Origin of the sequence: Microbacterium ginsengiterrae (assembly GCF_014205075.1) — a bacterium.
Lineage (GTDB): Bacteria > Actinomycetota > Actinomycetes > Actinomycetales > Microbacteriaceae > Microbacterium > Microbacterium ginsengiterrae.
The window spans coordinates 502,791-954,065 of record NZ_JACHMU010000001.1 but is presented as its reverse complement, the minus strand read 5'-3'; the positions used below and the strand labels follow the sequence as shown (position 1 = coordinate 954,065).

Annotated in this window: 424 protein-coding genes, 7 tRNA genes, 3 rRNA genes, 1 other RNA gene, 1 pseudogene and 1 riboswitch (2 of these 437 running past the window's edge); of the genes and pseudogenes, 293 read left to right on the top strand and 143 right to left on the bottom strand. The window is 68.3% G+C overall.

Features of this window, described 5'->3' with window-relative positions; translation table 11 throughout:
- The 5 genes from hemC to HD600_RS04710 all read left to right on the top strand — a co-directional run.
- A protein-coding gene (hemC, locus tag HD600_RS04730; RefSeq protein WP_144793305.1) for a hydroxymethylbilane synthase crosses the window boundary here: on the top strand, positions 1 to 196 show its 3' end. 797 nt of this gene lie to the left of the window's left edge; 196 of the gene's 993 nt are visible here — the last part of the coding sequence; its start codon lies off the left edge, out of view; it ends in the stop codon at positions 194 to 196.
- Positions 196 to 996 carry a uroporphyrinogen-III synthase gene (locus HD600_RS04725; RefSeq protein ID WP_184281870.1) on the top strand — a complete coding sequence of 267 codons (801 nt, stop codon included), beginning with the start codon at positions 196 to 198 and terminating at the stop codon, positions 994 to 996. The genes hemC and HD600_RS04725 overlap by 1 nt, the downstream gene beginning before the upstream one ends.
- The gene (gene hemB, locus HD600_RS04720) at positions 993 to 1,970 is read left to right on the top strand and encodes a porphobilinogen synthase (RefSeq protein WP_184281868.1); all 978 of its coding nucleotides are present in this window, start codon (positions 993 to 995) and stop codon (positions 1,968 to 1,970) included. Before HD600_RS04725 ends, hemB begins: the two co-directional genes overlap by 4 nt.
- Positions 1,970 to 3,295, top strand: coding sequence for a glutamate-1-semialdehyde 2,1-aminomutase (gene hemL, locus HD600_RS04715; protein ID WP_184284697.1), 1,326 nt, complete (start codon positions 1,970 to 1,972; stop codon positions 3,293 to 3,295). Before hemB ends, hemL begins: the two co-directional genes overlap by 1 nt.
- 170 nt (positions 3,296 to 3,465) lie before the next feature.
- Positions 3,466 to 3,915, top strand: coding sequence for a hypothetical protein (locus tag HD600_RS04710; RefSeq protein WP_184281866.1), 450 nt, complete (start codon positions 3,466 to 3,468; stop codon positions 3,913 to 3,915).
- A 30-nt stretch (positions 3,916 to 3,945) separates the two neighbouring features.
- On the opposite strand, the gene HD600_RS04705 is transcribed toward HD600_RS04710, so the two are convergent.
- Positions 3,946 to 5,334, bottom strand: coding sequence for an ABC transporter ATP-binding protein (locus tag HD600_RS04705; RefSeq protein WP_184281864.1), 1,389 nt, complete (start codon positions 5,332 to 5,334; stop codon positions 3,946 to 3,948).
- 109 nt (positions 5,335 to 5,443) lie between these two features.
- On the opposite strand from HD600_RS04705, the gene HD600_RS04700 reads away from it, so the two are divergent.
- From HD600_RS04700 to HD600_RS04690, 3 genes are all read left to right on the top strand, one after another.
- Positions 5,444 to 6,505 (top strand): enoyl-CoA hydratase/isomerase family protein, encoded by a 1,062-nt coding sequence (locus tag HD600_RS04700; RefSeq protein WP_184281862.1) that lies wholly within the window; start codon positions 5,444 to 5,446, stop codon positions 6,503 to 6,505.
- Between the two features lie 177 nt (positions 6,506 to 6,682).
- On the top strand, positions 6,683 to 8,410 hold the full coding sequence (locus tag HD600_RS04695; RefSeq protein ID WP_184284695.1) for an ABC transporter ATP-binding protein: 1,728 nt from the start codon (positions 6,683 to 6,685) through the stop codon (positions 8,408 to 8,410).
- Complete coding sequence (locus tag HD600_RS04690) at positions 8,407 to 10,533, top strand: ABC transporter ATP-binding protein (protein WP_144793287.1); 2,127 nt, start codon at positions 8,407 to 8,409, stop codon at positions 10,531 to 10,533. Before HD600_RS04695 ends, HD600_RS04690 begins: the two co-directional genes overlap by 4 nt.
- Positions 10,534 to 10,590: 57 nt before the next feature.
- On the opposite strand, the gene HD600_RS15150 is transcribed toward HD600_RS04690, so the two are convergent.
- Positions 10,591 to 12,348 (bottom strand): D-alanyl-D-alanine carboxypeptidase, encoded by a 1,758-nt coding sequence (locus HD600_RS15150; protein WP_184281860.1) that lies wholly within the window; start codon positions 12,346 to 12,348, stop codon positions 10,591 to 10,593.
- Positions 12,349 to 12,415: 67 nt separating this feature from the next.
- Positions 12,416 to 12,526, top strand: a riboswitch (TPP riboswitch).
- On the opposite strand from HD600_RS15150, the gene HD600_RS04680 reads away from it, so the two are divergent.
- The 3 genes from HD600_RS04680 to HD600_RS04670 all read left to right on the top strand — a co-directional run bounded on the left by HD600_RS04680 (position 12,518) and on the right by HD600_RS04670 (position 15,409).
- Positions 12,518 to 13,153 carry an ECF transporter S component gene (locus HD600_RS04680; protein ID WP_144793281.1) on the top strand — a complete coding sequence of 212 codons (636 nt, stop codon included), beginning with the start codon at positions 12,518 to 12,520 and terminating at the stop codon, positions 13,151 to 13,153. It overlaps the preceding riboswitch by 9 nt.
- A gap of 1 nt (position 13,154) precedes the next feature.
- Complete coding sequence (locus tag HD600_RS04675) at positions 13,155 to 14,618, top strand: ABC transporter ATP-binding protein (protein WP_184281858.1); 1,464 nt, start codon at positions 13,155 to 13,157, stop codon at positions 14,616 to 14,618.
- Positions 14,615 to 15,409 carry an energy-coupling factor transporter transmembrane component T family protein gene (locus HD600_RS04670; protein WP_184281856.1) on the top strand — a complete coding sequence of 265 codons (795 nt, stop codon included), beginning with the start codon at positions 14,615 to 14,617 and terminating at the stop codon, positions 15,407 to 15,409. Before HD600_RS04675 ends, HD600_RS04670 begins: the two co-directional genes overlap by 4 nt.
- An 88-nt stretch (positions 15,410 to 15,497) precedes the next feature.
- Here the strand turns inward: HD600_RS04670 and HD600_RS04665 are convergent, their stop codons facing one another.
- The 3 genes from HD600_RS04665 to HD600_RS04655 all read right to left on the bottom strand — a co-directional run bounded on the left by HD600_RS04665 (position 15,498) and on the right by HD600_RS04655 (position 17,095).
- Positions 15,498 to 15,881, bottom strand: a complete 384-nt coding sequence (locus HD600_RS04665; RefSeq protein ID WP_184281854.1) for an MmcQ/YjbR family DNA-binding protein — start codon at positions 15,879 to 15,881, stop codon at positions 15,498 to 15,500.
- A gap of 1 nt (position 15,882) precedes the next feature.
- Positions 15,883 to 16,608 (bottom strand): phosphotransferase, encoded by a 726-nt coding sequence (locus HD600_RS04660; protein ID WP_184281852.1) that lies wholly within the window; start codon positions 16,606 to 16,608, stop codon positions 15,883 to 15,885.
- Positions 16,609 to 16,735: 127 nt separating this feature from the next.
- Entirely contained in the window at positions 16,736 to 17,095 is a 360-nt protein-coding gene (locus tag HD600_RS04655) for a DUF488 domain-containing protein (RefSeq protein ID WP_184281850.1), read from the bottom strand.
- Between the two features lie 98 nt (positions 17,096 to 17,193).
- On the opposite strand from HD600_RS04655, the gene HD600_RS04650 reads away from it, so the two are divergent.
- Both HD600_RS04650 and HD600_RS04645 read left to right on the top strand, forming a co-directional pair.
- A complete protein-coding gene (locus HD600_RS04650; protein ID WP_184281848.1) occupies positions 17,194 to 17,955 on the top strand; it encodes an SDR family NAD(P)-dependent oxidoreductase in 762 nt (253 codons plus the stop codon).
- A gap of 43 nt (positions 17,956 to 17,998) precedes the next feature.
- Positions 17,999 to 18,832: an SDR family oxidoreductase gene (locus HD600_RS04645; protein ID WP_184281846.1), complete on the top strand. Its 834-nt coding sequence runs from the start codon at positions 17,999 to 18,001 to the stop codon at positions 18,830 to 18,832.
- 39 nt (positions 18,833 to 18,871) lie between these two features.
- On the opposite strand, the gene HD600_RS04640 is transcribed toward HD600_RS04645, so the two are convergent.
- Positions 18,872 to 19,618, bottom strand: coding sequence for a TSUP family transporter (locus tag HD600_RS04640; protein WP_184281844.1), 747 nt, complete (start codon positions 19,616 to 19,618; stop codon positions 18,872 to 18,874).
- 1 nt (position 19,619) lies between these two features.
- Entirely contained in the window at positions 19,620 to 20,258 is a 639-nt protein-coding gene (locus tag HD600_RS04635) for a bifunctional 4-hydroxy-2-oxoglutarate aldolase/2-dehydro-3-deoxy-phosphogluconate aldolase (RefSeq protein WP_184281842.1), read from the bottom strand.
- 202 nt (positions 20,259 to 20,460) lie between these two features.
- On the opposite strand from HD600_RS04635, the gene HD600_RS15145 reads away from it, so the two are divergent.
- The 4 genes from HD600_RS15145 to HD600_RS04615 are packed head-to-tail and all read left to right on the top strand — an operon-like array spanning position 20,461 to position 26,277.
- On the top strand, positions 20,461 to 22,572 hold the full coding sequence (locus HD600_RS15145; protein WP_184281840.1) for an alpha-galactosidase: 2,112 nt from the start codon (positions 20,461 to 20,463) through the stop codon (positions 22,570 to 22,572).
- Positions 22,569 to 23,333 (top strand): ThuA domain-containing protein, encoded by a 765-nt coding sequence (locus HD600_RS04625; protein ID WP_184281838.1) that lies wholly within the window; start codon positions 22,569 to 22,571, stop codon positions 23,331 to 23,333. The genes HD600_RS15145 and HD600_RS04625 overlap by 4 nt, the downstream gene beginning before the upstream one ends.
- On the top strand, positions 23,330 to 24,454 hold the full coding sequence (locus tag HD600_RS04620; RefSeq protein ID WP_184281836.1) for a Gfo/Idh/MocA family oxidoreductase: 1,125 nt from the start codon (positions 23,330 to 23,332) through the stop codon (positions 24,452 to 24,454). Before HD600_RS04625 ends, HD600_RS04620 begins: the two co-directional genes overlap by 4 nt.
- Positions 24,451 to 26,277, top strand: coding sequence for a beta-L-arabinofuranosidase domain-containing protein (locus HD600_RS04615; RefSeq protein ID WP_184281834.1), 1,827 nt, complete (start codon positions 24,451 to 24,453; stop codon positions 26,275 to 26,277). The genes HD600_RS04620 and HD600_RS04615 overlap by 4 nt, the downstream gene beginning before the upstream one ends.
- A gap of 40 nt (positions 26,278 to 26,317) precedes the next feature.
- Here HD600_RS04615 and HD600_RS04610 read toward each other — a convergent pair whose 3' ends face one another.
- Genes HD600_RS04610 through HD600_RS04595 form a run of 4 tightly spaced genes read right to left on the bottom strand, consistent with a single transcriptional unit; the run spans position 26,318 to position 30,778 of the window.
- Positions 26,318 to 27,832, bottom strand: coding sequence for an alpha-N-arabinofuranosidase (locus tag HD600_RS04610; protein ID WP_184281832.1), 1,515 nt, complete (start codon positions 27,830 to 27,832; stop codon positions 26,318 to 26,320).
- Positions 27,829 to 28,917 (bottom strand): Gfo/Idh/MocA family protein, encoded by a 1,089-nt coding sequence (locus HD600_RS04605; RefSeq protein ID WP_184281830.1) that lies wholly within the window; start codon positions 28,915 to 28,917, stop codon positions 27,829 to 27,831. Before HD600_RS04605 ends, HD600_RS04610 begins: the two co-directional genes overlap by 4 nt.
- Positions 28,890 to 29,597 carry a ThuA domain-containing protein gene (locus HD600_RS04600; RefSeq protein WP_184281828.1) on the bottom strand — a complete coding sequence of 236 codons (708 nt, stop codon included), beginning with the start codon at positions 29,595 to 29,597 and terminating at the stop codon, positions 28,890 to 28,892. The genes HD600_RS04605 and HD600_RS04600 overlap by 28 nt, the downstream gene beginning before the upstream one ends.
- Positions 29,594 to 30,778: a Gfo/Idh/MocA family protein gene (locus tag HD600_RS04595; protein ID WP_184281825.1), complete on the bottom strand. Its 1,185-nt coding sequence runs from the start codon at positions 30,776 to 30,778 to the stop codon at positions 29,594 to 29,596. Before HD600_RS04595 ends, HD600_RS04600 begins: the two co-directional genes overlap by 4 nt.
- 97 nt (positions 30,779 to 30,875) lie before the next feature.
- Between HD600_RS04595 and HD600_RS04590 the strand changes: the two genes are divergently transcribed.
- Both HD600_RS04590 and HD600_RS04585 read left to right on the top strand, forming a co-directional pair.
- A complete protein-coding gene (locus tag HD600_RS04590; protein ID WP_184281824.1) occupies positions 30,876 to 31,907 on the top strand; it encodes a LacI family DNA-binding transcriptional regulator in 1,032 nt (343 codons plus the stop codon).
- Positions 31,908 to 31,979: 72 nt separating this feature from the next.
- Positions 31,980 to 34,169, top strand: coding sequence for an alpha-galactosidase (locus HD600_RS04585; RefSeq protein ID WP_184281822.1), 2,190 nt, complete (start codon positions 31,980 to 31,982; stop codon positions 34,167 to 34,169).
- 34 nt (positions 34,170 to 34,203) lie between these two features.
- Here HD600_RS04585 and HD600_RS04580 read toward each other — a convergent pair whose 3' ends face one another.
- The 3 genes from HD600_RS04580 to HD600_RS04570 form a co-directional block, all read right to left on the bottom strand.
- On the bottom strand, positions 34,204 to 35,115 hold the full coding sequence (locus HD600_RS04580; RefSeq protein WP_144793221.1) for a carbohydrate ABC transporter permease: 912 nt from the start codon (positions 35,113 to 35,115) through the stop codon (positions 34,204 to 34,206).
- Entirely contained in the window at positions 35,115 to 36,077 is a 963-nt protein-coding gene (locus HD600_RS04575) for a carbohydrate ABC transporter permease (RefSeq protein WP_144793218.1), read from the bottom strand. Before HD600_RS04575 ends, HD600_RS04580 begins: the two co-directional genes overlap by 1 nt.
- 64 nt (positions 36,078 to 36,141) lie before the next feature.
- Positions 36,142 to 37,419 (bottom strand): ABC transporter substrate-binding protein, encoded by a 1,278-nt coding sequence (locus HD600_RS04570; protein WP_184281820.1) that lies wholly within the window; start codon positions 37,417 to 37,419, stop codon positions 36,142 to 36,144.
- A 258-nt stretch (positions 37,420 to 37,677) separates the two neighbouring features.
- Here HD600_RS04570 and HD600_RS04565 point away from each other — a divergent pair, with 258 nt between their 5' ends.
- From HD600_RS04565 to HD600_RS04550, 4 genes are all read left to right on the top strand, one after another.
- Positions 37,678 to 38,679, top strand: coding sequence for a LacI family DNA-binding transcriptional regulator (locus HD600_RS04565; protein WP_144793212.1), 1,002 nt, complete (start codon positions 37,678 to 37,680; stop codon positions 38,677 to 38,679).
- Between the two features lie 58 nt (positions 38,680 to 38,737).
- Positions 38,738 to 41,077 (top strand): glycosyl hydrolase family 95 catalytic domain-containing protein, encoded by a 2,340-nt coding sequence (locus HD600_RS04560; protein ID WP_184281818.1) that lies wholly within the window; start codon positions 38,738 to 38,740, stop codon positions 41,075 to 41,077.
- 46 nt (positions 41,078 to 41,123) lie between these two features.
- Entirely contained in the window at positions 41,124 to 42,368 is a 1,245-nt protein-coding gene (gene rlmN, locus HD600_RS04555; protein ID WP_184281815.1) for a dual-specificity RNA methyltransferase RlmN, read from the top strand.
- An 88-nt stretch (positions 42,369 to 42,456) separates the two neighbouring features.
- Entirely contained in the window at positions 42,457 to 43,998 is a 1,542-nt protein-coding gene (locus HD600_RS04550; protein ID WP_184281813.1) for a DUF4407 domain-containing protein, read from the top strand.
- 70 nt (positions 43,999 to 44,068) lie between these two features.
- On the opposite strand, the gene HD600_RS04545 is transcribed toward HD600_RS04550, so the two are convergent.
- The 4 genes from HD600_RS04545 to HD600_RS04530 all read right to left on the bottom strand — a co-directional run bounded on the left by HD600_RS04545 (position 44,069) and on the right by HD600_RS04530 (position 48,511).
- Positions 44,069 to 44,968 carry a carbohydrate ABC transporter permease gene (locus tag HD600_RS04545; RefSeq protein ID WP_241731622.1) on the bottom strand — a complete coding sequence of 300 codons (900 nt, stop codon included), beginning with the start codon at positions 44,966 to 44,968 and terminating at the stop codon, positions 44,069 to 44,071.
- The gene (locus HD600_RS04540) at positions 44,965 to 45,918 is read right to left on the bottom strand and encodes a carbohydrate ABC transporter permease (protein WP_144793197.1); all 954 of its coding nucleotides are present in this window, start codon (positions 45,916 to 45,918) and stop codon (positions 44,965 to 44,967) included. Before HD600_RS04540 ends, HD600_RS04545 begins: the two co-directional genes overlap by 4 nt.
- Entirely contained in the window at positions 45,918 to 47,228 is a 1,311-nt protein-coding gene (locus tag HD600_RS04535; protein WP_184281811.1) for an ABC transporter substrate-binding protein, read from the bottom strand. The genes HD600_RS04540 and HD600_RS04535 overlap by 1 nt, the downstream gene beginning before the upstream one ends.
- A gap of 65 nt (positions 47,229 to 47,293) precedes the next feature.
- A complete protein-coding gene (locus HD600_RS04530) occupies positions 47,294 to 48,511 on the bottom strand; it encodes an aminotransferase class V-fold PLP-dependent enzyme (RefSeq protein WP_184281809.1) in 1,218 nt (405 codons plus the stop codon).
- 134 nt (positions 48,512 to 48,645) lie between these two features.
- On the opposite strand from HD600_RS04530, the gene HD600_RS04525 reads away from it, so the two are divergent.
- Both HD600_RS04525 and HD600_RS04520 read left to right on the top strand, forming a co-directional pair.
- Entirely contained in the window at positions 48,646 to 49,332 is a 687-nt protein-coding gene (locus tag HD600_RS04525; RefSeq protein WP_144793188.1) for a FadR/GntR family transcriptional regulator, read from the top strand.
- Positions 49,333 to 49,384: 52 nt separating this feature from the next.
- Complete coding sequence (locus HD600_RS04520) at positions 49,385 to 50,398, top strand: aldo/keto reductase family protein (RefSeq protein ID WP_184281807.1); 1,014 nt, start codon at positions 49,385 to 49,387, stop codon at positions 50,396 to 50,398.
- Positions 50,399 to 50,402: 4 nt separating this feature from the next.
- Here the strand turns inward: HD600_RS04520 and HD600_RS04515 are convergent, their stop codons facing one another.
- The 5 genes from HD600_RS04515 to HD600_RS04495 form a co-directional block, all read right to left on the bottom strand.
- Positions 50,403 to 50,909, bottom strand: a complete 507-nt coding sequence (locus tag HD600_RS04515) for a glycine cleavage system transcriptional repressor (RefSeq protein ID WP_184281805.1) — start codon at positions 50,907 to 50,909, stop codon at positions 50,403 to 50,405.
- 201 nt (positions 50,910 to 51,110) lie between these two features.
- The gene (locus HD600_RS04510; protein ID WP_184281803.1) at positions 51,111 to 51,365 is read right to left on the bottom strand and encodes a hypothetical protein; all 255 of its coding nucleotides are present in this window, start codon (positions 51,363 to 51,365) and stop codon (positions 51,111 to 51,113) included.
- A gap of 29 nt (positions 51,366 to 51,394) precedes the next feature.
- Positions 51,395 to 52,219 carry a GntR family transcriptional regulator gene (locus tag HD600_RS04505; RefSeq protein ID WP_184281801.1) on the bottom strand — a complete coding sequence of 275 codons (825 nt, stop codon included), beginning with the start codon at positions 52,217 to 52,219 and terminating at the stop codon, positions 51,395 to 51,397.
- The gene (rbsD, locus tag HD600_RS04500; protein WP_144793172.1) at positions 52,220 to 52,618 is read right to left on the bottom strand and encodes a D-ribose pyranase; all 399 of its coding nucleotides are present in this window, start codon (positions 52,616 to 52,618) and stop codon (positions 52,220 to 52,222) included.
- A gap of 12 nt (positions 52,619 to 52,630) precedes the next feature.
- Complete coding sequence (locus HD600_RS04495) at positions 52,631 to 53,578, bottom strand: ribokinase (protein ID WP_184281799.1); 948 nt, start codon at positions 53,576 to 53,578, stop codon at positions 52,631 to 52,633.
- A gap of 108 nt (positions 53,579 to 53,686) precedes the next feature.
- Here HD600_RS04495 and HD600_RS04490 point away from each other — a divergent pair, with 108 nt between their 5' ends.
- Positions 53,687 to 54,355 carry a transaldolase family protein gene (locus HD600_RS04490; protein WP_184281797.1) on the top strand — a complete coding sequence of 223 codons (669 nt, stop codon included), beginning with the start codon at positions 53,687 to 53,689 and terminating at the stop codon, positions 54,353 to 54,355.
- 43 nt (positions 54,356 to 54,398) lie between these two features.
- Here HD600_RS04490 and HD600_RS04485 read toward each other — a convergent pair whose 3' ends face one another.
- A complete protein-coding gene (locus HD600_RS04485; protein ID WP_144793162.1) occupies positions 54,399 to 55,076 on the bottom strand; it encodes a FadR/GntR family transcriptional regulator in 678 nt (225 codons plus the stop codon).
- Between the two features lie 47 nt (positions 55,077 to 55,123).
- Between HD600_RS04485 and HD600_RS04480 the strand changes: the two genes are divergently transcribed.
- A complete protein-coding gene (locus HD600_RS04480; RefSeq protein ID WP_184281795.1) occupies positions 55,124 to 56,011 on the top strand; it encodes an amidohydrolase family protein in 888 nt (295 codons plus the stop codon).
- A gap of 66 nt (positions 56,012 to 56,077) precedes the next feature.
- Here the strand turns inward: HD600_RS04480 and HD600_RS04475 are convergent, their stop codons facing one another.
- Together HD600_RS04475 and HD600_RS04470 are read right to left on the bottom strand one after the other, a co-directional pair.
- The gene (locus HD600_RS04475; protein WP_184281793.1) at positions 56,078 to 56,830 is read right to left on the bottom strand and encodes an SDR family NAD(P)-dependent oxidoreductase; all 753 of its coding nucleotides are present in this window, start codon (positions 56,828 to 56,830) and stop codon (positions 56,078 to 56,080) included.
- Positions 56,827 to 57,687, bottom strand: a complete 861-nt coding sequence (locus HD600_RS04470) for a fumarylacetoacetate hydrolase family protein (RefSeq protein WP_184281791.1) — start codon at positions 57,685 to 57,687, stop codon at positions 56,827 to 56,829. Before HD600_RS04470 ends, HD600_RS04475 begins: the two co-directional genes overlap by 4 nt.
- A 121-nt stretch (positions 57,688 to 57,808) precedes the next feature.
- On the opposite strand from HD600_RS04470, the gene HD600_RS04465 reads away from it, so the two are divergent.
- Genes HD600_RS04465 through HD600_RS04455 form a run of 3 tightly spaced genes read left to right on the top strand, consistent with a single transcriptional unit; the run spans position 57,809 to position 60,502 of the window.
- Entirely contained in the window at positions 57,809 to 59,104 is a 1,296-nt protein-coding gene (locus HD600_RS04465) for an L-fuconate dehydratase (RefSeq protein ID WP_184281790.1), read from the top strand.
- Positions 59,091 to 60,053, top strand: a complete 963-nt coding sequence (locus HD600_RS04460) for an aldo/keto reductase (protein WP_184281788.1) — start codon at positions 59,091 to 59,093, stop codon at positions 60,051 to 60,053. Before HD600_RS04465 ends, HD600_RS04460 begins: the two co-directional genes overlap by 14 nt.
- Before the next feature lie 29 nt (positions 60,054 to 60,082).
- Positions 60,083 to 60,502, top strand: coding sequence for an RbsD/FucU family protein (locus HD600_RS04455; protein WP_144793144.1), 420 nt, complete (start codon positions 60,083 to 60,085; stop codon positions 60,500 to 60,502).
- Positions 60,503 to 60,858: 356 nt separating this feature from the next.
- On the opposite strand, the gene HD600_RS04450 is transcribed toward HD600_RS04455, so the two are convergent.
- Positions 60,859 to 61,731, bottom strand: a complete 873-nt coding sequence (locus HD600_RS04450; RefSeq protein ID WP_184281786.1) for a sugar phosphate isomerase/epimerase family protein — start codon at positions 61,729 to 61,731, stop codon at positions 60,859 to 60,861.
- Positions 61,732 to 61,925: 194 nt separating this feature from the next.
- On the opposite strand from HD600_RS04450, the gene HD600_RS04445 reads away from it, so the two are divergent.
- The 3 genes from HD600_RS04445 (at position 61,926) to HD600_RS04435 (ending at position 65,525) form a co-directional block, all read left to right on the top strand.
- On the top strand, positions 61,926 to 63,428 hold the full coding sequence (locus HD600_RS04445; RefSeq protein WP_184281784.1) for an ATP-binding cassette domain-containing protein: 1,503 nt from the start codon (positions 61,926 to 61,928) through the stop codon (positions 63,426 to 63,428).
- Positions 63,428 to 64,459 carry an ABC transporter permease gene (locus tag HD600_RS04440; protein ID WP_184281782.1) on the top strand — a complete coding sequence of 344 codons (1,032 nt, stop codon included), beginning with the start codon at positions 63,428 to 63,430 and terminating at the stop codon, positions 64,457 to 64,459. The genes HD600_RS04445 and HD600_RS04440 overlap by 1 nt, the downstream gene beginning before the upstream one ends.
- A 64-nt stretch (positions 64,460 to 64,523) precedes the next feature.
- Complete coding sequence (locus tag HD600_RS04435; RefSeq protein ID WP_184281780.1) at positions 64,524 to 65,525, top strand: ABC transporter substrate-binding protein; 1,002 nt, start codon at positions 64,524 to 64,526, stop codon at positions 65,523 to 65,525.
- Positions 65,526 to 65,964: 439 nt separating this feature from the next.
- On the opposite strand, the gene HD600_RS04430 is transcribed toward HD600_RS04435, so the two are convergent.
- From HD600_RS04430 to xylB, 4 genes are read right to left on the bottom strand one after another with little or no spacing between them, the layout of a single operon-like run.
- Entirely contained in the window at positions 65,965 to 66,930 is a 966-nt protein-coding gene (locus HD600_RS04430) for a phosphotriesterase family protein (RefSeq protein WP_184281778.1), read from the bottom strand.
- Complete coding sequence (locus tag HD600_RS04425) at positions 66,927 to 67,874, bottom strand: shikimate dehydrogenase family protein (RefSeq protein ID WP_184281776.1); 948 nt, start codon at positions 67,872 to 67,874, stop codon at positions 66,927 to 66,929. Before HD600_RS04425 ends, HD600_RS04430 begins: the two co-directional genes overlap by 4 nt.
- A gap of 9 nt (positions 67,875 to 67,883) precedes the next feature.
- Positions 67,884 to 68,834 carry an NAD(P)-dependent oxidoreductase gene (locus HD600_RS04420; protein ID WP_184281773.1) on the bottom strand — a complete coding sequence of 317 codons (951 nt, stop codon included), beginning with the start codon at positions 68,832 to 68,834 and terminating at the stop codon, positions 67,884 to 67,886.
- Entirely contained in the window at positions 68,834 to 70,324 is a 1,491-nt protein-coding gene (xylB, locus tag HD600_RS04415) for a xylulokinase (RefSeq protein WP_184281771.1), read from the bottom strand. Before xylB ends, HD600_RS04420 begins: the two co-directional genes overlap by 1 nt.
- A 98-nt stretch (positions 70,325 to 70,422) precedes the next feature.
- Here xylB and HD600_RS04410 point away from each other — a divergent pair, with 98 nt between their 5' ends.
- Positions 70,423 to 71,028, top strand: a complete 606-nt coding sequence (locus tag HD600_RS04410) for a glucose-6-phosphate isomerase family protein (protein ID WP_144793120.1) — start codon at positions 70,423 to 70,425, stop codon at positions 71,026 to 71,028.
- A gap of 333 nt (positions 71,029 to 71,361) precedes the next feature.
- Here the strand turns inward: HD600_RS04410 and HD600_RS04405 are convergent, their stop codons facing one another.
- Positions 71,362 to 71,892 (bottom strand): CGNR zinc finger domain-containing protein, encoded by a 531-nt coding sequence (locus tag HD600_RS04405; protein WP_144793117.1) that lies wholly within the window; start codon positions 71,890 to 71,892, stop codon positions 71,362 to 71,364.
- Between the two features lie 39 nt (positions 71,893 to 71,931).
- Here HD600_RS04405 and HD600_RS04400 point away from each other — a divergent pair, with 39 nt between their 5' ends.
- The 6 genes from HD600_RS04400 (at position 71,932) to HD600_RS04375 (ending at position 77,734) form a co-directional block, all read left to right on the top strand.
- Positions 71,932 to 72,924 carry an EamA family transporter gene (locus HD600_RS04400; RefSeq protein WP_144793114.1) on the top strand — a complete coding sequence of 331 codons (993 nt, stop codon included), beginning with the start codon at positions 71,932 to 71,934 and terminating at the stop codon, positions 72,922 to 72,924.
- 76 nt (positions 72,925 to 73,000) lie between these two features.
- Entirely contained in the window at positions 73,001 to 73,366 is a 366-nt protein-coding gene (locus HD600_RS04395; protein ID WP_144793111.1) for a VOC family protein, read from the top strand.
- A gap of 90 nt (positions 73,367 to 73,456) precedes the next feature.
- Complete coding sequence (locus HD600_RS04390; RefSeq protein ID WP_144793108.1) at positions 73,457 to 74,131, top strand: GntR family transcriptional regulator; 675 nt, start codon at positions 73,457 to 73,459, stop codon at positions 74,129 to 74,131.
- Positions 74,128 to 75,645 (top strand): MmgE/PrpD family protein, encoded by a 1,518-nt coding sequence (locus HD600_RS04385; protein WP_184281769.1) that lies wholly within the window; start codon positions 74,128 to 74,130, stop codon positions 75,643 to 75,645. The genes HD600_RS04390 and HD600_RS04385 overlap by 4 nt, the downstream gene beginning before the upstream one ends.
- Complete coding sequence (prpB, locus tag HD600_RS04380; RefSeq protein WP_144793102.1) at positions 75,645 to 76,547, top strand: methylisocitrate lyase; 903 nt, start codon at positions 75,645 to 75,647, stop codon at positions 76,545 to 76,547. Before HD600_RS04385 ends, prpB begins: the two co-directional genes overlap by 1 nt.
- A gap of 2 nt (positions 76,548 to 76,549) precedes the next feature.
- Entirely contained in the window at positions 76,550 to 77,734 is a 1,185-nt protein-coding gene (locus tag HD600_RS04375; RefSeq protein WP_206705682.1) for a bifunctional 2-methylcitrate synthase/citrate synthase, read from the top strand.
- A gap of 118 nt (positions 77,735 to 77,852) precedes the next feature.
- Here the strand turns inward: HD600_RS04375 and HD600_RS04370 are convergent, their stop codons facing one another.
- Together HD600_RS04370 and HD600_RS04365 are read right to left on the bottom strand one after the other, a co-directional pair.
- The gene (locus HD600_RS04370) at positions 77,853 to 78,773 is read right to left on the bottom strand and encodes an SDR family NAD(P)-dependent oxidoreductase (RefSeq protein ID WP_206705681.1); all 921 of its coding nucleotides are present in this window, start codon (positions 78,771 to 78,773) and stop codon (positions 77,853 to 77,855) included.
- 32 nt (positions 78,774 to 78,805) lie between these two features.
- Positions 78,806 to 80,593: a flavin-containing monooxygenase gene (locus HD600_RS04365; protein WP_144793096.1), complete on the bottom strand. Its 1,788-nt coding sequence runs from the start codon at positions 80,591 to 80,593 to the stop codon at positions 78,806 to 78,808.
- A gap of 146 nt (positions 80,594 to 80,739) precedes the next feature.
- Between HD600_RS04365 and HD600_RS04360 the strand changes: the two genes are divergently transcribed.
- Positions 80,740 to 81,366: a TetR/AcrR family transcriptional regulator gene (locus HD600_RS04360; protein WP_184281767.1), complete on the top strand. Its 627-nt coding sequence runs from the start codon at positions 80,740 to 80,742 to the stop codon at positions 81,364 to 81,366.
- Positions 81,367 to 81,378: 12 nt separating this feature from the next.
- Here HD600_RS04360 and HD600_RS04355 read toward each other — a convergent pair whose 3' ends face one another.
- Genes HD600_RS04355 through HD600_RS04345 form a run of 3 tightly spaced genes read right to left on the bottom strand, consistent with a single transcriptional unit; the run spans position 81,379 to position 83,553 of the window.
- Positions 81,379 to 82,149 (bottom strand): SDR family NAD(P)-dependent oxidoreductase, encoded by a 771-nt coding sequence (locus HD600_RS04355; protein ID WP_144793090.1) that lies wholly within the window; start codon positions 82,147 to 82,149, stop codon positions 81,379 to 81,381.
- 40 nt (positions 82,150 to 82,189) lie between these two features.
- Entirely contained in the window at positions 82,190 to 82,630 is a 441-nt protein-coding gene (locus HD600_RS04350) for a nuclear transport factor 2 family protein (protein ID WP_144793087.1), read from the bottom strand.
- A 32-nt stretch (positions 82,631 to 82,662) separates the two neighbouring features.
- Positions 82,663 to 83,553, bottom strand: a complete 891-nt coding sequence (locus HD600_RS04345) for a cyclase family protein (RefSeq protein ID WP_184281765.1) — start codon at positions 83,551 to 83,553, stop codon at positions 82,663 to 82,665.
- A 115-nt stretch (positions 83,554 to 83,668) separates the two neighbouring features.
- On the opposite strand from HD600_RS04345, the gene HD600_RS15245 reads away from it, so the two are divergent.
- Genes HD600_RS15245 through HD600_RS04330 form a run of 3 tightly spaced genes read left to right on the top strand, consistent with a single transcriptional unit; the run spans position 83,669 to position 86,897 of the window.
- A complete protein-coding gene (locus HD600_RS15245; protein WP_184281763.1) occupies positions 83,669 to 84,085 on the top strand; it encodes a DUF3237 domain-containing protein in 417 nt (138 codons plus the stop codon).
- Positions 84,085 to 85,059, top strand: coding sequence for an alpha/beta fold hydrolase (locus tag HD600_RS04335; RefSeq protein WP_144793081.1), 975 nt, complete (start codon positions 84,085 to 84,087; stop codon positions 85,057 to 85,059). The genes HD600_RS15245 and HD600_RS04335 overlap by 1 nt, the downstream gene beginning before the upstream one ends.
- Positions 85,056 to 86,897 (top strand): acyl-CoA dehydrogenase, encoded by a 1,842-nt coding sequence (locus tag HD600_RS04330; RefSeq protein ID WP_144793079.1) that lies wholly within the window; start codon positions 85,056 to 85,058, stop codon positions 86,895 to 86,897. Before HD600_RS04335 ends, HD600_RS04330 begins: the two co-directional genes overlap by 4 nt.
- Before the next feature lie 59 nt (positions 86,898 to 86,956).
- Here the strand turns inward: HD600_RS04330 and HD600_RS04325 are convergent, their stop codons facing one another.
- Positions 86,957 to 88,135 (bottom strand): acyl-CoA dehydrogenase family protein, encoded by a 1,179-nt coding sequence (locus tag HD600_RS04325; RefSeq protein WP_184281761.1) that lies wholly within the window; start codon positions 88,133 to 88,135, stop codon positions 86,957 to 86,959.
- A gap of 124 nt (positions 88,136 to 88,259) precedes the next feature.
- Here HD600_RS04325 and HD600_RS04320 point away from each other — a divergent pair, with 124 nt between their 5' ends.
- Genes HD600_RS04320 through HD600_RS04290 form a run of 7 tightly spaced genes read left to right on the top strand, consistent with a single transcriptional unit; the run spans position 88,260 to position 95,126 of the window.
- On the top strand, positions 88,260 to 89,093 hold the full coding sequence (locus HD600_RS04320) for an SDR family NAD(P)-dependent oxidoreductase (RefSeq protein WP_184281759.1): 834 nt from the start codon (positions 88,260 to 88,262) through the stop codon (positions 89,091 to 89,093).
- Positions 89,090 to 90,259 (top strand): thiolase family protein, encoded by a 1,170-nt coding sequence (locus HD600_RS04315; protein ID WP_144793070.1) that lies wholly within the window; start codon positions 89,090 to 89,092, stop codon positions 90,257 to 90,259. The genes HD600_RS04320 and HD600_RS04315 overlap by 4 nt, the downstream gene beginning before the upstream one ends.
- 11 nt (positions 90,260 to 90,270) lie before the next feature.
- A complete protein-coding gene (locus HD600_RS04310) occupies positions 90,271 to 90,696 on the top strand; it encodes a DUF3237 domain-containing protein (protein ID WP_144793067.1) in 426 nt (141 codons plus the stop codon).
- 33 nt (positions 90,697 to 90,729) lie between these two features.
- Positions 90,730 to 92,274: a class I adenylate-forming enzyme family protein gene (locus tag HD600_RS04305; RefSeq protein ID WP_144793064.1), complete on the top strand. Its 1,545-nt coding sequence runs from the start codon at positions 90,730 to 90,732 to the stop codon at positions 92,272 to 92,274.
- Between the two features lie 45 nt (positions 92,275 to 92,319).
- Positions 92,320 to 93,477: an acetyl-CoA C-acetyltransferase gene (locus HD600_RS04300; RefSeq protein WP_144793062.1), complete on the top strand. Its 1,158-nt coding sequence runs from the start codon at positions 92,320 to 92,322 to the stop codon at positions 93,475 to 93,477.
- Between the two features lie 4 nt (positions 93,478 to 93,481).
- A complete protein-coding gene (locus HD600_RS04295; protein ID WP_144793059.1) occupies positions 93,482 to 94,261 on the top strand; it encodes an enoyl-CoA hydratase/isomerase family protein in 780 nt (259 codons plus the stop codon).
- The gene (locus tag HD600_RS04290) at positions 94,251 to 95,126 is read left to right on the top strand and encodes a MaoC/PaaZ C-terminal domain-containing protein (protein WP_144793056.1); all 876 of its coding nucleotides are present in this window, start codon (positions 94,251 to 94,253) and stop codon (positions 95,124 to 95,126) included. The genes HD600_RS04295 and HD600_RS04290 overlap by 11 nt, the downstream gene beginning before the upstream one ends.
- A 10-nt stretch (positions 95,127 to 95,136) precedes the next feature.
- On the opposite strand, the gene HD600_RS04285 is transcribed toward HD600_RS04290, so the two are convergent.
- Complete coding sequence (locus tag HD600_RS04285; RefSeq protein ID WP_184281757.1) at positions 95,137 to 96,153, bottom strand: TIGR03617 family F420-dependent LLM class oxidoreductase; 1,017 nt, start codon at positions 96,151 to 96,153, stop codon at positions 95,137 to 95,139.
- 68 nt (positions 96,154 to 96,221) lie between these two features.
- On the opposite strand from HD600_RS04285, the gene HD600_RS04280 reads away from it, so the two are divergent.
- Positions 96,222 to 96,632, top strand: a complete 411-nt coding sequence (locus HD600_RS04280) for an EthD domain-containing protein (RefSeq protein ID WP_184281755.1) — start codon at positions 96,222 to 96,224, stop codon at positions 96,630 to 96,632.
- A 14-nt stretch (positions 96,633 to 96,646) separates the two neighbouring features.
- Here the strand turns inward: HD600_RS04280 and HD600_RS04275 are convergent, their stop codons facing one another.
- Entirely contained in the window at positions 96,647 to 98,197 is a 1,551-nt protein-coding gene (locus tag HD600_RS04275) for a class I adenylate-forming enzyme family protein (protein WP_144793047.1), read from the bottom strand.
- A 391-nt stretch (positions 98,198 to 98,588) separates the two neighbouring features.
- Between HD600_RS04275 and HD600_RS04270 the strand changes: the two genes are divergently transcribed.
- The 9 genes from HD600_RS04270 to HD600_RS04230 all read left to right on the top strand — a co-directional run bounded on the left by HD600_RS04270 (position 98,589) and on the right by HD600_RS04230 (position 107,329).
- Positions 98,589 to 99,827, top strand: coding sequence for an ABC transporter substrate-binding protein (locus HD600_RS04270; protein WP_184281753.1), 1,239 nt, complete (start codon positions 98,589 to 98,591; stop codon positions 99,825 to 99,827).
- A 102-nt stretch (positions 99,828 to 99,929) separates the two neighbouring features.
- On the top strand, positions 99,930 to 100,823 hold the full coding sequence (locus HD600_RS04265; RefSeq protein ID WP_184281751.1) for a branched-chain amino acid ABC transporter permease: 894 nt from the start codon (positions 99,930 to 99,932) through the stop codon (positions 100,821 to 100,823).
- A gap of 7 nt (positions 100,824 to 100,830) precedes the next feature.
- Positions 100,831 to 101,868, top strand: a complete 1,038-nt coding sequence (locus HD600_RS04260; protein ID WP_144793038.1) for a branched-chain amino acid ABC transporter permease — start codon at positions 100,831 to 100,833, stop codon at positions 101,866 to 101,868.
- A complete protein-coding gene (locus HD600_RS04255; protein ID WP_144793035.1) occupies positions 101,865 to 102,623 on the top strand; it encodes an ABC transporter ATP-binding protein in 759 nt (252 codons plus the stop codon). Before HD600_RS04260 ends, HD600_RS04255 begins: the two co-directional genes overlap by 4 nt.
- Entirely contained in the window at positions 102,620 to 103,357 is a 738-nt protein-coding gene (locus HD600_RS04250) for an ABC transporter ATP-binding protein (RefSeq protein ID WP_144793031.1), read from the top strand. The genes HD600_RS04255 and HD600_RS04250 overlap by 4 nt, the downstream gene beginning before the upstream one ends.
- A 141-nt stretch (positions 103,358 to 103,498) precedes the next feature.
- Positions 103,499 to 104,497, top strand: a complete 999-nt coding sequence (locus HD600_RS04245; protein WP_184281749.1) for a TIGR03557 family F420-dependent LLM class oxidoreductase — start codon at positions 103,499 to 103,501, stop codon at positions 104,495 to 104,497.
- A 1-nt stretch (position 104,498) separates the two neighbouring features.
- Positions 104,499 to 105,311 carry a coenzyme F420-0:L-glutamate ligase gene (cofE, locus tag HD600_RS04240; protein WP_206705680.1) on the top strand — a complete coding sequence of 271 codons (813 nt, stop codon included), beginning with the start codon at positions 104,499 to 104,501 and terminating at the stop codon, positions 105,309 to 105,311.
- Complete coding sequence (gene fgd, locus HD600_RS04235) at positions 105,292 to 106,305, top strand: glucose-6-phosphate dehydrogenase (coenzyme-F420) (RefSeq protein WP_184281747.1); 1,014 nt, start codon at positions 105,292 to 105,294, stop codon at positions 106,303 to 106,305. The genes cofE and fgd overlap by 20 nt, the downstream gene beginning before the upstream one ends.
- A gap of 34 nt (positions 106,306 to 106,339) precedes the next feature.
- Complete coding sequence (locus HD600_RS04230) at positions 106,340 to 107,329, top strand: LLM class F420-dependent oxidoreductase (protein ID WP_184281745.1); 990 nt, start codon at positions 106,340 to 106,342, stop codon at positions 107,327 to 107,329.
- Positions 107,330 to 107,349: 20 nt separating this feature from the next.
- On the opposite strand, the gene HD600_RS04225 is transcribed toward HD600_RS04230, so the two are convergent.
- From HD600_RS04225 to HD600_RS04210, 4 genes are all read right to left on the bottom strand, one after another.
- On the bottom strand, positions 107,350 to 107,745 hold the full coding sequence (locus HD600_RS04225) for a PPOX class F420-dependent oxidoreductase (RefSeq protein ID WP_184281743.1): 396 nt from the start codon (positions 107,743 to 107,745) through the stop codon (positions 107,350 to 107,352).
- Positions 107,742 to 108,581, bottom strand: a complete 840-nt coding sequence (locus HD600_RS04220) for an ABC transporter ATP-binding protein (protein ID WP_260980369.1) — start codon at positions 108,579 to 108,581, stop codon at positions 107,742 to 107,744. The genes HD600_RS04225 and HD600_RS04220 overlap by 4 nt, the downstream gene beginning before the upstream one ends.
- Positions 108,578 to 109,579 carry a putative F420-0 ABC transporter permease subunit gene (locus HD600_RS04215; protein ID WP_144793018.1) on the bottom strand — a complete coding sequence of 334 codons (1,002 nt, stop codon included), beginning with the start codon at positions 109,577 to 109,579 and terminating at the stop codon, positions 108,578 to 108,580. Before HD600_RS04215 ends, HD600_RS04220 begins: the two co-directional genes overlap by 4 nt.
- Before the next feature lie 83 nt (positions 109,580 to 109,662).
- Positions 109,663 to 110,661 carry a putative F420-0 ABC transporter substrate-binding protein gene (locus tag HD600_RS04210; protein WP_184281741.1) on the bottom strand — a complete coding sequence of 333 codons (999 nt, stop codon included), beginning with the start codon at positions 110,659 to 110,661 and terminating at the stop codon, positions 109,663 to 109,665.
- Positions 110,662 to 110,789: 128 nt separating this feature from the next.
- Between HD600_RS04210 and HD600_RS04205 the strand changes: the two genes are divergently transcribed.
- Entirely contained in the window at positions 110,790 to 111,968 is a 1,179-nt protein-coding gene (locus HD600_RS04205) for a thiolase family protein (RefSeq protein WP_184281739.1), read from the top strand.
- Between the two features lie 73 nt (positions 111,969 to 112,041).
- Positions 112,042 to 113,295, top strand: a complete 1,254-nt coding sequence (locus tag HD600_RS04200; protein WP_338402139.1) for a D-arabinono-1,4-lactone oxidase — start codon at positions 112,042 to 112,044, stop codon at positions 113,293 to 113,295.
- Positions 113,296 to 113,301: 6 nt separating this feature from the next.
- On the opposite strand, the gene HD600_RS04195 is transcribed toward HD600_RS04200, so the two are convergent.
- The 4 genes from HD600_RS04195 to HD600_RS04180 all read right to left on the bottom strand — a co-directional run bounded on the left by HD600_RS04195 (position 113,302) and on the right by HD600_RS04180 (position 117,719).
- On the bottom strand, positions 113,302 to 114,351 hold the full coding sequence (locus HD600_RS04195; protein ID WP_184281735.1) for a LacI family DNA-binding transcriptional regulator: 1,050 nt from the start codon (positions 114,349 to 114,351) through the stop codon (positions 113,302 to 113,304).
- Positions 114,352 to 114,491: 140 nt separating this feature from the next.
- Positions 114,492 to 115,832 (bottom strand): extracellular solute-binding protein, encoded by a 1,341-nt coding sequence (locus HD600_RS04190; protein ID WP_184281733.1) that lies wholly within the window; start codon positions 115,830 to 115,832, stop codon positions 114,492 to 114,494.
- 64 nt (positions 115,833 to 115,896) lie between these two features.
- Entirely contained in the window at positions 115,897 to 116,790 is an 894-nt protein-coding gene (locus tag HD600_RS04185) for a carbohydrate ABC transporter permease (protein ID WP_206705679.1), read from the bottom strand.
- Positions 116,787 to 117,719 carry a carbohydrate ABC transporter permease gene (locus HD600_RS04180; protein WP_144793000.1) on the bottom strand — a complete coding sequence of 311 codons (933 nt, stop codon included), beginning with the start codon at positions 117,717 to 117,719 and terminating at the stop codon, positions 116,787 to 116,789. Before HD600_RS04180 ends, HD600_RS04185 begins: the two co-directional genes overlap by 4 nt.
- A gap of 180 nt (positions 117,720 to 117,899) precedes the next feature.
- Between HD600_RS04180 and HD600_RS04175 the strand changes: the two genes are divergently transcribed.
- From HD600_RS04175 to HD600_RS04165, 3 genes are read left to right on the top strand one after another with little or no spacing between them, the layout of a single operon-like run.
- Positions 117,900 to 120,224: a glycoside hydrolase family 3 N-terminal domain-containing protein gene (locus HD600_RS04175; RefSeq protein ID WP_184281730.1), complete on the top strand. Its 2,325-nt coding sequence runs from the start codon at positions 117,900 to 117,902 to the stop codon at positions 120,222 to 120,224.
- Between the two features lie 41 nt (positions 120,225 to 120,265).
- Positions 120,266 to 121,777, top strand: a complete 1,512-nt coding sequence (gene arfA, locus HD600_RS04170; protein ID WP_184281728.1) for an arabinosylfuranosidase ArfA — start codon at positions 120,266 to 120,268, stop codon at positions 121,775 to 121,777.
- A 57-nt stretch (positions 121,778 to 121,834) separates the two neighbouring features.
- On the top strand, positions 121,835 to 122,869 hold the full coding sequence (locus HD600_RS04165; protein ID WP_184281726.1) for a helix-turn-helix domain-containing protein: 1,035 nt from the start codon (positions 121,835 to 121,837) through the stop codon (positions 122,867 to 122,869).
- 24 nt (positions 122,870 to 122,893) lie between these two features.
- Here HD600_RS04165 and HD600_RS04160 read toward each other — a convergent pair whose 3' ends face one another.
- On the bottom strand, positions 122,894 to 123,739 hold the full coding sequence (locus tag HD600_RS04160; protein ID WP_184281724.1) for an NAD-dependent epimerase/dehydratase family protein: 846 nt from the start codon (positions 123,737 to 123,739) through the stop codon (positions 122,894 to 122,896).
- A gap of 54 nt (positions 123,740 to 123,793) precedes the next feature.
- Here HD600_RS04160 and HD600_RS04155 point away from each other — a divergent pair, with 54 nt between their 5' ends.
- From HD600_RS04155 to HD600_RS04115, 9 genes are all read left to right on the top strand, one after another.
- Positions 123,794 to 124,825 carry a LacI family DNA-binding transcriptional regulator gene (locus HD600_RS04155; protein ID WP_184281722.1) on the top strand — a complete coding sequence of 344 codons (1,032 nt, stop codon included), beginning with the start codon at positions 123,794 to 123,796 and terminating at the stop codon, positions 124,823 to 124,825.
- A gap of 194 nt (positions 124,826 to 125,019) precedes the next feature.
- On the top strand, positions 125,020 to 125,739 hold the full coding sequence (locus HD600_RS04150) for an L-ribulose-5-phosphate 4-epimerase (RefSeq protein ID WP_184281720.1): 720 nt from the start codon (positions 125,020 to 125,022) through the stop codon (positions 125,737 to 125,739).
- The gene (locus HD600_RS04145) at positions 125,736 to 127,319 is read left to right on the top strand and encodes a xylulokinase (RefSeq protein ID WP_184281718.1); all 1,584 of its coding nucleotides are present in this window, start codon (positions 125,736 to 125,738) and stop codon (positions 127,317 to 127,319) included. Before HD600_RS04150 ends, HD600_RS04145 begins: the two co-directional genes overlap by 4 nt.
- A 17-nt stretch (positions 127,320 to 127,336) precedes the next feature.
- On the top strand, positions 127,337 to 128,860 hold the full coding sequence (araA, locus tag HD600_RS04140) for an L-arabinose isomerase (protein WP_184281716.1): 1,524 nt from the start codon (positions 127,337 to 127,339) through the stop codon (positions 128,858 to 128,860).
- Between the two features lie 20 nt (positions 128,861 to 128,880).
- Positions 128,881 to 129,801 carry an aldose 1-epimerase family protein gene (locus HD600_RS04135; RefSeq protein ID WP_184281714.1) on the top strand — a complete coding sequence of 307 codons (921 nt, stop codon included), beginning with the start codon at positions 128,881 to 128,883 and terminating at the stop codon, positions 129,799 to 129,801.
- Positions 129,802 to 130,094: 293 nt separating this feature from the next.
- Complete coding sequence (locus HD600_RS04130) at positions 130,095 to 131,597, top strand: CoA-acylating methylmalonate-semialdehyde dehydrogenase (protein WP_184281712.1); 1,503 nt, start codon at positions 130,095 to 130,097, stop codon at positions 131,595 to 131,597.
- A 23-nt stretch (positions 131,598 to 131,620) separates the two neighbouring features.
- Complete coding sequence (locus tag HD600_RS04125; RefSeq protein WP_184281710.1) at positions 131,621 to 132,799, top strand: acyl-CoA dehydrogenase family protein; 1,179 nt, start codon at positions 131,621 to 131,623, stop codon at positions 132,797 to 132,799.
- A complete protein-coding gene (mmsB, locus tag HD600_RS04120) occupies positions 132,796 to 133,683 on the top strand; it encodes a 3-hydroxyisobutyrate dehydrogenase (RefSeq protein ID WP_184281708.1) in 888 nt (295 codons plus the stop codon). The genes HD600_RS04125 and mmsB overlap by 4 nt, the downstream gene beginning before the upstream one ends.
- 291 nt (positions 133,684 to 133,974) lie before the next feature.
- Positions 133,975 to 134,751, top strand: coding sequence for an enoyl-CoA hydratase (locus tag HD600_RS04115; protein WP_184281706.1), 777 nt, complete (start codon positions 133,975 to 133,977; stop codon positions 134,749 to 134,751).
- Between the two features lie 127 nt (positions 134,752 to 134,878).
- Here HD600_RS04115 and HD600_RS04110 read toward each other — a convergent pair whose 3' ends face one another.
- From HD600_RS04110 to HD600_RS04100, 3 genes are all read right to left on the bottom strand, one after another.
- Entirely contained in the window at positions 134,879 to 135,322 is a 444-nt protein-coding gene (locus tag HD600_RS04110; protein WP_184281704.1) for a YdeI/OmpD-associated family protein, read from the bottom strand.
- A 61-nt stretch (positions 135,323 to 135,383) separates the two neighbouring features.
- Complete coding sequence (locus tag HD600_RS04105; protein ID WP_184281702.1) at positions 135,384 to 135,839, bottom strand: SRPBCC family protein; 456 nt, start codon at positions 135,837 to 135,839, stop codon at positions 135,384 to 135,386.
- Positions 135,839 to 136,375: a MarR family winged helix-turn-helix transcriptional regulator gene (locus tag HD600_RS04100; RefSeq protein ID WP_184281700.1), complete on the bottom strand. Its 537-nt coding sequence runs from the start codon at positions 136,373 to 136,375 to the stop codon at positions 135,839 to 135,841. The genes HD600_RS04105 and HD600_RS04100 overlap by 1 nt, the downstream gene beginning before the upstream one ends.
- A gap of 167 nt (positions 136,376 to 136,542) precedes the next feature.
- Here HD600_RS04100 and HD600_RS04095 point away from each other — a divergent pair, with 167 nt between their 5' ends.
- Genes HD600_RS04095 through HD600_RS04085 form a run of 3 tightly spaced genes read left to right on the top strand, consistent with a single transcriptional unit; the run spans position 136,543 to position 139,981 of the window.
- On the top strand, positions 136,543 to 137,319 hold the full coding sequence (locus tag HD600_RS04095; protein ID WP_144792962.1) for an electron transfer flavoprotein subunit beta/FixA family protein: 777 nt from the start codon (positions 136,543 to 136,545) through the stop codon (positions 137,317 to 137,319).
- Positions 137,319 to 138,293, top strand: coding sequence for an electron transfer flavoprotein subunit alpha/FixB family protein (locus HD600_RS04090; protein ID WP_184281698.1), 975 nt, complete (start codon positions 137,319 to 137,321; stop codon positions 138,291 to 138,293). Before HD600_RS04095 ends, HD600_RS04090 begins: the two co-directional genes overlap by 1 nt.
- A gap of 2 nt (positions 138,294 to 138,295) precedes the next feature.
- Positions 138,296 to 139,981: a cytochrome b/b6 domain-containing protein gene (locus HD600_RS04085; RefSeq protein WP_184281696.1), complete on the top strand. Its 1,686-nt coding sequence runs from the start codon at positions 138,296 to 138,298 to the stop codon at positions 139,979 to 139,981.
- A 211-nt stretch (positions 139,982 to 140,192) separates the two neighbouring features.
- Here the strand turns inward: HD600_RS04085 and HD600_RS04080 are convergent, their stop codons facing one another.
- Positions 140,193 to 140,702: a GNAT family N-acetyltransferase gene (locus HD600_RS04080; RefSeq protein WP_184281694.1), complete on the bottom strand. Its 510-nt coding sequence runs from the start codon at positions 140,700 to 140,702 to the stop codon at positions 140,193 to 140,195.
- Positions 140,703 to 140,811: 109 nt separating this feature from the next.
- Between HD600_RS04080 and HD600_RS04075 the strand changes: the two genes are divergently transcribed.
- From HD600_RS04075 to rocD, 4 genes are all read left to right on the top strand, one after another.
- The gene (locus HD600_RS04075; RefSeq protein ID WP_184281692.1) at positions 140,812 to 141,372 is read left to right on the top strand and encodes a thioesterase family protein; all 561 of its coding nucleotides are present in this window, start codon (positions 140,812 to 140,814) and stop codon (positions 141,370 to 141,372) included.
- Between the two features lie 97 nt (positions 141,373 to 141,469).
- Positions 141,470 to 145,108 carry a proline dehydrogenase family protein gene (locus HD600_RS04070; protein WP_184281690.1) on the top strand — a complete coding sequence of 1,213 codons (3,639 nt, stop codon included), beginning with the start codon at positions 141,470 to 141,472 and terminating at the stop codon, positions 145,106 to 145,108.
- 163 nt (positions 145,109 to 145,271) lie between these two features.
- Positions 145,272 to 146,171 (top strand): dimethylargininase, encoded by a 900-nt coding sequence (gene ddaH / locus HD600_RS04065; protein ID WP_144792944.1) that lies wholly within the window; start codon positions 145,272 to 145,274, stop codon positions 146,169 to 146,171.
- On the top strand, positions 146,168 to 147,364 hold the full coding sequence (rocD, locus tag HD600_RS04060; protein WP_184281688.1) for an ornithine--oxo-acid transaminase: 1,197 nt from the start codon (positions 146,168 to 146,170) through the stop codon (positions 147,362 to 147,364). Before ddaH ends, rocD begins: the two co-directional genes overlap by 4 nt.
- A 273-nt stretch (positions 147,365 to 147,637) precedes the next feature.
- Here the strand turns inward: rocD and HD600_RS04055 are convergent, their stop codons facing one another.
- Genes HD600_RS04055 through HD600_RS04045 form a run of 3 tightly spaced genes read right to left on the bottom strand, consistent with a single transcriptional unit; the run spans position 147,638 to position 151,318 of the window.
- Entirely contained in the window at positions 147,638 to 149,509 is a 1,872-nt protein-coding gene (locus HD600_RS04055; RefSeq protein ID WP_184281686.1) for a BCCT family transporter, read from the bottom strand.
- Between the two features lie 37 nt (positions 149,510 to 149,546).
- The gene (locus HD600_RS04050) at positions 149,547 to 150,872 is read right to left on the bottom strand and encodes an MFS transporter (RefSeq protein ID WP_184284691.1); all 1,326 of its coding nucleotides are present in this window, start codon (positions 150,870 to 150,872) and stop codon (positions 149,547 to 149,549) included.
- Between the two features lie 5 nt (positions 150,873 to 150,877).
- Positions 150,878 to 151,318 (bottom strand): MarR family winged helix-turn-helix transcriptional regulator, encoded by a 441-nt coding sequence (locus HD600_RS04045; protein ID WP_144792932.1) that lies wholly within the window; start codon positions 151,316 to 151,318, stop codon positions 150,878 to 150,880.
- An 85-nt stretch (positions 151,319 to 151,403) separates the two neighbouring features.
- Here HD600_RS04045 and HD600_RS04040 point away from each other — a divergent pair, with 85 nt between their 5' ends.
- From HD600_RS04040 to HD600_RS04025, 4 genes are all read left to right on the top strand, one after another.
- Positions 151,404 to 152,258, top strand: a complete 855-nt coding sequence (locus HD600_RS04040) for an alpha/beta fold hydrolase (RefSeq protein ID WP_184281684.1) — start codon at positions 151,404 to 151,406, stop codon at positions 152,256 to 152,258.
- Between the two features lie 25 nt (positions 152,259 to 152,283).
- Positions 152,284 to 153,333: a lipoate-protein ligase LplAB gene (gene lplAB / locus HD600_RS04035; protein ID WP_184281682.1), complete on the top strand. Its 1,050-nt coding sequence runs from the start codon at positions 152,284 to 152,286 to the stop codon at positions 153,331 to 153,333.
- Entirely contained in the window at positions 153,330 to 154,304 is a 975-nt protein-coding gene (locus tag HD600_RS04030) for a DNA-methyltransferase (protein ID WP_342355816.1), read from the top strand. The genes lplAB and HD600_RS04030 overlap by 4 nt, the downstream gene beginning before the upstream one ends.
- A gap of 81 nt (positions 154,305 to 154,385) precedes the next feature.
- On the top strand, positions 154,386 to 154,895 hold the full coding sequence (locus HD600_RS04025; protein WP_338402137.1) for a gluconokinase: 510 nt from the start codon (positions 154,386 to 154,388) through the stop codon (positions 154,893 to 154,895).
- 9 nt (positions 154,896 to 154,904) lie between these two features.
- On the opposite strand, the gene HD600_RS04020 is transcribed toward HD600_RS04025, so the two are convergent.
- From HD600_RS04020 to galT, 4 genes are read right to left on the bottom strand one after another with little or no spacing between them, the layout of a single operon-like run.
- Entirely contained in the window at positions 154,905 to 156,371 is a 1,467-nt protein-coding gene (locus HD600_RS04020; RefSeq protein ID WP_184281678.1) for a carboxylesterase/lipase family protein, read from the bottom strand.
- A 10-nt stretch (positions 156,372 to 156,381) separates the two neighbouring features.
- A complete protein-coding gene (galE, locus tag HD600_RS04015; protein ID WP_184281676.1) occupies positions 156,382 to 157,359 on the bottom strand; it encodes a UDP-glucose 4-epimerase GalE in 978 nt (325 codons plus the stop codon).
- A gap of 43 nt (positions 157,360 to 157,402) precedes the next feature.
- Positions 157,403 to 158,593 carry a galactokinase gene (gene galK / locus HD600_RS04010; protein ID WP_184281674.1) on the bottom strand — a complete coding sequence of 397 codons (1,191 nt, stop codon included), beginning with the start codon at positions 158,591 to 158,593 and terminating at the stop codon, positions 157,403 to 157,405.
- Positions 158,590 to 159,774 (bottom strand): galactose-1-phosphate uridylyltransferase, encoded by a 1,185-nt coding sequence (gene galT, locus HD600_RS04005; RefSeq protein WP_338402136.1) that lies wholly within the window; start codon positions 159,772 to 159,774, stop codon positions 158,590 to 158,592. Before galT ends, galK begins: the two co-directional genes overlap by 4 nt.
- 153 nt (positions 159,775 to 159,927) lie before the next feature.
- Between galT and HD600_RS04000 the strand changes: the two genes are divergently transcribed.
- From HD600_RS04000 to HD600_RS03985, 4 genes are all read left to right on the top strand, one after another.
- Entirely contained in the window at positions 159,928 to 160,875 is a 948-nt protein-coding gene (locus HD600_RS04000) for a LacI family DNA-binding transcriptional regulator (RefSeq protein WP_184284685.1), read from the top strand.
- A gap of 217 nt (positions 160,876 to 161,092) precedes the next feature.
- A complete protein-coding gene (locus HD600_RS03995; RefSeq protein WP_184281672.1) occupies positions 161,093 to 162,199 on the top strand; it encodes a glycerate kinase in 1,107 nt (368 codons plus the stop codon).
- A gap of 75 nt (positions 162,200 to 162,274) precedes the next feature.
- Positions 162,275 to 163,258, top strand: coding sequence for a hydroxyacid dehydrogenase (locus HD600_RS03990; protein WP_184281670.1), 984 nt, complete (start codon positions 162,275 to 162,277; stop codon positions 163,256 to 163,258).
- Entirely contained in the window at positions 163,255 to 163,938 is a 684-nt protein-coding gene (locus HD600_RS03985; RefSeq protein ID WP_184281668.1) for a ThuA domain-containing protein, read from the top strand. Before HD600_RS03990 ends, HD600_RS03985 begins: the two co-directional genes overlap by 4 nt.
- A 10-nt stretch (positions 163,939 to 163,948) precedes the next feature.
- Here the strand turns inward: HD600_RS03985 and pgm are convergent, their stop codons facing one another.
- Positions 163,949 to 165,592: a phosphoglucomutase (alpha-D-glucose-1,6-bisphosphate-dependent) gene (pgm, locus tag HD600_RS03980; protein ID WP_184281666.1), complete on the bottom strand. Its 1,644-nt coding sequence runs from the start codon at positions 165,590 to 165,592 to the stop codon at positions 163,949 to 163,951.
- Between the two features lie 57 nt (positions 165,593 to 165,649).
- Between pgm and pheA the strand changes: the two genes are divergently transcribed.
- Complete coding sequence (gene pheA / locus HD600_RS03975; protein ID WP_184281664.1) at positions 165,650 to 166,600, top strand: prephenate dehydratase; 951 nt, start codon at positions 165,650 to 165,652, stop codon at positions 166,598 to 166,600.
- Between the two features lie 42 nt (positions 166,601 to 166,642).
- On the opposite strand, the gene HD600_RS03970 is transcribed toward pheA, so the two are convergent.
- The 3 genes from HD600_RS03970 to HD600_RS03960 all read right to left on the bottom strand — a co-directional run bounded on the left by HD600_RS03970 (position 166,643) and on the right by HD600_RS03960 (position 168,568).
- Positions 166,643 to 166,852 carry a methyltransferase gene (locus tag HD600_RS03970; RefSeq protein WP_144792897.1) on the bottom strand — a complete coding sequence of 70 codons (210 nt, stop codon included), beginning with the start codon at positions 166,850 to 166,852 and terminating at the stop codon, positions 166,643 to 166,645.
- A gap of 92 nt (positions 166,853 to 166,944) precedes the next feature.
- Positions 166,945 to 167,985 (bottom strand): LLM class flavin-dependent oxidoreductase, encoded by a 1,041-nt coding sequence (locus HD600_RS03965; RefSeq protein ID WP_144792893.1) that lies wholly within the window; start codon positions 167,983 to 167,985, stop codon positions 166,945 to 166,947.
- Positions 167,986 to 168,145: 160 nt separating this feature from the next.
- Positions 168,146 to 168,568, bottom strand: a complete 423-nt coding sequence (locus tag HD600_RS03960) for an Hsp20/alpha crystallin family protein (RefSeq protein ID WP_144792890.1) — start codon at positions 168,566 to 168,568, stop codon at positions 168,146 to 168,148.
- Between the two features lie 120 nt (positions 168,569 to 168,688).
- Here HD600_RS03960 and HD600_RS03955 point away from each other — a divergent pair, with 120 nt between their 5' ends.
- Positions 168,689 to 168,967 (top strand): MerR family transcriptional regulator, encoded by a 279-nt coding sequence (locus tag HD600_RS03955; RefSeq protein WP_184281662.1) that lies wholly within the window; start codon positions 168,689 to 168,691, stop codon positions 168,965 to 168,967.
- Positions 168,968 to 168,994: 27 nt separating this feature from the next.
- A complete protein-coding gene (locus HD600_RS03950) occupies positions 168,995 to 170,707 on the top strand; it encodes a cation:proton antiporter (RefSeq protein WP_184281660.1) in 1,713 nt (570 codons plus the stop codon).
- Between the two features lie 17 nt (positions 170,708 to 170,724).
- Here the strand turns inward: HD600_RS03950 and HD600_RS03945 are convergent, their stop codons facing one another.
- Positions 170,725 to 171,912 carry an ROK family transcriptional regulator gene (locus HD600_RS03945; protein WP_184281658.1) on the bottom strand — a complete coding sequence of 396 codons (1,188 nt, stop codon included), beginning with the start codon at positions 171,910 to 171,912 and terminating at the stop codon, positions 170,725 to 170,727.
- Between the two features lie 170 nt (positions 171,913 to 172,082).
- Here HD600_RS03945 and HD600_RS03940 point away from each other — a divergent pair, with 170 nt between their 5' ends.
- The 6 genes from HD600_RS03940 to HD600_RS03915 all read left to right on the top strand — a co-directional run bounded on the left by HD600_RS03940 (position 172,083) and on the right by HD600_RS03915 (position 178,328).
- Positions 172,083 to 172,829, top strand: coding sequence for a TIM barrel protein (locus HD600_RS03940; RefSeq protein WP_184281656.1), 747 nt, complete (start codon positions 172,083 to 172,085; stop codon positions 172,827 to 172,829).
- Complete coding sequence (locus HD600_RS03935) at positions 172,826 to 173,923, top strand: Gfo/Idh/MocA family protein (RefSeq protein WP_184281654.1); 1,098 nt, start codon at positions 172,826 to 172,828, stop codon at positions 173,921 to 173,923. Before HD600_RS03940 ends, HD600_RS03935 begins: the two co-directional genes overlap by 4 nt.
- 52 nt (positions 173,924 to 173,975) lie before the next feature.
- Positions 173,976 to 175,307, top strand: a complete 1,332-nt coding sequence (locus HD600_RS03930) for an ABC transporter substrate-binding protein (RefSeq protein WP_184281652.1) — start codon at positions 173,976 to 173,978, stop codon at positions 175,305 to 175,307.
- 69 nt (positions 175,308 to 175,376) lie between these two features.
- Complete coding sequence (locus tag HD600_RS03925; RefSeq protein ID WP_184281650.1) at positions 175,377 to 176,366, top strand: carbohydrate ABC transporter permease; 990 nt, start codon at positions 175,377 to 175,379, stop codon at positions 176,364 to 176,366.
- The gene (locus HD600_RS03920) at positions 176,359 to 177,198 is read left to right on the top strand and encodes a carbohydrate ABC transporter permease (RefSeq protein ID WP_184281648.1); all 840 of its coding nucleotides are present in this window, start codon (positions 176,359 to 176,361) and stop codon (positions 177,196 to 177,198) included. Before HD600_RS03925 ends, HD600_RS03920 begins: the two co-directional genes overlap by 8 nt.
- On the top strand, positions 177,195 to 178,328 hold the full coding sequence (locus HD600_RS03915; RefSeq protein ID WP_338402135.1) for a Gfo/Idh/MocA family protein: 1,134 nt from the start codon (positions 177,195 to 177,197) through the stop codon (positions 178,326 to 178,328). The genes HD600_RS03920 and HD600_RS03915 overlap by 4 nt, the downstream gene beginning before the upstream one ends.
- Before the next feature lie 73 nt (positions 178,329 to 178,401).
- On the opposite strand, the gene HD600_RS03910 is transcribed toward HD600_RS03915, so the two are convergent.
- The 4 genes from HD600_RS03910 to HD600_RS03895 form a co-directional block, all read right to left on the bottom strand.
- A complete protein-coding gene (locus HD600_RS03910; RefSeq protein ID WP_184281646.1) occupies positions 178,402 to 179,814 on the bottom strand; it encodes a dicarboxylate/amino acid:cation symporter in 1,413 nt (470 codons plus the stop codon).
- A gap of 125 nt (positions 179,815 to 179,939) precedes the next feature.
- On the bottom strand, positions 179,940 to 180,188 hold the full coding sequence (locus HD600_RS03905) for a helix-turn-helix domain-containing protein (protein WP_144792872.1): 249 nt from the start codon (positions 180,186 to 180,188) through the stop codon (positions 179,940 to 179,942).
- Positions 180,185 to 180,784: a hypothetical protein gene (locus tag HD600_RS03900; protein WP_184281644.1), complete on the bottom strand. Its 600-nt coding sequence runs from the start codon at positions 180,782 to 180,784 to the stop codon at positions 180,185 to 180,187. The genes HD600_RS03905 and HD600_RS03900 overlap by 4 nt, the downstream gene beginning before the upstream one ends.
- Positions 180,784 to 181,404, bottom strand: coding sequence for a hypothetical protein (locus tag HD600_RS03895; protein WP_184281641.1), 621 nt, complete (start codon positions 181,402 to 181,404; stop codon positions 180,784 to 180,786). The genes HD600_RS03900 and HD600_RS03895 overlap by 1 nt, the downstream gene beginning before the upstream one ends.
- Positions 181,405 to 181,584: 180 nt before the next feature.
- On the opposite strand from HD600_RS03895, the gene HD600_RS03890 reads away from it, so the two are divergent.
- The 4 genes from HD600_RS03890 (at position 181,585) to HD600_RS03875 (ending at position 185,978) form a co-directional block, all read left to right on the top strand.
- Positions 181,585 to 184,116: an ATP-dependent Clp protease ATP-binding subunit gene (locus tag HD600_RS03890; RefSeq protein WP_144792862.1), complete on the top strand. Its 2,532-nt coding sequence runs from the start codon at positions 181,585 to 181,587 to the stop codon at positions 184,114 to 184,116.
- A 68-nt stretch (positions 184,117 to 184,184) separates the two neighbouring features.
- A complete protein-coding gene (locus HD600_RS03885) occupies positions 184,185 to 184,733 on the top strand; it encodes an amino-acid N-acetyltransferase (RefSeq protein WP_144794961.1) in 549 nt (182 codons plus the stop codon).
- Positions 184,733 to 185,377 (top strand): hypothetical protein, encoded by a 645-nt coding sequence (locus HD600_RS03880; RefSeq protein ID WP_144792860.1) that lies wholly within the window; start codon positions 184,733 to 184,735, stop codon positions 185,375 to 185,377. The genes HD600_RS03885 and HD600_RS03880 overlap by 1 nt, the downstream gene beginning before the upstream one ends.
- A gap of 187 nt (positions 185,378 to 185,564) precedes the next feature.
- The gene (locus HD600_RS03875; protein ID WP_144792857.1) at positions 185,565 to 185,978 is read left to right on the top strand and encodes a dehydrogenase; all 414 of its coding nucleotides are present in this window, start codon (positions 185,565 to 185,567) and stop codon (positions 185,976 to 185,978) included.
- Between the two features lie 27 nt (positions 185,979 to 186,005).
- Here the strand turns inward: HD600_RS03875 and radA are convergent, their stop codons facing one another.
- On the bottom strand, positions 186,006 to 187,373 hold the full coding sequence (gene radA / locus HD600_RS03870; RefSeq protein WP_144792854.1) for a DNA repair protein RadA: 1,368 nt from the start codon (positions 187,371 to 187,373) through the stop codon (positions 186,006 to 186,008).
- 156 nt (positions 187,374 to 187,529) lie between these two features.
- Between radA and HD600_RS03865 the strand changes: the two genes are divergently transcribed.
- The 8 genes from HD600_RS03865 to HD600_RS03830 all read left to right on the top strand — a co-directional run bounded on the left by HD600_RS03865 (position 187,530) and on the right by HD600_RS03830 (position 196,775).
- Positions 187,530 to 188,150, top strand: coding sequence for an ArsR family transcriptional regulator (locus tag HD600_RS03865; RefSeq protein WP_184281639.1), 621 nt, complete (start codon positions 187,530 to 187,532; stop codon positions 188,148 to 188,150).
- Positions 188,151 to 188,200: 50 nt separating this feature from the next.
- Complete coding sequence (locus HD600_RS03860; RefSeq protein ID WP_184281637.1) at positions 188,201 to 189,616, top strand: cytochrome ubiquinol oxidase subunit I; 1,416 nt, start codon at positions 188,201 to 188,203, stop codon at positions 189,614 to 189,616.
- Positions 189,617 to 189,627: 11 nt separating this feature from the next.
- A complete protein-coding gene (gene cydB, locus HD600_RS03855; protein WP_184281635.1) occupies positions 189,628 to 190,638 on the top strand; it encodes a cytochrome d ubiquinol oxidase subunit II in 1,011 nt (336 codons plus the stop codon).
- A complete protein-coding gene (gene cydD, locus HD600_RS03850; RefSeq protein WP_184281633.1) occupies positions 190,635 to 192,275 on the top strand; it encodes a thiol reductant ABC exporter subunit CydD in 1,641 nt (546 codons plus the stop codon). Before cydB ends, cydD begins: the two co-directional genes overlap by 4 nt.
- Positions 192,272 to 193,942, top strand: coding sequence for a thiol reductant ABC exporter subunit CydC (gene cydC / locus HD600_RS03845; protein WP_184281631.1), 1,671 nt, complete (start codon positions 192,272 to 192,274; stop codon positions 193,940 to 193,942). The genes cydD and cydC overlap by 4 nt, the downstream gene beginning before the upstream one ends.
- A 110-nt stretch (positions 193,943 to 194,052) precedes the next feature.
- Complete coding sequence (locus HD600_RS03840; protein ID WP_422120168.1) at positions 194,053 to 195,762, top strand: DHA2 family efflux MFS transporter permease subunit; 1,710 nt, start codon at positions 194,053 to 194,055, stop codon at positions 195,760 to 195,762.
- A 1-nt stretch (position 195,763) separates the two neighbouring features.
- The gene (locus tag HD600_RS03835) at positions 195,764 to 196,219 is read left to right on the top strand and encodes a MarR family winged helix-turn-helix transcriptional regulator (RefSeq protein WP_144792837.1); all 456 of its coding nucleotides are present in this window, start codon (positions 195,764 to 195,766) and stop codon (positions 196,217 to 196,219) included.
- 58 nt (positions 196,220 to 196,277) lie between these two features.
- Positions 196,278 to 196,775, top strand: coding sequence for a MarR family winged helix-turn-helix transcriptional regulator (locus HD600_RS03830; protein WP_184281629.1), 498 nt, complete (start codon positions 196,278 to 196,280; stop codon positions 196,773 to 196,775).
- Between the two features lie 25 nt (positions 196,776 to 196,800).
- On the opposite strand, the gene HD600_RS03825 is transcribed toward HD600_RS03830, so the two are convergent.
- Positions 196,801 to 197,574 carry a hypothetical protein gene (locus tag HD600_RS03825; RefSeq protein ID WP_184281627.1) on the bottom strand — a complete coding sequence of 258 codons (774 nt, stop codon included), beginning with the start codon at positions 197,572 to 197,574 and terminating at the stop codon, positions 196,801 to 196,803.
- A gap of 102 nt (positions 197,575 to 197,676) precedes the next feature.
- Between HD600_RS03825 and HD600_RS03820 the strand changes: the two genes are divergently transcribed.
- Complete coding sequence (locus tag HD600_RS03820; RefSeq protein ID WP_184281625.1) at positions 197,677 to 198,723, top strand: hypothetical protein; 1,047 nt, start codon at positions 197,677 to 197,679, stop codon at positions 198,721 to 198,723.
- 66 nt (positions 198,724 to 198,789) lie between these two features.
- Positions 198,790 to 198,880: transfer RNA gene (locus tag HD600_RS03815), tRNA-Ser, on the top strand.
- A gap of 522 nt (positions 198,881 to 199,402) precedes the next feature.
- On the opposite strand, the gene HD600_RS03810 is transcribed toward HD600_RS03815, so the two are convergent.
- Both HD600_RS03810 and HD600_RS03805 read right to left on the bottom strand, forming a co-directional pair.
- Complete coding sequence (locus HD600_RS03810; RefSeq protein ID WP_184281623.1) at positions 199,403 to 199,873, bottom strand: hypothetical protein; 471 nt, start codon at positions 199,871 to 199,873, stop codon at positions 199,403 to 199,405.
- Between the two features lie 68 nt (positions 199,874 to 199,941).
- A complete protein-coding gene (locus HD600_RS03805) occupies positions 199,942 to 201,264 on the bottom strand; it encodes a VCBS repeat domain-containing M23 family metallopeptidase (protein ID WP_184281621.1) in 1,323 nt (440 codons plus the stop codon).
- A 300-nt stretch (positions 201,265 to 201,564) separates the two neighbouring features.
- Here HD600_RS03805 and HD600_RS03800 point away from each other — a divergent pair, with 300 nt between their 5' ends.
- On the top strand, positions 201,565 to 201,843 hold the full coding sequence (locus HD600_RS03800; protein WP_244963942.1) for a hypothetical protein: 279 nt from the start codon (positions 201,565 to 201,567) through the stop codon (positions 201,841 to 201,843).
- A gap of 76 nt (positions 201,844 to 201,919) precedes the next feature.
- Positions 201,920 to 202,612 (top strand): hemerythrin domain-containing protein, encoded by a 693-nt coding sequence (locus HD600_RS03795; RefSeq protein ID WP_184281619.1) that lies wholly within the window; start codon positions 201,920 to 201,922, stop codon positions 202,610 to 202,612.
- A gap of 5 nt (positions 202,613 to 202,617) precedes the next feature.
- Here the strand turns inward: HD600_RS03795 and HD600_RS03790 are convergent, their stop codons facing one another.
- Positions 202,618 to 203,973, bottom strand: a complete 1,356-nt coding sequence (locus HD600_RS03790) for an MFS transporter (RefSeq protein ID WP_241731706.1) — start codon at positions 203,971 to 203,973, stop codon at positions 202,618 to 202,620.
- Positions 203,974 to 204,156: 183 nt separating this feature from the next.
- On the opposite strand from HD600_RS03790, the gene HD600_RS03785 reads away from it, so the two are divergent.
- On the top strand, positions 204,157 to 204,534 hold the full coding sequence (locus HD600_RS03785; RefSeq protein ID WP_244963941.1) for a four-helix bundle copper-binding protein: 378 nt from the start codon (positions 204,157 to 204,159) through the stop codon (positions 204,532 to 204,534).
- Between the two features lie 10 nt (positions 204,535 to 204,544).
- Here the strand turns inward: HD600_RS03785 and HD600_RS03780 are convergent, their stop codons facing one another.
- The 3 genes from HD600_RS03780 to HD600_RS03770 form a co-directional block, all read right to left on the bottom strand.
- Complete coding sequence (locus tag HD600_RS03780; RefSeq protein ID WP_184281616.1) at positions 204,545 to 204,892, bottom strand: hypothetical protein; 348 nt, start codon at positions 204,890 to 204,892, stop codon at positions 204,545 to 204,547.
- Positions 204,893 to 204,982: 90 nt separating this feature from the next.
- On the bottom strand, positions 204,983 to 205,813 hold the full coding sequence (locus tag HD600_RS03775) for an endo alpha-1,4 polygalactosaminidase (RefSeq protein WP_184281614.1): 831 nt from the start codon (positions 205,811 to 205,813) through the stop codon (positions 204,983 to 204,985).
- A 31-nt stretch (positions 205,814 to 205,844) separates the two neighbouring features.
- Positions 205,845 to 206,735, bottom strand: coding sequence for a LysR family transcriptional regulator (locus HD600_RS03770; RefSeq protein ID WP_184284678.1), 891 nt, complete (start codon positions 206,733 to 206,735; stop codon positions 205,845 to 205,847).
- Positions 206,736 to 206,864: 129 nt separating this feature from the next.
- On the opposite strand from HD600_RS03770, the gene HD600_RS03765 reads away from it, so the two are divergent.
- The gene (locus HD600_RS03765) at positions 206,865 to 210,308 is read left to right on the top strand and encodes a bifunctional proline dehydrogenase/L-glutamate gamma-semialdehyde dehydrogenase (RefSeq protein WP_184281612.1); all 3,444 of its coding nucleotides are present in this window, start codon (positions 206,865 to 206,867) and stop codon (positions 210,306 to 210,308) included.
- 252 nt (positions 210,309 to 210,560) lie between these two features.
- Positions 210,561 to 211,046 (top strand): FBP domain-containing protein, encoded by a 486-nt coding sequence (locus HD600_RS03760; protein WP_144792775.1) that lies wholly within the window; start codon positions 210,561 to 210,563, stop codon positions 211,044 to 211,046.
- Positions 211,047 to 211,065: 19 nt separating this feature from the next.
- On the opposite strand, the gene HD600_RS03755 is transcribed toward HD600_RS03760, so the two are convergent.
- Together HD600_RS03755 and HD600_RS03750 are read right to left on the bottom strand one after the other, a co-directional pair.
- Positions 211,066 to 212,625, bottom strand: coding sequence for a LuxR family transcriptional regulator (locus HD600_RS03755; RefSeq protein ID WP_184281610.1), 1,560 nt, complete (start codon positions 212,623 to 212,625; stop codon positions 211,066 to 211,068).
- A 6-nt stretch (positions 212,626 to 212,631) separates the two neighbouring features.
- Positions 212,632 to 212,829: a lipopolysaccharide assembly protein LapA domain-containing protein gene (locus HD600_RS03750; protein WP_184281608.1), complete on the bottom strand. Its 198-nt coding sequence runs from the start codon at positions 212,827 to 212,829 to the stop codon at positions 212,632 to 212,634.
- Positions 212,830 to 213,085: 256 nt separating this feature from the next.
- Here HD600_RS03750 and HD600_RS03745 point away from each other — a divergent pair, with 256 nt between their 5' ends.
- The 9 genes from HD600_RS03745 to HD600_RS03705 all read left to right on the top strand — a co-directional run bounded on the left by HD600_RS03745 (position 213,086) and on the right by HD600_RS03705 (position 223,864).
- Entirely contained in the window at positions 213,086 to 214,369 is a 1,284-nt protein-coding gene (locus HD600_RS03745; RefSeq protein ID WP_184281606.1) for a metal-dependent hydrolase family protein, read from the top strand.
- A 116-nt stretch (positions 214,370 to 214,485) separates the two neighbouring features.
- Positions 214,486 to 215,892 (top strand): glutamate decarboxylase, encoded by a 1,407-nt coding sequence (gad, locus tag HD600_RS03740; protein ID WP_184281604.1) that lies wholly within the window; start codon positions 214,486 to 214,488, stop codon positions 215,890 to 215,892.
- A gap of 89 nt (positions 215,893 to 215,981) precedes the next feature.
- A complete protein-coding gene (locus tag HD600_RS03735; protein WP_144792769.1) occupies positions 215,982 to 216,677 on the top strand; it encodes a hypothetical protein in 696 nt (231 codons plus the stop codon).
- Positions 216,674 to 217,804, top strand: coding sequence for a DUF998 domain-containing protein (locus HD600_RS03730; protein ID WP_184281602.1), 1,131 nt, complete (start codon positions 216,674 to 216,676; stop codon positions 217,802 to 217,804). Before HD600_RS03735 ends, HD600_RS03730 begins: the two co-directional genes overlap by 4 nt.
- Before the next feature lie 22 nt (positions 217,805 to 217,826).
- The gene (locus HD600_RS03725; RefSeq protein WP_184281600.1) at positions 217,827 to 218,732 is read left to right on the top strand and encodes a DMT family transporter; all 906 of its coding nucleotides are present in this window, start codon (positions 217,827 to 217,829) and stop codon (positions 218,730 to 218,732) included.
- A gap of 45 nt (positions 218,733 to 218,777) precedes the next feature.
- A complete protein-coding gene (locus HD600_RS03720; protein WP_184281598.1) occupies positions 218,778 to 219,461 on the top strand; it encodes a GAP family protein in 684 nt (227 codons plus the stop codon).
- 1 nt (position 219,462) lies between these two features.
- Positions 219,463 to 221,166 (top strand): cation:proton antiporter, encoded by a 1,704-nt coding sequence (locus HD600_RS03715; protein ID WP_206705676.1) that lies wholly within the window; start codon positions 219,463 to 219,465, stop codon positions 221,164 to 221,166.
- On the top strand, positions 221,163 to 223,169 hold the full coding sequence (locus HD600_RS03710) for an FUSC family protein (RefSeq protein WP_184281596.1): 2,007 nt from the start codon (positions 221,163 to 221,165) through the stop codon (positions 223,167 to 223,169). Before HD600_RS03715 ends, HD600_RS03710 begins: the two co-directional genes overlap by 4 nt.
- On the top strand, positions 223,169 to 223,864 hold the full coding sequence (locus tag HD600_RS03705) for a DedA family protein (protein ID WP_184281594.1): 696 nt from the start codon (positions 223,169 to 223,171) through the stop codon (positions 223,862 to 223,864). The genes HD600_RS03710 and HD600_RS03705 overlap by 1 nt, the downstream gene beginning before the upstream one ends.
- 58 nt (positions 223,865 to 223,922) lie before the next feature.
- On the opposite strand, the gene HD600_RS03700 is transcribed toward HD600_RS03705, so the two are convergent.
- From HD600_RS03700 to HD600_RS03670, 7 genes are all read right to left on the bottom strand, one after another.
- Positions 223,923 to 224,708 carry a tyrosine-protein phosphatase gene (locus HD600_RS03700; RefSeq protein WP_184281592.1) on the bottom strand — a complete coding sequence of 262 codons (786 nt, stop codon included), beginning with the start codon at positions 224,706 to 224,708 and terminating at the stop codon, positions 223,923 to 223,925.
- A gap of 6 nt (positions 224,709 to 224,714) precedes the next feature.
- Positions 224,715 to 225,266: a DUF308 domain-containing protein gene (locus HD600_RS03695; RefSeq protein WP_184281590.1), complete on the bottom strand. Its 552-nt coding sequence runs from the start codon at positions 225,264 to 225,266 to the stop codon at positions 224,715 to 224,717.
- Positions 225,267 to 225,457: 191 nt separating this feature from the next.
- Positions 225,458 to 226,669, bottom strand: coding sequence for a kynureninase (locus tag HD600_RS03690; protein ID WP_184281588.1), 1,212 nt, complete (start codon positions 226,667 to 226,669; stop codon positions 225,458 to 225,460).
- On the bottom strand, positions 226,670 to 227,722 hold the full coding sequence (locus tag HD600_RS03685) for an amidohydrolase family protein (protein ID WP_184281586.1): 1,053 nt from the start codon (positions 227,720 to 227,722) through the stop codon (positions 226,670 to 226,672).
- Positions 227,722 to 228,591, bottom strand: a complete 870-nt coding sequence (locus tag HD600_RS03680; RefSeq protein WP_184281584.1) for a tryptophan 2,3-dioxygenase — start codon at positions 228,589 to 228,591, stop codon at positions 227,722 to 227,724. Before HD600_RS03680 ends, HD600_RS03685 begins: the two co-directional genes overlap by 1 nt.
- Before the next feature lie 51 nt (positions 228,592 to 228,642).
- Positions 228,643 to 229,704, bottom strand: coding sequence for an alpha/beta hydrolase (locus HD600_RS03675; RefSeq protein ID WP_184281582.1), 1,062 nt, complete (start codon positions 229,702 to 229,704; stop codon positions 228,643 to 228,645).
- A gap of 58 nt (positions 229,705 to 229,762) precedes the next feature.
- The gene (locus tag HD600_RS03670) at positions 229,763 to 230,293 is read right to left on the bottom strand and encodes a TetR/AcrR family transcriptional regulator (protein WP_184281580.1); all 531 of its coding nucleotides are present in this window, start codon (positions 230,291 to 230,293) and stop codon (positions 229,763 to 229,765) included.
- A gap of 78 nt (positions 230,294 to 230,371) precedes the next feature.
- On the opposite strand from HD600_RS03670, the gene HD600_RS03665 reads away from it, so the two are divergent.
- On the top strand, positions 230,372 to 231,079 hold the full coding sequence (locus HD600_RS03665; protein ID WP_184281578.1) for an MBL fold metallo-hydrolase: 708 nt from the start codon (positions 230,372 to 230,374) through the stop codon (positions 231,077 to 231,079).
- Between the two features lie 2 nt (positions 231,080 to 231,081).
- On the opposite strand, the gene HD600_RS03660 is transcribed toward HD600_RS03665, so the two are convergent.
- From HD600_RS03660 to HD600_RS03630, 7 genes are all read right to left on the bottom strand, one after another.
- Positions 231,082 to 232,644 carry a GMC family oxidoreductase gene (locus tag HD600_RS03660; RefSeq protein ID WP_184281576.1) on the bottom strand — a complete coding sequence of 521 codons (1,563 nt, stop codon included), beginning with the start codon at positions 232,642 to 232,644 and terminating at the stop codon, positions 231,082 to 231,084.
- A 15-nt stretch (positions 232,645 to 232,659) separates the two neighbouring features.
- Entirely contained in the window at positions 232,660 to 234,132 is a 1,473-nt protein-coding gene (locus tag HD600_RS03655) for an aldehyde dehydrogenase family protein (RefSeq protein WP_184281574.1), read from the bottom strand.
- Complete coding sequence (gene betT, locus HD600_RS03650; RefSeq protein ID WP_184281571.1) at positions 234,129 to 236,270, bottom strand: choline BCCT transporter BetT; 2,142 nt, start codon at positions 236,268 to 236,270, stop codon at positions 234,129 to 234,131. The genes HD600_RS03655 and betT overlap by 4 nt, the downstream gene beginning before the upstream one ends.
- A gap of 82 nt (positions 236,271 to 236,352) precedes the next feature.
- Entirely contained in the window at positions 236,353 to 236,913 is a 561-nt protein-coding gene (locus HD600_RS03645) for an isochorismatase family protein (RefSeq protein ID WP_184281570.1), read from the bottom strand.
- Positions 236,910 to 238,358 carry a purine-cytosine permease family protein gene (locus tag HD600_RS03640; RefSeq protein WP_184281568.1) on the bottom strand — a complete coding sequence of 483 codons (1,449 nt, stop codon included), beginning with the start codon at positions 238,356 to 238,358 and terminating at the stop codon, positions 236,910 to 236,912. Before HD600_RS03640 ends, HD600_RS03645 begins: the two co-directional genes overlap by 4 nt.
- Positions 238,359 to 238,436: 78 nt before the next feature.
- A complete protein-coding gene (locus tag HD600_RS03635) occupies positions 238,437 to 239,720 on the bottom strand; it encodes a M18 family aminopeptidase (protein ID WP_144792740.1) in 1,284 nt (427 codons plus the stop codon).
- 61 nt (positions 239,721 to 239,781) lie between these two features.
- Complete coding sequence (locus HD600_RS03630; RefSeq protein WP_184281566.1) at positions 239,782 to 240,435, bottom strand: response regulator; 654 nt, start codon at positions 240,433 to 240,435, stop codon at positions 239,782 to 239,784.
- A 228-nt stretch (positions 240,436 to 240,663) separates the two neighbouring features.
- Here HD600_RS03630 and HD600_RS03625 point away from each other — a divergent pair, with 228 nt between their 5' ends.
- Positions 240,664 to 241,809: a sensor histidine kinase gene (locus tag HD600_RS03625; protein ID WP_184281565.1), complete on the top strand. Its 1,146-nt coding sequence runs from the start codon at positions 240,664 to 240,666 to the stop codon at positions 241,807 to 241,809.
- A gap of 205 nt (positions 241,810 to 242,014) precedes the next feature.
- Here the strand turns inward: HD600_RS03625 and HD600_RS03620 are convergent, their stop codons facing one another.
- Positions 242,015 to 242,761: a YidC/Oxa1 family membrane protein insertase gene (locus HD600_RS03620; RefSeq protein ID WP_184281563.1), complete on the bottom strand. Its 747-nt coding sequence runs from the start codon at positions 242,759 to 242,761 to the stop codon at positions 242,015 to 242,017.
- Positions 242,762 to 242,827: 66 nt separating this feature from the next.
- On the bottom strand, positions 242,828 to 243,115 hold the full coding sequence (locus tag HD600_RS03615; protein ID WP_184281561.1) for a DUF6412 domain-containing protein: 288 nt from the start codon (positions 243,113 to 243,115) through the stop codon (positions 242,828 to 242,830).
- Between the two features lie 45 nt (positions 243,116 to 243,160).
- Here HD600_RS03615 and HD600_RS03610 point away from each other — a divergent pair, with 45 nt between their 5' ends.
- The 3 genes from HD600_RS03610 to HD600_RS03600 all read left to right on the top strand — a co-directional run bounded on the left by HD600_RS03610 (position 243,161) and on the right by HD600_RS03600 (position 246,515).
- Positions 243,161 to 244,210 (top strand): NAD(P)H-dependent flavin oxidoreductase, encoded by a 1,050-nt coding sequence (locus HD600_RS03610; RefSeq protein ID WP_184281560.1) that lies wholly within the window; start codon positions 243,161 to 243,163, stop codon positions 244,208 to 244,210.
- A 104-nt stretch (positions 244,211 to 244,314) separates the two neighbouring features.
- Positions 244,315 to 245,790 carry an ABC transporter permease subunit gene (locus tag HD600_RS03605; RefSeq protein WP_184281559.1) on the top strand — a complete coding sequence of 492 codons (1,476 nt, stop codon included), beginning with the start codon at positions 244,315 to 244,317 and terminating at the stop codon, positions 245,788 to 245,790.
- The gene (locus HD600_RS03600; RefSeq protein WP_184281558.1) at positions 245,787 to 246,515 is read left to right on the top strand and encodes an amino acid ABC transporter ATP-binding protein; all 729 of its coding nucleotides are present in this window, start codon (positions 245,787 to 245,789) and stop codon (positions 246,513 to 246,515) included. The genes HD600_RS03605 and HD600_RS03600 overlap by 4 nt, the downstream gene beginning before the upstream one ends.
- 59 nt (positions 246,516 to 246,574) lie before the next feature.
- Here HD600_RS03600 and purU read toward each other — a convergent pair whose 3' ends face one another.
- On the bottom strand, positions 246,575 to 247,426 hold the full coding sequence (purU, locus tag HD600_RS03595; RefSeq protein ID WP_144792716.1) for a formyltetrahydrofolate deformylase: 852 nt from the start codon (positions 247,424 to 247,426) through the stop codon (positions 246,575 to 246,577).
- A gap of 102 nt (positions 247,427 to 247,528) precedes the next feature.
- Between purU and HD600_RS03590 the strand changes: the two genes are divergently transcribed.
- Positions 247,529 to 248,737 (top strand): cation:proton antiporter, encoded by a 1,209-nt coding sequence (locus HD600_RS03590; protein WP_184281557.1) that lies wholly within the window; start codon positions 247,529 to 247,531, stop codon positions 248,735 to 248,737.
- Positions 248,734 to 249,201 (top strand): glutaminase, encoded by a 468-nt coding sequence (locus HD600_RS03585; RefSeq protein WP_184281556.1) that lies wholly within the window; start codon positions 248,734 to 248,736, stop codon positions 249,199 to 249,201. Before HD600_RS03590 ends, HD600_RS03585 begins: the two co-directional genes overlap by 4 nt.
- A 1-nt stretch (position 249,202) precedes the next feature.
- Here the strand turns inward: HD600_RS03585 and HD600_RS03580 are convergent, their stop codons facing one another.
- Positions 249,203 to 249,916: a glutamine amidotransferase-related protein gene (locus HD600_RS03580; RefSeq protein WP_184281555.1), complete on the bottom strand. Its 714-nt coding sequence runs from the start codon at positions 249,914 to 249,916 to the stop codon at positions 249,203 to 249,205.
- 117 nt (positions 249,917 to 250,033) lie between these two features.
- Between HD600_RS03580 and HD600_RS03575 the strand changes: the two genes are divergently transcribed.
- Positions 250,034 to 252,571 carry an AAA family ATPase gene (locus tag HD600_RS03575; protein WP_184281554.1) on the top strand — a complete coding sequence of 846 codons (2,538 nt, stop codon included), beginning with the start codon at positions 250,034 to 250,036 and terminating at the stop codon, positions 252,569 to 252,571.
- 28 nt (positions 252,572 to 252,599) lie between these two features.
- Here the strand turns inward: HD600_RS03575 and HD600_RS03570 are convergent, their stop codons facing one another.
- The 6 genes from HD600_RS03570 to HD600_RS03545 form a co-directional block, all read right to left on the bottom strand.
- Positions 252,600 to 253,193: a LysR substrate-binding domain-containing protein gene (locus tag HD600_RS03570; protein WP_184281553.1), complete on the bottom strand. Its 594-nt coding sequence runs from the start codon at positions 253,191 to 253,193 to the stop codon at positions 252,600 to 252,602.
- Between the two features lie 79 nt (positions 253,194 to 253,272).
- Positions 253,273 to 253,680 carry a transferase gene (locus HD600_RS03565; protein WP_144792696.1) on the bottom strand — a complete coding sequence of 136 codons (408 nt, stop codon included), beginning with the start codon at positions 253,678 to 253,680 and terminating at the stop codon, positions 253,273 to 253,275.
- A 53-nt stretch (positions 253,681 to 253,733) separates the two neighbouring features.
- The gene (locus tag HD600_RS03560) at positions 253,734 to 254,534 is read right to left on the bottom strand and encodes a DNA-formamidopyrimidine glycosylase family protein (protein ID WP_184281552.1); all 801 of its coding nucleotides are present in this window, start codon (positions 254,532 to 254,534) and stop codon (positions 253,734 to 253,736) included.
- Positions 254,527 to 255,345 carry an EI24 domain-containing protein gene (locus HD600_RS03555; RefSeq protein ID WP_184281551.1) on the bottom strand — a complete coding sequence of 273 codons (819 nt, stop codon included), beginning with the start codon at positions 255,343 to 255,345 and terminating at the stop codon, positions 254,527 to 254,529. The genes HD600_RS03560 and HD600_RS03555 overlap by 8 nt, the downstream gene beginning before the upstream one ends.
- 24 nt (positions 255,346 to 255,369) lie before the next feature.
- Positions 255,370 to 260,034, bottom strand: coding sequence for an ATP-dependent helicase (locus HD600_RS03550; protein WP_184281550.1), 4,665 nt, complete (start codon positions 260,032 to 260,034; stop codon positions 255,370 to 255,372).
- A 68-nt stretch (positions 260,035 to 260,102) separates the two neighbouring features.
- Complete coding sequence (locus HD600_RS03545; protein WP_184281549.1) at positions 260,103 to 261,872, bottom strand: ABC-F family ATP-binding cassette domain-containing protein; 1,770 nt, start codon at positions 261,870 to 261,872, stop codon at positions 260,103 to 260,105.
- A 264-nt stretch (positions 261,873 to 262,136) separates the two neighbouring features.
- Between HD600_RS03545 and HD600_RS03540 the strand changes: the two genes are divergently transcribed.
- Complete coding sequence (locus HD600_RS03540) at positions 262,137 to 262,451, top strand: hypothetical protein (protein WP_184281548.1); 315 nt, start codon at positions 262,137 to 262,139, stop codon at positions 262,449 to 262,451.
- 4 nt (positions 262,452 to 262,455) lie between these two features.
- Here the strand turns inward: HD600_RS03540 and HD600_RS03535 are convergent, their stop codons facing one another.
- Positions 262,456 to 263,109 (bottom strand): alpha/beta fold hydrolase, encoded by a 654-nt coding sequence (locus tag HD600_RS03535; RefSeq protein ID WP_184281547.1) that lies wholly within the window; start codon positions 263,107 to 263,109, stop codon positions 262,456 to 262,458.
- Positions 263,110 to 263,153: 44 nt separating this feature from the next.
- Between HD600_RS03535 and HD600_RS03530 the strand changes: the two genes are divergently transcribed.
- The 11 genes from HD600_RS03530 (at position 263,154) to HD600_RS03480 (ending at position 274,421) form a co-directional block, all read left to right on the top strand.
- Positions 263,154 to 263,753: an NUDIX hydrolase family protein gene (locus HD600_RS03530; RefSeq protein WP_144792675.1), complete on the top strand. Its 600-nt coding sequence runs from the start codon at positions 263,154 to 263,156 to the stop codon at positions 263,751 to 263,753.
- A 134-nt stretch (positions 263,754 to 263,887) separates the two neighbouring features.
- On the top strand, positions 263,888 to 265,609 hold the full coding sequence (locus tag HD600_RS03525) for a dihydroxyacetone kinase family protein (RefSeq protein ID WP_184281546.1): 1,722 nt from the start codon (positions 263,888 to 263,890) through the stop codon (positions 265,607 to 265,609).
- A 1-nt stretch (position 265,610) separates the two neighbouring features.
- On the top strand, positions 265,611 to 266,066 hold the full coding sequence (locus tag HD600_RS03520; protein ID WP_144792669.1) for a ribose-5-phosphate isomerase: 456 nt from the start codon (positions 265,611 to 265,613) through the stop codon (positions 266,064 to 266,066).
- 7 nt (positions 266,067 to 266,073) lie between these two features.
- Complete coding sequence (locus HD600_RS03515; protein WP_184281545.1) at positions 266,074 to 266,823, top strand: triose-phosphate isomerase family protein; 750 nt, start codon at positions 266,074 to 266,076, stop codon at positions 266,821 to 266,823.
- Positions 266,824 to 266,851: 28 nt separating this feature from the next.
- Entirely contained in the window at positions 266,852 to 267,568 is a 717-nt protein-coding gene (locus HD600_RS03510; protein ID WP_184281544.1) for a GntR family transcriptional regulator, read from the top strand.
- Between the two features lie 109 nt (positions 267,569 to 267,677).
- Positions 267,678 to 268,625, top strand: a complete 948-nt coding sequence (locus HD600_RS03505) for a sugar phosphate isomerase/epimerase family protein (protein WP_184281542.1) — start codon at positions 267,678 to 267,680, stop codon at positions 268,623 to 268,625.
- A gap of 26 nt (positions 268,626 to 268,651) precedes the next feature.
- Positions 268,652 to 269,620, top strand: coding sequence for a 3-hydroxyacyl-CoA dehydrogenase family protein (locus HD600_RS03500; protein ID WP_184281540.1), 969 nt, complete (start codon positions 268,652 to 268,654; stop codon positions 269,618 to 269,620).
- 14 nt (positions 269,621 to 269,634) lie between these two features.
- Positions 269,635 to 270,405 (top strand): SDR family NAD(P)-dependent oxidoreductase, encoded by a 771-nt coding sequence (locus HD600_RS03495; RefSeq protein ID WP_144792654.1) that lies wholly within the window; start codon positions 269,635 to 269,637, stop codon positions 270,403 to 270,405.
- Positions 270,406 to 270,558: 153 nt separating this feature from the next.
- Positions 270,559 to 271,935: an MFS transporter gene (locus tag HD600_RS03490; protein ID WP_338402132.1), complete on the top strand. Its 1,377-nt coding sequence runs from the start codon at positions 270,559 to 270,561 to the stop codon at positions 271,933 to 271,935.
- A 138-nt stretch (positions 271,936 to 272,073) separates the two neighbouring features.
- On the top strand, positions 272,074 to 273,405 hold the full coding sequence (locus tag HD600_RS03485) for an MFS transporter (protein WP_184281538.1): 1,332 nt from the start codon (positions 272,074 to 272,076) through the stop codon (positions 273,403 to 273,405).
- On the top strand, positions 273,402 to 274,421 hold the full coding sequence (locus HD600_RS03480) for a 2-hydroxyacid dehydrogenase (RefSeq protein WP_184281536.1): 1,020 nt from the start codon (positions 273,402 to 273,404) through the stop codon (positions 274,419 to 274,421). Before HD600_RS03485 ends, HD600_RS03480 begins: the two co-directional genes overlap by 4 nt.
- 76 nt (positions 274,422 to 274,497) lie before the next feature.
- On the opposite strand, the gene HD600_RS03475 is transcribed toward HD600_RS03480, so the two are convergent.
- Positions 274,498 to 275,565: a beta-eliminating lyase-related protein gene (locus tag HD600_RS03475; RefSeq protein ID WP_184281534.1), complete on the bottom strand. Its 1,068-nt coding sequence runs from the start codon at positions 275,563 to 275,565 to the stop codon at positions 274,498 to 274,500.
- Positions 275,566 to 275,613: 48 nt separating this feature from the next.
- On the opposite strand from HD600_RS03475, the gene HD600_RS03470 reads away from it, so the two are divergent.
- The gene (locus HD600_RS03470) at positions 275,614 to 277,074 is read left to right on the top strand and encodes an MFS transporter (RefSeq protein ID WP_184281532.1); all 1,461 of its coding nucleotides are present in this window, start codon (positions 275,614 to 275,616) and stop codon (positions 277,072 to 277,074) included.
- Positions 277,075 to 277,134: 60 nt separating this feature from the next.
- Here HD600_RS03470 and HD600_RS03465 read toward each other — a convergent pair whose 3' ends face one another.
- Positions 277,135 to 277,779: an SDR family NAD(P)-dependent oxidoreductase gene (locus HD600_RS03465; RefSeq protein ID WP_184281530.1), complete on the bottom strand. Its 645-nt coding sequence runs from the start codon at positions 277,777 to 277,779 to the stop codon at positions 277,135 to 277,137.
- Between the two features lie 101 nt (positions 277,780 to 277,880).
- Complete coding sequence (locus HD600_RS03460; protein ID WP_184281528.1) at positions 277,881 to 279,305, bottom strand: DUF6421 family protein; 1,425 nt, start codon at positions 279,303 to 279,305, stop codon at positions 277,881 to 277,883.
- 72 nt (positions 279,306 to 279,377) lie between these two features.
- Between HD600_RS03460 and HD600_RS03455 the strand changes: the two genes are divergently transcribed.
- From HD600_RS03455 to HD600_RS03445, 3 genes are all read left to right on the top strand, one after another.
- A complete protein-coding gene (locus HD600_RS03455) occupies positions 279,378 to 279,836 on the top strand; it encodes an Lrp/AsnC family transcriptional regulator (RefSeq protein WP_144792634.1) in 459 nt (152 codons plus the stop codon).
- A gap of 112 nt (positions 279,837 to 279,948) precedes the next feature.
- On the top strand, positions 279,949 to 280,239 hold the full coding sequence (locus HD600_RS03450; protein WP_184281526.1) for a DUF4287 domain-containing protein: 291 nt from the start codon (positions 279,949 to 279,951) through the stop codon (positions 280,237 to 280,239).
- Positions 280,240 to 280,270: 31 nt separating this feature from the next.
- Positions 280,271 to 281,239 (top strand): 1,4-dihydroxy-2-naphthoate polyprenyltransferase, encoded by a 969-nt coding sequence (locus tag HD600_RS03445; protein WP_144792628.1) that lies wholly within the window; start codon positions 280,271 to 280,273, stop codon positions 281,237 to 281,239.
- Position 281,240: 1 nt separating this feature from the next.
- Here the strand turns inward: HD600_RS03445 and HD600_RS03440 are convergent, their stop codons facing one another.
- Positions 281,241 to 281,549, bottom strand: a complete 309-nt coding sequence (locus HD600_RS03440; RefSeq protein ID WP_184281524.1) for a DUF4229 domain-containing protein — start codon at positions 281,547 to 281,549, stop codon at positions 281,241 to 281,243.
- A 146-nt stretch (positions 281,550 to 281,695) separates the two neighbouring features.
- Here HD600_RS03440 and HD600_RS03435 point away from each other — a divergent pair.
- The 4 genes from HD600_RS03435 (at position 281,696) to HD600_RS03420 (ending at position 284,912) form a co-directional block, all read left to right on the top strand.
- Positions 281,696 to 281,768 (top strand) — tRNA-Met (locus HD600_RS03435).
- Positions 281,769 to 281,970: 202 nt separating this feature from the next.
- The gene (locus HD600_RS14830; protein WP_184281522.1) at positions 281,971 to 282,318 is read left to right on the top strand and encodes a PLDc N-terminal domain-containing protein; all 348 of its coding nucleotides are present in this window, start codon (positions 281,971 to 281,973) and stop codon (positions 282,316 to 282,318) included.
- A complete protein-coding gene (menD, locus tag HD600_RS03425; RefSeq protein WP_184281520.1) occupies positions 282,315 to 283,985 on the top strand; it encodes a 2-succinyl-5-enolpyruvyl-6-hydroxy-3-cyclohexene-1-carboxylic-acid synthase in 1,671 nt (556 codons plus the stop codon). The genes HD600_RS14830 and menD overlap by 4 nt, the downstream gene beginning before the upstream one ends.
- A gap of 72 nt (positions 283,986 to 284,057) precedes the next feature.
- Positions 284,058 to 284,912 carry a polyphosphate kinase 2 family protein gene (locus HD600_RS03420; protein WP_184281518.1) on the top strand — a complete coding sequence of 285 codons (855 nt, stop codon included), beginning with the start codon at positions 284,058 to 284,060 and terminating at the stop codon, positions 284,910 to 284,912.
- A gap of 182 nt (positions 284,913 to 285,094) precedes the next feature.
- On the opposite strand, the gene HD600_RS03415 is transcribed toward HD600_RS03420, so the two are convergent.
- Entirely contained in the window at positions 285,095 to 286,366 is a 1,272-nt protein-coding gene (locus HD600_RS03415) for an isochorismate synthase (protein ID WP_338402131.1), read from the bottom strand.
- 56 nt (positions 286,367 to 286,422) lie between these two features.
- Between HD600_RS03415 and HD600_RS03410 the strand changes: the two genes are divergently transcribed.
- Genes HD600_RS03410 through HD600_RS03395 form a run of 4 tightly spaced genes read left to right on the top strand, consistent with a single transcriptional unit; the run spans position 286,423 to position 290,231 of the window.
- Positions 286,423 to 287,010 carry a DUF402 domain-containing protein gene (locus tag HD600_RS03410; protein ID WP_338402130.1) on the top strand — a complete coding sequence of 196 codons (588 nt, stop codon included), beginning with the start codon at positions 286,423 to 286,425 and terminating at the stop codon, positions 287,008 to 287,010.
- Positions 287,007 to 287,738: a class I SAM-dependent methyltransferase gene (locus tag HD600_RS03405; RefSeq protein WP_184281516.1), complete on the top strand. Its 732-nt coding sequence runs from the start codon at positions 287,007 to 287,009 to the stop codon at positions 287,736 to 287,738. The genes HD600_RS03410 and HD600_RS03405 overlap by 4 nt, the downstream gene beginning before the upstream one ends.
- A gap of 20 nt (positions 287,739 to 287,758) precedes the next feature.
- Positions 287,759 to 288,820, top strand: a complete 1,062-nt coding sequence (locus HD600_RS03400; protein WP_184281514.1) for a polyprenyl synthetase family protein — start codon at positions 287,759 to 287,761, stop codon at positions 288,818 to 288,820.
- Positions 288,821 to 288,857: 37 nt separating this feature from the next.
- Positions 288,858 to 290,231 carry an FAD-dependent oxidoreductase gene (locus HD600_RS03395; protein ID WP_144792608.1) on the top strand — a complete coding sequence of 458 codons (1,374 nt, stop codon included), beginning with the start codon at positions 288,858 to 288,860 and terminating at the stop codon, positions 290,229 to 290,231.
- A 3-nt stretch (positions 290,232 to 290,234) separates the two neighbouring features.
- On the opposite strand, the gene HD600_RS03390 is transcribed toward HD600_RS03395, so the two are convergent.
- Positions 290,235 to 290,642 carry a hypothetical protein gene (locus HD600_RS03390; protein WP_184281512.1) on the bottom strand — a complete coding sequence of 136 codons (408 nt, stop codon included), beginning with the start codon at positions 290,640 to 290,642 and terminating at the stop codon, positions 290,235 to 290,237.
- 70 nt (positions 290,643 to 290,712) lie between these two features.
- Between HD600_RS03390 and HD600_RS03385 the strand changes: the two genes are divergently transcribed.
- Positions 290,713 to 291,894: an alpha/beta hydrolase gene (locus HD600_RS03385; protein ID WP_184281510.1), complete on the top strand. Its 1,182-nt coding sequence runs from the start codon at positions 290,713 to 290,715 to the stop codon at positions 291,892 to 291,894.
- Positions 291,895 to 291,913: 19 nt separating this feature from the next.
- On the opposite strand, the pseudogene HD600_RS14825 reads toward HD600_RS03385, so the two are convergent.
- Both HD600_RS14825 and HD600_RS03380 read right to left on the bottom strand, forming a co-directional pair.
- Positions 291,914 to 292,237 (bottom strand): annotated as a pseudogene (locus HD600_RS14825) (VOC family protein); the annotation flags it as partial.
- A gap of 152 nt (positions 292,238 to 292,389) precedes the next feature.
- Positions 292,390 to 292,881, bottom strand: a complete 492-nt coding sequence (locus HD600_RS03380; RefSeq protein ID WP_144792595.1) for a YajQ family cyclic di-GMP-binding protein — start codon at positions 292,879 to 292,881, stop codon at positions 292,390 to 292,392.
- 235 nt (positions 292,882 to 293,116) lie between these two features.
- Between HD600_RS03380 and HD600_RS03375 the strand changes: the two genes are divergently transcribed.
- From HD600_RS03375 to map, 37 genes are all read left to right on the top strand, one after another.
- Positions 293,117 to 294,352 (top strand): sugar ABC transporter substrate-binding protein, encoded by a 1,236-nt coding sequence (locus tag HD600_RS03375; RefSeq protein WP_184281508.1) that lies wholly within the window; start codon positions 293,117 to 293,119, stop codon positions 294,350 to 294,352.
- 74 nt (positions 294,353 to 294,426) lie between these two features.
- Complete coding sequence (locus tag HD600_RS03370) at positions 294,427 to 296,049, top strand: ABC transporter permease subunit (RefSeq protein WP_184281506.1); 1,623 nt, start codon at positions 294,427 to 294,429, stop codon at positions 296,047 to 296,049.
- Position 296,050: 1 nt separating this feature from the next.
- Positions 296,051 to 296,986 carry a sugar ABC transporter permease gene (locus HD600_RS03365; protein ID WP_184281505.1) on the top strand — a complete coding sequence of 312 codons (936 nt, stop codon included), beginning with the start codon at positions 296,051 to 296,053 and terminating at the stop codon, positions 296,984 to 296,986.
- 30 nt (positions 296,987 to 297,016) lie between these two features.
- Positions 297,017 to 298,909, top strand: coding sequence for a glycoside hydrolase family 13 protein (locus tag HD600_RS03360; protein ID WP_184281503.1), 1,893 nt, complete (start codon positions 297,017 to 297,019; stop codon positions 298,907 to 298,909).
- 43 nt (positions 298,910 to 298,952) lie between these two features.
- Complete coding sequence (locus HD600_RS03355) at positions 298,953 to 299,375, top strand: hypothetical protein (protein ID WP_184281501.1); 423 nt, start codon at positions 298,953 to 298,955, stop codon at positions 299,373 to 299,375.
- Positions 299,376 to 299,443: 68 nt separating this feature from the next.
- On the top strand, positions 299,444 to 299,614 hold the full coding sequence (locus HD600_RS03350) for a hypothetical protein (RefSeq protein ID WP_184281499.1): 171 nt from the start codon (positions 299,444 to 299,446) through the stop codon (positions 299,612 to 299,614).
- Positions 299,615 to 299,703: 89 nt separating this feature from the next.
- Positions 299,704 to 300,714 carry an ABC transporter gene (locus tag HD600_RS03345; RefSeq protein WP_184281497.1) on the top strand — a complete coding sequence of 337 codons (1,011 nt, stop codon included), beginning with the start codon at positions 299,704 to 299,706 and terminating at the stop codon, positions 300,712 to 300,714.
- Between the two features lie 9 nt (positions 300,715 to 300,723).
- Positions 300,724 to 301,221, top strand: a complete 498-nt coding sequence (locus HD600_RS03340) for a hypothetical protein (RefSeq protein WP_206705674.1) — start codon at positions 300,724 to 300,726, stop codon at positions 301,219 to 301,221.
- Positions 301,222 to 301,274: 53 nt separating this feature from the next.
- Entirely contained in the window at positions 301,275 to 301,922 is a 648-nt protein-coding gene (locus HD600_RS03335; RefSeq protein WP_184281496.1) for a spermidine/putrescine ABC transporter substrate-binding protein, read from the top strand.
- 222 nt (positions 301,923 to 302,144) lie between these two features.
- On the top strand, positions 302,145 to 302,513 hold the full coding sequence (gene rpsL / locus HD600_RS03330) for a 30S ribosomal protein S12 (protein WP_017201609.1): 369 nt from the start codon (positions 302,145 to 302,147) through the stop codon (positions 302,511 to 302,513).
- Between the two features lie 5 nt (positions 302,514 to 302,518).
- Positions 302,519 to 302,989, top strand: a complete 471-nt coding sequence (gene rpsG, locus HD600_RS03325) for a 30S ribosomal protein S7 (RefSeq protein WP_017201608.1) — start codon at positions 302,519 to 302,521, stop codon at positions 302,987 to 302,989.
- A gap of 85 nt (positions 302,990 to 303,074) precedes the next feature.
- Complete coding sequence (gene fusA, locus HD600_RS03320; RefSeq protein WP_144792572.1) at positions 303,075 to 305,189, top strand: elongation factor G; 2,115 nt, start codon at positions 303,075 to 303,077, stop codon at positions 305,187 to 305,189.
- A gap of 177 nt (positions 305,190 to 305,366) precedes the next feature.
- Complete coding sequence (gene tuf, locus HD600_RS03315; RefSeq protein WP_144792569.1) at positions 305,367 to 306,557, top strand: elongation factor Tu; 1,191 nt, start codon at positions 305,367 to 305,369, stop codon at positions 306,555 to 306,557.
- 144 nt (positions 306,558 to 306,701) lie between these two features.
- The gene (locus HD600_RS03310) at positions 306,702 to 306,914 is read left to right on the top strand and encodes a hypothetical protein (RefSeq protein ID WP_144792566.1); all 213 of its coding nucleotides are present in this window, start codon (positions 306,702 to 306,704) and stop codon (positions 306,912 to 306,914) included.
- Positions 306,915 to 307,351: 437 nt separating this feature from the next.
- Positions 307,352 to 307,660, top strand: coding sequence for a 30S ribosomal protein S10 (gene rpsJ, locus HD600_RS03305; protein WP_085018734.1), 309 nt, complete (start codon positions 307,352 to 307,354; stop codon positions 307,658 to 307,660).
- Positions 307,661 to 307,668: 8 nt separating this feature from the next.
- Entirely contained in the window at positions 307,669 to 308,328 is a 660-nt protein-coding gene (gene rplC / locus HD600_RS03300; RefSeq protein ID WP_144792563.1) for a 50S ribosomal protein L3, read from the top strand.
- A 3-nt stretch (positions 308,329 to 308,331) separates the two neighbouring features.
- Positions 308,332 to 308,994: a 50S ribosomal protein L4 gene (rplD, locus tag HD600_RS03295; protein WP_144792560.1), complete on the top strand. Its 663-nt coding sequence runs from the start codon at positions 308,332 to 308,334 to the stop codon at positions 308,992 to 308,994.
- Entirely contained in the window at positions 308,991 to 309,314 is a 324-nt protein-coding gene (rplW, locus tag HD600_RS03290; RefSeq protein WP_144792558.1) for a 50S ribosomal protein L23, read from the top strand. The genes rplD and rplW overlap by 4 nt, the downstream gene beginning before the upstream one ends.
- Positions 309,315 to 309,335: 21 nt before the next feature.
- A complete protein-coding gene (gene rplB / locus HD600_RS03285; RefSeq protein WP_144792555.1) occupies positions 309,336 to 310,175 on the top strand; it encodes a 50S ribosomal protein L2 in 840 nt (279 codons plus the stop codon).
- A 12-nt stretch (positions 310,176 to 310,187) separates the two neighbouring features.
- The gene (gene rpsS / locus HD600_RS03280) at positions 310,188 to 310,469 is read left to right on the top strand and encodes a 30S ribosomal protein S19 (protein WP_120229702.1); all 282 of its coding nucleotides are present in this window, start codon (positions 310,188 to 310,190) and stop codon (positions 310,467 to 310,469) included.
- Positions 310,470 to 310,494: 25 nt separating this feature from the next.
- A complete protein-coding gene (gene rplV / locus HD600_RS03275; protein ID WP_144792552.1) occupies positions 310,495 to 310,893 on the top strand; it encodes a 50S ribosomal protein L22 in 399 nt (132 codons plus the stop codon).
- A complete protein-coding gene (rpsC, locus tag HD600_RS03270; RefSeq protein ID WP_144792549.1) occupies positions 310,893 to 311,642 on the top strand; it encodes a 30S ribosomal protein S3 in 750 nt (249 codons plus the stop codon). The genes rplV and rpsC overlap by 1 nt, the downstream gene beginning before the upstream one ends.
- A complete protein-coding gene (rplP, locus tag HD600_RS03265) occupies positions 311,642 to 312,061 on the top strand; it encodes a 50S ribosomal protein L16 (RefSeq protein WP_144792547.1) in 420 nt (139 codons plus the stop codon). Before rpsC ends, rplP begins: the two co-directional genes overlap by 1 nt.
- On the top strand, positions 312,061 to 312,378 hold the full coding sequence (rpmC, locus tag HD600_RS03260; RefSeq protein ID WP_144792545.1) for a 50S ribosomal protein L29: 318 nt from the start codon (positions 312,061 to 312,063) through the stop codon (positions 312,376 to 312,378). Before rplP ends, rpmC begins: the two co-directional genes overlap by 1 nt.
- A complete protein-coding gene (gene rpsQ / locus HD600_RS03255) occupies positions 312,378 to 312,686 on the top strand; it encodes a 30S ribosomal protein S17 (RefSeq protein WP_036324786.1) in 309 nt (102 codons plus the stop codon). The genes rpmC and rpsQ overlap by 1 nt, the downstream gene beginning before the upstream one ends.
- 26 nt (positions 312,687 to 312,712) lie before the next feature.
- The gene (gene rplN / locus HD600_RS03250; protein ID WP_033106061.1) at positions 312,713 to 313,081 is read left to right on the top strand and encodes a 50S ribosomal protein L14; all 369 of its coding nucleotides are present in this window, start codon (positions 312,713 to 312,715) and stop codon (positions 313,079 to 313,081) included.
- A gap of 2 nt (positions 313,082 to 313,083) precedes the next feature.
- Positions 313,084 to 313,443, top strand: coding sequence for a 50S ribosomal protein L24 (gene rplX, locus HD600_RS03245; protein WP_144792542.1), 360 nt, complete (start codon positions 313,084 to 313,086; stop codon positions 313,441 to 313,443).
- Positions 313,443 to 314,033, top strand: a complete 591-nt coding sequence (gene rplE, locus HD600_RS03240) for a 50S ribosomal protein L5 (RefSeq protein ID WP_144792539.1) — start codon at positions 313,443 to 313,445, stop codon at positions 314,031 to 314,033. The genes rplX and rplE overlap by 1 nt, the downstream gene beginning before the upstream one ends.
- A gap of 123 nt (positions 314,034 to 314,156) precedes the next feature.
- Complete coding sequence (gene rpsH / locus HD600_RS03235) at positions 314,157 to 314,555, top strand: 30S ribosomal protein S8 (RefSeq protein ID WP_144792536.1); 399 nt, start codon at positions 314,157 to 314,159, stop codon at positions 314,553 to 314,555.
- Between the two features lie 6 nt (positions 314,556 to 314,561).
- The gene (rplF, locus tag HD600_RS03230) at positions 314,562 to 315,098 is read left to right on the top strand and encodes a 50S ribosomal protein L6 (protein WP_144792533.1); all 537 of its coding nucleotides are present in this window, start codon (positions 314,562 to 314,564) and stop codon (positions 315,096 to 315,098) included.
- A gap of 2 nt (positions 315,099 to 315,100) precedes the next feature.
- On the top strand, positions 315,101 to 315,460 hold the full coding sequence (rplR, locus tag HD600_RS03225; RefSeq protein WP_144792530.1) for a 50S ribosomal protein L18: 360 nt from the start codon (positions 315,101 to 315,103) through the stop codon (positions 315,458 to 315,460).
- Complete coding sequence (gene rpsE / locus HD600_RS15015) at positions 315,457 to 316,167, top strand: 30S ribosomal protein S5 (protein ID WP_260980357.1); 711 nt, start codon at positions 315,457 to 315,459, stop codon at positions 316,165 to 316,167. The genes rplR and rpsE overlap by 4 nt, the downstream gene beginning before the upstream one ends.
- Positions 316,167 to 316,352, top strand: a complete 186-nt coding sequence (gene rpmD / locus HD600_RS03215; protein WP_067121122.1) for a 50S ribosomal protein L30 — start codon at positions 316,167 to 316,169, stop codon at positions 316,350 to 316,352. Before rpsE ends, rpmD begins: the two co-directional genes overlap by 1 nt.
- On the top strand, positions 316,352 to 317,023 hold the full coding sequence (gene rplO / locus HD600_RS14765) for a 50S ribosomal protein L15 (RefSeq protein WP_144792524.1): 672 nt from the start codon (positions 316,352 to 316,354) through the stop codon (positions 317,021 to 317,023). The genes rpmD and rplO overlap by 1 nt, the downstream gene beginning before the upstream one ends.
- A 102-nt stretch (positions 317,024 to 317,125) precedes the next feature.
- Complete coding sequence (secY, locus tag HD600_RS03205; protein ID WP_144792521.1) at positions 317,126 to 318,448, top strand: preprotein translocase subunit SecY; 1,323 nt, start codon at positions 317,126 to 317,128, stop codon at positions 318,446 to 318,448.
- The gene (locus HD600_RS03200) at positions 318,445 to 319,044 is read left to right on the top strand and encodes an adenylate kinase (RefSeq protein WP_144792519.1); all 600 of its coding nucleotides are present in this window, start codon (positions 318,445 to 318,447) and stop codon (positions 319,042 to 319,044) included. The genes secY and HD600_RS03200 overlap by 4 nt, the downstream gene beginning before the upstream one ends.
- A 1-nt stretch (position 319,045) precedes the next feature.
- A complete protein-coding gene (map, locus tag HD600_RS03195; RefSeq protein WP_184281494.1) occupies positions 319,046 to 319,894 on the top strand; it encodes a type I methionyl aminopeptidase in 849 nt (282 codons plus the stop codon).
- Positions 319,895 to 319,965: 71 nt separating this feature from the next.
- Here the strand turns inward: map and HD600_RS03190 are convergent, their stop codons facing one another.
- On the bottom strand, positions 319,966 to 320,928 hold the full coding sequence (locus tag HD600_RS03190) for a hypothetical protein (protein ID WP_184281492.1): 963 nt from the start codon (positions 320,926 to 320,928) through the stop codon (positions 319,966 to 319,968).
- Between the two features lie 308 nt (positions 320,929 to 321,236).
- Here HD600_RS03190 and HD600_RS03185 point away from each other — a divergent pair, with 308 nt between their 5' ends.
- The 12 genes from HD600_RS03185 to HD600_RS03130 all read left to right on the top strand — a co-directional run bounded on the left by HD600_RS03185 (position 321,237) and on the right by HD600_RS03130 (position 328,541).
- Positions 321,237 to 321,899, top strand: a complete 663-nt coding sequence (locus tag HD600_RS03185) for a DsbA family protein (protein ID WP_184281490.1) — start codon at positions 321,237 to 321,239, stop codon at positions 321,897 to 321,899.
- A gap of 182 nt (positions 321,900 to 322,081) precedes the next feature.
- Positions 322,082 to 322,303 (top strand): translation initiation factor IF-1, encoded by a 222-nt coding sequence (gene infA / locus HD600_RS03180; RefSeq protein ID WP_028496510.1) that lies wholly within the window; start codon positions 322,082 to 322,084, stop codon positions 322,301 to 322,303.
- Positions 322,304 to 322,368: 65 nt separating this feature from the next.
- The gene (rpmJ, locus tag HD600_RS03175) at positions 322,369 to 322,485 is read left to right on the top strand and encodes a 50S ribosomal protein L36 (protein WP_017885303.1); all 117 of its coding nucleotides are present in this window, start codon (positions 322,369 to 322,371) and stop codon (positions 322,483 to 322,485) included.
- Positions 322,486 to 322,703: 218 nt separating this feature from the next.
- Positions 322,704 to 323,078, top strand: coding sequence for a 30S ribosomal protein S13 (gene rpsM, locus HD600_RS03170; RefSeq protein ID WP_047524098.1), 375 nt, complete (start codon positions 322,704 to 322,706; stop codon positions 323,076 to 323,078).
- Between the two features lie 30 nt (positions 323,079 to 323,108).
- The gene (gene rpsK, locus HD600_RS03165; RefSeq protein ID WP_033106075.1) at positions 323,109 to 323,507 is read left to right on the top strand and encodes a 30S ribosomal protein S11; all 399 of its coding nucleotides are present in this window, start codon (positions 323,109 to 323,111) and stop codon (positions 323,505 to 323,507) included.
- A gap of 140 nt (positions 323,508 to 323,647) precedes the next feature.
- On the top strand, positions 323,648 to 324,637 hold the full coding sequence (locus tag HD600_RS03160) for a DNA-directed RNA polymerase subunit alpha (RefSeq protein WP_144792507.1): 990 nt from the start codon (positions 323,648 to 323,650) through the stop codon (positions 324,635 to 324,637).
- Positions 324,638 to 324,671: 34 nt separating this feature from the next.
- Positions 324,672 to 325,217, top strand: a complete 546-nt coding sequence (gene rplQ, locus HD600_RS03155) for a 50S ribosomal protein L17 (protein ID WP_184281488.1) — start codon at positions 324,672 to 324,674, stop codon at positions 325,215 to 325,217.
- Between the two features lie 96 nt (positions 325,218 to 325,313).
- Positions 325,314 to 326,111 carry a sulfite exporter TauE/SafE family protein gene (locus tag HD600_RS03150; protein WP_422120147.1) on the top strand — a complete coding sequence of 266 codons (798 nt, stop codon included), beginning with the start codon at positions 325,314 to 325,316 and terminating at the stop codon, positions 326,109 to 326,111.
- Positions 326,112 to 326,132: 21 nt separating this feature from the next.
- Entirely contained in the window at positions 326,133 to 326,594 is a 462-nt protein-coding gene (locus tag HD600_RS03145) for an FAS1-like dehydratase domain-containing protein (RefSeq protein ID WP_184281487.1), read from the top strand.
- Entirely contained in the window at positions 326,591 to 326,992 is a 402-nt protein-coding gene (locus HD600_RS03140) for a MaoC/PaaZ C-terminal domain-containing protein (protein WP_184281485.1), read from the top strand. The genes HD600_RS03145 and HD600_RS03140 overlap by 4 nt, the downstream gene beginning before the upstream one ends.
- Positions 326,989 to 328,125, top strand: coding sequence for a UDP-N-acetylmuramate dehydrogenase (locus HD600_RS03135; RefSeq protein WP_184281483.1), 1,137 nt, complete (start codon positions 326,989 to 326,991; stop codon positions 328,123 to 328,125). The genes HD600_RS03140 and HD600_RS03135 overlap by 4 nt, the downstream gene beginning before the upstream one ends.
- A 17-nt stretch (positions 328,126 to 328,142) precedes the next feature.
- Entirely contained in the window at positions 328,143 to 328,541 is a 399-nt protein-coding gene (locus tag HD600_RS03130; protein WP_184281481.1) for a VOC family protein, read from the top strand.
- Positions 328,542 to 328,569: 28 nt separating this feature from the next.
- Here the strand turns inward: HD600_RS03130 and HD600_RS03125 are convergent, their stop codons facing one another.
- Both HD600_RS03125 and HD600_RS03120 read right to left on the bottom strand, forming a co-directional pair.
- The gene (locus tag HD600_RS03125; protein WP_184281479.1) at positions 328,570 to 329,775 is read right to left on the bottom strand and encodes an aminotransferase class I/II-fold pyridoxal phosphate-dependent enzyme; all 1,206 of its coding nucleotides are present in this window, start codon (positions 329,773 to 329,775) and stop codon (positions 328,570 to 328,572) included.
- A gap of 50 nt (positions 329,776 to 329,825) precedes the next feature.
- Positions 329,826 to 330,194 carry a hypothetical protein gene (locus tag HD600_RS03120; protein WP_184281477.1) on the bottom strand — a complete coding sequence of 123 codons (369 nt, stop codon included), beginning with the start codon at positions 330,192 to 330,194 and terminating at the stop codon, positions 329,826 to 329,828.
- A gap of 116 nt (positions 330,195 to 330,310) precedes the next feature.
- On the opposite strand from HD600_RS03120, the gene HD600_RS03115 reads away from it, so the two are divergent.
- Complete coding sequence (locus tag HD600_RS03115; protein ID WP_184281475.1) at positions 330,311 to 332,038, top strand: acyl-CoA dehydrogenase family protein; 1,728 nt, start codon at positions 330,311 to 330,313, stop codon at positions 332,036 to 332,038.
- A gap of 66 nt (positions 332,039 to 332,104) precedes the next feature.
- Here HD600_RS03115 and aceB read toward each other — a convergent pair whose 3' ends face one another.
- Positions 332,105 to 333,760 carry a malate synthase A gene (gene aceB, locus HD600_RS03110; RefSeq protein WP_184281473.1) on the bottom strand — a complete coding sequence of 552 codons (1,656 nt, stop codon included), beginning with the start codon at positions 333,758 to 333,760 and terminating at the stop codon, positions 332,105 to 332,107.
- A 25-nt stretch (positions 333,761 to 333,785) separates the two neighbouring features.
- Positions 333,786 to 335,102 (bottom strand): isocitrate lyase, encoded by a 1,317-nt coding sequence (gene aceA, locus HD600_RS03105; RefSeq protein WP_144792479.1) that lies wholly within the window; start codon positions 335,100 to 335,102, stop codon positions 333,786 to 333,788.
- A gap of 124 nt (positions 335,103 to 335,226) precedes the next feature.
- Here aceA and HD600_RS03100 point away from each other — a divergent pair, with 124 nt between their 5' ends.
- Both HD600_RS03100 and HD600_RS03095 read left to right on the top strand, forming a co-directional pair.
- Positions 335,227 to 336,678, top strand: coding sequence for a helix-turn-helix transcriptional regulator (locus tag HD600_RS03100; protein ID WP_144792476.1), 1,452 nt, complete (start codon positions 335,227 to 335,229; stop codon positions 336,676 to 336,678).
- Positions 336,679 to 336,737: 59 nt separating this feature from the next.
- Positions 336,738 to 337,601, top strand: coding sequence for a hypothetical protein (locus HD600_RS03095; RefSeq protein ID WP_184281472.1), 864 nt, complete (start codon positions 336,738 to 336,740; stop codon positions 337,599 to 337,601).
- 18 nt (positions 337,602 to 337,619) lie between these two features.
- Here HD600_RS03095 and HD600_RS03090 read toward each other — a convergent pair whose 3' ends face one another.
- Positions 337,620 to 339,119, bottom strand: a complete 1,500-nt coding sequence (locus HD600_RS03090; RefSeq protein ID WP_184281470.1) for a PucR family transcriptional regulator — start codon at positions 339,117 to 339,119, stop codon at positions 337,620 to 337,622.
- 102 nt (positions 339,120 to 339,221) lie between these two features.
- Between HD600_RS03090 and gabT the strand changes: the two genes are divergently transcribed.
- The 22 genes from gabT (at position 339,222) to HD600_RS02980 (ending at position 365,204) form a co-directional block, all read left to right on the top strand.
- The gene (gene gabT / locus HD600_RS03085; RefSeq protein WP_184281468.1) at positions 339,222 to 340,583 is read left to right on the top strand and encodes a 4-aminobutyrate--2-oxoglutarate transaminase; all 1,362 of its coding nucleotides are present in this window, start codon (positions 339,222 to 339,224) and stop codon (positions 340,581 to 340,583) included.
- A 92-nt stretch (positions 340,584 to 340,675) separates the two neighbouring features.
- The gene (locus HD600_RS03080) at positions 340,676 to 342,034 is read left to right on the top strand and encodes a flavin monoamine oxidase family protein (protein WP_184281466.1); all 1,359 of its coding nucleotides are present in this window, start codon (positions 340,676 to 340,678) and stop codon (positions 342,032 to 342,034) included.
- Complete coding sequence (locus HD600_RS03075; protein WP_184281464.1) at positions 342,031 to 342,936, top strand: universal stress protein; 906 nt, start codon at positions 342,031 to 342,033, stop codon at positions 342,934 to 342,936. Before HD600_RS03080 ends, HD600_RS03075 begins: the two co-directional genes overlap by 4 nt.
- Positions 342,933 to 344,495 (top strand): APC family permease, encoded by a 1,563-nt coding sequence (locus tag HD600_RS03070; protein ID WP_144792458.1) that lies wholly within the window; start codon positions 342,933 to 342,935, stop codon positions 344,493 to 344,495. The genes HD600_RS03075 and HD600_RS03070 overlap by 4 nt, the downstream gene beginning before the upstream one ends.
- A 34-nt stretch (positions 344,496 to 344,529) precedes the next feature.
- A complete protein-coding gene (locus HD600_RS03065) occupies positions 344,530 to 345,999 on the top strand; it encodes an NAD-dependent succinate-semialdehyde dehydrogenase (RefSeq protein WP_144792455.1) in 1,470 nt (489 codons plus the stop codon).
- A 26-nt stretch (positions 346,000 to 346,025) separates the two neighbouring features.
- Entirely contained in the window at positions 346,026 to 347,387 is a 1,362-nt protein-coding gene (locus HD600_RS03060) for an NAD-dependent succinate-semialdehyde dehydrogenase (RefSeq protein ID WP_184281462.1), read from the top strand.
- A gap of 31 nt (positions 347,388 to 347,418) precedes the next feature.
- Positions 347,419 to 348,126: a FadR/GntR family transcriptional regulator gene (locus tag HD600_RS03055; RefSeq protein ID WP_144792449.1), complete on the top strand. Its 708-nt coding sequence runs from the start codon at positions 347,419 to 347,421 to the stop codon at positions 348,124 to 348,126.
- A gap of 123 nt (positions 348,127 to 348,249) precedes the next feature.
- On the top strand, positions 348,250 to 349,653 hold the full coding sequence (locus tag HD600_RS03050; RefSeq protein WP_184281460.1) for a four-carbon acid sugar kinase family protein: 1,404 nt from the start codon (positions 348,250 to 348,252) through the stop codon (positions 349,651 to 349,653).
- Between the two features lie 17 nt (positions 349,654 to 349,670).
- Positions 349,671 to 350,561 carry an NAD(P)-dependent oxidoreductase gene (locus HD600_RS03045; protein ID WP_144792443.1) on the top strand — a complete coding sequence of 297 codons (891 nt, stop codon included), beginning with the start codon at positions 349,671 to 349,673 and terminating at the stop codon, positions 350,559 to 350,561.
- 57 nt (positions 350,562 to 350,618) lie between these two features.
- On the top strand, positions 350,619 to 352,040 hold the full coding sequence (locus HD600_RS03040) for a GntP family transporter (protein ID WP_184281458.1): 1,422 nt from the start codon (positions 350,619 to 350,621) through the stop codon (positions 352,038 to 352,040).
- 133 nt (positions 352,041 to 352,173) lie between these two features.
- Entirely contained in the window at positions 352,174 to 353,898 is a 1,725-nt protein-coding gene (gene poxB / locus HD600_RS03035) for a ubiquinone-dependent pyruvate dehydrogenase (RefSeq protein ID WP_184281456.1), read from the top strand.
- Between the two features lie 202 nt (positions 353,899 to 354,100).
- Positions 354,101 to 354,173, top strand: a tRNA-Trp gene (locus tag HD600_RS03030).
- A 40-nt stretch (positions 354,174 to 354,213) separates the two neighbouring features.
- Positions 354,214 to 354,477, top strand: a complete 264-nt coding sequence (gene secE / locus HD600_RS03025; protein WP_144792433.1) for a preprotein translocase subunit SecE — start codon at positions 354,214 to 354,216, stop codon at positions 354,475 to 354,477.
- Positions 354,478 to 354,522: 45 nt separating this feature from the next.
- A complete protein-coding gene (nusG, locus tag HD600_RS03020) occupies positions 354,523 to 355,548 on the top strand; it encodes a transcription termination/antitermination protein NusG (RefSeq protein ID WP_184281454.1) in 1,026 nt (341 codons plus the stop codon).
- A 186-nt stretch (positions 355,549 to 355,734) separates the two neighbouring features.
- Positions 355,735 to 356,166 (top strand): 50S ribosomal protein L11, encoded by a 432-nt coding sequence (gene rplK / locus HD600_RS03015; RefSeq protein WP_144792427.1) that lies wholly within the window; start codon positions 355,735 to 355,737, stop codon positions 356,164 to 356,166.
- Positions 356,167 to 356,177: 11 nt separating this feature from the next.
- On the top strand, positions 356,178 to 356,864 hold the full coding sequence (gene rplA / locus HD600_RS03010) for a 50S ribosomal protein L1 (RefSeq protein WP_144792423.1): 687 nt from the start codon (positions 356,178 to 356,180) through the stop codon (positions 356,862 to 356,864).
- A 696-nt stretch (positions 356,865 to 357,560) separates the two neighbouring features.
- A 16S ribosomal RNA gene (locus HD600_RS03005) occupies positions 357,561 to 359,087 on the top strand.
- A 406-nt stretch (positions 359,088 to 359,493) separates the two neighbouring features.
- Positions 359,494 to 362,601, top strand: a 23S ribosomal RNA gene (locus HD600_RS03000).
- Positions 362,602 to 362,720: 119 nt separating this feature from the next.
- A 5S ribosomal RNA gene (gene rrf, locus HD600_RS02995) occupies positions 362,721 to 362,837 on the top strand.
- The 16S, 23S and 5S rRNA genes sit together here, the layout of an rRNA operon.
- A gap of 86 nt (positions 362,838 to 362,923) precedes the next feature.
- Complete coding sequence (locus HD600_RS02990; protein ID WP_184281452.1) at positions 362,924 to 363,727, top strand: amino acid ABC transporter substrate-binding protein; 804 nt, start codon at positions 362,924 to 362,926, stop codon at positions 363,725 to 363,727.
- 3 nt (positions 363,728 to 363,730) lie between these two features.
- A complete protein-coding gene (locus tag HD600_RS02985; RefSeq protein ID WP_184281450.1) occupies positions 363,731 to 364,393 on the top strand; it encodes an amino acid ABC transporter permease in 663 nt (220 codons plus the stop codon).
- Positions 364,380 to 365,204, top strand: coding sequence for an amino acid ABC transporter ATP-binding protein (locus tag HD600_RS02980; protein ID WP_221421527.1), 825 nt, complete (start codon positions 364,380 to 364,382; stop codon positions 365,202 to 365,204). The genes HD600_RS02985 and HD600_RS02980 overlap by 14 nt, the downstream gene beginning before the upstream one ends.
- A gap of 6 nt (positions 365,205 to 365,210) precedes the next feature.
- Here the strand turns inward: HD600_RS02980 and HD600_RS02975 are convergent, their stop codons facing one another.
- Entirely contained in the window at positions 365,211 to 365,840 is a 630-nt protein-coding gene (locus tag HD600_RS02975) for a LysE family transporter (RefSeq protein ID WP_184281448.1), read from the bottom strand.
- A gap of 69 nt (positions 365,841 to 365,909) precedes the next feature.
- Here HD600_RS02975 and HD600_RS02970 point away from each other — a divergent pair, with 69 nt between their 5' ends.
- The gene (locus HD600_RS02970; RefSeq protein WP_144797545.1) at positions 365,910 to 366,800 is read left to right on the top strand and encodes a LysR family transcriptional regulator ArgP; all 891 of its coding nucleotides are present in this window, start codon (positions 365,910 to 365,912) and stop codon (positions 366,798 to 366,800) included.
- Positions 366,801 to 366,826: 26 nt separating this feature from the next.
- Here HD600_RS02970 and HD600_RS02965 read toward each other — a convergent pair whose 3' ends face one another.
- Positions 366,827 to 367,507 (bottom strand): YqaJ viral recombinase family protein, encoded by a 681-nt coding sequence (locus HD600_RS02965; protein ID WP_144797547.1) that lies wholly within the window; start codon positions 367,505 to 367,507, stop codon positions 366,827 to 366,829.
- 64 nt (positions 367,508 to 367,571) lie between these two features.
- Entirely contained in the window at positions 367,572 to 368,936 is a 1,365-nt protein-coding gene (locus HD600_RS02960; RefSeq protein ID WP_184281446.1) for a glucose-6-phosphate dehydrogenase, read from the bottom strand.
- A gap of 57 nt (positions 368,937 to 368,993) precedes the next feature.
- Here HD600_RS02960 and HD600_RS02955 point away from each other — a divergent pair, with 57 nt between their 5' ends.
- The 3 genes from HD600_RS02955 (at position 368,994) to rplL (ending at position 371,969) form a co-directional block, all read left to right on the top strand.
- Positions 368,994 to 370,784 carry a glycoside hydrolase family 15 protein gene (locus tag HD600_RS02955; RefSeq protein WP_184281444.1) on the top strand — a complete coding sequence of 597 codons (1,791 nt, stop codon included), beginning with the start codon at positions 368,994 to 368,996 and terminating at the stop codon, positions 370,782 to 370,784.
- 267 nt (positions 370,785 to 371,051) lie between these two features.
- Complete coding sequence (gene rplJ / locus HD600_RS02950; RefSeq protein ID WP_144797551.1) at positions 371,052 to 371,540, top strand: 50S ribosomal protein L10; 489 nt, start codon at positions 371,052 to 371,054, stop codon at positions 371,538 to 371,540.
- A gap of 48 nt (positions 371,541 to 371,588) precedes the next feature.
- A complete protein-coding gene (gene rplL, locus HD600_RS02945; RefSeq protein ID WP_144797553.1) occupies positions 371,589 to 371,969 on the top strand; it encodes a 50S ribosomal protein L7/L12 in 381 nt (126 codons plus the stop codon).
- 73 nt (positions 371,970 to 372,042) lie between these two features.
- Here rplL and HD600_RS02940 read toward each other — a convergent pair whose 3' ends face one another.
- Positions 372,043 to 373,047 carry a LacI family DNA-binding transcriptional regulator gene (locus HD600_RS02940; protein ID WP_144797555.1) on the bottom strand — a complete coding sequence of 335 codons (1,005 nt, stop codon included), beginning with the start codon at positions 373,045 to 373,047 and terminating at the stop codon, positions 372,043 to 372,045.
- A gap of 262 nt (positions 373,048 to 373,309) precedes the next feature.
- On the opposite strand from HD600_RS02940, the gene HD600_RS02935 reads away from it, so the two are divergent.
- From HD600_RS02935 to HD600_RS02905, 7 genes are all read left to right on the top strand, one after another.
- The gene (locus HD600_RS02935) at positions 373,310 to 374,632 is read left to right on the top strand and encodes an ABC transporter substrate-binding protein (protein WP_144797557.1); all 1,323 of its coding nucleotides are present in this window, start codon (positions 373,310 to 373,312) and stop codon (positions 374,630 to 374,632) included.
- Between the two features lie 91 nt (positions 374,633 to 374,723).
- On the top strand, positions 374,724 to 375,863 hold the full coding sequence (locus HD600_RS02930; protein WP_338402276.1) for a carbohydrate ABC transporter permease: 1,140 nt from the start codon (positions 374,724 to 374,726) through the stop codon (positions 375,861 to 375,863).
- Positions 375,860 to 376,819: a carbohydrate ABC transporter permease gene (locus HD600_RS02925; protein ID WP_144797561.1), complete on the top strand. Its 960-nt coding sequence runs from the start codon at positions 375,860 to 375,862 to the stop codon at positions 376,817 to 376,819. The genes HD600_RS02930 and HD600_RS02925 overlap by 4 nt, the downstream gene beginning before the upstream one ends.
- Before the next feature lie 56 nt (positions 376,820 to 376,875).
- Positions 376,876 to 378,258, top strand: a complete 1,383-nt coding sequence (locus HD600_RS02920) for a cystathionine beta-synthase (protein ID WP_184281442.1) — start codon at positions 376,876 to 376,878, stop codon at positions 378,256 to 378,258.
- 54 nt (positions 378,259 to 378,312) lie between these two features.
- Positions 378,313 to 379,467, top strand: a complete 1,155-nt coding sequence (locus HD600_RS02915) for a cystathionine gamma-synthase (RefSeq protein WP_144797565.1) — start codon at positions 378,313 to 378,315, stop codon at positions 379,465 to 379,467.
- A gap of 42 nt (positions 379,468 to 379,509) precedes the next feature.
- Positions 379,510 to 380,169 carry a phosphatase PAP2 family protein gene (locus tag HD600_RS02910; RefSeq protein ID WP_241731947.1) on the top strand — a complete coding sequence of 220 codons (660 nt, stop codon included), beginning with the start codon at positions 379,510 to 379,512 and terminating at the stop codon, positions 380,167 to 380,169.
- A complete protein-coding gene (locus HD600_RS02905) occupies positions 380,166 to 380,768 on the top strand; it encodes a GNAT family N-acetyltransferase (RefSeq protein WP_184281440.1) in 603 nt (200 codons plus the stop codon). The genes HD600_RS02910 and HD600_RS02905 overlap by 4 nt, the downstream gene beginning before the upstream one ends.
- Positions 380,769 to 380,876: 108 nt before the next feature.
- Here the strand turns inward: HD600_RS02905 and HD600_RS02900 are convergent.
- A tRNA-Ser gene (locus tag HD600_RS02900) sits at positions 380,877 to 380,964 on the bottom strand.
- 109 nt (positions 380,965 to 381,073) lie between these two features.
- Between HD600_RS02900 and HD600_RS02895 the strand changes: the two genes are divergently transcribed.
- The gene (locus HD600_RS02895; RefSeq protein ID WP_338402275.1) at positions 381,074 to 382,390 is read left to right on the top strand and encodes an LssY C-terminal domain-containing protein; all 1,317 of its coding nucleotides are present in this window, start codon (positions 381,074 to 381,076) and stop codon (positions 382,388 to 382,390) included.
- Positions 382,387 to 383,286: an oxygen-dependent tRNA uridine(34) hydroxylase TrhO gene (gene trhO, locus HD600_RS02890; protein ID WP_184281438.1), complete on the top strand. Its 900-nt coding sequence runs from the start codon at positions 382,387 to 382,389 to the stop codon at positions 383,284 to 383,286. The genes HD600_RS02895 and trhO overlap by 4 nt, the downstream gene beginning before the upstream one ends.
- Before the next feature lie 19 nt (positions 383,287 to 383,305).
- Here trhO and HD600_RS02885 read toward each other — a convergent pair whose 3' ends face one another.
- From HD600_RS02885 to HD600_RS02875, 3 genes are read right to left on the bottom strand one after another with little or no spacing between them, the layout of a single operon-like run.
- Positions 383,306 to 385,525, bottom strand: coding sequence for a transglutaminase TgpA family protein (locus tag HD600_RS02885; RefSeq protein ID WP_184281436.1), 2,220 nt, complete (start codon positions 385,523 to 385,525; stop codon positions 383,306 to 383,308).
- On the bottom strand, positions 385,512 to 386,708 hold the full coding sequence (locus HD600_RS02880; RefSeq protein WP_144797573.1) for a DUF58 domain-containing protein: 1,197 nt from the start codon (positions 386,706 to 386,708) through the stop codon (positions 385,512 to 385,514). The genes HD600_RS02885 and HD600_RS02880 overlap by 14 nt, the downstream gene beginning before the upstream one ends.
- A gap of 4 nt (positions 386,709 to 386,712) precedes the next feature.
- Positions 386,713 to 387,684 (bottom strand): AAA family ATPase, encoded by a 972-nt coding sequence (locus HD600_RS02875; protein ID WP_144797575.1) that lies wholly within the window; start codon positions 387,682 to 387,684, stop codon positions 386,713 to 386,715.
- Between the two features lie 103 nt (positions 387,685 to 387,787).
- Between HD600_RS02875 and ffs the strand changes: the two genes are divergently transcribed.
- From ffs to HD600_RS02795, 16 genes are all read left to right on the top strand, one after another.
- Positions 387,788 to 387,884: signal recognition particle sRNA small type (ffs, locus tag HD600_RS02870), an RNA gene on the top strand.
- Positions 387,885 to 387,929: 45 nt separating this feature from the next.
- A complete protein-coding gene (locus HD600_RS02865) occupies positions 387,930 to 388,532 on the top strand; it encodes a rhomboid family intramembrane serine protease (protein WP_260980563.1) in 603 nt (200 codons plus the stop codon).
- A gap of 8 nt (positions 388,533 to 388,540) precedes the next feature.
- Positions 388,541 to 389,131, top strand: coding sequence for a hypothetical protein (locus HD600_RS02860; RefSeq protein WP_184281434.1), 591 nt, complete (start codon positions 388,541 to 388,543; stop codon positions 389,129 to 389,131).
- A gap of 23 nt (positions 389,132 to 389,154) precedes the next feature.
- Entirely contained in the window at positions 389,155 to 391,269 is a 2,115-nt protein-coding gene (gene pta, locus HD600_RS02855) for a phosphate acetyltransferase (RefSeq protein ID WP_184281432.1), read from the top strand.
- Positions 391,266 to 392,489 carry an acetate/propionate family kinase gene (locus HD600_RS02850; protein WP_184281430.1) on the top strand — a complete coding sequence of 408 codons (1,224 nt, stop codon included), beginning with the start codon at positions 391,266 to 391,268 and terminating at the stop codon, positions 392,487 to 392,489. Before pta ends, HD600_RS02850 begins: the two co-directional genes overlap by 4 nt.
- Before the next feature lie 126 nt (positions 392,490 to 392,615).
- Complete coding sequence (locus HD600_RS02845; RefSeq protein WP_184281428.1) at positions 392,616 to 393,377, top strand: beta-phosphoglucomutase family hydrolase; 762 nt, start codon at positions 392,616 to 392,618, stop codon at positions 393,375 to 393,377.
- Positions 393,374 to 395,857 carry a glycoside hydrolase family 65 protein gene (locus HD600_RS02840; protein ID WP_184281426.1) on the top strand — a complete coding sequence of 828 codons (2,484 nt, stop codon included), beginning with the start codon at positions 393,374 to 393,376 and terminating at the stop codon, positions 395,855 to 395,857. The genes HD600_RS02845 and HD600_RS02840 overlap by 4 nt, the downstream gene beginning before the upstream one ends.
- Before the next feature lie 52 nt (positions 395,858 to 395,909).
- Entirely contained in the window at positions 395,910 to 398,231 is a 2,322-nt protein-coding gene (locus tag HD600_RS02835) for a DNA polymerase III subunit gamma and tau (RefSeq protein ID WP_184281424.1), read from the top strand.
- Positions 398,231 to 398,824 carry a recombination mediator RecR gene (gene recR / locus HD600_RS02830; protein ID WP_144797588.1) on the top strand — a complete coding sequence of 198 codons (594 nt, stop codon included), beginning with the start codon at positions 398,231 to 398,233 and terminating at the stop codon, positions 398,822 to 398,824. Before HD600_RS02835 ends, recR begins: the two co-directional genes overlap by 1 nt.
- Before the next feature lie 34 nt (positions 398,825 to 398,858).
- Complete coding sequence (locus HD600_RS02825) at positions 398,859 to 399,782, top strand: EamA family transporter (protein ID WP_184281422.1); 924 nt, start codon at positions 398,859 to 398,861, stop codon at positions 399,780 to 399,782.
- Between the two features lie 125 nt (positions 399,783 to 399,907).
- Complete coding sequence (locus HD600_RS02820; protein ID WP_144797837.1) at positions 399,908 to 401,194, top strand: aspartate kinase; 1,287 nt, start codon at positions 399,908 to 399,910, stop codon at positions 401,192 to 401,194.
- A 102-nt stretch (positions 401,195 to 401,296) separates the two neighbouring features.
- The gene (locus tag HD600_RS02815) at positions 401,297 to 402,361 is read left to right on the top strand and encodes an aspartate-semialdehyde dehydrogenase (RefSeq protein WP_184281420.1); all 1,065 of its coding nucleotides are present in this window, start codon (positions 401,297 to 401,299) and stop codon (positions 402,359 to 402,361) included.
- 256 nt (positions 402,362 to 402,617) lie between these two features.
- Positions 402,618 to 404,087: a malate:quinone oxidoreductase gene (locus tag HD600_RS02810; RefSeq protein WP_184281418.1), complete on the top strand. Its 1,470-nt coding sequence runs from the start codon at positions 402,618 to 402,620 to the stop codon at positions 404,085 to 404,087.
- Between the two features lie 9 nt (positions 404,088 to 404,096).
- Positions 404,097 to 404,750 carry a thymidine kinase gene (locus tag HD600_RS02805; protein ID WP_184281417.1) on the top strand — a complete coding sequence of 218 codons (654 nt, stop codon included), beginning with the start codon at positions 404,097 to 404,099 and terminating at the stop codon, positions 404,748 to 404,750.
- A 64-nt stretch (positions 404,751 to 404,814) separates the two neighbouring features.
- Positions 404,815 to 405,522 carry a FadR/GntR family transcriptional regulator gene (locus tag HD600_RS02800; RefSeq protein ID WP_144797598.1) on the top strand — a complete coding sequence of 236 codons (708 nt, stop codon included), beginning with the start codon at positions 404,815 to 404,817 and terminating at the stop codon, positions 405,520 to 405,522.
- A gap of 10 nt (positions 405,523 to 405,532) precedes the next feature.
- Positions 405,533 to 406,768, top strand: a complete 1,236-nt coding sequence (locus HD600_RS02795; protein WP_144797600.1) for an alpha-hydroxy acid oxidase — start codon at positions 405,533 to 405,535, stop codon at positions 406,766 to 406,768.
- Positions 406,769 to 406,816: 48 nt separating this feature from the next.
- Here the strand turns inward: HD600_RS02795 and HD600_RS02790 are convergent, their stop codons facing one another.
- The 4 genes from HD600_RS02790 to HD600_RS02775 all read right to left on the bottom strand — a co-directional run bounded on the left by HD600_RS02790 (position 406,817) and on the right by HD600_RS02775 (position 411,303).
- Positions 406,817 to 407,599, bottom strand: a complete 783-nt coding sequence (locus tag HD600_RS02790) for an HAD-IIB family hydrolase (RefSeq protein WP_184281415.1) — start codon at positions 407,597 to 407,599, stop codon at positions 406,817 to 406,819.
- 54 nt (positions 407,600 to 407,653) lie between these two features.
- Positions 407,654 to 407,727 (bottom strand) — tRNA-Pro (locus HD600_RS02785).
- 61 nt (positions 407,728 to 407,788) lie between these two features.
- The gene (locus HD600_RS02780) at positions 407,789 to 408,733 is read right to left on the bottom strand and encodes a metallophosphoesterase (protein WP_144797603.1); all 945 of its coding nucleotides are present in this window, start codon (positions 408,731 to 408,733) and stop codon (positions 407,789 to 407,791) included.
- Positions 408,730 to 411,303, bottom strand: coding sequence for a transglycosylase domain-containing protein (locus HD600_RS02775; protein ID WP_206706070.1), 2,574 nt, complete (start codon positions 411,301 to 411,303; stop codon positions 408,730 to 408,732). The genes HD600_RS02780 and HD600_RS02775 overlap by 4 nt, the downstream gene beginning before the upstream one ends.
- A gap of 91 nt (positions 411,304 to 411,394) precedes the next feature.
- On the opposite strand from HD600_RS02775, the gene sp36 reads away from it, so the two are divergent.
- Positions 411,395 to 411,622 carry a Sp36 family protein gene (gene sp36, locus HD600_RS02770; RefSeq protein WP_144797607.1) on the top strand — a complete coding sequence of 76 codons (228 nt, stop codon included), beginning with the start codon at positions 411,395 to 411,397 and terminating at the stop codon, positions 411,620 to 411,622.
- Positions 411,619 to 412,077 (top strand): RidA family protein, encoded by a 459-nt coding sequence (locus HD600_RS02765; RefSeq protein WP_144797609.1) that lies wholly within the window; start codon positions 411,619 to 411,621, stop codon positions 412,075 to 412,077. Before sp36 ends, HD600_RS02765 begins: the two co-directional genes overlap by 4 nt.
- Positions 412,078 to 412,147: 70 nt before the next feature.
- On the opposite strand, the gene acs is transcribed toward HD600_RS02765, so the two are convergent.
- Positions 412,148 to 414,112, bottom strand: coding sequence for an acetate--CoA ligase (acs, locus tag HD600_RS02760; protein ID WP_184281413.1), 1,965 nt, complete (start codon positions 414,110 to 414,112; stop codon positions 412,148 to 412,150).
- Between the two features lie 359 nt (positions 414,113 to 414,471).
- Between acs and HD600_RS02755 the strand changes: the two genes are divergently transcribed.
- The 12 genes from HD600_RS02755 (at position 414,472) to HD600_RS02700 (ending at position 424,975) form a co-directional block, all read left to right on the top strand.
- Positions 414,472 to 415,473 (top strand): TadA family conjugal transfer-associated ATPase, encoded by a 1,002-nt coding sequence (locus HD600_RS02755; protein WP_144797613.1) that lies wholly within the window; start codon positions 414,472 to 414,474, stop codon positions 415,471 to 415,473.
- Positions 415,467 to 416,366, top strand: a complete 900-nt coding sequence (locus HD600_RS02750; protein ID WP_184281411.1) for a type II secretion system F family protein — start codon at positions 415,467 to 415,469, stop codon at positions 416,364 to 416,366. The genes HD600_RS02755 and HD600_RS02750 overlap by 7 nt, the downstream gene beginning before the upstream one ends.
- Before the next feature lie 26 nt (positions 416,367 to 416,392).
- On the top strand, positions 416,393 to 416,590 hold the full coding sequence (locus HD600_RS02745) for a DUF4244 domain-containing protein (RefSeq protein WP_144797615.1): 198 nt from the start codon (positions 416,393 to 416,395) through the stop codon (positions 416,588 to 416,590).
- Between the two features lie 4 nt (positions 416,591 to 416,594).
- On the top strand, positions 416,595 to 416,942 hold the full coding sequence (locus HD600_RS02740; protein ID WP_338402274.1) for a TadE family type IV pilus minor pilin: 348 nt from the start codon (positions 416,595 to 416,597) through the stop codon (positions 416,940 to 416,942).
- Entirely contained in the window at positions 416,942 to 417,271 is a 330-nt protein-coding gene (locus tag HD600_RS02735; protein ID WP_144797619.1) for an Rv3654c family TadE-like protein, read from the top strand. The genes HD600_RS02740 and HD600_RS02735 overlap by 1 nt, the downstream gene beginning before the upstream one ends.
- An 88-nt stretch (positions 417,272 to 417,359) precedes the next feature.
- On the top strand, positions 417,360 to 420,167 hold the full coding sequence (gene topA / locus HD600_RS02730; protein WP_184281409.1) for a type I DNA topoisomerase: 2,808 nt from the start codon (positions 417,360 to 417,362) through the stop codon (positions 420,165 to 420,167).
- On the top strand, positions 420,164 to 420,790 hold the full coding sequence (gene tmk, locus HD600_RS02725; RefSeq protein ID WP_184281407.1) for a dTMP kinase: 627 nt from the start codon (positions 420,164 to 420,166) through the stop codon (positions 420,788 to 420,790). The genes topA and tmk overlap by 4 nt, the downstream gene beginning before the upstream one ends.
- Before the next feature lie 50 nt (positions 420,791 to 420,840).
- The gene (locus tag HD600_RS02720) at positions 420,841 to 421,995 is read left to right on the top strand and encodes a DNA polymerase III subunit delta' (protein ID WP_144797626.1); all 1,155 of its coding nucleotides are present in this window, start codon (positions 420,841 to 420,843) and stop codon (positions 421,993 to 421,995) included.
- A complete protein-coding gene (locus HD600_RS02715) occupies positions 421,992 to 423,557 on the top strand; it encodes an alpha/beta hydrolase (protein WP_338402273.1) in 1,566 nt (521 codons plus the stop codon). Before HD600_RS02720 ends, HD600_RS02715 begins: the two co-directional genes overlap by 4 nt.
- A 60-nt stretch (positions 423,558 to 423,617) precedes the next feature.
- Positions 423,618 to 423,689, top strand: a tRNA-Thr gene (locus HD600_RS02710).
- A gap of 70 nt (positions 423,690 to 423,759) precedes the next feature.
- Positions 423,760 to 424,311: a DUF1697 domain-containing protein gene (locus HD600_RS02705; RefSeq protein WP_184281406.1), complete on the top strand. Its 552-nt coding sequence runs from the start codon at positions 423,760 to 423,762 to the stop codon at positions 424,309 to 424,311.
- A gap of 10 nt (positions 424,312 to 424,321) precedes the next feature.
- Entirely contained in the window at positions 424,322 to 424,975 is a 654-nt protein-coding gene (locus tag HD600_RS02700; RefSeq protein WP_184281404.1) for an IMPACT family protein, read from the top strand.
- A gap of 33 nt (positions 424,976 to 425,008) precedes the next feature.
- On the opposite strand, the gene HD600_RS02695 is transcribed toward HD600_RS02700, so the two are convergent.
- Positions 425,009 to 425,081: transfer RNA gene (locus HD600_RS02695), tRNA-Lys, on the bottom strand.
- Between the two features lie 111 nt (positions 425,082 to 425,192).
- Positions 425,193 to 425,852, bottom strand: a complete 660-nt coding sequence (locus HD600_RS02690) for a fasciclin domain-containing protein (RefSeq protein WP_184281402.1) — start codon at positions 425,850 to 425,852, stop codon at positions 425,193 to 425,195.
- A gap of 141 nt (positions 425,853 to 425,993) precedes the next feature.
- Here HD600_RS02690 and HD600_RS02685 point away from each other — a divergent pair, with 141 nt between their 5' ends.
- The 6 genes from HD600_RS02685 to HD600_RS02660 all read left to right on the top strand — a co-directional run bounded on the left by HD600_RS02685 (position 425,994) and on the right by HD600_RS02660 (position 432,550).
- On the top strand, positions 425,994 to 427,697 hold the full coding sequence (locus HD600_RS02685) for a cytochrome c biogenesis protein DipZ (protein ID WP_184281400.1): 1,704 nt from the start codon (positions 425,994 to 425,996) through the stop codon (positions 427,695 to 427,697).
- Positions 427,698 to 427,739: 42 nt separating this feature from the next.
- Positions 427,740 to 428,339, top strand: a complete 600-nt coding sequence (sigK, locus tag HD600_RS02680; RefSeq protein WP_184281398.1) for an ECF RNA polymerase sigma factor SigK — start codon at positions 427,740 to 427,742, stop codon at positions 428,337 to 428,339.
- On the top strand, positions 428,336 to 429,124 hold the full coding sequence (locus HD600_RS02675; protein WP_184281396.1) for an anti-sigma factor: 789 nt from the start codon (positions 428,336 to 428,338) through the stop codon (positions 429,122 to 429,124). Before sigK ends, HD600_RS02675 begins: the two co-directional genes overlap by 4 nt.
- A gap of 19 nt (positions 429,125 to 429,143) precedes the next feature.
- Positions 429,144 to 429,773, top strand: a complete 630-nt coding sequence (locus HD600_RS02670; RefSeq protein WP_184281394.1) for a DNA-directed RNA polymerase subunit beta — start codon at positions 429,144 to 429,146, stop codon at positions 429,771 to 429,773.
- A 163-nt stretch (positions 429,774 to 429,936) separates the two neighbouring features.
- Complete coding sequence (locus HD600_RS02665; RefSeq protein WP_184281392.1) at positions 429,937 to 430,821, top strand: aminotransferase class IV; 885 nt, start codon at positions 429,937 to 429,939, stop codon at positions 430,819 to 430,821.
- A gap of 31 nt (positions 430,822 to 430,852) precedes the next feature.
- On the top strand, positions 430,853 to 432,550 hold the full coding sequence (locus tag HD600_RS02660) for a long-chain-fatty-acid--CoA ligase (RefSeq protein WP_184281390.1): 1,698 nt from the start codon (positions 430,853 to 430,855) through the stop codon (positions 432,548 to 432,550).
- A gap of 15 nt (positions 432,551 to 432,565) precedes the next feature.
- On the opposite strand, the gene pstB is transcribed toward HD600_RS02660, so the two are convergent.
- The 7 genes from pstB to HD600_RS02625 form a co-directional block, all read right to left on the bottom strand.
- Positions 432,566 to 433,345, bottom strand: coding sequence for a phosphate ABC transporter ATP-binding protein PstB (pstB, locus tag HD600_RS02655; RefSeq protein WP_144797642.1), 780 nt, complete (start codon positions 433,343 to 433,345; stop codon positions 432,566 to 432,568).
- 32 nt (positions 433,346 to 433,377) lie between these two features.
- Complete coding sequence (gene pstA / locus HD600_RS02650; protein WP_184281389.1) at positions 433,378 to 434,460, bottom strand: phosphate ABC transporter permease PstA; 1,083 nt, start codon at positions 434,458 to 434,460, stop codon at positions 433,378 to 433,380.
- Position 434,461: 1 nt separating this feature from the next.
- Positions 434,462 to 435,430 carry a phosphate ABC transporter permease subunit PstC gene (gene pstC / locus HD600_RS02645; protein WP_144797646.1) on the bottom strand — a complete coding sequence of 323 codons (969 nt, stop codon included), beginning with the start codon at positions 435,428 to 435,430 and terminating at the stop codon, positions 434,462 to 434,464.
- A 130-nt stretch (positions 435,431 to 435,560) separates the two neighbouring features.
- The gene (gene pstS / locus HD600_RS02640; protein WP_184281387.1) at positions 435,561 to 436,661 is read right to left on the bottom strand and encodes a phosphate ABC transporter substrate-binding protein PstS; all 1,101 of its coding nucleotides are present in this window, start codon (positions 436,659 to 436,661) and stop codon (positions 435,561 to 435,563) included.
- A 161-nt stretch (positions 436,662 to 436,822) separates the two neighbouring features.
- Complete coding sequence (locus HD600_RS02635) at positions 436,823 to 437,788, bottom strand: NUDIX hydrolase (protein ID WP_184281385.1); 966 nt, start codon at positions 437,786 to 437,788, stop codon at positions 436,823 to 436,825.
- Positions 437,785 to 439,953: an RNA degradosome polyphosphate kinase gene (locus HD600_RS02630; RefSeq protein ID WP_184281383.1), complete on the bottom strand. Its 2,169-nt coding sequence runs from the start codon at positions 439,951 to 439,953 to the stop codon at positions 437,785 to 437,787. The genes HD600_RS02635 and HD600_RS02630 overlap by 4 nt, the downstream gene beginning before the upstream one ends.
- Before the next feature lie 54 nt (positions 439,954 to 440,007).
- Complete coding sequence (locus HD600_RS02625) at positions 440,008 to 440,688, bottom strand: winged helix-turn-helix domain-containing protein (protein ID WP_184281381.1); 681 nt, start codon at positions 440,686 to 440,688, stop codon at positions 440,008 to 440,010.
- 91 nt (positions 440,689 to 440,779) lie between these two features.
- Here HD600_RS02625 and HD600_RS02620 point away from each other — a divergent pair, with 91 nt between their 5' ends.
- The 3 genes from HD600_RS02620 (at position 440,780) to ygfZ (ending at position 442,974) form a co-directional block, all read left to right on the top strand.
- Positions 440,780 to 441,070 (top strand): hypothetical protein, encoded by a 291-nt coding sequence (locus HD600_RS02620; protein ID WP_144797656.1) that lies wholly within the window; start codon positions 440,780 to 440,782, stop codon positions 441,068 to 441,070.
- Between the two features lie 171 nt (positions 441,071 to 441,241).
- The gene (locus HD600_RS02615) at positions 441,242 to 441,844 is read left to right on the top strand and encodes a heme-binding beta-barrel domain-containing protein (RefSeq protein ID WP_144797657.1); all 603 of its coding nucleotides are present in this window, start codon (positions 441,242 to 441,244) and stop codon (positions 441,842 to 441,844) included.
- A 2-nt stretch (positions 441,845 to 441,846) separates the two neighbouring features.
- Complete coding sequence (ygfZ, locus tag HD600_RS02610; protein WP_338402271.1) at positions 441,847 to 442,974, top strand: CAF17-like 4Fe-4S cluster assembly/insertion protein YgfZ; 1,128 nt, start codon at positions 441,847 to 441,849, stop codon at positions 442,972 to 442,974.
- Here ygfZ and HD600_RS02605 read toward each other — a convergent pair.
- Positions 442,965 to 443,789 carry a class I SAM-dependent methyltransferase gene (locus HD600_RS02605; protein ID WP_184281379.1) on the bottom strand — a complete coding sequence of 275 codons (825 nt, stop codon included), beginning with the start codon at positions 443,787 to 443,789 and terminating at the stop codon, positions 442,965 to 442,967. The genes ygfZ and HD600_RS02605 overlap by 10 nt on opposite strands.
- 33 nt (positions 443,790 to 443,822) lie before the next feature.
- Here HD600_RS02605 and HD600_RS02600 point away from each other — a divergent pair, with 33 nt between their 5' ends.
- The gene (locus HD600_RS02600) at positions 443,823 to 444,566 is read left to right on the top strand and encodes a phosphoglyceromutase (protein WP_144797661.1); all 744 of its coding nucleotides are present in this window, start codon (positions 443,823 to 443,825) and stop codon (positions 444,564 to 444,566) included.
- 72 nt (positions 444,567 to 444,638) lie between these two features.
- On the opposite strand, the gene phoU is transcribed toward HD600_RS02600, so the two are convergent.
- Positions 444,639 to 445,349, bottom strand: a complete 711-nt coding sequence (gene phoU / locus HD600_RS02595) for a phosphate signaling complex protein PhoU (RefSeq protein WP_184281377.1) — start codon at positions 445,347 to 445,349, stop codon at positions 444,639 to 444,641.
- Positions 445,350 to 445,543: 194 nt separating this feature from the next.
- Between phoU and HD600_RS02590 the strand changes: the two genes are divergently transcribed.
- Both HD600_RS02590 and HD600_RS02585 read left to right on the top strand, forming a co-directional pair.
- On the top strand, positions 445,544 to 446,779 hold the full coding sequence (locus HD600_RS02590; RefSeq protein ID WP_184281375.1) for a sensor histidine kinase: 1,236 nt from the start codon (positions 445,544 to 445,546) through the stop codon (positions 446,777 to 446,779).
- Entirely contained in the window at positions 446,776 to 447,459 is a 684-nt protein-coding gene (locus HD600_RS02585) for a response regulator transcription factor (RefSeq protein WP_184281373.1), read from the top strand. Before HD600_RS02590 ends, HD600_RS02585 begins: the two co-directional genes overlap by 4 nt.
- A 60-nt stretch (positions 447,460 to 447,519) precedes the next feature.
- On the opposite strand, the gene HD600_RS02580 is transcribed toward HD600_RS02585, so the two are convergent.
- Positions 447,520 to 447,993, bottom strand: coding sequence for a DNA modification methylase (locus HD600_RS02580; RefSeq protein ID WP_144797669.1), 474 nt, complete (start codon positions 447,991 to 447,993; stop codon positions 447,520 to 447,522).
- 131 nt (positions 447,994 to 448,124) lie between these two features.
- Here HD600_RS02580 and HD600_RS02575 point away from each other — a divergent pair, with 131 nt between their 5' ends.
- The 4 genes in view from HD600_RS02575 to cysS are tightly spaced (at most 54 nt apart) and all read left to right on the top strand, a layout consistent with a single transcriptional unit that may run on beyond the window.
- Positions 448,125 to 448,607 (top strand): CarD family transcriptional regulator, encoded by a 483-nt coding sequence (locus HD600_RS02575; RefSeq protein ID WP_144797671.1) that lies wholly within the window; start codon positions 448,125 to 448,127, stop codon positions 448,605 to 448,607.
- A gap of 36 nt (positions 448,608 to 448,643) precedes the next feature.
- Positions 448,644 to 449,831: a 2-C-methyl-D-erythritol 4-phosphate cytidylyltransferase gene (ispD, locus tag HD600_RS02570; protein ID WP_184281372.1), complete on the top strand. Its 1,188-nt coding sequence runs from the start codon at positions 448,644 to 448,646 to the stop codon at positions 449,829 to 449,831.
- A 54-nt stretch (positions 449,832 to 449,885) separates the two neighbouring features.
- The gene (locus HD600_RS02565) at positions 449,886 to 450,386 is read left to right on the top strand and encodes a GNAT family N-acetyltransferase (RefSeq protein ID WP_184281369.1); all 501 of its coding nucleotides are present in this window, start codon (positions 449,886 to 449,888) and stop codon (positions 450,384 to 450,386) included.
- Positions 450,383 to 451,275, top strand: the 5' portion of a protein-coding gene (gene cysS, locus HD600_RS02560) for a cysteine--tRNA ligase (protein ID WP_184281367.1). It continues 517 nt past the right edge of the window; only the first 893 of its 1,410 coding nucleotides appear in the window; it begins with the start codon at positions 450,383 to 450,385; the stop codon falls past the right edge of the window. The genes HD600_RS02565 and cysS overlap by 4 nt, the downstream gene beginning before the upstream one ends.

Genomic DNA, 451,275 nt, shown 5'->3' with positions numbered 1-451,275 from the left:
CGGGACGGGGCGGATCGGACTCGACGTCACGGAAGTCCTGAACCGGGGGTATATTCGGAGTCACGGCAGTGGCAATGGCGCAGATGCTGCCGATGGTGCGGACCCGAATCGCGCAGCACGCGAGATCGGTCTTTCTGTCGCCCGTCGGCTGCTCGACCAAGGGGCGGCCGACCTCGTACCCCGAGAGCAGCCTTGATGACCAGCACACCCGAAACGAAGCATGAGAAGCCGTTGACCGGCTGGCGCGTCCTCGTCCCGCGAGGAGGCCCATGGGGAGACGGCGTCGCCGCATCCCTGCGCTCGCAGGGCGCTGTCCCCGTCGTCGCGCCGCTGATCAACTTCGGACCGACCAATGACCAGGCGGCGCTCGACGACGCGCTCGAGAAGCTCGCCGCCGGCGAGTTCGACTGGCTCACGGTGACCAGTGCGACGACCGTCGACGTGCTGTACGCGCACCGTGCCGTCGTGCCGAAGTCGACGAAGATCGCCGCGGTCGGCGAGACCACCGCTGCGGCTCTCCAGGCCGTCGGGTACGAGGTCGCGCTCGTCCCCGAGACGGACAACTCCGCTGCGGGAATGGCGGAGCAGCTCATCGCTCTCGAGCCGCAACCGCGCCGCATCCTCACGCTGCGCAGTGAGATCGCCAAGCCCGTCCTCACGCGCTCCCTCATCGCCGCAGGGCACGAGGTCTCGAGCGTGGTCGCGTACCGCACGGTGGGGGTGCCGGTCACCGATCGCATCCGTCGCGACGTCGACAGCGGACGCATCAACGCCATCCTCATCACCAGCGGTTCGGTGGCCCGTCAGGTCCGCGAGCAGTTCCCCGACATCCCCGATGACACGCTGCTGGCCGCGATCGGTCCTCGTACCGCCAAGGACGCCCGCAAGGCCGGGCTGCCCATCACGGTGGTCGCCGACAAGCAGACGGTGGACGCGCTCATCGACGCCGTCTCCCATTTCACCCTCCCGCACGCGGCCGACGAGTTCGCACCATGAGCTTCCCCGAGATCCGACCGCGCCGTCTGCGGAGGACACCGGTGATCCGGGCGCTCGCCCGGGAGACGTCGATCGAACCCCGTCATCTCGTGCTGCCGATGTTCGTGCGCGAAGGCCTCGCCGAGCCGTCCCCGATCTCGTCCATGCCCGGCGTCGTCCAGCACACCATGGATTCGCTGCGGCGTGCGGTGGCAGACGCGGCAGATGCCGGTGTCGGCGGGGTCATGCTCTTCGGCGTCCCTGCGGTCCGTGACGCCCGCGGGTCCGGCGCGGACGACCCCGAGGGCATCCTGAACGTCGCCACGCGCGGGCTCGTCGACGAGGTCGGCGATGCGATCGTCGTGCAGACCGATCTGTGCCTCGACGAGTTCACCGATCACGGCCACTGCGGAGTGCTGGCATCCGACGGATCCGTCGACAACGACGCGACCCTCGAGCGCTACGTCGCGATGGCCCTCGCGCAAGCACGCGCCGGCTCCCACCTGCTGGGACTGTCGGGCATGATGGACGGCCAGGTCGCCGCGATCCGCAGGGCGCTGGACGCCGAAGGGTTCACCGACACCCTGCTGCTCGGCTACGCGGCCAAGTACGCCAGTGCGTTCTACGGCCCGTTCCGCGAGGCGGTCGACTCGCAGCTGCAGGGCGATCGCCGTACGTACCAGCTCGATCCGGGCAACCGTCGCGAGGGGCTGCGCGAGGCGCTGATCGATGAGGCGGAGGGTGCGGACATCGTGATGGTGAAGCCCGCGATGGGCTTCCTCGATGTGCTCCGCGAGGTGCGCGACGCCGTCCAGGTGCCGGTCTGGGCGTACCAGATCTCCGGCGAGTACGCGATGATCGAGGCCGCAGCGGCCAACGGGTGGATCGACCGTCGGGCCGCCGTGCTCGAGTCGCTGCTGTCGATCCGTCGGGCCGGTGCCGACGCCGTCCTGACGTACTGGGCCACAGAGGCCGCCCGCTGGCTGGGGGAATGATGACCGACCGCAACGACGACCTGTTCTCGGCCGCGAGGGCGGTGACCCCCGGTGGGGTCAACTCGCCCGTGCGTGCATACGGTTCGGTCGGAGGGACTCCGCGTTTCCTCGCCTCCGCACGCGGTGCCTATGTGACCGATGCCGGAGGGCAGGAGTACGTCGACCTCGTCGCCTCATGGGGCCCCGCCCTCCTCGGACACGCCCACCCCGCGGTCGTCTCCGCCGTGCAGGAGGCTGCGACCCGCGGCCTGTCGTTCGGCGCCCCCACCGAGGGAGAGGTGGACCTCGCCCGGCTCATCACCGAGCGCGTCCGCCTCGGTGACCTCGCGCCCGTCGAGCGTGTGCGACTGGTCTCCACCGGTACAGAGGCCACCATGACCGCCATCCGCCTCGCGCGCGGAGCGACGGGGCGCGATCTGCTGATCAAGTTCGCCGGTCACTACCACGGTCACTCCGACGGCCTGCTCGCCGAGGCCGGATCCGGCGTCGCCACGCTGGCGCTGCCCGGTTCGGCAGGAGTGCCGGCCCCCATCGCCGCGCAGACGCTGGTGCTGCCCTACAACGACCGCGAGGCGCTCGAGGCCGTCTTCGCCGAACGCGGGGACCAGATCGCCGCCGTCATCGTCGAGGCGGCCTCGGCGAACATGGGTGTCGTCGCTCCCGACCCCGGGTTCAACCGCTTCATCGCCGACACTGCGCACGCGCACGGCGCACTGATGATCCTCGACGAGGTGCTCACGGGTTTCCGTGTCCACCACGCCGGTTTCTGGGCGCTGCAGGCCGCGACCGGCGAGGAGTACCTCCCCGACATCATCACGTTCGGGAAGGTCGTCGGCGGAGGCATGCCGCTGGCCGCGCTCGGCGGCCGTGCCGAGGTCATGGATCTGCTCGCTCCGACCGGGCCGGTCTACCAGGCGGGAACGCTGTCGGGCAATCCGCTGTCGGTGGCGGCGGGGCTCGCCACGCTTCGTCTGGCGACGCCGGCCGTCTACGCCAGGGTCGACGCTGCCGCCGCCCGCATCGCGAACGCTCTCGACGCGGCGCTCACCGATGCCGGAGTCGTGCACGCCATCCCGCGGGCAGGCAACCTGTTCGGGCTCGTGTTCGCGCCGCAGGCGCCCCGCACCTACGCCGAGGCGCAGGCGCAGGAGTCGTTCCGCTACGCGCCCTTCTTCCACGCCATGCGGGAGCAGCACGTCGCGCTGCCGCCGAGCGTGTTCGAGGCGTGGTTCCTCACCGCCGCCCACGACGACGAGGCCCTCGGGCGCATCGAGGCCGCTCTTCCCGCCGCCGCACGTGCCGCGGCATCCGCTCGCCGGGCTTAACTCCGGAGGTTTTCGCAGAACCGGCGCCGACTCGTCCGGAAACACGCGCATGTCGTCCGGTTCTCCGGAGTTGTGACCGGGCCGACCAGTCGGAAACCCACAAGGCGATCGTTGTCGTCCTGTGAGCAAGTCGCAGTCAGTTTGCCGCTGGACGCTGGCAGACTGGGGGCATGGTGACGCTGCTCCTGGACCAGACGCGACTCGAGGTCGTCCTGTCCCCGGTCGAGCGTGCTGCCACCTTCCAGCGCGAGAACCTGCGGATCGCCCGCGAGACGATCACGAAGGTGCAGCTCACGGATGACGCCTGGACGTGGCTCCGCGGGGTACCCGGCCCCGGCACGCACATCCCCGGAATCCTCGCCGCCGGCACGTGGAAGGGCGCGGCGACCACCGACTTCGTCCTCATCCGTCGACGCCGCCCGAGTGTGGTCATCGACCTCGAGGGTGACGAGCAGTACCAGCGGTTGATCTTCACCACCCGGCACGGTCTCGCGCTCACCCAGGCGCTGCGACTGGACGTGTCCGAAGAGGCCGTCGACGTCGTGGAGATCGCGGGAACCGCACCGATCCCCGTCGTGAAGGGGCGTCAGCGACCGGTCATCCGGCCGCGTCCGGTCTGATCGACAGCCGCTCGCGCGACGCGCGGGGGCTCAGCGCTGCTCGTGCTCCGTCGTGCCGTCCTCGGCGGTGTCCGCGTCGGATGAGGGCACGACATCGATGACACGCGTCGCGTCTTCGTCGGATGCCGCTTCCTCCGCCTCGGCGGCCTCGACGGCCGCAGCGGCGGTGTTCGGCTCGGAGGCGGGCGTCGCGAAGATGCTCGCGACGGCGGCGAGGTCCGCAAGTCCCGGCAGAGGCCGCTCGACCTCGGGCTCGGAGCGCGAAGCCTGTGCGTCGGCGGGGGCAGTGGTCGGCGCGGGGTCTGCATCGGCGGCATCCGTCTGCGCCGTCACATCCGCCTCAGCGGCGGGCTCCGCCGCCACGGGCGGAACCTGGTCGAGCGAAGAGGCCGACGCGACCGCCGGAGCGGGCTCGGCGAGGGAGTCGAGACTCAGCAGCTCGTCCTCATCGTGCTCGACCTCGAGGCCCGGTGCGTCGAACAGTGTCGGCTGCTGAGGCTCCGGCGCCGCGGGGGCGGGCTTCACGTACCGGTCGTGGACGAGGTCGAGGAACACGTCCTCGAGCGTCGGGCCGCGCTGCTGGAGCGTCGTGAGGGCGACACCGGCGCGCGCCGTGACCTCGCCGATGGTCGCGGCATCGCTGCCGCGGACGGTGAGGCCGGAACGCAGGATCTCGAACTCGTATCCGGCATCCTTCAGCGCCTGCGTCAGACCGGAGCGGTCAGCGGCATCCACCACGACAGGGCCGGTGCGGGGGTCGGCGAGGTCCTCCATGGTGCCGGCGAACTTCAACTCGCCCCGTGCGATCACCAGGATCTCGTCGGCGATCTGCTCGACCTCCGACAGCACGTGCGAGGAGACCAGCACGGTGCGTCCCTCGTCGGCGAGGCCGCGGATGAGGGTGCGCATCCAGCGGATGCCCTCGGGGTCGAGGCCGTTGGCCGGCTCGTCGAGGACGAGGACGCCGGGGTCGCCGAGCAGCGCGGTCGCGGCGCTGAGGCGCTGGCGCATACCCAGCGAGAGAGCGGCGATGCGGGTCTCGGCATCGTTCTCGAGGCCGACGAAGGAGAGCAGCTCTCCCACGCGGGACAGGGGGATGCCGTTGGCCTTGGCGGCCGTGACGAGGTGGCGCTCGACGGAGCGGCGGGGACGGAAACCGGGGTCCTCCATCATCGCGCCGATCACCCGGGCGGGGCTGCGCAGGTCCGCGTAGCGGCTGCCGCCGATGGTCGCGGTGCCGCTACTGGGGCGCTCGAGTCCGAGAAGCATGCGCAGCGTCGTCGTCTTACCAGCGCCGTTGGGGCCGAGGAAGCCGGTGACGACGCCCGGGTTGACGCGTGCGGAGAAGTCCGACACGGCCGCGACGGCGCCGAAGCGCTTTGTCGCGTGGTCGAACTCGATCAGCTGTCCGTCTGCCATCGGGTGCCTTTCCTGCATGGGCGTCCTCCCCATCTTGCCGGAAAAGCCGCAGAATCCCGCATCGACCGGTCGGAGAAACCCCAGAACAGGCCGATGTAACGTGGCTTGCGTGACTGATATCGACGCGGCATCCACGGTTCTCGTTCGCATCGAGGGTGCGCTGGGCCGCCTCACGCTCAACCGGCCGCGGGCGATCAATGCGCTCGACCTCGACATGATCGGACGTCTCACCGCAGCGCTGGAGGCCTGGCGGGATGACTCCGACGTCGACATCGTGCTCATCGACGGCGCAGGCGACCGAGGACTTTGCGCCGGCGGCGATGTGCGCGCCCTCTACGACCAGATCACGGCCGGTCACCCGGAACGCACGGCCGAGTTCTTCCGTGCGGAGTACGCGCTGAACCTCATGATCGCGCAGTATCCGAAGCCCGTCGTCGCTGTCGCCGACGGCATCACCATGGGCGGGGGGATCGGCCTGGCCGGGCACGCGCACATCCGCATCGTGACCGAGCGCAGTCGTCTGGCGATGCCGGAGACCCGCATCGGCTTCACCCCGGACGTCGGCGGGACGTTCCTGCTCGGACGCGCGCCCGGCCGGGTCGGGGAGTATCTCGCGCTCACCGGCGGGACGATGTCGGCGGCGGATGCCGTGTACGCCGGCTTCGCCGACCACCACGTGCCGTCGCAGCATCTGGACGAGCTCCGCGAGGCGCTCGGGCAGCGCGCGGATCCGACGAGCCCGTCCGAGCTCGTGCTCCTGTTCGACGAGACCCCAGAGCCGTCCGGTCTCGCATCCGAGCGCGCATGGATCGACGAGGTGTTCGCCGCGGACACCGTGCAGGAGATCTTCCGTCGTCTCTCCGCACGTGCGGAGGTCTCGGCATCCGCCACGGCAGCGGCGCTCGCCGAGCTCTCACCGACGGCGCTCGCCGTGACCCTCGACGCGGTCCGCGAGGCGCGCGAGGGTGACCTGCGCGACGCGCTCGTGGGGGAGTACCGCCGGGTGATGTGGTTCGCCATGCGGCATCCCGACCTCGTCGAGGGGATCCGCGCGCAACTGGTCGACAAGGACCGCTCGCCGAAGTGGCGCCCCGCTACGATCGCGGAACTCGACGCGGATGCCGGTGCAGGGGCCCGCGGCTTCGTGCCGGAGCCGCCGCTGTTCGACTGAGTCCCGGCCGCGCCAGGGTCGTCGCGTCCTGATTCTGGACGGAGGCGAGAAAGAAGCCGCGTCACCTGCGGAACGTTCGCCGTGAGCGGATATCCGGGATCAGGGATGGGCAATGTCGCCGACGCGTGGCACGCTATCTGGTGGCCCGTTCGGCCCGTTCTCCAGAAGGACTCCCTCATGCTCGGAAAACTGCTCTTCCGTTATCTGTCCAGATATTGGCCGTTGCTCGTCGGCGTGCTCGTCTTCCAGTTCGTCAGCGCCATGGCCGCGCTCTACCTGCCTCGGCTGAACGCCGACATCATCAACCAGGGTGTGGCCACGGCCGACACCGCATACATCTGGCGCACCGGTGCCTGGATGCTCGTCGTCTCGCTCGGGCAGATCGTCTGCTCCGTCGTGGCGACGTTCTTCGCCGCGAAGGCCGCGATGCGCGTCGGGCGCGACATCCGCTCCGATGTGTTCGCCCGGGTCAGCGGGTTCTCCGAGCGCGAGGTCTCGCAGTTCGGAGCGGGATCCCTGATCACCCGCAACACCAACGACGTGCAGCAGGTGCAGATGCTGGCGATGATGGGGTCGACGATGTTCGTCACCGCCCCTCTGCTGGCCATCGGCGGCATCATCATGGCCGTGCAGCAGGACGTCGGTCTCAGCTGGCTGATCGCGGTGTCGGTCCCCGTGCTGCTCGTCGTCGCGGTGCTCATCATCGCCAGGATGGTCCCGCTGTTCCGCCGCAACCAGGGCAAGCTCGACCAGATCAACCGCGTGATGCGCGAACAGCTCACCGGCGTGCGCGTCGTGCGGGCATTCGTCCGTGAGCGCGTCGAGGAGGCGAGGTTCCGCGAGGCGAACACCGACCTCATGAAGCTCGGGCGCAACATCGGCTCCCTGTTCGTGCTGCTGTTCCCGCTGTTCATGCTCATCCTCAACGTCACCGTCGTCGGTGTGATCTGGTTCGGTGGGCTCGAGGTGCAGAACGGCAACGTCGAGGTCGGCACCCTGTTCGCGTTCATGCAGTACATCGGTCAGATCATGATGGGCGTCATCATGTCGAGCTTCATGGCGATGATGATCCCGCGTGCGGCGGTGTCCGCGGAACGCGTCGGTGAGGTGCTCGACGCCGAGTCGAGCCTGGAGCGTCCGGTGAACGGTTCGACCGTGTTCCCCGTCCCCGGCACCGTGATGTTCGAAGGCGTGGAGTTCACCTACCCCGGCGCCGAGGCGCCGGTCCTGCAGAACATCTCGTTCGGTGCGGAGCGCGGCGAGACCGTCGCGGTGGTCGGCTCGACAGGTGCGGGCAAGACGACGCTGGTCTCACTCATCCCGCGGCTGTTCGACGTCACCGGCGGCTCCGTGCGCGTGGGCGGCGTGGATGTGCGCGAGGCCGACATGGACGCGCTCTGGAAGACCATCGGGCTCGTTCCGCAGCGTCCGTTCCTGTTCACGGGCACGATCGCCTCGAACCTCCGGTACGGCAGGTCGGATGCCACGGACGAGGAACTGTGGGAGGCGCTCGAGATCGCCCAGGCGAAGGACTTCGTGTCCGAGATGCCCGACGGCCTCGAGACCCGCATCGCGCAGGGCGGCACGAACGTCTCCGGCGGCCAGCGTCAGCGGCTCGCGATCGCCCGTGCGCTCGTGCACCGGCCGCAGGTGCTCGTCTTCGACGACTCCTTCTCCGCCCTCGATCTCACCACGGACGCCCGTCTCCGACAGGCGCTGTGGCGAGAGCTGCCGGACGTGACGAAGATCGTCGTGGCGCAGCGCGTGTCCACGATCACCGATGCGGATCGCATCGTCGTCCTTGAAGGAGGAGAGATGGTCGGGGTCGGCACCCACGACGAGCTCGTCGCCACGAACGACACCTACCGGGAGATCGTCGAGTCGCAGCTGGGGGTGGACGCATGAGCACTCCGACGACCCCTGGGCCCGATGCAGAGGTGGGCCCCACCGAGACGCTGACGCCCGACGAGCAGTACGAGGCCGAGCTCGCCGAGCAGGCGCGTCAGAACTCCGGCGACTGGGACGCGGTCGCCCCCGGCAAGGCCGACAACTTCGGTAAGAGCTTCGGCCGCATGATCGGGCTGCTCAAGCCGTCGGCGATGTGGTTCATCCTGGTGTCGTTCTTCGGCGCCATCGGGGTCGTGCTCACGGTCGCCGCGCCCAAGGTCCTGGGCGAGGCGACGAACCTCATCTACGAAGGCTACATATCCAAGGTGCTCGCCGACAACGGCGTCCCTGCGGGGACCTCGCAGGACGAGGCGGTCGCGATCCTGCGCTCTCAGGGGCAGGACGACTTCGCGAACATGGTCGCGGCGTTCGACAGCTTCCAGGTGGGTGCGGGCATCGACTTCGACCGCCTGCGCTGGGTGATCATCGCCGTCCTCGCCATCTACGTCACCGCGGCGTTCCTCAGCTGGCTCCAGGGCTACGTCATCAACGTCATCATGGTCCGCACGATGTGGCGGCTCCGTGAATCCGTCGAGGCGAAGATCAACCGACTGCCGCTGGCGTACTTCGACAAGGTGCAGCGCGGCGAGCTGATCTCACGAGTCACGAACGACATCGACAACATCACCCAGACGATGCAGCAGTCGCTCTCCGGCGCCCTGACCTCGGTGCTCACCGTGATCGGCGTGCTGGTGATGATGTTCTCCATCTCGTGGCAGCTGGCACTGGTCGCGCTGGTGGCCCTGCCCCTGATGGGCGTGATCTTCGGCGTCATCGGTCCGCGTTCGCAGAAGGCCTTCGGCACGCAGTGGCGCAAGGTCGGCCGCCTGAACGCGCGCGTCGAGGAGTCCTTCTCCGGCCACGCGCTCGTCAAGGTCTTCGGCCGCGAGCAGGAGGCGCTCGAGGCCTTCCAGGCCGAGAACGAGGAGCTGTACCAGGCGAGCTTCAAGGCGCAGTTCCTGTCCGGCATCATCATGCCGGCCATGACCTTCGTCGGCAGCCTGACCTTCGTCGGCATCGCCGTGCTCGGCGGCCTCATGGTCGCGAGCGGCCAATTGCGTCTCGGCGACGTGCAGGCCTTCATCCAGTACTCGCAGCAGTTCACGCAGCCGCTGTCCGAGCTGGGCGGCATGGCAGCCGTCGTGCAGTCCGGCACCGCCTCGGCGGAGCGCGTGTTCGAGTTCCTGGACGCCGACGAGCAGGAGCCCGACGCGGAGGACGCACCCGCGCTGCCGGAGGCGGACGTCGACGGCCGCGGGGTCATCGAGTTCCAGGACGTCGCCTTCTCCTACACCCCGGAGCGGCCGCTGATCACGGATCTGTCGTTCCGCGTCGAGCCGGGGCAGACGGTCGCGATCGTCGGGCCGACGGGAGCGGGGAAGACCACGCTGGTCAACCTCATCATGCGCTTCTACGAGCTCAGCGGCGGGCGCATCCTCATCGACGGGCAGGACATCGCCGAGGTCACCAGGGACGAGCTGCGCTCGCGCACGGGCATGGTGCTCCAGGACCCCTGGCTGTTCGCCGGTTCGATCCTCGAGAACATCCGATACGGACGGGCCACCGCCACGGACGAGGAGGTCATCGACGCGGCGACCGCCACGTACGTCGACCGGTTCGTCCGTTCGCTCCCCGACGGCTACGAGACCATCCTCGACGAGGACGCCTCGAACGTGTCAGCCGGTGAACGGCAGCTGATCACGATCGCTCGCGCGTTCGTCTCGCAGCCGTCCATCCTCATCCTCGACGAGGCGACCAGCGCAGTCGACACCCGCACGGAGCTTCTGCTCCAGCAGGCGATGGCGGCGCTCCGGAAGGGACGCACGTCGTTCGTCATCGCGCACCGGCTCTCGACGATCCGCGATGCGGACCTCATCCTCGTGATGGAACACGGCGACATCGTCGAGAAGGGCTCGCACGACGAACTCATCGCGGCGCACGGTGCCTATTGGCGCCTGTACCAGTCGCAGTTCGAGCAGGCGGCCACGGACATCGACGCGGAAGAGGCGATGACCGATGCCGTTCCGGTGGTCGTCACCGGCGACGCCGAGGAGAGCATCGAGCAGCCCAGCGAGAGCTAGGACTGACGCGAGGAGGGGGTGGCCGGACCGGCCACCCCCTCCTCGCGTCTCCTGCGGTCAGTCCGTGCTGATGCCGAACAGCTCCAGCGGGTGGGTGAGTCGCCACCAGGGGCTCGGTCCCGACACCTCCTCAGCGAGGGAGACGTCGACCGTCGTCGCGCCGACGGGGCCGTTCACGGTGAGCGTTCCCACGCTCGCGCCCTCGTCGCGCTGCTCCCCGAGGTCGAAGTCGACGGCAGCGGTCGAGGTGGCGCCGTTCCACACCAGGACGGTGGCGTCCGCATCCGAAACGATGTCGACCGTCGTTCCCCACTCGGTGCTCACCTCGCCGACGACCGTCCCGGCGGGGACGGCGGGCGCGAGGTCGGCCAGGGCTGCCTCGACCTGCGAGAACAGCGAGCGCGTCGCCGCGAGCCGCTCCTGGTCGTCGCCCTGGTTCAGCACCGCCGCGTACAGGTGGACGGTGGTGTCGCCGATGGTGACGTCCTTGGCGGTGAGCAGACTCCACCCGACGAGAGTCCCGGTCTTGATGCCGACGACGCCGGGATCGCCGAGCATCCCGTTGCTGTTCTCCACCCAGCCGGCGCCGGGGATCTCCGCCCCCGCGGTGCCGACGATCTCAGCGAAGACCGGATTCTGCATGGCGCGCTGTCCGAGCTGCAACAGAGCCTCCGGCGTGGCGATGTTCCGCTCGTCGAAGCCGGACGGCGTCACGACGGAGATCCCGGAGAGGCCTCGTTCGGCGAGCCAGGCATCAGCGGCGCGGGCGAACTGCTCGTCCGGTCCCCACAGGTCCCGCGCGAGGCGGTCGGTGTAGTTGTTCGCCGAGCCGAGCAGGATCCCCTGGAGCATCTGGTACTCGGTCAGGACGCCGTCGACGGGGACGTCCAGCGCGGACTGGTCCGCGCGGCGGTAATCCCAGTAATTCACGCTGTCGCCGTAGGTGAAGGCGTACTCCGGTCCCTGCTCGCCGAGCTGGAGCGGCAGCCGATCGAGCACCATGAGGCTCGTGACCACCTTGGTGATGCTGGCGATGGATGCCGGTTCCGCAGAGGACGCCGCCATCGACACCCCCTCGATGCCCACTCCGGCGCTGCCTGCGGCAGGCCAGGTGATCTCCGCCGCCGGTGCGGGGACGGTCTCGAACGCGACGGCATCGACCACCGGTTCGACGGCATGCAGCGGCCACAGCAGAGTGGTCGCTCCGTACGCGATCGCGAAAGCGGCGAGCGTGCCGATCGGGGCGAGCCAGCGTCCGACCTGCGCCAGGGGGCGCCCCGCGTGATCGGAGAGGAGGTCGGGGCCGGCCGGTCGATTCGTCACCGAATCGATATCCGCCGGTCGCGTCCTCTCGAGGACATCGGCCTCGTCCAGCCAGACGAGCGCCGTGGCGGGGCGGTCGGCATCCGCCCATTCCGCCTGCGGCTCGACGGGTTCGATCGGCTGTTCGGGGGTCTCGGCCTGCTGTTCCGCGGACAGGTCGACGGGCTCGTCGGTGTCCGTGTCGTCTCCGTCGAGATCGATGTCGCGGCCGGGGTCGATGTCGTTGTCGCTGTCGACAGCGTCGTCCGCGGTGGCCGGGTCGGCCTCGTCCGTCTCGGGCTCGATCTCGGGCGCCACGGATGCGGCATCCGACTCTGGCTCGGATGCGGCATCCTGTGCTGCCTCGGTGGCGTCATCCGGCTCTGACGGCAGGGTGTCCGCGGCATCGTCGGCGAGCAGCGGAGGAGGGGTGGCTGCTCCCGCCGAGCGCTTGCGAGCGCGCATCGCGCGACGGGACGCCGTCGTCGCCGGCGTCGTATCGTCAGTGGTCACCTGCCCACGCTACCCAATCCGGCGCGATCGCAAGTGCCCCGAGGGCCTCGAGAGTGGGTAGGATCGTCTGCACAACCACGGGAGTCCGGGCATGCCGGGCTGAGAGGGAGCGACAAGCGCTTCGACCGTCGAACCTGATCCGGATCATGCCGGCGCAGGGAGGAGAGATATGAGCACGTCTGTCAGCACGCCCGCGACAAGGACGACCGCACCGAATCGGTGGCGTTGGCGCGTCGTCGACATCGTCGTCGCCGCCGTCCTCGGAGTCGCACTCGGCCTCGTCTTCTGGGGGTGGAACACCGTCGGCTACGCCTGGTTCAGCGCGGCGGACGCGCTCACCCCCGGCTTCGGAGGCATCGCCGTCGGAATCTGGCTCCTCGGCGGCGTCGTCGGCGGGCTCGTGATCCGCAAGCCCGGTGCCGCCCTGGTCGTCGAGCTCGTCGCCGCGATCGTCTCGATGCTCATCGGCAATGTCTGGGGAGTGTCCACGATCCTCTCCGGCATCGTGCAGGGGCTCGGCGCCGAGCTGATCTTCGCGCTGTTCCTCTACCGCCGCTTCGGCATCGTCATCGCGGCCCTCGCCGGCGCGGGTGCGGGAATCGCGGCGTGGGTCTTCGAGCTGTTCTACGGCAGCTCGCCGAACATCCTGAAGTCGATCGAGTTCAACTCCATCTACCTCGTCTGCGTCGCCGTGTCGGGTGTCGTGCTGGCGGGTATCGTCGGTTGGCTGCTGGTCCGAGCCCTCGCGGCGACCGGAGCGCTGAACCGCTTCGCCGCAGGGCGAGAACTCGTCCGCGAGGTCTGAGATGTCCGCTGCCGCCCCGGCCCGAGTGCAGGTGGCGGGCTGGGGCTGGCGGTACGCGGGCCGCAAGCGCCCCGCGGTCCGCGACGTCACCTTCACCGTCGAACCCGGTGAGCGGGTCCTTCTCCTCGGCGCCTCCGGTGCCGGCAAGTCGACGCTGCTCGCCGGGCTCGCCGGCGTCCTCGGCGACGCCGACGAAGGGGAGCGCACCGGGTCGCTGTCCGTGGACGGTGCAGCGCCGGAGTCGCGTCGAGGTCGCACAGGGCTCGTGATGCAGGATCCGGAAGCCGGGGTCGTGCTGTCCAAGGTGGGCGACGACGTCGCCTTCGGATGCGAGAATCTCGGGATCCCGGCATCCGAGATCCCGACGCGCGTCGCATCGGCGATGGATGCCGTCGGCCTCGACGTCCCGCTGCACCGGCCCACCAAGGAGCTCTCCGGCGGGCAGAAGCAGCGCCTCGTCCTCGCCGGCGTCCTCGCCATGCGGCCAGGGCTCCTGCTCCTGGACGAACCGACCGCGAACCTCGACCCCGAGGGCGTCGCCGAGGTGCGGGCGAGCGTCGAGCGAGCGGTGACCGCTGACGGGGCCACGCTCATCGTCGTGGAGCATCGGACGTCGGTATGGGTGGATCTCATGACCCGCGTGATCGTGCTCGGCGCCGACGGCGGTCTGCTCGCCGACGGCGCACCCGATCGGGTGTTCGCCGAGCACGGGCAGACGCTCGCCGACGCCGGCGTCTGGGTGCCGGGGCTGGATGTCGATCTGCCCGCGCTGCCCGCGGCGGCGACGGATGAGCCGGTGCTCGCGGCATCCCCCCTGGCGATCGCGCGCAGTGCGCGGACGGTCGTGCAGGCGGGCCTTGATGTGCAGGTGCCGCGCGGGGTGGCAACCGTGATCACCGGACCCAACGGCGCGGGCAAGTCCACCCTCGCCCTCACTCTCGCCGGGCTCATCCCCGAGCATGCGGGTGTCGTCGAGGCGGCGCCGGACATGGCCGGTCGCGGCGGACGGCGCCCGATCCGGTGGACGTCGCGCGAGCTGCTCACGCGAATCGGCACGGTCTTCCAGGAACCGGAGCATCAGTTCCTCACGCAGACCCTGCGAGACGAACTCGCCGTCGGACCCAAGGCGCTCGGATGGTCGCCGACCAGGACGGCCGAGGTCGTCGACGGCCTGTTGGAGCGACTGCACCTCGCGCCGCTGGCGATGGCGAACCCGTTCACGCTGTCGGGCGGGCAGAAGCGGCGCCTGTCCGTCGCGACCGTCCTTGCCGCATCCCCCGAGGTGATCGTGCTCGACGAGCCGACATTCGGTCAGGATCGGCGAGGGTGGGCCGAGCTCGTCGGGCTGCTGCAGGAGCAGATCGCGGCGGGCACCTCCGTGGTCGCCGTGACGCACGATGAGGGCGTCGTCCACCACCTCGGCGGGCATCGCATCGCCCTCGCGCCGCAGGAGGTGCGGGCATGACCGCGGTGCAGACGGGGAGCGTGCAGGTCGGGAACCGCGCATGGCTCGACGGGGTCAACCCCGTCACGAAGCTCGTGCTCGCCCTACTGCTGTCCGTCCCGCTGTTCGCGTCCATCGACGTCGTGAGCGGACTCGTCGCGATCGGGCTGCAGCTGCTGTGTCTGCCGTTGACCGGACTGCGCCTGTCGACCGTGCTGCGCCGGTTGCTGCCGATCGTCATCTTCGCCCCCGTCGCGGGGCTCAGCATGCTCCTCTACGCCGAGCCCGCCGGGCGCATCTACTGGAGTTTCGGCTTCGCCACGATCAGCGACGACTCGATCTCCCTCGCGATCGCGGTGGGGCTGCGGGTGGTCGCGCTCGGTCTGCCGACCATCCTCCTGTTCGGTGGCACCGACCCCACCGAGCTCGCCGATGCTCTCGCCCAGGTCGCCAAGCTGCCCAGCCGCTTCGTCCTCGGCATCCTCGCCGGCACGCGCATGCTCGGACTGTTCCTCGACGATTGGCGCACCATGGGCCTGGCCCGTCGTGCGCGCGGGGTGGGCGACAAGGGGGTGATCAGGCGATTCTTCTCCATGGCGTTCGTGCTGCTCGTGTTCGCGGTGCGCCGGGGGACGCGGCTCGCGCTGGCGATGGAGGCGCGCGGCTTCGGCTCCGGCATCCCTCGCACCTGGTCGCGGCCCTCGCGCCTGCACGGCCGGGATGCCGTCGCGCTCCTCGGCGCCGTCGCGATCATGGCGCTCGCCCTGACGGCGGCGGTCCTCGTCGGCACGTTCCGCTTCGTCTGGACCTGACCGCGCTGCGCTCGGTTCGCGCGTCGAGACACCATCCGCACCGTGAGACATCACATGGCGCGTGGTGTCTCGAGGCCGGGGTGGTGTCTCACAGGTCGGCGATGAGTCTGCGCGGAGCGGTCACGCGGTAGGAGGCGTCGATGAGCTCGGCGATCTCCTGCCAGTCGGTGCTGTCGTCGAGGTCGATGCCCAGCCAGCCGGAGGGGCCGAGGTACGCCGGAATCCAGAAGCGGGCATCCTGGCGCAGCGCCGGCTCGTCGTCCGGGTCGGGCCGTACCATGACCGCCGCGTCGTGCGGGATCCATTCGCCGTCGGCGCGCACCGACCCGCCGAAGTAGCAGAACACCTTCTGCGTGAAGAAGGCCGGCCGCCCATGGCTGATCTTCTCGCCGGCGCCGGGAAGAGCGAGCGCGATCGAGCGGACCCGCGCGAGAAGCGGGTCGTCGGAGTCGAACATCAGGGGGTGGGCCATGTCAGGTCGCATTCCAGAGGTCGCGGTAGTACGTCATGCGCTCGCGGTCGGGCGGGACTCCGTACGCCTCGACCAGCGCATCCTCCCACCCCGCCCCGTAGTTCCAGGTCGTGCTCATCGCCGCCACGGCGATGTCCGCCCAGCGGTCGCCGGTGCCGAGCGCGGCAAGATCGACGTGTCCGGCGACGGCGCCGTGCGCGTCGATCAGGGTGTTGGGAGCGCATGCGTCGCCATGGCAGACGACGAGCAGATCGATGGGCGGCGGGGTGCGCAGCGCCTCCGGAAGGCGGATGCCGCGGGCGGCCGCCCGTTCGAGCCGCCCCGCCACGGACCACTCCCACGGGCACTCGGTGACGGGGAGGGTGTCGTGAAGCATCCGGAGCCCTGTGCCGATCGCCCGCACGGCGACCTCCGGCTCAGCGGCCCAGCGAGGGGCGACGGCGCTCTCCGCGTCGATGGCGGCGGTGACGAGCCACTCGTGCGCGGCATCCTGACCCTGGTCGATGACCTCCGGCACGCGCAGCCATCGAGCGGCCCATCGCATGCGTTCCGCCTCGTCACGCATGTTCGCCTCGAGGTCGTGCGGACCCCACTTGATGTAGCGGCCGTCGTCGGTGCGGAAGGTCAGCCCGCCGATCCCGTTCTCCCACACCGGCGTGAGCCGCGCGCCGCCGGCCAGGCGCCGGACTCGATCCGGGACGACGACATCGAGGGCGGGAATGGTCACGGTCGTCCTTCCGCCCTGGTCACAACTCCGGAGAAACTGCCCCGAGCGGCGTAAGCCAGGCCGAAGTCACGGGGATTCGCGAAGAATCTCCGGAGTTGTGCCCGGCGGGTCACCGGGCCGGGGATGATCACCGCAGCTCCCGCAGGGCGTCTTCGAGCACGACGGCGTGGTTGCGGCGTTCGTCGTGCGCGGCATACACGAGCGTGACGACCCCGTGCTGCGCGATCTCTCGCGCGAGTTCGGACACGGCGGTCGCCGTCTCGCCGGCGAGTTCGGCGCGGTATCGGTCGGCGTACGTCTCCCATTCGGCGTCGGATGCCGCGTGCCAGGCCTTCCGCAGGTCAGGGCTCGGCGCGACGTCCTTGGCCCACAGATCGATCGCTGCGCGGTCCTTCGACACGCCACGCGGCCAGAGTCGATCGACGAGCACGCGGAACCCGTCGGACGGATCGGCCGTGTCGTAGGCTCGCTTGCGACGCAGTTCCATGGCTTCAGCCAACACCCCTCGGCCGGTCCGCCGCCAGTGGTGACACTGAGAACCGCATATGCTGAAACCCAGTTGCAAGACTGTTCGAAGGAGAACTCATGCAGATCCAGGGAGCCGGTGCGCTCATCACCGGAGGCGCTTCAGGGCTCGGCCTCGCGACCGCCCGTGCGCTCGCCGCCGCCGGAGCGCACGTCACGTTGCTCGATCTGCCGTCCTCCGACGGCGCCGAGATGGCCGCCGAACTCGGCGGGGAGTTCTTCCCCGGCGATGTCACGAGCCCCGAGGATGCCGCCGGCGCCGCCGTTCTCGCGAACGAGAAGTCGCCGCTGCGCGTGGTCGTCAACTGTGCCGGCATCGCTCCGCCGGCGAAGGTCCTCGATCGCGACGGCAAGCCCGCGGTCCTGGCCGATTTCGAGCGCGTCGTGCGCATCAACCTCGTCGGCACCTTCAATGTCATCTCGCAGGCATCCGCGATCATGGCCCAGAGCGAGCCGACGGAGTCCGGCGACCGCGGCGTCATCGTGAACACCGCATCCGTCGCCGCGTTCGACGGTCAGATCGGGCAGCCGGCGTACTCGGCGTCCAAGGGCGGCGTTCATGCGATGACACTGCCGGTGGCGCGGGAACTCGCCCGTCACGGCATCCGCGTCTGCACGATCGCACCGGGAATCATGGAGACGCCGATGCTCGCGGGACTTCCCGAGGCGGCGCAGGCGTCGCTCGGCCAGCAGGTGCCCTACCCGGCACGACTCGGGACGCCGGCGGAGTACGCGTCCCTCGTCGAGCACATCGTCTCGAACGGTTACCTCAACGGAGAGACCATCCGCCTCGACGGCGCCATCCGCATGGCGCCGAAGTGACCGGCCGCCCGGCGCAGATACCGACGACAAGCAAGGAGCACGTATGACTTCACTCGCGGGTAAGACCATCCTGATGTCCGGCGGGAGCCGGGGCATCGGCCTGGCGATCGCACTCCGGGCCGCGCGCGACGGGGCGAACATCGCCATGCTCGCCAAGACCGACACGCCGCACCCGAAGCTGGAGGGCACCGTCCACACCGCGGCCGAGCAGATCAGGGCTGCCGGGGGGAACGCGCTTCCGCTCGTCGGAGACGTGCGCGACGACGACGACATCACCGAGGCGGTCATCACCACGCAGGGCGAATTCGGCGGCATCGACATCGTCATCAACAACGCCAGCGTCATCGATCTCTCGCGCTCGCTGAATCTCAGCGCGAAGAAGTACGACCTCATGCAGGACGTCAACGTCCGCGGCACGTTCATGCTGTCGCGCGCGGCGATCCCGCAGCTGCGCAACTCCACGAACCCGCACATCCTGTCGCTGTCGCCGCCGCTCAACCCGACGCCCAAGTGGCTCGGCGCGCACACGGGCTACTCGCTGGCGAAGTTCGGCATGACCATGGTCACGCTGGGCCTCGCGGCCGAGTTCGCCGGCGACGGCATCGCCGCCAACACCCTCTGGCCGCGCACGACGATCGCGACCGCCGCCGTGCAGAACCTCCTCGGCGGTGACAAGGTGATGGCCGCGAGCCGCACCGCGGACATCTATGCGGATGCCGCGTACTCCGTCCTCACGAAGCCGGCGGCCGAGTACACCGGGCAGAGCCTGATCGTCGAGGACGTGCTGGAGGCGGACGGCGTCACGGACTTCTCCGGCTACGCGGCCGTGCCCGGCACTCCGGACGATCGACTGTTTCCGGACATCTTCCTGGACTGAGGTTCGCGCGCGAGCTGACACCGGACGACGCCGCCGACGTCAGAACAACAGGTACACCGCGCCGACGATGGTCAGCCCGATCACGATGCGGTCGAAGACCTGCTGCTTCATGCGCCGAGCGAGGCGCAGTCCGGCGAACGCGCCGACTACGACGAGGGGCACGAGCGCGGCGTCCATCAGGAGCACGGGGCCGTCGAAGAGGCCGATGCCGGCGAGGAACGGCACCTTGAACACGTTCACGATCGCGAAGAACCACGCCGAGGTGCCGAGGAAGACCTGCACCGGGGTGCGCATGGCGAGGAAGTACATCGACATGACGGGGCCGGCGGCGTTCGCGACCATGGTCGTGAAGCCGGCGAGCGCGCCATAGCCGGATGCCGCGATCATCCCGTTCGCCACGGCGGGCGCTCCCGTGCGTGCCTGTCGGTGTCTGCGCCACAGCGTCACGGCGATCATCGCCAGAAGGATCACGCCGATCGCGCGCCTGACGACCGCGTCATCGCCGATCGCCAGGAACGCGAACCCGGCGAGCAGGCCGATCAGCACCGCGGGAGCGAGCCGGAGCAGGCTCGGCCAGTGGGCGTGTCGGCGGTATGCGATGAGCGCGAACATGTCGCCCACGATGAGGAGGAGCAGCAGCGCCGCCGTCGAGGTGCGCGCAGGAAGCACCGACGCGAACAGGGCGACGGGCAGGATGCCGCCGCCGGGGATCGCGGTCTTGGCCAGACCGATCGTCACCGCCGCGAGGGCGAGGACGCCCCACGCCCACAGCGGCAGATCGATCACACTATGAGCGTACGGCCGACAGTGCGGAGGCGAAGCGTGCGGCGCGAGCGGTGATGTCGTCCCAGTCCTCGGCGGCGATCGAGGCGGAGTTGGCGAGGTCGCCACCCGCGCCGACCGCGACGGAACCCGCAGCGAACCAGTCGGCCAGATTGTCCGGCTTCACGCCGCCGGTGGGCATGAGGGGCGCATCGGGGAACGGTCCGCGCAGCGCGCCGAGGTACGACGGCCCGCCGAGGGACGCCGGGAAGATCTTCACGACGTCGACGCCGAGCGCGAGCGCGCTCATGACCTCGGTCGGGGTCATCGCGCCGGTCATGACCACCGCGCCGGTGTCGAGCATCGCGCGCGTGAGGTCGGGAAGGGTCCCGGGGCTGACGAGGAACTCGGCCCCCGCGTCGCGGGCGGCGCTCGCCTGCTCCACCGTGGTGACGGTGCCGGCGCCGACGTAGGCGGCATCACCGTGACGGGCGATGAGCTCTTTGATGACGGCCGGGGCGTCAGGGGTGGAGTAGGTGACCTCGATGCCTGTCACACCTCCGCGGATGATCGCCTCTGCGGTCTCGAGGGCGAGTTCGGGGGAGGGGGCGCGCAGGACGGCGAGGACGCCGGTGGTGCGTGCGCGGGCGAGACGGTCGGTCATGGGGCTCCTCGATCGGGGTTCATCCCATTCTCTCGGATCGCAACCTGTAATTACAACCGAGGGGCGTGCATCCGATTCATCCGATGAAAGTGCGACACCCGAACGGATAACGCGCTCACCGTGACCACCACCGCTACGTTGAGAGCCCTTGAGCCTGCGCGGCGGCTGCTCAGCCTGCGTGAGCGAGCGACAGGAGACACCCGTGACCGAACCGATCAGATGGCAGCCCGGCGCCGTCGAGGTCGTCGTGCGCCTCGACGACGGCCCACCGGCGATCACCCATGTGGGGGCTGCCGGCGCCCCGGTGTCGGATGCCGGTGGCGCGGCGCTCCCGCTCGCCGAGGTGCGTGTCGCGGGGGAGGGCAACGACCTCCAATCCTCTGAACGGTTCATGGGCAGCGGGCTGAGCCGTCGCATGCGCTACGTGTCACACGAGGAGACCGATAGTGGTGGGCGCAGCATCCTCGCGATCACGATGCGGGATCCGGAGACGGCGCTCACGGTCACCAGCCGCCTGACGAGCTGGAGCGATCTGCCCGTCGTGCGCTGGCAGAGCGAGGTCGTCAACGACGGTGATCGCCCCGCCGACGTGCAGCTGCTGTCGACCTTCGCGCTGGGGGGCCTGACCGCGCCGGGGTCGGCATGGTGGGACGAGCAGACGATCGCGACGGCGCACAACAGCTGGTTCCGCGAGGCGATGTGGCAGCACCATGCCCCGGGTGACCTCGGCCTCGACGACGTCGGGCTCGCCCAATGGGGGTATCAGGGGACCCGTGCATCCTTCTCGCTGACCGCCCGCGGCAGCTGGTCGACCGGAGGGCATCTCCCCATGGGCATGCTCAGCGCCGTCGACGGTTCGCGGTCTCTGCTGTGGCAGGTCGAGAACAACGGCGGTTGGCGGTGGGAGGTCGGCGATTGGGGCGGAGCTCTGTACGTCATCGCCACCGGACCCACCGATCAGGCGCACGCGTGGACGCGGCGGCTCGGCGTCGGCGCCCGTTTCGAGAGTGTGCCTGCGGCGATCGCCGTCGGCGTCGGCGACGATGCCGCGTTCGCCGCGATGACCGAGTACCGCAGGCGGATCCGGCGACCGCACAAGGACAACGAGCGTCTGCCCGTCATCTTCAACGACTTCATGAACGGTCTGATGGGGGACCCGACGACCGAGAGGCTCCTTCCCCTCATCGACGCCGCGGCGGACGCCGGAGCCGAGTACTTCTGCATCGACGCCGGATGGCACGCCGAAGAGGGGCGATGGTGGGAGGCACTGGGCGACTGGGAGGAGTCGCCTCGCAGGTTCCCCGGCGGGCTGGCCGAGGTCACCGCCCACATCCGCCGCAGAGGGATGGTCCCCGGCCTCTGGGTGGAGCCGGAGGCGATGGGCGTCGCCAGCATCGGCGCGACGGAACTCCCCGATGATGCCTTCTTCCAACGCGACGGCGCCCGTGTGATCGAGTCCGGCCGCTACCGCCTCGACCTCCGTCACCCGGCGGTACGGGCACGTCTCGACGGCATGGTGGACCGGCTCGTCGCCGACTACGGCGTGGGGTATCTGAAATTCGACGACAACGTCGACATCACTCAGGGCACTGATGTCGCCGCGGACAGCCCCGGCGACGGCCAGCTCGGTCACAACCGTGCACACCTGGACTGGCTGGCCGGTGTGCTGGACCGGCATCCCGACCTCGTCATCGAGAACTGCGCGGCCGGCGCGCAGCGGATGGACTACGCCCTGCTGTCGCTGCTTCCCCTCCAGTCGACGAGCGACAATCAGGACCCGCTGCTCTACGCCGCGATCGCCGCGGCCGCCCCCACCGCGGTGACCCCGGAGCAGGGCGCGGTGTGGGCGTACCCCGACCGCACCTGGAGCGACGAGCGCATCGCGTTCACGATGGTCAACAGCCTGCTCGGGCGCATCCACCTCGGCGGTCGACTCGACCTGCTCGAGCCGGCGCAGACCAGCCTCGTGCGCGAGGCGATCGACCTGTACGGGCGCATCCGCGGCGATCTCCCCCGAGCGACACCGTTCTGGCCCATCGGCCTTCCAGGGTGGCGTGACGACACGGTCGCTCTCGGATTGGACGCGGGGGAGCGTGCGTACGTGTCCGTGTGGCGACGCGGCGGACCGACGACCGTCCGCATCCCACTGCCGGCGCATGCGGGGGCGCGGATCTCGGTGCGTTGCCTCTACCCCACGAGCCTGCCCGCCGATATCGTCTGGGAGGCGGACGACGGGCTGATCACGCTCACGCTTCCGGACGAGCCGGCCGCGCGGTTGCTGGAGATCACGACGATGACGGAGGAGACGAGATGACGGACCCGGTGCGCGTGCTCGTGTGGGGCGAGAACCATCACGAAAAGGTCGACGCGGTCCCGCAGCGGATCTATCCCGACACCATGCACGGCACGATCGCCGCTGCGCTCCGGCAGCACCTGGGCGACGCGGACGTCGTCGAGACGGCGACGTTCGACGACGCCGAGCACGGGCTGACCGAGGAGCGACTGCAGCGGACGGATGTGCTGCTGTGGTGGGGGCACATGCGTCACGACGACGTCGATGACGAGGTCGTCGCCCGCGTGCACCGCCACGTTCTCGGGGGCATGGGACTCATCGCCCTGCACTCCGCGCACTTCTCGAAGATCTTCATCGCCCTGATGGGCACGACGTGCTCGTTGCGCTGGCGGCAGGGGGACGACCGTGAACTCGTGTGGACGGTGGCGCCGACGCACCCCATCGCCCAGGGCGTCCCTCAGCCGATCGTGCTGCCGGCGCAGGAGATGTACGGCGAGTTCTTCGACGTCCCCACACCGGACGACCTCGTCTTCGTATCGGGCTTCACCGGCGGCGAGGTCTTCCGATCCGGGATGACCTTCTCGCGCGGCCACGGGCGGATCTTCTACTTCTCGCCGGGGGACCAGGACTACCCGGTCTATCACGACCCGAGCATCCAGCTGGTGCTCGCCAACGCCGTCCGCTGGGCGCATCAGGATCGCCCCCGCACCTCTCCGCGGATCGCGATGCACGAGACGGGCGACTTCCACACCCCGCGCGAATGGGACGGGACGCCGCTGTGAGCGGCACCCGAGTCCGCGATGTCCTGCTCGTCGGCGCCGGCGGGATGGGGCGGGCCTGGCTGGATGCCGTCGACCGGCGCGCCGATCTGCGGATCGCCGCCGTCGTCGATGTGGCCGACGGGGCCGCGCGCACCGCCGTGGATGAGCGGTCGTGGGACGCGCCGACCTTCACCTCGGTCGATGACGCCCTGAACGCCGCGTCGGCGGACATGCTCCTCAACGTCACGATCCCCGAGGCGCACTTCGCCGTGAGCGCTGCCGCCGTGCGGGCGGGGGTTCCCGTGCTCAGCGAGAAGCCGATCACGCCCACGGTGTCGGAGGCGATCCGTCTGGCGGCACTCAGCCGCGCCGCAGGTGTCCTCGTCGCCACGAGCCAGTCGCGTCGCCATTCCCGCGGCATCCGCGCGTTCCGTCGCGCCCTGGCGGATGCCGGCGGTGCGGAGCAGCTCGGCACCGTCTTCTTCCAGAACCCTCGGTTCGGCGGGTTCCGTGATCGGATGCCGCATCCGCTCCTCGTCGACATGGCCATCCACAGCTTCGACCAGGCGCGCTTCCTGTTGGACCGCGAGCCGGTGTCGGTCTACTGCGAGGAGTTCCACCCGTCCTGGAGCTGGTACGACGGAGGTGCCGCCGCCGAGGCCGTGTTCCAGTTCGAGGGCGGCGCACGCTTCTCGTACTCGGGCAGTTGGTGCGCCGACGGGCTCACCACGTCCTGGAACGGATCATGGCGCGGTTCGGCCGCGCACGGCTCGGCCGACTGGGACGGTGAGGCGGGTGTGCGCACCCAGGACAGGGAGGGAGAGCCCGTGGCCCTCGCTCTGGACGCGGGGCTCGAAGGACTGGATGCCGCTCTGGACGAGTTCGTCGTGGCGCTCGAGGGCGGTCAGCGACCCTCCGGCGAGATCGACAGCAACATCCGCAGCCTCGCGATGGTCGAGGCCGCCGTCGCATCGGCGGAGAGCGGACGTCGGGTTCTGCTCGATGACGTGTTCGCTGCCGCGCTCGCCGCCGCACTGAGCGCGGCCGAAGGCGACGAGGAACGCCGCACCATCGCCGACTGGACGCCGACGGTGAACCGCACCGCCTCCGACCCCCGATCGCTCACCGAGGAGCAGGCATGACACTCACCCCCTTCCCGCTGGACGCCGCACAGCTCGAGCGAGGGCTGTTCGACGACCGCCGGCGACGCAACCGCGAGTATCTGATGTCACTGCGCGAGGACGCCCTCCTTCAGAACCACTACCTCGAGGCCGGCATCGGCAGCCAGGACTGGCACCTTCAGCCGTCGAAGGACAGCTCCGCTGCACGAGGGCTCGAGAGGCACTGGGGGTGGGAGACGCCCGGCGCGCAGCTGCGCGGGCACTTCCTCGGTCATTGGATGTCCGCCGCCGCCCGCGAGATCGCGGTGACAGGCGATGCCGCCCTTCGGGCCAAGCTCGACATCGTGCTCGACGGGCTCGAACGCTGCCAGCGCGAGAACGGCGGCGAGTGGGTGTGGGCGATCCCACCGTCCTTCCTCCGCCGTCTCGAGGACGGCCTGGCCGTCTGGGCGCCGCAGTACAACATGCACAAGACGCTGATGGGGCTGGTGGACGTCCACCGCGACCTCGGCGATGAGCGCGCCCTCGTGATGGCCACGCAGGCGTCGCAGGCACTCCTGCGGTGGGTGCGCCGCTTCGACGATGAGGCGTTCCAGCGGATCCTCGAGGTCGAGACGGGCGGGATGCTGGAGGTCTGGGCGGACCTCCTCGAGGCGACCGGTGACCCGGTGTACGAGGAGCTGCTGGACCGCTATTACCGGCGATCGCTGTTCGAGGGGCTCCTCGACGGACGCGACGTGCTCACGAACATGCACGCGAACACCACCATCCCCGAGGCACTCGGGGCGGCACGCGCGTACGAGGTCACCGGCGAGACCCGATGGCGCCGGATCGTCGAGGCGTATTGGGACTGGGCCGTCACCAGGCGCGGCACCTTCTGCACGGGAGGGCAGACCTCGGGGGAGATCTGGACGCCGCCGTTCGCCTTCGCCGCACGTCGGGGCGACAAGACGCAGGAGCACTGCGCGGTGTACAACATGATCCGTCTCGCCGACGTCCTCCTCCGGTGGACCGGAGATCTCACCTACGCCGACTACATCGAGCGGAACCTGTACAACGGCATCCTCGCCCAGCAGGATCCGCGCACCGGCATGGTCGCGTACTTCCTGCCGCTGGCGGCGGGGGAGCGGAAGCAGTGGGGTACCCCCACCGAGGACTTCTGGTGCTGCCACGGCACACTCGTCCAGGCGCACACCCGTCACGCCGGGCTCTCCTTCTACTCCGGCGATGACGGCACCGTGACGATCGCCCAGTTCATCGCCGCCCGCGGTCGACTGATGATCGGCGACGAGCAGGTCGACGTGCGCGTCACCCCGATCGACGACGCCGCCTACGTCGGACCGGATTCGAACGCGGGACCGGCTGGCGACCTGCATCGGCCGTCCGCTCTGCGGATCCGGCTGACCGTCTCCTCGGCGACGCCGCGGCGCATCCGCGTCCGCATCCCGGAGTGGTGCTCCGCCGCGCCGATGACCTCCGGCGCGCTTCCGAGCGAGATCGAAGGCGGCGCGCTCGTCATGGCGCACGACGGCGGAGGAGAGCGACGCATCGACATCGCCCTCCCGTGGGAACTGCGGACGGTGCCGATCCCGGACGAGCCGGACACCGTCGCCTTCCTGGAAGGACCGGTGGTCCTGGCGGGGCTGGTCGACCACGAGATCGCCCTGCGCGGCGAGACCGCATCGGCGCAGGACCTGCTGCGAGCGGACGACGAGCGGCACTGGTCGCAGTGGCGCTCGCGATACCGCACCGTCGGTCAGCCGCGCAGCATCCGATTCCGCCCGCTCCACGAGGTCACCGACGAGCAGTACGCGGTGTACTTCCCGATCACCCGGAACAGGTGATCGGGAAGCACCCGCATCAGGTGATCGGGAAGCACCCGCATCAGACCAGGTCGAGCTCGATCGTCGAGAACGAGTGCGGCGGGACGACGACGGTGAGGATGCCGTCCTCCACGCGCGCCTCGAGAGGCTGAGGCGACACGCGATCCGGTGCGTCGACATCGTTGAAGTCGGCTGCGCTCCCGCCGGTGAGCACGCGCGCCCGTCGGACGTCCGCCCTGCGGCCCCGCAGGTCGACCGTCACCGTGCAGTCGGCGTCGGCCGACAGGTGCGACACCGAGATGAGCGCGGAGTCGTCCTTCGTCGATGCCGACAATGAGACGAGGTCGAGCGGCGTGCCCTCGACAGTGGTCGACGGGGCCTCGACGAGGTGGGACACGAGTCGCCGCGCATCCTGATGCCCCTTGTTCATCTCGAACACGTGATACGTCGGCGTCAGCACCATGCGGTCACCGTCGGTGAGGACCATCGCCTGCAGGACGTTGACGGTCTGAGCGATGTTCGCCATCGTCAGACGCTCGTACCGGTGGAAGATGTCGAAATGGATGCCGGCGACCAGCGCATCCCTGACGGTGTTCTGCTGGAACAGGAAGCCGGGGTTGGTGCCCTCCTCGACGTTCCACCACGTGCCCCACTCATCGCACACCAGTCCGACGCGTCCGGTGGGATCGTAGGAGTCCATCACGGCGATGTGACCGCGGATGACCCGATCCATGTCGGCCGCGTAGGCCATGGTCCGGTAGTACTGATCGTCGCTGAAGGGCAGCGCGTCCTCGGTGTTGATGCCCGATCCGGAGTGCGTGTAGTAGTGGAACGACACCGCCTGATAGGGCAGGTTCCCGTAGAGCGTGCAGCCGTGGCACTCCGTGAGCGTCTTCATGAGCACGCGCGTCCAGTCGAGATCGTCCTCGTGGGCGCCGGCCGCGATGCGCGTGAGCCTGTTGTCGCCGTGGTTGTGACAGAACGTCGCATAGCGGCGGGCCTCCTCGGCGTAGTACTCGGCGGACATGTTGCCGCCGCATCCCCACGCCTCGTTGCCGATGCCCCAGAACGGCACGCGCCACGGTTCATCCCGCCCGTTCTGACGGCGCAGTCGTGCCATCGGGCTGTCGTCCCCGCGGGTGAGGTACTCCACCCACTCGGACATCTCCTGCACGGTGCCGCTGCCGACATTGCCGTTGACGTACGCATCCGCCCCGAGCATGTCGCACAGGTCCATGAACTCGTGGGTGCCGAAGTGGTTGTTCTCCACGACATCGCCCCAGTTCGTGTTCGCGATCTGCGGGCGGTCCTCGCGCGGCCCGATGCCGTCGCGCCAGTGGTAGGTGTCGGCGAAGCATCCGCCCGGCCAGCGGAGGTTGGGAATGTCGAGAGCGCGCAGCGCCTCGACGATGTCGAGCCGGATGCCGCGCTCGTTCGGGATCGGCGAGTCCTCGCCGACCCAGAAGCCGTCGTAGATGCATCGTCCGAGGTGCTCGGCGAAGTGTCCGTAGATGTGGCGGTTGATGGTGTGGCCGGTCACATCGAGGTCGATGATCGCGCGGGCTGAGGAGGTCATCGGCTGCTCCATTGCTGCTGAGGGGTCAGGGGGACGAGCGCAGGACGCTCGGCCGTGGTCGTGAGTTCGATGCGCCGCCCCTCACGGGCCGAGGTCAGCAGCGACGTCATGATCTCGAGCACGTGCAGGGCGATCGCGCCGTCGGTGCGGCGACCGCCGGGCACGAGCGAGTCGAGCAGACCGATGCCTCGGCCGGCCTGCGCGTAGCCGGCGCGGTCCTCCAGCGATGTCCACTCGCCGCCGCCCGGACGACGCAGGCGGACCGTCCCGTCGAACATGTTCGGGTCGGGGAGGGACAGCGTGCCCGTCTCACCGTGGACCTCGATCGGCGCGGCATCCGTCGCGGCACCGTCGAAGCTGAAGGTGACGGTGGACACCGCGCCCCCGACGTGCTCGAGTGTCCCCGTGACGTGCGTGTCGACCTCCACCGGGATTTCCTCGCCGGCGCGCGGGCCCGATCCGATGCGGCGCATGCTCCGCGGGCGGGAGGACGCGCCGGAGACGCGGGCGACCGGGCCGAGCAGGTGGAACAGCGTCGTGAGGTAGTACGGCCCCATGTCCAGCAGAGGGCCGCCGCCCTCCCGGTAGTAGAAGTCCGGGTGCGGGTGCCAGGCCTCGTGGCCAGGGGAGATCCAGGTCGCCACGGCCGCGACGGGGCGGCCGATCTCGCCGTCGTCGACCGCCGCGCGTGCGGTCTGGACGCCGGTGCCGAGGACCGTGTCAGGGGCGCAGCCCACCCAGGACGAGCCTGCCGCGTCGAGGATGCCGCGTGCCTCGGACACGTTCGGTGCGAGCGGCTTCTCGCCGAACACGTTCTTGCCGGCATCGAGCGCGATGTGCGCGACCTCGGCGTGCGCAGCGGGGATGGTCAGATTCAGCACCGTCTCGACGGCGGGATCCGCGGCGAGGTCGGCGACGCTGAGGGCACGGCATCCTTCGAATCTCTCCGCCACGGCTGCCGCGCGCGATGCGTCGAGATCCGCGGCAGCGGCGATCCTGATCCCCGGGTGCGATCCCAGCGTCTCCAGGTACTGCGCGGAGATGACTCCGAGTCCTACTATTCCGATACCGTGCGGCTCGCCCACAGCATTCCTCTCTCGATGATGGTGCGGACATTCGCATCGCGCAGGACGACGAGGCTGTGCCCCGGCGTGGCGACGAAGATGCGGCCCTGGCCCCAGTTGCGCGTCCAGATCGCCGGCGTGGTGATCGGTCGGTGCCACGGGTGGTACGGCTGGACAGGGTGGGTGGTCGTCGCCAGGACATCGTTGAGATCGTCCGTGAGTACCCAGTACTGCTCGGTGCGGAGGGTGAAGTCCTCCAGCCCTGCGGTGATCTCGTGCTCGCGACCGAGATCGGTGAGGTCGACGGTGTAGCAGAGGTAGTTGTCGGATTCGTCTCCCGTGCACTGATCGGGATGCTTCGACGGATGCGTGGCGAATTGTCCTCCGATGAGCTGGAGGTAGTCGGAGTTGTTCCGGTAGGAGTCGGCGATCCCGCCGTGCCACCCGGCCAGGCCCGTGCCGCGCTCGACCGCGCGGCGCAGCCCGGCGAACGCCTCGGCGGAGATCTGCGACATGGTCACCGATTGCACGATGAGGTCGATGTCCGCCATGACGGACTCGTCCGCGTAGATCTCGTTGGACTCCTCGACGCGAACCCGGAATCCCTCCTGCTCGAGGAACGGGATGAACATCTCCGTCGCCTCGACGGGGCGGTGACCTTCCCACCCCCCTCGCACGACCAGTGCGTTGCGTGCGGTCATGAGCCTGCTCCTTCCACTGCGGTGAATCTGCTCTCATCGGCGGCGCTGCGCTCGATCGCTTCCAACACGTGCTGCACCTGTGCCGCCTCGGCGAAGCTCGGGTGCGCGTCGCCGCCGCCGGCGATCGCGCGGACGAAGTCGACGACCTGGTGCGTGAAGAGGTGTTCGTACCCGAGGCCGTGACCCGGCGGCCACCACGCTCCCGCGTACGGATGCTCCGGCTCGGTGGCGTCGATGCGACGGAATCCCTGTTCGCCGGAGGGGGCGAGGGCGTCGTGGAACTGCAGCTCGTTCATGAACGAGAAGTCGAAGGCGATGGACCCGCGGTCCCCGTTGATCTCGATGCGGTTGGCATTGCGGTGACCGGAGGCCATCCTCGTCGCCTCGAAGACACCCAGGGCCCCGTCCGCGAAGGCGGCGGTGAACGCGGCGGCGTCATCGACGGTGACGCGCTCGCGTGGCGCTGCGGTGTCGCCCCGGCCTCCGAGGCCCACGCGCTCGTCCATGCGCGGGCGCGTCTCCACGAAGGTCCGCGTCGTCGCCGAGACGCCGGTGATGAGGCTGCCGGCGAGCCACTGGGCCGTGTCGATGCTGTGCGCGCCGATGTCGCCCAGCGCGCCGGAGCCGGCCAGCTCCCGGTCCAGGCGCCAGGTGTACGGAGCATCCTCGTCGCTCAGCCAATCCTGCAGGTACTGCGCGCGCACGTGCCGGATGCGGCCGATGCGACCGTCCTCGATGAGGCGCCTGGCCAGCGACAGTGCCGGCGTCCGGCGGTAGCTGAACCCGCACATCGCCACGGTGCCGTCCGCGGCGGCGCCTTCGGCCGCGGCGGCCATCCGGTCCGCGTCCTCTGCGCTGTTGGCGAGCGGCTTCTCGCACAGGACGTGCTTGCCCGCCGCGAGGGCCGCGAGGGCGATCTCCGTGTGGGTGTGCCCTGGCGTGCAGATGTCGATGACATCGATGTCGTCCCTGGCGATGACCGCGCGCCAGTCATCCGATGACGAGGGGATGCCGAACTCGGTGGCCGCTGATGCGGCACGTGAGGCATCGCTTCCGGCGAGGACGACGACCTCGGGTGACGGGTCGAGCTCGAAGAATCTGGGGGCCGTGCGCCAGGCGTGGGCGTGCATGCGCCCCATGAAGCCCGTGCCGATGATGGCCACACGCAGCGTCGTCGTCATTGATCCGCTCTCTCATCGTTGACAGGTGGGGGGTGATCGCGAGAAACACTGCCACCGCCCAGTGCAGAAGTCTCGCAGTTTGCGCAAAAATAGAGGCATGCCGACAGCCGCGAGGATCACGCTCGCGCGCGTCGCCGATGAGGCCGGAGTCAGCGTCTCGACGGCCTCGCGCGCCCTGCGCGGTCGCGGCGACATGTCCGCCGTCACGCGGGAGCGGGTGCGGGAGGCGGCGCGTGCGCTCGGGTACTCGTGGGCGGGGGAGTCGCGGGGGCGGCCGCGCGGGGGGACGTCGCGGATGTTCGACCTCGTGCTCGGCCATTTCCACGATCCGTACACGGACGAGGTGACTGCGGGTGCGCGCACGGCCGCCGCCGACCTGCGGTATGACCTCGTCCTCACCACGGAGCGCGGTTCGCCCGACGACGACTGGCCGGACCGCATCCGTTCCCGCGGGACCGCGGGTGTGGTCGCCGGGCTTCTCGTGCCATCGGCGGAGCAGCTCACGCTCCTCACCGACGCCGGGATCCCCGTGGTGCTGCTCGAGCCGCCGGTGGCATCGCCGATCCCTCTCCCCAGTGTGCGCACCACCGATCGCGCAGGCGGAGCGGCAGCGGCCGAGCACCTCATCGACCGCGGAGTCCGACGGTTCATCGTGATCGGCGGGTCTCCCCCTTATCGGTACGGCAGGGCCCGTGTCGCAGGATTCCTCTCCGCGCTCGAGGACCGGGTGCCGGGGGCGCCCCGGGTGGCCACGGATGCGGACTGGGGCGCGATGAGCGCGTGGCGAGCATGCGCGAAGGCGCTGGCGGAGCTGCCGGGGCGAGGCCCCATCGGTCTGTTCGCGTGCTCCGACGAGATGGCGGCCGGCGCGTACCGTGCCATCGCGGAGGCGGGTCTGACGATCCCGCGCGACGTGCTCGTGATCGGCTTCGACGACGTGCGAGGGGCGCGGTGGCTGCACCCGTCGCTGACGACGATCCGGCAGCCGATCCGAGCGATGGCCGCCGCCGCAGTCCGGACGCTCGCATCGGCTGCCGCCGGGGTGGACATGTCGGACGAGGTGATCCGTCTGCCGACCGAGTTGGTGGCCCGCGGTTCGACACGAGCACGCTTCGAGCCCGCCGGGTAACGATATCTCGGGGACTGGGCGAGATCGATCTCTGGACTATCTTTCGCGCGGCGCCTTCTCCAGAATGGGCGTATGAACGAAGCCAGGATCGTCCATCTCGTCTCGGAAGACGTCTCCGTCATCATCGTGCAGGACGATGATTCACTTCCCGTCATCCTGCACTGGGGTGTGCGGCTCCCTGTGGAGGACGAGACGCTTCGTGCGTTCGCTGCCGCCGAGGAAAGACCAGGTCTGGAGGACGTTTCCGATCTCCCTTACCGTGCTTCCGTGCTGCCCGAGCACTCGGCGGGCTGGTTCGGCCGACCAGGCGTCGAGGTCCAGCGCGACGGCGCGGCGTGGTCGCCACGCTTCTCCATCCGTGCGGTCGCGCTCGACGGGGCGGAGATGGCGGCCGGTGAGCTTCGCACACATACGGGGGCCGTCACGTTCTTCGCACACGATGCGTTCACCGAGATCGAGCTGGAACTGGAGATCGATCTCCAGTCGTCGGGTCTTCTGAGGACGCGCACCAGGATCCGTAACGCGTCGTCGTCTCCTGCGCCGCTGGAGGTCGGCTCGGTTCTCGTGTCGCTGCCGATTCCCGTCCGTGCGAACGAGGCGCTGGACTTCACGGGGCGCTGGGCGCATGAGCGGATCCCCCAGCGGCATCCGATCGTCCACGGTCTCCACGTGCGCGAATCGCGACGGGGGCGCACAGGTCTCGACGCCACCATGCTGGTCGCCGCCGGTACCCCGGGATTCGGGTCCGACGACGGGGAGGTGTGGGTTGGCCACGTCGGGTTCAGTGGCAACCACGAACACGCGCTCGAGCGCACCGATTCGGCGCTGGCCTTTCGCGGCGGGGAACTGCTCCTCCCCGGAGAGGTGCGGCTGCGCAGCGGTGAGGAGTACGTCACCCCATGGGTGTTCGGCAGCTATGGGGTCGGGCTCGACGCGGCATCCCATCGCTTCCACGACTTCCTCCGTGCGCGGTCGCGATCGTCGCGCCGCCCGCGACCTGTCACCCTGAACGTGTGGGAGGCGGTCTACTTCGACCACGACGAGGCGACGATCTCCGCGCTGGCCACGGAAGCATCGCAGTTGGGGGTGGAGCGCTTCGTCCTCGATGACGGATGGTTCCGCGGCCGACGCGACGACCGTGCCGGTCTCGGCGACTGGACTCCCGACCCCGCCGCCTGGCCGGGCGGCCTGCGGCCGCTGGCCGAACACGTCAGGGGTCTCGGTATGGAGTTCGGCCTCTGGGTCGAGCCGGAGATGATCAACGAGGACTCCGATCTCGCCCGTGCGCATCCGGACTGGATCCTGCGTGCACGGCCGGAGCTGCCCGCCCTCTTCCGATTCCAGCAGGTGCTGGATCTGACGAACCCCGAGGCCTACGCGCACATCCTCGCGACCCTCGACGATCTCATCCGGGATGTCGGGATCTCCTACCTGAAGTGGGATCACAACCGCGATCTCATCGACGCGGGCCATCCCGGCACGGGGCGCCCCGCCGTCCACGAGCAGACCACGGCCGTGTACCGCATGCTCGACGAGCTGCGTCGGCGTCACCCCGACCTCGAGATCGAGAGCTGCGCCTCCGGCGGCGGGCGCGTCGACCTCGGCATCCTCGAGCGCACCGATCGGATCCACCCGTCGGACAGTCACGACCCGATCGACCGGTTCCACATCCTCCGATGGACAGGGCTCCTCGTCCCGCCGGAGATGCTCGGCTCCCACGTGGCGTCCGCGGTCTCCAGCGTCACCGGACGCACGCATTCGCTGCCGTACCGCTGCGCTGTCGCATTCCTCGGGCACTTCGGCATCGAGTGGGACATCCGCAGCCTCGCCGCCGACGAACGGGAGCAGCTCGCGTGGTGGGTCTCCGTCCATCGCCGCTTCCGCCGGCTCATCCAGGACGGGCGCCCGGTGGGTGGAGGAGAGCTCGACCCCTCGGGCCCCGCCATGCGGGGAATCGTGGCGGCAGACGGCGCAGCCGCCCTGTACACGATCGTGACCCCGCCGGTGGCAGCCGACACCCGCGCCCGCGTTCGATTCTCCGGCCTCGACGACAAGCGCGACTATCGCGTCACCGTGAGTGCTCCGGAGTCCCTCGGCCCGCCGTGGCAGGTCCCGGACTGGATCCGCGACGCCCCGGGAATCGACGCGGATGACGACGCGGGGGTGGCCTTCTCGGGCGCCGTGCTGCGGCTCGTCGGGCTGGAGTTCCCGACGTTCCATCCGGAGCGCGCAGCGATCGTCCGCCTCACCGCTGCGGGGTGAGGCGGACGATCGGGGTGTGAGTCGTCGGGGCTGCTCAGCCCTTGAACGCGCCGTCCATGATCCCGGCGACCATCCTCCGGCCGACGAAGAAGAACACGATCAGCAGCGGAAGTGTCGCCAGGAACGAGCCGCCCATGGTCAGCGCGAGGTCGATGCTCCGGTTCGCCTGCAGCTGCTTCAGTGCGATCTGCACGGTGAACAGTTCGGGCGACTTCAGGACGATGAACGGCCACATGAAGTCGTTCCACACGCTGGTGAACGTGATGAGACCGAGCACGAACGCCGCGGGACGCACGACGGGGAACCCGATCCGCCAGAACACCTGCCAACTGTTGCATCCGTCGATGCGCGCCGCATGCATGAGCTCATCGCTCAGCGTCGTCGACATGTGCTGACGCATCCAGAAGATCCCGAACGCGCTCGCGAGCCCTGGCACGATGATCGCCTGCAGCGTGTCGACCCAGTCGAGCCACGAGATGATCAGGTACTGCGGGATGACGCTCAGCTGTGCGGGGACCGTCATGGTGAGCAGCACGATGAGGAACAGCGTGTTGCGACCGGGGAACTCGAGCTTCGCGAACGCGTATCCCGCCAGAGCGCACAGGATCGCCGCGATGACGGCGATCGTCAACGAGACGATCACGCTGTTGAGCAGCGATTGGAAGAACGGAACGGTGTCGAACACCTTCGCCGCGAGCTCGAAGAAGTTGAAGCCGGGGTAGAGACGCGGCGGGCGGGAGGTCGCCGCCGACGCCCCGACGGAGGCGATGACGAACATGTAGTAGAGCGGGAAGACGCTCGCCACCACCGCGACGATGAGCATCGCGTACACCGGCCAGCGGACGCGGCCCACTCTGCCGGCACTTCGGCGCCGGGGGCGCGGCGGCCGCTCCGATGGCGAGGTCAGGGGTGCTTGCGGGACTGCCTGATCGACGACGTCTGACATCAGCGCGCCTTCCGTGTGCGGGTGGTGAGGAAGAAGTTGATCAGCGAGACGACCACGACGATGACGAACAGCGCCACGCCGATCGCCGAGCCGTATCCGAACTCGAATTGGCCGAAGCCCTGTTCGTAGAGGAAGAGCGCCAGGGTCTGGCATTGCCGTCCGCCACCGCAGGTGAGACCGGACTCCGGTGCCACCAGGAGCGGCTCGGTGAAGATCTGCAGACCGCCGATGGTCGACATGATCACGGTGAAGATGATGATCGGACGCAGCGACGGGATGGTGAGGTGGATGAACTGCTGCCAGCTGGAGGCGCCGTCGACCGATGCCGCTTCGTACATCTCCCGAGGCATCGCCTGGAGCCCGGCGAGGTACAGCAGGGTGTTGTAGCCGAACCAGCGCCACATCACCATCGACGAGATGACGATCCACGACCCGACCTGCGACGACAGGAAGTTGACGGTGGGGGCGCCGAACAGGTCGAGCACCCAGTTGATGAGTCCGAAGTTCTTGTCGAAGATCTGCGCGAACACCAGCGCCGTGGCGGCGACCGAGGTGATGTACGGGATCAGCAGCGCCATGCGGAAGAAGTTCGCCATCTTCAGCGCGGCGTGGTTCAGCAGGTGCGCGAGGCCCAGCGCGAGCAGGAGCTGGGGGATCGTGGAGATGAGGAAGATGCCGAACGTGTTCACGAAGGCGTTCCAGAACCTCTGGTCCTGGAAGAGGCGCTCGAAGTTGGCCAGCCCGACGAAGGTCTGCTCGCCGATCGGGTTCCAGTCGAACAGGGCGACGTAGAACGTGAACAGGAGGGGGAACAGTCCGAAGATCGCGAAGATCACGAAGAACGGCGCGATGTAGAGGTACGGTGCGGCGCGCTCGGGGAGGGACTGGCGTATCCGGCGGATCGGGGGTCGATCGCGGCGGGACACTTTCTGGACGGGGATGGCGGTCGCGGTGGCGGTCATCTTCCTCTACCTCGGTCAGGGGCGGTGGCCCGGCTCTCGCCGGGCCACCGCGAATGGGATCGGCTCAGCCGTTGATGGCGACCTTGGCGCTGTCCAGCGCCTTCGACCACGCGTCGGAGGAGGAGACGTTCCCCGCCTCCATGTCGACGAGCACGTTGAGCATTGCCGCGCCGATCGCTCCGGTGTCCGGGCCGTTGAGGAAGGAGTTGAACTCCAGCACCGAGTCACTGATGATCGCGCCGACGGGCGAGTCCCCGTAGAACGGGTTGGTGTACTCGCGGACCTCGTCGCTCTCGAGCGCAGCCTTGGCTGCGGGGAACGTTCCGGTCGTGGCGAAGTGCTCGACCTGGCCCTCGGGGGAGAGCATGGTGTCGATGTACTGCCAGGCCGCCTCGGGGTTCTTCGCGCGAGCAGGGATGGCGATGACGCTGCCGCCCCAGTTGCCGCCGACACCAGGGATCGACGCGATGCGCCAGTCGCCTGCGGTGTCCGGTGCGTCGTTCTCGATGCCGGACAGCATCCAGGACGGGGCCGTGGTGACCGCGAAGGCGCCGTTCGCGCGCCCAGGTGCGGAACCGGACGACCAGGCGGCGATTCCTGCGCTGATGCCGGCGTCGTACGCGCGCACCGCGATGTCGAACGCTTCCTCGACCTCGGGGTTCGTGTCGTAGATCAGTTCGCCGTCGGGCGAGTAGTACTTCTGGCTGACCTGGTTCACGGTCGAGAAGAACACGGTCGTCTCGACGTTGTCGACGAAGGGCTCACCGGTGGCCTCGGTGTACTTCTTGCCCATCTCGATGAAGTCGTCCCACGTCGACCACATCTCGGCCACCTCGGCCGGGTCGGTGGGGAGCCCGGCCGCCTCGAACAGATCGGCGCGGTAGGCGAAGCTCAGCCCGCCGACATCGGTGGGGATGCCGATGATGGAGCCGTCCTCGGCCGTGGCCTCGCCGATCGCCCAGTCGAGATATCCGTCGGCGATGTCGTCTCCGCCGAGCGTGCGGAGGTCGACGAAGTTGCCCGGGTTCTCGACGAACTTCGGGAGGTCGTCGGTCTGGATCATGACGAGATCAGGGACGCGGCCACCGGCGAGGGCGGCGGTCAGGGCGGTGGCGGTCTCCGTCGTGCTGCCGACTTCCGAGAGCTTCACCTTCGCGTCAGGGTTCTTCTCGAGGTAACGATCCACGGAGTCCTTCTGCCCGATCCCCGTGAAGGACCAGAACTCGAACTCGGCGTTCGGATCGCCGGAGCCTCCGCCGGAATCGCCGGACGAGCACCCGGATATCGCCAGGACAAGCGTGCCGACCAGCGCCACGGGTAGGGCCATCTTGCGACGGTTCACATCAGCTCCTCTTCTTCGGGGAATGCGATTGCAGAGAGCGGGATGCTCTCGGTGAGAGATCGTTCTCTCGGAATCCACACGATAACCCGACCGCCTGCAACAGGCAACCCCCGGCCTGCAGCGCGTCGTCATACCCGGCGAGAGGTGGGCCGTGCGCGGAGTCTCATGGGCTTTTCGTTCTTGTCGATTGCGAACGATGTGCAATGATCGTGATCGTGAGAGATCGATCCCTCACGACTGACCTCAGGAGAGGGAGTAATGGCTCGACCAACGATCATCGACGTCGCCAAAGCAGCCGGCGTCTCTCGTGCCACAGCCGCCCGCGTGCTGGCGGGAGCCACGAACGTGGATCCCGTGATGACCTCCGCCGTCGAGCGCGAGGCGCGCAACCTCGGCTACGAGACGAACTTCGCCGCGCGGATGCTCCGCGGTGGACGCGCGGGAGCGATCGGTCTCGTCCTCGCCTTCAACGAGATCGGCAGTCTCAACGGCACATTCTTCGCCTCGGCGCTCAAGGGTGCGGCGAAGGGGCTCGCGGCAGGGGACGTCCAGCCCGTCCTGCTCCCGGCCGACGACGAGGATCTCGGGCGGATCCCGAAGTTCCTCCGTTCCGGCGCCGTCGACGGCGTGATCGTCATCCTGCAGCACGAGATCACGCACCTGGTGGACTCGCTCGCCGACTCTCCTGTTCCCGTCGCGTGGATCGGCCGCCCGCACGGGGATGTGGGGCCGGACCCGATCGTCATCGACGCGGACAACCACACCGGCGGGATCCTCGCCGCGCGGGCACTCGTCGAGGCCGGGCGGCGCCGGATCGGGATCATCACCGGTCCGCCGGACATGGAGCAGGCCAACGAGCGCACTCGCGGGTGGACGGAGGAGCTCACGCGCTCCGGGATCGCACCGGGCCCCATGGTCCACGGGGACTTCACCGTTGACAGCGGGATGGCGGCCATGGCGCGCCTGCTGCAGCGCGATCCCGATCTCGACGGCGTCTTCGCATCCAGTGACCTCATGGCGTCGGGAGCATTGCGCGTTCTGCAGGCCGCGGGCAGGCGGGTGCCGCTCGACGTCTCGCTCGTGGGCTTCGACGACGTGCTGCCGGCGACGACATCCGACCCGCCGCTGACGACCGTGCGCCAACCGCTCGAGGACATGGGCAGGACGGCGGCGGAGATCCTCATCGCGACGATTGCCGGGCGTGAGGTGGAGCGGGTGCAGATCCTCCCGACGACACTGGTGCGACGCGAGTCGCTCTGACGGAGAGGATGCGGCGCATGCGCAGAGAGGCCATCGGCACCGACGCCGGGCACGCCGCATGTCGATGAGTGATCTCCGCTTCCTCACGCGGACGTCTGCTCCGACATGGGAGGACGGACTGATCGTCGGCAGCGGTCGCGTCGGGGCCATCGCCCACGGCGCGCCTGACCGCCTCGTCGTGTCGTTCGCGCATGAGCGGTTCTTCCTCCCCGCCAATGCTCGCCCGGCCGCCCCGGACCTCACAGCCGTGCTCCCCGACATGCGCGAACGCCTGTTCGCCGGTGATGGTGACGGCGCGACGGACATCCTGAGCGCCGCTGCTGCGGAGGAGGGCTACCAAGGCCTGATCTGGACCGACCCGCTCGGCATGAGCGGCCGACTGACCGTGGAGTCACCGGGAGGCGTCGCAGAGGCATCGCGGACGATCGATCTGCGCCGCGGCCTCGTCGAGGTGTCATGGACCGACCTGTCCGGTGGGTGCCACGGCATCCGCCTCGTCGCACCGCGCGGAGGCGACACGATCTGGCTCGCGCTCGAGTCGGCGCGCGGCGCGGACGTCGCCCTGCGACTGGATCTCGAGGATGCCGACGACGGACCTGCGGCGTCCTTCGCTCCCGACTACGCGGGCTCCGTCGCTGCCGCGGTCACGCCGGGAGACCCCGGAGTGCTCGACGTGCACGATGCGGGCGGGGAGGCGCTGGCTCAGGTGCGCGCATCGGGAACCGAGTGGCGTGCGGCCGGTGCCGGCGCGCTCGACGCCGCCGTCGACGTCCCGTCGGGCGGGCGAGTGGTGCTGCGCTTCGACCTGTCGGTGGCAGGACGGTCACCGGTCGTCGCCCCTGCCGCGGACTGGCAGGACATCCTGGATGTCCGCACGCGCTCGCACCAGGATCTCGTCGACGCGTCGCTCCTCGACCTCGACGGCGCCGGAGCGGAGACCATCGAGGAGGTGTGGGCGGCGGCGCGCGAGGGCCACGCGGCATCCCGCCGGCGGGCCGTGGAGATCGCCTACGCGTCGGGACGGGCGAACATCATCGCTTCGACGGGGGAGCTCCCGCCGACTCTCCAGGGCGTCTGGCAGGGGACGTGGAAGCCCGCGTGGTCGGCGGACTACACCCTCAACGGGAACGTGCAGAACGGTGCGATGGCAGGGATGATCCCGACCGGCACCCCCGGACTGGCCTCGTCGTTGCTCGAGCTGATGCTGCCGTTCCTCGACGACTACCGCGAGAACGCCGCGCGCGTCTTCGGCGCAGGCGGCATGCTCCTCCCGTCGCGCATGTCGACGCACGGCAAGGCCGACCACTTCAACGCGCAGTTCCCTCATCTGTTCTGGACGGGATGCGGCGCGTGGGTGCTGCGGATCGCGGCGGATCTCGTCTCGACGACGGGTGATCGTTCGGTCGTGGACGATCGGTTGTGGGAACTCGCCGGCGGTGTCCTCCGCTTCGCGGAGACCGCGACCGTGGTCCGGGGTGCGCGCCGCCACATCGTCCCCTCGTACTCCCCGGAGAACACCCCGGGAGGTGCCGCGCATCCGCTGGCCGTGGACAGCACGATCGACATCGCCCTCTTCCGGGATGCCGCGCGCGCAACCCGCGTGCTCAGTCGTGCGCGCGGCGACCTCTCCCTCGATGCGCGGTGGGCCTCGCTCGCCGAGGCCATGCCGGACTATCGGATCGCGGCGGACGGCACCCTGGCCGAATGGATCGGCGACGCGGAGGAGAACCACGCCCACCGCCACGCCTCGCAGCTGTACCCGCTCTGGTACGAGACCGACCCCGCATTCGAGGGGACGGATGAGCGTGCGCAGGCACTCCGCGCCGCCGCTCTCCGGTCCGTCCGCACCAAGGTCGAGTGGCGTGCCGTCGACCCGACGCCGCCGCCCGGTCGGATGGAGATGGCCTTCGGTCTCGTGCAGCTCGGAATGGCCGCCGCCGCTCTCGGCGACGCCGAGTCGGCACTGACCTGCGTCGAATGGTTGGCGATCGACCACTGGACCCCGGCGCTGACGAGCAGGCACGACGCGGGGCGCATCTTCAATCTCGATGCGAGTGGCGGCCTGCCCGGCCTCGTCGCATCGATGCTCCTCGCCTCGACGGAGGAGTCGCTGACGCTGTTCCCCGCCCTCCCCGAGTCATGGCGACGCGGAGGCATCACCGGCCTGAGGGCCAGGGGTGGCATCGTGATCGACCGGCTCGAGTGGGATGAGGAGGGGTGGACCGTGCGCCTTCGGCGCCTTGCCGAGGCGGACTGGCTGCGACCGGACGGGCGTGTGGCGATCCGGGCCGGGCGTGCGGAGAGCTCCGGGCATGCTCCGGTGCCCGCGACCGAGATCGTCGTCCCGGCGGGGGAGGCCGTCACCCTTCGCAGGCGATGGCAGGACGATCGCGGCTGACCCCGCTCCAGCCGCTTCCCACCCGCCACCGCGTACCCTGGGAGACATGACCGAGAACTCCCGCATCCGCTCGACGGGTCCCGCCGCACCCCAGGTGCGCCCGAGGACGGAGGGGTGGACCCAGAAGAAGGACGCCGAGGGGCGTCCGCTCCTGCAGTTCGCGAGCCCGAAGCGCGGCAAGCCGCCCGTGCACCTCGCCGACCTCACCCCCGCAGAGCGCATCGAGAAGGTCAAGGAACTCGGACTCCCCGGATTCCGCGCCAAGCAGCTGGCGACCCACTACTTCACCCACTACACCTCCGACCCCTCGCAGATGACCGACCTGCCGGCCGCACAGCGTGAGGAGCTCGTCACCGGGATGCTCCCCCCGCTGCTCACCGAGGTGCGGCGCCTGGAGACCGACCGCGGGGACACGATCAAGTTCCTCTGGCGTCTGCACGACGGCGCCCTCGTCGAGTCCGTGCTCATGCGCTACCCCGGCCGCATAACGCTGTGCGTGTCGAGCCAGGCCGGCTGCGGCATGAACTGCCCGTTCTGCGCCACCGGTCAGGCCGGCCTCACGCGCAACATGTCGACGGCGGAGATCATCGAGCAGATCGTCCGCGCGAACCGCCTCATCGCCGAGGGCGGGCTCGGCGGGAAGAAGGCGGACGACCACAGCATGGAGCGGGTGTCGAACATCGTCTTCATGGGCATGGGTGAACCGCTCGCGAACTACAAGCGGGTCATGGATGCCGTGCGGACGATGGTCGCCCCGCAGCCCGATGGCCTGGGTATGAGTGCCCGCGGCATCACCGTCTCGACCGTCGGGCTCGTTCCGGCGATCCGCAAGCTCGCCGACGAGAACATCCCCGTCACCTTCGCTCTGTCGCTGCACGCGCCGGACGACCACCTGCGCGACGAGCTCATCCCCGTCAACTCCCGCTGGAAGGTCGACGAGGCGCTCGACGCCGCCTACGAGTACTACGAGAAGACCGGCCGCCGCGTCTCGATCGAGTACGCGCTCATCAAGGACATGAACGACCACGCCTGGCGCGCCGACCTCCTCGCGGAGAAGCTCAACGCCCGCGGGCGCGGCTGGGTGCACGTGAACCCGATTCCGCTGAACCCGACTCCCGAGTCGGTGTGGACGGCGTCGACGAAGGAGGTCACGAACGAGTTCGTCCGTCGCCTCAACGACGCCGGCGTGCCGACGACCCTCCGCGACACCCGCGGCAAGGAGATCGACGGCGCGTGCGGTCAGCTGGTCGCGACCTCCGAGGACGAGGCCGCGGCAGCCGCCGTCGTCTGACCTGTCGCGCCGGAGAGCACCACAACCTGAGAGCCTCTCGCAGGCCCCTTCCACCGAGCGCACAGGCGGCATTTCCTAGATTTGTCTGATGCCCTACTCCGCTCACCGACCCGGTCGTCTCGACTCCCAGGGTCAGATCATCCTCGACGCGGATGCCGACACCGACGAGCTCGACTTCCTTCGCGAGTACGAACCCACCGGCTCGACGCCGTCCTCTGAGACCTCGACCGACGACGAGAGAGACGCCGAGACGCGCGTCCTCGACGTCGATCCCGTCACCTCCGCCCCCGGTGACGACGAGCCGTTCATCGGCCAGGCGCCGCGTCGCCCGGATCCGGTGGCAGCGCCCGAACCCGAGCCCGAGCCGCAGCCGCGACCGGCGCGCACTCGGCGCGAGCGCACACCCCGCCCCCGCGGGTCCCGGCTGCGCACCCTCGCGATCCTCGGCGGCGCGGAGGGCGACATCCTCGACCGCGTTCCCGGGGAGACCTCCCGGTTCGTGCAGATGTTCTTCGTGCTCGCGGGCACCGCACTCGTCTCGGCGATCTCGATGCTCTTCGCGCTCACGACCGGCGTGCGGGCCGTCATCTGGCTCGCGGTCCCGCTGGCGATCGTGTGGGCACTGATCATCTTCAACCTCGATCGATTCCTCACGTCGACCATGACATCGACACGCAGCATCGGGAAGCTGATCGGCCTGGCCATCCCCCGCGTCATCATGGCCATGATCATCGGGTTCGTCGTCGCCGAGCCGCTCGTGCTGCAGATCTTCCACAACGACATCTCCCGAGAGGTCGCCGCGACGAACATCGTCCAGGCGCAGTCCGACCAGGAGGCGCTGGAGTCCGGCCCGGAGAAGCAGGCGCTGGATGCCGCCACCGAGCGAGTCGCGACCCTCGAGAACCAGGCCGCGACCGGTGTCGTCGCCGGAACCGACAGCGCATCGGCGAGCGAGGCCGCCGCCCAGGCGACCGTCGACGACCTCACCGCGAAGATGGCCGAGCAGCAGGGCGTCATCGATCAGGCGCGTGCGCTCTACCAGTGCGAGCTCACCGGCGAGGGGGCGGGCACGGTCCCCGGATGCACCGGGGTGAACGGCGAGGGCGCGAGCTCCGACGCCGCCGAGGCGCAGCTGGCCGAGGCGCAGCAGACCTATGACGCCCTCGCCGCCCAGCTGCGCGACGCGAACGACGACCTCGACGCCGCCGGTTCCTCCGCGCGCGAGACCACGGCCGCCTCCGAGGCGCAGAACCGCGAACAGGCCAAGGCGGAGCTCCCGGCAGCCAGGAGCACCTACGACCAGGCGCTCGCCGCGTACAACGCGCGCGCGGACGAGGTGGCCGGCGGCAACGCCGGTGCGGTCGGACTGCTCAGCCAGATGAGCGGGCTCAACCGCCTGGCGGAGAAGGAGCCGATCATCCTGTGGGCGCACTGGCTCATCGCCGCCCTGTTCTTCATGATCGAGCTGCTGCCCGTGCTGGTCAAGGTGCTCACGAGCTTCGGCGAACCGACGCTCTACGAGCGGACGGCGGCCATCCGCAAGCAGGTCGCCCTCGATCGTGTCACCGCAGAGGGGTTCAACGACCGTGCACGGATCGTGACGAGTCCCGCGGCGCCCTCCTCGACCTGACGACCGTGCCCCAGACGACGTCGGCCCGCACCACCGAGGTGGAACGGGCCGACGTGTCGTCCTGAGGTCTCTACTCCTTGACGGCTCCGGCCGTCAGGCCCTGGACGATCCACTTGCTGGCGAGGGCGAACATCACCATCGTGGGCAGGATCGTGATGACCGCTGCGGCCGACATCGAGCCCCAGTCGACGTTGAACGTCGAGATGAACCCGTTCAGCGCCGCAGGCACCGTGCGGTTCTCCGCGGAGTGCATGAGCACGACCGACAGGAACAGCTCGTTCCAGCAGTTCACGAAGTTGAAGATGAACGCGGCGATGATGCCAGGGGTCATGACGGGGACCAGGACCCGGAACAGCGCGCCGAGCCGAGAGCATCCGTCGATCATCGCCGCCTCCTCGAGAGCGACGGGGACGTTCTCGAAGAATCCGCGGAGCATGACCGTCGAGAACGGGATGCACACCGCGATGTACACGAGGATCAGGCCGAACTTGTTGTCCACCAGTCCGAGGTCCGACATCATCGAGTACAGCGGCCCGAGGGCGATGAACGCGGGGATCATCTGCGTGAGCAGGAATGCGATGAGCACGGCGCCCTTGCTCCGGAACTCGAACCGGGAGATCACGAACGCGCTGAGCAGCGCGATGAACGTCCCGGTCACGCCCGCCGCGAGCGAGACGATCGCGGAGTTCGCGAGGAACACCCCGAAATCGTTCATCTCGAACAGGTTCACGTAGTTCTGGGTCGACGGCTGGCTCGGCCAGTACTCGATCGGGTAGACGTTCACCGTCGACGGCGCCTTGAACGACGTCAGCGCGATCCAGTACAGCGGGAACAGCGTGATCAGCAGCCAGAGGGCGAGACCGACCACGCGCACGACCGAGAGGGCCGAGACGCGCTTCTTCCCCGCACGGCGGGGCCGAGGCGGCTGACGGACCTCGGCGGGCACGATCATCTGAGCGGTGGCGGTCATCGCGTGGCCTTCCTCATCGCCAGCAGGTAGAACGCGCAGAACACGAACAGGAACGCCACGACGATCAGACCGATGGCGCTGGCGATGCCGTAGTTCCCCTGCTGGGTGAAGTTGATCATCCAGGTGGTGATGATATGGGTCTGGCTGGCAGGGCCGCCGGCCGTCATCGCCCAGATGATGTCGGGGAAGTTGAAGATCCAGATCACGCGCAGCAGCACGGTCAGCAGGAGGGTCATCCGGATGTAGGGGATGATCACGGAGAAGAGCTGCCGCACCCTGCCGGCGCCGTCGAGGCTCGCGGCCTCGAGCATCTCCTCCGGTACCGACTGGAGAGCGGCGAGGATCATGATCGCGAAGAACGTGACGCCGTACCAGACGTTTGCGACGATCACCGCGAACATCGCGAGCTTCGGATCGGCGAGCCACGGCAGCGGCGCATCGATCAGTCCCGCCTTCATGAGCAGGTCGTTGATGACGCCGAACTCGGCATTGAACATCCAGCGGAACAGCATCCCGATGAGGAAGCCGGAAACGGCCCACGGGAAGAACACGAGCGCCTGGTACACGCCGCGGAAGCGGAAACGCGTCCGCAGGGCCAGGGCGATGAGGAAGCCGATCACGAACTGCGGGACGAGGGAACCGACGACCCACAGCACGGAGTTCCACGCGACGACCGGGAAGACAGGGTCGGAGAAGACGCGGACGAAGTTGTCGAAGCCGACGAAGGGCGTCGAGGTGAGGTCCCACAGATTCCAGTCGTGGAACGCCATGCGCACGCCCTGCAGCATGGGGTAGTACGTGAACCAGCAGACGAACAGGATGGCCGGAGCGAGGAACGCGAGGATCGTCCAGGCCTGTCGGCGGCCGAACACCCGCTTGCCCGGCCGCGCCGGGGCGGCCCCACCGGATTCACCGGTGGAGCGCCCCGAACGCGTCAGAAGTGACATCATCAGTCCTCTTCGGTGGCGTACTTGTCGACCCAGTACGCGTCCCACGACTCGAGGAGCTCGGTGGTCGTCATGTTGCCCAGCAGGACGTTCTGCACGTCCTGGTCGGCCTTCTGCGCCCACTCGGTCCACCAGCTCACGCCACGCGGCTGCTGCACGTTGACGTAGGTGTCGGGGTTCTCGGTCATCGTGACGTAGCTCGTCCACGGGCCGGTCGAGTAGAACTCGTCATCCGCAGCCGCGGCGATGATCGGCACGAGGCTGTTGGACTGCGCGAACTCCGTCGCCGGCTCCGCCGACGAGAGGAACTCGATGAGCTTCACGGCCTCTTCCTTGTGCTCGCTGGCCTCAGCGACACCCCAACCGGCGACGGCGAGGGGCTGGGCGGCTTTGCCGGTCGGTCCGGTCAGCAGCGGCGCGGTGTCCCACTGGTCCTCGGCGAGGTTGGAGTCCTGAACGGTGGCGATGACCTCGGGGTCCTGCAGGAGGAACGCCGTCGAGCCGTTGGTGAAACCGGCGACCATCTCGGGGTAGCCCCACGACACGGCCGAGGGCGGGGAGCCCTTCGCGAACAGCTCGAAGTAGTCGTCCGCCGCCTCCTGCGCCTCAGGGGCGGAGAAGATCGTCGAGCCGTCCTCGAGGAGGAAGGCGTTGTCGATGTCGAGGTCATCGACCGTGTAGGCCTCGATGGCGGCGACGACGTTGGTGTTGCCGTTCGTGCCACCGCGGAAGGCGTAGCCGTAGATGTTGTTGGACGGGTCCTGGATGGCCTCGGCCTGCTCCAGCAGTTCCTTCCAGCTGGTCGGCGGGCCGTCGAAGCCGGCCTCGGCGACGAGGTCGGTCCGGTAGAACAGCGACAGACCGTAGAAGCCGTACGGCAGGTAGAACGTCTGCCCGTCCGTGTCCGCGGCAGAGCGCGCGTTCTCGGTCAGAGCGTCCCAGCCGTCCCAGTCGCTCAGGTCGTCGGTCATGTCGTAGAGCCAGCCGTTGTTGGAGAACGGGCCGACGGTGAGGTCGCGGACCTCGAGGACGTCGACGCCCTTGCCGGACTGGAGCATCTGCTGGATGGTCTGGTCGGCCTGCTCGGTCGGCGGGGAGACGAGCTTGACGGTGACGCCGGGGTTCTCGGCCTCGAAGTCGTCGAGCAGACCGCGGAGCAGCTCGGTGCGCGCCGGGTTGGTCAGGCTCTCCACCATCTGCAGTTCGACGTCGCCGCCCTCGGCGGAGTCTCCGGAGCCGCCGGAGCATGCAGTCAGTGCCAGCAGGGCGACTGTGCCCATGCCGACGGCTGTCGTCAGACGTGTGCGCTTCATGACGTACCTCTTTCTTACTGTTGTGATTCGCGGGATTTCGCGGGTTTCTCGGTATCGGGTTCGAGTCAGGATGCCGCGGCTGCGGCGCGGAGGATCGGCGGGATGCAGCGTTCGATGAAGGCCTCGAAGTCGCTGATCTCGGTGTACAGGTGCACCGAGAGGCGGTAATAGCCGCGCCCCTCGAAGCTCGTGAAGGCCGTCTCGACGCCGACCGTGTCGAAGAGCGTCATGCGGAGGGCATCCGCCTCCTCGCGGGTCTTGCCGAGGCCGTCCGGCAGGCGGATGAGACGCATCGCATCGACCGGCATGGGGAGCGTGGCCAGCGCGTCGTCGGCCACGTACGGCTGGACGGCGTCGGCGATCATGCGTGCGCCGAGGTCGGCGAGTTCGCGCATCGTGTCCCGCGTGCGCGCCCAGGTGTACTCGCGCTCGATGAAGTCGATGGCCGCAGGGGTCGACAGATAGGTCGTCGCGTCGATCGTGCCCTGGGTGTCGAAGCGCTCGGGGAACGGCTCTGGGGCGCCCCAGGAGTCGATGAGCGGCCACAGGTCCTGACGGTCCTCCGCTGCGGTGACCAGGAGTGCGGAACCGCGCGGTGCACAAGGCCACTTGTGCATGTTCCCGAACCACCAGTCGCCACCGGCGACGGCCGCGGCGTCGGCGACGAGACCCGGGGCGTGCGCGCCGTCGACGAGGACGCGGATGCCGTGCTCGTGGGCGAGCGCGGTGATGTCGGCCGTCGGGAGCACACGGGCGGTCGGGGAGGTGATCTGGTCGATGACGATCAGGCGGGTGCGGTCGCCGATCGCTCGCCGGAAGATGTCGACGACCTCGTCACGGTCGGCGAACAGGGGGATGCCGACGGCGCGGACGTGGGCACCGAACCGGCGAGCGAGGCGCGCGGCCCCCATCGTGATCGCGCCGTAGCCGTGATCGGTGACGAGGATCTCGTCCTCGGCCTCCAGACGAAGGCTGTTGTACACGACGGTCGCGGCGGCGGAGGCGTTCGGGACGAAGGCGCTGTCCTCCGGGCGCGCGCCGACGAACGGTGCGACGGCGGTCCTGGCCTCCGCGACGTGCTCGGCGATGCGGGGGAACCATCCGACCGGGCTGCGATCGGCCATCGCGCGCAGCGCGTTCTGGTGTTCGACCACCTCGGTGGGGACGGCGCCGAACGACCCGTGGTTGAGGTGGATGATGTCAGGATCCAGCGGCCAGGCGTCCCGAGCGCGCATGCCCGATGCGAGTCGGACCGGCGCGGAGGTGGGGGGTGACTGCTGCATGACGCCTCGGGGAGATCGCTGGATGAATCGGGGAGTTGTTGCACAACTTTGCCACAGCCCTTCCGCGAATGCGATCTGTGGGCGATTATTTAGCAAAGTCGTAATACAACTCGCGATGAGGAGACAATAGGTCGATGGGCGCGATGGAGACGGCACTGCACGGACTGCGGGCACTGATCGCCGACGGCGATCTCAAACCGGGTGATCGACTGCCCAGCGAGGGCGAGCTGTGCGAACGGCTCTCCGTCTCGCGCGGACCGCTGCGCGAGGCGATCCGCACGCTCTCCGCCCTCGGGGTGATCGACACGAGGCACGGGTCGGGCAGTTACGTCTCCGAGCTTCATGCGGCCGACCTCATCCGGGGCCTCGGTCTCACGGTCGGTCTGTTGCCGCTGGACTCGATCCTCGAGCTCTACGAACTGCGCCGGGCACTGGAGGCCCATGCGGCCACCCTCGCCGCTGCCCGCATCGACGACGACGCCATCGCCCGACTCGACGAGCTCCTCGACCGGCTCGAAGCCGTCACCGATGACGAAGAGCTGTCCGAGCTCGACCACGAGTTCCATGCGGCGATCGCCGAGGTCGCCGGAAACGATGCGCTGGCGACGCTCCTGGAAGTGCTGCGAGCGCGCTCGCGCGCATACAAGATCTTCACCACGGAGGACGCGGCGCAGATCAAGGTCCTCTCTGACGCCGGGCACCGGGCGATCCTCCGCGGCCTGGAATCACGCGACCCCGTCGCGGCGTCCGCGGCGGCGGCCAGTCACGTCGCACAGACCGAGCATTGGCTGAGAATCCACCGCCCGGCGCCGGGGCGCTGACCAGTTTCCGCGCTTCGGCCCTGCCACCGCATGAAGGCCCTAGCGTAGGTGCATGGTCAACTATCGCTATCTCGGAAACAGCGGCCTCAAGGTGTCGGAGATCACCTACGGCAACTGGGTCACCCACGCTTCCCAAGTCGCCGACGACGCTGCCGTCAAGACGGTGCACGCTGCCCTCGACGCCGGCATCACCACGTTCGACACGGCGGACACCTACGCCAACACCGCCGCCGAGGTGATCCTCGGCAAGGCGCTCGCTGGACAGCGCCGCGAGAGCCTCGAGATCTTCACCAAGGTCTACTTCCCCACCGGCCCCAAGGGACCGAACGACACCGGACTGTCGCGCAAGCACATCCTCGAGTCCATCAATGGTTCGCTCGCACGTCTCGGCACCGACTACGTCGACCTGTACCAGGCGCACCGCTTCGACTACGAGACGCCGCTGGAGGAGACCTTCCAGGCATTCGCGGACGTCGTCCGTGCCGGCAAGGCCCTCTACATCGGTGTGAGCGAGTGGACGGCGGAGCAGCTGCGCGAGGGCCACGCCCTGGCCAAGGAGGTCGGCGTGCAGCTCATCTCGAACCAGCCGCAGTACTCGATGCTGCACCGCGTCATCGAGGGCAAGGTCGTTCCGGCATCCGAAGAGCTCGGCATCTCGCAGATCGTCTGGTCGCCGATGGCGCAGGGCGTCCTCAGCGGCAAGTACCTGCCGGGTCAGCCCGTGCCGGAGGGGTCGCGCGCGACCGATCCGCACAGCGGCGCCGACTTCATCAAGCGGCTGCTGCAGGACGACATCCTCACCGCGGTCCAGCGCCTCAAGCCCATCGCCGAGCAGGCCGGGCTCTCCATGCCGCAGCTCGCGATCGCCTGGGTGCTGCAGAACAAGAACGTCGCAGCGGCGCTGGTGGGAGCCTCCCGCCCTGAGCAGCTCGCAGACACGGTCAAGGCCTCCGGTGTGACCCTCGACGCGGACACGCTCGCCGCGATCGACGAGGCACTCGGCGACACGGTCAACCGCGACGCCGAGGACACCTACTCGGTGTCGCCGAAGTCCCGTCTCGTCTGAGTCCTCACTCGAGAGTGATGTCGACCTGGAGCTCGGCCGTGAGCCGCTCCAGGTCGGCACGCAGGGCGCCGAGGTCGACGGCGGCGGGGACAGTAGCCGCGACTGTGGCCTCGAACAGGCGGCCGCCGGCCATCGCAGCATCCCGCGTCTGCGTGATCATGTCCTGAATGCTGAGCTCGTGAGCGCGCAGCACGGCTGACACCTCGCGGACGATGCCCGGGCGGTCGTTGCCGAGGACCTGCAGCGTGATCGGGCGCTCAGGCGCGGATGCGGCATCAGCGCCGGTGTGCACCGACACCGTCAGCAGCCCGTCGAGATCTCGAAGGGCGGCCTGCAGGTCCGCCTCCCGCTCGGACGCGACCGAGACCTGGATGACACCCGCGAACACACCGGCGAGTTCGGCGAGCTGACTGCTCTCCCAGTTGCCCCCGTGCGCATCGACGATGTCAGCGACGGCGGCGACGAGGCCGGGGCGATCGGATCCGGCGACGGTGAGGATCAGAGTGGTCATGCCTGAAGCGTAGTCCGCGCGGGCACAACTCCGGAGGAACGTGTCTGATCGGGCCTGGTGCCGCCGGGATTCCGCGGATCTGCGAAAAATCTCCGGAGTTATGCCCCGGGGTGGACGGCAAGGATGCCGGACGCCGGGCGGGCGGGGCGGGTGAGACGAGCGGATGCCGGGTGGTGCGCTGATCGATGGGGCGGCGGCGGGTCAGCCGAGGCCCGACTGCGCCGCCTGCCAGATGATGACGGCGCCCACGGCGGCCGCGAGCAGTGCCACGACGATGACCGGCACGATCCAGCGAGGTCGGCGCTTGGCGGGGCGGATCACCGGGGCCGGCTTGGTGAGTGGCCCAGGGGCCGGGGCCGGCCGATCGGTGAAATCGGCGATCGGCGGGGTCGAGCCCGTCTCCGGCGTGACCGGATCGTCGTCGGATGCCCGGTCAGAAGCGGCGTTGTCGATCATCGTCGTCCTCTCCGAAGCGCAGTGTCGCCTCAGAGAGAGACTGTACCCGCCCGAGAGGTCGCACCACCGACGTCGACGTGCAGCAACGAGGCCTGCGACTGCTCTTCGCGGAGCTGGAACTCGAACCGGGAACGGTCGCCGCGGTGCAGTGCGATGAAGTACTCGATGGGGGTGCCGGCGGCGTCGCGGCTGATGCTCCGCAGCCGCAGCAGGGCGGAGCCGGCGCTGACGCCGAGGTGCTGGGCCTGATCGTGCGTCGCGACGGTCGCCTCCGCCGAGCGCACGCCGTCCGTCGCCCTGATCCCGTTCTCCGCGAGCAGTCGGTAGAGGGATGCCTCGGACAGGTCGACCCCCAGGGTGACGGCCCCGACGGGCTCGGGCATCCACGTCGTCGACAGCGACCACGGCTCGCCGTCCACGTGCCGCAGACGTTCCAGCGCGACCACAGGAGACCCGACCGGCACCTCGAGCGCGGTCGCGACGTCCGCGTCCGCCTCGACGCGCTCGTGGCGGAGGATGTCGCTGTGCACATGGCCGCCGCGGCGCTCCACGTCGTCGTAGAGACCGATCAAGGTGTGCACGAGCGACTCGCTCGTGCGGGGGCGGGAGACGAATGTGCCCTTGCCCTTGACCCGCTCGACGAGACCCTCGTGCTCGAGTTGTGCGAGAGCCTGTCGCACCACGGTGCGGGAGATGCCGTACTGCTCGCACAGACGATGCTCGCTGGGCAGCGGGTCTCCCGGCTCGAGCCCGTCGCGCTCGATGCCGTCGATGATGAGGTGGCGCAGCTGGTCGTACATGGGCGCTGCGGAGTGCCGGTCGATCGCGTCCTGCGCCGCCGAACGTGCGGACATCTAGTACGCCACCCCCGCGTGCAGGATGACGTTCGCGTAGGGGGTGAATTCCCCGGAGCGCACGAAGGCGCGTGCCGCGTGCGTGCGCTTCTTGAACTCCACGTGCGGGATCAGCTCGATCTCGATCCCGGGCAGCCGGTCGCGGAGCTGCTGCAGGACCTCCGGGCTGTGGTCGGCGACCTCCGCCGACACCGTCGCGCCCTCGACGACCATCTCGGCGAGGACCGTGTCGAGCACGTCGAAGAACGCCGGGGCACCTGGACGGTAGGCGAGGTCGATCCGCTCGGATCCCGGGGGGATCGGCAGCCCGGCGTCGGTCACGACGATGAGGTCCGTGTGTCCGGTCTCGCTGATGACACGGGAGAGTGCGGGGTTGATCGTCGTGGTGGTCTTTCGCATGGGGGCTCCTGATCAGGATGCGCGTGACGCCAGGAAGGCGTCGACGTCGCTGCGGACGGGGAGGCTCGGCGATGCGCCGTGCTTGGTGACGGTGAGGGCGCCGGCGGCGGTCGCCAGGCGCACCGCGTCGGTGAGGGAGGCGCCGTTCGCGAGCGCGACACCGAGGTAGCCGGCGTACGCGTCACCCGCGGCGGTGGTGTCGACGGCATCCACCGGCAGCGGCGGCACGACGATCGCGCCGTCCGCCGTCACGACGCAGGAGCCCTGCGCGGCGAGGGTGATGACCGCCGCGCGTGCGCCACGGTCGAGGAACCACCGGCCGGCCTGTTCGGCGGTCACGGCATCCGTCACCTCGATCCCGCTGAGGATCGACGCCTCGGTCTCGTTGGGCGTGACGATGTCGATGTTCTGCCAGACCTCGTCGGGGAGCGGCGCGGCGGGTGCGGGGTCGAGGATGACGGTCATCCCGTGCTCCTGGCCGCGTGCGGTGATGTGCGCCGTCAGGGCAGACGGGGTCTCGAGCTGGGTGAGCAGCACGGAGGTGGTGGGGGCGAGAACATCCAACGCCGCGTCGATCTGCTCCGTGCTGAGGGCGGCGTTCGCCAGCGGCACCATGACGATGTCGTTCTGCGCCGAGGCGTCGACGCGGATGTGCGCGATGCCCGTCGGGCCGGGGACCGTGCGCAGGTGGGTGAGGTCGACCCCGGCGTCGGTGAGGCCGTCGACGACGAGGTCGCGGAAGAGGTCATCGCCCACGCAGCCGACGAAGCTCGTCTTCGCTCCTGCGCGTCCTGCGGCGACGGCCTGATTGGCGCCCTTGCCGCCGAGGAAGAGGGTGAACTGGTCGCCGAGGATCGTCTCGCCCCTGGCCGGAAGACGCTGCGAGAACGTGGTCACATCCGCCGTGACACTGCCGACGATGACGACGCCAGTGCGTCCTGCGGTGGGGGAGGGGGGCATGACGCTCCTGATCTTCTTTGACTTCGTCGATGGCTGTCATTACATTAGCCGAATCCGCACCTGTAACGACAGGTTGCGATCACCCGCCCCAGCTCGAGGAGCTCTTCCATGCCTGCTGCCGCCATCGCACCGCGCCTGTACGTCGACAGCGCCGACCTCGAACGGGTGTCCCGGCTGCTCGCCGCCGGCGTCGTCCGCGGCGTCACGACCAACCCGACGATCCTCGAGCGCGGCGGTCGCGCCGCCGCCGAGATCCCCGACCTCTACGCTCGGTGGTCGGACGAGGGCGCCGAGGAGATCTTCTTCCAGACCTGGGGTGCCGATCGCGACGAGCTGCTGCGCAACGCCGACGGGATCCGCAACCTCGGAAACCGGGTGGCGGTCAAGGTGCCGGCCACCGCTCATGGCTTCGCCGCGGCATCCGTCCTCGCCGCCGACGGCGTCCCCGTCCTCGTGACCGCCGTGTACTCGGTGGGTCAGGCTCTCGCCGCGGCGGGCATCGGCGCGCGGTACATCGCACCGTATCTCGGGCGGCTCCGGGATGCCGGGGTCGACGGCGACGCCCTCATCCCGAAGATGCAGGCGGTGTGCGCCGGCAGCGAGACGAACGTGCTCGCCGCGAGCCTGCGCTCTGCCGACGACATCGTCTCGCTGCGACTGGCGGGTGTCCCGTACTTCACCGCGGCGCCCGACGTGCTCGACGAGCTGCTCTTCCACGAGGTGAGCGACTCCTCGGCCGCGGAGTTCGACGCCGCGATGGGGCGCATCGGCGCCTAGCCGTCCGGCGGCTCCGGCGCTTCGGCGTCCGGAGTCAGGCGCCTCAGGATGCCGCGGCCTGGCGCAACCACCGCTCCACCCCGGCGATGTGCGCCGTGGCGAGCGAGGTGGCAAGGCCGGGATCCCGCTGCGCGATCGCGTCCGCGATGGCGCGGTGCTCCGAGAGGGTGCGTTCGACAGCGCCTGCTTCGGTGAGGCCGCGCCAGACGCGCGCGCGGACGGTCTGACCGCTGAGACTCTCGATCAGGCTCGCGAGATAGCTGTTGCCCGCCATGCGGACGATCTCGCGGTGGAAGCGGATGTCGTGGTCGACGAGCTCATCGATGGAGACGTCGGCGCGGACGGCCTCGATCTCGTCCCGCAGCCCCGAGACGGCCTCGTCGGTGCCGAGCGTGGCCGCGAGCCCGGTGGCCTGGGACTCCAGCATCCGCCGCACCGCGAAGATCTCGAGGAGGGAATCGTCGTCGTGCATGTCCGCGACGAAGGAGACCGCTTCGAGCAACAGGTGCGGTTCGAGGCTGGTGACGTAGGTGCCGTCACCGCGGCGCACGTCGAGCACACGGATCACCTCGAGGGCCTTGACCGCTTCACGCATCGAGTTGCGCGAGAGGCCGAGCCGCTCGGCGAGCTCCTTCTCCGGCGGAAGGCGGTCTCCCGGCGAGAGCTCGCCGGACACGATCATCGCCTTGATCTTCTCGATCGCTTCATCGGTGACAGCCATGTCCGCCATCCTAGCGATTGATCGGATGTCTGCGGCAGGATGGGCGAATGCGCATTCTCGACTCTCATCTGCACCTCTGGGATCCCGCTCGTCTGACGTACGACTGGCTGGAGGGGCCGCTGCAGGCGCGGTTCGCGGAGGCCGAGGTGGCGCAGGCTCGCCGAGCGGACGATGAGCACTCCGCGATCTTCGTGCAGGCGGGCGCCGCACCGGAGCAGTTCCTCCTGGAGGCCCAGTGGGTCGCATCGATCGCGGAAGCCACCGGCGTGCGGGGCATCGTCGCCGGCGTGCCGCTCGACGCCGGCGAGGCGACGGAGCGGGATCTGGATGCCGTGCGGCAGATCCCCCTCGTGGTCGGCGTCCGGCACCTGCTGCAGGACGAACCCGCAGGGCTCGCCCGCACCGACGCGTTCCTCGACGGCGCACGAGCGCTCGCCGCGCGCGATCTCACCTTCGACGCCTGCGTGCGAACGGTCGACCAGTTGCACGACGTCGCGGCGCTCGCCGCCGCCGTGCCCGATCTGCGGATCGTGCTCGACCACCTCGGCAAGCCCGCGGTCGGGACTGCGGGCGCGCCCGAAGCCCCCACGGCGGAGTGGGTGGCCGCGCTGCGCGCCCTCGCCGCGCACGGCAGGGTGTTCTGCAAACTCTCCGGCCTTCCCGCCGAGGCTGGCGGGGACTGGAGCCCCGCGCAGGTCGCCCCGTTCCTCGACGAGGCGCTCACGGCGTTCGGGTCGGAGCGCCTGATGTTGGGAAGCGACTGGCCGGTCTCAGCGGTGGCGGCATCCGGTTCTTCGGAAGGAGGCGGCGCAGGCGTCGACGCCGACGCCATCGGCGGGTGGACGGACGCCGTCGCGACGTGGGCGGCCGCGCGCGGGATCGACGTGGATGCCGTGATGCGGGCCAACGCCGAACGGTTCTACGGCCTGGCGTGAGCCGAGACGACGCGAGGTGCCGCGCCCGCCGTGCGGCGGGACGCGACACCTCGCGGACGGAATCGACTACTCGGAGCGCAGGCGCAGCTGCGCCATTCCTCCGTCGACCTCGATGGACGTGCCCGTCGTCGAACCCGCAGCGGGCGAGACGAGGTACGCCACGGCGGCGGCGACCTCCTCGGGCGACACGAGCCTGCCGTGCGGCTGGCGCGCCTCCAGTGCTGCGCGCTCGGCGGCAGGGTCATCGGCCTGGTTGAGCAGGCGGCCCACCCACGGGGTGTCGGCGGTGCCGGGGTTCACGGCGTTGACGCGGATGCCCTCCCGGAGGTGGTCCGCGGCCATCGCGCGGGTGAGGGCGGAGACGGCGCCCTTGGACGCGCTGTACAGCGCACGCTGCGGGAGACCGGCCGTCGACGCGATGGATGCCGTGTTGCACACTGCCGCGGACGGCGACTGGCGCAGCCACGGCAGTGCAGCGGACGTGACGCGGGCGATGCCGGTGACGTTCACCGACAGCACGCGTGCCCACTCGTCGTCGTCGTTGGCGCTGATGTCGCCGACGGCACCGATCCCCGCGTTGTTCACGACGATGTCGATGCGACCGAGCTGTGCGGCGACCTGCGCGACTGCGGCGTCGACGCTCGCGCGGTCGGACACGTCAGCGGTGAAGGCGGCGAAGCGCTCATCGGCCGCCGAGGGGTCGCGGTCGAGGACGGCGATCGTCGCACCGTCCGCGTGCAGTCGGTCGGCGATCGCCGCGCCGATCCCGGACGCGCCGCCGGTGACGATGGCGACGAGGCCGTCCAGCGGCCGGCTCATCGGGACGCCTCCCACGCGGTGAACCGCTGGCTCTGGCGGCCGAGACCGTCGATCTCCACCTCGACGACGTCGCCGTCCTTCAGGTAGGGGAAGTTGCCGGAGAGGGCGACGCCCTGCGGGGTGCCGGTGAGGATGAGGTCGCCCGGCTCCAGGGTCACGTACTGCGAGAGGTGGTGGACGATGGTCCGCACGTCGAAGATCATGTCCGAGGTGTTCGAATCCTGGCGCGGTTCGCCGTTGACCCAGCTGCGCAGTCCCAGGTTGTCGACGTCGACCTCGTCCGGCGTGACCAGCCACGGGCCGGTCGGGTTGAAGCCCGCGGCGATCTTGCCCTTCGACCACTGCCCGCCGGAGACCTCGATCTGGAAGGTGCGCTCGGAGACGTCGTTGGCGAGGACGTAACCGGCGATGTGCGCGTCGGCCTCCTCCGGGGAGTCCAGGTACGCGGTGCGCGCGCCGATGACGATGCCGAGCTCCACCTCCCAGTCGGTCTTCTCGCTGCCTCGGGGGATCGTGACGTCGTCGTGCGGGCCGACGACCGTGTTGGGCGTCTTGAGGAAGATGATCGGGATCTTCGGCGGCTCAGCGCCGGACTCCGCGGCGTGGGCGGCGTAGTTCATCCCCACGCAGATCACCGCGCTCGGCCGCGCGATCGGCGATCCGATGCGGAGGTCGGCCGCGTCGGCGATCTCGCGGAGTTCATCGGCCGCCAGTGCCGCAGTCACGCGTGCGCGGAAATCTCCGGACAGGAAGTCGCCGTTGACATCGGATGTCAGCGGTCGCAGATCGAGGTGGCGGTCGCCGTCGATCACAACGGGGATCTCGGATCCTGGGGCGCCAAGCCGCGCGAACTTCATGGTTCTCCTACCTCATCGGGGAGCCGCCAGCCGGCGGCGGGACTGATTGACAGTATAGACATCCGATGTTTACACTCCAAGAGATCCGTGCGAGAAATCCCGCACCCAGGAGAGGAACGCCTTGAGCCGTATCGTCGCAGTCGACACCACCGACATCCGCTTCCCCACATCGCTGAGCCTGGACGGCTCGGACGCGATGAACCCCGACCCGGACTACTCCGCAGCGTACGCGGTCATCCGCACGGATGCGGGCGACGGCATCGACGGCCACTCCTTCGTGTTCACGATCGGTCGCGGCAACGACGTGCAGGTGGCGGCGATCGACGCGCTGGCCGGACACCTCGTCGGTCGGGAGATCGAGCCGCTGCTCGACGACATGGGCGGGACGTTCCGCGACATCATCGGCGACTCGCAGCTGCGGTGGCTGGGCCCCGAGAAGGGCGTCATGCACATGGCCATCGGCGCCGTCATCAACGCGCTGTGGGACATCAAGGCCAAGCGTGCGGGCCTTCCGCTGTGGCAGCTGCTCGCGCGGATGACCCCCGAGGAGATCGTCGACCTCGTCGACTTCCGCTACCTGACCAACGCCCTCACCCGCGACGAGGCGCTGGAGATCCTCCGCGCCGGCGTCGAAGGGCGCGAGGAGCGTGAGGCCGAGCTCCTCGCCTCCGGCTACCCCGGGTACACGACCAGCCCCGGATGGCTCGGATACTCCGACGAGAAGCTCGAGCGCCTGGCGCGCGAGGCGCTCGCCGACGGTTTCACCCAGATCAAGCTGAAGGTCGGCGCCGACCTCGACGACGACATCCGCCGCTTCCGCAAGGCGCGTGAGGTCGTCGGCCCCGACTTCCCCATCGCGATCGACGCGAACCAGCGGTGGGAGGTGTCCGAGGCGATCGAGTGGGTGAACGCGCTGGCGGAGTTCAACCCGGCGTGGGTGGAGGAGCCCACCAGCCCCGACGACATCCTCGGCCACGCCGAGATCGCGCGGGGCATCGCCCCGATCCGTGTTGCCACCGGTGAGCACGCGCAGAACCGGATGATCTTCAAGCAGCTGCTGCAGGCCGAGGCCATCGAGGTCATGCAGATCGATGCGGTCCGTGTCGCCGGCGTGAACGAGAACATCGCCAACCTGCTCCTGGCCGCCAAGTTCGGCGTTCCGGTCTGCCCGCACGCCGGCGGGGTCGGTCTGTGCGAGGCCGTCCAGCACCTGTCGATGTTCGACTACGTCGCCGTCACCGGCACACGCGAGGGGCGCCTGATCGAGTTCGTCGACCACCTCCACGAGCACTTCGTCACCCCGACCGACATCCGCGGCGGGTCCTACATGGCGCCCACCGCGCCGGGGGCGGGCATGGAGATGAAGGCGGAGAGCATTCGGAAGTACACCTGGACGGGCGCGCATGTCGCCGAGTGATCAGGTGATCCCCGCGCTCGGCTACGGGGCAGCGAACGTCGGCAACCTCTTCCGCGCGCTCACCGACGACGAGGCGTGGGCGGTGCTGGATGCCGCGTGGGAGAGCGGCATCCGCTACTACGACACCGCGCCGCACTACGGTCTCGGCCTCTCCGAGCGCCGCCTCGGGGCGTTCCTGCGCACGAAGCCGCGTGACGAGTTCTTCCTCTCGACGAAGGCCGGCCGTCTGCTGCGTCCGAACCCGGACTTCGCCGGCGGGCTCGACACGGACAACGACTTCTTCGTGCCGGACGACGTGCAGCGCGTGTGGGACTTCTCGGAGGCCGGCATCCGCGCGTCGCTCGAGGAATCGCAGGAGCGTCTCGGAATCGAACGGATCGATCTCCTCTACCTCCACGACCCGGAGCGTCACGACCTCGACCTCGCTGTCGCGTCGGCGTTCCCCGCACTCGAACGGCTGCGCGCCGAGGGGGCCGTGGGTGCGATCGGTGTCGGGGCCATGACCAGCGACGCGCTGGTGCGCTCGGTACGCGAGGCCGACCTCGACACGATCATGATCGCCGGTCGCTACACGCTGCTCGAGCAGCCGGCGGCGGCCGAGGTGCTTCCTGCCTGTCATGACCGCGGAACGGGTGTCGTCGCGGCATCCGTCTTCAACTCAGGGCTGCTCGCGAAGGCGGAGCCCACGAGGGACGGTCGCTACGAGTACGGCGGCATCCCGGACGACATCTGGGATCGTCTCCAGCGGATCGTCGCCGTCTGCCGGGCCCATGACGTGCTGCTGCCGGCGGCCGCGATCCAGTTCCCCCTGCGCGAGACGGTCACTCGCTCGGTCGTCGTCGGCAGTTCCCGCCCCGAGCAGGTGCGTCAGAATGCCGCGCTGGCCGCCACCGAGATCCCCGCGGACTTCTGGGCGGAACTCGCCCATGAGGGGCTCATTCCCGCATGAACGCCGAACAGCGACCCTGAGGAGGGACGATGCTCGAAGGAATCCACCCGCTGCTGACCGGTGAGCTGCTGCTGCACCTGGACCGCATGGGCCACTCGGACTCCGTGGTGATCGCCGACGCGCACTTCCCCGCATGGGGGCTCGGGGAGCGCACGATCGATCTGCCGGGGACGACGACGCCGGAGGTGCTGGCCGCCATCCGCACCGTCATCCCCCTCGACGATGCGCCGGGTCTCGATCTCATGGAGAGCGCCGACGGCGAGATCCTCGACGTCCAGCACGAGCTGATGGATGCCGCGGGTACGACCGTCGAGACGACACGGTTCGTGGAGCGTTTCGCGTACTACGAGGCCGCGCGCCCCGCCTACCTGATGGTGCGCACCGGTGAGACGCGCAAGTACGGCAACGCGCTGCTGCGCAAGGGCGTCGTCGGGCATCCGTCCGCGTGACGCGCTGAGCCGGCTTCGGCTCCCTGCGGTCGCTCAGCCCGTTTCGTCTCCCGCCTTCGGCGTCCGCTCAACGTCCCGCGGGTCGTTGAGCGAAGGCGGCGCAGCCGCCGCAGACGAAACGGGCTGAGCGGAGTCGCGCAGCGACGGAGTCGAAGTCTGGACCCCGGCGCTGAGCCGGCCTCGGCTCCTTGCGGTCGCTCAGCCCGTTTCGTCTCGCTTCGCTCGCTCAACGTCCCGTGGGTGGCGGCGTGCCGCGGGTCGTTGAGCGAAGGCGGTGCAGCCGCCGCAGACGAAACGGGCTGAGCGGAGTCGCGCAGCGACGGAGTCGAAGCCTGGCTCCCGCCGCACCCCCGCCGTCAGTGCAGGTCGATGGTGTCCACCGCGTGCAGCGCGTCGCGGATGTACCGGTTGGCGTGCGCGGCGAGATCATCCGAGTCCTGCCAGAGGTTGCGCCAGATGCCGAGGGTGTTGCTCAGCTCTGCGCTGACCACGGCGGAAGAGAAGGACTCGAAGACGACCGGTCCGTCGTAGGCGACATCGTGCAGTGCGCGGAAGAAGGTCGCGAAGTCCACGGTTCCGGTGCCGAGGTAGCCGCGGTGGCTGTCGCCGATGTGCACGTAGCCGAGCTTGCCCGCCGCGGCGACGTCGTGCACCGGCTGGAAGAAGTCGGACTCCTCGATGTTCATGTGATAGGTGTCCAGGTGCACGCTGACGTCGCCCTCGACGCCGTCGAGGAATCGCAGCGCCCCGCGTCCGGTGTTGAACGCGTTGGATTCGTAGCGGTTGACGACCTCGAGCGAGAGGCGGATGCCGCGCTCGGCGGCCTTCGCAGCCAGACCGGAGATCGCGGCCTGACTGTGGGCGATGCCCTTGTCGCTCGCCGGCGCCATGTACTTGCCCATCGCGGAGTAGATGACCCCGCACAGCACGTCACCGCCCATCGTCGCGACGTGATCGATGCAGCGCTCGAGCGTCGCGACGCCGGCGGCGACGACGGCGGGGTCCTCGCTCGTGAGGTCCGTCTCGGAGGTCAGCCCGAGCGAGGCCGTCACGGCGAGATCGTTGTCGCGGAGCAGCCGGCCGGCGGCCGCGGAGTCGAAGCCCTCGGCATCCATGAGGGGAATCTCGATGAGGTCGAACCCCGCCGATCTCGTGCCCTCGATGGCGCGGCGAAGGCCCGCCTCGTCGAAGGTTCCGGTGAAGACCAATCCGTGCGCGCCGATGAGCATGTCGATCCTTTCCCATGCGCGTCTGCGCGCATCTGTGACAAAGTTGTTATTACAGGTCTACCATGTGGGGACATCTATTAGGTACATTTAGGTACAACTTGCGACGGAAGCACGCGAGCGGCAGAATTGACCCGATGTTTGAAATGGATTCCATGAGGAATCGAGTATTGACCTTCAAGGAAGCAGGTGAGCACGTGAGCGATCCAGTCCTCAGAGTGGAAGGCATCTCCAAGGGGTTCCCCGGAGTGCAGGCCCTCAAGGATGTGCACCTCGAGGTGCGCGCGGGCGAGGTGCTCGTCCTCGTCGGCGAGAACGGTGCCGGCAAGTCGACGCTCATGAAGATCCTCTCCGGGATCTACACGCGCGACGAGGGCACGATCGTCTTCGAGGGGCAGGAGGTCGAACTGACCAGCCCGCTGCAGGCGCAGCAGCTGGGGATCACGATCATCCACCAGGAGCTCAACCTCATGCCCGACCTCACGGTCGCGCAGAACATCTTCATCGGCCGCGAGCCCACCTCCGGCGGTCTGCTCTCGGAGCGCAACCTCAACGGGCAGACCTCCGAACTGCTCGCACGTCTGAAGATCCGCCTCGACCCTCGCCAGAAGGTCGGCGAGCTGACGGTCGCCGAGCAGCAGATGGTCGAGATCGCCAAGGCGCTGTCGTTCAACGCCAAGGTGCTCATCATGGACGAGCCGACCTCGGCGCTCACGGACAGCGAGGTCGAGACCCTCTTCACGCTCATCGAGCAGCTGAAGGCCGACGGCACCGGGATCGTCTACATCTCCCACCGCATGGACGAACTGCGCCGTCTCGCCGATCGCGTGAGCGTGCTCCGTGACGGGCAATACATCGGATCACTCGAGAAGAGCGAGATCAGCATCCCGAAGATCATCGAGATGATGGTCGGCCGCGTGATCGACGAGGGAACGCGCCCCGCGCCCCGCGATCACCAGGATCAGCCCGTCGTGCTCGACGTGTCGGGTCTGTCCACCAAGACGCTGCTCAAGGACGTCACGTTCCAGCTGCACCGCGGTGAGATCCTCGGGTTCGCCGGCCTCATGGGTGCCGGGCGCACCGAGACGGCTCGCGCGCTCATCGGGGCCGACCCGCGCAGCGCCGGCACGATCCTCATCAACGGCCGCGACGCGAAGATCAACCAGCCCAAGGATGCGGTCCGCCGCGGGGTCGGATACCTCTCCGAGGACCGCAAGCAGCTCGGACTCATGCTCGAGCAGGACGTCACCTTCAACACCGTCCTCGCCTCCCTGAGCAACTACGCCGGCGCGCTCGGCTGGATGGTCGATGGCAAGGCCAAGAACCAGACCAAGCAGTACGTGCAGCAGCTGCGCGTGAAGACGCCGTCGGTGAACCAGATCGTGAAGCTGCTCTCCGGAGGGAATCAGCAGAAGGTCGTCATCGCCCGGTGGCTGATGCGCGACTGCGACATCCTCATCTTCGACGAGCCGACCCGAGGGATCGACGTCGGCGCGAAGGAAGAGATCTACCGGCTCATGCAGCAGCTCGCTGACGCCGGGAAGTCCATCATCGTCATCTCGTCGGAGCTCCCCGAGATCCTCCGCGTCGCCGGCCGCATCGCGGTCTTCGCGAACGGTCGGATCATGGGGACCCTCCGCAACGAGGAAGCCAGCCAGGAGAAGATCATGCAACTCGCAGCCCACGGGGAGGAAGACTGATGAGCACCCCACAGCAGTCCGGAGAGACGACCACCGTCATCCAGCAGGCCGTCAACGAGGACACCGACAAGCGTGACTTCGCCGGTTTCCTGAAGCGTCAGCTCCAGCAGTCGCTGGCCTTCGGCACACTCGTGATCCTCGTGATCTTCTTCGCGATCGCGAGCCCGAACTTCTTCACGTTCAGCAACATCGCCACGGTGCTGCTGTCGACGGCGGTCATCGGCATCCTCGCGCTCGGTACCACCTTCGTGATCATCACCGGCGGCATCGACCTGTCGCTGGGAACCGGTATGGCGCTGTGCGCCGTCATGACGGGTGTCTTCATCACCAACATGGGGCTTCCCGTGTGGGTCGGTATCCTGGGCGGCATCGCGACCGGTGTCCTCATGGGTCTCGTCAACGGCCTCAACGTGACGTTCCTGCGGCTGCCTCCCTTCATCGCCACCCTGGCGATGATGATGATCGCGGGCGGTCTGGCCCTGGTCATCTCCGGTGTCGCGCCGATCTACTTCTCCACGTCGGCCCCCGACTTCAAGAAGATCGCCCTCGGCGTCATCATCCCCGGCATCCCGAACGCCGTCCTCATCACGGCCGTGCTCGCGATCATCGCGGCGATCGTGCTGTCCAAGACCCTGCTGGGCCGCTACACCTTCGCGATCGGATCGAACGAGGAGGCCGCACGCCTCTCCGGTGTCGACACCCGCCGCTGGACGATCTTCATCTACATGTTCGCCGGCGCCTTCACCGGTATCGCCGGTGTCATCATCGCCTCCCGACTCGACTCGGCGCAGCCGCAGATCGGAACGGGCTACGAGCTGCAGGCCATCGCGGCCGTCATCATCGGCGGCACCTCCCTGCTGGGCGGTCGCGGCTCGATCCTCGGCACCGTGATCGGTGCGCTCATCATGAGCGTGCTCGTCAACGGCCTGCGCATCCTGTCGATCCAGACGGAGTGGCAGAACGTCGTCGTCGGCGTCGTCGTCCTGCTCGCCGTGTTCCTCGACTCGCTGCGCAACCGCCAGCGCACCTGACGTTTCCTTCCCTACCCGCACCCGCCGGCTCCGGCCGGCACCCACACAGAACAATGGAGTTTCAATGAAATTCGGCAAGAAGACCGCATTCGCGGCACTGGTGGCCGCATCCGCTCTCGTCATGGCCGGCTGTGCCGGTGGCAACGGCGACGTCATCGAAGAGGGTGGCAGCGCTGAGGGCAGCGGCGACGGTGAGATGTACATCGCGCTCGTCTCGAAGGGCTTCCAGCACCAGTTCTGGCAGGCCGTCAAGAAGGGTGCTGAGGAGCGCGCCGAGGAGCTCGGCGTCAAGATCACGTTCGAAGGCCCCGCGGCCGAGACCGAGATCGCTCAGCAGCTCGAGATGCTGACCGCCGCGATCGACAAGAACCCCGACGCCATCGCGTACGCCGCCCTCGACCCCGAGGCGTGCGTCGCACCGCTCGACCAGGCCGCTTCCAAGGACATCCCCGTGGTGTACTTCGACGCTCCCTGCAACGGCGATGTCGGGCTGAGCCTCGCGGCCACCGACAGCAAGGTCGCCGGTGCGCTGGCGGCTGAGCACATGGCAGAGCTCATCGGCGGCGAGGGCGAAGTCGCCATCGTCGGCCACTCGCAGATCAACTCGACCGGTGTCGAGCGTCGCGACGGCTTCGTCGAGAAGATCGAGTCCGACTACCCGGACATCGAGATCGTCGACATCCAGTACGGCGACGGCGACCACCTGAAGTCGGCTGACATCGCGAAGGCCATGATCGCCGCCCACCCGGACCTCAAGGGCATCTACGGCACCAACGAGGGCTCGGCCATCGGCGTCGTGAACGCGGTCGGCGAGCTCGGCCTCGAGAAGGGCAAGCTGACCATCATCGGCTTCGACTCCGGCGCGGCGCAGATCAACGCCATCAAGGACGGCACCATGGCCGGCGCCATCACGCAGGACCCGATCGGCATCGGCGCGCAGGTCGTCCAGGCCGCGTACGACGCCGCCATGGGCGAGTCGGTCGACGAGTTCTACGACACCGGTTCGTACTGGTACGACGCGAACAACCTGGATGACGAGAAGATCGCCGCAGTCCTCTACGAGTGATCTGACGCTTCCGTCACGACGGCCCCTCACCTTCGGGTGGGGGGCCGTTTCGTGTGGCCGCGGGTGGATGGAGGCTTCGACTCCGTCGCTCCGCGACTGCGCTCAGCCCGTTTCGTCTGCGGCGCTTCGCGCCTCCGCTCAACGACCCGCACCACTGTAGTGCGGGACGTTGAGCGAGCGGAGCGAGACGAAACGGGCTGAGCGAGGAGCCGCCGGCGACGAGTCGAAGCCGCGAGGAGTTGGCGCCGCCGCCACTGTAGTGCGGGGCGTTGAGCGAGCGGAGCGAGACGAAACGGGCTGAGCGAGGAGCCGTCGACGAGGAGTCGAAGCCGCGAGGAGTTGGCGCCGCCGCCACTGTAGTGCGGGGCGTTGAGCGAGCGGAGCGAGACGAAACGGGCTGAGCGAGGAGCCGTCGGCGACGAGTCGAAGCCGCCCCGGTTCAGCCGAGTGCGAGCAGTCGCGCGGGGTTGGCGACCAGCATCCGATCGACGGCGTCCGCGCCGATGGCGGACCGCAGCCGAGGGACGTAGCGCTCTCCGAGGTAGGCGAGCCCCGGCATCCCGCCGTAGGAGATGTAGCGGGTGGCGCGGGCGACGTCGCCGCCGAGCAGGATGCGGTCACCACCGCCCTGCTCGACCACGGCGGCGGTCAGGGCCAGCAGCTCGGCGTCGCTGCGCGTGCGGGGGCGGGCGAAGCCGTCGTACCCGAGGTACGCGCCGCGCTCGGCGAGGGAGGAGTGGAGGCCGGGGTCGGGATCGCGGTCCGCGTGGGCGAGCACGACCCGGTCGGATGCCACGCCCTCCGCGCCGAGCAGGTCGAGCACCTCGTGGGCGGCGGTGCAGAACTCCAGGTGCACCATGATCGGGGCTCCCGTCGCGCGGTGGGCGGCGCCGAGGGCGTCGAGGGTCGTCCGCTCGAACGGGCTGATGCGCCAGTAGTCGATGCCGCCCTTGAGCAGACCCGCCCGCACCGGGGCGCCGGACGGCGTGCGGGCGACGCGGGCATCCGCATCCGCGAGGACCGCCTCGTCCGCCGCGGTTCCCGTCGTCAGGTCCGCGACGAACCTGTCGGCGAGCTGTTCGGCCGTCCAGGCCCGCAGCGGGTGGTCGGATCCGTAGTGCGCTTCGCGATGTCGCCCTGTGGTGGCGACGATGCGCAGTCCGGTCTGTGCGCTGATGCGTGCGAGGCCCTCCGGGTCGCGTCCCAGCCCGAGGGGCGTCGCATCGACCATCGCGGCGAACCCGCTGGCGCCGAGCAGCGCCGCTTCCGCACGGGAGGCGTCCTCATCGTGGAGCTCGTCCCCTGGCAGCAGCGGGCTGACCTGGAACAGGTGCTCGTGGTAGTTCGTCGACCCCAGCAGTGCGGGGTCGATGTCGCCGAGGACGGTGCGGACGACGCCGGTCATCGCCGCGCGGCCTCCGCGGCGTCGGCGAGCTGCTCGACGATCTCCGGCGTGAGCGTGAGGTCGAACACGTCGGCGACGACCTGCGACCAGCCGTGGATGAAGTAGCGCCATCCGTCGACCACGTGCAGGGCACGATCGGCCTCTGCCGCGCGCGCCTGGTGCAGGAACTCCAGCGAGCCGCGGTAGTTGAACTCCCACACGTACGCGCCCTCGGGGAACACGACGTCGTCCGGGAGTGGGGAACCAGGGCGATCCTTGCCGAGGCCGGTGGCGTTGACGATGAGGGAACCCGGCGCGGCGGCGGCGACGATCGCGGCGGCCTCGGCGGGCGAGTCTGTGCGGACGTACTCGATGAGCCCGTCGCGGGTGCCGTGCTGGCGGTGCACCTCGCGCAGGTGGTCGAGCTTCTCGTCGTCGCGAGCGGTGACGGTGATCTTGGCCGGTGCGTCCTCGCGTTCGGCGAGGGCCCAGCTCAGTGCGGTGCCGGAGCCGCCGGCGCCGAGGATGACGACCTCTGCGCCCGTCGAGGCGAAGTGGTCGGAGGGCAGGAAGTCGCGCAGGGCGAGGTCCACGGTGATCGGATCCTTCGCGCGCCCCGACAGGCGGGCGCCGCTCGCGGCGATGCTGGAGATCTCCGAGCACGACACCGCGAACGGGTCCAGCTCGTCGAACAGGTCGGATGCCGCGGCGTAGACGTTCATCTTGTGCGTCGTGACGAGGGCGCCGCGGTGGTGCGGGTCGTCACGGATCTGCTCGACGAGTGCGCGGTACTGCTCAGGGGTGGCGTCCATCGGCAGATCGTGGCCGATGAGGGTGCGCGTCGGCAGGCCGAGGATGTCCGCCCACAGCGGGAACACGGTCATGATCGAGGACGAGCCGGTGGTGACTCCGACGAAGCCCATGTAGTCGGCGTCGGGGGTGGAGTCGATCGATTCGGTGGTCATGTCGGCCTTTCAGCGGGTGACGGGATAGGCGGGGGCGCGGCCGGCGAGGACGGCGATCACATCGTCGAGCGACATGGATCCCATGTTGTCGACGGCCTGCGTGGTCTGCGCACCGAGGTGCGGGGTGACGATCACACGGTCGGCGAGGTCCTCGGCGAGCAGCGGGCTCGCGGAGGCTGCAGTGTCGCCGTCGAGCGTGTCCGCGGCATAGCCGGCGAGACGCCCGTCGCGGAGCGCGACGGCGAGTGCGGTCTCGTCGACGAGGTCGGGGCGTGCCGTGTTCACGACGATCGCGCCGGGGCGGATGCCGTCCAGCCGTGATCCGTCGAGCAGGCGCTGACCTCCCGGGGCGTGCAGCGTGATGAGGTCAGCGGAGCGGAAGAGTTCGTCGAGGTCGGCGGGCTCTGCTCCGGCATGCCGGATGCGGTCGGCGGGGAGGAAGGGGTCGGCGGCGAGGATACGAGAGCCGAAGCCGCCGAGGCGCCGAGCGACGCCCTGGCCGATCCGGCCGAATCCGACGATGCCGACCGTGGCGGCGCCCAACTCACGGCCGCGACGGACGCTCCAGTCGCCCTGGCGTACGCGGCGGTCGCCATCGGAAATCGACCGCAGGGCGGCGAGCATGAGGCCGACGGCGTGGTCGGCGACGGCATCCGCGTTGGCGCCCGGCGTGTTCGTCACGGGGATGCCGCGCTCCGCGGCCGCGGCGAGGTCCACCGCCTCGGTGCCGACGCCGTAGCGGGCGATCACGCGCAGTCCGGGTGCGGCATCCATGTGCGCTACGGTCACCGGGCCGGTGCCGGCGATCCAGGCGTCTGCCGTGGCGAGCAGTGGGGCCAGGTCGGCGAGTTCATGGTGGGCGGGGCCGCGGACGATCCGGTGGCCTGCCGCCTCGGCGCGCGAGACGAGGTCGATGTCGCCGTCCGAGAAGGAGCGGCTGGTGGCGAGGATGACGCCCATCAGCGCACCCCTCCCGCGAACCACGGCGCGAGCGCGTCGTACGCCGCGGTGAACCGCGAGTGGCGGGCCGCGTACACGTCGTGGCGGCCGGCATCCGGAGCGAATTCGGCGGTGACCTCGCTCAGTGCCCGTGCGGCGGAGAAGTCGGCGAGTCCCAGTCCGACGGCTCCGGTCACGGCGGCGCCGAGACTGTTCGCCTCCTCCACGATGGTGCGGCGGCGCACCGGCACGCCCCAGACGTCGGCGAGGATCTGCAGCAGGACGTCGCTCTGCGCCCCGCCGCCGACGGCGTCGATGCGGTCGATCGTCGCGCCCGACTCGCGGAAGGCGTGGATGCTGGTGAGCAGGTTGTATCCGATGCTCTCAAGTACCGCGCGCACGAGGTGCTGCCTGGTGTGGTGCCGTCCGATCCCGACGAAGGCGCCGCGGGCGTCCGGATCCCAGATGGGGGAGCGCTCGCCGAGGAGGTAGGGCAGGAAGTAGAGGTCTTCGGTGTCGATGTCGCCGCCGGCCTCGCCCGTCAGGCGAGCGGTCTCCGGACGGGCGGGGTCGGCGGAGAGCGCTTCACTGATCCACTGGATCGACGCGCCGCCGGCCTGCATCGTCGCGGTCGGCACGAACGAGCCGGGGACGACGTTGTCGAACGTGAAGGTGCGCAGGCCGGCGTCGAGCAGGGGGGTGTCCGACGCGAACGAGATCCACGACGATGTGCCGAGGCAGACGTAGGCGCCGTCCTCCGGCGCGACGATGCCGGATCCGACCGCGGCCATCGGGCCGTCGCCGCCGCCCATCACCACGCGGACGCCGGCATCGAGGCCGAGGGCGGATGCTGAGGCATCCGTCAGCGTGCCGGCGATCGCCGTCGAGTCGAGGATCTCGGGGAACAGGTCGCGGTCGAGGCGGGCGGCCTGCAGCACCTCTTCCGACCAGTCGCCGGTGCGCTGATCGTAGGCGTTGGTGCCGGAGGCGTCCGAGCGGTCGGTTGCGAGACGGCCGGTGAGACCGAGGACGATGTAGTCCTTGGCGACGCAGAAACGCCGCACGCGCGCCCACACCTCCGGCTCGTTGTCGCGCACCCACATGACCTTCTCGACCGAGTACGTGGGGTTGAGCCGATGGCCGAGCACCTCATAGGCGTGGGCGGCGCCGAGTGCCTGCTCCAGCTCGCGCTGCTGCGCCGCGGCGCGGGTGTCCGCCCAGATGATGGCCGGACGCACCGGGGCGCCCTCACCGTCGAGCAGGACCGCGCCCATCATCTGGCCGCTGACGACGAGCCCGCCGACGGCGGATGGCTCCGTCCCGGTGCGGGTGAGGAGTTCGCGGGTGGCCGAGACGACGGCATCCCACCAGTCCTGGGGGTCCTGTTCGGCGACCCCGCCGGCGGCGAAGTGCGCCGGGTATCCGACGGTCGTCGATGCGACGAGGCGACCGTCGTCGTGGTGCAGAGAGGCCTTGTTCCCGGTCGTGCCGAGGTCGTGGGCGATGATCACAGTTCGTGCCTGCTTCGGTGGTTGCGGTTCCGGATCGTGCTGTTTTGGAGTATACCTGTAATTACAAGTCCTGTAGTTACAAGTCGTAGGAGTATGTCGTGACCACCGCATCCATCGTTGACGTCCCCACCCTGCTGGAGATCTCCCCGCAGGGACCGATCGAGGGACGCTCGCGGCGCTACGAGAAGTTCCTCGGCGACATGAGTGGTGTGTACCGCGATGAGCAGGCCTGGCAGGATGCCGTGGCCGAGCGCGGTGCGGACGAACTCATCTACAGCGTCGACGACCACCGCTACCAGGAGGGCCCCGGCGCTCTCATCGTCGGCACGAGCACGCTTCTGCCGGGTCGGTACGGCGAGGAGTTCGCCGTCACCCGAGGGCACCTGCACGCCGTCGCCGACCGTGCTGAGCTGTACTACTGCCTCAGCGGCCGCGGCGTCATGCTGCTGGAGACCGTCGACGGTCAGAGCTCGGCGATCGAGCTCACCCCCGGAAAGGCGGTCGACGTGCCGGGCCACTGGATCCACCGCAGCGTGAACGTCGGCGACGAGCCGTTCGTCACCCTGTTCTGCTACGCCGCCGACGCCGGCCAGGACTACGGGATCATCGCCGAGGCCGGCGGCATGAAGAACCTCGTCGTTGCCGACGGCGACGGGTGGAAGCTCGCGCCGAACCCGGACCACACCGGCTACCGGGCGGGCTGACGACCGCGTCGGGACTTCGACTCGCTCCGCTCGCTCAGTCCGTTTCGTCTCCGGCGGCGATGCCGCCTCCGCTCAACGACCCGCCACCGGAGCGCGGGTCCTCGAGGGAGCCAACCTCATGCGGGGCGTTGAGCGAGCGGAGCGAGACGAAACGGGCTGAGCGGAGTCGCGCAGCGACGCAGTCGAAGCCGGCCTCTCCTCACGCGGGGCGTTGAGCGAGCGGGCCCCACACGGGTCGTTGAGCGAGCGAACCTCACGCGGGGCGTTGAGCGAGCGGAGCGAGACGAAACGGGCTGAGCGGAGTCGCGCAGCGACGCAGTCGAAGCCGGATCCTCAGCGCCGCCGAGCGCGGTACGCGGCCACGGCGTTCCGATTCGTGCACGCCGTCGAACAGTACCGCCGCGACCGGTTGCGCGACAGATCAAGCACGACCCCGTCGCAGTCGTCGTCGGCGCAGACGGCCAGACGGCTGCCCTCGTCTGCGCGGATGACGTCGATGGCGGCCATCGCCGTCTCGGCGAGGATGCGTTCGGCGAGCGGCCGGTCGTCGGAGACGGCGTGCAGATGCCAGTCCGCGTCGTCGTGCCGCACGAGACGCGCGTCGAGGGTCACCTCGCGCAGGGCGCGGTTGACCTCCTCGACCATGTCGTCTCTGGGGGCGAGCAGCATCGCTCGCAGTTGCGGCCGCAGGGCACGCAGTGTCCGCAGCTCCTCCGCGTCGCGGTCGATGCGACCGGTGTAGGGGAAGGTGTCGAGGAACGCCTCGAGGTCGTCGGGGGTCTCCAGGGCGTCCGGGCCCTCCGCGGTGTTGATCAGGTGGACGGCGGCGCGGAGAGCCTCGACCGTGTCATCTGTGAACAGCATGTTGACACCTTACCTCCCGCGTCGCTAATGTCATCGATCATGGCGACTTTGACGAATGACAGCGCGGTGCGATCGGGGCTGCGTCTCGGGCTCCCTCTCGCGATCGGTGCGGCGCTCGCCTTCGGGATGTCCGGCGCGTGGGCGCGAGGGCTCATCGATGCGGGCTGGACGCCGGGTGCGGCGGTCACCGTCCGCATCTGGGTGGCGGCGCTCGTCCTTCTCGTCCCCACGATCGTCGCGCTGCGCGGTCGCTGGCATCTGCTGCGCCGCAACGTCGGCACGATCATCGCCTACGGCCTGCTCGCCGTGACGGCGACGCAGCTGTTCTATTTCCAGGCGGTCGCCGTCATGGATGTCGGGCTCGCCCTCCTCATCGAGTACACGGCCCCGATCGCGGTCGTCCTGTGGCTGTGGGTGCGTCGTGGCGAGAGGCCCACCGGGCGCAGCGTGGTCGGTGCTGCGATCGCATTCGTCGGACTGGTGCTCATGCTCGACGTCCTCTCCGGACGCAGCGTGGACCTCGGTGGGATCCTGTGGGCGTTCGGTGCGATGATCGGCGCTGCGGCGTACTTCCTCCTGTCCGGCAAGGATGACACCGGCATGCCGCCGATCGCGCTGGCCGGTGCCGGACTCCTCATCGGCGCGGTCGGCCTCACCGCCGCCGGGCTCGTCGGCGTCGTCCCGATCGCATGGAACACCGATGACGTCGTTTATCGCTTCGGTGTCGTGCCGTGGTTCGTGCCGGTGCTCGCCATCGGCCTCATCGCCACGGCGCTGGCCTACGTGCTCGGCATCGCGTCGACCAGGCTGCTCGGCTCGCGTCTGGCCTCGTTCATCGCGCTCGCCGAGGTCGTGGCGGCGCTCCTGTTCGGGTGGCTCCTGCTCGGCCAGCTGCCGAACGCGGTGCAGGGTCTCGGTGCAGCGCTCGTGCTCTCCGGCGTCGTCGTGGTGAAGCTCGGCGAGCCGGTGGCCTCGCGGGCGGGCGATCCCTCCCTCGCCGTCGAGGCGGAGGGCGCTGCGGAGACCCCTTGATATGCCGCGCCGACGGGATCAGACTGCTCCTGTCGGCGTTCCGGCGGCGCCGGCGGGGGCTCGAGAGGAGTTCGGCATGGCACACGGTGACATCACGCACATCGACATCCCGGTCAGTGACATGGGCAGGGCGACGGCGTTCTACTCGACCCTGTTCGGCTGGCAGATCGCCGAGGTGCCGGGCTTCGAGGGCTACCCCATGTGGCAGGCCCCGAATCGGATCAGCGGAGGGGGGCTCGCTCCTCGCGGCGACGGGTTCACTCAGCCGCGGTCCTACGTCGAGGTCGATTCGATCGACGACACCGTCGCCGCCGCCGTCCAGCATGGCGCGACCGTGGCCATGGACAAGCAGCCCATCAGCGAGACGAGCTGGTGGGCCGTCATCGCCGACCCGGACGGCAACATGATCGGTCTTTATGAGGGCGTGACCGACGCGGGGTGAGCGCGGCGTCCGGCCCGGGTTTTGTATACGCTCAGGCAAACTCGGTCGGCATCGGTCGCGTTCTCGCTGGCTTGTGTATACACTGGCGGTGTGAGCACGACTGTTGAGCGCACCAGGGCGAGTGACCGCGCGTACGCGACGCTCCTCGAGGAGATCCAGTCCGGAGCCCTCGCACCGGGCACCGTCCTCGCAGAGGTCGAGCAGGCCGCCCGGCTCGGTGTCAGCCGCACTCCGTTGCGCGAGGCCCTGCAGCAGCTGAGCGCCGAGGGGCTCGTCGCTCAGCAGTCGCCGCGCGTCACCGTCGTCACCGGCATCGACGCCGACGACATCCGCTCGCTGTTCGAGATCCGCCGTGCGCTGGAGGAGTCCGCCGCGCGCCTCGCCGCCGTGCGGGGCGACGCAGACCTGTTCGCCGGGCTTGCGGCGGAGTTCGCCACCGCCGGTGCATCCCTCGATGCCGCGACGGGGCGGGACGATTACTACGCACTGATCGCCCGGTTCGATCAGGCCGTCGACGCCGCCGTCGACAACGACTACATCTCCTCCGCACTGCGCACGGTCCGCACGCATCTCGTGCGGGTTCGCCGGATGTCCCGCGACAACCGGGCGCGGTTGGCCGCCTCCGTCGCCGAGCACCGGCTGATCGCCGAGGCCCTCGCCGAGCGCGACGGAGATCTGGCCGCGCACGCCACCCACGTGCACCTGCGCAACGCGCTCTCCAGCATCCTCGACTCCCTCCCGTCCGACAACGAAGGATCCTCATGACCGTCACCCATCACGTCCGCGTCTACAAGAGCGAAGAGGAGCTGCTCCGCGAGGAGCAGCTCGCCTGGAAGATCGCCGAGGTCGCCACCGACGAGGTCGAGGTCGATCAGGACGTCGTCGACATGATCATCAACCGCATCATCGACAACGCGTCGGTGGCGGCGGCATCCCTCACGCGTGCGCCGATCGTCGCCGCACGCGATCAGGCCTTCAGCCACCCCGTCTCCCGTGGCGGTGCCGGCGCGACGGTGTTCGGCGCACCCCTCGAGACCCGCACGAGCCCGGAGTGGGCGGCGTGGGCCAACGGTGTGGCGGTACGCGAGCTGGACTACCACGACACCTTCCTCGCGGCGGAGTACTCGCACCCCGGCGACAACATCCCGCCGATCCTCGCCGTCGCCCAGCACGTCGGCAGCGACGGCCGCGCTCTCGTGCGCGGACTTGCCACCGGGTACGAGATCCAGGTCGACCTCGTCAAGGCGATCTGCCTCCACAAGCACAAGATCGATCACGTCGCCCACCTCGGACCCTCGGCCGCCGCCGGTATCGGCACCCTGCTCGGCCTCGACGCCGAGACCATCTACCAGGCGGTCGGTCAGGCGCTGCACACCACCACCGCGACGCGTCAGAGTCGCAAGGGCGAGATCTCGACCTGGAAGGCGCACGCACCAGCCTTCGCCGGGAAGATGGCCGTCGAAGCGGTCGATCGTGCGATGCGCGGCCAGACCAGCCCTTCTCCGATCTACGAAGGCGAGGACGGCGTTATCGCCTGGATGCTGGACGGCAAGGATGCCGCGTACGAGGTGCCGCTCCCCGCCGCCGGCGAGTCCAAGCGCGCCATCCTCGACTCCTACACGAAGGAGCACTCGGCCGAGTACCAGGCGCAGGCGTGGATCGACCTTGCGCGCAAGCTGCACAACTCCGGGATCGACACCTCGAAGATCGAGTCCGTCGTGCTGCACACCTCGCACCACACGCACTACGTCATCGGCTCGGGTGCGAACGACCCGCAGAAGTACGACCCGACCGCGTCGCGCGAGACCCTCGATCACTCGATCCCGTACATCTTCACCGTCGCCCTGCAGGACGGCACCTGGCACCACGTCGACTCGTATGCGCCGTCGCGTGCCGCCCGCCCCGACACGGTCGCACTGTGGAACCGCGTGACGACGCTCGAGGACCCCGAGTGGACGCGCCGCTACCACTCCGAGGACATCAGCGAGAAGGCGTTCGGCGGGCGGGCCGAGATCACCTTCACCGACGGCACGACGCTCGTCGACGAGATCGCGGTCGCCGATGCTCACCCGCTCGGAGCCCGGCCGTTCGCGCGCGAGAACTACATCGCGAAGTTCCGTCTGCTCGCGGAGCCCGTGCTCGAGCAGGCCGAGATCGAGCGCTTCCTCTCCCTCGTGCAGCGGCTGCCCGAGCTGACGGCGGCGGAGGTCGCCGAGCTGTCGATCATCGCGCGGCCCGGCGTCGTGGCATCCGCCCCCACCACGACGGGACTGTTCTGATGCTGTACTCGCACACCGCGCCCGCCGAGAAGCGTCGCCTGTTCCGTGAGCGACTGGCCAGTGGGGAGCTGCTGCGCTTCCCCGGTGCGTTCAACCCGCTGAGCGCCCGCCTCATCGAGCAGAAGGGGTTCGATGGCGTCTACATCTCGGGTGCCGTGCTCTCCGCCGACCTCGGGCTGCCCGACATCGGGCTGACGACGCTCACCGAGGTCGCCGGTCGTGGTCAGCAGATCGCACGCATGACCGAGCTGCCGGCCATCATCGACGCCGACACCGGGTTCGGTGAGCCGATGAACGTCGCGCGCACCATCCAGACCCTCGAGGATGCCGGACTCGCCGGCGCCCACATCGAGGACCAGGTCAATCCGAAGCGCTGCGGTCATCTCGACGGCAAGGCGGTCGTCGACGAGCACACCGCGATCAAGCGCATCCGGGCGGCCGTCGATGCACGACGTGACGAGAACTTCCTCATCATGGCGCGCACCGACATCGCCGCCGTGGACGGGCTCGAGGCCGCGAAGCACCGCGCGAAGGCTCTGGTGGATGCCGGCGCCGACGCGATCTTCCCCGAGGCGATGCGGTCGCTGGAGGAGTTCGCGGCGATCCGCGAGGCCGTCGACGTGCCGATCCTGTCGAACATGACGGAGTTCGGCAAGAGCGACCTGTTCTCGGTCGAGCAGTTGCGAAGCGTCGGCGTCAACATCGTCATCTGGCCGGTGTCGATGCTCCGGATCGCGATGGGTGCCACCGGTCGTGCGCTCGATACCCTGGTCGAGGAAGGGCACCTGACGGGGAAGCTCGGCGAGATGCAGCACCGCGCCGATCTCTACGACCTGATCGACTACGAGTCGTACAACCACTTCGACTCCGGGGTCTTCAACTTCACCATCACGAAGGAGTGAGCATGACCGACATCAAGAAGGGCCTGGCCGGCGTCGTCGCCGACGAGACGGCGATCAGCAAGGTCAACCCGGAGACGAACAGCCTGCTCTACCGCGGGTACCCCGTGCAGGAGCTCGCCGCGACGCAGCCGTTCGAGGCCGTCGCGTACCTCCTGTGGCACGGCGAGCTGCCCACCGACGCCCAGCTCGACGAGTTCCGGGCGACGGAGCGCGCTCACCGAGCGATGCCACCCGAGGTGAAGGAGGCGATCGACCGCCTGCCGCTGGACTCCCACCCCATGGACGAGGTGCGCACGGCCGTCAGCGTGATCGGGGCTGTCGAGACGGCCGGCATCGGCAACGTGCTCGACGCCGTCGGCACGCCGGAGGAGAACCTCGAACGCAGTCTGAAGCTGTTCGCCGTGCTGCCGGCGATCGTGTCGTACGGTCAGCGTCGCCGCCGTGGTGAGGAGATCGTCGAGTCCCGTGACGATCTCGACTACGCCGCGAACTTCCTCTGGCTGACCTTCGGTGAGGAGGCCGCACCCGTGGTCGTCGATGCCTTCAACCGATCGATGATCCTCTACGCCGAGCACTCCTTCAACGCCTCGACCTTCACGGCGCGCGTCATCACCTCGACGCTGAGCGACCTCTACTCGGCCGTCGTCGGAGCGATCGGCGCGCTGAAGGGCCCGCTGCACGGCGGGGCGAACGAGGCCGTCATGCACATCTTCGACGAGATCGGGTCGGCCTCCGCCGTCTCCGACTGGCTGGATGCCGCGCTCGCCGAGAAGCGCAAGATCATGGGATTCGGCCACCGCGTCTACAAGCGCGGCGACTCGCGCGTGCCGACAATGAAGGCCGCGCTCGACACACTCGTCGCGCACTACGACCGGCCGGATGTCGCCGAGCTGTACGAGACGCTCGAGAACGAGTTCGTCTCGCGCAAGGGGATCTATCCGAACCTCGACTATCCGTCCGGCCCGGCGTACAACCTCATCGGGTACGACACACTCACCTTCACGCCGTTGTTCATCGCCGCACGGATCACGGGATGGACTGCGCACATCCTCGAGCAGCAGGCATCGAACGCACTGATCCGCCCGCTCTCGGCGTACAACGGACCCGACGAGCGGCACATCGAGGAGTACGTCCCCGACACCGCCGCGGTCGAGGTGCAGGAGCGTCCGGAGGAGGCGGCGGGCTGATGTCTCCCCGCGAGAAGGTGGCGCTCGTCGGCATGCGCTGAACGCATCCGTAAAGCAGGAGATCTCCACGATTGCGCCCACGCAGAGCGGACGCGACCGTGGAGATCTTCGTCCGGTGTCAGCGGCCGCCGGTGGCGGTGTGGTTCTCGAGCCGCTTGGCCAGCGCGGTGATCTCGTCTGCAGCGTTCGCGGGAACCGAGAACTGCTCGGTGCTGAGGATGTCGCCCATGTGCTCGGCGATGTCGTTCGCGGTGGTGCGTGCAGAGTCGGTGAACCAGCCGTCCGTCAGGCCAACGAACACGCGGGAGAACCGTCCGCCTCCAGCAGAGAAGACCTGGTGCGTCTCCGCATTCCCACGACTGGCGAGATAGACGATCAGCGGTGAGACATGGTCGGGGTCCAGATCGAGCGCATCGTCGAGCATGCTGTCCGTCATGCGTGTGCGGGCTATCGGGCATACGACATTGCTGAGGATGCCGTGGCGCTCGCCCTCGATCGCGACGATGCCGGAGAGGCTCATTATGCCGCCCTTCGCGGAGCCGTACGCGGCCTGACCGAAGTTGCCGAAGGTGCCCGCGCTGGAGCCGATGAAGATGAAGCGCCCGTGACGCTGCTCACGCATGTGCCGGAACGCCGGCTGGCTGACGTGCGCCGAGCCTCGCAGGTGTACATCGTGCACGCTCTGGAAGTCGTCCCAGTCGATCTTCCCCATGCTCCGATCACGCAGGATGCCGGCATTGTTGACGACGATGTCGACGCCGCCGAGCTCAGCGATCGCCTGCGAGACGATGGACTCACCGCCGTCCGGGCTTGCCACCGAATCGGTGTTGGCAACCGCGCGCCCGCCGCGGGAGACGATCTCGTCGACCACGGACTGTGCTGCTCCCCGCTCCCCGCCCTGACCGTCGAGTGCGCCGCCTGTGTCGTTCACGAGCACGGCCGCCCCGGCGTCAGCGAGCGCGAGCGCATAGCTGCGGCCGAGGCCCCCACCGGCTCCGGTGACGATCGCGACCTGCCCCTGCAATGAGATGTCCTGCACGTGCTACCTCCAAGTTGAAGCGGTTTACAAGGTCAGGCGAGGCCCTCGCTCGGAAGGATCCCGAGCAGATCCGCCCGGATCTGGACTGCGAGGTATGTCGAGTACAGACGCGCCTCCATCAGAGAGCCGCCCATCACCCAGAAGCCGTCCTGTGCCGTGCGCACCCACATGTTACGCATGATGTAGTTCTCGTCGAATCCCCAGATCGAACCGACGCGTTCGGCGACTTCGTCGCCGAACAGTTGGCGCACACCCTCCTGCTGGTTCTCATATCCGGACGCGAGCACGAGCGTGTCTGCGGGAAGGAGGGAGCCGTCGCGCATGCGGAGGCCGCCTGCTTCGATGCGGTCAAGATCGGCAGCTTGGCGGATACCGATCTTGCCGTCGATGATGAGTTCCGAGCATCCGGCGTTGATGTAGTAACCGCCGCCCTTGCGTAGGTACTTCATGTGGAAGCCGGTGTGATCGGGCTCGAAGTCAGTGCGGAAGCCCGCCGCTTCGAGGCCTTCGATGAGATCGCGGTCCAGATCGCACGTCTTCTTCGTCAACCACTGGTAGGTGGACTTGAGGATCGGATATGGGGTGGCAGCCTGAACGAAGTCGACATCGGCCGGATCGAGGTCGTCCGAATAGGCTGAGTACACCATGGTGCCGCACGGGTCGAGGCTGATCACCGCGCTCGGATTGCGCTGGATCATCGTGACCGAACCCGCGCCGTTCTCGTAGAGATCCTTCGCGATGTCGTGTGCGCTGCTTCCGGCGCCGATGACGACGACGTTCTCCCCGACGTGCTCGGTCGCCGAGTGGTAGGCGCTGGAGTGGAAGGCCCTCCCGGCGAAGTCCTCAAGGCCCGGGATCTGTGGCAGCTTCGGAACACCGCTATGGCCGCCGGTTGACAGGACCACTTGCGGTGCCGTCCGCTCTGTGATGCTGCCGTCGCCACGCCGGATCCGCACGGTCCATCGACTCGTCTGCTCATCGCGGTGCGCGCCGATGACTTCCGAGTCGGTCCACACATTCAGCTCCATCGCCTCGGCGTATGACTCGAGCCACTGTGCGAGCTTGTCCTTCGGCAGGAACGACGGCCACGTCGTCGGGTACGGCATGTAGGGGAGGGTGTTCGTAGCCACCTCGTTGTGGAGTGTCAGCGCGTGATAGCGATTGCGCCAGTTGTCGCCGATACGGTGGTTCTTCTCGAGGATGAGCGCGTCCACTCCCATCTGGCGCAGCCGTGCTCCCAGCGTCAGTGCGCTGTGCCCGCCGCCGACGATGATGACCTCGGGGTCGCGGTTCTCGAAAGCCTGCTCCGCGTTGCGGCGATCCAGCCAATTCATTGTGCCGTCGTCTTCTTCGCGACCACGGGGGCGGTTGATCCCCGTGCGCTCGGTGTAGCCGCGTACAGACTGCAGAGTGGTGAGTAGCACCCAGACCGTCGGGTCGGTCCCGTCGTCGTGCAACCGAAGGCGCACATAGGCGGTGCCGGCGCCGTCGACGGTCTCAAAGTCGAAGAAGCCCTCGAGGACGTTCGTCCCTGACCGTCGCGCGAGTCGTGGGCGAGCCCGCTCGGCGGAGACGGTGATCGATCGGACCGCATGGGAAGCCAGGGTCCGCTCGGCGGCGCCGCGGATCTCTTCGTGTCCCTGGAAAGTCCGATAGCGCCAGGTGAACGCGAGGTAGTCCATCCAGTACCCGTCGTCCGCAAAGAGCGCGGTGAAACGCTCGACGTCCGGGGTCTCCAGCGCGACACGCGCCTTCTCGAGCCAGTCATCGAACAGATGCGCGGCTTCGATGTCGCGTTCAAGCTTCACGGTCGACGTCATTGCGTTCCTTTGCTCCCAACCAAACAGTTGCTTGGTCCACAATAAGGCGAAGTCTCACTCCAAGCAAGCGTTTGATCGTCGCGCATCGGTTAGATTGATGGGCACGGAATCAGCACTGAGACTCAATGAGTGCGAGAAGGGGAGCAATGCCGAAGACGCAGACGCGAAGGGGCGCCGGTTCCTCGGGGAACGGCGCAACCGGATCCGGCCGCCGCGATGAGCTGGTCCAGATCGCGGGAAGGCTTTTCGCCGAGAACGGATTTCATGTGACGACGATCCGCGATGTGGCGGATGCAGCGGGCATCCAATCGGGAAGCCTCTACCATCACTTCACATCGAAGGAATCGATGGTGGAGGAACTGCTGCGCGAATACTGGGAGAAACTGCTCGCCGGCTATCGGAATGTCGCGGCGACAGAACCCGATGCGACCCGGGCAGCTCGCGGACTCATCGAGCACTCGGTCACGCTTCTGGACGAGTGCCGCTATGCGCTGAGCATCATGCTCAGTGACTGGGCGTACCTGGCGCGTTCGTTCCCGTTCATGGAGCAGGCGTTGCAGGAGTGCCAGAACATCTGGCTCGAGGTCCTCGAGCGGGGGCAGCGCGAAGGGGCTTTTGACTCGGCGCTCGATGCGAAGGTGGTCTACCGGACGATTATGGCGTCCGTGAGCGGTACGACCCGCTGGTTCGATCCAGCGGGTCGCCTCAGTGCAGAGCAGCTCGCGGAGGAGATCGCAGCTCTCTTCATGGGTGGCGTCAACGCGCGTCGGTGACTGAGGTGCGTGTCAGAGGCTGTAGCCGCCGTCGATGTCCAGGCTTTGGCCGGTGATGTACGACGCCGCTGGCGACGACAGGAAGCACACAGCCTGAGCGACGTCATCCGCTAGTCCGAGACGGCGCAGCGGAATCGTGTCTTCGAGATAGGTGCGCTGGAACTCGGGAACATCGCCGGTGCTCGCGAGCATGCCCATCATCCCGTCGCCGAGGACGCCGGGGGCCACCGCGTTGGCGCGGACACCGAAGCGTCCTTCTTCCAGCGCAATCGCGCGGATCAGCGCTTCCATGCCGCCTTTCGGGACGGACGAGAGTGCGTCCTTCGCAGGAAAGCGGCGCACGCCGACCGAGGTGACGGCGGTGAGTGAGCCGGCGCTGGCCCTCAGATGCGGGAGGGTGGTGCGGGCGAGTTCGAACAGCGCCACGAGTTCGTGGTCGACGTGCCGGCGGAACTGCTCCGAGGTGAACGTGCTGACGTAGCGCTGCTCCACATATGGCCCGCTTGCGTGGATGACGACGTCGATGCGCTCGAAGGTCTCGATGACCGAGGCGACGAACGCGTCGACCGCACCTGCGTCAGAGAGGTCGACGGCGTCGGCGTGGACTCGACTTCCGGAAGAGGAAAGTCGCTCGGCAAGCGCTCTGGCCTTCTCGGCGTTGGAATTGTAGGTGAACGCGATGTCGTAGCCGGCCGCGGCGAGGCGAGTCGACACGGCATCGCCGACGCCGCCGGTGCCTCCGGAGATGAGCGCGACCGGGCGCGCGGTTGCAGTTGCGGACATGGTGCCTGCCTTTCGTGAATGGTGTGCGATGGTCTGCGGCTCACGCCGGAGCGATCCACGGGAATGAGAAGTCCTGGTGTCCGTGGACCGTCAGCGTCCGGCGTGCGATGCGCCAGCGGCCGTCGACGCGGACGTAGTCATCGAGATAGCGTCCCCAGAGGATGCCGTCCGGGCGCTCCTCGATGAATTCATGCCACGCGGTCAGCGAGACGGTCCCTCGCGCGTTATGCGGGCCGAGGAATTCCACGCGCGGGCCGGACACGTGGTGCATCGTCGCGGAGAACGCGCTGAGGAGCGTGCCGACCAGAGTGTGGATCTCGTCGGAGCCGCTGGCCTTCCCGTTCGCTCGGTCATACGCATGGAACTGCGCATCATCGGTGAACAGTCGCACCACTGCGTCGGCATCCTTCGCATCGATGGCCTCGGCGTAAGCCAGAGCGAGGTCGTGCAGCTCCCAGCGGTCCCGCATCTCGTCGTGCATCGTTTCTTGTTTCCCTTCTTCGGTCACGCCGCTCACACCACCGCGACGGCGTTCGCCGGCGATGCCACGCCGCCCGTCAGGTTCCAGGGCACGGAGGTGAAGAGAAAATCCCACGTACCGTGCGCACGACAGTGTTCGGCGAGCGCATCCAGGTCGAACAGCTCTCCGAGCGGCATTCCCAGCATGGTCAGCAATCGGTGATGCAGGAAGCCGGCTGACCGGCTTCCCGGCTGTGACTCGACCGTCGGGTTGTCAGCCACCAGCGCGGCCACTTGCATGTTCCAGAGTGCCTCAGCGGTGCCCTCGACCGCGCTCACGCCATCGCAACTCGGACGAGCCATGTACTGCTCATGACGTGAATCCGCCAGCGCGCGGTACGCATCCATCCATCCGAAGCGCAGGCAGAGGATGTCTCCCGGATGCACCTCGGTGCCCTGCGCGTGAAGCATCTCATGCAGTTGTTCCGCAGTCAGTGCGCGTCCGACGAGCGCATCCGTCGTGCCCCAGTGATGGGCGACGTCGACGAGGATGCCGCGGCCGATGATCCCGGTGCGCGCCCACGCATCGATGCCGAGCGGTGTTGTCGCGAGCGTCCCCTCGTTGCGCCCTCCGTAGAAGCCGAGGCTCTTGTGAGAGACATGCAGGAGTCCGTCCCACTGCGAAGACGACTGCGTGTCGAGTGCCGTGACGGAGTCTCCCCAGCTGAAGTCGTTCGCCGCGTACGTCTCGTGCTGCAGTGCGACGCGGCCGAACGGCGGCGTGGTGAGGGCGTCGAGAGGAAGCGTGAGGCCGAATGTGACGCCCGTGCGGACGCTTCGTGTCGCCGCTTGGCGTCGCTCGGGTGTCAGGAGGTTCAGTGTGCCCAGCTGATCCGCCCTTCCGAAGACGTCCCAGGCATGCCGCATGTCGGTGCCGTCCGCCATCGGAAGGTCCCGGTAACGCGGGGGTTGGGTGTTGCTCCATCTCATATGCTCGGATACTATACCTACCAAGCGCTTGTGTATATAGCATCAGTGCGGAGTCGAAGGAGACATTGCGTTGCGAATCGAGCCGTTCGGTACCTTCCGTGCACCGCTATCCCGTGTGGAGTTCCGCGGCGACGCAAGCAGGGGGCATCGTCTGGTGGGCCCGATCGTCGGAGCGACGATCGACGGACCTCTGCTCCGCGCCACTCAGAACGGTACGTCTGCGGCCGACTGGTTGCTCCAGGGACCCGATGGCACCGTGTTCATCGATGTTCGAATCAGCATGCGTACAGACGACGGTGCTCCTCTGCAGATCACGTACAGCGGACGAGCGGATTGGCCCGACGGGGTCGGGTCCGGTCCCGTCCGTGCTGCCTTCGTCTTCGAGACGGATGCGCCACAATACAGGTGGCTGTGTTCGCGGATGGTGGTCGGTGTGGGCTCCGTCGAGCAGACCCACGGATCCTATTCATTGGCGATGCTCCACTGATGGCGCGGGATATCGATGATCACGAGACGGACGATGACCGGACAGCGACCGTGACGACAGAAGCCGGGAAGGCCGAGCCCCTGACGACAGCGCCGCGCTGGTACCTCGACGCGCTCGCGACCCCGCCAGAGCGAGCGGTCGTACGAATCGCTGGAGTCGAGACCGCGCTGCGGATGTGGGGTCCACGCGACGGCTCTCCCGTCGTTCTCGTGCACGGCGGCGCTGCCCACGCTGCCTGGTGGGATCACATCGGCCCGCTCCTGGTCGACTGCCGGGTCATCGCGCTGGATCTCTCCGGGCATGGTGACAGCGGCTGGCGCGACGAGTACCGCATCGACACCTGGAAACTGGAACTGCTTGCAGTGTTGCGCAGCGAACATGTCCGCGGGCGTGCCCTTGTCGTCGGCCACTCCATGGGAGGCCTCGTCACCTATGCCGCAGTGCGGGACCATGCGGACGAGCTGTCCAGAGCGCTCATCGTGGACTCGGAGTTCCCGAGACGGGCGATCGGTGATGGATGGCGCACGCCGCGCGACATCCAGCGTCGAGTGCATCCCGATCGGGAATCGACGCTCGCGAGGTTCCGGTTGATGCCCCGCTCCGCGCCGCGCTCGCCGTTCGTGATCGATCACGTCGCACAGCAGTCGATCGTCGCGGTCGGCGGGGGCTGGAGCTGGAAGTTCGACCCCCGCGTCTTCACGCACGACGGCGTCGTCTTCGAGGATGCCGTGCCGTTGCGCGGCTGCCCTGTCGTGATCGTCCGCGGCGACCGGGGGTTGCTCGACGATGACGAAGCGGCGGCACTGGCGAGTCAACTGGGAGGCCTCGAGGTTCTGACTGTGGATGACTGCGGCCACCACGTTCTGCTGGATCATCCGCTTTCACTCATCGAGATCATCCGTCGTCAATTGCCGGAGCGCAACCCGGGAGTAGCTCCTCGGCCGGCCCCGAACATCACCATTGGAGAACCATGAGTCATTACCGGAGCAACGTCCGAGACATCCGATTCAACCTGTTCGAAGTCTTCGGACGCGGAGCAGTCCTGGGAGTCGGTGCCTGGAGCGATCTCGATCAGGAGACGGCCGAGGAGATGCTCCTCGCTGCGGCAGAGCTGGCCGAAACGAAACTTGCGGCCTCGTTCAGCGATACCGAGCTCGGCGTGATCGAGCTCGATCCTGCGACGTCATCGGTTGCGCTGCCTGCGGCGTTCAAGCAGTCCTATGAGAGCTACGTCGACGCTGAATGGTGGCGCATGGACGTCGCGCCGGAGCTGGGCGGGCTCGCCGTGCCGCCCAGCCTTCGCTGGGCGATGGCGGAGTTCCCGCTCGGTTCCAATCCGGCGATCTTCCTGTATGCCGCGGGATGGCCCCAGGCCCAGATCCTCTATGGGCAGGGCAACAAGGATCAGCGTCGCATGGCCGAGCTGATGGCGGAGCGGGCCTGGGGCGCGACCATGGTGCTCACCGAGCCCGACGCGGGATCGGCTGTCGGGTCCGCGCGGACCAAGGCGCTACCGCAGCCGGACGGGACATGGCATATCGAAGGGGTGAAGCGCTTCATCACGAGCGCCGAGCACGATGCTGCCGAGAACATCGTGCATTTCGTGCTGGCGCGTCCGGTGGGCGTGCCCGGCGCTGGAGGGCCCGGAACGAAGGGGCTGAGCCTCTTCGTGGTGCCGAAGTATCACGTGGACCTCGAGACCGGCGAACTCGGCCCGCGCAACGGTGCGGTGGTGACCAAGATCGAGAACAAGATGGGGCTGAAGGCGTCGGTGACGTGCGAACTGACGTTCGGTGCCGACCAGCCTGCCGTCGGTTGGCTGGTCGGTGATGTGCACAACGGCATCGCGCAGATGTTCGAGGTTGTGGAGTATGCGCGCATGCTCGTCGGCACGAAAGCGATGGCGACAGCATCCACCGCTTATCTGAATGCGCTGGAATACGCGAAGACGCGCCTGCAGGGCGCCGATCTCGCTCGCAAGGGCACGCGCGACGCCCCGGACATCCCCATCATCAAGCATGCCGATGTGCGCCGGTCGCTGATGGTGCAGAAGTACTACGTCGAGGGGATGCGGGCGCTGATGGTGTTCGCGGGAACGGTGTTGGATGACATCGAGATCGCGCGGCAGGGCGGTGATGACCCTGCGGCGGCCGTGGCGCGCAATGATCTGCTGCTGCCCATCGTCAAGGGGTTCTGCTCGGAGAAGGGGTACGCGCTCCTCGCGGAGAGTCTCCAGATCTTCGGCGGCTCCGGGTATCTCAAGGACTATCCCATCGAGCAGTACATCCGTGACGCGAAGATCGACACCATCTACGAAGGAACGACGACGATCCAGGGGATCGACTTCTTCTTCCGAAAGATCCGACGCGACGAGGGTCGCGCATGGAGCGCACTCATGACCGAGATCGGAGACGACGCCGCAGCTCTGGCATCCGAAGACCAGGAGATGGCCGCCGCTCTGTCGGGCGCGCTCGACGCCGTGCGCTCAGCGGTGGCTCGACTGGGCGAATGGGCCGATGGCAGCGCGGAGGAGCCGGCGCGCATCCATCGCGTGGCTCTGCACACGACAAGGGTGCTGGACATGCACGGTGATCTGCTGATCGGATGGTTGCTGGCCAGGCAGTCGTCGGTGGCGCGTGGGCGGCTGAGCGCCGACGGCCTCGACGGTGCGGACCGTGCGTTCTACGCCGGGAAGATCGCGGCCGCGCGGCAGTTCGCAGCGGAACGGCTTCCCCTCCTGAAGGCGCAGCGGGAGCTGCTCGACGCCGGGGCGACCACTGAGCTGCTCGACCTGTCGGACGACGTCTTCTGAGACGTGAAGAAGGGCGGTGCGGACCATGGTCCGCACCGCCCTTCTTCACGTTCGAGTGATCATGCGAATGCCGGGATACCGGTCAGCGCCTGTCCCAGAATCAAGGTGTGCATCTCGACGGTCCCCTCGTAGGTGAGCACTGATTCCAAGTTGTTCTGGTGTCGGATGACGGGGAACTCCAGCGAGATCCCATTGGCGCCGAGAATCGTCCGCGCAGTGCGGCAGATCTCGATGGCTTCACGCACATTGTTCAGCTTGCCGAGACTCACCTGCTCGGGGCGGAGCTGCCCGGCGTCCTTGCGGCGTCCGAGGTGCATCGCGAGCAGGTACCCCTTCGAGTACTCCAGCGACATGTCGACGAGCTTCTGCTGCGTGAGCTGGAAACCGGCGATCGGTTTGCCGAACTGCTCCCGGTCGATGGCGTAGCGGCGCGCTGACTCGATGCTCGTTCGCGCTGCCCCCAGCGAGCCCCAGACGATCCCGTACCGGGCTTCGTTCAGGCACGACAACGGACCCTTCAGGCCGCGGGCGTCGGGCAGCATGGCATCTGAGGGAAGACGGACGCCGTCAAGTGCGATCTCACCGGTGGCGGAGGCGCGAAGCGACATCTTGTGCTTGATCTCCGCAACGGTGATGCCGGGGGAGTCGAGGGGGACGATGAACCCGCGGATGCCTTCGTCCGTCTGGGCCCAGATGACGGCGACGTCTGCGAAGGGTGCGTTCGAGATCCACATCTTCTGCCCGTCGATGATCCAGTCGTCGCCGTCGCGACGTGCCCGCGTCCTGAGGTTCGCGGGGTCGGAACCGACGTCCGGTTCGGTCAGGCCGAAGCATCCGATCAGTTCCCCGGCTGCCATGCCCGGTAGCCAGGCCTGTTTCTGCTCTTCGGAACCCCATCGCCAGATCGCGAACATGGCGAGGGAGCCCTGCACGGAGACCAAGGAACGGATGCCGGAGTCGCTTGCCTCGATCTCGAGGCAAGCGAGCCCGTAGGCGGTCGCTGACATCCCGGAGCACCCGTACCCCTCAAGGTGCATACCAAGAACGCCGAGAGACCCGAGCTCTTTGGCCAGCCCGCGCACGTCGGGGATCGAGCCGGCTTCGAACCACTCCGCGATATGCGGGTCGACGATGGCGTCGAGCGTCTGGCGGACAGCGCTGCGGATCTCCTTCTCATCATCTGACAGGAGCGCATCGAGGCCGGCGATGTCGGCGGGATCCGGCGCGGGTAGCTTCATGGGATCAGCGTGGCTCACAGGAGTCCTCCTCATTGACGATCTGCGGTGAGGAGCCGATACTCCGCTCCTTCGTTGATTATGCTACTGTAGCGGCCAAGCGCTTGGTAGGCCAATGGAGGTCGAGATGATGGACGGCAGGTTCGCGGGACGTCGAGTCCTCGTGGTCGGCGGCGGAGCGGCGTCGTCGACGGCCATGCAGGCGAACGGTGCGCAGATCGCCATCCGCCTCGCCACCGAGGGCGCACGCGTCGCAGTATCCGACATCGATCTGGTGCGCGCCGAGCACACCGTGGCGGCGCTCCCAGGCGGACGCGGCGTTGCGCTCCAGTCGGACGCATCCGATGTCGAGTCGAGCCGATCTCTGGTGGAGCACGCCGAGCGTGAGATTGGGCCTCTGGACGTGGTCGTCTGCAACGTCGGCGTCTCGGGTAACCAACCCGGTCGTGCGCAGAGCGTAGAGGACTGGCAGCTCGCGATGGACATCAACGTCCGCTCGCACTGGCTGGTGGCGCAGTCAGCGCTGCCCGGCATGATGGAGCGCGGCAGAGGTTCCTTCGTCTTCGTGTCCTCCACGGCCGGACTGATCTCCAGTGGGTACTCACTATCGTACGAGGCGACGAAGGCGTCGCTCCTTGCGGTGTCGCGACATTTCGGCGTGCGCTATGCAGATCGGGGCATCCGAGCCAACACTGTCGTTCTCGGTGTCATCGACTCGGACATGGTGCGCAGCGGCTTCGGGGACGCCGATGGACAGCGTGAGGCTCGAAACCTGATGCAGCCGATGCTTCGGCAGGGGCGCCCGGACGAGGCAGCGGCAGCGGTTGCATTCCTGGCATCGGACGATGCGAGCTTCATCACAGGCCAGAGCCTTGTCGTCGACGGCGGTCGTACCGCCGACGGCCGCTACGAGGCACGCTACGCAGCGCGGGACGCGCTTCGAGGGAAGGACAGATCATGAGAGAAGCGGTGGTCCGGGGCGTCGGCATGACGCCAATGGGGCGGTTCGAGGAGACAAGCCTGAAAGAGCTTGCCGCATCGGCGATCGATGAGGCCATGAAGGACGCCGGCGTCACCTTCGACGACATCCAGGCGGTATTCTTCGGCAACGTCGGCGCCGGCATCATGCACGGTCAGAACTCGATCCGCGGGGAGACGGTGACCCACCATATGGGGGCGGGCGTCATGGCGGTCAACAATGTCGAGAACGCCTGCGCGACCGGAGCCAACGCCATGCACCTCGGGTGGAGTTCCGTGGCGGGCGGTCAGTATGACACTGTTCTCGTCGTCGGCGCAGAGAAGCTCTACTCGCAGGACAAGGCGAAGAGCTTCGAGGTGTTCATGGGAGGCATGGACGTCGACTTCAGAGACTACGGCGAGGGTGCCGGCGTCACCCGCAGCCCATTCATCGACCGCTATGCGAAGGTGGCTGACTTCCTGATCCGCGAGCGCGGTGTCTCCGTCGAGAACTTCGCGCAGGTTGCGGCGAAGGCTCATGCGAACGGGGCGCTCAACCCGCTTGCGCAGCGCCGGACCCCCCGCACGGTCGAAGAGATACTCGCGGCACGACATGTTCTCGGACCGCTCACCGTGCTGATGTGCTCCCCTGTGGGCGACGGTGCGGCGGCAGCCGTGATCACTCGGGGTGACCTCGACAGGCGGAACGGGGACGTTCAGATCCTCGCATCGCAGCTGCGCTCACTCCCTGCCGACGCATCCGGCCCGTCCGACTCGCACGAATTCTCAGCCCAGGCTGCGTGGGAGCAGTCTGGGCTGGGACCCGAGGACATGGACTTCGCCGAGCTGCACGATGCCACCGCTCCGGGAGAGATCGTCTCCTGGGTGGAGTCGGGCTTGTGCCCGGCCGGCGATGAGGTCAAGTGGGCGGAGACCGGTCACACGACACTCGGTGGGCAGATGCCCGTCAACCCCTCCGGAGGGCTGGTGGCCCGAGGGCATCCGATCGGTGCGACCGGGATGGCCCAGGTGTACGAGGCGGTGACGCAACTCCGCGGCGGTGCGGGACAGCGGCAGATCGCTGACGCCCGTCGTGCGTTCGTGCAGTGCGGCGGCGGTCTGATCAAGGGAACGACTGCGGTGTCCGCCGCTCACATCCTCGGTATTTGAGAAGGAGAGACATGGAACTGGTTCATTTCGCGAAGTTGACCGCAAAGCCGAACTCGAAGCCGGACTTCGCCGGGCTGACGCCGCTGGGACAGCGCGTCGTGGTGGGCGTGACGGAGGGATCGCTCGTCGGCGACCGCATCGCCGCCGCGCAGCGAGGCGATTCCGCGGCGGATTGGCTGACCATCGGCCCAGACGGTACAGCCATCCCGGACGTGAGGATGGCTCTCAAGACCGAGGACGGTGCCTTCCTCTACATGGAGTACCGAGGTCGCGGCGATGCCTCTGCCGGAATCGACGGATCGACGATGTATACCGCGATCACGTTCGAGACGGCCGATCCGCGCTATACCTGGCTAAACAGCTCATTGTTCGTGGGCAAGGGGTCGATTGACATCGCCGCCGGAATCGTCGCGTACGACGTCTATCAGGTGCGCTGAACAGGGCGAGCAAGAACGCACGGTAGGAGAACTGTGGATCAGATTGGACGCGTACTCGTCGCGGGGGCTCAGCAGCACCCGGAGCGGGTGCTGTTGAAGACGACAGACGGGCTGACTCGCACGTATGCGGAGTTCGACGAGCGCACGACGCGACTTGCGAACTCGCTGCTGGGCGCCGGGTTCTCCCCCGGGGACAGGATCGCCGCATGGTCCGGAACCCGCCCGCAGTACCTGGAGCTGTATTTCGCGGTCGCCAAAGCCGGTCTGGTGCTCGTGCCTGTCAACTCGCTCTTCACCGAGCACGAGGCGTCATTCCAGCTCGGAGACTCGGGGGCGGTTGCGCTCTTCTACGAGGCGGACAAGGCGGACAAAGCGCGCTCTCTCGCGGACGAGCACGGTCTGCGTCTCCTCCCTGAGTTCGGCGACTGGCACGCGGCGGACAGCGAGTACGAGACCTTCCTCGCTGGAGGATCGGTTGTGCTGCCCCCCGAACCGGACGAGAACGCACTCTTCGTCATCTCATACACCAGTGGCACGACAGGGCGCCCGAAGGGGGCCATGGTCACACACCGCTCTTTGAAGAACACTGCGCGGAACCACGCCCACTCCTATCGCACGCCGCTCGGCAGCGTCTGCCTGTACTACTCGAACATGTCCTTCGTCGCCACGGTGCTGGGACTGCTCATCTCGCACGTCTTCGTGCGCGGAACGATCGTGATGATGATCGACGTCGACGGACCCGAGTCCGTCATGGAGGCGATCGGGCGCGAGAAGATCACCTTCACATTCGTGCCGACCCCGTGGATCCCAGCCATGACCGAATTGGCGAGGCAGCATCCCGACAAGTGGCAGCAGGTGCGCACCTTCGTGCATTCGACCTCGAAGGCGCCGCCCGCCCAGATGCGACGCTGGGCGGAGGTCGTCGGACACCGCTACCTCGAGGGGTGGGGGATGACGGAGGGTTCCGGGAGCCTTTTCACCGTCACGGACGTCGACTCCGTGTTGAAGGGGGCGGACGCCGACGATTTCTATGCGTCCGCGGGCCGCGCCGCCATCGACTGCGGAGTCCGCATCGTCGACGAGAACGGCGAGGACCTCCCGCACGATGGTGTCAGCGTCGGCGAGCTGGTGGTTTACTCTCCTGCCCTCGTTGTCGGCTACTGGAACCGCGACGAGATCACTGCGCAGTCGTTCCGCGACGGATGGTTCTACAGCGGTGATCTCGGAGCGATGGATGCACAGGGCTTCGTTTACGTCACTGAGCGACGGAATGATCTGATCGTCAGTGGTGGAATGAACGTCTATCCGTCGGAGGTCGAGGCCTGCATCGCTGAGATGCCAGAGGTGTCCGAGGTCGCGGTCGTCGGCGGCCCGCACGAGCGCTGGGGACAGACGCCCGTAGCCTTCATCGTTCGGAACACGGACGCGGTGCTGGACGAGCAGGCGATCGTCAGCCACTGCACGCAGTATCTGGCACGGTACAAGCGTCCGACGAGCGTGCGCTTCGTCGAGGATCTGCCGCGCAACGCGAGTCAGAAGGTGCTGCGACACGTACTGCGGAAACAGCTCGAGTCCTGACCGCTCCGGTGGCAGGCGGAACGACACACGAGATCGAGGAAGATGATGACAACGGCGTACATAGTCGAATCAGTCCGGACCCCCGTCGGCAAGCGCGGGGGTGGACTGGCGCAGATTCACCCGGCGGACCTGGCGGCACACGCGATCACCGCGTTGATCGATCGATCAGGGGTCGACCCGGCCCTCGTGGAGGACGTCATCCTGGGGTGTCTCGACAACGTGGGTCCGCAGGCCGGGTGCATCGCGCGAACCGCGTGGTTGGCTGCGGGATTCCCCACACACGTGCCCGGTGTCACCCTCGACCGCCAGTGCGGCTCATCTCAGCAGGCGGTGCATTTTGCCGCGCAGGCCGTCATGAGCGGCACGGCCGATCTCATCGTGGCCGGTGGCGTTCAGAACATGAGCATGATCCCCATGGGGACGGCCGCCGGGCTGGGCGCGCAGATGAATCTCGATGCAGACCCGTTCGAGGGATCGGAGGGATGGCGTGCCCGCTACGGCAACCAGCCCGTATCTCAGTTCCACGGCGCCGAGCAGATCGCTCGGCAGTGGAACGTCAGCCGCGAGGAGATGGAGGGCTTCGCGTTGGAGAGCCACCGTCGCGCCATCGCCGCGATCGATGCGGGGCGGTTCGACGACGAGATCGCACCCATCCGTGGCATCACGCAGGATGAGGGACCCCGACGGGACACGACGCTCGAACGGATGGCTGGACTGGCTCCGCTACAGGAGGACGGACGGCTCACCGCCGCTCTTGCGAGCCAGATCTCTGACGGCGCATCTGCGGTGCTCGTCGCGAGCGAGCGGGCGGTCAAGGAGTACGGTCTCACGCCGCTGGTCAAGATTCGCAACCTCGCCGTGGTCGGATCGGATCCGATTCTGATGCTGACTGGTCCGATCCCGGCCACTCAGCGAGTGCTGGAGCGTGCCGACCTCGGAATCGACGACATCGGAGTAGTCGAGATCAACGAGGCCTTCGCCTCGGTCGTCCTCGCGTGGCAGCGCGAGCTCGGAGCGGACCTGGATCGGGTGAACGTCAACGGCGGGGCGATCGCGCTCGGGCATCCGATCGGTGCGAGCGGAACGCGACTCATGACATCGCTGATCTCGGAGATGCGGCGCACCGGAAGTCGGTTCGGTCTGCAGAGCATGTGCGAGGGCGGCGGGCAGGCGAACGCCACGATTCTCGAACTCGTGGACTGAGGCCATGGAAGCGAGGGTCGACGCGCGCTTCGAAGGTCGGGTCGGGGTTCTGGAACTCTCGGGCCGCAACGGGACGAATCCCATGGACGAGGGTTTCGTGCGGGATCTGGATCACGCCGCTGAGCAGATCGCCGAAGCATCCTGCGCCGGTCGAGTCGACGTCGTCGTAATCCGCGCGCTCGGGCGACACTTCAGTGTCGGTGGCGATCTCGCCGATCTGGCGCACGTCGAGGACCCGTCCGCCGCCATCACTCGTATGACGGGCTTCGCGCACCGCGGCATTGCGGCGTTGTATGAACTGGAGGTGCCCGTCATCACTCGTTGGCAGGGGGCTGCGGCGGGAGGCGGGATCGGTCTGCTTCTTGTCGCGGACATCGTGATCGCGGGGCGTTCCGCGTCTCTGACGCCCGGGTATGGCGCCGTGGGGCTGTCGCCCGATGCCGGCGTCAGCTGGGGGCTGTCGCGTCGCATCGGACCGGGCCGCGCGTTGGACCTGTTGCTGGCGAACCGGCGACTCGATGCCGAGGCTGCCGTCGCACTGGGCGTTGCCACTGAGGTGGTGGACGATGCGGATCTCGACACGCGGATCGACGGCCTCGTCGCTCGGATACTGGATGTCGGAAGCGGCGTGATCCGCACGACCAAGCGGCTCGTGCGCGACGCGACATCCTCCACGCTCACGGAGCAACTCGCCGACGAGGCTGAGGGGATCGCCGAGGCTGCAGGTCGCCGCCGATTCCGTGCGGCTCTATCGAAGTACGCCGGAGGCTCCGATGGTGATTGACGCGGCGGCGATCGGTCGCTCCACGGCCCCGCAGCGCTTCTCCTGGACGAGTCGCGATTCGATGCTCTATTCGCTCGGGGTGGGCGCGGGAGCGTCCGACCTTTCGTTCGTCACGGAGAACTCACATGGCATCGTGCAGAGAGTGCTCCCGACTTACGCGGTGATCATCGCAGATGCCAGCGTCGCGCTCCCGCTACTCGGCGACATCGACATGTCGAAACTCGTTCATGGCGCACAGAGCATGCACGTGCATCGGCCTCTCCCTGTCGAGGGGGCGGTCGAAGTGACGGCGCGCGTCGATTCGGTCGTCGACAAGGGTCCGGGCGGAAATGCGATCGTCGAGCTCGTAGCGCGCGCTCTGGACATCGTGACGGGCGAGATGCTCGTGGAGACGAGGTCGACGGTCGTGCTCCGAGGAGGAGGTGGCTTCGGCGGCCCGGCGGGCGCTCGCACGCATCGCCACCAATTCCCCGAAAGGCAGGCCGATGCGGAGGCGTCGCAGCCGGTGCCGGCGAACCAGGCTCTGCTGTACCGGCTCTCCGGCGACCGCAATCCGTTACACAGCGATCCGTGGTTCGCCCGAGAGCGTGCAGGATTCTCGACGCCGATCCTGCATGGCCTGTGCACCTACGGTTTCGCCGGGCGAGCCCTGCTGGCTGAGCTGTGCGACGGTGACGACGCCGATCTCGTCGAGATGACAGCGAGCTTCACTGCGCCTGTCTTTCCCGGAGACACGCTGACCACCCGGATCTGGCGTATGAGCGCGACGGAGGCGTTCTTCCGCGCCTATGCACGAGGGGCGGAATCTGAGCCGCGCCTCGTTCTGGACCACGGTCGCGTGGGTGTCCGCGCGACAGCAGCCTGAAGGCGGCTCCTCAACGCTCGGACCGGAAGTCCGCGGCGATGGTGTGGAGCCGATCGGGGTCGACAGCGGGCCACCCGAAGTATGAGGAGGTCCGTGTGACCCGGTCTCCGAGATGCGCCTTAGCCAGCGCGGGCATGTCCTCCGGGCGTCCTTGGATCGCGAACTGATCGATGACGTCAGCGGGTACCACCTCGAGGGCGCGGTGCGTCTCTCGCGACTTCGAAAGCGCCGCCAAGTCCGGCTGCAGGTCGGCTCTGCCGATCGCCTCGAGCACGGGCAGGTACGACGGCGTCGAGCCGTAGAACGCGATCTGCATCGCCACCTGCTCGCGGCGAGCGGTGCGCTCTTCGGCCGTGTCTCCCATGATCATGAACAGCGGGATCGAGATCTCGAGGTCGTCGATCGTGCGTTCGGAACTGGCCAGACCGCGCTCGATCGCGGGGAAGGTCACGGTCTCGAGGTACTCCTTGTTCGTGAAGGCGTGCAGAATGATGCCGTCGGCCACTTCTGCTGCGGTCTCGACCATCTTCGGGCCAACCGCGGCCAGGTGTATCGGAATGTCGTGAGTGTGCGGCTTGGGTGCCCAGAACTCATTCATGAGTGTGTGGGAGTAGTGCTCGCCCACGAAGGAAAGCCGTTCACCGGTCCGCCATGACTCCCAGATCGCACGGAGGGCCAGAACGAACTCCCTCATCTGGTTTGCCGGTCGTCCCCACGGCATTGAGAAGCGTCGTTCGATGTGGGCCTTGACCTGACTGCCGAGACCAAGGGTGAACCGTCCGCCTGATGCGTCGGCGATGCTCCAGGCAGAGTAGGCGACGGTCATCGGATTGCGCGCGAGTGCGACGGCGATCGCCGTCCCGATCTCGATGCCATCCGTCTCTCGGGCGATCTCGTAGGCCTGAAGGAAGACGTCGATGCCTGTCTCCGTGCACCACACGCGGTCGAGCCCCGCCGCCTCGGCGGCGACGGCTCGTTCGCCGGAAACGAGCAGGTCCTTTTCAACGAGCGTTGTGTCGATGCGCATAATTGGTACCATACCAAGCGATTGCTTGTTATGGTACCAATGGTCGGCTCCTTCCTGCCGAGCCGTCCGTGACCGACGGAGGACACATGTACAAGCTCTTCTTCTGCCTTCGACGCCGTTCCGATCTGACGCGCGAAGAGTTCCAGGATCATTGGCACGGAATCCATGCAGACATCGCTCGACGTGGCGCCAGCGCGTTGGGTGCGGTGAAGTACGTGCAGAACCACACCGTGTCGTTTCCGGTCAACGATGCCCTCCGTGCATCGCGCGGTGCCCCCGAACCTTTTGACGGCGTCGTCGAGCTCTGGTTCGAGGCCGCTGACGATGTCGTCTCCACTTTTCACGAGCCGGCGGCGCGCGCAGCAATCAAGGCGCTCGTGATCGATGAACCGAACTTCATCGATCTCGAGGCGTCGCCGATCTTTCTCACCGAAGCTCACCCGATGTGGGATGCGAGGTCCGGGGGTCTCGAGGACTGAACTGAGGGCGCGTCTCAGCGAGTGGGTGCAACGCTCTCGCGCAGCACGCGGCGCAGCACCTTCTGACTCGCGTTGCGTGGCAAGGCGTCGAGAAAGCGGATCTCGGACGGGCGCTTGTAGCGAGCCAGATACGTTGCGCAGTGTCGGAGGATGTCCTCCTCCGTCACAGCGAGGCCTTCGGTTGCGACCACGAACGCGACGGGCGTCTCGCCCCAGCGTTCGTGGGGGACTCCGACGACGCTCACATCGGCTACGCCTACTGCGGCACGTATGCAGTTCTCCAGCTCGGACGGGTAGATGTTCATGCCGCCGCTGATGATGAGGTCCGTGCGACGCTCGGCGATGTAGATGTAGCCGGCCGAATCGATCGCGCCGAGGTCGCCCGAATAGAACCAGCCGTCCCGGAACGACTTGCGCGAGGCTTCCTCATTGTTCCAGTACCCGGTCACGAGTGTCGGAGAGGAGACGACCAGCTCGCCGACGGTCTCGCCATCATGAGGGAGTTCGTTGCCGTCCTCGTCGACGACGCGGACGACCGTATCGAGGACCGGACGGCCGACGGAGGCGTAGAAGTCTTTCGCATCTGAGCCGATCGTGGCGTCGTCGACGGACGTCACTGTGAAGAGGCTCCCTGAGCCCTCCGTCATGCCCCAGCCTTCGAGATAGCAGTGGGTGACCGCGTCGCGCCAGCGCCGAAGTTCCTCGGCGGGTGCTTTCGAGGCCGAATGGACGACGGAGCGCATCTGCTGCCAGCTCTGCGGGAACTTCGCGACGAGAGTCGTCATCGGCTCGATCCAGGGGGAAGGGATGAAAGTGAAGTTGGCCTTCTCTCGTCCGATGGCCTCGATGACGGACTCCGGTCCTGCGACCGGAGTCAGCATGACGATGGTGCCCCGAACGAAGATGTGGCCGAGAAGAAGGGCGAGGACGGTGGCGACGAACGACATGTTGGCGTGGTAGAGCAGAACGCTTCCCAGTGGCGTTCGATAGGAGTGCGCGTTCACCCGCATCGTGTTCTTCATCGTGCGATGAGTGACCATTGCTCCTTTTGGGCGTCCCGTCGTTCCGCTCGTGTATGAGAGGACATAGAGCGCGTTCTCGTCTGGATCGGGCAGCCGCGTCGTGGCTCCGGTGTGAAGGAATCGCTCGAAATCACTTTCGGAGTCGTGCCAGCCTCCGAAGCTGATGAGCCCGCGCAGACCTCTGCCCCGCGCGAGTTCCTGGGCGTCCGCTTCCTTCTCGGTCGAGAAGAACATCGCGACAGCGCCTGAGTCGTCCAGGAGGTAAGCCGCCTCGTGCACCGTGAACAGTGCGTTCAGCGGGACCAGCACGAGTCCTGCCTTCGCGACCGCGAGATAAAGCTCGAGATACTGCGGGCAGGTGCTCGACCAGGCGGCGATCCGGTCTCCCGTCTGGAATCCGGCGTCGACGAGAGCGTTCGCGAGCCGTGAGGTCCGCTCGTCGAGATCCGCATATGTGCGGCACAGTCCATCAGTGGTCTTGAGGGCGGGGCGTTCGGGCTGTTGGCGAGCTGCCAGCTCGAGAATTCTGCCGATTTGATCCACGTTGATCTCCTACCAAATGATTGCTTGGTTCATTCAAGCACAGGACATCACTCGGATGGGGTTTCCGTTCCGCTGGGTCGCGTGCCGCGCTGTCGATGTTGCTGCTTGACACGGTTCACGGCACCACAATAGGGTCAAGCAAACGCTTGGTTCCTGAAGCAGGCGTGCACCTGTCCGATGTGGTCGAGAAAGGGCTCCATCTCGTCGGAGAGCGCGCATCAAGTGAAAAGGGGTTACCCGCCCGACGCGCGTCTGCATCATCGACGCACAGAGACGGCTGCCCTCAAAGGCATGCGGCCGACGAGTGTCGGCATTCATCGGGAGACGACCCAACCGTCTTTCGGCACATGGCATCGATTCAGGGTTCACAACGAAGGGACACGTGAAGGAAATGCGGAATACAGCGAAGAGGCTCTCCACCGCCATCGCCGCGGCGGCGGTCATCACGCTCGGTCTCACGGCTTGCGCCGGGTCCGACGCATCCGGTGGCGAAGGCGGCAGTGCCGATGGGGGTGGCGAGACGGTCAAGATCGGCGTCGTGCTCCCCTTCACCGGCGTGCAGGCGGCGATCGCCGAACTCGAAGGAGAGGGGGCTGCCGTCGCCGCGGAACAGATCAACGAGGCGGGCGGTATCGCCGGAAAGTGGCAGATCGAGCTCGTCGAGGCCGATGATCAGCTGGACACCGGACGCAGCGCCACGGTCATCCGAGATCTGAACGACAAGGGTGTCTCTCTCGCAATCGGCGGGCAGACCTCTGACCTCTGCAAGTCTTCCGCCGAAGCGGCTCAGCGCTTCGACATGACGTTCATCGGAGCGCACTGCACCTCTCCCGATCTCGTCGATCCGCCGATCACGGACAACTTCTTCATGATCGGCCAGCAGATGACCACGCTGGCGAACGCCATCGGGACCAGCCTCGCCGAGGCCTACCCGGACGTCGACACCTGGGATGTCGTCACCTATGACGTCGCGGCCATGCGCAGCTCGTGGGACATCGCCAAGGGTGCGATGGAGGACGAGCTGGGCCACGCGATCCAAGAGGGCGAGCGATACGCGGTACCCGTCGGCGCCACGACGCTCCGCAACGAGATCGCTGGGCTGGTGGCGACCCCCGACAAGGAGAAGCGCGGACTGTTCCTCGGTGTGTACGGTGCCGGCACGACGGCCTTCCTGCAGCAGGCGGCTCCCACGGGCATCCTCGATGACTATGCCGTCGTCGCGCAGACAGGCGTGTACTGGCCGACCGCAGTCTCGATGGACGGCGCGGCGCCTTCGATCACGAACGTCCACGACTACTTCTACCCGTGTCAGGACACCCCCGAGAACGACGAGTTCGTATCAGCGTTCGAGGCGGCCACCGGTGAGAAGCCGGACAGCGGTGCGTACCAGGGTTACCTCGCCGTGCAGCTGCTCGCGGCCGCCATCGAGAAGGCCGACAGCATCGAGACGGCGAAGGTCCAGGAGGCGCTGAAGGGCCTCACCATCGACACGCCCCAGGGCCTGGAGATGACGATCGACGCCGACACCCACGCGGGCAACGGGGCGGCGACCGTCGCAGTGCTCGCCGGAGACAGCGATGCGCCGCAAGGCGTGGGAATCACCGAGTGCAAGCTGGTCCCCGCAGGCTGAGATTGTTCAGCGGGGCCGTCGTCCGGTCGTCGACCTGGCGGCGCCCCCGCTCCTCATCCCCGACAACCCGAACGGGAGCTCTTTCAATGAATGGGAACTCGAATGAGTGACTTCATCTCCGTCGTGATCGCAGGCGTCGCGCAGGGCGTGCCGGTCTTCATCGTCGCCAGCGGCCTCACGCTGATCTACGGCGTGCTTCACGTGCTCAACTTCGCGCACGGCGCCTTCTTCCTCATCGGGGCGTTCATCGTCACGAGCACGCTGCAGTCCGACACGATCGGATCGTTCCTGCTGTCACTGCTGATCGCCGGCGTGGGGGTGATGGCGGTCGGTGTCGTTTCTGAAGTCGCGGTCTTCCGCAGGCTCTATAAGGCGGGCTCGACCGTGAGCTTCCTGGGTGCGTTCGCGCTGTTCCTCGCGTTGACGGGAATCTCGATTCTCATCTGGGGAACGAATCCGAAGACGGTCGCCTACCCGAAAGGCCTGAACGGCTCATTCGATGTACTCGGTGCACGTATCAGCCAGTACGACGCCGCGATGGTGATCGTCGGCGTTGTCATCGCCGTGGGGCTGTGGCTGCTGCTGACCAAGACCTCCCTCGGGGCGCGTGTGAGGGCGGTCTCGCAAGATCGCACCATGGCGATGGCCCTTGGTATCCGGGTCCGCCGCGTTTCCACGATGGTCTTCGCGATCGGCGCCTTCCTCGCGGGTGTCGCCGGCGCGCTGATCACGCCGGTGTCGTCGATCGACGAGGGTCTGGCCCTCAGCAGCGACTACATGATCCCCGCATTCATCGTGATCATCGTCGGCGGCCTCGGTTCGGTTCCGGGTGCTCTGATCGCCGCGCTCGGCCTGGGGATCATCGAGAGCATCCTCTTCCGCGTCGCCCCCGGACTCAGCGGCTTCAGTTACTACTTGGTCGTCGCCGTGTTCCTGATGTTCCGTCCACAGGGGCTCTTCGGCTCCCCTTCGCATTCGTTCAAAATGGCGCGGTGATGACGACATGAAGAAGCTCACTGATCGATACCCGACGATGTACTCGTCCGGGGTGCTGCTGTTGCTGGCCTTCGGCGTGGTGATGGTCGTCATTCCGCTGGTCTTCACCGGCAGTTCGTTGTTCACGTGGACGACCGCGGCAGCGTGGGCGCTGTTCGCCGTCGGCACCAACGTGATGTTCGGCTGGACCGGCCTATTGTCATTCGGGCAGGCTGCGTTCTTCGGCATGGGTGCCTACACGATGGCACTGCTGCACGAGTATGTTCCTGACATGGACGGCATCGTGATGCTCGGGATCGCAGCGCTCGTCTCCGCTGCGGTGGCCGTCGTCTTCGCGCTCGGCGCGCTGCGTACCAGCGGTGCGCAGCTCGCCATTCTCACGCTCGTGCTCGCGGAGGTGCTCTGGCTGCTCACCTATCGAGTCCCTGCGCTGAAGGGCGAGGACGGCTTCAGCGGGCTGTTCGCGATCAAGATCTTCGGCTCGGCGATCACCTCGGACGCGCAGCTCTGGTACTACACCATCGCTATCGTCGCGATCTGCACAGTGATCATCTGGCTGATCAGCGGATCAACGCTGGGTCGGGCGATGCGCTCCGTGCGTGACGATCCATGGCGTTCCGCAGCCCTGGGAATCCGCGTCCGCAAGGTGCAGGTGACCGCTTTCGGCGTCGCGGCGGCATTCTCGGCGGTCGCTGGAGCGCTCGTGGCCCAAGGTCAGGGCGTCGTGAGCCCGTCGATGCTGACGTTCGCAGTATCCGGTCAAGTGCTGGTCGCGTGCCTCCTCGGCGGAATGAGCCGGTTCGGCGGACCGATCCTTGGTGCGGTGGTGCTGGTCTGGGCGGAGACACTGCTCAGCCGCTATGTCGAGGACTCGAATCTCTTCGTCGGGATCCTGCTGCTCATCATCGTGCTGCTGCTGCCGCAGGGGCTGGTCTCCTTGCCTGCGAAGCTCTGGCCTGAGAAGAGAACACCGTTCGCGGCGAGACCCTCGTCGCGCAGCCGTGATGGTGGCACGAAGGTGGCGAGCGCGGAGGTGGAGAAATGAGCAACATCCTGACGCTGCGAAGCGTATCCAAGTCGTATCAGGGCGTCCCCGCGGTCCAGGACGTGGATCTACGTGTCGACCGAGGCGAACGGCTCGCTGTCATCGGGCCGAACGGTGCGGGCAAGTCCACGCTGTTCGGTCTGATCGCCGGTGAGCACAGGCCGACGAAGGGAGAGATCGTCTTCGACGACAAGATGATCACGAAGCTGCACTCGTCGGCGAGAGCGGCGCGGGGCATGAGCCGCACCTTTCAGGTGGCTCGGTTGTTCGGATCCATGACGGTGCGGGAGAATCTGTTCATGGCGGCGCTGGGAGGTCGCGCCCAGGACTACCGTGTCTGGGACGCGATGGCCAAGCGGAAGAATTCCTGGGCCCTCGCCGATGAGGCGATCGAGGTCGCCGGTCTCGATCAGTTCGCGGACACCAACGCGGCCACGCTCCCGCAGGGAGCACGCAAGACGCTCGAGATGGCGATGGCCATCGTCCAGGAACCCGTGATCCTTCTTCTGGATGAGCCGACTGCCGGAATGGGATATGAGGATGCTCGCGCGGCGACCGTTCAGCTGAACAACCTTCTCGCCATACGCCCGGAGATGACCATCATTCTCACCGCTCACGACATGGAAGTCATTCATTCCGTGGCCAGCCGAGTCGTGCTGATGGCAGGCGGAAAGGTGATGCTGGAGGGCACCGCCGCTGACGTGGCCGCGCATCCGACGACCAAGACACTCTATTTGGGGCAGGAGAAGAAATGACTACTTCGGCATCGTCCGTGCTGACCCTGTCCGGCGTCGACGCCTGGTACGGCGCGGCGCAAGCACTGTTCGACGTCGACCTCGAGGTCGGTCCAGGCGAGGTGGTCGGTCTCCTCGGCCGCAATGGCGCCGGCAAGAGCACCACGTTCAAGACGATCATGAACCTGGAGGTGCGCTCGACGGGTGGCATCGAGCTCTTCGGCCAGCCCCGTGGAAAGTCATCGACGGATGCGATCGCGAGGTCGGGCGTGAGCTGGGTGCCGGAGGACCGCCGCATCCTGACGAACCTCACCGTGAGGGAGAACCTTGAGCTCGCACGGTTCGCGAGCGGTCGGCGGGATGCCGTCCCTCTTGCTGACCTTGTCGAGTCATTGCCTCTGCTCGACAAGCTGATCGGACGCAAGGGGAATCAGTTGAGCGGCGGTGAGCAACAGCTCGTCGCTGTAGCCCGAGCGCTTGTCTCTCGTCCAAAACTGCTCCTTTTGGACGAGCCGACGGAAGGGCTTGCTCCTCTCGTCGTGGACGGCATCCGGGACGCGGTGCGCGGGCTCCCTGAGAAGTTCGACGTATCGATTCTCATCGCCGAGCAGAATCTGCCGTTCGTCACCGCCCTCGCCAGCCGGGTGTATGTCTTGGAGACAGGGCGGGTCGCTCATGAGGGTGACTCCGCCGCATTCGGGTCGGATACCGCCCTCCAGGAGCGATACCTCTCCGTCTCGATGAAGGCAGATTGAGCGAACATGCACGCTCCTGCGCCATGTCGCGCCTGTGGATAGGATTTTGCCGGCACCGGGATCGCAGCGCCGCCGGGGTCTCCTCATCGCTGTGGGTCGGGGCCGGGCTGAGGGTGATCTGATGAGCGATAGCCTGAGGCCATGGTGAGCGTGCGCCGAGAGGTCCATCACGTCGTCGCTCTTGAGCAATCAGAGCCTGCAGAAGCGGTCGCGCAGGCGACAGCCGCAATCCGGAGCGGCTTCGCGGGCACCGTCCTCTTCGACCGCTTTCAGCCGTGGCTTCCCCAGCAGCACAACGCTCCGTTCGCCTGGGCGGTGGCCGGGGCCATAGGGCAGCAGTCTCAGGGGTCGATCGCCGTTTCGGCGGCGCCGGGGTACCGGATGCATCCCGCTGTCGCCGCGCAGGCGATCGTGACCTTGGCAGCTTTGCAACCGGGGCGTCACAGACTCCTTTTGTCCGCTGGCGATGCAATCGATGAGCACGTCGTCGGTGGCTACTGGCCCGAGGTGCACGAGCGGACGGAACGGCTGTTCGAAGCGGCCGAGATCATTCGCAAGCTCTTCTCGGCTTCCGTGAAAGACCGGGACACGCGCCATTCGGGCTCCCACTTCCGACTCGAGACAGCGCGACTGTGGACGATGCCGCACGAGGTGCCGAAGATCCAGGTGTGGGCGGGAGGCCCGGTCACTGCGCGTCGATCGGGCCGCGTCGCTGACGGGATGATCGTGCACGCCGCAGCGCCCGATCGTGTCGCCGTACTTCTGGCAGCGCACCGAGACGGAATGCGGGAGGCCGGGAAGGCAGAATCGGTGAAGACCGTTCACGTCCAGTTGTCCTGGGCGCACACCGACCACGCAGCGATTCAGAACGCGCTTTCGGATTGGCCGATGGCAGGGCTGCGCTTCCCGCGAGGTGACATCCGCTCGCCCTTCGACGTCGCTCAGCTCGCCCGCTCGGTCACGGCAGACGATATCTGCGCACGCATTCCTGTCTCATCCGATCCCGATGTCCATCGGGCGCACCTGCAGACCTTCCTCGATATGGGATTCGACACCATCCACGTGCACAACGTCGGCCGCAATCAGGCCGAATGGATCGACATCGCCAGCCGTGACATCCTGCCGAAACTCGTGAGTTGAGATGGGGAATCGGATGCAGGTGTGGGCGCTGGGTGGAATACCCGAGGTCCGAGCGGGTGACGATCTCGCGGATCTGATTCTGCGCGCAACCGACGGCGGAAGTGAGCTCGCCGACGGCGACATCCTCGTCGTCACATCGAAGATCGTCTCCAAGGCGGAGGGGCGCGCCGTCCGGGCGGACGATCGTGAGGACGCCATCACCGCCGAGACCGTGCGCATCGTCGCCACGCGTGCACGAGCGGGCGGCGGCTTCACGCGCATCGTTCAGAATCGACTCGGGATTGTGGGGGCTGCAGCGGGTGTGGATGCGTCCAACACCGAGGCCGGTACTGTCTTGCTGCTGCCCGTTGACCCGGATGGCTCCGCCCGTGCCCTCGCCGAACGGCTGCGCGAAGCAACGGACGCGAGAGTCGGCGTGATCCTCAGTGACACGCTGGGCAGGCCCTGGCGCGTGGGGCAGACGGACATCGCGATCGGTGCAGCCGGCGTCCATGTCTTCGACGACTTGCAGGGTCGGGTCGACAGCGCCGGAAGGCCCCTCACCGTCACCCACCCATGTGTCGCTGATGAGATCGCGGCTGCCGGCGACCTCGTCAAAGGCAAGTTGAGCGGGTGTCCAGTGGCTGTCGTACGCGGGCTTGAGCGGTTCGTCGGAGACCTGGGCCTCCCGGGGGCGGCGAGCATCGTGCGTTCACCGGAGAAGGACATGTTCCGTCTGGGCGCCGATGAGGCGTACCGATCGGGTTTCGAAGCGGGAAGGGCAGCGGTTCATGCCGCGAGAGAGGAGAACGCTGATGCTGACTCTGGGATATAAGGCGTCCGCCGAGCAGTTCGCGCCGCGGGAGCTCGTCGAGATCGCCGTGGCCGCGGAGCGGCACGGGTTCGATTCCGTCGCTGTGAGTGATCATTTTCAGCCCTGGCGATACACCGGCGGGCACGCGCCGTTCTCGATCGCCTGGGCGGCGGCCGTCGGTGAGCGTACGACGCGCATCCGGATCGGAACCAGCGTCATGACCCCGACGTTCAGATACAACCCGGCCGTGATCGCCCAGGCGTTCGCCACGCTCGGCATGCTCAACCCTGATCGAGTATTCCTCGGCATAGGAACTGGCGAGGCGCTGAACGAGATCGCGACCGGGTTCCAGGGCGCGGGCGAGCAGGAATGGCCGGAGTTCCGTGAGCGCTTCGCCCGACTGCGCGAGGCCGTTCGTCTGATGCGCGCGCTGTGGACCGGTGATCGCGTGAGCTTCGACGGCGAGTACTACTCGACTCATGACGCCTCTATCTACGACGTGCCGGACGGCGGTGTGCCGGTCTACATCGCGGCAGGTGGTCCCGTGGTCGCCAAATACGCCGGTCGGTCCGGAGACGGCTTCATCTGCACTTCGGGGAAAGGGCCGGAGCTGTACACCGAGCACCTCATCCCTGCGGTGAAAGAAGGGCTGGCGGCATCCGGACGCGAATTCGCGCAGATCGATCGGATGATCGAGATCAAGGTGTCATACGAAGAGACCGAGGAGGCGGCGTTGGAGAACACCCGCTTCTGGGCGCCGCTGTCGTTGTCGAAGGAGCAGAAGCACGACATCACCGACCCGATCGAGATGGAGAAGGCGGCCGACGCCCTGCCGATCGAACAGGTCGCCAAGCGGTGGATCGTCGGCAGCGACCCCGATCAGGTCGTCGCTCAGATCAAGGACTATGTCGACTGGGGTTTCAACCACCTCGTCTTCCATGGACCCGGCCACGATCAGGAGCGTTTCATGACGCTGTTCGAAAGGGATCTCGCGCCGCGCCTGCGCACGTTGTGACGGGGCGCCAGAGGGCGCTCGTTAGACTGCCGCCATGCGCTTCGGAATCTTCGTACCTCAAGGGTGGCGATTCGATCTGGTCGGCATCGACCCCGGGGACCAGTGGCAGACGATGCGGGGTCTCGCGCAGGCGGCCGATGCCGGACCATGGGAGTCGCTGTGGGTGTACGACCATTTCCACACCACGCCGATCCCCAGCGAAGAGGCCACCCACGAGGCGTGGACGCTGACGTCGGCCTTCGCGGCGACGACCTCTCGCATCCGCCTTGGCCAGATGTGCACCTGCATGTCGTACCGCAACCCCGCGTACCTCGCGAAGGTCGCCGCGACCGTCGACATCATCTCGGGCGGCCGCACCGAGATGGGGATCGGCGGCGGGTGGTACGAGCACGAATGGCGCGCATACGGCTACGGGTTCCCCGCGGCCGGTGATCGCCTGCGGCGCCTCGACGAAGGCGTTCAGATCATGCGGCAGGCGTGGTCCACGGGGAAGGCGACCCTGGACGGCGGGCACTATCAGGCAGACGGGGCGATCGTTCGCCCGCTTCCGCTGCAGGAAGGCGGTATCCCGCTGTGGATCGCCGGCGGCGGTGAGAAGATCACCCTGAAGATCGCGGCGAAGTACGCGCGGTACACGAACTTCGTCGGTACGCCCGGGGAGTTCGACGCGAAGAGCGCGATCCTCCGAGAACACACGAAGTCCGCCGGCACGGACTTCGACGCGATCGTGCGGTCCTCCAACTACAACACCGTGATCGGCGAAACCGAGTCCGAGGTCGAGGACAGGTTGGCCGCGATCGAAGCACGAGTGCTCCCGCACCTCGGCGACCGTACGGCCGCGTTCATGGCCACTTATCGAGGTGACGGGGCGAAGGCGGTTGGCACCCCCGAGCAGATCGTCGAACAACTCCGAGACATGGCGTCACGAGGGCTCGGCTACGCCATCCACTACTTCCCGGAGGCCGCGTACGACCGCTCGGGCATCGAACTGTTCGAACGAGAGGTCATCCCCGCGTTGCAGTGAGTGGCGGGAGGCGCCTCGCGTCATCCACCGATGACCTTCTCGATCGGCATGACGAGGACCACCCGATCCTCGGCGTCCGCCGGCGCTGGCGGGTTCGGCGTACCGTACCGCCGCGAGAGTCGCTGGTAGAACCCGCCCGTGGGGTCCGGCGTGGATTCGAGCAGTCTTCCGCGTACCTCGACGTATCGGTACGGGTTCTCGGGGTCGTACACGGCCAGGGCCATCGACGGGTTGTGCTGTAGGTTCCGGTATTTCGCGCGCTTGTTCGTGTGGGTGAAGCAGATCGTGTCTCCGATGAGCTCGAACCACATCGGACTCGCCTGGGCCGTGCTCCCGGGGCTGACGGTTGCCAGCACGCCGCACACGGGGCGTTCGAGCAGATCGATGAGGTGGAGAGGGATCTGTGCTGCGGTCATCCGGCCGAGCTTACCGGCGACGTCGAGGGCCATCCGCGCGCATCGTCCTCCTCGAGCAGGGAGAATGCGATCAGCGGCGCCCCGTCGACCGGATGCGGGACGACATCGGCACGCACCCCGTATACATGCCGGATCAGGTCCGGCGTGAGCGTCTCTGCAGGGCGTCCGGACGCGACGACGCGACCTCGATCGACCACGATGACCTGATCGGCATGACGTGCCGCCAGGGTGAGGTCGTGCAACGCCGCGAGGATCGCCGTGCCGCCGCGTGCGAGTGAGCGCATCAGGGCGAGTGTGTGCAGCTGAGCCTGGATGTCGAGATGGTTGGTCGGCTCATCCGTGAGCAGCAGCTTCGGTTCCTGGGCGAGTGCTCGGGCGAGCAGCACCCGCTGGCGCTCGCCACCGGAGAGCTGCGGAAAACGTCGATCGGCGAGCTCAACGGCGCCCGCGCGGCGCAGTGCGGACAGCGCGATGCTGACATCTGCAGGGCCGGGGGAGCCGAGCATCGACAGATGCGGGGTGCGGCCGAGCAGGACGACATCGAGCACGCTCAGGTCGAGCTCGGTCTGCGCCTGCTGTTCGACAAGTGCCGTGAAACGGGCGCGTGCTCGACGAGACATCGTGCGTGTGTCGATGCCGTCGATCTCCATGCCGCCGGCCGTCGGCGTTTCCGCAGAGGCGATCAGGTGCAGCAATGTCGACTTCCCCGCCCCGTTCGGACCGACCAGTGCGGTCAGGGAACCCGCTTCGACGGTGCAGTCGATGCCGTCGATCAGCATCCGTCCCGCCCGGCGGAAGGAGAGGCGGTCGGTGCGAAGCAGCGGTGGCCGCGTCACGAGATCCGCCGGGAACGCATCAGCAGCAGGGCGAACAGTGGTGCGCCGATCAGCGCGGTGACGACGCCGACCGGCAGTTCGCGGGGGTCGAACAGGGTGCGGGCAAGGGTGTCGGCCCAGACCAGGAAGATCGCGCCGGTCAGCGCCGAGAGCGGCAGCAGCGCGCGGTGCCGGGCGCCGACGATGAGCCTGACTGCGTGCGGTACGACGAGGCCGATGAACCCGATCGATCCGCTGACCGCGACCAGGCACCCGGTCAGCAGGGCCGTCGCACCGAGCAGGATCCACCGCGTGCGCTCGACGGAGACACCCAGGGATGCCGCAGCGCGGTCCCCGAACGCGAAGGCGTCGAGGGCACCGGCGCTCATGAGAAGAGGAACTCCGACCAGGGCGATGGCGAGGATGGCGAGCACCGCGGTCGGCCAGGCCACCCCCGAAAGTGACCCGAGCAGCCACCCGAGGATCTCACGGTAGCTGTCGCCGGTCGCGTTCCAGAAGATCACCATGCTGGTCAGCGCGCTGAGCGCAGCAGACACGGCCACGCCGGCGAGGATCGTCCTCGACGCCGTCATGCGCCCGATCGCGCCCGCCATCATGAGGGTCAGCGCAAGTGCCCCCAGCGCGCCACCGAACGCGGCCAGTGGAAGGGCGATCGAGAAGCCGAGCACGATGACCAGGACCGCACCGAACGACGCCCCGGATGACAAGCCGAGCAGATACGGGTCGGCGAGGGGATTGCGCAGCACCGCCTGCATGATCGCCCCGCACACGGCAAGGCCGGCGCCGACGGCAGCGGCCGCGAGAATGCGCGGCATCCGCAGTTGCCACACGATGCCGTCGCGCAACGCCGACAGCGTCGATTCGCTGAGTCCCAGATGCGCGAGGATGCTGTTCCATGCCTCACCGGTCGAGATCTGCGCTGGTCCAAGGGTGACGCTGATGACGATGGTGAATACAAGCAGCACGGTCAGGAAGATCGACCATCCGACTGTGCGCATGCGCGTGCGCGTCTGCTCGCGCCGGTGAGGATAGGGTCTCGTCGAGGACTGATCCTGGGAGCGCTGAGTCGAGGTCAGTGTGCTCACGGGAGGTCGACCGTCTCCAGTTGGCTCAACAGTGATCGAACGGCCTCGACATTGCGCACGCCGGCTTCGCCGACCGCGAACGGCACGACCAGATAGCGGCCGTTCGCGACCGCGGGAAGCTGGGCCGTCGCGGGATTGGATTCGAGCACGCCGATCTTCTTCTCCGCAGACCCCCATGCCGAGTCGACGAGGACGATGATGTCAGGGTTCGCATCGACGACCGCCTCCCAACTGAGGCTCGACCAGGTCGCGTCGACATCTGCGGCGATGTTCGTCACTCCTGCAGCATCCATCACCATCTGTGGGGCCCCGATGCCTGCGCCGACGAACGGAGTGTCGCTGCCGGAGCTGTACCAGAGCGCGGTGAGCCCGCGATCGTCGGCCTCGACGTCGTCGAGATCGCCCCGTAGCGATGAGACGAGCGCTTCAGCGCGGTCGGACACATCGAAGATTCGCCCCATCTCGAGGATGTCGTCGAACACGTCGTCGAAGGTGAGCGGATGTGGTTGATAGTCCGCATCCTGGCACGCGGACGGGGAGACGTAGGTGTTGATTCCGAGCGATGCGAGCGTCTCGCGCTCGCCCGCGCCGTCGGCCGTGACATTCGACTCCCACCCGGCATAGACCAGATCCGGCTCCAGATCGGCTGTCGCCTCCACGCCCGGCACTCTCTCATCGATCACGGGCAGCGACGTCGCCGCCTGCGCCCACTCATCGGCGACGGGACCATCGGAGAACGCCGTCCCGACGATCCGCTCCTCCAGCCCCAGCGCGAGCAGCATCTCGATCGATGTCGATTTGACGGCGAGTACGCGCTCGGGTGCCTCATCGAAGGTGACGGTCGTTCCGCAGTTGTCCACGACGACGGGATATCCCGACGGTGATGCCGCGGCGGGATCGAGCGCCGCTGTCTGTGCGGTGCCGCAGCCGACGAGGATGAGGGGGGTCAAGAGGACGACCCCGAGCAGGGCTCGGATTCGGTGACGGACGGGCATGGCGCTCCTGGGTGCTGGTCGATGAGAAGACGAGCGGCCAAGATCGCGGCCGTGCTGCATACGCCAATGCGGGCGAATGAGGGAACTCTATCGCACCACCTGACCTGAGCCGGGGCAGAATCGAACGCATGAGCAACGAAGCCGTCGTCGTCGATGTCGTCCGCACCCCGGTGGGCAGGGGCAAACCGGGCGGGACGCTGTCCGGGGTGCACCCGGTCGATCTCGCCGCGCACGTGCTGCAGACGGTCGTCGACCGCAACGGCCTTGAGTCCGCGCAGATCGACGACGTCCTCCTCGGGTGCGTCAGTCAAGTCGGCGAGCAGGCCATGAACATCGCCCGCCAGGCCGTCCTCGCGGCGGGCTTCGACGAGCGGGTGCCGGCGACGACCATCGACCGGCAGTGCGGATCCAGTCAACAGGCGGTGCACTTCGCCGCGCAGGGCATCGCCGCCGGCGCCTACGACATCGTGCTCGTCGGGGGAGTGGAGTCGATGAGCCGGGTGCCGCTGGGCTCATCCCTCGCCGGCGCGTCGCCCATGTCGCCCGCCATGCGCTCGCGGTACCCGGACGGTCTGGTGAACCAGGGAGTGTCGGCCGAGCTGATCGCGCAGCGATGGGGGCTGAGCCGCGACGACCTCGACGCGTACGCGGCGGAATCCCACCGGCGGGCAGCGTACGCCTGGCAGGAGGGGTTCTTCGACCGCACGGTGGTCTCCGTCCCCGACGCCCACGACGCCGTGACGGACGAGACCGTGCGGCCGGGCACGACGGCCGAGAAGCTCGCCGGGCTCGCGGCATCCTTCCGCACCGAAGAACTCGCCGCGCGCTTTCCCGACCTCGACTGGCGGATCACACCGGGCAACTCCTCCCCGCTCACCGACGGAGCATCGGCCGCGCTGCTGATGAGCGCCGAACGCGCGGAGGCGCTCGGGCTGCGGCCGCGGGCACGGTTCCGCGCGTTCGATGTGATCGGCGACGATCCGATGCTCATGCTCACGGGGCCCATCCCCGCCACCCGACGCGTGCTCGATCGGGCGGGCCTGGCTCTTGACGAGATCGACGCCTACGAGGTCAACGAGGCCTTCGCCTCGGTGCCACTGGCGTGGGCGACCGAGCTCGGCGCCGACCGCGCGCGGCTCAACCCGCGCGGCGGCGCGATCGCGCTGGGCCATGCGCTCGGTTCATCGGGGACGAGGCTGCTCGGCACGCTGGTCGACCACCTCGAGGCGACAGGCGGCCGATACGGTCTCCAGACGATGTGCGAGGGCGGCGGCATGGCGAATGCGCTCGTCGTCGAGCGGCTCTGATTCCGGCGGTGCCCGCCCGGCATCGCCCACCCGCATAGACTGCGGTGGGCCGGTGTCGCGAGAGGAACAACACGTGGAACGAAACTGGGCGGGCAACGTCACCTACCAGGCGGACGTGGTCGAGCATCCGTCGTCGCTGGAGGAACTGCGCGAGATCGTCCTGCGCGACGGGCCCCTGCGAGTGCTGGGAACCCGGCACTGCTTCAACGACATCGCCGACACCTCCGGTGCGCTCTTCGCGCTCGACCGTCTGCCCGACGAGATCGAGGTCAGCGCGGACCGCGACAGCGTCCGGCTCTCCAGCGGCGCCCGCTACGGCGACATCGCGCCCGCGCTCGAGGCCGAGGGTCTCGCCCTGTCGAACCTCGCCTCGCTGCCGCACATCTCGGTCGGAGGCGCCACCGCGACGGGAACCCACGGCTCGGGCGACCGGATCGGATCCCTCGCGTCGACCGTCCGAGCGCTGACCGTCCTCACGGCCGGAGGTGAGATCCGGCGGCTCGCGCGCGGCGACGAAGGATTCGCCGGCGCCGTCGTGAACCTCGGCGCACTCGGCGTCGTCCTCGACCTGACCCTCGACGTCGAACCGACCTATCGGGTCGCCCAGCACGTGTACGACGAGCCCCGCTGGGACGCGATCCTCGAAGACCTGGACGCCGTCACCGGTGCCGGCACGAGCGTGAGCATCTTCTCCCGCTGGCAGGGCAGCGACACGGCCGACCAGATCTGGGTGAAGCAGCGCCAGCCCGACACGCACGCCGACCGCCGCGCAGAGCTGATGCGCAGGCTCGGCGCGTCGGACGCCGACGGGCCGCGGCATCCCATCATCGGGGTCGACCCGGTGGCGACCAGCGAACAGGGCGGCGTGGCGGGCCCCTGGTTCCAGCGGCTCCCGCACTTCCGGCTCGAGTTCACCCCGTCCGCCGGCGCGGAGCTGCAGAGCGAATATCTCGTGCCGCGGTCCGACGCCGTCGCGGCGATCGAGGCGCTGCGTTCCCTCGCCGACCGGATCGCGCCGCTGCTGCTGGTCAACGAGGTCCGCACCGTCCGCGCGGACGACCTGTGGCTGAGCTCGTCGTATGGCACGGATGCCGTGGGCCTGCACTTCACCTGGCGGCAGGACGAAGCGGCCGTGCGCGCGCTGCTGCCCGTGCTCGAGGACGCACTGCCGCAGACAGCACGACCGCACTGGGGCAAGGTCTTCACGCTCGACGGCGCCGAGGTCCGCTCCCGCTATCCGCGATGGGAGGACTTCGCCGCGCTGCGCGCCGATTTCGACCCGGAGCGACGCTTCGTCAACGCCTACCTGGAGCGGCTCGGGCTCTGAGCGGTTCTAGTCGCCGGCGGTCGTGTCGTCGGTGCGCCCGGGGAAACCCGTGGACTCGCGCCTGACGATGCGGAAGTCGGGCTTCACCGTGCGCGGCGGGCGCTTGTCGCCCTTCTCATCGATCCGTTCGATGAGGAGGTCGACCGCCGTGAGGGCGATCTGAGATCTCCCCGCCTCGATGCTCGACATCGACGGCGTGGAGAACCGCGCTTCGTCGATGTTGTCGAAGCCGATGACGGCGACGTCCTCCGGCACGCGCCGGCCGGCTTCGCTGAGCGCCCGCAGCGCCCCGAGGCCGAGGGCGTCGTTGAGGGCGAACACCCCGTCGAAGGGGAGCCCCTCGGCGAGGAGTTCGCGCACGGCCGCGGCGCCGCCGCTGCGGCTCCAGTGGTTCGTGGGCCGGACCAGGCGCGGGTCGAGCTCGAGCCCCGCCTGGTCGAACGCCTGCTGGTAGCCGGCGAGCCGCAGCGAGGCCGAACTCGTGCCGGCCGGGGTCTCGCCCTCCGCGCCGACGAGGGCGATGCGGCGGCGACCGATGTCGAGCAGATGCTCGACGGCGGCCCGCGCGGAGGAGACGTTGTGCATCGTGACGTGGTCGGTCGGGCCGTCGAAGATGCGCTCACCGAGGAGCACGAGCGGGAACCCGGAGTCCAAGGCGTCGGCGTCCTCCTGCCCGAGCGCGAACGGGCTGAACAGCAGGCCGTCGGTGAGACGGATCCGGCTGCCGGTGATGGCCTGCAGCTCGCGGTCCCGATCGCCGCTGGTCTGCTCGACGACGACGCTGAGCCCCCGTTTGTCGGCAGCGCGGATGACGGCATCCGCCAGCTCGGCGAAATAGTTCTCGCTGAGGGCGGGTACGGCGAGACCGATCACGCCAGTGCGTCCGGAGCGCAGCCCGCGGGCGGAGAGGTTCGGTCGGTATCCGAGCTGATCGATCGCGGTCTGCACCCGCTCGCGGGTCTGCGGCCGCACGTGCGGGTGGTGGTTGATGACGTTCGAGACCGTCTTGATGGAGACGCCGGCGAGCTGGGCGACGTCGTGCATCGTCGATTCCATCGATTCCACCTATCGCCCCTGCGCCGACGGCGCTGTACGTCTCACTTTAGTCTCGCCGGTGCCCGAAGGCGGTCGTCACCTCCGGAAGTCGAGGAGGGGGTGGACGAATGATCGCCCACCCCCTCCTCGGTGCTCAGAGATTACTCGCCGAGCTCGTTCATCACCGTGTCCTGCGCCTGCTGGAGAGCCGCGTCGGCGGGAGTGCCGACCTCGTAGATCTCATTCATGGTCACCGTGCGGAACTGGTTGTCCACCACCGGGAGGTTCGGGTTCGAGAAGGACTCGAAGTGGCCGATGCCGTCCTTGACGGAGTTCAGCACGTCGAACAGGTTCGTCTGGAAGTACTGGTTGAACTTGTTGTCCGGGTTCTTCGTGACGGCCTCGTCCTCCCAGACGGACATGTTCACCGGGTCGAAACCGAGGACCTCCCACACCGCGACGTTGGCCTCGAGGGACAGCTTCGCGAACGCGAGGAACTCCGTGGCGATGTCCTGCTTCTCGCTGGCGGCCATCACCGCGGTGCCGGTGCCGCCGCCACCGATCGTGAGGATGTCCGAACCCTCGATCTGCGGGGCAGGAGCGATCGCGACCTTGCCTGCGAGGTCGGGCATGTAGTCCACATAACGCGAGGTGTACCACGCCGGGTACACGATGGCGGCGTAGTCGCCCTTGTTGATGGCGCCGAAGGCCTCCTCGCTGTCGGGGCTGCCACCGGGGATGGTCGACAGTGCGCCGGCATCCTTCATGTCCTGGAACATCTGCATCGTCTCGACGACCTCGGGGCTGGTCAGCGCCGGCTTGCCGAGCCCGCCGTCGTCGAACAGCTGCCCGCCGTTCTGGGCGATCGCCAGCGGCTCGGTGAAGAAGACGCCGGTGCTCGCGACGCTGAACGCCTTGTCGGTGGCCTCGTTGTACGCGGTCCCCGCCTCGGCGAAGTCGTCCCACGTCTTGATCGTCGTGTAGTCGATCCCGGCGCCCTCGAGCAGCTCGGTGTTGTAGAACGCGACGAAGGCGCCGACGTGCGTCGGGTAGCCGTAGATCTTGCCGTTGCGGCTGTACAGGTCCAGTCGGGCCTGGACGATGTCGTCGACGTACGGATCAGCAGCGGCGGTGAGGTCGACCAGCGGCGGGTTGTCGCCCTTGACGAAGTTGCCGAACTTGCCGACCTCGATGTCGGCGAGATCCGGTCCTCCCTGACCGGAGTTCACGGCGAGCAGAAGCTTGTCGTGCATGTCCTGGTACGGGTAGACCGTGAGGTTGAGGTCGATCTGCTTGTCGGGGTTCTCCTCGTTCCACATCTCGGCCATCTCTTCGTAGACCTGGCCGTGGAGCTCGGCGAACACCCACATGTCCAGCGTGGTGACGCCGTCGGCGTCAGCGCCGCCTCCGCCACCGGACTGGCCATCGCTCGAGCATCCGGACAGGGCTCCGACTGCCAGCCCTGCAACGATCGTTGCGGTGAGAATCCTTCGGATTCGCATGGTGTTACTCCTGACTGTGTGTTGAGTACTGCGGGTAGGGAAGGGATACGGGTGGAGGTCGAGGTCAGCCCTTCACGGCTCCGGCCGTCATGCCGTCGACGAAGAAGCGCTGGAAGGCGAGGAAGAGGATCAGCAGCGGGATCAGCGAGAAGAACGACCCGATGATCAGCAGCTCGTAGTTGTTCCCGTACGGGGTCAGCAGCGTGTTCAGGCCGATCGGGAGGACGAACTTCTCCGGCGAGCGGAGCACGAGGAGGGGCCAGAGGAAGTTGTTCCAGATGGTCATCCCGTTGAGGATCGCCATCGCGGCGAAGGCCGGCTTGGCGATCGGTGCGACGAGGCGGAAGAAGATGCCGAACTCGGAGACGCCGTCGACGCGGCCGGCTTCGAGGATCTCCTTCGGCACGCCGATGAAGTACTGGCGGAAGAAGAAGATCGTGACCGCCTGCGCGAGGAACGGCAGCACGACGATCCAGTACTGGTCGGCGGCGCCGATGTCGTTCACCTGGACGTAGAGCGGGAGCATGAGCATCTCGAACGGGATCGTCATGAGGACGATGACGAGGATGAAGCCGAGGCGCTTGCCCCGGAACTCGTACATCGCGAACCCGTAGGCGACGAAGGAGCTCACCAACAGCGTGCCGGCGACCTGGACGACGGTGAGGATGAGGCTGTTCCAGAACCACCGGAAGTACAGGCCCGAGTCCGTGAAGAGCATGACGTAGTTGTCGAAGCTCAAGTCGGAGAAGTCGATCGAGAAGGAGATCCCGTTGCGGATGACGTCGTTGCCGTCCTGGAAGGTGCCGACGAAGATCGCGAGGATGGGAACCAGCGAGACCAGGGCGATCAGGGCCAGCAGGATGCTCTGGATCCACAGGGCGGTCCTGCGGGTCATCCGGCGCCGCGGCTGCGGGCCGTCGGTGCGTGCGGTGCGAACGGGTGCCGTCGTCTGCGTCATCGCGTCGACTCCTTCTTGAACGTGCCCGTGGCGGTGAGCTGAGTCAGGTTGATCGCGAGGACCAGCACCAACAGGACGACGCCGACCGCTGACGCGAAGCCGAGGTCGTTCTCCTGGATGCCCTTGCGATAGAGGTACCCGACGATGGTGAGGCCCTGATTGTTCGGCGAGTTGTTGCCGGCGTAGAGCATGAAGCTCTCCAGGAACATCGCGAGCCCGCCGTACACGCTGATCGTCGTGACGTAGACGAGCGTGGGCTTGAGCCCCGGCAGCGTCACGTTGAAGAACTGCTGGATCTTGCTGGCGCCGTCGATGGATGCCGCTTCGTAGTACTCGCTCGGGATGGCCTGCATCCCGGCGAGGAAGTACATCGTGTTGACACCGGCCCAGCGCCAGAGGGCCAGGAGCAGCAGCGCGAAGAGGCCGGTGAGGTCCTCGCGCAGCCACCGTACGGGGCCGAAGCCGAAGAACTCGACGATCTGGTTCATCAGGCCGGAGTCGGTCTCCGCGAACATCAGGCGGAACACGATGCCCGCCACGACCACGGATGTGAGCGCCGGCACGAACAGCGACGACTTGAAGAAGTTCTTCAGCCGGCTGCTGCCGAGCTTCGAGTTGATGACGGCGGCGAGCGCCATCGGGATCGGGATGAGGATCAGCAGCGTCAGCACCATGTAGCGGATGCTGTTGAACATCGCCTTCCAGAAGACCTCGTCGCGCCAGAGTCGCTCGTAGTTGCGCGTGCCGATGAACGACGCCTGGCCGTACAGCACCTCTTGGAAGCTCATGATCACCGAGCGGCCGACGGGGATGAGCCAGAAGATCAGCAGCGTCAGCAGGAACGGAAGGATGAAGAGATAGGGTGCGAGCCGCTGGTTGTAGAGCAGCTTCTTCACACGATTCGTCTTCACGCGATTCGTATCGGTCATGGCAGATTCTTCCTCGAACGGTGCCTCGGGACTGGAATGTCTCCGTCCTCGATTGGAAGGTTATATTCCGGCGCGAAAATTTACAACGTTGTATTTCTGACCGATCTGACCGTACGATCCTGAGCAGGCATTCGCAGACGAATGCGATCAGGACGATTCCGATGACGGAGGGGCTCACCGATGACGGATGAGGTCTGGCGCGACCCGAAGGTCAGTGCAGACGAGAGGATCGACGCACTCGTCGCGGCGCTGACCGTGGAGGAGAAGATCGCTCAGCTCGGTGCGTACTGGGCCGACGAGCGCACCTCCGGCGAGATCATCGCGCCGATGCAGGACGTCTTCTCCGAGGGGCGTGCCTCCTTCGAGCGCGTCGTGCGCGACGGCATCGGCCAGCTCACCCGCGTGTTCGGCACCTCTCCGGCGTCGGCGCGCGAGGGGATGGCGCGCATCCGGGATGCCCAGCGCCACCTGATCGAGGCGACGACGACCGCCATCCCCGCCATCGTCCACGAGGAATGCCTCACCGGGTTCACCACGCTCGGTGCGACGGTGTATCCCACTGCACTCGCGTGGGGTGCGACGTTCGACCCCGACCTCGTCGAGGAGATGGCGCGCGCGATCGGTCGTGACATGGCGGCCGTGGGCGTCCATCAGGGGCTGTCCCCGGTGCTCGACGTCGCGACCGACTACCGGTGGGGGCGGGTGGAGGAGACGATGGGCGAGGACCCCTACGTGGTCGGGACGCTCGCCTCCGCCTACGTGCAGGGTCTGCAGGATGCCGGGGTCATCGCGACGCTGAAGCACTTCGCCGGGCACGCGAGTTCTCGAGGCGGACGCAATCACGCCCCGGTCGCGATCGGCGAGCGCGAGCTGCGGGACCTCGTGCTCCCGCCGTTCGAGATGGCCGTCCGCGTGGCGGGCGCCCGCAGCGTCATGAACTCCTACACGGAGACCGACCGGGTGCCGGCGGCGGCGGATCGCTGGCTGCTCACCGACCTCCTCCGAGGGGAATGGGGCTTCGAGGGGACCGTCGTGTCCGACTACTGGGCCGTCGCGTTCCTGAAGTCCAAGCACGGCGTCGCCGGCACGATGGCGGAGGCCGGCCGCCTCGCCCTGCATGCCGGGCTCGACGTCGAACTGCCGGACATCTCGGCGTTCCTCCAGCTCCGTGAGGACGACCCGGACCCGGATCGCACCGCCTCCGACATCGACACCGCGGTGCGCCGCGTGCTCCGGCACAAGCTCGACCTCGGACTGCTCGACGAGGGATGGGCGCCGGCTGAGCCCGCGGAGTACGACCTCGACAGCCCGGTCAACCGCGACATCGCACGACGGATGGCGGAGAAGTCCATCGTCCTGCTCGAGGACACCGCCGGTGTGCTCCCGCTGAGTCCTCAGACTCCCCGCATCGCGGTCATCGGCCCCTGCGCGGACGACCCGAGTGCGCTGATGGGGGCCTACTCGTACCCCGTGCACGTCCTGCCTCGGCATCCGGAGTGCGGCCTCGGCCTCGATGCGCTCTCGATCCCGGATGCCGTGCGCGAGAGCTTCCCCGCAGCCGACGTCGTCGTGGAGCGCGGATGCCCGCTACAGACCCCTGGCGCTGCGGAGGACCTCGCGCGTGCCGTCGATGCGGCCACGGACGCCGACGTGGCGGTGGTCGTCGTCGGCGACCACGCCGGCATGTTCGGCAAGGGCACATCCGGCGAGGGCTCGGATGCCCCCTCGCTCGAGCTCCCCGGCGCGCAGGCCGATCTCGTCGAGGCGATCATCGGGACGGGGACGCCGGTCGTGCTCGTCGTCCTGTCGGGAAGGCCCTATGCGATCGGCCGCTTCGTCGGCCGCGCGGCTGCGATCCTGCAGGCCTTCATGCCCGGGGTCGAAGGCGCCGGAGCGCTGGCGCGGATCCTCGCCGGTGAGGTCAACCCCAGCGGGCACCTGCCGGTGCAGGTGCCGTACGGAGCCGCCGCACTTCCGCACACCTATCTCGCGCCCCCGCTGGGACAGGACGGCGATCGGATCAGCAACCTCTCCATCGCCCCGGCCTTCCCGTTCGGGCACGGGCTGTCGTACACGACCTTCGCGGTCGACGACCTCGTGCTCGACCGCGCCGAGATGCCGACGGACGGCACCGTCACCGCCACCGTCACCGTGTCCAACACGGGAGACCGCGCGGGCGAGACCGTGGTGCAGCTGTACTCCGCCGATCCCGTCGCGCAGGTCACCCGGCCGGTGCAGCAGCTCGTCGGCTACGCCAGGATCGCGCTCGAGGCCGGCGAGACGACAGCGGTCGCATTCCGCCTGCACGCCGACCGCTTCTCGTTCACCGGACTCGCCCGCCGCAGGATCGTGGAGCCCGGTGAGATCGTGCTCTCGGCCGGACTCTCCGTCGGCGCGCTCTCCCGGTCGCAGTCCCTTGTCGTGACCGGCGCGGCGCGCGACGTCGTCGATCCCGTCCTGCGCACCGAGGTCGTCCAGCCGCTCCGTGCGCCCGCCGTCCCGTGAACTCACCAACGCAGACTCCGTCAAAGAAGAGGAAGAAGAACATGTCCGCTGCCCGCCTGACCATCGATCCGCACTTCGTCTCGGGGCGGATCCACCGCCGCCTGTTCGGCGGTTTCGTCGAGCACCTCGGCCGGCATGTCTACGACGGCATCTACGAGCCCGGACATGAGACGGCAGACGCCGAGGGGTTCCGCCAGGACGTCATCGAGCTCGTCCGCGAGCTCGGCGTCTCCACGATCCGCTACCCCGGCGGGAACTTCGTCTCCGGTTTCCGCTGGGAGGACTCGGTCGGGCCGCGTGAGCAGCGTCCCCGGCGCCTCGACCTGGCGTGGCACTCCACGGAGACGAACGAGGTGGGACTGCACGAGTTCTCCTCCTGGCTGGAGAAGGTCGGCAGCGACCTCATGCTCGCGGTGAACCTCGGCACCCGCGGCACGGCGGAGGCACTCGACCTCCTCGAGTACACCAACGTGCCCGGCGGCACCGAGCTCAGCGAGCGTCGTCGCGCGAACGGGCGCGAGGAGCCGTTCGGCGTGCAGATGTGGTGCCTCGGCAACGAGATGGACGGGCCGTGGCAGCTGGGGCACCGTTCGGCGGACGACTACGGCAAGCTCGCCTCCCGGACCGCGAAGGGCATGCGGCAGATCGATCCCGACATCACCCTCGTGGCGTGCGGATCCTCCAGTGCTGCCATGCCCACCTTCGGGGAGTGGGAGCGGGTCGTGCTCGGTCACACCTACGACGACGTCGACTACATCTCCTGCCACGCGTACTACCAGGAGAAGGACGGCGACATCGACTCGTTCCTCGCCTCCGGTGTCGACATGGACCGCTTCATCGAGACCGTCGTCGCGACGGCCGACCACGTCGGTGCCGTGCGCGGCAGCTCCAAGCGGATCGACATCTCCTTCGACGAGTGGAACGTCTGGTACATCGACCGGTACGAGGGCGTTGACAAGATCACCGGGATCGACAACTGGCCGGTCGCGCCGCGAATCCTCGAGGACAGCTACTCGGTGCTCGACGCCGTCGTCTTCGGCAGCCTGATGATCTCGCTGCTCAAGCACGCCGACCGGGTGACCAGCGCCTCACTGGCTCAGCTGGTGAACGTGATCGCGCCGATCATGACCGAGCCCGGCGGTCCCGCCTGGCGGCAGACGACGTTCTTCCCGTTCTCGATCACGTCACGGTTGGCCCAGGGGGAATCGCTCGAGCTCAAGCTCGATTCGCCGACGTACGAGACGGCGCGGTTCGGTGAGGTCGCACTGGTGGATGCCGTGGCGACGCACGACGCCGACGCCGGCCGCTCCTCCGTGTTCCTCGTCAACCGCAGCACGACGGAGGCGATCGAGGTCTCGGTCGACGTCAGCGGGCTGGGAGATGTGGCGGTGCTGGAGACGCACACCCTGAGCGACTCCGACATCTACGCCAAGAACACGCTCGAGGACCGGGAGCGCGTCGCTCCGCGCGAGAACGACAGCGTCTCCCTCGCCGACGGGATGCTGACGATCACCCTGCCGCCCGTCTCGTGGAGTGCGATCGCACTCGGCTGAGTGGGGGCGTGCGCCGGACTTGCATCTCACGCCGCTTGAGGTCGCAGGGTGGAGGACATGAACGAGACACAAGACTCCCTCCACCTCATCGGTGACGTCGCACGCCGCACAGGCCTGAGCGTCAGCGCCATCCGTTACTACTCCGACGAAGGGCTCGTGATGCCCGCCGGCGAGACCGTCGGCGGGCATCGCCTCTACGATCTCGACGCCATCGCACGCTTCGAGTTCATCCGCACGCTGCGCGGGCTCGACACCGGGTTGGAACAGATCCGTCGCGTCCTCACCGGAACGGTGTCCTTGCGTGATCTGCTCGCCGAGCACCTCGACGTCGTCGAGAGCAGCGCGCGAGAACTTCAGGAGAAGAGGGCCGTCCTCCGTGCCCTCGTGCGCGAAGGGAGCACCGCGGAACGCGCGAATCTCCTGCAGCGGCTCGTGTCGATGTCCGACGCGGAACGACAGCGAACGGTCGACGATTTCCTGGAGGTCGTCTCCTCCGGTCTGCCGGATGCGGCGATCGAGAAGATGCGGGACGAGCAGCCCCGGCTGGCGGATGACCCCTCCCCACAGCAGCTGGATGCGTGGATCAGTCTCTCGGAACTGCTGAAGGATGAAGCGTTCCGGGAGAAGACCCGCGTCTATCTCCGGGAGACGTATGCGAACGAGGTCGGGGAGCGGATGTCGACTCCGGCCGTGCGGGAGTTCATCTCTGCAGCAGGCGGCGACGTGATGACGAAGCTCGGTGCGGCCCGGGGCGCAGGTCTCGAGCCGGAGGATCCCGCCGTCGTCCGGCTCGCCGACGAGTTCGTCCGACAGAGCGCGACGGCCGCTGACGTCACCATCGACGACGACCTGCGCAGGCGGCTGGCTGATGTGTACAGCCGCGTCGACGAGATCACGGCCGAGGCGCTGCAGCACGATGGGTACCGCGCCACCGAGGGGCGCTACCTCGAACTCGTCGCGATCATCAACGGCCGACCCGACCCCGAGGCCGAGCTCCTGCGCGCCTCCACTCCGACGGAGAAGGATGACGAGCCGGGGCTCGGCCGTTTCGGGCGGTGGCTCTCCGCGGCGATCCTCGCCACGATCGGCTGATCCGCAGGGTGCCCGGCCCGCCCGTCAGACGTGGTCGCGCCAGGAGTGCCGGGGGTCGAAGCCGAGGAGACGGCGTGCCTTGTCGATGGACAGCAGCGTCTCGTTGGCCTTGACCTCCCGCGTGACGGGCACGGAGGGGAAGACCTCGGCGATGAGCTCGCTGTTCGGCCGCGACATCACGGTGTCGGCCGCCGCGATGATGAAGCGGTCGAACCCCGGGGGCGCGGTCTCCAATGCGCGCTGCACGGCCTGAGCGCCGTCGCGGGCGTCGATGTACCCCCAGAGGTTCCACTTGCGCAGCTGCGCATCGGCGTCGAACGACGGGAACTCGGCGTAGTCCTCCGGGTTCATCACGTTCGAGAAGCGCAGCGCCGTGATGGAGAGGTCGGGGTGCCAACGGACGAGCTCCGTCGCCATGCCCTCCTCCATCGTCTTGACCAGCGAGTACACGGACTCCGGACGGGGCGGATACTCCTCGTCGACGGGGATGTAGGGCGGCGGCACATCGAACGGCAGGCCGAGCACGGTCTCGCTCGACGCGTAGACGATACGCCGGATGCCGGAGCGGACGGCGGCCCAGAAGACGTTGAACGTCGCGGTCATGTTGTTGTGGAAGGTCGCCACGTCGCTGCGGATGCCGGGAGCGGGGATTGCGCCGAGATGCACGACGGCGTCGATGCCGTCGTGCCGGTCTCCGACGCCGGTGAACGCGTCGACGACCTGACCGTAGTCGGTGAGGTCGACCTGGACGAACGACGGATCGCGCCGTCCTGTGACGTCCATGCCGATGACGTCGAACCCGTTCTCGCGGAGTTCACGTGCCACGACGGTGCCGAGCTTGCCTGATGATCCGGTGAGTGCGATGCGCATGTGTACAGATTGGCACGCCGGGGCCGGCGAGCGGCACACCGTACACTCGGGGCGATGAACGACTTCCGCAACGCCGACGGCACGACGGCGCGCACCGTCGGTGTGCGTGATGTCGCCGCGCTCGCCGGTGTCTCCCGGCAGACGGTGTCCCGCGTGCTCAACGCCCACCCCGATGTCGCGGCGGACACGAAGGTCCGCGTCGAGCGCGCGATGGCGGAGCTCGGCTACCGCATGAACAACGCCGCGCGCGCACTGGGGACGCGGCGGTCCCGCACGCTCGGCGTGCTCGCCTCCGACGCGCTGCAGTATGGGCCGTCCCGGAGCATCGCGGCGATCGAGGCCTCCGCGCGCGCGGCGGGCTACTGGGTGAGTGCCGCGTTCGCGGACTCCGGAGATGCGAATGCCGTCGCCGCGGCCGTCGACCACCTCGCAGCCCAGGGTGTCGAGGGGATCGTCGTCGTCGCCCCGCACGCGCGGACCCTTCGCACGCTGGAGGGCCTGAGCGTCGGCATCCCCGTGCTCACGCTGCACTCGGCCGGTCAGGGGACGACGGGCCTGTCGGTCGACCAGGCCGCAGGCGCCCGCCTCGCCGTCGCCGCGCTCGCCGAAGCAGGGCACGTGAGGATCGCCCATCTCGCCGGACCCGCCGACTGGCTGGAGGCGGAGTCCAGAGCGGACGGATACGCGGCGGAGCTCATCGCGAGGGGGTTGCCCGCCGGGCCGGTGATCGCGGGGGACTGGAGTGCGCGCTCCGGTCACGACGCCGTCCCGGAGATCCTCGCCGCCGGAGTCACCGCCGTCTTCGCCGCGAACGACCAGATGGCGCTCGGGCTGCTCGGCGGACTCCACGAGGCGGGGGTCGCGGTGCCCGCGGACATCAGCGTGATCGGCTTCGACGACGTGCCCGATGCGGCGTACTACTGGCCGAGGCTCACCACGGTCCGCCAGGATTTCGAGGAACTCGCCCGCCGGGCCGTCGCCGCACTCACAGCGCCTGTCGACGCTCAGCCGTCCGATCTCGAGCCGGTCTCACCTGTCCTCGTCGTGCGCGATTCGGTCGCCGCGCCCCCGGCCGACCGGGCGTGACTCCGGAGAATGTGACGTTCCGGCGCTCAGCTCCCGCGACTTTCCGCGCGAACGCAGAAAACCTCCGGAGTCATGCCCCGGCATCGGCGGACGCCTCGCCGCAGCCCAGCTCGCTCCGCGCGATCTTGACGCCCGTACCCCGACGTGATTGCATGTACCGTGACCGGTCACAGTCCTGAGATGACGAGGTAGCAGTGAGCAACGAAGCCCCCGCGTTCCCCCCTGAGGTGGAAGAAGCGATCGCCACCGTCCGAGCGGACGTCGCCCGGCTCCACGGCGAACTCGTCCGATACGGGCTCGTGGTCTGGACGGGCGGCAACGTCTCGGGGCGCGTCCCCGGCGCCGACCTGTTCGTCATCAAGCCCTCCGGCGTGAGCTACGACGACCTGACGCCCGAGAACATGATCCTGTGCGATCTCGACGGCACCCCGATCCCCGGCACACCCGGCAGTGACCGCAGCCCGTCGAGCGACACCGCGGCGCACGCCTACGTGTACCGGCACATGCCGGAGGTCGGCGGCGTCGTGCACACCCACTCCACCTTCGCCGTCGCCTGGGCCGCCCGCGGCGAGGAGATCCCCTGCGTGATCACGGCCATGGCGGACGAGTTCGGCGGACCGATCCCCGTAGGACCGTTCGCGATCATCGGCGACGACTCGATCGGCCGCGGGATCGTCGAGACCCTCACCGGTCATCGGTCGCGCGCCGTGCTCATGCAGAACCACGGCCCCTTCACGATCGGCACGGATGCGAAGGACGCGGTCAAGGCCGCCGTCATGGTCGAGGACGTCGCCCGCGCCGTCCACTACGCGCGCGAGGCCGGCCCGCTCGTCCCCATCCCGCAGGAGGCGATCGATCGCCTCTTCGACCGCTACCAGAACGTGTACGGCCAGAGCACGGACGCACGCCGATGAGCGCGGCCGACGACATCACCGCCGGCCGGACGAGCCTCGGCATCGAGCTCGGCTCGACGCGCATCAAGGCGTGCCTGATCGGTGAGGACGCGACCGAGGTCCTCGCGACCGGCTCCTTCTCCTGGGAGAACCGCCTCGAGGACGGCCTGTGGACGTACGCCTTGGACGAGGTGTGGAAAGGGCTGCAGGCCGCGTACGCCGCGCTCGTCGACGACGCGGGGTCGCGGCACGGCATCCGACCCTGGACGTTCGGCGCGATCGGCGTCTCCGCGATGATGCACGGCTACCTCGCCTTCGACGAGACGGGCGAGCTGCTCGTGCCGTTCCGCACCTGGCGCAACACGAACACCGCCGCCGCGGCGGAGGAGCTCACCGGCCTGTTCGGGGTGAACATCCCGCTGCGGTGGTCGATCGCGCACCTCCACCAGGCCGTCCTCGATGAGGAGCAGCACGTCCCGCGGCTCGACTTCGTCACGACCCTCGCGGGGTACGTGCACCACCGGCTCACGGGCGAGAAGGTCTTGGGCGTCGGCGACGCATCCGGTATGTTCCCGATCGATTCGGCGACGGGCGACTACGACCAGCGGATGCTGGACGCCTACGACGCGCTCGCCTCCGAGCGCCTCGGACGCCCGGTGCGAGAACTGCTCCCACGGGTGCTGCCCGCCGGCGCGGCCGCCGGCACGCTCACGGAAGACGGGGCATCCCTGCTCGATCCGAGCGGCGCGCTCCGGGCGGGAGTGCCGCTGTGCCCGCCGGAAGGCGATGCGGGCACCGGAATGGTCGCGACGAACTCCGTCGCGCCCCGTACCGGCAACGTCAGCGCGGGCACGAGCATCTTCGCGATGGTCGTGCTGGAGCGACCGCTCGAGAACGTGCACCATGAGCTCGACCTCGTCACCACCCCGGCCGGGGACCCGGTCGCGATGGTGCACTGCAACAACGGTGCCAGCGAACTCGCGGCCTGGGCCGGCATGTTCGCACGGTTCGCCGCGGCGTCCGGCACTCCGCTGGACGACGACGCGGTCTTCGACGTGCTGTTCCGCGAGGCGCTGGAGGGCGAAGCGGATGCCGGTGGCCTGCTGGCCTACAACCATCTGGCCGGCGAGCCGATCGCCGGACTCGCGGCGGGGCGGCCGCTGTTCGTCCGCAGCCCCGACAGCGACTTCACCCTCGCCAACGTCATGCGCGCCCAGCTGTACGGCGTCTTCGGCACACTCGCCCTCGGGATGAAGGTCCTCGAGGGGGAGGGCGTCGAGATCGATCGGATGTTCGCGCACGGCGGGATGTTCCGCACGGCGGGGGTCGCGCAGCGCTTCCTCGCCGGAGCGCTCGGCGCACCGGTGGCCGTCGGCGACCTCGCGTCGGAGGGAGGGGCGTGGGGCATCGCCGTGCTCGCCTCCTACCTCGCGCATGCGGATGCCGAGGACCTCGGCTCCTACCTCGACCGCGGCGTCTTCGCCTCGGCATCCCTCGCCGTCGCCGACCCGGATCCCGCAGACGTCGCCGGCTTCGCCTCCTACCTCGACCGCTACCGCGCCGGCCTCGCCATCGAAGCCGCCGCCGTCGAATCCCTCTGACCCGAAGGACCTCTCCGATGACCCGCACCCCGCTGTCCACCTCGCTCGACACCTACGAGGTGTGGTTCCTCACCGGGAGTCAGCACCTCTACGGCCCCGAAACGCTCGCGCAGGTCGCCGAGCAGTCGCAGGAGATCGCCCGCATCCTCGACGCCTCCGACGATGTGCCGGTGAAGATCGTCTGGAAACCCGTGCTCACGGACTCCGCGGCGATCCGCCGGATCGCCCTCGAGGCCAATGCGGACGACCGGGTGATCGGTCTGGTCGCGTGGATGCACACGTTCAGCCCCGCGAAGATGTGGATCGCCGGTCTCGACGCCCTGCAGAAGCCGCTGGCGCATCTGCACACGCAGGCGAACGTCGAGCTTCCGTGGGCCGAGATCGACTTCGACTTCATGAACCTCAACCAGGCCGCGCACGGCGACCGGGAGTTCGGCTACATCCAGACCCGCCTCGGCGTACCGCGCAAGACGATCGTCGGCCACGCGAGCGACCCGCGGGTGTGCCGGGAACTGGGCACGTGGCAGCGCGCGGCCGCCGGACTCGCCGCCTCGCGCAACCTGAAGCTCGCCCGTTTCGGCGACAACATGCGCTTCGTCGCGGTCACGGAGGGTGACAAGACCGAGGCCGAGCTGCGACTGGGTGTGCAGGTCAACACCTGGGGCGTCAACGAGCTGGCCGATGCCGTCGCCGCCGCGAGCGAGACGGAGATCGACGCGCTCGTCGCCGAGTACGAGGAGCTCTACGAGGTCGCCCCCGAGCTGCGCGCCGGCGGCGAGCGGCACCAGTCCCTGCGTGACGGTGCGGCCATCGAGATCGGCCTTCGGTCCTTCCTGGAGGAGGGCGGATTCGGGGCGTTCACGACGTCTTTCGAGGACCTCGGCGCGCTGAAGCAGCTTCCAGGACTCGCGGTGCAGCGGCTCATGGCCGAGGGGTACGGCTTCGGCGCGGAGGGCGACTGGAAGACGGCCGTACTCGTGCGCATCGCCAACGTCATGGGTGCCGGCCTCCCCGGCGGAGCGAGCCTCATGGAGGACTACACGTACGACATGACCCCGGGTGATGAGCTGATCCTCGGCGCGCACATGCTCGAGGTGTCGCCCTCGCTCACCTCTGCCCGGCCCAGCCTCGAGGTGCACCCGCTCGGCATCGGCGGGAAGGACGACCCGGTGCGCCTGGTGTTCACCGCCGACCCCGGCCCGGCGATCGTCGTCGCGATGAGCGACATGCGCGACCGCTTCCGTCTCACCGCGAACGTCGTCGAGAACGTCGAGCCCCGTGCGGCACTGCCCAAGCTCCCTGTGGGGCGCGCGGTCTGGAAGCCCCAGCCGGACTTCACCACCAGCGCCGCCGCGTGGCTGACCGCCGGCGCGGCGCACCACACGGTCATGTCGACGGCGGTCGGCCTCGACGCCTTCCGCGACTTCGCCGAGATGGCGGAGCTGGAGCTGCTCGTCATCGACGAGAGCACCACCCTGCCCGAGTTCCGCAACCAGGTCCGCTGGAACCAGGCGTATCACCGCCTCGCCCAGGGGCTCTGAACATCGCGGAGGTCGAAGTGATGATCACACCTCGTTCCGGGCGACAGTTCGCCCTCGTCGCCGGTCCGTATCGGGCGGAGATCGCCAGTGTCGGAGCGACGCTGCGCGCGCTCACCTTCGACGGCCGCGACCTCGTCGTGCCGTTCGCCGCCGACGACGTGCGGCCGAACTATCGCGGCGTGACGCTGGCGCCGTGGCCGAATCGCATCGTCGACGGCCGGTACACGGTCGCCGGCGCCGCGCATCAGCTGCCGCTCACCGAACCGGAGCGCGGCCACGCCCTGCACGGACTGCTCGCGTGGAGCGAGTACTCCGATCGTGTCGTCGAAGACGATCGCGTCGTCCTCGAGGCGACGATCGAGCCGCAGACGGGGTACCCGTTCCGCGTGCGGGTCGTCGTCGAGTACCGCCTGGACGGCGACGGACTCCACCAGTCCGTCACGGCCGAGAACATCGGGGCGGATGCCGCGCCATGGGGGACGGGGCCGCACCCGTACCTCGTCGCCGGGCCAGGGCGGGTGGACGAGTGGACGCTGGCGCTGCCGGCATCCGAGGTCCTCGTCGTGACTCCTGACCGCCTGAGCCCCGTGGCGGTCGAGCGCATCGACGCCCACCCGGAGTGGGACTTCCGCACACCGCGCCCGATCGGCGACGTGTTCATCGACCACGCGTTCACCGACCTCGCCGCCGACGACGACGGGCGCACCGAGGTCCGCGTGATCGGCGAGGACGGCCGGGGCGCGGGGATCGCGTGGGACGAGCGCTGCCCGTGGGTGCAGGTCCACACGGCGGACACACCGGGCGTGGACGACACGCACCGTGTCGGGCTCGCGGTCGAACCCATGACCTGCCCTCCGGATGCCTTCAACTCCGGGGTCGACCTCCTCATGCTCGAACCGGGGGATGAATCCACCGCAGGCTGGCGCATCTTCGCCGTCTGAGCAACCCCGCCCGGAGCAGTCCGTCCGAGACGCAGAAGACCCCCGCCGACCCGATTCGGCGGGGGTCTCTTCGGGAGCGCCGCTCACCGTGGCGCGAAGGTCTCCGACTGCCCGATCAGGTCGGAGTCATCGCGCACCCGCAGTTCTACCGGTGCGAGATGACGCGGGGGTGAACAGGCGACCAACACCGGATGAGCGCGCCCTCACTCAAGTAGATGGACACCCTAGTAAATGTGCGGGATCCCGAGTACTGTGGTCATCGCGCCAAGGGCGGCGCAGAGGAGCAGTGCATAATGACTCGAATCATCCCGCATCTGGTAGGCGGATCGCTCATCGTTTCGGACGGTGGCCGGTTCAGTGACGTCTTCGACCCGAGTACCGGTTCGGTGCAGGCACGCGTGCCGCTCGCCTCGGCGGATGAGGTGCGCCGCGCGATCGACGACGCCGAGGCGGCGCAGGTCGAGTGGGCGGCGACCAACGCGCAGAAGCGTGCCAGGGTGCTGCTGCGCTTCCTCGATCTCGTCCAGAAGGACATGACCTCGCTCGCGACTCTGCTCTCCAGCGAACACGGCAAGACCGTCGACGACGCCCGCGGCGACATCCAGCGCGGACTCGAGGTGGTCGAGTTCGCCGCAGGGGCCCCGCACCTGCTCAAGGGCGAGTACTCCACCGCTGCCGGCGCGGGGATCGACGTCTACTCCATGCGGCAGCCGCTCGGCGTCGTCGCGGGCATCACTCCCTTCAACTTCCCCGCCATGATCCCGCTGTGGAAGGCCGCGCCCGCGCTCGCCGCCGGCAACGCGTTCGTCCTCAAGCCCAGTGAGCGCGACCCCTCCGTTCCGGTCCGCCTCGCCGAGCTCTTCCTCGAGGCCGGCCTGCCCGAGGGCGTGCTCAACGTCGTGCACGGAGACAAGGAGGCCGTCGACACCCTTCTCGCCGACGAACGCATCAAGGCGGTCGGCTTCGTCGGGTCGACGCCGATCGCGCAGTACATCTATGAGACCGCCGCCGCGCACGGCACGCGGGCGCAGTGCTTCGGCGGAGCGAAGAACCACATGATCGTCATGCCGGACGCCGACCTCGATCAGGCCGCCGACGCCCTCATCGGCGCCGGGTACGGCTCGGCGGGGGAACGGTGCATGGCGATCTCCGTCGCCGTCCCCGTCGGTGAGGAGACCGCGGACAAGCTGGCTGCGAAGCTGACCGAGCGGGTCGCGAAGCTCCGCGTCGGCCCCGCGCTCGCCGAGGACGTCGACTACGGCCCGCTCGTCAGCCGTGCAGCCGTCGAGCGGGTGGAGGACTTCATCCAGCAGGGCGTGGATGCCGGCGCCACCCTGCTCGCGGACGGCCGCGACTTCTCCGTCCCGGGACACGAGGAGGGCTTCTACCTCGGTCCGACCCTGTTCGACCACGTCACCACTGACATGTCGATCTACCGGGAGGAGATCTTCGGGCCGGTCCTCGTGATCGCACGTGCTCGGGACTACGAGGAGGCCCTGGCAATGGCATCCGATCACGAACTGGGCAACGGCGTGGCGATCTTCACCCGGGACGGCGACGCCGCCCGCGACTTCACGGCGCGGGTGAACGTCGGGATGGTGGGCGTCAACGTACCCATCCCGGTGCCGATCGCCTATTTCACCTTCGGCGGATGGAAGAAGTCCGGCTTCGGCGACCTCAACCAGCACGGCGCCGACGCCTTCCGGTTCTACACGAAGACCAAGACGGTGACGAGCCGCTGGCCGGCGCATGGCGTGCGCGAGGGCGCCAGCTTCGTCATCCCCACCATGAACTAGACGTTTCACGACAGGAGAGCGCCATGACCACCGTCACCACCGTCGACGAGCGCGAGGCCATCCTCGGCGCCGTCCGAGAGTTCGCAGAGGCCGAGCTCGCCCCCTACGCCGGCGAGCGCGACGAGAAGCACCTGTTCCCCCGCGAGTCGCTGCACCGTGCCGGGGAGCTCGGCCTCGGCGGCATCTACGTGCGGGAGGAGTTCGGCGGCTCGGCGCTCAGCCGCACGGACACCGTCGCGATCTTCGAGGAGCTCGCCAAGGCCGACCCTGCCGTCGCCGCCTACATCTCGATCCACAACATGGTCGCCTGGATGATCGACACGTACGGCGACGAATCGCAGCGCGGTCAGTGGCTCCCCGTGCTCACCGCCATGGAGCAGTTCGGCAGCTACTGCCTGACCGAGCCGGGAGCGGGTTCCGACGCGGCCGCGATCGCCACGAGCGCGGTGCGCGACGGAGAGGACTTCCTCCTCACAGGTGTCAAGCAGTTCATCTCCGGTGCGGGCGAGGCGGGGGTCTACGTCGTCATGGCGCGCACCGGCGACCCCGGAAGCGGGGCGTCCGGAATCAGCGCGTTCCTCGTGCCGGGCGGCACGGACGGGCTGAGCTTCGGTGCGCTCGAGAAGAAGATGGGATGGCACGCTCAGCCGACCAGACAGGTCATCTTCGACGGGGTGCGGGTCCCGGCATCGGCCATGCTGGGCGACGAGGGGCGAGGATTCGCGATCGCGATGTCGGCGCTCAACGGCGGACGGCTGAACATCGCCGCCTGCTCGCTCGGCGGCGCGCAATGGGCGCTCGATCGCGCTGTGCAGTACGTGCACGAGCGGGTCGCGTTCGGTGAGCCACTCGCGGAGAAGCAGTCGATCCTGTTCCAGATCGCCGACATGCGCACGGAGCTCCAGGCCGCACGGCTCATGGTGCGCGACGGCGCGCAGGCCGTCGACGAGCACGCACCGGATGCCACGATGCGGTGCGCCATGGCCAAGCGGTTCGCGACGGATGCCGGGTTCGACGTCGCCAACCGCGCACTGCAGCTGCACGGCGGATACGGCTACCTGCAGGACTACGGGATCGAGAGGGTCGTCCGTGACCTGCGCGTGCATCAGATCCTCGAGGGGACCAACGAGATCATGCGGCTCATCGTCGGGCGCGAGATGCTGCGCCCTGCCGGCTCCGCGACCATGAGGAGGGCGTCATGACCCGCATCGCATTCCTCGGCCTCGGGCACATGGGTCTGCCGATGGCGCGCAACCTCGTCGCCGCCGGTCACGACGTGCACGGGTTCGACCTGGTGCCGGCGGCGGTGGACGCCGCCACGGCGGCGGGGATCCCTGTCGCCGGCAGCGGGGCGGATGCCGTGACCGGCGCGGACGTCGTCATCACGATGTTCCCCGCGGGGCGCCACGTGATCGCCGCTTATCAGGAGGAGCTTCTGTCTGCGGCACAACCGAGGACGTTGTTCATCGAGTCGTCGACCATCGCCGTCGATGAGGCCCAGACCGCACACGCGCTCGCGATCGAGGCGGGACACCGGCACATCGACGCGCCGGTGTCCGGCGGTGTGGTCGGGGCGGAGAACGGCACGCTGGCGTTCATGGTCGGCGGGTCCGAGGAGGATTTCGCCGCGGCTCTGCCGTTGCTGGAGATCATGGGCAAGCGGATCGTCCACTGCGGCGGCCCGGGGCTCGGGCAGGCGGCGAAGGTCTGCAACAACATGATCCTCGCGGTGTCGCAGATCGCCGTCGCCGAGGCGTTCGTGCTCGGAGAGCGTCTCGGTCTCGAGCACCAGGCGCTGTTCGACGTGGTCTCGCAGGCATCGGGGCAGTGCTGGTCGGTGACGACGAACTGCCCGGTGCCCGGCCCCGTGCCGACGAGTCCGGCGAACCGCGACTATCAGCCGGGGTTCGCCGGTGCGCTGATGGCCAAGGACCTCGGGCTCGCGCTGCAGGCGATCGAGCAGACGTCGACGGATGCGCGGATGGGACGCCTCGCGCAGGAGATCTACGCCGCCTTCGCCGCCGGGGAGGGCGCCGGGCGCGACTTCTCGGGCATCATCACCGACATCCGTGCCGGCGAGGTGTGAGGGCGGCGTCTGCGATCCGACGGCGTGCGATCGGTCGGTCGGTTTCGACTCGCTTCGCTCGCTCAATCCGTTTCGACTCGCTTCGCTCGCTCAATCCGTTTCGACTCGCTTCGCTCGCTCAACGACCCGCGGGGGTCGTGGGGGACTCTTATGCGGGTCGTTGAGCGAAGGCGCGAAGCGCCGAAGACGAAACGGGTTGAGCGAGCCGCAGGCGAGTCGAAACCTCCGGTACCCGCCAACCAGACCTGCCGCGGCATCCGGCAGACTGGACCCGAACGTGAGGAGTCATCGATGACCGAGTACGAGACGATCCTGGTCGAGCAGCGCGGACGCGTCGGCTGGATCACGCTGAATCGCCCGCAGGCGCTCAACGCCCTGAACAGCCGCGTCGCCGAAGAGGTGACCGCAGCCGCGACCGCATTCGACGAGGACGCCGGCGTCGGCGCGATCGTCGTGACGGGGTCCGAGAAGGCCTTCGCCGCCGGAGCCGACATCAAGGAGATGGAGGGGATGACGGCATCCGACATGCTCTCCACCGACCATTTCGGCGCCTGGAGCGACTTCGCCGCCGTCCGAACGCCCGTGGTCGCCGCGGTCAGCGGATTCGCCCTCGGCGGCGGATGCGAGCTGGCGATGATGTGCGACATCATCCTCGCCGCGGACACCGCGAAGTTCGGACAGCCCGAGATCAACCTCGGCGTGATCCCGGGGATGGGTGGGACGCAGCGGCTCGTCCGTGCCGTCGGGTACTACAAGGCCGCCGAGCTCATCCTCTCCGGGCGGATGATGGGCGCGGAGGAGGCGGAGCGTGCCGGACTCGTCTCGCGGGTGGTGCCGGCATCCGATCTGCTCGACGAGGCCGGGAAGCTGGCCGAGACGATCGCCTCGAAGAGCCTGCCGTCGGTCTACGCGGCGAAGGCCGCCCTGGACGCGGCCATGGAGACGACACTCAGCGCGGGGCTCGATCACGAGAAGAAGGCGTTCGCTGCGCTGTTCGACACCGTCGATCAGAAGGAGGGCATGTCCGCCTTCCGGGAGAAGCGCGCGCCGGACTTCCAGCACCGCTGAGTCTTCAGCCGCTTCCCGGACCGGCGCCGTTGCGCGCGCGACAGATGCACGACCGTGCGACGGATGCACGGCGCTCGTGGGGCTTGGGTCGTGCAGGCGTCCGATGCTCGTGCAGGCGTCGCCTGCCTCAGCCGCGAAGGGTGTCGAGTGCCTTCTCCAGGCGCCGCTGACGGGTCGCGTCCTGCTTCGCCTCGGTGATCTGACGCGCCATCTCTTTACGTCTCGAGGGGGCGAGGGCGTCGAACGCTGCGCGGGCGGCGGGGTCGGCATCCAGCGCCTGCGCGAGAGCGGGCGGGATCTCGACGGCGCGTTCGTCGGAGTCGACGGTGATGGTGACGTCGATCTCGTCGCCGATCTCCACGCCGGCATCGGCGCGCGCCGCTTTACTGAATCCGATGAGGTTCTGTCCGCCCATCCGCGCCAGACGAAGGCGGATGCTGCGCTCGCCGAATGAGACGACGACCGGGACCGCCTTTCCGGAGCCGAGCGACGCGACCTGCTCGTCGGAGAGCACGATCGCCGCAGCGGGCCCGCGACGCTCGAGGACGGTGTGCAGGTTCAGCGCGGACATGGCGCTCAGCGTACGCCCCGCCTGGTGCGAAATCGAGGGGCGCGGACGAGCGGGGTGGGCGTCAGCGGGACTGCTCCACGGATGCCGCGAGCACGGCGCCTCGGTCGTCGATGAGGCGGCGCAGATACTCGCGCATGAGAAGCCGGTCGACGAGCGTGCCGATGGGGCCGAAGGGAGATCGGAACGCGACCGTGTCACGCATGATCGTGCCCTCCGGATGCGGGAGGAAGGCGTGGTCGTGCCGGAAAGCTGCGAACGGCCCGGCGACCTGCCGATCGCTGAATCCTGCAGGGCGCTCGATGTCGAACACCACCGACGTCAGCCGGAATCGGATGCCGAAATGTCGTGCCCGCCAGGTGACCGTCGACCCCTCGGTGAAGACGCCGCCCGCCGGGCCTTCGACCATAATCTCGTCGTAGCGCTCCATCGACTCGACGTGCAGTTCGGGGTTCAGGGCGGCCTCGAACACGGCGTCCGGCTCGGCGCGGATCATCCGCTCGACGGTGAATGACGCCATCAGAGTGGCTCGGGCTGCGGCCGGGGGTCGGTGAAGTCGCCGGCGTCCCGGCGCAGGCGCGCGACGATCGCGACGAGGTCGGCGGTGTCGGTCCCGCTCAGGCCGGGGCGCGCGAACACCTCCGCGTTGAGGGCGTCCGTCGCTCTCTCGACGAGATCGCGTCCCGCGTCCGTCAGGGCGAGCATGGCGGCGCGACCGTCGTGCGGATGCGGTTCGCGCACGACGAGACCGTCGCGCACGAGGCGCTCGGCGGTGCTGGTGACGGTCGTGGCGTGCACCTGCAGGCGTGCCACCACGCTGGACAACGGCAGACGTCCCTCACGGCTGAAGGCGAGGAGCCGCAAGACCTCGAAGCGGGCGAACGACAGCGCGAAGGGCTTCAGCGCGGTGTCCACCCGGGCGAGCAGCAGCTGCTGGGCGCGCATGACGGAGATGACCGCGGTCATCCCGTCGGCGGCGTCGGTCCACCCGTGGGCGATCCACTGCCGCTTCGCCTCGGCGAGCGGGTCGATCGGCAGCGGGCGCGGACGGGGCATGCCACCACAGTATCGGCGCCGCGGCAGGGAACGGCCGTCCGCACCAGCGTGGCGGTCACTGTATACATTGCGCCGGTGCGACGGCCGGAGTCCTCCCCGGCACCCCAGGGATTGGCTACATAACGGGCGCCCCGGATAGACTCGACCGAAGTCGTGAGGAGCAATCGATGAAGATCTTCGTCCTGGTCAAAGAGGTGCCGGACACCTATGGCGATCGAAAGCTGAATCTGGAGACCGGATTGGCGGATCGAGCCGCCGGTGACGTGGTCCTCGACGAGATCACCGAGCGTGCGCTCGAGGTCGCCCTCGCGTTCGCCGACAAGAACGAGGGCACAGAGGTCGTCGCCCTCGCGATGGCACCGGAGTCGTCGACAGCATCCATCCGCCGCGCACTCGCGATCGGTGCGGCATCCGCCGTGCACATCGTCGACGAGCAGCTCGTCGGCGCCGACCTCGGCCTCACCGCAGAGGTGCTCGCCGCCGCGATCCGGCGCGCGGAGCCCGACCTCGTCATCACCGGAAACCTCTCGACGGACGGTGCAGGCGGCGTGATCCCCGCGATGCTCGCCGAGCACCTCGGCTACGCGCAGGCCACGGCACTGAGCGCGGTCGAGATCACGCCGGAGGGCGTCTCCGGCACCCGGGCCGCCGACGACGGCAGCCAGGCGGTGTCGGTGTCGTACCCTGCGGTCATCTCGATCACCGAGGCCCTGCCCGACGCGCGTTTCCCGAACTTCAAGGGCATCATGGCGGCCAAGAAGAAGCCGCTCGAGACGCTGTCGCTCTCCGACCTCGGCGTCTCCGCCGACCCGGCGGCCGCGCCCCGCACGATCATGACGGCGGTCGCCGAGAAGCCCCCGCGCGCGGCGGGCGTGAAGATCACGGATGAGGGTGACGCCGGCGCGCAGCTGGTCGAGTTCCTCGTGCAGAACAGGCTGGTGTGATGATGAGCTATCCCGCAGACGCAGTACTGGTCCTCGTCGACGTCACCCCTTCGGGTGAGGCTGCCAGTTCGACGGCCGCTCTGATCGGCGCGGCATCCACAATCGGATCCCCGGTGGCTCTCGTCATCGGCGGTTCACAGGCGGCGACGGATGCCGCGGCCGCCGCCGGTGCGTCCGTCGTCCTCACCGCGGACACCGACGCCGAGGTCCTCACCGTTCCGCTCGTCGACGCCCTCCATGCGGCTTTCACGAAGGTGCAGCCGGATGCGGTGCTGATCTCGAACTCCATCACCGGCCGCGACGTCGCCGGGCGCTTCGCCGCCCGTGCGAAGCTCGCCCTGTCGGTCGACGTCATCGGCGTCTCCCGTGACGATGAGGGCATCGTCGCGCACCACTCCGTCTACGGCGGTGCCTACCTCGTCGATTCGGCGCCCACGTACGGCGCGCCGGTCATCACCGTGCGCCAGGGAGCCGTGGATGCCCGTGGCGAGGCGGTCGCCCAGCCGACCGTCGAAGTGCTCGAGGTCACGGCGTCCGGGGCGCCGGGGGCGAAGGCCGGGCCCGTCGAGGTCGTGGAGGTCGCATCCTCCCGTCCGGAACTCCGCGGAGCGACGAAGGTCGTCTCCGGGGGTCGCGGTCTCGGCTCCAAGGAGCAGTTCGTGCTCGTCGAGCAGCTCGCCGACGCGCTCGGTGCGGCCATCGGTGCATCCCGAGCCGCTGTCGACGCCGGCTACATCCCCTACGCGCACCAGGTCGGGCAGACCGGTGTGTCCGTGTCGCCGCAGCTGTACGTCGCCGTCGGCATCTCCGGTGCGATCCAGCACCGCGCCGGCATGCAGACGGCGAAGACGATCGTCGCGATCAACAAGGACGGCGACGCGCCGATCTTCGACATCGCCGACTTCGGCATCGTCGGCGATCTGTTCACGATCGTGCCGCAGGTCGTCGAGGCCCTCGAAGCACGGAAGAAGTAGCCATGGCGACGCGGACGCTCCGGCGAGGCCTGCCGCGCGTGGTCGGGGGAGACCCGTGGCCCCCGGCCGGTGAGATCGAGGTGTCGGATGCTGCGGCACCTGCTGCTGCGGCGCCAGATGCTGCTCCTGAGGCGGCGCCGGCTGAGGAAGGCGTCGACTCCCTGACGGTCGCTCAGCCCGTCCCGTCTCCGGCTGCGGCGCAGCCTCCGCAGGGCGAGCCGCAGGTTCAGCCCGGGGGAGGGGTGACGCTGCGCCGTGGACTTCCGCGCACGCCCGGTGGTGAGCCATGGCCTCCCGGGGACCCCGCCGCCGCTCCTGCCGAACCCCCGCGGGGCGTTGAGCGAGCCGAAGGCGAGACGAAACGGGTTGAGCGAGCGGAGCGAGTCGAAGCCTCCGCCCCCGCGACTGCCGCCCCCGCGACTCCCGCCGCCGCGGCATCCGGCCCCGCAACAGCCCCCGCGGCATCCGTCCCCGGCGAGACGCTGCGTCGTGGACTCCCGCGCACGCCCGGTGGGGAGCCCTGGCCGCCCGCAGGGACCACGGCGGTCGTCGCCGCGCCCGTTGCCGAAGCCGGCGTCGACTCGCCGACGCTCACTCAGTCCGTTTCGTCTGCGGCGGCGGAGTCGCCTGCTCAGGGCGACCCCCTGGCGGCGCCGTCCACCGCCGTCGCCGCGATCGACGTGAGCACGCCGCTGCCGTTCCAGCGCACCGTCTTCCCCGGCAAGACCGCGTTCACGCGATCCGCGCCGAAGCCGGAACCGGAGCGGATCGGGCCCTTCACGAAGGTGCAGTGGGCCGGCGCCGTGATCGTCGGCGGCATCGCCCTGCTCGGCGCTGCGGCGATGGCGGTCTTCTTCGTCCGCTGGCTGCTGAGCACCGGACCGATGCAGGACTTCCTCGCGACCTACCCGGGCGAGTACCACCTGCCGGAGGGTGCCCCCGTCGGGTTCCCCGGTTGGCTCGCCTGGCAGCACTTCTTCAACGTGTTCCTCATGGTGCTGATCATCCGCTCGGGGCTTCGCATCCGCACCGAGAAGCGTCCTACTGCCTTCTGGACACCGCGGAACGACCCCAAGGGCAAGGTCAGTCTGACGATCTGGTTCCACCAGTCGCTCGACATCCTGTGGCTGGTCAACGGCGTCGTGTTCATCGTCCTGCTGTTCGTCACCGGGCAGTGGATGCGGGTGATCCCCACCAGCTGGGAGGTGTTCCCGAACGCCCTCTCCGCGGTGCTGCAGTACATCTCGCTGGACTGGCCGACCGAGAACGGCTGGGTGAACTACAACTCGATCCAGCAGATCACCTACTTCGTGACGATCTTCGTCGCCGCCCCGCTGGCCGCCGTCACGGGCTTCCGGATGAGTGGGATGTGGCCGAAGAACGCCGAGAAGCTCAGCCGGGCCTACCCGATCGAATGGGCGCGTGCGGTGCACTTCCCTGTGATGTTGTACTTCGTCGTCTTCATCGCGATCCACGTGTTCCTCGTGCTCGCCACCGGAGCGCTGCGGAACCTCAACCACATGTACGCCGCGCAGGGATCCGTGGATCCGAACGCCTACGCCGACAACTGGACGGGCTTCTGGTTCCTGGTCGCCTCCCTGGTCGTCATCGCCGCGGCGTGGGTCGCCGCCCGCCCGCTCGTGCTCGCGCCGATCGCCAAGCTCTTCGGCAGCGTCAGCGCCCGCTGATCCTGGCCCGGCCGCCGCAACCTCGCCCGGCCCATGGGTCGAGGGCGTCTCTGCCGGCGGCGGTGACCGGACCGCAGTTGCGCATAACTCCGGAGGATTTTCCGGGATCAGCGCGAAATGGCCGCCCGCGATACGCGGGCGGCCATTTTCTCCGGAGTTATGCCCCGACGGCGGCCGCAGCGCGACGGCAGGTGCCGCAGCGGGAGCCGCGTCAGGGACGGACGAAGCGGACTTCGGTCAGCGTCTCGCCGAGGAAGGGCTCGGTGTGTGTGGCACCGTCGAGGTGGAAGCCGTTGCGCTCGTAGAAGCGGTGCGCTCGGGGGTTGTCCTCGGCGACCCACAGGTACAGCGGCTCGTCCTTCTCGACCGCGGCGTCGAACAGCTTCTGCCCGAGCCCGGTGGAGTGATACTCGTGCAGCAGGTAGATGAAGTACAGCTCGCGGAAGGCCGGGGCATCACGGTCACGGGACGGGCCGGAGCCGACGAACCCGACGATCTCCCCGTCGACGAGGGCGGCGCTCATCTTGAAGTCAGGACCCTGGGATGCCCAGTGCGTCCAGAGCTCGGCCATGCGGCGGGGAGACACCCGCTCGAGCGCAGCCTTGCTGATCAGGTGATCGTATGTCTCGTGCCAGCACTTCGCGTGCACGCGACCGAGGGCTTCCGTATCCACATCACGGACCGGACGGACGATGACATCGGGGTGGGCTTCGGCGCTCATGCCCGTGACTCTACGCGCGCCCCGTGCGAACAGGAAATCGGGGTGATCGACTGTGACAATCCCACAATCGACTCCGCGGTTCATGCGCCGGTGGCTACCATCGGGAATCGTGAACGTGATCTGGCGGACCCTGCTCGTGATGTGGCGTGCGCGCCGCAGACTGCGCCGTGAGGGGCGCATCGCCCCGACGGAGATCAGTCGGGTGCGGCTCCGGACCCTGCCGACCGACATCGATGTGCTCCGGCACATGAACAACGGCCGCTACCTGTCGCTGTTCGACCTCGGCCGCTGGGACCTGCTCACGCGCACAGGGATGGCCGAGGCCATGAAGCGCAACGGCTGGTACGGCGTCGTCTCCGCGGAGACGATCACCTTCCGCAAGTCGCTCGAGCTCTGGCAACGGTTCGAGGTCGAGTCGCGCCTGCTCGGACACGACGACAAGGCGATCTACCTCGAGCATCGGGCCGTCGTCGATGGCGAGATCTACGCGCGCGCCATCATCCGCAGCCGAATGCTGAAGCGCTCAGGCGGCACGCTGTCGCACGACGAGCTGTTCGCCGCGGTCGGTCGCCCCGAAGGGCTGCCGGAGGTGGAGCAGTGGATGCACGACTGGGCCGACGCGTCGTCGCTTCCGTCGACGAGGGCTGAGGCCCCGAGCGTCTGGCACTGAGCATCGCCCGCCGCGTTCGGGCGTCCTCCGTGATTCCGGCATCCGGCGCTGAGAGTGTCACGTCCCCAGCGGGGGCGCGGGAACCTAGGCTGATCTCATGTCAGTGCCGTCCGCCCCGCAGGCTCCCTCGCTCGCCGATCACGCCATCGAGCTCGCCCGACGCTGGGTGACCGAGGCGGCCGAGGCCGATGTCGACCCGGCAGCGGCCCGTCTCGCCGACGTCCTGCAGGACGAGAACGGCCTGCCCTTCACCCTCGGTTTCGTCGACGGCGTCATGCGCCCGGAGAGTCTGTCCGCCGCGGCCGCGCAACTCCAGCGCATCGCCCCGATCGTCCCGGAGTTCTTCCCCTGGTACCTACGCGGCGCTGTGCGCCTCGGCGGAGGGATCGCCCCTGTTCTGCCGTCACCGGTCGTCCCCATCGCCCGCCGCGTGCTGCGTGAGATGGTCGGTCACCTCGTGGTCGACGCGCGTCCAGCCAAGCTGAGCGCGGCGATCGAGCGGCTCCGCTCCTCCGGGGCGCGGCTGAATCTCAACCTGCTGGGCGAGGCCGTGCTCGGTGAGGAAGAGGCGAAGCGGCGTCTCGACGGCATCCACGATCTCATCCGACGCGATGATGTCGACTACGTGTCGGTGAAGGTGTCGTCGATCGTCAGCCACCTGTCGATGTGGGCGTTCGACGAGGTCGTGGACACCGTCGTCGATCGGCTGCTGCCGCTGTACCTCACGGCCGCGGGGAACGGCACGTTCATCAACCTCGACATGGAGGAGTACCGGGACCTCGATCTCACCATCGCCGTCTTCACCCGCATCCTCGAGGACTCGCGGTTGCAGCGGCTCGAGGCGGGCATCGTCCTGCAGGCCTACCTGCCCGATGCGCTGGGCGCCATGCGGGAGCTGACCGCATGGGCGAAGGACCGCGTCGCGCACGGGGGAGCGGCGATCAAGGTGCGACTGGTCAAGGGCGCGAATCTGCCGATGGAGCGGGTGGATGCCGTCATGCACGACTGGCCGCTCGCCACCTACGAGACCAAGCTCGACACCGACGCGAACTACCTGCGGATCCTCGATGAGGCGTTCAACCCCGAGAACACCGCGGCCGTGCACCTCGGTGTCGCCGGTCACAATCTGTTCGGCATCGCCTACGCATGGCTGCTCGCCGGCGAGCGCGGTGTGCGCGAGCAGATCGACTTCGAGATGCTGCTCGGAATGGCGCAGGGGCAGGTCCAGGCGGTCTCCCGCGAGGTCGGACCCGTCCTGCTGTACGTGCCGGTCGTGAAGCCGGAGGAGTTCGACGTCGCCATCAGCTACCTCGTGCGCCGTCTGGAGGAGAACGCCGAGCAGGACAACTTCCTCTCCGCCGCCTTCCACCTGCATGACGATGACGGGTTGTTCGCGCGCGAGCGCGACCGGTTCGTCCTGGCACTCGAGCGCTCGGGCTCCCCGTCGCTGCGGTCGGTGCCGTTCCGGGGACAGAACCGGCAGGCGCCGGTGCACGAGTCCCTGCGTCCGGCCGCCCCTCCCCCCGCCGACGAGGGAGAGCTCACCCAGGCCGTGCTCGGCATCGCCCGCGGCTCAGGCGGCGGCGACGCCTTCATCGAGACGGCCGTCTACGCGCCGCGCGAGGTCGAGGTGGAATCCGCCGGCGCTCCCGGCTTCCGGAACACCTCCGACAGCGACCCCTCCCTGCCGGCGAACCGCGAATGGGCGAGTGCCATCAGAGAGCGGATCGCGACCTCCACCGCCGGAGACGATACGCTCCGCGCGGCGCGTGTGGATGACGAGGAGGCGCTCGACGAGGTGATCGGGCGCGTGCTGACCGGCGCACCCCTGTGGGGATCACGACCGGCAGCCGATCGGGCCGAGGCCCTGCTGCGTGCTGCCGCCGCGCTCGAGGCGCGGCGCGCTGAGCTCATCGAGGTCGCGGCGTCCGAGACGGGGAAGGTGCTCTCGGAAGCGGACATCGAGGTGAGCGAGGCCGTCGACTTCGCGCGCTACTACGCGGCGAAGGCGCGCGAGCTGGATGCCGTCGCCGGCGCGTCCTTCGAACCGGCACGGCTGACCGTCGTCACGCCGCCGTGGAACTTCCCGCTGGCGATCCCCGCCGGCGGTGTGCTCGCCTCGCTCGCCGCGGGCTCCGGCGTGATCTTCAAGCCGGCCCCTCAGGCGCGCCGGTGCGCCGCCGTGATCGCCGAGGCGCTGTGGGAGGCGGGCATCCCGCGGGATGTCCTCGCCCTCGTCGACATCGAGGAGGGGGATCTCGGACGTGAGCTCGTCTCGCACGACGCCGTGGACCGCGTCATCCTCACCGGTTCGTGGGACACCGCCGCCCTGTTCCGGTCATGGCGGCCCGACCTGCCGCTGCTGGCGGAGACGAGCGGCAAGAACGCGATCGTGATCACGCCGTCGGCCGACCTCGATCTCGCCGTCGCCGACCTCGTCAAGAGCGCCTTCGGTCACGCGGGGCAGAAGTGCTCCGCGGCATCCCTCGCGATCCTCGTCGGTCCGGTCGGACGGTCCAAGCGCTTCGCCCGCCAACTCGTGGATGCCGTCCGCTCCCTCCACGTCGGATGGCCGACGGACCCGCTCGCCGAGGTGGGACCCGTCATCGAGAAGCCGGAGGGCAAGCTCGCCTGGGCGCTCACCGAGCTGGAGGGCGACGAGCGCTGGGCGATCACCCCGACGCCGGTCGCAGGAGACGACACCGGTCGCCTGTGGCGCCCCGGAGTCAGGGTGGGCGTGCAGCCCGGGTCCCGATTCCACCTCGAGGAGTTCTTCGGACCAGTGCTCGGAATCATGCACGCCCCGAACCTGCAACGCGCGATCGAGATGCAGAACGCCGTCGCCTACGGGCTCACCGCCGGGCTCCACACGCAGGACCCCGATGAGCTGGCCGCGTGGCTGAGCCAGGTGCAGGCCGGCAACCTCTACGTGAACCGGGGCATCACCGGTGCGATCGTGCAGCGCCAGCCGTTCGGCGGATGGAAGCGGTCATCGGTCGGACCCGGTGCGAAGGCCGGGGGCCCGAACTACCTCGTCGGGCTCGGTCGATGGCGCAGGCGCAGCGGAGGGCCGACGTCGAGCACCCTGCACCTTCGGGGCCTCGACTCCCGCATCACCGACCTCATCGAGGCGGCGCAGCCGTCGCTGGACTACGAGAGCTTCGAGTGGCTGCGGCGCTCGGCGCTGTCGGACGCCATCGCCTGGGACCGCGAGTTCGGCCGTGTGCGCGACGTGTCGCAGCTCGGCGTCGAACGGAACCTGTTCCGCTATCGCCCCGTGCCCGTCATGATCAGGGCCACCGGCGACGCCGGATGGCACGAGTTGCTCCGCGTGGTCGTGGCCGGCATCCGCACCGGCTCGAAGTTCTTCCTCTCCACGCCCGTCGGGCTTCCCGCCGACGTCCGTCGTGCACTGTCGGAGCTGCGCGTCGCCGTGGCCGTCGAGAGCGACGAGGAGTGGGTCGAGCGGATGTCGCGCCGTGGCGCCGAGGAGGACGGGACGGATGCCGCGCCCCGCGCTTCGCGCGTGCGGCTCGTCGGCTCGCAGGATGCCGTGTCCGCCGTGCATCGCGCTCTCGCCGAGGCCACCGACGGCGACCCCGACCTCGCGGTCTACGACGGTGAGGTCACCTCGGCCGGGCGCATCGAGCTGCTGCCGTTCGTGCACGAGCAGGCGATCACCATCACGGCTCACCGATTCGGCAACCCCGACGACTGGAGCGCGGAGATCATCTGACGGATCGGGCAGCGGCCGCGCCGCTGGCGGATACCCAGGACGCAATGCCAATATGTATATGGCGTGCTCGTGTCGCATCTTCCCCTCCGCTCCCAGACAGCTGTGGGTCGAACTTCCGCCGAGCCCCTGGACAGCGTCCGCCGCATCTCTCCAGAGGAGCAATATGTCGACGCCGGAAACCACCCTCGAGGTCGCGACGATCGGGAAGCGCACCGCACACCACCGTCGTTACCTGATGTGCCGACCGGAGCACTTCACGGTCAGCTACAAGATCAACCCGTGGATGGACCCCGCCGATCCCACCGACACGGCCAAGGCCGTTGCGCAGTGGCAGAAGCTGTACGACCTCTATCTCGAACTCGGCCATGAGGTCGAGCTGATCGACCCGCTCGAGGGCTACCCCGACATGGTCTACACGGCCAACGGCGGATTCCTCATCGACGGTCGCGCCTACGTGCCGAAGTTCCGTTTCACCGAGCGCGCCGGTGAGGCCCCGGCGTTCGCCGACTGGTTCCGCGCGAACGGGTTCGACACCGTGGAGCCGCTCGAGGTCAACGAGGGTGAGGGCGACTTCCTCCTCGTCGGCGACACCATCCTCGCCGGCACGGGTTTCCGCTCCACCGGTGACAGCCACCGGGAGGTCGGAGAGGTCTTCGGTCGCGAGGTCGTCTCGCTGAACCTCGTGGACCCCCGGTTCTACCACCTCGACACGGCGATCGCCGTGCTCGACCCGGTCGAGGGCGTCGAGAACGGCGGCCCGGAGAAGGCGAACATCGCCTACCTCCCCGGAGCGTTCGACGAGGAGAGCCGCCGCATCCTCGAGACCATGTACCCGGACGCGATCCTCGTGTCCGATGAGGACGGCGCGGTCTTCGGACTCAACTCCTCAAGCGACGGATACAACGTCATCATCTCGCCGCGCGCCAAGGGCTTCGAGAAGCAGCTGCGCGAGCGCGGATACAACCCGATCACCGTCGACCTGTCCGAGCTGCTGCTCGGCGGCGGCGGCATTAAGTGCTGCACGCTCGAGCTGCGCGCGGCGTCGGGAAGCGCGAGCGCATGAGCACCACGCAGATGACAGCCGCAGAGCCGCACGTCGCGGAGAACTACCACCCGCTGCCGGTGACCATCACCTCCGGCGAGGGCGTGTGGGTCACCGACACGGAGGGCAAGCGCTACCTCGACCTCCTCGCGGCGTACTCCGCGGTCAACTTCGGCCACCGGCATCCCGCGCTCATCGACGCCACCGTCGCTCAGCTCGGCCGGGTCACGCTCACCAGCCGCGCGTTCATGAACGACCAGCTCGAGCCGTTCGCCGCTGCGCTGGCTCGCCTGTGCGGCAAGGAGCTCGTCCTGCCGATGAACACCGGCGCCGAGGCTGTCGAGACCGGTATCAAGGTCGCCCGAGCCTGGGGCTACCGCGTCAAGGGGATCGCGCCGGAGCGCGCGCGCATCGTCGTCGCCGCGGGGAACTTCCACGGCCGCACGACGACGATCGTCAGCTTCAGCGATGACGACACCGCGCGCGAGGGGTTCGGCCCGTTCACGCCCGGTTTCGACGCGGTCCCGTACGGTGACGCGGATGCCATCGCTGCCGCCATCACGGATGAGACCGCGGCCGTGCTCGTCGAGCCCATCCAGGGGGAGGCCGGAGTGGTCATCCCGCCCGAGGGATACCTGCGGCGGATCCGTGAGATCTGCGACGAGCGGAACGTGCTGTTCATCGCCGACGAGATCCAGGCGGGCCTCGGCCGTGTCGGAGAGACCTTCGCGTGCGATCGGGAAGGTGTCGTCCCCGACCTGTACCTCCTCGGCAAGGCGCTCGGCGGCGGGGTGCTCCCCGTCTCCGCCGTGGTCGGCGACCGCGACGTCCTCGGCGTCATCCGCCCCGGCGAACACGGCTCGACGTTCGGCGGCAACCCGCTCGCCGCCGCGGTCGGTCTGCGCGTGGTCGAGATGCTCGAGACCGGCGAGTTCCAGGAGCGAGCGCGTCAGCTCGGCGCGCACCTCGCGCAGGGGCTCGAGAAGCTCGTCGGCCACGGCGTGACCGGTATCCGCGTCGCGGGGCTGTGGGCCGGAGTGGACATCGACCCCGCCAAGGGCACCGGACGCGAGGTCAGCGAGCGGCTCATGGAGCGCGGGGTGCTCGTGAAGGACACCCACGGGCAGACGATCCGCATCGCCCCGCCGTTGGTCATCCGCGCGACGGAGATCGACTGGGCGCTGGAGCAGCTCCGCCTCGTCCTCGAGGGCTGATCCCGCTTCGACGCTTCGGCGCGCTCCGCTCCCTCAGCGCGTTTCGTCTTCGGCGGCTTCGCCGCCTTCGCTCAACGACCCGCTATCACCGTGCGAAGGACCCGTTACCTCTCTGCGGGTCGTTGAGCGAGCGGACCTGTTGCTTCTCTTGCGGGGTCCTTCGCTCAACGACCCGCTACCACCGTGCGAAGGACGTGTTGCTTCTCTTGCGGGTCGTTGAGCGAGCGGAGCGAGACGAAACGGGCTGAGCGAGCCGCAGGCGAAGCACAGCCTTCACCTCTCCGGCGGAGCCTGATCCTCCATGCCGCCCTGCGCGGCCTCCTCATGCGCGGGCAGCGTCGCATCGAGCCCTGCGGTACCGGCATCCGGTGTCGGCGCGGTCTCCGCGAACGCCGGTGTGCTCGGCGCGGGCGCGGGAACCGCCTCGTGCAGCCCCAGCCGCCGACGCAGTCCGCGCAGCCAGCGCGGCTGCGCGCCCAGCACACCGTCCCTCGACTCGACCTCCAGGCCGTAGTACTCGCCGATCTTGTCGATGAGCTGCGCGCGCTCCGCCCTGGCGTAGGCACGGCGTTCGCGCGTGAACGCCACCACCGTCGACCAGCAGATCAGCAGCATCACGACGCTGAACGGCAGGGCGATCGTGATCGCCGCCGTCTGCAGGGCCGTGAGCCCTCCGGACAGCAGAAGGGCGATCGCGAGCGCCGCAGTGACGGCGACGAAGAAGGTGCGGATCCACCGCTTGGGCTCCTGCTGCCCGCCGGTCGCGATCATGCCCATCACGAGCGCGCCGGAGTCGGCCGAGGTGATGAAGAAGATCGCGATGAGCAGCAGCACACCGATGCTGACGATCGCCGATCCTGGTACCTGCTGCAGCATCTGGAACAGGGCGCCCTGCAGGTCGACCTCGCCCTCCGCATCGAGCAGCGCGCCAGGTTCGGCGAGCTCGATCGCGAGGGCGGAGCCGCCGAGCACGGCGAACCAGAGGATGCCGAGCAGGGTGGGCACGAGGATGACGCCGGCGACGAACTGTCGCACCGTCCGCCCCTTGGAGATGCGTGCGATGAAGATGCCGACGAACGGCGCCCACGAGATCCACCAGCCCCAGTAGAACGAGGTCCAGCTCGCCTGCCATTCCTCGCCCGCGGTCCCCTGGAACGCGCTGACGTTGAACGAGAGCCCGACGAAGTTCTGGATGTAGTACCCGATCGACTGCACGAAGTCGCGCAGCAGGAACTCGCTCGGTCCGACCACGAGCAGGTACAGCACGAGGATGCCGGCCATGACGAGGTTGAAGTTCGACAGCCACTTCATGCCCTTCGTGACCCCGGACAGGACCGAGGCGAGCACGAACACCGAGATGATGAGGATGAGGATGATCTGGGTGAACTCGTCGGGTTCGGCGATCCCCGCCACGTCGAGCCCCGCACTCATCTGAAGCACTCCCAGGCCGAGCGAGGTGGCCACGCCGAACAGCGTGCCGACGAGGGCGATGACGTCGATCGCGTGACCCCATCCGCCTTCCACGCGCTTGCCGAGCAGCGGCTCGAGCGTCCAACGGATCGAGATGGGGCGTCGGCGGCGGTGGATCGCGTATGCCAGTGCCAGTCCGATGACGACGTAGATCGACCAGGCGTGCACGCCCCAGTGCAGGTAGGTCTGTCCGAGTGCGGCCTGGGCGAGCTGCTGCGGCGTCCCCTCGACGCCGGGGCGAGGGTTGACGAAGTGCGTGAGAGGTTCGGAGACCCCGTAGAACACCAGCCCGATGCCCATCCCCGCGGCGAACAGCAGGGAGAACCAGCTCATCAACGAGAACTCCGGCTCGTCGTCGTCCCTGCCGAGCTTGATGTCACCGAACCGGCTGAAGCCGAGGAAGAGACTGAAGGCGACGAAGAACGCCGCGATCAGCACGTAGTACCAGTTGAAGGCGTTGACGATGGTGCTCTGGATGCCGAGGAAGAGCTGTTCGGCTGCCGCGGGCATGATCAGGGTGAACGCGACGAAGGCGATGACGATCACCGCCGAGGGCCAGAACACCCATCTCTGCACCGCCGATCCGCGTGCGGCCGGGACGGCAGCGGACGCCCCCGTCGGCGACCCGGCGGCTGCGGCGGTGTCCTGGATCTGGTCTTCCCCCGATGAGCTCATGGGACAACGCTAGTCAGAACCCGCCGGAGACGCAGAATCAGTCCGCGCGTTCCGTCCGGATCGGCGTCGTCGCCGCGGCCACCTCATCGCTGAACTCCACCGGATCGACACGCGGAACCGTGATCGGTGTCGTCTCGTCGAGCGTGAGCCGGAAGCGGGTGTTCTCGCGGCGGCGGAGGCGGCCGGAACCGATGATCCAGGCGAGGCCAGTCCCCATGGCGAGCAGCCCGGCGACACCACCGACGATGATCGCCGCACGGGGGCCTGCGATGTCGGTGACCCAGCCGGCGATCGGGGCGCCGATCGGCGTCGACCCCATGACCACGGCCATGTAGAGCGCGAGGACGCGACCGCGCAGCAGCGGGTCGGTCGTGGTCTGCACGTACCCGTTGGCGGTGGTCAGCATCGTGACGGTGGAGAAGCCGACGACGACGAGGACGGCGGCGTAGGACCAGTAGCTCGGCATCGCCGCCGAGACGATCGACGCCACGCCGAACAGGCCGGCGGCGGCGATGAGCACTCGCACGCGGGCGCGATCGCGACGCGCGGCGAGGAGCGCCCCGGCCAGCGAACCGATCGCGAGGACGGAGCTCAGCAGCCCGTAGCCGTCGGCGCCTCGTCCGAATTCGATCGCCATCGTCGAGGCGAAGATCGGGAAGTTCATGCCGAACGCGCCGATGAGGAACACCATGATGAAGACGACCTTGAGGTCGCTGCGTCCCCACACGTAGCGGAAACCGTCGGCCAGGCCGTTGCGTCCGCGGCTCTTGACGCGGGGGAGCAGCTCGTTCCGACGGATGAGGAGCAGGGCGATGAGCATCGCGAGGAACGTGGCGGCGTTGAGGACGAACACCCACCCGCTGCCGACGGCGACGATGAGCACCCCGCCCACTGCCGGTCCGATGAGGCGCGCCATGTTGAACGACGCGGAGTTCAGGGCGACGGCGTTCGAGGCATCCTCGAGCGACACCATGTCGGAGACGAAGGCCTGGCGGGCAGGTGCGTCGAATGCGTTGGTGATGCCGAACCCGAGGGCGAACAGGAACATCAGCGGCAGCGTCATGATGCCGCTGAGGAGGAGAGCGGCGACGCCGAGCGCGAGGGCCATGAGGGCGGTCTGCGTCACCAGCAGGATCCTGCGGCGGTCGAACCGGTCAGCGACCCATCCGGTGAGGCTCACGAGCACGAGGGGCGGACCGAACTGCAGCGCCATGGTGATGCCCATCGCGGTCGCGTCGTTATCGGTGAGCTCGGTGAGGACGACCCAGTCCTGAGCCGTGGCCTGCATCCAGCCGCCGACGTTCGAGACGAGGGCGCCGAGGAACCAGATCCGGTAGTTGAACGTCGAGAAGGAGCGGAACATCGCCGTCATCGTTCGGCCACCTTCCGCATCAGGGCTGCAGCTTCCCGCAGCACGCGCAGCTCCTCGTCGGTGAAGTCGAGGTCGGCGAGGGCGTCGGCCAGGGCGGCATCGCGCTTGTGGACGGTCGCGGTGACGACGGACGTGCCCGCACCCGTGATCTCGATGTAGACCCGCCGGCGGTCCTCCTCGGACGGGACGCGCACCACGAGGCCGCTCTCGACCAGCGCGTCGACGGTGTTCGACATCGTCGGAGCGCTGACGCGCTCGCGCTGGGCGAGTTCGCCGATGGCGAGGCGCCCGTGCAGATTGAGGTTGCCGAGGACGGCGAAATGCGCATCGCTGAGGTTGTCACCGGCGCGCTCGCGACGCAGGCGCCTGGTGAGGCGGAAAGTGGCCATCCGGAGATCGACGGCCGTGTCGTGGAGGAGGTCGTCCAGATCAGTCATTACTTAGGTAGTCTAACTAAGTTTTCCTGGACGGAGGCCGAAAAGTCCGCTGACGTCGACGGCGCGGCGACCGTAGACTCATCCCATGTCCCAGACCTCGGAGTTCGTCGACGCGCACGGCGTGAGCATCGTCTACGACGTCCACGCCGCGGAGGGGACGGCACGCGGAGTCGTGCAGCTGCTGCACGGGGTGGGGGAGCACGCCGGACGATACGGCAAGCTCATCGCCGCCCTCACCGCGGCCGGATTCACCGTCTACGCCGACGATCACCGAGGGCACGGTCGCACCGGCATCCGCCAGCACGGGGATCCGGCGAAGCTGGGCCGGCTGGGCAAGGGCGGTCTGCGAGCGGCGAAGGAGGCGATCTGGCAGCTGACCGGGATCATCCGCGCCGCGCACCCCGACCTTCCTCTCGTGCTGCTCGGGCACTCCTGGGGATCCTTCCTCGCGCAGATGCTCGTCAACGACCACCCCGACGCATGGGATGCCGTCATCCTGTCCGGCTCTGCGCTGCGCACCATCCGCGATCTCAATGCCGCGCCGTTGAACGCGCGCTGGGAGGGCGCGGAGGCGACCGGTTACGAGTGGCTCAGCCGCGACGAGACCGTGTGGAGGGAGTTCGACGAGGACCCCCTCACCACCAATGTGCCGCTGCTGAAGCTGTTCGGCCCTGTCGAGGCGCTCAAACTCTACGGTCGCCCTGCGAAGAACCTCGGACGCGACATCCCCATGCTGCTCATGGTCGGGCGCGACGACCCGGTCGGCGGGCCGCACAGCGTGCACAAGCTCGCCGACGAGTACCGGCAGCGCTCCGGCCTCACCGATGTCACGACCCTCGTGTACCCGGACGCCCGTCACGAGATCTTCAACGAACGGCAGCAGCAGGAGGTCCGCGCCGACCTTCTCGCGTGGCTCGACACGCACATCCCGGCCCGCTGACCGCCGAGGTCGTTAGGCTGGGATCGTGCATGGTGAGTACAAGGTCCCCGGTGGAAAGCTCGTCGTCGTCGACGTCGAGGTCGCAGGCGGTCGTCTGAAGGATTTCCGCCTCGCCGGCGACTTCTTCCTCGAGCCCGATTCGGCGCTGGACGACATCAACGCGGCCGTGAACGGATTGCCGGCGGAGTCGGACGCCACGGTGATCGCGGATGCCGTGCGCGGGGCGCTCCCGGCCGGTGCGCAGCTGCTCGGCTTCACGCCGGAGTCCGTCGGCACCGCCGTGCGACGGGCTCTCGTCACCGCCCCGGGCTGGCGCGACTTCGACTGGGAGATCGTGCACGAGAAGGCGGTCTCCCCTCGGATGAACCTCGCGCTCGACGAGGTGCTCACGTCCCGCGTCGGCGAAGGGCGTCGCAGGCCGACGCTGCGCATCTGGGAATGGGAGCAGTCCGCCGTCGTCATCGGCTCCTTCCAGTCGTACCGGAACGAAGTCGACCCGGAGGGCGCCGCACGGCACGGGTTCGACGTGGTCCGCCGCATCTCCGGCGGTGGCGCCATGCTCATGGCCGCAGGGCAGATCATCACCTATTCGCTGTACGTTCCGGCATCCCTCGTGCAGGGTCTCACCTTCGCCGACTCGTACGCGTTCCTCGATGACTGGGTGCTGCAGGCGCTCCGCTCGGTCGGCGTCGACGCGACCTATCAGCCCCTCAACGACATCGCGAGCCCCACGGGCAAGATCGGCGGCGCCGCGCAGAAGCGGCTCGCCAACGGCGGAGTCCTCCACCACGCGACGATCTCGTACGACATCGACGGTCAGGTCATGACCGAGGTGCTGCGGATCGGGCGCGAGAAGCTCAGCGACAAGGGCACCACGTCCGCCGCCAAGCGCGTCGACCCGCTGCGCACCCAGACCGGGCTCAGCCGCGCGGAGATCATCGACAGCTTCAAGACCACGTTCCGCTCGCTCACCGGCGCGGAGGACGGTTCGATCACGCCGGACGAGTATGCCGATGCGGAGGCACTCGTCGAGTCGAAGTTCGCGACGGACGCCTGGCTGCATCGTGTGCCGTGACGTCCGTGCCCGTCGCTGACGCCGTGGAGGCGCACGAGTCGGCGGCCGGGACGGTGTCGATCCTTCAGGGCGACAACCTCGCGGTCGCGCGGACGCTGCCGTCGTCGTCCTTCACGCTCGTGTACCTCGATCCGCCGTTCAACACCGGCCGCGCGCAGGAGCGTCAGGTGGTCACCGCCCGCCGCATGCGCACAACTCCGGAGAATCCGGACGAATCCGCCGATTCGGCGCCGGAAACACGCGGATCCGGCGAAGATCTCCGGAGTCATGCTCCGGCGGACGGCCCACGCGAGGTCCGCTACGGATTCCACGGACACGAGTACGAGCGGGTACGGGGGATGCTGCGCACCTACGACGACCGGTTCGACGACTACGGAGCCTTCCTCATGCCCCGGCTGGAGGAGGCGTGGCGGCTGCTCGCGGACGACGGCACGCTGTACCTCCACCTCGACTACCGCGAGGCGCACTACGCCAAGGTCATGCTCGACGCCCTGTTCGGTCGCGACGCCTTCCTCAACGAACTCATCTGGGCGTACGACTACGGCGCGAAGTCCCGGCGGCGCTGGCCCACCAAGCACGACACGATCCTCGTGTACGTGAAGACGCCGGGCGGGCACGTCTTCAACGCCGACGACATCGATCGGGAGCCGTACATGGCCCCGGGGCTCGTGACGCCGGAGAAGGCCGCGCGCGGCAAGCTCCCGACCGACGTCTGGTGGCACACGATCGTCCCAACGACCGGCCGAGAGAAGACCGGATACCCGACCCAGAAGCCGGAGGGGATCCTGCGCCGCATCGTGCAGGCCTCCAGCCGTCCGGGAGACAAGGTGCTCGATCTCTTCGCCGGCTCAGGGACCACAGGGGCCGTCGCATCCGCGCTCGGACGGGACGCCGTCCTCGTCGACGACAACCCCGAGGCGATCAGAGTGATGCAGCAGCGGATGCCGCACGCACAGGTGAGCGTCGTCTGAGACCGTAGGAGCAATCGTGATCATCCACATGCCGGAAGTCCTGCCATGCGACCGCCTGCTCGACGGAACGGTCCAGGACTGGTGAACGCCGCACCGCTGGTCTGCGTCATGGGGGTGTCGGCCGTGGGGAAGTCCACGGTCGGCATCGCCCTCTCCGACGCGCTGGGTGTGCCGTTCGTCGATGCCGACAGCCTCCACTCCGAGGCCAACCGCAGCAAGATGAACGCGGGGATCCCGCTCGTCGACGATGACCGCTGGCCGTGGCTCGACGCGGTCGGCGCGGGGTTCGCCGCTGCTGCCGACACCGGGCTCGTCATGGCGTGCAGTGCGCTGCGGCGGGCGTACCGGGACCGCATCCGCGCTGCGGCACCCGACGTCGTCTTCGCACACCTGCACGGGCCGAGGGAGCTTCTGCTCGCCCGCGCCACGGCGCGCGTCGATCACTTCATGCCGCCGTCCCTGCTGGATTCCCAGCTCGACACCCTCGAGCCGCTGGGCGCCGATGAGACGGGCTTCGTGGTCACCGTGGATCGCACGCCGGACGTGCTCGTCGCGGAGATCGCCGAGCGGCTGGCCGCCCCGCAGGACTGAGCGCCCGGCTCAGAGCAGGGCGAGGGTGCTGTCGTAGGCGTCCACGGTGACATCAGGGCCGCTGCCGCCGAACACCCGCGCCGTGCCGGGCGTCGTGGACCATGCAGGCCACCCCGGTTCCCCTGAGGTGACCATCGCGACCGCTGCCGCATGCATCTGATCCGCCAGCGTCTGCGGCGGGTGGGGGCCGGCGAGGTTCGCGACCTTGTCCCGGTCGAGCCCGTCGAACCAGAAGGGCACATCGAGGCAGTGGCATGCCCACTTCTTCACCGGGGACACCCATGAGAACGCGTATGCCCACGTGTCCGCTCCGTCGCCGCGCCGTGCCTCGGCGACCCGGGGAACCAGCACACGGAAGACCTTGTCGCTGACATAGCGCCCCGCCGTGGCGACGCTGCCCTTGGCGCGCTGCGCCTTGTTCGCCCTCAGCCAGGCGCGTCGGACGCCACGGTCCCGGAGGAAGGGCCACAGCAGGAGCCCGGCCGGAACCCACCAGAACTTCGAGGCGTCGTCGTCGGCGACCATCGTGAACTCGTCATCCGTCGCTCCCAGCAGCAACGGCTTGTCGGCCCCGATGCCGCGGGCGAGCGAGTCGACGGTGGGGCGTTCGATGAGCTCGCCGTCGATGACCGGTCCCCAGGGGAGGCCGACGGTGAGGACGTCCTGCAGGAATCCGATGCCCTTGCGAGGCGTCGCCGCCTGTGGCTGCAGCTGTCGGATGCGCTTCTCGGTGAGCGAGCGGTACCCCTCGACGTCGGCGGAGACGCCTCCGAGGGCCGCGAGTCGCTCGGCCCTCTCGCGGGCGGTCTCTCGGGGCACGTCGCCGAGGGCGGCGGAGATCGCGATCGCCTGGTGGAACAGGTGCTGCACCGACGGCATCCCGAGCAGGGTGAGCACCGCCCCGCCGCCGGCGGACTGTCCGCCGATCGTGACACGTGACGGGTCGCCGCCGAAGGCGGCGATGTTCTGCTGCACCCACTCGAGGGCCGCGATCCAGTCGCGCACGCCGCGGTTCGTCGGCGCGCCGGCGATCTCCCCGAACCCGTCGAACCCGAGTCGGTACGAGATCGACACCGTCACGACGCCGTCCCGGTTGAACCGCGCCCCGTCGTACCAGTGACTCGCGGGGGACCCCTCGGTGAAGCCGCCGCCGTGGATCCAGACGAGCACCGGCCGCGACCCGTCGGGGTCGGGCGTGAACACGTTGACGTTCAGCGTGCTCTTGCCGGGGACGGCCGGCTCCGGGATCAGGTTGTCGTCACCGGAGATGCGCAGCGGCGTCGCGCCGTACTGCGTGGCGTCGAGCGGCTCGGTCCACGGTTCAGGGGGCACGGGTGCGGCGAATCGACGCTGTCCCGTCGGCGGCTTCGCGAAGGGGATGCCGAGGAACGCCGCTGAGACGTCCGGCGTGCCCGCGTCGCGCCAGAAGCCGCGCACGGGGCCGGAGGCGGTGGTGACGACGGGGGAATCGGTCATGGGCGGACCGTCATTCCGCGTTGCGGCGGGCTTCCCAGCCGGTCCGCACCATCTCGTCGACCGTGTAGCGCATCTTCCAGTCCAGGTCGCGCGCGGCGAGTTCTCCGGTGGCGACGATGCGGTCGGGATCTCCCGGTCGGCGGGGGCCGATCTCGGGGGTGAAGTCGATCCCGGTGACGCGAACCATGGCGTCCATGATCTGCTTCACGGAGAGGCCGTCGCCGGAGCCGAGGTTGTACGCCGGCTCGATGCTCTGCCCGCCGGCGAGACGCTGCGCCGCGGCGACATGCGCTGCGGCGATGTCGCCGACGTGCACGTAGTCGCGGACGTTCGTGCCATCGGGGGTGTCGTAGTCGTCGCCGAAGATGCGCGGCGTGCGGCCGGCGAGCAGCGCCTCGAACACGATCGGGAAGAGGTTGTGCGGGCTGACGTCGTAGACGGTGGGGTCCGCCGAACCGACGACGTTGAAGTAGCGCAGCGAGGTGTGGCGGAGAGGATGCTCCGAATCCGCCGTCGCGATCGCCTGGTCGCGCAGCATCCACTCGCCGATGAGCTTCGATTCGCCGTAGGGGCTCGCCGGTCGCTTGGGGGTGTCCTCGACGACGAGCGGCTCATCCGGCGTGCCGAAGACCGCGGCCGATGACGAGAACACGATGTTGTGGACGCCCGCCGCTTCCATGGCCTCGAGGATCACCCTGGTGCCCTCGACGTTCTGCGCATAGGTGTGCAGCGGCCGCTGCACCGAGACGCCGGCGTACTTGAATCCGGCGACGTGGATGACCCCGTTCGCGTCGTGCTCACGCAGGGCGCGCTCGACGAGCTCCCGATCCAGGATGCTGCCCTGCACGAACGGCACGCCCTCGGGGACGAACGACAGGGCGCCGCTGGAGAGATCGTCCAGGACGACCGGGCTCAGCCCGGCATCCGCGAGTGCACGGACGACGTGCGCCCCGATGTAGCCGGCGCCGCCGGTGACGATCCAGGACATGTGGTTCCTCTCGCTCACAAGGGTTCCATCCTCGCATCCCCTCTCACATGTCGCGGCGCGCTCCGGCCGACGGTGTGACCTCGAAGATGTGCGGTGCGGTGAAGCCCGACTGCGCGAACGCGGCCGTCACGGCATCCGACACGGCAGGAACGGCCGCGTGCGCGACCAGCGCGATCGCGGCGCCGCCGAATCCTCCGCCGGTCATGCGGGCGCCGATCGCCCCGGCATCCAGCGCCGTCTGCACCGCCGTGTCCAGCTCGGGGACGGAGATCTCGAAGTCGTCCCGCATCGATGCGTGCGAGGCGGTGAGGAGGTCACCGACCGCCTCGAGCGAGCTCGCGTGCACGGCCGCCACGGTGTCGAGCACACGCTGATTCTCGGTGACGACGTGGCGCACTCGGCGGAAGGTCACATCGTTCATGAGAGCGGACGCACGGCCGAGATCGCCGACGGAGACGTCGCGGAGCGCCGCGACCCCCATGAGACGCGCTCCCTCTTCGCACGACGCGCGTCGTTCGCGGTACCCGCCGCTCGAGTGCGCGTGGGTCACGCGGGTGTCGATGACGAGGATGGCGAGACCGGCATCGGCCATGCCGAGCGGGACGGCCCGCGCCTCGAGCGTGCGGCAGTCCAGGAAGAGCGCGGAGTCGGTCTCGCCGAGCATCGACGCCATCTGGTCCATGATGCCCGTCGGTGCGCCGACCGCCTCGTTCTCGGCGCGACGACCGATTCCGGCGAGCGCGGTGCCGTCCAGAGCCGCGCCCCAGAGGTCGTTCAGCGCGGATGCCGTCGCCCCCTCGATCGCCGCGGAGGAGGACAGGCCGGCGCCGACGGGGACGTCGGAGGAGATCGCGATGTCCACCCCTGTGGCCGCGGCGCCCGCGAGGTGCAGGGCCCAGGCGACCCCGATCGGGTAGGCGGCCCACTCGTCCGACGCCGCCCACGGGGTCGAGGCGGGGAAGAGGCCGGGGAGGTCGGCGACGGCGACCTCGACCGGCCGATCCGCGAACGTCGACGCGACGCGGATGCGGCCGTCATCGCGTCGCGCGACCGCGGCGTACGTGCGGTGCGGGATCGCGAAGGGCAGCACGTACCCGTCGTTGTAGTCGGTGTGCTCACCGATGAGGTTCACGCGCCCCGGCGCGGACCACACGCCCTCCGGTGCGCGGCCGGTCAGGTCGCGCAGCAGCGCGACGGCCGCATCCTCCGGCCGTCCGGACGCGTCGCCGTTCACTGTGTCACCGCCTCGGTGCGTGCGATGGCCTCTCGGAGCCGCTCGGCCCCCTGCTCGGGGGTGACCTCGGCCGCCCACGCCCACATGGCGGCCTCGGAGCCGGCCAGGAACTTGAGCTTGTCCGCTCCTCGGCGCGGGCTCGTCAGCTGCAGGTGCAGGCGCGCGGTGTCGCGCCCGATGTTCACCGGTGCCTGATGCCAGGCGGCGATGTACGGCGTCGGGGTGTCGTACATCGCATCCACGCCTCGGAGCAGCGTGAGGTACAGCGGGGCGAGCTCATCGCGCTCGGCCGCGGTCGTCTCGGCGAGGTCGGGCACGTGCCGATGCGGCATGAGGTGCACCTCGAGGGGCCAGCGTGCGGCGAAGGGGACGAACGCGGTCCAGTGCTCTCCTTGCAGCACGACGCGCTCGGACGTCTGCTCGTGGTCGAGGATGCGCTGGAAGAGGTCAGGGGCGGTGCGGTCGATGCTCTCCAGCGTGCGGGCCGTGCGCGGAGTGACGTACGGGTAGGCGTAGATCTGACCGTGCGGGTGGGGGAGCGTGACGCCGATCGCCTCACCGCGGTTCTCGAACGGGAACACCTGCTGGATGCCGGGGAGCTGCGACAGCGCGGCGGTGCGGTCGGCCAGGGCCTCGATCACGGTGCGGGCGCGGGTGACGGACTGGGTGCCGAAGGAGCCGGAGTGGTCGGGGCTGAAGCAGACGACCTCGCAGCGGCCGACCGCCGTGCGGGTGCGTCCGAGCCCGAGTGCGTCGAGGTCGTCCAGGCCACGCGGGCGGTTTGATGCGGCCGGTGCTCCGCCGGTGGCCTCGGTGAGTGCGGGGCCGAATGCGGGGGAGCGGTTCTCGAACACGGCGACGTCGTAGTTCGACGGGACCTCGGAGGGGTTGCCCGGCGTCTGCGGGGCGAGTGGATCGGCATCCGCGCCGGGCATCATGACGCGGTTCTGTCGGTTCGCGGCGACCGTGATCCAGTCACCGGTGAGCACATCGAGGCGCATGCTCGCGGTGTCGGGGCGCGGCCCGAGGGTGCGGGCGTCGACGGAGCGCTCGGGGCCGAGGGTGGTGCCCGGGTCGTCGTAGTAGATGAGGTCGCGCCCGTCGGCGAGAGTCGTGGCGCGCTTGACGACGCCGCCACCGAGTTCCGTCGTGCGCAACTCCGGAGAATGGTGCGTGTTCACGTCAACACGGTACCTGCGGCGCGATGATAACGTCAACACACCGGAGTTGTGACCGACGGAGAGGAACAGCCGATGACCGACGAACCGTTCGACGAGCTGCTCCGCTCCGAGCACCGTCGAGGATCCCGCCGCCCACCCACCGGACGGGTGTCGATGGCGATGGTCGCCAGTCGTGCCGGTGTTTCCGGCCAGACGGTGTCGCGCGTGGTGAACGCGAGCCCCCGCGTCGACCCCGCGACGCGCGCGCGTGTCGAACAGGCCATGGCCGAGCTCGGCTATCGCCCGCATCCTGCGGCCCGCGCGCTCCGGACCGGCCGTTCGCAGACACTCGGCCTCGTCGCCACGACTCTGGCGACCGTCGGCAACTCCCGGATGCTGCAGGCGACGGCGGAGGCCGCGGAACGACGGGGATACGCCCTCATGGTCGTCACCGCCGTCGGCGACATCGCAGAGGCCTTCGCGCGGTTGCAGGACCAGGGTGTGGACGGTGCCGTCGTACTCAACGAGGCATCGGCGCTCACCCGTGCCGCGGACCTGCCCGACGGTCTCCGGCTCGTCGTCGTCGACGCCCCGGCCGCGCACGGCTTCACGGCCGTGAGCAGCGATCACGCGGGCGGTGCCGCGGAGGCGACCCGCCATCTCCTCGCCCTCGGTCACGACACCGTGCACCACGTCGCGGGCCCGGGCGACTCGTTCGCCGCGTCCGAGCGGGAGCGCGGATGGCGAGAGGCTCTGCAGGATGCCGGCGCCCCGGTTCCCGAGCTCGTCCGGGGGGACTGGTCGGCGGACTCCGGGCACGCGGCGGCGGCGTCGCTCGCAGACGCGACGGCGGTCTTCAGCGCCAATGACCAGATGGCGCTCGGTCTGATCCGGGCTCTGACGGAGCAGGGGCGGCGAGTCCCGCAGGAGGTGAGCGTGATCGGGTTCGACGACGTGCCGGATGCCGCGAACTATCAGCCCCCGCTCACCACGATCCGACAGGACTTCACCGCGCTCGCCGAAGCGGCGGTGACGGCGCTGACCGCGGACGGCGGAGCGGCGCGGACACCGGAACGCGTCGTGATCGCGACGCGGCTCGTCGACAGGTCGAGCACGCGGTAGGTCACGCACATCGAGCACCCGGCGGGTCGATGCAGCGTGTGCCGGCGAGCGATGTTGCTACGGTGTCGGTGTCAGGCGATCGTGCCCGAGAATGCTCGCGGCAGGATTCGCGCCCGCGCGCACGGACGGAGAGGTCGTCGTCGATGCCCCAGGAGATCGCTCGTCTCAGCCCCGAGGACCACGCGCCGAGCGTCGCCCCCGGCTGGGAGCGCGCCGCATGAAGGTCGTCATCGCTCCCGACAGCTTCAAGGGGTCCATCACCGCGACGGACGCCGCCACGGCGATCGCCGAGGGCTGGGCGAGCGTCGACCCCGCGGCCGAGATCGTGCGGCGTCCCATGGCCGACGGCGGTGAGGGCACGGTCGACGCGTTCGCCGCTGCGGTCGCCGACGCGAAGCGGATGCCGATCACGGTGGACGGGCCGGCGGGAGCGTCGGTGCGGACCTCATGGTTGCTGCTCCCGCCGACCGAGGATGCCCCCGCCGGTACGGCCGTCATCGATCTCGCCTCGACGTCCGGGATCGAACTCATGGATCGGCTCCGGCCGTGGGAAGCCGACACGACCGGATTCGGACAGGCGATCGCCGCGGCGCTCGAGCACGGGGTCTCCCGTCTCGTGCTGGGGATCGGATCGAGCGCATCGACCGATGGCGGCACCGGACTGCTGCGCGCCCTCGGAGCGCGGTTCCTCGACGACGGCGGCGCGCCGGTCGCGGCCGGTGCGCGCGGTGTCCTCGCGATCGCCTCGGTCGACATGAGCGGCCTGCGGCCCCCGCCGGAGACGTTCGTGCTCACCGACGTGACGAACCCGCTGACCGGTCCGCGGGGCACGGCCGCGGTGTTCGGGCCGCAGAAGGGGCTGACAGAGCCCTCCGACATCGAGAGCGTCGACGACGCACTGCTCCGGCTCGCCGACCTGCTCGGGCTGGACGCGCAGCATCCCGGCACAGGAGCCGCCGGCGGTGTCGGCGGAGCCCTCGTCGCCTGGGGTGCCCGACTCACCCCCGGGGCGCAGGAGGTCGCCGAGCTCCTCGACCTCGCGGCGACGATCGAGGGCGCGGACGTCGTGGTGACCGGTGAGGGATCGTACGACGGCCAATCCGGAGACGGGAAGGTGCCGTCGTTCGTGGCCGGTCTCGCCGCCTCGGCCGGAGCCCGTGCGGCTCTGGTGGCTGGGCGGATCACCGCGGATGCGGACATCGGCCTCTTCGCGGGTGTGGCGTCGCTGACGGAGATCGCCGGTTCGGCGGAGGCCGCACTGGCGGAGCCGGCGCGTCATCTCCGGCAGGCGGGGGCCGCGCTCGCTCGGTCGTTGTCGGACTGATCGTCGGCGTCGCGGCGTGCGTCCGGGTACGCCGCGGATGCGCTGGGATAGCGTGGGACCGTCCCCACGCCCTCGATGAGGAGGCCGAACATCCGCCCGTCCGCCGTACTGATGATGTCGCCGGCGTCGCTCGCCGACGAACTGTTCACCGCTGCCATGCGCGAGGAGTTGCGCGCGCTCGCCGCCCTCGACGACGAGGTGATCACCGACCTCGGCGACGAACGAGGGCGTCGGGCCCTCCGCGGCGCCGACATCGTCATCGCCGGGTGGGGCGCACCGCGCATCGCACCGGCGGATGCGCCGGGTCTGCGCGCGCTCGTCTACCTCGGTGGTGTCGCCGCCCTGTGTCTGGAGGACGTCGGAGGATGGATCGACCGCGGTCTGGCGCTCGCGAACGCGCGCCGCGTGAACGCGTTCCCGGTCGCCGAGTACGCCCTGGCCATGATCCTTCTCGACGGCAAGGATGCCTTCGCCCTCTCGCGTTCCGGCAGGGGGAACCCGCAGACACCGCACGCGCACCCCGGCAACCTCCGCCGAAAGGTGGGCATCGTCGGCCTCTCGCAGACCGCCAGGGCGCTCATCGCTCTCCTGCGCCCCCACGAGCTCGACGTGCGCGTGTACAGCCCGGAGCTGACCCCGGAGGCGGCCGAGGAGCTCGGCGTGCGGGCGTGCACCCTCGAGGAAGTGATGGCGGGCAGTGACATCGTCTCGCTGCACCAGCCGTTGACGGCGGACACGCGCGGTCAGATCGACGGCGACCTGCTCGCGCTGATGCGCGACGGAGCGACGCTGCTCAACACCGCTCGTGGGGGCGTCGTCGATCAGGACACGCTGCTCGCCCGGCTGCGCGAGGGGCGCATCCGGGCGATCCTCGATGTGACCGAACCGGAGCCGCTTCCCGCCGATCATCCACTCCGCACGCTGCCGAACGTCGTCCTCACGCCGCACATCGCCGGTTCCCTGGGAACCGAGCTGCACCGCATGGGTCGCCACGCGGTCGATGAGGTTCGCCGGTTCGTCGAGGGCAAGCCCTTCCGCGACCAGGAGGTGCTCGCATGAACGCCGGAGCGTCCACCCGGACCGCGCTCGTCGTCCGAGGCGGCTGGAAGGGGCACGATCCGGTAGGGACGACGGAGCGATTCATCCCCGCACTGCGCTCCGCCGGATTCATCGTGTCCGTCGTCGAGGACCTCACCGTCTACGACGATGCGGAACGCATCGCTGCGATCGATCTCATCGTGCACTGCTGGTCGATGGGGTCTCTGACGGCGCCGCAGGAGGCGAACCTCGTCGCCGCCGTGCGTGCGGGCACGGGGTTCGCCGGGTGGCACGGCGGTGTCATCGGTACGAACGTCGCGAATCCTGCCTACCTCCGCATGGTCGGTGCCCGGTTCCTGCATCACCCGGATGGATCCGTCGACCACACCATCCGGATCGACCCTGCGCCGACAGCGGATGCCGAGATCACGGCGGGTCTGCAGGACTTCCGCGTGTGCACCGAGCAGTACTGGATCCTCTCGGACAGCCACAGCATCGAGCTGGCGCACTCGGTGTTCGAGCCCGCACCCGAGTCCGAGTGGGCGGAGCCGGTGCGGATGCCGGTGACCTGGACGCGGCGATGGGGCGCAGGGCGCGTGTTCGTGTGCACCCTCGGACATCAGGTGTCCGACTTCGACGTGCCGGAGACGGCGGAGATGATCCGCCGAGGGCTCCTGTGGGCCGCCCGACCCCGCTCCTGACGCCGCCCGATCAGGCCTCGAGGGCGGCCGTCACGACGGCGCGGGCCTCTTCCTGCACCTCGGCGAGGTGGTCGGGGCCCTTGAGGCTCTCGGCGTACAGCTTGTAGACGTCCTCGGTACCGGAGGGGCGCGCGGCGAACCACGCGTGCTCCGTCTGGACCTTGAGGCCGCCGATGGCTGCGCCGTTGCCCGGCGCGTGCGAGAGGCGGGCGGTGATCTCTTCGCCGGCGATCGACGTCGCCGTGACCGCATCGGGCGACAGCCGCGACAGCGTCGCCTTCTGCTCGGGGGTCGCCGGTGCATCGACGCGCTGGTAGGCCGAGGAGCCGAAGGCCTGCTCGAGCTCCGCGTAGCGCTCCGACGGCGACTTGCCCGTCACGGCGATGATCTCCGCGGCGAGCAGGCAGAGCAGGATGCCGTCCTTGTCCGTGGACCAGACGCTGCCGTCGCGGCGGAGGAACGACGCACCGGCGGACTCCTCGCCGCCGAAGGCGACGGAGCCGTCGAGCAGCCCGGGTACGAACCACTTGAAGCCGACGGGAACCTCCAACAGGCGCCGCCCGAGCGACTCGGCGACCCGGTCGATGATCATCGACGACACGAGCGTCTTGCCGATCGCGGCATCCCGCGGCCAGTCGGCGCGGTGCGAGAAGAGGTAGTCGATCGCCACGGCGAGGTAGTGGTTGGGGTTCATGAGGCCGGCGTCCGGGGTGACGATGCCGTGCCGGTCGGCGTCGGCATCGTTCCCGGTGAGGACGTCGAAGTCGCCGCGCTTGGCGACGAGCGATGCCATGGCGTTGGGGGAGGACGGGTCCATCCGGATCTTCTCGTCCCAGTCCAGGGTCATGAAGCGCCATGTCGGGTCGACCTCGGGGTTGACGACGGTGAGGTCGAGGCCATGCATCTCCTTGATGAGCTGCCAGTACTCCACCGAGGCCCCGCCGAGCGGATCGGCGCCGATGCGCACGCCCGCGCTCCTGATCGCGTCGATGTCGATGATCGAGAGGAGATCGCGCACGTAGGCGTCGCGGAAGTCGTAACTCGGCAGCGCGTCCCAGTCGATGTCGGCGAAGCTCTCACGGCGGACGTCGGCGAGCCCGCCCTCGATGAGTTCGTTCGCCCGCGCGGCGATCCAGCCGGTGGCGTCGGTGTCGGCCGGCCCGCCGTGCGGGGGGTTGTACTTGAACCCGCCGTCACGGGGCGGGTTGTGCGAGGGGGTCACCACGATGCCGTCCGCGCGCTCCGGCGCATCGGGCGCGAGCTCGCGGTTGTAGGTCAGGATCGCGTGGCTGAGGGCTGGCGTCGGCACCCAGGAGTCGCGGGAGTCGACGCGGATGTCGACGCCGTTGGAGACGAGGACCTCGATCGCGCTGCGCTCGGCGGGGAGCGAGAGCGCGTGGGTGTCGCGTCCGAGGAACAGCGGCCCGGTGATGCCCTGGGCGCGGCGGTAGTCGACGATCGCCTGCGTTGTGGCCAGGATGTGGTTCTCGTTGAAGCTGCCGGAGAGCGAGGAACCGCGGTGGCCGCTCGTGCCGAAGACGACGCGCTGCGCCGGGTCGGCGGGATCGGGGTGTCGATCGTAATAGGCGGCGATGAGTTCGTCGACGTCGATGAGGTCAATGTCCTCGGCAGGGAGGCCGGCGCGGCTGGTCATGGAACCAAGTCTGCCCCGATCCGGCCGCCCGCGCACGCATGGAGGCACAGGGCTAAGGTGAAACGCGTGACTGAACGGCGCACATACAGCTATCTGGGCCCTGCGGGCACCTTCACCGAAGCGGCACTGGATCAGGTGGCGGAGGCGCGAGGCCAGGACTGGCGCCCTGTCCACAACGTCGGCGAGGCGCTGGCCGAGGTCCTGGAGGGACGCAGCCACGCCGCGATGATCGCGATCGAGAACTCCATCGAGGGCGGGGTGTCGACGACGCAGGATGCGCTCGCCACGCTTCCCGGACTCCGGATCATCGGTGAATACCTGGTCAACGTGAACTTCGTGCTCGTCGCTCCGCGGGGGACCTCCCTCGAGGACGTCTCGGTGATCGCGGCGCACCCCGTCGCGTACGCCCAGTGCCACGGCTGGCTCGGCGAGCACCTTCCCGCGCACTCGCACGTGCCGGCGGCCAGCAACGTGGCATCCGCGATCGGCGTGCTCGACGGCTCGCTCCCCGCGCAGGCCGCGATCGCCCCGCCGGGGATCGTCCAGCATCACGACGTCGACGTGCTGGCATCCGAGATCGGTGACAACACCTCGGCGGTCACCCGGTTCGTGCTCGTGACGCGCACGACCATGCCGCCGGAGCCCACCGGTGCGGACAAGACCTCCCTGATCGTGGAACTCCCGCACGATCACCCCGGTGCACTGCTCGACATGCTCGAGCAGTTCTCCACCCGTGGCATCAACCTCTCGCTCATCGAGTCGCGCCCGATCGGCGACGCGCTGGGCCGGTACCGGTTCGTCATCGATGCGGACGGACACATCGCCGACGAGCGGATGGCGGACGCGCTGCTCGGCATCCGCCGGTTCAGCCCGCGGGTGGTGTTCCTGGGGTCCTACCCTCGGGCCGACCGGCGGATCGTGCAGTACCCCGACCGGTACGCCGACGAGGTGTTCGTCGAGGCGCGCGACTGGCTGCGCGCGCTCATCTCCGGTGAACCCGAGGTCTGAGACCCGCGCGACGATGATCGAACCCGGCGTACGGTCGGGTCGTCAGTGCTGGGCGTATCGCGGCCAGGAGCTCCCCGGTGGCATGTGCGAGTGCAGGGCGCCCTTGGCGACCTCGAGGCTCGGGTAGCGGCCCGTCTCGGCATCCGCTCCGGCCATCACGACGACGTAGTCGTCCTCATCGTGGCGGATGCTGCCCACCACGCCATTCGTCCCGTGCGCGACCCAGAGACCGCGCGTACGCGTGCTGCTCACCACTGAACTCCTCTCGATGCCGCCGATGGCACTCCGATGAGCCCGACCGTACTCGCCCCCGACGGATTCGGCCACCCTCGGGGACGGGACGGTCACATCGCGGCGGCGATGAGCTCGAGCGTCTGGGCTCGGCCGGTCGCGGCATCCATCGCCTCGGCGGCGTATGCGCCGGCGACAGGGGAGATCATGACCTCGTCCACGCCGTGCTTGGCGGCGAACTCTCGCAGTTCTGCCGCGACCGAGTCGCCTGTTCCGACGACCCACCGCGAGCGCGCCTCGGCGACGATCTGCTCCGTCGCGGGGTCGCGCTCCGCGCCCGACGCCTCCTCGACGGTCTCGAGCGCGATGAGCGGCTTGTTCAACCGGAGTCGCGACATCATCCGCAGCTGGGGGAGGGCGCGCGCCTCCGCCTCTTCCTGCGTGGGGGAGGCGACGGCATTGATCGTGAGGAACGTGCGCGGCTCCGGGTAGGCCTCGCTCGGCTGGAATCCGGAGCGGTAGAGGTCCAGGGCGCGCTCGAGCCCGTGGCCGGAGAAGTGGTTGGCGAACACGTAGGGCAGGCCCTGGGATGCGGCGAGCTGCGCGGAGTAGTCGCTCGATCCGAGCAGCCACACCTCCGGAGTGCTCACGGCGGACGGCGTCGCGCGGACGACGTACTCGCCGCCGGAGGTGAAGCGCACGGTGGCGCCCTCCCCGCCGAGGAGCAGTGAGATGTCCTGCACGTGACGGGGGAACTGCTCGACGTCGCTCGTCGTGCCGGATCCCCGGAGCAACTGGGTGATCACGGGGTCGCTGCCCGGTGCGCGACCGAGCCCGAGGTCGATGCGGCCGGGCGCGATGGCCTCGAGCGCGGCGAACTGCTCGGCGACGATCAGCGGGGCGTGGTTGGGGAGCATCACACCGCCCGACCCGAGCCGCATCGTCTTCGTCCGCGCGGTGGCGGCGGCGATGAGGACCGGTGGAGTGGTGGATGCCACGGCCGGCATGTTGTGGTGCTCGGCGAACCAGTATCGGCGGTATCCCAGCCGATCCGCGGTCTCGGCGAGTTCGAGGGAGGCCGATACGGCCTGGGGGCTGGTCTGACCGGTGCGCACGGGCACGAGGTCGAGGACGGAGAGCGCGACGTCGTTCATCGAACTCTGCAACCGAGCACGGGTGCGCGGCATTCCCCGTTCCGTCGATCCCGTGCCCGTCGCACCGGCGGTCAGGCTGCGACGGCGACCGTCAGCGTCTGCCCGACGGGGATTCGCTCACGTCGGCGGGGTGGGGCGCGGCGGCCCCACCCCGAACGGCTCAGGCGTTGATGGCCTGAGGCTGCTCGACGGACTCGACGGCGATCTTGCGCGGCTTGGCGCGCTCGCTCACCGGGATGATCACGGAGAGCACGCCGCTCTCGTAGGACGCGCTGATGCCATCGAGATCGACGCCTTCGCCGAGTGTGAACTGCCGGAGGAACGCGCCGGCGCCGCGCTCTCGCGCGAGCCAGCGCACGCCCTCCATGGAGTCGGCCGTGCGCTGCGCGCGGATCGACAGCTGCGTGCCGTCGAGGTCGACATCGATCGAGCCGGGATCGATGCCGGGCAGGTCGGCATGCAGGATGTACCGATCACCGTCGCGGTAGAGATCCACCGGCATCAGCCGCGGTGCGCGAACGGAATCGAGCACGCTCGCGGCGAAGCGGTCGAGCTGACTGAACGGATCGAAGGTGAGTGCCATGTGTTTCTCCTTTCTTGCGGCCCTGGACGGGCTGACGGTGATGCAGATAATCTGCATCGATTGCTGTAGATTTTTTATAGAACACGCGTGATCAGATTTCAAGTCGATCGAAGGATTTTCGTGACGAAGAGAGATTCCCGGACCCCCGTGTACGGCATCGCGGTCGCCGCCCAGCTCGTCGATCTGCCGGAGGCGACGCTGCGACTGTTCGAGAGCAAGGGGCTGCTCACACCGGCGCGCAGCGAAGGGGGGACGCGCCGATACAGCGACGATGACATCGACCGGCTCCGTCGAGCTGCTCGACTGCGCAGCGACGGGATCAACATCGTCGGGATCGCCCGCGTGCTCGAGCTGCAGGATGAGAATCAGAGCCTCCGCGACGCCGCCGACGGACGGTGACCGACCGGCCGGATATACGATTCCGGGATGGAAGCGATGCTCTTCTTCGTTCTCGTCGGCGCGGTCGTGGTGGCGGCGATCGCCCGATGGCGGGGGTGGCCCGCGCCGCTGCTGGTCACCGTCGTCGCGCTCGCCGCGTCGTTCCTGCCGTTCATCCCCGAGATGGAGATCGACGGGCATCTGCTGCTGAACATCGTGCTGCCTCCGCTGCTGTACTCGGCGGCGCTCGACGTCTCCTTCGTGGGATTCAAGCGCAGTCTGCCCCAGATCCGGCGGCTGGGGATCTGGCTGGTCCTGCTCACCGCGGTCGTCGTGGGCCTTGTCGCCTGGCTCATCCTGCCGTCGCTGACCCTGCCGGGTGCCCTGCTGCTCGGGGCGATCGTCGCGCCGCCCGACGCCGTCTCGGCGGCCGCCATCGGTCGGAAGCTCGGCCTGCCTCGGCGCATCATGACGGTGCTTTCCGGCGAGAGCCTCATCAACGACGCGACCTCGCTGACGCTCTACCGCGTGTTCGCTGCCGTCGTCGCGGGGGCGACGATCACCGTGTGGGACGGGGTCTGGCAGTTCGTGGTCGCGGTCGTGGTGGGCGTCGTGATCGGCCTCGTGTTCGGGCTCGTCCTGCATCAGCTGCGCATGCGCGTCGCCGACCCCGTCGTCATCGGCACCTTCGGGCTTCTCGTGCCGTTCGGCGCGTACGCGATCGCCGAGCATCTGGGCGGTTCCGGTGTGCTGGCCGTCGTCGCCATGGGGCTGTACGTCGGCTTCAATGCGCCGCGCACGGATTACACCACGCGACAGCAGGAGGCTCCGCTCTGGCTCTCGGCGGATCTGCTGCTGGAGAGCTTCGTGTTCGCCTACATCGGTCTGACGTTCCGCCGGGTGCTCAGCGACCTGGGGTCGGAGTCGGTGGAGCACATCCTCCTGCTCTCCGCGGCGGTCCTGGCGGTCGTGCTCGTGGTGCGGCCGGCCTTCATCTACCCCGTCCATGCCTGGGCCCGCGTGCGAGAACGGGCGCGCCTGCAGCGCTGGGAGAGGATGGTCGCATCCGGCCGGTTCGAGGTGCGCCGGTCGCGGCCGGGGCGCCGACCGCTCACGGCGGAGCAGATGCGCCGCCGGCTGACGGAACCGGCGCTGGTCTGGAAGGACAACGCGGTCATCTCCTGGGCGGGCATGCGCGGGGTGGTCACCCTGGCGACGGCGCTCGCCGCCTCGGATCTCGCCGCACTGGATTCGCAGTCCTCGCATGCGATCGTCGTCGTCGCCTTCATCGTCACCGTCGCGACCCTCCTGCTCCAGGGGCTCACCCTTCCGCTGCTCATCCGCGGTCTCGGCGTCGCCGCGGACGTCGACGAGAAGGAGGACGCGAAGGCGATCGCGTCGGTGCGGGCGCGAAGCCGCGAGGCCGGCGCGGCGTTCCTCTCCGAGCAGCGCGAGCTCTGGGCCGCGAAGTACGGCGAATCCGAGCTGAAGGCGTTCGACACGTTCCGGCAGCGGATGATGAGGGTCGAGAACGACACCGACCGTGCGCAGGAGGTCGAGGACTCGGTGCCGCGGCCCTCGTACGACGACCTCGTCGCACTGTCACGAGGGTGGTTGCACGTGCGCCGGGAGGTGCTGCTCGCCGAGCGCGACGCGGACAACCTCGACGAGGAGCTGATGCGTGAGCTCCTGGCCGCGATCGACGCGGAAGAGCTCGCGCTGGACACCCGGGGGGCCACGCGGCCGCAGTCGAGGGCATAGCGCCGACGGCGCGGGCGCTACACGTGCTGTCGTGCGGCCAGGGCCAACAGCCCGGCGGGGGAGAGTGCGTGATCGGCCGCCAGCGCCGTCGCACCCATCAGGCCCGCCCGCTCGCCTGAGCGGGCGGTGCGGATCTCCAGTCCCACCGTGGCGAGCGGCATGGCCCGGCGGTAGACGACCTCGCGCACGCCGGCGATGAGGTGTTCGCCGGCCCCGGCCATTCGTCCTCCGATCGCGATGACTGAGGGGTTGAGGAAGCTGATGCTCGCAGAGAGCACCTCGCCGAGATCCCGGCCTGCCTGGCGGACGGCCTGGATCGCGTTGACGTCGCCGGCGTCCACTCGCGCGACGACCTCGCGCGACGAGGTCACCTCGATGCCGGCCTCGCGCAGAGAGCGTGCGATCGCGGGGCCGGCGGCGAGCGCCTCGAGGCATCCCTCGTTGCCGCACGAGCAGAACACGCCTTCGCCCCTCGACACCCTCACGTGCCCGATGTCGCCCGCGATGCCCTGTGCGCCGCGCAGCAGCATCCCTCCGGAGATGATGCCGGCGCCGATGCCGGTCGCGACCTTGACGTAGAGGAAGTTGTCGACGCCGACTCCGAACCGGTCGTGCTCCCCGAGCGCGGCGAGATTCACGTCGTTGTCGACGAACGCCGGGATGCCATCGCGCGAATGCAGCCACCCGGGCACGTCGTAGCCGTCCCAGCCCGGCATGATCGGCGGGCGCACGGGGCGCCCGGTGGCCGCGTGGACGGGGCCGGGCAGGCCGACACCGGTCGCGAGGACGACCGATCGGTCGCGCCCGAGACCGTCCAGCAGGTCGTCCGCGACCTCGGTGACCTGGCCGAGAACGTGGTCGGGACCCGCGGCGATGTCGATCGCGATGCGGCGGTGCGCCAGGATCTCCCTGGTGATCGAGGCCACCCCGACGTGCGCGTGACTTGCGCCGATGTCGAACGCCAGCACGAGACGGGCATCGGCGAGCAGCGCGACGCGCTTGGGTGGGCGGCCTCCGGTCGAGGAACCGGGCTCGGCGCGGCTGATGAGACCGAGCGCTGAGAGCATGTCGAGTCGCTGGCTGACCGTCGAGCGGGCGACCCCCGTCGTCGCGGCCAACTCGGACACGGACCATTGGCGACCGTCGCGCAGGAGGCGGATCAGTCCGCTCGGGTCGCTCGACGCGGGTTCAGTCGGCGGCATCATGACGTCAGTCAACCATATTCGCGGCGCACCTGAAGAAGGGTGTCGACGACTTTGCGAACTTATGTTGACGGGCGACAGAAGTCATCCTAGTGTGAGTGGCGGTCAGCGGCGACACGACGAATGTGACGCAGCGACTCATCCCCTCTCGGCACATTTCGAAGGAGTCTTCCGTGGCAGCAGACGAACTGTCCGTCCAGCTCTACACCGTGAGAGATCACGTCGATCAGGACCTCGCCGGTACTCTGGCGCGGCTCGTGGACATCGGGTTCCGTCGAGTCGAACCGTGGGCGCTCGTGCGGCGAGCCGACCAGTACGCGGAGCTGCTTCCGGCGGCCGGTCTCGTCGCGCCGAGCGCGCACGAGCACCTCATCGGAGCTGATGCCGACGTGGATGCGGTGTTCGATGCCGCCGATCGCGTCGGCGTCACCACCGTGATCGACCCGCACGTGCCGGTCGAGCGGTGGGGCACGCGTGAGGACATCCGCCTGATCGCCCGCGAACTCGCCGACGTGTCGGCGCGCGCAGCGGACCGTGGGCTCACCGTGGGGTACCACAATCACGCCTTCGAGCTGGAGACGCGGATCGACGGTGTCTCCGCGCTCGAGGTCTTCGCCGAGGAGGCACCGGAGGACATCATCCTCGAGGTGGACACCTATTGGGCGGAGGTGGGGGGAGAGCCCGCCGCCGAGCTGTTGACGAGACTGGGCGACCGCGTCCGGTTCATCCATGTGAAGGACGGACCTCGCACGAAGGTCGATCGCGACCAGGTGGCCGTCGGGGCCGGAGTCCTCCCCATCGCCGACATCCTCGCCGCCTCGCCGCGGTCGATGCGCGTCATCGAGCTCGACGACCACGCCGGCGACGTGTTCGAGGCGCTGCGCGCCAGCTTCGACCACTTGAAGGAGCTCGAGGGATGACCGGGTCACGTGTGGGCGTCGGCATCGTCGGCGCCGGAACGATCAGCGACCAGTATCTGGAGAACCTCACGGCGTTCTCCGACCTCGAGGTGCGCTTCGTCGCCGATCTCGACACCGAACGTGCCGCAGCGCAGGCGGCCAAGTGGGGAGTCGGCGCATCGGGCTCGTACGAGCAGCTGCTCGCCGACGAGGACATCGAGATCGTCGTGAACCTGACGATTCCCGCCGTGCACGTCGACGTGGCGCTGCAGGCGGTCGCGGCGGGCAAGCACGTCTGGGGCGAGAAGCCGTACGCGCTCGACCTCGCCAGTGCTCGTGAGCTGTCGCAGGCGGCGGACGCCGCCGGCGTGCGGGTCGCCGTCGCCCCCGACACGATCCTCGGAGCAGGTCTGCAGACCGCGTTCCGCGCGATCCGCTCCGGTGAGATCGGCACCCCGTTGACGGCGATCGCGCTGCTGCAGTCGCCGGGGCCGGAGTCGTGGCATCCGAGCCCCGAGTTCCTGTTCGCCTTCGGCGCCGGGCCCCTGTTCGACGTCGGGCCGTACTACCTCACCACGCTCGTGCAGGTGTTCGGATCGGTCAGCCGGGTCTTCGCGACGGGTTCGCAGAGCCGGAAGACCCGCACGATCGGATCAGGGCCGAAGGCGGGCACGGAGTTCCCCGTCGAGGTGCCGACGCACATCGGCGCGCTGGTGGAGTTCCGCGACGGCGGGAGCGCCCAGCTCGTGCTGAGCTTCGACTCGCACCTCAAGCGCGCCGGCTTCGTGGAGATCGCCGGAGAGACCGGTACCGCCGTGCTCCCCGACCCCAACATGTTCGACGGCGACACCGTCATCCACTCCATCGAGGGTGAGCGCGTCATCCCGGCCGAGGGCTCCACCTACAGCCGTGGTACGGGTGTGGTCGAACTCGCCCAGGCGATCCGGTCGGGGCGCCAGGAGCGCGTGCCGGGAGAGCTGGCATTCCACGTCCTCGAAGTGATGATCGCGATCGCGGCCTCCGCGGAGAGCGGTCAGCCGGTGCAGGTCGACAGCACCGTCACGCTTCCCGAAACCCTCGACGCGGCATGGGACCCGGCCGCGCCGAGCCTGTGAGACACAGCGTCCCGCCCGTAGTCCGAAACCTCGAAGAAGAGCAAGGAAGAACATGGCATTGAACGCATCGCAGTGGAAGAGATGGATCGCCCTCGGCGCCGTCACCGTCCTCGGCGCAGGCCTGGCCGGCTGCTCCGCCTCATCGGACGGGGGAGGTGACGGCTCCGGCGGCACGATCACCTATTGGGCCAGCAACCAGGGCACGTCCGTTGAGAACGACGAGGAGGTGTTGGCCGAGTCGATCGCCCGCTTCACAGAGGAGACCGGCGTCGAAGTCGAACTCGAGGTCATCCCGTGGCCCGACCTGCAGAACCGCATCCTCGCGGCGATCTCCTCCGGAGACGCTCCTGATGTGCTGAACATCGGCAACACCTGGGCGGTCTCGATGCAGGCGACCGGCGCGTTCATGCCGTGGGAGGGTGAGGCGCTCGAGGCGCTCGGCGGCCAGGACCGTTTCGTCGAGGCCAGCTGGGCCACCGGTGGCGCGGAGGGCGAGGCACCCACATCCGTCCCGCTGTACGGCCTCACCTACTCCATGTACTACAACACCAAGTTGTTCGAGGAGGCCGGGATCACCGAGCCGCCCGCCACCTGGGACGAGTTCGTCGAGGACGCCAAGGCGCTGACGAAGGACGTCGACGGCGACGGCACGATCGACCAGTGGGGCTTCGGTCTTGCGGGTGCGCGAGTGGCGAACAACGTCCACCAGGCGTTCATCCGCGGCGCGCAGCACGGAGGAGAGCTCTACGACGAGGACGGCAACCCCGACTTCGCGAACGACGCCATCGTCGCCGGGGTCCAGGACTGGGTCGACCTGATGGCGGTGCACGAGGTCGTCGACCCGTCCAACGCCGAACTCACCGAGGGCAACATGGTCCCGCCGGACCTCGTCTCGGGCCGGGTGGCGATGCTGTTCGACCAGAGTGCCGAGAAGAACTTCATCGCCGAGGGCTTCGAGGACTGGGGCGTCGCGCCCATCCCGATGCTCACCGCCGACGCGACAGGGCTGGAGGCGACGCAGAGCCACGTGGCCGGCATCAACATCAGCGTCTTCGACGACTCCGACAACAAGGAGGCGGCGATCGACTTCGTCGCCCATCTCACCAGCGCGGAAGAGCAGGCGTACCTGAACAAGGAGTTCGCCGCCCTTCCCGTCGTCACCGACGGCTACGACGACCCCGCGTTCGACACGGAGTTGATCAAGAGCAAGCAGGAGACGCTTCTCGATCACGCCAAGCCGATGCCGCTGTACCCGAGTGAGGCGCAGATGGAGACCGTGGTCGGCCAGGCGGTCAGCGATCTGTTCGCGAAGGTCGCGCAGGGGCAGACCGTGGGCGAGGAGGAGATCCGGAAGGCCCTCGAGGCCGCGCAAGCCCAGATGTGACCGATCCGAGGAATTTCTCGGAGCCGGCCGGGCTCGCGCCCGGCCGGCTCTCTCAGAAGGGACGACAGGATGACCCTGTTCGCATCGAAGGAATCCCGGGAGTCGGCGCGCGACACCGAGCTCATCACGACCGGGCGCATCAACCGTCGCCGCAGCAAGGGATACGGGTTCCCCTTTGCGCTGATCACCCCGGCAGCGCTCATGGAGCTGCTCATCCACATCATCCCGATGGTGCTGGGTGTCTGGATCGCGTTCATCGCGCTGGACCAGTTCAACATCGCCAACTGGCTCAAGGCGCCGTTCATCGGCCTCGGGAACTTCATCGAGGGCCTCGACCCCGCGGGCCCCGTCGGGTCGCAGTTCTGGCCGGCGCTGCTGCGCACCGGGGTGTTCACCGTGATCGTCGTCGGCATCGCCTGGTCGATGGGCATGTTCGCCGCGGTGATGCTCGCGAACTCGTTCCGCGGCAACGGCTTCTTCCGCACCCTCTTCCTCGTGCCGTACGCGCTGCCCGGTTACATCACCACCATCGCGTGGATGTTCATGTTCAACCAGCGCGACGGTGTCATCAACCGCCTCCTCGTCGACGACCTCGGCATCCTCGACAGTCGGCCCTTCTGGCTGCTGGGCGGCAACGCGCTGTTCGTCGTGATCGTCGTGACGATCTGGCAGTTCTGGCCGTTCGCCTTCCTCATGCTCCTCGCCGCGGTGCAGTCCGTGCCGAAAGAGGTCTACGAGGCGGCGGCGCTGGACGGGGCGAGTCTGTGGCGGCAGTTCCGCACCATCACCCTGCCGATGATCAAGCACGCCAACGTCGTGCTGCTCCTCATGATCGGCCTGTGGGTGTTCAACCAGTTCGACGTGCCGTACCTGCTGTTCGGCCCCGTCTCGCCCGAGGAGGCGCAGCTGATCTCCCCGCTCATCTACCAGCAGTCCTTCAACATCTGGAACTTCGGCGTCGGAGGCGCCCTCAGCACTCTGCTGCTGATCGTGCTCCTCATCGCGTCGATCTTCTACATCCGCCTCGTGATGCCGAAGGGGAAGACCGTCGATGATTGAGACACGCGGATTCCGCATCCTCCGCGCGGTCGGGCTGACCTTCCTCAGCGCGCTCGTGATCCTCCCGCTGTATGTGATCCTCACGACCTCGATCAAGCCCAACACGGCCGTCCGAGGGCTGTTCGAATGGATCCCGACCGAGATCACGTTCCAGCCGTACATCGACATCTGGAACACCGTGCCGCTGGCGCACTACTTCATGAACAGCCTGATCGTGACGGTGAGCGCGACGGCGTGCTCCGTGGCGCTCGCGATCCTCGCCGCCTATGCGGTGGCGCGGTTCGACTTCCCCGGAGTCCGCCAGTTCCGCTTCGCGGTGCTGGCGACGCAGATGTTCCCCGGCATCCTGTTCCTCCTGCCGTTGTTCCTGATCTTCTCCCAGATCAAGCGCGGCGTCGGGCTGGAACTGGTCGGCACGCATCTCGGGCTGGTCATCACGTACATGACGTTCTCGTTGCCGTTCTCGATCTGGATGCTGGCCGGGTTCTTCGCCTCCATCCCGCGAGAGCTCGAGGAGGCGGCGATGATCGACGGCCTCGGCCGCTGGGGAGCGCTCTGGCGAGTGGTACTTCCCGTCGCGCGCCCCGGCATCGTCGCCGTCACGGTCTACTGCTTCATCACCGCGTGGAGTGAGGTCCTCTTCGCGAGCGTCATGACGAACAAGAGCACCAGGACGCTCTCGATCGGGCTCAGGGCGTACGCGTCGCAGACGGATGTGTACTGGAATCAGATGATGGCCGCCTCGGTCGTGATCTCGCTCCCGGTGCTCATCGCCTTCCTGATCGTGCAGCGGCATCTCATCTCCGGGCTCTCGGCGGGGGCGGTCAAGTGAGCGGTCTGCACCCTGGCGCCGGCCTCCGCGTCGGGATCATCGGAGGCGGATTCATGGCCCGCACGCACGCCCACGCGGCGCGCGTCGCAGGGGCTGAGGTCGTCTCCCTGCTGTCCTCCTCGCCGGAGAGCACGGCGCGCGCGGCGCACCATCTCGGCACCGCGCCGGCTCGTTCGCTCGAGGAACTGATCGACCGCGCGGACGTCGTGCACGTGTGCACACCCAACGCGCTGCACCTCCCGCAGTCGCTCGCGGCGCTGGATGCCGGACGGCACGTGGTCTGCGAGAAGCCGTTGGCGACGTCGTTGTCGGATGCCGACGCGCTCGCCGCCCGCGCCGGCGAGTCGAGGAGGGTGGCCACGGTCCCGTTCGTGTACCGCTTCCACCCGATGGTGCGCGAGGCGCGTGCACGCGTCCGCTCCGGCGGGATCGGTCGCCTCTTCACCCTCCGCGGCGAGTATCTGCAGGATTGGATGCTGGGAGCCGCAGAGCGCAACTGGCGGGTGGATGCCGCGGTCGGCGGCCGGTCCAGGGCCTTCGCCGACATCGGCTCGCACCTCGTCGACCTCCTCGAGTTCGTCATCGGCGAGCGGATCGTCCGGGTCGCTGCGCGGACGTCGACCGCGCACGAGGAGCGGGACGGGGAACGGGTGCACACCGAGGATGCCGCCGCGGTCGTCGTCGAAACAGCAGGGGGAGTGGTCGGCACGGTGCTCGTGTCGCAGGTCGCAGCAGGACGCAAGAACGCCCTGAGCTTCGAGGTGTCCGGAGCCGAGGGCGCCGTCGCGTTCGCCCAGGAGACGCCGAACGAGCTCTGGTGGGGCAGGGCTGACGGGTCGGTGACGATCGCGCGTGACGACGCCCTGCTCTCGCCGGATGCCGCCCGGCTCTCGGTCGTGCCCGCCGGGCATCCGATGGGGTATCTGGACGCCTTCTCGGCCTTCGCCCGCGACAGCTACGCGGCCATCCGAGGCGAGGCGCCCGACGGGCTGCCGCGATTCGCCGACGGCGCACGGGCGGCCGCGGTGACGGAGGCCGTGCTGGCCGCTGCGCGCTCCGACGGCTGGGAGTCGGTCGACTCGACGCCCGATTCCGTCTTGGAAGGCGCGATGGCCGGCTCGACGAGGTAGGACCGAGGAACGACGAGACCCCGTCGCATCCGAGCGGATGGGACGGGGGTCCGGTCGTGCGAGTGGTCGCGGCTCAGCGTGCGGTGGCGGGCTCGGGCGCCACGGCATCCGCCTCGTCGTCACCGGAGTCGTCGGCGAACGGCAGCCCTTCGCGCGGCGCGTTGTACAGCTCCTCGTCGAGGATGCCCTCGCGCTTGGCGACGATGGTCGGGACCAGGGCCTGACCGGCGACGTTGACGGCGGTGCGGCCCATGTCGAGGATCGGGTCGATCGCGAGCAGCAGACCGACGCCCTCGAGGGGCAGTCCGAGCGTGGAGAGCGTGAGTGTGAGCATCACGGTGGCGCCGGTCGTGCCGGCGGTGGCGGCCGATCCGACGACGGACACGAGCACGATCAGCAGGTACTGGATGAGGTTGAGCTCGATCCCGAAGAACTGCGCCACGAAGATGGCGGCGATGGCCGGGTAGATCGCGGCGCATCCGTCCATCTTCGTCGTCGAGCCGAACGGCACGGCGAACGACGCGTAGGAGCTCGGCACGCCGAGGTTGCGCTCGGTCACGCGCTCGGTGAGCGGGAGCGTCCCGATGGAGGATCGGCTGACGAAGCCGAGCTGGACGGCAGGCCAGACGCCGGTGAAGTACTGCGTGATCGACAGGCCGTGGGCGCGGACGAGGATCGGGTACACGACGAAGATGACCAGCGCGAGACCGATGTAGACGGCCGCGGCGAACCATGCCAGTGAGGCGAGCTTCTCCCAGCCGTACTTGATGACGGCGGATCCGATGAGGCCGAAGGTGCCCAGCGGCGCGATGCGGATGATCCACCACAGCACGCGCTGGATGACCTTGAGGAGGGACTCGGTGAAGGCGAGGAAGGGCTCCGCCTTCTTTCCGGCCTTGAGCGCCGCGATGCCGACGACGGCCGCGACGACGATGACCTGGAGGATGTTGAAGTTCACGGTGGATGCCACGGCGCCGGCCTCGGCGTCGAAGGAGCTGCTCACGCCGATCCCGAGGAAGTTCTGCGGGATCAGGCCGAGGAGGAAGTTCCACCAGGTGCCGACGGCGTACGGCTCTCCCGGCTCCAGTCCGTCGCCGGCGCGGGCGCCCGGCTGGATGACGAGGCCGAGGGCGATGCCGATGCTCACCGCGATGAATGCGGTGATTGCGAACCAGAGCAGCGTCTGCCCCGCGAGGCGCGCGGCGTTCTGCACGCGGCGGAGATTGGAGATGCTCGCGACGATCGCGGTGAAGATGAGGGGGACGACGGCGGCGCGCAGCAGCGTGACGTACGAGCTGCCGATGGTGTCCAGTGTCGCCGACAAGCCGTTCGGGTTCTCCGCGGTCGCGCCGAGCTGTCGACCGATGAGGCCGGCGGCGATCCCGAGGACGAGGGCGGCGAGGATCTGGAATCCGAACGAGGTCAACAGCTTGCGGACAGGGCCGCGGGTGTCCGGCGCCTTGGCGGCGCGTGCAGTGGTGCTCATGGGTCTCCAAGTCGAGGGGCGCTGGTGGGTGCGCCACGACAGGAAACGCTACGAGCCCTCATTCATTCCTTGGGCGGAGATGACGAACCATGACGGTGGCGGACCGACCTCCCGGACGGCGGAACTCAGTGCGGCTGCTCAGCGGGCGGAGCGAGCACCAGCAGCTCGCCCACCTCGCACTCCAGGGCATCGCAGATCGCCCGGAGCGTCGAGTAGCGGATGGCCCGCGCCCGATCGTTCTTCAGCACGGAGAGATTCACGATGCTCACCCCGACGATCGCGCTCAGCTGCGTGAGCGTCATACCGCGCTCGCTGAGCAGTTCATCGAGTCGGCAGTGGATGCCGGTCTCCTCCTCATCAGCGGCCGGGCTCATACGAGTCCCTCGGTTTCCTTCTGCAGTGCCGTGCCCCGGCGGAAGACGATCACGAGCACGCCGAGGGCGAGCGCGGCGAGAAGGAGCGGGATCTGCTCAGCGAACATCAGCCACTGGTCGTCGAACTCGCCGTCGAGTGCGGCGAAGACCCCGTTGAGGCCCATGATCGTGAAGGCCGACGCGATGAGGCCGGCCGCGAGCATCCCCATCGACATCGTGAAGATCAGATTCGTGTTGACCCGATCGAAGACGACGCCGCGCAGCAACCGGCGGCACACGAGCACCCCGATGACGGCGACGGCGATCAGGCACAGCGCCGGCAGCGCGACGGCGAGGACCAGAGAGATCACGCTGATCATGTTCACGTCGGCGACCGTGAGCGTCGCCGCATCCACCGTCGCCGGAGCGCCCGCTCCGACGGAGATGGTCACGTCCTGTGCGGGCACGGGCGTCGACACCGTCACGGCGCCGGGCGCGGCGAACAGGGCGGCGATGCGACGGATGCCGTCGTAGAGCAGCCAGCCCACGACCAGTGCACCCGTGACGATCGCGCTGTTCAGGTCGTTCCGTTCGGATTTAGCCTGCTTCGTGTCCATCAGATCAATCCTTCCGTCTCGCGCTGCAGCCGCTGGCCGACCTCGAACGCTGTCGCCACCAGCGCGAGGGCGATGCCCCACCCGATCGGGGAGAGATCCACCTGGAACAGGAACGACCAGAACTCGCCGGTATCCGCACCGCTCGCCGTCAGCTGCTCGACGGCCTGCGCGCGGGCGAAGCCGCCGAGGAGAGGGCCGATCATCCCGACCACGATGAGCCCGATCGCCGCGCCACCGATGATGTGGGGCATCGAGCGACGGAACGTCCGCTGTCGGATCAACGACAGGCCGAGCCACCAGAGCGCCATGCACACGATCACCGTGGCGAGGGCGGGAAGGGCCGTCTCCAGCAGCAGGAGCCAGCGGGTGCCCGGATCCACGGTCGCCAGCGACACTGCCGCCTCCGTGTACTCGGCCGAGTCCACGCCCGCAGCATCCTGCAGTGTCGTCATGTCGGCCCCGTGGACGGGGAGGGACACCGTCACGGGCGATCCGAAGATCTCCACCGCGTCGGCGACCGTGCTGACGATCGATGCGATCGCGATGCTCACCGCTCCGGTGGCCACCACCCCCAGGGTGACGGCCTCGATCATCCGCATCCGTCCGGTCCGATTGTTCATCTCACACTCCTTATCGACAGTCGTTGTTATCGATGATCGTTAACGTAACGACTATCGATAACAGCGTCAAGTGCGAGGTATGCCGACGGCGAACACGGCCTTGAGCGCGCATCTCGGTCGTTACTCTCGATGTACGAGCGCTTCATCCCTGTATTCGGGATCGTGCGATAAGGAGTCAACATGTTCGAGAGATTCACGGACCGAGCCCGTCGTGTGGTCGTCCTCGCCCAAGAAGAGGCGAAGATGCTCAACCACAACTACATCGGCACCGAGCACATCCTGCTCGGTCTCATCCACGAGGGTGAGGGCGTCGCCGCCAAGGCTCTCGAGAGTCTTGGTATCTCCCTCGACGCCGTGCGCGAGCAGGTGCAGGACATCATCGGTCAGGGGCAGCAGCAGCCGACCGGTCACATCCCGTTCACCCCTCGTGCCAAGAAGGTCCTCGAGCTGAGCCTGCGCGAAGCGCTGCAGCTCGGCCACAACTACATCGGCACCGAGCACATCCTGCTCGGCCTCATCCGTGAGGGCGAGGGCGTCGCCGCTCAGGTGCTCGTCAAGCTCGGCGCCGACCTCAACAAGGTGCGCCAGCAGGTCATCCAGCTGCTCTCGGGTGCCCCGGGCCGCGAGCCCGCAGCCGTCGGCGCCCAGGCGCACGACAACCCGCAGGCAGCCCAGGGTGGGTCGGCCGTGCTCGACCAGTTCGGACGCAACCTCACCCAGGCCGCGCGCGACAACAAGCTCGACCCCGTCATCGGCCGTGAGAAGGAGGCCGAGCGGGTCATGCAGATCCTCTCGCGCCGATCCAAGAACAACCCCGTCCTCATCGGTGAGCCCGGTGTCGGAAAGACCGCAGTGGTCGAGGGGCTCGCTCAGGCGATCGTCAAGGGCGATGTGCCCGAGACGCTGAAGGACAAGCAGCTGTACTCGCTCGACCTCGGCTCGCTCATCGCCGGTTCCCGCTACCGCGGTGACTTCGAGGAGCGCCTGAAGAAGGTCACCAAGGAGATCCGCACCCGCGGCGACATCATCGTCTTCATCGACGAGATCCACACCCTCGTCGGTGCGGGTGCCGCTGAGGGTGCGATCGATGCGGCGAGCATCCTCAAGCCGCTCCTCGCGCGCGGTGAGCTCCAGACGATCGGCGCGACCACCCTCGACGAGTACCGCAAGCACTTCGAGAAGGATGCCGCTCTCGAGCGCCGCTTCCAGCCCGTCCAGGTCAACGAGCCGAGCCTCCCGCACGCGATCAACATCCTCAAGGGACTGCGCGACCGCTACGAGGCGCACCACAAGGTGCAGATCACGGACGGCGCGATCGTCGCGGCGGCGAACCTCGCCGACCGCTACGTCTCTGACCGCTTCCTGCCGGACAAGGCCATCGACCTGATCGACGAGGCCGGTGCGCGACTGCGCCTGAGCATCCTGTCCAGCCCGCCGGAGCTGCGCGAGTTCGACGACAAGATCGCCAAGGTCCGCGAGCAGAAGGAAGCAGCGTCCGAGGAGCAGGACTTCGAGAAGGCCGCCGCTCTCCGCGACGAGGAGAAGAGTCTGCTCGCCGAGCGCCTGCGTCTCGAGAAGCAGTGGCGCAGCGGTGACGTCGCGACCCAGGCGGTCGTCGACGAGGGACTGATCGCCGAGGTCCTCGCCCAGGCGACCGGCATCCCGGTGTTCAAGCTCACCGAAGAGGAGTCCAGCCGACTCGTCTTCATGGAGAAGGCGCTGCACCAGCGCGTCGTCGGGCAGGAAGAGGCCATCGCGGCGCTCTCCCGCACGATCCGTCGCCAACGCGCCGGCCTCAAGGACCCGAAGCGTCCGTCCGGTTCGTTCATCTTCGCCGGCCCGACCGGTGTCGGAAAGACCGAGCTGGCCAAGGCGCTCGCGGAGTTCCTGTTCGACGACGAGGCTGCGCTCATCTCGCTCGACATGAGCGAGTTCGGTGAGAAGCACACCGTCTCGCGTCTGTTCGGTGCCCCTCCCGGGTTCGTCGGATTCGAAGAGGGCGGCCAGCTCACCGAGAAGGTGCGCCGCAAGCCGTTCTCCGTGGTGCTCTTCGACGAGATCGAGAAGGCCCACCCCGACATCTTCAACTCGCTGCTGCAGATCCTCGAAGAGGGTCGCCTCACCGACGGTCAGGGTCGGATCGTGGACTTCAAGAACACGGTCATCATCATGACGACGAACCTCGGCTCGTCCGCGATCGCCGGTGGCCCTGTCGGCTTCCAGATCGAGGGCAACGCGCAGACCAGCTACGAGCGGATGAAGGGCAAGGTCGACGAGGAGCTCAAGCGGCACTTCAAGCCCGAGTTCCTCAACCGTGTCGATGACGTCATCGTCTTCCCGCAGCTGTCGAAGGAAGAGCTCGTCCAGATCGTCGATCTGTTCGTCAAGCGCCTCGGCGAGCGTCTTCTCGACCGCGACATGACCGTCGAGCTGACCCAGGCCGCCAAGGAGCGTCTCATCGAGATCGGGTTCGACCCGGCTCTCGGTGCACGCCCGCTGCGGCGTGCGATGCAGCGCGAGATCGAGGACCAGCTGTCGGAGAAGATCCTGCACGGCGAGCTCAACCCCGGCGACCACATCAAGGTGGACGCCGAGGCCGGGAAGTTCCTCTTCGAGACCGGACCGCGTGGTGAGAAGGTCGCCGTCGGTGTCGTCTCCGGTGGCGAGATCACCGCGACGCCGGACCTGACGGCCGCGTCCGGCGACGCGTGACCTGATTGACCGGAAAAGGGGCGGATGCTGCGGCATCCGCCCCTTTCTGTATGTTCGCCCGGGCGCGGATGCGGCACGCCGGAGCGGGTCCCCAGGCTCCGAGTTCTAAGCTGGGACCCGTGAGCTACACCGTCCGCCCCGCGCGCAGCGCCGACATCGCCGGCATCCACCGCCTGCTGGCTCCACTGGTCGAGCGCCGCATCCTGCTGGGCAAGGACCTCGTCGTGCTCTACGGCGCCGTGCAGGAGTTCGTCGTCGCCGAACAGGACGGCGAACTCATCGGCTGCGGTGCGCTGCACGTGATGTGGGAGGACCTCGGCGAGATCCGCACACTGATTGTCCGCGATGACTGGCTGCGCAAGGGCGTCGGTCGCGCGATCGTCGGTCGTCTGGAGGAGCGGGCCCACGAGCTGGGCCTCTCACGCCTGTTCTGCCTCACCTTCGAGGTCGACTTCTTCACGCGCCGGGGCTTCGCCCCGATCGGGGAGCAGGTCGTCGACCCCGACGTGTACTCGCAACTCCTTCGCAGCCCGGACGAGGGCGTGGCGGAGTTCCTCGACCTCGCGCACGTGAAGCCGAACACCCTCGGCAACACGAGGATGCTGAAGAACCTGTGATGTCGCCGAGCAAGGCTGTCTACCGGCGCCGCCGGATCGTCTTCGTCCTCGGTCTTCTCCTCGTCGCCGGACTGATCGCGGGTGGCATCTGGCTGCTCATCGCCCAGCCATGGGCGGCTGCGCCCGCGGCGTCACCCACCTCCACGTCCTCTCCGGCGCCGACCGGCACGCCGTCGCCCGGCGCCACCACTGCGCCCGCCGATGATGAGGACGACGCTGACGACGCCGATGCCCCCGGCCCCTGCCGCCCGATCGACATCGTGGTGGAGGCGATCACCGACGCGGACACCTACCCCGAGGGTGCTCTCCCGCAGCTGTCGATCTCGCTGACGAACACCGGCTCGACCGCGTGCACGCTGGATGTCGGGTCGGCGACGCAGGTGTTCGTGGTGACGAGCGGTGACGACGTCTGGTGGCGCTCGACCGACTGCCAGGAGAACCCCAGCAGCATGGTCGTCACCCTCGAAGCCGGGCAGAACGTGACCAGCGCGGAACCCGTGACGTGGGATCGCACCCGGTCCGACATCTCCACCTGTGATCAGGAGAACCGCCCTCGGGCGCCCGGTGGAGGGGCCTCGTACCACGTCGATGTGTCGATCGGCGGCTTCGATGCGCTCAACAGCAGTCAGATCCTCCTCTACTAGCTGCCCGTCGATTCTTTGGGATACCATAGAAAGGCTCCCGGTATATCCCGGCGAAAGCCATCCCCAGTGGCGTCGTACACAGCGTCCCCAGCGCTTCGACGTTCGCCGGTCGGGAGCTCGAGGGCCCTTTCGAGTACTCCAGTCCCCAATGGACGACTCGAGAGGGCCCCACTTTATGCTGGAAGACATGGCAGCGAAGAAGTCGAAGTCCGCGGGTGCGCCCGCCGCCGAGGAGTTCCGTTCGGAAGCCCTCGCCCAGGCCCTTGAGAAGCAGGACGTCGCGGCCGTCGCCCTGGCGCTGCGCCACGGGAACACAGTGGTCCCGCTCCTGCGTGCGGGAGATCGCGACAACCCGCTCGACGGCGGTGAGGTGTGGACGTTCCGCGACCCGGGAACCGGGGACGTCGCCCTGCTGCTGTTCAGCGATGCGAAGAACAAGCCGGCGAATCTGCCCCCCGGCGTCGGCATCTACTCGCCGACGTGGCTGAAGAACTTCCTCACCACGCACCGGGAGACGATCACGACCGTGTTCCTCGACATCGCCGGTCCGCACCCGATGCAGGCCTCGCCGGAGGATCTCCTCGTCGCTCTCGAGGCCTAGGTACGACGCGGTCGGCGCCGTATCGGATCAGAACGGCGGGATGTCGTCCTCCCGGCGCCGCGCGGTGCTGCGTGCGCGCACGTCGCCGAGTGCTGCCTTCAGGGTGCCTGATCGCTCATCGATGACCTGCGCGTAACCGAGGCGGGCAGCCTCCGATCGCCGCTGTGCGGCCTGCGTCACCGCACGCACCTCGCCGGCCAGGCTCAATTCACCGACCGCCGCGACCGTGCGGGGGACGGAGACCTGACGGATCGAGCCGGCCACGGCGATCGCGATCGCCAGATCGGCCGCCGGCTCGGTGAACCTCACCCCGCCGACGGTGGAGACATAGACGTCGAGCTTGCCGGTGGGGATGCCGCCGCGCTTCTCCAGCACGGCCAGCACCATCGCCACGCGGGCGGAATCGAGCCCCGACACGACCCGGCGCGGGTTCGGCGCCGTCGACTCGACCGTCAGCGCCTGCACTTCGACCGGAAGGGCGCGGCGGCCCTCCATCGCGATCGCCACGCAGGTGCCGGGCTCGGTCGATCCGTGCCCGAGGAAGAGCCCCGACGGATCGGGCACCTCGGCGATGCCGTCGCCTGTCATCTCGAAACAGCCGACCTCGTCGGTCGGCCCGAACCTGTTCTTCAACGCGCGGATGAACCGCAGCGCGGTCTGCCGGTCGCCCTCGAAGTGGCAGACGACGTCGACGAGGTGTTCGAGGATGCGGGGGCCGGCGACCTGTCCGTCCTTCGTCACATGCCCGACGAGGATGATGGGCAGGTGCCGCTCCTTGGCGACGCGGATGAGCGTCGCTGCCACTTCCCGCACCTGGCTCGGCTGGCCCGCCGCGCCGTCGGAGAGTGAGGACGCCACAGTCTGCACGGAGTCGACGATGACGAGTTCGGGGGAGACCTCGTCGATGTGCCCGAGGATCGTCGCGAGGTCGGTCTCGCTCGCGAGGAACAGTTCTTCGTGGAGAGCGCCGGTGCGTTCGGCGCGCAATCGGACCTGCGCCTGCGACTCCTCGCCGCTGGCGTACAGCACCCGTCGCCCGCCGCGCGCCGCCTGGGCGGCGACCTCGAGCAGCAGCGTGGACTTGCCGACGCCCGGCTCGCCGCTGAGGAGGATCGCCGCCCCCGGCACGATCCCACCGCCGAGGACGCGGTCGAACTCCGCCACACCGCTCGTGCGGCGCGGGGTCTCCGTCGTGGTGATGTCGGTGATCCGGCGTGCCGCACGATCGGCGCCGGGTGCGATCGGGCTCACCTGTCGGAGGATGCCCGTCTTCGCCGCCTGCTCCTGAACCGTGCCCCACTGCTGGCACTCGCCGCAGCGGCCGACCCACTTCGACGTCGTCCACCCGCACTCGGTGCAGACGAACGCCGGGGGAGCAGGTTTACGGGTGGCCATGATGCAAGGCTAATCGCGGCATCCGACACCGGACGTCAGCGCCGCAGCAGCTCGATGTCGGCCGGCTATCGACCGGATCCGACATCCGTATCGCCGGGGATGATTATTCACGGCCCTGGAATCTCGGGCTGATCAGGATCTCGGGATAATTGAGTCATGTCCTCCGCCCGGCCCGCATGCGGCCCGATCTCGACCTACTCGCGGGTGCAGATCCTGCATCTCGTCCAGTCGCGATCCCCGCGGACGATCGGCGACCTGTGCGATGCCACCGGTCTGCACCAGAACACGATCCGCGAGCACCTGCAGCGTCTCATCGAGGGTGGGTACATCATCGCCTCGACCGAACGGCGGACGACCCGGGGCCGTCCCCGCACCCTGTACAGCGCCGCGACCGGGACGCCGGAGGCATCCAGCGACGTCGCCAGGGAGAAGATCAGCGCTGCCGCCCGCCGCGGAGACCTCATGCGGCGCGCTCTGCCGCAGACGGCATCCGACCTCGGCACCGAGGCAGCTCATCAACTCGACGCCCTCATCGAACACCTTGAGGAGAGTGGATTCGAGCCCGTCATCGACGACGACCAGCTCACCGTAGACCTCACGCCGTGCCCGCATGCCGCGGCACGGCCGGAGGACCGGCCGGTGCTGTGCCGGGTGCACCTCGGACTCATGCAGGGGGTGCTCACGCAGGCAGGCGGTCCGCTCGCGGCCGACTTCGTGCAGGAGCCAGCCGTGCCAGAGGAGTGCACCGTGCAGCTGCGGCTGGCTGGCGCGGCCTGAAGGCCGCCTGAGAGAGCGGCATCCGGCCGCTCGAGAGAGGGTGTCAACGGATGGAGTGGCTGGATCCTCTGATCCTGGCGCGATGGCAGTTCGGTCTCACGACCGTGTATCACTACCTCTTCGTGCCACTGACGATCGGAATGGCCCTGGCGGCGGCGATCTTCCAGACGGCGTGGGTGCGGACCGCGAAGGTCCACTACCTGCACCTGACCCGGTTCTTCGGGAAGATCTTCCTCATCAACTTCGCCATGGGCGTCGTGACGGGCATCGTGCAGGAGTTCCAGTTCGGCATGAACTGGTCGGACTACTCGCGCTTCGTCGGCGACGTCTTCGGAGCCCCGCTCGCGTTCGAAGGACTGCTGGCGTTCTTCTTCGAGGCGACCTTCATCGGGGTGTGGATCTTCGGGTGGGACAAGCTGCCCAAGAAGCTCCACCTCGCCTCCATCTGGTGCGTCGCGATCGGCAGCACCCTGTCGGCGTACTTCATCATCGCCGCCAACGCCTTCATGCAGAACCCGGTCGGGTACGAGTACAACCCCGTCGCGAACAGGGCGGAGCTCGTCGACTTCTGGGCGCTGCTGACGAACCCCGTCGCGCTCGCCGCGTTCCCGCACACGATCTTCGGTGCGTTCATGTTCGCCGCGGGAGTGATCATCTCGGTGTCGGCCTGGCACCTGTACCGCGGACAGCACATCGACACGATGCGCGTGTCGATGAAGTTCGGACTCTGGGCGATGCTCGTCTCCACGGCCGGTGTCGCCCTCACCGGTGACCAGCTCGGCCTGGCGATGTACGCGGCCCAGCCGATGAAGATGGCCGCCGCCGAGGCGACCTTCGACACCGTCTGCGGTGCGGACGCGTCGTTCAGCCTGTTCACGCTCGGCACCCCGGACGGCTCATCCGAGCTGTTCTCCATCCGGGTCCCATACCTGCTCTCGCTGCTGTCGACGCACTCGCTCGACGCGTGCGTGCACGGCATCAACGACCTCAACGCCGAGTACGCACTGCAGTACGCCGACCTCGGCATCGACAACTTCGCCCCCGTCCTGTGGATCACCTACTGGTCCTTCCGCTGGATGATCGGGCTCGGGATGCTGCACGCGTTCATCGCGCTCGTGGGCCTGTGGGTCACGCGCCGCAGCGCGAAGAACCCGCCGGCGCCGTGGATGTGGAAGGTCGCGATCTGGTCCTTCCCGCTCGCCCTGTTCGCGAACATCGTCGGCTGGGTGTTCACCGAGATGGGACGGCAGCCCTGGATTGTGTTCGGCCTGATGAGCACACGCGACGGTGTGTCTCCAGGGACATCGGGACTCGAGGTGCTGATCTCCCTCATCGCGTTCACCGCGATCTATGCGGCGCTCGCCGTGGTCGAGATCCGGCTCATCGTCGCGGCCGCCCAGAAGGGGCCGGACACCGATGAGCAACCCGAGGACGAGACGGCGCAACTGTCGTCGGTCGTGTACTGAGAGGCATGGACATGGATCTGGCAACTCTGTGGTTCGGCATCATCGCCTTCCTCTTCGTCGGCTACTTCGTGCTCGACGGCTTCGACTTCGGCGTCGGGATGTCCCTCCCCTTCCTGGGTAAGGACGACATCTCCCGTCGGCAGATCATCAACACCATCGGACCGGTCTGGGACCTCAACGAGACCTGGCTCATCGTGGCCGGTGCGTGCCTGTTCGCCTCGTTCCCCGAGTGGTACGCGTCGCTGTTCAGTGGGTTCTATCTTCCGCTGCTGCTCATCCTGCTGGCGCTCATCGCACGAGGGGTGTCGTTCGAATACCGCCACCAGGGCCGCAGTGAGCGGTGGAAGGCCGGCTTCGATCGCATGATCATCATCGGCTCCGCCGTCCCGGCGTTCCTGTGGGGTGTCGCCTTCGCGAACATCGTCCGCGGCGTCGCCCTCGACGAGCAGCACATCCACGTCGGCACCGTCTTCGATCTTCTGAACCCGTACGCGCTGGTGGGCGGCCTGACGACGCTGCTGCTGTTCTTCACGCACGGCGTGACGTTCGTCGCCCTCAAGACCGACGGGCCGTTGCGGGCAGAGGCGCGGCGCCTGGCGTTCCGGGCAGGACTGCTGACGCTGGTGGTGGCCGCCGTGTTCCTGGCATGGACTGTCCTCACGCACTTCTCGCTCATCGTGTTGGCGCTGGCCGCGCTCGCCGCGGTCTCCCTCGTGTTGTCGCTGGCGTCCAACCTGCGCGACCGGGAGGGCTGGGCCTTCACGTTCGGGGCGTCCACGGTGCTCTTCGCCGTCGTCGCACTGTTCGCCGCACTGTTCCCGAACGTGCTGCCGTCGACGATCGACCCCGCGTTCAGCCTGACGGTGGAGAACGCGTCGAGCACCGACTACACGCTGCAGATCATGACCTGGACGGCGCTGGTCGCTCTTCCGCTCGTGCTGCTGTATCAGGGGTGGACGTACTGGGTCTTCCGCAAGCGCGTCACCAGGGTGTCGATCGAGGGAGCTCCGGCGCACGCGTGAAACCCGTCGATCCGAGGCTGCTGAAGTACGCCGGCGCCGCACGGGGATTCTTCGTCCTCGCCGCGGCGATCGGCGTGCTCCAGACCGGGGTCGTCATCGCGTTCGCCTGGTTCCTCACCGACGCGCTCACCGGTGCCATCGCCGGTCGCCCGGTGGCGGCATCCGTCCTGTGGGTGCTCGTGCTCGCTCTCGTGCGCGGCATCCTCATCGCCGCATCGGACGCGGCGGCGATGAGCGCGGCAGCGCGGACGGGGGCACAACTGCGAGCGGCGCTCATCAGGGCGATCGGTGCGCTCGGCCCGGGCTGGCTGGCGGCGCGCAACAGGTCTGTACTCGCCGTCACCGCAGGGCGCGGTCTCGAGGCGCTCGACGCCTACTTCGCCCGGTATCTTCCGCAGCTGGTGCTCACCGTCGTCGCGACCCCCGTCATCGTCGCGGTGATGTGGTGGCAGGACTGGCCGAGCGGGCTGACCGCGGTCATCACCCTGCCACTGATCCCGATCTTCATGATCCTCATCGGCCTCGCCACGCGGACCGTGCAGCGCCGACAGTGGCAGACGCTGCAACGGCTGGCCGCGCGTTTCGCCGACACCGTGCAGGGGCTCGCGACTCTTCGGCTGTTCGGACGCGATGCGCGCGCGGCGCGTCAGATCGAGACCACCGCCGATCAGTACCGCCGAGAGACGATGACCGTGCTGCGGTTCTCGTTCCTCTCCGGCTTCGCGATGGAGCTGCTGTCGTCCCTCGCCGTCGCGCTGATCGCCGTGGCCGTCGGATTCCGGCTGCTCGCCGGTGATCTCTCGCTGGAGATCGGCCTGTTCGTCCTGCTCCTCGCCCCCGAGGCGTTCCTCCCCGTGCGCCAGGTGGGGGTGCAGTTCCATGCCGCCGCGGAGGGCGTCGCCGCCACTGAGGACGTCTTCCAGGTGCTCGACGCCGCGGCATCCCGCCCCGCCGCCGGGCACAACTCCGGAGGTTCCTCGCAGAACCCCGGATTCTCGGCGGCAGAGGGGCCGGAATCCGCAGAATCTCCGGAGTTGTGCGTCACGGACCTCCGCATCCGCGACCTCCCGGCCGTCACGTTCACGGCGTCGCCCGGGTCGATCACCCTCATCGAGGGGCCGAGCGGGTCGGGGAAGTCGAGCATCATCGCTGCGCTCACGGGCGCGGCCGAGTACGACGGCTCGGCGACCTGGTCCGGCGTCGAGGTCGCGACGCTCGCTGCGTCCGACTGGCTCGCCTGGGCCGGGCAGGCGCCGGGACTCATCCGCGGCACGATCGCGCAGAACGTGGCGCTCGGGGCGCAGCCGGACGAGGCGCGCGTCCGCGAGGCGCTCGCCGCGGCCTGCGCGGACGACGTGGACCCGGCGCAGGAGCTCGGAGTCCAGGGCAGCGGGCTGTCCGGCGGCCAGGCGCAGCGGGTGGGAGTCGCCCGCGCGCTGTACCGGCACGCCGCAGACCCCCGGCGGGTGCTCGTTCTCGATGAGCCGTCGAGCGCGCTGGATGCCGAGACAGAGGCCCGCCTGTGGGCGACCCTGCGGGCGAGGGCGGATGCCGGCGCCACCGTGCTGCTCGTGTCGCACCGTCGGTCGGCGCGGGAGATCGCGGACCGGATCGTCGGGCTGGGGGTGCCGGCATGAGCCGCGCGGAGACCGGATCGGCCTGGACCGCGGCGGACGTGCTGCGACTCGCGCAGCCGCCCGTGCGCCGGTTCCTTCCCGGACTTGTCTGGGGTGTGCTGTCGGCGGGTGCCGCGGTGTCGCTCCTTGCCGTCAGCGGCTGGCTGATCGTCAGCGCGTCGATCGTGGACTCGCTCGTCCCGCTGTCTGTCGCCGTCGTCGGTGTGCGGTTCTTCGCGGTCTCCCGCGCGGTGTTCCGCTACCTGGAACGGCTGAGTGGGCACGACGCGGCACTGCGCCAGCTCGCCGCCACGAGGTCGGAGATGGTGCGGAGGCTCGTGCCGCTGTCGCCGGCCGGCCTCGGGCGCACGGATCGAGGGCAACTGCTCTCCGCGCTCGTCGATGATGTGGACAACCTGCAGAACCTTCCTCTTCGTGTCGTGCAGCCGCTCGCCGTCGCCGGCGTCGTCGCCGTGGGGGCGGTGGGCTTCGTCGCGTTCGTCTCTCCGGCGGCGGCGCTCACGCTCGCGATCTGCCTCGTCGTCGCCGCGGGCGTCGCGGTCGGACTCGGGTGGCTGTTCGGGTCGCGTGCCGAGCAGCGTGTCTCGCGCGAGCGCGCGGAGCTCTCGGCCGCGCTCGTCGACTACCTCGGCAGTCTCGACGTCCTCCTCGCCTACGGAGCCGAGCCGCAGGCGCGCGAGCGCATCGAACGGGCGGATGCCGCGGTCCGCCGCACGGTCACCCGCGCCTCGTTCGCCTCGGCTGTCGCCGCCGGAGCGGTCTCGGTGCTCGCCGGAGTCGCGTCGGCGTGGGCGCTGGTGGCGGCGGCCCCCGGGCTCTCGACCGGCACGGTCGACGGGCCGTGGCTCGCGGTGGTCGTGCTCGTGCCGATGGTCGTCTTCGAGGTCTTCGGCGCGGTCCCGATCGCCGCCGCATCGTGGCGCAGCGTGGGTGCCAGCGCGCAGCGGGTGGTCGACGTGCTGCCGGCGTCGATGCCGCCGCAGCTGCGATCGGATGCCGGTTCGGACGAGGCCACTGAGGGAACCGCACTGCACCTGCGGGATGTCCGGGCATCGTGGCCGGGTGGCGCCGCCGCGCTGCGTGGGGTGTCGCTGGATGTCGCTCCGGGGGAGCGGGTGCTCGTCTCGGGCCCGAGCGGTGCAGGCAAGAGCGCACTGGCCGCTGTACTGGTCGGATTCCTCCGCGCCGAGGGGGAGCTCACCGTCGGCGGCGTGGACGCCGACGCGATCGGCGGGCCCGCGCTGCGGAGGACGATCGGGCTGTGCGAGCAGCATCCGCAGCTCTTCGACGAGGACATCAGGCAGAACCTCCTGTTCGCCCGCGACACGGCGACGGATGAGGAGCTCATCGAGGTGCTGGAGCGAGTGGGGCTCGGCGGGTGGCTGCGTGAGCGCGGCGGCCTGAGCGCGCGGGTGGGTGACAGAGGCGCCCTCGTGTCCGGTGGCCAGGCGCAGCGCATCGCGCTGGCGCGGGCACTGCTGCGCGGCTTCCCTGTCCTCGTGCTCGACGAGCCGACGGCGGGGGTCGACCCGGAGGCGTCCGACGCGCTGCTGCGCGACCTGCTCGGAGCGGCCGGCGAGCAGTCGGTCGTGCTCATCTCCCATGTCGTCCCGCCGCCCGGGACGATCGACCGCGTCGTGAGGATGGTGGCCGGGCGAACGAGTTGACGGCAGATTATCCCAGACCAGGAAGATTAGTTGCCATAAGCGGACAGTTGACGCGAAGCAACTAAAGGCGTATCGTTGCTCCAGATCAACTTTCTGACGCAGGAGCATCCATTTTGAATTCGACCACCCCACCCGCGGCCGGCGCCACGCGCTCGGCACGCGAGGTCTTCACGGCGATCTCCGGCCTCGTCGTCGGCATGTTCGTCGCCGTCCTCTCCGGTACCGTCGTGGCCACGTCGATGCCCGTCATCATCGCGGACCTCGGCGGCACGCAGTCCCAGTACACCTGGGTCATCACGGCGAGCCTCCTGGCGACCGCGGTGTCGACCCCGATCTGGGGAAAGCTCGCCGACCTCGTCGACCGCAAGATCCTCGTGCAGCTCTCCCTCATCCTGTTCACGGTGGGAACCGTGATCGCCGGATTCTCGACCGACACGAACATGCTCATCGCAGTCCGCGTCGTCCAGGGAATCGGGGTCGGCGGACTCATGTCGCTCGTCATGATCGCTGTCGCACTCATCATCTCGCCGCGTGAGCGCGGGAAGTACATGGGTGTCGTCGGAGGCATCATGGCGCTCGGAACCATCGGCGGTCCGCTGCTCGGTGGTCTGCTCACCGACGTGTGGGGCTGGCGCTCCAACTTCTTCATCGGTGTGCCGTTCGCGCTCGTCGCCCTCGTCCTCCTGCAGGTCACGCTGCACCTGCCCAAGCCCGCTCGCGCGAAGGTGTCGATCGACTACTTCGGGATCGTGCTGCTGGCCGTCGGCGTCTCGACGCTGCTCATCTGGGTGTCCATGGGTGGCAGCCAGTTCGAGTGGGACTCGGCGACGAGCTGGATCCTCGGTGCCATCGCCGTCGTCGCGATCCTCGGGTTCGTCGCGGTGGAGTTCTTCGTGAAGGAGCCCATCGTACCGATGTCGCTCTTCCGCAATCGCACCTTCACGCTGTCGGTCATCGCATCGATCGCGATCGGTGTGTCGATGTTCGCCACCTCGGTGTTCCTCGCGCAGTACTTCCAGCTCGCCCGAGGCGCGACGCCGACCGAGTCCGGGCTCATGACCATCCCGATGATCGTCGGTCAGATGGGTGCGTCGATCATCATCGGTCAGCTGGTGAGCCGTTTCGGCAAGTGGAAGGGCTGGATGATCACCGGAGCCGTGCTCGTCACGGTGGGCGTCTCCCTCATGGCGACCCTCCGATACGACACGCCCTTCCCGCTCGTCGCCGTGTACATGATCGTGCTCGGCGCCGGTCTCGGAATGGTGATGCAGAACCTCACGCTCATCGTCCAGAACGACACCCCGCCCACGCAGCTGGGTGCCGCATCCTCGAACGTCAACTTCTTCCGCACCATCGCGGGAACCATCGGCGTCACGGTCATGGGTGTGCTGCTGTCCTCGAACGTCTCGGGCTACATCAGCGACCGGCTCACGGGCTTCACCCCGACGACGCCGGAGGAGATCACCGCTCTGGAGAGTCTGGCCTCCGGCAACGTCCCGAAGGTCGCCGAACTGCCGGAGACGATCCGGAAGATCGTCGAGGCGGGTTACGGCATCGGCATCGCGGACTCGTTCATCATCGCGGTCCCGCTCGCCGTGCTCGGTCTCCTCGCGATCGCGTTCATCAAGAACAAGCCCCTCTCGACGAAGACCGCTGCCGAGCAGCTCCAGGAGCAGGCCGAGGAATCCGCGATCGACCTCGCCGAGGCCGAGGTCGGCGGTTCGACGGGCACCATCCGCGTCGTCGACGGGGAGGCCGCATCGCCGTCCACGGGATCCGTCAAGGTTCTCGAGCGCGATGAGTCGGAGCGCGAGAACTGACATGGCCATCGTGGAGGCGGAGCCCGCTGGAGAGATCGAGGAGGCGTTCGCTGAGTTCCAGGAGCAGCTGAACCTGATGTTCGTCAGGGCCCGTTCGCTCTGGAAGGACTCCGCTGCGCGCATCCATTCCGACCTGCAGCCCTCCGGATACAAGCTGCTGACGTTCATCGCCCACGCCGGTACCGCGAACGCGCACCATCTGGCGGAGCGTTTCGAGACGGACAAGTCCGTCGTCAGTCGCCAGGTGCGGATGCTGGAGGATCTCGGTCTCGTCGAGTCCCGCCCCGACGACCAGGATGGCCGCCAGCGAGTGCTGACGGTGACGCCGGCCGCGCGCACGGCGCTCGATGAGCTCAAGTGCGACAACGTCGCGCGGCTGCGCGGCATCCTCGCCGAACTGAGTGTCGACGAGGTGCAGGCGGCCTCGCGGGCGTTCCGCCTCCTCGCCGAGATGTGACGATGCGGCGTGCGCCCGGGGAAGTCTCCCGCAGGGCGCACGCCGTAAACTGACGAGCATGAGCGTGCCCTCCGTCGATCCCGCAGCCGAGTCCGTGGTGAGCGGCTCCGGCGATCCGGAGGAGGGGGCGTCCGAACTCGATCAGGCCGTGGCGCGGGTCGAGCACGAGCTCGGTCGTCTGTTCGCGCGGATCCGCGTCGGATGGCGTGAGGCGGCGGCCACGGTTCATCCGGACCTGCAGCCGCTCGGCTACCAGGTGCTGACATCGATCGCGAGCGGAAAGGCCACGTCTGCCGGAGCGATCATCGATCGCCTGCAGACAGACAAGTCGGGCGTGAGCCGCCAGGTGCGGCAGCTCGAGGAGCTCGGGCTGGTGGAGAGCCTGCCCGATCCGGAGGATCGCCGGGCGCGCGTGCTCGTCGCGACCGAACTCGCGCAGGAGCGCATCGCGATCGCCCGCGCCCAGTACGAGGGGCGGATCGGAGAGCGCCTGCGCGATTGGTCGCCTGCCGACCTCGACCACTTCGTGGAGCTTCTCGGGTCGCTCAGTCGCTGATCGGCAGGTCCACTGTTCCGCGGAGTCAGTAGAGGTCGACCGGTGGCTCCATCACGATGCCCTGCGCCTCGAACAGGCGACGTCGTTCCTCGATGCGTCGATGCATCTCGGTCTGCGCCTCCTCGACCAGTTGCTGATCGAGCTCGATGCTCGCGGCGTGCGGATCTCCGCCCTGCGCGGTGATGTAGGCGTCGAGTTCCGGGCCCGACGTCAATGACGTGATCAGCGAGTAGCGCGGCGCCTCACCGTTGTGCCAGACCGCGTGCCAGAACCTCTGCGTGTCGACGATCATGCGCGTCCCGGCGGCGAGCGGGAAGCGGATCTCGGTGGCGGGGTCGAACCTGTCCTCGCGCAGGATGAGGAGCGAATCCGGGTCGTCGGTGAGGTTCACCCACGCCCGCACGACCCATCCGGTGCCGTCGTCGTTGAGACGGTTGTTGTCGTCCTGGTGCAGGTTGTAGACCGCGTCGGCGTAGGTGTTCGGCTGCAGTTCGATGACCCGGCAGCGGCCGACGTTCGCACCGGGTTCCTGTGCAAGACGCGTGAGGGTCGGCGCCTTAGCGGTCTGGGATTCGATCCAGACGCCGTCCTTGTCGGTGCGGGGCGGGGTGTGGTTCCAGAAACCGTTGCACTCGATGTCGCCGGCGTAGCTTGCCAGCGGGGCGAAGCGCGTCACTCCCGAGGAACGCCAGCCGACGTACTTGAGGTCGTGCCACTCTGCGGGGTCGATCGGGTCTCCGTGCGGGGGAAGGACGACGTAACCCGTCTCCGCCAGCGCCGCCGACGTGATGAAGCTCATGGAACAACCTCCGTTTAGGCAATCCTAACCACGAGGGTGCGCGGATGACGCGACGTGACGCCGGGGATATTCAGATGGGTCGCCGGAGCCTACTCTGAGGGCATGTCAGAACCGCAGGGCGCCCTCCTCGTGGGCAGCGTGAACTACGACGACGCCGAGACGACTTTCCGCACCGCGGCATCCGTGCTCGGCGGGCGCCTCCGTCGCATCCCGGACGGCGAGGTGGGCAGGAGGTTCCACTGGATCATGTTCCAGCCGGATGTGCTCGGCCAGGCGGAGGGAATCGAGCGGGTCGGGGACGAGCCGATCCCGTTCGGCGCAGGGCTGGACGCGCGGCCGTTGCGGATCGCCGAACGAGTGGATGCCGCGACGATCACGCTTCCGCCCCTCGGGTACGCGGATGCCGCAGCCGACTCGTACCGTGTGTTCACGCGTCTCCGGGATGCCGGAGTGATCCCGGGCGGCGTGCGGTTCCAGGTGTCGTTGCCCACCCCCGTGGCCGTGGTCTCGTCCTTCTTCTCGGGCGAGGACCGCGCCGCGATCGAGCCGGTGTATGCGCGCGCCCTGCTCGCCGAGCTCGACGCCATCGTCGCCGTGATCCCGCCAGACGAGCTCGCGATCCAGTGGGACGTGGCCAGCGAACTGGGCATCATCGAGCGGGCGTCGGGATACGGGAAACTCATGGATGCCTGGTGGGCGGGCGACCCGTTCGACGGGCTCGTGTCCCGCCTCGCCGCGTTGGTCGACGCGGTTCCCACCGGCGTCGAGGTGGGTGTGCATCTCTGTTACGGCGACGCGGGGGAGCGGCACTTCATCGAACCGACGGATGCCGGAACACTCGTACGATTCGCGAACGCCGTCATCGCGGCATCCGCGCGCGACCTCGACTGGCTGCACCTGCCTGTGCCGCTCGACCGCGACGACGAGGCGTATTTTGCTCCGCTGGCCGGGCTCACGCCGGTGAGCGAGCTGTATCTCGGCCTCGTGCATCGAGAGGACGGCGTCGAGGGTGCGCGACGTCGCATCGCTGCGGCGGCGACGGTCGTGCCTGCGTTCGGAGTGGCGACGGAGTGCGGGATCGGTCGCGCGCCGGCGGGGTCGACGGAGGGGATCCTCCGCACCCACGCCGAGGTCGCGGCGGCCTGGTGATCGCTCCCATCCGGGGCGGCGGGCGCCGATTCGCGCGCATCGTCACGGTGTCGTAAACTTGTCCACGGTGACGTGTCCGAGCGGCCGAAGGTGCAACTCTCGAAAAGTTGTGTAGGGTAACCCCCTACCGTGGGTTCAAATCCCACCGTCACCGCCACAGAAAACCCCCGAGAAATCGGGGGTTTTTCCGTTTCCGGGGTGGGGGAGCGAGCGGGCGCTGCGGCGTCCCCTCGCCCCGACCGCTTCCGGAAGTGATCGAGCAGGTGTCCACCACCGGCGAGCACGACGATTGCTGCGGCCGTGGTGACCGCCGTCAGCGTGGATGAGTCAGCAGACCCGTCCCAGACGTAGGGACTGACGAACGCGATCACGATCGTCGACACGAGCCCCAGGGTGAAGAACATCCGGCCATGTTAGACGTGTGACGCGCGAGAATTCGTCCCCCGTTCGGGGGACCTGTCCTGGTCGCAGCGACGAATCTGTGACATTCGAGCTCGTCGTCACGTCTCATCCATGTGGTGCCACACCGCGAGCATCCGTTGGGGGGATCTCGCGGCACGGTGGGGCCGGCACCCTCCCCGTGACCGGCTCCACCGTGATTCGTCTCGATTCTCCGCGCCATGCACGGGCTGACCACCTCGGCCCCGTCGAGGCGGGAGCGTCACGGCGCGTGGCCCGCCTATGCGGTGAGGAGGTCGAACACGATCCTGTCGCCCTCGGCCTGCGGCGACAGCGAGCTGAGGGTGCCGTGCAACACGAGCTTCGCCCCGGTCTCGGTGTCCGTCAGATGCAGGTACTTCGATGCGCCGAGCGTCGACACCGACGCCTCCACGCTGTCGCGTAGGAACGACATGAACTCCTTCTGCATGTCCGGGCCGCCCTCATGATTCATGACGTGGATCATGGTCGGCGTCACCGCGACGAGCAGCATCCGTGTCATGCCCTGCGCCTGAGCGGTGACGTGCTTCGCGGTGAGCATGCCGACGATGGCGCCCAGCGAGCCGAACAGGATGCCGCCGCCGGCAGAGCCGAGGGTCGCCGCCTTCGTGAGGTCATGTGCGCCGAAGAACCCGGCCCCGAGCACCTCGTCGCCGTCGTCGAGCGTGGCGATCGCCTCGGCGATCATGGAGGCCTCGTCGTAACCGGTCATGATGAGTTCCTTCGTGTGCGGGGAGGGCGAGGTGGACCCGGGCCGGGACCGATCTCGGGTGGATCCGGTCACTCGAGCTGGATGTACCCGCCCCACCCGGAGCTGATGAGGCGGCCGGTCTGGAACTTTCCTGCCCCGGTGCCGGCGTACAGATACAGGTCACCGTTCGCGGCGCGTGCCACGAGGTCGGCCTTCTTGTCTCCCGTGTAGTCGACGCCTCCGGTGAGACCCGTGAACGTCTTCCACCCGCCACCGACGGTGACGCGCGCGCTGAACCGATTGCCCAGACCGCGGTAGTAGTACAGGTTTCCGTCGTTGGCGACCGCCATGATGTCGCCGATACCGTCACCGTTGAAGTCGCCGCCGACCATGTGGGTGATGGAGCTCCATCCACTGCCGAGGGTCGTATGCGGCCCAGGCAGAGCCCCGGTGCCGTTCCCGCGGTGGATGGTGAGCACGCCCGACGATGACACGGCGAGCACGTCCTGCAGCCCGTCGCCGGTGTAGTCGGCGCCGGAGGCCACGTGCAGCTTCGTGCCCCAACCGGTCTGCAGCCGCTGGTGCTGGTCGAACCCGCCGTTCGCACCGCCCGCGTAGAACTCGAGCAGTCCGTCGCTACGGACGGCCAGCATGTCTGCTCGTCCGTCGGCATTCAGATCGGCGTGCGTGAGGTGCCGGTACAGGCTCCAACCGCTCGTGATCGGCGAGGCCGCCCGGAAGCCGCCGTTACCGGTGCCCGCGAGGAAAGTCAGGTCACTCTTCGCTGAGATGCCCAGCAGATCGGCCTTGCCGTCGCGGTCGTAGTCCGCCGAGTTCACTGCGGAGGTCGGCGTGGTGCGAAGCCCGGGGAAGGTGTGCGGGAGCGGATTCCCTCGGCCGACGGTGCTCAGGCAGACGAACCCCTCGTTGATCGCCGAGTACACCGAGCCGTTCCGCCATACTTCGAAGTGCAGGTGGGCGCCGGTCGATGCTCCGGTGTTGCCGACGACGCCGATCTGCTGCCCGCGGACGACGGTCCCACCGGGGGCGACGAGGCCGGGCGAGACCATGTGGGCGTAGCGGGTGACGTACCCGCCGGGGTGCTCGATGTCGACGTAGTTGCCGTAGGAGTTGCTCCACGCACGCGCTCGGATGGTGCCGTCGTACGCGGCGAGCACCGGCGTCCCACCTTGCCCGGAGATGTCGATGCCGTCGTGCACGCGGTGGTTCGAGCGGCAGCCGTCGCCGACCTTGGACTGGATGATCCCGGATGCCGGGTAGACCATCTGCCCGTCCGTGGCGGCCACGGCGGACGGTGGAGTGGAGATCGACGGCGCGATGGCGCCGATGAGGGCGGCCACGACGAGGGCCACCATGACCCGCGCGAGACGCGGGCGTGATCGTCGCTTCATATGTCGAGTGCTCTCCACCTCGGCCGGCCCGAGGGCGCAGCACCTGTCGAGGTCACAGTATCAGCGGGAACACCCCACTCCCGTGAGGCCGGGGGCAACGGGCAGACGTGGCGGGGCGGCGACCCCTCCGTTGAAACTCCGCGACGGTCTTCTTATAATCACATCGACGCCTGATGGGTGAGCAGACCCCGTCACAGATGAGCCTTCGTCACGCTCGATCTTCCGCGTATGCGGGCGGGTCCATCGATCCTCTCGGGCGACGAGTTTGTTCCGTCTGATTGGAGTGTTGAGATGTCACTGATGCCCGGTCCTCGGTTCGAGCTGAAGAAGATCACCGACTCGGAGTGGCTGATCCTCGATCGCCGCTACGGGTCTGACGATGCGCGTCGCACCATTGCCTGCGTCTACCAGGTGGAGCCGCATCTCGTGGAGGTCGTGTGGCTGCGCGATCTGCCGCTGGCGGTGTCCTACATGGAGGCGGGCGACGTCCTCGAGGACGTCAAGCAGTTCTACGCCCGCGAGCGCTCCCGCCGGCCGGTTCCGATCCCGCACCTGCCTCCGCTGGCCGCCACGGCGTAAGCGATCGCCGGGGCTGCGACCCCGGCTGCAGACGACCCCTCGCGCCCGAAGGACGACGAGGCGTATCGTGCATGCCATGTCGGCGCACACATCGCCGCCCGCCAGGCCGTTCCCCGCGCACGGGCCGAAGACCTGCGATGCGAGCGGCATGATCGAGATCCACCGGATGCTGCTGCACGCCTTCACGGACGCGCTGCCGCTCGTCGAGTCCGTCGCCGAACGCGACGTGCGGCACGCGCGGTGGGTCGGCGTGCAGCTCGATCTCATCTCGGGCACCCTCCACGCGCATCACGAGGGTGAGGATGCGCGCCTGTGGACGATGCTCGAGACCAGGGCGCCCGCATGTGCGCTGCACGTGGAGCGCATGAAGCAGCAGCACGCGGAGATGGTGGTCCACCTGCGGGCGCTCGACGCGGCAGTGCCGCCCTGGGAGCTCACCGCCACCAGAGCCGCCGCCGTGCCGGTGCGCAAGGCTTTGGCCGGCATCATCGCCGCGCTCGCCGCGCACTTTCCCGACGAGGAGGACACGATCGTTCCGGTCGTCGAGCATGTGGTGAAGCGGTCGGAAGCCGCCTGGTTCGCCAAGCACGGCCGTGCAGCGACGCCGAAAGGCCAGACGTGGAACGTCATCGGGGCCATCCTCGTCGCGCAGCCGGACGGCGGCCGTGCATGGAAGAAGAAGAACCTGCCGTGGCCCGCGCGAGTGGCCTGGCGCCTGAAAGGGGAGCGTCGGTACCGACAGTTCCGGGCCGCGATCGAGGGCAGGTGACCGGATCAGCTCGGCGGGGCCGGCTCCGCGAAAGCGGTCTTGCGGATCCCGATCCACGAGACCACGCCGCCCGCGGCCATCAGAGCCGCCGTCACCCAGGCGGCGCTGTGGAATCCGTCGAGATTCAGGCTGCCGCCGACGATGGTCGACAGCATCGCGACCACGATGAGGCCGGCCACACGGGATATGGCGTTGTTCACCGCTGACGCGATGCCGGAGCGATCCTCGTCGATCGCACCGAGGACAGCGGACGTCAACGGTGCGACCGTGAGCGAGAGGCCAAGGCCGAGGACGATCATCGCGGGGAGGACCTGCCACCAGTAGTCGAACTCCTCCGCGACGGTGAGCAGGAGCAGAGCCCCGACCGCCATCAGCAGCGGACCCACTGTCATGAACAGGCGAGGACCGAGCCTGCCCGCCCACGCACCGGCCTGCGAGCTGAGCAGGATCATGAGGATCGTGATCGGGAGGCTGGCCAGGCCAGCGGCCGTCGCAGAGAGACCTGCCCCTTCCTGGAGGTAGACGCCGACGACGAACCCGTTCAAGGAGAGCGCGGCATAGATGAACAGGGTGGCGAGATTTCCCCACGCGAAGTTCCGGGCCGAGAACAGCGACAACGGCATCAGAGGTGTGGGGGAGTGCCGCTGCCGCACGAGGAACCCGATGAACAGGGCGACCCCGACGATCCCGGGTGTCCAGATCGCCGGCGATCCCCACCCGAGGTTCGGCTGCTCGATGAGCGCGAACACCAGCGCCCCGAGACCCACGGCGCACAGCACCCCGCTCCACCAGTCCACGCGGACGCCGCGGGGGCGGTCGGGAAGCCGGAGACGGGCGAGGAGGACCAGGGTGACACCGATCGGGACGACGTTGATGAGGAACACCCAGCGCCAGGAGAGCAGATCCACGAACAGGCCGCCGAGAAGCGGGCCGGCGATCTGCGCGCCGGTCGTGAACGCCGTCCACACACCGATCGCCCGCGACTGCAGCTCGCCGCGCATCGTCGCCATGATGAGGGCGAGGGAGCTCGGCACGAGCAGCGCTCCTGCCGCACCCTGGACAGCCCTGGCGATGATGAGGGTGACCGGCTCCGGTGCGGCGGCGACGGCCACGGATGCGATGCCGAACGCGATGAGCCCGATCCGCATGATCCGCACGCGGCCGTAGGCATCCGACAGGGAGCCGGCGAGGAGGATGAGCGCGCTGAGCGTGATGAGGTAGGCGTCGACCACCCACTGCTGGGTGGTGATGCCTCCACCCAGCTCGTCCCTGATCGCCGGAAGGGCGACCGTGACCACGGTGCCGTCGAGGAAGGTCACGAACGACGCGAGGACGGCGATGGCGATGACGAGCCGTTGCATGGCGGAGAAGGCGGTCACGGTGATGAGACTACGCCCGCCGAGCAGAGGCATCGACGTGCGCGCACGAGAGGTTTACTCTGGCCGAAGGCGGGCGCCTGCCCGCGGACACCGGCGCGATCCGTTCCCGGTTCGCGCCACGAGGAAGGGCGAGGCGAACCGATGGACTCGATGATGATGGGTGCGATGTCCGACGACATGAAGGCCATGGCCGGCATGGAGAACATGGACATGGCGGTCATGCAGGCGTGCATGGATGCCTGTTCCGCGTGCGAGCAGGCCTGCACGGTGTGTTCGATGCAGCTGATGGACTGCGCACCGGAGTGCATGAACTGCGCCGACATGTGCAACACGATGATGCGCTCGATGATGCGGATGCAGGGGATGACACCCGCGGTGATGATGGCGATGCTCGACGCGTGCATCGCGATGTGCCAGATGTGCATGGACGCATGCATGGAGCACGCCGATCACAGCGAGGTGTGCAGGATGTGCGCACAGTCCTGCAAGGCGTGCATGGACGCCTGCATGGACATGAAGAACATGATGATGGCGGCCGCCTGACCGCGGAGCCTCACGCCACGGCGACGTTGAACCGCACGCGTCCGACGACGAGGACGTGATACTTCGCGTGCAGCGCGACCGGTGCCCCCGGCGTCGCCTCCAGCGCGGCGCCCTGGGCGCTCCAGAGCGACCGCTCGACGCCCTCGAGCGTGCGCACGCGCAGTTCGCCCGACGCGCCATCGACGCTTTCGACGATCGCGTCGATCCACTCACTCGGCGTCGCAGCGGCCAGGCGCGCCTGGATCAGGTGCAGCGCGTGGCCCGGCGCGTAGGAGGAGCAGGCATCACCGTGGTCGCACATGCAGGCTGCACGCTCGCTCACCTCGAGGGGCGATGGGCGATGCAGCGGCGTGGACACGATGAGCTCCTGACTCTGGATGCGGTCACGCCAGAGTACGTCCGCCCCGTTCGAGGCGGGAATCTCCCCGTCACCGGGCGAAACATTCGGTCAGCAGACCGCGAAGACGTGCCCTGGTTCGCCGGCGGGGAGAAGATCGCGATCGCGCAGGACCATGGATGCCGGGGCGGAGGGGGCGGCGCACATCTCGGCGAATGATCGCGGCATCCAATCGGTGTACTCGATGTCGATGACGTGCTCGCCGTACACCGCGGTGAAGGCATCGCATTCCTCGTATGCGGCGCACTCCTCGACGAGCGCGAAGTCGAACCCTGCTCGTTCCCGCAGCACCGACGCGTCCTCTGCGGCGTTCTTCTGCCCTGCCGCGAGCCCGACACGGTGGGCGGCGTCGACCAGCGCCGCCGCCAGTGCCAGGTTGTCGTCGCCGGCGAGCAGGCCCTCCGAACGCGTGTACGAGTCGAGGTTGTCGAACTCCACGGCGTCGAAACCCGCCTCGGCGCACCCGACGATCCACGGCCTGACGATCCGAGCGATCCGCTCGCGCCGCGCATCCGTCGAGGTGTCCAGCAGGGCCTCGTCCGGCCACTCCGGATCGAACACGACGTCCCCGTCGATGCGGAGCAGCAGATCCTCCGGCCACTGGTCGAGTTCGCTCGGCTGCGTCTGGAACGCGTTGACGTAACAGATCGAGTAGGCGTCGGAGGCGGGTTCCGCGGTGCGATCCCGACCGACGATCCCCACCTGCTCGGCAGGCCCGTACGCCCCTCCGAGCTGATAATCCGGTGCGGCGCCCACCGGTGGCATCCGCACGGAGTCCGTCGGTCCGTCGCCCGGCGGCTCGGGCGTCACGGAGCATCCGCTCGCGAGGGCGACCAGCATGGCGCAGGCGAACGCCGCCGTCGGAAGTGATGCACGTCTCATCCGACCATCGTCCCGCACGGCGCGCGCGCCGTCAGCGCGGAACATGGGCCGAGAGTGCATCGGTGAGCGCGCCGAGCACGGCCTGCACGGCGGGGTTGTCACGCGATGACGTCCTCGTCGCGGCGAAGATCTCGCGCACAGGGTTCCCCGGCAGTTCGAGAAGACGCACCGAATCGCGCCCCCCTGTCCAGACCAGGTCCGGCAGCATGGCCGCCGCGTGGCCGGCTGCCACGAGCCGCGCGTGGGCGACGAGGTCGGTCGCGTCGAAGCGCACGTCGGGCTCGAAACCTGCTGCCCTGCACTGCTGCACGGCCCACTGACGGACGGCCGCTCCCTGCGGTTCCATCGCCCATGCCGCCTCGCGCAGGTCACCGAGCTGGGTCGCCCGGGAGGAGGGCGGCACGGCGAGGCGGATCGGGTCGTGGCCGAGCAGCGTGCGGTCGATTCCGTCGCGGAGCTCCCGCGTGTGCCCGGGATACTGTTCGGCGACGACGAGATCGAACCCGTGCGCCTGCAGCTCGAACAGGCCGTGCTCCGGCGCCAACTCCACCATCTCCACCCGCAGGCCGGGCATGTGCTCGCTCAGCAGTGTCAGCGCGCGGGGGACGAGGGCCTCGGCGGCTGTGGGCATCACGGCGAGGCGCACGTTCGCCGGCAGGTGCTGCGCGTGGGAGAGCTCGGCGCGCACAGCCTCATCGAGATCGATGGCGCGCGACGCGTGGGCGGCGAGCAATCGTCCCTCCGTCGTGAGGCGTACCCGGCGGCCATCCGGTTCCAACAGTGCGACCCCCGCCTCCCGCTCGAGGAGAGCGAGCTGCTGGGACACCGTCGACGGACTGTACGACAGCGCACGGGCCACCTCGACGATCGTGCCGCGCAGGGCGAGCTCGTGCAGCAACCGCAGGCGTCGCAGCTCGAACATCGCGTCCTCCAACAGATCGATCAAACCGAACGGTATTCATCGTAAACGCACGCTTTTCGTGAAGGATCACCAGGCCGCACACTGTGAGCAGACGTCGCGGCCACCGCCGCGCCCGAAGTGAGGATTCCGATGACTCAGACGACTCCCGTCTCCACCGGCCACGTCGAGATCGCCGCGCTCGCCGATGACGCGATCGCGCTCGTGGAGAAGTGGCTCATCGAGAGCCGTGACGTGCCGGCCGATGCTGCGGCGGCCCGGTTGGCGGGCGTCCTCAGCGACCCGCACGGCCTGGACTTCACGGTCGGCTTCGTCGACGGCGTCGTCCGCCCTGAGGACCTCGCGGTCGCAGCGCGCAACCTCCGCGACCTCGTCCCTCTGACGCCGCGCTTCCTCCCGGCTGCTCTGCGCGGACTCATCCGCGTCGGTGGCGCCCTCGCGCCGGCGTTCCCCTGGGCGGTCGTGCCGATCAGCCGGCGAGTGCTCCGCGGCATGGTGCGTCACCTGATCGTCGATGCCACCGACAGCAAGCTCGGCAATGCCATCCGACGCATCCGCTCCGACGAGGGCGTGCATCTGAACGTCAATCTTCTCGGCGAGGCGATCCTCGGAGAGGAGGAGGCCGCTCGTCGGCTCGCCGGCACGCGCCGGCTCCTCGAGAGGGACGACGTCGACTACGTCTCGATCAAGGTCTCGTCCACGGTCGCACCGCACAGTCCATGGGCGTTCGATGAGGCCGTCCGGCACGCCGCTGACGCGCTCGTGCCGCTGTTCCGCATCGCCGCCGCCGGCCGGAAGTTCATCAACCTCGACATGGAGGAGTACAAGGACCTCGATCTGACGATCGCGGTCTTCACCGACGTCCTCGACCGCGAGGAGTTCCGCGGGCTCGAGGCCGGCATCGTCCTGCAGGCGTATCTGCCGGACGCCCTGGCCGCCATGATCCGCCTCCAGGAGTGGTCCGCCGCGAGGGTGGCCGCCGGAGGCGCGCCGATCAAGGTGCGCGTCGTGAAGGGGGCCAACCTCCCGATGGAGCAGGTCGACGCGGAGACCCATGGCTGGCCGCTCGCCACGTGGCACAGCAAGCAGGCGTCGGATGCCTCGTACAAGGCGGTCCTCGACTACGCCCTGCGGCCCGAGCACGTGCGCAACGTCCGCATCGGCATCGCAGGGCACAACCTGTTCGACATCGCCCTCGCGTGGCTCCTCGCCGACCGCCGGGAGGTCACGGACGGCATCGAGTTCGAGATGCTGCTCGGCATGGCCTCCGCGCAGGCCACCGTCGTGCGCCGCACTGTCGGGTCCCTGCTGCTGTACACGCCGGTGGTGCACCCGGCCGAGTTCGATGTGGCCATCGCGTACCTGATCCGCCGGCTGGAGGAGGGGGCATCGAGCGACAACTTCATGTCGGCGGTGTTCGAGCTCGATGACGAACCGGCCCTGTTCACCCGAGAGCGCGACCGCTTCCTCGCCTCGATCGCGTCCATGCCGGACGAGGTCCCCGGCCCGAACCGCACTCAGGATCGCCGAGAGCCGCAGCCCGAGGCGCCGCGGGATGCGTTCGCGAACACGCCGGACACCGACCCGAGCCTGGCCGGCAACCGCGCGTGGGGTGACGCGATCCGCTCCCGCATGCTCACCTCGTCGCTCGGGGATGCGACGGTGCGCGAGAACACGCTCTCGGATGCCGCAGCACTGGATGCCGTGATCGCACGAGCCGTCGCGTCGGGCGAGGAGTGGCGTGCGCTCGGGGCCGCCGGTCGCGCCGAGGTCCTCCACCGCGCCGGCGACATCCTCGAAGCGCGGCGAGCGGATCTGCTCGAGGTGATGGGGTCCGAGGCGGGGAAGGTGCTCGAGCAGGGCGACCCCGAGGTCTCAGAGGCGATCGACTTCGCGCACTACTACGCCGAGAGCGCCAAGCGCGCCGAACAGATCGACGGGGCATCCCACGTTCCCGTCGGCCTCACCGTCGTCACGCCGCCGTGGAACTTCCCCGTCGCGATCCCGGCCGGCTCCACCCTCGCCGCGCTCGCCGCAGGGTCTCCCGTCATCATCAAGCCCGCCCGCCAGGCGCGCCGCTCCGGCGCCGTGATGGTCGAGGCGCTGTGGGAGGCGGGCGTCCCGCGCGAGGTTCTCCAGTACGTGCAACTGGACGGGCGCGAGCTCGGACAGCGCCTCGTCTCCGACCCCGCCGTGGAGCGCGTCATCCTCACCGGTGGATACGAGACGGCCGAACTGTTCCGGAGCTTCCGGCCCGATCTGCCCCTGCTCGCCGAGACGAGCGGCAAGAACGCCATCATCGTCACACCCAGCGCCGACCTCGACCTCGCTGCCAAGGACGTGGCGTACTCGGCGTTCGGCCACGCCGGTCAGAAGTGCTCGGCGGCCTCGCTGGTCATCCTCGTCGGCACCGTCGCGACGAGCGAACGCTTCCGCCGTCAGCTCCTCGACGCCGTCGGCTCGTACCGCGTCGGCGACCCCAGCGACGGAGCGAGCCGCATCGGCCCGCTCATCGGACCGGCAGAAGGCAAGCTGCGCCACGCGCTGACGACGCTCGAGCCGGGGGAGACGTGGGTCCTCGAGCCCGAGCAGCTCGACGAGGACGGTCGACTGTGGAACCCGGGCATCCGCGAGGGCGTAGCAGCAGGCAGCCCGTTCCATCTCACCGAGTACTTCGGCCCTGTTCTCGGCATCATGACGGCGCGCACGCTCGACGAAGCGGTCGCACTCGTGAACGCGATCGACTACGGCCTCACCAGCGGCCTGCATTCACTCGACGACGACGAGATCTCCCAGTGGCTGGCGACCGTCCAGGCCGGCAATCTCTACGTCAACCGCGGGACCACCGGCGCGATCGTGCAGCGGCAGCCGTTCGGCGGCTGGAAGAAGGCTGCGGTGGGCGCCGGAACCAAGGCAGGCGGCCCCAACTATCTCGTCGGGCTCTCCGACTGGACCGACGCCCCCGTCGCGGCGGATGCACCCAGCGATGCGCTGTCCGCAGCGGCGCTGGCGGCGGCATCCGACCTGGATCGCGCTGACATCGCCTGGCTCGGCGGCGCCCTCGCCACCGATGTCGCGGCCTGGCGGGAAGAGTTCGGAGCCGTACGTGACGTCACCGGGCTCACCACCGAGCAGAACGCGCTGCGCTACCAGAGCGTTCCGGTCACGATCCGCATCGAGGACGCGACCGTCGTGCAGGCGATCCGCATCCTCGCGGCGGGGCTGCGCACCGGTGCGCGCCTCATCGTCAGCTCGGCGACGGAACTGCCCGCCGCGGTGCGGTCCTGGCTCGGTGAGGCAGGCGTGATGCCGGTCATCGAGAATGCCGACGCGTGGCGTGCGAGAGCGAAGCGGCTCGCGGCGATCGGCGGCCGCATCCGTCTCGTCGGCGGCCGCATGTCCGACGTCGCCGAGGCGACCGGCGGGTCTCCCTCCGTGGCCGTGTACGCCGGCGACGTCGTCAGCGCGGGCCGGATCGAGTTGCTGCCGTACCTGCGCGAGCAGGCGGTGTCGATCTCCTCGCACCGGTTCGGCACGCCGCGCAGGCACGACATCGCCCCTCTCGCGGCCGGGTAGTCTCCGGGCCCGGTGTGCGGGAGCCGCGCATCATGCGTGACAGCGCGGCGTCGATGTGGGTAAACTCGCCGGGTGCTGTTCTCGAAGTGCGCCCTGCGGGCGCGGAAGGAGGTCGCAGGCGCCGTGCGCGCCGGCGGCAGAGGCTGAGCGTCAGCCGGAGGCGGAATTCCCGTCCCCGGCGGATCGTCATACCCGGCATCCCTCTGAGCGATGCCGTTCCTCATCCTTCAGCGAGACAGAAAGCACCGCATCATGCGTCCCATCGACGAGCGCGAGATCCGCGCCTCCTTCATCAACGCCTCCCGCAAGGAGGTCTCATCCCTGTCATTGCCGCCCGGCCTCGCCGACATCGACTTCGCCCGTCTCGATTACCTCGGTTGGTCGGATCAGAAGTTCGCGCGCCGCGCGTACGTCGTGACCGAGGTCGACGGCGTGCTCACCGGCGTACTGCTGCAGCGCGCCGAGCAGCGCGTGCTCGCCAGGGCGCAGTGCTCGTGGTGCGATGACGTGACCCTCCGCAACGACGTACAGTTCTTCTCCGCCCGCAAGGCCGGGGCCGCCGGTCGCAACGGCGACACGGTCGGGACACTGGCCTGCGCGGAGTTCGGATGCTCGCACAACGTGCGGCTGCTCCCGCCGCTGGCCTACGAGGGCTACGACCGCGAGGCGGCACGCGAACTGCGCATCGAGCGGCTCGGCGAGAACGTCAGGGCGTTCCTTCGCGCGGTCGCCGACTGACGGATCGCGCCGTGGCGGTTCAGCGTGCGGGGGCGCTCTCGGCGTATCGGTCGACGAGCTGGAACTTGCCGCCGAGCTCGATGGCCTCCTCGCGCGAGGAGCATCCGAGCTTGCGGTAGAGGGACTTCAACTGCGACTTGATCGTGTTCGGCGAGACGTGGAAGGCCCGTGCGATCTCCGCGACCGTCTCATACACCGGCAGAGCGTGCAGCACGCGGCTTTCGCTGTCGGTGAGGGAAGGGCGGGTGCGGAGGTCGCGGAAATGGATGCTGTCGATGGCGGCATCGAACGCAGGCCGTTCGTTCTCGTCCAACCGTTCGCGGACGGCGGTGATCACTCCGCTGGGGAGGGTGGAGAGCGAGCGGCGAAGGCTGCCGGCGATCGCGATCCGAGCGAACGCGGAGGCGGTGTCCGCCGTGACGTTGCCGCGTCTGGAGAACTCGAGCCATGCGGACAGGAGCTGGTGACGCCCGCGCGTCCCAGGGCCGTGTGCGAAGTCCGCCGCGACCTGGCGGAGCTCGCGGGTGGCCGCATCCAAACGCCCCTGGTGGAGTGCCAGGCCGGCACGGGCGATCGCCGTGCGCCCACCCGTGTGGCCGGAGCCGTCGGCGATGTCACGCGCGCGCGACTCCTCGCCCGCGGCGGCGAGTGCTTCGATGCGCATCGCCGTGATGATGTCCGTGGCCGTCGATCCGTGCTGCACCGGGTGCGCGTCCTCTGCGAGGTGAAGGGCCTCCAGCGCCTCGTGAGGACGTCGCTTGGCGAGCAGTGCCCGCGTGCGCGCGAGGAGTGCGAACGGCCAACTGAGGTCGTTGCTGTAGAAGGGCTCGAGTGCTGCGAGGTGCGCATCGACGTCGTCGCTGAGTCGTTCGACGGCGATGAGTGCGGCTGTGGCCGACTCCGTGCCACGGACCGACACCACATGTGCCGGGGTCGGCTCCGGCTCGCGGCGCGCGGCGGTCAGCGCGGCCTCCGCCTCGGACAGGGATCCGCGCAGCGTGTGAGCGAGGGCGGAGCGGGAGAGGACGAAACGGACCGCATCCGGAAGTGGCGACAGCTCCGCGAGCTGTTGCGCGACCGTGAACTTGCGCAGGGCGTACGCGGAATCCCCTGCGATCAGGTACGTCGTTCCGATCTGCGCGTGGAGGAACCACAGCGGGCCGTCGGTCCGGTAGCGCGACTCCGAGGCGACGGTGGCGATGCGCTCGTCCAGGCGCTGCGCGTACACGAGCGCGGCGGCGACGTCGCCGCTGAATCGGAACGCGATCATCTGGGCGAGAGTGAGGACGTCCAGTTGCTCGGGCGGCAGCTTGCGCGCATCGTCCTGATAGATGAGCGGCTTGTACGGCCGCCCGCTCTGGGCCATCACGCGCGTCATCGGATGCGTGGCGCGGAGCATCGGATAGCGATCCAGATCACGCGCGGGCAGTGACTGGATCGCGGCGATGAGCTCGTCGTAGTGCGAGCAGTAGAGCGGCCAGAAGTTGTTCATGGCCGCGGCGGCGATACCGTCCGGGTTCCCGGCCTTCCTGGCGCGGTCGAGCTCCAGCTTCGCAGCCGCCACATCATGGAAGTTCATGGCCACTCAGTCCTTACGGCGGCGGAACCAGGGGAACAACGAGCCGATCACGACTCCGGCGACGAGTACGGCGAGGAACCATGCCCATGCGGGCATGGTGAACTCGATGAACAGGAAGCGCAGCGTGGCGGGTGAGACGTTGGAGAAGACGAACGCCAACGCGGCGATCGTGATGACGATGGCGATCACCGCCCTCTTACTCACTCCGCGCGACTTCTGAGAGGGCTCCGAGGGGTGAGCTGGTGCGCCGGTCATGCTTTCCTCCACATTGGCTCATGCGCAGAACGCACAGATGTGGGGTCATAGTAACACCCTGTCGGGAAGGCATATTCACCCGTATGCGGGTGAGGCCCCAGGTGATACGACGGGTGAAACGAGGGTGAGAGATGATGTGAGCGTCGGGGGGAAATAGCATCGGCCGAGTCGGTCGGTGCGGCGGCCGCTGACTAATGTCCGAAGCATGAGCAACGGTCCCGAGGCGCCCTCGAGAATCATCATCCGCAACGTGCGCCTCTTCGACGGCGTCAGCGACGCGCCCCGAGACAACGTCGACGTCCTCATCGAGGGCGAGCACGTCGTGGCCGTCTCGACCTCCGCCCTCGCAGGCGGTGCGAGCGAGGGCGTGACCGAGATCGATGGTACGGGCAAGTTCCTCATGCCCGGCCTCAGCGACGCGCATGTCCACCTGATGGGCAACGCGAACAGCATGCTCGACTTCGTGCAGGGGCCGACCGGGACGCTCTACGGCAACACCATCGCCGAGGCCAAGCGCATGCTGATGCGCGGCTTCACCACCGTGCGAGACATGGGCGGCGACCTGGCGCCGATCAAGGCCCTCATCGACCGAGGGACGTTCGAGGGTCCGCGCATCTTCCCCAGCCAGGCGATGATCTCGCAGACCTCCGGCCATGCCGACTTCTCCTTCGTGTACGACGTGCCGGAGGAGTTCGGCGGCAAGCCCAGTCGCACGGAGGACATCCACTTCACCCGTGTGGCCGACGGCGTGCCTCGCGTCCTCGCCGCGGTCCGCGAGCAGCTGAGACAGGGGGCGACGCAGATCAAGCTCACCCTCGGCGGCGGGGCCACATCGATGTACGATCCGTTGAACACGCTGCAGTACACGCCGGATGAGATCGCCGCGGCGGTGCAGGCCGCCGGCGACTACGGCACGTACGTGGCCACCCACGTGTACACGTCGGCGGGTATCGCGAGGGCTGTCGCCGCCGGCGTGAAGTCGATCGAACACGGCCACCTCGCCGACGAGGCCACGGTGGCGCTGCTCGCCGAGAAGGGCGTATGGCTGTCGATGCAGCCCTTCGCCGAGGATGACCACCACTTCCCCGACCCGCTCCGCGCCGCCAAGAACGCGCAGATCGCCCGCGGAACCGATCAGGTGTACGCGTGGGCGAAGAAGCACGGTGTGAAGACCGCCTGGGGCACCGATCTGCTGCTCGAGCCGCAGTCCGCGCCCCGCCAGAGCGTGATGGCGGCCCGGCTCGGTGACCACTACACGAACGTCGAGGCGCTGAAGATGCTCACCTCCGGCAACGCCGAACTGTTCGAACTGGCCGGCGAGCGCAACAGCTACCGTGCGGGCAAGCTCGGCGTGATCGCCGAGGGCGCATGGGCCGACATGATCCTCGTGGACGGCGACCCGCTCGCCGACCTGTCCCTCATCGCCGATCCCGACACCAACTTCACGGTGATCATCAAGGACGGCGCGATCGTGAAGAACACGCTGTGACCATCATGCGGACATCGACGATGCCGATCGGTCGCCTCCTCCCACCCCTGGAGGTGTAGCTCGTCACACGTCGCGCCCGCCCCCGAAACGAACATGTCCTCTACCCAGGAGAGAAAATGACCAACACATCATCCGCCCGTCAGTCGACGAACATCGACCCCCAGCTCAGCGTCAACCCGGTCTTCGTGCGCCCGGGCGAGGCGACGGAGTTCGACAAGTTCACGCTTCCCGAGAACCCGAGCCTGCCCGAGACCGCGTACCAGATCGTGCACGACGAGGCGATCCTCGACGGCAACTCGCGTCTGAACCTCGCGACCTTCGTGTCGACGTGGATGGACGACGAGGCCAAGAAGCTCTACCTCGAAGCCGCCGACAAGAACATGATCGACAAGGACGAGTACCCGGCGACGGCCGCCATCGAAGAGCGCTGCTGGCGCATGCTCGCCGACCTGTGGCACGTCCCGGACGTCAATGACACCATCGGCACCTCGACCATCGGATCCTCCGAGGCGTGCATGCTCGGCGGTCTTGCGCTCAAGCGTCTGTGGCAGGAGAAGCGTCGCGCAGAGGGCAAGTCGACCGACAAGCCGAACCTCATCATGTCCGCGGCCGTGCAGGTCGTGTGGGAGAAGTTCTGCAACTACTGGGACGTCGAGCCCCGCTACATCCCCGTCAACAAGGACCACCTGATCCTCGACGGCTACAACCTCGAGGACTATGTCGACGAGAACACCATCGGTGTCGTGTCGATCCTCGGCCAGACCTTCACCGGTCTGTACGACGACGCGATCGCGATCTCGAAGAAGCTCGACGAGATCCAGGAGAAGACCGGTCTCGACGTGAAGATCCACATCGATGGCGCCTCCGGTGCCATGGTGGCGCCGTTCTGCCAGCCCGACCTCGTGTGGGACTTCCAGATCGACCGCGTGAACTCGATCTCCACCTCGGGCCACAAGTACGGCCTCGTCTACCCCGGCGTCGGCTGGGTCGTGTGGCGCAACAAGGCGGTGCTGCCGGAGAGCATGATCTTCCACGTCAGCTACCTCGGCGGCGACATGCCCACCCTGGCGCTGAACTTCTCCCGTCCCGGCGCCCAGGTGCTGCTGCAGTACTACCAGTTCCTCCGCCTCGGCCGCGAGGGCTACCGTGCGGTGCAGCAGAACTCGATCGACGTCGCCACGTACCTCTCGAGCGAGATCGAGAAGATCGGCCCGTTCGAGCTCGTCAGCCGCGGTGACACGATCCCCGTCTTCGCCTGGGTCCTCAAGGACGGCTACACCGACAAGTGGAGCCTGTACGACCTCGCCGACCGTCTGCGCATGAAGGGCTGGCTCGTGCCGGCGTACCCGATGGCGGACGACCTGTCCGACATGGTCCTCCAGCGCATCGTGGTGAAGGTCGGCCTCAGCCACGACCTCGCCAGCGCCCTGCTGTCGGACATCAAGGGTGAGGTGCAGTTCCTCGACTCGCTCGAGACCCCGCTTCCTCGCGAGGCCTCCAGCGGATCGCACTTCCACCACTGATCCGGACCAGGCAGGGGAGAGCGACCCGAACGCTCTCCCCTGCCGACTTCCTTTCCGCACCGACGAAGAACAGACGTGGAGACATCCGCATGAGCACCGCCGCCGCGAGCACCAGGCCCCGCCGGAGCCCGCTCCTCATCCCCACACTCACCAAGCAGTGCTGGGGCTTCATGATCGGCTCCGCGTTCTTCGCGCTCGCCACCACCCCAGGCCTCAGCGAGACCCTCGGCTCCACCGGCGCGAACCTGCTGTGCTTCATCGGGGCGTGGTTCTTCACCGCGGCCGGCCTCATCCAGCTGTTCCTCAGCGGGGCCATCTCGGTCGCCGTCGACTACGGGCCTGGTCGGATGGTGCGCGCCGAGTGGCTCGCCGCCGCGACCCAGTCCTTCGGCACCATCCTGTTCAACGTCAGCACGACGTCCGCGCTGTACGCGCGCTCGGTGGCCGCGCAGGACGAGTGGGTCTGGAACCCGGATGCCGGCGGTTCCGTCGCGTTCCTCGTGAGCGGCGTGTTCGTGCTCGTCGCCTACGCGCATGCCGCCAAGGGCTGGGATCCGCGTTCGCGCGGATGGTGGTCCGGTGTCATCAACTTCATCGGCTGCGTCGCCTTCGGCATCTCCGCCGTCGGCGCCTTCGTCCTGCCCAACGGCGACGCCGTCAACAGCACCATCGCCAGCGTCGGCACCTTCATCGGGGCGCTGTCCTTCCTGTTCGCATCCCTGATCGTCCTCCCTGCCTGGGACCGCAAGAGCAAGGCCGCTCCCTCGACGAGCAGCGCGGCATGAGCGCTCCGACCAGTGCCGGTGCGGTCGTCGTCCCAGGGCGCCCCTCCTCCTGGCGACGGATCGTCACGCCGGCCGCCGGTACCGAATCCTTCGCGATCGTCGTGGCCGCCGCCGCCTTCATCCTGTGCCTGCCCATCGCCGCCATCGTGTTCTGGGGGCGCGAGCTGCAGATCTCCGGGCATGCCTCCCTCGGTCAGTTCGTGGCCATCGCCGGCGGGGTGAGCGCTGCCGCGGCCTTCCTCATCTCCCGCTCCCTCAGCACGCGGTACCGCCGCGGCGGTGCCGCGCGACGTGAGCGCTTCCTCTGGTTCGACCTCACCGCCCTGGCGGTGGGGTACGCCGCGATCGCCCTCCTCGGTTGGCTCGGGGCGGCCACGGTCATGGAACACAGCTTCACGGGCGCCACGGTGTTCTCGGTGCCTGCCATGCTGCTGGCATCCGCCGCCGTCGCCGTGAGCGCGTACATCGCGTACATCAGCGGCTCCGACCTCTCGGCGTCGGGCCTGTCGCTCGTGCTCGCGCTCTTCCTCGTCGTCGGCATGGTGACCGCCATGCTCAGCGCGCAGAACCCGCAGTGGTGGCAGATGAACCTGTCAGCGCTCGGCATGACGCACGACATCTCGTCGCTGACGTTCAACCTCACGCTGATCGTCTCCGGGATCATGGTGACGACCATCGCCCGCATCGGTACGGCGGCGATCCCCACGCGCAGCGAGTCCGAGGCGCGGCGCAGGACCGCCGTCCGGGTGCTGTTCGTCCTGCTCGGAGTCCTCCTCGCATGCGTCGGCGTGTTCCCCGTCGACCGGTTCTTCCTCCTGCACAACACCGTGGCCACGGGGATGACGGTGGCCTTCGCCGCCCTCGTGTTCGGTCTGCCGTGGCTCGTGCCGACCATGCCGAAGTCCTTCGTCGTCCTCGGGTTCGTCTTCGTCGCCGTGATGGTGGTGCTCGTCGTGTTCTTCTTCACCGGCGTCTACAACCTCACCGCGGTCGAGCTCATCGCCGCGGTGATGATCTTCGCCTGGATCATCCTGTTCCTCCGCAACGTCCAATCCTCGGCCCCTGCCCGCCTCGAGGAACCCGCACCCACCGCATCGGTCGAGGCGTCATCGACCTCGGCCCCATAAGGCCCGTCGTTAAGGAGACCTCGTGGAACTCGACTCACTGCCTCTGATCGGCATCGCCCTCGCGATCGCGTCGGCGATCGCGCTGTCCGGCGGTAACCTCCTGCAGGCCAAGGGTGTGCGTCGGATGCAGCACTCCTCGGCGCCCGGGCTCATGGCCAAGGCCGCTCAGTTGCTGCGCAACCGGGTGTGGCTGATCGGCGCGGTTCTCCTCGGTGTCTCGATCATCCTGCAGATGGGCAGTCTGGGCTTCGCTCCACTGATCGTGGTGCAACCGGTCGGTGTGACCGCCCTGGTGTTCACGGTCGTCCTCACCGCGCTGATCGCCAAGCGCCGTCCGAGCGCTGCCGTCATCCGTGCGATCGCGACCTGCGTCCTCGGGGTCGCGGCCTTCGTCACCGTCGCCGCGCTGGTCAGCACGCAGACGGCGATCACCGACCAGCAGCTGATCGCCGTGCTCGTCGTCCTCGGCAGCGTGCTCCTCGTCACCGCCATCGTCATGGTCGTCGGTCGGCGGCGGACGACGCCGCCGGTGATGTGGGTGCTCCTCGGCGGGATCTACTCCGCGTTCGTCGCCACGCTCGGCAAGACCGTGATCCTGCGCGTGCAGACCGCGTGGAAACACCACGACCTGACGTTGGACGACAAGAACCTTCTCACGATCGGCTGCCTGATCGGCATCGGGGTCGCCGGTGGCCTCTCCATCTACTTCGTCCAGCGTGCGCACGCGTTCAACAAGCCGGAGGTCGTCGTCGCGGGGCTGACCGTCATCGACCCGGCCATCGCCGTGGTGCTCGGCATCACGATCCTCGGCGAGGCGAACAACGCGCCGGCGCTCTCGATCGTCGCCTTCATCGTCGCCGGTGCGGTGGCCGTCACCGGCGTCTTCCAGCTCTCGCGCGCAGAGCAGGCGGAACCCGCGCTGGACTGATCGACCTTCTTCCCTCCCTCATCCCTTCCCTCATTGGAGGCATTCGTGCTCGCCGTCCTTGCAGACCTCTTGACGATCGGGGTCGCCGTCGCGATCAGTCCGCTCGCGATCGTCGCCGTCATCCTGATGGCGACCTCCGGCAAGGGGCGCACGAACGGCACGGCGTTTGTCCTGGGGTGCTACGTGTTCGCCGTCGCGTTCGTGGGGGTCCTCGTCCTCATCGGGCGGGCCAGCGGGGCAGATGATCCGGACTCCGGTCCGCACCTGTTCATCGACGTCGTCGAGATCGTCCTCGGGCTGATCCTTCTCGCGCTCGCGGTCGTGCAGTGGCGTAAGCGCTCATCGACCGAGACCCCGAAGTGGATGTCCAGCCTCGACGACCTCAGCCTCGCCAAGGCCTTCCTCGTCGGCGTCCTGATCTCCGGCCCGCTCTCGCCCAAGGACCTCCCGCTGCTCGTGGCGGCCGGCGGTCGCATCTCGCAGGCCGCCCTGCCCACCGGCGAGATCGTCGCCGTCATCCTCATCTTCGGTCTGCTCGGCGTGTTCGCCGTCGCGATCCCCTGGGTGCTGAGCGTGCTCTCGCCGAGCCAGGTCGAGAAGAAGCTCGCGGGCCCGCGGACCTGGCTGGTCGCGAACCATGCGGTCATCATGACCGTGCTCTTCGTCATCCTCGGCGTGAAGCTCATGGGGTCCGGCATCGCCGACCTCGCCACCGCAGGAGGCGTCTGAGATGTCGGTGGAGATGATGCTCGCCGTCGTCGTGGCGGTGGTCGTCATCGTCGTCGCGAACGTCATCGCGCGCAAGGTCGGTGTCGCCGGCCCGCTGCTGCTGGTGGGCATCGGCGTGGTGATCGGCTTCCTGCCGATCGTGCCGGCCCTCTCCGTCCCGCCGGAACTGATCCTCGTCGGAGTCCTCCCGCCCCTGCTGTACTCGGCCGCCGTCTCGGCGCCCGCGATCGAGTTCCGTCGAGACTCGACGGCGATCGGCGGCATGGCGGTGCTCCTCGTGATCGTCAGCGCCGTGGTCCTCGGACTGTTCTTCGCGTGGGCGATCCCCGACCTCGGCCTCGCACTCGGCATCGCGCTCGGTGCGATCCTCAGCCCCACCGATGCGGTGGCCACGTCGATCATCAAGAAGCTCGGCGTGCCCCGGCGCGTGCTCACGGTGCTCGAGGGTGAGAGCCTTCTCAACGACGCCACCGCCCTGGTCACGCTGCGCACCGCGATCGCCGCCACGGCCACGGGCTTCTCGATGATCGGGACGCTCGGGTCCTTCGTCTGGGCGGTGCTGTCGGCGGTCATCGTCGGAGCCGTGATCGGCCTCGTCGCCCTGCGGGTGCGCGCGTGGACCGGCAGCTCGACCGCGAACACGGCCCTCGGGCTCACGGTGCCCTACTTCGCCTATCTGCCCACCGAGGCACTCGGCGGATCCGGATTGGTCGCCGCCGTGGTGGCCGGCATCGTCTGTGGACAGGGGGCGATGCGCTGGCTCACGCCGGAGCAGCGGATCTCGGACAAGCTCAACTGGCGCACCATCGAGTTCCTCCTCGAGGGCGCGGTGTTCCTCGTGATGGGTCTCGAACTGTACGGCATCACCGTCAACGGGCGAGCCGAGGCCGTTCTGCTGCCGGGGCTCGGCATCGCCGCGGGGGCGTTCGTCCTGCTGGTCGCGGTGCGTGCGGTGTACGTCTTCCCGATGCTCAACCTGCACAACGTGCGCGTGCGTCGCTCGGTCGAGAAGCGGATCGCGATGAGAGAGGGCGATCACCGTCCCCTGAGCGATCGCGCTCTCCAGGCTCTCGGGCGTGCTCCGCGCTCCGGGGCACGGGGGCAGATCGGTCGGATGCGCAACGACATCGACTACTTCGATTCCGCGCCGCTGACCTGGAAGGACAGCTCGGTCATCGTCTGGGCCGGAATGCGCGGCGTCGTCACGCTCGCCGCTGCGCAGACGCTGCCCGTGAACACCCCGGAGCGTGACCTCCTCGTGTTCGTCGCCTTCCTCGTGGCGGCCGGGAGTCTGCTCCTGCAGGGGCTCACCCTCCCCGTCCTCGTCCGCCTGCTGCGACTGTCGCCTGATGCGTCTGCCGCCAACGCGGGCGAGGGCGACACCGGCCTCATCGCCGCCGACCTCCGAGCCGCTGCGATGACGGCCATCGAGGAGCGCGCGGTCCGCCGCGCGGACGCCTCGCCGTTCCCCGAGGAGGCCTTCGAGATCCCGCGGTCGCGCTTCTTCGACGCGTTGGAACCCTCCGACGACGGGGTGACCCCGGACGCCCTGGAGTTCGAGCTCGCGCTGGTGAAGCTCATGCGCAGGCGACTGCGCGTCCTCAGCGCGTCGGGGCAGTACAGCACGAGTGCGGCGCAGTACATGCTCGACGAGCTGGACGCCTACGAGATCAGCCTCAAGCTGCACCTCGAGAGCGACGCATGACGCAGCCGGGGGCGCCCGACGGGGGATGGGTCCGTCAGCTGACGACGGTCAAGTCCTCCTCCGTGCCCGTCGACCGCATCGTGCTCGGCGCGGTGGGCATCACCGCTCCGGTCGGCATCGCCCTGACGATCGACGCCTCGAACACGACACTGGTCGGGGCAGGGTCCCTGGCATCCATGGGTGCGTTCGTCGGATCGATCATGGACCAGGGCGACGCGGGGATCGAGCGCATCCGCCGCATCTTCCTCGCCTCCGCCCTGGCCACTGTCGGGTTCGCCATCGGCACCCTCGTGCACGGTCACGGGGTGCTCACGCTCATCGCCGTCGTATTGGCGTCACTCGTCTCCGGCCTCGCCGGCACGTTCAGCGCGACCGCATCGCGGTCCGCGCTCTACTTCCTCGTCTACGTCGTCACCGCCGCGAACGCGTCGTTCGGGCTCGACTCGCCGTGGGCCGCCCCGCTGATCTTCGCCGCCGGGGCCGGGTGGCGTCTGCTGCTCACGATCGTGGCGGCCGCATTCATCGGTCGCTCGTTCTCCCCGGAGCGGCGCGCCGTCGCGGGGGCGTACCGCGCCATCGCGGATCAACTCGCCGCAGAGGACGGGCAGGCTGGCGCCGCAGCATCCGCCGCACTCACGCGTGCGTTGAACAACGCCTACGAGGTGCTCGCAGATGCGAGGACGTCGTACATCGCCAGGGCCGTGAAGTGGCAGGCGCTCGTGTCCCTGCTCAATGCCTCGGCTCCGGTCGTGGACGCCGCGATCGCCGCATCATCGGCCCATCCCGGTCGCGTCGACACGCGTGCGGTCGTCTTCCTCCGCGCCACGGCCGCGTGGATCGACGATCCGCGGCGATCGGTGCCGGCATCCTATGACGGCACCGACGAGACCACTCCGGCTGATCGCGCACTCGCCGGCGCCCTGCGCTACGTCTCCTCCGTCGTGGCGGAGAACGACCTGGCACGGCACGGCCGCGTGGCGCGAGGCAGGGACGCCGGGCTCTCCATGCCGACGGCCTCGGGGCGGGGCGAGCGGCCCCTCACCGCACTCGATGCGGGCACGCAGGCGTGGGGCGCCGTGGCGCGCCTCGTGCTGTGCATCGGGATCGCCCAGGCGTTGTCGCTGTGGCTCGGCCTGGCGATGCCGTATCTCGTGATGCTCACAGTGGCCCAGTCGATGAAGCCCGATCTCGGTTCTGTCTTCGCGCGCGCCGTGCAGCGCGGGAGTGGGACGGTCCTCGGCGTGTTCATCGGGTCGGTCGTCATGTTCGCGGTCCCGCGCGATGGGTGGCAACTGCTCATCCTCGCCGTGCTCGCCGGACTGCTGCCGGTGCTGATGCCGCGCAACTTCGCGCTCTTCTCGGCGACGTCGACGGCCGTGGCCGTCCTGCTCGTGGAGATCCACGCCGGGGCGAGCGTCGGGCTCGTCGAGACCCGTCTGCTCGACACCCTGCTCGGGTGTGCGGTGGCGCTGGTGTTCGGTTACCTGGTGTGGCCCTCCACGTGGCGTGCGCCGGCCCAGCTGGGCACATCCGTCGCGCGCGTCCTGCGCGAGGCGTCCGAGTACGCCGGGCTGGCGCTGTCGACGGACGACACCCGCCGGCGCGTGGACGCCAGGCGTGCGGTGAACCGCATGATCTCCGATCTTCGCGCACTGGTGACCCGTTCGCTGGCGGAACCGCGGCCCGTGAGCGCCGCGGCGGCGGCCTGGATGCCGGGGATCACCGCCCTCGAGCGCGTGGTCGACGCGGTCACGGCGGCCGCGACGATCGCGGCGCAGACCGGCACCCCCTGCGATCCGGCCGAGGTGGCGCTGATCCGTTCCGCTCTCGACGAGCTCTCCGCCGCCGCGGCGGCCGGACGCGCACCCGCCTCTCTGACCGTCCCCGACACGGGCCCGCTCGCCGACGTCGGTGACGAGATCACCACCGCCCGCAGTGCGCTGGCCGCCGGCATCCGTGCCGCACACACACGCGCGGCCGCCGCCGCAGACAGGGAGAGCTGATGCAGGAGTTCCTGGCATCCATACCCGCCGTCTTCCTGCTCCTCACCGTCGCGGGAATGGTGGGGATCGAGAGCATCGGGCTTCCGCTTCCCGGGGAGACCGTCCTCATCACGGCGACCATCATCGCGATGGACAACGAAACGCCCGTCTGGGCGATCGCGGCCGCAGCGGCGGTCGGCGCGATCGTCGGAGACAGCCTCGGGTACATCCTCGGCCGTGTGGCCGGTGTCCGACTGCTCGAGTTCGGACGGCGACGGGCACCGAAGGTCTTCCGCACGTCGGCGATCATCGGTGCGGCCCGTCTCATGCACCGTTACGGGGCGCTGGCGATCTTCTTCGCCCGTTTCGTCGCTCTGCTCCGCGTCCTGTCCGGCCCGCTCGCCGGAACGCTCCGATACCCCTACCTGCGCTTCTTCCTCGTCAACGCCGCCGGCGCGGTGGTGTGGTCAGGTGTGGTGACGGGGCTCGTCGTGGCGGCGGGGCGTGCGGTGCACGACATCCTGCACGGCACCGGCGGCATTCTCGCCGGGGTGTTCGCCGTGGTGATCGTCGGCATCGCCGTCGTCATCGTCCGCCGGCGACGCCGACGCCGGGTGGCAGCGGTCGTCGAGGAACCGATCGAGGACGACAGGCCCCTCGTCGAGCTCCTCGACGAGGTCGCTCATGAGCGCGGACGGAAAGAGACCACCCGCTGATGAACGGCGAAGGGGCGCCTCCCGGAGGGAGACGCCCCTGAAGTGGGCACCGTGACCGTCAGCCGGCGATGCGCTCACCGAGACGGTCGAGCTCCGCGGAGGTCAGCCCGCCGGAGAGCAGGTACGCGCCGGCGCCTCCCGCCGCATCCGTCCAGGAGAGCGCCTGCTCGATGGCCGCAGGCGGCGTCCCGGTGGCGAGCGTGCGCAGCTTCGGGGTCACCGGAACGCCGAACGACTCGATCATGTGGATCATGCCATCGGCCCAGGGGCCGGCGAGGTTGGCTTCGGACTGCGCATAGTCGCCGATCACAGCGTCGCGGTCCACGCCGGCGGCATCCAGCATCAGTGCGGTCGCCACGCCGGTGCGATCCTTCCCGGCCGTGCAGTGCACGATCACGCCGGTGGGAGCGTCGTCGTGGGATGCGGCGATGAGCTTCGCGACGCGGGCGAACGCCGCCGCCCCACCCCGGAGCATCTCGACGTACATGTCGCCGAGCTCCGGGATGCGGTCCATGGCCGCTTCGAGCTGCGCGGGTGTCGGTGCGGCACCGGGCGCGGTGAACGTCTTGATGAGATCGCCCGTCGCGCCCTGCAGGATGGACAGCTCCACGACGTCGAACGGACGGGAGTCCGGAAGGCGATCGGGCGCGGTCTCGCGTTCCGCCGGCGTCCGGAAGTCCACCACCGTCCCGATGAGGGTGTCGGCGAACTGGCCGACACCCTCATCGGTGAGGGCACCGAGCGCCTCGGAACGGTAGAGCACGCCGGCACGGCTCGAGCCGCCGCCGCGCAGCGGCAGCCCACCGGTGTCGCGGTAGTTGTACAGTCCGTCGATGCTCGGCACCGTCGGTCAGACCGTCTTGCCGAAGCGGAACGCGCGGACGACGTTCAGCACACCCAACACGACGAGCGAGATGCCGAGAACCCACCACAGCACCTCGGCGCCCCACACGGGCGACAGGAGCAGCACGATGCCGGCGATGATGCTCAGCAGCGCGAACAGCACCGACCACACCTTCGACGAGGAGTCGCCGAGCGTCGTGAACGCCACGACGCCTTCGACGATCCACAGGATTCCGACGAGCACACCGAGGAAGGCGGCCAGCCACACCGTGGTCCCCGAGAGGTTCGCGAAGGCGACGATGCCGGCGACGATGAAGAGGAGACCGAGCAGGATGTGGCCGAGACGGGCCCATCCGCCCTTGTTCTTGCTGAAGATGCCGAGGCCTGCGTAGACGAGCCCGGCGACGATCGTGTAGATCGCGATGATCGCGGTGGCGACCATGGCAGTGCGGCCCGGCCACACGAGGATGAGGATGCCGACGATCACGGCGAGCACGCCGCCGATGCCGATGGCGGTGCGGATGCCGTTGACGGCGGGGGTGACGGGTGAAGCGGTCACGAGTGAGAGTCCTCTCTGCAGTGGGCGCGCGCCGTCGTGGCGCGCGTGAGCGCCGTCCAGCCAGAGGCGCGACGGCTCCTCTCCGATACTGCCCAGAGATGCCGCGCCTCTGCGCGCGTCGGGGCGAAGATCACCCGCCGCATCACCTGAGTCCTCACCCCGGTTCGGGCCGGGTCCCGTGCGGGCGCCGTTCAGGCGAGCGCGTCGCGGACGGCGAAGACGCCCCGCAGCGCCTCGGCGTGCGACGTGCTGAGCGGTGACAGACCGAGACGGATCCCGTCGGGGTACCGAAAATCGGGGATCACGCCGTCGGCCCAGAGGGTGCGGGTGACCTCGGCGAAGTCCGGGTGGCCGATGGTCACGTGCCCGCCGCGGTCGGTCGCCTCCCGTGGACTGAGCAGCCGCACGCCGAGCGGGGCGAGCTCGAGATCGAACGCACGGACCACCAGGTCGGTGAGCGTCTTCGACTTCTCACGCACGGCGACGATCCCGGCCTGCTCGATGAGGTCGAGCATCCCCTGCATGGCGAGCATCCCGAGCACGGGAGGCGTCCCGCTGATGAACTGGCGGATGCCGGCGCCCGGTGTGTACGCGGACCCCATCGCGAAGACGTCGCCCGCCCCCATCCAGCCCTGGACGGGCTGGCGCAGCACGCCGTGATGGCGGGCGGCGACATAGGCGAACGCGGGAGAGCCCGGGCCCCCGTTGAGGTACTTGTACGTGCACCCGACAGCGAGATCGACCTCGCACGTGTCGAGTTCCGTTGGGATGACGCCGGCGGAGTGGCAGAGGTCCCACAGCATGAGCGCGCCGGCGTCGTGGACGGCATCCGTGATCGCGGACATGTCGGCCAGTGCGCCGGAGCGGTAGTCGACGTGGCTGAGGACGACGAGAGCCGTCCGGTCGGACACGGACGCTTCGATGTCCGTGACCTGCACACCGGCGACGGGATCGGGGCTGACCCAGCGCAGCGTGAGGCCGCGCTCGGTCGCGACGCCTTCGGCGATGAACCGGTCGGTGGGGAAGTTGCCCTCCTCCACGACGATTTCCGAGCGGTCGGGACGAGCATCGACGGCCGCGCGGATGAGCTTGTAGAGCAGCACGGTGGTGGAATCGGCGACCACGGTCTGGCCGGGGGCGGCACCGAGGCAGAGTGCGCCGATCCGGTCACCGAGAGCGGTCGGCAGATCCATCCACTGCTCGTCCCACGACCGGATGAGCCGCGTGCCCCAGTCGCCGGCGACGAAGGCGGCGAGCCGATCGGGGAGCTCCCGCAGCGGGCGGCCGAGGGAGTTGCCGTCCAGATACGCGCTGACCCCGGGGGCGTCGACGAACGCGTCGAGGTGCTCGGCGAGCGGGTCGCGGGCGTCGAGCTCGCGGGCTTCTGCGAACAGATCGGTCATTCAGGCCTCCAGATCGATCGGGGTGAGCGGTCGGGCGTCGAGGGGATCGATCGCATCACCGGCCGTGAGGTACCAGGGGGCGCCGGGCGCCGGGTCGAGGGTGCGCAGAAGCTCCCGCCCGTCGATGCCGGCCTCGCGGAGCGCGTCGAGCTCGCGGGGGTTCAGTCCCACCGGAGTCGGGCCGTTGCCCATGTCGGTGCCGTATCGCACGGTGCCGCCGGCCGCGTGGAACCGGCGGACGTTGTCGACGGCGATGGCATACGCCTCACCGGTGTGGATGGCGAGAGTGGAGATCCACACCGCGGACGTCGCCTGCGCCGCGATCTCGGCATCCGTCAGTCGTTCGCTGAAGGGGGCGTGAGCGAGCCGGGTGGCGCCGAGCCGCACGGCCCGCTGCGCTTCGCCGCGGCCCTCGGCGTGCGCGACGACCGGGAGGCCGTGCGCCGCCGCCTGTGCGACGAGGACGCGGAACAGATCGTCCGTGAAGACCGGGCCGGCGGTGCTGTTGCCGGCGATCTTGATGACTGCGGCGCCGGATGCCTTCATCTCGGCGACGGCTCGGGCGGCGTCCGCGGCGTCGGCGACCTCGCGCACCGCGCCCTCCGGCGCCCACGCCCGGTCGGACGGATACCCGCCCGGTGGAGTGAAAAACGCCCCGGCGAAGACGACTTCGACGTCGGCGGGCGGGCACAACTCCGGAGAATGTTCGCGGATCGGCGTGGTTTCGGCGGCAGAAGTCGGTGTTGGCGTCAACACTCCGGAGTTGTGCCCCGCGCGAGCGCGAGCGCGAGCGGCGGCTGCCAGGCGGGCCAACGTGTCCGGGTTGCCGCCGAGGTCGACGACCCGCGCCAGCGGAGAGCCGGAGAGTTGCGTGTGGTCGACGAGCTGCAGGTGCACATGTGCGTCGGTGAAGCCGCCCGTCAGGACGCCCTCGAGCCGCGGCATGTCGGGGGCAGGAGGCTCGTCGTGGACCCGCACCTGCCCGTCCACGACGGTGCCCACCCCTTCACGCCATGCGCCGTCGCGCGAATCGAGGTAGGTGACGGCGCGCATCACGCTCCGATCTCGGTGCGCACCGTGTACAACTCGGGGAAGAACGTCAGCTCCAGCGCGCGCTGGAGGAACCCGACACCGCTCGACCCGCCGGTGCCCGGCTTCATGCCGATCGTGCGCGTGACGGTCTTCAGGTGGCGGAACCGCCAGAACTGGAAGTTGTCCTCGAGGTCGACGAGGTCCTCGCATGCCTCGTACAGATCCCAGTGCGTCTGGGGGTGCTCATAGATCTCGCGGATCGCCGGCACGAGCGAGGGGTGCGGGCGATACGGCTCGCGCACGTCGCGATCGAGGATCTCGGCGGGGATCGGGATGCCACGGCGCGACGCGTAGCGCAGGAATTCGTCGTAGAGAGTGGGGCGCTCGAACTCCGTCGTCAGCAGCGCGAGGTTCGACGGATGATCGCGGAAGACGGAGAGCATCCGCTCGTTCTTGTTGCCGAGGGCGAACTCCACGGCACGGTACTGCACCGACTGGAAGCCGGACGAGTTGCCCAGCGCACCCCGGAACTGCGCGTACTCGGTCGGGGTGAGGGTGGCGAGCACCGACCACTGCTGCGTCATGACGTCCTGGATGCGCTTGACCCGCGCCACGCGCTTGAGCGCCTCGCGCAGGTCGTCGCTCGCCAGCAGGTCGCGTGCCGACGACAGCTCGTGCAGCATCTGCTTGAGCCACAGTTCCGTCGTCTGGTGCTGGATGATGAACAGCATCTCGTCGTGGTGCTGCGGAGAGCTGACCGGATGCTGCGCGGAGAGGAGCGCATCCAGCCCCAGATACGAGCCGTACGTCATCCGGCCGGTGAGGTCGGTGACGATCGTGTCTTCGAGTTCTCGCTCGTTCCCCGCGGCCTCTGCCGAATCGGTGCCCATGATGTCCGAGGATATCCCGAAGGGGCCCTCGATCGTCAGCCTCGGCCGTGGTCAGTCGGTGTGCGCGTCCAGGAAGTCAATGGTCTTCTGCAGGGCCGTTCGCGCATCCGGCATGTCGAGGTGGAACTGGTATTCGTGGGGGAGTGCCGGCTCGTGCGCGGCCGGCCAGAACTGCGTCGTGACGTCGACGCCGAGTTCGTCCAGGCGCTGGGCCATGGGAATCGACTGCAGCCATGTGAGTCCATCGCCGTTGCCCCCGGAGATGTAGGTGGTGGGGAAGTCCGCCGTCACCCAGTCGATCGTCGACATCGTCGCACCGGTGGCGTTCTCGGCCCAGGTCTTCGTCCCGGCGTACGCCCACATCGCCGACTTCAGGCCCCACCCGGCGATGCCGTCGAGCGCGGCGAGGGCGGACAGGTCGTAGACGCCGCAGTTGAGCACTGTCGCGACCACCTGGTCGGCGTCGAGCGCCGGGTCGACGGAGAGGATCTCCGCGTAGTCCGGACTGGTCATGATCGTCGCCATCTGGCTGGCGAGCTGGCCGCCGGCGGAGTCCCCGGCGAGCACGATCTGCGACGCATCGACGTTCAACTCATCGGCGTGGGCATCGATGTACGACAGGGCCTCGTTGAGCTGCCCGACCGCCGTGGGGTACACGCCCTCGGGGCCGAGCGTGTAGTTCACGCCGATGGTCGTGTAGCCCTCGGCGGCGAGGATGCGCAGGTACGGGTCGACGTTCTCCTTCGAACCGGAGATCCATGCGCCGCCGTGGATCCAGACGATCGTCGGCAGGGGGCCCGAAGCGGATGCCGGTGTGAACACGTCCATGGTCGTGTCGGCGCCGTCGTCGGCGTAGGCGACATCGAGGGTCTCGGTGAGCGGGGTGTCGGGGACGTGCTCGTCCATCTCGGCGACTGTGGCGTCGCCGCCGTGCGTGAACACCGCGCGGATCACCATCGCGGAGGGCCACGGCGTGATCGCCCCGATGATCGCGGCGATGAGGAGCACGACGATGATGATGCCGAGCGTGACCCGGGTCTTGAACCAGCGGTGGTGCGGTCGCTTCTGTCGCTCGTCGTCCTCGGTGGTGTGTGCGCGCGCGGATGTCGTCATGGGGTCCCCTCCACGCATCAGTGTGCCAGTACGGCGTCGACCGCGCGCGAGTGGTGCGTCACGCCCCCTGCGCGGACCCCCGCACGAGGCGCTCCAGCCCGAAGGCGAACGCCTCGTCGACGTCGCCGCCGAGACGGAAGGCGCCGGCGAGCTCCATCTGGAGGAAGCCGGTGGCCCACGCCGTGATGAGTCTGGCCATGTGCAGCGCATCGGCCTCGCCCACCAGGGCCGCGGATGCCGTGAGCACAGGGCGTGCGGCGCGCTCGAGGGCCTCCAGTGGTGCGGAGTCGGTGAACATCAATCGGAAGCCGGCCGGCTGCGCGTGGGCATGGGCGCGGTACGCCGCCGCGAGAGCCGCGATGTCGGTTCCGGCCGACTCCAAGCGGACGGCGAGGTCGTCGACGACGGACTCCGCGACCGCGCTGAGGAGGGCGTCGCGATCGCGGACGCGCTTGTACAGCGACGGTGCCCGCACTCCGACACGGGCAGCGACGGCCTGCATCGTGAGACCGTCCGGGCCCTCGGCCTCGAGGATCTCGCGCCCGGCGGTGATGATCTCGGCGTACGACGTACGCGCAGGTGTCGGCATCTGAACCTCCATGGTTATTGACATTAGCCATGATAGCTACGTAACATAGGCATCGCAACCTCCTGAAAGGGGTCCACCATGAAGCTCGCCCCGCACCTGCACCGCCTCGGCAACGACATCGTCGCCGCCTACCTCATCGACCTCCCAGAGGGGATCACGCTCGTCGACGCCGGTCTCCCCGGACACTGGAACGACCTCCAGCACGAGCTGTCGGCGCTCGGGAAGTCGGTCGCCGACATCCGCGGCCTCATCCTCACGCACGGCGACAGCGACCACATCGGCTTCGCCGAGCGACTGCGTCAGGCCGGAGTGCCGGTCTTCATCCACGCCGCCGACGCGCATCGGGTGCGCACGGGCGAGAAGCCCAAGACGGCGATGGGGCCGGCACGCATCTGGCCCCTGCTGGGATTCTTCGGCTACGGCCTTCGCAAGAACGCGCTCCGAACCCGCCATGTGCGGGAAGTGATCGAGGTGGCTGACGGCGATGTGCTCGACCTCCCCGGCGCACCCGTCATCGTCGGCATGCCGGGGCACTCGCCGGGGAGCGTGGCAGTGCATGTGCCGATCGCGGAGGCCGTCTTCGTCGGCGACGCGCTCACCACCAGGCACGTGCTCACGGGCAGGGAGGGTGCCCAGCCCGCGCCGTTCACCGACGACACCGACCAGGCGCTCTCCTCGTTGGACAGGTTGACGGGCCTCGAGGCGTCATGGGTGCTGCCGGGCCACGGCGCACCGTGGCGCGGCGCACCCGCCGACGTCGTCGCCGCTGTCCGCGGCGCGGACTGAGCTCAGCTCCCCTCGCGGATGAGCTGAGCGCACATCTCGCCCATCATCATCACGGTGATGTTGGGGTTCACGGTCGTGATCTCCGGCATCGCCGACGCATCGACGACCCGGAGGCGCGACACGCCCTTCACGCGCAGCTGCGGGTCGAGGGGCGACATGTCGTCATCCGCCGGGCCCATCCGCACGGTGCCCACCGGGTGGTAGACGGTGTTGTGCGTGGCACGGATGTATGCGGCGAGGTCCTCGTCGGTCGTCGCGTCCGCGCCGGGTGCGAGCTCGCGTCCGGCCCACTCGGCCATCGCCGGCTGGGCGACGATCTCACGTGCCTTGCGGATGCCGGCGATCATGACCCGCATGTCGTGGCCCTCGGGGTCGGTGAAGTACCGCGGATCGACCTTGGGCTTGTCCCGGTAGTCGATCGAACGCAGCCGCACCGTGCCGCGAGAACGGGCGTGCGTGACGTTGGGGGTGAGGCAGATCATCTCCTCGGCGGTCGGATATCCGGCACGGTACGTGTGCATGTCGAACGGCACGGAGCCGTAGTGCATCATGAGGTCAGGGCGGTCGAGCCCGTCCTCCGTCGGTGCGAAGATGCCGATCTCCCACCACTGCGTCGAGGTGCGCGGCATCGGCTTCTTCGCCTCCCACTGCACCACGCCCTCCGGATGGTCGGCGAGGTTCGAGCCGACGCCGGGGGAGTCGACGCGGACCTCGATACCGATCTCGCGCAGATGGTCGGCCGGCCCGATCCCGGAGAGCATGAGCAGCTGCGGGGTGTTGATGGCCCCCGCCGACAGGATCACCTCGCGGCGGGCGGCGATGTGGGCAGGGCGGCCGAACGGGTTGTCGTAGCTGACGACACCCGTGCATGCGCCCTCGTCGTCGAAGGTCAGCCTGCTGACGTGTGCACCCGTGAGGATCGTGAGGTTCTCACGCTCGAGGATCGGGTGCAGGTATGACACCGACGAGGAGGCCCGCGTGCCGTCCGCCTGACGGTTGATCTGGAAGAAGTTCGCGCCGTTGATGACGGTCTCGCCGCTGTTGAACCTCACGCGGGGGATGCCGGCCTGCTCGCACGCGTCGAGCAGGGCCACACCGCACGGGTCCTCCGGCGGGATGTTCATGAGATGAACAGGGCCGTCGTGGCCGTGGTGCTCGCCCTCGTCCTCGTTCGTCTCCAGCTTCCGGTACAGCGGGTACGTCCGCTCGGATTCCCAGCCGGCTGCTCCGTGGACCTGTGCCCAGTCGTCGAGGTCTTCACGCGGCGCCCAGAACGCGATGCAGGAGTTGTGCGACGAGCATCCGCCCAGCACCTTCGCGCGGGCGTGACGCATGAACGAGTTGCCGTTCTCCTGCGGCTCGATCGGGTAGTCCCAGTCGAAGCCGGACTCGAGCAGCTCCATCCAGCGGTCGAGCTGCAGCACGACCTCTTCTTCGGTGTCGGACGGGCCGGCCTCCAGCAGGCCGACCGTCACGGAGGGATCCTCGCTGAGGCGCGCCGCCACGGCTGCGCCGGCCGAGCCGCCGCCGACGATGACGTAGTCGAAGGTGTGAGTCGTCTCCATGGTCGTCTCCTGTCCTCAGTGCTCGGGGAACCAGCCGGTGACGGCCGGGGCGAGGTTCTGGTAGATGTGCTTGGCCTCCTGGTACTCCGCGAGTCCCGTGGGGCCGAGTTCTCGGCCGAAGCCGGACTGCTTGAACCCGCCCCATTCCGCCTGCGGGAGGTAGGGGTGGAAGTCGTTGATCCAGATCGTGCCGTGACGAAGCCGACGGGCGATGCGCTGCGTGCGTCCGGCATCCTGGGTCCAGACGGCACCGGCGAGACCGTAGATGGTGTCGTTGGCCGTCTCGACCGCCTCGTCCTCCGTGGTGAAGGTCTCCACTGTCACGACGGGACCGAACGCCTCGTCGCGCACGACGGACATCCCGCGCTCCACCTGGTCGAGCACGGTCGGCAGATAGTAGAACCCGTCGGCCAGATCGCCCTCCGGGGCGCGGCCACCCGTCCGCAGGCGCGCGCCCTCCGCGACGCCGGCCTGCACGTAGGCGTCGACCTTCTCCCGATGCTCCTTCGAGATGAGCGGGCCGGAGTCGGCGCTGTCGTCGAACGGGCCGCCGAGGCGGATCCCCTCTGCTCGGCGCACGAGTTCGTCGACGAAGCGCTCGGCGATGGATTCCTCGACGATCAGGCGTGCGCCGGCGGAGCAGACCTGACCGGAGTGCACGAACGCCGCGTTGAGGGCGTTGTCGACGGCGGCATCGAAGTCGGCGTCCGCGAAGATGACATTGGGGTTCTTGCCACCGAGCTCGAGGGCGACCTTCTTGACGGTCGCCGCCGCGTTGGCCGCCAGCAGACGACCGGTGACAAGGCCGCCGGTGAAGGAGATCATGTCGACGTCCTCATGCGTCGACAGTGGGTCACCGGCTGTCGCACCCGATCCGAGGACGAGGTTCGCGACTCCGGCCGGGAGTCCGAGCTCGTCGAGGACGTCCATCATGAGCATCGCGGTGTGCGGCGTGAGCTCCGCGGGCTTGAGGACGAAGGAGTTGCCTGCGGCGAGAGCAGGCGCGATCTTCCATGCTGCCTGGAGCAGGGGGTAGTTCCACGGTGTGATGAGCGCACACACACCCACCGGCTCGTACTCGATGCGGCTGAGGACGTTCGCGTCCCCGGCGTCGACGATGCGACCGGCATTCTCCGCGGCGAGCTTTCCGAAGTAGTCGAAGCATGCGGCGATGTCGTCCATGTCGATGCGCGACTCGACGATGCGCTTGCCCGTGTCGAGGGACTCCGCCCTGGCGAACTCCTCCTTGCGTTCACGCAGACGCGCGGCCACTCTCAGCAGGAAGTCTCCGCGCTGGGCGGCGGGCGTGGAGCTCCACACGCCACTGTCGAACGCCCGGCGGGCCGCCGCGATCGCCGCGATCGTGTCCGCCTCCGACGCCTCGTCGACGACGGCGACGAGCGCGCCGTCGGCCGGGCAGTGGATCTCACGGGTGCCGCCTTCGACCGCGGAGGTCCAGGCGCCGTCGATGAAGAGAGTCGAGGTCATGGGGTGTCCTTTTCGCTGGGAGCATCGGCGGCGGGTGCTTCCGCGATGCTGTCGGTGGTCGGTCCCTGGAAGTCGTCCTGCCAGTCGGTGATCACCGGGAGGGCCTCGGTGAACACCGGCTCCGGCACGTCGACGGTGATGCGCAGGTACTCGAGGTGCGATTCGTAGGCGCTGAGCACATCGGTGATGAGCTGCTCCCCGGTGTAGCCGTACACGTCGTATCCTCGCGACCCGGTCGCCGAGAAGATCTCGAGGCGGTAGTACTCCGCCGACTCGCTGACGCTGCGGTAGGCGAACGTCGGAAGGTCGTGGCAGACCGGGTACACCTGGTACGTGAAGTCCTCGGCGCCGTCGAAGTGGACCGTGAGGATGATCGACGGCATCTCGAGCTCGTCGATCTCGATACGGTCCACCGACGCCTGCGCACCGGAGGCGCGCAGTTCGTCCGCGACCTCCTGCAGCGCCGGAGTGGCGACCCTGTCCAGGTAGGCGATCGTCTGCGTGCGCTGCGGGAACGTCGTCGAGCGCTTGAGCCGCTGACGCCAGCTCGTCTGAGTCGCGCCGATCCGTCCGGGGAGTGTCGCGATGTATCCCGCACGGTGCTGCTTCTCCGAACCGAGGGCGCGGTAGAGCGAGATCATCACGAGATAGAGCAGCAACGAGACGGGCAGGCCGATGATCAGCGTGGCCGCCTGCAACGTCGGCACGCCGCCGACGAGCAGCATGCCCAGCGTCAGCAGACCGGTGGCGAGCGACCAGAAGATGCGCTGCAGCTTGCCGGCGTCCTGGCGCGGGTCCTCCATCTTCGATGTCAGGTTCGCCAGTACCAGGGCTCCGGAGTCGGCCGAGGTGACGTAGAAGAGCAGACCGGTCAGCAGTGCCACCCCGAGCACGACGGGGGCGGCCGGGTACTGCTGCAGCAGGTCGAAGAACGCGCGTTCCGGCGTGTTGACGGCGGCCTCTGCGAATGCCGTGTCGCCACCGAGGATCAGCTCGAGGGCGGAGTTGCCGAACACGGAGATGAAGATCGCGATGAAGGCGAACGGGATCACGAGGACGCCGACGATGAACTGGCGCAGCGTCCGTCCGCGGGAGATGCGCGCGAGGAACAAGCCGACGAAGGGCGCCCAGGCCACCCACCACGCCCAGAAGAACAGCGTCCACGCCTGCATCCAGTCGTCAGGGCGCGACCATGCGAACGTGTCCATCAGCATGCTCGGGAACGATGCGACGAAGTCGCCGACGTTCATCACGAGCCCGTCCATGATGCGACGGGTCTGCCCGGTGACGGTGATCCAGAGGAGGAGGGCGATCGCGAGGATGACGTTCGCCTCGGAGAGGCGGCGGATGCCCTTCTCGACGCCGGAGACCGTGGAGATCGTCGCCATCGCGACGGCCAGCACGATCAGGGCGATCTGCATCGAGACGCCGTCGGGAGTGCCGAAGAGCACGTGCATGCCGTAGCTGAGCTGCACGACACCGATGCCGAGGGTCGTGGCGATGCCGAAGACGGTGCCGAGCACGGTGAAGATGTCGACACTGTGACCGAGCCAGCCGGCGGAGCGCTTGCCGAGCACGGGGGCGAGGATCGAGCGGATGCTGAGGGGCTGGTTGCGGCGGTAGGCGAAGTAGGCGAATGCCGCGCCCATCAGCGCGTACATCGCCCAGCCGACGGGGCCGTAGTGGAAGAAGGTCCACACGATGGCCTGACGCGCGGCGGCGATCGTCTCGCCCTCGCCGGTCGGCGGGTTCATGTACTGGGCCGCGGGCTCGGACACGGAGAAGAACATCAGGTCGATGCCGATTCCGGCGGCGAACAGCATGGACGCCCACGTGAACATGCTGAACTGCGGCTTGGCATGATCGGGGCCGAGTTTGATGCGACCGGCTGCGGAGAACGCCACGATGAGGACGAACACGACCACGATCGTGGCGGTGAGGACGAAGTACCAGCCGAAGTTCGACGAGATCCAGACGACCATGACGCCGATCACGTCGCCGGCGTTCGCCGGGGCGACGATCGCCCAGATCGCGATGGCGAGGATCGCGATGGCGGAGCCGATGAGCACGGGCCAGCGAGGCGGCGGAGCGGAGTTTCGTCGCGTGCGGGCAGGGGAGGACGAATTGGCTTCAGTCATCACGTCGAGTCTCGTCAGGCGCCGGGGCGCAGTCATCGTCGGTTTCGGGTTGGCACCGACGATAGCAAAGGCCCCGTGCCGCTCAGGAAAATCGTTCGAGGACTTCCGCGCTCCCGCTGATCGTGATATGCGGCGGGTACAGACCCATCACCTGTATCGCTGCGGCGTGGTTCTCGGCGGTCGAGCCCGCGCACGCGTCCTCTGCGATCGTGACGTGTGCGCCGGCGTCGACGGCGGCGAGGGCCGTCGAGATGACGCAGCAGTCCGTGGAGACTCCGGCGAGCACGACATGTGCACCGCTGCCGACGATCTCCTCGATCTCCGCGCCCCATTTCCCGAACGTCGGCAGGTCAAGGGTCGGGTGCGGAGAGAGCCCGCGCACCTCCGGGACGAGATCGAACAGAGGGTCGGTCAGCGGACGGTCCGCGAACGGCCACGCGGCGAAGTACTCGCCCCACGACGTCGCGCGGTCGGCCGTCGGCATCCAACGCGTGACGAGCACGCGATCGCCGAACGCTGCAGCCAGGGCCTGCATCCTCGGCAGGGCATCGGCGAAGAACGGCGAGCCCCAGTCGGAGTCCGGTGCGGCGAAGATGTTCTGTGGGTCGATGACGACGAGCCAGCCGTCCTCGTTCGCGGTCACGACTCCTGCCGTCGGATCGTCGCCGCGCGCGCGAACCAGGTGACGAGGAACGACAGCACGAGCGCGAAGAACACGCCGAGGTTCGCGTACGCCCAGTCACCGTCCCGACCGCCGATGATCCCCAGCAGGTATCCCTGCCAGTTGTTCCAGGCGGCCTCTGCGGCGAAGTTGTTCACGACGAAACCCCAACCGATCACCGAGGCGACGACCATCGTGACGATGGACGTCCAGTCCCATGCGCCGTAGCGTCCGCTCGCGTCGAACAGGGCCTCGTCGTCGTAGTCCTTCCGGCGACGGAGGATGTCGGCGATGAGGATGCCGGCCCACGATGCCAGTGGGACGCCGAGAGTGATGAGGAAGGACTGGAAGGGGCCGAGGAAGTCGGTGGCGAAGAACACCACCCAGATCGTCCCGAGCGTGAGGATGGCACCGTCCACGGCGGCGGCCGACGGGCGAGGGATGCGGATGCCGAGGCTGATGAGCGTCAGCCCGGAGGAGTAGATCCCGAGGACGGCGCCGGAGACGAGTGCGAGCACGGCAGTGAGCAGGAACGGCACGAGCACCCAGATCGGCAGCAGGGTCGCGAGCGCGCCGATCGGATCGGCGCCGACCGCGGCCAGGAGGTCGTCGTCGGATCCGGCGAGCAGGAGTCCGAAGACCACCAGCAGCACCGGCGCGACGGCACCGCCGAAGGTGTTCCAGAACACGATCGCGCCGTCGGACGCCGTGCGCTTCTGGTAGCGGGACCAGTCGGCGGCGATGTTGATCCACCCGAGGCCGAACCCGGTCATGACCATCACCAGGGCGCCGATCACCGCGCCGATGTTTCCATCCGGACGGGCCATGACGGCGGCGAGATCGATGTGCGGGATCGTCAGGATGACGTAGAGGACGGTGACGAGCCCGGTGATCCACGTGAGCACCGACTGCATCTTCATGATCGTGTGGTAACCGAGGACGGACGCGCCGACGATGAGCGCCGCCACGACGACGGTCGCGACGATCTTCAGTGCGACATTGTCCCCTTCGCCGCCGAGTTGGGAGATGACGGTGGCGGTGGCGAGCACCGCCATGATCGCCAGGAACGTCTCCCAGCCGATCGAGGTGAGCCAGGACACGATCCCGGGGACCTTCTGGCCGTGTACGCCGAATGCCGCTCGCGAGAGCACCATCGTCGGCGCTGATCCGCGCTTGCCGGCGATGGCGATGAGCCCGCACAGCGCGAACGAGACGACGATCCCGATGACCGAGACGATCGTCGCCTGCCAGAACGAGATGCCGAATCCGAGGACGAACGACCCGTACGACATTCCGAACACGGAGACGTTCGCGGCGAACCACGGCCAGAACAGATCTCTCGGCCTCGCTGTGCGTTCCGCCTCGGGGATGATCTCGATGCCGGCGCGCTCGATCAGTGCTGGGGTCGCCGCGATCTTCTCAGACATGACCCCATATTGGCACTGCCGGCGCCCCTGTCGGCACTGCCGGCACGCCGACGCGCCGCACGCGTCCGCCGTGGCGGATCAGGCCGAGAAGAAGGCCTCGGCGACGCGGGTGAGATCGTGCAGATCGCTCACTCCGGCGAGTTCGCGAGCCGAGTGCATCGACAGGATCGGGATGCCGACGTCGACGGTGCGGATTCCCAGACGGGTCGCCGTGATCGGCCCGATCGTCGAGCCGCAGGGGACCGCGTTGTTCGAGACGAACTCCTGGGAGGCGACGCCGGCGGTCCGGCACCACTGCGCCCAGGATGCGGCGCCGACCGCGTCCGTCGCGTAGCGCTGATTGGCGTTGATCTTGAGGATGGGGCCGGAGCCGAGCAGCGGCTGGACGACCGGGTCGTGCTTGTAGGCGTAGTTCGGGTGCACGGAGTGGCCGACATCACTCGACAGGTGCCAGGATGCGGCGTACGCGCGGCGCAGCTCGCCGCCATCTGCGCCGAGGCCTTCATACACGCGAGCGAGGACGTCCTCGAGGAAGGGGCCCGCCGCGCCGGACCGCGACGCGGAGCCGAGTTCCTCATGGTCGAAGGCAGCGAGGACGGCGATGCGCTCGGTCGCCCGGGCGGACACCTCACCGAGGGCCACGACGCCGGCGTGCACGGAGGCGAGATCATCGAGCCGGCCGCTGGCGAAGAACGCGTCGTCCTTGCCGAACACGCTGCCGCGCGCGGAGTCGGCGATCACGGCGTCGAAGCCGCGGATGTCGGCGGCGTCGACGCCCGCCGAGGCGGCGAGCTCGCCGAGCAGATCCGCGGACGTCGGGTCTCCGAGCCCCCACACCGGCTGCGTCTGCGTCTGCTTGTCCAGGGCGAGACCGCTGTTCGCCTCCCGGTCGAGGTGCACGGCCAGTTGCGGCAGTCGCAGCAGGGCGCCGGTGTCGGCGAGCACCACGCGGCCGTCGGCGAGCGCCAGTCGTCCGGCGAGGCGCAGCTCCCGGTCAAGCCAGGAGTTCAGCAGCGGGCCGCCGTACACCTCGACTCCCGCCTGCAGCCAGCCGCGTGCACCGGTGGTCGGCCGGGGCTTCAGCTTGAAGCCGGGGGAGTCCGTGTGTGCGCCGAAGATCTGTGCGGGTGTCGTCGGCAGGGCGGCGGAGGGGACGACCCAGGCGATGACGGCGCCGTCCCGCACGACGAGGAATCGTCCGCCGGGTTGGGCGGGCCAGGCATCCTCTTCCGAGAGCCGGACGAAACCGGCCTCCTCAAGGCGTCGGGCGACCTCGGCGGCGGCGTGGTAGCTCGACGGGGATGCGGCGACGAAGTCGGCGAGATCCTCTGCGTGGGCGAGGGCTGCGGGAGTGACGACCATGGGTTCGATCGTATCCGCCGTCGCCGTGACGTCCGCGCGGGGCGGAGCGGCGCGATCGCTGTCAGCCGAAGTTCACCAGGCCCGCACGCGCGGCCGTGACGAGGATCTGCACCCGGTCGCGCACACCCCACTTCGACATGATCCGCCCGAGGTGGGCCTTGACGGTCCCCTCGGAGACGATGAGGGCATGTGCGATCTCCGCATTGGACATCCCCTGGGCGAGCCGGTCGAGCACCTCGGCCTCGCGTTCGGTGAGCGCTTCGAGGTCGGCCGTCGCCGCGGAGGGGGCGGAGTCGCGGACATGACGCACGAGCATCGACGCGATCCGTGGCGACAGCGAGCTCGCTCCGCTGTAGACCTCGCGGACGCCGGCGAGGATGCTCTCGGCGCTGGAGTCCTTGAGCATGTAACCGGAGGCGCCGGCGCTCAGCATCGGAAGGACGGTGTCGCTGCCGTCCAGGGTCGTCACGGCGAGGACCCGCACCTCCGGCCAGCGCTCGGTGATGGCCGCTGTCGCCTCGATGCCGTTCATCTCGGGCATCTGCACGTCCATCATCACGACGTCAGGACGGTCCTTCTCCAGGTAGGCGAGTGCTTCGAGGCCGGTCTCGGTTTCTCCGATGACGTCGATCTCCGGGTCCCGCGACACGAAGTGCGCCAACGCGGTGCGGACCAGGGGGTCGTCGTCGACGATGAGCACGCGGATGTTGGGCATGGAGGAAGCCTAACCGCGGAGACTGAGCGCTCCGCGAACCTGAACTTTTGGCCAAAAAACTCTGAACGTAAGGCCGATGTGCAGACGAGGCGATGTCGGGAGGATGGGGGAGTACCTCAGACAAACGCCCATATCGGGAGGTGAAACACCATGACCTTTTGGCAGATGCTTGCAAAGGCTCTCGGCCTTTGAGGCTAGCAGATCTAGCGAATAGGACATACTGATCCCATGGCTTTCGGTCGGTCGACGCGGGAAGAGCCCGGGATTCTCCGACTCACGCGAGGTGGAGCGCTCAGCACACTCGAGCGCGTCGCCATCCTCGTCATCATCGGCGGCCTCATCGCCGTCGACACATTCGGCATCGTTCTCGGCACCGGCGCAGACCTGCTCACCTCGTTGGTGAGCATCGCGACGACAGCGGTGTTCGCGCTCTATCTCTGGTCGCCCGTGGTGGCGACCCTCGCCCTCGGGATCATGTTCGGCGTCTCATTCCTCGCCGACTCCGCATCCGAGTTCCTTCTCGCCGCCGCCGTCGCGGCGGGCATGGTGATGCGACTCGGCCGCACCGCCCTGATTCTCTTCTATGCCGGAGGTTTCCTCCTCGCCGTCGCTCTCGTCGCCTATGGCGACGCGCGCGTTCCCGCCGGCGTCGGTATCTATCTGATCATCGCCACAGTCTCCGGGGTCATCGGCTTCGCGCTCCGCGTCGCCCTCGACCGCGGCCGTGTCCTCGAGGAGCAGCTCGCCGAGCGCGCCGAACGCGAGCGCGAAGCCGTCCTCGCCGAGCGGCGATGGATCGCCGGTGAACTGCACGACAGCATCGCGCACCATCTCACCGTCATCTCCCTGCACGTGCAGATGCTGGACGACGCCGAGATGAGTCGCCGTTCGCAGGAGGCGATCGGCGCCGCCGCCAAGAAGGCGATGGCCGACCTGCGCTTCGTCATCGAACTCGCCGCGGACGACGGCCCGCGCAGTGCCGGTGTCCAGACCGGCGACCTCGCCGCCGCCGTCGATGAGGCGAGCGGAGAGTTCGAGGCGGCAGGCCACGTGGTGCGCCGCGACGGGGACCTCCGCGACGGACGCCTTCCCCGCATCGCCGAGATCATCTTCGCCCGCATCGTCCGTGAGTCGGCCACGAACGTCCTCAAGTACGCCGGCGCCGGCGAGGTCGGCATCCGACTGGATGTGGACGATCAGGCCGCCGAACTCACCGTGAGCAGCCCGCTTCCGACGGAGCCGCGCCGCGAGCTGTCCTCGAGCCGGACGGGACTGAACAGGATGGCCGAACGCGTCGTCGGGGCCAGCGGTGAGTTCAGCGCAGGCGCGGTCGACGGCCGATGGACGGTGTCCGCACGGCTTCCGATCACCTGATCGCGCCGAGGTCGCGCGCATGGCGCTGCGCAGAGTCTGGACGAAAGTCCATGCTCGGATCGACTTTCGACGCTTCTGATGGGCGCTGCACCTCATTAGCGTTGGGACAACCCCAGAAAGCGTCCCCCAGCGCTTTAGACCGCGGGCGCGTGTTCGATTCTTCGAACAGATCGCGTCCGCGGTCCTTTCTGTTCTCGGGCTGTTCTCATGCCGATGTCGGCAGGGGGAACCGTCGGCGCAGGACGACGCGCTGCACCAGGGTCCACGACACCGTCACCGCGAGATACAGCGCCGCGGCGAGCGGGACGAACACGGCGAACACGGCGGTCAGATAGTGCAGGCCGCCCATCACGCGGACCATGCCGGGAGAGGACAGCGGCGAATCGTCCACGGCGACGGGTCGGAACGCTCGGCGTGACGTCTCGGCCACGGCGAGCATGATCGCGAGCAGACCACCGGACACGAGCAGCGTCGGCATCGAGAAGGGGCCGGCGAAGAGCATGTGCACGAGACCGGTGCCCAGCGTCGCACCCCACAGGTCCTCACTGAGCAGGGCGTTCGCGTGGCCGGCGATCTCCGTCCGGAGGAAGAGCGTGTAGAGGATCCCGACGATCGGCGCCTGCAGCAGGACGGGCATGCACCCGGCGAAGGGCGACGTGTTCTCCTCCCGGTACAGATTCATGGTCTCGCGCTGCAAGCGCTCGGGGTCCTTCCGGTGGCGTGTGTGCAGAGCGCGCAGTCTCGGGGCGAGTCGTGCCCGAGTCTGCTCCGCCCGTGCCTGCGAGATCCCCACCGGGATGAGTGCGACGCGGACGAGGATGGTGACGGCGACGACCGCAGCGGCTGCGGCGGCGGATCCGGTCAGTGGCTCGAGGGCTGCGGCGAGCCATGTCATGGCGCCGTATGCGGCGTCGAGAACGGCGGCGATGGGCCCGAAGGCATAGATGTCCAAGGAGAGTGTCCGTTTCTGAGTGAGGGAAGGTCGGCGGTGTGCCGCGCTCCCGTCACGAACGGACGGTCACACGGCGCGCACGACTCCCGGCGCTCGAGGACGGGGGTGCCCGTCGGCACGTGGATCGCTCTGCGACAGCAGAGCGGACGGGTCGATGGCGCGCCGCGGGTGCGGCGCGGAACCCTGCCCTGCGCGCACGATGCCCAGCGTGATGAGGACGGTGAGGGCGGCGACGGCGATGACGGCGATCGCCAGAGTGAGAGCGGCGAGGTCCAGCGCCGCGAGATCCGGCAGCGCGACCAGTCCGAGCGCGGACAGCAGAAGCTGCACCACCTGCCCGATTCCGTCCGTCATGTCACAGAGGGTACCAGCGGGCGCCGCAGGCGTAGCGTGAAGCGCATGAACGATCTGAGCGAGGTCCTGGGAGTTCGGCATCCGATCCTGCTCGGCGCCTTCGGTGGGCTGTCCTCTGTACGACTCACTGCCGCTGTGAGCGACGCGGGCGGTCTCGGCGCCTTCGGGCTGTACGGCTACGACGGTGCGCGGATCCGCTCCACTGCCGCTGCGCTGCGGGCGGCGACGGACGCGCCGTTCGCCTTCAACATCTGGCTGCCCACCGGTGACGAGGTCGAGCCAGGGCCGCAGCACACCGTCTTCGCACAGGCGCTCGAACCGTTCTATGCGGCCGTCGGCGTCGACCTGCCGGCGCGGCCGGAGCGTTACACGCCGCCGCTCGAGGAGCAGCTCGAGGCCATCTGGGATGCGGCGCCGGCGGCGCTCAGCGTCGTCTACGGCGTGCCCTCCGCCGAGATCGTCGACGAGGCGCACCGCCGCGGCATCCGCGTCATCGGCACGGCGACCACGGTCGCCGAAGCGAGGGCGCTCGACGAGGGAGGCGTCGACGTGGTCGTCGCCTCCGGAGCGGAGGCCGCAGGGCACCGTGTGTCGTTCCTCCGCGCGGCGGAGGATTCGCTGGTCGGGACCTTCGCGCTCGTCCCGCAGGTGGTGGATGCCGTCTCCGTCCCCGTCGTCGCAGCCGGCGGCATCGCCGATCGGCGCGGCGTGGCGGCCGCTCGTGCCCTCGGCGCCGCAGGCGTGCAGGTGGGCACGGCATTCCTCGCCACTCGGGAGTCGGCGGCGACCCAGGCCCACCGCGCCGCGATCCGCCGCACTGCGGCCGACGAGAGCGTCCTGACCAGGGCGATGAGCGGTCGGCTGGCCCGTGGCGCGCGCAACCGCGCCGTCAGGGCGATCGAGGCGAGCGGGACGATCGCGCCGTTCCCGATGCAGAACTGGCTCACCGGGCGCTTCCGGACGCCGGCAGGAGAGCAGAACCTCGGTGAGCTGCAGTCCCTGTGGATGGGGCAGGCCGCGCCGCTGGCGACGCGCGACACCGCCGCGGAGGTGTTCGCCGACCTCATCGCAGGGTGGTCGTCCGTCGAGCGGTGACGTCTGCGGCGGCGGGGGTACCGGAGGCGGCCCCGACACCGCGAGGTTAGGCTGGTTCACCGCGGCCGTCCGGTCGTGACAGCTCGATCCGAGGAGCATCCGTCGTGATCCGAAATCCCCGCTCACCGATCGTGCGCCTGCGCGCCGTCGCCCGTCGAGCCGCCGCGATGGCGCTCGCCGTGTTCGTCGCCGGCGCCGCGCTGCTGGCCGGTGCAGGGCCCGCCGTCGCCGATGACGGTGAGACCTACATCATCGGCACCGACACCACGTTCGCTCCGTTCGAGTTCACGAACTCCGACGGCGAACTGGTCGGCATCGACATGGACCTGCTGCGGGCCATCGCCGAGGACCAGGGTTTCCGGGTCGAGATCCGCCAACTCGGTTTCGACGCCGCACTCCAGGCGCTCCAGTCCAACCAGGTCGACGCCGTCATGGCGGGGATGTCGATCACGGAGGAACGTCAGCAGACCTTCGACTTCAGCGATCCGTACTTCACCAGCGGCATCCAGCTGGGGGTTCTCGAGTCGAGCGACATCCAGTCGCTGGACGATCTCGACGGCAAGACCGTCGCGGTCAAGACCGGAACGCAGGGACAGACCTTCGCCGAGGACAACAAGGACGAGTACGGCTTCCGCGTCACGCCGTACTCCGACACCACGGACATGGTCGACGCCGTCAAGGCGGGACAGGCCGTCGGCTACTTCGAGGACTTCCCCGTGCTCGCCTACGGGATCCAGCAGGGGTCGGGCTTCCGCCTGGTCGGAGAACCCGAACTCGGCGGTGAGTACGGCTTCGCCGTCAACAAGGGCATGAACTCCGAGCTGTTGGAGAAGTTCAACGCCGGGCTGGAGAACCTCCAGGCCTCCGGCGAGTACGACGAGATCGTCGACACGTACCTGAGCACGGAGGAGACCGCCGCCGAACCGACGGACATCATCTCCGTCGCGATCAAGTACTGGCCGGCGCTGATGAGCGGACTCTGGCTGACCGTCCTCGCGACGCTCGTCGCCATCGTGGCGGCCTTCATCCTCGGAATCGTCTTCGGCTTCGGACGACTGTCGTCGTTCTTCCTGTTCCGCTGGGTCGCCACCGCCTACGTGTACGCCTTCCGCGGGACGCCGATCCTCGTGCAGGCGTTCTTCGTGTTCTTCGCCATCCCGCAGCTGTTCCCCGGGCTGACGTTCAACCCGTTCGTCGCCGGAGCGATCACGCTCTCGCTCAACACCGGTGCGTACATGACCGAGATCATCCGCGGCGGAATCCAGGCCGTGGACCCGGGGCAGAACGAGGCTTCCCGCTCGCTCGGGCTCGGTCACTGGAAGACGATGCAGAAGGTCGTCCTGCCGCAGGCGTTCCGCATCATGATCCCCTCGTTCGTCAACCAGGGCATCATCACCCTGAAGGACACGTCGCTCATCAGCGTCATCGGGCTCGCAGAGCTCACGTTCCAGTCGCGGCAGATCATCGCCTCGACATATCTGTCGGCGCAGGTGCTCACGATCGTCGCCATCATCTACTTCGTCGTGATCACGCTGCTGACGCTGCTCGCGAACCGCCTGGAGAGGAGCTTCAACGCATGAGCAAGATCGATGTGCGCGACCTGCACAAATCATTCGGTTCCAACGAGGTGCTCAAGGGGATCGACCTCACCGTCGGCGACGGCGAGGTCGTCGCAGTGATCGGCCCGTCGGGCTCTGGCAAGTCGACCCTTCTGCGGTGCCTGAACAAGCTGGAGGAGCCGACCTCCGGCCAGGTGATCATCGACGGCATCGACCTCACCGACAAGAGCGTCAAGCTCGACGAGGTCCGTCAGCGCATCGGGATGGTCTTCCAGCACTTCAATCTCTTCCCGCACATGACCGTGCAGGAGAACATCACCCTCGCCCCGATCGAGCTCGGACGGATGTCGAAGGCCGAGGCGAAGGCGCGGGCGCTGGCCCTCCTGGATCGCGTCGGACTCGCCGAGAAGGCGGACGCCAAGCCCGCTTCGCTGTCCGGCGGCCAGAAGCAGCGGGTCGCGATCGCCCGCGCCCTGGCCATGGACCCCGAGATCATGCTCTTCGACGAGGCGACCAGCGCACTGGACCCCGAGATGGTCGGTGAGGTGCTGCAGGTCATCCGCGACCTCGCCGACGGCGGCATGACCATGGTGCTCGTGACCCATGAGATGGGATTCGCGCGCGAGGTGTCCGACCGCACGGTGTTCATGGACGGCGGGGTCGTCGTCGAGGAGGCGGCGCCGACGGATCTGTTCGGGGCGCCCAAGAGTGATCGGCTGAAGGACTTCCTCGCGAAGGTCCTCTGAAACCGGGCAGTCCGCCGCCCCTGCCGGCTCTCGCGAGGCGGGCAGGGGCCGGTGACCGTCTAGAGGATGACGGTGGAGCGGCCGTGCACGATGACGCGGTCCTCCGCGTGCCACTGCACAGCGCGCGCGAGGACGAGGCGCTCGACGTCGGCACCGCGGCTCTGGAGCTCGGCGGCGGATTCCGAGTGCGTGACACGGGTCACGTCCTGCTCGATGATCGGTCCCTCGTCGAGGTCGGCGGTGGCGTAATGCGCCGTCGCGCCGATGAGCTTCACGCCGCGCTCCTTGGCGCGCGCGTACGGGTTCGCTCCGATGAATGCGGGGAGGAACGAGTGGTGGATGTTGATGACCGGCGCACCGATCCGCTCGATGAAGTCGTCGGTGAGGATCTGCATGTACCGCGCGAGCACGACGAGGTCGACGTTGCCCTGGAGCAGCTCGAGCTGACGAGCCTCCATGGCGGCCTTGTCGCCGGCGGGGATGTGGATGAACGGCACTCCGAAGCCGCGCACGGCCTCCGCGAGGTCCGGATGGTTCGACACGACCATCGTGACGTCGATGTCGAGCTGCCCCCGCTGCTGGCGCCACAGCAGCTCCATGAGGCAGTGGTCGTACTTCGACACGAAGATCGCGACGCGCTTGCGGCGCGAGGTGTCGTGGAGAGACCATTCCATGCCGAACCGGTCGGCCACCTCGCGGATCGACGCCTCGAGCGCGGGGCGGGCAGCGGCGAGACCGTCGAGGTGGATCACCGTGCGCTGGAAGAAACGGCCGCCGGCGGCATCCGTCGAATGCTGATCGAGCGAGATGATGTTCGCGCCGTGCTGGGCGAGCACGCCGGCGACGGCGGCGACGATGCCGGGCTGGTCATCGCAGGCGATGAGCAGGCGTGCGGTATCGGGCTGAGACATGGGCTCTCCTTGCAGGGTATGCCTCGATTCTGCCCGGTCGACCACGGGGCTGGCGAATCCACGCCGTCTCACAGGAGGTGTTCGGGTGGATAGTCTGAGCGAATGGGAACAGGTGAAGCGGCGCTGGTACTGATACCGCTGCTGGCTGTGGCCGCGCCGCTGCTGGCACGCGGCGTGCGTCGTGCGGTCCGGGTGCCGATCATCGTCTTCGAGCTCATCCTCGGCATCCTCATCGGCCCCGCGGTCCTCGGCTGGGTCGAGCCCAACATCGTCATCGAGCGCCTCGGGGATCTCGGGCTCGCCATGTTGTTCTTCATGGCCGGATCCGAGATCGACTTCCGTGCGATCGCCGGTCGGCCGCTGGTGCGGGCGTCGCTCGGCTGGCTGACGAGCCTCGTCCTGGGAATCGGGGTGGGCCTGCTCGTCGCGCCGACCGAGAGCGTGGTGGTCATCGCGATCGCGCTGAGCTCCACCGCCCTCGGGACGCTCATGCCGATCCTGCGGGACGCCGGAGAGATGCACACCGCTTTCGGACGGGTGGTCACCGCCATCGGGTCGGTGGGCGAGTTCCTGCCGCTGATCGCGATCTCGGTACTGCTCAGCACGCGTCGCGCCCCCGCCGCTGCCGCCGTCCTGCTCGCCTTCGTCGTGCTCGCGGTGGTGATCATCTTCATCGCCCACCGTGCGCAGCACGGCAGGCTGCACGGGTTCGTGCGGGCCACTCTGCACACGTCCGATCAGTTCGGCGTGCGCTTCGTGATCCTGCTGATCGCCGGTCTGGTGGGACTGAGCCTCGTCTTCGACCTCGACATGCTGCTGGGTGCCTTCGTCGCCGGCGCGGTGTGGCGCATCATCATGGCGCGTGCGCCTGAGGAGGATGCGGAGGCGGTGAACAGCAAACTGGAGGCGATCGCGTTCGGCTTCCTCGTCCCGGTGTTCTTCATCTACACCGGCGTGACCTTCGACCTCGGCTCCCTCCTCGCCTCTCCCAAGGCTCTCGCGCTCGTGCCGCTGCTCCTGGTGGCACTGCTCGTCATCCGCGGCGTCGCTGCGCAGTTCTCGATGCCGAAGGGGAGCGGGGTGCGCGATCGCACAGCGGTGGGTCTGCTGGCAGCGACCGGTCTGCCCATCATCGTCGCCGTCACCGGCATCGGCGTGAACGAGGGCGTCCTCGATCCGGCGACCGCCGCGGCGCTCGTGGGCGCGGGCATGCTCTCGGTGCTGCTGTATCCCCTTCTCGCCATGACGCTGCGAGGCGATCGATCCAAGATCACCGCGGTGGAGAGCGGTCACCCACAGGGCGAACTGTGACCTGCGCCGAGCTCTTCGCCGCTGCGCGGACCGCACTGGCCGGCATCCCGCAGGAGGGGCTCGGAGAGGAGCGGTCGAGTCGCTGGCGCGGCGAGCGGATCGTGCGCGCAGGCTCCGCATGGCACGTCGGCGTGCTGCTGATCACCGACGACGCCGTGCTCGCCACCGGTGAGGTGCTGCGCGCCGCCGACCCCGGCCGGCGCGGGTATACGGCCGAGTCGGCACGCGCACGCGCGCAGCGCCGTCAGCTGGCGCTCCGGGGTGGATTCGCGGAGGGCGAGGTCGTCCACGTCGGATGGTCCGTGATCGATGTAGACGCGGTGGATGCCGGAGGCGAATCAGGGCCGCTCTCGATGCGTGACGGGGTGCCGTCCGTGCGCTGGTCGAAGGCCGACGCCCACGTTCCGCTCGCCGGCTACCTCCGAGAACGGATCGAGCTGCTGCGGTCCGGGCCCGGGATCTGACTCAGCCGAGTCGTTCCGAGAACCGGCGGAGCAGGTCGGTGCCGGTCACGGACGCGGCGAGGACGCGCTCCGCGGTCAGGTCGTACTGGTGTGGATCGAAGTACCCGGTCGTGCGGTAGTACGCCATGCGGTCCACGAAGTCCTGCGGCGTGACCTCGGGGTGGAACTGCGTCGCGTAGAGCCGATCGCCGACCCGGTACGCCTGCACGGGGCAGTCGTCGTTCGTCGCGAGCAGCGTCGCCCCTGGCGGCGGCTCCACCGACCCCTCCTTGTGTGCGGTGAGCACGGACATCTCCGGCGCGGACGGACCGAAGATCGGATCGGCGGCACCGGGACCCGTGATGCGGATCCTGGTCGGCCTGGTCGACTCAGGGGTCGCTGTGCCCACGGTTCCGCCGAGCATGCGGGTCACGACCCCGATGCTGTAGCACGTGAACAACGTCGACACCCGCCCGTCGACGGTCTCGCCGGCGAGGCGTTCGAGGTCGTCCTCGACGCGCCGCTGCACGTCGTCGCGGTCCTCGGAGACGACATTGAGCGGTGAGCCTCCGACGACGACGCCGTCGTAGCGGTCCGAGATCGACGGATCCAGCGGCGCGGTCAGCAGGTCCCACCGGTCGAGCACCGGCACGCCCAGAGCGCGCCGGAAGGACCGGTGCTCGGCATCCGCCGCGCCCTGCTCCGGCCGCACGCAGATGTACAGAATCGAGGCCACCCGAGAATTCTATTCGTGAACCGGGGAATACCTGTCGCCCGTCCGCGTTGGACTTGAGTGCAGTACACTCAACTTCATACTTGAGCGAAAGACGCTCAACTTTCACAGGAGGACGCAGTGCCCAACGACTTCAGCGACACCGGCGCCGGCTCGTTCGACGACTTCCTCGCCCGGTATCTCGCGGGCGAGCAGGCCCGGCAGGCCCGATCCATCGACCTCAGCCGGTTCCTCACCGCGCGCACCCAGAAGATCCTGCAGCAGGCAGGACGATTCGCGCTCGAGCGCGGCCAGACCGAGCTCGACGCGCTTCACGTGCTGCGCATGATCGTCGAGGACGACGCCGTCGCGCGCGCCATCGAGAACATCGGCGTCACGGCGAAGGAGATCGTCGACGCCGTCGAAGCGCGGTTGCCCATGCCGACGGATGCGGCAGGTGCCGCAGCCGCGACCATCACGCCCAGTGCGAGCCGGGCCCTCTTCCACGCGTACCAGGTGGCCCGCTCTTCCGGCGCGACGTACATCGAGCCGGAGCACCTGTTCTTCGCGCTCGTCCTCGGTCAGGACGTCCCCGCGGGGCAGATCCTCGCCCGCGCCGGCGTCACCGCCGAGGCGCTCACCCAGGGTGCCCGGGAACACCTCGGGTCCCCCGTCGGTGCCGAGGAGGCGGAGCCCAGCGCTGCGGCATCCGACTCCCCGATGCTCGACACCTACGGCTCCGACCTCACGGCGCGTGCGCGCGAGGGCGCGCTGGACCCGGTCATCGGACGCAGTGACGAGATCGAGCAGACGATCGAGATCCTCAGCCGCCGCACGAAGAACAATCCCGTGCTCATCGGCGAGGCCGGCGTCGGCAAGACCGCCATCGTCGACGGGATCGCCCAGGCGATCGTCGACGGCGCCGTCCCCGCGCAGCTCGCCGGGCGCCGCGTGATCGCCCTCGACCTGCCCGGCATGCTCGCCGGCACCCGCTACCGCGGAGACTTCGAGGAGCGGCTCACCAAGACGATGGACGAGATCGCCGCTCGCAAGGAGGAGGTGATCGTGTTCATCGACGAGGTGCACACCATCGTGGGCGCCGGAGGTGCGGGCGAAGGTGCGATGGATGCCGGGAACATCCTCAAGCCCCGCCTGGCCCGCGGCGACCTGCACATGATCGGCGCCACGACGCTCAAGGAGTACCGGCAGATCGAGAAGGATCCCGCACTCGAGCGCCGGTTCCAGCCGGTGCGGGTCGATGAGCCGTCGATCGACGACGCGATCCGCATCCTCGAGGGGCTCAAGGACGCGTACGAGGAGCACCACGCGGTCACCTACACGGATGCCGCGCTGCGTGCTGCCGTGACCATGGGGGCCCGCTACCTGCCCGATCGCGTCCTCCCCGACAAGGCGATCGACCTCATCGACCAGGCCGGAGCCCGACGGCGTCTCGCACTCGGCGTTCCGGAGGACACCACGGCGCTGATGGCCGAGCTCGCCGACCTCGAGGCGCGCAAGAACGCGGCGGTGAGCGCGGAGCAGTACGAGCAGGCGTCTCAGCTGCGCGATGAGATCATCGCCACGCAGACCCGTATCGACGCGGCTGCCGCCGGCCGAGGGGTCGAGCGGGGCGCGGTCGTCGACGAGAAGGAGATCGCCGAGGTCGTCGCCCGTGCCACCGGCATCCCCGCCAGCCGCCTCACGGAGGGCGAGCGGGAGCGCCTGGCCGGCCTGGAGGACGAGCTGCACGCCAGGGTGATCGGTCAGGACGATGCCGTGACCGCGGTCGCCCGTGCCGTCCGCCGCAATCGCACCGGCATGGGAGATGCGCGTCGCCCCGTCGGATCGTTCCTCTTCCTCGGGCCGACGGGTGTCGGCAAGACCGAGCTCGCCAAGGCGCTCGCCGACCGGCTGTTCGACGACGAGAACGCCGTGATCCGATTCGACATGAGCGAGTTCGGCGAGCGACACACCGTGTCGCGGCTCGTCGGAGCCCCTCCCGGATACGTCGGTTACGACGAGGCGGGCCAGCTCACCGAGCGTGTGCGGCGCAACCCGTACTCGATCGTGCTGTTCGACGAGATCGAGAAGGCGCACCCCGACGTGTTCAACCTGCTGCTGCAGGTGCTCGACGACGGACGCCTCACCGACGGTCAGGGGCGCACGGTCGACTTCCGCAACGCGGTCATCGTGATGACGTCGAACATCGGTTCCGAGTTCCTCGCCTCGCGTTCGGGCGCGCTGGGGTTCGTCTCGTCGCAGGATGCCGCAGCGAACGGCTTCGCGTCGTTGAAGGATCTGCGCGACCGGGTGATGGGCAAGCTCAGGGAGGCCATGCGTCCCGAGTTCCTCAACCGCATCGACGAGATCGTGCTGTTCCAGAAGCTGACCCGCGACGAGATCGGTCGCATCGTGCGACTGATGCTGCGCGCCACCACTGACCGCCTCGCGCCGCGGGACATCACTCTCGAGGTGACCGACGCCGCCGTCGACTGGATCGGCGAGCACGGTTACGAGCCGGAGTTCGGAGCACGACCGCTGCGCCGGCTCATCCAGCGCGAGGTCGACGACCGCATCGCAGACCTGCTCGTCGCCGGTCGTCTGATCGACGGCGGCGAGGTGCGGGTGGATGCCGGTGCCGACGGCCTGTCCGTCGAGGTCCCGGTGCTCGCGGGCTGAGCGGAGACCGTGAACTCCTCCCGCAATCTCAGCGGGAGGAGTTCGCTGTCCGTCCGCGGACGATCCCGATGAACGTCTCGACGTCCTCCGTCGTACGCTCGCGCAACCAGGCGAGCGCGACGGAGGACGTCGGTGCGTCGAGGAGCGGCCGGTAGCCGACATCCTTGCGCTGATGCAGCCGGGCGAGTGACATGGGGACCACGACGATCCCCGTGCCGGATGCGGCCGTGGCGATGGCGTCCTCGGTCGTGGCGAGGGGCGCGAAGCGCGGGGCGACGGTGGGGAGGGCTAGCGGTCCGAGCACGTCGTCGAGTGGCGTGATGAGGACCTCATCGGTGAGGTCCTCCGCTGTGAGTTCGTCGGCGGCCATGAGGTGGGACTCCGCCGAAGCCACGACCACCGGCACCTCGTCGTAGAGAGGGATCACGTGCAACGCGTCGGCGTCGTCGATCGGTCGACGCACGAGGGCCGCGTCCACCTCGTCGATGGCGGCACGCTGATCGGCGACCGCGACGGGGACGAGCTCGAGTGGCACCCGTGGCATCCGCTGCTTCCAGATGTCGATCCACTTGCCGGGTGTCGTCCCTGGAACGGCTCCCAGTCGGAACGTGCGCGATGCCATGCGTTCAGGCTACTCGTCCGCGACGGGGCCCCTCACGCCCGCGCGGCGTGTGAGCGGTGGTGAGAGTGAGGAAGCGCGATCAGGCCGCGAGCCAGAGTCCCCGGCGATCGGTGGCGATCCGAAGCCCGGCGGCGACCGTCTCATCGTCGCCGATGCGCGCACCACGCGCGATCCGTGCCCCGGCGCCGACGTCGGTGCGAACACCGATGTGCGCGCCGTCACCCACCTTCGCGCCCTCGCCGATGTGTGCGTGGGCATCGATGTAGGCGTTCTCGCCGATGACGGCATCCGGCTCGATCCACGCGCCGCGGACGACGGTCGCACCGGCGCCCACTCGGGCTCCGGGTTCGATATAGGCGCCGACCTCGACAACGGCCTTCGGATGCACCTTCGCGCCGTGCGCGACAAGGCCACGGCCGTTGACGTGCTTGCGGTAACGCAGCGTCGTGCCCTGGTCGTCCTCGATATCGATGTAGTTCTTACCCAAGATTCCTCCCAGCCCGGAATGCTTCCGGATATGAGTACAACCACGATGAGGGCTCATTCATTCCCGAAGCGCGATGATGGTCCACTCTGGCAGCGGGGGCACCAGTAGGTCACTCGTTCGCGGGTCGGGTCGGCACCCTGCTGCCCCCGAAGGATCGGCGTGCCGCAGCGCCGGCAGGGGCGGCGGAACCGCCCGTAGACCCAGGTCATCTGTCCTGGGCGGCTCATCCCCGTGAAGGTGCGCTCCGACCGATCGCGGTTGGCGCGGATCGTGCGCGCACCGAGGTCGAGGAGCGCCGCCGTGTCGACGTCGGGTGCCGGTGTGGTCGGGAGGACGCCGCGCAGGAAGAGGAGCTCAGAGGCGTACACATTGCCGAATCCCGCGACATTGCGCTGATCGAGCAGGGCGACGTGGATCGCGCGTTCATCTGCGGACAGGCGTCTGGCCGCCTCCGCCGGATCCCAGTCCGCGGAGAGGGGATCGGGGCCGAGGTGCCCGACGATCTGCGCCTCGTCCTTCGTGCGGACCAGCTCGATGTCGGCGATGTCGACTCCGACCGCCTCCCGCTCTGCGACGCCGACGATCGCGCGCACCTTGAACGCCGGGTGCCGCCACCGCTCACCCGGACGGTAGATGAACCACACGCCGTCCATGCGCAGATGAGAATGCAAAGTGTGATCGCCGATGCGCAGCAGAAGGTGCTTGCCGCGAGGGACGCATCCGAGCACCGTCGCGCCGGAGAGGTCGGCTGTCGCCGCCTGCGACACTCGCAGGTCGAATCGGGTCACCTCACGACCTGCGAGGGCCTCGTCGAGCTGCCGTGCCGTGCGGAAGACCGTATCGCCCTCAGGCATGAGGAGGAGGCGTCGTCGTCGGCGGCGGTGCGACCGGCGGTGGAGGCGCGGGCTGCGAGGAACCGGTGCCGGGGCTGACGGGCGCGGTGCGGCGCAGGAGGTCGTGCGCGAGGAGAGTCGAACCGGCGACGGCGGCGGGCATCGTGACGATCGCCCCGAACGGAATGAGGAAGAGCAGCTGGGTCGCGACGCCGAAGCCGATCACGCGCGCGCGGCCGGCCCGGAGCACGGCTGATCGCGAGTAGCCGTGCAGGCCGCGCGCATCGAACGCGCGCCCGGTGAGCTCCCTCGCGAGGAGACGGCCGTTGAGCAGCACGCCGATCACGGAAGCGGCGATCCCGCCGAGGATCGGCAGGAATCCGATCACGAGTGTGAGCAGGGCGACGAGGATGCCGAGCACCACGAGGCGCACGCCCTCGCCGAGTGTCGTCCAGAAGCCGGTCTCGCCGGTCGGCTCCTCACCCAGTGACCGCTCCACGCCTCGCCAGATCCGCTGGTAGAACGGGTCGCCGATCGTCAGTGTCAGCGCGGTGAACACGGCCGCGGACAGGGCGAGTCCGGCGATGACGACGACCGCACCGACGCCGAACCGCATCAGCCCCTGCCACGGCATCGACCAGCCGTCGGCGAACGGTGTCATCCATTCGGTGATCGGTACGAGCCACAGGACGAGCGGCACGAGTGCGGCGAGCAGCAGCAGCCACGCGATGAAGGCGGGGATGAGACCCAGCGCCATCAGGCGCGTGTGCGTCGTCCACATGCGGAAACCGCGCAGCAGGGTGGCTGCGCCCACCACGAACTCTCGGATCATCGGCAACAGTCAATCAGATGCATGTCAGATGACCTTCCGGAGCGTGTAGCCGCGCGGCGTGGCGACGAAGCCAGCCTCCTGCAGAGCCGTGGCGAATGCGGTGCCGTAGATCGGCTCGCCGTTCACCTTCTCCACCGTGAGGGTGTCGAGGCGGCGCGTGCGCGAGGTCGACACGAGATCGGCGGCCGCCGCCCGCAGCACGTCGGGGTCGTCGTCGAATGCGAGCACTGTCCGTCCGCCGCGCTCCAGGTACAGCACGAGTGAGCCGTCGACGAGCACGACGAGACCGCCGGCCTTCCTGCCAGGGCGATGGGTGACCCCGTCCCTGCGCGGCCAGGCGAGTGCGGCACCGTAGGGGTTGGCGGGGTCGGTCGCGGCGAGTGTGACCGCACGCAGCGGGACGGGGTCGGGGAGGTTCGCGAACGTGCGGAGCCGATCGACGGTGGAGGACGCGGCGAACTGCGCCGCCCCGAGCTTCTCGATGACGTACCCACGTCGACAGTGCCCTGCCTCCTCGAAACCCGCGAGGATGCGGTAGGCCTGCGCGAATCCTCCGGGTGTGCCCTCCGACTGCACGGCGCCCCGGGTGACCACGCCGTAGCGATCGAGCAGAAGACCCGCCGTCACGGTCGCCCTTCGTGACGCCTTCCCGGTGGTGTCCGCGGCATCGGGGGTCGGCAGCAGCGACCAGCGGCCGCCGCTCACGGTCGGTCGGGAGGGCTGGCCGGAGAAGGTGACGCCACGGAACGTGCGCGTCCGAGGGGCGCGGCGGACGGACTTGTGCGCCTGCGACCCGCCGGCGAGCAGGGTGCGCACCGGGGAGAAGGTGTCGTTGGTGACGCGGCCGGCCCAGGTGAGGTTCCAGAGCGCCTCGAGCACGGACAGCTCGTTCTCGGCGCCCGCCATCTCCTTGAGCTGACCTGCGAAGTACGCCCCGCCACGGCTGAGCGCGTCGATGAGGGCGTGTTCCAGTGAATCGTCTGCGACCTCGTCCTCGGCCTCCGGCAGCGTGAACGGCGCGAGCTCGGCCGGATGCAACGAGACCCACCCGTCGCGACCGGGAAGGGTGCCGTGCCCGGACCAGATCACCTCACCGCTCGAGGTGAGCTCATCCAGCATCGCGGGGGAGTAGTCGCGCACTCTTGACGGCAGGATGAGCGATTCCCAGGCACTGGCGGGAATCGGCACGCCGGCCAGCTGCTCGATGACCGCAAGGACGCCGTCGACGCCCTCCAACGGGCGGGTGAGGCGCTGCCAGTCCGGGAGGAACCGCGCGTAGGCCTCCGGTGCGACCGGCTCGACGCTGCCGCGGATCGCCGCGAGCGATCGCATGCGCAGCCGCCGCAGGACCTCGGTGTCGCACCATTCGTTCTCAGCCGAGCCGCCGCCCTCCGACGGTGCATCGGGCAGGAAGTACCCGCTGGTCACACGCCCCGACTGCTCCAGTCGCTGCAGCGTGTGCCGCGCGACGGCCGCCCCGATGCCGAATCGCGCGGCGACGGCATCCGTCGTGAACGGCCCGTGCGTGCGGGCGTAGCGCGAGACGAGGTCGCCGAGAGGATCGGCGAACGGTTCGAGGAAGGCGAGCGGGATGCCGGTGGGCAGCGCCGCGCCGAGTGCGTCCCGCAGGCGTCCGGCATCCTCGATCGCGGCGACGCGGGACACGCCGGCGATCGTCACCGGGATCGCGCGTCTGGCGGCGATGAGGTCGTCGAGATGCGCGGCGGCGTTCGCGGGCTCGTCCATACGCTCCGCGACATCGGCGGCATCGAGCGGCCCGAGCGTCCGGAGCAGATCGGCGACCCCTTCGAGCCCTCGCGCACGACGGTCGGGATCGAGTCGCTGCGCCTCGCGTTCGAACTGCGCGATCACATCGGGGTCGAGGAGCTCGCGCATCTCGACGGTGCCGAGCAGCTCGCCGAGGAGGGCGGGGTCGACCGACAGGGCGGCGGCCCTTCGTTCGGCGAGAGGCGAGTCGCCCTCGTACATGAAGGCGCCCACGTAGCCGAACAGCAGATCACGGGCGAAGGGCGACGGCTGCGACGGTTCGGTCTCGACGAGGCGCACGCGGCGCTCGGCGATCGCGTTGGTCAGGCGTCGAAGTGCGGGCAGGTCGTAGACGTCCTGGAGGACCTCGCGGAGCGTCTCGAGGATGACAGGGAACGTCGGGTGGCGGCGGGCGACCTCCAACAGCTGCGCCGACCTCTGCCGCTGCTGCCACAGCGGTGTGCGCTTGTTCGGGTTCATGCGCGGCATGAGCAGCGCGCGGGCGGCGCACTCCCGGAAGCGGGAGGCGAACAGCGCGGAACCGCCGACCTCCTCGGTGACGATGTGCTCCATCTCGTCGGCGTCGAACACGAACAGGTCCGCGCCGGGCGGCTGCGCGTCGGCATCCGGGATCCGCACGATGATGCCGTCGTCGCTCGCCACCGCAGAACCCTCGACGCCCAGTCGCTCCCGCACGCGGGCGTTGATCGCCAGGGCCCACGGCGCGTGGACCTTCATGCCGTAGGGCGAGTGGAGGATCACGCGCCAGTCGCCGACCTCGTCGCGCCCCCGCTCGACGGTGAGGTTGAGGTCGGTGGGCAGCGTCCCGGTGGCCTCGCGCTGCTCCTTGAGATGGGCGAGCAGATTTCCGCGGGCCTGCTCGTCCAGGCCCGCATCGATGAGCCGCTGGGTGGCCTTCTCCGGGGACGCGGCATCCACCTCCCGGGAGAACGCGCCAAGGGCCTCGCCGAGCTCATACGGCCTGCCGATGCCGTCGCCGTGCCAGAACGGCACTTTGCCCGGTTGGCCGTACGCGGGCAGCACGTTCACGCGATCGTGGGTGATCTCGGCGATCCGCCAGCTGGTCGTGCCGAGGGTGAAGACGTCGCCGACCCTGGACTCGTAGACCATCTCCTCGTCGAGTTCGCCGACACGTCGCCCTGCGCCCTCGCCCGCGACGAAGACGCCGAACAGTCCTCGATCCGGGATCGTCCCTCCGCTGGTGACCGCGATCCGCTGCGCACCGGGACGGCCGGTGAGGGTGCCGGCATCCCGATCCCACACCAGCCGCGGACGCAGCTCGGCGAACTCGTCCGAGGGGAAGCGGCCGGCGAGCAGGTCGAGCGTGGCCTCGAACGCCGAACGGGGAAGGGCCTGGAAGGGCGCGGAGCGCCGCACCGTCTCGAACCACTCCTCCACGCTGATGGCGTCCAGCGCACAGGCGGCGACCGTCTGCTGCGCGAGGATGTCGAGCGGATTGCGGGGAACCGTGATCGCCTCGATCTTGCCCGCGAGCATCCGCTCGGTGACGATCGCGGTGTGCAGCACGTCGCCGCGGTGCTTGGGGAAGAGTGCGGCGCGACTGACCTCGCCGACCTGGTGCCCCGCGCGGCCGACGCGCTGCAGCCCTGAGGCCGCCGACGGCGGCGCCTCGACCTGGATGACCAGGTCGACGGCACCCATGTCGATGCCCAACTCGAGGCTGCTGGTGGCGACGACGCAGCGCAGCAGCCCGGACTTGAGCTCCTCCTCGACGACCGCCCGCTGCTCCTTGGACACCGAACCGTGGTGCGCCTTCGCCAGGACAGGATCGGCGCCGGCGGTGGCCCCGGCCTGCGCCATCATCTGCGCGGGCGGCGCGGTCGTGTCAGGGACGGCGACGCCGATCCGTTCGGCGTAGATCTCGTTCAGACGGCCGGTGAGGCGCTCGGCCAGACGCCGAGAATTGGAGAAGACGATCGTCGAGCTGTTCTCGAGGATCCGGTCGACGATCGCCTCTTCGACGTGCGGCCACACCGAACCGGTCACCTCGGTGTACTCGGCGTCCGCGTCATCGGCCGCGGGAGCGCCGGGTGGCGGCGGTGGGTTGGTCATGTCGTCCATCGGCACGGACACCGACAGCTCGAAGGTCTTCGACGCCTTGGGGGCGACGATCTCGACCGGGGACGTTCCGCCGAGGAACCGGGCGACCTCATCGATCGGGCGAACCGTCGCCGACAGGCCGATGCGCTGCGCCGGCTCCTGCGCCCCACCCGCGCGCCGGAGGGTGTCGAGACGCTCGAGGCTCACGGCGAGATGCGCGCCGCGCTTGGTCGCCGCGACGGCATGGACCTCGTCGATGATGACGGTGTGGACGCCCTTCAGGGTCTCACCCGCACGGCTGGTGAGCATGAGGTACAGCGACTCCGGTGTCGTGATGAGGATGTCCGGAGGGTCGGCGACGAGCTTGCGCCGGTCGCTCGATGTCGTGTCGCCGGAGCGCACCCCCACCGTCACGCCGGGTGCGTCGACGCCGAGCCTCCTGGCGGACTGCCCGATGCCCACCAGCGGAGAGCGGAGGTTCCGTTCGACGTCGACGCCGAGTGCCTTGAGCGGAGAGATGTAGAGGACGCGGGTACCGGCGCCGTCCTTCGCGGCGGCATCCCGTTTCGACCGCGTGCTCTTCTTCGATGCGGACTCCGCCTTGGCTGACGCGCGGGTGCCTGCTGCCGCGGCGGCATCCGTCTTCTCGCGGAAGATGCTGTCGATGGCCCAGAGGAACGCCGACAGCGTCTTGCCCGAACCGGTCGGGGCGACGACCAGGGCGTGCTTGCCCGCCGAGATCGCCTCCCAGGCGCCGGCCTGCGCGTTCGTGGGCGCGGCGAACGCTCCCCGGAACCAGTCCTGCGTGGCCGGAGTGAAGCGGTCGAGTACGCTGCTCATCCTGTCCATCATCGTTCAGGCATCGGACAATGGGATGCTACGGCTGACCCCTTGACACGGTCACCGAATCACGCCCCGCTGCCGGGATCCTGCTCCGTCTGCGAATCGCTCAGCCGGCCGGTGGCATCGAGCTCGAGGGTGAGGTCGAGGTCGAGACGGGCGAGGAACGCGTCGTCGTGGCTGACGATGATGACGGCGCCCCGGTACGCCCGCAGAGCGTCGACGACCTGATCGACCGTGTCGAGATCGAGGTTGTTCGTCGGCTCGTCGAGCACGACGAGGTGCGGCGCGGGGTCGGCGAGCAACAGGGTCGCCAGTGCCGTGCGGAAGCGCTCGCCGCCGGAGAGCGTCCCGACCGGCCTGTCCGTGGTGTCGCCGCGGATGAGGAAGCGTGCCAGCCGGTTGCGCAGCTCCTTCTCGGGGATCTGCGGAGCCGCACGGGCGACGTTCGCGATGACGGATCGCGACTCGTCGAGCCCGTCGATCCGCTGCGGGAGGTAGCCGACGCGATCGGTGTGCGCCGTGGCGGTGAGAGTCGGCGCGGCCGCCGCTGTGCCCACGGCGGCGCTCGCCGCGGCATCCTGGCTCGCCGCGGCATCCGGGTCACAACTCCGGAGAATCTGCGCTTCTGAGGTCTCCGCGGCCGAATCGGCGCGGATCTGCGAAGAATCTCCGGAGTCGTGCCCGGCTGCGGAGGCCACCAGCCGCTGCAGCAGCGTCGTCTTGCCGACGCCGTTGCGGCCGATGAGTGCCACGCGCTCCGGTCCCTGAATGACGAAGCTGCGCTCGGCGTCCCCGATCGTCGCGATGCGGCGGCCGCGGGAGACGCCGGGGTCCGGCAGCTCGATACGCATGGAGGCGTCATCGCGGACGCGGTGCCCGGCCACGTCGAGGGCCGCGCGCGCCTCCGCTTCCTTCTCCGCGACCTCGCCGCGGAGTCTGCCGGCGGACACCTCGGCCGCCATCCGCCTGCCGTGGGCGATGATCTTCGGCACGCGCTTCTCGACCTCGGCCTTGTGCGCCATCCTGGCCCGCCCCGCGAGCTTCAGCTCGGCCTCGATGCGTTGACGCTTCTCCTTCTTGAACGCCTGCTTCGCGTCGCGCTCGGCCTGGCGGGCGGCGTTCTGCTCCGCCTCCAGCCAGGCCCGCCACTCGGAGTACGGCCCGCCGAACACGCTGAGGGTCTGACCGTAGAGCTCGGCGGTGTCGTCCATGAGGTCGAGCAGCGTCACGTCGTGACTGACCACGATGAGCGCGCCCCTCCACGCGGTGACCATCGCCGCGAGCTTCGCTCGGGCATCACGGTCGAGGTTGTTGGTCGGTTCATCGAGCAGCGTGACGGGAGCGCGCCGGAGGCGGATGCCGGCGATCGCCACCAGCACTGCTTCCCCGCCGGACAGTTCACCGACCCGGCGGTCGAGGAAGGACGGATCCAGCCCGGCCTCCGCGAGTGCGACCTCGGCGCGCGCCTCGATGTCCCAGTCGTCTCCGACGGCGTCGAAGTGGGCGGGGTCGGCGTCGCCGGCGGTGATGGCGCGCACGGCGTCCAGAGCGGTGGCGACGCCGAGGAGCTCTGCCACACGGCGGTCCGTCTCGAGTGTCAGACGTTGCGGCAGATACGCGACGTCTCCGCTCGTACTGATGTGACCGGAGGTGGGACACAGGTCTCCGGCGATCAGTCGCAGCAGCGTCGACTTGCCGGAGCCGTTGCGTCCGACAAGACCGGTGCGGCCGGTGCCGAAGGTGCCCGAGATGCCGTCGAGGGCCGTCGATCCGTTCGGCCAGGTGAAGGTGAGTCGGTCGAGGGTGACCGATGCATGGGTGGTCGGTGTTGACATGGTGTCTCCTGAGCGTGCGGGTGCACTGACACCGGTCGCCGAGGAAGCGCCGAGAACGGCGGCGGCGAGGCCGAGAGGAAGGGTCGTGTCAGCGCGCGGTCGGATGGGCGCGGAGGCGACGACTCAGATCAATGAACTTCCCAACACGGCGGACAGGACTCGACGATGCTACCCGGGCGTGTCGCGGTCCGCAAGGGGGGGATTCTGCTCGAGATCCGTCGCGCGACGGATGCTCCGCAGCCCGTCCGCCCGTACCGTGGAGGCATGGCGGACAGAGACATCAGCAGCAGTGAAGCGCGCCAGCGCGCCGGCTGGGGCATCGGCATCGCACTGGGGATGGGCGTCGGCGTCGCGATGGGGGCCGCGTTGGGCAACATGGGACTCGGCATCGGGATCGGCGTGGGGGTCGGCATCGCCTTCGCCGTCGCCTTCGGTGCCACCGGACGTGGTGGGCGCGAGGGGCAACCGGACGAAAGCGCTCTCGAGAGTGAGGCCTCGGACGCTCAGGGTCCGGAGAGCCCGCGCGCGGATGAGCAGCAGGGGGAGTCGGGGCCGGAAGACCCTGACGCCGCACGCTGAGGCGTCAGGCCGTTGCGTCGTCGCGCCACTTCTCCACGAAGACGTGGACGTCTCGCAGTTCCTCCTCGGAGACGCTGTGGGTCAGCCCCTGGTAGACCCGGCCGGTGAGTTCGGAGTGGTCGGGCAGCCACTGCGCCGTGTGGTCGATGAGCACCGGGGGGATGACGTCGTCGTGCGTTCCTCGCCCCCAGAAGACGCGAGGGCGCGAGGTGCGCAGTGCGTCGTCCCCTGGCAGGTCGCCGGGGGACGCGTAGCCGCTGAGAGCCACGATCGCGCCGAACCGCGCGGCATCCAGGCGCATCGCCTGCAGTGACACCGCCGCCCCCTGCGAGAAGCCCAGCAGGGCGACGGACGGCGCGTCGGCTGCCGCGTCGTCGAGCCAGCGCAGGAGCGCGCGTCCCGCGTCGGTGACGGCATCGGGATGCCGGCTCTCGTCTCCCTCGATGGGGTACCAGGAGCGGCCTGGTGCCGGCCACGGCGGCGTGAGCGGCGCGGCGACGGATGCCACGGCGATCCCGCTCGGCAGCGATGGGACGAGTCCGAACAGATCGTTCTCGTCGGATCCGTAGCCGTGCAGGAGCACCAGCAGCGGCAGCCCGGTGCGGTCTCCGCGGCTCCAGCGGGTCGCGTTCGCGTCGATCGTCAGGGAATCGGTCACACCGCCATCCTGCCAGCGGCGACCGACACTGGTAGAAATGGTGCATGGCGGTGCGCACACCAGACCCCGATCCCGACGGCGAGGACGACGACCTCTCCGCGTTCGGAGAGCTTCCGAACGACGCAGGCAACCCCGGGTGGCTCAGCGAGTTCGAACTCGCCGAGGCCAGGCGGCGCCTGCCGATGCTGTACGTGGAGGCCATCCCGGTCCGCACGGACGGGACGGGCCAGGTGACCGAGGTCGGTGTCCTCCTCCGATCCACGCCGCTGGGTGAGATGACCCGCACGATCGTGTCCGGACGCGTCCGGTTCGGCGAGACGGTCCGCGACGCGCTATTCCGGCACATCGAGAACGATCTCGGGCCCATGGCGTTCCCGCTGCTCCCGCTCCAGCCCCAGCCGTTCACGGTGGCCGAGTACTTCCCGCTGCCCGGCGTCAGCGCCTATCACGACGACCGGCAGCACGCGGTGTCCCTGGCGTTCATCGTGCCGGTGACCGGGACGTGCGAGCCGAGGCAGGACGCCCTGGAGGTCACGTGGTTCTCGCCGGAGGCCGCGGCATCCGATGCGGTCTCCGCCGAGATGGAGGGCGGTCGCGGCACGCTCATCCGCACCGCTCTGGCGACCCTCGGACTGCTCCGCTGACCTGCCCTTCCACCGCCGCCATGCCGACGGGCGGTGGAGAGCTCTCCGTACCCACGCTGTCGATTTGATCCCATTTCCTATAGGATCTCCGTGGGACGCAGTCGTGCCCCCCTGTCATTCCTGAGGAGACCGCAATGACGCGCTTGTTCAACGACCCGGACGACTTCGCGGAGGAGTCCGCCGCCGGCTTCGCCGCGGCATCCGCTCGATGGGTGCGCCCGGTCACCGGGGGCGTCGTGCGTTCGACACGCGGTGCTGAGCCGACGGTGTCCGTCGTGATCGGCGGGGGCAGCGGCCACTATCCCGCCTTCGCCGGACTCGTCGGTCCTGGGCTGGCGCACGGCGCGGCGATGGGGAATCTCTTCGCGTCACCGTCCGCGCACCAGGTGCACAGCGTCGCCGTCGCGGCGAACGAAGGACGCGGCGTGCTGCTGAGCTACGGCAACTACGCGGGCGACGTCCTGCACTTCACCCAGGCGCAGGAGCGCATGCGTGAGGCGGGCATCGACTGCCGCACCGTCCTGGTCACCGACGACATCTCCAGCGCCCCCAAGGCGGAGATCGAGAAGCGTCGGGGTATCGCGGGTGATCTCGTCGTCTTCAAGATCGCCGGTGCCGCGGCGGAAGCAGGGCTCGACCTCGATGACGTCGAGCGGCTGGCCCTCCTCGCCAACGCGCGCACCAGGACTCTCGGCGTGGCCTTCGGAGGGTGCACGCTCCCAGGAGCGGATGAGCCGCTGTTCACCGTGCCGGAAGGGCGGATGGCCGTCGGGCTCGGCATCCATGGCGAGCCGGGCATCGACGAGGTCGACGTGCCGACGGCGGCCGGGCTCGCCGAGTTGTTCGTCTCCTCGCTCCTCGCCGAGATCCCGGACGGCGTCGACGCGGACGGCGCACGCGTCGTCCCGATCCTCAACGGGCTCGGCAGCGTCAAGTACGAAGAGCTGTACGTCGTGTACGCGGAGATCGACCGGCTGCTCGCCGAGGCGGGGATCGTCGTCGTCTCGCCGGAGGTGGGGGAGTTCTGCACGAGCTTCGACATGGCCGGCGTCTCGCTCACGCTGCTGTGGCTCGACGACGAGATCGAGCCCCTGTGGCATGCCCCGTGCGACACTCCGGCCTTCCGGCGCGGAGCGGTCGAGGGCAGGATCGCGGTCGACGATGTGGAAGTCGTCGAGGAAGAGGTCGTCATCGGGCCGGCGAGCGACGCGTCCCGCGAGGCGGCGACGACGATCGACCGGGCGATGACCGCCATCGCCGCGATGCTCGACGCGCAGGCCGATGAGCTGGGCCGCATCGACCGCATCGCTGGCGACGGCGACCACGGGATCGGCATGCAGCGCGGCAGCAAGGCTGCTGCTGCTGCGGCATCCTCGTCGGCGGCTGCCGGTGCCGGCGCTCGCACCACGCTTCAGCAGGCGGGCGACGCCTGGGCCGACAAGGGCGGCGGCACGTCCGGCGCGATCTGGGGCGAGATGCTCGTCGCGCTCGGCGCGACGCTCGGTGACGATGCCGAGGTGGATGCGGCGCGGATCGCCGCGGGCGTCACCGCCATGAAGGACGCGGTGATGTCCTTCGGCAAGGCAAAGGTGGGTGACAAGACGATGATCGATGCGATCGTCCCGTTCGCCGACCGTCTCGCCGAACTCGTCGCGGCGGGGACCGAGCTCGTTCCCGCGTGGTCGGATGCTGCCGACACCGCCGATCGTGCGGCGAAGTCCACCGCCGACCTCACTGCCAAGCTCGGCCGTGCGCGCTCGCACGGTGACAAGAGCCTCGGCACCCCTGACCCCGGCGCGGTCTCCTTCGCGCTCATCGCTCACACCGTCCTCGACATCCTGGAAGGGAATGAATGACATGGCACTTCGACTGGTGATCGGCTCGGACGACGCGGGCTACGAATACAAGGAACGCATCAAGGCGGACCTGCTCGCCAACCCTCTCGTCGAGTCCGTGCTGGACGTCGGCGTGGATGCGGACAGCCACACGAACTACCCCGGCATCGCCACTGCGGCGGGGGAGAAGGTCGCAGCCGGCGAAGCGGATCGCGCGATCCTCATCTGCGGCACAGGGCTGGGCGTCGCGATCGCGGCGAACAAGGTCGCCGGCATTCGTGCCGTCACCGCTCATGACTCGTTCAGCGTCGAGCGCTCCGTGCTGTCGAACGACGCACAGGTGCTCTGCATGGGGCAGCGTGTCATCGGCATCGAGCTCGCTCGGCGTCTCGCATCCGAGTGGCTCACCTACACCTTCGACCCGAGCAGCGCCTCGGCCGAGAAGGTGCAGGAGATCTGCGCGTACGAAGGAGTCTGATCCCCTCATGCGGCCGCTGCTGATCGGCGCGAGCCTGAAGATGTACTTCAGTCACGCGCAGACGGTTGACTGGGTGCGCGCCGTCGCCCGGATCCTCGACGAGCATCCGGCAGCGCCCGCAGTGACCGCCTTCGTGATGCCGCAGTATCCGTCCATTCCCGCGGCCGTCGAGCACGGTGGGCGACTCGCGGTCGGGGCGCAGGACCTCGCGACGGAGGATGCCGGCGCGTTCACCGGTGAGGTCTCGGGTGCGGTTCTCGCGGAACTCGGGTGCGAGTTCGTGGAGGTCGGTCACGCGGAGCGCCGCCGGATGTTCGGTGAGACCGACGAGATCGTCGCCAGGAAGGTGCACGCCGCGTTGCGCAACGGACTCACTCCGTTGCTGTGCGTCGGAGAGGCGGAGCGGCAGGATGCGGCGGCTGCCGCAGAGGCCTGCATCGCGCAGGTCCGCTCCGGGCTGCGGGAGGCTGCCGCGGCAGGGGTGTCGGCCCCGGTGGTGGTGGCGTACGAGCCGCTGTGGGCGATCGGTGCCCCTGAGCCGGCCGGCGCCGATCACATCCGCGGCGTGTGCGCACTGCTCTCCGACCACCTCGAGCAGGAGGGCGTGTCCGCACGGGTGATCTACGGAGGCAGCGCCGGGCCTGGGCTGCTCACGCAGATCGCCGACAGTGTCGACGGCCTGTTCCTCGGTCGCTTCGCGCATGACCCGGAGGCCTTCCGTGAGATCCTCGATGAAGTGAGGCCACTGGCGGCCTGACCAGTGGGCGAGGGAGAGTGACCGACGTATGGGGACCGGTGGAGGCCTGAAGGGGCTCGACGACACGATCGAGCGCAGAGGACTGCGGGACCATGTGTACGAGCGCATTCTGCAGCTGCTGCTCAGCGGTGACGCTGCGCCGGGCGCTCGACTGTCCATCGACACGATCGCTCGTCAGCTGAGTGTGTCGCAGACCCCCGTGCGGGAAGCGATGGTGCAGCTCGAACGAACCGGGCTGGTCACGCGCGAGGCGCTGAAGGGATACCGCGTGGCGCCACCGCTCGGTGCGCAGCAGCTGCGCGAGTTGTTCGATGCGCGCCTCATGCTCGAGTCGCATGCCGCCAGGCTCGCGACCCCCGCGTCGCCGGAGATGCTGAGCGAACTGCGTGCGGCCGAGGACACCCATCGCCAGATCGGTGAGCAGGTGATCACTGCGCTGCGTGCGGGCTCGACGGATGTCGAATTGACCACCGCGTACTTCGCTGCCGACGCGGACTTCCACCGCGTCGTCTTCCACCATTGCGGCAATCGCTACCTGAACGAGATGTCGGAGTCGCTCGGTGCGCAGCTGCACCGCATGCGGCAGTCCGTGCTGCACGGTGTCACCGACGTCCGCGAGGCGATCGCCGAGCACGAGGCGATCGCCGAGGCGTTCGCCGGCGATGACCCTGATGCGCCGGAGGCCCTCATGCGCCACCACATCGAGCAGGTGCGTGCGCGCTCGCTCGACCTCGCGCGCGGCTGACCAGGAGGGGCTGGCAGGCCTCTTCGCACGAGCCTTGCGCATCACGTGATTTCCTATAGGATCTATGAAGATTCGTCGATCGGCGGATCTCCACGTCAATGGAGTCGTCATGGCTGCACCCGCACAACCTCACACCCGTGAGACCTGGCCCATCGCCGTCTGCATGCACGGATTCTCACCGGTGCTGCGGGACGGCACGCGCCTGCACGACGCCAGCCCCGACGTGTGGGACGGCATCTTCCGCCGGGTCGCGAGCGTGGGATTCGACGCCGTGGAGATCGCCGACAGCCACATCCGGCCGGCAGATCTGACCCCCGCGCGGCGCGGAGAGCTGACCGCTGTCGCGCGCCGCCACGGCATCGATCTGATCTCGGCGCACGTCCAGCGCCAGAGCGTGATCGAGCCGGGGAAGGGCGAGCAGAACCTCGCCTACGCGCACCGCGCGATCGACGCGGCCGCTGAGATGGGGATGAAGATCTTCTCGACGGGCCTGCACCAGCCGTTCACGGAGGCTCAGCGCAAGGCGCTGTGGTTCTGGACCGCACAGGGCCCTGTCGATCCCGACGACGCGGACACCCGGGCGCTCGCGGTGACGCGTCTGCGCGAACTCGGTGAGCACGCAGCATCCGTCGGTCTGCCGATGTCCCTGGAGATGTACGAGGACACGTACCTCGGCACGGCGGACAGCGCGGTTCGCCTGATCGAGGAGATCGGCCTCGACAACGTCGGCCTCAACCCCGACATCGCGAACCTCATCCGTCTGCACCGTCCGATCGAGGACTGGCTCGAGATGCACGAGAAGACGCTCCCGTATGCGAACTACTGGCATGTGAAGAACTACACCCGCGACGAGTCCGCCGACGGGTCGTGGCAGACCTCCGTGCCCACGAGCATGGAGCTCGGCCTCATCAACTACCGCGAGACGGTCTCGCGCGCCATCGAGCTGGGCTTCAACGGCCCGTTCCTGATGGAGCAGTACGGCGGAGACAGCCTCGGCGTCTGCGCGACCAACCGCGACTACCTGCGCACGCTTCTTCCAGAGTCCGCTCAGAACTGACCGCATCCGATCCAAGGAGACGAAAAATGACCACCCAGGAACGTCCCGTCTACGCCGTCATCGGCAGCGGCTACATGGGCGGGGGCATCGCTCAGTCCCTCGCTCTCTCCGGCGCCGACGTGCGCATCGCGGATGTCGACATCGAGGTCGCCCAGAAGAACCTCGCACGACTCATCGAGGAGGCAGGTCAGTTCGCCGCCGACGGCCTGTTCCCGGCTGATGCCGCGACGATCATCGCCGAGCGCGTCAGCGCGGCGACGATCGAGGATGCCGTCGCCGGGGCTTCCTTCATCGAGGAGGCCGTCCCGGAGAAGATCGAGATCAAGCACGCCACGCTTCGCCGCATCTCGGAGGCGGCAGCACCCGACGCGATCATCGGCAGCAACACCTCGACGATCCTCATCGGAAAGCTCGCCGAAGCCGTCGTCAACCCGGAGCGCTTCCTCGGTGTGCACTTCTCCAATCCGGCGCCGTTCATCCCCGGCGTCGAACTGATCCCGCACGCTGATACCGACGAGGCGATCCTTCCTGTCGTCGAGCAGCTGGTCGCCGCGACCGGCAAGGAGACCGCACGCATCAAGGACGCCACCGGGTTCGTGCTCAACCGTCTGCAGTACGCGCTGTTCCATGAGGCGACCCAGCTGGTCGAAGAGGGCGTCGCATCCCCCGAGGACATCGACACCATCGTCCGCACCACCTTCGGGTTCCGTCTTCCGGTGTTCGGCCCCTTCGCGATCGCCGACATGGCGGGCCTCGACGTCTACTCGTTCTGCTACGCCTCGCTGCAGACCGAGTTCCCCGAGCGCTTCGCGACGCCGAAGATCCTCGACGACCTCGTCTCCGCAGGCAAGCTCGGCACGAAGACCGGTGCCGGATTCCTCGACGTGCCGGCGGACCGCACTCCTGAGCTGATCGCGTACCGCAACAAGGCGTACGTGGCCATCAAGAAGCTCATGGATGAGCTCGGCCCCGCCCCCATCCACCCCGCCCACTGATCGGAGCATCGACGATGACCGTCACATTCCCCACCGAGCGCACCGTCATCCTCACGGGCGCCGCAAGCCCGCGCGGCATCGGCCGCGGCACGGCGTTCCACCTGGCTGAACAGGGCTGGAACGTCGGCATCATCGACGTCGACGCCGAAGCGGCCGCCGGCACCGCGGCCGAGGTCGCCGAGGCGCACGGCGTCCGGGCGGTCGGCGTCGGCGCCGATGTCGCCGACCGCGAGCAGGCCGTGGCCGCCGTGGACGCGATCGAGGCCGAGTTGCCGCAGACCGTCGCGCTGGTCAACTTCGCCGGCGTCTCCTCTCCCGTGCCGTACCTCGAGGTGACGCCGGAGGAATGGCACCGGGTGAACTCGATCAACCTCGAAGGCGTGCACTGGATCACCCAGCGCGTCGCTCGCACCCTGGCGGAGAACCGGGTCGGCCGTATCGTCGGCATCTCGTCCGTGTCGGCGCAACGCGGGGGAGGAACCTTCTCCAAGACGCCGTACTCGGCGTCGAAGGCCGGCGTCATCGGTCTCATGCGCTCCATCGCCCGTGAACTCGGTCCGCTCGGCATCACCGCCAACGTGATCTCACCGGGGCCCATCGACACCGACATCATGGGCGGGACGCTGACGGACGAGCGCAAGGCCGCGATGGCCGCAGACGGTGTTCTGCCTCGTATCGGAACCCCGACGGACATCGCCGCCGCGGTGGCCTACCTCATCAGCGAGAACGCCGGCTTCGTGACGGGTCAGACCCTGAACGTCGACGGCGGCCTCTACATGCACTGACGGTGACCGACATGACCCCCACCTGGTCCAAAGGCCGCATCGCCTTCCTCGTTCTCGGCGTGATCTGCGTGGGCGTCGGCCTCGCGCTCATCATTCCATCGCTGGTCGGCTGATCTGAACAGTCCCAAGAACCCCCACTCAAAGGAGAGTCACGTGTCCGATCACGTACCAGGCCCGACCACGCAGACGCTGCTGGCCAGTCCGCACCTGGCCAGCGGCATCCGCAAGGCGACGTTCCGCCTGATGCCGATGCTCATCATCCTGTACTTCGTCGCGTTCCTCGACCGCACCAACGTCGGCTTCGCGGAGCAGGCCCTCGAGATGGACCGCAATATCACCGCAGGAGCGTATGCGCTCGGTGCCGGCATCTTCTTCATCGGCTACGCGATCTTCGAGATCCCCTCGAACCTGCTGCTGGACAAGTTCGGCGCGCGATTCTGGCTCGCGCGCATCGCCATCACCTGGGGAATCGTCGCCACGGCGTTCGCCTTCGTGAACGGCGAGACGATGTTCATCGTCCTGCGCTTCCTGCTGGGTGTGACCGAGGCGGGGCTCTTCCCCGGGGTCATCATGTTCCTGTCGCAGTGGTTCCCGAACAAGCGACGCGTTCAGATGTTCGCGCTGTTCTACCTCGCCCAGCCCTTCTCGCAGATGCTCGGTGCGCCGCTGTCCGGCGGACTCATCAGCTTCGGAGACCAGGTGACCCCGTGGGCCGGATGGCAGGTGATGTTCTTCGTCGAGGGCATGATGGCGGTCGTCGCCGGTGTCGCCGCGTTCTTCTTCCTCGTCGATTCGCCGCAGAAGGCGAAGTTCCTCTCGGATGCCGAGAAGCTCGCCCTGCGACAGATCATGGAGCACGAGGACACGGTCAAGGGGTCGGACGGGCCGCGAGGCATCGGCGCCGCGCTGCTGAGCTGGAAGGTGTGGTACTTCACCGTCATCTACTTCTGCCTGCAGATCGCCGTCTACGGGACGACCTTCTACCTGCCGCAGCAGGTGTCCGCTCTCATCGGCCAGTCGGTCGGCTGGCAGGTCGGCCTCGTCTCCGCCATTCCGTGGGCGGTCGGCCTGTTCGCCTGCTACTACGTCGGCAAACACGCGACGAGCATCAAGCGCCGCCGCGTGTGGGGTGCCCTCTTCTTCCTGGTCACCGGTTCGGCGATCCTCGTGTCGGCATGGGCCGGGGCGAACGGGCAGAGCCTGCTCGGCATCGTGGCGATCACCGTCGCGGTGAGCGCATTCCTCTCGGTCGGCCCGATCACGTGGTCGTTCCCGACGTCGTTCCTCACCGGTGCCGCCGCGGCGACCGGTATCGGCCTGATCAACTCGCTCGGAAATCTCGGTGGGTTCGTCGCTCCGATCATGCGCACCGGAATCAACGAGTCGATTCCGACGGACAGCGGGGCATGGGGCGTCGTTTCGCTCGGAGCGTTCGCCTTCCTCGCCGCTGTGATGATGTGGGCGACGCGCTTCTTCAGCGCGAAGGCCGACGCACTGCTGGAGGAGAACGCTCCGGCACCGGGGCACTGAGCCCGCGAGGGGATGCACGGCACCGTCGGCATCCCCTCGCCTCGACATACCGATCGCATCGCGCGCTACCTGCGCCCGATGATCTTGCGGCGCGCATTCGCGCGCCTGCGAAACCCCTGATGAGCACGAAGGAGTGTCATGAATCAGACTGTGACGGAGAAACGTCCCGCAAAGCACGGGCGTGAGACGGCCGCCAGGCGCACGATCAAGAATCTGCGCTGGTGGATCCTGGGGTGGGCACTCGTCGCCGGCATCGTGAACTACATGGACCGCAGTGCGATCTCCATCGCGGCGCCGGCGCTGATCGAGGAGCTCGGCCTCACCCGCACCGACATCGGCCTGCTGGGCACCGTGTTCAGCTGGACGTACGCGTTCGCGCAGTTGCCGGCCGGTTGGTTGGTCGACAAACTCGGCGCGCGGAGGATGTACTTCCTGGCCATCGCGGGCTGGTCCATCGCGACGGCGCTCATGTCGATCGGAACGACGCTGTGGCACTTCGTCACATTCCGGTTCCTGCTCGGGGTGACCGAGGCTCCGAACGGCCCGGCGAGCGCGCGTCTGACCGCTGACTGGTTCCCGCGCTCCGAACGAGGACAGGCGACGGCCATCTGGGACTCCGGCTCGAAGTGGGGTCCGGCGATCGCGCCGCCCATCCTCACCGGCATCATGATCGCATTCGGTTGGCAGGCGATCTTCGTCTTCCTCGGCCTGCTCGGCATCATCCTCGCGGTCGCCTTCTACATCTTCTACCGCCGGCCGGAACTGCACCCCGCGATCTCGGATGAGGAACTCGCTCACATCACCTCTGAGGCGGAGAAGCAGGACGTCGGCGCCGCGAAGGTGCCGTGGCTGAAGCTGTTCGCGCACCGTCAGATCTGGGGAATGATGGCCGGATTCTTCTGCGTCATCTGGATCTGGAACATCTTCATCGTCTTCCTGCCGCTGTACCTGCAGGAGGAGCGCGGTGTCAGCATCGCCGGCTCAGGGTGGCTCGCTGCGATCCCGTACCTGGGCGCCGCCGTCCTCGGGATCACCGGCGGCTGGGTGATGACCAGGTACACCAAGGCATCGGGCCTCGATGCGCTCACGGCCAAGCGTCGCGTCATGTCGGTGGCCGCGGTGGCTGCGGGAGTCCTGATCTGCCTCATCCCTCTCGTGGGAGACCTCACCCTGGCGATGATCGTGATGACCGTCGCTCTCGGATTCGTCGCGACGATGCAGGCAGCCGCGTGGGCGATGCCCGGCGACATCGTCAACACCTCTCAGGTGGCCTCCGTCGGTGCGATCCAGAACTTCGGCGGATACTTCGGCGGAGCCTTCGCGCCGCTGCTGACCGGGATCATCGCCGACGCGACCGGTTCGTACGCGCCGTCGTTCATCATCGGTGGCGTCATCGCGGCGCTCGCCGCGGTCGCCTACATGGTGCTGGTCCGTCGGCCGATGGCCGCGCTGAAGGAGGATGCTCGATGACCTATCGCATCGGAATCACGAACGAGGCGATCGAGCCGGATGGGTCGAGCGTCCACGGCGATCTCGCGCTCGATCAGCTCGAGGCGGCGGGGATCGAGTGGGAGATCATCGACGCGCATCCGCATGACGACAGTGACCTCGCCGGCCTCGATGCCGTGTACGCGCTCGGGCACCGCACGTTCGACGCGAAGGTCCTCGCCGCGGCCCCCGGGCTCAGGCATGTGGCGCGCTTCGGCGCCGGGTACGACACCATCGACCTCGAGGCGTGCAGCGACGCCGGCGTGCTCGTCACCAACACGCCGGATGCCATCCGTCGACCGCTCGCGCTGGCCGCGGTGACGCTGGTGCTCGCCGTCACGCACAACCTCGTGCAGAAGCACCGGATCACCGTCGAGGACCGGTGGGAGGACCGGGGCCGTTGGCGCGGAGTCGACACGGACGGCGCGACGGTCGCGATCGTCGGTTTCGGCAGCGTCGGGGCGGAGGCGGCGCGGATGCTGCTCGCGATCGGCCACCGGGTCGTCGGAGTCAACCGGCGCGGGCGCAGCGACGAGGCCGACGTGCTCGGAGTGCCGATGCTGCCCATGGCCGATGCCCTGGCAGCGGCCGACGTCGTCGTGCTGTGCGCCTCGCTCAATCCGTCCACGCGCGGAATGATCGGGGCTGCAGAGCTGGCGCAGATGAAGTCCACCGCGGCTCTGGTGAACGTCGGGCGGGGAGGTCTGGTCGATCAGAAGGCGCTCACCGCCGCGCTCATGGACGGCACCATCCGCGCTGCCGGACTGGACGTCTTCGACCCGGAGCCCCCTGCGCCTGATGACCCGTTGCTGTCGCTGGACAACGTCACGCTCTCACCGCATGCGCTGTGCTGGACGGACGATTACACGCAGGCCGTCGTGACGCAGGCGAACGAGTCGCTCATCGCGGTCGCCGACGGACGTGTCCCGCCGCGGGTCCTCAACCCCCGTGCCCTCGAGCATGAGCGATGGGCGAAGGCGGCGGCAGCGGCCGGCTGAGCGGACCGCGCTGCTCCTCGCGCGAAAAATGACGATGCCCTGACTCCGGTCAGGGCATCGTCATCTGTGTTCGGGATCAGGAGGTGGTGAGTCGCCCGATGGCCTCGACGAACGCGTCGACGTCGGATTCCTGGGTGTCGAAGCTGCACATCCAGCGGACTTCGCGCCGCGCTGCATCCCAGTCGTAGAACCGGAACACCTCGCGCAGACGGTCGGCGACGCCGACGGGGAGCGTGGCGAACACGCCGTTGACCTGCGTCGGCTGGGTGAACTCGACGCCGCGGATGCTGCCGTCGGCGAGTCCTGCCTCGATGCCGGCGCGCAGGCGCTGCGCCATGGCGTTGGAGTGGGACGCGTTGCGCAGCCACAGGTCGCCCTCCAGCAGCGCGATCAGCTGCGCGGAGACGAAGCGCATCTTGGAGGACAGCTGCATGGAGTACTTGCGGCTGTAGATGAGACCGTCGGATGCCTCGGGCTCGAGCACGACGATCGCCTCGCCGACCATCGCACCGTTCTTCGTGCCGCCGAAGCTGAGCACGTCGACGCCCACGTCCCTGGTGAATGCGGCGAAGGGCAGATCGAGCGCTGCGGCGGCGTTGGAGATGCGCGAGCCGTCCATGTGCAGCCGCATGCCGTGACCGTGCGCGTGATCGGCGAGGGCGCGGATCTCGTCCGGCGTGTAGAGCGTGCCGAGCTCGGTCGACTGGGTGATGGAGACCACCAGCGGCTGTGCGCGGTGCTCGTCGCCCCAGCCCCATGCCTCACGGTCGACGAGCTCGGGGGTAAGCTTGCCGTCCTCGCTCGGGACGGTGAGCAGCTTCATGCCGCCCATCCGTTCAGGGGCCCCGCCCTCGTCCACGTTGATGTGGGCGGTGGATGCCGCGATGACGGCACCCCAGCGGGGGAGCATCGACTGCAGGCCGACGACGTTCGCCCCCGTGCCGTTGAACACGGGGAACGCCTCCACTCCTTCTCCGAAGTGGCTGCGGAAGACCTCCTGCAGCCGCTCGGTGTACTGGTCTTCGCCGTAGGCGATCTGGTGACCGTCGTTGGCCGCTGCGATGGCGGCGAGGACTTCGGGGTGGATGCCGGAGTAGTTGTCCGACGCGAATCCCCGGATCGCGGGGTCATGCAGGCTGTTCACCACAACAGCCTATGTCGGATGTCGGTGCCCGGGTCTACCCTCGTTCGCATGGAGCGCACTGCAGCGAAACGAGCATTCGCGAACGTCCTCATCAACACCCTCATCGCCAATGTGACGACGAGCTTCTTGTGGTTCGCCCTGACCTTCTGGGTCTACATCGAGACGCGGTCCGTTCTCGCGACCGGGATCATCGGCGGCGCCTACATGCTGTTCGTCGCGCTGTTCGCGATGGTGTTCGGCACGGTCGTCGACCGGCATCGCAAGCACGCCGTCATGGTGCTCTCGAGCGTCGTGTCCGCCGTGGCGTTCGGCGTCGCCGGCGTGCTGTATCTGTTCTTCAGCGAGAGTCAGCTGCTTGACCTCGGTGCGCCGTGGTTCTGGCTGTTCGCCGGCATCATCCTGTTCGGTGGCGTGATCGAGCAACTCCGCAACATCGCCCTGTCGACGACGGTCACACTGCTGATCGAAGAGGACAGGCGCGCCAACGCCAACGGGCTGGTCGGCACGGTGCAGGGCATCGCGTTCCTCGTCACGAGCGTGTTCTCCGGGCTGTCGATCGGCTTCCTCGGGATGGGGTGGACCCTGATCATCGCGATCGTGGCGATGGGGGTGACGTTCGTCCACCTGCTCCTCATCCGGATCCCCGAAGCCGAGCCGCAGCCCGATCCGAGCTCGTCGGGAGCCCTCGACTTCCGCGGGAGCGTGCAGGCGATCCGCCTCGCGCCCGGGCTGTTCGCGCTGATCATCTTCTCGACATTCAACAACCTCATCGGGGGCGTCTACATGGCGCTCATGGATCCGTACGGACTGACGCTGTTCAATGCGCAGCTGTGGGGGATCGCGCTGGCATTCGCCTCGACGGGGTTCCTCATCGGAGGGGCGCTGGTGGCGAAGTTCGGGCTCGGCAAGCGGCCGGTGCAGACGATGCTGCTCGTCGTGATCGCCATGGGGCTGCTGGGTGCGGTGTTCATGCTTCGCGAGTGGTGGCCGCTGTACGTGGCGGGCATGTGGCTCTACATGATGCTCGTGCCGCCGGTCGAAGCGGCGGAGCAGACGGTGATCCAGAAGGTGGTGCCCTTCGAGCGGCAGGGGCGCGTGTTCGGCACGGCCGCAGCCCTCGAGGCGAGCGCCGCGCCGATCACGGCGTTCCTCATCGCCCCGATCGCCGAGTTCCTCATCATCCCGTACATGGACAGCCCGGCCGGCCAGGACCGGTGGGGCTGGTTGCTGGGCGAGGGCGAGGCGCGCGGTATCGCGCTGGTCTGCCTGTTCGCCGGGATCATCATGGTGATCGCGACGACCCTGGCGTTCTTCACGCGTTCGTACCGCACACTCACCGCGCTGTACGAGAACGCGCCGCACCAGGCCATTCCCGGCAGTGAGGGCGAGGGTGACGACGGCGAGGGTGACGACGGCGAGGCTGCGGCGCCGCCGCTGCCCGGTCAGGCTGCGGCGCAGGACGCGCCACCGCCCGTACCGGGATTGCCGCCGACCGGGTCGCAGGGGTGAGATGCGGCAGCGGCCGGCGCGCGAGCGAGCAGGTTGAGTCGGTCCTGCTGGCCGCGGGATTCAGGCCAGGTCGAGCACCCGATCGTTGAGCTCGTCGGCACCCTGGTCCCACAAGCCGAGGACGGCCTCGGCCAGGGTCTCAGGATCCAGGGCCTTGGCTCTGAGGATCACGGATGCTGCGCGCAGAGGCTCCCCGGCATCCCGCGCGGTCTTGGTGAACCCGTGCGCCACCGCGCGTGCCCATGCCTCAGAGGCGGCCTTGACTGCGGCGTAGTTGGCGCCACCGGCGAGCGGGCGGGCGACCGCGGTCGACGACACGATCGCGAAGCGCCCGGCGGTCGACGCCTGCAGCAGGGGGGCGAAGGCCCGAGAGGTCGCGCGGACGGCCTCGAGAGCCGGGAGCAGGGCGGCGAAGTCCTCGTCGGACTGCCCCGCCAGGCCGCCGCCGCCGCGCCATCCGCCGACCAGCGGGATGACCCCATCTACGCTGTCGAGCGTGCCCGCCACCTGCTGCATGGCGGAGATCGAGGTCGCATCCGCCACCACGATCTCCGCACCGACGTCCCGCAGTGCCCCCAGACGCTGAGCGGACCGCCCCGTCGCGACCACACGGGCGCCGGCATCCACCAGCGCCCGCGCGACCGCGACCCCCGCGGCGCTCGTCGCGCCGGCGAGCACCACGGTGCGCGCGGTGAGATCAGCCATCCGACCCACCCGTCAGCAGCACCGAGCTCGCAGATGCGCACGCTCCTCGCAGGAATTCCGGCGAAACGTGCGAGAAGCGTGCTGTTCTGCGAGAAACGTGCTCACTCATCGCCGGCGCGGATGCCCGAGGTCGACTCGATGACGGGCCGCATCTTCTTCTCGAGCGCCTCGAAGAACATCGACAGCGGGAACTCGTCGTCCATGACCGCGTCGGTGTAGCCCTTCGGCAGCCCGGCCAGCACCTCGTCCGACAGGCCACGCGCCCAGACGGATGCCGGGTTGGGCGTGAGGACGCTCCGGACGAGCTCGTAGGCGGCGAGCCAGTGCGCCTTCTTCGGGCGGTCGATCGAGCGCCAGTAGAGGTCGTCGATCGCCTCGCCCAGCGCGATCACGGCATCCGGCACGGCGTCCCAGTCGAACGTGAGGCGGGTGTCGGTCCAGTGCAGCACGCCGCGCTGGTGCAGCCACGCGAACAGCAGCTGACCGCCCAGCCCGTCGTAGTTGCGCACGCGGCTGCCGGTGATGGCGAACCGGAAGATGCGGTCGAAGATCACCGCGTACTGCACGAGCCCGGCGTGCTCGAGCATCTCCTGCTCGACCGCGGAGATGCTGTCCTGCGCCGAGAGCCGCTTCTCGATCGCGACCGACTCGCGGAACGCGGTGAGGTCGCAGCGCAGCTCCTCCAGCGAATAGAGGAAGTACGGCATCCGCTGCTTGATCATGAACGGATCGAACGGAAGGTCGCCGCGCATGTGCGTGCGGTCGTGGATGATGTCCCACATCACGAACGTCTTCTCGGTGAGGTCCTGATCGTCCAGCATCCGCGCGGCCGCATCCGGCAGCTCGAGCTTGGTGATCTCGGACGCGGCACGGACGACGCGGCGGTACCGGGCGGCCTCGCGGTCCTGGAAGATCGCGCCCCACGTGAAGGTGGGGATCTCGCGCATCGCGACGGTCTCCGGGAACAGCACAGCCGAGTTCGTGTCGTACCCGGGGGTGAAGTCGACCAGACGCAGCGACACGAACAGCTTGTTGCCGTAGTCGCCGGCCTCGAGGGCGGCGATGAACTCCGGCCAGATGGCCTCGACGATGAGCGCCTCGATCAGGCGGTCGGACGATCCGTTCTGCGTATACATCGGGAACACGACGAGGTGACGGATGCCGTCGGTGCGGTGCTGCTGCGGCTGGAACGCCACGAGCGAGTCGAGGAAGTCGGGAACGCCGAAGCCCTCGGACGCCCAGCGCTCGAAGTCCGCGACGGAGGCGGCGAGGTACTCGGCGTCGTGCGGGAAGGCGGGGGCGAGAGCGCGGATGCCGGCGGTGATGGCGGCGACGTGCTCGGTCGCGGCGGCGTGCGTCTCCGGGTCTGCAGCGCCCGGGATCGAGCCGTCCTTCACCTGCAGCTCACGGATCGCGATGGCCGCGTCCTTCAGCATCCGCCATGCCGCGCTGTTCTCGGCGGTGGCGGCATCCTCGACGACCTCGGGTTCGCCGATGATGGCAGTGGTGTGAAGGGGAGTGGACATCGGGACCTCCGATCGCAAGGCATGCCGGAAAATTTCCGGCGATCAACTGAATATGCGGTTATTCTTCCATCTATGGAGGATGCTGTCGACCGCGGAATCATCGCCGAGATCTCCCGCGACGCCCGGGCGACGCTCGCGCAGCTGTCAGAGGCGGTGGGACTGTCGACGTCGGCGGTCCAGTCCCGGCTGCGCAGACTGGAGACGCGCGGGGTCATCACCGGTTATCGCCCTGTGCTGGACGCCGAGGCGCTCGGCAAACCCCTGTCGGCCTTCATCGAGATCACGCCTCTGGATCCGGGGCAGCCCGACAACGCCCCCGAGCTGCTCGAACACCTCGTGGAGATCGAGGCATGCCACTCGATCGCGGGTGATGCCAGTTACATGCTCTTCGTCCGCGTCACCTCACCGCGCGCGCTGGAGCAGCTCGTCGGTGACATCCGCGCCGTCGCCAACGTGCGCACGCGCACGACCGTCGTCCTGCAGACCTACTACGAGAACCGGCCCATCGCCGTGGAGACGCCGGAGGGCTGAGGCCCCCGCGCGACGCTCGCAGCCGTCGCTGTGACCACTGGACGGCCGAGGCCGCTCCGAGGAGACTGGACGCAGATCGCGGTCACCCGCCGCGCGACGAGACGGGAGCATCATGTCGTTCCAGGCGTACCTCGATGCGGTCGAGGACAAGACGGGACTCACGCCGCGGCAGCTCATCGAGCTGGCGAAGGAGAAGGGGTTCGGCGAAGGGACCAAGGCCGGCCCGATCCTGGAGTGGCTGAAGGACGACTACGACCTCGGTCGCGGCCACGGGATGGCGATCGTGCACGTGATCACGAAGGGGCCGCAGATCTCCGCCAAGCACGTCGGCTCCGAGGGAAGTCACGCCGATCCCAGCGACACCCTGTGGTTGGACGGCAAGGCGAGCAACCCGAACCCGTAGGGGCGCTTTCGCCGCGACTACACTTCTCTCCGTGGCAGCATCCTCGAAGCGCAAGTCCTCATCGACCAGGCGGAAGCCCGCCCGCACCAGCGGCAACCCGGCCAGGCGCCCCATCGTCGAAGCGCCGCCCATCACCGTGAAGGACTGGATCGGGGCCGCGCGACTGCGCACGCTGCCGCTCGCGGTCGCGCCTGTCGTCATCGGTACAGGGGCGGCACAGCTCGTCGACCGCGAGTTCCACTGGGCCATCGCCCTGGCCTGCCTCGCGGTCGCCGTGCTGCTGCAGATCGGCGTGAACTTCACCAACGACTACAGCGACGGCATCCGGGGAACCGACGCGCACCGGGTGGGGCCGGCGCGCCTGACGGCGTCGGGACGGGTCAACCCGCGTCACGTTCTGATCATCGGGCTGTCCCTGTTCGCGCTCGCCGCGCTGGTCGGGCTCGCGATCGTGATCCGTACAGGACAGTGGTGGATGTTGGCGGTCGGTGTCGCGTGCATCGCCGCGGCGTGGTTCTACACCGGCGGCAAGCGCCCGTACGGGTACGCGGGCCTCGGCGAGGTCTTCGTCTTCATCTTCTTCGGGCTCGTGTCGGTGCTCGGCACGACGTGGGTCCAGGCTTTCCGGCTGCCGCTGGAGGCGTGGCTCGGAGCGATCGCGGCCGGTCTGTTCGCATGCGCGGTGCTCCTGGCGAACAACCTGCGCGACATCGATCAGGACCGAGAGGTCGGCAAGCGCACGCTCACGGTGCTCATCGGTCGGACGGCGACGAAGTCCGTCTACACGGTCTTCATGCTCGTGCCGTTCGTCCTCGCGGGGTTCATGGCGCTGCTGTACCCGATCGCGTGGCTCAGCCTGCTCGGCCTGCTCGCCGGTCTCCCCGCGATCCTCATCGTGTGGACGTACCGACTGCCGCGCGAGCTGGTCGTCGCGCTGGGGCTGACATCCCTCACGGCGCTGCTGTACGCCGGTGCGCTCTACTGGGCGTTCGTCGCCTGAGTCAGTTCTCGTGAGTGGGCGTCGAGTCGGCGGCCGCGTCCAGCGCGGCATCCTCCGCTTCGGCATCCTCCGCTGCGGCGCTCTTGGCGGCCGAGCCGCGTGCGGCTCGCCGCTCGTAGATCTCGGCCGATGCACCGGAGAGCGGGCGGCGCAGGAACAGGATCGACAGGCTCATGCCGATCAGGGCGGCGAAGATCGCCGTCAGCCACCAGTACTCCCGCATGATCGGGAACAACCACATGATGCCGAGCGGGACGAGGAACGCCAGCAGCCGCAGCACGGAGTACACGAGAATGGGCGGCAACTTCATGCGGCCATTGTAGGCCGCGCGGCTGTGCGGATCCCGGGCCGGTCCTCGCGCCCACCGCGTCACACGTCGTCATCCGACGACTCGCGATGACATGTTCGCCCGGTCCGCTGGTCAGGCAGTCGGGTGGCCGGTAGCGTCGGGGCCATCGCGACGATCCGGGTGGTCCCGGGCTTCGGCTCATACCTGAAAGTGCTGCGGGTTCGACTCCCGCCGTCGCGTCGACACCGCACGGATGCAGGGCGCAGGCACGGATGCAGGACGAAACGCCGTCCGTGCGCCCTGCATCCGTGCGTCGGCCCTGCATGCGTGCGGCCGAACCAGCCCAACGGAGCCGCTCGACCGCCCGGGCGCGCGGGCGGTGTCGGAGTTCGCGCCGCAGGCTCTCAGGGCGGTCATCGAATATCCCGCCTACACTGGAAGGGTGGCGAGAGTACTGATCGTCGGGGGTTTCCTGGCCCTCGTCTTCTGGGTGTTCAGCATCGTCGACTGCGCAGTGCAGCCGGCGACGCGGCACCGCGGTGTGCCCAAGGGTGCGTGGATCGCGATCGTCGTCCTCATCCCGGTCCTCGGCGGCATCCTCTGGTTCGTGCTCGGCAGGCGCCGGCGCAGCGACCAGGAGGGCATGCGGCCCGTCGCGCCGGACGACGACCCCGAGTTCCTCCGGAGCATCGGCAAGTCGGAGCAGGACGAGCGGATCCGCCGTCTGGAAGAAGAGCTCGCTCGCCTCGACGACGAGACCGACGGACCGGCCGCGGACTCTCGTTCATGACGACAGCGCCCGCGGCGGATGCTGCGGCATCCCTCCTCGCGGAGCTCGTGAGCGCCGGGGTGCGCGACATCGTCATCTCGCCCGGCTCCCGGTCGCAGGCGCTCGCGCTCGCCGCCACGCACCTCGCACGGCAGGGAACGGTGCGCGTGCACGTCCGGATCGACGAACGCGTCGCCGGGTTCACGGCACTCGGGCTGTCCCGTGAGACGCGCGTGCCCACCGCGGTGATCTGCACATCAGGCACCGCGGCGGCGAATCTCCTCCCCGCCACCATGGAGGCCTTCCACTCCGGGGTCCCACTGCTGCTGCTCACCGCGGACCGCCCGCCGGAGCTGCGCGGCGTCGGCGCCAACCAGGCGACGGTGCAGCCGGGGCTGTTCGGCGCATTCGTGCGCTGGCAGCACGACGCACCGGTCCCGGGAGACGGCGATTGGGACGGGCTCGGAGCACGGGCGATCGCGGCGGCGATGGGGGCGAGCGACCAGGCATCGGGGCTCCCCGGCGTCGCCGGCCCCGTGCACCTGAACCTTCCCAGCCGCGAACCGCTCTCCAGTGCGCTGGCCGCCGACTACCGCGCCGAGCCGGGCGATGCCCCGCGGCCCGACGCCGAAGGCGCGTTCGTCCTCGAGCGCGGCCCTCGCACCGTCGTCGTCGCCGGAGCCGATGCGGGGCCGGCGGCAGAAGAGGTCTCCCACGCCGGGTCGTGGCCGCTCGTCGCCGAGATCGTCAGCGGGGCGCGCTTCGGCCGGTACATCGTCCACGGCTATCGCGGGCACCTCGGTGATCCGGAGCTCGGCGGACGCATCGAACGCGTCATCGTCCTCGGACACCCCACGCTCAGCCGAGAGGTCACCGCTCTCCTGCGACGCGACGACATCGACATCGTCGCGGTCCGCTCAGGAGGGGAGGCGCTCGATCTGAACGGACGCACGAGGTCTGCGGCATCCGTCGTCGTCGCGGACGGCGAAGCCGACCGGGCATGGCTCGGGGCGTGGATGCGCGCCTCCGCGGACTCGGTCGTCGACCTCTCCGAGACCGCGCCGGATCAGGAGGGTCTGCACTCCACCGATCTCGCCGCCCGCCGAGACGCGATGCGCGCCGAGTTGGCGGCGGTGCGTCGCCCCCTGGATCGCGAACTGCTGGTGGATGCCGTCTGGCGGGCGACCTGGCCGCACGACCGCCTGATGTTCGGCTCGTCACGCCTCGTCCGTGTGGCGGACGCCGTGCTCGGGGGCAAGAAGGTGCCGGTCCACTCCAACCGCGGGCTCGCCGGCATCGACGGCACGATCTCCACGGCGACGGGCATCGCGATCGCCAGCCAAGCCGAGGGTGCCGCCGGTGTGACCCGGGTCGTCCTCGGCGATCTCACGTTCCTGCACGACGTCGGCGCGCTGCTGCTCCCACCGGACGAGCCGAAGCGTCGCATCCAGGTCATCGTCGGCAACGACGGCGGCGGGACGATCTTCGACGGGCTGGAGGTCGCAGCATCCGCCCCCCGCGAGGACCTCGACCGCGCCTTCTACACGCCCCAGGCCGTGGCGATCGAACAGCTCGCGACCGCCTACGGGTGGGAGTACAGCCGGGTCACCACCCGTGCCGCCCTCGATCAGGCGCTCACCTCCCCGGTGCCAGGACCGCAGATCATCGAGGTCCCGCTCCCGCGCTGACCCTGTCGCCCACGCGATCCTGCGGCGTGTCGTACGCCGTGCTCGACCGCCGGGCTCGGGCACGATGGGGACATGAGCACCCGCGGATGGACAGGCCAGGCGACCGAACTCCTACGAGTGGGGGACGGGTTCCGTCTCAGTGACGTCGATCCTGGCAGCCGCCCAGGGTACGAGGGCGGCAAGAAGGACGGCGCGAAGGATCTCGCCACAGGCATCGAGGCGCTCGGCGAGCTGCAGGAGCGCCTGTTCGCGGCAAGTCAGGTGGGGGAGGCGCATGACGCCGTGCTGCTCGTGCTGCAGGCGATGGATTCGGCGGGCAAGGGTGGGATCGTACGCCACGTCGTCGGCGGCGTGGACCCGCAGGGGGTGTCGCTCGCGAGCTTCAAGGCACCGACGGACGAGGAGCGCAGGCACGACTTCCTCTGGCGCATCGAGAAGCAGCTGCCGGAGCACGGGCGCATCGGCGTCTTCGATCGCTCCCACTACGAGGACGTGCTCATCGGCAAGGTCCGTTCGCTCGCGCCGGACGCCGAGATCGAGCGACGGTACGACGCGATCAACGAGTTCGAGGAACGGGTGGCCGCATCGGGCACCCGCATCGTCAAGGTGATGCTGCACATCTCGCCGGAGGAGCAGAAGTCCCGCCTCATGGAACGGCTGGAGCGCCCGGACAAGCACTGGAAGTACAACCCGGGCGACGTCGACGAGCGGATGCTGTGGCCGCAGTACATGGACGCGTATCAGGCCGTGTTCGACCGCACCTCCCGCCCCGGCGCTCCCTGGCACGTGGTTCCGGCCGACAGCAAGTGGTACGCCAGGCTCGCGGTGCAGGAGCTGCTGCTCGCCGCGCTCGAGGACATCGACCCGCAGTGGCCGGCCGCCGACTACGACGTCGAGGCGGAGAAGGCCCGGCTCGCCGCGAGCTGAGCTCGCGCGCCCCGGGGCATAACTCCGGAGATTCTTCACCGATCCGCGATTCTTCGGTCGGCGGAGGCCCGGAATGCGGTGATTCTCCGGAGTTGTGGCCACGCAGCGGTCGTGCCGGATGCCGCGTGCCGGATGCCGCGTGCCGGATGCCCCGTGCCGGCCTCGGCCGCCGGGGCCTGTGCCTACGCGAGCGCGTCGACCAGCGGCCGGAACTTCACGCGCGTCTCGAGGAGCTCCGTCTCCGGGTCGCTCGCGGCGACGATGCCCGCTCCGGCATAGGCCGTCACAGCGATGTTCGCGCCGTCATCCCCCGCGACGAACTGCGCGCATCGGAGGGCGATCGCCCACTCGCCATTGCCGTTGCCGTCGATCCAGCCGACGGGGCCCGCATAGCGACCGCGATCGAACGGCTCGAGTTCCCGGATCGCCGCCACGGCCGCAGGGGTCGGTGTCCCCGCGACAGCCGCGGTGGGATGCAGGGCGCCGACGAGGTCGAGAGCAGACCCGCCGTCGGACAGCTCCGCCTCCACATCGGTGGCGAGGTGGAAGAGATTGGGGAGCTTGAGCAGGAAGGGCTGTTCGCTGGAGGCCATCGCGCGCACATGCGGGCGCAGCGACTCGAGCAGGCTCTGCACAGCGTACTCGTGCTCGTCGATGTCCTTCGTGCTGGATGCCAGGTGCGCGGAGGCCGCGGCATCCTCGTCGGCATCCGCGCCGCGGCCGATCGTGCCGGCGAGAACACGTGCGGTGACGCCGCCGTTCTGCACCGTCACCAGGGTCTCGGGGCTCGCGCCGATCAGTCCGTCGACGGCGAACGTCCACGTGTCGGGGTAGCCGCCGGACAGGGCGCGCACGAGACGTCGCAGGTCGGAGCCGGCGGGGATGGTCCCGGCGAGGTCCCGCGCGAGCACGACCTTGCCGATCTCGCCGCTGCCGATCCGCTGGAGCGCGGCGCGCACCGACGACTGGTAGCCCTCGGGGGACTGGGCGCCGGGGCCGACCGTGCCAGCCCAGTGCGCCCCGTACGGATTCGGCTCGAGCGTGGCATCCGGCTGATCCTGGGGGAGGTCCTCGCCCACCGGAGCGATGCGGGTGATCCACCCGCGTCCCTGATGCTTGCCGAGGATGACCGAGGGCACGATGAGGACGCTGTCCGCCCCTGAGCCCTCGTCGAAGGTGAGCGCGCCGAATCCCACCAGGCCCGTCCCTGGGAGCCCCACCGGGTCGTCGACGTCGGCGTGGGCGGTCAGTTCGCGCCAGGCATCCGCCATGATCGCGCTGCGGAGCGGGCCTTCACCGGCCGCGACGCGGATGATCGCCGGCATCCCGTCGCCGACCGCGACGATTCCGTCGCCGCGGCGGAGCCACGCCAGGGGGCGATCGGGGGCGGCGTATGCGAGGAGGTCCTCGACCGGATCGAACTCTCGGGTCTGCACGATCAGGCGGGTGGTCACCCTCCCAGGATAGTTCTCCCCCCGATGCGTCCGGATGCCCGCACTAGGCTGACGAGGTGGAAACGCGCCCTGCACCCGGCACCCCGATGATCTTCCAGTGGCGCAAGTGGGACGGCTCGCCGCACTGGCGTCACGAGTGCGTCTACCTCGGCGCTGACGAGTGGGGCGACTGGGTCGGTCAGCCCGTCGGATGGCACAGCGTCCGCCCTGGTGCCGAGTTCCACGCCGAGGCGCCGAACGTCACGCTCGTACCGCCGTCCGCCGACCACGCCCTCACCGTCAACCGCGCGCATCCGATCGGCATGCGGATCTACATCGATCTCGGCTGGGACGTCCGCTGGTCTCCGAACGACCCGCTCCTGGCCACCGGCATCGACATGGACCTCGACGTCATCCGCCTGGAGAAGGAGCGGGACCCGGCGGAAGGACCCAACGGCACGTGGGTCGACGACCGGGACGAGTGGGCGGAGCACAGCGTCCGATACGGGTATCCGGCCGATGTCATGACGCATCTCGAGGCGCTCACCCTCGACCTCGAGGAGAGGGTGCGCGATCTGGTCGCGCCGTTCGACGACGCGACGGCCGACGCCTGGCTCGACCGCCTGGAAACGCTCAGGCTGGACCGACCTAGACTGGACGGATGACCGAGCCCAACCGCGCAGACCTCGATCGGGATCCGTCGCGCGTCAGCGGGATGTTCGACCAGGTCGCCCCCGGCTACGACCGCACGAACACCGTGATGACGTTCGGCAACGACGCGATCTGGCGGGCCGCGACGACACGGGCCGTCGCGCCGCAGCGCGGAGAGCGGATCCTCGACCTCGCAGCGGGCACGGCATCCTCCTCGGCATCTCTCGCCGCCAGTGGCGCTGACGTCGTCGCCGCCGATTTCTCGCCCGGCATGCTCGCAGAGGGAAAGCGCAGGCACGGCCACCTGTCGAACCTCACTTTCGCCCTCGCTGACGCGATGGACCTGCCGTTCGCGGACGACGAGTTCGACGCCGTCACGATGTCGTACGGGCTGCGGAACGTCCAGCAGCCCAAGGTGGCACTGGCTGAGCTCTTCCGCGTCACGAAGCCCGGTGGGCGCCTCGTCATCAACGAGTTCTCGACCCCGCCCGACCCCGTGTTCCGCGGTCTCTACCGGTTCTACAACGCGCAGGTCCTGCCCCGCGTGGCACGACTTGCCGGCACCAACGGCGACGCGTACGACTACCTCAACGAGTCCATCCGTGACTGGCCGGACCAGAAGAAGCTCGCGGCGTGGATCCGCGAGGCCGGGTGGACCGACGTCGCCTACCGCAACCTGACCTTCGGGATCGTCGCCCTGCACAGGGCGACCAAGCCCGCGGGTGCGACCGAGCACCCATGAGCCACCGGTAGGCTGAGACTGTGACTTCGAGCCCCGCCGCCCCGGGCTCGCGCCTCGCGAGCCGGCTCGGCTTCAGCGACCGCGTGTTCGTCGGTCCGGCCGCGCGTCGCATCGCCCTGCAGATCGAAGACGGCCTGGATCTCGTCGAGACCGGCCTTGCCGAGGAGCTGCACGTCGCCGACTCGATCGCCGACGCATCCGCCCGCTACCTCTATGAGGCCGGCGGCAAGCGGATCCGGCCGGTGCTGACCCTGCTCACGGCTCAGCTCGGCGACGGAAACATCCCCGCTGTGATCGACATCGCCAAGGCGCTGGAGATGACGCACCTCGGCTCGCTCTACCACGACGACGTCATGGACGGCGCCGACCGGAGGCGCGGTGTCCCCGCGGCGCACGCGGTGTGGGGCAACAACGTCGCCATCCTCACCGGAGACATCCTGTTCTCCCGTGCCAGCCAGCTCATGGCGAAGTACGGCGATCGTGCCATCCGACTCCAGGCCGACACGTTCGAGCGCCTGGTCATGGGGCAGTTCCACGAGACGGTGGGCGCACAGGACGGCGACGACCCGATCGAGTTCTACCTCCAGGTCCTCGCCGACAAGACGGGCTCACTGATCGCCGCGGCGACGCAGGGCGGCGCGATCTTCTCGAACGCCCCGGCCGACTACGAGGAGCCGCTGCGCGTGTATGGCGAGAAGATCGGCGTCGCGTTCCAGCTGCTCGACGACGTCATCGATCTCTCCGCCGACCCCGCCGAGACCGGCAAGGTGCCCGGTACCGATCTGCGTGCCGGTGTACCGACCATGCCGTACCTGCTGCTCAAGGCCCGGACGGATGCTGCGTCCGTCGCACTCGCCGAGCGCATCGACGACGGAGTGGCGAAGATCGCCGACGGCGCGGAGGCCGACATCCTCGACGGACCGCTCGCCGAGCTGCGCGACCATGTCGTCACGCAGCAGACGCTCGAGCTGGCCGGCTCCTGGACGCGCGACGCGGTCGACGCGCTCGCACCGCTGCCGAAGGGCACCGTGCGGCAGGCCCTCGTGCGCTTCGCTGAAACTCTTGCAGACCGCAGCAGATGATCGCGCGTCGATCACTGCAGCATCCGAAAGGACACCCATGACCAAGCTCAGGCTGGCCATCGTCGGCGCAGGGCCGGCGGGCATCTACGCCGCAGACATCCTGCTCAAGACGGAGCGCTCCTTCGACGTCTCGATCGACCTGTTCGAGCAGCTCCCGGCGCCGTACGGGCTGGTGCGCTACGGCGTCGCCCCCGACCACCCGCGCATCAAGGGCGTCATCAACGCGCTCAGGGACGTGCTCGACCGTGGTGACATCCGCATCTTCGGCAACGTGCGCTTCGGCGAGGACATCACGCTGGCCGACCTGAAGGAGCACTACAACGCGGTCATCTTCGCCACCGGTGCGATCCGCGATGCCGCCCTCGACATCCCGGGGATCGACGCCGACGGGTCTTTCGGAGCAGCGGACTTCGTCAGCTGGTTCGACGGTCACCCCGACGTCCCGCGCGACTGGACGCTGGATGCCGAATCCGTCGCCGTCCTCGGCAACGGCAACGTGGCACTCGACGTCGCGCGCATCCTCGCCAAGCACGCCGAGGACCTGCTGCCGACGGAGATCCCCGACAACGTGCACGCGGGTCTCGAGGCCTCGAAGGTCACCGACGTCCACGTGTTCGGTCGCCGCGGCCCCGCGCAGGTGAAGTTCACCCCACTGGAGCTCCGCGAGCTCGGTGAGCTGCGCGACGTCGACATGGTCGTCTACGACGAGGACTTCGACTACGACCAGGCGTCGCTGGATGCCATCGCCAGCAACAAGCAGGTCAAGGTCATCGACCGTGTGCTGCAGCAGTGGCGGACCCGCCCCTCCGTCAACAACGCCGGTGGCGAGGCGAGCCGCCGCCTTCACCTGCACTTCTGGGCGAAGCCCGTCGAGATCAAGACGGATGCCGACGGCAAGGTCGCCGCGATCGTCTACGAGCGGACGGAGCCCGACGGCTCCGGCGGCCTCCGCGGCACCGGCGAGATGCGCGAGCTCGCGATCGGGCAGCTCTACCGGGCCGTCGGATACTTCGGTTCTCCGCTGAAGGACGTCCCGTTCGACAAGCGCCACGGCGTGATCCCCAACCGCGAGGGTCAGGTGATCGCCAAGAGTTCCAACGAGCGCGTCCCCGGCGTCTACGCCACCGGGTGGATCAAGCGCGGTCCGGTCGGTCTCATCGGGCACACCAAGTCCGACGCGATGGAAACCGTGCAGCACCTGGTGAACGACCAGGGCTCGTGGTGGCAGCCCGAGCACCCTGAAGAGGAGGCGATCCCTGCGCTGCTGGAATCGCGCGGGGTCGCGTGGACGGATCTCGACGGATGGCATCGCCTGGACGCGCACGAGATCGACCTCGGCGCCCCGCACGAGCGGGCGCGCATCAAGGTGGTCCCCCGCGACGAGATGGTGCGGATCTCCCGCGGGGAGTGAGCGTCAGTCCTTCGCGGTCACTTCGACCGTGAAGGTGACGGTGTCGCCGCTGGCGGAGTTGTCGAGGGCGACCTCGCTCTCGCCGGGGCTCAGAGCCGTGAGGCCGGGGTTGAACTGTGCGCTGCCGTCATCCTTGCCAGGGGTGAACTCGACGACCGAGGTGTCGGCGATGTCGGCGGTCCAGTCCAGGTAGGTGTCGTCGTCGCCGGTCAGGTCGATGACGTTCCCCTCGACGACCTGGATCGTGGTGCCGTCGATCTCGTTGATGTCGACGATCACCGGGGTGATCGTGCCGGTGCTGCCAGCGTCTGCGGCGTCGTCCGATGCGGCGCATCCGACGAGCGCGATCATGGTGCCTGCAGCCAGGGCGAGTGCGCCGGTGCGAAGCAGGGGGCGGCGAAGTGGCGACATGGATTCGGGTCCTTCCGGTGGTCGTGGCCTCAGCATAGGGTGCCCGGCGGTGGTCGATAGTGTGTATGACATGACGACCTGGATGCCCGACGTCCTCGGCGACGAGTTCGAGCAGCGGACGCTGCGCCTCGGCCCGGATGATCAGGGGGACGTCGAGGCGACGCTGGTGCGGGCCTTGCCTGAGCCGTCGGCACCACGACCGAACGGGTGGGAGCGATTCTCGAGGCGCGTGCGCGGCGTGGCGGTGGAGGATGCTCGACCGATGCTCGACGGCGTGGATGTGCTGTACGTGCACGGCTGGTCGGATTACTTCTTCCAGAAGCGCCTTGCGCGGTTCTGGACCGCGAAGGGCGCCCGGTTCTTCGCGCTGGACCTTCGCCGGTACGGCAGAAGTCTGCGCGAGGGACAGACGCCCGGTTACGTGTCGCACCTGGAGACCTACGACGAGGACATCCGCGCGGCGCTCGATGTCATGACAGCGGATGCTCCGGCCACCGGCGGTCGCCGTCGACTCATCCTCGTCGGGCACTCCACGGGCGGGCTCGTGCTGAGCCTGTGGGCTGCACGGCACCCCGACCTGGTGGATGCCGTGATCCTGAACTCGCCGTGGCTGGAGTTCCAGATCGCGCCGCTGCGCGCGGCGATCACGCCGGTGGTCGATCTGCAGGCGCGACTGCGGCCGCTCGACTCCGCGCCGCAGATCGACCTCGGTTTCTATGCTCGCGCGCAGGCGGCCGTGGCCGACTCCGACGACCTCATGGAGACCGATCCGAAGTGGCGCCCTGTTCCTGCCATGCCTGTGCACGCAGGCTGGCTCAGCGCGATCCTCCGTGGGCACAGGGCGGTGGCCGAGGGCCTCGGCATCCCCGTTCCGGTGTGCGTGCTGCTGTCTGCACGATCCGCGGTGCCGACGCGGTGGTCGGACGAGCTCACCTCCGCTGACACCGTGCTGGTCGTCGAGGACATCGCCCACCGCTCCCTCAAGCTCGGCGCGTCGGTCACGGTCGAGCGCATCGACGGCGCACTGCACGACGTCTTCCTCTCGCGCAAGAAGGCCCGCGATGACGCCTACGCACGGCTGGACCGATGGGTCACGGGGTGGGCGGCCGCGAACAGGGTCGAGGTCGCTCCGGCTGAGCCCGCTCATCGTCGGTGGTGGCGGAGCCTTCGCGTTCGGCGCGCTGCTCAGGCGACTCCAGTTCCTGGAAGAACGTCACCTGCCAGCCCGCAGGGCCCTGAACCCGGGCGTTGAGACTCTGGAACGGTGTGCGCACGGGCGGGGCGATCACCTCGACACCTTCGTCGCGCACGGTGGCCACGGCATCCTCGGTGTCGGTCACTTCGAGCGCGAGCCGCAGGGTGCCCGGCGCATGCGGCGCTCCCTCGATGTCGTCGATGCTCCTGGCGTGATTCCGCGTCGCGAGTTCGATCGTCGCGACGCCTGCGTGGAGGATGGCGACCCTGTTGTCGTCTTCCTTCGAGTAGGCGAGCTGCTCGGGCATGCCGAGGACGTCTCGATAGAAGCGCAGCGTGCTGTCGAAGTCGTCGGTCTCGATGACCAGGCGCAGCTGGCGGGGTGCGTTACTGTCCGTCATGCAACCCATTCTGCTGACGCGGACGCCGACGGCAAGGGTGGCTTATGGGGCAGAGACGATTCCGCCGGTCAGGACCATTCGCAGCCGATGCCGTGGTTGTCGCGGTCGGGGTGCGACGCGGAGTCGCTCAGGCAGAGCCGTGGTGGCTTGTCTCAGCGGTAGTTGATGAACTGCAGGTCGATGTCGAGGTCAGAGCCCTTGAGCAGGGCGATGACGGACTGCAGGTCGTCGCGGCTCTTGGACTGCACGCGCAGTTCGTCGCCCTGGATCTGGCTCTTCACGCCCTTGGGGCCCTCGTCGCGGATGATCTTGGAGATCTTCTTGGCGTTCTCCGAGGAGATGCCGTCCTTCAGCGTGGAGACGATGCGGAACTCCTTGCCGCTGGCGAAGGGCTCGCCGGACTCGAGGCTCTTCAGCGAGATCCCGCGCTTGATGAGCTTCGACTGGAAGACGTCGAGGACGGCCTTGGCCCGTTCCTCGGTGTTCGCCTTGATCAGGATGGACTCGCCACTCCACTCCACCGATGCACCGGTGCCCTTGAAGTCGTAGCGCTGCTCGACCTCCTTGCGCGCCTGGTTGAGGGCGTTCTCCGCCTCTTGGTGGTCGACCTTGCTGACGATGTCAAAACTGGAGTCCGAAGCCATGTTGCAAATCTACCCGAGCATGTCCGTTTGCGCCGGGCGGTGCGGGGGCATGCGTACGGTGCCCCGTCGGCCCGACCCGCCTTGGAAGCGCTTCCACGGCATCATCCCCGCACACCGTTCGGTCACAGCTTGATATCAGCGGCGAAAGACATTGCCATGTGTAAGCGCGACCATGCATACTGTAAGCGCTTGCAGTACATGCGAGCAGCCACCAGCACTAAGAGAGGCAACACCAATGAGGGTGAACAAGAAGAGCATCGTCGCCTTCGGCGCGATCGCGGCCGTGTCCACGCTGACGCTCGCAGGATGCGCGGGCAACAGCGGAGAGTCCGACTCCGGCGACGCCGGTTTCTCGGGCGAGATCACGGTGTGGGTCGACGCCGACCGTGCGGGCGTGCTCGAGGATGCCGCCGAGGCCTTCACCGAGGACACCGGCGTCAAGGTGTCCCTCGTCCAGAAGGAGTTCGGCGAGATCCGCGACCAGTTCGTCCAGCAGGTCCCCACCGGAGAAGGACCCGACGTCGCCGTCGGCGCGCACGACTGGCTGGGCGTGCTGTCCACCAACGGTGTGGTCGCTCCCGTGGAGCTGGGCGACAAGGCCGCAGAGTTCGAGCAGGTCGCGATCGACGCGTGGAGCTACGAGGGTCAGACCTACGGCGTCCCCTACGCGATCGAGAACATCGCGCTGCTGCGCAACACCGAGCTCGTGCCGGAGGCGCCCACCGACTTCGCCGACATGATCGCCAAGGGCGAGGCTGCGGGCACCGAGTACCCGTTCCTCGTCGGCCTCGACCCCGAAGCGGCCGATCCCTACCACCTGTACCCGTTCCAGACGTCCTTCGGCGCACCGGTCTTCGGAACAGCATCCGACGGCAGCTATGACCCGGCCGACCTGCAGATCGGCAACGAGGGCGGCACCGCCTTCGCCACCTGGCTGGGCGAGCAGGGCGCCGCCGGCGTCCTCAACACGAACATCACCGGTGACCTCGCCAAGGAGAACTTCAACTCCGGCAAGTCGCCGTTCTTCCTCACCGGTCCGTGGAACGCTCCGGATGCCATCGACGCCGGCCTGGACATCGCCGTCGACCCGATCCCGTCCGCCGGTGGTGAGGACGCCCAGCCGTTCGCCGGCGTGCAGGGCTTCTTCCTCAGCGCCGAGAGCGAGAACCGCCTCGCGGCCAACGAGTTCCTCGTGAACTACATCGGCAGCGAAGACGTGCAGACCGCTCTGTATGAGGTCGGTGGCCGCGCGCCCGCCCTGACTTCGGCATTCGAGGCCGCTGTGGCCGGCGACCCGATCACCGCCGGATTCGGTGAGGTCGGCGCCAACGCCGTCCCGATGCCGAGCATCCCCGAGATGGGAGCCGTGTGGGAGTTCTGGGGTGTGACCGAGACCGCGATCATCAACGGCGGAGACCCGGCATCCCTGTGGGCCAAGATGGCAGCCGACATCCAGGCTGCGATCGGCTGATCAGTTCGCAGAGGGCGGCATCCGTCTCGGATGCCGCCCTCGTCCGCCCGCTCGCAGACCAGCAGAGGTAATCGATGACGACGCCAACGACAGAAGATCGCGACACGGAGCTGTCCGCCGACCGACGCCGCAACCGCAAGCGCGCGGCGAACATCGCCGATCACGCGGGCATCGGCTGGAAGCTGATGCTGTTCAAGGTGATCGCCCTCGGTCTCATCGATGCCCTCGCGGTCTACGCGATCTTCGTGCTCTGGCGCAGCGACCAACTCGTCCCTGCAGCGATCGTGCTGCTCGTGACCGGCTTCGCCAACTGGGTGTACTTCAGCCGAGGCAACCTGCCGGCGAAGTACCTCGTCCCCGGGCTCATCTTCCTGTTCGTCTTCCAGGTGTTCGCGGCGCTGTACACCGGGTACGTCGCCTTCACGAACTACGGCACGGGCCACAACAGCGACAAGGGCAGTGCGGTCAACGCGCTCATGCTGTCCGCGCAGGAGCGCGTCCCTGATTCCCCTGCCTACGCCCTGACGATCGTCGAGCAGCTCGGCGAATACTCCTTCCTCGTCACCGAACCCGACGGCGACGTCCTGCTCGGCGGCGAGGAGCGTCCGCTCGAGCCCGTCGACGGCGCGGACATCGACGGCGGCAAAGCCGTCGGCCTCGCCGGGTACAACACGCTCGGGTTCGCGGACATCGTCGCCAACCAGAAGGCCATCGGCGACATGTCGGTGCCGATCAGCGACGACCCGAACGATGGTGCTCTGCGCACCCCGGACGGCTCGATGGCGTACGTGTACGTCTCCAACCTCGTGTACGACGAGGCGGCGGGGACGATGACGGACACGAGGACCGGCGTGGTCTACTCCGACATCGGCACCGGGGCATTCACCGCCGAGGACGGGGCGGAGCTGCGGCCCGGCTGGCAGATCAACGTCGGCTTCGACAACTTCGTCAGGGCCTTCGCGGAGGATTCCATCCGCGGTCCCTTCTTCTCTGTTCTCGTCTGGACGTTCGCCTTCGCGATCCTGTCGGTGCTCACCTGTTTCGCGCTCGGGCTCTTCGTGGCGATCGTGTTCAACGACCCGCGGATGAAGTCGAAGAAGTACTACCGGATCGTGATGATCCTGCCCTACGCGTTCCCCGGCTTCCTCTCCGCTCTCGTCTGGGCGGGCATGATGAACCAGGAGTTCGGCTTCCTCAACGTCGTGCTCTTCGGCGGAGCGGACATCCCGTGGTTGACGAACGAGTGGCTGGCGAAGATCAGCATCCTCATCGTCAATCTGTGGCTCGGCTTCCCCTACATGTTCCTCATCTGCACCGGAGCGCTCCAGGCCATCCCTGAGGACGTCCAGGAGGCGGCCAGGGTGGACGGCGCCGGTGCATGGCAGGTGTTCCGCTCGATCAAGCTGCCGCTCCTGTTCGTCTCGGTCGCCCCGCTGCTGATCTCGTCGTTCGCCTTCAACTTCAACAACTTCAGCCTCATCTACATGCTCACCGGCGGCGGGCCTCGCGACGCATCCGCGAACGTGAACGTCGGCGCCACCGACATCCTGATCACGATGGTCTACAAGGTCGCCTTCGTCGGCTCGAGCTCCGACTACGGGCTCGCCAGCGCCTTCTCGATCATCATCTTCATCCTCGTCGCGACGATCTCGGTCATCGCGTTCCGGCGGACCAAGGCACTCGAGGAGCTGAACTGACATGACCTCCGTCAAGGACGAATCCACCACCGCGATCGTGACGCGCGGATCCCGACGTGGCGAGGCAGCGCCCGCTCCGCGTCGCCCGTTCAAGAAGTACTTCCGCGAGACCGGCTGGCGCCACATCGTCGGCGTCGTCATCGGCGTGTTCGCGATCTTCCCTCTTCTGTATGTCTTCTCGGCATCGTTGAACCCCGGCGGAACCCTGCTCACCGCGAACGCGCTGTTCAGCAACTTCGACTTCTCCAGCTACGCCTCCCTGTTCGGTTCCAGCAGGCACCCCTATGGCGCCTGGTTCATGAACACCCTGCTCATCGGACTGATCACGGCGTTCTTCACAGTGATCCTCGGCGCTCTGGCGGCGTACTCCTTCTCGCGCATGCGGTTCACCGGACGGCGATTCAGCCTCACGGCACTGCTGGTGGTGCAGATGTTCCCGCAGATGCTCGCGATGGTCGCGATCTTCCTGCTGATGGTCCGCATCGGCGACATCTTCCCTGCGATCGGACTGAACTCGCAGATCGGCCTGATCATGGTCTACCTCGGTGGTGCGCTCGGTGCGAACACGTACCTCATGTACGGCTTCTTCAACACCGTCCCCGCATCGATCGACGAGGCCGCCAAGATCGACGGGGCAGGTCACGCCCGCATCTTCTTCACGATCATCCTGCGTCTGGTGGCTCCGATCCTCGCGGTCGTGGGCCTGCTGAGCTTCATCGGGACCTGCAGCGAGTTCGTCCTCGCCAGCGTCATCCTCATCGACCCGGACAAGCAGACCCTCGCCGTCGGCCTGTACAAGTTCGTCGCGGACGAGTTCTCGAAGAACTGGAGCGTGTTCGCCGCCGGCGCCGTGCTCGCCGCCATCCTCCCCGTGGCGCTCTTCCTCGCATTGCAGAAGTACATCGTCGGCGGCCTCACCGCCGGAAGCGTCAAGTAGCGGATGCCGCACAGAACGAAGGAGCACGACATGACCCCCCTCCTCCCGCACCACGACGGTTCCGCCCTCCACGTCTCGGACTCCGCGCCGGAGCTCGGCGACGTCGTGACCGTTCGCCTGCGCGTGCCGAGCGGGTACGGACCGCTCGCGGCCGTCCGCACCCGCTCGAACCCGGACCATGAGCCGGAGTGGACGACCGCGCACAGGATCGGCGAGGCCGACGGCTGGGAGTGGTGGGAAGCGCCCGTCACGGTGCGCAACCGCCGCCACGGATACCGCTTCGTGCTCCTGCACGAGGACGGGACGGTCGAGTGGCTCAACCAGTCGGGGCTCCACCGCGGAGAGACCCTCGATGCGGAGGACTTCGCCCTCGTGGCGCACCCCGCACCGCCCGCCTGGTTGAACGAGAGCGTCATGTACCAGGTGTTCCCCGACCGGTTCGCGCGGTCCGCGCAGGCGGACGAGCACGAGACGCCCGAATGGGCCATCCCCGCACAGTGGGACGACCCCGTCGATCCGGTGCTCCCCGGGAGGTCCCAGCAGTTCTACGGCGGCGACCTTCCAGGAATCATCGAGCACCTCGATCACCTCGTCTCGCTCGGCGTGAACGTCCTGTACCTCACGCCGATCTTCCCCGCCGCGTCCAACCACCGCTACGACGCGTCGAGCTTCGACCGCGTCGACCCGCTGCTCGGGGGCGATGAGGCGTACGTCCGCCTCATCGAGGAGGCGCACGCGCGCGGCATCCGCGTCATCGGCGATCTCACGAGCAATCACTCCGGGGACCGCCACGAATGGTTCCGTAGCGCGCGGGGAAACCCCGGCGCCCAGACGGAGAGCTACTACTACTTCACCGACGATGCGAACACCGCCTACGAATCATGGTTGGGGACCCCGACCCTGCCGAAGTTCGACTGGTCGTCCGCGGCGCTGCGCGAGCGGTTCATCACGGGTGACGACTCGATCGTCGCGAAGTGGCTCCAGCCGCCCTACAACGCCGACGGATGGCGCATCGACGTGGCGAACATGACCGGTCGCCTCGGCGACGTCGACCTCAACGCCGAGGTGCGCGGCCTCCTGCGCGAGACCATGCTGCGGATCAACCCGGACGCCGTGCTGCTCGGTGAATCCACCAACGACGCGATCAGCGACCTGCAGGGCGACGGATGGCACGGCGCCATGACCTACCCCTCCTTCACCCGGCCGGTGTGGGGCTGGCTGCGCGGTGACGAGGTGGAACCCTGGCTGACCGCCGAGGGGGAGACCCGCACCGAGCCGTGGTTCTTCGGGCAGCCGATCGGCGGCATCCCCGCATACACGGCGGAAGACGTCGCCGCAGCCATCACGCGCTTCACCGCCGGCATCCCGTGGCGGGTGCGACTGGGGAACATGCAGCCGCTGGACACGCATGACACCGGACGCTTCGCGACCTACGCCGCTGAGGGCACTGTTCCCGTCGCGGCGGGGCTGTCGATGACCCTGCCCGGTCTGCCGGTGGTCTTCGCCGGGGACGAGTTCGGCATGGTCGGTGCCGACGGTGAGGCCTCGCGCACCCCGATGCCGTGGGGGAGCGAGTCCCACGAATCCGTCGCCCCGTTCCTCGCGCTGTACCGCGACCTCGTGCACCTGCGCCGCGAGCACCCGGTGCTCGGCACCGGCGGAATGCGCTGGATGCACGTCGACGAGGAGACGCTGATCTTCGTCCGCGAATCCGTGGAGGAGACGATGCTCGTCGTCGCGACCCGTGGAGGTGCGGATGCCGCGATCCCGGCCGGCGCCCTGCCGGGCGCCGGGGATGCCACCCCGGTGTACGGCGACGCGGTCCTGGCAACGGCGGCAGACGGATCGATCGTCATCAGCGCCGATGGTCCCTCCTTCGCCGCGTGGTCGCTCCCCGGGGTGAGGGTGCCGGTCGTCGGCTGAGCATCGGGTGACGCGGACGCCGTCCGCGGGTACAGTCGTGCGCATGGCGAAACCCGGTGAGAGAAGCGCCGTGACCGCGGAGATGCCTTCCGAGGCGGCCGCGTCGACCCGCACGAGGCCTCCTCTCGCCGAGTCGCGTGGATTCGCGATCGCCGCAGCGCTCGCGCTGGCGTTCGGGGGCATCGTGGTGCCGGTGCTCGGCTGGTGCGCTGGCGTGATCATGGTGCTCATGAGCGGATTGTGGCGGCGCGCGGAGAAGCTCATCGCCCTCACCCTTCCGTTCGTCGTCGCCGCGCTGGCGGCCGTGTGCATCTCGCTCATCACGCAGGCTTCCGCCGATGGTGCGCAGGCACGCAACCCGCTCATCCCGGCGTCGTACGACCTCTGGAACTCGCTCGTTCTTTTCGAGGTCGTGCTCATCCCCGCATCCGGACTCTGGCTGCTGTGGCGACTCCGCCGGAGATGATGATCTCGTGACCTGCATCACGCGTGTCCCGTCACGACAGACGCACCCCCCGGTCGTAGCGTTGAGACATGGCACGTGCTGACGGGCGGAACCTCGCGATGAGCTGGATCGTCGGCGTGATGTGCGCAGCTGTCGTGGCTGCGCTGCTGTGGCTCGCGCTGCCGATGGGCCCCGTGATGATCCAGTTCGTCGGCGACACGCTGCGCACCGTCGCTCCCGGCGGCTCCGGCGCTCCCTGACGGGTCGCACGACACGACGGCACGCCTCCCGTTTCCGGTGCCCTGCCGGAGATATCCTCGCACTGCACATATCGAGGAGAGGCGCCCACATGAGTGACCCCGAGGTCCCCCAGAACGAGCCCAAGTCCGACGTCGACGACGTCGTCGACAGCGCCAACGCAGGGCTCGCTGAGGCCGAGGCAGCCCGCGCCGAGGTGCCCGACCGCTCGGCGGCCGCCGCAGAGCACGCCCCCGTCGATCATTACGCGGTCGACCCCGACCTCGCCGCCTTCGAAGCGGCCGAGCGCGACCACCCCGGCACCTTCGGTGCTTCGGAGCCCGTCGATGCGACGCCCACCTCCCGGTTCGACGCGGAGGTCCGCGACGCCAAGGCCTCGGCCCTCCCGGTCGACGACGAGTTCCGCTTCGACCGCACGTCGGAGGCGAGCATCGCCGACTCCGCCTACGCGCCTCCGGCAGCAGGCGACGCCGAGACGAAGGTCGTCCCCTCCGAGCCTCTCGTCGCGGAGACGGTCGTCGCCGCACCCGTCCAGCAGCAGCCCATCTTCGTGCAGGCACCGGAGCCGCCCCGTGAGCGCGGCAACCGCGGCACCGCCGGTGCGATCGGCCTGCTCGCCACACTGTCGTTCGCGATCCTCTACCTCGCCGTCGGGCTCGGGTGGAGCGCACTGCGTGGCGAAGTGCAAGCAGACGGCATCGTCGACCGCGTCCTCGAGACCCTGACGACGTGGGGCTTCTGGGTCCCTGTCGTGGTGTTCTTCCTCGCCTTCTGGCTGCTGGGCGCTGTCATCAACCGTGGGCGTTGGGGCCTGTGGGTGGTCTTCGGCCTCCTCGTCGGCGTCGCCTCCTACGGTGGATACATCCTCGGTCAGCTCTTCGAGGCGCCGTTCTGGCTGATCTCGGCCCGGCAGGCGACCGAGTTGATCGGAGAGCAGCTCTTCGCGCCGCTGGCCATCGCGGCGTTCGTCCTCGGGCGCGAGCTGACCATCTGGTTCGGCGCATGGGTCGCCCGCAGCGGCGCACGCAAGACCGAACTGAACGAAGAGGCCCAGCGCGAGTACGAGCGCACGCTCGAGGCCGGGCCCTCCCTCTCCAGGTAGTCCGTACCGATGTCCTCCCGAGACCCCCGCAGCCCACGGCCGGCGGGGGTCTCGGCCGTCCTGGCGACGGTGATGACGGCTGTCGGCTTCTTCGCGTTGTCGTTGTTCGGCCTCGGCGCACTCAGCGTCGCGACTGATTCGGACATCATCTCCACGCCGGGTCTCGGGCAGGCGCCCGGCATCGCCGGGATGATCGTGGCGGTCGCGGTGTACGCCGGCATCCTCTCACTGGCCCTCCGCGTCGCGGAGCCCCGGTTCCGATCGGTCTGGACGATCGCCGTCGGTACGGCGCTCGCGCACCTGCTCGCCGTCGGGATCACCGTCCTCTTCGAGACAGGGGAGGTCGTCACGCCGCTGGCGGTGATGGGCGGGCTCATCACCGGGGGAGCGGAGGTCGTCATCCTCGTCGCCGCCGCGATCGCGGGATGGGCCGGAGTCGCCCTCAGGCGAACGCGGGCATCCCAGCCGCGCTGGCCGTGGGAACGGGACGAACCCGACGCGGAGTGAGCCCGATCCCGCGAAATCTCCACCCGGCGCGTCGATCGCCGTACGCTTGACCTGTGGAGCGCTCACTGGAGACTCAGGTCGACCAGGCCGTCGAGGCCTGGTTGCGCTGGGTGCCGCGCTGGGAGCCCGCCACGCATCGCGGCCGCGTCGCTCCGTGTCGCCGCTGCCTCGGTTCCCCGGTGCTCTCCGCCGTGGGGATCGGCGCGAACGTCCCGCATGGCGTCCAGCACGGGCTGTCCACGCGGATCAAGACCGTCGTCGACCATGCTGTGGCCGAGTACACGGCGAGGAATCTGCCGATGCTGCAGGCGGAGCTCGACCAGCAGGCCGCGCGCAACAGGGCCAGGAGTTATCGTCCGACCGAGGACCTCGACCCGGAGTACGAGGGCATGCCCCTCGACCCGGACCCCGTCCCCGGTGCGCCCTTCCTCTTCACCATCGCCGGACTCGCCGACGACGCGGCCGTGGAGCTGCCACCTCTGCCGCCGCTGTCCGACGAGGCGAAGGCCGCCCTCCGCCAGGAGGTGGCCCTCGCCGACGAGTACGCCAACATGGTCGGACGCGAGATCTGCGGGATGCTGCTGAGCCACCGCCTCGCTGTCCAGGCGGCGATCTCGCAATACGTCGAGCCGCAGATCGAAGCGATGCTGGCCGAACTCACCCAGGCGCTGGACTCCCCGTTCGACCCGGAGGCACCCTGAGCCGGAGCGATCGGCGCCGATCATTTGACCACTCGGGTCGCGCAGGCCTACACTTGGTCAGGTGTGTGCACGTCTCGGCGTGCCTGCGCACGGGCTCCGGTCCATACCGGTCAGCCCCCACGGCATACCCATCACACCAAAAGCCCGCCTGATCAGGCGTGCCGGTGGGTCATGATGTGAAACCCATCACGCTGTCACCGTGCAGCATTATGAGGAGAGAACGTGCCAACCATTCAGCAGTTGGTTCGCAAGGGTCGCTCGCCCAAGGTCACCAAGACCAAGGCGCCCGCCCTGAAGTCGAACCCCCAGCAGGCCGGGGTCTGCACCCGCGTCTACACCACCACCCCGAAGAAGCCGAACTCGGCGATGCGCAAGGTCGCTCGTGTGAAGCTCCGCAACGGCACCGAGGTCACCGCCTACATCCCCGGCGAGGGCCACAACCTGCAGGAGCACTCGCTGGTGCTCGTGCGCGGTGGTCGTGTGAAGGACCTCCCCGGTGTGCGTTACAAGATCGTCCGCGGCGCCCTGGACACCCAGGCAGTCAAGAACCGTAAGCAGGCTCGTTCCCGCTACGGTGCGAAGAAGGGTTGAGTTAGATGCCTCGTAAGGGTCCCGCCCCCAAGCGCCCCGTCGTCAACGACCCCGTATACGGCGCGCCGATCGTCACCTCGCTGGTGAACAAGATCCTCGTCGACGGCAAGAAGTCGCTGGCCGAGTCGATCGTCTACGGCGCCCTCCGCGGCGTCGAGGCGAAGAACGGCCAGGATGCCGTCGCCACCCTCAAGAAGGCGCTCGACAACGTGCGCCCCACCCTTGAGGTCCGCAGCCGCCGCGTCGGTGGCTCGACCTACCAGGTGCCGGTCGAGGTCAAGCCTCACCGCGCCAACACGCTGGCCCTGCGCTGGCTCGTCAGCTACGCCAAGGGTCGTCGTGAGAAGACCATGACCGAGCGCCTCCAGAACGAGATCCTGGATGCCTCGAACGGCCTGGGCGCTGCAGTCAAGCGTCGTGAGGACACTCACAAGATGGCCGAGTCGAACCGCGCGTTCGCACACTACCGCTGGTAAACAGCCTCGCCCGCCCCGGCGTCGCGCCGGGGCGGGCACCCCACTCTCTTCGCAGTCTCACTGCTAGACAGAAAAGGACACTCCTGTGGCACAAGACGTGCTCACCGACCTGAGCAAGGTCCGCAACATCGGCATCATGGCGCACATCGATGCCGGCAAGACCACCACCACCGAGCGCATCCTGTTCTACACGGGCGTGAACCACAAGCTGGGTGAGACGCACGATGGCGCCTCGACCACCGACTGGATGGAGCAGGAGAAGGAGCGCGGCATCACGATCACGTCTGCCGCCGTGACCTGCTTCTGGAACAACAACCAGATCAACATCATCGACACCCCCGGTCACGTGGACTTCACGGTCGAGGTGGAGCGCTCGCTCCGCGTCCTCGACGGTGCTGTCGCCGTCTTCGACGGCAAGGAGGGCGTCGAGCCCCAGTCCGAGACCGTGTGGCGTCAGGCTGACAAGTACGGCGTTCCGCGCATCTGCTTCGTCAACAAGATGGACAAGCTCGGTGCGGACTTCTACTTCACCGTCGACACGATCATCAACCGCCTCGGAGCCAAGCCGCTCGTGCTGCAGCTCCCGATCGGTGCCGAGAACGACTTCGTCGGCGTCGTCGACCTCATCGAGATGCGCGCGCTGGTGTGGCCCGGTGACTCCAAGGGTGACGTGACGATGGGCGCCTCCTACGAGGTGCAGGAGATCCCCGCCGACCTCAAGGACAAGGCCGAGCAGTACCGCCAGCAGCTGCTGGAGACCGTCGCCGAGACCGACGACGCGCTGCTCGAGAAGTTCTTCGGCGGCGAAGAGCTCACGATCGCCGAGATCAAGGGCGCCATCCGCAAGATGGTCGTCGCGAACGAGATCTACCCGGTCCTCTGCGGCTCCGCGTTCAAGAACCGCGGCGTTCAGCCGATGCTGGATGCAGTCGTCGACTACCTCCCCAACCCCCTCGACGTCGGTGCCATCGAGGCGCACGACCCGAAGGACGAAGAGAAGATCATCGAGCGTCGTCCCGACGCCAACGACCCGTTCTCGGCTCTCGCGTTCAAGGTCGCCGTGCACCCGTTCTTCGGTCGTCTGACCTACGTTCGCGTGTACTCGGGCCACCTCGACTCGGGCTCTGCCGTGGTCAACTCGACCAAGGGCAAGAAGGAGCGCATCGGAAAGATCTTCCAGATGCACGCCAACAAGGAGAACCCGGTCGACTCGCTCACCGCGGGCAACATCTACGCCGTCATCGGACTGAAGGACACCACCACCGGTGACACCCTCGCCGACCCGGCCGCCCCGGTCGTCCTCGAGTCGATGACGTTCCCGGAGCCGGTGATCGAGGTCGCCATCGAGCCGAAGACCAAGGCCGACCAGGAGAAGCTGGGTCTCGCGATCCAGAAGCTCGCTGAGGAGGACCCGACCTTCCGCACGGAGCTCAACCCCGAGACCGGTCAGACGACCATCAAGGGCATGGGCGAGCTGCACCTCGACATCCTCGTCGACCGCATGAAGCGCGAATTCCGCGTCGAGGCGAACGTCGGAAAGCCCCAGGTGGCCTACCGCGAGACGATCAAGAAGGCCGTCGAGAAGCACGACTACACCCACAAGAAGCAGACCGGTGGTTCTGGACAGTTCGCGAAGATCCAGTTCAACATCGAGCCGCTCGAGGTCACGGCCGACAAGACGTACGAATTCGTCAACTCGGTCACCGGTGGTCGTATCCCGCGTGAGTACATCGGCTCCATCGATGCTGGTTTCCAGGATGCGATGAACGTCGGCGTGCTCGCCGGCTACCCGATGGTGGGCGTCAAGGCGACCATCGTCGACGGTGCCGCGCACGACGTCGACTCCTCGGAGATGGCGTTCAAGATCGCAGGATCCATGGGCTTCAAGGAGGCCGCGCGCCGCGCGAACCCCGTGCTGCTCGAGCCGCTGATGGCTGTCGAGGTGCGTACGCCCGAGGAGTACATGGGCGACGTCATCGGCGACCTGAACTCGCGTCGTGGACAGATCCAGTCGATGGAGGATGCCACCGGCATCAAGATCGTCCGGGCATCGGTTCCGCTGTCCGAGATGTTCGGCTACATCGGCGACCTGCGCTCGAAGACCTCTGGTCGCGCGGTGTACTCGATGGAGTTCGACTCGTACTCCGAGGTCCCCAAGGCCGTCGCAGACGAGATCATCCAGAAGACCAAGGGCGAGTAAGCCCTGAGCCCGGCCGGATGCCCCGCTCCCTGAGCCTGTCGAAGGGCAGGGGCGTCCGGTCGGACAACACACAACTTCACAAAGCACTCTCTACTAAACTGAGAATCAAACCCCGTAGCGAACCGGTCACAATCCAGTGCCCGGCAATCTCTACACGAACGTCCTGAGGAGGACCCAGTGGCCAAGGCCAAGTTCGAGCGGACCAAGCCGCACGTTAACATCGGAACCATCGGTCACGTTGACCACGGCAAGACGACGCTGTCCGCAGCCATCTCCAAGGTGCTCGCTGACAAGTACCCGTCTGACACCAACGTGCAGCGCGACTTCGCGACCATCGACTCCGCTCCTGAAGAGCGTCAGCGTGGTATCACGATCAACATCTCGCACATCGAGTACGAGACCCCCAAGCGCCACTACGCGCACGTTGACGCCCCGGGTCACGCTGACTACGTCAAGAACATGATCACCGGTGCTGCTCAGATGGACGGCGCCATCCTCGTGGTCGCCGCCACCGACGGCCCGATGGCTCAGACCCGTGAGCACGTTCTGCTCGCCAAGCAGGTCGGCGTTCCGTACCTGCTCGTCGCGCTGAACAAGTCCGACATGGTCGACGACGAGGAGATCCTGGAGCTCGTCGAGCTCGAGGTCCGCGAGCTGCTCGCAGGCCAGGGCTTCGACGAGGACGCTCCTGTCGTCAAGGTCTCGGCGCTGAAGGCGCTCGAGGGCGAAGAGAAGTGGGTCGACGCGATCCTCGAGCTCATGCAGGCTGTCGACGACAGCGTTCCGGACCCGGAGCGTGACCGCGACAAGCCGTTCCTCATGCCGATCGAGGACGTCTTCACGATCACCGGTCGTGGAACGGTCGTCACCGGCCGCGCCGAGCGTGGCACCCTCGCCATCAACTCCGAGGTCGAGATCGTCGGCATCCGCCCGACGCAGAAGACCACGGTCACCGGTATCGAGATGTTCCACAAGCAGCTCGACGAGGCATGGGCCGGCGAGAACTGTGGTCTGCTGCTTCGCGGTCTCAAGCGTGAGGACGTCGAGCGCGGCCAGGTCGTCGTGAAGCCGGGTTCGGTTACCCCGCACACGAACTTCGAGGGCACCGCGTACATCCTGTCCAAGGACGAGGGTGGCCGTCACAACCCGTTCTACACGAACTACCGCCCGCAGTTCTACTTCCGCACCACCGACGTCACCGGCGTCATCTCGCTGCCCGAGGGCACCGAGATGGTCATGCCCGGCGACACCACCGACATGTCGGTCGAGCTGATCCAGCCGATCGCCATGGAGGAGGGCCTCGGCTTCGCCATCCGTGAGGGTGGACGCACCGTCGGCGCCGGTACGGTCACGAAGATCGTCAAGTAAGTTCTCTTACTCCTCAGCGGGGTCGGGCCTTCGGGCCCGGCCCCGCTGTCGTATGCCCCGGCCTCTTCCATGGCGCGGTATCCGCATGCACAATGAGAGGGCCGCGGGGGAGTCCCGCCGGCATCGGCCTTCGAAGGGATTCTCATGGGTGTCGACGACGTGGTGAACAAGGGCAAGGACCTGTACGAGCAGAACAAGGACAAGATCGCCGAGGCAGTCAAGAGCGAGCAGGCCGAGGACATCAGCGACAAGGTCCTCGACGGTGTCGCGGACTTCGCGAAGAAGATCGCACCAGGAGCCTCCGAGAAGATCGATCAGATCCGCGACGAGGCCGACAAATCGATCGGAAACGAGTAGTCGTTTCGGCACTCAGGCGGCGCATCTCGGGATGCGCCGCCTTCGCTGTGTTCGCTCGGGATCGCGGCGCGACACGCCCGGGTTTGCGTAAGTGAAAACCGGCATGGCAGAATAGACAAGTTCAACATTCCTGCGGTGCGCTCGGCGCGCCGCAGGATCACTGTCAGGGCAGTGCATAGACGGCGTCCGTTCGCGTGAACAGGATGCAGGGTTCTAGGCCGCGGGCAGCAGAACGAATCCCACACCTCCACCAGGAGGTACTGCCGTGCGCTGAAAGGCGCGCGGGATGACAGAAGAACAGTGGTGCGCAGCTCTTCGGTCGGCTCACGAGCCGGACGGAGGGGGAGTGCCTGGCGTGAACAGCGCCGACGTGCGTCCAATGCCCCTGGATCACCCGATCCAGGCCGGTAAGACGCTTTATAGAGAGTGAGCAGACAATGGCGGGACAGAAGATCCGCATTCGCCTGAAGTCGTATGACCATGAGGTCATCGACACGTCGGCGCGCAAGATCGTCGACACCGTGACCCGTGCGGGCGCGACTGTCGTCGGCCCCGTGCCGCTTCCGACGGAGAAGAACGTGGTCGCAGTGATCCGTTCGCCCCACAAGTACAAGGACAGCCGCGAGCACTTCGAGATGCGCACCCACAAGCGTCTGATCGACATCGTCGACCCGACGCCCAAGGCCGTCGACTCGCTGATGCGTCTCGACCTCCCGGCCGACGTCAACATCGAGATCAAGCTGTAAGGATCGACATGGCTGACATCAACGCAAAGATTTCCAAGGGAATGCTGGGCACCAAGCTCGGCATGACCCAGGTGTGGAACGCGGACGGCAAGCTCGTCCCCGTCACCGTCATCGAGCTGGCACCCAACGTGGTCACTCAGGTCCGTACCCCCGAGAAGGACGGCTACAACGCCGTGCAGATCGCGGCCGGCCAGATCGACCCCCGCAAGGTCAACAAGCCCCTCACCGCCCACTTCGAGGCAGCCGGCGTCACGCCGCGCCGCCACGTCACCGAGATCCGCACTGCGGATGCTGCTGACTACTCACTCGGTCAGGAGATCACGGTGGACGGCCTCTTCGAGGCAGGGCAGCTGGTCGACGTCGTCGGCACCAGCAAGGGCAAGGGCACCGCGGGTGTCATGAAGCGCCACAACTTCAAGGGCGTCTCGGCATCGCACGGTGCACACCGCAACCACCGCAAGCCCGGTTCGATCGGCGCATCGTCGACCCCGAGCCGCGTATTCAAGGGCATGCGCATGGCCGGCCGTATGGGTGGCGAGCGCGTGACCGTCCTCAACCTGACGGTGCACGGCATCGACGCCGAGAAGGGTCTGCTGCTCGTCAAGGGCGCCGTCCCCGGTGCTCGTGGCCGCGTCGTCTACGTCCGCAACGCAGTGAAGGGGGCCTAGTCCATGGCTGACTCGACTCTCGCGCTCGACGTCCTCAAGGCCGACGGCAAGAAGGCTGGCTCCATCGAGCTGCCTGCCGCGCTCTTCGACGTCAAGACGAACATTCCGCTCATCCACCAGGTCGTCGTCGCGCAGCTCGCGGCGGCTCGCCAGGGCACGCACTCGACCAAGCGTCGTGGCGAGGTCTCCGGTGCCGGCCGCAAGCCCTTCAAGCAGAAGGGCACGGGTAACGCCCGTCAGGGCTCGATCCGCGCGCCGCACATGACCGGCGGTGGCATCGTCCACGGCCCGAAGCCGCGTGACTACTCGCAGCGCACCCCCAAGAAGATGATCGCCGCGGCCCTCCTCGGAGCCCTCAGCGACCGCTTCCGCGGTGACCGCCTGCACGCCATCGAGTCGTTCGGCATCGACGGCACGCCTTCGACCAAGACCGCCGCGAAGTTCCTCGCGACCGTCGCTTCGTCGAAGAACGTCCTCGTCGTCACCGAGCGCAACGATGAACTGACCACGAAGAGCATTCGTAACCTCTCGAACCTCCACGTGATCAGCTTCGACCAGCTCAACGCGTACGACGTTCTCGTCTCCGACGACATCGTCTTCACCAAGGCCGCACTCGAGGGCTTCATCGCCTCGAAGACCGGCGCAACCGAGGAGGTCTCGGCATGACCGAGCAGAAGGGCGCCCTTCAGACGGCGTTCAACAAGGACCCCCGCGACATCATCCTGAAGCCGGTCGTCTCTGAGAAGAGCTACTCGCTGATCGATGAGGGCAAGTACACCTTCCTCGTGGACCCGCGTGCATCGAAGACCGAGATCAAGCTCGCCATCGAGAAGATCTTCGACGTCAAGGTCGCATCGGTCAACACGATCAACCGCGTCGGCAAGGCCCGTCGCACCCGCTTCGGCACCGGTAAGCGCAAGGACACCAAGCGCGCCATCGTGAGCCTGAAGTCGGGCACCATCGACATCTTCACGGCAATCGGCTGATCCGGGGGATAAAGGACAATCATGGCTATTCGCAAGTACAAGCCCACGACCCCCGGTCGCCGTGGCTCGTCAGTGGCTGACTTCGCCGAGATCACTCGATCGACGCCCGAGAAGTCGCTGCTGCGCCCGCTCTCCAAGACCGGTGGTCGCAACAACCAGGGCCGCATCACGACCCGTCACATCGGTGGTGGCCACAAGCGCCAGTACCGCGTCATCGACTTCCGTCGCAATGACAAGGACGGCGTCAACGCCAAGGTCGCTCACATCGAGTACGACCCCAACCGCACCGCACGCATCGCACTGCTGCACTACTTCGACGGCGAGAAGCGCTACATCCTCGCGCCGAACAAGCTGAGCCAGGGCGACATCATCGAGTCGGGTGCATCGGCTGACATCAAGCCGGGCAACAACCTGCCGCTGAAGAACATCCCCACCGGTACCGTGATCCACGCGATCGAGCTCCGCCCCGGCGGCGGCGCGAAGCTGGCTCGTTCGGCCGGTACGTCCGTGCGTCTCGTCGCCAAGGACGGCCCCTACGCGCAGCTTCGTCTGCCCTCGGGCGAGATCCGCAACGTCGACGCACGCTGCCGCGCCACGATCGGCGAGGTCGGCAACGCCGAGCAGTCGAACATCAACTGGGGCAAGGCCGGCCGTAACCGCTGGAAGGGCATCCGCCCGACCGTCCGTGGTGTCGCGATGAACCCGGTCGACCACCCCCACGGTGGTGGTGAGGGTAAGACCTCCGGTGGCCGCCACCCTGTCACCCCTTGGGGTCAGGCAGAGGGTCGTACCCGTCACGCCAACAAGGAAAGCGACAAGTACATCGTGCGTCGTCGCACCGCCGGCAAGAAGCGCAAGTAGGAGTAGAAGAAGATGCCACGGAGTCTCAAGAAGGGCCCCTTCGTCGACGAGCACCTGCTTCGCAAGGTCGTCGTGCAGAACGAAGCCGGTACCAAGAACGTCATCAAGACCTGGTCTCGCCGGTCCATGATCATCCCGGCCATGCTGGGCCACACGATCGCGGTCCACGACGGTCGCAAGCACATTCCTGTGTTTGTCACCGAGACCATGGTCGGTCACAAGCTGGGCGAGTTCGCGCCCACCCGCACCTTCCGCGGCCACGAGAAGGACGACAAGAAGGGCCGTCGCCGCTGACGCGGGGACGATAGAGGAGAGAGAAATGGTGGAGTCCATCGCACGCGTGCGACACATCCGCGTGACCCCTCAGAAGGCTCGTCGTGTCGTCGCGCTCATCAAGGGCAAGCAGGCCCAGGAAGCTCTGGCGATCCTGAAGTTCGCCCCGCAGAGCGCCAGTGAGCCGATCTACAAGCTTGTCGCGTCGGCCATGGCCAACGCGCAGGTGAAGGCAGATCGCGACGGCGAGTACCTCGACGAGCAGGACCTGTACGTGGCAAACGCGTACGTCGACGAGGGCACGACGCTCAAGCGTTTCCGCCCCCGCGCTCAGGGTCGCGCTTTCCAGATCAAGAAGCGCACGAGCCACATCACGGTCGTGCTCTCGACGCCCGAGGTCGCCGCTGCGACCGACGGTGACAGCAAGAAGAAGGCGAGCAAGTAATGGGCCAGAAAGTAAACCCGTACGGCTTCCGCCTCGGAATCACCACGGACCACGTGTCCCGCTGGTTCTCGGACTCGACGAAGCCGGGACAGCGTTACGCCGACTACGTGGCCGAGGACGTCAAGATCCGTAACCTGCTGAAGACGCAGCTGGACCGCGCCGGTGTCTCGAGCATCGAGATCGAGCGCACCCGCGACCGCGTCCGCGTCGACATCCACACCGCCCGTCCGGGCATCGTGATCGGTCGTCGTGGCGCCGAGGCCGAGCGCATCCGCGGCGACCTCGAGAAGCTCACCGGCAAGCAGATCCAGCTGAACATCCTCGAGGTCAAGAACCCCGAGGCCGACGCTCAGCTCGTCGCCCAGGGCATCGCCGAGCAGCTCTCTGCTCGTGTGGCGTTCCGTCGCGCGATGCGCAAGGGTCTGCAGGGCGCTCAGCGCGCCGGCGCCAAGGGCATCCGCATCCAGGTCTCCGGTCGCCTCGGCGGCGCGGAGATGAGCCGCTCCGAGTTCTACCGCGAGGGTCGTGTGCCGCTGCACACGCTGCGCGCGAACATCGACTACGGCTTCTACGAGGCGCGCACCACGTTCGGTCGCATCGGCGTGAAGGTGTGGATCTACAAGGGCGACCTCACCAACAAGGAGCTCGCTCGCGAGCAGGCCAACCAGAAGCCTTCGCGCGACCGTGGCGGCGACCGTCGTCGTGGCCCGCGCAACGAGGCACCTGTTGCAGAAGGAGCGTCGGCATAATGCTCATCCCCCGTAAGGTCAAGTTCCGCAAGCAGCACCACCCGGGTCGCTCGGGTCAGGCTACCGGCGGCACGAAGGTCTCCTTCGGCGAGTACGGCATCCAGGCCCTCACGCCCGCTTACGTGACCAACCGTCAGATCGAGGCAGCTCGTATCGCGATGACGCGTCACATCAAGCGTGGCGGAAAGGTGTGGATCAACATCTACCCCGACCGTCCGCTCACCAAGAAGCCTGCCGAGACCCGCATGGGTTCCGGTAAGGGTTCCCCCGAGTGGTGGGTCGCCAACGTCAAGCCGGGTCGCGTCCTCTTCGAGGTCGCCGGCGTCAGCGAAGAGCTCGCACGCGAGGCTCTGACCCGAGCAATTCACAAGCTGCCTCTCAAGGCACGCATCATCAAGCGCGAGGAGGGCGACGCGTAATGGCGATCGGCACCAAGGAGCTCGCTCCGGCAGAGCTCGACACGTTCGAAGACCAGCGCCTCGTCGAGGAGCTGCGCAAGGCCAAGGAGGAGCTGTTCAACCTCCGCTTCCAGTCGGCCACCGGCCAGCTGGACAGCCACGGCCGCATCCGCGCCGTCAAGCGCGACATCGCACGCCTCTACACGGTGATCCGCGAGCGCGAGCTCGGCATCCGCGCGACGCCGGCTCCGGTCGAGGCGCCGGCGAAGAAGGCGTCCAAGTCGAAGGCGAAGAAGACCGAGGATGCCTCGGACGACGCCGAAGGGAAGGCTGAGTAATGGCCACCAAGAAGGAAGCGGAAGCTCCCGTCTCGCACGACGTGCGTGACGAGAACGCTCGCGGTTACCGCAAGACGCAGCGTGGATACGTCGTCAGCGACAAGATGGATAAGACCATCGTCGTCGAGGTCGAGGACCGCGTGAAGCACCCTCTCTACGGCAAGGTCATCCGCCGTACCGAGAAGCGCAAGGTGCACGACGAGACCAACTCGGCGGGCATCGGCGACCTGGTTGTCATCAGCGAGACCCGTCCGCTCAGCGCCACCAAGCGGTGGCGTCTGGTCGAGATCGTCGAAAAGGCCAAGTAAGCCTTCGGCTTGCTTAAGGAGTAATTGTGATTCAGCAGGAATCCCGCCTCAAGGTCGCCGACAACACCGGCGCGAAGGAGCTGCTCACGATCCGCGTCCTCGGTGGCTCACGCCGTCGTTACGCAGGTCTGGGTGACACCATCGTCGCCACCGTCAAGGACGCGATCCCCGGCGGCAACGTGAAGAAGGGCGATGTCGTCAAGGCGGTCATCGTCCGCACCAAGAAGGAGGTCCGTCGTCCGGACGGCTCCTACATCAAGTTCGACGAGAACGCCGCCGTCATCCTGAAGACCGACGGGGAGCCCCGCGGCACCCGTATCTTCGGACCGGTCGGTCGCGAGCTTCGTGACAAGAAGTTCATGAAGATCGTCTCGCTGGCGCCGGAGGTTATCTGATCATGGCGAAAATCAAGAAGGGTGACCTGGTTCAGGTCATCTCGGGCGCAAAGCCCGAGCGCGGCGGCGATCGCGGCAAGCAGGGTAAGGTCCTCGAGGTCCTCACCGAGCAGAACCGCGTGATCGTCGAGGGCGTCAACTACATGACCAAGCACACGCGCGTCGGCCAGACGCAGCGTGGCACCAAGACCGGCGGCATCGAGACCATCGAAGCCCCGATCCACATCTCGAACGTCGCACTCGTTGACCCCGAGACCAAGAAGCCGACCCGTGTCGGCCACCGGGTCGAGGAGAAGACCAAGGACGGCGTCACCCGCACCGTCCGCGTGCGCTACGCGAAGAAGTCAGGTAAGGACCTCTGATGAGCACCGACACTGCCGCGCCGGCTGGCAAGATCCAGCCGCGCCTGAAGCAGAAGTACAAGGCCGAGATCCAGCAGAAGCTGCAGGACGAGTTCGGCTACAAGAACGTGATGCAGATCCCCGGCCTCGTCAAGGTCGTCGTCAACACCGGTGTCGGTGAGGCGGCTCGCGACAGCAAGGTGATCGATGGCGCGGTCGAGGATCTCACCAAGATCACCGGTCAGAAGCCGATCGTCACGAAGGCCCGCAAGTCCATCGCGCAGTTCAAGCTGCGTGAGGGTCAGGCCATCGGTGCGCACGTCACCCTCCGTGGTGACCGTGCGTGGGAGTTCGTGGACCGCCTGGTCTCGCTCGCACTGCCCCGCATCCGCGACTTCCGCGGTCTGTCGGCCAAGCAGTTCGACGGTCACGGCAACTACACCTTCGGTCTCCAGGAGCAGAGCGTGTTCCACGAGATCGACCAGGACAAGATCGACCGCGTCCGCGGTTTCGACATCACCGTCGTCACCTCGGCGAAGACGGACGACGAGGGTCGGGCACTGCTCCGCCACCTCGGCTTCCCGTTCAAGTCGGAGGACGCACAGGCGTGACGCTTCGAACCCCCGCCCGTCGGGCGGGGGTTCCGCGTGCGCTTACAATTGAAGATTGCGACTCATCGAAGGTCGTCTGTCGTGTAACGGCAGCCGAAACCTCATGACCAAAGGAAAACACCCATGACAATGACAGACCCGGTCGCAGACATGCTGACCCGTCTGCGCAACGCGAACTCGGCGCACCACGACACTGTGTCGCTGCCGTCGAGCAAGCTCAAGACGCACATCGCCGACATCCTCAAGCAGGAGGGTTACATCTCCGGCTACGAGGTCACCGACGCACGCGTCGGCCAGAACCTCACCCTCACGCTGAAGTACGGCCCCAACCGTGAGCGTTCGATCGCGGGCATCAAGCGCGTTTCGAAGCCGGGTCTTCGTGTCTACGCGAAGTCCACGGAGCTCCCCAAGGTCCTCGGTGGCCTCGGCGTGGCCATCCTGTCCACCTCCTCCGGTCTCCTCACGGACCGTCAGGCCGAGCAGAAGGGCGTGGGCGGAGAAGTTCTCGCCTACGTGTGGTAATCCCAAATGTCGCGTATTGGACGACTTCCCATCGAGATCCCCGCGGGTGTGACCGTCTCGGTCGACAACCGCGTGGTCACGGTGAAGGGCCCCAAGGGTGAGCTCACCCTGAACGTGGCCAAGCCCATCGAGGTCGCGGTCGAGGACAACCAGGTGGTTGTCACCCGTCCCGACGACGAGCGCGAGTCGCGGTCGCTTCACGGCCTGACCCGCACGCTCATCAACAACAACATCATCGGCGTCACCCAGGGCTACACCAAGGGCCTCGAGGTCGTCGGTACCGGTTACCGCGTGCAGCAGAAGGGGAGCTCGGTCGAGTTCGCCCTCGGCTTCTCGCACCCGGTCCTGATCGACGCTCCCGAGGGCATCACCCTGACGGTCGAGGGCACCAACAAGCTCACCGTGAGTGGCATCGACAAGCAGGCTGTCGGTGAGGCAGCTGCCAACATCCGCAAGATCCGCAAGCCCGAGCCGTACAAGGGCAAGGGCGTGCGCTACGCCGGCGAGAACGTGCGTCGCAAGGCCGGAAAGAGTGGTAAGTAACCATGGCTCTCAAGTCAAAGTCTGACGCCCGCGCGCGTCGTCACACCCGCCTTCGCAAGAAGGTCGTCGGCACCGAGGTGCGCCCGCGCCTCGTCGTCAACCGTTCGGCTCGCCACGTCTTCGTCCAGGTGGTCGACGACAGCAAGGGCCACACCGTCGCCTCCGCGTCCACGCTCGAGACCGAGCTGCGCTCGTTCGACGGTGACAAGACGGCCAAGGCCCGCAAGGTCGGCGAACTCGTCGCCGAGCGCGCGAAGGCCGCCGGTGTCACCGAGGTCGTGTTCGACCGCGGTGGCAACCGCTACGCCGGTCGCGTCGCGGCCATCGCCGACGGCGCCCGCGAAGGGGGGCTGGCACTGTGAGTGACAACAAGGAGAACGAAGTGACCGAAACGGCTGCTGCCGCTCCGGAGACGGCTACTGCCTCGACCACCGAGGCAGCAGAGCCCGCTCGCGAGCAGCGCGAAGGCCGCCGCGGCGGCCGTGACCGAGGCCAGGGTGGCCGCGACCGCAACTCGCGCGACCGTGGCGACAACCAGTTCCTGGAGCGCGTCGTCACCATCAACCGCGTCTCGAAGGTCGTGAAGGGTGGACGTCGCTTCAGCTTCACCGCCCTCGTGGTCGTCGGTGACGGCAACGGTACGGTCGGCGTCGGCTACGGCAAGGCCCGCGAGGTCCCTCTGGCGATCTCGAAGGGTGTCGAAGAGGCCAAGCGCAACTTCTTCCGCGTCCCGCGCGTCGGAACCACCATCCCGCACCCCGTCCAGGGTGAGGCCGCTGCCGGCGTCGTGCTGCTGCGTCCGGCTGCTGCCGGTACCGGTGTCATCGCCGGTGGTCCCGTCCGCGCCGTGCTCGAGTGCGCCGGTGTCCACGACGTCCTGTCCAAGTCGCTCGGTTCGTCGAACACGATCAACATCGTGCACGCGACCGTCGAGGCCCTCAAGAGCCTCGAGGAGCCTCGTGCCGTCGCTGCCCGTCGTGGCCTCGACTACGACGCTGTCGTTCCGGGCATCATCATCCGCAACGAGGCCAAGGCCGCTGCTGCGGCTGCGGCAAAGGTAGGTGCCTGATGGCCGCCCGTCTGAAGGTGACCCAGATCAAGTCCAAGGTGAGCGAGAAGCAGAACCAGCGTGACACGCTGCGCAGCCTCGGTCTGAAGCGAATCGGTGACAGCACCGTTCGCCCTGACGACGCGCAGACGCGCGGCTACGTCAAGACCGTCGCACACCTCGTCAAGGTTGAGGAGATCGACTAATGGCTGAGAAGAACACTTCGGCGAAGCTCAGCGCAGGCGACGCTTCGGTCGAGGCCGAGAAGGCCCCGAAGAAGGCTGCCGCTCCCAAGGCTGCTGCCGAGAAGAAGCCCGCGGCCAAGAAGGCTCCCGCCAAGGCATCGGATGCCAAGGCAGCCGACGCCAAGGGTGAGACCGCCGCGAAGAAGCCTGCTGCGAAGAAGGCTGCTCCGAAGGCGGATGCCCCGGCATCCCGCCCCGGTGTGCTCAAGGTCCACCACCTGCGTCCGGTCCCCGGCGCCAACACCGCCAAGACCCGTGTCGGTCGCGGTGAGGGCTCCAAGGGCAAGACGGCAGGTCGCGGAACCAAGGGAACCAAGGCCCGCAACACCGTTCGCGTCGGGTTCGAGGGTGGGCAGATGCCTCTGCACATGCGCACCCCGAAGCTGCGCGGGTTCAAGAACCCGTTCCGCGTCGAGTACCAGGTCGTGAACCTGGACAAGCTCGCGGAGCTGTACCCCCAGGGTGGCGACGTCACCGTCAGCGACCTGGTCGCCAAGGGTGCCGTTCGCAAGAACGAGAAGGTCAAGGTCCTCGGAAACGGGGACATCGACGTGAAGCTCACCGTCGCGGTCGACAAGGTCTCCGGCTCCGCCGAGCAGAAGATCGTCGCGGCAGGCGGATCCGTCAAGTAGTCGCGTGAGAGAGGGGTCGGAGATTCTCCGGCCCCTCTCTGCGTTACGCTGGTCTTTCGGCCGTCCGTCGCGGGTCGGCATCCCTTTTCTGGAGGAACGCCCTTGTTTAGCGCTATCGCGCGGATCTTCCGCACGCCCGACTTGCGTCGGAAGATCGGTTTCACTCTGGCGATCATCGCCATCTACCGACTCGGATCCCACGTCCCTGCTCCGTTCGTGAACTTCCCGAACGTCGAGGAGTGCCTGCGCATCAACGCCGGCACCGAGGGGCTGCTGAGCCTGGTCAACCTCTTCTCCGGCGGCGCGCTGCTCCAGCTGTCGATCTTCGCCCTCGGCGTCATGCCGTACATCACGGCGACGATCATCACCCAGCTGCTGCGCGTCGTCATCCCTCACTTCGAGGCGCTGCACAAGGAAGGTCAGGCCGGCCAGGCCCGCCTGACCCAGTACACCCGCTACCTCACGATCGCACTCGCACTGCTGCAGTCGACCACTCTCGTGACGGTCGCGCGCAGCGGACAGCTGTTCGGAGCCACTGACATCGCGGCATGTCAGCAGCTCCTCACAAACGACGTGTGGTGGGCGCAGCTGCTCATCATCATCACGATGACCGCCGGTACCGGTCTGATCATGTGGTTCGCTGAGCTCGTCACCGAGCGCGGCATCGGCAACGGTATGTCGCTGCTCATCTTCACGTCGATCGCTGCGACCTTCCCGGCCGCGATGTGGGCGATCTTCGAGGCGAACGGCTTCGAGACGTTCCTGCTCGTGCTCGCGGTCGGAATCGTCGTGACGGGGCTCGTGGTGTTCGTCGAACAGTCCCAGCGGCGGATCCCCGTGCAGTACGCCAAGCGCATGGTCGGGCGCCGCACCTACGGCGGCACGAACACCTACATCCCGATCAAGGTCAACATGGCCGGTGTTATCCCGATCATCTTCGCCTCGTCGTTGCTGTACATCCCGATGCTCATCGCGCAGTTCAACACCCCGCAGGACGGCTCGGAGCCCGCAGCCTGGGTCGTGTGGATCTCGCAGAACTTCACCACAGGTGACCAGCCGCTCTACATGGCGGCGTACTTCCTGCTCATCATCGGGTTCACGTACTTCTACGTCGCGATCACGTTCAACCCCGTCGAGGTCGCCGACAACATGAAGAAGTACGGCGGGTTCATCCCCGGCATCCGTGCCGGACGTCCGACCGCCGACTACCTCGACTTCGTCCTCACCCGCATCACTTTCCCCGGCTCGATCTACCTGGGTCTGATCGCGCTGATCCCGTTGATCGCTCTGGCCACCGTCGGCGCCAACCAGAACTTCCCGTTCGGCGGCGCCTCGATCCTCATCATCGTCGGTGTCGGTCTCGAGACGGTCAAGCAGATCGATGCGCAGCTCCAGCAGCGCCACTACGAAGGGCTCCTCCGTTGAACGCAGCATCCGCTCGACTCCTCATCGTCGGCCCGCAGGGCTCCGGCAAGGGCACGCAGGGCGTGCGCATCGCCGAGGCACTGGGCATCCCTGTCGTCTCGACGGGGGACATCTTCCGCGCGAACATCAAGGGCGGAACGGAACTCGGCCAGCAGGTCACGGCGATCCTCGACCGCGGCGACCTCGTGCCGGACGAGCTGACCGGTGACATCGTGCGCGACCGCCTGTCGCAGGAGGACGCCGCCGGCGGCTTCATCCTCGACGGCTACCCGCGCAACACGGCGCAGGTCGGGCACCTCGAGGAGTTCCTGGCGTCGCGCGGTGAGGCGCTGGACGCCGTCATCCTGCTCGACGTCCCCCGCGAGGAGAGCATCGAGCGGTTGACCCTGCGTGCGCAGGAGCAGGGCCGGTCGGATGACACGGAAGAGGCCATCGCGCACCGCCTCGACATCTACGAGAAGGAGACCGCTCCGATCCTCGCCGTGTACGGCGACCGGGGCATCGTCGACCGCATCGACGGCGTCGGCTCTCTCGACGAGATCACCGAGCGCATCACCGCGGCGCTGCGCGCACGCGGTCTGACGCTCGCGGCCTGACGTGTTCCGACGCTCGATCTACAAGACACCCGCCCAGCTGCGGGCGATGATCGAACCGGGACTCATCACTGCGGCGTCGTTGGATGCCGCCGCAGCGGCGATCCGCGCGGGTCGGACCACGGCTGACGTGGACGCGGCCGCGTCGGCGGCGATCACCTCGCGCGGGGCCGAATCGAACTTCCGGCTCGTCCGCGGATACCACCACACCACGTGCATCTCGGTGAACGAGCAGGTCGTGCACGGTATCCCCGGCGCGCGTGTGCTGGAGCCGGGGGACATCGTCTCGGTCGACAGCGGTGCGCAGTTCCATGGTTGGAACGGCGACAGCGCCCGCACCTTCGTCATCCCCGACCCCTCGCGCCCGGAACTCGTCGCTCGGCGCGAGGAGCTCTCCCGAGTCACGGAGGGGTCGATGTGGGCCGGCATCGCCGCGATGGCGACCGCTCGTCACCTCGGCGACATCGGTGCGTCGATCCAGGAGTACATCGAGGCGCAGGGCCCGTCAGAGGTGTCCGGTGAGACGTACGGCATCCTGCGGGAGTACGTCGGGCACGGTATCGGTCGCAAGATGCACGAGGCTCCGAGCGTCTTCAACTACCGAACCCCGGATCCCGGGGCCGAGGTCAAGCCAGGGCTCGTCCTCGCGATCGAGCCGATGGTCACCGCCGGAGGCGAGGAGACCCTCGTCGAGGACGACGACTGGACTGTGTCGACGGTCGACGGCAGCGACGGCTCGCACTGGGAGCACAGCGTCGCCCTTCATGCCGACGGCATCTGGGTCCTGACGGCTGCCGACGGCGGTGCCGCCGGCCTCGCGCCGTTCGGCATCACGCCGGTCCGCCCCGCCTGACTCCCCGCGAAACACCACTTCGTCGTCGAGACACCACGCGTCGGGCGATGTCTCGCCACCTCCGTGGTGTCTCACCGTCGTGAGCGGAGAGTGGAGAGGAGCTGCAGCTGCGGGGGCGCCACCCGTTCGACGCCAGCGGCGAGGAGCGCATGCTGCAGAGGGCGGACCTTCCACGCGTCGGCGAACTCCCAACGGGCGAACGGGTGTCCGTTCCTGCGAAGGCGATCCTCCCGGCGCTTCTCCGCGGCGAGTGACTGCGCGGCGGCAGCAGGATTTCCCAAGCCGTACTTCTCCCACCCGTCGACCTCGCCGATCGACCCTGTGGAGGGGAAGTGGAAGTCGACTCGGTCGACGGCTCCTTCGTAGGTGAACGAGCGCTGGAGTTCCGGCGTCTCGAATCCCGACCACAGGATCACCGCGCGGCTGACGCTCTCCGCCGGCGACTCCGCCGTGCCGTCGACGTGCGCCCACAGCCAACGCAGGCGGGCGCGGCCACGGCGGTTCACCTGCGCATCGGAGCGGAGCCGGAGACCGTCGAGTGACAGAGGACCGCCCTGTGCTGGAGATGTCGCGCTGTCCATCACGGCAAGTGCCTGGGCCGGCGGCAGGGCGCGACCGAGGTCGACGACGGTGTCGAGGAGACCGGTGACACGCACGCCGCTGACAAGCTCGACAGCGCGCGGGTCGCTGCTGGTGTGGACGAGTACGTCGCCGAAGCGTCGGGACCTGGCGCGTTCGGCCGAGTGGACGTGGATGTCGCGCGTCTCGCCGAAGCTCGGCAGGCCGTGGAGGACGGCGGCGGATTCGAGACAGAGCGTCGCCTCCGGATGCTTCATGGCGAAGGCGTGCACGCGCACGGCATACTTCGACCACGGCGGCAATCGCTCGTATGCACCGCGCTCCACGTACAGACCGTGGCGCACCCGGCGCAGGACCTCCGGGGAGACGGGGATTCCCTGCATCCTGCACGCGGCCGCCGTCAGGAGGGGGACGGGTGAGACGGCGACCGCGCGGTCGGTGAGGAGCAGCGGCATCCCCGCATCCTGACCCTCCGCGCCCTGCCCCTGTTTGCGCAGACCCTGTCCTCGTGCACGACCGCCCTGTCTCCCCGCCCTGTGCAGAACAACTCGCGGCGGGCTCGAGACACCACGCGCGGCACGAGGCATCACGCGGTGCATGGTGTCTCGCGTCGCGGATGGTGTCTCGCCGGCGGGAGGCAAGGGAAGGGCAAGGGAGGGGGAGAGGGGGAGCGGAGGGGGTTCACAAGAGGGGCATAGGATTGCTCGGCAGGATGAAAGCGCACCTCCCGCCTCCAGCGCGGGCCCTGAGAGATCGGAAAGTCATGGCCGCTGCCGCCAAGAGCAACACCAACTGGTTCGCGATCGGGATCTCGATCGCCGTCGTCGTGGTCCTCGTGGTCCTCGGTGGGCTGGTGGTGTTCCTGAACAACCAGGCGAGCTCGCCCGGCACCGCTCCCAGCAGTGCGATCGTCAACGAGGAGACCGGCGCGATCAGCTTCGGCGAGGGCGAGACGGAGATCGACACCTACGTCGACTTCATGTGCCCGATCTGCGGTGACTTCGAGGACGCATACGGCGGGCAGCTGCAGGAGGCGGCGGCAGCCGACGAGATCACCCTGAACCTGCACCCCATCTCGATCCTCGACCGGTACTCCCAGAACACGGAGTTCTCCACCAGGGCCGCGGCGTCCGTCTACTGCGTGGCCGCCGAGGCGCCCGAGGCGACGCTGGAGTACTTCAACGTACTGTTCGAGAACCAGCCTGCGGAGAACACGCCGGGACTCAGCGACGACGAACTCGCCGCCTTCGCGGCCCAGGTCGGCGCCGAGGGGGCTGCGGACTGCATCGCCGACGGCACGTACAAGCGCTACATCACCTCGCAGACGAACTCGCACGAGATCCAGGGAACGCCCACCGTCGAGATCGACGGAGAGCGTATCGAGAACTCGCAGATCGCCACTCGGTTCGCCGAGATCCTCGGCTGATCGACACCTCGCAGAGAGCGAGTCGCCCACGGGCGGCCCGCTCTCGAGTTGCCGAGGGCGCCCGGAGCGGATAACATAGAGCGTTGGTGCCCTGTGCCCGGTTTCGGCGTGTCCGTCCGCGAGGTCACCACAATCACCCATCCACCGCAGATCGACCGATCTGCAGAAGCGTCAGCGAGGCTATGGCTAAGAAAGACGGTGTCATCGAGATCGAGGGCGTCATTTCCGAGGCGTTGCCCAACGCGATGTTCCGCGTTGAGCTCACCAACGGACACAAGGTGCTCGCCACGATCTCCGGAAAGATGCGGCAGAACTACATCCGTATCATCCCCGAGGACCGCGTGGTCGTGGAGCTCAGCCCCTACGACCTCACCCGTGGTCGCATCGTCTACCGCTACCGCTGATCGGTCGAGAAGTAACACCCCAGGCGCCTGCGCCTGCCCGGTGAAGACAGCGAACAGGAAACACAATGAAGGTCAAGCCCAGCGTCAAGCCCATCTGCGATCACTGCAAGGTGATCCGCCGTCACGGGCGCGTCATGGTGATCTGCAAGAGCAACCCGCGCCACAAGCAGCGCCAGGGTTGATCCGTCGCGGATCATGGCGGCGCAGCCGCCCTGATGCGCGATCGGTTCAGGATCGAGCGAGCACGCGCGAAGCGCGAGCGAGTCGAGATCCAGCTCGAACAGCGAACAACTGAACACATACAGGCAGGATCAAGAACCCGCATCGCGGGGGACACCTCGGGACAGAGGCCCGGGTCCACATTCTGCTCCACACCTCTACTCATCCCAGGAGATACCGCATGGCACGTCTTGCCGGCGTTGACATCCCGCGCGACAAGCGCGTGGTGATCGCCCTTACCTACATCTACGGCGTCGGCCGTACCCGCTCGGTCGAGATCCTCAAGGCCACCGAGATCGACGAGTCGATCCGCGTCAAGGACCTGAGCGACGACCAGCTCATCGCACTCCGCGACTACATCGAAGGCAACTACAAGGTGGAGGGTGACCTGCGCCGCGAGGTCGCCGCAGACATCCGCCGCAAGGTCGAGATCGGCTCCTACGAGGGCATCCGCCACCGTCGTGGCCTTCCGGTCCGCGGTCAGCGCACCAAGACCAACGCCCGTACCCGCAAGGGCCCGAAGCGCACCGTCGCCGGCAAGAAGAAGGCCCGCTAAGCAGCGGCCAGGGACTAGGAGAAAACTTTCATGGCTGCACCTAAGGCCGCCGCGCGCAAGCCGCGCCGCAAGGAGAAGAAGAACATCGCGCTGGGCCAGGCCCACATCAAGTCGACGTTCAACAACACCATCGTCTCGATCACCGACCCGTCCGGCGCTGTCATCAGCTGGGCATCGTCGGGTGGCGTGGGCTTCAAGGGCTCGCGCAAGTCGACCCCGTACGCCGCTGGTATGGCTGCCGAGTCGGCTGCCCGCCAGGCTCAGGAGCACGGCGTCAAGAAGGTCGACGTCTTCGTCAAGGGTCCGGGCTCCGGTCGTGAGACCGCGATCCGCTCGCTGACCGCTGCCGGTCTCGAGGTCGGTTCGATCCAGGACGTCACCCCGCAGGCGCACAACGGCTGCCGCCCGCCGAAGCGTCGCCGCGTCTGATCCGGCTCGTGTGTCGCTCGGCCCCGCGCATGGCGAAGGGTCCGAGCGGCACACGCCCGATCGCGGGCACTGACTTCCACAACTCAAGACCTCACCCACCACATGTCATATAGCGGGCATGTGATCGAAAGGAACACAGAGTGCTCATTGCACAGCGTCCCACACTGACCGAGGAAAAGATCGCCGAGGACCGCAGCCGGTTTATCGTCGAGCCGCTCGAGCCCGGCTTCGGATACACCATCGGAAATGCGCTGCGCCGCAGCCTGCTCTCGTCGATCCCCGGCGCTGCTGTCACCAGCATCCGCATCGACGGTGTCCTGCACGAGTTCAGCACCATCCCCGGCGTGAAGGAGGATGTCACCGAGATCATCCTCAACATCAAGCAGCTGGTCGTCTCGTCGGAGCGCGACGAGCCCATCACCGCTTACCTTCGCAAGACCGGTGCCGGTGAAGTGACCGCCGCTGACATCTCGGCTCCCGCCGGTGTCGAGGTGCACAACCCGGAGCTCGTCATCGCGACGCTCAACGACACCGCGAAGTTCGAGCTGGAGCTGACCATCGAGCGCGGCCGTGGCTACGTCTCGGCGACCCAGAACCGCAACGAGTACGCCGAGGCCGGGCAGATCCCCGTCGACTCGATCTACTCGCCGGTCCTCAAGGTCAGCTACCGCGTCGAGGCGACTCGTGCCGGTGAGCGCACCGACTTCGACAAGCTCATCCTCGACGTCGAGACGAAGAACAGCATCGCCCCGCGCGACGCCGTCGCCTCGGCTGCCAAGACCCTCACCGAGCTGTTCGGTCTCGCCCGCGAGCTGAACGTCGAGGCCGAGGGCATCGAGATCGGCCCCGCGCCCGTCGAGCCCGTGCTCTCCAGCGAGCTGTCGATGCCGATCGAGGACCTCGACCTGTCGGTCCGCTCCTACAACTGCCTCAAGCGCGAGGGCATCAACACGGTGTCCGAGCTCGTGGCGCTGTCGGAGACGCAGCTCATGAACATCCGCAACTTCGGCCAGAAGTCGGTCGACGAGGTGCGCGACAAGCTCATCTCGCTCGGTCTGTCGCTCAAGGATTCGGTGCCCGGCTTCGACGGCGCCCACTTCTACGGCGCAGGCGAAGACGAATCCTTCTGACCTTCTCGAATATCTGACCAGGAGTTAGACGATTATGCCCAAGCCCAACAAGGGACCCCGCCTCGGAGGCGGCCCCGCCCACGAGCGCCTGCTGCTTGCGAACCTCGCCGCGGCGCTGTTCACGCACAAGTCGATCAAGACGACCGAGACGAAGGCCAAGCGCCTGCGTCCGATCGCCGAGCGTCTGATCACCTTCGCCAAGCGCGGCGACCTGCACGCGCGTCGTCGCGTGCTGTCGATCATCGGAGACAAGGAAGTCGTTCACACGCTCTTCTCCGAGATCGCGCCGCTGGTCGCTGACCGTGAGGGCGGCTACACCCGCATCACGAAGGTCGGCAACCGCAAGGGTGACAACGCGCCCATGGCCGTGATCGAGCTCGTCCTCGAGCCCGTCACCCCGAAGGCGAAGAAGACCGCGCCGAAGGCTGCCAAGCCCGCCGACGAGGCTCCCGTCGAGGAGGCCCCCGCTGAGGAGGCTCCCGTCGAGGATGCCGCCGCCGGTGCCGAGTCGCCGGAGGAGGGCGCTGCCGCTGAGGCCGCTGCCGCCGACGCCGTCGAGGCGCCCACCGACGAGAAGTAAGTCTCTCGAGAAGAAGCCCGTCCATCCCCTCGCGGGGTGGGTGGGCTTCTTCCGTTTCCCGAGTAGGGTGGATGCCGTGCTGAGGTCGATCCGTTCATGATGACCGACGCCTCGCGTACCCTCCGCACGCCGCGCGCCTACATCTCGTTCATCGTCATCGGGCTCCTCGCCGGTCTCCTCTCCGGCCTGTTCGGCGTGGGTGGCGGCACCGTCATCGTGCCGCTCCTCGTGCTGATGCTCCAGGTCGATCAGCGGCGTGCCGCCGGCACATCGCTGGCCGCGATCGTGCCCACCGCGAGTGTCGGGGTGATCTCCTATGCCGTGAGCGGCAACGTCGCGTGGATTCCGGCCCTCATCCTTGCCGCCGGCGCGGTCGTGGGGGCGCAGATCGGTACGCGGCTGCTGCCGCGGATCTCGCAGAGCGCGCTGCGGTGGGGCTTCGTCGGATTCCTCGTCGTCGTGATCATCAGCCTGTTCGTCGTGATCCCGTCACGGGATGCCGTGTTCGAGCTCGGGTGGATCAACGGTGCGGCGCTCCTCCTCGTCGGCGTCGGCACCGGCATCCTCGCCGGACTCATCGGCGTCGGTGGTGGGGTCATCGTCGTGCCCGTGCTCATGCTGGCCTTCGGGACCAGCGATCTCGAGGCCAAGGGCACGTCGCTGTTGATGATGATCCCCACGGCGATCTCGGGGACCATCGGCAACCTCCGAAACGGCAACGTCGACATCGTCGCCGCAGCGATCATCGGTGTGTCCGCGTGTTCCACGACCGCTCTCGGCGCGTGGCTCGCGACCCTCATCGATCCGTTCCTCGGCAACGTTTTGTTCGCCGCCTATCTCGCCTTCATCGCGGTGCAGATGGCCGTCAAGGCGCTCCGCAGCCGTCGACGCTAGCCGGCTCGGTAGACTGATCAAGTGTCTGTGAATTCCGAACTCATCGGCCGGGAGTTCCCGCCGACCCCGCCGTATCTCGTCGGACGTGAGAAGGTGCGCGAGTTCGCCCGTGCCGTCTTCGCCGATGCCCCGCTCCACACGGACGTCGATGCCGCACGGGCGCTCGGCTACGCAGATGTCGTCGCTCCGCCCACCTTCGCGATGGTCATCCAGGACCTCACGTTGCAGCAGCTGCTCAGCGAGCCCGACTCCGGCATCGAACTGTCGCGCACCATCCACGCAGAGCAGCGGTTCTCCTACTCGAAGCCCATCGTCGCCGGCGACGAACTCACCGGACGGCTGAAGGTCACCGGCATCCGCATGATGGCCGGCAACGCCATGATCACCAGCGAGGCCGAGATCACCGACGCAGACGGCGCCCACGTGGTGACGGCCACCAGTGTGCTCCTTGTCGGATCTGAAGAGAACGAGGACGCCGCATGAGCTTCACCGTCGGAGAGATCATCGCCGAGCGCACCGTTCACCTCACGCGGGAGTCGCTCGTCCGCTACGCCGGAGCCTCGGGCGACTTCAACCCCATCCACTACCGGGACGACGTCGCGGCATCCGTCGGTCTTCCCGGGGTCCTCGCGCACGGGATGCTGACCATGGGCATCGCGTCCTCCGTCGTCGTCGCCGCACTCGGCGACACCGCAGACATCATCGACTACGGCGTGCGCTTCACGCGTCCCGTCGTGGTCGATCCGCACGACGGCGCCGACGTCTCCGTCGTCGCGAAGGTCGGCGCGGTCGACGACACCTCGGCGCGGATCGATCTCACCGTCACGCACGCCGGTGCGACCGTGCTCGTCAAGGCGCAGTTGCGCGTCGCCGTCCGATGACCCAGGTCACCCCGATCCCGCTCGCGGAGCTCACGACCCTCCGCACCGGCGCGGCTCCAGAGCGGATGATCGAAGCGCGGACCACCGATGAGCTCATCGACGCGTTGCGCGAGGTCTGGGCCGGCATGGAGGAGTGGTTCGTCCTCGGCGGAGGGTCGAACCTCTTCGTCGGTGATGAGCCGTTCGACGGCACGGTCGTGCGGATCCTCACGAAGGGCATCGAGCGCCTCCCGTCCCCGCACGAGGGACGAGCGCGGCTGAAGGTGCAAGCTGGGCAGGACTGGGACGACCTCGTCGCCTACACCGTGGAGCATGGCCTCGCGGGCATCGAGGCCATGAGCGGCATCCCCGGCACGGTCGGCGCCGCCCCGGTGCAGAACGTCGGCGCCTATGGACAGGAGATCCAGGAGACGCTCGTCGAGGTCGAGCTCATCGACGAGTCGACCGGTGACGTCTCGGTGGTGCCGGCATCCGAGCTGGCGCTCGGGTTCCGCACGTCGGTCCTCAAGCACCATTACGGCGGAGCGCCGGACCGCCGTGCCGTGATCCTCTCCGTGACGCTCGACCTCGCCGAAGTCGGCGAGGAGGGTCGTGCGATCGGCGGCGAACAGCTGCGCCGAGCGCTCGGCCTCACCGACGATGCGCCCGTCCCGCTCGCCAGGGTGCGCGAGCAGATCCTCGCCATCCGCGCGGCGAAGGGGATGCTGCTGGACGCCGACGATCCCGACACGTGCAGCGCCGGGTCGTTCTTCCAGAACCTCATCGTCCCGGAGACGGTGGCGGCGCAGCTGCCGCCGGAATGTCCTCGATGGCCAGTCGAGCCCGACCTCGATGCGGCGACGGTCATCCCGCTCGAGGTCTTCGACGGATACGTGCCCGCCGCATCGCCGGTGCGACGGGACGTCAAGGTCAGCGCCGCGTGGCTGATCGAGAACGCCGGGATCACGAAGGGCTTCCGTCTCCCGCGTTCGCGTGCCGGCATCTCGACCAAGCATGCGCTGGCCCTCACCAACCGCGGCCAGGCCACCGCCGCGGAGCTCGCAGAGCTCGCGCGCTACATCCAGGTGCGTGTGCACGCGGAGTTCGGGCTCCTGCTCCAGCCGGAGCCCGTCCTCGTGGGCGTGGAGCTGTAGCAGGCTACACTCGCGGGATGAGCGGACTCGTCCCCTACCTGTCCTTCCCCGGCAACGCGGCCGAGGCCCTGACCTTCTACCGTGACGTCTTCGGCGGCACGCTCGAGCTGTTCTCGTACGAGCAGTTCGGCCGCACGGACGGACCGGCCGACGCGATCGCCCACGGTGCGCTGAGCGGTCCGGTGCAGCTGTTCGCCTCCGACGCCGCAGGAGATGAGGATGCCGTCCACATGGTGGGCGTCTCGTTCTCCCTGCTGGGCGCCGCCGACCCGCAGACGCTGCAGGCGTGGTTCGCCGCACTGGCGGAGGGCGGCATGATCATCGATCCGCTGCAGGAGCGGCCGTGGGGCGACACCGACGGGCAGGTCGCAGACCGCTACGGCATCCGTTGGCTGATCGGCCACTCGCAGAGCTGATCGGCGCGCCCGCTGCGGGCGGTCCGCGTCAGTTCGACGAGAACAGTCTCTGCAGGCGCTGCACACCCTCGAGCAGCTGGTCATCGCCCAGCGCGTAGGAGAGGCGCAGGTAGCCCGAGGGACCGAACGCCTCACCGGGTACGACAGCGACCTCGGCCTGTTCGAGGATGAGATCGGCGAGCTCGAGCGACGTCGTCGGGGTCACTCCTCCCCACGAGCGGTTCAACAGTCCCTGCACGTCGGGGTACACGTAGAACGCCCCGAGCGGGTTGGGGACGCGCACGCCGTCGATCTTCGACAGCTCGGCGACGATCGTCCGCCGGCGGCGGTCGAACGCCTCGCGGAACTGCTCGGCCTCCGTCTGCGGACCGTTCAGGGCGGCGATCGCACCGCGCTGCGCGATGTTGTTGACGTTGCTCGTCAGGTGCGACTGCAGGTTGGCGGCGACCTTGATGGCGTCCGTCGGGCCCACCATCCAGCCGACGCGCCAGCCCGTCATGGCGTAGGTCTTCGCGACGCCGTTGACGAGGATGGTCTGCCCTGCGGCCTCGGGGACGGCCTCGACGATCGATGTGGCCTTCAGGCCCTCGTACGTGAGGTTCTGGTAGATCTCGTCCGAGACGATCCAGATGCCATGCTCGACGGCCCACTCGCCGATCGCCCTGGTCTCCTCTGCCGTGTAGACGGACCCGGTCGGGTTCGACGGCGACACGAACACGAGGACGGTCGTCCGCTCGGTGCGGGCCGCCTCGAGCTGCTCGACGGTGACCTTGTAGTCCTGGTCGGCGCCGGCGAAGACCTCGACGGGCATGCCGTCGGCGAGGCGGATCGCCTCGGGATAGGTCGTCCAATACGGAGCGGGCAGCAGCACCTCGTCACCGGGGTTCACGACAGCCTGGAACGCCTGATACACCGACTGCTTGCCGCCGTTGGTCACGATCACCTGCGACGGGGCGACTTCGAGCCCGGAGTCGCGCAGCGTCTTGGCGGCGATCGCCTCCCGGAGGGCGGGAAGGCCGGGCGCAGGGGTGTAGCGGAAGTTCGCCGGGTCCTTCATCGCCTCGGCTGCCGCGTCGACGATGAACTGCGGCGTGGCGAAGTCGGGCTCGCCGGCAGCGTAGGAGATGACGGGCTTGCCCTCGGCCTTCAATGCCTTGGCCTTGGCGTCGACCTTGAGGGTCGCCGACTCGGCGATGGCGGACAGCTTGCGAGAGAGAGGAGCGCGATCGGTCACACCTCAGATGGTACCCGGGTGCGCAGACCGTCGTAAGCGGGAGGCGCCGGTCACCAGAAGTCCATGAGGGGCCAGAGCACGCCGCCGAGAAGGAGGTGCGAGATCGCCGTCACTGCGAACATCGCCACCGCGATCGTCGTCCAGATGATCTGCCACCTGCTCCATGCCCGCCCCAGGTGGAGTGCGATGCCGATGAGGATCATCGCGGCCACCACCCACCATCCGACGGCGAAGGCGAGCGTCACGAATCCGGCCATCAGGATGACGGTGCCTTCGCTGATGCGGTGAGTGAAGAGAGCGCCGACGGCGACGGCCGCCGTCACCGGAGCCAGCGCGATCGCGGAGACGGCGGCCAGCGTCGTCGCGGCCTCCTCGCGGGCGGAGGGCGGACGCTCTGTGCGGGGCGCGGCATCCTTCATGCCTGGGCACGTTACCGATCTCGGTCAGGCCGCGCGCCCGTTGTCCACAGGCGCTCTGGTTGTGATACTCAGTTTCAGTTACACTGGCTCTCAGTCTCACAGGTCAGGAGTGCCGCATGTCAGCTGGAACCCCCTTCGTGCCGCCCGTCGCGGATTACGCCTTCCTCTACCGGGAGGCGTTCGGCCGCGACATCGTCGCATCCGCCTCCGGGGGCGCGCTCAGCGCGGACGATGCGGTCGAGATCATCGCCGGCGCCGGCGAGTTCGCCGCGGAGGTGCTCGCGCCGCTGGACCAGGCCGGGGACCGGGTCGGGGCGCGGCTCGAGGACGGTGTCGTCCGCCTTCCGGACGGTTTCGCCGACGCGTACCGCGCGCTGGTGGACGCCGGGTGGGTGTCGGCGACCGCTCCGGAGTCCGCAGGTGGCGACGGCCTGCCGCAGTCCGTCGGCGCAGGGCTCGGCGAGATCTGGAACGCCTCGAACGCGGCGTTCGCGCTGTGCTGGATGCTCGGCGCCGGTGCGATCCACGCGCTCGACGCCGCCGCCTCCGACGAGCTTCGCGAGACGTATCTCACGAAGCTCGTCAGTGGCGAGTGGACGGGGACGATGAACCTCACCGAGCCCGAGGCGGGGACCGACCTCGGCGCGATCCGCACGACGGCCACGCCGCGCGACGACGGGTCGTGGTCGATCAGCGGTCAGAAGATCTTCATCACCTGGGGCGACCACGACGTCGCCGACAACATCGTCCACCTCGTCCTCGCCAGGACACCGGATGCGCCGGAAGGGGCGAGGGGGCTGTCGCTGTTCGTCGCCCCCCGCACGCTCGTGAACGCCGACGGGACGCTGGGGGATCGCAACCGGATCGAGACGGTCGCGATCGAGCACAAGCTCGGCATCCACGGCAGCCCGACCTGTGTGCTGTCGTACGAGGACGCCACCGGCTACCTCGTCGGCGAACTGCACGGAGGCCTGGCCGGGATGTTCGTCATGATGAACTCCGCACGCGTGGGGATGGGGCACCAGGCCGCGGGCATCTCCGAGCGCGCCTACCAGGGGGCGGCGGCCTACGCGGCCGACCGTCTGCAGGGGCGGGTGCTGGACCGGCCGGCGGGCGCGACGATCGCCGAGCACCCCGACGTCCGACGGATCCTGCGCTCGATGTCCAGCAGGATCTTCGCGATGCGCGCGCTCTCCGTGTTCGTCGGCGACCTCTTCGACCGCGCCGAGGGGGACGCGGACGTCCTGCGGATGGCGGAACTGTTCGTGCCGATCCTCAAGGGGTGGGCGAGCGAGGAGGCGCTGGGCGTCACGAGCGACGGCATCCAGGTCTTCGGCGGGATGGGTTTCATCGAGGAGACCGGAGCGGCGCAGCACTACCGCGACGCGCGGATCGTGCCGATCTACGAGGGCACGACGGCGATCCAGTCCAACGACCTCGTCGGACGCAAGGTCCTTCGCGACGGGGGAGTGACGGTCTCCCGGCTCTTCGACGACATCGATGAGACCGTGCGCGCCCTGCAGGACAGCGAGGGCGAGGTCGCCGCCCGCACGGCGGAGCGACTCGGACGTGCCGTCGGTGCCGCACGCCGCGCGACCGATGCCCTGCAGGGATTCGCCGACGCGCCGCGGGACGCATACGCCGTCAGTGTGCCGTACCTCATGCTCCTCGGCATCCTCGCCGGCGGCTGGATGCACGCGCTCGCCGTCGTCGCGGTCAGTGCCCACGCAGCGGCAGCCGATGAGGACGCCGCACGCCTCACCGACGCGGACTTCTACGGAGCGCACCACCTCTCCCGCGTGCACGCGCTCGCCGAGACGGTGGCAGCGGGCGAGATCGTCTGATCCGTCGGTCGCGTCACGCATGGAGGAAGGGGGCGGATGCCGCAGCATCCGCCCCCTTCCTCGGTGTCACGCCTCCTCGACGAGGAACCTCGAGTACGCCGACAGGGTGAGGAATGCGGGGAACTCCGTACCGAGAGCGACCTCGCGGAAGACGTCGGCCGCGTCGTCGAAGCGGTCGTCCGCACTGCGCGTCGCCCCGGCCAGCACGTCCGAGATCAACCCTTCGATGTACTCGGGGGTGATGCGCGTGCCGTCCTCGGTCGTGCGGTCCTGGTGGATCCACTGCCACACCTGCGATCGGCTGATCTCGGCTGTCGCGGCATCCTCCATGAGGTTGTCGATCGCGACGGCGCCGAGCCCCCGAAGCCATGCCTCGATGTACCGGATCGCCACCGAGACGTTGTCCCGCACGCCCTGCGCGGTGATCGGTCGACCGATGCGCAGATCGAGCAGGTCCTCGGCGCGGACGTCCACGTCGTCGCGCTGCCGGTCGACCTGGTTCGGACGGTCGCCGAGCACGGCCTCGAACTCGGCGCGCGCCGCGGGGATGAGGTCGGGGTGCGCGACCCACGTGCCGTCGAAGCCGTCGTTCGCCTCACGCTTCTTGTCCGCCGAGACCTTCTCGATGGCCGCGGCCGTCACCTCGGGGTCCCGACGGTTCGGGATGAAGGCGCTCATGCCGCCGATCGCGAAGGCGTCGCGCTTGTGGCACGTCTGCACGAGAAGCTCGGTGTACGCCCGCATGAACGGCACGGTCATGGTTATCTCGCTGCGGTCGGGGAGGACGAACCGTGCACCGCGGCCGCGGTAGTTCTTGATGATCGAGAAGATGTAGTCCCAGCGGCCGGCGTTGAGGCCGGCACAGTGGTCGCGCAGCTCGTAGAGGATCTCATCCATCTCGAAGGCGGCGGGCAGCGTCTCGATGAGCACCGTCGCCCGGATGGTGCCGTGCGGGATGCCGAGGTACTCCTCCGCGAACGTGAAGACGTCGTCCCACAACTTCGCCTCCTCGCTGGACTCCAGCTTGGCGATGTAGAAGTAGGGACCGCGGCCGCCGTCGATCAGCTCCTGAGCGTTGTGGAAGAAGTACAGGCCGAAGTCGACGAGGGAGCCGGAGGCCGCCATGCTTCGCCCGGTCCGGTCGACGAACGTCACGTGCTTCTCCACCAGGTGCCAGCCGCGGGGTCGCATGACGATGGTCGGAGTGCGCTCCGCGGTCACCTCGTAGGTCTTGCCCTCCGGGGAGGTGAAGCGCAGCTCGCCGCGGATCGCGTCGCGCAGCGAGAGCTGTCCGCCGATGACGTTGCCCCAGGTGGGGCTCGTCGCGTCCTCCTGGTCGGCGAGCCAGACCCTCGCGCCCGAGTTCAGTGCGTTGATCGTCATCTTCCGGTCGGTCGGACCGGTGATCTCCACCCGCCGATCCTCGAGGCCGGGGCCGGCTCCGGCGACCCGCCAGTCGACGTCCTCGCGGATGTGCCTCGTGTCGTCTCGGAACTGCGGATCACGCCCGCTGCCGATCTCGAAGCGTCGCCGCATCCGGTCGGCGAGCCGGTCGTGCCGGCGGTTGGCGAAGCGGTGGTGCAGCTCGGTGAGGAACGCGAGCGCGTCCGGGGTGAGGATCTCGTCGAATCGGGGGCGCATCGGCCCGGTGACGGCGAGGGACGGTCCCTGCTGGATCGTCTGCGTCGGGGCGGTGGTCGGCGGAGCGATGGGGGTGGTCATGATCGGAATCCTTTGTGATGGTGGCCTAGTGGAACTGGGCGGCCTCTGTGGAGCCGGCGAGTGCGAGCGTGGCGCTGTCGGGGTTGAGCGCGGTGGAGATGACGTCGAAGTAGCCGGTACCCGCCTCGCGCTGGTGCTTGGTGGCGGTGTAGCCGTCGGCCTCGGCGGCGAACTCGGCTTCCTGCAGCTCGACGTAGGCGCTCATGGCGCGCTCGGCGTAACCGCGGGCGAGGTCGAACATGGAGTGGTTGAGGGCGTGGAACCCGGCGAGGGTGATGAACTGGAACTTGTAACCGAGGTCGGCGAGCTCCTGCTGGAACGTGGCGATCTCGGCGTCCGAGAGGTGCCGCTTCCAGTTGAAGCTGGGCGAGCAGTTGTAGGCGAGCAGCTTGCCGGGGAACTGCGCGTGGATCGCCGTGGCGAACTCCCGCGCGAGCTCGATGTCCGGTTCGCCTGTCTCCACCCACAGCAGATCGGCGTACGGCGCGAATGCGAGTCCTCGGCTGATGACCGACTCGATGCCGGGGCGGATGCGATAGAAACCCTCGGTGGTGCGCTCGCCGGTCGTGAACGCCTGGTCGCGCTCGTCGACGTCGCTGGTGAGCAGGTCGGCGGCGAGGGCGTCCGTCCTGGCGATGATCACCGTCGGGACGCCTGCGACGTCGGCGGCCAGCCGCGCGGCGTTCAAGGTGCGGATGTGCTGCTGGGTGGGGACGAGCACCTTGCCGCCGAGATGTCCGCACTTCTTCTCGCTGGCGAGCTGGTCCTCCCAGTGGATTCCGGCGGCACCGGACTGGATCAGCGAAGAGGCGAGCTCATAGGCGTTCAGTGGCCCGCCGAATCCCGCCTCGGCGTCGGCGACGATCGGTGCGAGCCAGTCCTGCGTCGTCTCGCCCTCCGCGTGCTCGAGCTGATCCTGCCGGATGAGGGCGTTGTTGATCCGCCGGACGACGGCGGGTACGGAGTTGGCCGGGTACAGCGACTGGTCGGGGTAGGTCTGCCCCGCGAGGTTGCCGTCGGCGGCGACCTGCCAGCCGGAGAGGTAGATGGCCTTGAGGCCGGCGCGCACCTGCTGCACGGCCTGTCCGCCGGTGTAGGCGCCGAGCGCGCGGACGTACTCCTCGGTGTGCAGGAGGTTCCACAGGTTCTCGGCGCCGCGGAGGGCGAGCGTGGACTCCTCGCGGACGGAACCGCGGATCCGGATGACGTCCTCTGCGGTGTAGGTGCGCTCGATGCCGTCCCAGCGGGGGTCGGTGTCCCAGATCTCCTGCAGTTCGGCGGCGGTCTGCGTCTGGTCCCCGGCGCGGAGGGGCGGCTGACCGGGCGTGGCGTGAATCGTCATGGTGTCTCCTCGGTGAGTCTGGCTGAGTGGGCGTGACACCACTCTGCGTGAAGTTCAACCGAGGATCTGACCATTTCAGGGGTGAAGAACGGCAAAACTTCTGCTTTCGTGACAGAATCGGCCCATGGCCACCGTCGATCAGACAGAAGACACCGACGCCCTCACGATCGGGCGGCGCATCCGGCAGCTGCGCACAGCGCGCGGGCTGACCCTCGACGCGCTCGCCGCCGCCGTCGATCGCGCGCCGAGTCAGCTCTCGATGATCGAGACGGGCAAGCGCGAGCCGAAGCTGTCGCAGCTGCAGGCGATCGCCAGGGCACTCGGGGTCAGCATCGACGCGCTGCTCGAGGGGGAGCCCCTCGATGAACGCAGCGCGCTGGAGATCGCGCTGGAGCGCGCGATGAAGGGCCAGACCTTCCAGGCGCTCGGCATCGATCCGTTCCGAATCGCGAAGACCGTTCCCACCGAGGCGCTGCGGGCCCTTCTCGCCCTCCACGGCGAGATCGAACGGCTGGAGGACGAGCGCGCGGCCACGCCCGAGGAGGCGCGCAGGGCCAACGTGGAGCTGCGGCACCTCATGCGCAGCCAGGACAATCACTTCCCCGACCTCGAGGCACGCGCCGCAGAGATCCTGGCCGCCGTGAGGCACCCCGGTGGACCGCTCACTCAGCGCACGGCATCCGAGATCGCGGCATATCTCGGGTTCACGCTGCACTACGCCCCCGACCTGCCGCAGACCACGCGCAGCGTCGCCGATCTCGCCAACGGGCGCCTGTACCTCTCCAGCAGCATCCCCGCCAAGGGGGATGCGCGCACGGCCGTGCTGCAGGCGCTCTCCAGCCGCATCCTCGGACACTCCGAGCCCCGCAGCTACGCGGAGTTCCTCCGGCAGCGCGTCGAGACGAACTACCTCACCGGCGCTCTGCTGATCCCCGAGGCGCACGTGGTGCCCGCCCTGAGGGACGCGAAGTCCCGCAGGGCGGTGTCGATCGAGGATCTGCGCGACACGTACTCCGTGTCGTACGAGACAGCCGCGCACCGGTTCACCAATCTCGCCACCCGCCACCTCGACATCCCCGTGCACTTCCTCAAGGTCCATGAGTCGGGCACCATCACGAAGGCCTACGAGAACGATGACGTGAACTTCCCCACCGACCGGCTCGGCGCGATCGAGGGCCAGATGTGCTGCCGGCGCTGGACGAGTCGGGTGGTGTTCGAGGAGGACGACCGGTTCAACCCGTACTTCCAGTACACCGACACCGGCAACGGCACGTACTGGTGCACCGCCAGGGTCGAGGCATCCAGCGAAGGGCTGCACTCGGTGAGCGTCGGGGTGCGGTTCGACGACACGAAGTGGTTCGTCGGTCGGGACACCCCGCACCGCGGTGTGTCCAAGCACTCCGTCGAGGTGTGCTGCCGTCGGGCGCCCGCCGAGCTCGAGGAGCGCTGGCGGGAGAACTCCTGGCCGAACGTGAAGACTCCACGGACGCTGCTGGCCACGTTGCCGACGGGGTCGTTCCCCGGAGTGGACACCACCGACGTGTACGAGTTCCTCGACGCCCACGCGCCGCGCTGACCGCGGCCGGCGAACCCGCCACGCTATCCTTGGCCGGGTCGCGAGGGGGAGGGTCGAGGATGATCGACGAGAGTGCTGCCGCGAAAGAGGACATCCGGCTGTGGCGGGAGGAGATCCGCTCGCTGCCGCGCGGGGGGAACCTCGTCATCGCGCTCGTGTGCGTCGCCCTCGGTGTGTGGGGTGTCTTCGACTCGTTGTCCGATGCCGACGGTGACCGGTTCTGGGGGACTCTCCCCATCATCGTGCCCGGCGTGTTCGCCGGCTGGTGCATCCTGCAGATGACCTGGCGACGGCTGGACTCGCTGATCCCGCTGCTGCTGCGGTTCGTCTCGGCCTGTCTCATCGCCCCCCTCTTCGTCGCGGTGCCCATCGGCATCGTGCAGGCCGTCGCCGTCGCCTTCCCCGGCGTCCGTGACGAGATCGCGCGGTCGCAGGCGGCCAACAACGACTTCCACTACTGGTGGGATGAGGGGATCGGGTCGCAGCTGGGGCTCGTGCCGTTCGCGGGCTACATGCTCGGCGGGTGCATCGCCCTCGGTGTGTCGCTCGTCATCGTCTTTCCCGTCATCTCGTTGCGTGCGCCCGCCGTCGTCGCGTCCGGCTCGCATCTGGAGAAGGTTCCGGTCGGTCAGAGGGACTACACCGCCGCGTTCGTGTTCGTCGGTCTCGGTGCCACGGTGCTGGGGATCGCCCTGTGGAACTTCGGCCGTGGTGGCAGCATCGCGGAGTTCCCGGATGGCGTCGCGCGTCTGCTGGAGGATGTGTCGTACGGGTACTTCTTCTGGGAGGACACGGTATGGCTCTTCGGCGTCGTGTTCGTCGTGATCGGCGTCGCGCTCATGGCGGCTGGGTGCCTCCGAGTGATGTTCGCGCGGTCGAGCGCTGCTGCCGACACGGATGAATCGGCGACACGGCAGAACTGACCGAGCCCCGGTCTGTGCTCAATCGCTCAGCGTCGACAGGGCGACCCAGAGTTCGGCGCGTGCCGTGAACGTCGACAGGTCGAGACCGAGCAGCGCGGATGCCTGGGCCACACGGCTGCGCACCGTGTGGCGATGGACGCCGAGGACCGCAGCGGCCGCGTCGAGTGTTGCATCGTGTTCCAGCCACACGCGCAACGAACGCTCGAGGTCGGTGCCGTTCGCCTCGTCGTGACGACGTACCGGCGCGAGGCGCGATTCGGCGACCAGACGCGCTTCGTCGGTGGCCAGCGCGCCGATCATGCTCGCGCTCGCCGCGTCGCCGTATCGGGAGACGGGAGAGGTCCCTCGGGCGAGCGCACGCCGGGCCTGATCGTGCAACCGGGAGAACGTCGAATACCCGTCGGCCTCCGAGACGCCCCAGCGGACCGCGAAACGCACCGCGGCGTCCGCGACGAGGTCCTCGTGCTTCGCCGAGACGCACAGGGTGAGACCCGCGCGGTGCTCGGCGGCGAAGAATGCGATCGCGTCGTTCGTGCGGCGTCGTTCGCACCACTCGATGATGGCTTCGGCCGGTGCATCGGCCTCCGCGACCGCCACGACGATCGGGGCCGCCGGCACGGCACCGAGCACGCGACGGGCGAGGGTCGGATCGTCGAGCAGGAGTGATTCGAGCACCTGTCGGTTCAGGCGCGCCGTACGGCGTCCGAGTTGCTCGCTCTGCTCGCGGGCGAGCCCCGCCATCGCGATGACCGATGTGACCACCGCGCGGGACTCCGCATCGAGAGTGCCGGTGGCCAGGGCGATCACCCCGCGCAGGCTCCCGCCTCGTCCGAGTGTGAAGAGCAGGAACGGCTGCGTCCCCACGGTGAACGACTGCGTGGCCTGGGCGCCGCGGGCGACGAGGTCACCGGCGTGCGCGGCGAGCTCGCCACGCGCCTCATCGTCGAGTGCCGCCTGGGGATGCTGGTGTGCGAGGGCGCCGGTCGCATCGAAGAGCCCGACCCAGACGTCGAGCCTGCGGGCCAGTTCGCTGAGGATCGACTCCAGACCGCGCGGCCGGAGAGCGGCGATCGCGATCGCTCGTTGGGCATCGAGAGCCCAGGTGCGCCGCGCGTACGCCTGTGCGGCGATCGCCTCCGCGTGCGCCCGGGCGATCGCGATGAACGGGGTGCGGTACGGCACCTCGAACAGGGGCATCCTCGCATCGGCGCAGGCCGCGACGAGCTCCGCCGGGATGCCGGCGCGGTACACCTCGGTGCCGAAACCCAGGCCGGCGACGCCCCGTTCGGAGAGCCGTCGGACGTACGCGCGCGCGGCGACCGGATCCTCATCGCGGAACTGCGTGCCCGTCGTGAGCAGGACGAGATCCTCCGTGAGGAACGGTGTGGGATCGGCGAGGTCGGAGCTGTGCACCCAGCGCAGCGGGCGATCGAGAAGGTCGGGGTCCTCCGGTGTCACCAGCGACAGCGCGAGGTCGGATCGGCGCAACAGGGTGCGCAGCGTGGGAGCGTCGATCATGAAGGGCTCGATCCGTGGGTTTCGCCATGTTGGCGAAAAGTTTCTTTGAATTGTACGCTCCGGCGAATGCATCCGGGTCTGGAGCCTCGTACGCTCGCCCACATGACCCTCCTCGATGCCACCACAGACGCAACCCCCCTCGGCGGACCCTCGCTCCCGCAGGAGCGGCGCCTGGTCACCGCGCTCCCCGGCCCCCGTTCGGCCGAGATCCTCGCTCGTAAGGCGGAGGCCGTTCCCGCCGGCGTCGGGCACACGGTCCCGGTGGCCGCCGTCGCCGCCGGTGGTGGTGTCGTCGTCGACGCCGACGGCAATTCGCTCATCGACCTCGGCTCTGGTATCGCCGTGACGAGCGTCGGCAATGCGCACCCCAAGGTGGTCGAGGCCGTCGCCGCCCAGACGGCGCAGTTCACCCACACCTGCTTCATGATCTCGCCCTACTCCTCGTACATCGAGGTCGCGGAGGCGCTCAACCGCCTCACACCGGGCTCGTTCGCGAAGAAGAGCGCCCTGTTCAACTCCGGCGCCGAGGCCGTCGAGAACGCGATCAAGATCGCGCGCAAGCACACCGGCAGGCAGGCCGTCGTCGCCTTCGACCACGGCTACCACGGCCGCACGAACCTCACGATGGCGCTCACCGCGAAGTCGATGCCGTACAAGAGCGGCTTCGGCCCCTTCGCCCCCGAGGTGTACCGCGCACCGATGTCCTACCCCTTCCGCGACGGACTCAGCGGCGCGGAGGCTGCCGCCCGCACGATCCTCCAGCTCGAGAAGCAGGTCGGTGCGGACAACCTCGCCGCGGTCATCGTCGAGCCGATCCAGGGCGAGGGCGGGTTCATCGTGCCGGCGGACGGATACCTCAACGCGATCGTCGACTGGTGCCGCGAGAACGGCGTCGTCTTCATCGCCGACGAGGTGCAGACCGGCTTCGCCCGCACCGGTGCGATGTTCGCGAGCGAGATCTTCGGCATCGAGCCGGACCTCATCACCACCGCGAAGGGCATCGCCGCCGGGCTTCCGCTCGCCGCCGTCACCGGCCGCGCCGAGATCATGGACGCCTCGCACGCCGGCGGCCTCGGCGGCACGTACGGCGGGAACCCCGTCGCCTGCGCGGCCGCGCTCGCGGCGATCGACGTCTTCGAGAACGAAGGCCTCGTCGAGCGCGCACAGCAGATCGGCGAGATCCTCACGAGCCGTCTGTCCGCCATGCAGGCGTCGGACCCGCGCATCGGGGACATCCGCGGTCACGGTGCCATGATCGCCGCCGAGTTCGTCGACCCGGAGACGAACGCCCCGGATGCCGCGCTGACGGCGGCCGTCGCCAAGGCGTGCATCGCGGAGGGCGTCATCGTCCTCACCTGCGGCACCTACGGCAACGTCATCCGCTTCCTGCCGCCGCTGTCGATCGGCGACGACCTGCTGGGCGAGGGCCTGGACGTCGTCGCCGCCGCGCTGGCGGCAGCCTGAGACGTCGGTCGCGCCTCGTGTCGGGGGATGTCGGGGCGCGACCGGTGCTGTACGAGAACCCCGCAGAGTTCATGGACGAAGGAGTTGTGTGAATGGTTGAGATCACCCGCGACGTAGTGATCGTCGGCGCAGGAGCCGCCGGACTCACCGCCGCCAACGAACTGCGCAAGGCCGGCCTCTCCGTGGCCGTGCTGGAAGCACGCGACCGCGTCGGCGGTCGCCTGTGGACCGACGTCATCGACGGGGCGATGCTGGAGATCGGCGGCCAGTGGGTGTCGCCCGACCAGGACGCGCTCATCGACACCGTCGCGGAACTGGGTCTCGAGACCTTCAGCCGCTACCGCGAGGGCGACAACGTCTACGTCGGCCCTGACGGCGTCGCGCACCGCTTCACCGGCGAGATGTTCCCGGTGTCGCCGGAGACCGAGCGCGTGATCGCCGAGGTGACGGAGCGTCTCGACCGGATGGTGTCCGAGATCGACCCCGACCGGCCGTGGGAGCACCCCGACGCCGCGGAGTGGGACGCCATCACGTGGGACGCATGGCTTCGCGAGCAGACCGACGACGACGAGGCCGTCCGCAATCTCGCGTTCGCGACGGGCTCTGCGATGCTGACGAAGCCCACGCACACGTTCTCGCTGCTGCAGTCGCTGCTGATGGCCGCATCGGCCGGCTCGTACTCGAACCTCGTCGATGCCGACTTCATCCTCGACAAGCGCGTCGTCGGCGGCCTGCAGCAGGTTCCGCTGCTCCTCGCGGAGCGCCTCGGAGACGACGTGCACCTGAACCAGCCGGTGCGCACGATCGAATGGGGCGACGGGGGAGTGACGGCGACGACCGACGACCTGACCGTCCGCGCGCGCTTCGCGATCCTCGCCCACGCCCCGGTGCTCTACAACCGGATCAGTTTCGTCCCGGCGCTCCCGCGCAGACAGCACCAGTTGCACCAGCACCTGTCGATGGGCTTCGTCATCAAGGTGCACGCCGTGTACGAGACGCCGTTCTGGCGGGACAAGGGACTCTCGGGCACCGCGTTCAGCCCGTACGAGCTCTCGCACGAGGCCTACGACAACAGCAACCACGGCGACGAACGGGGCACACTCGTCGGATTCGTCTCGGATGCCAACGCGGACGGCGTGTTCGAGCTCAGCGCCGACGAGCGCAAGGAGCGCATCCTCGAATCGCTCTCGCACTACTACGGCGAAGAGGCGAAGAACCCGATCGTCTACTACGAGAGCGACTGGGGCAGTGAGGAGTGGACCCGCGGCGCCTACGCCGCGAGCTTCGACATGGGCGGTCTGCACCGCTACGGGCCCGATCTGCGCGCCGCGGTCGGACCGATCCACTTCGCCTGCAGCGACATGGCAGGAGCCGGCTACCAGCACGTCGACGGCGCGATCCGGATGGGGCGGCTCGCCGCGGCGTCCATCGTCGAAGCGAGCCGGTCATGATCGGCTCGATCGTCGTCGGCTACACGGCGACGCAGGCCGGGGCGGACGCGCTCGCCCTCGGCGCGCGCCTCGCCCGCGGGCTCGGCATGAGCCTGCACCTGGTCATCGTGCTCCCCTCGGAGGGCACGCGCAACGCCGCCGTCCCGCCGGAGCGGGCCTACGAGGACCACATCCGCTCGCAGGCGAAGGCGTGGCTGCGCGACGCACTCTCGCAGGTGCCCCAGGACATCACCCGAAGCGGACATGTCCGCTTCGAGGAGTCCTTCGCCGCCGGCCTCATCGCCGCGGGCGAGGAGTTCGGCGCCCGCCTCATCGTCGTCGGCGCGGCGAACGGCTCGACCTTCGGCCGCCATCGGCTCGGCTCCGTGGCATCCGAACTCCTGCACTCGTCGACCATCCCGGTGGCGCTCGCGCCGGCCGGTTCCGCGACGCACACCCGGATCGACACCCCGATCTCGCGCGTGACGGCGGCCGTCGGCACTCGACCGGGTGCCGACGTGCTCCTCGAGGAGGCGGCGAGCCTCGCCGCCGCGAGCGGAGGGGCGCTGCGGCTCATCTCGCTCGTCCCCTTCGACGTCCCGCCCGGCCTCGACACCGGGGCGATCACGCTCGTGCGCAACGTGCACGGTGATGATGTGCTCTCTCAGGCGAAGGCATCCCTGCCGGCGGGTGTCACGGCGGAGGTCGAGCGCGCCTCCGGAGACAGTGTGGAGGACGCCGTCGCGCACCTCCCCTGGCAGGACGGCGAGATCGTCCTCGTCGGATCCAGCCGTCTCGCACAGCCTCGTCGGCTGTTCTTGGGATCGACGGCAGCGAAGATGCTGCACGAGCTCCCCGTCCCCATGATCGTCGTTCCGCGCACCCGCGCCACCGACATCTCCACAGAAGGAGACCAGGCATGAGCAGCACACCTCGGGCAACGGGGCCCGACGCAGGAGCGGCGGGCACCCCCGATGCCGCCGTCACCGGCGGCATCTCGCGCAAGGGCCTGAGCGCGGGCACCGTCGGACTCGTCGGTGCGGTCGTCATCGGCATCTCGTGCATCGCCCCGGCCTACACCTTCACGGCGGCCGTCGGCCCCGTGGCATCCGTCGTCGGATCGCAGATCCCCGCGATCATCCTCGTCGGCTTCCTGCCGATGCTGCTGGTGGCGTTCGGCTACCGCGAGCTCAACAACCGGATGCCGGACTCCGGCACCTCCTTCACCTGGGCGACCCGCGCCTTCGGTCCGTGGATCGGGTGGATGGCGGGGTGGGGGCTCGTCGTGGCCACGATCCTCGTGCTGTCCAATCTCGCCGGTGTCGCCGTCGATTTCCTGTTCCTGTTGATCTCGCAGGTCACCGGCAACACCGAGATCGCCTCACTCGCCGCCAACACGGGCATCAACATCGTCGTCTGCCTGCTGTTCATGCTCGCGGCGACGTGGATCTCCTACCGCGACATGAAGACGACCCAGAAGCTGCAGTACTGGCTCGTGGGCTTCCAGGTGCTCGTGCTCGTCGGTTTCGCCGTCGCCGCGATCGCGCAGGCGGTGTCCGGTGGGGGCTTCGACCCGCAGCCCTTCGACCTGAACTGGTTCAACCCGTTCGCCGTGCCGACCTTCAGCGCCTTCGCGGCCGGTCTGTCGCTGTCGATCTTCATCTTCTGGGGCTGGGACGTCACCTTGACGATGAACGAGGAGACCAAGGACCCTGAGCGCACACCGGGTCGCGCCGCGACCGTCACGGTGCTCACGATCGTCTCGCTGTACCTGCTGCTCGCGATCGCGATGATCATGTTCGCCGGCGTCGGAACCGGTGAGCTGGGCCTGGGCAACGAGGACATCCAGGAGAACGTCTTCTTCCACCTCTCTGGGCCGATCCTCGGACCGCTCGCGTTCCTCGTCTCGCTCGCGGTGCTCACCAGCTCGGCGTCGTCGCTGCAGTCGACGTTCGTCGGTCCCGCCCGCACGCTTCTCGCGATGGGGCACTACGGCGCCCTCCCGCCGGCATACGGCAAGGTCAACCCTCGCTTCTTCACGCCCGGGTACGCGACGATCGTGTCCGCGATCGTCGCCTCCGCCTTCTACGCCGTGATGCGCGTGGTCAGCGAGAACACGCTGTGGGACACGATCCTCACGCTCGGCATGATGATCTGCTTCTACTACGGCATCACGGCGTTCGCCTGCGTCTGGTACTTCCGCAAGCAGTGGTTCGCCTCGACCCGCAACGTGTTCTTCACGTTCCTGTTCCCGCTGGTGGGCGGCATCATCCTGGCGATCCTGTTCGTCACGACGCTGATCGACTCGATGGACCCGGCATACGGGAGCGGAGCGCAGATCGGCGGCCTGGGAATCGTGTTCATCCTCGGCATGGTGATCATCGTCCTCGGCATCATCGTGATGATCTGGCAGGCGATGAGGCGCCCTGCGTTCTTCCGCGGCGAGACCCTCGGCACAGAGGCCCCCGCGCGCGGAGCCTGACACCTCCCACGACAGACCCCACAGAAGGAGCACCATGAGCATCACCGCATCCGACGAGAAGACCCTGCTCGACGCGATCCCCACCGGTCTGTACATCGGCGGCGAATGGGTCGAGGCCACCGGAGGACGCACCTTCGACGTGCACGACCCCGCCACGAACGCCGTGCTCCGCACCATCGCGGACGCGACGCCGGAGGACGGTGTCAGGGCGCTCGACGCCGCCGTGGCCGCCCAGGACGAGTGGGCCGCGACGCCGGCACGCACCCGCAGCGAGATCCTGCGGCGCGCGTTCGACCTCGTGCAGGAGCACAAGGAGGACCTCGCGCTGCTGATGACGCTCGAGATGGGCAAGCCCCTCGCCGAGGCACGCGGCGAGGTCGTCTACGGCGGGGAGTTCCTCCGGTGGTTCAGCGAGGAGGCCGTGCGGATCTCCGGTCGCTACGGCAGCAATCCGGAAGGCACGGGGCGCATGATCGTCTCGCAGCGCCCCGTCGGCCCGTCGTTCTTCATCACCCCGTGGAACTTCCCGTTCGCGATGGCGACGCGCAAGATCGCCCCCGCGCTCGCGGCCGGTTGCACCGTGGTGATCAAGCCCCCGGCACTCACGCCCCTGACGACGATCTTCTTCACGACGCTGCTCGAGCGGGCGGGTCTGCCGGCCGGAGTGGTCAACGTCGTGCAGACGACCTCGTCGTCGAAGCTCTCGGCGCCGATCATCGCCGACTCGCGCCTTCGCAAGCTGTCGTTCACCGGGTCGACCGAGGTCGGGCGCAAGCTCATCGCGCAGGCTGCTGACGGCGTGCTGCGCGTGTCGATGGAGCTGGGCGGGAACGCCCCGTTCGTCGTGTTCGACGACGCCGATCTCGACAAGGCGGTCGAGGGCGCGATGGCGGCGAAGTTCCGCAACATCGGCCAGGCCTGCACCGCGGCGAACCGCTTCATCGTGCACGCATCGGTCGCCGAGGAGTTCGCCGACCGCGTCACCGAGCGCGTCACGGCGATGAAGATCGGGCGCGGCACCGAGGACGGCGTCGCCATCGGCCCGCTGATCGACTCGGATGCCGTCGACAAGGCCGCCGAGCTCGTCAAGGACGCCGTCGACCGCGGTGCGCGGCTGCGGACCGGTGGCAGCGCGATCGACGGTGATGGCACGTTCTTCGAGCCCACCGTGATCTCCGACGTCGCGAAGGGCAGCGACATCCTCCGCGAGGAGATCTTCGGCCCCGTGCTGGCGATCGCGACCTTCGAAACCGAGGAGGAGGCCGTGCGGCTGGCCAACGACACCGAGTACGGACTCGTCTCCTACGTCTTCACAGAGGACCTCGCGCGCGGCCACCGCATGATCGACGCGCTCGAAACGGGGATGATGGGTCTGAACGTCGGGGTCGTCTCGAACGCCGCAGCGCCCTTCGGAGGCGTGAAGCAGTCCGGCGTCGGCCGAGAGGGCGGACTCGAGGGGATCCACGAATACCTCTCCACCAAGTACACCCTCATCCCCAACTGACCGCCAGCACGAAGACAAGGACTGACATGACCGAGTACGCCGTGACCAATCCCGCCACTGGCGAGACGAGTGCCACCTACGACCTCTTCACCGACGGGCAGATCGAGGATGCCGTGACGAGGGCGGATGCCGCAGCATCCGTCTGGGCGGCGACACCGGTGAGCGAGCGAGCCAAGGTGGTGCACCGCATCGCGGAGCTCCACCGCGAGCGTCGCGACGAGCTCGCCGCGGTGATGGTGAAGGAGATGGGCAAGCCCATCGCCGCCGCTGTCGGGGAGGTCGACTTCGCCGCGGACATCATCGACTACTACGCCGACAACATCGAGCTCATCACGGGCGACACGCCCCTGACGATCCTCGGCGACGGCTCCGCCGTCGTCCGCCGTGCGCCGCTCGGCGCCCTGCTGGGGATCATGCCGTGGAACTTCCCCGCCTACCAGGTGGCCCGCTTCGCCGCGCCCAACCTCGCGATCGGCAACACGATCATCCTCAAGCACGCCCCGCAGTGCCCGGAGTCCTCCGCGATGCTCGAGGCCATCTACAGCGACGCGGGACTCCCCGACGGCGCATACGTCAACGTGTACGCCAGCAACGACCAGGCCGCGACGATCATCGCCGACCCTCGCGTCCGCGGAGTCTCGGTGACGGGGTCCGAGCGCGCCGGTGCGGCCGTGGCCGAGCTCGCAGGCCGGCACCTGAAGAAGGTCGCGCTGGAACTGGGCGGCTCGGACCCGTTCCTGGTGTTCTCGGCAGACGATCTGGGTGCCGTCGTGCAGTCGGCCGTCGATGCGCGTCTGGACAACAACGGGCAGTCCTGCAACGGCGCGAAGCGATTCATCATCATCGACGACCTGTACGAGGAGTTCGTCGAGCGGTTCGTCGCCGCGATGGCGGAGGTGACGGCTGAGGATCCGACACAGGAGGAGACCGTGCTCGGCCCGCTGTCATCGCTCGCCGCGGCCGAACGTCTGCAGGAGCAGATCGATCGCGCAGTGGAGCAGGGGGCGACGCTCCTCACCGGCGGCACGCGCGATGGTGCCTTCTTCGCGCCCACCGTCCTCGCGGACGTCACGGAGGACATGGACGTGTACCGCGAGGAGCTGTTCGGCCCCGCCGCCGTCGTCTACCGCGCCTCCGATGAGGACGATGCGCTGCGCATCGCGAACGGTACTCCGTTCGGTCTCGGCTCGTACGTCTTCACGACCGACGATGCCCAGGCGGAGCGGGTCGCGGACCGGATCGAGGCGGGGATGGTCTACGTCAACCTCGTTCTCGCCGACAGCCCCGAGTTGCCCTTCGGCGGCGTCAAGCGCAGCGGCACCTCTCGCGAGCTGGGTCTGCTCGCGGCGGATGAGTTCGTCAACAAGAAGCTCATCCGCATCGCCTGAGTGAGGAGACAGGAACGCTAGCGTTGGAGGCATGAAGTCCGAGCGAGTGACCCGTACACAATCCGTGGTGGACGGGCTTCTCGATGAGATCATCGCCGGGCGCGTCGTCGCGGGGGAGCCCCTCCCCGCAGAAGCCGACCTCGCCGCCCTCCTCGGGGTGTCCCGACTGACACTCCGGGAGGGCGTGCGGCTGCTCCAGGCGCAGGGGGTCATCGTCCCGGTGCCCGGCAGCAGGCATCGGGTCGCCCCGGTCGATGAGTGGACCGGGCTCGAGGCCGTCGTGCGGTACTCCCGCAGCGGCGGTGCCCGGCGCCGGTCCTCCCTCGAATTGCTCGACATGCGCGTCATGTTCGAGACGGGTGCGGCCGAGCTTGCGGCTCCGCGCTGCACCGACGAGCACATCGCGAGGCTCGCCGAGCTCCTCGAGCAGATGCGCACGGCGCACGCGAACGGGGATGTGCCGGGGTTCGTCGACGCCGATCTCGCCTTCCACGACGTGATCTTCGCCGCCGCCGACAACCGGATCCTCGTCGCGTCCGTCCGCCCGCTCACGACCATGCTGCAGGCGTCTCGCAGTGAGACCAGCGCCGTGCTCGAGATCCGCGAACATGCCCTGGTCGAGCACGCCGCCGTGCTCGAGGCGATGCGCTCCCGTTCTCCCGAGGCCGCGCGCGAGGCGATGGCGGGTCACATGCGGCAGACCCGCGACGATCTGCTGCACTACGTCCTCGGCGAATAGCGGGGTCACGACAGAGAGCCTGGGCCGTTTTGCCAGAGCGCGGATCTCGGCGTACGCTCGTTATCTGATATCGGATAACAATGCCGATCCCGTCCGAAAGCCCCTCTGAACGAAGGAGTTCGCATGCACGTCGACGCGCTTCTCGCCGGCATCCCGGCCCCCGTCGATCTCGCCGCCGCCGAGGTCCGCGCATCGCTCGACCCGCAGGGGGTGCTCGTCGTCCTCGACGACGACCCGACCGGCACCCAGTCCGTCGCGAATCTCCCTGTTCTCACCCGTTGGGAGAAGGAGGACCTCGCCGGTGCGTTCGCCACCGGGGCCGCCGCCGTCTACGTGCTCACCAACACACGCTCGCTCGACGAGAGGACTGCGGCGGAGCGCAACCGCGAGGTCGTCGCCGTCGCGCTCGCCGCTGCGGCAGAGGCAGGCCGCCACGTGACCTTCGTCTCGCGCGGGGATTCCACCCTGCGCGGGCACTTCCCGCTCGAGACGGACGTGCTCTCTGCCGAGATCGTCGCGCACGGCGGTGCCGCCCCTGAGCTCACGCTCCTCGTCCCCGCCTTCCCCGACGCCGGCCGCATCACGGTCGACTCCGTGCACTACTGGGTGACCGACGGTGAGGCGACCCCGGTCGGGGACACCCCGTTCGCGAAGGACGCCACCTTCGGCTTCGCCTCGTCCGACCTGCGCGATTGGGTCGCCGAGAAGACCGAGGGGCGCATCCCGGCCGATGCCGTCGCCGCCCTCACCGTCGACATCATCCGCTCCGGCGTCACCACCGTCGCCGATTTCCTCGCCGGCCTCCCGACCGGCACGGTCGTCGCCGTCGACGTCGTCGACGAGAGCGACATGCGCGTGGTCGCTCTTGCGCTGCACCGTCTTCGCGAGCGCCCCGTCCTGCTGCGCGTCGGCCCGCCGTACGTGCGTGCGCACATCGGACAGGAGATCGCACGGCCGGTCTCGGGCGCCGACATCCCGTTCGCCCACGACCGCGGCGGTCTCGTCGTGGTCGGCAGCCACGTGCCCCTGACCACGGCTCAGCTCGAGGAACTGCGGCGCCGGCGTCCCGACACCGCGACGATCGAGCTCGACGTCCGTCAGCTCATCGATGAGCGTCGTGAGACGCACCTGGACGATCAGGCGAACGCCGTGGCCGAGATGCTCGCCTCCGGATCGGTCATCGTGCACACCACGCGTGAGCTCGTCACCGGTGCCGACGGCGACGAAAGCCTCGAGATCGCGCGCAAGGTCTCCAGCGGCGTCGTCGAGCTCGTGCGTCGTGTGCTGGCGATCTCGCCGCCTCGATTCGTGATCGCCAAGGGGGGCATCACCTCCAGCGACGTCGCCAGCGAGGCGCTGGAGATCCGCCGCGCGACCGTTCTCGGGCCGATGCTGCCCGGGATCGTGTCCCTGTGGCAGCCGCAGACCGGACCTGCCGTCGGCATTCCCTACATCGTCTTCGCCGGCAACGTCGGCGACACCGATTCGCTGGCCAGGGTCGTGTCGACCCTCGCAGACGCCAACTGAGATTCGAAAGGACCATCATGACCTCCACTGTCGCCGTGATCGGATTGGGAGCCATGGGCCTGCCCATGGCCACCCGCCTCGCCGAGCGCTTCGAGACGCGCGGCTTCGACATCGCCGCTGAGCGCGTCGCCCTCGCCGCCGACAAGGGCGTCCAGGGCGCCGACTCCGCCGCTGCTGCCGTCGCCGGTGCGCAGGCGATCCTCGTCGCGGTGCGCACCGGAAGCCAGCTGAACGACTTGCTGTTCGGCGAGAACGGGCTCGCCTCGCACCTCGAGGACGGCGCGGTGGTCATCCTCACCAGCACCGTGGGAACCGACGGCATCGGTGACATCGCCGCCCGGCTCGGCGAGCACGGTGTGCAGTTGGTGGATGCCCCACTCTCCGGCGGACCCGTCCGTGCCGGCGAGGGCGACCTCCTGATCGTCGTCGGCGCCGCCCCGGCGGCGCTCGACGTCGCGCGGCCCGTGCTGGAGCACCTCGCCTCGACGCTGTCCATCGTCGGCGACAAGCCCGGCGACGGACAGGCGTTGAAGACTGTCAACCAGCTGCTGTGCGGCGTGCACATCGCCGCCGCCGCCGAGGCGCTGGCGCTCGCCGACGCTCTCGGCCTCGACCGGGAGAAGACCCTCGAGGCGCTCACCGCGGGAGCGGCCAACTCGTTCATGCTCGGCAACCGCGGCCCGCGTTCTCTGCAGGCCTACGACGAGGACGGCGCCGAGGTGCTCAGCCGCCTCGACATCTTCGTCAAGGACATGGGCATCGTCGGAGACGCCGCCCGCGCCGCCCACCTGTCGACTCCGGTCGCGAATGCCGCCGAGCAGCTGTTCCTGCTCGGCGAGGCCCAGGGCCTGGGTGCGCACGACGACTCCGCCGTCATCCGCGTCATCGCCCCCGAACGTCTTTCCTGAACCCGACGACAACCAGGACGTACCCGCGTCCTCGAACCTGAAAGAAGAGATCCAGAGATGCTTCCTCTTCCCGCGCTGATCGCGATCGGAGTGGCCGGCCTCGCGCTGCTGCTTCTGCTGATCATCCGCTTCAAGATGCAGGCGTTCTACGCCCTCATCCTCGTGTCGATCATCGTCGGCCTCGCCGCCGGTCTGCCGATGACAACCATCCCGGCCAGTGGCGACGTCCCGGAACAGCTCGGCATCATCCAGGCGATCATCGCCGGTGTCGGCGGAACTCTCGGGTCCGTCGCGGTGCTGGTGGCACTCGGATCGATGCTCGGAAAGATCATCGAGCTCTCAGGCGGTGCGGAGTCGCTCGCCGGGACGTTCACCAAGTGGCTCGGCCCCAAGCGCGTGGGGATCGCTCTCGTCATCGCCGCGGCGATCCTCGCGATCCCGGTGTTCTTCGACGCGGGCTTCATCATCCTCGTACCCATCATCTTCGCGTTCTCGAAGATCGCCGGGCTCAACCCCATCAAGTTCGGACTCCCCGTGGCCGGCATCATGCTCGCAGTGCACGTCGCGGTCCCGCCGCACCCCGGAATCGTCGGCGGTGCCACGATCCTCGGCGCCGACATGGGCTGGGTGCTGATCTTCTCGCTCATCATCTCGATCCCGCTCGCCGCACTGTCGTTCTGGACGGGCAAGCTCATCAACCGTCGCGAGTTCGCGATGATCGAGGCGACCAAGGAGATGTTCGACGGCTTCGGCACGGAGAAGAGTTCGGTCAACGCCGGTCTCCGCGACGGCGAGAAGGCGCCGAGCGCCTTCACCGTGCTCGCGCTCATCCTGCTGCCGCTCCTGCTGATCATGCTCGGCACGACCGTCGCCCCGGCGTTCGAGGCGGGCACCTTCTGGAACGGCTTCCTCGCGATGATCGGCCAGCCGATCTTCGCGCTCATGGTCGCCATCGCCGCCGCGATGTTCTTCCTGGGCGTGCGTCGCGGCTGGTCCGCCGCCAAGCTCGGGGAGGTCATGGAATCGGCGCTGCCCGCAGCCGCCGTCATCATCCTCGTCACCGGTGCCGGTGGCGCGTTCGGCAAGATCCTCACCGAGACCGGAATCGGCGGCGCTGTCGCCGAGCTGCTCGCAGGCAGCGGCATGCCGCTGCTGCTCGCCGCCTTCCTCATCGCGCTCATCATGCGTGCGGCCCAGGGGTCGGCGACCGTCGCGATCACCACGACCGCAGGTCTCCTGCTCCCGTCCGTCTCGGTCCTGGGGCTCGATCCGATCCACGTTGCGCTCGTCGCCGTCGCGATCGGCTACGGCGCGCTCGGGCTCAGCCATGTGAACGACTCGGGCTTCTGGGTCGTCACCCGCTACCTCGGCCTCTCGGTCAAGGACGGTCTGCGAACCTGGACGCCACTGACCACCGTCCTCGGCGTCGTCGGGTTCCTCCTCACCTGGCTCACGTACGCCGTCATCCCGATGGGCTGACCAGGCGAGCACGCACAGGCCCCTGTCATCCGCGCGAGCGGACGACAGGGCCTGTGCGATCTGCCGTCGGCGCCGGCGGAAAGCCCGCTCCGATCCTGGCCCTGTTCCCACCACACAGGGCTAGGGTCGGACCATGGCCACCGTCGCAGAGAACATCGTCCGCACCCTCCGCACGAACGGGATCGACCGGGTCTACGGCATCCCGGGGGACTCCCTCAACGGCTTCACCGACGCGCTGCGCAAGGACGGCACCATCCGATGGGTGCATGTCCGGCACGAGGAGTCGGCAGCCTTCGCCGCGGCGGCCGACGCGGCCGTCACCGGAGACCTCGCCGTGGTCGCCGGGTCGTGCGGACCCGGCAACCTGCATCTCATCAACGGTCTGTTCGACGCGAATCGCTCGCGCGTACCCGTGCTCGCGATCGCGGCGCACATCCCGACGAACGAGATCGGAACGGGGTACTTCCAGGAGACGCACCCGCAGGAGCTGTTCCGGGAGTGCAGCGTGTACGTCGAATACGTCGCCGATCCGGTGCAGATGCCGCGTCTGCTGGAGATCGCGATGCGTACGGCGATCGAGGAGCGAGGGGTCGCCGTGCTCGTCATCCCCGGCGAAGTCGCGCTCGCCGAGATCGAGCGGGATCGTGCGACGCGCATCGAGCGCACTCAACCCGTGGTCGTGCCGAGCCCCGCTGAGCTCGAGAAGACCGCAGAGCTGCTGAATGCGGCCAAGAAGGTGACGATCCTCGCCGGCGCCGGCGTCGAGGGGGCCCACGACGAGGTCGTGGCGCTCGCAGACCGACTCGGCGCTCCGATCGTGCACGCGCTGCGTGGCAAGGAGTTCATCGAGTACGACAACCCGTTCGATGTGGGGATGACGGGTCTGCTCGGATTCGCGTCGGGTTACCGGGCGATGGAGTCCGCCGACACCCTGCTGGTCCTCGGCTCCGACTTCCCGTACGAGCAGTTCTATCCGGAGGGCGCGACGACCATCCAGGTCGACATCCGCGGGTCGCAGCTCGGCAAGCGGCATCCGCTGGATCTCGGTCTCGTGGGAGATGTTCGGGCCACGGTCGATGCGCTGCTGCCGCGGCTCGCCGAGCAGACCGATCGGTCGCACCTCGACGACGCGGTCGCGCACTATCGCAAGACGCGGGCGAAACTCGACGAGCTCGCCGTGCCGGCCAAGGGTGGCAAGCCGATCCACCCGCAGTACCTCGCGCGTCTGCTCGACGAGCACGCGAGCGCTGACGCGGTCTTCACAGCCGATGTCGGTTCGCCCACCGTGTGGGCGGCGCGCTACCTCACGATGAACGGCCGCCGGCGCCTGATCGGCTCCTTCACACACGGGTCCATGGCCAACGCGCTGCTGCACGGGATCGGCGCCCAGACCGCGCAACCCGATCGCCAGGTCGTCGCGCTCGCCGGAGACGGGGGACTGGCGATGATGCTCGGTGAGTTGATCACGCTCACCCAGAACCGGCTGCCGGTCAAGACGATCGTGGTGAACAACTCCTCGCTGAACTTCGTCGAGCTGGAGATGAAGGCGGCCGGGTTCGTCACGTACGCGACCGACCTCGACAACCCGAACTTCGCCGCAGTCGCGGAGGCCCTCGGCATCTTCGCGCGTCGCGTCGAGCGCAGTGAGGACCTTCCGCAGGCTGTCGCCGAGGTCCTCGCGCACGACGGCCCCGCGCTTCTGGACGTGGTCACCGAGCGTCAGGAACTGTCCATGCCGCCGGCGGTGACCGCCGAACAGGTCAAGGGCTTCGCGCTGTACGCGATCCGCACCGTGATGTCGGGTCGGGGAGACGAGCTGCTCGATCTCGCGCGGGCGAACTGGCGTCAGCTGTTCTGACCTCGGCTGCGTGCTCACCCGGATTCCGGGGCGGGTGTCGCGGCTGTCCGGCGCGCCGCATCGGCGGGTTCGGAGGCGCCGCGTGCGGCCTCGGTTCGCCGGGCCCCGCGGCATGCCGTACACTGGTCAGGCAGTTGTCTGCATTCTTTTTCCGTGCCTCCGGGTGAGGGAGGAGTGCAGACCCAGGGCCCGCAAGGGCTCTAGGGCGGTAGCTCAATTGGCAGAGCAGCGGTCTCCAAAACCGCAGGTTGCAGGTTCGATTCCTGTCCGCCCTGCGCGTCAGCGCCACGCTGGCACACGAAAGGTACATTCAGGATGGATCAGGACGAACCGCGCGGCGAGATCGTCGCGGCAGGCGGTGCCGCCGGTGTGAAGAGGCTCGGCTTCTTCGGGCGCATCGCACTGTTCTTCCGTCAGGTGATCGGCGAGCTGCGCAAGGTCGTGACGCCGACCCGCAAGGAGCTGTTCAAGTTCACCGCGGTCGTGCTGGTCTTCGTGATCATCGTGATGGCCTTCGTGTACGGTCTGGACACCGTCTTCTCGTGGCTGACTGCGCAGGTCTTCGGAGTGCCGCAGTAAGCGGCGCCCCCGCGGCTCCGGCCGCTCTGAATGGAAAGAAACAACGTGTCTGAACGATATTCCGACGACGCCGACTGGGCGACCGCCGCGGAGCAGTCCAGCGAGGACGACGAGGCGCAGGAGGGCAACGTCCTCTCCGCCGAGGAGAAGGCGTCCGCTGCTGCCGAGCACGAGGCGGTCCACATCGAGGGCGGCGACGACGAAGCGGACAGTGAAGGCGCGGAAGACATCGACATCGACGACCCGGAGGCGGACGCGATCGTGAACGACGCTCTCAATTTGAACGAAGCGGCGGAGTCTGAGGCTGCCGCCGAGGTCCTCAACGACGCGACGGCCGAGGAGGCCGCCGAGGTCGAGGCTGCGGCGGCCGAGGAGGTCACCCCCTACGACGGCCCCGAGGTCGACGACGAGGACGAAGAGGCGGAGTCCGCCTCGGACGCTGCGGAGCAGGACCCGTACGAGGCCTTCCGCATGGACCTTCGGATGCTTCCGGGCAAGTGGTACGTCATCCACTCCTACGCGGGCTTCGAGCGCAAGGTGAAGGCCAACATCGAGCAGCGCAAGTCGACGCTTGAGGTCGAGGACGACATCTACCAGGTCGAGGTCCCGATGGAGGACGTCGTCGAGATCAAGAACGGCCAGCGCAAGATGGTCACGCGCGTCCGCATCCCCGGCTACGTGCTCGTGCGCATGGAGCTCAACGAGGACACCTGGTCCGTCGTCCGCCACACCCCCGGTGTCACCGGCTTCGTCGGCAACGCGCACAACCCGACTCCGCTCCGGTTCGAGGAGGCCTTCAACATGCTGAAGGCGCTCGTCGAGGTCAAGGACGTCTCGACCGCGAAGAACGTGCAGTCCAAGGGCGGCGTCGCCGTGGCACGCTCCGTTCCTGCCGAGGTCGACTTCGAGATCGGCGAGACGATCACCATCAAGGAAGGCTCGTTCGCCGGCCTCCCCGGATCGATCAGCGAGATCAAGCCGGAGAGCGGCAAGCTCACCGTGCTGGTGTCCCTGTTCGAGCGCGAGACCCCGGTCGAGCTGTCGTTCGACCAGGTCACCAAGATGTCCTGACGGCTCGAACCGCATTCGCTGTCACGAACGCCCCGCTCGGCTCCGGCCGGCGGGGCGTTCTGCATCCGGTACACTTGGATGGTTTGTGCGTACGTTCTGCGTGCGCATCGACAGCACCGCGGTACGGAGATTCCGTCTCCGCGGGAGAGGGATGCCGTCGGCATCCGCTCGATGAAAGGAAGAGAAATGGCACCCAAGAAGAAGGTGACCGGCCTGATCAAGCTCCAGATCAACGCCGGTGCAGCCAACCCGGCGCCGCCGATCGGGCCCGCGCTCGGTCAGCACGGCGTGAACATCATGGAGTTCTGCAAGGCGTACAACGCCGCGACCGAGTCGCAGCGCGGAAACGTCATCCCGGTCGAGATCACCGTCTACGAGGACCGCAGCTTCACGTTCGTCCTCAAGACGCCGCCGGCAGCAGAGCTGATCAAGAAGGCCGCAGGCGTGCAGAAGGCTTCGGCCACGCCGCACACCGTCAAGGTCGGAAAGATCACCAAGGACCAGGTCCGTCAGATCGCAGAGACCAAGCAGGCCGACCTGAACGCGAACGACATCGAGGCCGCCTCGAAGATCATCGCCGGAACCGCCCGTTCCATGGGCATCACGGTCGAGGGCTGAGGGGAATAATCATGGCAAAGTCCAAGGCATATCAGGCTGCCGCCGCGAAGATCGAGGCAGACCGTTTCTACACCCCGACCGAGGCTGTCGCCCTCGCGAAGGAGACCGGCTCGGCGAAGTTCGACTCGACCGTCGAGGTCGCGCTGAAGCTCGCCGTCGACCCGCGCAAGGCGGACCAGATGGTGCGTGGCACCGTCATCCTCCCGCACGGGACCGGTAAGACCGCCCGCGTCATCGTGTTCGCCACCGGCCCCGCGGCCGAGGCGGCCATCGCCGCAGGTGCTGACGAGGTCGGCGGCGCCGAGCTCATCGAGAAGGTCGCCGCTGGGTGGACCGGATTCGACTCCGCAGTCTCCACCCCCGAGCTCATGGGTCAGGTCGGTCGACTGGGTAAGGTGCTCGGTCCCCGCGGCCTCATGCCGAACCCGAAGACCGGCACCGTGACTCCGAACCCGGCCAAGGCCGTCGAGGAGATCAAGGGCGGCAAGATCGAGTTCCGCGTCGACAAGCACGCCAACGTGCACTTCGTCGTCGGCAAGGCCTCGTTCTCGGCTGAGCAGCTGGACGAGAACATCGGTGCGGCGCTCGAGGAGATCGTTCGCCTCAAGCCGTCGAGCGCGAAGGGCCGCTACATCCAGAAGGGCGCGGTGTCGACGACGTTCGGCCCCGGCATCCCGCTGGATGTCAACGCCATCTGAGTGTGACGAGTGAAGGGCCCCTGCCGATCCGGCGGGGGCCCTTCTGCGTGTCCGGCAGCTGCTGAGGCGTCCCCACGGGGGATCCGTGGCCGAGAGCGGCTCAGACGGACCCAGCCGGCTCTGTACGGGCCCCACGGGCGCCCGGTGCCGTTTTCGCGGGAACATGCGGGAAACGAGCGCGACACGCCAGGGAAACGGGCCGGATTTGCCCGATGTCGGGATCCCGCGTAAGTTATTACTTGTTCGCCCCACAGGGAAGCGGAAAGGCCGAGAGCCTCACCCCCCTCAAGCGGAGAACCACCTCCCACTTCTTTCACTTGAGAGACCTGGACGCCTGCGTCTAGAATGGGAGGTCCACCCCTTCTGCGGTTCATCTCGACCGCGCAGCGGATCTCAGATCCGGTCAGCGCGTCGATTTGACAAGCTGAGCGGGGCGGATAAGATAGAGAAGTTGCCCTGCGGGCCTGGTTGTGAGACTGGGTCGTGGGTGCGTCCGATCCTTGAGAACTCAACAGCGTGCACTTGTCAAATGCCAAATAACCTCGATTCAGCTTCGGCTGGATGAGATTCCTTTGGATCAAAAGTCCAACGTCCCTTTTGGGGGGTGTTGGCGACGGATAAGTCAGTAATGACATCCATTTTGGTCAGTTCAAACTCGCTGTCCCGACCTTATTCCGGTTGGTTCAGTTTTTTTCTTTTACGGAGAGTTTGATCCTGGCTCAGGATGAACGCTGGCGGCGTGCTTAACACATGCAAGTCGAACGGTGAACACGGAGCTTGCTCTGTGGGATCAGTGGCGAACGGGTGAGTAACACGTGAGCAACCTGCCCCTGACTCTGGGATAAGCGCTGGAAACGGCGTCTAATACTGGATACGAACAAGAATCGCATGGTTACTTGTTGGAAAGATTTTTCGGTTGGGGATGGGCTCGCGGCCTATCAGCTTGTTGGTGAGGTAATGGCTCACCAAGGCGTCGACGGGTAGCCGGCCTGAGAGGGTGACCGGCCACACTGGGACTGAGACACGGCCCAGACTCCTACGGGAGGCAGCAGTGGGGAATATTGCACAATGGGCGAAAGCCTGATGCAGCAACGCCGCGTGAGGGATGACGGCCTTCGGGTTGTAAACCTCTTTTAGCAGGGAAGAAGCGAAAGTGACGGTACCTGCAGAAAAAGCGCCGGCTAACTACGTGCCAGCAGCCGCGGTAATACGTAGGGCGCAAGCGTTATCCGGAATTATTGGGCGTAAAGAGCTCGTAGGCGGTTTGTCGCGTCTGCTGTGAAATCCCGAGGCTCAACCTCGGGCCTGCAGTGGGTACGGGCAGACTAGAGTGCGGTAGGGGAGATTGGAATTCCTGGTGTAGCGGTGGAATGCGCAGATATCAGGAGGAACACCGATGGCGAAGGCAGATCTCTGGGCCGTAACTGACGCTGAGGAGCGAAAGGGTGGGGAGCAAACAGGCTTAGATACCCTGGTAGTCCACCCCGTAAACGTTGGGAACTAGTTGTGGGGTCCATTCCACGGATTCCGTGACGCAGCTAACGCATTAAGTTCCCCGCCTGGGGAGTACGGCCGCAAGGCTAAAACTCAAAGGAATTGACGGGGACCCGCACAAGCGGCGGAGCATGCGGATTAATTCGATGCAACGCGAAGAACCTTACCAAGGCTTGACATATACGAGAACGGGCCAGAAATGGTCAACTCTTTGGACACTCGTAAACAGGTGGTGCATGGTTGTCGTCAGCTCGTGTCGTGAGATGTTGGGTTAAGTCCCGCAACGAGCGCAACCCTCGTTCTATGTTGCCAGCACGTAATGGTGGGAACTCATGGGATACTGCCGGGGTCAACTCGGAGGAAGGTGGGGATGACGTCAAATCATCATGCCCCTTATGTCTTGGGCTTCACGCATGCTACAATGGCCGGTACAATGGGCAGCAATACCGTGAGGTGGAGCGAATCCCAAAAAGCCGGTCCCAGTTCGGATTGAGGTCTGCAACTCGACCTCATGAAGTCGGAGTCGCTAGTAATCGCAGATCAGCAACGCTGCGGTGAATACGTTCCCGGGTCTTGTACACACCGCCCGTCAAGTCATGAAAGTCGGTAACACCTGAAGCCGGTGGCCTAACCCCTTGTGGGAGGGAGCTGTCGAAGGTGGGATCGGTAATTAGGACTAAGTCGTAACAAGGTAGCCGTACCGGAAGGTGCGGCTGGATCACCTCCTTTCTAAGGAGCATCTGGCAGCTTCGGCTGTCCAGGCCCCAGATCAGAGCGAATGTCTCTGCTGGGAGCTCATGGGTGGAACATTTGACATGGTGTCAGCGCAGCTGACTTCTGCTAGTACGCCGGCCTTCGGGTTGGTTGGAACGTGGGGTTGGTGAGCGAGTCACCTGCACGCTGTTGGGTCCTGAGGGACCGGATGCGCTTTGACCTCTTTGGGGGTTGGAAGCATTTGGTTACTCTGGGCCTTTTGTTGTCTGTCCTTTTGGGCAGGCGCGGAAGGTACCGCCCGTACTTTGAGAACTACACAGTGGACGCGAGCATCTTCAACATGACCTTTCGGGGTTGTGTTGTGTAGATGATCTTAAAGATCATTAGTCAATTTCAATTTTGACGATTCGAACTCATGTTGTTTCAAGTCTTTAAGAGCAAACGGTGGATGCCTTGGCATCTGGAGCCGAAGAAGGACGTAGCAATCTGCGATAAGCCTCGGGGAGTGGATAAGCACACTGTGATCCGAGGGTGTCCGAATGGGGAAACCCCGCTGGGCGGCGTGCCGACCTAGTGACTCCCGCCTGAATATATAGGGCGGGTAGAGGGAACGTGGGGAAGTGAAACATCTCAGTACCCACAGGAAGAGAAAGCAACCGCGATTCCGTTAGTAGTGGCGAGCGAAACCGGATCAGGCTAAACCGAGTGTGTGTGATATCCGGCAGGAGTTGCATATTCGGGGTTGTGGGACTTTTCAGTCAGTTCTGCCGAGCTGGCGGCGTTACAAGCTGGTATAGACGAACGGTCTTGAAAGGCCGGTCATAGAGGGTGCCAACCCCGTAGTCGAAATGCCATCCTTGGCGCGAAGAGTATCCCAAGTAGCACGGGGCCCGAGAAATCCCGTGTGAATCTGTCAGGACCACCTGATAAGCCTAAATACTCCCAGATGACCGATAGCGGACAAGTACCGTGAGGGAAAGGTGAAAAGTACCCCGGGAGGGGAGTGAAATAGTACCTGAAACCGTTTGCTTACAAACCGTTGGAGCCTCCTTAGTAGGGGTGACAGCGTGCCTTTTGAAGAATGAGCCTGCGAGTTAGCGATATGTGGCGAGGTTAACCCGTGTGGGGTAGCCGTAGCGAAAGCGAGTCTGAATAGGGCGATTCAGTCGCATGTCCTAGACCCGAAGCGAAGTGATCTATCCATGGCCAGGTTGAAGCGCGTGTAAGAGCGCGTGGAGGACCGAACCCACTTAGGTTGAAAACTGAGGGGATGAGCTGTGGATAGGGGTGAAAGGCCAATCAAACTTCGTGATAGCTGGTTCTCTCCGAAATGCATTTAGGTGCAGCGTTGCGTGTTTCTTGCCGGAGGTAGAGCTACTGGATGGCCGATGGGCCCTACAAGGTTACTGACGTCAGCCAAACTCCGAATGCCGGTAAGTGAGAGCGCAGCAGTGAGACTGTGGGGGATAAGCTTCATAGTCGAGAGGGAAACAACCCAGACCACCATCTAAGGTCCCTAAGCGCGTGCTAAGTGGAAAAGGATGTGGAGTTGCTTAGACAACCAGGAGGTTGGCTTAGAAGCAGCCACCCTTGAAAGAGTGCGTAATAGCTCACTGGTCAAGTGATTCCGCGCCGACAATGTAACGGGGCTCAAGCACGCCACCGAAGTTGTGGCATTGACATTATTGGTAGGCCTTCGTGGTCCAGCCGTGTTGATGGGTAGGAGAGCGTCGTGTGGCCAGCGAAGCGGCGGTGTGAACCAGCCGTGGAGGCTACACGAGTGAGAATGCAGGCATGAGTAGCGAAAGACGTGTGAGAAACATGTCCTCCGAAAGACCAAGGGTTCCAGGGTCAAGCTAATCTTCCCTGGGTAAGTCGGGACCTAAGGCGAGGCCGACAGGCGTAGTCGATGGACAACGGGTTGATATTCCCGTACCGGCGAAGAACCGCCCAAGCTAATCCAGTGGTGCTAAGTATCTGAATCCCACGTGACCGGATCCTTCGGGTGATGGCGTGTGGGCCTAGCGTACGACCCCATGCTGGTGCGGTTAGCGTATTAACAGGTGTGACGCAGGAAGGTAGTCCAAGCCAGGCGATGGTTGTCCTGGTGCAAGTGCGTAGGCCGAGTCGTAGGCAAATCCGCGACTCACATAGGCTGAGACACGATGCGGATAAAAAGTGGATGATCCTATGCTGCCAAGAAAAGCATCGACGCGAGGTTCTAGCCGCCCGTACCCCAAACCGACTCAGGTGGTCAGGTAGAGAATACCAAGGAGATCGAGAGAATCGTGGTTAAGGAACTCGGCAAAATGCCCCCGTAACTTCGGGAGAAGGGGGGCCACCCGCTTATTAGGATTTACTCCGAAAGGGTGTGGTGGCCGCAGAGACTAGTGGGTAGCGACTGTTTATTAAAAACACAGGTCCGTGCCAAGTCGCAAGACGATGTATACGGACTGACGCCTGCCCGGTGCTGGAAGGTTAAGAGGACCGGTTAGCCGCAAGGCGAAGCTGAGAATTTAAGCCCCAGTAAACGGCGGTGGTAACTATAACCATCCTAAGGTAGCGAAATTCCTTGTCGGGTAAGTTCCGACCTGCACGAATGGCGTAACGACTTCCCAACTGTCTCAACCGCGAACTCGGCGAAATTGCATTACGAGTAAAGATGCTCGTTACGCGCAGCAGGACGGAAAGACCCCGTGACCTTTACTACAGCTTGGTATTGGTGTTCGGTGTGGCTTGTGTAGGATAGGTGGGAGACTGTGAAGCGGATACGCCAGTATTCGTGGAGTCAATGTTGAAATACCACTCTGGTCACTCTGGATATCTAACTTCGAACCGTGATCCGGTTCAGGGACAGTGCCTGGTGGGTAGTTTAACTGGGGCGGTTGCCTCCCAAAAAGTAACGGAGGCGCCCAAAGGTTCCCTCAACCTGGTTGGCAATCAGGTGGCGAGTGTAAGTGCACAAGGGAGCTTGACTGTGAGACTGACAGGTCGAGCAGGGACGAAAGTCGGGACTAGTGATCCGGCAGTGGCTTGTGGAAGCGCTGTCGCTCAACGGATAAAAGGTACCTCGGGGATAACAGGCTGATCTTGCCCAAGAGTCCATATCGACGGCATGGTTTGGCACCTCGATGTCGGCTCGTCGCATCCTGGGGCTGGAGTAGGTCCCAAGGGTTGGGCTGTTCGCCCATTAAAGCGGTACGCGAGCTGGGTTTAGAACGTCGTGAGACAGTTCGGTCCCTATCCGCTGCGCGCGTAGGAAGTTTGAGAGGATCTGACCCTAGTACGAGAGGACCGGGTTGGACGAACCTCTGGTGTGTCAGTTGTTCCGCCAGGAGCACCGCTGATTAGCTACGTTCGGGATGGATAACCGCTGAAAGCATCTAAGCGGGAAGCCGGCCTCAAGATGAGACTTCCATGCCCCTTGTGGGTGAGAGGCTCCCAGTAGACGACTGGGTTGATAGGCCAGATGTGGAAGCACGGCAACGTGTGGAGCTGACTGGTACTAATAAGCCGACGACTTGATAACACTTTTCATCAGTTCGAAACTACTGATGCTCCGCGTCCACTGAGTGGTTCTCGATGTACGGTCGAGAACCGCATAACAACAATTTCTTGTTATGTGTTTGATTGAAACATCAATAGTGTTTCGGCGGCCATAGCGTGAGGGAAACGCCCGGTCACATTCCGAACCCGGAAGCTAAGCCTCACAGCGCCGATGGTACTGCAGGGGGGACCCTGTGGGAGAGTAGGACACCGCCGGACTCCTTTTAGTCAAAATGGCCACCCAACGCAGGGTGGCCATTTTGCGTTAACAAGCGAAACCATGAACACCGACCAGAAAGCTCCTCATGTCGCGTCGCATGATCGCCATCGCCTCCTTCGCCATCGCAGGCCTTGCTCTGACTGCCTGCAGCTCGGGAGGCGGGGAGACCTCCGGCGACGCGGGTTCCGAGTACGGTCTGGTCAACGGTGGCACGCTCACCGTCGCCACCGAGGGCACGTACCGTCCCTTCAGCTTCCATGAGGGCGACGGAACCGGCGATCTCGTCGGTTACGACGTCGAGATCATCGAAGCGGTCGCGGACAAGCTCGATCTCGAGGTGAAGTTCGAGGAGACGCAGTGGGACGCGATCTTCGCGGGGCTCGACGCCGGCCGCTTCGACCTCATCGCGAATCAGGTGACGATCAACGACGAGCGTGAGGCCGCGTACCTCTTCAGCGCGCCATACACCGCATCCCCCGGCGTCATCGTCGTGAACGCCGATGACGACTCGATCACTTCGTTCGACGACCTCGCAGGCAAGACGACCGCCCAGTCCCTCACGAGCAACTGGTACCAGCTGGCCACCGACAGCGGCGCGAACGTCGAAGCGGTCGAAGGGTGGGCCCAGGCGGTCTCGCTGCTGAAGCAGGGACGCGTGGATGCCACGATCAACGACAAGCTGACCTTCCTCGACTACGAGACGACCGAGGGGGACACGAGCCTGAAGATCGCCGCCGAGACGGACGACGCCGGGCTCTCCGCCTTCGTGTTCACCAAGGACAAGGAAGCGCTCGTCGAAGCGATCGACGAGGCTCTCGCCGAACTCCGCGCCGACGGCACTCTCGCGGAGATCAGCGAGAAGTACTTCGGCGCAGACGTCACCGAGTAGCCCATGGAAGCCTGGGACGTCTTCCTCAGTTCGGTCGGGCCCATCGCTCTGGCCGGGCTGATCGGGACGATCCCGCTCGCCCTCATCTCCTTCGCCCTCGGGCTCGCTCTGGCGCTCGGGCTGGCGCTGATGCGCATCTCGGAGCACCGCATCCTCTCCGTCATCGCACGGGTCTACATCTCGATCATCCGCGGGACGCCGCTGCTCGTGCAGCTGTTCGTCATCTTCTACGGGCTGCCCTCCATCGGGCTCGTCGTCGACCCGTGGCCGAGCGCGGTCGTCGCCCTGTCGCTCAACGTCGGCGGTTACGCCGCCGAGGTCATCCGTGCGGCCATCCTGTCCGTGCCCAAGGGGCAGTGGGAAGCAGCGTACACGGTCGGGATGGGACGCTCACGGACGCTGACGAGGATCATCCTTCCGCAGGCGGCGCGGGTGTCGGTGCCGCCGTTGTCGAACACGTTCATCTCGCTCGTGAAGGACACCTCCCTCACCTCCCTGATCCTCGTGACCGAGCTCTTCCGCGTCGCTCAGCAGATCGCCGCGTTCAACTACAAGTTCATGATCGTGTACCTCACCGCGGCGCTGGTGTACTGGGTGTTCTGCCTGGTGCTCTCCGCCGGCCAGAATCTGCTCGAGAGGAGGCTGGACCGCCATGTCGCTCGATGACCGCCCCGTACGCGGTGACCACGAGGCGCTGCTCACCGCACGCGGGCTGCACAAGAGCTTCGGTGAGAACGAGGTGCTCAGGGGCATCGACCTGACCGTGCACCGGGGTGAGGTCGTCGTGCTGATCGGTCCCAGCGGATCGGGCAAGACGACGGTCCTCCGTTCGCTCAACGGTCTCGAGACGCCCGACGCCGGCACACTCACGGTCGAGGGCGGGCCGAAGATCGACTTCGCCGACCGTGTGACCAAGAGCACGCGATTCGCCCTGCGCGACCGGTCGGCCATGGTGTTCCAGCACCACAATCTCTTCCCGCATCTCACGGTCCTGCAGAACGTGATCGAGGGGCCGTGGCGCGTGCAGGGACGCCCCAAGGCAGAGGCGGTGGATGCCGCACGCGGCCTGCTCGCGCGGGTCGGCCTGTCGGACAAGGAGAACGCGTTCCCCCACGAGCTCTCCGGCGGTCAGCAGCAGCGGGTAGGCATCGTCCGCGCGCTGGCGCTCCGTCCTGACCTGCTGCTCTTCGACGAGCCCACCAGCGCGCTCGACCCCGAGCTCGTCGGCGAAGTGCTGCTGGTGATCAAAGAACTCGCCGACGAGGGCTGGACGATGGTCGTCGTCACCCACGAGCTCGCTTTCGCTCGAGAGGCGGCCGACCACGTCCTGTTCCTCGATCACGGGGTGGTCGTGGAGGAGGGCCCGCCCGAGCGGCTGTTCACCGCGCCCGCTCACGAGCGCACGCGCCGTTTCCTCGCGCGGATCATGCGTCCGCTCGACAGCGCGGACGACGAGGGATCCGGTCCCGCCGCCTGATCCGGGTCAGACCTGGAGCGCCTGCACGACCAGGGTCGCCGCGAGGCCGATCATGATCACCGCGATCACTCCGTCCAGGATCTGCCACGCCCGCGGGGTGCTCAGTCTGCCGCTCAGTCGACGCGCGCCGTACCCCAGCGCCGTGAACCACAGGATGCTCGCGGTGATGGCCCCGGCCGCGAACACCCAGCGCGCGCTGCCATGCGTCGCAGCGATCGACCCGAGCATCAGCACGGTGTCGAGGTACACGTGCGGGTTGAGCCAGGTGAGAGCGAGCGTGGTGAGCGCAACGGCAGGGAGGCGACCGTTGCCGGAAGGACGGGCATCCGGCGCATCCGGCGTGAGCCCTTCTGCGGACCCGCGCAACGCCCTGACCCCGGCGAGGACGCCGTACACCAGCAAGAACGCAGCCCCCAGCCACTGTGCCGCGACCACGAGCCACGGCACACGCTCGATGAGATAGCCGAGCCCCGCGACGCCGGCGAGGATCAGCACGGCATCCGAGACGGTGCAGATCACCACGACGGTGAGCACATGCTCACGGCGGATCCCCTGACGCAGCAGATAGGCGTTCTGCGCGCCGATCGCGATGATGAGGGAGAGTCCGAGCCCGAGGCCGGAGAAGAAGGAGAGCACTCGTCCACGCTACGGAGCGGGAAGCATAAGCGCCAGCGAGGGACGCTTATGTTCCATTAGCATCACTTCATGGCTGCCATCCCTCCCGATCTCGCATCGACCGTCTCGGCGATCGTCGACGGGGGGAGTCTGGAAGCGGCGGCGCGTGCGCTGCGGATCACGCCATCCGCTGTCAGCCAGCGACTGAAGACGCTCGAGCAGCAGGTCGGACGGGTCCTCGTCGTCCGTGGCCGACCGGCGACCGCGACAGCGGCAGGCGAAGCCGTCGTCCGCATGGCCCGACAGGTGCAGCTTCTCGAGCACGACGCTCTTGCCGAACTGGGGCTGGCCGATGAGGGGGATCGGGTGAGCGTGCCGTTGGCAGTGAACGCCGACTCCATGGCGACGTGGTTCCTCTCCCCGCTCGCGCGCCTGAGCGCGGAGCATGACATCGACTTCGACCTGCACCGCGACGACCAGGACTTCACGGCTCGGCTGCTCGAATCCGGGGAGGTCATGGCCGCCGTCACGTCCGAGGCCGTCCCCGTCACCGGGTGCACCGTCACCGCCCTTGGTGTGCTGTCGTACGAGGCCGTGGCGACGTCCTCATTCGTCGAGCGGTGGTTCCCCGAGGGCGTCACCGCCGAGGCGCTCCGGCATGCTCCGTTCGTCGACTTCGACCGTCGAGACGGCCTGCAGCACCGGTGGCTCGACTCCCGTGGCGTGGACGCCGACGGCGTTCCGCGCCACTATGTGCCGGCATCCCACGACTACGCCATGGCGGTTCGGCTGGGCCTCGGCTGGGGCATGCTCCCCGGCCCCCAACTGGTGGAGGCCACGGCATCCGGCGCCGTCCGCCGACTCGGCGGCCCGCCCATCCGGGTCCCCTTGTACTGGCAGCAGTGGAATCTGCGGTCTCGGCTGCTCGACGCGATCGCCGCCGAGGTCGCCGCGGAGGCCATACGAGTGCTCGAACGCTGAGCTCGCCGACGGCCGGGAGTCGCGGATCAGTCAGCGAGGGCGAGCGCTCGGAAGGCGTCGCGCTCGCGAAGCGCATCCCGACGGCTCGGCACGACGCGGGCGTCGAGCCCGGGCGGACGCTGCCCGGTGGTGCGGTGGTACAGCTCGTCGATCAGTCGGGTGGCGAGGTGCACGAGCTGGCCGATCTCGCGGTCGTCGCGGTCGATCCACACGCAGCGCGGCTCATCGTCCACAGGGCGGAAGTCGTTGTGCTCCTCCCAGACGAACAGCGTGCGCTCGGCACCGAGGACATGCTGCTGCCACCACACCTGACGAAGGTAGGTGCGCGGGATGGTGCGCCAGTTCTTGTTCGTGGTCTTGATCTCCGCCAGCAGGATGCGCCCCGCGGCATCCTGCACGATGCCGTCCGGCGTGGCGAGATGGCGCTGTTCGACCTCGGCGCGGAACAGCGCGGACGACGGGCGGATGCCGTGGGTCGCCGCCACCCACGCCGCGATCTCCGGCTCGCGCCGCCGACCGTGGTCGGTGTAGGCGTTGCCGCCGAAGCGGGCTCCGCCGCCCAGTTTGGCGTCCGCAGCCCTGGCGATCGACTTCTCGCCGGAGAGCCCGGCGACATCGGTGGCGGTGATGCCCCTGGCGCGCGCTCGAAGCCAGGCGACCCGATCGCGGGAGTCCGCGACGATTCGAGCCTGAAGTTCCGGAGTCACCCTTCGAGGCTACCTCGCACGGGAGACGCCCGGTGCCCTGCCGCGCCGTGATGGGGGCGGATGGTCAGCCGAGGAACGGCCAGTGCTCAGGCCCTCGGGATCCTGCGACGTACTCGTCCAACGGAACCTCGTCGTTCGCCCACGCATCCAGGATCGGCTGGACGATCGCCCAGCAGCGTTCCGCGGCATCGCCGCGCACCGACAGCATCGCGTCGGCGTCGAGGATGCAGGAGAGCACCTCGGCGTAGGCCATGAGCTGGCCGGGGCCGAGATCCGCGGACAGCGTCGCCCGCTCGAGCACCAGCGGGTCGCCGGCACCGTTGAGGTTGAGGTCGAGCGACATCCGATCCGGACCGAGCGAGAACCGGACGACGGCCCCATCGGCCGAGCCGCGCAGCCCGTCAGGCACGTGCCGCACCGCCTTGAACCGGACCACGACCTCACGGGCGGGATCGCCGATGGCCTTGCCGGAGCGCAGCGTGAACGGGACACCGGTCCAGCGGGCGTTGCGCACCTCGAACGTCGCGGCGGCGAGCGTCTCGGTGCGGCGCTCGGGCTCGACTCCCGGCTCGTCGACGTACGAGGGCTTGTCGACACCGTCGATGCTGCCCGCCGTGTAGCGCGCCCGGCGGGAGGATGACGTGGGATCGTCGCCCCACACCCGTGTGGCGCGCAGCACCGCCGAGGTCGCCTCGCGCAGATCCGCCTCGCCGATCGTCGCCGGCTGCTCCATGGCGACGACCGCGAGTACCTGCAGAAGGTGGCTCTGCAGCATGTCGACGAGGGCGCCCGCCCCGTCGTAGTAGCCGGCCCGACCTTCGAGCCCGAGCTTCTCGTCGTAGACGATGCTGACCGACTCGATGCTCTCGGCGGACCACAGCGGTTCGAGCAGTCTGTTCGCGAACCGGGCCCCGAGCAGGTTCAGAGTGGTCGACTTGCCGAGGAAGTGGTCGACCCGGAAGACCTGCTTCTCGTCGACGAGGGCCGTCAGTCTTCTGTTGAGCGCGGCCGCGCTCTCCTCGTCCGTGCCGAACGGCTTCTCGAGAGCGAGCATGACCCCGTCCGGGAGCATCTCCGGCGTCATCGCCTCGCAGGCGGCAGCGGCGACGGCGGGCGGCACGGCGAAGTACAGGGCGACCTGGCCGTCGAGGTCCTTGAGGAGCTTCTTCAGCTCGGCGGCAACGGTTATGTCGGCGCGGCGATACTCGACCTCGACGCACTCGAGGGCCGCCTCCGCGTCTGCCGCGGCGAAGGAGTCCCGGACGACCTTCTGCTGCTGCTCGGCGGTCCAGTCGGCCGTCCCCACCCCGATCACCCTGATGCGGCGCTCCGGTGCCACCGTGAGGAGCTGGCCGAGCGCCGGCAGCAGGAGGCGCGACGTGAGGTCGCCGGTCGATCCGAAGATCACGAGGGTGGTCGCAGCATCCATCCGCCCACCGTAACCCGCACGAGTGCGCCGCGGCCAGGGCCGTGGGACAATCGGGCGATGCCGGCTCCTATCGAGGATTACGCACTTCTCAGCGACTGTCGGACCTCCGCGCTCGTCTCCAGGGACGGGGCGATCGACTGGCTCTGCCTCCCGCGCTTCGACGCCGCGTCGATCTTCGGCGCGCTGCTGGGGGAGCCGGCCCACGGCAACTGGACGCTGCGGCCCACCGACCCGTCGGCGACCGCCCGCCGCTGGTATCTCTCGGACACGTTCATCCTCGTCACGCGGTGGGAATGCGCCGACGGCATCGCGGAGGTGCAGGAGTTCATGCCGATGACGGAGGACAGGACGGACGTCGTCCGCCGCGTCATCGGGATCGAAGGCGACGTCGCTTTCCGGACGGAACTGCGCCTGCGCTTCGACTACTCGCGTGCTCTGCCCTGGGTGAGACAGGTGGGGACACCCGGCGATCCCGCCCTGAGCGCGATCGCCGGGCCGGACGCCGTCGTCGTCCGCGGCGTCCCCCTGACGCCGGTCGACCATGCGCACGCCGCGGATTTCCGTGTGACCGCCGGTGGGAGCAGGGAACTCGTCCTCACCTGGTACCCGTCGCATCAGGAGGAACCGCCGCCGCTCGACATCGAGGACGCCGTCGCCAGGACCCGCGCGTGGTGGCAGGGGTGGGCGAGCTCCATCGACTGCCCTGGTCCCTACAAGCAGGCTGCCGTGCGGTCGCTGCTGGTGCTGCGTGCGCTCACCCACCGCGACACCGGCGGGATCGTCGCTGCCCCGACGACGTCTCTGCCGGAGCAGTTCGGCGGGTCGCGCAACTGGGACTACCGCTTCGTCTGGCTGAGGGATGCGGCCCTCACCCTCGAGGCACTGATCGCGCACGGGTTCCTCGAGGAGGTCCACCACTGGCGGCGCTGGCTGCTGCGCGCGGTGGCGGGGGAGCCGTCCGAGGTGCAGATCATGTACGGCATCGCCGGTGAACGTGACCTCCCCGAGCGGGAACTCGACTGCCTGCCCGGATATCTCGGTGCCGCCCCCGTCCGCGTCGGCAACGGCGCCGTCGAGCAGTATCAGGGCGATGTGCTCGGCGAAGTGCTCGTCGCCCTCGAGGCGGCGCGGCTCGCGGGGCTCACCGAGAGCGCGTTCTCCTGGTCGCTGCAACGGGCTCTGATCGAGCGCGTGCTCGACGGGATCGATCGTCCGGACAACGGGATCTGGGAGATCCGCGGCCCGCTCCGGTGGTTCACGCACTCCCGCGTGATGATGTGGGCAGCGCTCGACCGAGGGGTGCGCGCCGTGCGCGAACACGGACTCGAGGGCGACGCCGACCGGTGGGAGCGGGGGCGCGACCGGCTGGAGGCCGAGATCGACGAGCGCGGCGTGCACCCTGACGGCTACTTCCGACAGCATTACGACACCGACGAGGTGGATGCATCGCTGCTGACGCTGGCGCAGGTGGGCTTCTGCGCGGCCGACGACCCGAGGATGCTGCGCACAGTGGAGCAGATGGAGCAGACCTTGATGCGCGACGGCCTGCTGATGCGGTACCGCACCTCGTCCGGAGTGGACGGGCTCGCCGGCGGCGAGCATCCCTTCCTCGCCTGCAGCTTCTGGCTCGTCGAGCAGTATGCGACCAGCGGGCGGGAGGAGGAGGCGCGAGAACTGATGGACCGGCTCGTCGGATTCGTCAACGACGTCGGCCTGCTCTCCGAGGAGTACGACATCGACGAAGGGCGTCAGGCCGGGAACATGCCCCAGGCCTTCTCGCACCTCACGCTCGTGCGGGCGGCGGATGCGGTGATCGGCCACAGCGGGCGGGCGGCCCACCGGCTCTGACCTGCCGGACGCCGGGGGCTGGCGCGGATTTGGGGAGCGGGGTCCGTTCCGGTAGAGTTGCGGTAACCGAAGACCGCTGGTCATCGTGGCGTGCGCAAGCACAAGACGATTGAAGCACTGCAATGCAGGGGCCCGCGCAGGGACATGATCGTCATCCAGGATTCTGGATCCACGCTCCGTCGCTTGCGCCGGAGCGTTTTTGTTTGTGGGCGGTTCAGGTCGATGCCTCACGCACGTGCGGCATCCCGTACACACCAAGGAGTGACCATGGCGCAGAAGGATGCATCGGTTGCCGAGCTCACGAAGAACTTCGAGAACTCGAACGCCGTCCTGCTGACCGAGTACCGCGGTCTGACGGTTGCCCAGCTCAAGGAGCTGCGCAACAGCATCCGTCAGGACGCTGAGTACGCCGTGGTGAAGAACACGCTGACCAAGATCGCGGCCAACAACGCCGGGATCTCTGCGCTGGACGACGACCTCAAGGGTCCGTCGGCTGTCGCATTCGTGCACGGCGACTTCGTCGCCACCGCGAAGGCTCTTCGTGATTTCGCCAAGGCCAACCCGCTTCTCGTGATCAAGGGCGGCGTGTTCGAGGGCAACTCGCTCACCGCCGACGAGGTCAACAAGTACGCCTCGCTCGAGAGCCGTGAGGTTCTGCTTGCGAAGGCTGCGGGCATGATGAAGGCGACGATGGGCAAGGCTGCCGCCACCATCGACGCGCTTCGCGAAAAGCTGGAGACCGCAGAGGCCGCGTGAGCGACCGCGATCTCGTTCCACAAACCCCATCAATCTAGGAGATACATCATGGCTAAGCTCACCACTGAGGAGCTGCTCGAGCAGTTCGCCGACCTGACCCTCGTCGAGCTCAGCGAGTTCGTCAAGGCGTTCGAGGAGAAGTTCGACGTCACCGCTGCTGCTCCCGTCGCCGTTGCCGGCGCCGGTGGCGCAGGCGCTGCAGAAGAGGTTGAGGAGAAGGACTCCTTCGACGTCATCCTCGAGGCTGCCGGCGACAAGAAGATCCAGGTCATCAAGGCTGTCCGCGAGCTCACCTCGCTCGGCCTCGGCGAGGCCAAGGCTGTCGTCGACGGTGCTCCGAAGGCTGTCCTTGAGGGCGCCAACAAGGAGACCGCCGAGAAGGCGAAGGAGGCCCTGGAGGGCGCCGGCGCCACGGTTACGCTCAAGTAATCACGTCTGCATCACGAATGCCCCGGGGTCGCCCCCGGGGCATTCGTGCGTCCTGGGTCGATGAGTCGCGCCGTCACCGAGGGGCGGTGGAGGAGTTGCGCACCACGAGGGCGGATGCCGCGACCGCATGCTGCCGCGCGGAGTCGGGGTCATCGAGTCGTCGCATGAGCATCCGAACGGCCTCGCGGCCCTGCTCGCGCGGCTGCTGACGGATCGTCGTCAGCGCGAACATCTCCGCGTACTCGTGGTCGTCGACGCCGACGACGCTCAACTCGGTCGGCACGGCGATGCCGAGCCGGCGCGCCGCGATGATCGTGCCGATCGCGACCTCGTCGCACACGCCAACGACGGCGGTCGGCCGCGTGCGCCGGTTGCCGAGCAGGTCGACGGCGGCCTCGTAGCCGCTCGGCATGCCGCCGGACGCCAGGCTCACCCTCGTCCGTGTCCTCAGGCCTGCTGCCGTCATCGCCGCGCGGTGACCTTCGAGGCGGAGGCGATCACTGACGCTGAACCCGGCCGCGCTCGCGGCGCCGCCGATGAAGGCGATCTCGGTGTGCCCGAGGTCGATGAGGTGTTCAGTGGCGATGGCGGCGGCTGCGGCGTCGTCGATCGAGATGTTGTCGACGACGTCGTTGTGCGGGCCGACGCAGACGACCGGACGATCGGCTCTGATCAACTGATCCATCTCGCCGGCCTCCGGCTGGACGCCAGCGGCGATCAGTCCGTCATACCGGCGCCGGGGGAGGACGTCGTCGAACACGCGACGGCGGGCGGCGGAGTGCTCCGGAAGGCAGAACAGAGTGAGGTCGTATCCCGCGTCGATCAACGCCTCCTGCGCGCCGGCGAGCAGTTCGGAGAAGAACCATCGTTCGATCGAGGGGACGATGACCCCCACCGTCATGGTGCGTCCGGTGGCGAGGCTCGTCGCCGAGGAATGGGCGACGTAGGACAGCGCCTCTGCGGCGCGTTCGACCCTGGCCCTGGTCTCGGGGGACACATAGCCACGACCGCTCAGCGCGCGACTGGCGGTGGCCTTGGAGACGCCGGCACGGGCGGCGACGTCCGCGATCGTGCTCATGGCATCCTCCTCGATGAGGGCGCGCGGGGCGCCAGGGCACAGCGTAGCCGCGGTGCCCGAGAAAGGGAACCGGTTCCAGTGGAGACGGCGTGGTAGCGCTCTCAGGCGACAGGGCATCCCCGTCCGAAAGGTTGCGAGCTTGTGATCTGCCGCCATTGTGTCGCGTCTGGCTGGCCAGTATGTTGGGCCTGGAAGCGGTTCCCGATCCGTCGCCGCACGCGTCGGCATGCTCGGGGACGTGAACTCGAAGAGGAGAAGTCACATGGCACAGTCACAGCGATATCGGCGTCTTGCGCCGCTCGCCCTGCTCGGGGCCGCGGGCATCGCCCTTGCCGGTTGCGGTGCACCCGGTGCGCCGGAAGGCGGCGGTGGTGACGGCGGAGACGGCGGCAGCAGCACCGTCACCATCTACGGAACGATCGTCGACAGCGAGGCCGAACTCCTGCAGGAGTCCTGGGCCGACTGGGCGGCGGAGAACGACATCGAGATCAAGTACGAAGGAAGTCAGGACTTCGAGACCCAGCTGGGGACGCGCGCGCAGGGTGGCAACCCGCCCGACATCGCGATCTTCCCGCAGCCCGGTCTGTTCGCCGACTTCGCATCGCGCGACTTCCTCAAGCCCGCGCCCGAAGAGGTCGAGAAGAACGCCAACGAGTACTGGACCGAGGACTGGGTCAACTACGGCACCTATGACGGCACGTTCTACGGCGCGCCGCTGATGGCCAACGTCAAGGGCTGGATCTGGTACTCCCCGACGCAGTTCGAGGAGTGGGGTGTCGAGGTCCCCGAGACCCTCGATGACCTGAAGACCCTCACGGACACCATCCAGTCGACCACCGGCACCCCGGCATGGTGCGCCGGCTTCGAGTCGGGCACGGCGACCGGCTGGCCGGGCACGGACTGGATCGAGGACTACGTCCTCCGCCAGGCGGGCCCCGACGTCTACGACCAGTGGGTGACCAACGAGGTGAAGTTCACCGACCCGCAGATCAAGGAGGCGTTCGACTCGGTCGGTGAGATCCTGCTGAACCCGGCGAACGTCAACGCCGGTTTCGGTGACGTCCGCTCCATCAACTCGACGGCGTTCGGTGACGTCGCCCCCGCGCTGGCGGACGGCAAGTGCGCGCTGACGCACCAGGCGTCGTTCCTGTCCGGGTTCTTCCCCGAGGGCACCACCATCGCCGAGGACGGCGATGTCTGGGCCTTCATGCTCCCCGGTGAGAGCGCGGGCGACAGCGCGGTGACCGGTGCCGGTGAGATCGTCGGCGCGTTCAGCGACTCCGAGGCCACGCAGAAGGTGCTCGCGTACCTGTCGAGCCCCGAGTGGGCCAACAGCCGCGTGAGCCTGGGTGGCGTGACCTCCGCGAACAACGGTCTCGACCCCGCCAACGCGCAGGACCCCATCCTGCAGGAGACCATCAAGATCCTGCAGGACCCCGACACCACGTTCCGCTTCGACGCCAGCGACCTGATGCCGGGTGCTGTCGGGGCCGGCACGTTCTGGAAGGGAATGGTCGCCTGGGTCAACGGCGACGCGACGGACAAGGTCCTCGAGCAGATCGAGTCGGGCTGGCCGGCAGGCTGATCCGACAACAGGTGGGCCGCCTTCGGGCGGCCCACCTGCACTCGTCCGTGTTCGCTGCACGGACTTTCGATGACCTTGCAAAGGGGACTCTGTGACCGCGCTCGATTTCTTCCAATGGATTGGTTCGCTGCCTGCAGTGCTGCAGGCGGTGGTCGTGGTCATCGCCTTCGGTGTGGTGGTGGCCGCCATCCTCTTCCTCGTCGACATCGCTCCGCGCACCGGCAAGTGGTACACGGTGGCGCGTCTGGCGATGTGTCTTCTCATCCCGCTCGCGGTGATGTGGTTCTTCCGGTCGTACTACTGGGCCATCGGCGTCGCCGTGGTCGTCGGGGCGATCTTCTTCCTGCTCGACTACCGGTCCCGTGCCGGCAAGGGGTATCTGATCCAGCTCGTCGCCTTCCTGGCGCCGGCATTCCTCCTCCTGCTCGTCGGGCTCATCCTGCCCTCGTTGCAGACGTTCGTGTCGTCGTTCATGAACTCCTCGGGGAAGTCCTTCGTCGGGTTCGACAACTATCTGTGGATCTTCGGGCAGCCCGACGGCGTCCGTGTCGTGATCAACACGATCGTGTGGGTGCTCATCGTTCCGACGGTGTCGACGATCGTCGGACTGGCGTATGCGGTGTTCATCGACAAGACCCGCGGCGAGAAGATCTACAAGGTCCTCGTGTTCATGCCGATGGCGATCTCGTTCGTCGGAGCCGGAATCATCTGGCGGTTCATGTACGAGTACCGCGGCCCGCAGTACGACCAGATCGGTCTGCTCAACCAGATCCTCGTCTGGTTCGGCGCCGAGCCGCAGCAGTTCCTCCTCAATGCGCCGTGGAACACGCTGTTCCTCATCGTCGTGCTCATCTGGGTGCAGACCGGTTTCGCGATGGTGATCCTCTCGGCATCCATCAAGGGTGTGCCGACGGAGCTGCTCGAGGCCGCCGAGCTCGACGGCGCGAACGCCTGGCAGCGATTCATCTCGGTGACCGTTCCGGCCATCCGCCCCGCCCTCATCGTCGTGCTGACGACGATCTCGATCGCCTCGCTGAAGGTCTTCGACATCGTGCGCACGATGACGGCAGGCAACTACGAGACCAGCGTGCTCGCGAATGAGATGTACACGCAGTTCACGAAGTTCGAGGCGGGACGCAGCGCTGCGCTCGCCGTCATCCTGTTCATCCTCGTGCTGCCGATCGTCATCTACAACGCACGTCAGATTCAGAAGCAGCGGGAGATCCGATGAGCGACACACTGCGCAGCGCCACCCTCGAGACGGCGGCTGTGACCACCGGAGGGAAGCTCAACGCGTCGGCGGGCAGGACGCGGCAGCGGCTCTCGAAGCCCTGGGCCTCTGTCGCGTCGATCGTGATCGCCGTGTTGTGGACCATCCCCACGCTCGGTCTGTTCATCTCGTCGTTCCGACCCCGGGACCAGATCCTCACGAGCGGCTGGTGGGAGTTCTTCCTCAACCCGCAGGTCACGGGTGAGAACTACGTCGACGTGCTCGCGTCCGGTACGACCCAGCTGACCATGCTGGAGTCGTTCGTGAACTCGATCGCGATCACGATCCCGGCGACCCTCGTGCCGCTCATGATCGCGTCCATGGCGGCGTACGCGTTCGCCTGGATCGACTTCAAGGGCCGCAACTTCCTGTTCATCTTCATCTTCGCGCTGCAGATCGTGCCTATCCAGATGGCGCTGGTGCCGCTGCTGAGCACGTTCTCGCGCGGACTGAGCATCTTCGGGCTCCAGGTGACGCTGCCGCTGGGGGCATCCGACGGATACGCACAGGTCTGGCTCGCGCACTCGATGTTCGCGCTTCCGCTCGCGATCTACCTGCTGCACAACTTCATGTCGCAGATCCCTGGCGAGATCATCGAGGCGGCGCGAGTGGACGGCGCGTCGCGCGGGCAGATCTTCTTCCGCATCGTGCTGCCGTTGACGATGCCGGCGATCGCCTCCGTCGCGATCTTCCAGTTCCTGTGGGTCTGGAACGACCTGCTCGTGGCATTGGTGTTCGCCGACGGCGGCGCAGCGCCGATCACGAAGCTGCTGGCGGAGATCACCGGCACGAGAGGCAACGACTGGCACCTGCTCACGGCGGGGGCGTTCGTGTCGATCATCGTGCCGCTGATCGTGTTCTTCGCTCTGCAGCGGTACTTCGTGCGAGGCCTGCTCGCCGGCTCGACCAAGGGCTGACGGACGCAGCGGGCGCCGCCGTAACGTGGCGCCCGCTGCCCCGTACGCTTGGTCGTATGGACTACGCCGAGCACATCGTCGACCTCGTCGGCAACACCCCTCTGGTCAAGCTGCAGCACGTGACCGAGGGCGTCGCCTGCACGGTGCTCGTCAAGCTCGAATACCTCAACCCCGGCGGATCGGCGAAGGATCGTATCGCCACACGCATCATCGATGCGGCAGAGGCCGAAGGGCTCCTCGCCCCCGGCGGGACGATCGTGGAGCCGACGAGCGGCAACACCGGAGTCGGACTCGCGCTCGTCGCCCAGCAGCGCGGATACCGCTGCGTGTTCGTGCTGCCGGACAAGGTCGGCGAGGACAAGATCGACGTGCTGCGTGCGTACGGCGCGGAGATCGTGATGACGCCGACGAGTGTCCCCGCGGACAGCCCCGAGTCTTACTACAGCGTGAGCGACCGGCTCGCCGCCGAGATCCCGGGGGCGTTCAAGCCCAACCAGTACGAGAACCAGAACGGCCCCCGCAGCCACTACGAGACGACGGGCCCCGAGATCTGGCGTGACACCGACGGGAAGGTCACCCACTTCGTCGCGGGTGTCGGCACCGGCGGCACCATCACGGGGACGGGGCGGTACCTCCGCGACGTCTCCGACGATCGGGTGCGCATCATCGGCATCGACCCGGAGGGCAGCGTCTACTCCGGGGGCACCGGTCGCCCCTATCTCGTCGAGGGGGTTGGCGAGGACATCTGGCCCGGCACCTACGACCCGAGCGTCCCCCACGAGATCGTGCCCGTCGATGACGCGGAATCCTTCGCGATGACCCGACGGCTCGCCAGGGAGGAGGGGATCCTCGTCGGCGGGTCCAGCGGCATGGCCGTCGCCGGCGCGTTGCGCGTGGCGAAGACCCTTCCGGCGAATGCCGTCATGGTGGTGCTGCTGCCGGACGGCGGCCGCGGCTACCTCTCGAAGATCTTCAACGACTCGTGGATGCGCTCCTACGGCTTCAACGACGTCAGCGAGGGGGAGACGGTCGCCGATGTGCTGCAGGCCCGTACTGCCGGCCGCGGCGGGCAGGGCGCGATCCCCGACCTCGTCCACGCGCACCCGAGTGACACCGTGCACGACGCGATCGAGATGATGACCGAGTTCGCGGTGTCGCAGCTGGTCGTGCTGAGCGCGGAGCCACCGGTCATGATGGGAGAGGTCGTCGGCACCGTCGACGAGCGCGGCCTGCTGGACCTGCTCTTCCGGGACGGCGCGAAACCGACCGATGCGGTGGGCGACCACGTCGGCGAGCGGCTTCCGCTCATCGGCATCCATGCGACCGTCGCACAGGCCCGCGCTGCGCTCGCCGAGGCCGACGCACTCCTGGTGACAATGGACGGGCGTCCGCACACGGTGCTCACCCGCCAGGACCTCGTCGCCTACCTCGCACGATGACGCCGCAGGCGTAACAGGCGGCCGGGATCGGGCGGGCGGACGTAGGCTGAGACCATGTCCGATCACGCATTCGCCACCCGCGCCATCCACGCCGGTCAGGACCCCGACCCGCTCACCGGCGCAATCATCCCGCCCATCTACCAGGCCTCCACGCACGTGCAGGACGGCATCGGCGGGTTCCGATCGGGTTACGAGTACAACAGGGCGGGGAACCCGACCCGCAACTCCCTGGAGACGCAGCTCGCCGCGCTCGAGGGCGGACACGGCGCCCTGTCGTTCGCCTCGGGGCTGGCCGCCGAGGATGCTCTGCTGCGCGGCATCCTGCGCCCCGGCGACCACGTGCTCATGGGCAACGACGTCTACGGCGGCACGCACCGCCTGCTCACGAAGGTGCATGCCGCGTGGGGCATCGAGACATCGACCGTCGAGCTCGGCGACGTCGACGCGGCGCGCGCCGCCCTCCGCCCCGAGACGAAGATCGTGTGGCTCGAGACACCGAGCAACCCGCTGCTGAAGGTCGTGGACATCGCCAAGACCGTCGAGCTGGCGCACGCCGCCGGCGCACTCGTCGTCGTCGACAACACGTTCGCGTCACCCGCGCTGCAGAATCCCCTCGCGCTCGGTGCCGACATCGTCGTGCATTCCACCACCAAGTACCTCGGCGGGCACTCCGATGTGCTCGGCGGCGCCGTGATCTTCGGCGACGACCGTTTCATCGACCAGGTCCGGTTCCAGCAGTTCGCCGTCGGAGCGGTGTCGGCGCCCATGGACGGCTGGCTCACCACCCGTGGGATCAAGACCCTCGCCGTACGGATGCGTCAGCACAGCGTGAACGCGCAGGCCATCGCGGAATGGGCCGCCGCGCGCCCGGAGTTCGAGACGGTGTACTACCCCGGGCTCGCCTCCCACCCCGGCCACGAGGTGGCCGCAGCGCAGATGAGCGGCTTCGGAGGGATGCTGTCGCTCGGGCTCGCCTCGGGTGCCGACGCGGCCAAGGCGTTCGCCGAGTCGACCGAGCTCTTCCAGCTCGCCGAGTCGCTCGGAGGGGTCGAGTCCCTCATCGGCTACCCGCCGGACATGACCCACGCCTCGGTGCGCGGCACGGAGCTCGCCGTCCCGGAGAACGTCGTGCGCCTGTCCGTTGGCATCGAGGACGTCGCCGACCTGCTCGCCGACCTCGAACAGGGGCTGGATCGCATCGCGCACTGACGGATGGTCGCCCCTTCCTCCGACATGGGCGAGAATGGGCGGATGATGCGACCGGTGCTGCTGTGGTGGGGGACAGGGGCGATCCTCATCGCCGTCATGATCGGGATCCTGGTGCGCGGAGACGTCGCGCCAGGCCTCGACACCGGGTGGAACACCTGGATGGCGGAGATCCGCACGCCCTTCCTCATCGGGGCGGCGAGCGTGCTGGACCGGGTGGGCGGAGGGTGGATCGCCACCTACCTGATCCCGATCGCCATCCTCGTCGCACTGCTCGTCGCGCGCCGATGGCGCGGGGCGGTCTTCGTCGCGGTGACGCTGCTCGTGAGCGCGGGGGTCGTCCAACTGCTCAAGACGCTGTTCGGTCGGGCGCGCCCGGAGGACATGCTGGTCACCTCCGATTTCGGTTCATTCCCGAGCGGGCATGCGGCGAACGCCGCGACGCTCGCGACGCTGGCGGTCGTCCTGTTCCCGCGGCTGTGGGTGTGGATCGTGGCCGCCGTGTGGGCGCTGGCGATGGCGTTCTCGCGGACCCTCGTGTCCGTGCACTGGTTGAGTGACACGGCGGGAGGCATACTCGTCGGCGTCGGTGTCACGCTGCTGATGGCCGGGTTCCTTCTCACCTGGACGCGATGGCGGACGGTGGACGGCGAACCGGTGCGCGCGGAGGCCGAGACCTCGCAGGACGACGGAGTCGCGCGGTGACCGGCATCCGCCCGTTCCGCGATGAGGACCGTGCAGGTCTGCTCGATGTGTGCGTGCGGACGGCGGACTCCGGGAAGGACGCGACGGGAGTCCTCGGCGATGACGAGCTGTGGGGCCTGATCTTCGCCGTGCCGTACGCGGTGCGGGACCCCCGCCTGACCTGGGTCGTCGAGGCCGACGACGGGCGGGTCATCGGCTACGTGGTCGGCACGGACGACACCGAGGCGTTCGAGCAGTGGTTCCGCGACGAGTGGTGGCCGCAGTTCACCGACCGCTTCCCGCGGCCGGCTGAACCACGCACCCGCGAGGAGAAGCTGGTCGAGTACGCGTACGCCCGCGCGCCCGGGCGCGAGCCGAACGTCGGCGATTACCCCGCGCACCTGCACATCGATCTTCTCCCCGAGACTCAGGGGCAGGGTGTCGGTCGGATGCTCATCGAGACCCTCTTCGCGGCTCTGCGTGGGCGGGGAGTGCCGGGACTCCACCTCGGGATGAACCCGGACAACGTCAACGCGGCACGCTTCTACGAGCGGATCGGGATGCATCGGCTGCCGACGGCGGACGACGGGATGTCGTACGGCGTGCGCTTCGAGCCCTGACCGGGCGCCTTCGGCGGGAATCCGGTACTCGCTCCGCTCGTGCCTCCCCGAATCCCCAGTGTCCGATAAACGACTGAAGGCCCCGCTTTCGCGAGGCCTTCAGTCATTTGGCGGTGACGGCGGGATTCGAACCCGCGGTTGCTTGCACAACACACGCTTTCCAAGCGTGCTCCTTCGGCCGCTCGGACACGTCACCAAGGAACAACCTGAACAGTCTATCCGATCGTCGACGCGCGACGTGCCAGGTGCGTCGATCCCCCTAAAGTGGAGGCATCCGGGTGGGACTCGTACGTACAGGAGAGCGCGTGACCGAGCCGTCGCATCGCCGCAAGTGGATGCTGCAGATGCAGCAGCCCGTCCCTCGGGCGACGGTGTTCGACCGTGTCGCCTTCCTCATCGGAGCCGCGGCGGCCGTGTGGCTGGCCGTCATCATCGCCATCCAGGGCGTGCGCACGCCCTGGGCGTTGGCGTGGCTGATCCCGATCTGGGCCATCACCGCCTACCTCGTCCTTCCCCGTCTGCACCGGTTGCTGTCGGACCTCTACGTCCCCGACTACTTCTTCGGCCGAACGCGCACGGCCGACGGACTGCTGGGCGACCCGGTGAACCTCGGGATCGACGGCACCGCGGCGCAGCTCGATGAGGCCATGTCCGCGGCGGGCTGGCATCACGCGGACGAGATCACGGCGGCATCCACATGGCGGATCATCACCTCGACGATCACAAGGCGCAGCTATCCGACCGCGCCCGTCTCATCACTCATGCTGTTCGGCCGCCGTCATGACGTCGCGTACCAGCAGGAGGTGGAGGGAAACCCCAAGCAGAGACACCATGTGCGGTTCTGGCACTCGCCGCCGGGGTGGCTGCTCCCCGGTGGTGCCCACGCTGACTGGCTGGGGGCGGCGACGTACGACACCGACGTCGGGATCTCGTTCTTCACCCTGCAGATCACCCACCGCATCGACGAGAACACCGACATCGAGCGCGACCACGTCGTCTCGAGCGTCACGGAGGCGAATCCGGGTGCGAAGGTGCGCGTGCTCCGCGACTTCACGACCGGTTATCACTCCCGCAACGGCGGCGGCGATCGATTCGAGACCGACGGCGACCTGCCGATCATCGACGTGAACGGGATCACCCCTCGTGCCCCGCTCGACATCAGCGCGCCCGTTCCCGCCATCGCCCGCGTTCCCCTGACCGTCGCGGTCGCGGTGGCGCTCGTGGTCCTCGTCGCGGTCGTGCAGTTGATCGAGGTGCTCACGGATGATGACCTCTGGCGGACTCTCGCCGAGGCGGACGCCGCTGAGATGAGTCTGCTTCTCGGAGTGCTCGCAGTGTTCGGGCTGTTCGCGATCGGTGAGTTGATCATGGCGGGCATGGTGCTCGCCCGCGGACGCCGCTCCAGGGCGGTACTGATCCTCCTGCTCACCGTCTCGATCGTGTTCATGGCGGTCGACTACATGGACGGCACCACGGTGCTCGGGCTGGACTCCGCCCTCCTGGGGGCGTCCGTGCAGTGCATCACCCTGCTCTGCCTGTCCAGCGACTCGGCCGGTGCCTGGGCTCGTCGCGCCGCTCGCACGGCGGACCCCGAGGTCGGCGCGCCTAAGATCTCAGGGTGAGCACCCCCAAGATCGTCCTGTTCTACGTCTTCGCCCCGCTGCCCGATCCCGAGGCGATCCGGGTGTGGCAGCGCGACATCGGCGAGGCGCTGGGGCTGCGCGGGCGATTGATCATCTCTGCGCACGGCATCAACGGCACGCTCGGCGGAGAGCTGCGCGCGCTGAAGAAGTGGGCGCGATCGTTCCGCTCCTATGCCCCGTTCGCGAAGGCCGACATCAAGTGGAGCGAGGGGAGCGGACTGGACGCAGAAGGCCGCAGCCTCGACTTCCCGAAGCTCAGCGTGAAGGTGCGCGACGAGATCGTCTCTTTCGGAGCGCCCGGAGAACTGCGTGTCGACGAGGACGGCGTCGTCGGCGGTGGCACACGTCTGTCGCCCGGCGCACTGCACGAACTCGTGGAGCAGCGCGAGGACGTGGTCTTCTTCGACGGACGCAACGCCCTCGAAGCCGAGATCGGCCGGTTCAAGGACGCGATCGTCCCCGACACCGAGACGACGAGGGACTTCGTGCGGCTGCTCGATTCCGGCGCGTACGACCATCTGAAGGACAAGCCCGTCGTCACCTACTGCACCGGCGGCATCCGATGCGAGGTGCTCTCGAGCCTCATGGTCTCGCGCGGTTTCGGCGAGGTGTATCAGCTCGATGGCGGAATCGTCCGCTACGGCGAGGAGTTCGGTGACAGGGGCCTGTGGGAGGGATCCCTGTACGTGTTCGACCGCCGCGGATCCATCGACTTCAGTGACGACGCAGCGGTCATCGGCACCTGCGTCGGATGCGGCGCTGCCACCAACCGCACGGCCAACTGCCCCGATCCGTCGTGCCGCGCCCAGTTCGTGGTGTGCGCGTCCTGCGGGGCCGTTCCGTGCGAGGAGCACGCTGCGGCGAACGCCGGCTGACAGCACGGTCGGCGTACGCTCACTCCACGAGGTCGCGAGAGCGCTCCGACACGAACAGCGATCGCGGCAGCAGAAGAGCGGCGAGCCTGCCGCGCACGTCGACGGCGCGCGGCAGCGCCGCGGTGACGTGGGCGAGCTCCCGTGCGAGGTCGCCGATGCCGTCATCCGAGCGCGCGAAACTGACCCGCTCCACGGCATCCACCAGCCGTCGCACCTCGTCGGGAGGCGCGCCGCGCTCGACGAGGTGCGCGCCGCGCAACCGCGGTGTGTCGGCATCGGACACCGGCAGGTGCAGATCCGTCAGTGTCGCCCGGATCTCCCGCCATGCGGCCGCAGCATCGCCTCGCCGTGCGCGCATCATCCGCCCGGCGCGCACGCCCTGCCGGATGAGCATCGGCAGCAGCAGGACGACCAGCACGCCCGCCCCCACGAGGACGACCGGGGTCGGATCGAGGCGGCGCAGCGTCTCGTCCGGTGCCGTCGTACCGCCCAGCTGCTCCTCCTCGAGCCCAGGGTCCCGCGTCGGTGCGGTCGACGGCGCGGCGGAGGGCTCCGGGGCGTTCGGATCCGTCGTCGTGCCGCCCTCGGTCGTGGCGGGAAGGTAGTCGGTGGGCACCCCGAGAGAGGCGGTCGGTTCGAACCGCACCCAGCCGATGCCGTCGAAGTGCACCTCGGGCCACGCGTGCATCTGGTCGCTGCTGACGGTGTAGATCGACTCGTCGCCGCGACGCTCGTCGGTGAGGGACCCTGGCAGGTAGCCGACGACGATGCGGACCTGCATGTCGAGGGACTGCGCCATGAGGGCGAAGGCGCCGGCGAAGTGGATGCAGTAGCCCGACCGGACCTGCAGGAACTCCTCGACGGCTTCGATGCCGGTGCCGTCGAAGTCGCCGGCCACCGGTGCGTCCAGCGAGTACTCGAACTGCGATCGGAACCAGTCCTGCATCGCGATGAGGCGGTCGTAGTCGGAGGTCGCCTCCGCGGTGACATCGAGCGCGGTCTCGGTCACCAGGTCCGAGACGTTCGGACTGATGCCGGGTGTCGCGGTGGTCGCCTGCACCTGTTCGCGTGTGGGCTGTACGACCTCGAAGGTCACCGTGTAGTCCTCGTCCGCGGCATCCAGGTCGTCGGAGGTCACCGTGCGGTTGAACGGCATCGCCTCCCAGCCGGACGAGACGCCGACGACACGGGTCGCCGCATAGGGGACCGGGAGCCATGAGCCCGAGATCCCGTTGATCCGGATCGAGGTGCGCATCTCGTCGGTGTCGATGTCGCCCCAGTCCGGGTCTCCGAAGCCGTCTGCGATCGGCTGGAGACTGCTCGTGTCGGGGGACCACGTCTCTCCGTCGAAGGAGGACAGCGTGGCGATGCGCAGATAGGGAGCGGTGGGGGCGTCGGTGGCGAGGGTGATCACGGTGAACGGTGTCGGACGCCGCAGATCCTCGCCCAGTCGCAGCGAGGGATCCAACTGCGTGCTGGCGCCGGGTCCGAGCCAGGTCGTCGACAGCGGCAGCACGGGCGTGAGGGCGAGAGCCGCGGCGATGGCTGCGGCGCCGACGCCGACCGACAGGCCGGTCGATGCCCGCTGCGGCAGCCGATCGCCGTGGCGGATGCTGTGTCGCAGCAGGAACAGCGAGAGCAGAGCGAGCAGCACGAACCACGGCACGTTCGCATCGCCGAGGGTGATGATCATCGGCAGTGCGCCGACCACCGCGACCACGACGATCGCCGGGAGCGCGAGACGGGCGGTGATGAGTTGGTCGAGGAGGATCGCCACGGCCGCGAACCCGATGCTGAGAACCGTGCGCAGGGCGGGGGTGTCGACCAGTGGCGCGGTGCCGAACTGCACCTGCTGCACGGCGTCGGCGGCGAGCCGGCTGAGCAGGTCGACGGTCGTGCCGGTCGGGACCACGCCGAGCAGCGCCCCCTGCGGGAGGAGCAGCACCGTGATCGCGAGGACGGCGACGACGAGCTGGACGAAGAAGGGCAGCACTCCGTCCGCGTGTCGACCTCGACGGACCAGACGGGCCAGCATCCCCGAGAGCACGACCACCACGATCAGCGTGATGCTCAGCAGCGACCACGGCCCGGCGGCGATCACCGATGTGAACGGCCAGAGCATGACGAGCCCGGCGCACAGGGACAGCAGCGCGGCCGCCAGCGTGCGGTCGCGGCGTCTGAGCCGCTGCGCGTATGCGACCGCCGGGGGGATCGCGGCCTTCGGCTCAGCGCGGAACATGGCCGCCTCCCGGTGCCACGTGCCCCGCCAGTGCGTCGTCCCATGCCGACGAGACGTCGTCGAGTTCTGCCGTCGACCAGCCGAGCGCGCCGGCTGCCGCGAGGGCACCGGCTCCTGGACCCGTCGTCAGGAGGATCGGCGCGGCGGCGCCGCCGTGGCGCAACCCGGCCGCGTCGGGCTCGTCGATCCGGCCGGTGATCATCACGAGAGGTCCGGGCGGAGTGCCGTCAAGCAGTGTCACGACGTCCCGCCCTTCGCCCTGCGGTTGCACCATCGCGAGGACGACGAGCAGCGAGTCGCGATCATCCTCCTGACCGCGCAGGACGCCGAGCACGGTGCCCGCTGAGTCGCGGACGTCGACGTTGTAGCCCTCCTGGACGAGGTGCAGGGCGATCGACGCGCACGCGGCGACGGCCGTCTCGAAGGCGGGATCCACGGCGCCGGTGTGCGGGGACCACCGGCGGGCCGCGCGGTCGAGGATCACGACGGCATCGGGGCTCGCCTCCTCTTCTTCCTGGCGCACCATGAGGTCGCCGCGATGAGCCGTCGCCCTCCAGTGGATGCGCCGCATCGAGTCGCCGGAGACGTAACGGCGGGGCGAGAGGTTGTCGCTGCCCTGGCCGAGTCGCGACGTCGCCGTGTGCGCCGTCCCCCCGGCGGCACCGGCCGCTCGGCTCATGGGAGCGAGCGGCACGACCTCCGGCACGACGGTGACGGTGCGGGTGTCGCCGAACTCCTGCACCCGCTGTGCGAGACCGAAGGGATCGATCGTGTGCAGGGACAGCGGTCCGATCGGCCACACCCCTCGTCGTGCACCGGTGATGCGATAGCGGATGCTCGTGCCGTTGTCGGTCGGGAAGTCGCCCTCCGCGTCACCGGTCACGGCGGAGGGGAGCGCGTCGCGCCATGTGCCCAGCGGTATGCGCAGCGCGCGCAGATCGAAGCGGACGGCGACCTGCGACTCCTCACCGACCGTGAGCAGATCGGTCGAGATGCGGCGCGTGACGGCACCGCCGCGCCGCGGGGCTCTGACCGCGACCACCGCGACGATGACGAGCGCGAACAGCAGGACGGCGACGTAGAGCAGGATCGGGGCGGCGAGGACGTTCGCTGCGATCGCGCAGCCGACCCCGGTCAGCAGCGCGGCGACGCCGCGGCCGGTCAGGGGTCGTCCTGGTCGCATGATCTCAAGAGCGAGCGGTCAGTGGCACGCGGACGCGTTCGACGATCTGTCGCAGCGCCGTCTCGACCGGCTGCGCGCCCGCTCGGTGCACACCGCGAGCGGGGAGCAGCCGGTGGGCGAAGACCGGGACGATGAGGGCGGTGAGATCGTCGGGTATGACGAACTCGCGCCCTTCCAGAGCCGCCCACACCTTCGCGGCGCGCACGAGCTGGAGCGTGGCGCGGGGACTGGCGCCGAGGTGCAGGCTGGGGTCGTTGCGGGTCGCGTGCGCCAGTGCGACGGCGTACTCCTCCACGGCGGGAGACACGTGCACGGAGCGCGCCCATCCGATCATGCGGCTGATCGCGGCGGCGTCGACGACGGGACGGATCGCCGTGAGGGGATTGACGCTGTCGCGCTGGCGGAGCATGAGCGCCTCGGCGGCGGCGTCGGGGTAGCCCATCGAGATCCGCATCATGAAGCGGTCGCGCTGCGCCTCCGGCAGCGCGTAGGTGCCCTCCATCTCGAGAGGGTTCTGGGTCGCCACGACGAGGAAGGGGTCGGGGAGCGGGTGCGTCCGCCCGTCGACGGTGACCTGTCCCTCCTCCATCGCCTCGAGGAGCGCGGACTGCGTCTTGGGGGAGGAGCGGTTGATCTCATCGGCGAGGACGATCTGGGCGAAGACCGCGCCCGGCTTGAACTCGAACTCCCGATCCACCGGGTTGTAGACCGAGACGCCGGTGACGTCGCCCGGCAGCAGGTCGGGGGTGAACTGGATGCGGCGGACGCTGGCGTCGACGCTGGCGGCGAGTGCACGCGCGAGCATCGTCTTCCCGACCCCCGGCACGTCCTCGATGAGGAGATGCCCCTCGGCGAGCAGGCACACCAGTGCGCTGCGGACGGCTTCCTCCTTGCCGTCGATCACCTCGCCGACGGACTCCAGGATCGACGACGTCTGCGTCGCGAACTGCTCGGCCGTGATCCGGGTGTCGTCCATGCGCTCCCTCTCGCCCGCCGTCGGGTATGCCTTGATCGTAACGCGCCCCGGCGGTGCGAGGGGCGGGCGGTTCTGCAGCAGTCTCAGGAACAGGTAGACTGTCCGAGGCTCTCCGCGTGGCAGCATCCAGGCCAATTCCCCCAGGACGGAAACGTAGCAAGGGTAACCGGGCTCTGCTGGGTGCGCGGAGAGTCTTTTCTTTTGCCCTGCGCGAAGCCCCCGGCTTCACCTGCGAGGATCTTGGTGTGACAGCTCCCGTCGCCTCCGAACGCCCCAGCGCCGTCGCCCGCTTCGCGTCGCCGCTCGCGCTGGTCGCGCTGATGTGGGCGATCCAGATCGCCGATGCGATCCTGCCCGGTTCCTTCACCGGGTTCGGCCTGCGCTCCTGGGACCTCGCCAGCGCCCCCGGGCTCATCCTCGGCCCCCTGCTGCACGCGAGCTGGCCGCATCTGGTCGGCAACACGCTGCCGCTGCTCGTGCTCGGCTGCCTCGTCGCCGTGGAGGGCACCGGCCGCTTCTGGCTCGTCACGGGCGCGTCGGCGCTCGTCGGCGGAGCGGGCACCTGGGTCTTCAACGCACCGGGCACGCTGACCGTCGGCGCCAGTGTGCTCGTCTTCGGCTACTTCGCGTATGTCGTCGTCCGGGTGCTCTCCCCGCGGCCGATCGCCCATCGCCTCGTGTACGCGCTCATCGCGCTGGTCGTCATCGTCCTCTACGGCGGATCGATGCTCGCCGGGATCATCGGTGTCGGACCCGGCGTGTCCTGGCAGGCGCATCTGTTCGGCGCGGTCGGCGGTGCCGCCGCCGCGTTGCTCGGTGCGCGCGGCGCGGGAGCGCGCCGGGCGTGAGAGGCCGCATGACGAAGCGGCGACGCCGCGCACGGCGCGACCTCCTCATCGGGCTGCTGATCGGAGGGCTCACGTTCGGCGGGCTCCTGGCGGTCCTCATCCCCGTCGCGGCCTCGCGTGCTCCGCTGGAGCTGTGCGCGACGGAACCGTCGACCTTCCCCGACGTCGGTGTGGAGGGGTGGCACGGCGAGCAGCTGGAGAACGCCGCGCTCATCGTCAGCGTCGCGCAGGAGCGCGGGTTCGGCCGGAACGGGCAGATCATCGGCGTGATGGCGGCGATGGGGGAGAGCAGTCTGCGCAACATCGACTACGGCGACTGGGAGACCTCAGGGGTGACGAACCCCGATGGCACGCGGACCAGCAGCATCGGACTCTTCCAGCAGCAGGACTGGTGGGGCAGCGTCGAGCAGCGGATGGACCCGGCGACGGCGGCAGGGCTCTTCTACGCGAGGCTCGTCCGTGTGAGCGGCTGGGCCGAGATGGAGCCGACCCTGGCGATCCACCGCGTGCAGATCAACGCGGACCCCGACCACTACGCGCGATTCGAGCAGGATGCGACGGCCGTGGTCGATGCGCTCTCCGGGCCCTGTCCGGCGTGACGGACACGACATAAGCTGGCAGGGTGGCGCAGAGCATCTACATCACCTCGGCCGAAGGTCATTCGGGAAAGTCCACGATCGCGCTGGGAGTTCTCGACGCGCTGATGCGCGCCATCCCGAGAGTCGGCGTGTTCCGGCCCATCGCGCGATCATCCGCGGAGCGTGACTACGTCCTCGAGCTCATGCTCGCCCACGACGGGGTGAACCTCGACTACGACGACTGCGTCGGTGTGACGTACGACGAGGTGCGCGACGACCCCGACCGTGCCCTGGCGACGATCGTCGCGCGCTTCAAGGCGGTCGAGGCGCAGTGCGACGCCGTCGTCATCGTCGGCAGCGACTACACCGACGTCGCCAGCCCCGCCGAGCTCGGCTTCAACGCCCGCATCGCGGCGAACCTCGGCGCTCCCGTCCTCCTCGTACTCGGCGGGCGCGATCAGCAGGCGAGAGCAGAGCAGCTGGGCACCTCCACGGCTCGTACCCCCGCGGCGATCGGGCAGATCGCCTCTCTCGCGCTCGCAGAGCTGCAGGCCGAACGGGCCGAGCTGTTCGCCGTCATCGTCAACCGCGCGGATCCGGACGCCCTCGCGGCGACGACGGATGCCGTCCGCGCCGAGCAGGAGCGCCGGACGCCGGTGTGGGCGATCCCGGAGGACCGGACTCTGGTCGCGCCGTCCATCCGAGGCATCCTCGCCGCCGTGGACGGCCGGCTCGTCAAGGGCGACCCCGATCTGCTGACCCGCGAAGCCCTCAGTGTCGTCGTTGCGGGCATGTCCATGGTCAACGTCCTCCCCCGCCTCACCGACGATGCGGTCGTCGTGGTGCCGGCGGATCGGACCGAGGTGCTGCTGGCCCTCCTGCTCGCGGACGCCTCGGGGACGTTCCCCTCCATCGCCGGCATCATCCTCAACGGGCCGTTCCCGCTGCCGGAGTCCATCGAGCGTCTCCTGGACGGGTTGGCCTCTCGCGTCCCGATCCTCGCCACGGACCACGGCACCTACGACACGGCGGTGCGGGTCATGGGAGCGAGGGGGCGGCTGGCGGCCGATTCGCGCCACCGCTACGACCGCGCACTCGGCCTCTTCCAGACCCACGTCGACATCACCGAGCTCGTGACGCAACTGGGGCTCGTCGAATCCACCGTCGTCACACCCCTCATGTTCGAGTACGGGCTCATCGAGCGCGCACGCGCGGATCGCCGGCGCATCGTCCTCCCGGAAGGCGGTGACGACCGCATCCTGCGCGCTGCGGCGACGCTGCTGGCCAGGGACGTCGCCGACCTCACCATCCTGGGCGACGCGGACGAGATCCACGCGAGGGCCGTCGAGCTCGGTATCGACCTCTCGGCCGCGCAGCTGATCAGCCCGACCGACCCGGAGTACGTCGAGCGCTTCGCCGCCGAGTACGCGCGGCTGCGGGCGCATAAGGGCGTCACGCTCGGACAAGCCGCCGACACCGTCACCGACGTGTCGTACTTCGGCACGATGATGGTGCATCTCGGCCTCGCAGACGGCATGGTCTCCGGCGCCGCCCACACGACCGCGCACACCATCCGGCCGTCGTTCGAGATCATCAAGACCCGCCCCGGTGTCGACGTCGTCTCCAGCGTCTTCCTCATGGCACTCGCCGACCGTGTGCTCGTCTACGGGGACTGCGCGGTGATCCCCGACCCCACGGCGGCCCAGCTCGCCGACATCGCCGTCTCCTCCGCGGAGACGGCGCAGCAGTTCGGCATCGACCCCCGGGTGGCGATGCTGTCGTACTCGACGGGGGAGTCCGGATCGGGCGCCGACGTCGACAAGGTCCGCGAGGCCACAGCCCTCGTCCGCGAACGAGCGCCGGAGCTGCTCGTCGAGGGGCCCATCCAGTACGACGCGGCCGCTGACGCCGCCGTCGCCGCCGCGAAGCTCCCCGAGTCCGCGGTCGCCGGGCGTGCGACGGTCTTCGTCTTCCCCGACCTCAACACGGGCAACAACACCTACAAGGCAGTCCAGCGCTCGGCCGGCGCCGTCGCCATCGGACCGGTCCTGCAGGGGCTGAACCGGCCGATCAACGACCTCTCGCGCGGTGCGACCGTCGACGACATCGTCAACACGGTGGCCATCACCGCGATCCAGGCGCAGGGAGGAGTGGCATGAGCGTCGTGCTCGTCATCAACAGCGGCTCCTCGTCGCTGAAGTACAGCCTCATCGACATGGACCGCGAGGTGCCGGTCGGCGAGGGCCTCATTGAACGGATCGGCCAGGACTCCAGCGAGGTGACCCACACCGTCCGCCGCACCGCGGACGACGGTGAGCCGACCCCGGCCGTGCTCGACAGCACGCACGGAAGCAGCCGGAGGATCAGCGATCATGACGAGGCGATGTCCGTGATGCTCGCGCAGTTCGAGGAACACGGACCGCACCTGTCGGAGATGCCTCCGGTCGCGGTCGGCCATCGCGTCGTGCACGGCGGTGCGCGGTTCTTCGCCCCGACGCTCATCGACGACCTCATCGAGATCAACATCGAGGATCTCTCGGTGCTCGCGCCGCTGCACAACCCGGGCGCTGTCGCCGGCATCCGCGCCGCGCGGCGGACGTTCTCCGACGTGCCGCACGTCGCGGTCTTCGACACGGCCTTCCACCAGACGCTCCCGCCCGCCGCGCACACGTACGCCATCGAGCGACGCGTGGCCAAGCGGCACCGCATCCGTCGATACGGGTTCCACGGCACCAGTCACAAGTACGTCTCCGAGCAGGCGGCGAAGTTCCTCGACCGCCCGCTGACGGAGCTCAAGCAGCTCGTCTTCCACCTCGGCAACGGCGCGTCGGTCACCGCGGTCGACGGCGGACGCTCCGTGGAGACCTCGATGGGGATGACGCCGCTGGAGGGACTCGTCATGGGCACGCGCTCGGGCGACATCGACCCCGCCGTCGTGCTCCATCTGTCCAGGGTGGCCCAGCTCACCACCAAGGAGATCGACGAGCTGCTGAACAAGAAGAGCGGCCTGCTCGGTCTGGCCGGTCGGGTCGACATGCGCGACATCCTCGCCGGCGTCGAGGCAGGGGAGAAGGCCGCCACGCTCGCGTTCGACGTCTACATCCACCGGCTCCGCGCCTACGCCGGCGCGTACATCGCCCAGCTCGGCGGGGTCGATGTGATCTCGTTCACGGCCGGTGTCGGCGAGAACGCCGCGCGCGTGCGTGCGGAGGCGCTCGCCACACTGGGCTTCTTCGGGGTGCGGATCGATGCCGATCGCAACGCGGCCCCGGCGTCGGGCATCCGGAGGATCTCCTCCGACGACTCCGCTGTCGAGATCCTCGTGGTCCCCACCGACGAGGAGCTCGAGATCGCGCGTCAGGCGTACGGCCTGGCCTGAGCGCCGCCGATGCCGCATCGCGCGGTGCCCGCCGGGGTTTCTGCCACCCGTATCGCCGGACTACGCTGGAAACGAGGCACACGAGGTGCCGGCCCAGTCCCCGTCCCGTCCTCTTTGGAGTGCTGAGTGCCCGAGAACCTGCCAGACCTGCGTCGCGCCGATGGCGTGCTGTTCGACCTCGACGGAGTGCTCACCCCGACCGCGGAAGTGCACATGCGAGCCTGGAAGGCCGTCTTCGACGGCGTCTTCGCCCAGTGGGACATCACCCCGGCGTACACGGATGCCGACTACTACGCGTACGTCGACGGAAAGAAGCGCTACGACGGGGTGGCCAGCCTGCTGCGCAGCCGCAACGTCGAGATCCCGTGGGGTGACGTGAGCGACGGCCCGGAGGTCGAGTCGGTGTGCGGCATCGGCAACCGGAAGAACGCGGCGTTCGCCGCCGCGCTGCGCCGCGACGGCATCGCGCCGTACCCCGGTTCGCTCGCCCTGATCACACGGCTGCGCGCCGAGGGCATCCCTCAGGGCGTCGTGTCCAGCTCCAAGAACGCCGAGGAGGTGCTGGCCGCCGCGGGCATCAGGGACTTCTTCACCGTGGTCGTCGACGGCCGCGTCGCGGAGCGCGACGCGCTGGCGTCGAAGCCGGCACCCGACATGTTCCGTGCCGGTGCCGTCGCGCTCGGGGTGAATCCCGACGCGAGCGTCGCCGTCGAGGATGCCCTCGCCGGTGTCGGCTCCGCGGTGGCTGCCGGATTCGCCACCGTCGTCGGCGTGGACCGCGGCGCCGGTCCCGAGGCGCTGCGTCAGGCAGGCGCGACCTGCATCGTCGACGACCTCATCCGCCTCCTCCCGAGCACGAACACCGACGAAAGCATGGAGAACGCATGATCGACCGCGACCGCTTCCCCGTCGACCCGTGGCGTCTCACCGAGACCCGCTACAGCGAGGACGGCGTCTCGGAGACGCTCTTCGCGGTCGGCAACGGCTATCTCGGTCTGCGCGGCAACCACATCGAGGGCCGAGGCGCGTACGAGCACGGCACGTTCATCAACGGGCTGCACGAGACCTGGCCGATCCGGCACGCCGAGCAGGCGTACGGCTTCGCCGAGGTGGGGCAGACGATCGTCAACGCCCCCGATGCGAAGATCATGCGCGTCTACGTCGACGACGAACCGATCTCGTTCGACGAGGCGGAGGTGCGCGAGTACGCCCGCACGCTCGACATGCGCACCGGCGTGCTCGAGCGCAGCTTCGTGTGGGAGACGCCGTCGGGCAAGCACATCCGCATCCGCGACGAGCGCCTGGTGAGCTTCGAGGAACGCCATCTGGCGGTGCTCCGCCTCGAGGTGACGGTGGAGAACTCCGACGCCCCGGTGACCATCAGTTGTCAGCTGCTCAACCGTCAGGACGGCGGAGACGTGTACGCCGGCACGCCGACGGCCGCGCAGAAGGCCGGCTTCGACCCTCGTAAGACCGAGACGATCACCGACCGCGTCCTCGAGCCGGTCGAGTTCTGGCAGGAAGGGCTGCGCTCCGCGCTCTCCTACCGCGTCGCCGATTCGGGGATGACCGTCGCGGTGGTCGCCGACCACGTCATCGAGACGGACAACGACTACAGCGCACGGACGCTCATCGAATCGGACATCGCCAAGAACGTCTTCCGGATCCAGGCGAAGGCCGGCGTCCCCATCACGGTCACGAAGCTCGTCAGCTATCACACCTCCCGCGGGGTGCCTGCGCGTGAGCTCGTCGACCGCTGCCGTCGTTCGCTCGATCGTGCGGAGGTCGAGGGGGTCGCGTCGCAGTTCGATCGTCAGCGGCGCTGGCTGGATGCGTTCTGGGAGCGCTCCGACGTCGTGATCGAAGGACACGACGACCTGCAGCAGGCGACGCGGTGGTGCCTGTTCCAGCTCGCCCAGGCGGCGGCGCGCGCCGACGGAACAGGCGTGCCGGCGAAGGGCGTCTCCGGATCCGGGTACAGCGGTCACTACTTCTGGGACACCGAGATCTACGTCCTGCCGTTCCTCACGTACACGAGCCCGCAGTGGGCGCGCAACGCCCTGCGCGCCCGCGTGCTCATGCTCCCCGCCGCCCGCCGCAGGGCCGCGCAGCTCAACGAGGCCGGCGCTCTCTTCCCGTGGCGCACGATCAACGGTGAGGAGGCATCGGCGTACTACGCGGCCGGTACCGCGCAGTACCACATCAACGCCGACATCAGCTTCGCGCTGGGCAAGTACGTGCGAGCCACGGGTGATGAGGACTTCCTGCGTCGCGAGGCCGTCGACATCGCCGTGGAGTCGGCTCGGCTGTGGGCGACGCTGGGGTTCTGGCGCGGTGCGAACGGCGATGCGACATTCCACATCCACGGCGTCACGGGACCGGACGAGTACACGACCGTCGTCAACGACAACCTGTTCACCAACGTCATGGCCAGGTACAACCTGCGCTACGCCGCGCGCGTCGTACGGGAGATCGAGCAGGACGATCCCCAGGCGTATGCCGGCATCGTCGAACGCACCGGCCTGGACGCCGGCGAGCCCGACGCGTGGGACCGGGCCGCAGAAGCGATGTTCATCCCGTTCAGCGAGTCGCTCGGCATCCACCCGCAGGACTCGCTGTTCCTCGAGCGCGAGGTGTGGGACCTCGAGCACACCCCGGACGACCAGCGTCCGCTCCTGCTGCACTTCCACCCGTTGGTGATCTACCGGTTCCAGGTCCTCAAGCAGGCGGACGTCGTGCTCGCCCTCTTCCTGCAGGGCAACCACTTCACCCCGGAGGAGAAGCGGGCGGACTTCGACTACTACGACCCCCTGACCACCGGTGACTCCACGCTCTCGGCCGTCGTCCAGTCGGTGCTCGCTGCGGAGGTCGGATACCAGGACCTCGCGCGGACATACTTCGAGCAGTCCCTGTTCGTCGACCTCGGCGACCTGCACCACAACGCCTCAGACGGCGTGCACGTGGCCTCGGCGGGCGGGGTGTGGACCGCCCTCGTGTCCGGCTTCGGCGGGATGCGCGACCACGCGGGGGAGCTCAGCTTCGACCCGCGGCTGCCCGCTGACTGGCCGTCGCTGTCGTTCCCGCTGCAGTGGCAGGGGTCGGCGCTGCAGGTGACGATCACGCGCGATCAGCTCCGCGTGCACGTGCGCAGCGGGGAACCGGTCACCTTCACGGTCCGAGGCGGAGAGTACAGGGCGTCGACGGACACCGACGCGGTCGTGCCGCTCGCCGACCAGGGCCCCGTGCTGCCCGGCCGCCCGCGACTCGGGCAGTTCGAGGGTGCGCGACGCGACGACGGGACGCGGATCTCGGCATCCGTTCCCGTGATCACGACCGCCATCCCGGTGATCTCGTCGTTCGAGGACTGATGCGCCGCTCCCAGCCTCACGAAGTGTCCGTGGCACGCCGTAGGCTGGAGCGGTGACCACAGCCCTCTACCGCCGCTACCGGCCCGAGAACTTCGGGGAGATGATCGGTCAGTCCCAGGTGACCGATCCGCTGATGACGGCCCTGCGCAGTGACCGCGTCGGTCACGCCTACCTGTTCTCCGGGCCCCGCGGCTGCGGGAAGACGACATCGGCGCGCATCCTCGCCCGTTGCCTGAACTGCGCGGAGGGCCCGACCGACACCCCGTGCGGCACGTGCCCGAGCTGCGTCGAGCTGTCGCGCTCCGGCGGCGGATCGCTCGACGTCGTCGAGATCGACGCGGCCAGCCACAACGGCGTCGACGACGCACGCGATCTGCGCGAGCGTGCGACGTTCGCCCCCAGCCGCGACCGGTTCAAGATCTTCATCCTCGATGAGGCGCACATGGTCACCCCGCAGGGGTTCAACGCGCTGCTGAAACTCGTCGAAGAGCCGCCGGAGCACGTGAAGTTCATCTTCGCGACGACCGAGCCCGACAAGGTGCTCGGCACGATCCGCTCGCGCACGCACCACTACCCGTTCCGGCTCGTACCTCCGGCCGCGATGCTCGACTACGTCGAGAAGCTGTGCGTCGAAGAGGGCGTGAATGTCGCACAGGGTGTGCTGCCGCTCGTCGTCCGGGCCGGCGGCGGGTCGCCGCGCGACACCCTGTCGCTGCTCGACCAGCTCATCGCCGGGTCCGATGACGACGCCGTGACGTACGAGCGCGCGGTGTCGCTGCTCGGGTACACCCACGGTGCGCTGCTCGACGAGATCGTCGACGCGCTCGCCGCGGGCGACGCCGCTGCTGCCTTCCCCGCCATCGACCGTGTCGTCCAGACCGGCCAGGATCCGCGCCGTTTCGTCGACGACCTGCTCGAGCGACTTCGCGATCTCATCGTGATCGCCGCGGTCGGTGACGGCGCGTCCGCCGTGCTGCGGGGCCTCGCCGAAGACGAGCTGGCCCGCATGCGGGCGCAGGCCGGGGCCTTCGGCTCCGCGCGCCTGTCGCGTACCGCCGATGTCGTGAGCGCGGCGCTCGATGAGATGACGGGGGCGACGTCGCCGCGCCTGCACCTCGAGCTCATGATCGCCCGCGTCCTCAGCGCGGCCGGTGCGTCCGCCTCCGCAGCGCCGGTCGCGACTGCGGCGCCCGCTCCGGTCTCGGCCCCGTCTGCCGTGACGGCTCCGCCTGCGACGGCGACCCCGCCCGCGGCGCGACAGGATGCACCTGCTGCACCGCCGGCGACGGTCGAGCAGCCTGCTGTCCGGCCCGCCGCCGGCGCACCGGCACCCGAGGCGACGCCCCCCGCGCAGGCGGCACCGGCACCCGAGGTCGCACGGTCCGATGCGCCCGCGGCTGCCCCCGCGGCGCCCTCGGTCTCATCCTCGGTGTCGGAGACGTCCTCGCCGGTGGCCGAGACCGCTACGGCCTCCGCAGCCTCGTCGGTACCAGAGGCGGCACCGTCGGGCCCCGTCGACATCGACCGCATCCGTGCGGCGTGGCCGGCTGTCCTCCGACGCCTCGAGACGGTCAGCCGCGCATCCTGGCTGCTCGTGACCGCCGTGCAGCCGTTGGACTTCGCGACCGACACCGACATCCTCACCGTCGGTTTCACCAGCGAGCACGACCTGAAGAAGTTCAAGGGCGTCACGCCGGGCGACGGGCCCTCCGACCATCTGCGCTCCGCGATCGAGCAGGAGCTCGGCGTGAAGGTCAAGTACCGACCCGCTCAACTGCCTCCTACCGCGCTGGCGGACGCCGCAGCCCCTGCACCGGTGCGCACGGCCCCTCGTCCGAGCGCTCAGGGCGGCGGCGCGGCGCCGGCGCGTACCCCGCGCGACGGGAGTGCGCAGGCCACGGAGGCCTCGGCTTCCGCATCTGCCGCACCGGTGACGGACTGGGCCGTCGCGTCCATCCCGACCGACAGCCCCGCCGTCGCGTCCCCGCCGGTCCCGCCGGTCGGTGGTGCCCCGCAGCCGCAGTTCCCCGTCGACGACGAGCCCGCCGAGGTCGAGGCGACGGCACCGACCCCTCCCCACGACGGGCTGGTCGACCGCGACGAGCCGCCTCTGCCGGACGACGATGACGCTCCACCCCCCGACGAAGAGCCTCCCTACCGTCCGGACGAGTACCGGGCTCCGGCGGAGACGACGATGCCCGCTGCAGACGCACCCTCGGCATCACCGCGCACGGCGCCGACGCGCACGGCTCCCGCCGTGTCGGAGCGATCGCCCGGTGGTGTGCAGCGCTACGGCGAGGCCGTGATCCGCCAGGTGCTCGGCGCGACGTTCGTCCGTGAAGAGCCCTACGAGCCTCCGGCGAGGTTCGCCTGATGTACGACGGCATCGTTCAGGAACTCATCGACGAATTCGGTCGGCTCCCCGGCATCGGACCCAAGTCGGCCCAGCGGATCACTTTCCACATCCTGCAGACCCCGTCGTTCGATGTCGCCCGGTTGGCTGAGCTGCTCACCGAGGTGCGCGCGCGCGTGCGATTCTGCGAGATCTGCGGCAACGTGTCGGAGCAGGACCGGTGCGCGATCTGCCGAGACCCGCGCCGCAATCCCGCTCTCATCTGCGTCGTCGAGGACGCCAAGGACGTCTCGGCGATCGAACGCACCCGTGAGTTCCGTGGGCTCTATCACGTGCTCGGCGGAGCGATCAGCCCGATCGCCGGGGTCGGCCCCGATGATCTGCGCATCACGCAGCTCATGTCCCGGCTCGCGGACGGCACCGTGCAGGAAGTCATCATCGCGACCAACCCGAACCTCGAGGGCGAAGCGACGGCGAGCTACCTGAGCCGGCTCCTCACGACCATGCAGATCACCGTCTCGCGGCTGGCATCCGGACTGCCGGTCGGCGGCGACCTCGAGTACGCGGACGAGGTCACGCTCGGCCGCGCGTTCGAAGGAAGGCGCACGCTGTGAGCACCCGCATCGGTCTCACCCCGGTCGTGGACGAGTGAACGCGCAGGGCGGCTTCACCCGGAAAGGGTGGTTGCTGTTCGCGGTGATGGCGGTCGTGTGGGGGATCACCTACCTGTTCATCAAAGAGGCCGTCCAGTCCTTCACGCCCCCTGCTGTCGTCGCAGGACGGACGCTGCTCGGCGCCGTCATCCTCCTGCCGTTCGCTCTGCGCAGCGGAGCGCTGAAGGCGGCGTGGAGGCACTGGCCGTGGGTGCTCGCGTTCGGGTTGGTCGAGATGGCAGGGCCGTTCCTGCTCCTCAGCCACGCCGAGACCCAGCTGCCCTCCGGTCTCACCGGGCTGCTCGTGGCGACGGTCCCACTGTTCGCGGTCATGATCGGCCTCATCCGCGGCGACCGATCCGCGCTGGCTCCGCTGCGACTCGGCGGCCTCCTCCTGGGGTTCGTCGGTGTGATCGTGATCGTCGCCGGTCCAGGACTCTTCCCGTCCGGACAGGCGAGTGCCGTGGCCATCGGCGAGATCATGCTCACCGCGCTGCTGTACGCGATCGCGCCGTTCATCATCGCCCATCGGCTCTCCGACGTGCCGTCGATCGGCACGATCACCCTGTCCCTGGCCGCGATCGGCATCGGCTACCTCCCTGCGGCGCTGCTCACCACGCATGAGGTTCCGACGGTCCGCTCGACCGTCGCGCTGCTGCTGCTCGGAGTCATATGCACGGCCGTCGCCTTCGTGGCGTTCTTCGCACTGATCCGCGAGGTCGGGCCGGTGCGGGCGCCGCTTTTCACCTACGTCAATCCGGTGGTCGCGATCCTCCTGGGCACCCTCTTCCTCGCCGAGCCGATCACTCTCGGACTGCTGATCGGGTTCCCCCTCGTCCTCGCCGGATGCTGGCTGGCCGCGACCGGCGGGCGTCTGCGGGCGCGGGCCGAGGTCCTCCCGCCGCCGCCCGCTCCCTGACGCGAACACTCGCGGCGACCCTGAGAGGCGGGGCAGCCGCCGGTCGTCACATGCGGGGGGCGACATGCGCGACGAACGTAGAATGGCCCGTGGGCGAAACCGCCCGTCTTTCCCCGGGAGTGAATGTGGCCCTCATTGTGCAGAAGTACGGCGGCTCGTCCGTCGCCGACGCCGAGAGCATCAAGCGCGTCGCCAAGCGCATCGTCGACACCCGTCGCGCCGGTCACGATGTCGTCGTGGCGGTGAGCGCGATGGGCGACACCACGGATGAGCTGCTCGACCTCGCCAACGAGGTCGCCCCCATCCCCGCCCCGCGTGAGATGGACATGCTGCTGAGCAGCGGAGAGCGCATCTCCATGGCCCTGCTGGCGATGGCGATCCATTCCATGGGCTTCGACGCCCGCTCGTTCACCGGCAGCCAGGCCGGGATGATCACCGATGACCACCACGGTTCCGCACGCATCGTCGATGTCACGCCGGTGCGCCTGCGGGAGGCCCTCGACGAGGGAGCGATCGTCATCGTGGCGGGCTTCCAAGGATTCAACCGCGACACCCGCGACATCACGACGCTCGGACGCGGCGGTTCCGACACGACGGCCGTCGCGCTCGCTGCGGCCCTCAATGCCGACGTCTGCGAGATCTACAGCGACGTCGACGGCATCTACACCGCCGACCCCCGCGTCATCCCGCGGGCGCAGAAACTGGACCACGTCTCCAGCGAGGAGATGCTCGAGCTCGCCGCCAACGGGGCGAAGGTGCTGTACATCCGCGCGGTCGAGTTCGCTCGCCGCCACGGCGTGCTCATCCATGCCCGGTCGACGTTCTCATCCGGCGAGGGCACATACGTTCTGGGCGAGGGGATGAACGACCCGCGCGAAGTTGAGGGAGAAGTCATGGAAGAACCGATCGTCGCCGGCGTCGCCACCGACAAGGGTCAGGCCAAGATCACCGTGGTCGGGGTCCCCGATGTGCCGGGCAAGGCCGCCGAGATCTTCAAGATCGTCGCGAAGTCTGGCGCGAACGTCGACATGATCGTCCAGAACGTCTCGGCCGCCGCGACCGGTCGTGCGGACATCTCGTTCACGCTTCCGAAGGCGGACGCATCGGCCGCGCTCAAGGCTCTCGCGGCCGAGCAGGCAGAGGTGGGCTTCGACAGCCTGGTCCACGACGACCAGATCGGCAAGCTCTCGGTCGTCGGCGCCGGCATGCGCGTGCACTCCGGTGTGTCGGCGACGCTGTTCGAGGCGCTGTCGACCGCGGGCATCAACATCGAGATGATCTCGACGTCCGAGATCCGCATCTCGGTCGTCCTGCGCGACACCGACCTCGCCGATGCCGCCCGCATCGTGCACACCGCATACGGCCTCGATGCCGAGGTCGAGGCCGTCGTCCACGCCGGCACCGGCCGCTGAGCACTTCCCACCAACCGCAGGCGGCGGCTGTCGCCGCCGGCCTCCGACCGTTCGGACAGGCTCACTAGACTCGCTCTCACCCCCTTCAGGAAGGCGTTCCGCATGACCCGCATCTCCGACTCAGGACACTCCGTCGCCATCGTGGGCGCCACCGGTCAGGTGGGCTCCGTCATGCGCGAGATTCTCGCGGAGCGTGCGTTCCCGATCCGGGAGCTGCGTCTGTTCTCCTCGGCGCGCTCGGCGGGGACGGCGATCGACTTCGGCGGTGTGTCCGTAGTCGTCGAGGATGTCGAGACCGCTGATCCGTCCGGCATCGAGATCGCGCTGTTCTCCGCAGGGGCCACGGCGAGCCGTGCGTACGCCGAGCGTTTCGCCGCGGCCGGTGCCGTCGTGATCGACAACTCGAGCGCATGGCGCAACGACCCTGAGGTGCCGCTCGTCGTCAGCGAGGTGAACCCGCATGCCATCGATGAGCGCCCCCGCGGCATCATCGCGAACCCGAACTGCACGACGATGGCGGTCATGCCGGTCCTCAAGCCCCTCGCTGAGGCCGCAGGCCTCGAGCGCCTGATCGTGTCCACCTACCAGGCGGTCTCCGGGTCCGGTCTCGCCGGTGCGCAGGAGCTGCTGGGTCAGGTCGAGGGCGTCCTCGCGCAGGGCGACACGCTCCGCCTCGTGCACGACGGTTCCGCGGTCGACTTCCCGCAGCCGGAGAAGTACGTCGCACCCATCGCGTTCGACGTCGTGCCGCTCGCCGGCTCCATCGTCGACGACGGCCTGAACGAGACCGACGAAGAGAAGAAGCTCCGCAACGAGAGCCGCAAGATCCTCGAGCTTCCCGACCTCCGCGTGGCGGGGACCTGCGTGCGCGTTCCGGTGTTCACCGGGCACTCGCTGTCGATCCACGCCGAGTTCACCGACGACATCACGCCGGATCGCGCGCGCGAGATCCTCGCCGACGCCCCCGGTGTGGTGCTCGAAGAGGTGCCGACGCCGCTGTACGCGGCAGGTAAGGACCCGAGCTTCGTCGGACGCATCCGCGCCGACCAGTCCGCTCCGGAGAACAAGGGGCTCGTGCTCTTCGTCAGCAACGACAACCTGCGCAAGGGTGCGGCCCTCAACGCCGTGCAGATCGCCGAGATCGTCGCGGAGCGTCTGTCCGCCTGATCCGGTCGCCCCGGTTCGTCGCGGCGCGCACGTCGCACCGGACTCCGGTTCACGGTCGGTCTTCGCGCACGGATGCAGGGCCCGCGCACGCCTGCAGGGCGCCGCGGCGGCGTGTCGCCCTGCATCCGTGCTTCGGCCCTGCAAGCGTGCGGGCCGGATGCCGGATGCCGGATGCCGGATGCCGGATGCCGGATGCCGGATGCCGGATGCCGATGCTCCGGTCGGGGCATGCCCGCAAGCGAACTAGGATGGACGGGTGACTGAATCCGTCGACGTCGTCCTCATCGGTGGTGGCATCATGAGCGCCACCCTGGGCACTCTGCTGCGCGAACTGCAGCCGGACTGGAAGATCGTCGCCTTCGAGCGGCTGTCCGATGTGGCCCAGGAAAGCTCGAACCCGTGGAACAACGCGGGCACCGGCCATGCGGCCCTCTGCGAGCTGAACTACATGCCGCAGACCGGCGGTCCGCTGGACCCGGCCAAGGCGATCGCCATCAACGAGCAGTTCCAGCAGAGCCGCCAGTTCTGGTCGTCGCTCGTCGACAAGGGTGTCCTCGATGCCCCGTCGACCTTCATCAACTCGACGCCGCACATGACCTTCGTCCGTGGCGAGAAGGATGTCGCGTACCTCAAGGAGCGCTACGAGGTGCTCAAGGAGCAGCCGCTGTTCGAGGGCATCGAGTACAGCGAGGACTCCCGCGTCATCAACCAGTGGGCACCGCTGCTCATGCAGAAGCGCCGCAAGGGGGAGCCCTTCGCGGCGACGCGTGTGCCCGCGGGCACCGACGTCGACTTCGGCGCCCTCACCCACCAGCTCTTCGACCACCTGCAGGGTGACGGCTTCCAGTTGCTCACCAACCACGAGGTGCGCTCGCTCAAGAAGCAGAAGGACGGCAGCTGGCAGGTCACCTTCCGCAACAGCCTCGGCCGTACGCCAGACCGGGTCAACGCGAAGTTCGTCTTCGTCGGTGCCGGAGGCTGGGCGCTGAAGCTGCTCCAGCGCTCCGGGATCCCCGAGATCAAGGGCTACGGCGTCTTCCCGATCGGCGGTCAGTTCCTGAAGACCACGAATCCCGCCGTCGTCGCCCAGCACAAGGCGAAGGTGTACTCGCAGGCCTCCGTGGGTGCGCCGCCGATGTCGGTGCCGCACCTGGACACCCGTGTCGTCGACGGTGAGGCGTCGCTGATGTTCGGTCCGTTCGCGACCTTCAGCCCGAAGTTCCTCAAGAACGGGTCGATGCTCGACATCGTCTCCCAGGTGCGTGCCCACAACCTGTGGCCCATGCTCCGGGTGGCGTTCGCGAACCCGGACCTGATCACCTACCTGCTCGGCGAGCTGGTCAAGACGCACGCCAAGAAGGTCGACAGCCTCCGCACATTCATGCCGACCGCGAAGGACGAGGACTGGACTCTGATCCAGGCCGGTCAGCGCGCGCAGGTGATGAAGAAGGATGCGAAGAAGGGCGGCGTCCTGCAGTTCGGCACGGAGGTCGTCTCCGCGGCCGACGGCTCGATCGCCGGTCTCCTCGGCGCATCTCCCGGCGCATCGACGGCTGTGCCGATCATGCTCGGCCTGCTGAAGAAGTGCTTCCCCGAGCAGTACGCCGGCTGGGAGCCGACGCTGCGCGAGCTCATCCCGACGTACGGTCAGTCGTTGAACGGCGATCCCGACGCTGCGGAGAAGGCGATGACCGCCACGGCTGCCGCACTGAACATCTCGAGGTGACCCGTCGCCGTGGCGAAGCTCTACTTCCGCTACGGGGCGATGAACTCCGGCAAGTCCACGGCACTGCTGCAGGCCGCGTACAACTACGAGGAGCGCGGCCAGCACGTGCTGCTGGCCAAGCCTGAGATCGACACCAAGGGTGCGACTCAGATCGAGAGCCGCCTTGGTGTCACCCGCGAGGTCGACTTCCTCATCCCGCAGGACGGGGATGCGCGCGCGCTGTTCGGCGCGGAACGCGAGCGGATGCGACGGCGCAGTGCCGAAGGGCTGATCCCCGCGGACCCGATCGATGTGGCTTGCCTCCTCGTCGACGAGGCGCAGTTCCTCACCCCTGCCCAGATCGACGATCTGTTCCGCATCGCGGTGGTCGACGGCATCCCGGTGATGGCCTACGGCATCCGCAACGACTTCTTGACCCATGCCTTCCCGGGCTCTGCTCGCCTGCTCGCCATCGCGCACTCGCTTGAGGAGCTCAAGACGATCTGCCGGTGCGGACGCAAGGCGGTCTTCAACGGCCGCGTGATCAACGGCCGGTTCGTGTTCGACGGCGATCAGGTCGCGATCGATGAAGGGGCGTTGAGCGTGGCCCCCGCTGACGTCGTCACGTACGAGTCGCTGTGCGGTCACTGCTACCTCGAGGAGTCCGGCGGGCGCCTGGGCTGATCGGCTGCCGTCTTGCGTGGTCAGACCACAGGGGATACTCTGTGGTCAGACCACAGGAGGACGCATGGCGGAACGCGCTTGGCAGCTCGTGCTCGATCACATCGAACGCGACCTTCTCGACGCGCGCCTCGGCCCGGGAGACCGGCTCCCCTCAGAACGTGATCTCGCGTCAGAGCTCGGCGTCGGCCGCTCCAGCGTCCGTGAGGCGTTCCGTGTCCTCGAGGTCCTCGGTCTCATCCGCACGTCGACGGGGTCAGGACCGTCCGCCGGAGCGATCGTCATCGCCACACCCTCCGGGGGCCTTTCGGCCCTGATGCGGCTCCAGGTGGCCGCGCAGGGCTTTCCCCTCGGCGACGTCGTTCGCACCAGGCTCGTCCTGGAGGAGGCCGTGGCGGCGTCGCTCGCCGAGCAGCCCGGCCGCGACCTGACTGACGCCCACCGCATCCTCGACGCCATGGACACTCCCGGCCTCACGGCGGGGGAGTTCCTCGCACTGGACGCACGCCTGCACCTCGCGCTGGCCGAATCCAGCGGCAACACCGTCATCACTGCGACGATGGCCGGTCTGCGAACAGCCATCGAGTCGTACGTGTTCGCAGGCTCCGCGCAGATCGACGACTGGGACGCCATGGCGGCGCGCCTGCGCGCCGAGCACCGCGAGATCGTCGCAGCGATCGATGAGGGCGATGCGGATGCCGCGCGCACACTCGTCCACGATCACATCACCGGCTATTACACCGCCGCCGGGCTCACGCCCGGCGACCACGACTGAGAGGAACGCCATGGTCACGCGTCAGCTGCCCAAGCCCGCGGAGCTGTTCGAACTGATGAAGTTCAAAAAGCCAGAGCTGAACGGACGAAAGCGGCGTCTGGAGAGTGCGCTCACGATCGCCGACCTGCGGATGATCGCCAAGCGCCGCACGCCCAAGGCCGCCTTCGACTACACCGACGGATCGGCGGAGGGGGAGGTTTCGCTCGCCCGCGCGCGGCAGGCGTTCGAGGACGTGGAGTTCCACCCCGGCATCCTCAAGCCCGCCCCTGACGTCGACACGTCCGTCGAGATCCTCGGCGGCCCGAGCGCGCTGCCGTTCGGCATCGCGCCGACCGGGTTCACCCGGCTCATGCAGACGGAGGGTGAGGTCGCCGGTGCCGGCGCGGCAGCAGCCGCCGGCATCCCCTTCACGCTGTCGACGCTCGGCACGACCTCGATCGAGGGTGTCAAGGCGGCGAACCCGCACGGGCGCAACTGGTTCCAGCTGTACGTCATGCGCGACCGCGAGATCTCGTACGAACTGACCCGTCGGGCCGCGGCCGCCGGGTTCGACACGCTGCACTTCACGGTGGACACCCCGGTCGCGGGGGCTCGCCTGCGCGACAAGCGCAACGGCTTCAGCATCCCTCCGCAGCTGACGCTGGGAACGATCATCAACGCGATCCCCAGGCCGTGGTGGTGGTTCGACTTCCTCACGACTCCGAAGCTCGAGTTCGCGTCGCTGAGCTCGACCGGCGGCACGGTCGGCGAACTGCTGGATGCGGCGATGGATCCTACGATCAGCTACGACGACCTCGCGGTGATCCGCGACCTGTGGCCGGGCAAGATCGTCATCAAGGGCGTGCAGAACGTCGAGGACGCGGTGCGCCTGAAGGACGAGGGCGTGGACGGCATCGTCCTGTCGAACCACGGCGGGCGCCAGCTCGACCGCGCGCCGATCCCGTTCCACCTGCTGCCCTCCGTCCGCGAGGCCGTCGGCGACGACTTCACGGTCATGGTCGACACCGGCATCATGAACGGTGCCGACATCGTCGCCTCGGTGGCGCTCGGCGCCGACTTCACCCTGATCGGCCGGGCGTACCTGTACGGGCTCATGGCGGGAGGCCGCCAGGGTGTCGACAGGACGATCGCGATCCTCCGCACGGAGATCGAGCGGACCATGCGCCTGCTCGGGGTCGCTTCGTTGGCCGAGCTGGAGCCCGGACACGTCACGCAGCTGCAGCGCCTCGTCCCTGTGGCGCGCTGATCCGTCCGCGCGTCGCGGCCGGACCGGCTGCGGCGCGCGGGAGGAGGGTCACGAGGTGCGTGCGCCCAACTGCGGCTGCAACGTCGGCAGCAGCAGGTCGAGCTGATCGGCGGTGTCCTCCCAGCTCGTCACGGCGATCGAGCGCACGCCGAGAGCGAGGACGGGATAGTCGTTGCCCCCCTCGTCCAGACGATCGCCGAAGAACAGCATGTCCGCAAGAGGGATGCCGGTGTGCTCCGCGAGGGACGTCATGCCGTAGGCCTTGTCGATGCCTGCGCGGGTGATGTCGATGGACGTCGAACCGCCCGCTCGCACCTCGAGCCCGGGGAGACGGGCGGCGACGGCGTCGCGGAGGGTCAGGCGCTTGGCGCCGTCCGGGTCCCAGGCGTGCTTGGCTGTGCCGGGGGCCTGCTGTCCCAGAGCGGAGAAGGTGATCTGCGAACCGCGGTCCTCGAGGATCTCGCCCCACGGGTCCGCCTCCCAGAGGCCGAGGCGCTCGGCCTCCTCGCGCAGCGCACGAAGCGCCGACGTCTTCTCCTCCTCGGAGAGATCGTGGGCGTAGATCGCGACGAAGTCGGACCCGTCGTGACGGAGATAGCGCGTGCCGCACGTGGGCAGCAGGTGCAGGCGGGACAGCTCCGCGGCATCCGCATCGCCGAGCCTGTCGACCACCTGCGAGCGGAACTGGTCCTCGTTGCCTCCGGAGATGATCGCGACGTCGACCAGGCGCAGCAGGCTGCGCAGCTGCGACGCGATGCGCGGGTCGATGGCACTCTTGGAAGGGGCGAGCGTGTCGTCGAGGTCGAAGGCGACCAGGCGAGGTGCAGTCATGATCTCTCCAGGATATGAAGAAGGCCGCCCCGGAGGGCGACCTTCTTGCAAACGTCGGGGTGACAGGATTTGAACCTGCGGCCTCTTCGTCCCGAACGAAGCGCGCTACCAAGCTGCGCCACACCCCGTTTGCAACCGTTCGAGTCTACCTCGAAACGCGGGCGGCGCCGAATCGGGACCCGGTCGCACTCATGCGGGCGTGTCGCGAGCGGTCAGAGTCAGCAGTGTCGCCTCCGGGCGGCAGGCGAATCTCACCGGCGCGTAGATGGAATGGCCGCAGCCGGCGCTGACGTTGAGCGGGACGCTGCGCCCGCCGTGCGTCCACGTGCTCAGTCCCTTCGCCTGCGACAGCGGGATGTCGCAGTTGGCCACCAGCGTGCCGAAGAACGGCAGACACACCTGGCCGCCATGCGTGTGCCCGCCGAAGAGGGCGTCGGCACCGAGGTCGGTGAACCTGTTCAGCACGCGCTGGTAGGGGGCGTGCGTGACACCGAGCAGCGGACGGGAGGCTTCTCTCGTGCCGAGGCCGGCGATGGCCTCAGGGAGCACGTCGAGGTCGTCCCAGTCGCGGTGCGCGTCGCTCACTCCGAAGAAGTCCACGTCGCGGTCTCCGACGCGGACGGTGGCGGCGCGGTTGTTGAGATCGGCCCATCCGAGATCCTCGCCGAGGAACCGGTCGAGTGCGTCGGTGTCGAGCTTCTCAACTGTGATCTTCCGTTTCGACGGTCCGGCGAAGTAGCGCAGCGGGTTGCGCGGGGTCGGGCCATGGACGTCGTTCGAGCCGTGGACGAACACCCCGGGAGTCCCCGCGAAGGGTTCGAACGCGCGGCGGATGCCGACGAGTCCGTCGCGGTGGCCGAGGTTGTCACCGGTGTTGACGACGAGGTCGGGCTGCAGGTCGGCGAGCGAGGCGAGCCAGTCCTGCTTCCTGCGCTGCCACGGTGCCATGTGCGCGTCGGAGACGTGCAGCACGCGCAGCGGTGCGGTGCCGGGCGGGAGTGCCGCTGCGGACACCTCGCGCACGGTGTACAGGTGCCGCTCGATCCCGACGCCCCACACGGCGCATGCCACACCGACGGCCCCCACCGCGCCGAGCGCGATGAGGGCCGGGTGTGCAGTGCTGCGCCTGCTCAATCTTCGCCGCCGCCGACGCAGTTGACCGTGACCTTCGAGCCGGCCTTGGCCTCACGAGGTCCAGGGTTCTGCGCCGCCACGATGGAGTCGTCCGAGCACTCCTTGCCGTCGATGGAGAATCCGGCGCCCTCGATCGCCTGCGTGGCCTCCGCGTACGTGGAGCCGACGACGTTGGGGATCTTCACCGTCGGAGGCTTGCCCGAACTCGGCGAGATCGTGACGGTCGTACCGCCGCTGACCTGGCCGGCACCCGGGTCCTGGGTGGCGACAGTGCCCTCGGGCAGGTCGCTGTCGACCGGTGAGCCCACGCTCACACCGAAGCCGCGGCTCTCGAGGGTGCTCGTCGCGTCACCCACCGACATCCCGACAACGCTCGGCAGGTCCACGTACACGGGACGGGTCAGCTTCTGGTCCGGCTCCGGGAAGGGATCGCCGCCACCGAGCAGAGCGTTCGCGGCAGCCTGCATGTCGCGGGCGATGCCGTAGCGGATGTTCTGCAGTTCCGTGCCGTTGTACCACTGCCCCCAGATGTCCGCCGTACCCTGCCAGCGGCCGACGTAGACGGCGGTCGTCGCCTTGGTGCTCGACTCGATCATCATCGTGCCGTACTCGTTGTGCGAACCGGTCTTGCCGAGAAGCGGCGTGCCGTCCCAGGTGTTCGCCTGCGCACCGGTGCCGCCCTGCGCCATGACGCCCTGCAGCGCGTACGCGGCCGTCGACGCGACCTCGGGCGTGATCACCTGGGTGCACTTCGTGTCGGGGATGGGAAGTTCCTCACCCTTCTGGTTCACGATCTTGTCGATCGCCTTGGGCTCGCAGTAGACGCCCTTGTTTGCGACCGTGGCGTAGGCCCCGGCCATGTCCAACGGTGCGATGTACTTCGAACCCAGCACGTCGAACGGAACGTTCTCCTCCGTGGTCTTCTTGCCGTTGCCGAGGGTCACGCCCATCCGGTCTGCGACGCCGTTGATGTCGCAGAGGTCGAGGCGGGACGCCATGGCGAAGTATCCGGAGTTCAGCGAGTCACGGGTGAAGGACATGGGCGTCCCGGTGTATCCGCCGACTCGACCGAAGTTGCCGACGTCGCTCGTGTCGAAATCCCAGGAGGACCCGGTGCACGACGCGGTCATCTTCAAGGTCTGGTTGCGACCGTTGATGCTCTCGTTCACGGAGTGACCCGTCTCGAGCCAGTTCACGAGGGTGAAGAGCTTGTATGCCGAGCCCACCGGCATCCCGGAGGAGCCGCCATGATCCCGGTCCGACGCGAAGACGAGGCTCGTGTACGCCTGATCGTCGCTGGCGGTCTCGCGGAACTTCGTGTTCTGCGTCATCGCCAGGATCCGACCGCTGCCGGGCTCGATGGTGACGCCGGCGCCGCCGAAGTACTGGTTGTCGTAGTTCGGCGGGATGCGGCTGTTCATCGCGTCGATGGCAGGACGCTGAAGACGCATGTCGAGCGTCGTGTAGATCTTCAGGCCGTCGCGGTACAGCGCCTTGGTGCGCTCCTGCGGCGTCTCGCCGAACGCGGGATCGCTGAGGATGACCGTCTTCGCGTACTGGCAGAAGTAGGCGTTGTCGCCCGAGGCGGTGCAACCCTGAGACGGCTGGTGGATGTCCGGTGCGATGGGCGATTCGTTCGCCTCGTCGAACTGCTCCTGCGTGATCTTGCCGTCGGTGAGCATGCGGCCCAGCACGTAGTCTCGGCGCTTCAGCGTGAGGCTGTACCCGTCATCCGCCGAGTTGACGGCCTCGCCGTCGTTGCCGGTCATCGTCCCGCCCGGCAGGTCGATGCGGTACGTGTTCGGGTTCTGCACGATGCCGGCGAGCGTCGCCGCCTGTGCGACCGAGAGATCGGCGGCCTTGACGCCGAAGTAGTAGTTCGCCGCGGCCTCGATGCCGTAGACGGTCCCACCGAAGCTCGCGATGTTCAGATATCCGAGGAGGATCTCGTTCTTCGAGTAGTCCTTCTCGATCTGGATCGCGTAGCGCATCTCCTGCAGCTTGCGCTCGATGCCGTCGGCGCCGGTGGCGTTCGTGGCATCGAGCCAGCACTGGGTGATCTTGTCGCTGTAGTCCTCTTCGCCCGGCAGGACGCCCTGCTCGCACTGCTGCACGAGCACGTTCTTCACGTACTGCTGGCTGATCGTCGAGGCGCCGCGGGAGGACGTCCCCTGGAGGTTGTCGATCAGCGCCTTGGCAGTGGCGCCGATGTTGACACCACCGTGCTCGTAGAAGTCCTTGTCCTCGCTGGACAGGATCGCGTCGTACATCGCAGGGTTGATCTGGTCGAACGAGACCGGGATGCGATTCTGATCGTAGAACGCCGCCATCTTGGTCGGCTTGCCGTCTTTCCCGGTGACGTAGAGCGTGCTCGGCTCCATCGGAGCGTCGATCTTCAGGTAGGACGGCAGCTTCTCGAACAGGTCGAGAGCCTGCGAGCCGGCGGCGCCCGCGACGGCGAGCGCCGGGGTGACGGTGGCAGTCACGAGGATCCCCGCGACCACGCTGAGCCCGACCAGACCGAGGAGTCCGCCGAGCACGCCTGTCGCCGTGCGATTCTTCTGAGGCATACGCTAGATCGTAGGGGAGTTCCCTGAATACCGGCTTTGACGCTCGGCGTGCCGATCGTCGCCGCCGTCCGCAATGACGACCAGGAGTGCCATGACGACGTGGGAGTATCTGACCACCCCGCTGCTGATCCACAACACCGCCGCGATCCTCAACAACTGGGGCAAGCAGGGCTGGGAGCTGGTGCAGGTGGTGCAGGGTCCGGAGGGTGGCCTCGTGGCCTACTTCAAGCGCCCCGTCTCGAGCGACGGCTCCAACAGCGCAGGGCTCGCCGCCGCGGAACAGGCTGCCCGCCAGTTCGAGAACGGCGGTGCGGCATGAGCATCGCCACCCGCCTGCAGGAGCTCGGCATCGAGCTTCCCGACGTCGCAGCCCCCGTGGCCGCGTACGTGCCCGCCGTCGTCCACGGCGGTCTCGTGTACACCTCCGGCCAGCTTCCGTTCGCCTCCGGCGCCCTTCCCGCGACGGGCAAGGTCGGCGCGGAGGTCACACCGGAGGATGCCGCGACGTACGCCAGGACCTGCGCACTGAACGCGCTCGCCGCGGCAGCCGCTGCCGCGGGCGGCCTCGACCGCATCGCGGGTGTGCTGCGCGTGGGGGGCTTCGTGGCATGCGCCCCGTCCTTCACCGGCCAGCCGGCCGTCATCAACGGCGCGAGCGAAGTGCTCGGCGAGATCTTCGGCGACGCAGGCCGCCACGCGCGTGCCGCCGTCGGCGTCGCTTCCCTGCCGTTGGACAGCCCGGTCGAGGTCGAGGTCACCTTCCTCCTCGCCTGACCCGCCGTTCATCGACGAGGCCCCGTCCCATCCTCTCGGATGCGGCGGGGCCTCGTCGTGCAGCGGGTGCCTACTTCACCTGCGAGGAGATGATGCTCATGACGGCGGTGTCGGCGAGTGTCGTCGTGTCGCCGACCTCTCGGCCTTCGGCCACATCGCGCAGGAGGCGGCGCATGATCTTCCCGGAACGGGTCTTGGGCAGTTCTCCGACGATGTAGACGTCCCTGGGACGCGCGATCGCGCCGATCTGCTCACCGACCCAGCTGCGCAGCTGGGCGGCGAGTCCGGCCGGTTCGTGCGCGGCGAGGTAGCTCTCCTTGATGATGACGAAGGCGACGACCGCCTGGCCGGTGGTCTCGTCGGATGCTCCGACGACGGCGGCCTCGGCGGTGGATTCGTGCGCGACCAGGGAGGACTCGATCTCCGCGGTGGACAGCCGGTGCCCCGAGACGTTCATGACGTCGTCGACCCGTCCCAGCAGCCAGAGGTCGCCATCCGCGTCGAGACGCGCGCCGTCGCCGGCGAAGTAGTAGCCCTGCTCCTCGAACTTCTCCCAGTAGGTCTCCTTGTACCGCTCAGGGTCGCCCCAGATGCCGCGCAGCATGCTGGGCCACGGCTCGGTGATCACGAGGAGGCCGCCGTTGCCGTTGCCGACCTCGACGCCGGCGTCATCCACGACGTCGATGGAGATGCCGGGGAGCGGGACCTGCGCGGAACCCGGCTTCGTGGCGGTGACACCGGGGAGCGCGGAGACCATGATCGCGCCCGTCTCGGTCTGCCACCAGGTGTCGACGATCGGCGCTGTGTTCCCGCCGATGACCTCGCGGTACCACATCCATGCCTCGGGGTTGATGGGCTCGCCCACCGAACCGAGCAGCCTGATCGACGACAGGTCGAACTTCTGCGGGATGGCGCGACCGGTCTTCATGAACGAACGGATCGCCGTCGGCGCCGTATAGAAGATGCTCACACCGTACTTCTGGATGATCTCCCACCAGCGGCCGGGATGCGGGGCATCCGGCGTCCCCTCGTACATCACCTGCGTTGCGCCGTTCGCGAGAGGCCCGTAGGTGACGTAGGTGTGACCGGTGATCCAGCCGATGTCTGCCGTGCACCAGAAGACGTCGGTATCGGGCTTGAGGTCGAAGACGTTCCGGTGGGTGTACGCGGCCTGGGTGAGGTACCCGCCCGAGGTGTGCAGGATGCCCTTCGGCTTGCCGGTCGTCCCGGATGTGTAGAGGATGAACAGCGGGTTCTCCGCCGGGAACGCCTGCGCCTCGTGATCGGATGAGGCCGACGGCACGACATCGTGCCACCACAGGTCGCGTCCTTCGACCCAGTCGACGTCGTTCTCGCCGCGGCGGACCACGAGGACGTGCTCGACGGTCTGCTGCTCGCCGTCGCCGCGATCGGCGAGAGCCTGGTCGACGGCCGGCTTGAGCGGGGAGACCCGGCCCTTGCGGTAGCCGCCGTCGGCGGTGATGACCACCTTGGCGCCGGCGTCGTCGATGCGGGAGCGCAGACTGTCGGCGCTGAACCCGCCGAACACGACGGAGTGGATCGCGCCGAGGCGGGCGACCGCGAGCATCGAGGCGACGGCCTCGGGGATCATGGGCAGGTAGATGGCCACTCGGTCGCCCGTGCCGACGCCGAGGCCCTCGAGGACGTTCGCGACCCGCTTCACCTCATCGGTGAGTTCGGCGTAGGTGATGCGCCGCTCATCGCCAGGCTCGCCCTCCCACAGCAGTGCCACGCGGTCGCCGTTGCCTGCTTCGACGTGCCGGTCGAGACAGTTGTACGCGACGTTGAGCTCGCCGTCGTCGAACCATTTCGCGAAAGGCGGTGCCGACCAGTCCAGAACCCGGGTGAAGGGCTTGTGCCAGTGCAGCTCACGCGCCTGCTCCGCCCAGAAGCCCTCGCGATCAGCCGAGGCCCGCTCATACAGCTCGGGGCTGGCGAGAGCGGCATCGGCGAATTCCGCGGAGGGCGGGAACTGCCGGGTCTCGTCGAGGAGGTGGTCGATCTGGCTGCTCATGGCACGCGCTCCTTTGCGGCGGGACGGTCGTGCACGCGGCACGATGCTGACATTGCGAACCTAGCCTTCCCCCATTGTCGTCAGTACCGTCGAAAGTGGGTAGCGTGGCGGGTTTTGTACGGGCTCTTCAGAGACGTACACTCGACGACAGCCGAATCCCATTCCGGCCCTGACGCGCCCGATCTCCCCGATTCCGGCGCGTCTTCGGGCGGCACCTCATTCCCCCCGTGAGGTGCCGCCCTTCTCCGTTCTGCACGCGGGATGCAGCGCCCTCTGCACTGGTCGCGAATCCGCGGTTGTTGCGCACAGGGTGCGCCTGCGCCCCTCGCCCCGCATGCCCTCGTCCCTAGCGTCGTGGCATGCCGCAGCCGTTCGTCATCCAGCCACGCGCGGACTCCGCCGTGCACGGGGGAGCGACGCTTCCGTCGGAGGTGGACGCCGCCCTCGGACCGCTGGCCGCCCACTGCACCGACCCGCTCGTCACCGACCTGTTCGTCAACGGCGCGGACGGGCTCTTCATCGACCGCGGCGAGGGCGCGGAGCGTGTCCAGGGGTGGTCGGCATCCGAGAAGGAGGTGCGCGATCTCGCCGTCGCCCTGATCGGGGCAGGCGGGCGCCATCTTGATGACCAGGCGCCGTGTGTGGACGTCCGGCTGGCCTCCGGGATCCGCGTGCACGCCGTGCTGTCGCCGGTGTCGGCGTCCGGGACTGCCGTCTCGGTGCGCATCCCGCGCGCAGGGGTCGCCGACCTGGATGCTCTGGCCGCGCTGGCGGCGTTCGACGCGCGGCGACGAGCGTGGTTGCAACAACTCGTCACCGCCCGCGCGAACATCCTCATCACCGGCGGCACCGGCACCGGCAAGACGACACTCCTGGCGGCGCTCCTGCACGCGGTCCCCGCCACCGAACGGATCGTGACGATCGAGGATGTCGCGGAGCTCCACCCCGATCACCCGCATCATGTCGCGCTGGAGTCGCGTCAGTCGAACCTGGAGGGCGCCGGTTCCATCACGCTCGCGAGACTGGTGAGGGAATCGTTGCGGATGCGGCCGGACCGACTGATCGTCGGGGAGTGCAGGGGCGAGGAGGTCAGGGAACTGCTGTCTGCGCTGAACACCGGGCACGACGGTGGCGCAGGCACCCTGCACGCCAGCAGCCTCGCCGACGTCCCCGCGCGTCTCGAGGCGCTCGGCGCGCTCGCCGGGATGGATGCCGTCGCCCTCGCGCGGCAGGCCGTCAGCGCCTTCACGGTCGTCCTCCACCTCGAGCGCGGCACCGACGGCGTCCGCCGCCTCGCGCACGCCGGACGCTTTCGGCTGCGCGGAGATCGTCTCGACATCGAGGAGTACGAACCGTGGTGAGTCTTCTCCGTCGCTCGCACGACAGCCCAGGAGCTGCGTCCGCTGCGGCCTCGGTGCGCACGCTCGCCGTGCTGCTGCAGGCAGGAGCCGCGCCGCTTCGTGCCTGGCGGCACCTCGCCGACTCCGGTGACCTCATCGCGCAGTCCGTCGTCGCGCGATGCGACGGCGGACTGCCGCTCACGGAGGCGATCGAGGCCGAGGGCGGGGCATGGGGCGACGTCGCAGCCGCGTGGGACGTCGCCTCCACCGTCGGTGCGCCCCTGGCCGAGATGCTGCGCTCCCTCGCTGAGACGATGCAGGATGCCGCGTCGGCGGCTGACGACGTGCGCATCGCCCTCGCCGAGCCGGCGGGCACCGCGCGCCTCCTGCTGTGGATGCCGTTGGCAGGCCTCCTGCTCGGGTTCGCGCTGGGATTCGACACGGTCGGCGTGCTCCTGGGCAATCCGATCGGCATCGGGTGCCTGATCGCCGGACTCCTGCTGGTGCTCGGCGCGCGCGTGTGGACGCGGCGGCTGCTGAGACGCGCACAGCCCGACCCGGGCAGCCCGGGGATGCACGCCGACCTCATGGCCGTCGCCCTGAGCGGCGGGGCGTCCATCTCGCGCTCGCTCCGCATCGTGGAGGACGCCTCGTCGCACGACCGCCTGCACAGCGGGCGCACCGCACAGGTGCTCGAGCTGTCCAGGGCGGCGGGAGTGCCGGCCGGAGAGCTGCTCAGGGCCGCAGCGGCGCAGGAGCGTCACGACGCCAGGGTGACCGGGCGGATGCGCGCGGCGAAGCTGTCGTCCCAACTGCTCGTCCCGCTCGGCGTGTGCACGCTTCCGGCGTTCCTGCTGCTGGGCGTCGCGCCGTTGATCCTCTCCGTACTCACCTCGACCCCGCTGCCGATCTGACGCAGCACTTAAGAAAGAAGGAACAGATGGACACCATTCCCACACTCACGACAAGACGTGCGGCCTCGCTGTTCGCCGACGAGTCCGGGGCGGCGACGGCAGAATACGCCATCACGACCATGGCTGCGGTCGCATTCGCCGGGCTTCTCGTCGTCATCATGCGGTCGGATGAGGTGCGCGGCATCCTCACCGACCTCGTGCGCCGCGCGTTGACGGTCTCGTGACGGCGTGATCTCGACGATGCGCGGCGACCAACGCGGCTCGGTGGCCGCGGAACTCGCGCTCGCGCTCCCCGCAGTGGCGTTGACGCTGCTGCTGGGAGCCGGGGCGCTCGGGGCGGCGGCGCGGCTGGTGTCCCTGCAGGATGCCGTCGCCGACGCCGCCAGGCTCCTCGGCCGCGGCGAGAGCGAGGCGAGGGCACATGCGGCCGTCGCGGCGGCCGCCGCCGATGCACGTGTCGAGCGGGGGAGCCGTGGCGATCTCGTCTGCGTGACCGGGCGGATCGACGCGCAGATCGGGCGGTTGATCAGCATCCCGCTGACCGCGACGAGCTGCGCGCTCGACGGAGGCCTGTGATGGCGGGCACGGCGCTCTCGGCGGCTGTCCTCTCGGTGGCGGGTGCCCTCGCCATCGGTCTGGCCGCCGTGGGCGGGGCGGCGGTCACGGCTCAGCGAGCCGCCGGTGCTGCCGACGCCGCAGCGCTCGCCGCAGCCGACGCCGCATCGGGAGCGATCGTGACGGACGACGAGCCCTGTGCGCTCGCCGCCAGGGTCGCGGCGGCCTCTCGGGCGACCCTCGTCGAATGCGCGGTCGACGGACTCATGGTGACCGTGCAGGTGCAGGCGGCGTACTCTGGTCTTGCTGCCGCGTCCCGCGCCCGAGCAGGGCCACCCGAGGGATCATGACGGCAGCGCTCCCGAATCACTCACGGCTCCGCTGTGAACACGCCATGAGAGTGGTGTGTATGGTGTGCTTCGAAGAAAGGACGCACCCTTGGCTGAAGGCAAGAAGCTCGTCATCGTCGAGTCCCCGACGAAGATGCGGTCGATCCAGGGGTACCTCGGCGACGACTACGAGGTGCTCAGCTCCGTCGGTCACATCCGCGACCTCGCGGACAAGAAGGACATCCCTGCCGCCGACAAGGAGGCATACGGGAAGTACTCGATCGACATCGACAACGGCTTCGACCCGTACTACGTGGTGTCGGATCGCAAGACGAAGACCGTCGCCGAGCTCAAGCGCGCCCTCAAGAACGCCGACGAAGTCCTCCTCGCCACTGATGAGGACCGCGAGGGTGAGGCCATCGCATGGCACCTCCTCGAGACGCTCAAGCCCAAGGTGCCCGTCAAGCGGATGGTGTTCCACGAGATCACCAAGGACGCCATCCAGGCCGCCGTCGGCAACACCCGCGAACTCGACCTCGCGCTCGTCGACGCGCAGGAGACCCGTCGCATCCTCGACCGTCTGTACGGCTGGGACGTCTCACCCGTGCTCTGGTACAAGGTCAAGACCGGCCTGTCCGCAGGACGCGTGCAGTCCGCCGCCACCCGCATGATCGTCGAGCGGGAGCGCGAGCGAATGGCGTTCGTCTCCGCCGACTACTGGGATGTCGAGGCATCCGCCGCCAGCGGATCCTCCTTCCGCGTGCGCCTCGTGCGCGTCGACGGAGGGCAGCTCGCCCGCGGCACGGACTTCGACGACACCGGAAAGCTCAAGAAGGCCGTCGTCGTCCTCTCCGAGGAGGATGCCACCGCCCTCGCCCACGCCGTGGACGCCGCGGCGGCGGGAGCCGTCACGAAGGTCGAAGCGAAGCCGGGAACACGCAGCCCGTACGCCCCGTTCACCACCTCCACCCTCCAGCAGGAGGCAGGACGCAAGCTCTCGATGAGTGCGAAGCAGGCGATGAGCGTTGCACAGCGCCTGTACGAGAAGGGTTTCATCACCTATATGCGTACGGACTCGGTCGCGCTGAGCACGCAGGCCGTGCAGGCCGCGCGCAGCCAGGCCGTCGCCCTGTACGGCGACAGCGCGGTGCCGCTGAAGCCCCGCGTCTACAAGTCCAAGAGCAAGAACGCCCAGGAGGCGCACGAGGCGATCCGCCCGTCGGGGGAGAACTTCCGCAAGCCCGCCTCCGTCGCCGGTGAGCTCGACAAGGAAGAGCTCCGGCTGTACGACCTCATCTGGAAGCGCACCGTCGCCAGCCAGATGGCCGACGCCAAGTACGAGACCACCACCGTGACCATCTCGGTCGACGCGGACGGCCGGAATGCGGAGTTCACCGCATCGGGCACGGTCTACACGTTCAAGGGCTTCCTCGACGCCTACGAAGAGGGCAAGGACGAGAAGCGCGACGCCGACGCCGACTCGAACCAGTCGCTTCCGGCCGTCGCCGTCGGCGACCGACTCACGATGTCGGATGCCGAGGCCAAGGGGCACAAGACCAACCCGAAGCCCCGCTACACCGAGGCATCGCTGGTGAAGGCCCTCGAAGAGCACGGCATCGGCCGCCCGTCGACCTTCGCCAGCATCATCGGCACCGTGATCGACCGCGGCTACGCGACCAAGCGCGGCCAGGCGCTCGTACCGACCTGGATGGCCTTCAGCGTGGTGCGGCTGCTCGAGGAGCACTTCTCCGACCTCATCGACTACGACTTCACCGCTGCGCTCGAGGACGACCTCGACGCGATCGCCCGCGGCGAGCAGAAGCGCGTCGAATGGCTGCACTCGTTCTACTTCGGCTCCGAGGATCACGTCGGACTGCGTCAGGTCGTCGACAACCTCGGCGAGATCGACGCGCGGGCTCTGAACTCGACCCGCATCACCGACAACGCCGTCCTCCGCTTCGGCAAGTACGGTCCGTACCTCGAGGTCATCGACCCGAGCAAGCCCGATGAGCGGGGCCGGATCGTCAACGTGCCGGAAGACCTCGCCCCCGACGAACTGACGCCCGAGAAGGCACAGGAACTCATCGATGCGCCCGTCGCCGGCGATCGTGTGCTGGGCGAGAACCCGGAGAACGGCCGCATCATCGTCGTCAAGGACGGCCGCTACGGTCCTTACGTGCAGGAGAACCTGCCGGAGGACGACGCCGTCGTCGACGGTGCGACCGGCGAGGTCGTCGAGGCACCGAAGAAGAAGACGGCGAAGAAGGACGCACCCAAGCCCCGCACCGGCTCGCTGTTCCGCTCGATGTCGGTCGACACGATCGACCTCGACACCGCCCTGGCACTGCTGAGCCTTCCGCGAGTCGTCGGTACCGACCCGGAGACCGGCGACGAGATCACGGCGCAGAACGGTCGATACGGTCCGTACCTGAAGAAGGGCACGGACTCGCGGTCGCTCGAGAGCGAGCAGCAGATCTTCGACGTGACGCTGGAACAGGCGCTCGAGATCTACAAGCAGCCCAAGTACGGCGCCGGTTCGCGCCGAGCCTCCAGCGCGCTCGCCGAGTTCGACGCCGACCCGGTCAGCGGCAAGCCGATCCGGGTGCGCGACGGCCGCTTCGGCCCCTACGTCACCGATGGCGAGACCAACGTCACCATCCCGCGCGGTCAGAAGCCGGAGGACATCACCTTCGAGATCGCCGTCCAGATGCTCGCCGACAAGCGCGCGAAGGGACCGGCTCCCAAGCGTGGAGCCAAGAAGGCTCCGGCCAAGAAGGCCGCTGCGACGAAGGCACCTGCCAAGAAGACGGCCGCGGCGAAGCCGAAGACCGATGCCGAGAAGGCGGCGGCACGATCGGCAGCAGCCAAGAAGGCCGCCGCGACGCGCGCTGCCAAGAAGAAGCAGGCGGAGGCGTGACCTCACGCTCCGGTGTCTGGATCACCCTCGAGGGTGGCGACGGCTCGGGGAAGACGACGCAGGCGGAGCTCCTCGAGCGCTGGTTGATCGACCAGGGGCATACGGTGCTGCGTACGCGCGAACCCGGCGGCAGCGAGGTGGGGCAACTCATCCGCGACATCGTCCTGCACCACCGAGGAGACATCGCCCCTCGTGCGGAAGCGCTGCTGTACGCGGCCGATCGCGCGCATCACGTGGCGACGGTGGTCCGACCGGCGCTCGAGCGTGGCGAGGTCGTCCTGCAGGATCGTTACCTCGACTCCTCCGTCGCCTACCAGGGGGCGGGGCGCGTCCTCGACGCGACGGAGATCCGCGACCTCTCCCTGTGGGCGACCGACGGCGCGCTGCCGGATCTGACGCTGCTGCTCGATCTCGACCCCTCCGTCGCCCGCGCACGGCTCGACTCGGCGGACAAGCCGTTCGACCGCCTGGAGGCGGAGAAACTCGACTTCCACACGCGTGTGCGGCGGGCCTACCTCGCCCTTGCCGATGGCGCGCCTGAGCGATTCCTCATCCTGGACGCCGCAGCGCCGGCGGAGGAGATCGCCGCGGCGGCAAGGGACCGCGTCGCCTCGCTCCTGTGACCTCGCCGCCGCTCTGCGGTCGTGTCGGCTGCGACGATTAGGCTGAGATCATGACCGCGACTCTCGCCCCGTTCCCGTGGACGGACGTATGGGGGCAGGATGCCGCGGTCGAGGCGCTGCGTTCGGCCGCCTCCGACCCTGCGTCGCTCTCGCACGCATGGCTCATCACGGGCCCACCAGGATCTGGACGTTCCACGCTCGCCTACGCCTTCGCTGCAGCGCTGATCGCCGAGGGGCCGGAAGACGAGCAGACCATGCGGCAGGTGCTGGCCGGGACGCATCCCGACGTGACGGCCCTGCGCACCGACAAGGTGATCATCACCATCAAAGAGGCCCGCGCCCTCGTCGAGCGCTCGTACTTCTCCCCGTCGGCGGGGAGATACCGGGTCATCGTGGTGGAGGACGCCGATCGGATGGTGGAGCGCACCTCCAACGTCCTGCTCAAGGCTCTCGAGGAACCACCGGAGAAGACGGTCTGGGTCCTGTGTGCCCCGAGCGAGGCCGATCTGCTCCCCACCATCCGCTCCAGGGTCCGACCGCTGCGCCTGAGGGAACCGGACGTCCACGACGTCGCGCGGCTGATCGTCGAACGCACCGGCGCCGACCCGGCGGTCGCGGAGCAGGCGGCACGCCATGCGCAACGACACATCGGCATGGCGCAGCGCCTGGCGACGGATGAATCGGCCAGGCGCCGCAGGGACGCCACGCTCCGCTCGGTACTGTCCGTACGCGGAGTGGGCTCCGCCGTGGAGGTCGCCGGCGAGATCATCCAGGCCGCCACCGACGATGCGAAGTCGCTCACGGCGGAACGCGATGCCGCCGAACGCGCCTCGCTGCTGCGCACCGTCGGCATCGCGGAGGGGCAGGCGGTGCCGCCCGCGCTGCGTGCGCAGATCTCCGCTCTGGAAGACGATCAGAAGAAGCGCGCGACGCGGAGCCTCCGGGACGGCATCGACCGGGTGCTCACCGACCTGCAGTCGATGTTCCGCGATGTGATGATGCTGCAGTACGGTCGGGGCGACGATCTCATCAACCGCGAACTGCGCGCCGAACTCGACGGGCTCGCCGCCGCCTGGCCCGTGGAACGTACGCTGGTCGTGCTCGATCATCTTGCCGAGACCAGAGAGGCACTGGAGCGCAACGTCGCACCGACGCTGGCTCTGGAGAGTTTGCTCGTGACCGTCGCGAGCGGGAGGAAACCGTGAACACTCGACAGACGTCCCGCCTGCGCCGGATCACGACCATCGCCGCAGGGCTGGCCGCTGCGGCCATGATGCTCAGCGGATGCCTGTACGCCGTCATCCCCGAGGGGCAGGAGCCCCGCCCCTCATCGACCAACGCGCCCGACACCGACGGCGTCTCCGCCGATCTCCTGCCGTTCTACGATCAGACGCTCGAGTGGACTTCCTGCGAGCGTGGTGGAGCGAGCTTCGACTGCACGTACGTCACAGCGCCGCTGGACTGGGAGAACCCCGCCGACGGTGAGATCGAGCTCTCGGTCGTCCGTCACCAGGCTCCTGGTGCGCCGATGGGCTCGTTGCTGACGAACCCCGGCGGCCCAGGCGGCAGCGGGCGCGACTTCATCCTCGACAGCATGACCTACGCCGTCGGCGACGACCTGCTCCAGAACTACGACGTGATCGGCTTCGACCCCCGTGGCGTCGGCGACTCCACTGCGGTGCGGTGCTTCGACGCCGCCGGTATGGACGCCTATCTCTACGACATCCCGGCCGCGCCCCGAGGGACGACGGAGTGGGAGGACGAGCTCACCCAGCGGAACCAGGAGTTCGCCGACGCCTGCGAGGCGAACAGTGACGGCATCCTGCCGTTCATCACCACCGTGAACTCAGCGAGGGACATGGACCTCATCCGCGCCGTCCTCGGCGACTCGCAACTGAACTACCTCGGCTACTCGTACGGCACGTTCCTCGGCGCCACCTACGCGGAGCTGTACCCCGAGAAGGCCGGCCGTCTCGTGCTCGACGGTGCCATCGACCCGGCAGTCTCCGGGCTTGAGGTCGGGACCACGCAGGCGCTCGGCTTCGAGTCAGCGCTGCGCGCATACATGCAGAACTGCCTCGACTCCGGCTCCTGCCCCTTCAACGGCACGGTCGACGAGGCGATGGCCGATCTCGGTGCGCTGCTGGCCGCCGTCGACCGCACGCCGCTGGAGAACGGCGACGGTCGGATGCTGGGCGCCGACTCGCTGATGACGGCGATCATCGTCACGCTGTACTCCCAGGACACCTGGTCCGTGCTCACCCAGGGCCTCGACGCGGCGCTGCAGGGCGACCCGAGCGTGGCGTTCTACCTCGCCGACGCGTACAACGCGCGCGAGGATGGCGTGTACCTCGACAACTCCAGTGAGGCGTTCCGCGCATACAACTGCATGGACTACCCCGTGGAGGACGACGAGGCAGCCGAGGACGCCGCCGAGGCGAAGATCGCCGACGGCGCCCCGACGGTCGCGCCGTACTGGAGCGGACCCGATTCCTGCGAGGTGTGGCCATACCCGCCCACCGGTGCGCGTGGTGAGATCCACGCCGAGGGGGCAGGACCGATCCTCGTCGTCGGGACGACCAACGACCCGGCGACACCGTACGAGTGGTCGGTCTCGCTGGCCGAGCAGCTCGACGAGGGCGTCCTCATCACCCGCGTCGGCGAGGGGCACACGGGATACAACAAGGGCAACCTCTGTGTGGACGACGCCGTGGTGGCCTTCTTCCTCGACGGCGCGGTCCCCGAGGCGGACGTGACCTGCGAGTGATTTCGCAGTGACGGCACGGACAGGGTAATATCGACTCTCGTGCCCGACACCTCGGGTCACGCCCCGATAGCTCAGTGGTAGAGCATCCCACTCGTAATGGGAAGGCCGTCAGTTCAATCCTGACTCGGGGCTCAGCCGGCCCCGCGATGACGTCGACATCGCGGGGCCGTTCCTGTTCCGTTCGGCCCGTATCCTCGAACCCATGAGCAGTGCACCATCCCGCCGCAGCGCCCTGCTCCTGCGCGCAGTGAACGTCAGCGGACGCAACCGCGTGCCGATGGCGCGGCTGCGCGAGGTGCTCGAGTCCGAGACCGACCTCGAGGACGTGTCGACGTACATCGCCAGCGGGAACATCCTGTGTCGGTCGCCGCGCGATCACGCCGCCGCATGCGCCCGTGTTCGCGCCGTGGTCGCCGAGGAGTTCGGCGTGGACACATCCGTGATCGCGCGGACGCATGACGAACTCGTCGCGGGGCTGGCATCGCTTCCGTTCCCATCGGGGGAGGAGAAGCTCGTGCACGCGATGTTCCTCGAGGCGGTGCCTTCAAAGGGCGCCCTCGAGACGCTCGAGTCCCGACTGGTCCCGGGGGAGGCGCTCGCGCTCGTCGGCCGCGACCTGTGGATCCGGTACAGCAGCGAGGGCGTCCATGCGACGAAGCTCACCAAAGCTGTGCTGGACCGCGCGCTCGGCGTCCCGGGGACCGCGCGGAACCTTCGGACGACGCGACGACTCGCGGACCTCACCGCCTCGTAGACTCGCAGTGATGACCGCGCCCCGACGAGCCACGATCGCGCACGCCGTCGACCACGAGATCGTGATCAAGAGATCGCGGTTCATCGCACACGTCGCCCCTGTCTCCTCCGCGGAGGAGGCGGATGCCGTGATCGCCGCCGTTCGTCGTCGCGCGTGGGATGCCCGGCACAACTGCTCGGCGCAGGTCACGGGGCCCTGGGGTGAGCGGGCCCGCTCCTCCGACGACGGAGAACCCTCAGGGACGGCCGGGGTGCCGATGCTCGAGGTCATCAAGCGACGTGAGCTCACCGACCTCGTCGCGGTCGTGACGCGGTACTTCGGGGGCGTCAAGCTCGGTGCCGGTGGTCTGGTGCGGGCATACTCGTCCGCCGTGTCCGAGGCGCTGGATCATGCGGCGCTCGTCGACCGGCGGCTGCTCTCCGGTGTCGAGATGGCGTGCGCGCACGCCGAGGCGGGGCGGTTCGAGAATCTGCTGAGGGACTGGGTGCGCGGGCGGGATGCCGTGCTCGATGCGCCGGCATACGGCAGCCGCGTCGTCTTCACGCTGTGGGTCTCGCCCGAGGACGTGTCGCAGCTCACCGCGGAACTCGCGGCCGCGTCCGCCGGCGCCGTCCGTGCGGAGCCGACCGGTGTGGAGCGCGTCCTCGCCGTGCCGCGCGGCTGATCGACCCCTATAGGGAATATGCCGTGCTCTGGGTGGGCCCCGTGGGGCTCGAACCCACGACCCGCGGATTAAAAGTCCGATGCTCTGCCAACTGAGCTAGAGGCCCTCGACACCAGTCTAGAACGAACGAGCGTGGCCGCCGGCGTCACAACCTTCGCCGACGGCCACGCCGCCTCCCACTCGGCGCCGAGCTCCCCCTCTCGGCACCGGAACCGGCTTACTCAGCCGGGGGCATGAGGACCGAGTCGATCAGGTACACGGTCGCGTTGGCCGTCTGCACGCCACCGCAGATCACGTTGGCGTCGTTGACCATCCACATGTCGCCCTCGCCGGTGACCTCGACCTCGCCGCCCTGCACGGTCATGTGCATACCGGCGATGTCGGCCGGCTCGATCTGACCGGGGACGACGTGGTAGGTGAGGATCGACGTGAGCAGGTCGGAATCCGTCTTCAGCGTCTCGATCGTGTCGACGTCGATCATCGCGAAAGCCTCGTCGACCGGGGCGAACACGGTGAACTCATCGCCGTTGAGAGTGTCGACGAGGTCGACATCGGGGTTCAGCTGGCCGCTCACAGCCGAGACGAGCGTCGTCAGCAGCGGGTTGTTGGACGCCGCGACGGCCACGGGGTCCTGAGACATGCCCATGATCGAGCCGGCGCCGTCCGGGACCTCTTCTGCATAGGCCTCACAACCGGGGCCGACGAGGTTGGCCGCGGGGTCCATGGTGTCGGGGGCCGCCTCCGAGGTCTCCGGCATCGCCGGCTCCTCCATGGGCTCGTCGGCCGTGTCATCGCTCATCGAGCAACCCGCCAGCACGAGAACGCTGGCGAATCCGAGCGACAGTGCTGCGGTCATCTTCTTCTTGGTGCTGAACATGTCTACCTCCAGGTGCAAGACCCGCGATATTCCCGCGGCGTCGAGGATTCTTCGGAGCCCCCCGCGCATCGGATGGGAATTGATCTGCCCCAATCCGATCGACGTGTCGGGAACGAAGGACCCCCGACGGAAGGCGAGGACATGGACCTCATCATCATCGGGCTGCTCGGCGGCCTCATCACCGGCATCTCGCCGTGCATCCTGCCGGTCCTGCCGGTCATATTCCTGACCGGAGGTGCCGGCTCCGCCCGGTTCGACGGGGAGGCGCTGCCAGCACGGCGCAGCCGCCCCTATCTCGTCATCGCCGGACTCGTCCTGAGCTTCAGCCTCGTGACGTTGGTCGGCTCGCTCCTGCTCGGCCTGCTGGGTCTTCCGCAGGACATCATCCGGTGGGCGGGGATCATCGTGCTCATCGTCATCGGTGTGGGCCTGCTCATCCCGCGGTTCGAGCAGCTCTTGGAGAAACCCTTCCAGTGGCTGCCGCGTAGAGAAGTGAACAACCGCGGCAGCGGGTTCGGGGTCGGTCTCGCGCTGGGAGCGGTGTTCGTGCCGTGCGCCGGCCCCGTCCTCGCCGCGATCATCGTTGCGGGGTCGACCGGGCAGATCGGACCGGGCACGATCGTACTCACCCTCTCCTTCGCCATCGGCGTCGCGGTGCCCCTTCTCGTCTTCGCCCTCGCGGGGCGCGGCCTCGTGGAGCGCATCCGCGCCTTCCGCAAGCGCGAGCGCGGGCTGCGTATCACCGCCGGCGTGGCGATGATCGCCCTCGCCGTCGGGCTGGTGTTCAACGTGCCTCAGCTTCTCCAACGCCTTCTTCCCGACTACACCGCCGGCCTCCAGCAGGACCTGGCGGAGGAGCAGGCCGACGCGCTCGACCTCGGCGGACTCGTGACCGACGAGAACCGCGAACTGGACAACTGCACCAACGGGGCGGAGGAACTCGAATCGTGCGGAACGGCCCCGAGCATCCGCGGCATCGAACAGTGGCTCAACACCCCTGACGGAGAGGAGCTCGACCTCGCCGCACTGCGTGGCCAGGTCGTCCTCGTCGACTTCTGGGCGTACTCCTGCATCAACTGCCAGCGTTCGATCCCGCACGTCGTCGCGTGGGATGAGACATATGCGGATGCCGGGCTGCAGGTCATCGGCATCCACTCGCCGGAGTATGCGTTCGAGAAGGATGCCGCGAACGTCGCCGCAGGGATTCGCGACTTCGGCATCGGCTATCCCGTCGCGCTCGACAACGACCTGTCGACCTGGACGAACTACCGCAACAGGTACTGGCCTGCCCACTATCTGATCGACGCGGAGGGCACGGTCCGGCACATCTCGTTCGGGGAGGGCAACTACGCCGCGACCGAGAAGATGATCCGCGAGCTACTGCAGGACGCCGACCCCGACGCGACGCTGCCCGCCGCGACCGACGTGGCGGACGTCACGCCAGAGGCCGGTGCCACGACCCGCGAGACCTTCCTCGGTTCCGCCAAGGACGTCAACTACGGCGGCGAGGGGGCGTATCGGGCGGGCGCCGGATCGTTCGAGTTCCCCACGGATCAGGCCGACGACACTTTCGCCCTGCAGGGCGAATGGCAGATCGAGACGCAGTTCGCCGCTCCGGCAGGAGAGGGTGCGGCCGTGCGGCTCGACTATCGGGCCTCGGAGGTGCGGATGGTGCTCGCCGGCAGCGGCGACATCGTCGTCCGCACGACGGACGGGGACCGCCGGACGATCACCGTGGACGGCACGCCACGGTCGTACCGGCTCGTGCAGCAGGCGGCGGGAGCGGGCGTGCTGACGGTGGAGATCCCGCCAGGGATCCAGGCCTACTCGTTCACCTTCGGGTGATCCCTGTCGGCGCGTGGTCAGGCTGAGGGGAGCGGATGCGGCATGCTTGGGGAGATGGTCATCGACGGTGTGGACGTACCGGAGGACGGTTCGGCGGGAGACCTCGCCGCCGATCTCCTCGTCCGCGTCGCCCGCGGCGACCAGCGGGCGTTCGCCGAACTCTACGACCTGCTGTCCTCGCGCGTGTTCGGTCTCATCCTCCGCGTCCTCGTCAACCGCTCGCAGAGCGAAGAGGTCCTGCAGGAGGTCTTCCTGGAGATCTGGCAATCCGCCGGGCGGTTCGTTCCGAACAGAGGTCAAGGACGCACCTGGATCCTCACGATCGCCCACCGCCGCGCGGTCGATCGTGTGAGGGCGTCGCAGTCCAGCACGGATCGGGATGTCCGAGCGGGCATACGCGACATCGGCGTCGCACACGACAGCGTCGCCGAGCAGGTGGAGCTGAGCATCGAGGGCGACCGCGTCGTCTCGGCGCTGGGTACCCTCCCTGAGCCGCAACGCGAGGCGCTCGTCCTGTCGTATTACGGCGGTTACTCTCAAAGCGAGATCGCCGTCCTCGTGAAGGCACCACTGGGAACCGTGAAGACGAGAATGCGGGACGGACTGTCCCGACTGAGGAACGAGATGGGGGTGAACGTATGAACGAGAGTGAGTTCGCCGAACTGGCGGCCGGCCGCGCACTGCACGCGCTGTCCGACGCCGACGAGCGACGTTTCACCGACGCCCTTCTCGCACACCCCGAGTGGGCCGCGATCGCGGAGGACGATGAGGCGACCGCTGCGGCTCTCGCCGGTGTCGTCACCGCCGAGGCGCCCCCTGTACGCATCAGGGCCGCGCTGCTCGAGCAGATCGCATCGATCCCGCAGGGCGAGTCGTCGCCGCCGACCGAGAAGCCCGTTGCGCGGGTCGATCCGGCGCCTCGAGCCGAACCGGCACCGGCACCGCAGGAGCAACCCGCCCCTGCGCCGCGTCGCCGTGGCCGCCGCCTGTTCGCGCTCGCCGCATCCGTCGCCCTGATCGCCGGTCTCGGGATCGGCGCTGCCGTCCTCATCCCGCAACTGACGCCACCGGCATCCGTCGTCGCGCTCGAGCAGATCGAGTCGGCTCCCGACGCCGAGCAGGCCACCGTCGACCTCGGCGCCGGCGCGCAGGCCACGGCGCACTGGTCAGCATCGGTCGGACGCGCCGTGCTCGTCACCGAGGGGCTCGACCCGCTCGAGGGCGATCAGACGTACCAGCTGTGGTTCGTGCGTGGAGAGGATGCGCTGCCCGCCGGCATCTTCGACACGGATGCGGGAGCGGCCACCGCGTTGTTGGACGGTGCGATGCGCGCCGGCGACGTGATCGCGGTGACCGTCGAACCCGCGGGCGGCTCGCCGACCGGTACGCCGTCCTCGGCGCCGATCCTCGCCATCCCCACCGCCTGAGCGCGAGTACCCTGGACGGATGCCCGAGCAGTTCCACCGCCCCGTCCGCCGCCCGTCCTCCGCGTTCGACAACATCGCGGGCTCCGGCGACTCGGCAGAGGCCGTGCGCGTCGCGCACGCCACGGCGTCCGCACTCCTCACCCGTGCCCGTGCGGATGAGAGCGGGGAGAGCACCGATCGCCTCATCGCCTTCACCGCAGAGCACGGGATCGACGACATCGCAGAACTCTGGGCGGTCGCTCCGGCCGTGTCGTTGCCGGGGTCGCTCTGGCGCCTCTACCTCCTGCAGCTCGCGATCCACCATGACCCGCGGACGGCCGCCCTGCTGTACGAGCGCGGGCGCGTGGAGCTCGCCTCGGCGGATGCCGCGGTCGCCGGCGCGCCGGCGCCGGCGGGCCCCGAAGAGCTCGTGGCACTGATCGACACCATCCTGCGCGGCGTGTTCCGCGGTGACTTCTCCGTCGCGCTCGACCGCGCGGCGGCCTTCTGCCGCGTGCAGGTGTCCGGCGCCACCCACATCGCCGACGACTACGAGGCGACCGAGCCGGGCCGCGCGTCGGAGCTCACGGCGCGCGCACGACGTCTGCACACGTATGCCAACGATCTGTCGGCCGCCGCAGGCCTCTGGCGTGCCGACGGATTGCTCTGACCGGCGCCCTGCGCCCTGACATGAGAAGACCGGGCCGCAAGAACGCCTCTCGGCGGAAGGCCGCTCGCAGCGGCAGAATTTGGAGCCCGGGGTTATGCGGCCCGGCCACTCCATTGTAACGTCCTCGCGCGCCGAGTATTCCTGACCGTCGTAGAGTCATCTCATGCCGCACCGATTCGCCCTGATCATCGATCCCGTCGCCGCCGACGACGCCCGCGACGACTTCGCGGACACGTTCACCGAGGTGGATGCTGCAGCGCCGGCGCTCAGCGTCGGCGAGCTCAGCACGCAGCGAGGTGACGGCGTGTTCGAGTCGATCGGCGTGATCGACGGACACGCGCAGGAGGTCGTTCCGCACCTCGAGCGCCTCGCGAACTCCGCGCGGATCTGCGACCTCCCTGTTCCGCACCAGGAGCAGTGGCGCCAGGCCGTCGCGGTCGCCGCCGCCCAGTGCCCGCCTGGCGAGGCCGTGATCAAGCTGATCCTCAGCAGGGGAGTGGAGCACGGACCCACGCCGACCGCCTGGGTCACGGCGGCACCGGCGCCGGACTTCTCCGCCGTGCGCGCCCGTGGCGTCTCGGTCGCCACGCTCGACCGCGGATACGACCTGGCCGCTGCCGAACGGGCGCCGTGGCTGCTGCTCGGAGCGAAGACCCTGTCATACGCGGTGAACATGGCGGCGCTGCGCGAAGCGCGACGGCGCGGGGCGGACGATGCGATCTTCCTCTCCAGCGACGGGTTCGTGCTGGAGGCCCCGACCGCATCGCTCATCCTCCGAATCGGCGACCGGTTCACGACTCCTGAACCCACGGGCGGCATCCTGCACGGGACGACCCAGCTCAGCGTGTACGACCATCTGGCATCGCGCGGTCTCGACGCGGGGTACGACCGCATCCCGGCATCCGACCTCGCCAGGGCGGATGCCGCATGGTTGGTCTCGAGCGTACGGCTGGCGGTGGCGGTCACCGCCGTCGACGGCGCCGCGCTCCCGGTCGACCACGCGCTGACGGCAGAACTGAACGAGTACCTCCTGTCGCCGCGGCACTGACAGTCCCCGCCATTCGCGGCAAGATGGGAATATGCCCGTCACCCCATACGACTCACGCCCGTGGCTCTCCTCGTATGCGGAGGGGGTGCCGCACCGGATCGACGCGCCGAGCCAGACGCTGCCCGAGATGCTCACGGCGAGTGTGCGGGCATTCGGCGGGCGACCGGCGCTGGAGTTCTTCGGTGCGGTGACGACGTATCGTCAGCTCGGTGAACAGGTCGACCGGGCGGCGGAGGGCCTTCGTCGACTCGGAGTGCAGAAGGGCGACCGTGTGGCCCTCGTGCTTCCGAACTGCCCTCAGCACGTCGTCGCCTTCTACGCCGTGCTCCGCCTCGGCGCGATCGTCGTCGAACACAACCCGCTCTACACGGCCCGCGAACTGCGGCATCAGTTCGAAGACCACGGCGCACGCTTCGCGATCGTGTGGGACAAGACGGTCGACACCGTCGCCGGGTTCCCGTCCGACCTCGACCTCGAACGAATCATCAGCGTCGACCTCACCGAGGCGCTGCCGTTCTCGAAGCGCGTGGCGCTGCGTCTCCCCGTGAAGAAGGCCCGCGAATCGAGGGCGAAGCTCACCGCGACGCCGAAGGCGAAGAACGCGCTGCCGTGGAAGAAGCTCGTCGATCAGCGCCGGATCTCGCGCCGCGTCGCCGGGCCTGTGCTGGAGGACACCGCGCTGCTGCAGTACACGAGCGGCACGACGGGCAGCCCGAAGGGTGCCATCCTCACGCACGCGAACCTCCGGGCGAACGCGATGCAGGGTCGCGCATGGGTGCCGGGCCTCGTCGACGGGAAGGAGACGTTCTACGGCGTCCTCCCGCTCTTCCACGCCTACGGCATGACGCTGTGCCTGACGTTCGCCATGAGCATCGGCGCCAAGCTCGTGCTGTTCCCCACCTTCGATCTCGAGCTGGTCACGCAGGCCGCACGCACGAGCCCTGCGACCTTCCTGCCGGCGGTGCCGCCGATCTACGATCAACTCGCGCGTGCCGCATCGCGAGGGACCATCGACCTCTCCAGCATCCGGTTCGCCATCTCCGGCGCGATGAGCCTCCCGGTGTCGACGGTGCGGGCGTGGGAGGACGCCACCGGCGGCATCCTCGTCGAGGGATACGGCATGACCGAGAGCTCCCCCGTCGCGGTCGGCAACCCGATGGGGCGCACGCGTCGCCCCGGCACCGTCGGCGTCCCCTTCCCGAGCACGGAGATCCGCGTCGTCGACCCCGCGGATCCGTCCGTCGACGTGCCGCTGGGGGAGAGGGGAGAACTGCTCATCCGCGGACCGCAGGTCTTCCAGGGCTACTGGGGACGCCCCGGCGACACCGCGGCGTCGCTGCTCGAGGGCGACTGGTTGCGCACCGGCGACATCGTCGAGGTCTCATCCGACGGTTTCGTGACCATCGTCGACCGGCTGAAGGAACTGATCATCACCGGCGGATTCAACGTCTCGCCCAGTGAGGTGGAGCAGGTCCTCGAGGCGCATCCCGATGTCGACGCGGCCGCGGTCGTCGGGCTGCCCCGCTTGAGCGGCGGCGAGGAGGTCGCTGCGGCCGTCGTGCTCCGCGACGGTGCGGTGTTCGACGCCGGCGCGCTGCGCGACTTCTGTCGGACCAGACTCGGGGCCTACAAGGTCCCCCGGCGCATCACCGCGGTGGACGATCTGCCGCGTTCGCTCATCGGCAAGGTGCTGCGGCGAGAGGTGCGCGAGAGCCTGCTCTCCGAGTAGCGAGCCGGGCGCCGCTCAGCCGAAGCGTCCGGAGACGTAGTCCTCGGTGGCCTGCACCGACGGGGTCGTGAAGATCGTGGCGGTGTCGTCGTACTCGATGAGCCGGCCCGGCTTGCCGGTCCCCGCGATGTTGAAGAACGCGGTGCGGTCGCTGACGCGGCTCGCCTGCTGCATGTTGTGCGTGACGATCACGACCGTGTAGCGGGTCTTGATCTCGGCGATGAGCTCCTCGATCGCGAAGGTGGAGATCGGATCGAGCGCGGAGCACGGCTCGTCCATGAGGATCACGTCGGGCGACACCGCGATCGCACGGGCGATGCACAGACGCTGCTGTTGGCCGCCGGACAGACCCGACCCCGGCTTGTCCAGGCGATCCTTGACCTCGTTCCAGAGGTTCGCCCCTCGCAGGGACTTCTCGACGAGCGCCTCCTGATCGGACTTCGGCATGCGCGAGTTGTTCAGGGTGACGCCCGCGAGGACGTTCTCCTTGATCGACATGGTCGGGAAGGGGTTCGGACGCTGGAACACCATGCCCACCTGGCGGCGTACGACGACCGGATCCACGCCGGGGCCGTACAGGTTCTTGCCGTCGATGAGCACCTCGCCTTCGACGCGGGCGCCGGGGATCACCTCGTGCATGCGGTTGAGCGTGCGCAGGAACGTCGACTTCCCGCACCCGGACGGGCCGATGAACGCGGTCACCGTGTTGGGCTTGATGTCGATGTTCACGCCCTCCACGGCGAGGAAGTCGCCGTAGTAGACGTTCAGGTCGTTGACTTCGATGCTCTTGGACACTGTGGAATCCTTCTTTTCGATCGGGGGCCCGCTCAGCGGCCGGTCTTGGGTGCGAAGACCTTCGCGATCACGCGGGCGAGGAGGTTGAGGATCATGACGATGAGGATGAGAGCGAGCGCGGACGCCCACGCGCGGTCGATGAACGCCTCAGCGGGGATGCCGGGGTACTTCGCCTGCATGTAGGTGAACACCGGCAGCGTCGCCATCTGTCCGCTGAACATGTTGAGGTTCATGCTCTGGACCATGCCGACGGTGAGCAGCAGCGGTGCGGTCTCGCCGATGACGCGGGCGATCGCGAGCATGATGCTCGTGGTGATCCCGGCGATGGCCGTCGGCATCACGACCTTGAGGATCGTCAGCCATTTCGGCACGCCGAGGGCGTAGGCCGCTTCGCGCAGCTCATTGGGCACGATGCGCAGCAACTCCTCGGAGCCGCGGACCACCACGGGGATCATCAGTACGGACAGGGCCAGCGATCCCATGATCCCCAGACGCGTGCCCGGCCCCATGATGAGCGCGAACACCGAGTAGATGAACAGGCCGGCGACGATCGAGGGGATGCCGGTCATGACGTCGACGAGGAAGGTGATGCCGCGGGCGAGCTTCTTGCCCTGACCGTACTCGACGAGGTAGATCGAGGTCATCAGCCCGATCGGCACCGAGATGACGGTGGCGCCGAGGGTGATCAGCAGTGTCCCCCAGAGGGCGTGCACGGCGCCGCCGCCCTCGCCGACGACGTTGCGCATCGACGAGCTGAAGAACTCGGCGTCGAAGCGAGCGAGGCCGGCGACGACGACGGTGTACAGGAGCGAGACGAGCGGCAGCAGTGCGATGACGAACGCCGTGCACACCAACGCCGTCATCAGCCGGTCCATGGCATGACGGCGGCTCTCGGCGATCGAGGAGACGACGTAGATGAGGACGAGGAAGAGCACCATCCCCACCACGCAGGTCAGAGCGATGTTGAAGTCGGCGGGATCGCCGCCGACATTCGCGAACGCGAAGACCACCGCGGCGACGGCGAAGGATGCCACGAGCAGCGCCCACAGTGCCCACTTGGGCAGGCGGCCCATGCTGCGCGACGAGGTGGCGGGGGCGACGGCGGTGACGGTCATGTCAGTTGGCTCCCGAGAACTCGGCACGGCGCGAGACGATCCAGCGGGCGATGAAGTTCACCGCGAACGTCACGATGAACAGGATGAGGCCGGCGGCGATGAGCGTGTTGACGCCCTCGTCATGAGCCTCGGGGAAGCGCAGAGCGATGATCGCCGGGATCGTCGTCGGGTTCTCCGGGTTGAGGAGGTTGAAGGTGACGATGCCGAGCGGTGACAGGACGAGGGTCACCGCCATCGTCTCCCCGAGCGCCCTGCCGAGGCCCAGCATGGCTCCCGAGACGATCCCGCTGCGGGCGAAGGGCAGTACCGCCATGCGCACCATCTCCCAGCGGGTGGCGCCGAGCGCGAGGGCCGCCTCCTCGTGCAGCTTCGGCGTCTGCAGGAACACCTCGCGGCAGATCGCGGTCATGATCGGCAGGATCATGACCGCGAGCACGAGGGAAGCGGTCAGGATCGTCTTTCCCGTCCCCGATGCGGTCCCGCCGAAGATCGGGATCCACCCGAGGTTCGTGTTCAGCCACTTGTAGAACGGCACGAGCATCGGCGCGAAGGTCAGCGCACCCCACAGGCCGAAGACGACGGACGGTACGGCGGCGAGCAGGTCGATGATGTAGCCGAGCACACCTGCGATCCTGCGTGGCGCGTAGTGCGAGATGAACAGGGCGATGCCGATCGCCAGCGGGGCGGCGACGATCAACGCGATGGCGCTCGCATACACCGTTCCGAAGACGAACGGCCATACCCAGGCGAGGAACGACTGCCCGCGGAGGATGTGGTTGCCGCTCGTGTCGGGGGAGAACGCCGGGATCGACTGCACGATGAGGAAGACGGCCACGGCGGCGAGCGTGACGAGGATGATGATGCCTGCCCCGAGCGCGGTGCCGGAGAAGATGCGATCCCCCGGACGGAGGACGGCTTTGGGCGCCTCGGGCTGACGGGTGAGATCGGGTCCCGTCGTGGGTGTTGTCATCTGAGCGGCTCCACGGATGCTGCGGGTGATGTTCGGGTTTCGGGCTGATGCCCTCGTGGCGCCGAGCCGATCTGTGCGACCGGCGCCACGAGGGCGGGGTATGCGCGCTCGGCCGGAGCCGAGCGCCGTGTCACTCCGTGACGATCGCGCCGATGGCGGCGTTGACCTTCTCTCGCAGGTCATCCGAGATCGGCGCGCTGCCCGCGGCGGAGGCGGCCACGTCCTGACCCGCCGCGGAGGCGACGAACTCGAAGTACGCCTTCACCAGAGAGGCGATCTCGGGGTCCTCGTACTCGACACAGCCGATGAGGTACGACACGAGAGCGATCGGGTACGAGCCGGCCGGTGCGGACGCGGGGTCGACGGCGAAGGCGAGGTCGTGATCGGAACGCCCCTCCTCGAGGGGCGACGCGGCGACCAGGGCGGAGGCGGCCTCTGCGGAGTACGGCACGTACTCGCCCTCGACCTCGATGGCGACCTGGCCGAGCCCCTGGGCCTGCGACGCATCGGCGAAACCGATGTAGCCGACACCGTTCGTGATGGCGTTCACGACTCCGGACGTGCCGTCGCCGGCCTCACCCGTCGAGAGCGGCCACTCGTCGCTCGGCTCGTCGGTCCACACGTCAGGAGCGACCGCGGCGAGGTAACTGGTGAACGTCTCCTGCGTACCGGAGGCGTCGGCCCGGTGGACGGGGACGATCGCCTGATCGGGGAGGTCAACGTCAGGGTTCTGCTCGGCGATGGCCGGGTCGTCCCACTCGGTGATGTCGCCCGCGAAGATGCCGGCGAGCGTCGCGCCGTCGAGGTTCAGCTCGTCGATGCCCTCGAGGTTGAAGGCGACGGCGACGGGGGAGATGTAGACCGGTACCTCGACGATCTCGTCGGTCGCGCAGGACCCGAAGCCGCCCGCGGCGACCTCGTCGGCGTTGAACGCGCGGTCGGAGCCGACGAAGTTCGAGGAGCCGGAGAGGAAGTTCTCGCGCCCCGTGCCGGAGCCGGTCGAGGTGTAGTTGATCGTCGCGTCGGGGTTCGCCGTCTGGAAGGCGGCGACCCAGGACTGCTGGGCGGCTTCCTGGGAGGAGGCGCCGGTGGCCTCGAGCATGCCGGCGATCGAGGACGTCGGCGTGCTGTCGCCGGTGCCTGCGCCTGCTTCGTTCGTGGCGCAACCGGTGAGGGTGAGTGCGGCGATGGCGCCGACGGCGCCGAGCGACATGATTCGGGAGATCTTCACTGTGGGTGTCCGTTCGATCGTGAATGGTGAGGCCCGGTGCAGGGCACACAGTGACGCTAAGCGCGGCGGTTAACGACACTGCCCCACGACGGTGAACGGCAGGTGAACGGCAGGCGACCGGTCGGCATCACACGGCTGCGCGTGGTGCCGGCCGGTGACGATCAGATCTTGGGAATGTGCGTCTCGATCGAGATGATCCCGGAGCCGGGGTTGGTGGCCGACATGTGGGCGACGGAGAACGCCCCCACCTCCAGCGACGATGCGCTGCCGAGGTATGACCCGTGCATGGTCCCGGTGGCCAGGGCGAGTTCGGACAGGATGTCGGGGAGGACAGGGCCGTGACTGCAGATGACGGCGGGCTTGCGTGCGCGCACGCGTTTGCCGATCACGGTGCGCACATCCGAGACGCCCTCCTCCCAGGCGTCCTGACTGACGCGCTCGGTGAGCACCGGCTCGCGCCCGAGCGCGTTCGCGAACGGCGTGACCGTCTGCACGCAGCGGACGGCGTCGCTGGTGATGATCCTGCGGATGCCGAACGCGCGCAGCGGCTCGACCAGCGCCTCGGCCTGTCGGAGCCCGCGATCGGTGAGCGGGCGCCCGGCGTCGGGGCCGTCCCAGGCGGACCGGGGCACCGCCTTGGCGTGCCGGAGCGCCACGATGGGGAAGGTGCGAAGCACGCCGTCCGAGAGCAGCCGGTCGAACTCATCGAGGATCTCGAGGTCGACGGGGTAGCTCAGCGCCTTCCTCGCCTTCTTGACGCTGACCCACTCGAGTGCCGCGATCTCGCTGTTGGGGACGAACGTGGATTGACGGATCGCCTTCTCGGTCGCCTCCGCGGCCCAGTAGTGGACGACCTTCTGGCGGCCGGGGCGCATGAAATAACGGCTCACCCCGACCGGGACCCCGAGATGCACGCGGATGCCGGTCTCCTCGGCCACCTCGCGCACAGCGGTCTGAGCGAGCATCTCGCCGGGATCGACCTTGCCCTTGGGGAGGGTCACATCCCGATACTTGGTGCGATGGATGAGCAGGATGCGGAGCTTGCCTTTCGCGGTCAGACGCCAGACCACCGCGCCGGCGGCGTACACCGCCTTGTCGTCCTTCACGACCGTGACCGCCTGCGTCATCGCGCCGTGCGGGACCGGCGCCGGCGGCGGATCTGACTCATCGTCTTGTCCTGCAGATCGACAAGGGGTGCACCTTCGGTGTCGACGGAGTGCCGCTCCCACACTCCGTCCGGTCCGAGATGCCAGGAGGCGATGCCGTCGTCCTGGGAGAGATCGAAGAACGACAGCAGCTCGGTGATGTGCCCTTCGTCGGTGACGCGCACGAGCGCCTCGACCCGCCGGTCGAGGTTGCGGTGCATCATGTCGGCGCTGCCGATGTACACCTGCGGGTCGCCGTCGTTGTCGAACGCGAAGATCCGGGAGTGCTCAAGGTATCGCCCGAGGATGCTCCGCACGGTGATGTTGTCACTGATGCCGGGAAGGTCGACTCTGATGCTGCAGATGCCTCGTACCCAGATGTCGACCTTCACGCCGGCCTGACTCGCGCGGTACAGGGCGTCGATGATCTCCTCATCGACCATGGAGTTGACCTTGATGCGGATGTGCGCCGGCTTGCCCGCATCGGCATGCGCGCGCTCCTGATCGATGAGACGCAGCAGGCCCTTGCGCAGGTGGAGCGGGGCGACGAGGAGGCGCTTGAACTTCTTCTCGATCGCGTAGCCGCTGAGCTCGTTGAACAGTCGCGTGAGGTCCTTGCCGACCTGCGCGTCCGACGTGAACAGGCCGAAGTCCTCGTAGATGCGGCTCGTCTTCGGGTTGTAGTTGCCCGTGCCGACGTGCGAGTAGTGGCGCAGCTGGCCCTCCTCCTCGCGGATGACGAGCGTGAGCTTGCAGTGCGTCTTGAGTCCGACGAGGCCGTACACGACATGCACGCCGGCCTTCTCGAGCTTGCGCGCCCAGACGATGTTGTTCGCCTCGTCGAAACGAGCCTTGACCTCGACGAGTGCGAGGACCTGCTTGCCGGCCTCCGCGGCGTCGATCAGGGCCTGCACGACAGGGCTGTCGCCGGAGGTGCGGTACAGGGTCTGCTTGATCGCGAGCACGTGCGGATCGCGGGCGGCCTGCTCGAGGAACGCCTGAACGCTCGTCGAGAACGACTCGTACGGGTGGTGGACGAGGACGTCGTTCTTCCGGACGGCGGCGAAGATGTCGGCGCGGTTGCTCGAGCCCGTCGGCTGGAACGCGACGGCCGTCGTCGGCAGGTGCGGGGGATAGCGCAGGTCGGGGCGATTGACCCGCGAGAGCGAGAAGAGGCCGCGCAGATCAAGAGGGCTCGGGAGCCGGTAGACCTCCTGGTCGGTGATGGCGAGTTCCTCGACCAGCAGGTTGAGGGTGACGTCATCCATGTCGTCGGCGATCTCGAGACGGATCGGCGGGCCGAACCGGCGGCGGAGCAGCTCGGCCTCCAGTGCCTGGATGAGATTCTCGCTCTCGTCCTCCTCGATCTCGACGTCCTCGTTCCTCGTGAGGCGGAACGCGTGGTGGTCGAGCACCTCCATGCCGGGGAACAGGTCACCGAGGTGGTTGGAGATGAGGTCCTCCAACGGGAGGTAGCGCGCGATCTCGCCCGTGCCCGGCACCTCGACGAGGCGCGGCAGCATCGGCGGCACCTTCAGGCGCGCGAACTCCTGGCGACCGGTCCGCGCGTTGCGGATGCGGATGGCGAGGTTCAGCGAGAGGCCGGAGATGTACGGGAACGGGTGAGCGGGATCCACCGCGAGCGGCATCAGGACGGGGAACACGTGGAGCTGGAAGTACTCCGTCAGGGCCGACCGCTCCGAGTCGCTGAGTCGGTCCCACTCCGTGATCTCGATGCCGGCGTCCGCCAGCGCGGGGCGGACGAGCTCCGTCCAGGCCCTGGCATGGCGCAACTGCAGCGCGTGCGCCTCCTGCGAGATGTCGCCGAGGACGTCCGCCGGTGAGCGCCCCACGTTCGTCGGGACGGCCAGACCGGTGACGATCCGGCGCTTGAGCCCCGCGACGCGGACCATGAAGAACTCGTCGAGGTTGCTGGCGAAGATCGCCAGGAAGTTCGCCCGCTCGAGTTCGGGGAGCGACGGATCCTCTGCGAGCTCGAGCACGCGCTGGTTGAACGCCAGCCAGCTGATCTCGCGGTCGTGGTAGCGATGATCGGGCAGCAGGGCGTCTGGCGCCTCGATGGCGTCGTCGAAGTCGTCGTCCTCGGCGTCACCAAGGCCGGCATCGGTGATTGCGGCGTCGATCATGGGTACATCTTCGCACCGTGACGTGTCGTGCGCGTGAACTCGTTTCCGTCGGTGTCAGCCGGCGGCGGCATCCGCTTCGTCGTCGTAGACGTTGAACCGGTATCCGACGTTGCGCACGGTGCCGATGATCTGCTCCTGATCGCCCAGCTTGGCGCGCAGGCGACGCACGTGCACGTCGACCGTCCGCGTCCCGCCGAAGTAGTCGTACCCCCACACCTCACTGAGCAGCTGCTCCCTGGTGAAAACGCGGGAGGGGTGGGTGGCGAGGAAGTGCAGGAGCTGGAACTCCTTGTAGGTCAGATCCAGCGGTTTGCCGTGCAGCTTCGCCGAGTACGACTGCTCGTCGATGGAGATGCCCGATGCCTGCACGCGACTCGGCTCGGCCGACGCCTCGTAACGGGCGATGGCCAGGCGGATCCTGGCGTCCGCCTCGGCGGGGCCGGCCTCGGCGAGGAGCACGTCGTCGATGCCCCAGTCGCCGGACACCGCACTCATGCCGCCCTCGGTGACCACCAGCAGCAGCGGGGTCTCCTGGCCGGTGGTGCGCAGCAGTCGGCACAGGGACTTCGCGCCGGCGAGGTCGACGCGTCCGTCGATGACCAGCACATCGCTCTCCGGAGCCCCGATCAACTGGGTCGCCTCCGCGGGGATCCGCCGGACCTGGTGGCTGAGCAGCTCGAGCGCGGGCAGCACCTGCGTCGAGGGGGCCGAAGACAGAACCAGGATCGATGCCACGTGCTATTCCTTCCGGGCGACGCGGCGGCCACCCTGACCAGGGCGAGCGCGCCCCCGAGCGCCAATGATAGCGATGGGTGAGAATGGAAGCATGTCAGAACCCGCCCTCGCGCCGCGCAACGCCCTCGCCGGCGTCGTCATCGTCTGGGCGGCGGCGTTGATCGCCGCCGTCTCGATCGGCATCTTCGTCCCGGAGGAATGGCGCGTGCAGTGGCTCATGGTCGGCTTCGGCGCGGCCGTGCTGCTGTCGTTCGGCGTGCAGCTCTGGTACGGGCAGGCCAAGGGGTTCATCTTCCGCGTCGCCGCCAGTGCGATCGGCGCGCTGGTGCTGCTCGGGGTCGTCTCCGCCGCCTTCGGCCTCGCCGCCCTGATCCCGTCCTGAACCCACCCTCCGGGCGGAGGGGTAGAGTATTCGCATGGACCTCGTCGCCCTCGAACTCTTCTTCATCGGCCTGCTGGGCCTTGCGAGTCTCGCGATCGTCTTCGTCGCGGGTGTCGTGCTGCGGAATCTCTTCCGTGGACAGCGCTGACCCCCGGCTGATCCGATCCCATCATGCTCGAGCTGCCCACTGACCTGCCTGCCGACCTCGCGCCCCTGAGCTGGCTCATCGGCGTCTGGGAAGGCACCGGCGTGATCGAATACACCGCGGGTGACCACCGCTTCGAGGGTGAGTTCACGCATCGCGTGAGCTTCAGCCACGACGGCACCGGCCACCTGAACTACTCGGCGACGGGGTGGATGGCCGCCGAGGGCGACCGGGAGTCGACCCCTCTCGTGGCCGAGACCGGGTACTGGCGCCTTTCGCGCCCGGCGACGGCGGCGGATGCCGGCCCTGCACTGCTCCCTCCGATGGAGGAGTCCGCGCCCCGCACGGTCGATGACGTCGAGAAGCTGCGCGCCGAATCCGGCGGATTCCCCATCGAGGTCTCGCTCGCGCACTCCGACGGCGCGCTCGAGCTCTACCTCGGCGAGATCAACGGCCCTCGCGTCGACATCGCCACGGATGCGATCGTCCGCAGCGCCGGCGGCAAGGAGTACGGCGCGGCGAGCCGCATGTACGGCCTCGTCGACGGGCACCTGCTGTGGGCGTGGGACATCGCGGCCCTCGGCGGGAAGATGGCCTCGCACGCATCCGCCCGTCTGGCTCGGGTCTGACCGTGTCCGCCCTCGCCGACGCGTTCGCGTCCCGGCCGGGTGCCGTGGCCGACGACGGCATCATCTCGCACTACGGCGAGCCGATGCGCGAGCAGCGCCGTCTCGCGGACGGCTCCGCCGCGGTGCTGCTGGGAGACCGCACCGTCATCGAGGTGGCCGGCGAGGATCGGCTGACCTGGCTCGACTCGATCACGTCGCAGGCGCTGACCGGGCTTCGTCCGGGTGAGAGCACCGAACTGCTGATCCTCGATCCGCAGGGGCGCGTCGAGCACGCCGCCGGAGTGCTGGAAGACGGCGCATCGGTCTGGCTCATCGCCGATTCCGGAGACGTCGACGCGCTCGCGACGTGGCTCACGCGGATGGTGTTCCGCTCCCGCGTGACGGTGCGCGTGCGCGATGATCTCGCTCTCGTCGGTGCGTTCGCCGGAGGGGCGGCGGAGTCCGCTGTCACCGCAGCCGCCCTCGCTCCGAACGGGACACCGCTGGTGTGGGCCGATCCGTGGAACGCCGTGCAGATCGGCGGCCACCAGTACTCCGTGATCGACGAGCATCCGGCCGAGGGCTATCGCTGGCGCATCGCGATCCTCGACGCCGAGGCATCCGTTCCTGCCCTGGAGGACATCGCGGCGGCCGGCGTGCTCGCCGCCGAAGCGCTCCGAGTCGCCGCGTGGCGGCCACGCTGGGCCGCAGAGGTCGACGAGCGCTCCCTCCCGCATGAATCCGACTGGATCCGCAGCGCCGTGCACCTCAACAAGGGCTGCTACCGCGGTCAGGAGACGGTCGCGAAGGTGCACAACCTCGGCCACCCGCCGCGTCGGCTGGCCGCGTTGCAGCTCGACGGAAGCGCCGACGTCCTTCCCGCAGCCGGTGCTCCGGTGTTCGCCGGTGAGGACGAGGTCGGCGCCATCACCTCTGTCGCCCGCCATCACGAGGACGGGCCGATCGCCCTGGCGATCCTCTCGCGTCGCGCGCCGACCGGCGACCTCGTCGTGCGCGCCGACGGCGTCGACATCGCCGCCGCACAGCAGGTGATCGTCCCGGCGGATGCCGGTGCCACCGCCGACGTGCCCCGGCTGACCCGTCTCTCACGTCGTCCGGAGGGCCAGGACCCGCGACGCGCTCAGGGCTGAGGTGCCACGGCATCCCACGGAACGGTGAGTTCCCCCAGACGCCACCGCGAACGACTGCCCTGCACCGGCCAGCCCTGAGCCTTCAGACCGGAGACCGCGGCGACGAAGCGCTGCGTCGCACCGAACGTCGACAGGGGAGCGGCACGCTCCCACTCCCGATCGAGGGCCACGAGCAGATCATGGACCCGCTCGCCGGGGATGTTCCGGTGGATCAGCGCCTTGGGCAGGCGCTCCGCCACCACCCCTGGACGCTCCAGCTCCGCCAGACGCAGTGAGATCGTGAAGCGCACCGGTGATCCGCCTGGTTCGACGTCGACCCAGCTGCCGATGCGTCCGATCTCGTCGCACGTGCCTTCGCAGAGCATGCCGCCCTTCGCCAGACGCGACGTCAAGGATCGCCACGCCTCCGCGACGTCGCCCTCGTCGTACTGGCGCAGCACGTTCATGGCGCGGATCACGGAGGCACTCCGCCCGTCGGGCAACGGCACCTCGAAACCGCCCCTGGCGAAGGACACCGGTAGGTCAGGAGCGAACGGCGTGGTGCCTGCGCGCACCTGTTCCAACTGCGCGCGCGCCGTCGCGACTCGTTCCGGCGCGAGCTCGACGCCGAGGACCTCCGCGTCCGCGCGAACCTTCGTCAGGCGGGTCGCGAGCTCGAAAGCGGTCACACCGCTCGCGCCGTATCCGAGGTCGACCACGAGAGGATCGGCGGCCGATCGGAACGCCGCGCTCGCGGCGATCCAGCGGTCGTTGCGCCGGAGCCTGTTCGTCCCGGTGGTGCCCCTCGTGGGACGCCCGACGTGCGTGGAGGCCATGGGATCATTCTCCCACCGGCATAGACTGGTGCCATGACCCGCACTCTCATCCTGCTCCGCCACGGCCAGAGCGAGTGGAACGAATTGAACCTGTTCACCGGATGGGTGGACGTCCGTCTCACCGACCAGGGCAAGAACGAAGCCCGCCGGGGCGGCGAGCTCCTCGCCGAGTCCGGGCTTCTGCCCGACGTCCTGCACACGTCGATGCTCAGCCGCGCGATCCAGACGGCGAACATCGCGCTGGATGCCGCCGACCGACTGTGGATCCCGGTCAAGCGCTCCTGGCGCCTCAACGAGCGTCACTACGGTGCGCTCCAGGGCAAGGACAAGGCGCAGACGCTCGAGGAGTTCGGCCCTGAGCAGTTCCAGCTGTGGCGCCGCTCGTTCGACGTGCCGCCGCCCCTCCTGGACGATGACAGCGAGTTCAGCCAGGTGAACGACCCGCGCTACGTCGGCATGGACGGCGAGGTGCCCCGCACCGAGTCCCTGAAGATCGTCATCGACCGCATGCTGCCCTACTGGGAGAGCGCGATCGTCCCCGACCTCGAGGCCGGCAAGACCGTGCTCGTCGCCGCCCACGGCAACTCGCTGCGCGGTCTGGTCAAGCACCTCGACGGCATCAGCGACGAGGACATCGCCGAACTGAACATCCCCACCGGCATCCCGCTGGTCTACGAGCTCGACGACGACAACGTCCCGACCGGCCCCGCACGGTACCTCGACCCCGAGGCCGCCGCCGCCGGCGCCGCGGCCGTCGCAGCGCAGGGCAAGAAGTAAGAGCCTCAGCGCGAAACACCGGAACCCCGTCATCTCGAAAGAGGCGACGGGGTTCCGGCGTCTTCGGACGGATCAGTCGAGGCCGGCCCGGCGGGCAGCAGCCTCGTGCGCCTCGGCGGCGATGGCGATGTCCTCCTCGGCGACGGCCCAGTCGCCCGTGGCGAGGTACACGACCTTCTTGGCCACTGCCACCGCGTGGTCGGCGAACCGCTCGTGGTAGCGACTGGCGAGTGTCGCATCCACCGTCGCCGTCGGCTCGCCCTTCCAGTTGTCGCTGAGAACCTTCTCGAACACGAGCGCGTGCAGCTCATCGACGTCGTCGTCCGCGTTGCGGATCTCATCGGCCAGGCGCAGGTCCTGGGTGCGCAACAGCTCGGACAGCGTGCGGGAGATCTCGACATCCCGCTCGCCCATCTTCTTGAAGGTGCCCTTGAGGCCCTTCGGGATCGCACGTTCGGGGAAGCGCAGACGCGCGAGCTGTGCGATGTGCTCGGCCATGTCGCCCATCCGTTCGAGCGATGCACTCACACGCAGGGCGAACACGACGATCCGCAGGTCTCGGGCGACGGGCTGCTGGCGGGCGAGCACCTCGATCGCGAGCTCGTCGAGACTCACGGTCAGCTCGTCGATGCGGGCGTCGTCGGCGATGACCTCCTCGGCCATGGCGACGTCGCTCTTCGCGAAGGCGCGCGTCGCCTTGTCGATGGCGACGGTGACGAGGTCGGTGATCTCCACGAGGCGGGACTGGATGTCCTCGAGGGACTGGTGGAAGACTTCGCGCATGATCGTCGCTACCTTTCGTTCGGATCTCGGACGGGTGTCGCCGGCCGGTGGACACCGAGAGTGCGGGCGTCCGCAGTGATTGTGGTCGCCGAAGGTTAACGAACGGTGCCCAATGGATGAACACTACGTCGGAAGGGGGCTCGATCATGCGGAAACATGCGGGACGGAGGGCGAACCGGGCCTACGCTTGAGGCATGAACCCGGGGTCGATCGCGCTCATCGCACTCGCCGTCGGGCTGGTGATCGGCGTGGGATTGTCCGCCATCATCGCCTGGGCGCGGCGCTCGCGGGTCACGAACAGCGAAGCCACGTCCGCCGAGGTCCCGCACGGTGCAGCGGAGGTCCTGGACGGCATGGACGACGCCGCCTGCGTGGTCGATGCGTCGGGTCTCGTCCTGGCTACGTCGCCCGCGGCTGCCCGGTACGGGATCGCGGTCGGAGCGGGCCTCGAGAACGGCGAGTTCCGGGAGCTGGTCCGCGTCGTTCGCGCCTCGGGAATCGCCACGACCGAGACGGTGCGACTGAGCAGATCCGCCGTCAGCCTCGACCCTCGGCTCGTCTCCGCGCGCGCGAGCGTGCTCGGGGGGAGACTCGTCCTGCTCATCCTCCGCGACATCACGGAGCAGGAGCGCCTCGAACAGGTGCGGCGCGACTTCGTGGCCAACACCAGCCATGAGTTGAAGACGCCGGTGGGCGCTGTGATCCTGCTGGCGGAGGCGATCGAGTCGGCGGCGGACGATCCGGATCAGGTGCGCGACTTCGCCGCCCGCATCTCCGCGGAGGCCATCAGGCTCGGCCAGCTCACCCGACGCATCATGAGTCTGTCGCGGCTGCAGGCGTCCGACGGGGTCACGGAGACCGAACCGGTGTCGATCGACGAGGTCGTCGCCGCGTCGATCGAGGCGCATGCGGTGCAGGCGGAATCCGCCGGGGTGGAGTTGATCCGAGGCGGCGACCGTCGCGCCTTCGTGCGCGGGGACGCGCAGACCCTCATCGAGGCCGTCGGGAACCTCATCGCCAACGCGATCGCGTACTCGCCGGCGGGGTCCCGCGTGGGGGCGGGGGTCAAGATCGACGGTGAGACGGTGGAGATCGCGATCTCCGACCAGGGGATCGGCATCGACGAAGCGGACAGGGAGCGCATCTTCGAGCGCTTCTACCGCGCGGACGATGCGAGGTCGCGACGCACAGGGGGAACCGGCCTGGGGCTTTCGATCGTCAAGCACGCGACGCAGCGCCACGGCGGTGAGGTGCGCCTGTGGTCGAGGCCGGGTCGTGGGTCGACGTTCACGATCGTCCTTCCTCGGATCGACGGCCCGGCGGGCCAGGACGAGAAGAAGGCCAAGAAGAAGAACAAGAAGAAGAAGCACGCGCGAAAGGGCTCGGCGACAGCCGAGGACGCGCGTGTCGGGAACGGAGAGAACGCATGACCCGCATCCTTCTCGTCGAGGACGAACCGGACCTTGCGGATCCGCTCGCCTACCTGCTCCGACGCGAGGGGTACGACGTCGAGATCGCAGAGGATGGGCCGGGGGCCGTGTCCGCCTTCCGGGAAGGCGGCGCGGACATCATCCTGCTGGACCTCATGCTCCCCGGCATCCCGGGCACCGAGGTGTGCCGGCAGATCCGCGCGACATCCGCGGTGCCGATCATCATGCTCACCGCGAAGGACTCCGAGGTCGACATCGTCGTGGGTCTCGAGCTCGGCGCGGACGACTACATCACGAAGCCGTATTCGTCGCGAGAGCTCCTCGCCAGGATGCGCGCTGTCCTGCGCCGTGCGGTGCCGGACGAGGGTGATCTGGAGGAGCGCGTGCTGGAGGGCGGCCGGGTCTCGCTCGACATCGATCGCCACACGGTCACCGTCGCCGGGGAGGAGATCAGCATGCCGCTCAAGGAGTTCGAACTCCTGGAGATGCTCATGCGCAACTCGGGGCGCGTCCTCACCAGGGGCCAGCTCATCGATCGTGTGTGGGGAAGTGACTACTTCGGCGACACGAAGACGCTGGACGTGCACATCAAGCGGATCCGGTCGCGCATTGAGGAGAACCCGGGGGAGCCGGTCATGCTCGTGACCGTCCGCGGGTTGGGGTACCGCTTCGAAGGGTGATGGGGAATGCGAGAGGCCGGCACCCGTCGGGTGCCGGCCTCTCGCATGTCTCGAGTTTGCTCAGTCCTCTTCAGGGACGAGGTCGGCGTAGTAGGACAGGGTGCCGTCGAGCACGGGGACGTCGGCCGTCGCGCCGATCGCATCTCCGGACTGGAAGTACATCGTCACGGTCGCTCCGGGCTTGGCGTCGAGTCCGTCGATGCGCAGCGGCTCGGCGTTGGCGCCGAGGCTCAGCTGGTCGCCGGCGCCGACGCGCAGCGTGAGCGGCTCGACGCCCTCGATCTCGACCGTGAGGGTCTCACTGCGGTCGGTCGGGTTGACGATCGCGGCGACGAGGTTGCCGGTCGAGCCGTCTTCCGTGGCGATGACCACCGCGTTGCGGATCTCGAGCGGACCGTCGGAGTCGGGGATGTTCACCCCGTCAGCAGCCGAGTACTTGATGTTCGTCGACTGAGGCGTGATGAACGTGCATCCGGTTGCGCCGAGCAGAACGAGGGCGCTGAGGGCAGCGGATGCTACAAGGCGCGATTTCACGGATCCTCCTGGAGCTGTGGGAATTCAGTCCATTCTATGGGTAACGCCCGCCCTCCGTCGGACCCTGCGGGGGCAAACCTTAGCGCATGTCGCCTGTGGTATTCTGGAGGTTGCCGAAAGGACACGATTTTATGCTTTTTGAGGTTGGCGAAACGGTCGTCTATCCGCACCATGGGGCCGCGACGATCATCGAGGTCAAGGATCGCGTCATCAAGGGCGAGACGAAGAAGTATCTGAAGCTCAACGTCACCCAGGGCGATCTGATCATCGAAGTGCCGGCAGAGAACGTCGACCTCGTCGGCGTCCGCGATGTCATCGGCCAGGAGGGTCTCGACCACGTGTTCGAGGTCCTGCGCGCGCCGTTCACGGAAGAGCCCACAAACTGGTCCCGCCGGTACAAGGCGAACCTTGAGAAGCTCGCCTCCGGCGATGTGATCAAGGTCAGCGAGGTCGTTCGCGACCTGTGGCGTCGTGACCAGGACCGCGGTCTGTCCGCGGGGGAGAAGCGCATGCTGGCGAAGGCTCGCCAGATCCTCATCTCCGAGCTCGCGCTCGCGGAGAAGTGCGACGAGGACAAGGCGGGCTCGCTGCTCGACGAGGTCCTCGCGTCCTGACATCCGGGGTCATCGGCGCCTCGGTAGGCTGACAGGGTGACTCTGCTTCCTGTGCCGGCGACGGCGATCATCGTCGTCGCAGCCGGCTCCGGTACTCGTCTGGGGGCCGATGCGCCGAAGGCGCTCGTCGGCATCGATGAGCACTCGGTGCTCCGGCATGCTCTCGACCAGGTGTTCCAGGCGGCCCCCGCACAGGTGATCGTCGTCGCGCCGGCCGGACACGAAGGCGATGCCGAGAGTGAGCTGCGCGCCGCCGCAGGCGACCGCGTCGAACTCGGACGTGTCGTCACCGGCGGAGCGACCAGGCAACAGTCCGTCGCGGCCGGTCTGCGCGCGCTGTGGGGCGACGTCGAGACGGTGCTCGTGCACGATGCGGCGCGCCCCCTCACTCCGGCAGCGCAGATCGACGCCGTGGCGCAGGCGGTGACGGACGATCGCGGTGTCCTCCCCGCTCTTCCCGTGGTGAACACGCTCAAGCGCGTCTCCGGTTCCGCGGTCGTCGAGGCCGTCGATCGCTCGGAGCTCGTCGCGGCGCAGACCCCGCAGGGGTTCCCGCGCGCCCTTCTCGAGAAGGCATACGCCCTCGCGCTCGACTCCGGGGCCGAGTACACCGACGACGCGGCCCTGTACGCGGCAGCCGGGCACCCCGTCGTCCACATCCCCGGCTCGCCGGTGGCGTTCAAGATCACGGTGCCCGCCGATCTCGAAAGAGCCCGCCGACTGCTCTCTCCCGAGCGGGGCTCGACGACCGTCGGTCGGGTCGGGATCGGGACCGACGTGCACGCCTTCGGCGGCGAGGGCGACCTCTGGCTGGCGGGGCTGCAGTGGCCGGGGGAGACCGCGTTGTCCGGGCACTCGGACGGCGATGCCGTCGCTCACGCGATCGTCGACGCACTGTTGGGTGCGGCCGGTCTCGGAGACATCGGGGAGCACTTCGGCACGGCGCACCCGGAGTACGCCGGCGCGCACGGTGACGTCTTCCTCGCCCGCACGAGGGAACTCCTCGCGGACGCCGGGTTCGGCATCGGCAACGTGTCCGTGCAGTTCCAGGGCAACCGCCCGCGGTTCAGCGGTCGGCGTGCCGAAGCAGAGCGCGTGTTGTCGGCGGCGCTCGGCGGTGCCCCCGTGTCGGTGACGGCCACCACCACGGACGGCCTGGGGTTCTCCGGGCGCGGCGATGGCATCTCCGCCATGGCCGTCGCCATGGTCGTGCCGCTGGTCTGAATCCACCGGATGACGCGACACGAGACGGAAACGTCCGCGTGCGAGCATGTGGACATGTGGCAGTTCCGCGACGACGATCTGACCGACCCGAGAAGCCGCGCGTTCGTGCTCGAGCATCTCGCGGACATGTACCGCCAGTCCCCGGACGAGAGCGTCCACGCGCTCGACGTCGACGCACTGCGGGCACCCGAGGTCCGCTTCGTGACCGTCTGGCGCGATGAGGAGATCCTCGCGGTGGGCGGATACCGGCGCACAGGACCGCAGGATGCCGAGCTGAAGTCCATGCGCACCGCACCGTCCGTTCGCGGACAGGGGCTGGGCAGGCTGCTGCTGCGCCACCTCACGGATCTCGCACGTGCGGAGGGCATCACGACGCTCTGGCTCGAGACCGGTTCGACGGCGGACTTCCGGGCAGCGCGTGGCCTCTACCTCTCCGAGGGGTACACGCCGTGCGGTCCGTTCGGCGACTACCGGGAGGATCCGGAGTCGGTGTTCTACCGCCGCGACCTCACACAGGGGTCCATGCAGGCGGTCCCCGGTACGCTGGAGCAGTGACTCTCCGCCTCTACGACACCCGCGCTCAGCAACTGCGCGACTTCGTGCCTCTCGACCCCGAGAACATCACGATGTACGTCTGCGGGCCCACGGTGCAGTCCGGTCCGCACATCGGTCACGTCCGTGCGGCACTGAGCTTCGACATCCTGCGACGCTGGCTCACCCACCGCTACGGCCGCGTGACGTTCGTGCGCAACGTCACCGACATCGACGACAAGGTGATCGCCAACGCCTCGGACGCCGAGCCGTGGTGGGCTCTGGCCTATCGCATGGAGCAGGAGTTCACGGCGGCGTACGCCGGCATCGGCATCCTGCCGCCCACGTACGAGCCGCGCGCCACGGCATCCATCCCGCAGATGCAGGAACTCATCGCGACTCTGATCGAGCGCGGACACGCCTACCCTGCGCCCGACGATTCGGGCGACGTGTACTTCGATGTGCGGTCCTGGCCGGAATACGGCGCGCTGACGCACCAGTCCGTCGATGCGATGGAGGCGGCCGAGGACGCCGACCCGCGTGGCAAGCGCAACTCGCAGGACTTCGCGCTCTGGAAAGGCGCCAAGAGCGACGAACCGGGAGACGCCCACTGGTCCTCGCCGTGGGGAGCGGGACGTCCTGGCTGGCACATCGAGTGCTCCGCGATGTCCAAGCGCTATCTCGGCGGCGAATTCGACATCCACGGCGGCGGTCTCGACCTGCGTTTCCCGCACCACGAGAACGAGCTGGCGCAGTCGACGGCAGCGGGCGACGCCTTCGCGCGCTACTGGGTGCACAACGGCCTGGTGACCGTCGATGGTCAGAAGATGTCCAAGTCGCTCGGGAACTTCACCCTCGCCGCCGACGTGCTGGGCGCGCACGACCCGCTGGTCGTCCGCTATGCGCTCGCCGC

What these genes read in the sequence shown, in the direction of transcription:
- HD600_RS04725 (WP_184281870.1), top strand. Translation starts at nt 196, where the DNA reads ATGACCAGCACACCCGAAACGAAGCATGAGAAGCCGTTGACCGGCTGG.
- hemB (WP_184281868.1), top strand. Translation starts at nt 993, where the DNA reads ATGAGCTTCCCCGAGATCCGACCGCGCCGTCTGCGGAGGACACCGGTG.
- hemL (WP_184284697.1), top strand. Translation starts at nt 1,970, where the DNA reads ATGACCGACCGCAACGACGACCTGTTCTCGGCCGCGAGGGCGGTGACC.
- HD600_RS04710 (WP_184281866.1), top strand. Translation starts at nt 3,466, where the DNA reads ATGGTGACGCTGCTCCTGGACCAGACGCGACTCGAGGTCGTCCTGTCC.
- HD600_RS04705 (WP_184281864.1), bottom strand. Translation starts at nt 5,334, where the DNA reads ATGGCAGACGGACAGCTGATCGAGTTCGACCACGCGACAAAGCGCTTC.
- HD600_RS04695 (WP_184284695.1), top strand. Translation starts at nt 6,683, where the DNA reads ATGCTCGGAAAACTGCTCTTCCGTTATCTGTCCAGATATTGGCCGTTG.
- HD600_RS04690 (WP_144793287.1), top strand. Translation starts at nt 8,407, where the DNA reads ATGAGCACTCCGACGACCCCTGGGCCCGATGCAGAGGTGGGCCCCACC.
- HD600_RS04680 (WP_144793281.1), top strand. Translation starts at nt 12,518, where the DNA reads ATGAGCACGTCTGTCAGCACGCCCGCGACAAGGACGACCGCACCGAAT.
- HD600_RS04675 (WP_184281858.1), top strand. Translation starts at nt 13,155, where the DNA reads ATGTCCGCTGCCGCCCCGGCCCGAGTGCAGGTGGCGGGCTGGGGCTGG.
- HD600_RS04670 (WP_184281856.1), top strand. Translation starts at nt 14,615, where the DNA reads ATGACCGCGGTGCAGACGGGGAGCGTGCAGGTCGGGAACCGCGCATGG.
- HD600_RS04665 (WP_184281854.1), bottom strand. Translation starts at nt 15,881, where the DNA reads ATGGCCCACCCCCTGATGTTCGACTCCGACGACCCGCTTCTCGCGCGG.
- HD600_RS04655 (WP_184281850.1), bottom strand. Translation starts at nt 17,095, where the DNA reads ATGGAACTGCGTCGCAAGCGAGCCTACGACACGGCCGATCCGTCCGAC.
- HD600_RS04650 (WP_184281848.1), top strand. Translation starts at nt 17,194, where the DNA reads ATGCAGATCCAGGGAGCCGGTGCGCTCATCACCGGAGGCGCTTCAGGG.
- HD600_RS04645 (WP_184281846.1), top strand. Translation starts at nt 17,999, where the DNA reads ATGACTTCACTCGCGGGTAAGACCATCCTGATGTCCGGCGGGAGCCGG.
- HD600_RS04635 (WP_184281842.1), bottom strand. Translation starts at nt 20,258, where the DNA reads ATGACCGACCGTCTCGCCCGCGCACGCACCACCGGCGTCCTCGCCGTC.
- HD600_RS04625 (WP_184281838.1), top strand. Translation starts at nt 22,569, where the DNA reads ATGACGGACCCGGTGCGCGTGCTCGTGTGGGGCGAGAACCATCACGAA.
- HD600_RS04615 (WP_184281834.1), top strand. Translation starts at nt 24,451, where the DNA reads ATGACACTCACCCCCTTCCCGCTGGACGCCGCACAGCTCGAGCGAGGG.
- HD600_RS04610 (WP_184281832.1), bottom strand. Translation starts at nt 27,832, where the DNA reads ATGACCTCCTCAGCCCGCGCGATCATCGACCTCGATGTGACCGGCCAC.
- HD600_RS04600 (WP_184281828.1), bottom strand. Translation starts at nt 29,597, where the DNA reads ATGACCGCACGCAACGCACTGGTCGTGCGAGGGGGGTGGGAAGGTCAC.
- HD600_RS04595 (WP_184281825.1), bottom strand. Translation starts at nt 30,778, where the DNA reads ATGACGACGACGCTGCGTGTGGCCATCATCGGCACGGGCTTCATGGGG.
- HD600_RS04590 (WP_184281824.1), top strand. Translation starts at nt 30,876, where the DNA reads ATGCCGACAGCCGCGAGGATCACGCTCGCGCGCGTCGCCGATGAGGCC.
- HD600_RS04585 (WP_184281822.1), top strand. Translation starts at nt 31,980, where the DNA reads ATGAACGAAGCCAGGATCGTCCATCTCGTCTCGGAAGACGTCTCCGTC.
- HD600_RS04580 (WP_144793221.1), bottom strand. Translation starts at nt 35,115, where the DNA reads ATGTCAGACGTCGTCGATCAGGCAGTCCCGCAAGCACCCCTGACCTCG.
- HD600_RS04575 (WP_144793218.1), bottom strand. Translation starts at nt 36,077, where the DNA reads ATGACCGCCACCGCGACCGCCATCCCCGTCCAGAAAGTGTCCCGCCGC.
- HD600_RS04565 (WP_144793212.1), top strand. Translation starts at nt 37,678, where the DNA reads ATGGCTCGACCAACGATCATCGACGTCGCCAAAGCAGCCGGCGTCTCT.
- HD600_RS04560 (WP_184281818.1), top strand. Translation starts at nt 38,738, where the DNA reads ATGTCGATGAGTGATCTCCGCTTCCTCACGCGGACGTCTGCTCCGACA.
- rlmN (WP_184281815.1), top strand. Translation starts at nt 41,124, where the DNA reads ATGACCGAGAACTCCCGCATCCGCTCGACGGGTCCCGCCGCACCCCAG.
- HD600_RS04550 (WP_184281813.1), top strand. Translation starts at nt 42,457, where the DNA reads ATGCCCTACTCCGCTCACCGACCCGGTCGTCTCGACTCCCAGGGTCAG.
- HD600_RS04545 (WP_241731622.1), bottom strand. Translation starts at nt 44,968, where the DNA reads ATGACCGCCACCGCTCAGATGATCGTGCCCGCCGAGGTCCGTCAGCCG.
- HD600_RS04540 (WP_144793197.1), bottom strand. Translation starts at nt 45,918, where the DNA reads ATGATGTCACTTCTGACGCGTTCGGGGCGCTCCACCGGTGAATCCGGT.
- HD600_RS04535 (WP_184281811.1), bottom strand. Translation starts at nt 47,228, where the DNA reads ATGAAGCGCACACGTCTGACGACAGCCGTCGGCATGGGCACAGTCGCC.
- HD600_RS04530 (WP_184281809.1), bottom strand. Translation starts at nt 48,511, where the DNA reads ATGCAGCAGTCACCCCCCACCTCCGCGCCGGTCCGACTCGCATCGGGC.
- HD600_RS04525 (WP_144793188.1), top strand. Translation starts at nt 48,646, where the DNA reads ATGGGCGCGATGGAGACGGCACTGCACGGACTGCGGGCACTGATCGCC.
- HD600_RS04520 (WP_184281807.1), top strand. Translation starts at nt 49,385, where the DNA reads ATGGTCAACTATCGCTATCTCGGAAACAGCGGCCTCAAGGTGTCGGAG.
- HD600_RS04515 (WP_184281805.1), bottom strand. Translation starts at nt 50,909, where the DNA reads ATGACCACTCTGATCCTCACCGTCGCCGGATCCGATCGCCCCGGCCTC.
- HD600_RS04510 (WP_184281803.1), bottom strand. Translation starts at nt 51,365, where the DNA reads ATGATCGACAACGCCGCTTCTGACCGGGCATCCGACGACGATCCGGTC.
- HD600_RS04505 (WP_184281801.1), bottom strand. Translation starts at nt 52,219, where the DNA reads ATGTCCGCACGTTCGGCGGCGCAGGACGCGATCGACCGGCACTCCGCA.
- rbsD (WP_144793172.1), bottom strand. Translation starts at nt 52,618, where the DNA reads ATGCGAAAGACCACCACGACGATCAACCCCGCACTCTCCCGTGTCATC.
- HD600_RS04495 (WP_184281799.1), bottom strand. Translation starts at nt 53,578, where the DNA reads ATGCCCCCCTCCCCCACCGCAGGACGCACTGGCGTCGTCATCGTCGGC.
- HD600_RS04490 (WP_184281797.1), top strand. Translation starts at nt 53,687, where the DNA reads ATGCCTGCTGCCGCCATCGCACCGCGCCTGTACGTCGACAGCGCCGAC.
- HD600_RS04485 (WP_144793162.1), bottom strand. Translation starts at nt 55,076, where the DNA reads ATGGCTGTCACCGATGAAGCGATCGAGAAGATCAAGGCGATGATCGTG.
- HD600_RS04480 (WP_184281795.1), top strand. Translation starts at nt 55,124, where the DNA reads ATGCGCATTCTCGACTCTCATCTGCACCTCTGGGATCCCGCTCGTCTG.
- HD600_RS04475 (WP_184281793.1), bottom strand. Translation starts at nt 56,830, where the DNA reads ATGAGCCGGCCGCTGGACGGCCTCGTCGCCATCGTCACCGGCGGCGCG.
- HD600_RS04470 (WP_184281791.1), bottom strand. Translation starts at nt 57,687, where the DNA reads ATGAAGTTCGCGCGGCTTGGCGCCCCAGGATCCGAGATCCCCGTTGTG.
- HD600_RS04460 (WP_184281788.1), top strand. Translation starts at nt 59,091, where the DNA reads ATGTCGCCGAGTGATCAGGTGATCCCCGCGCTCGGCTACGGGGCAGCG.
- HD600_RS04455 (WP_144793144.1), top strand. Translation starts at nt 60,083, where the DNA reads ATGCTCGAAGGAATCCACCCGCTGCTGACCGGTGAGCTGCTGCTGCAC.
- HD600_RS04450 (WP_184281786.1), bottom strand. Translation starts at nt 61,731, where the DNA reads ATGCTCATCGGCGCGCACGGATTGGTCTTCACCGGAACCTTCGACGAG.
- HD600_RS04440 (WP_184281782.1), top strand. Translation starts at nt 63,428, where the DNA reads ATGAGCACCCCACAGCAGTCCGGAGAGACGACCACCGTCATCCAGCAG.
- HD600_RS04435 (WP_184281780.1), top strand. Translation starts at nt 64,524, where the DNA reads ATGAAATTCGGCAAGAAGACCGCATTCGCGGCACTGGTGGCCGCATCC.
- HD600_RS04430 (WP_184281778.1), bottom strand. Translation starts at nt 66,930, where the DNA reads ATGACCGGCGTCGTCCGCACCGTCCTCGGCGACATCGACCCCGCACTG.
- HD600_RS04425 (WP_184281776.1), bottom strand. Translation starts at nt 67,874, where the DNA reads ATGACCACCGAATCGATCGACTCCACCCCCGACGCCGACTACATGGGC.
- HD600_RS04420 (WP_184281773.1), bottom strand. Translation starts at nt 68,834, where the DNA reads ATGGGCGTCATCCTCGCCACCAGCCGCTCCTTCTCGGACGGCGACATC.
- HD600_RS04405 (WP_144793117.1), bottom strand. Translation starts at nt 71,892, where the DNA reads ATGCTGTTCACAGATGACACGGTCGAGGCTCTCCGCGCCGCCGTCCAC.
- HD600_RS04400 (WP_144793114.1), top strand. Translation starts at nt 71,932, where the DNA reads ATGGCGACTTTGACGAATGACAGCGCGGTGCGATCGGGGCTGCGTCTC.
- HD600_RS04395 (WP_144793111.1), top strand. Translation starts at nt 73,001, where the DNA reads ATGGCACACGGTGACATCACGCACATCGACATCCCGGTCAGTGACATG.
- HD600_RS04385 (WP_184281769.1), top strand. Translation starts at nt 74,128, where the DNA reads ATGACCGTCACCCATCACGTCCGCGTCTACAAGAGCGAAGAGGAGCTG.
- prpB (WP_144793102.1), top strand. Translation starts at nt 75,645, where the DNA reads ATGCTGTACTCGCACACCGCGCCCGCCGAGAAGCGTCGCCTGTTCCGT.
- HD600_RS04375 (WP_206705682.1), top strand. Translation starts at nt 76,550, where the DNA reads ATGACCGACATCAAGAAGGGCCTGGCCGGCGTCGTCGCCGACGAGACG.
- HD600_RS04365 (WP_144793096.1), bottom strand. Translation starts at nt 80,593, where the DNA reads ATGACGTCGACCGTGAAGCTTGAACGCGACATCGAAGCCGCGCATCTG.
- HD600_RS04360 (WP_184281767.1), top strand. Translation starts at nt 80,740, where the DNA reads ATGCCGAAGACGCAGACGCGAAGGGGCGCCGGTTCCTCGGGGAACGGC.
- HD600_RS04355 (WP_144793090.1), bottom strand. Translation starts at nt 82,149, where the DNA reads ATGTCCGCAACTGCAACCGCGCGCCCGGTCGCGCTCATCTCCGGAGGC.
- HD600_RS04350 (WP_144793087.1), bottom strand. Translation starts at nt 82,630, where the DNA reads ATGCACGACGAGATGCGGGACCGCTGGGAGCTGCACGACCTCGCTCTG.
- HD600_RS04345 (WP_184281765.1), bottom strand. Translation starts at nt 83,553, where the DNA reads ATGGCGGACGGCACCGACATGCGGCATGCCTGGGACGTCTTCGGAAGG.
- HD600_RS04335 (WP_144793081.1), top strand. Translation starts at nt 84,085, where the DNA reads ATGGCGCGGGATATCGATGATCACGAGACGGACGATGACCGGACAGCG.
- HD600_RS04330 (WP_144793079.1), top strand. Translation starts at nt 85,056, where the DNA reads ATGAGTCATTACCGGAGCAACGTCCGAGACATCCGATTCAACCTGTTC.
- HD600_RS04325 (WP_184281761.1), bottom strand. Translation starts at nt 88,135, where the DNA reads ATGAAGCTACCCGCGCCGGATCCCGCCGACATCGCCGGCCTCGATGCG.
- HD600_RS04320 (WP_184281759.1), top strand. Translation starts at nt 88,260, where the DNA reads ATGATGGACGGCAGGTTCGCGGGACGTCGAGTCCTCGTGGTCGGCGGC.
- HD600_RS04315 (WP_144793070.1), top strand. Translation starts at nt 89,090, where the DNA reads ATGAGAGAAGCGGTGGTCCGGGGCGTCGGCATGACGCCAATGGGGCGG.
- HD600_RS04310 (WP_144793067.1), top strand. Translation starts at nt 90,271, where the DNA reads ATGGAACTGGTTCATTTCGCGAAGTTGACCGCAAAGCCGAACTCGAAG.
- HD600_RS04300 (WP_144793062.1), top strand. Translation starts at nt 92,320, where the DNA reads ATGACAACGGCGTACATAGTCGAATCAGTCCGGACCCCCGTCGGCAAG.
- HD600_RS04295 (WP_144793059.1), top strand. Translation starts at nt 93,482, where the DNA reads ATGGAAGCGAGGGTCGACGCGCGCTTCGAAGGTCGGGTCGGGGTTCTG.
- HD600_RS04290 (WP_144793056.1), top strand. Translation starts at nt 94,251, where the DNA reads ATGGTGATTGACGCGGCGGCGATCGGTCGCTCCACGGCCCCGCAGCGC.
- HD600_RS04285 (WP_184281757.1), bottom strand. Translation starts at nt 96,153, where the DNA reads ATGCGCATCGACACAACGCTCGTTGAAAAGGACCTGCTCGTTTCCGGC.
- HD600_RS04270 (WP_184281753.1), top strand. Translation starts at nt 98,589, where the DNA reads ATGCGGAATACAGCGAAGAGGCTCTCCACCGCCATCGCCGCGGCGGCG.
- HD600_RS04265 (WP_184281751.1), top strand. Translation starts at nt 99,930, where the DNA reads ATGAGTGACTTCATCTCCGTCGTGATCGCAGGCGTCGCGCAGGGCGTG.
- HD600_RS04260 (WP_144793038.1), top strand. Translation starts at nt 100,831, where the DNA reads ATGAAGAAGCTCACTGATCGATACCCGACGATGTACTCGTCCGGGGTG.
- HD600_RS04255 (WP_144793035.1), top strand. Translation starts at nt 101,865, where the DNA reads ATGAGCAACATCCTGACGCTGCGAAGCGTATCCAAGTCGTATCAGGGC.
- HD600_RS04250 (WP_144793031.1), top strand. Translation starts at nt 102,620, where the DNA reads ATGACTACTTCGGCATCGTCCGTGCTGACCCTGTCCGGCGTCGACGCC.
- HD600_RS04245 (WP_184281749.1), top strand. Translation starts at nt 103,499, where the DNA reads ATGGTGAGCGTGCGCCGAGAGGTCCATCACGTCGTCGCTCTTGAGCAA.
- cofE (WP_206705680.1), top strand. Translation starts at nt 104,499, where the DNA reads ATGGGGAATCGGATGCAGGTGTGGGCGCTGGGTGGAATACCCGAGGTC.
- fgd (WP_184281747.1), top strand. Translation starts at nt 105,292, where the DNA reads ATGCTGACTCTGGGATATAAGGCGTCCGCCGAGCAGTTCGCGCCGCGG.
- HD600_RS04230 (WP_184281745.1), top strand. Translation starts at nt 106,340, where the DNA reads ATGCGCTTCGGAATCTTCGTACCTCAAGGGTGGCGATTCGATCTGGTC.
- HD600_RS04225 (WP_184281743.1), bottom strand. Translation starts at nt 107,745, where the DNA reads ATGACCGCAGCACAGATCCCTCTCCACCTCATCGATCTGCTCGAACGC.
- HD600_RS04215 (WP_144793018.1), bottom strand. Translation starts at nt 109,579, where the DNA reads ATGCGCACAGTCGGATGGTCGATCTTCCTGACCGTGCTGCTTGTATTC.
- HD600_RS04210 (WP_184281741.1), bottom strand. Translation starts at nt 110,661, where the DNA reads ATGCCCGTCCGTCACCGAATCCGAGCCCTGCTCGGGGTCGTCCTCTTG.
- HD600_RS04205 (WP_184281739.1), top strand. Translation starts at nt 110,790, where the DNA reads ATGAGCAACGAAGCCGTCGTCGTCGATGTCGTCCGCACCCCGGTGGGC.
- HD600_RS04195 (WP_184281735.1), bottom strand. Translation starts at nt 114,351, where the DNA reads ATGGAATCGACGATGCACGACGTCGCCCAGCTCGCCGGCGTCTCCATC.
- HD600_RS04190 (WP_184281733.1), bottom strand. Translation starts at nt 115,832, where the DNA reads ATGCGAATCCGAAGGATTCTCACCGCAACGATCGTTGCAGGGCTGGCA.
- HD600_RS04185 (WP_206705679.1), bottom strand. Translation starts at nt 116,790, where the DNA reads ATGACGCAGACGACGGCACCCGTTCGCACCGCACGCACCGACGGCCCG.
- HD600_RS04180 (WP_144793000.1), bottom strand. Translation starts at nt 117,719, where the DNA reads ATGACCGATACGAATCGCGTGAAGACGAATCGTGTGAAGAAGCTGCTC.
- HD600_RS04175 (WP_184281730.1), top strand. Translation starts at nt 117,900, where the DNA reads ATGACGGATGAGGTCTGGCGCGACCCGAAGGTCAGTGCAGACGAGAGG.
- arfA (WP_184281728.1), top strand. Translation starts at nt 120,266, where the DNA reads ATGTCCGCTGCCCGCCTGACCATCGATCCGCACTTCGTCTCGGGGCGG.
- HD600_RS04165 (WP_184281726.1), top strand. Translation starts at nt 121,835, where the DNA reads ATGAACGAGACACAAGACTCCCTCCACCTCATCGGTGACGTCGCACGC.
- HD600_RS04160 (WP_184281724.1), bottom strand. Translation starts at nt 123,739, where the DNA reads ATGCGCATCGCACTCACCGGATCATCAGGCAAGCTCGGCACCGTCGTG.
- HD600_RS04155 (WP_184281722.1), top strand. Translation starts at nt 123,794, where the DNA reads ATGAACGACTTCCGCAACGCCGACGGCACGACGGCGCGCACCGTCGGT.
- HD600_RS04145 (WP_184281718.1), top strand. Translation starts at nt 125,736, where the DNA reads ATGAGCGCGGCCGACGACATCACCGCCGGCCGGACGAGCCTCGGCATC.
- araA (WP_184281716.1), top strand. Translation starts at nt 127,337, where the DNA reads ATGACCCGCACCCCGCTGTCCACCTCGCTCGACACCTACGAGGTGTGG.
- HD600_RS04135 (WP_184281714.1), top strand. Translation starts at nt 128,881, where the DNA reads ATGATCACACCTCGTTCCGGGCGACAGTTCGCCCTCGTCGCCGGTCCG.
- HD600_RS04130 (WP_184281712.1), top strand. Translation starts at nt 130,095, where the DNA reads ATGACTCGAATCATCCCGCATCTGGTAGGCGGATCGCTCATCGTTTCG.
- HD600_RS04125 (WP_184281710.1), top strand. Translation starts at nt 131,621, where the DNA reads ATGACCACCGTCACCACCGTCGACGAGCGCGAGGCCATCCTCGGCGCC.
- mmsB (WP_184281708.1), top strand. Translation starts at nt 132,796, where the DNA reads ATGACCCGCATCGCATTCCTCGGCCTCGGGCACATGGGTCTGCCGATG.
- HD600_RS04115 (WP_184281706.1), top strand. Translation starts at nt 133,975, where the DNA reads ATGACCGAGTACGAGACGATCCTGGTCGAGCAGCGCGGACGCGTCGGC.
- HD600_RS04110 (WP_184281704.1), bottom strand. Translation starts at nt 135,322, where the DNA reads ATGTCCGCGCTGAACCTGCACACCGTCCTCGAGCGTCGCGGGCCCGCT.
- HD600_RS04105 (WP_184281702.1), bottom strand. Translation starts at nt 135,839, where the DNA reads ATGGCGTCATTCACCGTCGAGCGGATGATCCGCGCCGAGCCGGACGCC.
- HD600_RS04100 (WP_184281700.1), bottom strand. Translation starts at nt 136,375, where the DNA reads ATGCCCCGTCCGCGCCCGCTGCCGATCGACCCGCTCGCCGAGGCGAAG.
- HD600_RS04095 (WP_144792962.1), top strand. Translation starts at nt 136,543, where the DNA reads ATGAAGATCTTCGTCCTGGTCAAAGAGGTGCCGGACACCTATGGCGAT.
- HD600_RS04090 (WP_184281698.1), top strand. Translation starts at nt 137,319, where the DNA reads ATGATGAGCTATCCCGCAGACGCAGTACTGGTCCTCGTCGACGTCACC.
- HD600_RS04085 (WP_184281696.1), top strand. Translation starts at nt 138,296, where the DNA reads ATGGCGACGCGGACGCTCCGGCGAGGCCTGCCGCGCGTGGTCGGGGGA.
- HD600_RS04080 (WP_184281694.1), bottom strand. Translation starts at nt 140,702, where the DNA reads ATGAGCGCCGAAGCCCACCCCGATGTCATCGTCCGTCCGGTCCGTGAT.
- HD600_RS04070 (WP_184281690.1), top strand. Translation starts at nt 141,470, where the DNA reads ATGTCAGTGCCGTCCGCCCCGCAGGCTCCCTCGCTCGCCGATCACGCC.
- ddaH (WP_144792944.1), top strand. Translation starts at nt 145,272, where the DNA reads ATGTCGACGCCGGAAACCACCCTCGAGGTCGCGACGATCGGGAAGCGC.
- rocD (WP_184281688.1), top strand. Translation starts at nt 146,168, where the DNA reads ATGAGCACCACGCAGATGACAGCCGCAGAGCCGCACGTCGCGGAGAAC.
- HD600_RS04055 (WP_184281686.1), bottom strand. Translation starts at nt 149,509, where the DNA reads ATGAGCTCATCGGGGGAAGACCAGATCCAGGACACCGCCGCAGCCGCC.
- HD600_RS04050 (WP_184284691.1), bottom strand. Translation starts at nt 150,872, where the DNA reads ATGTTCCGCTCCTTCTCGACGTTCAACTACCGGATCTGGTTCCTCGGC.
- HD600_RS04045 (WP_144792932.1), bottom strand. Translation starts at nt 151,318, where the DNA reads ATGACTGATCTGGACGACCTCCTCCACGACACGGCCGTCGATCTCCGG.
- HD600_RS04040 (WP_184281684.1), top strand. Translation starts at nt 151,404, where the DNA reads ATGTCCCAGACCTCGGAGTTCGTCGACGCGCACGGCGTGAGCATCGTC.
- HD600_RS04020 (WP_184281678.1), bottom strand. Translation starts at nt 156,371, where the DNA reads ATGACCGATTCCCCCGTCGTCACCACCGCCTCCGGCCCCGTGCGCGGC.
- galE (WP_184281676.1), bottom strand. Translation starts at nt 157,359, where the DNA reads ATGTCCTGGATCGTCACCGGCGGCGCCGGCTACATCGGGGCGCACGTC.
- HD600_RS04000 (WP_184284685.1), top strand. Translation starts at nt 159,928, where the DNA reads ATGGCGATGGTCGCCAGTCGTGCCGGTGTTTCCGGCCAGACGGTGTCG.
- HD600_RS03995 (WP_184281672.1), top strand. Translation starts at nt 161,093, where the DNA reads ATGAAGGTCGTCATCGCTCCCGACAGCTTCAAGGGGTCCATCACCGCG.
- HD600_RS03990 (WP_184281670.1), top strand. Translation starts at nt 162,275, where the DNA reads ATGAGGAGGCCGAACATCCGCCCGTCCGCCGTACTGATGATGTCGCCG.
- HD600_RS03985 (WP_184281668.1), top strand. Translation starts at nt 163,255, where the DNA reads ATGAACGCCGGAGCGTCCACCCGGACCGCGCTCGTCGTCCGAGGCGGC.
- pgm (WP_184281666.1), bottom strand. Translation starts at nt 165,592, where the DNA reads ATGACCAGCCGCGCCGGCCTCCCTGCCGAGGACATTGACCTCATCGAC.
- HD600_RS03965 (WP_144792893.1), bottom strand. Translation starts at nt 167,985, where the DNA reads ATGAACGACGTCGCGCTCTCCGTCCTCGACCTCGTGCCCGTGCGCACC.
- HD600_RS03960 (WP_144792890.1), bottom strand. Translation starts at nt 168,568, where the DNA reads ATGGCACTCACCTTCGATCCGTTCAGTCAGCTCGACCGCTTCGCCGCG.
- HD600_RS03950 (WP_184281660.1), top strand. Translation starts at nt 168,995, where the DNA reads ATGGAAGCGATGCTCTTCTTCGTTCTCGTCGGCGCGGTCGTGGTGGCG.
- HD600_RS03945 (WP_184281658.1), bottom strand. Translation starts at nt 171,912, where the DNA reads ATGATGCCGCCGACTGAACCCGCGTCGAGCGACCCGAGCGGACTGATC.
- HD600_RS03935 (WP_184281654.1), top strand. Translation starts at nt 172,826, where the DNA reads ATGACCGGGTCACGTGTGGGCGTCGGCATCGTCGGCGCCGGAACGATC.
- HD600_RS03930 (WP_184281652.1), top strand. Translation starts at nt 173,976, where the DNA reads ATGGCATTGAACGCATCGCAGTGGAAGAGATGGATCGCCCTCGGCGCC.
- HD600_RS03925 (WP_184281650.1), top strand. Translation starts at nt 175,377, where the DNA reads ATGACCCTGTTCGCATCGAAGGAATCCCGGGAGTCGGCGCGCGACACC.
- HD600_RS03920 (WP_184281648.1), top strand. Translation starts at nt 176,359, where the DNA reads ATGATTGAGACACGCGGATTCCGCATCCTCCGCGCGGTCGGGCTGACC.
- HD600_RS03910 (WP_184281646.1), bottom strand. Translation starts at nt 179,814, where the DNA reads ATGAGCACCACTGCACGCGCCGCCAAGGCGCCGGACACCCGCGGCCCT.
- HD600_RS03905 (WP_144792872.1), bottom strand. Translation starts at nt 180,188, where the DNA reads ATGAGCCCGGCCGCTGATGAGGAGGAGACCGGCATCCACTGCCGACTC.
- HD600_RS03900 (WP_184281644.1), bottom strand. Translation starts at nt 180,784, where the DNA reads ATGGACACGAAGCAGGCTAAATCCGAACGGAACGACCTGAACAGCGCG.
- HD600_RS03895 (WP_184281641.1), bottom strand. Translation starts at nt 181,404, where the DNA reads ATGAACAATCGGACCGGACGGATGCGGATGATCGAGGCCGTCACCCTG.
- HD600_RS03890 (WP_144792862.1), top strand. Translation starts at nt 181,585, where the DNA reads ATGTTCGAGAGATTCACGGACCGAGCCCGTCGTGTGGTCGTCCTCGCC.
- HD600_RS03885 (WP_144794961.1), top strand. Translation starts at nt 184,185, where the DNA reads ATGCGGCACGCCGGAGCGGGTCCCCAGGCTCCGAGTTCTAAGCTGGGA.
- HD600_RS03880 (WP_144792860.1), top strand. Translation starts at nt 184,733, where the DNA reads ATGTCGCCGAGCAAGGCTGTCTACCGGCGCCGCCGGATCGTCTTCGTC.
- HD600_RS03875 (WP_144792857.1), top strand. Translation starts at nt 185,565, where the DNA reads ATGGCAGCGAAGAAGTCGAAGTCCGCGGGTGCGCCCGCCGCCGAGGAG.
- radA (WP_144792854.1), bottom strand. Translation starts at nt 187,373, where the DNA reads ATGGCCACCCGTAAACCTGCTCCCCCGGCGTTCGTCTGCACCGAGTGC.
- HD600_RS03865 (WP_184281639.1), top strand. Translation starts at nt 187,530, where the DNA reads ATGTCCTCCGCCCGGCCCGCATGCGGCCCGATCTCGACCTACTCGCGG.
- HD600_RS03860 (WP_184281637.1), top strand. Translation starts at nt 188,201, where the DNA reads ATGGAGTGGCTGGATCCTCTGATCCTGGCGCGATGGCAGTTCGGTCTC.
- cydB (WP_184281635.1), top strand. Translation starts at nt 189,628, where the DNA reads ATGGATCTGGCAACTCTGTGGTTCGGCATCATCGCCTTCCTCTTCGTC.
- cydC (WP_184281631.1), top strand. Translation starts at nt 192,272, where the DNA reads ATGAGCCGCGCGGAGACCGGATCGGCCTGGACCGCGGCGGACGTGCTG.
- HD600_RS03835 (WP_144792837.1), top strand. Translation starts at nt 195,764, where the DNA reads ATGGCCATCGTGGAGGCGGAGCCCGCTGGAGAGATCGAGGAGGCGTTC.
- HD600_RS03830 (WP_184281629.1), top strand. Translation starts at nt 196,278, where the DNA reads ATGAGCGTGCCCTCCGTCGATCCCGCAGCCGAGTCCGTGGTGAGCGGC.
- HD600_RS03825 (WP_184281627.1), bottom strand. Translation starts at nt 197,574, where the DNA reads ATGAGCTTCATCACGTCGGCGGCGCTGGCGGAGACGGGTTACGTCGTC.
- HD600_RS03820 (WP_184281625.1), top strand. Translation starts at nt 197,677, where the DNA reads ATGTCAGAACCGCAGGGCGCCCTCCTCGTGGGCAGCGTGAACTACGAC.
- HD600_RS03810 (WP_184281623.1), bottom strand. Translation starts at nt 199,873, where the DNA reads ATGACCGGTTACGACGAGGCCTCCATGATCGCCGAGGCGATCGCCACG.
- HD600_RS03805 (WP_184281621.1), bottom strand. Translation starts at nt 201,264, where the DNA reads ATGAAGCGACGATCACGCCCGCGTCTCGCGCGGGTCATGGTGGCCCTC.
- HD600_RS03800 (WP_244963942.1), top strand. Translation starts at nt 201,565, where the DNA reads ATGCCCGGTCCTCGGTTCGAGCTGAAGAAGATCACCGACTCGGAGTGG.
- HD600_RS03795 (WP_184281619.1), top strand. Translation starts at nt 201,920, where the DNA reads ATGTCGGCGCACACATCGCCGCCCGCCAGGCCGTTCCCCGCGCACGGG.
- HD600_RS03790 (WP_241731706.1), bottom strand. Translation starts at nt 203,973, where the DNA reads ATGCAACGGCTCGTCATCGCCATCGCCGTCCTCGCGTCGTTCGTGACC.
- HD600_RS03785 (WP_244963941.1), top strand. Translation starts at nt 204,157, where the DNA reads ATGTCCGACGACATGAAGGCCATGGCCGGCATGGAGAACATGGACATG.
- HD600_RS03775 (WP_184281614.1), bottom strand. Translation starts at nt 205,813, where the DNA reads ATGAGACGTGCATCACTTCCGACGGCGGCGTTCGCCTGCGCCATGCTG.
- HD600_RS03770 (WP_184284678.1), bottom strand. Translation starts at nt 206,735, where the DNA reads ATGTTCGAGCTGCGACGCCTGCGGTTGCTGCACGAGCTCGCCCTGCGC.
- HD600_RS03765 (WP_184281612.1), top strand. Translation starts at nt 206,865, where the DNA reads ATGACTCAGACGACTCCCGTCTCCACCGGCCACGTCGAGATCGCCGCG.
- HD600_RS03760 (WP_144792775.1), top strand. Translation starts at nt 210,561, where the DNA reads ATGCGTCCCATCGACGAGCGCGAGATCCGCGCCTCCTTCATCAACGCC.
- HD600_RS03755 (WP_184281610.1), bottom strand. Translation starts at nt 212,625, where the DNA reads ATGAACTTCCATGATGTGGCGGCTGCGAAGCTGGAGCTCGACCGCGCC.
- HD600_RS03745 (WP_184281606.1), top strand. Translation starts at nt 213,086, where the DNA reads ATGAGCAACGGTCCCGAGGCGCCCTCGAGAATCATCATCCGCAACGTG.
- gad (WP_184281604.1), top strand. Translation starts at nt 214,486, where the DNA reads ATGACCAACACATCATCCGCCCGTCAGTCGACGAACATCGACCCCCAG.
- HD600_RS03735 (WP_144792769.1), top strand. Translation starts at nt 215,982, where the DNA reads ATGAGCACCGCCGCCGCGAGCACCAGGCCCCGCCGGAGCCCGCTCCTC.
- HD600_RS03730 (WP_184281602.1), top strand. Translation starts at nt 216,674, where the DNA reads ATGAGCGCTCCGACCAGTGCCGGTGCGGTCGTCGTCCCAGGGCGCCCC.
- HD600_RS03715 (WP_206705676.1), top strand. Translation starts at nt 219,463, where the DNA reads ATGTCGGTGGAGATGATGCTCGCCGTCGTCGTGGCGGTGGTCGTCATC.
- HD600_RS03710 (WP_184281596.1), top strand. Translation starts at nt 221,163, where the DNA reads ATGACGCAGCCGGGGGCGCCCGACGGGGGATGGGTCCGTCAGCTGACG.
- HD600_RS03705 (WP_184281594.1), top strand. Translation starts at nt 223,169, where the DNA reads ATGCAGGAGTTCCTGGCATCCATACCCGCCGTCTTCCTGCTCCTCACC.
- HD600_RS03690 (WP_184281588.1), bottom strand. Translation starts at nt 226,669, where the DNA reads ATGACCGATCTGTTCGCAGAAGCCCGCGAGCTCGACGCCCGCGACCCG.
- HD600_RS03685 (WP_184281586.1), bottom strand. Translation starts at nt 227,722, where the DNA reads ATGCGCGCCGTCACCTACCTCGATTCGCGCGACGGCGCATGGCGTGAA.
- HD600_RS03680 (WP_184281584.1), bottom strand. Translation starts at nt 228,591, where the DNA reads ATGGGCACCGATTCGGCAGAGGCCGCGGGGAACGAGCGAGAACTCGAA.
- HD600_RS03675 (WP_184281582.1), bottom strand. Translation starts at nt 229,704, where the DNA reads ATGACGACATCCGCGCGCGCACACACCACCGAGGACGACGAGCGACAG.
- HD600_RS03670 (WP_184281580.1), bottom strand. Translation starts at nt 230,293, where the DNA reads ATGCCGACACCTGCGCGTACGTCGTACGCCGAGATCATCACCGCCGGG.
- HD600_RS03665 (WP_184281578.1), top strand. Translation starts at nt 230,372, where the DNA reads ATGAAGCTCGCCCCGCACCTGCACCGCCTCGGCAACGACATCGTCGCC.
- HD600_RS03660 (WP_184281576.1), bottom strand. Translation starts at nt 232,644, where the DNA reads ATGGAGACGACTCACACCTTCGACTACGTCATCGTCGGCGGCGGCTCG.
- HD600_RS03655 (WP_184281574.1), bottom strand. Translation starts at nt 234,132, where the DNA reads ATGACCTCGACTCTCTTCATCGACGGCGCCTGGACCTCCGCGGTCGAA.
- betT (WP_184281571.1), bottom strand. Translation starts at nt 236,270, where the DNA reads ATGACTGAAGCCAATTCGTCCTCCCCTGCCCGCACGCGACGAAACTCC.
- HD600_RS03640 (WP_184281568.1), bottom strand. Translation starts at nt 238,358, where the DNA reads ATGTCTGAGAAGATCGCGGCGACCCCAGCACTGATCGAGCGCGCCGGC.
- HD600_RS03635 (WP_144792740.1), bottom strand. Translation starts at nt 239,720, where the DNA reads ATGGTCGTCACTCCCGCAGCCCTCGCCCACGCAGAGGATCTCGCCGAC.
- HD600_RS03630 (WP_184281566.1), bottom strand. Translation starts at nt 240,435, where the DNA reads ATGCCCAACATCCGCGTGCTCATCGTCGACGACGACCCCCTGGTCCGC.
- HD600_RS03625 (WP_184281565.1), top strand. Translation starts at nt 240,664, where the DNA reads ATGGCTTTCGGTCGGTCGACGCGGGAAGAGCCCGGGATTCTCCGACTC.
- HD600_RS03615 (WP_184281561.1), bottom strand. Translation starts at nt 243,115, where the DNA reads ATGACGGACGGAATCGGGCAGGTGGTGCAGCTTCTGCTGTCCGCGCTC.
- HD600_RS03610 (WP_184281560.1), top strand. Translation starts at nt 243,161, where the DNA reads ATGAACGATCTGAGCGAGGTCCTGGGAGTTCGGCATCCGATCCTGCTC.
- HD600_RS03600 (WP_184281558.1), top strand. Translation starts at nt 245,787, where the DNA reads ATGAGCAAGATCGATGTGCGCGACCTGCACAAATCATTCGGTTCCAAC.
- purU (WP_144792716.1), bottom strand. Translation starts at nt 247,426, where the DNA reads ATGTCTCAGCCCGATACCGCACGCCTGCTCATCGCCTGCGATGACCAG.
- HD600_RS03590 (WP_184281557.1), top strand. Translation starts at nt 247,529, where the DNA reads ATGGGAACAGGTGAAGCGGCGCTGGTACTGATACCGCTGCTGGCTGTG.
- HD600_RS03570 (WP_184281553.1), bottom strand. Translation starts at nt 253,193, where the DNA reads ATGGCATCGCGCACGTTCCGACTGGGAGCCGTTCCAGGGACGACACCC.
- HD600_RS03560 (WP_184281552.1), bottom strand. Translation starts at nt 254,534, where the DNA reads ATGCCTGAGGGCGATACGGTCTTCCGCACGGCACGGCAGCTCGACGAG.
- HD600_RS03555 (WP_184281551.1), bottom strand. Translation starts at nt 255,345, where the DNA reads ATGATCCGAGAGTTCGTGGTGGGCGCAGCCACCCTGCTGCGCGGTTTC.
- HD600_RS03550 (WP_184281550.1), bottom strand. Translation starts at nt 260,034, where the DNA reads ATGAGCAGCGTACTCGACCGCTTCACTCCGGCCACGCAGGACTGGTTC.
- HD600_RS03545 (WP_184281549.1), bottom strand. Translation starts at nt 261,872, where the DNA reads ATGTCAACACCGACCACCCATGCATCGGTCACCCTCGACCGACTCACC.
- HD600_RS03540 (WP_184281548.1), top strand. Translation starts at nt 262,137, where the DNA reads ATGGCGGACAGAGACATCAGCAGCAGTGAAGCGCGCCAGCGCGCCGGC.
- HD600_RS03530 (WP_144792675.1), top strand. Translation starts at nt 263,154, where the DNA reads ATGGCGGTGCGCACACCAGACCCCGATCCCGACGGCGAGGACGACGAC.
- HD600_RS03525 (WP_184281546.1), top strand. Translation starts at nt 263,888, where the DNA reads ATGACGCGCTTGTTCAACGACCCGGACGACTTCGCGGAGGAGTCCGCC.
- HD600_RS03520 (WP_144792669.1), top strand. Translation starts at nt 265,611, where the DNA reads ATGGCACTTCGACTGGTGATCGGCTCGGACGACGCGGGCTACGAATAC.
- HD600_RS03515 (WP_184281545.1), top strand. Translation starts at nt 266,074, where the DNA reads ATGCGGCCGCTGCTGATCGGCGCGAGCCTGAAGATGTACTTCAGTCAC.
- HD600_RS03510 (WP_184281544.1), top strand. Translation starts at nt 266,852, where the DNA reads ATGGGGACCGGTGGAGGCCTGAAGGGGCTCGACGACACGATCGAGCGC.
- HD600_RS03505 (WP_184281542.1), top strand. Translation starts at nt 267,678, where the DNA reads ATGGCTGCACCCGCACAACCTCACACCCGTGAGACCTGGCCCATCGCC.
- HD600_RS03500 (WP_184281540.1), top strand. Translation starts at nt 268,652, where the DNA reads ATGACCACCCAGGAACGTCCCGTCTACGCCGTCATCGGCAGCGGCTAC.
- HD600_RS03495 (WP_144792654.1), top strand. Translation starts at nt 269,635, where the DNA reads ATGACCGTCACATTCCCCACCGAGCGCACCGTCATCCTCACGGGCGCC.
- HD600_RS03485 (WP_184281538.1), top strand. Translation starts at nt 272,074, where the DNA reads ATGAATCAGACTGTGACGGAGAAACGTCCCGCAAAGCACGGGCGTGAG.
- HD600_RS03480 (WP_184281536.1), top strand. Translation starts at nt 273,402, where the DNA reads ATGACCTATCGCATCGGAATCACGAACGAGGCGATCGAGCCGGATGGG.
- HD600_RS03470 (WP_184281532.1), top strand. Translation starts at nt 275,614, where the DNA reads ATGGAGCGCACTGCAGCGAAACGAGCATTCGCGAACGTCCTCATCAAC.
- HD600_RS03465 (WP_184281530.1), bottom strand. Translation starts at nt 277,779, where the DNA reads ATGGCTGATCTCACCGCGCGCACCGTGGTGCTCGCCGGCGCGACGAGC.
- HD600_RS03460 (WP_184281528.1), bottom strand. Translation starts at nt 279,305, where the DNA reads ATGTCCACTCCCCTTCACACCACTGCCATCATCGGCGAACCCGAGGTC.
- HD600_RS03455 (WP_144792634.1), top strand. Translation starts at nt 279,378, where the DNA reads ATGGAGGATGCTGTCGACCGCGGAATCATCGCCGAGATCTCCCGCGAC.
- HD600_RS03450 (WP_184281526.1), top strand. Translation starts at nt 279,949, where the DNA reads ATGTCGTTCCAGGCGTACCTCGATGCGGTCGAGGACAAGACGGGACTC.
- HD600_RS03440 (WP_184281524.1), bottom strand. Translation starts at nt 281,549, where the DNA reads ATGAAGTTGCCGCCCATTCTCGTGTACTCCGTGCTGCGGCTGCTGGCG.
- menD (WP_184281520.1), top strand. Translation starts at nt 282,315, where the DNA reads ATGACGACAGCGCCCGCGGCGGATGCTGCGGCATCCCTCCTCGCGGAG.
- HD600_RS03420 (WP_184281518.1), top strand. Translation starts at nt 284,058, where the DNA reads ATGAGCACCCGCGGATGGACAGGCCAGGCGACCGAACTCCTACGAGTG.
- HD600_RS03405 (WP_184281516.1), top strand. Translation starts at nt 287,007, where the DNA reads ATGACCGAGCCCAACCGCGCAGACCTCGATCGGGATCCGTCGCGCGTC.
- HD600_RS03395 (WP_144792608.1), top strand. Translation starts at nt 288,858, where the DNA reads ATGACCAAGCTCAGGCTGGCCATCGTCGGCGCAGGGCCGGCGGGCATC.
- HD600_RS03390 (WP_184281512.1), bottom strand. Translation starts at nt 290,642, where the DNA reads ATGTCGCCACTTCGCCGCCCCCTGCTTCGCACCGGCGCACTCGCCCTG.
- HD600_RS03385 (WP_184281510.1), top strand. Translation starts at nt 290,713, where the DNA reads ATGACGACCTGGATGCCCGACGTCCTCGGCGACGAGTTCGAGCAGCGG.
- HD600_RS03380 (WP_144792595.1), bottom strand. Translation starts at nt 292,881, where the DNA reads ATGGCTTCGGACTCCAGTTTTGACATCGTCAGCAAGGTCGACCACCAA.
- HD600_RS03375 (WP_184281508.1), top strand. Translation starts at nt 293,117, where the DNA reads ATGAGGGTGAACAAGAAGAGCATCGTCGCCTTCGGCGCGATCGCGGCC.
- HD600_RS03370 (WP_184281506.1), top strand. Translation starts at nt 294,427, where the DNA reads ATGACGACGCCAACGACAGAAGATCGCGACACGGAGCTGTCCGCCGAC.
- HD600_RS03365 (WP_184281505.1), top strand. Translation starts at nt 296,051, where the DNA reads ATGACCTCCGTCAAGGACGAATCCACCACCGCGATCGTGACGCGCGGA.
- HD600_RS03360 (WP_184281503.1), top strand. Translation starts at nt 297,017, where the DNA reads ATGACCCCCCTCCTCCCGCACCACGACGGTTCCGCCCTCCACGTCTCG.
- HD600_RS03355 (WP_184281501.1), top strand. Translation starts at nt 298,953, where the DNA reads ATGGCGAAACCCGGTGAGAGAAGCGCCGTGACCGCGGAGATGCCTTCC.
- HD600_RS03350 (WP_184281499.1), top strand. Translation starts at nt 299,444, where the DNA reads ATGGCACGTGCTGACGGGCGGAACCTCGCGATGAGCTGGATCGTCGGC.
- HD600_RS03345 (WP_184281497.1), top strand. Translation starts at nt 299,704, where the DNA reads ATGAGTGACCCCGAGGTCCCCCAGAACGAGCCCAAGTCCGACGTCGAC.
- HD600_RS03340 (WP_206705674.1), top strand. Translation starts at nt 300,724, where the DNA reads ATGTCCTCCCGAGACCCCCGCAGCCCACGGCCGGCGGGGGTCTCGGCC.
- rpsG (WP_017201608.1), top strand. Translation starts at nt 302,519, where the DNA reads ATGCCTCGTAAGGGTCCCGCCCCCAAGCGCCCCGTCGTCAACGACCCC.
- HD600_RS03310 (WP_144792566.1), top strand. Translation starts at nt 306,702, where the DNA reads ATGGGTGTCGACGACGTGGTGAACAAGGGCAAGGACCTGTACGAGCAG.
- rpsJ (WP_085018734.1), top strand. Translation starts at nt 307,352, where the DNA reads ATGGCGGGACAGAAGATCCGCATTCGCCTGAAGTCGTATGACCATGAG.
- rplC (WP_144792563.1), top strand. Translation starts at nt 307,669, where the DNA reads ATGGCTGACATCAACGCAAAGATTTCCAAGGGAATGCTGGGCACCAAG.
- rplD (WP_144792560.1), top strand. Translation starts at nt 308,332, where the DNA reads ATGGCTGACTCGACTCTCGCGCTCGACGTCCTCAAGGCCGACGGCAAG.
- rplW (WP_144792558.1), top strand. Translation starts at nt 308,991, where the DNA reads ATGACCGAGCAGAAGGGCGCCCTTCAGACGGCGTTCAACAAGGACCCC.
- rplB (WP_144792555.1), top strand. Translation starts at nt 309,336, where the DNA reads ATGGCTATTCGCAAGTACAAGCCCACGACCCCCGGTCGCCGTGGCTCG.
- rpsS (WP_120229702.1), top strand. Translation starts at nt 310,188, where the DNA reads ATGCCACGGAGTCTCAAGAAGGGCCCCTTCGTCGACGAGCACCTGCTT.
- rplV (WP_144792552.1), top strand. Translation starts at nt 310,495, where the DNA reads ATGGTGGAGTCCATCGCACGCGTGCGACACATCCGCGTGACCCCTCAG.
- rpsC (WP_144792549.1), top strand. Translation starts at nt 310,893, where the DNA reads ATGGGCCAGAAAGTAAACCCGTACGGCTTCCGCCTCGGAATCACCACG.
- rplP (WP_144792547.1), top strand. Translation starts at nt 311,642, where the DNA reads ATGCTCATCCCCCGTAAGGTCAAGTTCCGCAAGCAGCACCACCCGGGT.
- rpmC (WP_144792545.1), top strand. Translation starts at nt 312,061, where the DNA reads ATGGCGATCGGCACCAAGGAGCTCGCTCCGGCAGAGCTCGACACGTTC.
- rpsQ (WP_036324786.1), top strand. Translation starts at nt 312,378, where the DNA reads ATGGCCACCAAGAAGGAAGCGGAAGCTCCCGTCTCGCACGACGTGCGT.
- rplX (WP_144792542.1), top strand. Translation starts at nt 313,084, where the DNA reads ATGGCGAAAATCAAGAAGGGTGACCTGGTTCAGGTCATCTCGGGCGCA.
- rplE (WP_144792539.1), top strand. Translation starts at nt 313,443, where the DNA reads ATGAGCACCGACACTGCCGCGCCGGCTGGCAAGATCCAGCCGCGCCTG.
- rpsH (WP_144792536.1), top strand. Translation starts at nt 314,157, where the DNA reads ATGACAATGACAGACCCGGTCGCAGACATGCTGACCCGTCTGCGCAAC.
- rplF (WP_144792533.1), top strand. Translation starts at nt 314,562, where the DNA reads ATGTCGCGTATTGGACGACTTCCCATCGAGATCCCCGCGGGTGTGACC.
- rplR (WP_144792530.1), top strand. Translation starts at nt 315,101, where the DNA reads ATGGCTCTCAAGTCAAAGTCTGACGCCCGCGCGCGTCGTCACACCCGC.
- rpmD (WP_067121122.1), top strand. Translation starts at nt 316,167, where the DNA reads ATGGCCGCCCGTCTGAAGGTGACCCAGATCAAGTCCAAGGTGAGCGAG.
- rplO (WP_144792524.1), top strand. Translation starts at nt 316,352, where the DNA reads ATGGCTGAGAAGAACACTTCGGCGAAGCTCAGCGCAGGCGACGCTTCG.
- HD600_RS03190 (WP_184281492.1), bottom strand. Translation starts at nt 320,928, where the DNA reads ATGCCGCTGCTCCTCACCGACCGCGCGGTCGCCGTCTCACCCGTCCCC.
- HD600_RS03185 (WP_184281490.1), top strand. Translation starts at nt 321,237, where the DNA reads ATGGCCGCTGCCGCCAAGAGCAACACCAACTGGTTCGCGATCGGGATC.
- infA (WP_028496510.1), top strand. Translation starts at nt 322,082, where the DNA reads ATGGCTAAGAAAGACGGTGTCATCGAGATCGAGGGCGTCATTTCCGAG.
- rpmJ (WP_017885303.1), top strand. Translation starts at nt 322,369, where the DNA reads ATGAAGGTCAAGCCCAGCGTCAAGCCCATCTGCGATCACTGCAAGGTG.
- rpsM (WP_047524098.1), top strand. Translation starts at nt 322,704, where the DNA reads ATGGCACGTCTTGCCGGCGTTGACATCCCGCGCGACAAGCGCGTGGTG.
- rpsK (WP_033106075.1), top strand. Translation starts at nt 323,109, where the DNA reads ATGGCTGCACCTAAGGCCGCCGCGCGCAAGCCGCGCCGCAAGGAGAAG.
- rplQ (WP_184281488.1), top strand. Translation starts at nt 324,672, where the DNA reads ATGCCCAAGCCCAACAAGGGACCCCGCCTCGGAGGCGGCCCCGCCCAC.
- HD600_RS03150 (WP_422120147.1), top strand. Translation starts at nt 325,314, where the DNA reads ATGATGACCGACGCCTCGCGTACCCTCCGCACGCCGCGCGCCTACATC.
- HD600_RS03140 (WP_184281485.1), top strand. Translation starts at nt 326,591, where the DNA reads ATGAGCTTCACCGTCGGAGAGATCATCGCCGAGCGCACCGTTCACCTC.
- HD600_RS03135 (WP_184281483.1), top strand. Translation starts at nt 326,989, where the DNA reads ATGACCCAGGTCACCCCGATCCCGCTCGCGGAGCTCACGACCCTCCGC.
- HD600_RS03130 (WP_184281481.1), top strand. Translation starts at nt 328,143, where the DNA reads ATGAGCGGACTCGTCCCCTACCTGTCCTTCCCCGGCAACGCGGCCGAG.
- HD600_RS03120 (WP_184281477.1), bottom strand. Translation starts at nt 330,194, where the DNA reads ATGAAGGATGCCGCGCCCCGCACAGAGCGTCCGCCCTCCGCCCGCGAG.
- HD600_RS03115 (WP_184281475.1), top strand. Translation starts at nt 330,311, where the DNA reads ATGTCAGCTGGAACCCCCTTCGTGCCGCCCGTCGCGGATTACGCCTTC.
- aceB (WP_184281473.1), bottom strand. Translation starts at nt 333,760, where the DNA reads ATGACCACCCCCATCGCTCCGCCGACCACCGCCCCGACGCAGACGATC.
- aceA (WP_144792479.1), bottom strand. Translation starts at nt 335,102, where the DNA reads ATGACGATTCACGCCACGCCCGGTCAGCCGCCCCTCCGCGCCGGGGAC.
- HD600_RS03100 (WP_144792476.1), top strand. Translation starts at nt 335,227, where the DNA reads ATGGCCACCGTCGATCAGACAGAAGACACCGACGCCCTCACGATCGGG.
- HD600_RS03095 (WP_184281472.1), top strand. Translation starts at nt 336,738, where the DNA reads ATGATCGACGAGAGTGCTGCCGCGAAAGAGGACATCCGGCTGTGGCGG.
- HD600_RS03090 (WP_184281470.1), bottom strand. Translation starts at nt 339,119, where the DNA reads ATGATCGACGCTCCCACGCTGCGCACCCTGTTGCGCCGATCCGACCTC.
- gabT (WP_184281468.1), top strand. Translation starts at nt 339,222, where the DNA reads ATGACCCTCCTCGATGCCACCACAGACGCAACCCCCCTCGGCGGACCC.
- HD600_RS03080 (WP_184281466.1), top strand. Translation starts at nt 340,676, where the DNA reads ATGGTTGAGATCACCCGCGACGTAGTGATCGTCGGCGCAGGAGCCGCC.
- HD600_RS03075 (WP_184281464.1), top strand. Translation starts at nt 342,031, where the DNA reads ATGATCGGCTCGATCGTCGTCGGCTACACGGCGACGCAGGCCGGGGCG.
- HD600_RS03070 (WP_144792458.1), top strand. Translation starts at nt 342,933, where the DNA reads ATGAGCAGCACACCTCGGGCAACGGGGCCCGACGCAGGAGCGGCGGGC.
- HD600_RS03065 (WP_144792455.1), top strand. Translation starts at nt 344,530, where the DNA reads ATGAGCATCACCGCATCCGACGAGAAGACCCTGCTCGACGCGATCCCC.
- HD600_RS03060 (WP_184281462.1), top strand. Translation starts at nt 346,026, where the DNA reads ATGACCGAGTACGCCGTGACCAATCCCGCCACTGGCGAGACGAGTGCC.
- HD600_RS03055 (WP_144792449.1), top strand. Translation starts at nt 347,419, where the DNA reads ATGAAGTCCGAGCGAGTGACCCGTACACAATCCGTGGTGGACGGGCTT.
- HD600_RS03050 (WP_184281460.1), top strand. Translation starts at nt 348,250, where the DNA reads ATGCACGTCGACGCGCTTCTCGCCGGCATCCCGGCCCCCGTCGATCTC.
- HD600_RS03045 (WP_144792443.1), top strand. Translation starts at nt 349,671, where the DNA reads ATGACCTCCACTGTCGCCGTGATCGGATTGGGAGCCATGGGCCTGCCC.
- HD600_RS03040 (WP_184281458.1), top strand. Translation starts at nt 350,619, where the DNA reads ATGCTTCCTCTTCCCGCGCTGATCGCGATCGGAGTGGCCGGCCTCGCG.
- poxB (WP_184281456.1), top strand. Translation starts at nt 352,174, where the DNA reads ATGGCCACCGTCGCAGAGAACATCGTCCGCACCCTCCGCACGAACGGG.
- secE (WP_144792433.1), top strand. Translation starts at nt 354,214, where the DNA reads ATGGATCAGGACGAACCGCGCGGCGAGATCGTCGCGGCAGGCGGTGCC.
- rplK (WP_144792427.1), top strand. Translation starts at nt 355,735, where the DNA reads ATGGCACCCAAGAAGAAGGTGACCGGCCTGATCAAGCTCCAGATCAAC.
- rplA (WP_144792423.1), top strand. Translation starts at nt 356,178, where the DNA reads ATGGCAAAGTCCAAGGCATATCAGGCTGCCGCCGCGAAGATCGAGGCA.
- HD600_RS02990 (WP_184281452.1), top strand. Translation starts at nt 362,924, where the DNA reads ATGTCGCGTCGCATGATCGCCATCGCCTCCTTCGCCATCGCAGGCCTT.
- HD600_RS02985 (WP_184281450.1), top strand. Translation starts at nt 363,731, where the DNA reads ATGGAAGCCTGGGACGTCTTCCTCAGTTCGGTCGGGCCCATCGCTCTG.
- HD600_RS02980 (WP_221421527.1), top strand. Translation starts at nt 364,380, where the DNA reads ATGTCGCTCGATGACCGCCCCGTACGCGGTGACCACGAGGCGCTGCTC.
- HD600_RS02970 (WP_144797545.1), top strand. Translation starts at nt 365,910, where the DNA reads ATGGCTGCCATCCCTCCCGATCTCGCATCGACCGTCTCGGCGATCGTC.
- HD600_RS02960 (WP_184281446.1), bottom strand. Translation starts at nt 368,936, where the DNA reads ATGGATGCTGCGACCACCCTCGTGATCTTCGGATCGACCGGCGACCTC.
- HD600_RS02955 (WP_184281444.1), top strand. Translation starts at nt 368,994, where the DNA reads ATGCCGGCTCCTATCGAGGATTACGCACTTCTCAGCGACTGTCGGACC.
- rplJ (WP_144797551.1), top strand. Translation starts at nt 371,052, where the DNA reads ATGGCGCAGAAGGATGCATCGGTTGCCGAGCTCACGAAGAACTTCGAG.
- rplL (WP_144797553.1), top strand. Translation starts at nt 371,589, where the DNA reads ATGGCTAAGCTCACCACTGAGGAGCTGCTCGAGCAGTTCGCCGACCTG.
- HD600_RS02940 (WP_144797555.1), bottom strand. Translation starts at nt 373,047, where the DNA reads ATGAGCACGATCGCGGACGTCGCCGCCCGTGCCGGCGTCTCCAAGGCC.
- HD600_RS02935 (WP_144797557.1), top strand. Translation starts at nt 373,310, where the DNA reads ATGGCACAGTCACAGCGATATCGGCGTCTTGCGCCGCTCGCCCTGCTC.
- HD600_RS02925 (WP_144797561.1), top strand. Translation starts at nt 375,860, where the DNA reads ATGAGCGACACACTGCGCAGCGCCACCCTCGAGACGGCGGCTGTGACC.
- HD600_RS02920 (WP_184281442.1), top strand. Translation starts at nt 376,876, where the DNA reads ATGGACTACGCCGAGCACATCGTCGACCTCGTCGGCAACACCCCTCTG.
- HD600_RS02915 (WP_144797565.1), top strand. Translation starts at nt 378,313, where the DNA reads ATGTCCGATCACGCATTCGCCACCCGCGCCATCCACGCCGGTCAGGAC.
- HD600_RS02910 (WP_241731947.1), top strand. Translation starts at nt 379,510, where the DNA reads ATGATGCGACCGGTGCTGCTGTGGTGGGGGACAGGGGCGATCCTCATC.
- HD600_RS02885 (WP_184281436.1), bottom strand. Translation starts at nt 385,525, where the DNA reads ATGTTCCGCGCTGAGCCGAAGGCCGCGATCCCCCCGGCGGTCGCATAC.
- HD600_RS02880 (WP_144797573.1), bottom strand. Translation starts at nt 386,708, where the DNA reads ATGCGACCAGGACGACCCCTGACCGGCCGCGGCGTCGCCGCGCTGCTG.
- HD600_RS02875 (WP_144797575.1), bottom strand. Translation starts at nt 387,684, where the DNA reads ATGGACGACACCCGGATCACGGCCGAGCAGTTCGCGACGCAGACGTCG.
- HD600_RS02860 (WP_184281434.1), top strand. Translation starts at nt 388,541, where the DNA reads ATGACGAAGCGGCGACGCCGCGCACGGCGCGACCTCCTCATCGGGCTG.
- HD600_RS02850 (WP_184281430.1), top strand. Translation starts at nt 391,266, where the DNA reads ATGAGCGTCGTGCTCGTCATCAACAGCGGCTCCTCGTCGCTGAAGTAC.
- HD600_RS02840 (WP_184281426.1), top strand. Translation starts at nt 393,374, where the DNA reads ATGATCGACCGCGACCGCTTCCCCGTCGACCCGTGGCGTCTCACCGAG.
- recR (WP_144797588.1), top strand. Translation starts at nt 398,231, where the DNA reads ATGTACGACGGCATCGTTCAGGAACTCATCGACGAATTCGGTCGGCTC.
- HD600_RS02815 (WP_184281420.1), top strand. Translation starts at nt 401,297, where the DNA reads ATGACCCGCATCTCCGACTCAGGACACTCCGTCGCCATCGTGGGCGCC.
- HD600_RS02800 (WP_144797598.1), top strand. Translation starts at nt 404,815, where the DNA reads ATGGCGGAACGCGCTTGGCAGCTCGTGCTCGATCACATCGAACGCGAC.
- HD600_RS02795 (WP_144797600.1), top strand. Translation starts at nt 405,533, where the DNA reads ATGGTCACGCGTCAGCTGCCCAAGCCCGCGGAGCTGTTCGAACTGATG.
- HD600_RS02790 (WP_184281415.1), bottom strand. Translation starts at nt 407,599, where the DNA reads ATGACTGCACCTCGCCTGGTCGCCTTCGACCTCGACGACACGCTCGCC.
- HD600_RS02775 (WP_206706070.1), bottom strand. Translation starts at nt 411,303, where the DNA reads ATGCCTCAGAAGAATCGCACGGCGACAGGCGTGCTCGGCGGACTCCTC.
- sp36 (WP_144797607.1), top strand. Translation starts at nt 411,395, where the DNA reads ATGACGACGTGGGAGTATCTGACCACCCCGCTGCTGATCCACAACACC.
- HD600_RS02765 (WP_144797609.1), top strand. Translation starts at nt 411,619, where the DNA reads ATGAGCATCGCCACCCGCCTGCAGGAGCTCGGCATCGAGCTTCCCGAC.
- acs (WP_184281413.1), bottom strand. Translation starts at nt 414,112, where the DNA reads ATGAGCAGCCAGATCGACCACCTCCTCGACGAGACCCGGCAGTTCCCG.
- HD600_RS02755 (WP_144797613.1), top strand. Translation starts at nt 414,472, where the DNA reads ATGCCGCAGCCGTTCGTCATCCAGCCACGCGCGGACTCCGCCGTGCAC.
- HD600_RS02745 (WP_144797615.1), top strand. Translation starts at nt 416,393, where the DNA reads ATGGACACCATTCCCACACTCACGACAAGACGTGCGGCCTCGCTGTTC.
- HD600_RS02735 (WP_144797619.1), top strand. Translation starts at nt 416,942, where the DNA reads ATGGCGGGCACGGCGCTCTCGGCGGCTGTCCTCTCGGTGGCGGGTGCC.
- HD600_RS02720 (WP_144797626.1), top strand. Translation starts at nt 420,841, where the DNA reads ATGACCGCGACTCTCGCCCCGTTCCCGTGGACGGACGTATGGGGGCAG.
- HD600_RS02705 (WP_184281406.1), top strand. Translation starts at nt 423,760, where the DNA reads ATGAGCAGTGCACCATCCCGCCGCAGCGCCCTGCTCCTGCGCGCAGTG.
- HD600_RS02700 (WP_184281404.1), top strand. Translation starts at nt 424,322, where the DNA reads ATGACCGCGCCCCGACGAGCCACGATCGCGCACGCCGTCGACCACGAG.
- HD600_RS02690 (WP_184281402.1), bottom strand. Translation starts at nt 425,852, where the DNA reads ATGTTCAGCACCAAGAAGAAGATGACCGCAGCACTGTCGCTCGGATTC.
- HD600_RS02685 (WP_184281400.1), top strand. Translation starts at nt 425,994, where the DNA reads ATGGACCTCATCATCATCGGGCTGCTCGGCGGCCTCATCACCGGCATC.
- sigK (WP_184281398.1), top strand. Translation starts at nt 427,740, where the DNA reads ATGCTTGGGGAGATGGTCATCGACGGTGTGGACGTACCGGAGGACGGT.
- HD600_RS02675 (WP_184281396.1), top strand. Translation starts at nt 428,336, where the DNA reads ATGAACGAGAGTGAGTTCGCCGAACTGGCGGCCGGCCGCGCACTGCAC.
- HD600_RS02670 (WP_184281394.1), top strand. Translation starts at nt 429,144, where the DNA reads ATGCCCGAGCAGTTCCACCGCCCCGTCCGCCGCCCGTCCTCCGCGTTC.
- HD600_RS02665 (WP_184281392.1), top strand. Translation starts at nt 429,937, where the DNA reads ATGCCGCACCGATTCGCCCTGATCATCGATCCCGTCGCCGCCGACGAC.
- HD600_RS02660 (WP_184281390.1), top strand. Translation starts at nt 430,853, where the DNA reads ATGCCCGTCACCCCATACGACTCACGCCCGTGGCTCTCCTCGTATGCG.
- pstA (WP_184281389.1), bottom strand. Translation starts at nt 434,460, where the DNA reads ATGACCGTCACCGCCGTCGCCCCCGCCACCTCGTCGCGCAGCATGGGC.
- pstC (WP_144797646.1), bottom strand. Translation starts at nt 435,430, where the DNA reads ATGACAACACCCACGACGGGACCCGATCTCACCCGTCAGCCCGAGGCG.
- HD600_RS02635 (WP_184281385.1), bottom strand. Translation starts at nt 437,788, where the DNA reads ATGACGCAGGCGGTCACGGTCGTGAAGGACGACAAGGCGGTGTACGCC.
- HD600_RS02630 (WP_184281383.1), bottom strand. Translation starts at nt 439,953, where the DNA reads ATGATCGACGCCGCAATCACCGATGCCGGCCTTGGTGACGCCGAGGAC.
- HD600_RS02620 (WP_144797656.1), top strand. Translation starts at nt 440,780, where the DNA reads ATGTCAGAACCCGCCCTCGCGCCGCGCAACGCCCTCGCCGGCGTCGTC.
- HD600_RS02615 (WP_144797657.1), top strand. Translation starts at nt 441,242, where the DNA reads ATGCTCGAGCTGCCCACTGACCTGCCTGCCGACCTCGCGCCCCTGAGC.
- HD600_RS02605 (WP_184281379.1), bottom strand. Translation starts at nt 443,789, where the DNA reads ATGGCCTCCACGCACGTCGGGCGTCCCACGAGGGGCACCACCGGGACG.
- HD600_RS02600 (WP_144797661.1), top strand. Translation starts at nt 443,823, where the DNA reads ATGACCCGCACTCTCATCCTGCTCCGCCACGGCCAGAGCGAGTGGAAC.
- phoU (WP_184281377.1), bottom strand. Translation starts at nt 445,349, where the DNA reads ATGCGCGAAGTCTTCCACCAGTCCCTCGAGGACATCCAGTCCCGCCTC.
- HD600_RS02590 (WP_184281375.1), top strand. Translation starts at nt 445,544, where the DNA reads ATGAACCCGGGGTCGATCGCGCTCATCGCACTCGCCGTCGGGCTGGTG.
- HD600_RS02585 (WP_184281373.1), top strand. Translation starts at nt 446,776, where the DNA reads ATGACCCGCATCCTTCTCGTCGAGGACGAACCGGACCTTGCGGATCCG.
- HD600_RS02575 (WP_144797671.1), top strand. Translation starts at nt 448,125, where the DNA reads ATGCTTTTTGAGGTTGGCGAAACGGTCGTCTATCCGCACCATGGGGCC.
- HD600_RS02565 (WP_184281369.1), top strand. Translation starts at nt 449,886, where the DNA reads ATGTGGCAGTTCCGCGACGACGATCTGACCGACCCGAGAAGCCGCGCG.